Origin of the sequence: Pararhizobium sp. LjRoot238, assembly GCF_964252955.1 — a bacterium.
In the GTDB taxonomy this organism is placed as follows: Bacteria; Pseudomonadota; Alphaproteobacteria; order Rhizobiales; family Rhizobiaceae; genus Pararhizobium.
Window position 1 is genome coordinate 1,804,892 of the sequence record NZ_CAXUPP020000001.1, and the last position, 415,109, is coordinate 2,220,000.

Annotated in this window: 398 protein-coding genes, 3 tRNA genes, 1 other RNA gene and 7 pseudogenes (2 of these 409 running past the window's edge); 214 read left to right on the forward strand and 195 right to left on the reverse strand. The window is 61.4% G+C overall.

The genetic code is table 11. The features are described 5' to 3' along the window. Positions 1–159, forward strand: the final stretch of a protein-coding gene (locus ACSQ3F_RS08825) for a TetR/AcrR family transcriptional regulator (protein WP_436099867.1). The gene continues 441 nt to the left of window position 1, outside the view; 159 of the gene's 600 nt are visible here — the last part of the coding sequence; its start codon lies off the left edge, out of view; the stop codon is at positions 157–159. A 54-nt stretch (positions 160–213) separates the two neighbouring features. Here the strand turns inward: ACSQ3F_RS08825 and hutC (ACSQ3F_RS08830) are convergent, their stop codons facing one another. Next, positions 214–981 carry a histidine utilization repressor gene (gene hutC, locus ACSQ3F_RS08830; protein ID WP_436099868.1) on the reverse strand — a complete coding sequence of 256 codons (768 nt, stop codon included), beginning with the start codon at positions 979–981 and terminating at the stop codon, positions 214–216. A gap of 198 nt (positions 982–1,179) precedes the next feature. Between hutC (ACSQ3F_RS08830) and ACSQ3F_RS08835 the strand changes: the two genes are divergently transcribed. The 6 genes from ACSQ3F_RS08835 to ACSQ3F_RS08860 all read left to right on the forward strand — a co-directional run bounded on the left by ACSQ3F_RS08835 (position 1,180) and on the right by ACSQ3F_RS08860 (position 6,071). Then, positions 1,180–2,019, forward strand: coding sequence for a transporter substrate-binding domain-containing protein (locus ACSQ3F_RS08835; protein WP_436099869.1), 840 nt, complete (start codon positions 1,180–1,182; stop codon positions 2,017–2,019). A gap of 141 nt (positions 2,020–2,160) precedes the next feature. Further along, positions 2,161–2,883 (forward strand): ABC transporter permease, encoded by a 723-nt coding sequence (locus tag ACSQ3F_RS08840; RefSeq protein WP_436099870.1) that lies wholly within the window; start codon positions 2,161–2,163, stop codon positions 2,881–2,883. 15 nt (positions 2,884–2,898) lie between these two features. Further along, positions 2,899–3,609, forward strand: a complete 711-nt coding sequence (locus ACSQ3F_RS08845) for an ABC transporter permease (RefSeq protein ID WP_436099871.1) — start codon at positions 2,899–2,901, stop codon at positions 3,607–3,609. A 32-nt stretch (positions 3,610–3,641) separates the two neighbouring features. After that, on the forward strand, positions 3,642–4,412 hold the full coding sequence (locus ACSQ3F_RS08850; protein WP_436102086.1) for an ABC transporter ATP-binding protein: 771 nt from the start codon (positions 3,642–3,644) through the stop codon (positions 4,410–4,412). Positions 4,413–4,414: 2 nt separating this feature from the next. After that, the gene (locus ACSQ3F_RS08855; protein ID WP_436099872.1) at positions 4,415–5,911 is read left to right on the forward strand and encodes an HAL/PAL/TAL family ammonia-lyase; all 1,497 of its coding nucleotides are present in this window, start codon (positions 4,415–4,417) and stop codon (positions 5,909–5,911) included. A 25-nt stretch (positions 5,912–5,936) separates the two neighbouring features. Next, entirely contained in the window at positions 5,937–6,071 is a 135-nt protein-coding gene (locus tag ACSQ3F_RS08860; RefSeq protein ID WP_436099873.1) for a hypothetical protein, read from the forward strand. Between the two features lie 109 nt (positions 6,072–6,180). On the opposite strand, the gene ACSQ3F_RS08865 is transcribed toward ACSQ3F_RS08860, so the two are convergent. Further along, a complete protein-coding gene (locus ACSQ3F_RS08865) occupies positions 6,181–6,780 on the reverse strand; it encodes a HutD/Ves family protein (RefSeq protein WP_436099874.1) in 600 nt (199 codons plus the stop codon). Positions 6,781–6,837: 57 nt separating this feature from the next. On the opposite strand from ACSQ3F_RS08865, the gene ACSQ3F_RS08870 reads away from it, so the two are divergent. Further along, positions 6,838–7,095 (forward strand): type II toxin-antitoxin system Phd/YefM family antitoxin, encoded by a 258-nt coding sequence (locus ACSQ3F_RS08870; protein ID WP_436099875.1) that lies wholly within the window; start codon positions 6,838–6,840, stop codon positions 7,093–7,095. Continuing rightward, a complete protein-coding gene (locus ACSQ3F_RS08875) occupies positions 7,092–7,484 on the forward strand; it encodes a type II toxin-antitoxin system VapC family toxin (RefSeq protein WP_436099876.1) in 393 nt (130 codons plus the stop codon). The genes ACSQ3F_RS08870 and ACSQ3F_RS08875 overlap by 4 nt, the downstream gene beginning before the upstream one ends. A gap of 3 nt (positions 7,485–7,487) precedes the next feature. Here the strand turns inward: ACSQ3F_RS08875 and hutU are convergent, their stop codons facing one another. Genes hutU through hutI form a run of 4 tightly spaced genes read right to left on the reverse strand, consistent with a single transcriptional unit; the run spans position 7,488 to position 12,812 of the window. After that, positions 7,488–9,161: a urocanate hydratase gene (hutU, locus tag ACSQ3F_RS08880; protein WP_436099877.1), complete on the reverse strand. Its 1,674-nt coding sequence runs from the start codon at positions 9,159–9,161 to the stop codon at positions 7,488–7,490. Continuing rightward, positions 9,158–9,976, reverse strand: coding sequence for an N-formylglutamate deformylase (gene hutG, locus ACSQ3F_RS08885; RefSeq protein WP_436099878.1), 819 nt, complete (start codon positions 9,974–9,976; stop codon positions 9,158–9,160). Before hutG ends, hutU begins: the two co-directional genes overlap by 4 nt. After that, positions 9,977–11,512, reverse strand: coding sequence for a histidine ammonia-lyase (gene hutH / locus ACSQ3F_RS08890; protein ID WP_436099879.1), 1,536 nt, complete (start codon positions 11,510–11,512; stop codon positions 9,977–9,979). A gap of 49 nt (positions 11,513–11,561) precedes the next feature. Further along, positions 11,562–12,812: an imidazolonepropionase gene (hutI, locus tag ACSQ3F_RS08895; RefSeq protein ID WP_436099880.1), complete on the reverse strand. Its 1,251-nt coding sequence runs from the start codon at positions 12,810–12,812 to the stop codon at positions 11,562–11,564. A gap of 100 nt (positions 12,813–12,912) precedes the next feature. Here hutI and ACSQ3F_RS08900 point away from each other — a divergent pair, with 100 nt between their 5' ends. Beyond that, on the forward strand, positions 12,913–14,256 hold the full coding sequence (locus ACSQ3F_RS08900) for a formimidoylglutamate deiminase (protein WP_436099881.1): 1,344 nt from the start codon (positions 12,913–12,915) through the stop codon (positions 14,254–14,256). Between the two features lie 114 nt (positions 14,257–14,370). Beyond that, positions 14,371–15,117 carry a histidine utilization repressor gene (gene hutC / locus ACSQ3F_RS08905; protein WP_436102087.1) on the forward strand — a complete coding sequence of 249 codons (747 nt, stop codon included), beginning with the start codon at positions 14,371–14,373 and terminating at the stop codon, positions 15,115–15,117. Between the two features lie 14 nt (positions 15,118–15,131). Here the strand turns inward: hutC (ACSQ3F_RS08905) and ACSQ3F_RS08910 are convergent, their stop codons facing one another. The 5 genes from ACSQ3F_RS08910 to ACSQ3F_RS08930 form a co-directional block, all read right to left on the reverse strand. After that, positions 15,132–15,272 (reverse strand): hypothetical protein, encoded by a 141-nt coding sequence (locus ACSQ3F_RS08910; RefSeq protein WP_018328078.1) that lies wholly within the window; start codon positions 15,270–15,272, stop codon positions 15,132–15,134. A 148-nt stretch (positions 15,273–15,420) separates the two neighbouring features. Beyond that, positions 15,421–15,993 carry a sarcosine oxidase subunit gamma family protein gene (locus ACSQ3F_RS08915; RefSeq protein WP_436099882.1) on the reverse strand — a complete coding sequence of 191 codons (573 nt, stop codon included), beginning with the start codon at positions 15,991–15,993 and terminating at the stop codon, positions 15,421–15,423. After that, positions 15,986–18,943, reverse strand: coding sequence for a sarcosine oxidase subunit alpha family protein (locus ACSQ3F_RS08920; RefSeq protein WP_436099883.1), 2,958 nt, complete (start codon positions 18,941–18,943; stop codon positions 15,986–15,988). Before ACSQ3F_RS08920 ends, ACSQ3F_RS08915 begins: the two co-directional genes overlap by 8 nt. Next, positions 18,940–19,212 (reverse strand): sarcosine oxidase subunit delta, encoded by a 273-nt coding sequence (locus tag ACSQ3F_RS08925; RefSeq protein WP_436099884.1) that lies wholly within the window; start codon positions 19,210–19,212, stop codon positions 18,940–18,942. Before ACSQ3F_RS08925 ends, ACSQ3F_RS08920 begins: the two co-directional genes overlap by 4 nt. A 9-nt stretch (positions 19,213–19,221) precedes the next feature. After that, a complete protein-coding gene (locus ACSQ3F_RS08930) occupies positions 19,222–20,472 on the reverse strand; it encodes a sarcosine oxidase subunit beta family protein (RefSeq protein WP_436102088.1) in 1,251 nt (416 codons plus the stop codon). A gap of 90 nt (positions 20,473–20,562) precedes the next feature. Here ACSQ3F_RS08930 and ACSQ3F_RS08935 point away from each other — a divergent pair, with 90 nt between their 5' ends. Continuing rightward, positions 20,563–21,543 (forward strand): GlxA family transcriptional regulator, encoded by a 981-nt coding sequence (locus ACSQ3F_RS08935; protein ID WP_436099885.1) that lies wholly within the window; start codon positions 20,563–20,565, stop codon positions 21,541–21,543. Positions 21,544–21,621: 78 nt separating this feature from the next. Continuing rightward, positions 21,622–22,317, forward strand: coding sequence for a helix-turn-helix domain-containing protein (locus ACSQ3F_RS08940; protein WP_436099886.1), 696 nt, complete (start codon positions 21,622–21,624; stop codon positions 22,315–22,317). A gap of 13 nt (positions 22,318–22,330) precedes the next feature. Here ACSQ3F_RS08940 and ACSQ3F_RS08945 read toward each other — a convergent pair whose 3' ends face one another. Together ACSQ3F_RS08945 and ACSQ3F_RS08950 are read right to left on the reverse strand one after the other, a co-directional pair. Next, complete coding sequence (locus ACSQ3F_RS08945) at positions 22,331–22,753, reverse strand: type II toxin-antitoxin system VapC family toxin (protein ID WP_436099887.1); 423 nt, start codon at positions 22,751–22,753, stop codon at positions 22,331–22,333. 23 nt (positions 22,754–22,776) lie between these two features. Then, positions 22,777–23,019, reverse strand: a complete 243-nt coding sequence (locus tag ACSQ3F_RS08950) for a type II toxin-antitoxin system Phd/YefM family antitoxin (RefSeq protein WP_436099888.1) — start codon at positions 23,017–23,019, stop codon at positions 22,777–22,779. A 188-nt stretch (positions 23,020–23,207) separates the two neighbouring features. Here ACSQ3F_RS08950 and ACSQ3F_RS08955 point away from each other — a divergent pair, with 188 nt between their 5' ends. The 18 genes from ACSQ3F_RS08955 (at position 23,208) to dhaK (ending at position 40,837) form a co-directional block, all read left to right on the forward strand. Further along, positions 23,208–24,113, forward strand: coding sequence for a class II glutamine amidotransferase (locus ACSQ3F_RS08955; protein ID WP_436099889.1), 906 nt, complete (start codon positions 23,208–23,210; stop codon positions 24,111–24,113). 38 nt (positions 24,114–24,151) lie between these two features. Beyond that, complete coding sequence (locus ACSQ3F_RS08960) at positions 24,152–24,838, forward strand: protein GlxC (RefSeq protein ID WP_436099890.1); 687 nt, start codon at positions 24,152–24,154, stop codon at positions 24,836–24,838. Positions 24,839–24,853: 15 nt separating this feature from the next. Further along, the gene (locus tag ACSQ3F_RS08965; protein WP_112847196.1) at positions 24,854–26,182 is read left to right on the forward strand and encodes an FMN-binding glutamate synthase family protein; all 1,329 of its coding nucleotides are present in this window, start codon (positions 24,854–24,856) and stop codon (positions 26,180–26,182) included. Positions 26,183–26,274: 92 nt separating this feature from the next. Beyond that, positions 26,275–27,582, forward strand: coding sequence for a type III glutamate--ammonia ligase (glnT, locus tag ACSQ3F_RS08970; RefSeq protein ID WP_436099891.1), 1,308 nt, complete (start codon positions 26,275–26,277; stop codon positions 27,580–27,582). 160 nt (positions 27,583–27,742) lie between these two features. Further along, positions 27,743–28,627 carry a formyltetrahydrofolate deformylase gene (gene purU / locus ACSQ3F_RS08975; protein WP_436099892.1) on the forward strand — a complete coding sequence of 295 codons (885 nt, stop codon included), beginning with the start codon at positions 27,743–27,745 and terminating at the stop codon, positions 28,625–28,627. Between the two features lie 410 nt (positions 28,628–29,037). Further along, on the forward strand, positions 29,038–30,363 hold the full coding sequence (locus ACSQ3F_RS08980; RefSeq protein ID WP_436099893.1) for an ABC transporter substrate-binding protein: 1,326 nt from the start codon (positions 29,038–29,040) through the stop codon (positions 30,361–30,363). 125 nt (positions 30,364–30,488) lie between these two features. Beyond that, a complete protein-coding gene (locus ACSQ3F_RS08985) occupies positions 30,489–31,412 on the forward strand; it encodes a carbohydrate ABC transporter permease (protein ID WP_436102089.1) in 924 nt (307 codons plus the stop codon). After that, on the forward strand, positions 31,409–32,362 hold the full coding sequence (locus ACSQ3F_RS08990) for a carbohydrate ABC transporter permease (protein ID WP_115156193.1): 954 nt from the start codon (positions 31,409–31,411) through the stop codon (positions 32,360–32,362). Before ACSQ3F_RS08985 ends, ACSQ3F_RS08990 begins: the two co-directional genes overlap by 4 nt. A gap of 2 nt (positions 32,363–32,364) precedes the next feature. Next, positions 32,365–32,562, forward strand: coding sequence for a hypothetical protein (locus ACSQ3F_RS08995; protein WP_436099894.1), 198 nt, complete (start codon positions 32,365–32,367; stop codon positions 32,560–32,562). Positions 32,563–32,565: 3 nt separating this feature from the next. Further along, positions 32,566–33,663, forward strand: a complete 1,098-nt coding sequence (locus ACSQ3F_RS09000) for an ABC transporter ATP-binding protein (protein ID WP_436099895.1) — start codon at positions 32,566–32,568, stop codon at positions 33,661–33,663. Beyond that, positions 33,656–34,666 carry an ABC transporter ATP-binding protein gene (locus ACSQ3F_RS09005; RefSeq protein WP_436099896.1) on the forward strand — a complete coding sequence of 337 codons (1,011 nt, stop codon included), beginning with the start codon at positions 33,656–33,658 and terminating at the stop codon, positions 34,664–34,666. Before ACSQ3F_RS09000 ends, ACSQ3F_RS09005 begins: the two co-directional genes overlap by 8 nt. A gap of 73 nt (positions 34,667–34,739) precedes the next feature. After that, the gene (locus ACSQ3F_RS09010) at positions 34,740–36,386 is read left to right on the forward strand and encodes a dihydroxyacetone kinase subunit DhaK (protein WP_436099897.1); all 1,647 of its coding nucleotides are present in this window, start codon (positions 34,740–34,742) and stop codon (positions 36,384–36,386) included. Next, positions 36,383–37,024, forward strand: a complete 642-nt coding sequence (dhaL, locus tag ACSQ3F_RS09015) for a dihydroxyacetone kinase subunit DhaL (protein ID WP_436099898.1) — start codon at positions 36,383–36,385, stop codon at positions 37,022–37,024. The genes ACSQ3F_RS09010 and dhaL overlap by 4 nt, the downstream gene beginning before the upstream one ends. Further along, positions 37,021–37,422 (forward strand): dihydroxyacetone kinase phosphoryl donor subunit DhaM, encoded by a 402-nt coding sequence (dhaM, locus tag ACSQ3F_RS09020; RefSeq protein ID WP_436099899.1) that lies wholly within the window; start codon positions 37,021–37,023, stop codon positions 37,420–37,422. Before dhaL ends, dhaM begins: the two co-directional genes overlap by 4 nt. Next, the gene (locus ACSQ3F_RS09025; RefSeq protein ID WP_436099900.1) at positions 37,419–37,763 is read left to right on the forward strand and encodes an HPr family phosphocarrier protein; all 345 of its coding nucleotides are present in this window, start codon (positions 37,419–37,421) and stop codon (positions 37,761–37,763) included. Before dhaM ends, ACSQ3F_RS09025 begins: the two co-directional genes overlap by 4 nt. After that, entirely contained in the window at positions 37,747–39,336 is a 1,590-nt protein-coding gene (locus ACSQ3F_RS09030) for a putative PEP-binding protein (protein WP_436099901.1), read from the forward strand. Before ACSQ3F_RS09025 ends, ACSQ3F_RS09030 begins: the two co-directional genes overlap by 17 nt. Position 39,337: 1 nt before the next feature. Then, positions 39,338–39,748, forward strand: a complete 411-nt coding sequence (locus tag ACSQ3F_RS09035; RefSeq protein ID WP_436099902.1) for a hypothetical protein — start codon at positions 39,338–39,340, stop codon at positions 39,746–39,748. A 93-nt stretch (positions 39,749–39,841) separates the two neighbouring features. Beyond that, a complete protein-coding gene (gene dhaK / locus ACSQ3F_RS09040) occupies positions 39,842–40,837 on the forward strand; it encodes a dihydroxyacetone kinase subunit DhaK (RefSeq protein ID WP_436099903.1) in 996 nt (331 codons plus the stop codon). On the opposite strand, the gene ACSQ3F_RS09045 is transcribed toward dhaK, so the two are convergent. Together ACSQ3F_RS09045 and ACSQ3F_RS09050 are read right to left on the reverse strand one after the other, a co-directional pair. Further along, positions 40,838–42,169, reverse strand: a complete 1,332-nt coding sequence (locus ACSQ3F_RS09045; protein ID WP_436099904.1) for an NAD(P)/FAD-dependent oxidoreductase — start codon at positions 42,167–42,169, stop codon at positions 40,838–40,840. 101 nt (positions 42,170–42,270) lie between these two features. Beyond that, positions 42,271–43,308, reverse strand: a complete 1,038-nt coding sequence (locus ACSQ3F_RS09050) for a LacI family DNA-binding transcriptional regulator (protein WP_436099905.1) — start codon at positions 43,306–43,308, stop codon at positions 42,271–42,273. A 123-nt stretch (positions 43,309–43,431) separates the two neighbouring features. On the opposite strand from ACSQ3F_RS09050, the gene ACSQ3F_RS09055 reads away from it, so the two are divergent. From ACSQ3F_RS09055 to ACSQ3F_RS09090, 8 genes are all read left to right on the forward strand, one after another. After that, the gene (locus ACSQ3F_RS09055; protein ID WP_436099906.1) at positions 43,432–44,472 is read left to right on the forward strand and encodes a Gfo/Idh/MocA family protein; all 1,041 of its coding nucleotides are present in this window, start codon (positions 43,432–43,434) and stop codon (positions 44,470–44,472) included. 13 nt (positions 44,473–44,485) lie between these two features. Continuing rightward, positions 44,486–45,388, forward strand: a complete 903-nt coding sequence (locus ACSQ3F_RS09060) for a sugar phosphate isomerase/epimerase family protein (RefSeq protein WP_436099907.1) — start codon at positions 44,486–44,488, stop codon at positions 45,386–45,388. Positions 45,389–45,479: 91 nt separating this feature from the next. Beyond that, the gene (locus ACSQ3F_RS09065; RefSeq protein WP_436099908.1) at positions 45,480–46,712 is read left to right on the forward strand and encodes an ABC transporter substrate-binding protein; all 1,233 of its coding nucleotides are present in this window, start codon (positions 45,480–45,482) and stop codon (positions 46,710–46,712) included. A 289-nt stretch (positions 46,713–47,001) separates the two neighbouring features. Continuing rightward, positions 47,002–47,904 (forward strand): carbohydrate ABC transporter permease, encoded by a 903-nt coding sequence (locus ACSQ3F_RS09070; RefSeq protein ID WP_436099909.1) that lies wholly within the window; start codon positions 47,002–47,004, stop codon positions 47,902–47,904. Then, positions 47,901–48,728, forward strand: a complete 828-nt coding sequence (locus ACSQ3F_RS09075; RefSeq protein WP_436099910.1) for a carbohydrate ABC transporter permease — start codon at positions 47,901–47,903, stop codon at positions 48,726–48,728. Before ACSQ3F_RS09070 ends, ACSQ3F_RS09075 begins: the two co-directional genes overlap by 4 nt. After that, a complete protein-coding gene (locus tag ACSQ3F_RS09080) occupies positions 48,725–49,792 on the forward strand; it encodes an ABC transporter ATP-binding protein (protein WP_436099911.1) in 1,068 nt (355 codons plus the stop codon). Before ACSQ3F_RS09075 ends, ACSQ3F_RS09080 begins: the two co-directional genes overlap by 4 nt. Before the next feature lie 128 nt (positions 49,793–49,920). After that, positions 49,921–50,658, forward strand: a complete 738-nt coding sequence (locus ACSQ3F_RS09085) for an SDR family oxidoreductase (RefSeq protein WP_436099912.1) — start codon at positions 49,921–49,923, stop codon at positions 50,656–50,658. A gap of 96 nt (positions 50,659–50,754) precedes the next feature. Then, positions 50,755–51,162 carry a winged helix-turn-helix domain-containing protein gene (locus ACSQ3F_RS09090; RefSeq protein ID WP_436099913.1) on the forward strand — a complete coding sequence of 136 codons (408 nt, stop codon included), beginning with the start codon at positions 50,755–50,757 and terminating at the stop codon, positions 51,160–51,162. Here ACSQ3F_RS09090 and modC read toward each other — a convergent pair. From modC to modA, 3 genes are all read right to left on the reverse strand, one after another. After that, entirely contained in the window at positions 51,137–52,204 is a 1,068-nt protein-coding gene (gene modC / locus ACSQ3F_RS09095; RefSeq protein WP_436099914.1) for a molybdenum ABC transporter ATP-binding protein, read from the reverse strand. The genes ACSQ3F_RS09090 and modC overlap by 26 nt on opposite strands. Further along, complete coding sequence (modB, locus tag ACSQ3F_RS09100; RefSeq protein WP_436099915.1) at positions 52,201–52,902, reverse strand: molybdate ABC transporter permease subunit; 702 nt, start codon at positions 52,900–52,902, stop codon at positions 52,201–52,203. Before modB ends, modC begins: the two co-directional genes overlap by 4 nt. Before the next feature lie 71 nt (positions 52,903–52,973). Then, a complete protein-coding gene (gene modA, locus ACSQ3F_RS09105; RefSeq protein WP_436099916.1) occupies positions 52,974–53,768 on the reverse strand; it encodes a molybdate ABC transporter substrate-binding protein in 795 nt (264 codons plus the stop codon). 186 nt (positions 53,769–53,954) lie between these two features. On the opposite strand from modA, the gene ung reads away from it, so the two are divergent. Continuing rightward, the gene (gene ung, locus ACSQ3F_RS09110) at positions 53,955–54,662 is read left to right on the forward strand and encodes a uracil-DNA glycosylase (protein ID WP_436099917.1); all 708 of its coding nucleotides are present in this window, start codon (positions 53,955–53,957) and stop codon (positions 54,660–54,662) included. Here the strand turns inward: ung and ACSQ3F_RS09115 are convergent. The 3 genes from ACSQ3F_RS09115 to ACSQ3F_RS09125 all read right to left on the reverse strand — a co-directional run bounded on the left by ACSQ3F_RS09115 (position 54,647) and on the right by ACSQ3F_RS09125 (position 58,773). Next, a complete protein-coding gene (locus ACSQ3F_RS09115) occupies positions 54,647–55,555 on the reverse strand; it encodes a DMT family transporter (protein WP_436099918.1) in 909 nt (302 codons plus the stop codon). The two genes, ung and ACSQ3F_RS09115, sit on opposite strands and share 16 nt — an antisense overlap. Before the next feature lie 126 nt (positions 55,556–55,681). Continuing rightward, positions 55,682–56,950 carry an HlyD family type I secretion periplasmic adaptor subunit gene (locus tag ACSQ3F_RS09120; protein ID WP_436102090.1) on the reverse strand — a complete coding sequence of 423 codons (1,269 nt, stop codon included), beginning with the start codon at positions 56,948–56,950 and terminating at the stop codon, positions 55,682–55,684. Positions 56,951–57,006: 56 nt separating this feature from the next. After that, positions 57,007–58,773: a type I secretion system permease/ATPase gene (locus ACSQ3F_RS09125; RefSeq protein ID WP_436099919.1), complete on the reverse strand. Its 1,767-nt coding sequence runs from the start codon at positions 58,771–58,773 to the stop codon at positions 57,007–57,009. A gap of 326 nt (positions 58,774–59,099) precedes the next feature. Between ACSQ3F_RS09125 and cobF the strand changes: the two genes are divergently transcribed. From cobF to ACSQ3F_RS09150, 5 genes are all read left to right on the forward strand, one after another. Beyond that, complete coding sequence (gene cobF, locus ACSQ3F_RS09130) at positions 59,100–59,870, forward strand: precorrin-6A synthase (deacetylating) (RefSeq protein ID WP_436099920.1); 771 nt, start codon at positions 59,100–59,102, stop codon at positions 59,868–59,870. Between the two features lie 146 nt (positions 59,871–60,016). Further along, positions 60,017–61,387 (forward strand): precorrin-3B synthase, encoded by a 1,371-nt coding sequence (gene cobG, locus ACSQ3F_RS09135; RefSeq protein ID WP_436099921.1) that lies wholly within the window; start codon positions 60,017–60,019, stop codon positions 61,385–61,387. Positions 61,388–61,389: 2 nt separating this feature from the next. Next, entirely contained in the window at positions 61,390–62,022 is a 633-nt protein-coding gene (locus ACSQ3F_RS09140; RefSeq protein ID WP_436099922.1) for a precorrin-8X methylmutase, read from the forward strand. Next, entirely contained in the window at positions 62,019–62,756 is a 738-nt protein-coding gene (locus ACSQ3F_RS09145; protein WP_436099923.1) for a precorrin-2 C(20)-methyltransferase, read from the forward strand. Before ACSQ3F_RS09140 ends, ACSQ3F_RS09145 begins: the two co-directional genes overlap by 4 nt. Continuing rightward, positions 62,753–63,517: a precorrin-3B C(17)-methyltransferase gene (locus tag ACSQ3F_RS09150; protein ID WP_436099924.1), complete on the forward strand. Its 765-nt coding sequence runs from the start codon at positions 62,753–62,755 to the stop codon at positions 63,515–63,517. The genes ACSQ3F_RS09145 and ACSQ3F_RS09150 overlap by 4 nt, the downstream gene beginning before the upstream one ends. On the opposite strand, the gene ACSQ3F_RS09155 is transcribed toward ACSQ3F_RS09150, so the two are convergent. Then, a complete protein-coding gene (locus ACSQ3F_RS09155; protein ID WP_436099925.1) occupies positions 63,481–64,251 on the reverse strand; it encodes a cobalt-precorrin-6A reductase in 771 nt (256 codons plus the stop codon). The two genes, ACSQ3F_RS09150 and ACSQ3F_RS09155, sit on opposite strands and share 37 nt — an antisense overlap. Between ACSQ3F_RS09155 and cbiE the strand changes: the two genes are divergently transcribed. Together cbiE and cobM are read left to right on the forward strand one after the other, a co-directional pair. Continuing rightward, positions 64,250–65,491, forward strand: coding sequence for a precorrin-6y C5,15-methyltransferase (decarboxylating) subunit CbiE (gene cbiE / locus ACSQ3F_RS09160; RefSeq protein ID WP_436099926.1), 1,242 nt, complete (start codon positions 64,250–64,252; stop codon positions 65,489–65,491). The two genes, ACSQ3F_RS09155 and cbiE, sit on opposite strands and share 2 nt — an antisense overlap. A 26-nt stretch (positions 65,492–65,517) precedes the next feature. Beyond that, positions 65,518–66,276 carry a precorrin-4 C(11)-methyltransferase gene (gene cobM, locus ACSQ3F_RS09165; protein ID WP_436099927.1) on the forward strand — a complete coding sequence of 253 codons (759 nt, stop codon included), beginning with the start codon at positions 65,518–65,520 and terminating at the stop codon, positions 66,274–66,276. A 2-nt stretch (positions 66,277–66,278) separates the two neighbouring features. Here the strand turns inward: cobM and mnhG are convergent, their stop codons facing one another. From mnhG to ACSQ3F_RS09195, 6 genes are read right to left on the reverse strand one after another with little or no spacing between them, the layout of a single operon-like run. Beyond that, a complete protein-coding gene (mnhG, locus tag ACSQ3F_RS09170) occupies positions 66,279–66,659 on the reverse strand; it encodes a monovalent cation/H(+) antiporter subunit G (protein WP_436099928.1) in 381 nt (126 codons plus the stop codon). Continuing rightward, positions 66,656–66,937 (reverse strand): K+/H+ antiporter subunit F, encoded by a 282-nt coding sequence (locus ACSQ3F_RS09175; protein ID WP_436099929.1) that lies wholly within the window; start codon positions 66,935–66,937, stop codon positions 66,656–66,658. Before ACSQ3F_RS09175 ends, mnhG begins: the two co-directional genes overlap by 4 nt. Beyond that, positions 66,934–67,422 (reverse strand): Na+/H+ antiporter subunit E, encoded by a 489-nt coding sequence (locus ACSQ3F_RS09180; protein WP_436099930.1) that lies wholly within the window; start codon positions 67,420–67,422, stop codon positions 66,934–66,936. Before ACSQ3F_RS09180 ends, ACSQ3F_RS09175 begins: the two co-directional genes overlap by 4 nt. A 3-nt stretch (positions 67,423–67,425) precedes the next feature. Continuing rightward, positions 67,426–69,051 carry a monovalent cation/H+ antiporter subunit D gene (locus ACSQ3F_RS09185; RefSeq protein ID WP_436099931.1) on the reverse strand — a complete coding sequence of 542 codons (1,626 nt, stop codon included), beginning with the start codon at positions 69,049–69,051 and terminating at the stop codon, positions 67,426–67,428. 6 nt (positions 69,052–69,057) lie between these two features. Further along, complete coding sequence (locus ACSQ3F_RS09190; RefSeq protein WP_436099932.1) at positions 69,058–69,393, reverse strand: Na+/H+ antiporter subunit C; 336 nt, start codon at positions 69,391–69,393, stop codon at positions 69,058–69,060. Continuing rightward, positions 69,393–72,305: a monovalent cation/H+ antiporter subunit A gene (locus tag ACSQ3F_RS09195; RefSeq protein WP_436099933.1), complete on the reverse strand. Its 2,913-nt coding sequence runs from the start codon at positions 72,303–72,305 to the stop codon at positions 69,393–69,395. The genes ACSQ3F_RS09190 and ACSQ3F_RS09195 overlap by 1 nt, the downstream gene beginning before the upstream one ends. Before the next feature lie 355 nt (positions 72,306–72,660). Here ACSQ3F_RS09195 and ACSQ3F_RS09200 point away from each other — a divergent pair, with 355 nt between their 5' ends. After that, complete coding sequence (locus ACSQ3F_RS09200; RefSeq protein ID WP_436099934.1) at positions 72,661–73,374, forward strand: response regulator; 714 nt, start codon at positions 72,661–72,663, stop codon at positions 73,372–73,374. 2 nt (positions 73,375–73,376) lie between these two features. Further along, complete coding sequence (locus ACSQ3F_RS09205; RefSeq protein WP_436099935.1) at positions 73,377–74,642, forward strand: ATP-binding protein; 1,266 nt, start codon at positions 73,377–73,379, stop codon at positions 74,640–74,642. 146 nt (positions 74,643–74,788) lie between these two features. On the opposite strand, the gene ACSQ3F_RS09210 is transcribed toward ACSQ3F_RS09205, so the two are convergent. The 8 genes from ACSQ3F_RS09210 to ACSQ3F_RS09245 form a co-directional block, all read right to left on the reverse strand. Further along, the gene (locus ACSQ3F_RS09210; RefSeq protein WP_436099936.1) at positions 74,789–76,237 is read right to left on the reverse strand and encodes an efflux transporter outer membrane subunit; all 1,449 of its coding nucleotides are present in this window, start codon (positions 76,235–76,237) and stop codon (positions 74,789–74,791) included. Positions 76,238–76,714: 477 nt separating this feature from the next. After that, positions 76,715–77,059 (reverse strand): hypothetical protein, encoded by a 345-nt coding sequence (locus ACSQ3F_RS09215; protein ID WP_436099937.1) that lies wholly within the window; start codon positions 77,057–77,059, stop codon positions 76,715–76,717. Positions 77,060–77,524: 465 nt separating this feature from the next. Continuing rightward, a complete protein-coding gene (locus tag ACSQ3F_RS09220; RefSeq protein WP_436099938.1) occupies positions 77,525–80,197 on the reverse strand; it encodes a bifunctional diguanylate cyclase/phosphodiesterase in 2,673 nt (890 codons plus the stop codon). A 96-nt stretch (positions 80,198–80,293) separates the two neighbouring features. Next, complete coding sequence (locus tag ACSQ3F_RS09225) at positions 80,294–80,482, reverse strand: DUF3008 family protein (RefSeq protein WP_436099939.1); 189 nt, start codon at positions 80,480–80,482, stop codon at positions 80,294–80,296. Between the two features lie 158 nt (positions 80,483–80,640). Then, positions 80,641–82,290 carry a cisplatin damage response ATP-dependent DNA ligase gene (locus ACSQ3F_RS09230; RefSeq protein WP_436099940.1) on the reverse strand — a complete coding sequence of 550 codons (1,650 nt, stop codon included), beginning with the start codon at positions 82,288–82,290 and terminating at the stop codon, positions 80,641–80,643. 3 nt (positions 82,291–82,293) lie between these two features. Next, on the reverse strand, positions 82,294–83,304 hold the full coding sequence (locus tag ACSQ3F_RS09235; protein ID WP_436102091.1) for a ligase-associated DNA damage response exonuclease: 1,011 nt from the start codon (positions 83,302–83,304) through the stop codon (positions 82,294–82,296). Between the two features lie 61 nt (positions 83,305–83,365). Next, positions 83,366–84,325: a nucleoside hydrolase gene (locus ACSQ3F_RS09240; protein WP_436099941.1), complete on the reverse strand. Its 960-nt coding sequence runs from the start codon at positions 84,323–84,325 to the stop codon at positions 83,366–83,368. A gap of 97 nt (positions 84,326–84,422) precedes the next feature. Continuing rightward, on the reverse strand, positions 84,423–85,658 hold the full coding sequence (locus ACSQ3F_RS09245) for an NAD(P)/FAD-dependent oxidoreductase (protein WP_436099942.1): 1,236 nt from the start codon (positions 85,656–85,658) through the stop codon (positions 84,423–84,425). Between the two features lie 189 nt (positions 85,659–85,847). On the opposite strand from ACSQ3F_RS09245, the gene ACSQ3F_RS09250 reads away from it, so the two are divergent. Beyond that, positions 85,848–86,135 carry a hypothetical protein gene (locus ACSQ3F_RS09250; RefSeq protein ID WP_436099943.1) on the forward strand — a complete coding sequence of 96 codons (288 nt, stop codon included), beginning with the start codon at positions 85,848–85,850 and terminating at the stop codon, positions 86,133–86,135. A gap of 175 nt (positions 86,136–86,310) precedes the next feature. Further along, entirely contained in the window at positions 86,311–87,222 is a 912-nt protein-coding gene (locus tag ACSQ3F_RS09255) for a hypothetical protein (protein WP_436099944.1), read from the forward strand. A 16-nt stretch (positions 87,223–87,238) separates the two neighbouring features. On the opposite strand, the gene lysS is transcribed toward ACSQ3F_RS09255, so the two are convergent. Further along, complete coding sequence (gene lysS / locus ACSQ3F_RS09260; RefSeq protein ID WP_436099945.1) at positions 87,239–88,735, reverse strand: lysine--tRNA ligase; 1,497 nt, start codon at positions 88,733–88,735, stop codon at positions 87,239–87,241. A 131-nt stretch (positions 88,736–88,866) separates the two neighbouring features. Further along, positions 88,867–90,324: a glutamate--tRNA ligase gene (gltX, locus tag ACSQ3F_RS09265; protein WP_436099946.1), complete on the reverse strand. Its 1,458-nt coding sequence runs from the start codon at positions 90,322–90,324 to the stop codon at positions 88,867–88,869. Positions 90,325–90,558: 234 nt separating this feature from the next. Between gltX and ACSQ3F_RS09270 the strand changes: the two genes are divergently transcribed. Beyond that, positions 90,559–90,735: a hypothetical protein gene (locus ACSQ3F_RS09270; RefSeq protein ID WP_436099947.1), complete on the forward strand. Its 177-nt coding sequence runs from the start codon at positions 90,559–90,561 to the stop codon at positions 90,733–90,735. Between the two features lie 452 nt (positions 90,736–91,187). Next, the gene (locus tag ACSQ3F_RS09275; protein WP_436099948.1) at positions 91,188–91,568 is read left to right on the forward strand and encodes a VOC family protein; all 381 of its coding nucleotides are present in this window, start codon (positions 91,188–91,190) and stop codon (positions 91,566–91,568) included. An 87-nt stretch (positions 91,569–91,655) separates the two neighbouring features. Here the strand turns inward: ACSQ3F_RS09275 and ACSQ3F_RS09280 are convergent, their stop codons facing one another. Together ACSQ3F_RS09280 and ACSQ3F_RS09285 are read right to left on the reverse strand one after the other, a co-directional pair. Beyond that, positions 91,656–92,405: a TerC family protein gene (locus ACSQ3F_RS09280; RefSeq protein ID WP_436099949.1), complete on the reverse strand. Its 750-nt coding sequence runs from the start codon at positions 92,403–92,405 to the stop codon at positions 91,656–91,658. A gap of 169 nt (positions 92,406–92,574) precedes the next feature. After that, entirely contained in the window at positions 92,575–93,237 is a 663-nt protein-coding gene (locus tag ACSQ3F_RS09285) for a TetR/AcrR family transcriptional regulator C-terminal domain-containing protein (protein WP_436102092.1), read from the reverse strand. 164 nt (positions 93,238–93,401) lie between these two features. Here ACSQ3F_RS09285 and ACSQ3F_RS09290 point away from each other — a divergent pair, with 164 nt between their 5' ends. The 6 genes from ACSQ3F_RS09290 (at position 93,402) to ACSQ3F_RS09315 (ending at position 100,966) form a co-directional block, all read left to right on the forward strand. Continuing rightward, on the forward strand, positions 93,402–94,625 hold the full coding sequence (locus ACSQ3F_RS09290) for an HlyD family secretion protein (RefSeq protein ID WP_436099950.1): 1,224 nt from the start codon (positions 93,402–93,404) through the stop codon (positions 94,623–94,625). Between the two features lie 167 nt (positions 94,626–94,792). Beyond that, the gene (locus ACSQ3F_RS09295; protein WP_436099951.1) at positions 94,793–96,388 is read left to right on the forward strand and encodes a DHA2 family efflux MFS transporter permease subunit; all 1,596 of its coding nucleotides are present in this window, start codon (positions 94,793–94,795) and stop codon (positions 96,386–96,388) included. A 288-nt stretch (positions 96,389–96,676) separates the two neighbouring features. Beyond that, positions 96,677–97,750 (forward strand): LacI family DNA-binding transcriptional regulator, encoded by a 1,074-nt coding sequence (locus tag ACSQ3F_RS09300; RefSeq protein ID WP_436099952.1) that lies wholly within the window; start codon positions 96,677–96,679, stop codon positions 97,748–97,750. A 10-nt stretch (positions 97,751–97,760) separates the two neighbouring features. After that, positions 97,761–99,212 (forward strand): xylulokinase, encoded by a 1,452-nt coding sequence (gene xylB, locus ACSQ3F_RS09305; protein ID WP_436099953.1) that lies wholly within the window; start codon positions 97,761–97,763, stop codon positions 99,210–99,212. 33 nt (positions 99,213–99,245) lie between these two features. Next, entirely contained in the window at positions 99,246–100,556 is a 1,311-nt protein-coding gene (xylA, locus tag ACSQ3F_RS09310; protein ID WP_436099954.1) for a xylose isomerase, read from the forward strand. Positions 100,557–100,723: 167 nt separating this feature from the next. Beyond that, complete coding sequence (locus ACSQ3F_RS09315) at positions 100,724–100,966, forward strand: hypothetical protein (RefSeq protein WP_436099955.1); 243 nt, start codon at positions 100,724–100,726, stop codon at positions 100,964–100,966. Between the two features lie 122 nt (positions 100,967–101,088). Here the strand turns inward: ACSQ3F_RS09315 and ACSQ3F_RS09320 are convergent, their stop codons facing one another. Then, entirely contained in the window at positions 101,089–102,120 is a 1,032-nt protein-coding gene (locus ACSQ3F_RS09320; protein WP_436099956.1) for a LacI family DNA-binding transcriptional regulator, read from the reverse strand. 162 nt (positions 102,121–102,282) lie between these two features. On the opposite strand from ACSQ3F_RS09320, the gene ACSQ3F_RS09325 reads away from it, so the two are divergent. From ACSQ3F_RS09325 to ACSQ3F_RS09365, 9 genes and pseudogenes are all read left to right on the forward strand, one after another. Further along, positions 102,283–103,809 (forward strand): sugar ABC transporter ATP-binding protein, encoded by a 1,527-nt coding sequence (locus ACSQ3F_RS09325; protein WP_436099957.1) that lies wholly within the window; start codon positions 102,283–102,285, stop codon positions 103,807–103,809. Between the two features lie 66 nt (positions 103,810–103,875). Next, the gene (locus tag ACSQ3F_RS09330) at positions 103,876–104,880 is read left to right on the forward strand and encodes an ABC transporter permease (protein ID WP_436099958.1); all 1,005 of its coding nucleotides are present in this window, start codon (positions 103,876–103,878) and stop codon (positions 104,878–104,880) included. A 67-nt stretch (positions 104,881–104,947) separates the two neighbouring features. Continuing rightward, positions 104,948–105,901: a substrate-binding domain-containing protein gene (locus ACSQ3F_RS09335; RefSeq protein ID WP_436099959.1), complete on the forward strand. Its 954-nt coding sequence runs from the start codon at positions 104,948–104,950 to the stop codon at positions 105,899–105,901. 246 nt (positions 105,902–106,147) lie between these two features. Next, positions 106,148–107,200, forward strand: coding sequence for a sugar phosphate isomerase/epimerase family protein (locus tag ACSQ3F_RS09340; protein ID WP_436099960.1), 1,053 nt, complete (start codon positions 106,148–106,150; stop codon positions 107,198–107,200). 216 nt (positions 107,201–107,416) lie between these two features. Continuing rightward, entirely contained in the window at positions 107,417–108,598 is a 1,182-nt protein-coding gene (locus tag ACSQ3F_RS09345) for a Gfo/Idh/MocA family protein (RefSeq protein WP_436099961.1), read from the forward strand. Between the two features lie 171 nt (positions 108,599–108,769). After that, entirely contained in the window at positions 108,770–110,146 is a 1,377-nt protein-coding gene (locus ACSQ3F_RS09350) for a GH1 family beta-glucosidase (protein WP_436099962.1), read from the forward strand. A 55-nt stretch (positions 110,147–110,201) separates the two neighbouring features. Further along, complete coding sequence (locus tag ACSQ3F_RS09355; RefSeq protein ID WP_436099963.1) at positions 110,202–110,762, forward strand: NADPH-dependent FMN reductase; 561 nt, start codon at positions 110,202–110,204, stop codon at positions 110,760–110,762. 240 nt (positions 110,763–111,002) lie between these two features. Further along, complete coding sequence (locus ACSQ3F_RS09360) at positions 111,003–111,164, forward strand: hypothetical protein (RefSeq protein ID WP_436099964.1); 162 nt, start codon at positions 111,003–111,005, stop codon at positions 111,162–111,164. A 165-nt stretch (positions 111,165–111,329) separates the two neighbouring features. Continuing rightward, positions 111,330–113,430, forward strand: a pseudogene (locus tag ACSQ3F_RS09365) (putative bifunctional diguanylate cyclase/phosphodiesterase). Between the two features lie 7 nt (positions 113,431–113,437). Here ACSQ3F_RS09365 and trhO read toward each other — a convergent pair. From trhO to ACSQ3F_RS09390, 5 genes are all read right to left on the reverse strand, one after another. Beyond that, entirely contained in the window at positions 113,438–114,397 is a 960-nt protein-coding gene (gene trhO, locus ACSQ3F_RS09370) for an oxygen-dependent tRNA uridine(34) hydroxylase TrhO (RefSeq protein WP_436099965.1), read from the reverse strand. Between the two features lie 81 nt (positions 114,398–114,478). Continuing rightward, positions 114,479–114,847, reverse strand: a complete 369-nt coding sequence (locus ACSQ3F_RS09375; protein ID WP_436099966.1) for a VOC family protein — start codon at positions 114,845–114,847, stop codon at positions 114,479–114,481. A 66-nt stretch (positions 114,848–114,913) separates the two neighbouring features. Continuing rightward, positions 114,914–115,606 carry a helix-turn-helix transcriptional regulator gene (locus ACSQ3F_RS09380; RefSeq protein WP_436099967.1) on the reverse strand — a complete coding sequence of 231 codons (693 nt, stop codon included), beginning with the start codon at positions 115,604–115,606 and terminating at the stop codon, positions 114,914–114,916. A 77-nt stretch (positions 115,607–115,683) separates the two neighbouring features. Next, positions 115,684–116,589, reverse strand: coding sequence for a CHAD domain-containing protein (locus tag ACSQ3F_RS09385; protein ID WP_436099968.1), 906 nt, complete (start codon positions 116,587–116,589; stop codon positions 115,684–115,686). Beyond that, positions 116,564–117,061, reverse strand: coding sequence for a CYTH domain-containing protein (locus tag ACSQ3F_RS09390; RefSeq protein WP_436099969.1), 498 nt, complete (start codon positions 117,059–117,061; stop codon positions 116,564–116,566). The genes ACSQ3F_RS09385 and ACSQ3F_RS09390 overlap by 26 nt, the downstream gene beginning before the upstream one ends. A 235-nt stretch (positions 117,062–117,296) precedes the next feature. Here ACSQ3F_RS09390 and ACSQ3F_RS09395 point away from each other — a divergent pair, with 235 nt between their 5' ends. The 4 genes from ACSQ3F_RS09395 to ACSQ3F_RS09410 all read left to right on the forward strand — a co-directional run bounded on the left by ACSQ3F_RS09395 (position 117,297) and on the right by ACSQ3F_RS09410 (position 119,865). Then, entirely contained in the window at positions 117,297–117,935 is a 639-nt protein-coding gene (locus ACSQ3F_RS09395; protein WP_436099970.1) for a 2-dehydro-3-deoxy-phosphogluconate aldolase, read from the forward strand. 133 nt (positions 117,936–118,068) lie between these two features. Then, positions 118,069–118,833 carry a tellurite resistance TerB family protein gene (locus ACSQ3F_RS09400; protein ID WP_436099971.1) on the forward strand — a complete coding sequence of 255 codons (765 nt, stop codon included), beginning with the start codon at positions 118,069–118,071 and terminating at the stop codon, positions 118,831–118,833. 127 nt (positions 118,834–118,960) lie between these two features. Beyond that, positions 118,961–119,653, forward strand: a complete 693-nt coding sequence (locus tag ACSQ3F_RS09405) for a GNAT family N-acetyltransferase (protein ID WP_436099972.1) — start codon at positions 118,961–118,963, stop codon at positions 119,651–119,653. Beyond that, positions 119,650–119,865, forward strand: coding sequence for a hypothetical protein (locus ACSQ3F_RS09410; protein WP_436099973.1), 216 nt, complete (start codon positions 119,650–119,652; stop codon positions 119,863–119,865). Before ACSQ3F_RS09405 ends, ACSQ3F_RS09410 begins: the two co-directional genes overlap by 4 nt. Here ACSQ3F_RS09410 and ACSQ3F_RS09415 read toward each other — a convergent pair. The 3 genes from ACSQ3F_RS09415 to ACSQ3F_RS09425 all read right to left on the reverse strand — a co-directional run bounded on the left by ACSQ3F_RS09415 (position 119,862) and on the right by ACSQ3F_RS09425 (position 122,563). After that, on the reverse strand, positions 119,862–120,917 hold the full coding sequence (locus ACSQ3F_RS09415) for a nickel/cobalt transporter (protein WP_436099974.1): 1,056 nt from the start codon (positions 120,915–120,917) through the stop codon (positions 119,862–119,864). The two genes, ACSQ3F_RS09410 and ACSQ3F_RS09415, sit on opposite strands and share 4 nt — an antisense overlap. Then, positions 120,911–121,552, reverse strand: coding sequence for a DUF1007 family protein (locus ACSQ3F_RS09420; protein WP_436099975.1), 642 nt, complete (start codon positions 121,550–121,552; stop codon positions 120,911–120,913). Before ACSQ3F_RS09420 ends, ACSQ3F_RS09415 begins: the two co-directional genes overlap by 7 nt. Positions 121,553–121,669: 117 nt before the next feature. After that, positions 121,670–122,563 carry a LysR family transcriptional regulator gene (locus tag ACSQ3F_RS09425; protein WP_436099976.1) on the reverse strand — a complete coding sequence of 298 codons (894 nt, stop codon included), beginning with the start codon at positions 122,561–122,563 and terminating at the stop codon, positions 121,670–121,672. Positions 122,564–123,267: 704 nt separating this feature from the next. On the opposite strand from ACSQ3F_RS09425, the gene odc2 reads away from it, so the two are divergent. The 4 genes from odc2 to ACSQ3F_RS09445 all read left to right on the forward strand — a co-directional run bounded on the left by odc2 (position 123,268) and on the right by ACSQ3F_RS09445 (position 126,079). Next, positions 123,268–124,401: an ornithine/lysine decarboxylase gene (gene odc2, locus ACSQ3F_RS09430; protein ID WP_436099977.1), complete on the forward strand. Its 1,134-nt coding sequence runs from the start codon at positions 123,268–123,270 to the stop codon at positions 124,399–124,401. Positions 124,402–124,587: 186 nt separating this feature from the next. After that, a complete protein-coding gene (locus ACSQ3F_RS09435) occupies positions 124,588–125,178 on the forward strand; it encodes a GNAT family N-acetyltransferase (protein WP_436099978.1) in 591 nt (196 codons plus the stop codon). A gap of 35 nt (positions 125,179–125,213) precedes the next feature. After that, positions 125,214–125,357: a hypothetical protein gene (locus ACSQ3F_RS09440; protein WP_436099979.1), complete on the forward strand. Its 144-nt coding sequence runs from the start codon at positions 125,214–125,216 to the stop codon at positions 125,355–125,357. A gap of 278 nt (positions 125,358–125,635) precedes the next feature. Beyond that, positions 125,636–126,079: a glyoxalase superfamily protein gene (locus tag ACSQ3F_RS09445; protein ID WP_436099980.1), complete on the forward strand. Its 444-nt coding sequence runs from the start codon at positions 125,636–125,638 to the stop codon at positions 126,077–126,079. Positions 126,080–126,128: 49 nt separating this feature from the next. Here the strand turns inward: ACSQ3F_RS09445 and ACSQ3F_RS09450 are convergent, their stop codons facing one another. The 3 genes and pseudogenes from ACSQ3F_RS09450 to ACSQ3F_RS09460 form a co-directional block, all read right to left on the reverse strand. After that, positions 126,129–127,118, reverse strand: coding sequence for a WD40 repeat domain-containing protein (locus ACSQ3F_RS09450; RefSeq protein WP_436099981.1), 990 nt, complete (start codon positions 127,116–127,118; stop codon positions 126,129–126,131). Further along, positions 127,118–128,206 (reverse strand): CobW family GTP-binding protein, encoded by a 1,089-nt coding sequence (locus tag ACSQ3F_RS09455; RefSeq protein WP_436099982.1) that lies wholly within the window; start codon positions 128,204–128,206, stop codon positions 127,118–127,120. The genes ACSQ3F_RS09450 and ACSQ3F_RS09455 overlap by 1 nt, the downstream gene beginning before the upstream one ends. 163 nt (positions 128,207–128,369) lie before the next feature. After that, positions 128,370–129,214, reverse strand: a pseudogene (locus ACSQ3F_RS09460) (IS5 family transposase). A 91-nt stretch (positions 129,215–129,305) separates the two neighbouring features. Here ACSQ3F_RS09460 and ACSQ3F_RS09465 point away from each other — a divergent pair. Together ACSQ3F_RS09465 and ACSQ3F_RS09470 are read left to right on the forward strand one after the other, a co-directional pair. Beyond that, complete coding sequence (locus ACSQ3F_RS09465; RefSeq protein WP_436099983.1) at positions 129,306–129,530, forward strand: DUF2188 domain-containing protein; 225 nt, start codon at positions 129,306–129,308, stop codon at positions 129,528–129,530. A gap of 6 nt (positions 129,531–129,536) precedes the next feature. After that, the gene (locus tag ACSQ3F_RS09470) at positions 129,537–130,151 is read left to right on the forward strand and encodes a hypothetical protein (RefSeq protein WP_436099984.1); all 615 of its coding nucleotides are present in this window, start codon (positions 129,537–129,539) and stop codon (positions 130,149–130,151) included. Here the strand turns inward: ACSQ3F_RS09470 and ACSQ3F_RS09475 are convergent, their stop codons facing one another. Further along, the gene (locus tag ACSQ3F_RS09475; RefSeq protein ID WP_436099985.1) at positions 130,152–130,943 is read right to left on the reverse strand and encodes a creatininase family protein; all 792 of its coding nucleotides are present in this window, start codon (positions 130,941–130,943) and stop codon (positions 130,152–130,154) included. A 95-nt stretch (positions 130,944–131,038) separates the two neighbouring features. On the opposite strand from ACSQ3F_RS09475, the gene ACSQ3F_RS09480 reads away from it, so the two are divergent. The 6 genes from ACSQ3F_RS09480 to ACSQ3F_RS09505 all read left to right on the forward strand — a co-directional run bounded on the left by ACSQ3F_RS09480 (position 131,039) and on the right by ACSQ3F_RS09505 (position 135,155). Further along, on the forward strand, positions 131,039–131,539 hold the full coding sequence (locus ACSQ3F_RS09480) for a MarR family winged helix-turn-helix transcriptional regulator (protein WP_436099986.1): 501 nt from the start codon (positions 131,039–131,041) through the stop codon (positions 131,537–131,539). Between the two features lie 104 nt (positions 131,540–131,643). After that, positions 131,644–132,672: a LacI family DNA-binding transcriptional regulator gene (locus ACSQ3F_RS09485; protein WP_436099987.1), complete on the forward strand. Its 1,029-nt coding sequence runs from the start codon at positions 131,644–131,646 to the stop codon at positions 132,670–132,672. A 28-nt stretch (positions 132,673–132,700) separates the two neighbouring features. Next, a complete protein-coding gene (locus tag ACSQ3F_RS09490) occupies positions 132,701–133,672 on the forward strand; it encodes a 2-hydroxyacid dehydrogenase (RefSeq protein WP_436099988.1) in 972 nt (323 codons plus the stop codon). Positions 133,673–133,768: 96 nt separating this feature from the next. Continuing rightward, a complete protein-coding gene (locus tag ACSQ3F_RS09495; RefSeq protein ID WP_436099989.1) occupies positions 133,769–134,083 on the forward strand; it encodes an ArsR/SmtB family transcription factor in 315 nt (104 codons plus the stop codon). Beyond that, positions 134,080–134,529, forward strand: a complete 450-nt coding sequence (locus tag ACSQ3F_RS09500) for an SRPBCC family protein (RefSeq protein WP_436099990.1) — start codon at positions 134,080–134,082, stop codon at positions 134,527–134,529. Before ACSQ3F_RS09495 ends, ACSQ3F_RS09500 begins: the two co-directional genes overlap by 4 nt. Further along, positions 134,517–135,155: a glutathione S-transferase family protein gene (locus ACSQ3F_RS09505; RefSeq protein ID WP_436099991.1), complete on the forward strand. Its 639-nt coding sequence runs from the start codon at positions 134,517–134,519 to the stop codon at positions 135,153–135,155. Before ACSQ3F_RS09500 ends, ACSQ3F_RS09505 begins: the two co-directional genes overlap by 13 nt. Positions 135,156–135,478: 323 nt before the next feature. Here ACSQ3F_RS09505 and ACSQ3F_RS09510 read toward each other — a convergent pair whose 3' ends face one another. Then, positions 135,479–136,237 carry a gamma-glutamyl-gamma-aminobutyrate hydrolase family protein gene (locus ACSQ3F_RS09510; RefSeq protein ID WP_436099992.1) on the reverse strand — a complete coding sequence of 253 codons (759 nt, stop codon included), beginning with the start codon at positions 136,235–136,237 and terminating at the stop codon, positions 135,479–135,481. Positions 136,238–136,642: 405 nt separating this feature from the next. Between ACSQ3F_RS09510 and ACSQ3F_RS09515 the strand changes: the two genes are divergently transcribed. The 4 genes from ACSQ3F_RS09515 (at position 136,643) to ACSQ3F_RS09530 (ending at position 140,097) form a co-directional block, all read left to right on the forward strand. Continuing rightward, positions 136,643–136,867, forward strand: a complete 225-nt coding sequence (locus tag ACSQ3F_RS09515) for an aa3-type cytochrome c oxidase subunit IV (protein ID WP_436099993.1) — start codon at positions 136,643–136,645, stop codon at positions 136,865–136,867. A 194-nt stretch (positions 136,868–137,061) separates the two neighbouring features. Beyond that, the gene (locus ACSQ3F_RS09520) at positions 137,062–138,213 is read left to right on the forward strand and encodes a Re/Si-specific NAD(P)(+) transhydrogenase subunit alpha (RefSeq protein ID WP_436099994.1); all 1,152 of its coding nucleotides are present in this window, start codon (positions 137,062–137,064) and stop codon (positions 138,211–138,213) included. 62 nt (positions 138,214–138,275) lie between these two features. After that, positions 138,276–138,686 (forward strand): proton-translocating transhydrogenase family protein, encoded by a 411-nt coding sequence (locus ACSQ3F_RS09525; RefSeq protein WP_436099995.1) that lies wholly within the window; start codon positions 138,276–138,278, stop codon positions 138,684–138,686. Between the two features lie 10 nt (positions 138,687–138,696). Next, positions 138,697–140,097 carry an NAD(P)(+) transhydrogenase (Re/Si-specific) subunit beta gene (locus tag ACSQ3F_RS09530; protein WP_436099996.1) on the forward strand — a complete coding sequence of 467 codons (1,401 nt, stop codon included), beginning with the start codon at positions 138,697–138,699 and terminating at the stop codon, positions 140,095–140,097. Between the two features lie 186 nt (positions 140,098–140,283). Here the strand turns inward: ACSQ3F_RS09530 and ACSQ3F_RS09535 are convergent, their stop codons facing one another. Both ACSQ3F_RS09535 and rpsU read right to left on the reverse strand, forming a co-directional pair. Beyond that, positions 140,284–141,210, reverse strand: coding sequence for a tetratricopeptide repeat protein (locus ACSQ3F_RS09535; protein ID WP_436099997.1), 927 nt, complete (start codon positions 141,208–141,210; stop codon positions 140,284–140,286). Positions 141,211–141,577: 367 nt separating this feature from the next. Further along, a complete protein-coding gene (rpsU, locus tag ACSQ3F_RS09540; RefSeq protein WP_436099998.1) occupies positions 141,578–141,814 on the reverse strand; it encodes a 30S ribosomal protein S21 in 237 nt (78 codons plus the stop codon). Between the two features lie 420 nt (positions 141,815–142,234). Here rpsU and ACSQ3F_RS09545 point away from each other — a divergent pair, with 420 nt between their 5' ends. The 4 genes from ACSQ3F_RS09545 (at position 142,235) to soxG (ending at position 147,629) form a co-directional block, all read left to right on the forward strand. Next, positions 142,235–143,488 (forward strand): sarcosine oxidase subunit beta, encoded by a 1,254-nt coding sequence (locus ACSQ3F_RS09545; protein WP_436099999.1) that lies wholly within the window; start codon positions 142,235–142,237, stop codon positions 143,486–143,488. 265 nt (positions 143,489–143,753) lie between these two features. After that, entirely contained in the window at positions 143,754–144,098 is a 345-nt protein-coding gene (locus ACSQ3F_RS09550; protein ID WP_436100000.1) for a sarcosine oxidase subunit delta, read from the forward strand. Further along, positions 144,095–147,088, forward strand: coding sequence for a sarcosine oxidase subunit alpha (locus ACSQ3F_RS09555; protein ID WP_436100001.1), 2,994 nt, complete (start codon positions 144,095–144,097; stop codon positions 147,086–147,088). The genes ACSQ3F_RS09550 and ACSQ3F_RS09555 overlap by 4 nt, the downstream gene beginning before the upstream one ends. Further along, positions 147,081–147,629, forward strand: a complete 549-nt coding sequence (soxG, locus tag ACSQ3F_RS09560; protein ID WP_436100002.1) for a sarcosine oxidase subunit gamma family protein — start codon at positions 147,081–147,083, stop codon at positions 147,627–147,629. Before ACSQ3F_RS09555 ends, soxG begins: the two co-directional genes overlap by 8 nt. A 175-nt stretch (positions 147,630–147,804) precedes the next feature. Here the strand turns inward: soxG and ACSQ3F_RS09565 are convergent, their stop codons facing one another. From ACSQ3F_RS09565 to ACSQ3F_RS09640, 16 genes are all read right to left on the reverse strand, one after another. Continuing rightward, entirely contained in the window at positions 147,805–148,875 is a 1,071-nt protein-coding gene (locus tag ACSQ3F_RS09565; protein WP_436100003.1) for a DUF2332 domain-containing protein, read from the reverse strand. Next, positions 148,868–149,356: a MaoC family dehydratase gene (locus tag ACSQ3F_RS09570; protein ID WP_436100004.1), complete on the reverse strand. Its 489-nt coding sequence runs from the start codon at positions 149,354–149,356 to the stop codon at positions 148,868–148,870. Before ACSQ3F_RS09570 ends, ACSQ3F_RS09565 begins: the two co-directional genes overlap by 8 nt. Before the next feature lie 82 nt (positions 149,357–149,438). Beyond that, positions 149,439–151,412, reverse strand: coding sequence for a glycogen debranching protein GlgX (gene glgX / locus ACSQ3F_RS09575; RefSeq protein WP_436100005.1), 1,974 nt, complete (start codon positions 151,410–151,412; stop codon positions 149,439–149,441). A gap of 856 nt (positions 151,413–152,268) precedes the next feature. After that, positions 152,269–152,478, reverse strand: a complete 210-nt coding sequence (locus ACSQ3F_RS09580) for a hypothetical protein (RefSeq protein ID WP_436100006.1) — start codon at positions 152,476–152,478, stop codon at positions 152,269–152,271. A gap of 140 nt (positions 152,479–152,618) precedes the next feature. After that, the gene (locus tag ACSQ3F_RS09585; protein ID WP_436100007.1) at positions 152,619–154,247 is read right to left on the reverse strand and encodes an alpha-D-glucose phosphate-specific phosphoglucomutase; all 1,629 of its coding nucleotides are present in this window, start codon (positions 154,245–154,247) and stop codon (positions 152,619–152,621) included. A gap of 7 nt (positions 154,248–154,254) precedes the next feature. Continuing rightward, entirely contained in the window at positions 154,255–155,694 is a 1,440-nt protein-coding gene (glgA, locus tag ACSQ3F_RS09590) for a glycogen synthase GlgA (RefSeq protein WP_436100008.1), read from the reverse strand. 3 nt (positions 155,695–155,697) lie between these two features. Continuing rightward, on the reverse strand, positions 155,698–156,957 hold the full coding sequence (gene glgC / locus ACSQ3F_RS09595) for a glucose-1-phosphate adenylyltransferase (RefSeq protein ID WP_436100009.1): 1,260 nt from the start codon (positions 156,955–156,957) through the stop codon (positions 155,698–155,700). A 121-nt stretch (positions 156,958–157,078) separates the two neighbouring features. Continuing rightward, the gene (gene glgB, locus ACSQ3F_RS09600; protein WP_436100010.1) at positions 157,079–159,289 is read right to left on the reverse strand and encodes a 1,4-alpha-glucan branching protein GlgB; all 2,211 of its coding nucleotides are present in this window, start codon (positions 159,287–159,289) and stop codon (positions 157,079–157,081) included. After that, positions 159,286–161,751 carry a glycogen/starch/alpha-glucan phosphorylase gene (locus ACSQ3F_RS09605; protein ID WP_436100011.1) on the reverse strand — a complete coding sequence of 822 codons (2,466 nt, stop codon included), beginning with the start codon at positions 161,749–161,751 and terminating at the stop codon, positions 159,286–159,288. Before ACSQ3F_RS09605 ends, glgB begins: the two co-directional genes overlap by 4 nt. Before the next feature lie 259 nt (positions 161,752–162,010). Beyond that, positions 162,011–162,889, reverse strand: a complete 879-nt coding sequence (locus tag ACSQ3F_RS09610; protein ID WP_436100012.1) for a transglutaminase family protein — start codon at positions 162,887–162,889, stop codon at positions 162,011–162,013. 37 nt (positions 162,890–162,926) lie between these two features. Further along, positions 162,927–165,341, reverse strand: coding sequence for a circularly permuted type 2 ATP-grasp protein (locus ACSQ3F_RS09615; RefSeq protein WP_436100013.1), 2,415 nt, complete (start codon positions 165,339–165,341; stop codon positions 162,927–162,929). 7 nt (positions 165,342–165,348) lie between these two features. After that, the gene (locus tag ACSQ3F_RS09620) at positions 165,349–168,678 is read right to left on the reverse strand and encodes a DUF2126 domain-containing protein (RefSeq protein ID WP_436100014.1); all 3,330 of its coding nucleotides are present in this window, start codon (positions 168,676–168,678) and stop codon (positions 165,349–165,351) included. A gap of 135 nt (positions 168,679–168,813) precedes the next feature. Further along, on the reverse strand, positions 168,814–169,494 hold the full coding sequence (locus ACSQ3F_RS09625) for a redoxin domain-containing protein (RefSeq protein WP_436100015.1): 681 nt from the start codon (positions 169,492–169,494) through the stop codon (positions 168,814–168,816). A 251-nt stretch (positions 169,495–169,745) separates the two neighbouring features. Next, complete coding sequence (locus ACSQ3F_RS09630) at positions 169,746–170,513, reverse strand: VOC family protein (protein WP_436100016.1); 768 nt, start codon at positions 170,511–170,513, stop codon at positions 169,746–169,748. 50 nt (positions 170,514–170,563) lie between these two features. Beyond that, entirely contained in the window at positions 170,564–171,052 is a 489-nt protein-coding gene (locus tag ACSQ3F_RS09635) for a DUF1579 domain-containing protein (RefSeq protein ID WP_436100017.1), read from the reverse strand. 37 nt (positions 171,053–171,089) lie between these two features. Beyond that, positions 171,090–171,818, reverse strand: coding sequence for a DUF899 domain-containing protein (locus tag ACSQ3F_RS09640; protein WP_436102093.1), 729 nt, complete (start codon positions 171,816–171,818; stop codon positions 171,090–171,092). 74 nt (positions 171,819–171,892) lie between these two features. Between ACSQ3F_RS09640 and ACSQ3F_RS09645 the strand changes: the two genes are divergently transcribed. The 3 genes from ACSQ3F_RS09645 (at position 171,893) to ACSQ3F_RS09655 (ending at position 173,485) form a co-directional block, all read left to right on the forward strand. Further along, positions 171,893–172,339: a MarR family winged helix-turn-helix transcriptional regulator gene (locus tag ACSQ3F_RS09645; protein ID WP_436100018.1), complete on the forward strand. Its 447-nt coding sequence runs from the start codon at positions 171,893–171,895 to the stop codon at positions 172,337–172,339. 61 nt (positions 172,340–172,400) lie between these two features. After that, a complete protein-coding gene (locus ACSQ3F_RS09650) occupies positions 172,401–172,799 on the forward strand; it encodes a VOC family protein (protein WP_436100019.1) in 399 nt (132 codons plus the stop codon). Between the two features lie 281 nt (positions 172,800–173,080). Continuing rightward, the gene (locus ACSQ3F_RS09655) at positions 173,081–173,485 is read left to right on the forward strand and encodes a GFA family protein (protein ID WP_436100020.1); all 405 of its coding nucleotides are present in this window, start codon (positions 173,081–173,083) and stop codon (positions 173,483–173,485) included. Positions 173,486–173,881: 396 nt separating this feature from the next. Here ACSQ3F_RS09655 and ilvD read toward each other — a convergent pair whose 3' ends face one another. Beyond that, positions 173,882–175,723, reverse strand: coding sequence for a dihydroxy-acid dehydratase (gene ilvD / locus ACSQ3F_RS09660; RefSeq protein ID WP_436100021.1), 1,842 nt, complete (start codon positions 175,721–175,723; stop codon positions 173,882–173,884). Positions 175,724–175,898: 175 nt separating this feature from the next. Here ilvD and ACSQ3F_RS09665 point away from each other — a divergent pair, with 175 nt between their 5' ends. After that, entirely contained in the window at positions 175,899–176,123 is a 225-nt protein-coding gene (locus ACSQ3F_RS09665) for a hypothetical protein (protein ID WP_436100022.1), read from the forward strand. Between the two features lie 402 nt (positions 176,124–176,525). Here the strand turns inward: ACSQ3F_RS09665 and ACSQ3F_RS09670 are convergent, their stop codons facing one another. The 3 genes from ACSQ3F_RS09670 to cpdR1 all read right to left on the reverse strand — a co-directional run bounded on the left by ACSQ3F_RS09670 (position 176,526) and on the right by cpdR1 (position 177,537). Next, positions 176,526–176,717, reverse strand: coding sequence for a hypothetical protein (locus tag ACSQ3F_RS09670; protein ID WP_436100023.1), 192 nt, complete (start codon positions 176,715–176,717; stop codon positions 176,526–176,528). Between the two features lie 275 nt (positions 176,718–176,992). Beyond that, positions 176,993–177,067, reverse strand: a tRNA-Val gene (locus ACSQ3F_RS09675). A gap of 107 nt (positions 177,068–177,174) precedes the next feature. Continuing rightward, on the reverse strand, positions 177,175–177,537 hold the full coding sequence (gene cpdR1 / locus ACSQ3F_RS09680; RefSeq protein ID WP_018327941.1) for a response regulator CpdR1: 363 nt from the start codon (positions 177,535–177,537) through the stop codon (positions 177,175–177,177). 194 nt (positions 177,538–177,731) lie between these two features. Here cpdR1 and ACSQ3F_RS09685 point away from each other — a divergent pair, with 194 nt between their 5' ends. After that, positions 177,732–178,616, forward strand: a complete 885-nt coding sequence (locus ACSQ3F_RS09685) for an N-formylglutamate amidohydrolase (RefSeq protein ID WP_436100024.1) — start codon at positions 177,732–177,734, stop codon at positions 178,614–178,616. A 162-nt stretch (positions 178,617–178,778) separates the two neighbouring features. On the opposite strand, the gene ACSQ3F_RS09690 is transcribed toward ACSQ3F_RS09685, so the two are convergent. After that, positions 178,779–179,018, reverse strand: coding sequence for a hypothetical protein (locus ACSQ3F_RS09690; protein WP_436100025.1), 240 nt, complete (start codon positions 179,016–179,018; stop codon positions 178,779–178,781). Here ACSQ3F_RS09690 and hisN point away from each other — a divergent pair. Continuing rightward, positions 179,017–179,790, forward strand: a complete 774-nt coding sequence (gene hisN / locus ACSQ3F_RS09695; RefSeq protein ID WP_436100026.1) for a histidinol-phosphatase — start codon at positions 179,017–179,019, stop codon at positions 179,788–179,790. The genes ACSQ3F_RS09690 and hisN overlap by 2 nt on opposite strands. Here the strand turns inward: hisN and ACSQ3F_RS09700 are convergent. Then, positions 179,779–180,780 (reverse strand): alpha/beta fold hydrolase, encoded by a 1,002-nt coding sequence (locus ACSQ3F_RS09700; RefSeq protein WP_436100027.1) that lies wholly within the window; start codon positions 180,778–180,780, stop codon positions 179,779–179,781. The genes hisN and ACSQ3F_RS09700 overlap by 12 nt on opposite strands. A gap of 482 nt (positions 180,781–181,262) precedes the next feature. On the opposite strand from ACSQ3F_RS09700, the gene ACSQ3F_RS09705 reads away from it, so the two are divergent. Then, positions 181,263–181,754, forward strand: coding sequence for an Hsp20 family protein (locus ACSQ3F_RS09705; protein WP_436100028.1), 492 nt, complete (start codon positions 181,263–181,265; stop codon positions 181,752–181,754). An 80-nt stretch (positions 181,755–181,834) separates the two neighbouring features. Here the strand turns inward: ACSQ3F_RS09705 and ACSQ3F_RS09710 are convergent, their stop codons facing one another. Then, the gene (locus ACSQ3F_RS09710; RefSeq protein ID WP_436100029.1) at positions 181,835–182,881 is read right to left on the reverse strand and encodes a threonine aldolase family protein; all 1,047 of its coding nucleotides are present in this window, start codon (positions 182,879–182,881) and stop codon (positions 181,835–181,837) included. 565 nt (positions 182,882–183,446) lie between these two features. Between ACSQ3F_RS09710 and gltB the strand changes: the two genes are divergently transcribed. From gltB to ACSQ3F_RS09730, 4 genes are read left to right on the forward strand one after another with little or no spacing between them, the layout of a single operon-like run. Further along, positions 183,447–188,171, forward strand: coding sequence for a glutamate synthase large subunit (gltB, locus tag ACSQ3F_RS09715; RefSeq protein ID WP_436100030.1), 4,725 nt, complete (start codon positions 183,447–183,449; stop codon positions 188,169–188,171). A gap of 55 nt (positions 188,172–188,226) precedes the next feature. Continuing rightward, positions 188,227–188,499 carry an antitoxin gene (locus ACSQ3F_RS09720; RefSeq protein ID WP_436100031.1) on the forward strand — a complete coding sequence of 91 codons (273 nt, stop codon included), beginning with the start codon at positions 188,227–188,229 and terminating at the stop codon, positions 188,497–188,499. Further along, positions 188,496–188,897, forward strand: coding sequence for a type II toxin-antitoxin system VapC family toxin (locus tag ACSQ3F_RS09725; protein ID WP_436100032.1), 402 nt, complete (start codon positions 188,496–188,498; stop codon positions 188,895–188,897). The genes ACSQ3F_RS09720 and ACSQ3F_RS09725 overlap by 4 nt, the downstream gene beginning before the upstream one ends. 30 nt (positions 188,898–188,927) lie before the next feature. After that, entirely contained in the window at positions 188,928–190,382 is a 1,455-nt protein-coding gene (locus tag ACSQ3F_RS09730; protein WP_436102094.1) for a glutamate synthase subunit beta, read from the forward strand. A gap of 109 nt (positions 190,383–190,491) precedes the next feature. Here ACSQ3F_RS09730 and ACSQ3F_RS09735 read toward each other — a convergent pair whose 3' ends face one another. From ACSQ3F_RS09735 to ACSQ3F_RS09750, 4 genes are all read right to left on the reverse strand, one after another. After that, complete coding sequence (locus ACSQ3F_RS09735; protein ID WP_436100033.1) at positions 190,492–190,815, reverse strand: type II toxin-antitoxin system PemK/MazF family toxin; 324 nt, start codon at positions 190,813–190,815, stop codon at positions 190,492–190,494. After that, entirely contained in the window at positions 190,812–191,033 is a 222-nt protein-coding gene (locus tag ACSQ3F_RS09740) for an antitoxin MazE family protein (protein WP_436100034.1), read from the reverse strand. Before ACSQ3F_RS09740 ends, ACSQ3F_RS09735 begins: the two co-directional genes overlap by 4 nt. Before the next feature lie 105 nt (positions 191,034–191,138). Then, entirely contained in the window at positions 191,139–192,362 is a 1,224-nt protein-coding gene (locus ACSQ3F_RS09745) for an SGNH/GDSL hydrolase family protein (protein WP_436100035.1), read from the reverse strand. Positions 192,363–192,478: 116 nt separating this feature from the next. Then, positions 192,479–193,699, reverse strand: a complete 1,221-nt coding sequence (locus tag ACSQ3F_RS09750; protein ID WP_436100036.1) for a lytic murein transglycosylase — start codon at positions 193,697–193,699, stop codon at positions 192,479–192,481. Positions 193,700–194,002: 303 nt separating this feature from the next. Between ACSQ3F_RS09750 and galU the strand changes: the two genes are divergently transcribed. After that, positions 194,003–194,890 carry a UTP--glucose-1-phosphate uridylyltransferase GalU gene (galU, locus tag ACSQ3F_RS09755; protein WP_436100037.1) on the forward strand — a complete coding sequence of 296 codons (888 nt, stop codon included), beginning with the start codon at positions 194,003–194,005 and terminating at the stop codon, positions 194,888–194,890. 53 nt (positions 194,891–194,943) lie between these two features. Here the strand turns inward: galU and ACSQ3F_RS09760 are convergent, their stop codons facing one another. From ACSQ3F_RS09760 to hmgA, 11 genes are all read right to left on the reverse strand, one after another. Further along, positions 194,944–196,443 (reverse strand): outer membrane beta-barrel protein, encoded by a 1,500-nt coding sequence (locus ACSQ3F_RS09760; RefSeq protein WP_436100038.1) that lies wholly within the window; start codon positions 196,441–196,443, stop codon positions 194,944–194,946. A 94-nt stretch (positions 196,444–196,537) separates the two neighbouring features. Beyond that, on the reverse strand, positions 196,538–196,996 hold the full coding sequence (locus tag ACSQ3F_RS09765) for an NfeD family protein (protein ID WP_436100039.1): 459 nt from the start codon (positions 196,994–196,996) through the stop codon (positions 196,538–196,540). A gap of 3 nt (positions 196,997–196,999) precedes the next feature. Then, the gene (locus tag ACSQ3F_RS09770) at positions 197,000–198,007 is read right to left on the reverse strand and encodes an SPFH domain-containing protein (RefSeq protein WP_436100040.1); all 1,008 of its coding nucleotides are present in this window, start codon (positions 198,005–198,007) and stop codon (positions 197,000–197,002) included. Positions 198,008–198,249: 242 nt separating this feature from the next. Next, positions 198,250–199,281, reverse strand: a complete 1,032-nt coding sequence (gene hemH / locus ACSQ3F_RS09775; protein WP_436100041.1) for a ferrochelatase — start codon at positions 199,279–199,281, stop codon at positions 198,250–198,252. A gap of 131 nt (positions 199,282–199,412) precedes the next feature. Continuing rightward, positions 199,413–201,305, reverse strand: coding sequence for a 5'-nucleotidase C-terminal domain-containing protein (locus ACSQ3F_RS09780; protein WP_436100042.1), 1,893 nt, complete (start codon positions 201,303–201,305; stop codon positions 199,413–199,415). A gap of 218 nt (positions 201,306–201,523) precedes the next feature. After that, on the reverse strand, positions 201,524–201,889 hold the full coding sequence (gene omp10, locus ACSQ3F_RS09785; RefSeq protein WP_436100043.1) for an outer membrane lipoprotein Omp10: 366 nt from the start codon (positions 201,887–201,889) through the stop codon (positions 201,524–201,526). A 177-nt stretch (positions 201,890–202,066) separates the two neighbouring features. After that, positions 202,067–203,518: a homospermidine synthase gene (locus ACSQ3F_RS09790; RefSeq protein ID WP_436100044.1), complete on the reverse strand. Its 1,452-nt coding sequence runs from the start codon at positions 203,516–203,518 to the stop codon at positions 202,067–202,069. Between the two features lie 297 nt (positions 203,519–203,815). Next, the gene (locus tag ACSQ3F_RS09795) at positions 203,816–204,127 is read right to left on the reverse strand and encodes a hypothetical protein (RefSeq protein ID WP_436100045.1); all 312 of its coding nucleotides are present in this window, start codon (positions 204,125–204,127) and stop codon (positions 203,816–203,818) included. Positions 204,128–204,356: 229 nt separating this feature from the next. After that, positions 204,357–205,001 carry a maleylacetoacetate isomerase gene (gene maiA, locus ACSQ3F_RS09800; protein WP_436100046.1) on the reverse strand — a complete coding sequence of 215 codons (645 nt, stop codon included), beginning with the start codon at positions 204,999–205,001 and terminating at the stop codon, positions 204,357–204,359. A 10-nt stretch (positions 205,002–205,011) separates the two neighbouring features. After that, positions 205,012–206,028 carry a fumarylacetoacetate hydrolase family protein gene (locus ACSQ3F_RS09805; protein WP_436100047.1) on the reverse strand — a complete coding sequence of 339 codons (1,017 nt, stop codon included), beginning with the start codon at positions 206,026–206,028 and terminating at the stop codon, positions 205,012–205,014. A 58-nt stretch (positions 206,029–206,086) separates the two neighbouring features. Then, positions 206,087–207,442 carry a homogentisate 1,2-dioxygenase gene (hmgA, locus tag ACSQ3F_RS09810; RefSeq protein WP_436100048.1) on the reverse strand — a complete coding sequence of 452 codons (1,356 nt, stop codon included), beginning with the start codon at positions 207,440–207,442 and terminating at the stop codon, positions 206,087–206,089. Positions 207,443–207,509: 67 nt separating this feature from the next. Between hmgA and ACSQ3F_RS09815 the strand changes: the two genes are divergently transcribed. Continuing rightward, entirely contained in the window at positions 207,510–207,959 is a 450-nt protein-coding gene (locus ACSQ3F_RS09815) for a MarR family winged helix-turn-helix transcriptional regulator (RefSeq protein ID WP_436100049.1), read from the forward strand. A 10-nt stretch (positions 207,960–207,969) separates the two neighbouring features. Here ACSQ3F_RS09815 and ACSQ3F_RS09820 read toward each other — a convergent pair whose 3' ends face one another. After that, on the reverse strand, positions 207,970–208,449 hold the full coding sequence (locus ACSQ3F_RS09820; protein ID WP_436100050.1) for an Lrp/AsnC family transcriptional regulator: 480 nt from the start codon (positions 208,447–208,449) through the stop codon (positions 207,970–207,972). A gap of 127 nt (positions 208,450–208,576) precedes the next feature. Here ACSQ3F_RS09820 and hppD point away from each other — a divergent pair, with 127 nt between their 5' ends. Together hppD and ACSQ3F_RS09830 are read left to right on the forward strand one after the other, a co-directional pair. Further along, positions 208,577–209,686: a 4-hydroxyphenylpyruvate dioxygenase gene (gene hppD, locus ACSQ3F_RS09825; RefSeq protein WP_436100051.1), complete on the forward strand. Its 1,110-nt coding sequence runs from the start codon at positions 208,577–208,579 to the stop codon at positions 209,684–209,686. A gap of 275 nt (positions 209,687–209,961) precedes the next feature. Next, complete coding sequence (locus tag ACSQ3F_RS09830) at positions 209,962–210,870, forward strand: GGDEF domain-containing protein (protein WP_436100052.1); 909 nt, start codon at positions 209,962–209,964, stop codon at positions 210,868–210,870. 1 nt (position 210,871) lies between these two features. Here ACSQ3F_RS09830 and ACSQ3F_RS09835 read toward each other — a convergent pair whose 3' ends face one another. The 4 genes from ACSQ3F_RS09835 to ACSQ3F_RS09850 all read right to left on the reverse strand — a co-directional run bounded on the left by ACSQ3F_RS09835 (position 210,872) and on the right by ACSQ3F_RS09850 (position 215,175). After that, the gene (locus ACSQ3F_RS09835) at positions 210,872–211,156 is read right to left on the reverse strand and encodes a YciI family protein (RefSeq protein WP_436100053.1); all 285 of its coding nucleotides are present in this window, start codon (positions 211,154–211,156) and stop codon (positions 210,872–210,874) included. Position 211,157: 1 nt separating this feature from the next. After that, positions 211,158–211,970: an aminotransferase class IV family protein gene (locus tag ACSQ3F_RS09840; RefSeq protein ID WP_436100054.1), complete on the reverse strand. Its 813-nt coding sequence runs from the start codon at positions 211,968–211,970 to the stop codon at positions 211,158–211,160. Then, a complete protein-coding gene (locus ACSQ3F_RS09845) occupies positions 211,967–213,124 on the reverse strand; it encodes an aminodeoxychorismate synthase component I (protein ID WP_436102095.1) in 1,158 nt (385 codons plus the stop codon). The genes ACSQ3F_RS09840 and ACSQ3F_RS09845 overlap by 4 nt, the downstream gene beginning before the upstream one ends. Before the next feature lie 188 nt (positions 213,125–213,312). Further along, positions 213,313–215,175 carry a M3 family oligoendopeptidase gene (locus ACSQ3F_RS09850; protein ID WP_436100055.1) on the reverse strand — a complete coding sequence of 621 codons (1,863 nt, stop codon included), beginning with the start codon at positions 215,173–215,175 and terminating at the stop codon, positions 213,313–213,315. Between the two features lie 205 nt (positions 215,176–215,380). Here ACSQ3F_RS09850 and ACSQ3F_RS09855 point away from each other — a divergent pair, with 205 nt between their 5' ends. Next, on the forward strand, positions 215,381–216,928 hold the full coding sequence (locus tag ACSQ3F_RS09855) for a sigma-54-dependent transcriptional regulator (RefSeq protein ID WP_436100056.1): 1,548 nt from the start codon (positions 215,381–215,383) through the stop codon (positions 216,926–216,928). A gap of 184 nt (positions 216,929–217,112) precedes the next feature. Further along, positions 217,113–218,978 carry a DUF882 domain-containing protein gene (locus tag ACSQ3F_RS09860; protein ID WP_436100057.1) on the forward strand — a complete coding sequence of 622 codons (1,866 nt, stop codon included), beginning with the start codon at positions 217,113–217,115 and terminating at the stop codon, positions 218,976–218,978. Between the two features lie 71 nt (positions 218,979–219,049). Here ACSQ3F_RS09860 and ACSQ3F_RS09865 read toward each other — a convergent pair whose 3' ends face one another. From ACSQ3F_RS09865 to ACSQ3F_RS09875, 3 genes are all read right to left on the reverse strand, one after another. Next, positions 219,050–219,310 (reverse strand): DUF2312 domain-containing protein, encoded by a 261-nt coding sequence (locus tag ACSQ3F_RS09865; protein WP_436100058.1) that lies wholly within the window; start codon positions 219,308–219,310, stop codon positions 219,050–219,052. 122 nt (positions 219,311–219,432) lie between these two features. Beyond that, complete coding sequence (locus ACSQ3F_RS09870) at positions 219,433–219,738, reverse strand: DUF1244 domain-containing protein (RefSeq protein ID WP_436100059.1); 306 nt, start codon at positions 219,736–219,738, stop codon at positions 219,433–219,435. 21 nt (positions 219,739–219,759) lie between these two features. After that, entirely contained in the window at positions 219,760–220,554 is a 795-nt protein-coding gene (locus ACSQ3F_RS09875) for an N-formylglutamate amidohydrolase (RefSeq protein WP_436100060.1), read from the reverse strand. A 285-nt stretch (positions 220,555–220,839) separates the two neighbouring features. Here ACSQ3F_RS09875 and ACSQ3F_RS09880 point away from each other — a divergent pair, with 285 nt between their 5' ends. Next, entirely contained in the window at positions 220,840–221,223 is a 384-nt protein-coding gene (locus ACSQ3F_RS09880; RefSeq protein ID WP_436102096.1) for a DUF1036 domain-containing protein, read from the forward strand. Further along, complete coding sequence (gene pyk / locus ACSQ3F_RS09885; RefSeq protein ID WP_436100061.1) at positions 221,223–222,662, forward strand: pyruvate kinase; 1,440 nt, start codon at positions 221,223–221,225, stop codon at positions 222,660–222,662. Before ACSQ3F_RS09880 ends, pyk begins: the two co-directional genes overlap by 1 nt. A 158-nt stretch (positions 222,663–222,820) precedes the next feature. Here the strand turns inward: pyk and ACSQ3F_RS09890 are convergent, their stop codons facing one another. The 6 genes from ACSQ3F_RS09890 to ACSQ3F_RS09915 all read right to left on the reverse strand — a co-directional run bounded on the left by ACSQ3F_RS09890 (position 222,821) and on the right by ACSQ3F_RS09915 (position 226,867). Continuing rightward, complete coding sequence (locus ACSQ3F_RS09890) at positions 222,821–223,849, reverse strand: alpha/beta fold hydrolase (RefSeq protein WP_436100062.1); 1,029 nt, start codon at positions 223,847–223,849, stop codon at positions 222,821–222,823. A gap of 111 nt (positions 223,850–223,960) precedes the next feature. Then, on the reverse strand, positions 223,961–224,554 hold the full coding sequence (locus tag ACSQ3F_RS09895) for a tetratricopeptide repeat protein (RefSeq protein ID WP_436100063.1): 594 nt from the start codon (positions 224,552–224,554) through the stop codon (positions 223,961–223,963). 176 nt (positions 224,555–224,730) lie between these two features. Further along, positions 224,731–224,856, reverse strand: coding sequence for a type B 50S ribosomal protein L36 (ykgO, locus tag ACSQ3F_RS09900; protein ID WP_018327898.1), 126 nt, complete (start codon positions 224,854–224,856; stop codon positions 224,731–224,733). A gap of 184 nt (positions 224,857–225,040) precedes the next feature. Then, the gene (locus tag ACSQ3F_RS09905; protein ID WP_436100064.1) at positions 225,041–226,090 is read right to left on the reverse strand and encodes a 5-(carboxyamino)imidazole ribonucleotide synthase; all 1,050 of its coding nucleotides are present in this window, start codon (positions 226,088–226,090) and stop codon (positions 225,041–225,043) included. Next, a complete protein-coding gene (gene purE, locus ACSQ3F_RS09910; protein WP_436102097.1) occupies positions 226,087–226,551 on the reverse strand; it encodes a 5-(carboxyamino)imidazole ribonucleotide mutase in 465 nt (154 codons plus the stop codon). The genes ACSQ3F_RS09905 and purE overlap by 4 nt, the downstream gene beginning before the upstream one ends. A 112-nt stretch (positions 226,552–226,663) precedes the next feature. After that, positions 226,664–226,867 (reverse strand): YdcH family protein, encoded by a 204-nt coding sequence (locus ACSQ3F_RS09915; RefSeq protein ID WP_018327895.1) that lies wholly within the window; start codon positions 226,865–226,867, stop codon positions 226,664–226,666. A 207-nt stretch (positions 226,868–227,074) separates the two neighbouring features. On the opposite strand from ACSQ3F_RS09915, the gene ACSQ3F_RS09920 reads away from it, so the two are divergent. Then, positions 227,075–227,248: a YdcH family protein gene (locus ACSQ3F_RS09920; RefSeq protein ID WP_436100065.1), complete on the forward strand. Its 174-nt coding sequence runs from the start codon at positions 227,075–227,077 to the stop codon at positions 227,246–227,248. A gap of 193 nt (positions 227,249–227,441) precedes the next feature. Here ACSQ3F_RS09920 and ACSQ3F_RS09925 read toward each other — a convergent pair whose 3' ends face one another. Both ACSQ3F_RS09925 and ACSQ3F_RS09930 read right to left on the reverse strand, forming a co-directional pair. Then, positions 227,442–227,702 (reverse strand): ArsR/SmtB family transcription factor, encoded by a 261-nt coding sequence (locus ACSQ3F_RS09925; protein WP_275784999.1) that lies wholly within the window; start codon positions 227,700–227,702, stop codon positions 227,442–227,444. 143 nt (positions 227,703–227,845) lie between these two features. Then, on the reverse strand, positions 227,846–228,625 hold the full coding sequence (locus ACSQ3F_RS09930; protein WP_436100066.1) for a sulfite exporter TauE/SafE family protein: 780 nt from the start codon (positions 228,623–228,625) through the stop codon (positions 227,846–227,848). A gap of 103 nt (positions 228,626–228,728) precedes the next feature. On the opposite strand from ACSQ3F_RS09930, the gene ACSQ3F_RS09935 reads away from it, so the two are divergent. The 7 genes from ACSQ3F_RS09935 to ACSQ3F_RS09965 all read left to right on the forward strand — a co-directional run bounded on the left by ACSQ3F_RS09935 (position 228,729) and on the right by ACSQ3F_RS09965 (position 236,174). Then, a complete protein-coding gene (locus ACSQ3F_RS09935; protein WP_436100067.1) occupies positions 228,729–229,382 on the forward strand; it encodes a thiamine phosphate synthase in 654 nt (217 codons plus the stop codon). A 9-nt stretch (positions 229,383–229,391) separates the two neighbouring features. Continuing rightward, positions 229,392–230,570 (forward strand): tetratricopeptide repeat protein, encoded by a 1,179-nt coding sequence (locus tag ACSQ3F_RS09940; RefSeq protein ID WP_436100068.1) that lies wholly within the window; start codon positions 229,392–229,394, stop codon positions 230,568–230,570. Between the two features lie 106 nt (positions 230,571–230,676). Then, positions 230,677–231,240, forward strand: a complete 564-nt coding sequence (efp, locus tag ACSQ3F_RS09945) for an elongation factor P (RefSeq protein WP_436100069.1) — start codon at positions 230,677–230,679, stop codon at positions 231,238–231,240. A gap of 71 nt (positions 231,241–231,311) precedes the next feature. Beyond that, entirely contained in the window at positions 231,312–232,112 is an 801-nt protein-coding gene (locus tag ACSQ3F_RS09950) for an inositol monophosphatase family protein (protein ID WP_436100070.1), read from the forward strand. Positions 232,113–232,268: 156 nt separating this feature from the next. Next, positions 232,269–233,366 (forward strand): flagellar motor protein MotA, encoded by a 1,098-nt coding sequence (locus ACSQ3F_RS09955; RefSeq protein ID WP_436100071.1) that lies wholly within the window; start codon positions 232,269–232,271, stop codon positions 233,364–233,366. A 3-nt stretch (positions 233,367–233,369) separates the two neighbouring features. Next, on the forward strand, positions 233,370–234,401 hold the full coding sequence (locus tag ACSQ3F_RS09960) for a peptidoglycan -binding protein (protein WP_436100072.1): 1,032 nt from the start codon (positions 233,370–233,372) through the stop codon (positions 234,399–234,401). 129 nt (positions 234,402–234,530) lie between these two features. Continuing rightward, complete coding sequence (locus ACSQ3F_RS09965) at positions 234,531–236,174, forward strand: FAD-binding dehydrogenase (RefSeq protein WP_436100073.1); 1,644 nt, start codon at positions 234,531–234,533, stop codon at positions 236,172–236,174. Between the two features lie 49 nt (positions 236,175–236,223). Here ACSQ3F_RS09965 and ACSQ3F_RS09970 read toward each other — a convergent pair whose 3' ends face one another. Together ACSQ3F_RS09970 and ACSQ3F_RS09975 are read right to left on the reverse strand one after the other, a co-directional pair. Further along, positions 236,224–237,213, reverse strand: a complete 990-nt coding sequence (locus ACSQ3F_RS09970; protein ID WP_436100074.1) for a Bug family tripartite tricarboxylate transporter substrate binding protein — start codon at positions 237,211–237,213, stop codon at positions 236,224–236,226. A 143-nt stretch (positions 237,214–237,356) separates the two neighbouring features. After that, complete coding sequence (locus tag ACSQ3F_RS09975) at positions 237,357–239,162, reverse strand: ABC transporter ATP-binding protein/permease (protein WP_436100075.1); 1,806 nt, start codon at positions 239,160–239,162, stop codon at positions 237,357–237,359. Positions 239,163–239,378: 216 nt separating this feature from the next. On the opposite strand from ACSQ3F_RS09975, the gene rpmE reads away from it, so the two are divergent. The 4 genes from rpmE to ACSQ3F_RS09995 all read left to right on the forward strand — a co-directional run bounded on the left by rpmE (position 239,379) and on the right by ACSQ3F_RS09995 (position 241,338). Beyond that, complete coding sequence (rpmE, locus tag ACSQ3F_RS09980; RefSeq protein ID WP_018327882.1) at positions 239,379–239,600, forward strand: 50S ribosomal protein L31; 222 nt, start codon at positions 239,379–239,381, stop codon at positions 239,598–239,600. Between the two features lie 182 nt (positions 239,601–239,782). Next, complete coding sequence (locus ACSQ3F_RS09985; protein ID WP_436100076.1) at positions 239,783–240,112, forward strand: ArsR/SmtB family transcription factor; 330 nt, start codon at positions 239,783–239,785, stop codon at positions 240,110–240,112. Next, a complete protein-coding gene (locus ACSQ3F_RS09990) occupies positions 240,109–240,591 on the forward strand; it encodes an SRPBCC family protein (RefSeq protein ID WP_436100077.1) in 483 nt (160 codons plus the stop codon). Before ACSQ3F_RS09985 ends, ACSQ3F_RS09990 begins: the two co-directional genes overlap by 4 nt. 330 nt (positions 240,592–240,921) lie before the next feature. After that, positions 240,922–241,338, forward strand: a complete 417-nt coding sequence (locus ACSQ3F_RS09995; protein ID WP_436100078.1) for a GFA family protein — start codon at positions 240,922–240,924, stop codon at positions 241,336–241,338. 151 nt (positions 241,339–241,489) lie between these two features. On the opposite strand, the gene rcdA is transcribed toward ACSQ3F_RS09995, so the two are convergent. Beyond that, positions 241,490–242,008 carry a protease adaptor protein RcdA gene (gene rcdA / locus ACSQ3F_RS10000; protein WP_018327877.1) on the reverse strand — a complete coding sequence of 173 codons (519 nt, stop codon included), beginning with the start codon at positions 242,006–242,008 and terminating at the stop codon, positions 241,490–241,492. Between the two features lie 334 nt (positions 242,009–242,342). On the opposite strand from rcdA, the pseudogene ACSQ3F_RS10005 reads away from it, so the two are divergent. After that, positions 242,343–242,889, forward strand: a pseudogene (locus ACSQ3F_RS10005) (TetR/AcrR family transcriptional regulator). A gap of 81 nt (positions 242,890–242,970) precedes the next feature. Here the strand turns inward: ACSQ3F_RS10005 and ACSQ3F_RS10010 are convergent. Continuing rightward, on the reverse strand, positions 242,971–243,396 hold the full coding sequence (locus ACSQ3F_RS10010) for an organic hydroperoxide resistance protein (protein WP_436100079.1): 426 nt from the start codon (positions 243,394–243,396) through the stop codon (positions 242,971–242,973). Between the two features lie 13 nt (positions 243,397–243,409). Further along, positions 243,410–244,288 (reverse strand): SDR family oxidoreductase, encoded by an 879-nt coding sequence (locus ACSQ3F_RS10015; protein WP_436100080.1) that lies wholly within the window; start codon positions 244,286–244,288, stop codon positions 243,410–243,412. A 125-nt stretch (positions 244,289–244,413) separates the two neighbouring features. On the opposite strand from ACSQ3F_RS10015, the gene ACSQ3F_RS10020 reads away from it, so the two are divergent. After that, complete coding sequence (locus ACSQ3F_RS10020; RefSeq protein WP_436102098.1) at positions 244,414–245,037, forward strand: TetR/AcrR family transcriptional regulator; 624 nt, start codon at positions 244,414–244,416, stop codon at positions 245,035–245,037. 306 nt (positions 245,038–245,343) lie between these two features. Here the strand turns inward: ACSQ3F_RS10020 and ACSQ3F_RS10025 are convergent, their stop codons facing one another. Together ACSQ3F_RS10025 and ACSQ3F_RS10030 are read right to left on the reverse strand one after the other, a co-directional pair. Further along, positions 245,344–245,535: a DUF1192 domain-containing protein gene (locus ACSQ3F_RS10025; RefSeq protein WP_436100081.1), complete on the reverse strand. Its 192-nt coding sequence runs from the start codon at positions 245,533–245,535 to the stop codon at positions 245,344–245,346. Continuing rightward, complete coding sequence (locus ACSQ3F_RS10030) at positions 245,532–246,803, reverse strand: MFS transporter (protein ID WP_436100082.1); 1,272 nt, start codon at positions 246,801–246,803, stop codon at positions 245,532–245,534. The genes ACSQ3F_RS10025 and ACSQ3F_RS10030 overlap by 4 nt, the downstream gene beginning before the upstream one ends. Before the next feature lie 179 nt (positions 246,804–246,982). Here ACSQ3F_RS10030 and ACSQ3F_RS10035 point away from each other — a divergent pair, with 179 nt between their 5' ends. Continuing rightward, positions 246,983–247,138: a hypothetical protein gene (locus ACSQ3F_RS10035; protein ID WP_436100083.1), complete on the forward strand. Its 156-nt coding sequence runs from the start codon at positions 246,983–246,985 to the stop codon at positions 247,136–247,138. On the opposite strand, the gene ACSQ3F_RS10040 is transcribed toward ACSQ3F_RS10035, so the two are convergent. From ACSQ3F_RS10040 to tkt, 6 genes are all read right to left on the reverse strand, one after another. After that, positions 247,135–248,055 (reverse strand): PhzF family phenazine biosynthesis protein, encoded by a 921-nt coding sequence (locus ACSQ3F_RS10040; RefSeq protein ID WP_436100084.1) that lies wholly within the window; start codon positions 248,053–248,055, stop codon positions 247,135–247,137. The genes ACSQ3F_RS10035 and ACSQ3F_RS10040 overlap by 4 nt on opposite strands. Before the next feature lie 218 nt (positions 248,056–248,273). After that, the gene (locus tag ACSQ3F_RS10045; protein ID WP_436100085.1) at positions 248,274–249,299 is read right to left on the reverse strand and encodes a class I fructose-bisphosphate aldolase; all 1,026 of its coding nucleotides are present in this window, start codon (positions 249,297–249,299) and stop codon (positions 248,274–248,276) included. Positions 249,300–249,520: 221 nt separating this feature from the next. Then, positions 249,521–250,720, reverse strand: a complete 1,200-nt coding sequence (locus tag ACSQ3F_RS10050; protein WP_436100086.1) for a phosphoglycerate kinase — start codon at positions 250,718–250,720, stop codon at positions 249,521–249,523. Positions 250,721–250,733: 13 nt separating this feature from the next. Further along, on the reverse strand, positions 250,734–251,300 hold the full coding sequence (locus tag ACSQ3F_RS10055; protein ID WP_436100087.1) for a putative glycolipid-binding domain-containing protein: 567 nt from the start codon (positions 251,298–251,300) through the stop codon (positions 250,734–250,736). A 6-nt stretch (positions 251,301–251,306) separates the two neighbouring features. After that, positions 251,307–252,317, reverse strand: coding sequence for a type I glyceraldehyde-3-phosphate dehydrogenase (gene gap / locus ACSQ3F_RS10060; protein ID WP_436100088.1), 1,011 nt, complete (start codon positions 252,315–252,317; stop codon positions 251,307–251,309). Positions 252,318–252,392: 75 nt separating this feature from the next. Further along, positions 252,393–254,375: a transketolase gene (tkt, locus tag ACSQ3F_RS10065; RefSeq protein WP_436100089.1), complete on the reverse strand. Its 1,983-nt coding sequence runs from the start codon at positions 254,373–254,375 to the stop codon at positions 252,393–252,395. A gap of 340 nt (positions 254,376–254,715) precedes the next feature. Here tkt and ACSQ3F_RS10070 point away from each other — a divergent pair, with 340 nt between their 5' ends. The 3 genes from ACSQ3F_RS10070 to ssrS all read left to right on the forward strand — a co-directional run bounded on the left by ACSQ3F_RS10070 (position 254,716) and on the right by ssrS (position 255,615). Further along, the gene (locus ACSQ3F_RS10070; RefSeq protein WP_037164145.1) at positions 254,716–254,988 is read left to right on the forward strand and encodes a DUF4164 domain-containing protein; all 273 of its coding nucleotides are present in this window, start codon (positions 254,716–254,718) and stop codon (positions 254,986–254,988) included. Between the two features lie 31 nt (positions 254,989–255,019). Continuing rightward, entirely contained in the window at positions 255,020–255,394 is a 375-nt protein-coding gene (locus ACSQ3F_RS10075) for a cell division protein ZapA (RefSeq protein ID WP_436100090.1), read from the forward strand. 61 nt (positions 255,395–255,455) lie between these two features. Beyond that, a non-coding RNA gene (gene ssrS / locus ACSQ3F_RS10080) (6S RNA) lies at positions 255,456–255,615 on the forward strand. A gap of 21 nt (positions 255,616–255,636) precedes the next feature. On the opposite strand, the pseudogene ACSQ3F_RS10085 reads toward ssrS, so the two are convergent. Further along, positions 255,637–256,540, reverse strand: a pseudogene (locus tag ACSQ3F_RS10085) (LysR family transcriptional regulator). A 304-nt stretch (positions 256,541–256,844) separates the two neighbouring features. Further along, a complete protein-coding gene (locus tag ACSQ3F_RS10090; RefSeq protein ID WP_436100091.1) occupies positions 256,845–257,057 on the reverse strand; it encodes a transcriptional regulator in 213 nt (70 codons plus the stop codon). A gap of 288 nt (positions 257,058–257,345) precedes the next feature. On the opposite strand from ACSQ3F_RS10090, the gene ACSQ3F_RS10095 reads away from it, so the two are divergent. From ACSQ3F_RS10095 to ACSQ3F_RS10120, 6 genes are all read left to right on the forward strand, one after another. Beyond that, the gene (locus ACSQ3F_RS10095) at positions 257,346–257,957 is read left to right on the forward strand and encodes a 5-formyltetrahydrofolate cyclo-ligase (protein WP_436100092.1); all 612 of its coding nucleotides are present in this window, start codon (positions 257,346–257,348) and stop codon (positions 257,955–257,957) included. Continuing rightward, the gene (locus ACSQ3F_RS10100; RefSeq protein ID WP_436100093.1) at positions 257,935–258,759 is read left to right on the forward strand and encodes a TIGR00282 family metallophosphoesterase; all 825 of its coding nucleotides are present in this window, start codon (positions 257,935–257,937) and stop codon (positions 258,757–258,759) included. Before ACSQ3F_RS10095 ends, ACSQ3F_RS10100 begins: the two co-directional genes overlap by 23 nt. A 41-nt stretch (positions 258,760–258,800) precedes the next feature. Further along, on the forward strand, positions 258,801–259,073 hold the full coding sequence (locus ACSQ3F_RS10105; RefSeq protein WP_436100094.1) for a hypothetical protein: 273 nt from the start codon (positions 258,801–258,803) through the stop codon (positions 259,071–259,073). Between the two features lie 113 nt (positions 259,074–259,186). After that, positions 259,187–260,026 carry an MBL fold metallo-hydrolase gene (locus tag ACSQ3F_RS10110; RefSeq protein ID WP_436100095.1) on the forward strand — a complete coding sequence of 280 codons (840 nt, stop codon included), beginning with the start codon at positions 259,187–259,189 and terminating at the stop codon, positions 260,024–260,026. A 29-nt stretch (positions 260,027–260,055) separates the two neighbouring features. Beyond that, on the forward strand, positions 260,056–260,532 hold the full coding sequence (locus tag ACSQ3F_RS10115; protein ID WP_436100096.1) for a hypothetical protein: 477 nt from the start codon (positions 260,056–260,058) through the stop codon (positions 260,530–260,532). Positions 260,533–260,619: 87 nt separating this feature from the next. Further along, positions 260,620–261,366 carry a YebC/PmpR family DNA-binding transcriptional regulator gene (locus tag ACSQ3F_RS10120; protein ID WP_436100097.1) on the forward strand — a complete coding sequence of 249 codons (747 nt, stop codon included), beginning with the start codon at positions 260,620–260,622 and terminating at the stop codon, positions 261,364–261,366. A 298-nt stretch (positions 261,367–261,664) separates the two neighbouring features. On the opposite strand, the gene ACSQ3F_RS10125 is transcribed toward ACSQ3F_RS10120, so the two are convergent. Continuing rightward, positions 261,665–262,666, reverse strand: coding sequence for an LLM class flavin-dependent oxidoreductase (locus ACSQ3F_RS10125; RefSeq protein ID WP_436100098.1), 1,002 nt, complete (start codon positions 262,664–262,666; stop codon positions 261,665–261,667). 172 nt (positions 262,667–262,838) lie between these two features. On the opposite strand from ACSQ3F_RS10125, the gene ruvC reads away from it, so the two are divergent. The 8 genes from ruvC (at position 262,839) to ACSQ3F_RS10165 (ending at position 267,356) form a co-directional block, all read left to right on the forward strand. Next, positions 262,839–263,351 carry a crossover junction endodeoxyribonuclease RuvC gene (gene ruvC, locus ACSQ3F_RS10130; protein WP_436080127.1) on the forward strand — a complete coding sequence of 171 codons (513 nt, stop codon included), beginning with the start codon at positions 262,839–262,841 and terminating at the stop codon, positions 263,349–263,351. A 55-nt stretch (positions 263,352–263,406) separates the two neighbouring features. After that, positions 263,407–263,673 (forward strand): AbrB/MazE/SpoVT family DNA-binding domain-containing protein, encoded by a 267-nt coding sequence (locus ACSQ3F_RS10135; protein ID WP_436100099.1) that lies wholly within the window; start codon positions 263,407–263,409, stop codon positions 263,671–263,673. Then, on the forward strand, positions 263,651–264,070 hold the full coding sequence (locus ACSQ3F_RS10140) for a type II toxin-antitoxin system VapC family toxin (protein ID WP_436100100.1): 420 nt from the start codon (positions 263,651–263,653) through the stop codon (positions 264,068–264,070). The genes ACSQ3F_RS10135 and ACSQ3F_RS10140 overlap by 23 nt, the downstream gene beginning before the upstream one ends. 13 nt (positions 264,071–264,083) lie before the next feature. Then, positions 264,084–264,701, forward strand: a complete 618-nt coding sequence (ruvA, locus tag ACSQ3F_RS10145) for a Holliday junction branch migration protein RuvA (RefSeq protein WP_436100101.1) — start codon at positions 264,084–264,086, stop codon at positions 264,699–264,701. A gap of 62 nt (positions 264,702–264,763) precedes the next feature. After that, on the forward strand, positions 264,764–265,042 hold the full coding sequence (locus ACSQ3F_RS10150) for an AbrB/MazE/SpoVT family DNA-binding domain-containing protein (protein WP_436100102.1): 279 nt from the start codon (positions 264,764–264,766) through the stop codon (positions 265,040–265,042). Further along, positions 265,042–265,446 carry a PIN domain-containing protein gene (locus ACSQ3F_RS10155; protein WP_436100103.1) on the forward strand — a complete coding sequence of 135 codons (405 nt, stop codon included), beginning with the start codon at positions 265,042–265,044 and terminating at the stop codon, positions 265,444–265,446. Before ACSQ3F_RS10150 ends, ACSQ3F_RS10155 begins: the two co-directional genes overlap by 1 nt. Beyond that, complete coding sequence (ruvB, locus tag ACSQ3F_RS10160; RefSeq protein ID WP_436100104.1) at positions 265,443–266,483, forward strand: Holliday junction branch migration DNA helicase RuvB; 1,041 nt, start codon at positions 265,443–265,445, stop codon at positions 266,481–266,483. Before ACSQ3F_RS10155 ends, ruvB begins: the two co-directional genes overlap by 4 nt. Beyond that, positions 266,484–267,356 carry a metallophosphoesterase gene (locus ACSQ3F_RS10165; protein ID WP_436100105.1) on the forward strand — a complete coding sequence of 291 codons (873 nt, stop codon included), beginning with the start codon at positions 266,484–266,486 and terminating at the stop codon, positions 267,354–267,356. It begins immediately after the preceding gene. Between the two features lie 98 nt (positions 267,357–267,454). Here the strand turns inward: ACSQ3F_RS10165 and ACSQ3F_RS10170 are convergent, their stop codons facing one another. The 3 genes from ACSQ3F_RS10170 to ACSQ3F_RS10180 are packed head-to-tail and all read right to left on the reverse strand — an operon-like array spanning position 267,455 to position 270,448. Then, positions 267,455–268,345: an NAD-dependent epimerase/dehydratase family protein gene (locus tag ACSQ3F_RS10170; RefSeq protein WP_436100106.1), complete on the reverse strand. Its 891-nt coding sequence runs from the start codon at positions 268,343–268,345 to the stop codon at positions 267,455–267,457. A 13-nt stretch (positions 268,346–268,358) separates the two neighbouring features. After that, positions 268,359–269,231, reverse strand: a complete 873-nt coding sequence (locus ACSQ3F_RS10175) for a glycosyltransferase (RefSeq protein ID WP_436100107.1) — start codon at positions 269,229–269,231, stop codon at positions 268,359–268,361. Then, on the reverse strand, positions 269,228–270,448 hold the full coding sequence (locus tag ACSQ3F_RS10180) for an NAD-dependent epimerase/dehydratase family protein (RefSeq protein ID WP_436100108.1): 1,221 nt from the start codon (positions 270,446–270,448) through the stop codon (positions 269,228–269,230). Before ACSQ3F_RS10180 ends, ACSQ3F_RS10175 begins: the two co-directional genes overlap by 4 nt. Before the next feature lie 123 nt (positions 270,449–270,571). On the opposite strand from ACSQ3F_RS10180, the gene ybgC reads away from it, so the two are divergent. From ybgC to serA, 14 genes are all read left to right on the forward strand, one after another. Continuing rightward, positions 270,572–271,015, forward strand: coding sequence for a tol-pal system-associated acyl-CoA thioesterase (gene ybgC, locus ACSQ3F_RS10185; protein WP_436100109.1), 444 nt, complete (start codon positions 270,572–270,574; stop codon positions 271,013–271,015). A 403-nt stretch (positions 271,016–271,418) separates the two neighbouring features. Further along, positions 271,419–272,141, forward strand: coding sequence for a protein TolQ (gene tolQ / locus ACSQ3F_RS10190; RefSeq protein WP_113004377.1), 723 nt, complete (start codon positions 271,419–271,421; stop codon positions 272,139–272,141). A gap of 27 nt (positions 272,142–272,168) precedes the next feature. Continuing rightward, positions 272,169–272,621 carry a protein TolR gene (gene tolR / locus ACSQ3F_RS10195; protein ID WP_018327843.1) on the forward strand — a complete coding sequence of 151 codons (453 nt, stop codon included), beginning with the start codon at positions 272,169–272,171 and terminating at the stop codon, positions 272,619–272,621. A gap of 9 nt (positions 272,622–272,630) precedes the next feature. Beyond that, positions 272,631–273,698, forward strand: coding sequence for a hypothetical protein (locus tag ACSQ3F_RS10200; protein WP_436100110.1), 1,068 nt, complete (start codon positions 272,631–272,633; stop codon positions 273,696–273,698). Between the two features lie 34 nt (positions 273,699–273,732). Further along, complete coding sequence (tolB, locus tag ACSQ3F_RS10205) at positions 273,733–275,043, forward strand: Tol-Pal system beta propeller repeat protein TolB (protein WP_436102099.1); 1,311 nt, start codon at positions 273,733–273,735, stop codon at positions 275,041–275,043. A 177-nt stretch (positions 275,044–275,220) separates the two neighbouring features. Continuing rightward, positions 275,221–275,745 (forward strand): peptidoglycan-associated lipoprotein Pal, encoded by a 525-nt coding sequence (gene pal, locus ACSQ3F_RS10210; protein ID WP_436100111.1) that lies wholly within the window; start codon positions 275,221–275,223, stop codon positions 275,743–275,745. 181 nt (positions 275,746–275,926) lie between these two features. Then, positions 275,927–276,922: a tol-pal system protein YbgF gene (gene ybgF / locus ACSQ3F_RS10215; RefSeq protein WP_436100112.1), complete on the forward strand. Its 996-nt coding sequence runs from the start codon at positions 275,927–275,929 to the stop codon at positions 276,920–276,922. A 73-nt stretch (positions 276,923–276,995) separates the two neighbouring features. Then, positions 276,996–278,267, forward strand: coding sequence for a tRNA lysidine(34) synthetase TilS (tilS, locus tag ACSQ3F_RS10220; protein ID WP_436102100.1), 1,272 nt, complete (start codon positions 276,996–276,998; stop codon positions 278,265–278,267). 99 nt (positions 278,268–278,366) lie between these two features. Next, on the forward strand, positions 278,367–280,310 hold the full coding sequence (gene ftsH / locus ACSQ3F_RS10225; protein ID WP_436100113.1) for an ATP-dependent zinc metalloprotease FtsH: 1,944 nt from the start codon (positions 278,367–278,369) through the stop codon (positions 280,308–280,310). 312 nt (positions 280,311–280,622) lie between these two features. Then, complete coding sequence (gene glmM, locus ACSQ3F_RS10230) at positions 280,623–281,975, forward strand: phosphoglucosamine mutase (RefSeq protein ID WP_436100114.1); 1,353 nt, start codon at positions 280,623–280,625, stop codon at positions 281,973–281,975. Between the two features lie 228 nt (positions 281,976–282,203). Next, entirely contained in the window at positions 282,204–283,034 is an 831-nt protein-coding gene (locus ACSQ3F_RS10235; protein ID WP_436100115.1) for an outer membrane beta-barrel protein, read from the forward strand. A 189-nt stretch (positions 283,035–283,223) separates the two neighbouring features. Beyond that, complete coding sequence (locus tag ACSQ3F_RS10240; protein ID WP_436100116.1) at positions 283,224–284,030, forward strand: outer membrane protein; 807 nt, start codon at positions 283,224–283,226, stop codon at positions 284,028–284,030. A 152-nt stretch (positions 284,031–284,182) separates the two neighbouring features. Beyond that, positions 284,183–285,361 (forward strand): phosphoserine transaminase, encoded by a 1,179-nt coding sequence (locus ACSQ3F_RS10245; protein WP_436100117.1) that lies wholly within the window; start codon positions 284,183–284,185, stop codon positions 285,359–285,361. A 75-nt stretch (positions 285,362–285,436) separates the two neighbouring features. Beyond that, positions 285,437–287,032 (forward strand): phosphoglycerate dehydrogenase, encoded by a 1,596-nt coding sequence (gene serA / locus ACSQ3F_RS10250; RefSeq protein WP_436100118.1) that lies wholly within the window; start codon positions 285,437–285,439, stop codon positions 287,030–287,032. A 391-nt stretch (positions 287,033–287,423) separates the two neighbouring features. On the opposite strand, the gene ACSQ3F_RS10255 is transcribed toward serA, so the two are convergent. After that, positions 287,424–288,335 carry a DMT family transporter gene (locus tag ACSQ3F_RS10255; RefSeq protein ID WP_436100119.1) on the reverse strand — a complete coding sequence of 304 codons (912 nt, stop codon included), beginning with the start codon at positions 288,333–288,335 and terminating at the stop codon, positions 287,424–287,426. 395 nt (positions 288,336–288,730) lie between these two features. Between ACSQ3F_RS10255 and ACSQ3F_RS10260 the strand changes: the two genes are divergently transcribed. Both ACSQ3F_RS10260 and ACSQ3F_RS10265 read left to right on the forward strand, forming a co-directional pair. Further along, positions 288,731–290,029, forward strand: a complete 1,299-nt coding sequence (locus ACSQ3F_RS10260) for an adenylosuccinate synthase (protein ID WP_112846829.1) — start codon at positions 288,731–288,733, stop codon at positions 290,027–290,029. Positions 290,030–290,092: 63 nt separating this feature from the next. Next, entirely contained in the window at positions 290,093–292,426 is a 2,334-nt protein-coding gene (locus ACSQ3F_RS10265; RefSeq protein ID WP_436100120.1) for a hypothetical protein, read from the forward strand. A gap of 241 nt (positions 292,427–292,667) precedes the next feature. Here ACSQ3F_RS10265 and ACSQ3F_RS10270 read toward each other — a convergent pair whose 3' ends face one another. Next, positions 292,668–293,966 carry an MFS transporter gene (locus tag ACSQ3F_RS10270; RefSeq protein WP_436100121.1) on the reverse strand — a complete coding sequence of 433 codons (1,299 nt, stop codon included), beginning with the start codon at positions 293,964–293,966 and terminating at the stop codon, positions 292,668–292,670. A 29-nt stretch (positions 293,967–293,995) separates the two neighbouring features. Between ACSQ3F_RS10270 and ACSQ3F_RS10275 the strand changes: the two genes are divergently transcribed. Then, complete coding sequence (locus tag ACSQ3F_RS10275; protein WP_436100122.1) at positions 293,996–294,874, forward strand: LysR substrate-binding domain-containing protein; 879 nt, start codon at positions 293,996–293,998, stop codon at positions 294,872–294,874. A 186-nt stretch (positions 294,875–295,060) separates the two neighbouring features. Here ACSQ3F_RS10275 and rpoH read toward each other — a convergent pair whose 3' ends face one another. Then, positions 295,061–295,966, reverse strand: coding sequence for an RNA polymerase sigma factor RpoH (gene rpoH / locus ACSQ3F_RS10280; RefSeq protein ID WP_436100123.1), 906 nt, complete (start codon positions 295,964–295,966; stop codon positions 295,061–295,063). Between the two features lie 243 nt (positions 295,967–296,209). Next, on the reverse strand, positions 296,210–297,238 hold the full coding sequence (locus ACSQ3F_RS10285) for an RluA family pseudouridine synthase (protein ID WP_436100124.1): 1,029 nt from the start codon (positions 297,236–297,238) through the stop codon (positions 296,210–296,212). 31 nt (positions 297,239–297,269) lie between these two features. Between ACSQ3F_RS10285 and ACSQ3F_RS10290 the strand changes: the two genes are divergently transcribed. Continuing rightward, entirely contained in the window at positions 297,270–297,653 is a 384-nt protein-coding gene (locus ACSQ3F_RS10290; RefSeq protein ID WP_436100125.1) for a hypothetical protein, read from the forward strand. A 13-nt stretch (positions 297,654–297,666) separates the two neighbouring features. After that, positions 297,667–298,494 (forward strand): TrmH family RNA methyltransferase, encoded by an 828-nt coding sequence (locus tag ACSQ3F_RS10295; protein WP_436100126.1) that lies wholly within the window; start codon positions 297,667–297,669, stop codon positions 298,492–298,494. Positions 298,495–298,500: 6 nt separating this feature from the next. Here ACSQ3F_RS10295 and ACSQ3F_RS10300 read toward each other — a convergent pair whose 3' ends face one another. After that, positions 298,501–299,664 (reverse strand): hypothetical protein, encoded by a 1,164-nt coding sequence (locus ACSQ3F_RS10300; protein ID WP_436100127.1) that lies wholly within the window; start codon positions 299,662–299,664, stop codon positions 298,501–298,503. 150 nt (positions 299,665–299,814) lie between these two features. Then, positions 299,815–300,348, reverse strand: a complete 534-nt coding sequence (locus ACSQ3F_RS10305) for a DUF1134 domain-containing protein (protein ID WP_436102101.1) — start codon at positions 300,346–300,348, stop codon at positions 299,815–299,817. A 333-nt stretch (positions 300,349–300,681) separates the two neighbouring features. Here ACSQ3F_RS10305 and chpT point away from each other — a divergent pair, with 333 nt between their 5' ends. Continuing rightward, complete coding sequence (gene chpT / locus ACSQ3F_RS10310) at positions 300,682–301,329, forward strand: histidine phosphotransferase ChpT (protein ID WP_436100128.1); 648 nt, start codon at positions 300,682–300,684, stop codon at positions 301,327–301,329. A 115-nt stretch (positions 301,330–301,444) separates the two neighbouring features. Next, positions 301,445–301,807 (forward strand): response regulator, encoded by a 363-nt coding sequence (locus tag ACSQ3F_RS10315; protein WP_436100129.1) that lies wholly within the window; start codon positions 301,445–301,447, stop codon positions 301,805–301,807. A 222-nt stretch (positions 301,808–302,029) separates the two neighbouring features. On the opposite strand, the gene ctrA is transcribed toward ACSQ3F_RS10315, so the two are convergent. Next, on the reverse strand, positions 302,030–302,728 hold the full coding sequence (gene ctrA, locus ACSQ3F_RS10320) for a response regulator transcription factor CtrA (protein ID WP_024270822.1): 699 nt from the start codon (positions 302,726–302,728) through the stop codon (positions 302,030–302,032). 443 nt (positions 302,729–303,171) lie between these two features. Here ctrA and ACSQ3F_RS10325 point away from each other — a divergent pair, with 443 nt between their 5' ends. Next, positions 303,172–303,522, forward strand: coding sequence for a flagellar export protein FliJ (locus ACSQ3F_RS10325; protein ID WP_436100130.1), 351 nt, complete (start codon positions 303,172–303,174; stop codon positions 303,520–303,522). 112 nt (positions 303,523–303,634) lie between these two features. Here the strand turns inward: ACSQ3F_RS10325 and ACSQ3F_RS10330 are convergent, their stop codons facing one another. Together ACSQ3F_RS10330 and sciP are read right to left on the reverse strand one after the other, a co-directional pair. Then, positions 303,635–303,916, reverse strand: coding sequence for a GNAT family N-acetyltransferase (locus ACSQ3F_RS10330; protein ID WP_436100131.1), 282 nt, complete (start codon positions 303,914–303,916; stop codon positions 303,635–303,637). Between the two features lie 228 nt (positions 303,917–304,144). Further along, entirely contained in the window at positions 304,145–304,420 is a 276-nt protein-coding gene (sciP, locus tag ACSQ3F_RS10335) for a CtrA inhibitor SciP (RefSeq protein WP_018327815.1), read from the reverse strand. A gap of 525 nt (positions 304,421–304,945) precedes the next feature. On the opposite strand from sciP, the gene ACSQ3F_RS10340 reads away from it, so the two are divergent. The 3 genes from ACSQ3F_RS10340 (at position 304,946) to ACSQ3F_RS10350 (ending at position 307,307) form a co-directional block, all read left to right on the forward strand. Then, positions 304,946–305,692 carry a helix-turn-helix transcriptional regulator gene (locus ACSQ3F_RS10340; RefSeq protein WP_436100132.1) on the forward strand — a complete coding sequence of 249 codons (747 nt, stop codon included), beginning with the start codon at positions 304,946–304,948 and terminating at the stop codon, positions 305,690–305,692. 147 nt (positions 305,693–305,839) lie between these two features. Next, positions 305,840–307,063 carry a tRNA 2-thiouridine(34) synthase MnmA gene (mnmA, locus tag ACSQ3F_RS10345; protein ID WP_436102102.1) on the forward strand — a complete coding sequence of 408 codons (1,224 nt, stop codon included), beginning with the start codon at positions 305,840–305,842 and terminating at the stop codon, positions 307,061–307,063. Between the two features lie 167 nt (positions 307,064–307,230). Further along, positions 307,231–307,307: transfer RNA gene (locus ACSQ3F_RS10350), tRNA-Met, on the forward strand. Between the two features lie 121 nt (positions 307,308–307,428). On the opposite strand, the gene ACSQ3F_RS10355 is transcribed toward ACSQ3F_RS10350, so the two are convergent. From ACSQ3F_RS10355 to ACSQ3F_RS10370, 4 genes are all read right to left on the reverse strand, one after another. Continuing rightward, positions 307,429–307,698 carry a hypothetical protein gene (locus tag ACSQ3F_RS10355; RefSeq protein WP_436100133.1) on the reverse strand — a complete coding sequence of 90 codons (270 nt, stop codon included), beginning with the start codon at positions 307,696–307,698 and terminating at the stop codon, positions 307,429–307,431. Between the two features lie 123 nt (positions 307,699–307,821). Beyond that, the gene (locus ACSQ3F_RS10360) at positions 307,822–308,217 is read right to left on the reverse strand and encodes a DUF1236 domain-containing protein (protein WP_436100134.1); all 396 of its coding nucleotides are present in this window, start codon (positions 308,215–308,217) and stop codon (positions 307,822–307,824) included. Positions 308,218–308,463: 246 nt separating this feature from the next. Beyond that, complete coding sequence (locus ACSQ3F_RS10365) at positions 308,464–308,631, reverse strand: hypothetical protein (RefSeq protein ID WP_436100135.1); 168 nt, start codon at positions 308,629–308,631, stop codon at positions 308,464–308,466. Positions 308,632–308,790: 159 nt separating this feature from the next. After that, positions 308,791–309,732, reverse strand: a complete 942-nt coding sequence (locus ACSQ3F_RS10370; RefSeq protein ID WP_436100136.1) for an AraC family transcriptional regulator — start codon at positions 309,730–309,732, stop codon at positions 308,791–308,793. Positions 309,733–309,954: 222 nt separating this feature from the next. On the opposite strand from ACSQ3F_RS10370, the gene ACSQ3F_RS10375 reads away from it, so the two are divergent. Further along, positions 309,955–310,995 (forward strand): NAD(P)-dependent alcohol dehydrogenase, encoded by a 1,041-nt coding sequence (locus tag ACSQ3F_RS10375; RefSeq protein ID WP_436100137.1) that lies wholly within the window; start codon positions 309,955–309,957, stop codon positions 310,993–310,995. Positions 310,996–311,120: 125 nt separating this feature from the next. Here the strand turns inward: ACSQ3F_RS10375 and ACSQ3F_RS10380 are convergent, their stop codons facing one another. After that, positions 311,121–311,585, reverse strand: coding sequence for a winged helix-turn-helix transcriptional regulator (locus ACSQ3F_RS10380; protein WP_018327806.1), 465 nt, complete (start codon positions 311,583–311,585; stop codon positions 311,121–311,123). Positions 311,586–311,604: 19 nt separating this feature from the next. Continuing rightward, positions 311,605–312,768: a M20 aminoacylase family protein gene (locus tag ACSQ3F_RS10385; protein ID WP_436100138.1), complete on the reverse strand. Its 1,164-nt coding sequence runs from the start codon at positions 312,766–312,768 to the stop codon at positions 311,605–311,607. Positions 312,769–312,959: 191 nt separating this feature from the next. On the opposite strand from ACSQ3F_RS10385, the gene ACSQ3F_RS10390 reads away from it, so the two are divergent. The 3 genes from ACSQ3F_RS10390 to ACSQ3F_RS10400 are packed head-to-tail and all read left to right on the forward strand — an operon-like array spanning position 312,960 to position 315,973. Next, entirely contained in the window at positions 312,960–314,033 is a 1,074-nt protein-coding gene (locus ACSQ3F_RS10390; RefSeq protein WP_436102103.1) for a D-alanyl-D-alanine carboxypeptidase family protein, read from the forward strand. A 25-nt stretch (positions 314,034–314,058) separates the two neighbouring features. Then, positions 314,059–315,213, forward strand: coding sequence for a CobW family GTP-binding protein (locus ACSQ3F_RS10395; protein WP_436100139.1), 1,155 nt, complete (start codon positions 314,059–314,061; stop codon positions 315,211–315,213). A gap of 22 nt (positions 315,214–315,235) precedes the next feature. Then, entirely contained in the window at positions 315,236–315,973 is a 738-nt protein-coding gene (locus ACSQ3F_RS10400) for a DUF930 domain-containing protein (RefSeq protein WP_436100140.1), read from the forward strand. A gap of 3 nt (positions 315,974–315,976) precedes the next feature. Here the strand turns inward: ACSQ3F_RS10400 and ACSQ3F_RS10405 are convergent, their stop codons facing one another. The 5 genes and pseudogenes from ACSQ3F_RS10405 to ACSQ3F_RS10425 form a co-directional block, all read right to left on the reverse strand. Then, the gene (locus ACSQ3F_RS10405; RefSeq protein ID WP_436100141.1) at positions 315,977–316,213 is read right to left on the reverse strand and encodes a sulfurtransferase TusA family protein; all 237 of its coding nucleotides are present in this window, start codon (positions 316,211–316,213) and stop codon (positions 315,977–315,979) included. A gap of 290 nt (positions 316,214–316,503) precedes the next feature. After that, positions 316,504–317,916 (reverse strand): annotated as a pseudogene (locus ACSQ3F_RS10410) (L,D-transpeptidase family protein); the annotation flags it as partial. Between the two features lie 203 nt (positions 317,917–318,119). Then, positions 318,120–319,073, reverse strand: coding sequence for an acetyl-CoA carboxylase carboxyltransferase subunit alpha (locus ACSQ3F_RS10415; RefSeq protein ID WP_436100142.1), 954 nt, complete (start codon positions 319,071–319,073; stop codon positions 318,120–318,122). Between the two features lie 80 nt (positions 319,074–319,153). After that, a complete protein-coding gene (gene xerD, locus ACSQ3F_RS10420) occupies positions 319,154–320,110 on the reverse strand; it encodes a site-specific tyrosine recombinase XerD (protein ID WP_436100143.1) in 957 nt (318 codons plus the stop codon). Then, complete coding sequence (locus tag ACSQ3F_RS10425) at positions 320,107–320,256, reverse strand: hypothetical protein (protein ID WP_037120560.1); 150 nt, start codon at positions 320,254–320,256, stop codon at positions 320,107–320,109. The genes xerD and ACSQ3F_RS10425 overlap by 4 nt, the downstream gene beginning before the upstream one ends. A gap of 202 nt (positions 320,257–320,458) precedes the next feature. On the opposite strand from ACSQ3F_RS10425, the gene ACSQ3F_RS10430 reads away from it, so the two are divergent. From ACSQ3F_RS10430 to ACSQ3F_RS10440, 3 genes are read left to right on the forward strand one after another with little or no spacing between them, the layout of a single operon-like run. Next, positions 320,459–321,037, forward strand: coding sequence for a shikimate kinase (locus tag ACSQ3F_RS10430; protein ID WP_436100144.1), 579 nt, complete (start codon positions 320,459–320,461; stop codon positions 321,035–321,037). Positions 321,038–321,041: 4 nt separating this feature from the next. Continuing rightward, positions 321,042–322,175: a 3-dehydroquinate synthase gene (gene aroB / locus ACSQ3F_RS10435; protein WP_436100145.1), complete on the forward strand. Its 1,134-nt coding sequence runs from the start codon at positions 321,042–321,044 to the stop codon at positions 322,173–322,175. After that, positions 322,172–323,488, forward strand: a complete 1,317-nt coding sequence (locus tag ACSQ3F_RS10440) for an HlyC/CorC family transporter (RefSeq protein ID WP_436100146.1) — start codon at positions 322,172–322,174, stop codon at positions 323,486–323,488. Before aroB ends, ACSQ3F_RS10440 begins: the two co-directional genes overlap by 4 nt. Before the next feature lie 33 nt (positions 323,489–323,521). Here ACSQ3F_RS10440 and ACSQ3F_RS10445 read toward each other — a convergent pair whose 3' ends face one another. Further along, positions 323,522–325,066 (reverse strand): caspase family protein, encoded by a 1,545-nt coding sequence (locus ACSQ3F_RS10445; RefSeq protein ID WP_436100147.1) that lies wholly within the window; start codon positions 325,064–325,066, stop codon positions 323,522–323,524. 265 nt (positions 325,067–325,331) lie between these two features. Continuing rightward, positions 325,332–325,613 (reverse strand): BolA family protein, encoded by a 282-nt coding sequence (locus ACSQ3F_RS10450; RefSeq protein WP_436100148.1) that lies wholly within the window; start codon positions 325,611–325,613, stop codon positions 325,332–325,334. A 151-nt stretch (positions 325,614–325,764) separates the two neighbouring features. On the opposite strand from ACSQ3F_RS10450, the gene ACSQ3F_RS10455 reads away from it, so the two are divergent. From ACSQ3F_RS10455 to ACSQ3F_RS10470, 4 genes are all read left to right on the forward strand, one after another. Beyond that, positions 325,765–326,400, forward strand: a complete 636-nt coding sequence (locus ACSQ3F_RS10455) for a J domain-containing protein (RefSeq protein ID WP_436102104.1) — start codon at positions 325,765–325,767, stop codon at positions 326,398–326,400. Between the two features lie 89 nt (positions 326,401–326,489). Beyond that, positions 326,490–327,485, forward strand: a complete 996-nt coding sequence (cobS, locus tag ACSQ3F_RS10460) for a cobaltochelatase subunit CobS (protein WP_018327789.1) — start codon at positions 326,490–326,492, stop codon at positions 327,483–327,485. A 3-nt stretch (positions 327,486–327,488) separates the two neighbouring features. Next, positions 327,489–329,393, forward strand: a complete 1,905-nt coding sequence (gene cobT, locus ACSQ3F_RS10465) for a cobaltochelatase subunit CobT (protein WP_436100149.1) — start codon at positions 327,489–327,491, stop codon at positions 329,391–329,393. A 162-nt stretch (positions 329,394–329,555) separates the two neighbouring features. Beyond that, positions 329,556–330,509, forward strand: a complete 954-nt coding sequence (locus ACSQ3F_RS10470) for an esterase-like activity of phytase family protein (RefSeq protein ID WP_436102105.1) — start codon at positions 329,556–329,558, stop codon at positions 330,507–330,509. 72 nt (positions 330,510–330,581) lie between these two features. Here the strand turns inward: ACSQ3F_RS10470 and ACSQ3F_RS10475 are convergent. Together ACSQ3F_RS10475 and rpmB are read right to left on the reverse strand one after the other, a co-directional pair. Then, positions 330,582–330,776, reverse strand: a pseudogene (locus ACSQ3F_RS10475) (VUT family protein); the annotation flags it as partial. Between the two features lie 166 nt (positions 330,777–330,942). Continuing rightward, the gene (rpmB, locus tag ACSQ3F_RS10480; RefSeq protein WP_026203698.1) at positions 330,943–331,239 is read right to left on the reverse strand and encodes a 50S ribosomal protein L28; all 297 of its coding nucleotides are present in this window, start codon (positions 331,237–331,239) and stop codon (positions 330,943–330,945) included. 355 nt (positions 331,240–331,594) lie between these two features. Here rpmB and ACSQ3F_RS10485 point away from each other — a divergent pair, with 355 nt between their 5' ends. Beyond that, on the forward strand, positions 331,595–332,371 hold the full coding sequence (locus tag ACSQ3F_RS10485) for a DUF3108 domain-containing protein (protein ID WP_436100150.1): 777 nt from the start codon (positions 331,595–331,597) through the stop codon (positions 332,369–332,371). Between the two features lie 30 nt (positions 332,372–332,401). Beyond that, entirely contained in the window at positions 332,402–333,292 is an 891-nt protein-coding gene (gene yddG, locus ACSQ3F_RS10490; RefSeq protein WP_436100151.1) for an aromatic amino acid exporter YddG, read from the forward strand. A gap of 3 nt (positions 333,293–333,295) precedes the next feature. Here the strand turns inward: yddG and ACSQ3F_RS10495 are convergent, their stop codons facing one another. Then, positions 333,296–333,739: a cupin domain-containing protein gene (locus tag ACSQ3F_RS10495; RefSeq protein WP_436100152.1), complete on the reverse strand. Its 444-nt coding sequence runs from the start codon at positions 333,737–333,739 to the stop codon at positions 333,296–333,298. After that, positions 333,739–334,509, reverse strand: coding sequence for a hydroxyacylglutathione hydrolase (gene gloB / locus ACSQ3F_RS10500; protein ID WP_436100153.1), 771 nt, complete (start codon positions 334,507–334,509; stop codon positions 333,739–333,741). The genes ACSQ3F_RS10495 and gloB overlap by 1 nt, the downstream gene beginning before the upstream one ends. Before the next feature lie 88 nt (positions 334,510–334,597). Between gloB and ACSQ3F_RS10505 the strand changes: the two genes are divergently transcribed. The 3 genes from ACSQ3F_RS10505 to ACSQ3F_RS10515 all read left to right on the forward strand — a co-directional run bounded on the left by ACSQ3F_RS10505 (position 334,598) and on the right by ACSQ3F_RS10515 (position 337,637). Further along, a complete protein-coding gene (locus ACSQ3F_RS10505) occupies positions 334,598–335,344 on the forward strand; it encodes a class I SAM-dependent methyltransferase (protein ID WP_436102106.1) in 747 nt (248 codons plus the stop codon). A 263-nt stretch (positions 335,345–335,607) separates the two neighbouring features. Further along, positions 335,608–336,714: a histidinol-phosphate transaminase gene (gene hisC, locus ACSQ3F_RS10510; RefSeq protein WP_436100154.1), complete on the forward strand. Its 1,107-nt coding sequence runs from the start codon at positions 335,608–335,610 to the stop codon at positions 336,712–336,714. Continuing rightward, positions 336,714–337,637 carry a prephenate/arogenate dehydrogenase family protein gene (locus tag ACSQ3F_RS10515; protein ID WP_436100155.1) on the forward strand — a complete coding sequence of 308 codons (924 nt, stop codon included), beginning with the start codon at positions 336,714–336,716 and terminating at the stop codon, positions 337,635–337,637. The genes hisC and ACSQ3F_RS10515 overlap by 1 nt, the downstream gene beginning before the upstream one ends. A 15-nt stretch (positions 337,638–337,652) precedes the next feature. On the opposite strand, the gene ACSQ3F_RS10520 is transcribed toward ACSQ3F_RS10515, so the two are convergent. After that, positions 337,653–338,696, reverse strand: a complete 1,044-nt coding sequence (locus ACSQ3F_RS10520; RefSeq protein ID WP_436100156.1) for a DUF2125 domain-containing protein — start codon at positions 338,694–338,696, stop codon at positions 337,653–337,655. A 193-nt stretch (positions 338,697–338,889) separates the two neighbouring features. Here ACSQ3F_RS10520 and ACSQ3F_RS10525 point away from each other — a divergent pair, with 193 nt between their 5' ends. Then, positions 338,890–339,435, forward strand: coding sequence for a gamma-glutamylcyclotransferase (locus ACSQ3F_RS10525; RefSeq protein ID WP_436100157.1), 546 nt, complete (start codon positions 338,890–338,892; stop codon positions 339,433–339,435). On the opposite strand, the gene ACSQ3F_RS10530 is transcribed toward ACSQ3F_RS10525, so the two are convergent. From ACSQ3F_RS10530 to ftsE, 4 genes are all read right to left on the reverse strand, one after another. After that, positions 339,426–340,211 carry a lysophospholipid acyltransferase family protein gene (locus ACSQ3F_RS10530; protein WP_436100158.1) on the reverse strand — a complete coding sequence of 262 codons (786 nt, stop codon included), beginning with the start codon at positions 340,209–340,211 and terminating at the stop codon, positions 339,426–339,428. The genes ACSQ3F_RS10525 and ACSQ3F_RS10530 overlap by 10 nt on opposite strands. Positions 340,212–340,304: 93 nt before the next feature. Next, positions 340,305–341,003: a YdcF family protein gene (locus tag ACSQ3F_RS10535; RefSeq protein WP_436102107.1), complete on the reverse strand. Its 699-nt coding sequence runs from the start codon at positions 341,001–341,003 to the stop codon at positions 340,305–340,307. 91 nt (positions 341,004–341,094) lie between these two features. Then, positions 341,095–342,105: a cell division protein FtsX gene (locus ACSQ3F_RS10540; RefSeq protein ID WP_436100159.1), complete on the reverse strand. Its 1,011-nt coding sequence runs from the start codon at positions 342,103–342,105 to the stop codon at positions 341,095–341,097. Beyond that, on the reverse strand, positions 342,098–342,757 hold the full coding sequence (gene ftsE / locus ACSQ3F_RS10545) for a cell division ATP-binding protein FtsE (protein WP_436100160.1): 660 nt from the start codon (positions 342,755–342,757) through the stop codon (positions 342,098–342,100). The genes ACSQ3F_RS10540 and ftsE overlap by 8 nt, the downstream gene beginning before the upstream one ends. 275 nt (positions 342,758–343,032) lie before the next feature. Here ftsE and ACSQ3F_RS10550 point away from each other — a divergent pair, with 275 nt between their 5' ends. From ACSQ3F_RS10550 to ACSQ3F_RS10560, 3 genes are all read left to right on the forward strand, one after another. Further along, on the forward strand, positions 343,033–343,710 hold the full coding sequence (locus ACSQ3F_RS10550) for a hypothetical protein (protein ID WP_436100161.1): 678 nt from the start codon (positions 343,033–343,035) through the stop codon (positions 343,708–343,710). 69 nt (positions 343,711–343,779) lie between these two features. Further along, complete coding sequence (gene hpt, locus ACSQ3F_RS10555; RefSeq protein WP_436100162.1) at positions 343,780–344,325, forward strand: hypoxanthine phosphoribosyltransferase; 546 nt, start codon at positions 343,780–343,782, stop codon at positions 344,323–344,325. A gap of 262 nt (positions 344,326–344,587) precedes the next feature. Next, positions 344,588–344,947, forward strand: a complete 360-nt coding sequence (locus ACSQ3F_RS10560) for a response regulator (RefSeq protein WP_436102108.1) — start codon at positions 344,588–344,590, stop codon at positions 344,945–344,947. Positions 344,948–345,057: 110 nt separating this feature from the next. On the opposite strand, the gene ACSQ3F_RS10565 is transcribed toward ACSQ3F_RS10560, so the two are convergent. The 10 genes from ACSQ3F_RS10565 to argH form a co-directional block, all read right to left on the reverse strand. Then, positions 345,058–346,017, reverse strand: a complete 960-nt coding sequence (locus tag ACSQ3F_RS10565) for a glycoside hydrolase family 26 protein (RefSeq protein WP_436100163.1) — start codon at positions 346,015–346,017, stop codon at positions 345,058–345,060. Between the two features lie 181 nt (positions 346,018–346,198). Continuing rightward, on the reverse strand, positions 346,199–347,662 hold the full coding sequence (locus tag ACSQ3F_RS10570) for a UDP-glucose dehydrogenase family protein (RefSeq protein WP_436100164.1): 1,464 nt from the start codon (positions 347,660–347,662) through the stop codon (positions 346,199–346,201). A gap of 25 nt (positions 347,663–347,687) precedes the next feature. Then, the gene (locus tag ACSQ3F_RS10575) at positions 347,688–349,544 is read right to left on the reverse strand and encodes a glycosyltransferase family 2 protein (protein ID WP_436100165.1); all 1,857 of its coding nucleotides are present in this window, start codon (positions 349,542–349,544) and stop codon (positions 347,688–347,690) included. Further along, positions 349,528–350,520, reverse strand: coding sequence for a UDP-glucose 4-epimerase GalE (gene galE / locus ACSQ3F_RS10580; protein ID WP_436100166.1), 993 nt, complete (start codon positions 350,518–350,520; stop codon positions 349,528–349,530). The genes ACSQ3F_RS10575 and galE overlap by 17 nt, the downstream gene beginning before the upstream one ends. 11 nt (positions 350,521–350,531) lie before the next feature. Continuing rightward, entirely contained in the window at positions 350,532–351,560 is a 1,029-nt protein-coding gene (locus tag ACSQ3F_RS10585) for a UDP-glucuronic acid decarboxylase family protein (RefSeq protein ID WP_436100167.1), read from the reverse strand. Positions 351,561–352,761: 1,201 nt separating this feature from the next. Beyond that, positions 352,762–354,414 (reverse strand): ArnT family glycosyltransferase, encoded by a 1,653-nt coding sequence (locus tag ACSQ3F_RS10590; protein WP_436100168.1) that lies wholly within the window; start codon positions 354,412–354,414, stop codon positions 352,762–352,764. 374 nt (positions 354,415–354,788) lie between these two features. Further along, entirely contained in the window at positions 354,789–357,416 is a 2,628-nt protein-coding gene (locus tag ACSQ3F_RS10595) for a TIGR02302 family protein (RefSeq protein ID WP_436100169.1), read from the reverse strand. Between the two features lie 144 nt (positions 357,417–357,560). Further along, entirely contained in the window at positions 357,561–358,829 is a 1,269-nt protein-coding gene (gene lysA, locus ACSQ3F_RS10600) for a diaminopimelate decarboxylase (protein ID WP_436100170.1), read from the reverse strand. Positions 358,830–358,841: 12 nt separating this feature from the next. Then, on the reverse strand, positions 358,842–359,036 hold the full coding sequence (gene lptM / locus ACSQ3F_RS10605) for an LPS translocon maturation chaperone LptM (RefSeq protein ID WP_436100171.1): 195 nt from the start codon (positions 359,034–359,036) through the stop codon (positions 358,842–358,844). A 94-nt stretch (positions 359,037–359,130) separates the two neighbouring features. Continuing rightward, positions 359,131–360,534: an argininosuccinate lyase gene (gene argH, locus ACSQ3F_RS10610; RefSeq protein ID WP_436100172.1), complete on the reverse strand. Its 1,404-nt coding sequence runs from the start codon at positions 360,532–360,534 to the stop codon at positions 359,131–359,133. A 43-nt stretch (positions 360,535–360,577) separates the two neighbouring features. On the opposite strand from argH, the gene tlpA reads away from it, so the two are divergent. Then, the gene (gene tlpA, locus ACSQ3F_RS10615) at positions 360,578–361,261 is read left to right on the forward strand and encodes a thiol:disulfide interchange protein TlpA (RefSeq protein ID WP_436100173.1); all 684 of its coding nucleotides are present in this window, start codon (positions 360,578–360,580) and stop codon (positions 361,259–361,261) included. Here tlpA and ACSQ3F_RS10620 read toward each other — a convergent pair. The 8 genes from ACSQ3F_RS10620 to ACSQ3F_RS10655 all read right to left on the reverse strand — a co-directional run bounded on the left by ACSQ3F_RS10620 (position 361,247) and on the right by ACSQ3F_RS10655 (position 368,764). Next, positions 361,247–362,839 carry an EAL domain-containing protein gene (locus tag ACSQ3F_RS10620; protein ID WP_436100174.1) on the reverse strand — a complete coding sequence of 531 codons (1,593 nt, stop codon included), beginning with the start codon at positions 362,837–362,839 and terminating at the stop codon, positions 361,247–361,249. The two genes, tlpA and ACSQ3F_RS10620, sit on opposite strands and share 15 nt — an antisense overlap. 91 nt (positions 362,840–362,930) lie before the next feature. Further along, positions 362,931–363,803: a 3-hydroxybutyryl-CoA dehydrogenase gene (locus ACSQ3F_RS10625; protein ID WP_436100175.1), complete on the reverse strand. Its 873-nt coding sequence runs from the start codon at positions 363,801–363,803 to the stop codon at positions 362,931–362,933. A 231-nt stretch (positions 363,804–364,034) separates the two neighbouring features. Next, complete coding sequence (locus tag ACSQ3F_RS10630; RefSeq protein ID WP_436100176.1) at positions 364,035–364,964, reverse strand: electron transfer flavoprotein subunit alpha/FixB family protein; 930 nt, start codon at positions 364,962–364,964, stop codon at positions 364,035–364,037. Positions 364,965–364,990: 26 nt separating this feature from the next. Beyond that, positions 364,991–365,740 carry an electron transfer flavoprotein subunit beta/FixA family protein gene (locus ACSQ3F_RS10635; RefSeq protein WP_436100177.1) on the reverse strand — a complete coding sequence of 250 codons (750 nt, stop codon included), beginning with the start codon at positions 365,738–365,740 and terminating at the stop codon, positions 364,991–364,993. A 290-nt stretch (positions 365,741–366,030) separates the two neighbouring features. After that, positions 366,031–366,825: a rhomboid family intramembrane serine protease gene (locus ACSQ3F_RS10640; protein WP_436100178.1), complete on the reverse strand. Its 795-nt coding sequence runs from the start codon at positions 366,823–366,825 to the stop codon at positions 366,031–366,033. A gap of 33 nt (positions 366,826–366,858) precedes the next feature. Then, on the reverse strand, positions 366,859–367,437 hold the full coding sequence (locus ACSQ3F_RS10645; RefSeq protein ID WP_436100179.1) for a cob(I)yrinic acid a,c-diamide adenosyltransferase: 579 nt from the start codon (positions 367,435–367,437) through the stop codon (positions 366,859–366,861). A 272-nt stretch (positions 367,438–367,709) separates the two neighbouring features. Beyond that, positions 367,710–367,907: a twin transmembrane helix small protein gene (locus tag ACSQ3F_RS10650; RefSeq protein WP_436100180.1), complete on the reverse strand. Its 198-nt coding sequence runs from the start codon at positions 367,905–367,907 to the stop codon at positions 367,710–367,712. A 23-nt stretch (positions 367,908–367,930) separates the two neighbouring features. After that, positions 367,931–368,764 carry an SDR family oxidoreductase gene (locus tag ACSQ3F_RS10655; RefSeq protein ID WP_436100181.1) on the reverse strand — a complete coding sequence of 278 codons (834 nt, stop codon included), beginning with the start codon at positions 368,762–368,764 and terminating at the stop codon, positions 367,931–367,933. 90 nt (positions 368,765–368,854) lie between these two features. On the opposite strand from ACSQ3F_RS10655, the gene ACSQ3F_RS10660 reads away from it, so the two are divergent. Beyond that, a complete protein-coding gene (locus ACSQ3F_RS10660) occupies positions 368,855–369,769 on the forward strand; it encodes a YihY/virulence factor BrkB family protein (protein WP_436100182.1) in 915 nt (304 codons plus the stop codon). Here the strand turns inward: ACSQ3F_RS10660 and gluQRS are convergent. After that, positions 369,764–370,651, reverse strand: a complete 888-nt coding sequence (gene gluQRS, locus ACSQ3F_RS10665; protein ID WP_436100183.1) for a tRNA glutamyl-Q(34) synthetase GluQRS — start codon at positions 370,649–370,651, stop codon at positions 369,764–369,766. The two genes, ACSQ3F_RS10660 and gluQRS, sit on opposite strands and share 6 nt — an antisense overlap. 99 nt (positions 370,652–370,750) lie before the next feature. On the opposite strand from gluQRS, the gene ACSQ3F_RS10670 reads away from it, so the two are divergent. Next, entirely contained in the window at positions 370,751–371,398 is a 648-nt protein-coding gene (locus ACSQ3F_RS10670) for a DNA-3-methyladenine glycosylase family protein (protein ID WP_436100184.1), read from the forward strand. Positions 371,399–371,506: 108 nt separating this feature from the next. After that, on the forward strand, positions 371,507–372,064 hold the full coding sequence (locus tag ACSQ3F_RS10675) for an HNH endonuclease (protein ID WP_436100185.1): 558 nt from the start codon (positions 371,507–371,509) through the stop codon (positions 372,062–372,064). A gap of 61 nt (positions 372,065–372,125) precedes the next feature. Here the strand turns inward: ACSQ3F_RS10675 and ACSQ3F_RS10680 are convergent, their stop codons facing one another. Both ACSQ3F_RS10680 and ACSQ3F_RS10685 read right to left on the reverse strand, forming a co-directional pair. Continuing rightward, on the reverse strand, positions 372,126–372,647 hold the full coding sequence (locus tag ACSQ3F_RS10680) for a disulfide bond formation protein B (RefSeq protein WP_436100186.1): 522 nt from the start codon (positions 372,645–372,647) through the stop codon (positions 372,126–372,128). 8 nt (positions 372,648–372,655) lie between these two features. Beyond that, a complete protein-coding gene (locus tag ACSQ3F_RS10685; protein WP_436100187.1) occupies positions 372,656–373,243 on the reverse strand; it encodes a YqaA family protein in 588 nt (195 codons plus the stop codon). 177 nt (positions 373,244–373,420) lie between these two features. On the opposite strand from ACSQ3F_RS10685, the gene ACSQ3F_RS10690 reads away from it, so the two are divergent. After that, positions 373,421–373,505: transfer RNA gene (locus ACSQ3F_RS10690), tRNA-Leu, on the forward strand. A 64-nt stretch (positions 373,506–373,569) separates the two neighbouring features. On the opposite strand, the pseudogene ACSQ3F_RS10695 reads toward ACSQ3F_RS10690, so the two are convergent. Together ACSQ3F_RS10695 and ACSQ3F_RS10700 are read right to left on the reverse strand one after the other, a co-directional pair. Continuing rightward, a pseudogene (locus ACSQ3F_RS10695) lies at positions 373,570–375,429 on the reverse strand (diguanylate cyclase); the annotation flags it as partial. 588 nt (positions 375,430–376,017) lie between these two features. Then, entirely contained in the window at positions 376,018–376,251 is a 234-nt protein-coding gene (locus ACSQ3F_RS10700; RefSeq protein ID WP_436100188.1) for a hypothetical protein, read from the reverse strand. Positions 376,252–377,727: 1,476 nt separating this feature from the next. Between ACSQ3F_RS10700 and ACSQ3F_RS10705 the strand changes: the two genes are divergently transcribed. Together ACSQ3F_RS10705 and ACSQ3F_RS10710 are read left to right on the forward strand one after the other, a co-directional pair. Continuing rightward, on the forward strand, positions 377,728–377,952 hold the full coding sequence (locus ACSQ3F_RS10705; RefSeq protein ID WP_436100189.1) for a hypothetical protein: 225 nt from the start codon (positions 377,728–377,730) through the stop codon (positions 377,950–377,952). A 113-nt stretch (positions 377,953–378,065) separates the two neighbouring features. Continuing rightward, on the forward strand, positions 378,066–379,694 hold the full coding sequence (locus ACSQ3F_RS10710) for an AMP-binding protein (RefSeq protein WP_436100190.1): 1,629 nt from the start codon (positions 378,066–378,068) through the stop codon (positions 379,692–379,694). Here ACSQ3F_RS10710 and ACSQ3F_RS10715 read toward each other — a convergent pair whose 3' ends face one another. From ACSQ3F_RS10715 to secA, 3 genes are all read right to left on the reverse strand, one after another. Next, positions 379,695–380,978, reverse strand: coding sequence for a GNAT family N-acetyltransferase (locus ACSQ3F_RS10715; RefSeq protein ID WP_436100191.1), 1,284 nt, complete (start codon positions 380,976–380,978; stop codon positions 379,695–379,697). It abuts the gene before it with no gap. Continuing rightward, a complete protein-coding gene (locus ACSQ3F_RS10720; protein WP_436102109.1) occupies positions 380,975–382,369 on the reverse strand; it encodes a lipopolysaccharide biosynthesis protein in 1,395 nt (464 codons plus the stop codon). Before ACSQ3F_RS10720 ends, ACSQ3F_RS10715 begins: the two co-directional genes overlap by 4 nt. Before the next feature lie 427 nt (positions 382,370–382,796). Next, the gene (secA, locus tag ACSQ3F_RS10725; protein WP_436100192.1) at positions 382,797–385,508 is read right to left on the reverse strand and encodes a preprotein translocase subunit SecA; all 2,712 of its coding nucleotides are present in this window, start codon (positions 385,506–385,508) and stop codon (positions 382,797–382,799) included. Between the two features lie 295 nt (positions 385,509–385,803). Here secA and ACSQ3F_RS10730 point away from each other — a divergent pair, with 295 nt between their 5' ends. From ACSQ3F_RS10730 to ACSQ3F_RS10755, 6 genes are all read left to right on the forward strand, one after another. Continuing rightward, complete coding sequence (locus ACSQ3F_RS10730) at positions 385,804–386,664, forward strand: peptidylprolyl isomerase (RefSeq protein ID WP_436102110.1); 861 nt, start codon at positions 385,804–385,806, stop codon at positions 386,662–386,664. Between the two features lie 151 nt (positions 386,665–386,815). Next, positions 386,816–388,057, forward strand: coding sequence for a bifunctional glutamate N-acetyltransferase/amino-acid acetyltransferase ArgJ (argJ, locus tag ACSQ3F_RS10735; protein WP_436100193.1), 1,242 nt, complete (start codon positions 386,816–386,818; stop codon positions 388,055–388,057). Continuing rightward, positions 388,038–388,838 carry a GNAT family N-acetyltransferase gene (locus ACSQ3F_RS10740; RefSeq protein WP_436100194.1) on the forward strand — a complete coding sequence of 267 codons (801 nt, stop codon included), beginning with the start codon at positions 388,038–388,040 and terminating at the stop codon, positions 388,836–388,838. The genes argJ and ACSQ3F_RS10740 overlap by 20 nt, the downstream gene beginning before the upstream one ends. A 3-nt stretch (positions 388,839–388,841) precedes the next feature. Next, entirely contained in the window at positions 388,842–389,255 is a 414-nt protein-coding gene (gene mutT / locus ACSQ3F_RS10745; protein WP_113007658.1) for an 8-oxo-dGTP diphosphatase MutT, read from the forward strand. A 196-nt stretch (positions 389,256–389,451) separates the two neighbouring features. Then, a complete protein-coding gene (locus tag ACSQ3F_RS10750) occupies positions 389,452–389,772 on the forward strand; it encodes a hypothetical protein (RefSeq protein ID WP_436100195.1) in 321 nt (106 codons plus the stop codon). Positions 389,773–389,911: 139 nt separating this feature from the next. Then, complete coding sequence (locus tag ACSQ3F_RS10755) at positions 389,912–390,085, forward strand: Flp family type IVb pilin (RefSeq protein WP_436100196.1); 174 nt, start codon at positions 389,912–389,914, stop codon at positions 390,083–390,085. A gap of 13 nt (positions 390,086–390,098) precedes the next feature. Here ACSQ3F_RS10755 and ACSQ3F_RS10760 read toward each other — a convergent pair whose 3' ends face one another. Further along, a complete protein-coding gene (locus ACSQ3F_RS10760) occupies positions 390,099–390,983 on the reverse strand; it encodes a class I SAM-dependent methyltransferase (protein ID WP_436100197.1) in 885 nt (294 codons plus the stop codon). A gap of 71 nt (positions 390,984–391,054) precedes the next feature. Here ACSQ3F_RS10760 and ACSQ3F_RS10765 point away from each other — a divergent pair, with 71 nt between their 5' ends. Genes ACSQ3F_RS10765 through ACSQ3F_RS10780 form a run of 4 tightly spaced genes read left to right on the forward strand, consistent with a single transcriptional unit; the run spans position 391,055 to position 393,432 of the window. Further along, positions 391,055–391,831, forward strand: coding sequence for a ComF family protein (locus tag ACSQ3F_RS10765; protein WP_436100198.1), 777 nt, complete (start codon positions 391,055–391,057; stop codon positions 391,829–391,831). 48 nt (positions 391,832–391,879) lie between these two features. Next, positions 391,880–392,137 (forward strand): glutaredoxin 3, encoded by a 258-nt coding sequence (gene grxC, locus ACSQ3F_RS10770; protein WP_436100199.1) that lies wholly within the window; start codon positions 391,880–391,882, stop codon positions 392,135–392,137. Positions 392,138–392,149: 12 nt separating this feature from the next. Then, positions 392,150–393,007 carry a carbon-nitrogen hydrolase family protein gene (locus ACSQ3F_RS10775; protein WP_436100200.1) on the forward strand — a complete coding sequence of 286 codons (858 nt, stop codon included), beginning with the start codon at positions 392,150–392,152 and terminating at the stop codon, positions 393,005–393,007. Next, the gene (locus ACSQ3F_RS10780) at positions 393,004–393,432 is read left to right on the forward strand and encodes a DUF1178 family protein (protein WP_436100201.1); all 429 of its coding nucleotides are present in this window, start codon (positions 393,004–393,006) and stop codon (positions 393,430–393,432) included. Before ACSQ3F_RS10775 ends, ACSQ3F_RS10780 begins: the two co-directional genes overlap by 4 nt. 389 nt (positions 393,433–393,821) lie before the next feature. Here the strand turns inward: ACSQ3F_RS10780 and ACSQ3F_RS10785 are convergent, their stop codons facing one another. The 5 genes from ACSQ3F_RS10785 to ACSQ3F_RS10805 form a co-directional block, all read right to left on the reverse strand. After that, the gene (locus ACSQ3F_RS10785; RefSeq protein WP_436100202.1) at positions 393,822–394,718 is read right to left on the reverse strand and encodes a DUF3616 domain-containing protein; all 897 of its coding nucleotides are present in this window, start codon (positions 394,716–394,718) and stop codon (positions 393,822–393,824) included. A 42-nt stretch (positions 394,719–394,760) separates the two neighbouring features. Beyond that, positions 394,761–395,507 carry a bifunctional 2-polyprenyl-6-hydroxyphenol methylase/3-demethylubiquinol 3-O-methyltransferase UbiG gene (gene ubiG, locus ACSQ3F_RS10790; protein ID WP_436100203.1) on the reverse strand — a complete coding sequence of 249 codons (747 nt, stop codon included), beginning with the start codon at positions 395,505–395,507 and terminating at the stop codon, positions 394,761–394,763. Between the two features lie 55 nt (positions 395,508–395,562). After that, positions 395,563–395,949, reverse strand: coding sequence for a hypothetical protein (locus ACSQ3F_RS10795; protein ID WP_436100204.1), 387 nt, complete (start codon positions 395,947–395,949; stop codon positions 395,563–395,565). A gap of 1,029 nt (positions 395,950–396,978) precedes the next feature. Beyond that, a complete protein-coding gene (locus tag ACSQ3F_RS10800) occupies positions 396,979–397,749 on the reverse strand; it encodes an SDR family oxidoreductase (RefSeq protein WP_436100205.1) in 771 nt (256 codons plus the stop codon). Between the two features lie 155 nt (positions 397,750–397,904). After that, positions 397,905–398,564 (reverse strand): glutathione S-transferase family protein, encoded by a 660-nt coding sequence (locus ACSQ3F_RS10805; protein WP_436100206.1) that lies wholly within the window; start codon positions 398,562–398,564, stop codon positions 397,905–397,907. Positions 398,565–398,655: 91 nt separating this feature from the next. On the opposite strand from ACSQ3F_RS10805, the gene ACSQ3F_RS10810 reads away from it, so the two are divergent. Next, the gene (locus ACSQ3F_RS10810) at positions 398,656–399,159 is read left to right on the forward strand and encodes a winged helix-turn-helix transcriptional regulator (protein ID WP_436100207.1); all 504 of its coding nucleotides are present in this window, start codon (positions 398,656–398,658) and stop codon (positions 399,157–399,159) included. A 326-nt stretch (positions 399,160–399,485) separates the two neighbouring features. Here the strand turns inward: ACSQ3F_RS10810 and ppk2 are convergent, their stop codons facing one another. Next, entirely contained in the window at positions 399,486–400,400 is a 915-nt protein-coding gene (gene ppk2, locus ACSQ3F_RS10815; protein WP_436100208.1) for a polyphosphate kinase 2, read from the reverse strand. A gap of 256 nt (positions 400,401–400,656) precedes the next feature. Between ppk2 and ACSQ3F_RS10820 the strand changes: the two genes are divergently transcribed. From ACSQ3F_RS10820 to ACSQ3F_RS10840, 5 genes are all read left to right on the forward strand, one after another. Beyond that, positions 400,657–401,931 (forward strand): aspartate kinase, encoded by a 1,275-nt coding sequence (locus tag ACSQ3F_RS10820; protein ID WP_436100209.1) that lies wholly within the window; start codon positions 400,657–400,659, stop codon positions 401,929–401,931. 90 nt (positions 401,932–402,021) lie between these two features. Then, a complete protein-coding gene (gene ptsP, locus ACSQ3F_RS10825) occupies positions 402,022–404,289 on the forward strand; it encodes a phosphoenolpyruvate--protein phosphotransferase (RefSeq protein ID WP_436100210.1) in 2,268 nt (755 codons plus the stop codon). Positions 404,290–404,563: 274 nt separating this feature from the next. Next, positions 404,564–405,646: a peptide chain release factor 1 gene (prfA, locus tag ACSQ3F_RS10830; protein WP_436100211.1), complete on the forward strand. Its 1,083-nt coding sequence runs from the start codon at positions 404,564–404,566 to the stop codon at positions 405,644–405,646. Further along, positions 405,643–406,527, forward strand: coding sequence for a peptide chain release factor N(5)-glutamine methyltransferase (gene prmC, locus ACSQ3F_RS10835; RefSeq protein ID WP_436100212.1), 885 nt, complete (start codon positions 405,643–405,645; stop codon positions 406,525–406,527). Before prfA ends, prmC begins: the two co-directional genes overlap by 4 nt. A 318-nt stretch (positions 406,528–406,845) precedes the next feature. Then, a complete protein-coding gene (locus ACSQ3F_RS10840; protein ID WP_436100213.1) occupies positions 406,846–407,655 on the forward strand; it encodes a DUF4167 domain-containing protein in 810 nt (269 codons plus the stop codon). 178 nt (positions 407,656–407,833) lie between these two features. Here the strand turns inward: ACSQ3F_RS10840 and ACSQ3F_RS10845 are convergent, their stop codons facing one another. After that, positions 407,834–408,514, reverse strand: a complete 681-nt coding sequence (locus tag ACSQ3F_RS10845; protein ID WP_436100214.1) for a helix-turn-helix transcriptional regulator — start codon at positions 408,512–408,514, stop codon at positions 407,834–407,836. A gap of 79 nt (positions 408,515–408,593) precedes the next feature. On the opposite strand from ACSQ3F_RS10845, the gene ACSQ3F_RS10850 reads away from it, so the two are divergent. From ACSQ3F_RS10850 to ACSQ3F_RS10860, 3 genes are all read left to right on the forward strand, one after another. After that, positions 408,594–409,493 (forward strand): DMT family transporter, encoded by a 900-nt coding sequence (locus tag ACSQ3F_RS10850; RefSeq protein WP_436100215.1) that lies wholly within the window; start codon positions 408,594–408,596, stop codon positions 409,491–409,493. 244 nt (positions 409,494–409,737) lie between these two features. After that, positions 409,738–412,344: an ATP-dependent chaperone ClpB gene (gene clpB / locus ACSQ3F_RS10855; protein WP_436100216.1), complete on the forward strand. Its 2,607-nt coding sequence runs from the start codon at positions 409,738–409,740 to the stop codon at positions 412,342–412,344. A 434-nt stretch (positions 412,345–412,778) separates the two neighbouring features. After that, positions 412,779–413,219, forward strand: coding sequence for a universal stress protein (locus ACSQ3F_RS10860; protein ID WP_436100217.1), 441 nt, complete (start codon positions 412,779–412,781; stop codon positions 413,217–413,219). An 82-nt stretch (positions 413,220–413,301) separates the two neighbouring features. Here ACSQ3F_RS10860 and ACSQ3F_RS10865 read toward each other — a convergent pair whose 3' ends face one another. Beyond that, positions 413,302–415,109, reverse strand: the 3' portion of a protein-coding gene (locus tag ACSQ3F_RS10865) for a M23 family metallopeptidase (RefSeq protein WP_436100218.1). Its footprint extends 160 nt past the window's final position; the window shows 1,808 of its 1,968 coding nt (coding positions 161–1,968); its start codon lies beyond the right edge, outside the window; its stop codon occupies positions 413,302–413,304.

Here is a 415,109-nt window from a genome sequence, read left to right on the forward strand (position 1 = left end):
CCGCCCGGTCACGAGCCCCATGATCTTGCCCGCTATATCATGACGATCTCGCAAGGGACGGCCATTCAGGCAGCATCTGGTGCAGATCGGGCGGCACTTTATCGTGTCATCGACATGGCGCTGCAATTCTGGCCCGAGCCGTCCGCTCAAGACAGTTGATCAAAACGGCACTTTAAGTTCCATATACAACATAATAGGTGTTTTGGCGATTAATCAGTCGTCCGCCATTTTTCCGCTGCGTGATTCCAGCCGATACCGGTTGCCGGGATAGACGAGCCGGGCAAAGGAGACGATGCGCTTGGACGACCATGTGCGCCGGCGGATGAGCAGGCAGGGCTCGGTGCGAAGTATCACCAGGAGCTTGCATTCCCAGGGTTGCGGCATGGCCGCTTCGACGACGTGTTCGGAGCCGCTCAAGGGTGCCTCGGCAGTCAGATAGGCGTTCGGCGTCAGTGTCGTGAAGTCCTGTCCAAGGTAGCCGGGCGCTGCTTCGGGATTGACGAAACGGTCCTCGATCTGGACCGGGACGCCGTTCTCGCTATGCACGATCAGCGAATGAAACACCGGTGCGCCGATCGGCAGGCCGAGCGCGTCGGCAACATCGGGTGCTGCTGTTTCCTGCGACAAAACGATCACGGAAGCCTGATGTGCATGGCCCCGCTCGTCGATCTCCTCGGCGATGTTGCGGACTTCGAAGAGTTCGGAATAGCCCTTGCGCTCGGCAACGAAGGAGCCGACGCCCTGGATGCGCACCAGTTCGCCCTCACTTGCCAGTTCGCGCAGCGCCCGGTTGGCGGTCATCTTGCTGACGCCCAGTTCGGCGACCAGTTCGTTCTCCGAGGGAACGCGATGTTTGGGCGGCCACTCGCCGCTCTGGATCCGGTCGAGGATCATCTGCTTGACGCCGGCATAGAGCGGTGCACCGTCATTGTCGCTGTTGTCCCACTTCAGGTGAGCGTTCTGGTCGTTGCTACGTTTCATATGCTCATTCCTTGGGCGAAACTAAATTTGCATCCAAATGCGGCCAGTCTCTTGCATACCATAAAAATTCGCATATGGTACCATATACAACATGGATGTTCAGGGGCATTTTTCAACCTCGCCATCCATCAATGGATTTGTAAAGCCGGCGCAAGATCGGCGGACGTTGTTGAAGATAACCCTCAGAGGAACGTGAACATGAGCCTATCCAAATTTCTGATGGCCGGCGCCGTCGCATTCGCAACCCTTGCCGCTCCACTGGCTCAGGCCAAGGACTGGAAGACTGTCACCATCACGCTCGAAGGCGCCTATGCGCCCTGGAACCTGACCAACCCCGACGGCACGCTCGGCGGCTTCGAGCCGGAGCTTGCCAAATATCTCTGCGACCATATGAAGGTCGAGTGCAATCTCGTCGCCTCCGACTGGGACGGCATGATCCCGGCGCTCAATGCCGGCAAGTTCGACGTGATCATGGACGCGCTGTCGATCACCGAAGAACGCAAGAAGATCATCGACTTCACCATCCCCTACGCCCACACCCACGCTGCCTTCGCAACGCTGAAGGACGGCCCGCTGGCAAACGCTGCCGGGACCGGCGCGGTCGTCAAGCTCGATCCGGGCGCAACCGGCGTCAAGGACGTCGATGCGATGAAGCAAGCCTTTACCGGCAAGACGATCGGCATCCAGGCCGCGACCGTCTATTCCAAGTTCATCTATGACAATTTCGGTGATGTCGCCACGGTGCGCGAGTACAAGACCGGCGCCGAGCGCGACCTCGATCTCGAAACCGGCCGTATCGATCTCGTCTTCGACGACGCCGTCTACCTCATCTCGGCCTTCGAGAAGGCCAACGGCACGCTCGCCTTCACCGGTCCGGAAATCGGCGGCACGATCTTCGGCAGCGGCGAAGGTCTCGGCATCCGTCAGGCGGACACCGACCTGCGCGACATGTTCAACAAGGCGATCCAGGCTGCTCTCGACGACGGCACGATCAAGACCTTGTCGATGAAGTGGTTCAAGACCGACGTTACCCCCTGATCCCGAGTTTGCCCGCCGCTTGCTATTTCGCACGTGGCGGGCACACTTGCTGCGGCAGGCCGCCTGTCATCGGCGCGGCCTTCCACATCCATCTGACGATCGGGACGCCGGCCTTGCCGGAAACGACGGGACGCCTGCAGCATGGCACTATTTCAATTGATCGGATTTGGCCCCACCGGCTGGGGCGGGCTGCTTCTCCTGGCAGCCCTGATGACGCTTTGCGTCACCGCCGTTGCGCTGTTGATCGGCGCTATCCTCGGCTCGCTGGTCGCCTGGGCGAAGCTGTCGGGCAGCAAGATAATGCGCACGCTTGGCGGCACCTATACCACCGTGTTTCGCGGCGTTCCCGAGCTGCTGATCATCTATCTGGTCTATTTCGGCGGATCGAGCGCAGTGACCGCCATCGGCACGGCAATGGGCTTTGAGGGCTTTCTTGGTCTTCCGTCCTTCGCGGCCGGCGCGCTTGCCGTCGGCATCATCTCCGGCGCCTATCAGGCCGAGGTCTATCGCGGCGCTTTCCTTGCTATCCCGAAGGGCGAGCTTGAAGCCGCGCAGGCGATCGGCATGCATCGGGGCTTGCGTTTCCGCCGCATCATCGCGCCGCAGGTATTCCGGTTTGCCCTTCCCGGCATCGGCAATGTCTGGCAGCTCAGCCTCAAGGACTCGGCGCTGGTTTCGGTAACCGGGCTTGCAGACCTGATGCGGACCAGCCAGGTCGCGGCCGGTTCGACGCGGCAGCATTTCCTGTTCTTCATCGTCGGGGGCTGCCTCTATCTGATCCTCACCAGCTTCTCGGACCGGATTTTCACCAGCGCCGAAAAGCGCGCCAATCGCAGCATGCCGACAAGCCTCGGCCAGGCCTGATCAAGGAGACACGCGATGGATATCGCCTTCATGTTCGAGACCATGCAAACGCTGCTGGCCGCGCTGCCGATGACGCTGGCGTTGTTTGTTCTCTCTGTCTTTTCCGGCGGTCTGCTGGCCCTCGTCATCGTCTGGATGCGGGTGAGCGGCAATGCCATCGCCCGCAATTTCGCCAAGGGCTATATCTTCATCTTCCGCGGTTCGCCGCTGTTGATCCAGATGTTCCTGATTTTCTACGGCCTCGGGCAGTTCGGCTTCATCCGCTACAGCTTCCTCTGGCCAGCGCTGCGCGAACCCTTCGTCTGCGCCGTGCTGTCGCTGGCCCTTTGCACGGCGGGCTATACGGCTGAAATCTTCCGCTTCGGCCTGCGCGCCATTCCGGCCAAGGAGATCGAGGCGGCCCGCTCGGTCGGCATGTCCGGCTTCCTGCTGACCCGCCGCATCCTGGCGCCGATTGCCTTCCGGCACGCTCTGCCGGCCTATTCGACCGAGGTGGTGATGATGGTGAAATCAACCGCGCTTGCGAGCCTCGTGACGGTCTGGGAAGTGACCGGCGTTGCCCAGCGGCTGATCTCGCAGACTTACCGCACGATGGAAGTTTTCCTCTGCGCCGCCGCCATCTATCTGATCCTGAACTTCCTGATCCTGCAGGCCATGGCGCTGCTCGAATACAAGCTGACCCCGCACCGCCGCGCGGCCCCCCTGTTTCCGGTGCCGCAGCGATGACCCCGACGCCCCTCAACCAGACTGGAACGACCATGGCAGGCACGACCCGGCTTTCCGTCCGCAACATCCGCAAGAGCTTCGGCACGCATGAGGTGCTGCGCGGCATCTCGCTCGATGCCCGCGATGGCGACGTCATTTCGCTTCTCGGCGCCAGCGGCTCGGGCAAGTCGACTTTCCTGCGCTGTATCAACCTTCTGGAAATCGCCGATCACGGCGAGATCTCGGTCGATGGCGAACTGATCCAGATGGAGCAGCGCGGCGGCAAGAACGTTCCGGCCGACCGGCGCCAGGTGGACCGCATCCGCTCGGAACTCGGCATGGTCTTCCAGTCCTTCAATCTCTGGTCCCATATGACCATCCTTGAAAACGTCATCGAGGGGCCGGTGCACGTGCTGAAGCGACCGCGCGCCGAATGCATCGCCGAGGCTGAGGCCTTGCTTGAAAAGGTCGGCATCGTCGAAAAGCGCAATGCCTATCCGGCGCACCTGTCGGGCGGCCAGCAGCAGCGCGCAGCGATCGCCCGCTCGCTGGCAATGAAGCCGAAGGTCATGCTGTTCGACGAGCCGACCTCGGCGCTCGATCCGGAACTGGTCGGCGAGGTGCTGCGCGTCATGCGCTCGCTTGCCGAAGAGGGCATGACCATGCTGGTGGTTACCCACGAAATGAGCTTTGCCCGCAATGTCTCCAACCGGGTGATCTTCATGAAATCCGGCGAGATCGACAGCGACGGCGCGCCGGACGAACTGTTCGGCTCCGGCGGCTCCCCGAGCTTCCGCCAGTTCATCGGTAATTTCGGAGGCTGATCGTGCAGGATATCGTGCTCGAAACGGCGCTCGACTGGCGCGCCGTGGCGGCGGTTGCCGATGGCGCAACGCTTTCTCTTTCCGACGATGCCCGGCAGAGGGTGGAGACGGCCAGCCGCATCGTTTCGGCAATCGTCGAAAGTGGCGTGCGTGCCTATGGAGTCAATACCGGCGTCGGAGCGCTGGCCGATACGGTCGTCGATAGTCCCTCCCAGAGCCGCCTGTCGCGCAACATCATCCTCAGCCACGCCTGCGGCATCGGTCCGCTGCTCGCGCCGCGCGAAGTGCGCGCCATCATCGCGGCGCAGATCGGCAATTTCTCGCATGGTCATTCAGGGGTGCGTCCCGCGATCGTCGAGACGTTGCAGGCTTTCCTGCGCGAAGACTGCATTCCCGATGTGCCCTCGAAAGGCTCCGCCGGTTATCTCACCCACAACGCTCACATCGCGCTGGTACTGATCGGCGAGGGTAGGGCGCGGTTGAAGGGGAAACCGATGAGCGGCGCCGAGGCCCTGAAAACACTCGGCATCGCGCCGCTGGTGCTGCAGGCCAAGGAAGGTCTGAGCCTCGTCAACGGCACTGCCTGTTCGACGGGCCTCGGCTCGTTGGCTCTGGCGCGCGCCGAGCGCTTTCTGGAATGGGCCGATGCCATCGCGGCGCTGACTATCGAGGCGCTCGGATGTCAGGCGGCGGCGTTCGACGCGCCGGTGCTGGCGCTTCGCAAGTCGAAGGGCATCGAGAAGGTCGGCAGGGTGCTGCGCCAACGCCTCGCTGGCAGCGGCCTGATCGCGGCAGCCAAGGGCGCGCGCACGCAAGATGCCTTGAGCCTTCGCTCGGTGCCGCACGCCCATGGCGCCGGCTGGGACGTGTTCGATTTTGCCGGTTCGATCGTTAATCAGGAACTTGCGTCAGTAACAGACAATCCCGCCGTATCCGGCACGCCGGAAGCCCCCCTTGTTTCGTCGGAAGCGCATGCCGTCGCACCCGCCCTGGGGCAGGCGCTCGATAGCCTGGCGGTCGCCATCGCCCAGATATCGGCGATGAGCGAGCGGCGCATCGACCGGCTGGTCAATCCGCTCGTCAGCGGCCTGCCGGCCTTCCTGGCGGTCGATCCGGGTGCCGGGTCCGGCTTCATGATCACGCAATATACGGCAGCCGCCCTTGCCGCAGAAAACCGGCGGCTCGGTGCGCCGGCTAGCCTCGACGGAGGTGTCACCTCGGCGCTGCAGGAGGATTTTCTCGCGCACCCGACGGCTGCGGCCAACAAGCTTCTGGCCATCATCGACAATGCCGAGCAGATTCTCGGCATCGAATTTGCCGCCGCCGCGCAGGCCCAGGATTTCAAGGTTGCGGTCGCGTCGCGGGCCAAGGGAACAGACGCACTCTATCGTCATATCCGTGCCGCGCTGCCGACCTATGCCGACGACCGGCCGCTCGGCTGGGATCTGGAAAAGGCACGCGATCTCCTGCGCGCATCGCCGCCGCCCGCCAGCGTTTAAAGACCTTCCTTAAAGGATACCGTTGATGACCGCCCATTTCGACGTTGCTGTTGTCGGCCTCGGCGCCATGGGAAGTGCTGCCATTGCGCATCTTGCGGCGCCGATCGGTGCTTTTTCCTTCGATGCGATGGACCGGTTTCTGGCTGCGCGGCCGGCCTGATCATAACCTGCAGGCTGTTCCGTATCGGAGGCGTTCCTCGGCATTCCGGCGGCTGGCGAGGCGTCGTGCGCTGCCTGATCCCCGGACATCGACCCGCAAAGCGTCGATATCAAGCCGCCGAAATGCGGATCAGATAGGCCTCCGTCGGCATGTCGGATGTGATCAACACAACACCTTCAAGCATCGCGCAGTCGAGCCTGCCAAGCTCAACAGCGTGATCTCCTTGATCGATCCGCATGTTGCCGAGCGACAGAAGCATGGTGACGCCGCCCTCTGCATCGAGATGATGCTGCCCTTCGACGATCCGCTTTTCGACCTGATGCGCCCATTGCCCGCGCCGGGTCATGACGTTCAGATCGACGATGGCACCCGATACCAGACGCGCGGATGTCGGTGTATCGGCGGGAAAGGCGAGCGGGCGGGATGCCTGCGTCAGCACGACCGGCGCCCTTCCTTCAATGGCAAGCTCCATGCCGTGCCCATCAAGGATCGACAAAGTCCGGTCTATTCCCGGGAACACGGAAAATGGGCCGTCACTCGCCACCGTCGCCATACTGACGCGCCAGCCGAAAGTAGCGAGATCAGCCTCCGGCGGAAACACCGCGATCTCCACGGTTTCGCCGCCACCGTTCTTCCAGGGCATGCGGCGGTAGGTATCCGCCTTTAAAACCAGCGGGCGGTTGTGATTGGGCTGTTGCGCGATGGACATTGTAAACCTCTATGGAGTCGACTAAGTTTAGTGGACTAAGTCCGCTGGAGGGCGATGATGGAAACCGTCAATATACACGAAGCAAAGACACATCTCTCGCGCCTGATGGAAAAGGTGGCCAAGGGCGAATCCTTCATCATTGCCAAAGCCGGCAAACCGATCGGAAAGCTTGTACCGCTCGACGAAACGGAAGCTCCGAAGAAGCGCCGTATCGGGTTTATGAAGGGCGAAATTGTCGTCCCGGATGATTTCGATACGATGATGGCGGATGAGATCGAGGAAATGTTTTACGGCGGCAGCCTTTTTCCCAAATGAGATTTCTCCTCGACACCCACATTCTGATCTGGGCGGCTGGTGATATCGATCTTCTGCCGAAGAACATCAGACCTCTGATTGAGGAGGTGAACAACGAGCTTCTCTTTAGCCCCGCCAGCATTTGGGAAACGGCGATAAGACATGGCACGGGCCGCGGGGCGTTTCAGGCTGATCCCTTCGTTCTGCGCTATCGTCTTCTTGAAAACGGGTATGTGGAACTCCCGATAAACAGCGAACACGCAATCGCGATTGCGGGTCTGCCTCTTATTCACAAAGACCCCTTCGACCGGATCCTGATTGCCCAGGCCATCATCGAAGGGGTCCCGCTCATCACTGTTGATCAGGCCGTCCTTCAGTATCCCGGCCTTCCCAAATACCCATTGGGATAGCGATCAGTTCCCCAAAATACCGGGTAGCCGCAGGCCCTTTTCCCTGGCGCAATCGAGGGCGATCTCGTAGCCGGCATCGGCATGGCGCATGACGCCGGTCGCCGGGTCGTTCCAGAGAACGCGCTCGATGCGGCGGGCCGCATCTTCCGAGCCATCGCAGCAGATGACGACGCCCGAGTGCTGCGAGAAGCCCATGCCGACGCCGCCACCGTGATGCAGAGACACCCAGGTCGCGCCCGATGCGGTGTTGAGGAGGGCATTGAGCAGCGGCCAGTCGGACACGGCGTCAGAGCCGTCCTTCATCGCTTCGGTCTCGCGGTTCGGCGAGGCGACGGAGCCGCTATCCAGATGGTCACGGCCGATGACCACAGGGGCGCTCAGCTCGCCGTTCTTGACCATCTCGTTGAAGGCGAGGCCGAGGCGGTGGCGGTCGCCGAGGCCGACCCAGCAGATGCGCGCCGGCAGGCCCTGGAAGGCGATGCGCTCGGCGGCCATGTCCAGCCAGTTGTGCAGGTGCTTGTTGTCGGGAAGCAGTTCCTTGACCTTGGCGTCTGTCTTGCGGATATCTTCCGGATCGCCCGACAGGGCAGCCCAGCGGAACGGACCGATGCCGCGGCAGAACAGCGGGCGGATATAGGCCGGCACGAAGCCCGGGAAGGCGAAGGCGTTTTCGAGGCCTTCTTCCTTGGCGACCTGGCGGATGTTGTTGCCGTAGTCGAAGGTCGGGATGCCCATGTCCTGGAAGGCGATCATCGCTTCGACATGCTCGCGCATCGAGGCACGGGCTGCCTTTTCGACGGCCTTCGGATCGCTTTCGCGCTTTGCCTTCCACTCAGCCATCGTCCAGCCCTTCGGCAGGTAACCGTTGATCGGGTCGTGGGCGGAGGTCTGGTCGGTGACCATGTCCGGGCGGATGCCGCGACGGACCATTTCCGGCAGGATTTCGGCGGTATTGCCGAGCAGGCCGACGGATTTCGCTTCGCCGGCTGCGGTCCAGCGCTCGATCATCTCCATCGCTTCATCAAGGGTTTCGGCGCGGGCGTCGACGTAGCGGGTGCGCAGGCGGAAATCGATCGAGTCGGGATTGCATTCGACGGCAAGGCAGCAGGCGCCGGCCATGACCGCTGCCAGCGGCTGGGCGCCGCCCATGCCGCCGAGGCCGCCGGTCAGGACCCACTTGCCCTTGAGGTCGCCGTTATAATGCTGGCGGCCGGCTTCGACGAAGGTTTCGTAGGTGCCCTGCACGATGCCCTGGCTGCCGATATAGATCCACGAACCGGCGGTCATCTGGCCGTACATGGCGAGACCCTTCTTATCCAGCTCGTTGAAATGATCCCAGGTTGCCCAGTGCGGCACGAGGTTGGAATTGGCGATCAGCACGCGCGGCGCATCCTTGTGGGTGCGGAAGATGCCAACCGGCTTGCCGGACTGCACCATCAGCGTCTCGTCTTCGTTGAGGTCGCGTAGCGAGGCAACGATCTTGTCGAAGTCCGCCCAGGTCCGGGCGGCGCGGCCGATGCCGCCGTAGACGACCAGTTCGTGCGGGTTCTCGGCCACGTCCGGATCGAGATTGTTCATCAGCATGCGAAGCGGCGCTTCGGTCATCCAGGATTTTGCGGTGAGTTCGGTGCCGCGGGCGGCGCGGATATCGCGGATGTTGTGACGAGGATTGGTCATTTGGTTCCCCTTGTTTTCTGTGCCAGTGTCAGCGCTGTCGTTTCGATGCGCATGAGAATGTCTTTGAGGTGGATGCGGAGTTTATCGGCCTTGGTCTGGTCATAGGTGAAGGGCGAAGTTTCGGTGGCCAGGTGCGTGGACTGCGCCAGTTCCATCTGGATTGCGTGCACGCCGGTTTCCGGCTGGCCGTAGTGACGCGTCGTCCAGCCGCCCTTGAAGCGGCCGTTGAGAATGCTGGTGTAGTCCTCGGCCTTCGATGCCACATCGAACGTTGCCGCTTCGATGGCCGGATTGCATGTCCTGCCGCTGTCGGTGCCGATGTTGAAATCCGGCAGCTTGCCAGCGAACAGGAACGGAATATCCGAGCGGATCGAATGGCAATCATAGAGGATGGCAATTCCGTGGATCGCTTTCACACGCTCGATCTCGGCGGCAAGCGCCGCATGATAGGGCGCATGGAAATCGGTGAGACGGGCGGTGATGTCCGCCTCGGTCGGCTCCTCGCCGTCCTTCCAGATCGCCACCCCGTCAAAATCGGTGTTGGGCACGAGGCCGGTCGTGTTCTGGCCGGGATAGAGGCTGGCACCCTCCGGATCGCGATTGGCGTCGATGACATAGCGATGGAACGTGGCGCGGACCGTCGTCACCTCCGGCAACAGGCCATCGTAGAGACGATGGATGTGCCAGTCGGTGTCGGCCAGGATCCGGCCATTGTCGTTCAGCCGCTCCCAGATCGCGGGCGGAACGTCGGTCCCGGTGTGCGGAAAGCCGAGGATGACGGGAGAGGTACCCTGTTTGACTTCAAAGACGCTCATTCAAGCCTCCAGTACCGGAAGAATACCGCCCGAGATCGACGCGTTCAGGGCGCCGGAGCCGATCAGGTCGCTCGCCGCCTTGAGGTCGGTCGCCATGTAGCGGTCGACTTCCAGTGTCGGGACGACGGCGCGGATGGCGGCGATGGCCTTGGTCAGTTCCGGGCTGGTGACGAGCGGTGCACGGAAATCGATGCCCTGCGCCGCCGTCAACGCCTCGATGCCGACGATCGCGAAGAGGTTGTCGGTCATCTGCAAGAGCCGGCGGGCGCCATGGCAGGCCATGGAGACATGGTCTTCCTGGTTGGCCGAGGTCGGGGTGGAGTCGACCGAGGCCGGATGCGACATCTGCTTGTTTTCCGACATGAGCGCCGCGGAAGTGACCTCGGCGATCATCAGGCCGGAGTTGAGGCCCGGCTTCTTGGCGAGAAATGCCGGCAGGCCGTAGGAGAGTGCCGGATCGACGAGAAGCGCGATACGGCGCTGCGCGATTGCGCCGATCTCGCAGATGGCGAGCGCAATCTGGTCGGCGGCGAAGGCGACCGGCTCGGCGTGAAAATTGCCGCCGGAGACGACGGAATTGTCGGACAGCACCAGCGGATTGTCGGTGACGGCGTTGGCTTCGATTTCGAGCGTGCGGGCAACGGAGCGCATGAGATCGAGGCAGGCGCCGTCGACCTGTGGCTGGCAGCGGATGCAGTAGGGATCCTGGACGCGCTCGTCACCCTCGATATGGCTTTCGCGAATTACCGAGCCCTTGAGGAGGCTGCGCAGCGCGGCGGCCGCGTCGATCTGGCCCTTGTGGCCGCGCAGCGTGTGGATGTCGGGATGGAACGGTGCCGAGGAGCCCATCGCTGCGTCGGTCGAAAGTGCGCCGGTGATCAGAGCGGACTGGGCAGCACGGTGGGCGCGGAACAGGCCGGCGAGCGCGAGCGCAGTCGAAACCTGCGTGCCGTTGATCAGCGCCAGGCCTTCCTTGGCAGCCAGCACGACCGGCGTCAGGCCGGCGCGCTCGAGCGCGGCGCGGCCGTCCAGTTGCTCGCCGTCGAAGAAGGCTTCGCCATGGCCCATCATGACTGCGGCCAGATGCGCGAGCGGTGCGAGGTCGCCGGACGCGCCGACGGAGCCCTTTTCCGGGATGACCGGGATGACGCCCTTTTCCATCATCGCCTCGATCAGGCGGACGAGTTCGAGCCGAACGCCCGATGCGCCGCGTCCGAGAGAGACGAGTTTCAGCGCCATGATCAGGCGCACGATGTTTTCGGCAAGCGGCTGGCCGACGCCGCAGCAGTGCGAGAGGATCAGGTTGCGCTGCAGCGTGGCGACGTCGGCGGCATCGATTTTGATGCTCGCCAGTTTGCCGAAGCCGGTGTTGATGCCGTAAACCGGCGCATTGCCTGCTGCGATCTCGGCGATGCGGGCAGCGGCCTTCTCGATGCCCTTGTCGAAGGTGGGATCAAGCCGGGCAGCCTCGCCGGTCCAGTAGATGATTTCGAGTGTCGAAAGCGGGACGGAGCCCGGCTGAAGAATAAGGGTCATATATGAAGTCCTCACCAATGCACGGAGCCAGGCTCACGTGTCTCCTATTTCAATGTCCGTTGCGGACGCGCGCATGCAGCGGGTTGAAGCCCATGCGATAAACAAGTTCGGCCGGTCGCTCGATATTCCAGATCGCGAAATCGGCCCATTTTCCGGGTTCGAGCGCCCCCACTTCATCGACGAGCCCGAGCGCCCGCGCCGCCTCCCGCGTCACGCCGGCGATGCATTCGGTGACCGTCATGCCGAACAGGGTGGCCGCCATGTTCATGGTCAGAAGCAACGAGGTGAGCGGCGAGGTGCCGGGGTTGTTGTCGGTGGCGATCGCCATCGCAACGCCCGCCTTGCGGAACAGGTCGATCGGCGGTTTCCTGGTTTCGCGGATGAAATAGAAGGCGCCGGGAAGGATGACGGCGACTGTGCCGCTCTTTGCCATCGCCGCCGCACCGGCTTCATCGGCATACTCCAGGTGATCGGCCGACAGAGCGCCGTATTCGGCGGCAAGGGCTGCGCCGTGAAGGTTTGACAACTGGTCGGCATGCAGCTTGACGGGCAGGCCATGCGCCTTCGCGGCATCGAAAACCAGCCGCATTTCGTCCGTCGAAAAGGCGATGCCTTCGCAGAAGCCGTCGACCGCGTCGGCCAGGCCCTCGGCGGCGATCGCGGGCAGCATCCCGTCGACGACCTTGGCGATGTAGCCGGCCTTGTCGCCCTTGAATTCCGGCGGCAGTGCATGGGCGCCGAGAAAAGTGGTGCGGACAGCCACATCGCGTTCTTCGCCGAGGCGGCGCGCGGCGCGCAGGGCCTTCGCTTCGTTTTCGAGATCGAGGCCGTAGCCGGACTTGACTTCGACGGTGGTCACGCCCTCCGCCATCAGGGCATCCAGGCGAGGAAGGGTCTGGCGCACAAGTTCATCTTCGCTGGCTTCGCGTAGCGAACGGACAGAGGAAACGATGCCACCGCCGGCGCGCGCCACTTCCTCATAGCTTGCGCCCGCAAGCCGCATCTCGAATTCGTTGGCGCGGTCTCCGGCGTGAACCAGATGCGTGTGGCAATCGATTAGCCCGGGCGTGATCCAGCGGCCGCCGCAATCGATGATCTCCCCGGCGTCTTCCATGGAGAAAGGCAGGTCTGCTTCGCTGCCGGCATAGACGATGCGCCCGTCTTCGACGGCGATGACGCCGTTCTCGACAAGGCCGAGACCGGGCAAGGCCGGGTTCAAGGTTGCGAGCCGCGCGTTTCGCCAAAGGCGATCGCAAGCGGTCGGCCGGGATCCGTCTGGTGTCGATTTTATGGAAGACATCGTTTTCTAGCCTTTCCTTTTCGTGCTATTATGTATAGACATAAAGAAAATGAGCGCAAGTGGTTTTTTGATTTTATCGAAAACGGGAGAGGGTTCGGCCTTGGACAGCATTCATGTGAAATCGGCCTTGTTGCCGGCAGGGTGGCAGCGGGAAGTCCGGATATCGTTCGATGGCGGGCGGATTGTTTCGGTCGAAACCGGAGTGGCGGCTGAGGCGGGTGATGAGCGCCACGATATCCTCGTGTCCGGCATGCCGAACCTGCACAGCCACGCATTTCAGCGCGGCATGGCGGGGCTTGCGGAAACGCGCGGGCCTGGTGCCGACAGTTTCTGGAGCTGGCGCAATGTCATGTACCGCTTCGCCCTGTCGATGACGCCGGATCATGTCGAGGCCGTCGCCAGCCATCTCTATATGGAAATGTTGGAAGCCGGGTTTTCCCGCGTCGGCGAATTCCACTATCTCCATCACGATATCGACGGCAGCCCCTATGCCGATATTTCCGAGATGGCGCAGCGGATCGCAGCGGCGGCCTCGCAAACAGGCATCGGCCTGACGCTGCTCCCGGTGTTCTACGCGCATTCGACCTTCGGCGGCGCTGCGCCGAACGAGGGACAGCGGCGCTTCATCAACACGGTCGAGAGCTTCGAGCGGCTGCTTGACGGCTGCCATCGGGCGGTCAAGGGTTTGCCGGATGGGTGCGTTGGCGTCGCGCCGCATAGCTTGCGGGCGGTGACGCCGGAAGAATTGACGGCCGTCGTTGCGATGGCAAAGGATGGGCCGATCCATATTCATGTGGCTGAGCAGGTCAAGGAAGTGGAGGATTGCATCGCATGGTCCGGCGCGCGGCCGGTCGAATGGCTGCTCGATAATGCCGGGCTTGATGGCCGCTGGTGCCTGATCCATGCGACGCATATGACGGACGAGGAGACCCGGCGCACGGCGCAAAGCGGTGCGATCGCCGGCCTTTGCCCGGTGACGGAGGCCAATCTTGGCGATGGCACGTTCAACGCGGTCGTGTTCGGCGAAGCGGGCGGCAAGTTCGGTATCGGCTCTGATTCCAATGTCCTGATCGGACTTCCCGACGAGCTTCGGCAGCTTGAATATTCGCAACGCCTGGCGCATCGCTCGCGCAACGTCCTGGCGGCTCCGGGCCAATCGACCGGCCGCGCCCTGTTCGACGGCGCGGTCGAAGGTGGCTGTATTGCCTTGGGATCGACGAAGTCGGGGGTTGCCGCCGGCAACCCGGCGGATTTCGTCAGCTTGGCGGTGCCGGATGGCGGTCTGGCCGATGACGCGGTTCTCGATTCCTGGCTCTTTGCCAATGGGACGAAACCGGACAGCGTCTGGGTCGCGGGCCGCAAGCAGGTCGAAGGTGGGCGGCATTATCGGCGCAACCAGATATCCGCTGGATTCCGCAACGTGATGCGCGACTTGTTGGCCTGATGGATTCGGTTTCGGCGCCGCGTCTTTTCGGGACAGGCGGCGCCGAAAAATTTCTGCTAGGACCGAACGGGTTTTGAGGAAAGTGAGCGCGTGGTGAAAACGCAGGATGCAGATTTGGATGCGGATAACGCGCTTGCCGACAGGGCAAGCGACCTGTCGCTGCATCAGCGCATTCTCGGCGACATCGAGGACCGTATCCTTTCCGGCGAATGGCCGCCGGGCTTTCGCATTCCGTTCGAGGTCGATCTTGCCGAGCAGTACAAATGCTCGCGGATGACTGTGAACAAGGCGCTGACGCAACTGGCGAAAACGGGGCTGATCGAGCGCCGGCGGAAATCAGGCAGCTATGTAACGCAGCCGCGCGCCCAGTCGGCGGTACTTGAAATCCGCGATATCAAGCTCGAAGTGCAATCGCTCGGCCTTACCTATGACTACAGGCTGATCGCAAAGACGCGGCGCCGGAGCAATGCTGAAGATCGGTCAAGGCTCGGCCTCGACGCGGCAGCACCCATTCTGGATGTGACCTGCACGCATCTAGCCGGCAATCGGCCGTTTTGCGTCGAACAGCGCCTGATCAATCTGGCGGCCGTGCCGGACGCGGCGGCGGAGAGTTTCGAAGAGATGGCCCCTGGCCCCTGGCTCTTGAACCGGGTGCCGTGGAGTGCGGCTGAACATACGATAAGGGCGGTGGCGGCGGATGAACCGGTCGCCACGGCCCTTGGTATTGCCGTTGGAACCGCCTGCCTGACGGTCGAGCGGCGCACCTGGAGCAATGGTTCCTACATCACCCATGTGCGCCTGATCTATCCGGGCGAGCGGCACGCCCTCGTTGCCAACTTCACGCCGTCGCAGCCGAAGTGACGGCAAGCCGCCGATTATTTCTTCGGCTTGGCGCCGGATAGTTTGGGAACTTCCTTCGTGAGGGTTGCACTGAAGGGTGTCGCTGCCTTGGCCGCAACCTTGTCCTTCTTCGGTTTCCTGACTTCCTTGTTGCTCTTTGCTTGTCCCTTGGCCATGGCGTCTTTCCTCGTGCGAAAATGAACTGTCCGCGCGCGTGATGCGATGCAATCAGTGGCACCGAACGCGGATATTCCGACCATGAACGATGCTGTGGTTCTAGACAATCGGAAAATTTGAAAGGAATTGGCAGGACGAAAACACCAATCAATCCGCCGTTTTTGCGTCCACGCCAAATTCGAGGCTCATCTGGACGAGTTCGTCCCACAGGCTTTCGGCGAAGCCGCGCAGGACCATGAGTTCGAAGCTATCCGCACCGGTTCGCGTGATCAGCGCCGAGATGTGTCCGATCAGGGTCATGGCCGAATGGCCGATGGCGAAGCTTGCTCGATCGAGATCGACAGCGGTGCCCTTGGCGAGGACGGCCTCGACGGATGCACCGCTGACGCCGATCCGGATGCGACCGTGGCTTTGATCGGCAATCGAAGCCTTGCTTGCGAGGAGCGCCGCCTTGCCGGAGATATCTGCAGCGGAAAGAGGCGCATCGCCGACGACGAACCACTGTCCGGGGCCGTAGGGGCGCACAGCATGAGGGGCGCCATCGCCGATCTGCGGGATCAAGTTCTGCAGATCGCCACTTCCATGTGCAGCGAGCACCTGCAGTACATGGCCTTCCGGCAGGGCGTTGAGCGTTATCCTTGCCCTCGTCGAGGAGGCGCCGAAAGAGCCGGACCTGGCACCCGCCAGAGCGGAACGATGAAGGAGAGCGAAATCAACCATGGAGCTTTCCGTTTTCCGGATCGAAGAAGACAGGGCTGCAGAGCACGGCCTTGGTGTATTCGTTATTCAGGTCGTTCCAAACCGTCACATGCTCGCCATGCCGCTTCGGCCCATGCTTGACGAGGGCGAGCCCTATCGTGGAGGCGAGATTGGGAGAATAGCAGCTGGAGGTCACGTAACCCTGGTCATTTTCCAGTGACGGCGCGGCGCCGTCGACAAGGATGTGCGAGCCGGTCTTGAATGTCGTTGCGGGATCGAGCGGCTTGACGCCGACGAGCGACGGCCGGTCCTGCGCCACCACTCCTTCGCGCGACAGCATCGCCCTGCCGATGAAATCCGGCTTCGTCGCCGAGACCATCTTTGCGAAGCCGAGGTCGGCCGGAATGACGGTGCCGTTGATCTCGGAATGGGTGACATGACCTTTCTCGATGCGCATGACACCGAGGGCTTCGACACCATAGGGGCAGATGCCATGGGGAGCGCCCGCTTCCATGATCGCATCCGCCACGGCTTCCCCGTAGCCGGCGGGCACCGCCAGTTCATAGGCCAGTTCGCCGGAGAAGGAGATGCGGAATAGCCGGCCAGCCAGCTTGCCAGCGAAGAGCGAGACTTCCTTGGCGCCGAGGAACGGGAAGGCCGCGTCGGAAATATCGTCGTCGATCAGCGTCTGCAGGATCGTCCGGGACTTCGGCCCGGCGACGGCAATCTGCGCCCACTGGTCCGTGGAGGAGGCGAACTGCACGTCGAGGTCGGGCCAGAGCGCCTGGGCGCAGAACTCCAGATGATTCATCACGCCGGCCGCATAGGCCGTGGTCGTCGTCATGAAGAAGTGGTTTTCGCTGAGCCGGCTCGTCGTGCCGTCGTCATAGATCATGCCGTCTTCGCGCAACATCAGGCCATAGCGCGCCTTGCCTACCGGCAGTTTCAGGAAGGCGTTGCAATAGATGCGGTTTAGGAATTCCGCGGCGTCCTTGCCGAAGATCTCGATCTTGCCGAGCGTCGAGACATCGCAGATGCCGGCGTTCTTGCGGACATTGAGCACTTCGCGATCGACGCTTTCGCGCCAGGTCGTTTCGCCGGTCTTGGGAAACCAGGAGGAACGATACCAGAGGCCGGTCTCGACGAAGATGGCGCCGTTCTTCTTTGCCCAGTCGTGTAGCGGCGATTTGCGCACCGGCTGGAAATGCTTGCCTTTCGACGCGCCGGTCAATGCGCCGAAGGAGAGCGGCGTGTAGAAGGGGCGGAAGGTCGTGGTGCCGACATCGGCCGGCGAAACCTTGCGCGCTTCCGCCAGAATGCCGATGGCGTTGATGTTGGACAGCTTGCCCTGATCGGTCGCCATGCCGTTGGTGGTGTAGCGCTTGGCAAGCTCGACATGGCCGTAGCCTTCGCTGACGGCGAGACCAAGGTCCTTCAGATGCACGTCGTTCTGGTAGTCGACGAAGGCCTTGCCTTTTGCGCCGCGCACATACCAGAGCGGTTTGGCGACGGTAGCGGTGTCGATTGCGGCGGCGAAGGCCGGGGCGGCATTGGAAAAGCCGAGGGCTTGCAGCGCGCGTGCGGCTTTCTCGCCACCATCGGCAAGGCAGGCTTCGGGTGCGCCGAGACCTGCCGCCGAACCGGCGATGGTCAGGCCATCCTGTGTTTCCGGCGCGAGGAAGGCGGCCTTTGCGTCCGACCATACCGGCTTTGCGCCGCGGTGACAGGCAAGATGAATGATCGGGCTCCAGCCCCCGGACATGGCAAGAGCGTCGGCATTGATCGTCACCGGCGCGCCATCCTTGAGGACGGTGACGCTCGTGAGGGCCTTGCCGCCCTTTGCGTCCTGCACCAAGGCGCCGGGGAAGACGGGTGCGCGGCCGCTCCAGGATGAAGCGCCGCTGGCGCGGGCGTCGACGATGGCGGTGACTTCGAGGCCAGCCGCTTCGAGGTCGGCCGCGGTCCTGTAGCCGGATTCGTCGTTGGTGAAAATGACGGTACTCTTGCCGGGCGCGATGGCTTGCCGGTTGAGATAGGAGCGCATGGCGCCCGCCATCATCACGCCCGGAATATCATTGCCACCGAAGACCAGCGGTCGTTCTTCCGCGCCAGATGCGAGGATCGCGTGTTTGGCGGCAATGCGCCACAGACGCTCTACCGGCCGGTTCGGGTCGATGGTGGCCGTATTTTTCTGCACGCTTTCGACAGCGCCGAAGACATTGCCGTCATACCAGCCGAAGACGGTGGTGCGCGAGAAGATGCGCACGTTGGGAAGGCTGGCGAGTTCGGCAAGCGTTTCCGCAAGGAGGCCGGCCGCGGCTTTCTCGCCGATTGCCGCGGTCTCCGCGAGGAGCGAGCCGCCGGGCTCAAAACCTTCGTCAGCGAGGATGACGCGCGCCCCGACCCGGCCGGCGGTGAGCGCTGCGGCAAGGCCGGCCGGGCCGGCCCCGATCACCAGCAGGTCGCAATGGGCCCAGCATTTCTCGTAAGTGTCCGGATCGGGCTCGTAGGTCGCGCGGCCGAGACCCGCCGCCTTGCGGATGATCGGTTCGTAGACCTTTTCCCAGAAGGCCGCCGGCCACATGAAAGTCTTGTAGTAGAAGCCGGCGCCGAGGAAGGGCGAGAGCAGGCTGTTGACGGCGCCGAGGTCGAAATCGACCGAAGGCCAGCGGTTCTGGCTCCTGGCCGTCAGACCGCTGTAAAGCTCGACCAGCGTTGCGCGGGTATTGGCCTCGGTGCGTCCGCCCTCGCCGATCGTCACAAGGGCATTGGGTTCCGCCGCGCCCGCCGTCAGGATGCCGCGCGGGCGATGGTATTTGAAGCTGCGGCCGACAAGCTGGCGGCCGTTTGCGAGAAGTGCCGATGCCAGCGTGTCGCCGGCAAAACCCTGCATCGGCTTGCCGTCGAAGGTGAAATCCAGCGGCTTGGCGCGGTCGATGCGGCCGCCCTTGAAGAGACGGAAGGAACTCATGCGGTTTCTCCCTGCGCGGCAGCGTCCGTGACGGCATAGACCGCGTGGGTCACCGTATCGCGCTCCACGACCAGCCAGCGGCGGCAGCCGGATGTGTGATGCCAATATTCCTTGTGGCGTCCGCGCGGGTTGTCGCGCAGATAGACGTAAGCAAACCAGGCATCCTCGCCGGCATCGGGTGCGGGGCGGGCGATTGCTGCGTCACCCTTGACGGTGAATTCTTCCTTGGGGCGCGGCCCGCAATGGGGGCAGGCGATCAAGCTGGCCATTTAAAGTCCTCAATGCAGATTGGGTTGCGAGCCGACGCCCTTTTCATCGATCATCCGGCCGCGCGCGAAGCGGTCGAGCCGGAAGGCCGTTGCCGTTTCATGCGGTTCGTTCCTGGCGATCAGATGGGCGTAGCAGAAGCCGGACGCGGGCGTGGCCTTGAAGCCGCCGTAACACCAGCCGGCATTCAGGTAGAGATTGTCGATATGGGTGCGGTCGATGATCGGCGAGCCGTCCATGCTCATGTCCATCACGCCGCCCCAGGAGCGCAGCACCCGGACGCGCGAGAGGGCCGGGATCATCGCGACGCCGGCTTCGGCGACATGCTCGACGGTCGCCAGATTGCCGCGCTGGGCATAGGAATTGTAGCCGTCGATATCGCCGCCGAAGACGAGGCCGCCCTTGTCGGACTGGGAGACATAGAAGTGCCCGGCGCCAAAGGTGACGACGTTGTCGATGAAGGGTTTCAACCCTTCCGAGACGAAGGCCTGCAGCACATGGCTTTCGATCGGCAGCTTCATGTCCACCATATCGGCAACGACGGTGGAATTGCCCGCCGCCGCGAGCGCCAGCTTGCCACAGCCGATGAAGCCCTGGCTGGTCTCGACGCCGGTGATACGGCCGTTTTCGCGGCGGATGCCTGTGACCTCGCAATTCTGGATAATATCGACGCCGCGCGAGTCTGCCCCACGGGCATAGCCCCAGGCAACGGCATCATGCCGCACGGTGCCGCCGCGCTTCTGCATCAACGCGCCCTGGATCGGGAAGCGGGCATTGTCGAAATCGAGGAACGGCAGCATCTGGCGCACGGTATTGCGGTCGAGCAGATCGGCATCGACGCCATGCAGGCGCATGGCATTGCCGCGCCGCGTATAGGCGTCGCGCTGGGCGTCGGAATGATAGAGGTTGAGCACGCCGCGCTGCGAGACCATGGCGTTGAAGTTGAAGTCCTGCTCCAGTCCTTCCCAAAGCTTCATCGACAGTTCGTAGAACGGGTTGTTGCCCTGCAACAGGTAGTTGGAGCGGATGATCGTGGTATTGCGGCCGATATTGCCCGAGCCGAGATAGCCCTTTTCCAGCACCGCGACGTTGGTGATGCCGAATTCCTTGGCGAGATAGTAGGCGGTAGCAAGGCCGTGCCCGCCGCCGCCGACGATGATCACATCGTAATGATTTTTCGGAACCGGACTGCGCCATGCGGGCTGCCAGCTTTTATTGCCGCGCAGGGCATTCAGAAAAACGGAAAAGGCGGAATAGCGCATGATCGATTCACCGTGGGAACTGGCGGCGATCATGACAGGATTGATTTTCACCACTTGCAGAAAAGAGACGTATCGGGTCATAAATGGGACATGACGACGGACGACCTCAAAAACGTGCAGAAGATCGGCTTCATCCTGGTCCCGGGGTTTGCGCTGATGTCCTATGCGTCGGCGATCGAGCCGCTGCGGGCCGCCAATCTTCTGGCTGGCAAAGAAATCTACAGCCTGTCGGCTCACGCGCCGGATGGCGACGTGGCGCGATCGTCGTCAGGAATTCCTGTTCCCTCGCAACCGCTTCCCAGACGCGGTTCCGGCCTGCACACGGTCTTCGTCTGCGCCGGCGGGTCGCCAGTCGATTGGAACGTGCCGGCAGTTCTTGCCTGCCTGCGGCAGTTGGCGCGCGAAGGCGTTCGTATCGGCGGCATTTCCGGAGGGCCTTATCTGATGGCGGCTGCCGGCCTGCTCAAGGATCGAGATTTCACCATTCACTGGGAGCATGCGCCCGCCCTGATGGAGGCCTTTCCGGATCTCGCCCCGCGCCAGGCCCGCTATGTCCTCGACGGCAATCGCATCACCTGCGGCGGCGGCGTCGCGCCGCTCGATATGATGCACGCCCTGATCTCCAAGCGTATGGGATCGGATTTCGCCCGCCGGGTCAGCGACTGGTATCTGCACACCCATGTGGAGGCTTCCAGTGCGCCGCAGCGGGCGTCGCTGGCCGAGCGCTACGGTGTCAACCACCCCGGCCTGCTTACCGTGCTCGAGAAGATGGAAGCGACGATCGAAGCGCCGCTCGACCGCCAGGCCATGGCCGCTTTGGCCGGAATGTCGCCGCGTCATCTGGACCGCCTGTTTTCACGCCTCATGCAGTCGTCTTTCCTGGCGGAATATCGCAAGCTGCGGCTGAACCATGCGCGGCGACTGCTTCTGCAAAGCCCTCTTTCCATTTCAGAAATTGCCTTTGCCACCGGCTTTTCCAGCGCGGGGCATTTCTCACGCAGCTACCGGATCGCGTTCGGAGAGGCGCCGCGGCAAGGACGGCAGGTCGTCCCTGGTGCGCCGGCGAATTAATTTCTTCTCGGTTGAGAAAATTTCACTCTCAGGATAGGCTTCTTTTCCGAAGCGAGTATTGAGGCAGGGCAGGCGAGCATGGTGAAAAAATCAGCGGAAATCGACATTGGCCGGACGACGGATGACGAGCGGCCGGCGCTGAAGGCTGCCTTCTCGCAGGATCCGCATGCGCTACGCGAGCCGAAGGAAAACAACCTCGAAATCGCCATCGGCCATGAAGTCCGCGCCTTCCGCAAGAAGCTCGGCATCACCGTCACCGACCTTGCCACGGCCACCGGCATTTCGCTGGGCATGCTGTCGAAGATCGAAAACGGCAACATCTCGCCGTCGCTGACGACGCTGCAATCCCTGTCCCGGGCCCTTGGGGTGCCGGTGACCGCTTTTTTCCGGCGTTACGAGGAGGTGCGCAACGCCGTTTTCGTCAAAGCGGGCGAAGGGGTCGAACTGGAGCGGCGTGGAACGCGCGCGGGGCATCAATACAACCTGCTCGGCCATATTGACAACAATACTGCTGGCGTAATCGTCGAGCCTTACCTGATCACGCTGACCGCAGATTCCGATACATTCCCGGCCTTTCAGCACGAGGGCATGGAGTTTCTCTATATGCTGGAAGGTGAGGTCGTGTACCGTCACGGCGACCGGCTTTTCACCATGCAGCCGGGCGACAGCCTGTTTTTCGATGCCGATGCACGTCATGGTCCGGAGCAATTGGTGGAATTGCCGATCCGCTATCTCTCGATCATCTCCTATCCGCAGACGCGCGGTGGGATGTAACAGCGGCTCCGTTTTAGAGAAGCAAGGTCGCTGCGCCGATTTCCGGTCCAGCCGCGGCCAATCGTTGATCCAGTGTGCAGAGGGTTGCGCCGTGATCAATGGCCACGGTCAGATGAAGCGCGTCTCCGGCCCGCAGATTCAAGGAAAACTGATCGGCAAGCCGTGCAGCCGTACGAAAATGAAAAGCCGAGATGCTGAGAACTGTGAACGATTCCAATATAATCCGGTTGAAAGCAGCCAGCGCCCGGTTTCGCTGATCGAGTTGCAATTGCCCGGTGCGCATTTTTATCGAGAGGGCAGACGAAAATTCCGTGATTGTCCAATCGCTCATCGTCAGCCGATCCGGCTGTTGCTCGGCCAGCCATTGCTGCATCTTTGCCGTCCCGGCCTCCAGCGTCAATGCAGCGACAAGAACGGAGGTGTCGACATAAAGCATGACATTCCCCGGCCGGCTTCAGGCTAATAACGCTCGCCATCGCGCATTGTGCGCATGAAGTCGCCAGCACTATCGTCTTGTGGCTGCATGCCTTCGGTGACAGATGCGAGTAAGGCGATATCGATGGGTTTTCGGGTCGAAGAAATCGCAGTCAACTGCGCGACCGGTTTCCCTCGGCGAAGTATCCGCACGGTTTCACCGTGCTCCGCCTGGCTGACAAGTTCGCTCAGATGGGATTTGGCATCGGCAAGATTTACGGTACTCACTCTTGTCTCCTGACCATTTAGTTGGTCATATAGCATTTCATTGCAGACTGCGCAACGAAACGCCGGAGACACGGTGATGCTCAGCTTCGAAAATATTGCCTTAAAAGAAAAAAAGTTTCCTCACAGTTGAAATTCTAAACGGCAGCTGCTATCCATCTTTTCAGCAACGAAATGAAGGATCGTCCCCCATGTGCGGAATTGTCGGATTGTTTTTGAAGGACAAGAGCCTGGAGCCCAAATTGGGCGCCATGCTGTCCGATATGCTGGTCATCATGACCGACCGCGGCCCTGATAGCGCCGGTATCGCAATCTACGGGGCACCTTCCGATGGCCGGGCTAAAATCACCGTTCAATCAGCTAAGCCGGCCACGGATTTCGTCGGGCTTGAAGCTCTCCTGAGGCCCGTTGACGCCAGCGTCGCCGTGGAGCTGAAAAGCACGCATGCCGTGATCGAGGCGGATGCCACGCAGGCTGCGGCCGTGCGTAATCTGCTCGCCGAGGTGCGGCCGGACGTGCGGGTCATGGGCTCGGGCGATAGCGTCGAGATCTATAAGGAAGTCGGGCTGCCGAAGGATGTGGTTGCGCGTTTCGGCATTCGTGAGATGGGCGGCACGCACGGCATCGGCCATACCCGCATGGCAACGGAATCGGCCGTCACCACGCTCGGCGCGCACCCCTTTTCGACCGGGGCCGATCAGTGCCTGGTACATAACGGTTCGCTGTCCAATCACAATAACCTGCGCCGCGAACTGGTTCGCGAAGGCATGACTTTCGAGACGCAGAACGATTCCGAAGTCGCCGCTGCCTATCTCACCGCCGAGATGGCCAAGGGCAAGGATTTGGGCCAGGCGCTGACCAGCGCGCTCAACGATCTCGATGGCTTCTTCACCTTCGTCGTCGGTACCAAGTCCGGTTTCGGCGTCGTGCGCGATCCGATCGCCTGCAAGCCGGCCGTCATGGCCGAGACCGATCGGTATATCGCGTTCGGCTCCGAATACCGCGCGCTCGTCAACCTGCCGGGCATCGAAGACGCCCGTGTCTGGGAGCCGGAGCCCGCGACTGTCTATTTCTGGGATCATGAGAAGGCGGCCTGACCATGGACCTCAGCGTAAAACGAGAAAGTCTGGAATTGATGCGCGTTTTCGACCTTGCCACCACACCGCTGCGCGAACTGAACAGCGCGCTGCACACAATTGCCCCCGGCACGAATGACACGCACTTCGAGGTCGTCAATCCGCGCGGCAGCCATGCCGTTGCCGTCGGGATAGACCAGCCGGTCAGCGTGGATGTGCGTGGCAGCGTCGGATACTACTGCGCCGGCATGAATGATGGCGGCACGGTAACCGTTCACGGCTCAGCCGGCCCCGGTGTCGCCGAAAACATGATGTCCGGAACCGTTGTCATCGAAGGCGATGCCAGCCAATATGCGGGCGCGACGGGCCGCGGCGGCCTGCTGGTCATCAAGGGCAATGCGGCCTCGCGCTGCGGCATCTCGATGAAGGGCATCGACATCGTCGTGCATGGCAATATCGGCCACATGTCGGCCTTCATGGGGCAGTCGGGCCATCTGGTGGTTCTCGGCGATGCCGGTGATGCGCTCGGGGATTCGCTCTACGAGGCCAAGCTTTTCGTGCGCGGCGAGGTCAAGAGCCTCGGCGCCGACTGCATCGAGAAGGAACTGCGGTCCGAACATCTGGAGAAGCTTGCCGAACTGCTCGAAAAGGCTGGTGTCACCGATGTGAGGCCGACGGAATTCAAGCGCTACGGTTCGGCCCGCAAACTCTACAATTTCAACATCGATAATGCCGAAGCATACTAAGGCAGGGACATAGAGATGAGCTATCACAACCCTTATACCCCGCCGCGCAAGTCTGCGACCTTCGACGATTACACGCTGGCCGAAATCCGCCGGGCGGCGGCGACCGGCATCTATGACATCCGTGGCGCCGGCACCAAACGCAAGGTTCCGCATTTCGACGATCTGCTCTTCCTCGGCGCCTCGATTTCGCGTTATCCGCTCGAAGGCTATCGCGAAAAATGCGACACAACGGTCGTCCTCGGGTCGCGCTTCGCCAAGAAGCCGATCACGCTGAAAACGCCGATCACCATTGCCGGCATGAGCTTCGGCGCACTTTCCGGCAATGCCAAGGAAGCGCTTGGCCGCGGCGCAACGATCGCCGGCACGTCGACCACCACCGGCGACGGCGGCATGACGGACGAGGAGCGCGGCCACAGCCAGACGCTCGTCTACCAGTACCTGCCGTCGCGTTACGGCATGAACCCGAAGGACCTGCGCCGCGCTGATGCGATCGAGGTCGTGGTCGGCCAGGGCGCCAAGCCCGGCGGCGGCGGCATGCTGCTCGGCCAGAAGATTTCCGACCGCGTCGCCAATATGCGCAACCTGCCGAAGGGCATCGACCAGCGCTCAGCCTGCCGCCACCCCGACTGGACCGGCCCGGACGACCTTGAGATCAAGATCCTCGAACTGCGCGAAATCACCGATTGGGAAAAGCCGATCTATGTGAAGGTCGGCGGCGCGCGGCCCTACTATGACACGGCGCTTGCCGTGAAGGCCGGTGCCGACGTGGTCGTGCTCGACGGCATGCAGGGCGGCACGGCGGCGACACAGGACGTCTTCATCGAGAATGTCGGCATGCCGACGCTCGCCTGCATCCGCCCTGCCGTTCAGGCGCTGCAGGATCTCGGCATGCACCGCAAGGTGCAACTGATCATCTCGGGCGGCGTGCGCTCGGGCGCCGATGTCGCCAAGGCGCTGGCGCTTGGCGCCGATGCGGTTGCTATCGGCACGGCGGCACTTGTTGCCATCGGCGACAACGATCCGCATTGGGAAGAGGAATATCAGAAGCTCGGTACCACGGCCGGCGCCTATGACGACTGGCACGAAGGCAAGGATCCGGCCGGCATCACGACGCAGGACCCGGAACTGATGAAGCGCCTCGATCCGATCGCGGCCGGCCGCCGTCTTGCCAACTACCTCAAGGTGATGACGCTGGAAGCGCAGACCATCGCGCGTGCCTGCGGCAAGAACCACCTGCACAATCTGGAACCGGAGGATCTGGTCGCGCTGACGCTCGAGGCATCCGCCATGGCGCAGGTGCCGCTTGCCGGCACGAGCTGGATCCCGGGCAAGGGAGGGTTCTAACCCTCAAACCACATACGGCCGTCGTCTGATTCCCAAGGCAGGCGGCGGCCATCTCCATGAAACGGTGTCTGAATAATCCAAAGGGGAACACAGTGACACTCGATCTTGCTAGCTTTGCCAAGGACCGCGGCATCAAATACTTCATGATCAGCTATACCGACCTGTTCGGCGGCCAGCGGGCCAAGCTGGTTCCGGCGGAAGCAATCGCCGACATGCAGAAGGACGGCGCCGGCTTTGCAGGTTTCGCCACCTGGCTCGACCTCACGCCCGCCCATCCGGACCTCTTTGCATTGCCGGATGCCTCCTCCGTCATCCAGCTTCCGTGGAAGAAGGATGTCGCCTGGGTCGCGGCCGACTGCGTCATGGAAGACAAGCCGGTCGAGCAGGCGCCGCGCGTCGTCCTGAAAAAGCTGATCGCGGAAGCCGCCAAGGAAGGCCTTCGCGTCAAGACCGGCGTCGAACCGGAATTCTTCCTGATCTCGCCGGATGGGTCGAAGATTTCCGACGAGTTCGATACCGCCGAGAAACCCTGCTACGACCAGCAGGCCGTCATGCGCCGCTACGACGTGATCGCCGAGATCTGCGACTACATGCTTGAACTCGGGTGGAAGCCCTATCAGAACGACCACGAGGACGCGAACGGCCAGTTCGAGATGAACTGGGAATATGACGATGCGCTCCAGACGGCCGACAAGCACTCCTTCTTCAAGTTCATGGTGAAGTCGGTCGCCGAGAAGCACGGCCTTCGCGCAACCTTCATGCCGAAGCCCTTCAAGGGCCTTACCGGCAATGGCTGCCACGCCCATATCTCCGTCTGGGATCTGGAAGGCAAGACCAATGCGTTTGCCGACAAGGAGATGCCTTTTGGCCTTTCGGCCAAGGGCAAGACCTTCCTCGGCGGCATCATGAAGCATGCCTCGGCGCTGGCCGCCATCACCAATCCGACGGTCAACTCCTACAAGCGCATCAATGCGCCGCGCACCATTTCCGGCGCCACCTGGGCGCCGAATTCCGTCACCTGGACGGGTAATAACCGCACCCATATGGTTCGCGTGCCGGGCCCGGGCCGGTTCGAACTGCGGCTGCCGGATGGCGCGGTCAATCCCTATCTGCTGCAGGCGATCATCATCGCGGCCGGTCTCAACGGCATCAGGCACAATGCCGATCCGGGCCGTCACTACGACATCGACATGTACAAGGAAGGGCACACCGTCACCGATGCGCCCAAGCTGCCGCTGAACCTGCTCGATGCGCTCAGGGAATACGACAAGGACGAGGAACTGAAGGTCGCGCTCGGAAAGAGTTTCTCCAGCGCCTACCTGAAGCTCAAGCATCAGGAATGGAACACGTACACGTCCCACTTCACCGAATGGGAGCGGCAGACGACGCTCGACATCTGAGCGCCAGGCGGCTGTGAAGACCAGAAGAGACGGCATGGCCTGTTCCTGCTATCCGATGTCGCTAAACGGATGGACGGGCAGGCCGGCGCCGCGCTAGCTTCCGTTCCATGATGCTGGCCGGGAGGGCCGGCCAATACCTCGAGCCAAGAGACCGATACCGATGAAAAGCTATGTGCTGACTGTTTCCTGCAAATCCACCCGCGGCATCGTCGCGGCGATCACCGGTTATCTCGCGGAGGAAGGCTGCTACATCACCGACAGCTCGCAGTTCGACGATCTGGAGACCGGTCTGTTCTTCATGCGCCTGACCTTCATCAGCCAGGAGGGCGCGACGCTCGACAAGCTGACGGCCGGCTTCGAGGCGGTGAAGACCCGCTTCGGCATGGTCGCCGACATTCGTGACAGCGAGCACCGCATGAAGGTGCTGTTGATGGTGTCGCGCTTCGGCCACTGCCTGAACGACCTGCTCTATCGCTGGAAGATCGGCGCGCTGCCGATCGATATCGTCGGCGTCGTCTCCAACCACTTCGACTACCAGAAGGTCGTCGTCAACCACGACATTCCCTTCCACCACATCCCGGTCACCAAGGCCAACAAGGCGCAGGCCGAAGCCCGCATGATGGACGTGGTCGAGCAGACCGGCACCGAACTGATCGTGCTGGCCCGCTACATGCAGATCCTCTCCGACGCGATCTGCCAGAAGATGTCGGGCCGGATCATCAACATCCACCACTCCTTCCTGCCGTCGTTCAAGGGCGCCAACCCCTACAAGCAGGCCTATGAGCGCGGCGTCAAGCTGATCGGTGCGACGGCGCACTATGTCACCGCCGATCTCGATGAAGGCCCGATCATCGAGCAGGACATCGCCCGCATCACCCATGCCCAGAGCGCCGAAGACTATGTCTCGATCGGCCGCGACGTCGAAAGCCAGGTGCTGGCCCGTGCGGTGCACGCGCATATCCACCACCGCACCTTCATCAACGGCAACCGCACCGTCGTCTTCCCGGCCAGCCCGGGCTCCTACGCGTCGGAGCGCATGGGCTGAGCCACCGCTTTCGCACTGATATTTCTGAACTTTCTGATCCCCGGTCGCGCGACGCCACCGGGGATTTCTGTTTTTTCCATATGACTCAACAATTTGTTCAGTTGTAGCCATGGGCCAGTCTGACAGAATTTGCCGCGTTTTCTGCGTTGCGGCTGCTGCAGTGCAGCAACGAATGCCTCTTGCAATGTTTAGTAAATTGAGTATCACTAAACATATTGCTCAACACGGTTGGAGTGAGGCCGGATGAGCGAAGGGCGGGGAGCCCGGTAAAAATTCAGATTTGATACGGTCCCCGACGGGTGACGGTGGCGCTGGCGCATTTCTCCCACGGCGGAGACGGGCGACTGCGCAAAGGCAGTCGGAATTCCCGAAGACGGCGTGGTGCCGGCTTCTGTATCTGGGAGGAATACATGCGGAAAATGACCAAGGCCCTTTTGGGGGCAACAACCGCGCTGACAATCTCCGCGGCCATGCCGTCGGTGTCGCAGGCGGCGGAACTGACCCTGTGCTGGGCGGCCTGGGATCCGGCCAATGCGCTGGTGGAGCTGTCCAAGGATTTCACGGCCCAGACGGGCACGGACATGAAATTCGAGTTCGTGCCGTGGCCGAACTTCGCCGATCGCATTCTCAATGAACTGAACTCCGGCGGCAAGCTCTGTGATCTGCTGATCGGCGACAGCCAGTGGCTCGGCGGCTCGGCCGAAAACGGCTACTACGTCAAGCTCAATGAATTCTTCGACAAGGAAGGCATCAAGATGAGCGACTTCGCCGAAGCCGCCGTCAATGCCTACGCCACCTGGCCGAAGAGCACACCGAACTACTGGGCGCTGCCCGCCATGGGTGACGCCAATGCCTGGTTCTATCGCAAGGACTGGTTCGCGAAACCGGAGTTGCAGGCGGAATTCAAGAAGCAGACCGGCCGCGATCTGACCGTGCCGGCAACCTGGCCCGAACTGATCGAAACGGCGAAGTTCTTCAATGGCAAGGAGATCGACGGCAAGAAGGTTTATGGCGCGGCCATCTTCACCGAACGTGCGTCGGAAGGCATCACCATGGGCGTCACTCAGGCGCTTTATGCCAACGGCTTCAAGTATGAGACGACGCCCGGCAAATACGACATGGAAGGTGCGGTCAATTCGCCCGACGCCGTGAAGGGCCTTGAGGAGTACAAGGAACTCTACAAGTGCTGCACCCCGCCCGGCTATACCGACGCCTACATGGGCGAAACGCTGGACGCCTTCAAGTCTGGCCAGGCGGCGATGGCGATGAACTGGTTCGCCTTCTTCCCCGGCCTCTACAAGGACGAGAATGTCGGCGGCGACAAGATCGGCTTCTTCGTCAATCCGAAGGGAACGACGGCGGCATCGACACTTGGCGGACAGGGGATGTCGGTCGTCGCCAACACCGACAACATGGACGGCGCGCTTGCCTATATCAAATGGTTCGCGCAGCCGGAGGTGCAGAAGAAGTGGTGGTCGCTCGGCGGTTATGCCGTGCACAATGCGGTGTTGAACGATCCTTCGTTCAAGGACAGCCAGCCGTTTGCCGCAGACTTCCTCGTCGCCATGAACCAGGTGCAGGACTTCTGGCAGGAGCCGTCCTATGCCATCCTTCTGCAGTCGATGCAGAAGCGCATGCATGACTATGTCGTGGCCGATCAGGGTACGGCGAAGGAAGCGCTGGACGGGCTGGTCAAGGACTGGGCCGAAATCTTCGGGGATGAAGGGAAGCTCTGATTTCCTCCCGGTGGGGCCGTCCGGCGCGTGCGCTCGGGCGGCCCTGTTGACGACAGCCATCCCGATTTCAGGTGAAGTCCGTGACCGATACCAATACGACGATACTGGACAAGGCGACCGAGCGCATGGTGCGCGCAACGCCGGTACCGCTTGCTCACCGCGTGCGCGGCCTGTCCGACCGGGTGATTGCCTGGCTTTTCATCGCGCCCACCATCCTGTTGCTGCTCGCTATCAACATCTTCCCGCTGATCTGGGCGGTGCGGCTGTCCTTCACCAATTATCGGGCCAACCGGCCGAATGCGGTCGTCGAAGGCGTGGGCCTGACCAACTACCAGCGGGTTCTCAACGATCCCGATATCTGGATCGCCATGCAGACGACGGCGCATTTCGTGTTCTGGACGATTCTGCTGCAGACGCTCATCGGCTTTTCGCTCGCCTATCTGATCGACCGGAAATTCCGCGGCCACGCCTTCTGGACGACGGTGATCCTCATCCCGATGATGCTGTCGCCGGCGGTGGTGGGCAATTTCTGGCGGTTCCTCTATCAGCCGCAGATCGGCCTGTTCAACTACATCGTCTCCTATGCCACCGGCGTGCCGCCATCCTCGTTCGAAATGCTCGGCTCGGTGTCGCTCGCCCCCTGGTCCATCATCATTGTCGATACATGGATGTGGACGCCCTATGTGATGCTGATTTGCCTGGCGGGCTTAAGATCGATCCCGGACTATATCTATGAGGCGGCCGAGGTCGACCGGGCGTCTGGCTGGCGGCAATTCTGGTCGATCACCATCCCGATGGCGCTGCCCTTCATCATGCTCGCCGTGCTTTTCCGCGGCATCGAGAACTTCAAGATGTTCGACATGGTCATGCTTCTGACGGGAGGCGGGCCCGGATCGACGACGGAGGTCGCCTCGATCACGCTGAAACGCGAGGCCTTCGAAAGCTGGCGGACCGGCCGCGCCTCTTCCTTTGCCATCATCCTCTTCGTCGCCGTCTTCGGTCTCGCCAATATCTACGTCAAAGCGCTGAACAGGGTGAAACAGCGATGAGCAACGCAACCTCAGCCCATTCCGTCGTTGAGCCCAGCATCACGACCAAACGCATCGCCGGCGCAATCGTCATTCTCTATGCGGTGATCACCATGGTGCCGCTGGCCTGGATTTTCCTCACCAGCTTCAAGTCGCCGCCGGATTCGATCAGCTATCCGCCGAAGATCGTCTTTCAGCCGACGCTGGAGGGCTACTGCAATCTCTTCACGACCCGAACCCGCCAGACGCCGGACTATATCCAGTCGCTCGGGCCGCCGACATCGACCTGCGACGAGATCACCCGCAGCCGCAACATGGTAATCGCCGGTCCTTCCAACTATTGGCCACGCTTCACCAATTCGATGGTGATCGCCTTCGGCTCCACTTTCCTTGCCGTCTTTCTCGGTACGCTCGCGGCCTACGGCTTTTCGCGCTTCCGGGTGCCGCTGGCCGATGATCTTCTGTTCTTTATCCTGTCGACGCGGATGATGCCGCCGATCGCGGTCGCGATCCCGATCTATCTGATGTACCGCGAGCTTGGCCTCTCCGACACGGCGCTCGGCATGATCCTGCTCTACACCGCCGTTAACGTCTCGCTTGCCGTTTGGCTGCTCAAGGGCTTCATCGACGAAATCCCGCGGGAATATGAAGAGGCGGCGATGATCGACGGCTACACGCGTCTGCAGGCCTTCCGCAAGGTCGTGCTGCCGCAGGCGACGACGGGCATTGCCGCCACGGCGATCTTTTGCCTGATCTTCGCCTGGAACGAATATGCCTTCGCAGTGCTTCTGACGTCGGGTTCGGCGCAGACGGCGCCGCCCTTCATTCCGACGATCATCGGCGAGGGCGGCATGGACTGGCCGGCCGTCGCCGCCGGGACGACGATCTTCCTCGTGCCGATCCTCGTCTTCACCATCCTTCTGCGCAAGCAGCTGTTGCGCGGCATCACGTTCGGAGCGGTGCGGAAATGACCATGGACACGACGAAAACCGCGAAGAAACGGCCTTTCTTTCTCCGACGGGGGCCGATGGAGAATATCGCGACGGCGCTGATCGCACTCGGCTTCCTGATGCTGTTCCAGCCGTTCGCGCTGGCGCTCTACACCTATTCGCTGGTGACGCTTCTCGCAGGCACCGTGATGTTCATCATCGTCTCGAAATTTCCGGAGTGAACCATGGCTGAGATCCGGATCGAAAACCTGCGCAAGCAATTCGCCGATTTCGTCGCGGTGGAGGATTCGAGCTTCACCGTCGGCGACGGCGAGTTCCTGGCGCTGCTCGGGCCATCGGGCTGCGGCAAGACGACGACGCTGCGGATGATCGCCGGCCTGGAACTGCCGACCAGCGGCAAGATTTTTCTCGACGGTGAAGACGTAACCTTCAACCGGGCAAGCGCCCGCGATATCGCCTTCGTCTTCCAGCTCTTTGCCCTTTATCCACATATGAACGTGCGCAAGAACATCGGCTTTCCGCTGCTGTCGCAGGGCGTTCCGAAGGCGGAAATCCGGTCGCGGGTGGAAGAGACGGCGAGGCTTCTGCAGATCAGCCATATTCTCGACCGCCCCGTGTCCGGACTGGCCGGCGGCGATCGGCAGCGCGTCGCGCTCGGGCGGGCGATCGTGCGCAGGCCGAAATGCTTCCTGATGGATGAGCCGCTCGGCACGCTTGACGCCGAATTCCGCGACGTGATGGTGCACGAGCTGCGCGAGCTGCACAATCGCATCCACGCCACCACCGTCTATGTCACCCACGACCAGCACGAGGCGATGGCGATGGCCGACAAGATCGCGGTGATGAATCACGGCATCATTGAACAGTTCGGAACGCCGCAGGAGATCTACAGCCGGCCGGTTTCGATGTATGTCGCCGATTTCATCGGCTCGCCGCCGATGAATTTTCTGAAGTTTACGGCGGGCGTTCGGAAGGGCAGCCGCTCGGTTTCGCTGGATGGTGTCGAGATCACTTTGCCCGAGGTGCATCAGGATCTCGCGGTTAGCGAACTGGCGCTCGGTGTCCGGCCGGAGCATATCCGTTTCAGTGACAGTTCGCCTTTGCGCGGCTCGGTCTACGGCGCGGAATATCTCGGCACCAACCAGATCGTTGCTGTCGAGACGGCCAAGGGGCTTCTCAAGGCGCGTGTGCCGGCCGACCGGACATTCCGGATCGGCGAAACGGTCGGCCTCGAACTCAACAGCGAAAAACTATCGCTGTTCGACTGCGCTTCCGGCCGCGCCGTCAAATCATCTCTCTATGCGGAGGCCCGTCATGGCTGAGGTATCCCTCCAGAACATCAGCAAGTCCTTCGGCGAATCCGACGCTGTGCGTAACCTGACACTGACCATCCGCGACGGCGAATTCGTCGTGCTGCTGGGCCCGACCGGAGCCGGAAAGACGACAACCTTGCGGCTGATCGCGGGCCTGGAAAAGCCGGATCGCGGCCGGGTGTCGATCGGCGGGCAGGACATGGCGGGTGCGGCGCCGGCGGGGCGCGATGTCGCCTTCGTCTTCCAGCAGTACTCGCTCTACCCGCATCTGACGGTCTATGAGAACCTTGCCTTCCCCTTGCGTTCGCCGGCGCGCCGTCTGAGCGCCGATGAAATCGACCGGCGCGTCCGCGACGTGGCAAAGATGGTGCGGATCGACCACAAGCTCGAAAATCGCTCGACCCGTCTGTCGGGCGGCGAGATGCAGCGTGTTGCCATCGGCAGGGCATTGGTGCGCAAGCCGGCGATCTATCTGATGGACGAACCGCTGTCGTCGCTCGATGCCAAGCTGCGGGCGGAGTTGCGGCTGGAACTGAAACGCATCCAGAATGAACTCGGGTCGACGCTTCTCTACGTCACCCATGACCAGATCGAGGCGATGACGATGGCAGACCGGATCGGCATCCTCAAGGATGGCGAACTGGTTCAGCTCGGTACGCCGCGCGATATCTACAGCAATCCGGTCAACCTGCATGTCGCGGCACGGCTCGGCCAGCCGCACATTAATCTCATCCCGGAAGGGCTCGTCCCCGGCGGGCGGCCGCCGATGGGGACGAAGACGATCGGAGCACGGACCGAGCATCTGGAAATTCGCGCCGCGAACGGCAATGCCAATGCCGAGATCGACTGGATCGAGCATCTGGGCGACCAGAGCCACCTGCATATGCGCATATCCGGCCACAAGCTGGTAACACTTGCCAATCCTTATGTTCCGGTCAGTCCCGGCGACAAAATCATGCTGACCTTGAGGGATCCACTCTATTTCGGCGCTGACGGACAACGGCTTGTATAAACAGAAACGGGAGGTTGCATCCCTCTAGCGCAAGCGGAAGGATGCGGAACGAAAAACGGACTGGATGAGCCCCATGAAACATTTCTTCAACCGCAGGGAAAACATCGTCATCGAGGCTCTCGACGGTCTGTTGCGGACCGCCGCGCCCGGAACGCTTGCCCGGCTCGACAGCTATCCCGATATCAAGGTGATCATGCGTGCCGACTGGGACAAGTCCCGCGTCGCAGTGATTTCTGGCGGTGGTGCAGGGCACGAGCCGTCCCATGCGGGTTTCGTCGGCAGGGGCATGCTGACGGCGGCCGTCTCCGGCGAAATCTTCGCTTCTCCCAGCGTCGATGCCGTCCTGACCGCGATCCGGGCGGTGACCGGAGCGCCTGGCTGCCTGCTGGTCGTCAAGAACTATACCGGCGACCGGCTGAACTTCGGCCTGGCGGCGGAAAAGGCGCGCGCCGAGGGTTTCGAGGTCTTGATGGTCATCGTCGCCGACGATATCGCCCTGCCGGATATTAACCAGCCGCGTGGCGTCGCCGGCACGCTCTTCGTTCACAAGATTGCCGGTCATCTGGCCGAACGCGGCGAGAGCCTCGCCACCGTCGCCGCCGGAGCGAAGGCGGCCGCGGCCGATATCGTTTCGCTCGGCGTCTCCTATTCCTCCTGCTCCATTCCCGGCCGGCCCTATGAGGATCGTCTGGGTGAAAACCAGGGCGAGCTCGGCTTGGGCATCCATGGCGAGCCGGGAGTGGAAAAGATAACCGTCCAGCAGGCCGACAGCATTGTCTCTATCATGACGGAACGCTTGTCGGCGGCGATGAAGCCGGATGGGCTGTATGCGCTTCTCATCAACAATCTCGGTGCCGTTCCGCCGGTGGAAATGTCGCTGATCGCCAACGCGGTGCTCTCCTCTCCGTTTGCAGGCCGGGTTGCCCTTGCGATCGGACCGGGACCGATGATGACGGCGCTGAACATGAACGGCTTCTCCTTGTCCCTCATCCGACTCGACGCCGAGCGCGAGGCAGCGCTTCTCTCTGATGTCGCACCTCACGCCTGGTTGCCGGCGGTCGTGCCGCATTCCGTTGCCATCGTGCCTGCCCCGAAGGCCGAAAGCTTGGCGGCAACGGCTGTGGCAAGCCATGATGCAGAGACCGGGCGTGTGCTTGCCGCCATCTGCGACCGGTTGATTTCGCTTGAGCCGGAGCTGAACCGGCTGGATGCCAAGGCCGGTGACGGCGATACCGGATCGACGGTTGCCACCGGCGCCCGCAGCATCCTGGCGCAAACGAGCAGTCTGCCCCTTGCCGACAGGGCAGCGCTTTTTGCTGTTATCGGCGATACGCTTTCGACCGCGATGGGTGGTTCGAGCGGCGTCCTTCTGTCGATCTTCTTTACTGCGGCGGGCAAGGCGAGCGGGGACAGGAGGGGCCTTGCTGCATCCCTGCTCGCCGGGCTCGAGCGCATGACCTTCTACGGCGGCGCTCATCCGGGCGATCGCACCATGGTCGATGCGCTGTCTCCGGCGCTTCATGCAATGGCAGTGGGCGGTGTCCGAGCCGCAGCCGATGCTGCCCGCAAGGGGGCCGAAGCCACCAAGGCGATGCGCAAGGCGAAGGCAGGCCGCTCCGCCTATATCGGCGAGAGTGATCTCGACGGGGTGATGGACCCGGGCGCCCATGCCGTGGCCGAGGTTTTTGCGGCTGTCGCCGGTATCCTGGAGCCCGCATGATCCTTGTCCGCGCGCCGAACTCTGCCATCGATCAAGCGGCCCTGATTTGCCGCGTGATCGAGGCTTGCCGGAATGTGGTTGCGGAACACGAAACCCATCTATGCGACCTCGATCGTGCGATCGGCGACGGCGATCATGGCACCAATATGCGGCGCGGGCTGGAGGCTCTGGCGGCGGAGAGCCGGCAGCTTGCCGCAATGCCAGTCTCCGAAGCGATGATTGCCGCAGGCACGATCCTGGTGATGAGCATCGGCGGCGCAGCCGGACCGCTCTATGGCACGCTGCTCATGGAGATCGGCAAGGGCCTGGCTGCCGAGCCGCTGCCAGCAAAATTTCCTGATGTCTTTCAACAGGCCGTGGCCGCCGTCGCGCGGCGCGGAAAATCGTCCCCCGGAGAGAAAACCCTGCTCGACGTTCTTTATCCCTTCAGCGCGGCGATGATAAGGGGCGCGCCTCTCCAGCACCTTGCGGAAAAAGCTCAGGGTTTTGCCGATAGGACCATCGACATGAAGGCCATGCGCGGGCGCGCCTCGTTCCTTGGCGAGCGGTCGGTCGGGCATATGGACCCTGGTGCAGCCAGCTGTGCGCTTCTTTGCCAGACCGTCTGCCGTGAACTGGCACAGGCAGGTGCGGCATGACGAACAGGAGCGAGAATGTCGGCATCGTCATCGTCTCCCATTCGCCGCTTGTGGCAAGGGGCGCTGCCGACATGGTGCGCCAGATGGTCGGTGACAGCGTGCCGCTCGCCTGGTGCGGCGGCAATCCGGCCGGCGGTCTGGGCACCGACCCAGGTGCGATCCTCAAAGCGATCGAGGAGGCCTGGTCGGACGCCGGAGTGGCGATCTTCGTCGATCTCGGCGGGGCGGAAACCAACAGCGAAATGGCGATCGAAATGATCGGCAAGGCGCGGGCGGCACGCATCGTTATCTGCAATGCGCCGATCGTCGAAGGGGCCGTGATCGCCGCCGCGGAAGCCTCCGGCGGGGCATCGCTGGCAAAGGTGGTGGCGACAGCGCAGGAGCTTTCCCCGTCATGACGGACAAGCGACACGGCGTCTATGGGGCAACGGGTTCTGCGGGTGGTCACGCCTCCGTCGAATTGCAGATTACGCATGGCGTCGGCCTGCATGCGCGGCCTTCGGTGACCTTTACCCGGCTTGCCAAATCCTTCCCCTGTGTGATCGAGATCGAGGTCAATCGCTCCGGCCTCTGGCTCAATGCCAAAAGCATCGTCAAGGTCATGGGCGCGCGCATCCGCAAGGGATCGACGCTCAGGATCAGGGCGCATGGCCTGAGGGCCGATGAGGCGATCTCGGTTCTCGAAGCGTTGTTCGTCAACGATCTTGGCGAGGAAAGACCACATGTCCGGGGCGCTTAGGCTGCAGGGTCAAGGCAATGGCCAAGGGCATGCGATTGGTCCGGCGCACGTGCCTTCGGAACCGTGGAACCCCGTCGACGGCGGCGTGTCGCCTTCGCTGGAATTCGATCTTCTCAGAAGTGCGATTGATGAGGCCGCCAGTTCCCTCGAAGATTTGATGGCGCGGACCGATCGGTCGAGCGCGAACATCCTCGAATTCCAGGTCGAGATGTTGCGCGATCCGGTGATCGGCGACATGGCGGCCGAGCATATCGCCGAGGGACAGAATGCGGCGCTCGCCTGGGTGACGGCTCTCGAGGAATATATTGCCGGGTTCGAGCAGTCGGAAGACGACGATATTCGGGCGCGGGCAGTCGATGTCATCGATATCCGCGATCGGGTTCTTCGCATCCTCGAAGGCAGGCCGCCTGCCGACTTTCCCAAGGGATCGATCTTCGTCGGCAAGGACATGGCGCCCAGTCTTTTTCTCGCCCATGACTGGACCGGGGGCGGTGGCATTGCGCTTGCAGCCGGAAGCACGGCAAGCCATGTGGCGCTGCTTGCCCGCGCCAAAGGGGTGCCGATGGTTGTCGGTGTCGGCGGCCTTGCTATCGAGCCCGCGGCCCCGGTTCTGGTTGACAGCGGCACCGGTCTCGTCATCGTACATCCAGGCGGTGCCGATATCGCAATCGCGGCGATGGGAGAAAAAACGGCGCCGGAGATACCGGCCCGGTTTGAGCTTCCATCCTTCGCCGGTCGTCCAGCGGGCCGCTTGGAGGTCTTGGTCAACATCAGCGATATCGCCGAGATTCATGGCCTCGACTCGAGTGTCTGCGACGGCATCGGGCTGTCGCGAACGGAGTTTCTCCTGTCGGCGGCCGCGGATCTGGCGAATGAGGAAAAGCAGTTCCACCTCTATGTCGAAATGTTGGATTGGGCCGCCGGCAAGCCGGTCACCATCCGTCTTTTCGATCTTGGCGGAGACAAGCCGCTCGGTGGGTTCGGTCTCGAGGAGCGCAATCCCTTTCTCGGTCTGCGCGGTATCCGCCTCCTTCTGGCGATGCCGGCGATGCTCAGGATCCAGGCCCGGGCGCTTTTACGGGCTGCGGCATTGGGGCCGCTGAAGGTGCTGTTGCCGATGGTCACCTTCCCCAGCGAGGTTGAGGATACGCGCCGGGTTTTCGAGGAGGAAGCGGCGGGCCTGCTCCGGCGAGATATCGACATAGGGGTTCTCGACATCGGCATGATGGTCGAGGTTCCGGCTGCGGCGATCATGCTTGACACGTTCGAAGCGGCCGACTTTTTCTCGCTCGGCACCAATGATCTCGCGCAATTTCTGACGGCTTGCGCGCGCGATAACGTTTCCGTCGCGAACTTGTACGATCAGGCAAACCCCGTCTTGTTGCGGCTGATCGCACAGACGGTCAGGATCGCGCATGACATGGACAAACCGATCGGTATCTGCGGAGACCTCGCCGGTGACCCCGCATTGCTGCCGTCGCTGATCGCGAGCGGCATACGGCAGATTTCCGTTGCTCCATCACAGTTGCCTGCCGTAAAGGCGGTGCTGGCGCAGGCAAGGATGGAAGGCTGACATGGCACGCGACGTAAGCGAAGATGCCATCACGGCGTACAAGGCTATCCTCTCCGCAATCATCGACAACCGGCCCTCCGGCACGCGCCAGCGTCTCGCGGCGGCGTTGGGCAAACATCGCAGCTTCGTCACGCAGATCACCAGCCCGGGCTATGCCACACCGCTGCCGGCACGGCACCTGGCGACGATCTTCCAGGTCTGCCATGTCAGCAAGGCCGAGCAGGACCGTTTCCTCGAAGCCTATCAAGTGGCGCATCCGGGCAAGTTGCCTGATCTCGGCCATGCCGGCGGCCTCCGGCAATTGACGCTGATGGTCGCTGATTTCGGTGACGAACGGAAAAACCGGATGCTTGACGAGGCCGTCCAGGATTTCATCCAGAGGATCGTCCTTCTGTCCGGCGAGGGAGACTGAGATGCTCTCCCATTCGTTCGACCTTGGCATCGTGCTCACAACGCCACTGGAATATTCTCCCCGCTCGGGTAGCATTGCTGCTGGGAGCCGAAGATGAAAAAATTCATGAACGGCGCCGGGACGCTGGCGCAGGATTGCCTGGAGGGGTTCGTTGCCGCGCATGGCGATATCGTTCTGTTCGGCGAGGGGAAGAAGCACGTCCGCCGCCGTGTGCTGAAGCCGGGCAAGGTCGCGGTCATTTCCGGCGGTGGCGCTGGCCATGAACCGATGCACACCGGCTTTGTCGGTCACGGCATGCTGGATGCTGCCTGCACTGGATATGTCTTCACCTCACCAACGCCCGACCAGATTTTGAGCGCGATCCGCGAAACGGACAGCGGCGCAGGCACGCTGTTGATCGTCAAGAATTACGATGGCGACGTGATGAATTTCGAGATGGCCGCCGAAATGGCGATGGCTGGCGGAACACATCGCATCGAGACGGTCATCGTCAATGACGATATCGCCGTCGAGCGATCGGCGCGGGGGACGGGCCGGCGCGGTGTCGCAGGCACGCTCGTCGTCGAAAAGGTCGTTGGGGCTGCCGCGCAGGGCGGTGCCGATCTGCAAGAGTTGAAAGCGCTCGGCGAGACCGTCGTCGCCGCAACGCGGACGATGGGCGTGGCGCTCAAGGGCACGACGGTGCCGCAGACCTCGCGCGAAACCTTCGTGCTCGGGCCGAACGAGATGGAAGTCGGCGTCGGCATCCATGGGGAGCCCGGCCGCTCGCGCGACCAGATGAAAGATGCATCGGCGATCGTCGATCTGATCTGCGGACATATTCTTAAAGACTTCGGTTCGCTCGATGGACAATCGGTCCTGCTGTTCGTCAACGGTCTCGGCGGAACGCCGTTGTCGGAACTCTATCTTGTCTTTGGTCTCGCGCAGGTCTTTTTCGAAGGGCATGGCGCGACGGTCGCCCGCAGCCTTGTCGGAACCTATGTCACATCGCTCGATATGGCCGGCGTGTCGATTACGGTCACTGTGCTGGACAAACGCCTGACAGCGCTTTGGGATGCGCCGGTTCTGACCGCATCGCTGCGCTGGTAATCAGACTGGCGGCGCGATTTCGATCGGCGTTCCATCGGAAAAGCGGCTGAAGCGGAACGGCGAGGGATCGACGATTGGCGTGTTGCCCGTGACCAGATCGGCAGTGAGGTGCCCCGCACCTGGGCCGATGCCGAAGCCGTGGCCTGAAAAGCCCGTTGCGATAACCAGCCCGGGAAGACTGTCGAGCGTGGAAATCACCGGGACTGCATCCGGTGTGACATCGATCAGGCCCGCCCAGATCTGCTCCACTTTCGCATCGCGCAGCACCGGCAGGGCTTCCGTGGCCGCCCGGAGCGCGTTCAAGACGGCTCTGCCATCTGGTTTCGGATCGAGAATCCGGTGCCGTTCGAATGCGCCGGGCCGGTCGAGGGGGACGGCGGCGGTTTCGAACAGTTCCTGCCAGCTTCGAGCGCTGAGACCCAGTTGCACCGCGTCGCGCTCGGCCTTCCTGGCGGGTTGAAAATCGCGGAAGAAGGCAAAACTGTCCGGCACCAGCGCATGCATGTTAATGCCGCCATTGGCGATGGTATAGCCGCCGTCCAGCCGCTTCCGATAGGCAAAGGTCGCGGCGGCACCCGCGCCATCCGGCCCTCGGTTCACCGCGCTGGTGCGCAGCACCGAGTTACGCACTTTCAGTTGCGGCAGCCGGATGCCAAGCCCCTTGCAGAACAGACGCGACCAGGCGCCGCCGGCGAGCACGACGGCGGACGTCTCGATGCGGCCCTTCTCGGTGATGACGGCGCTGATGCGGCCAGCGCTTTTTTCGATGCCGCGTACGGCGCAGCCTGTCACGATGCGGGCACCGGCCCGGCGCGCGCCCATCGCAATCGCCGGCACTGCCTTTTGCGGTTCTGCGCGGCCATCACTTGGCGTGTAGAGCGCGCCCTTGTACCGCCGCCCGGAGCCCAGCATTACGGCAGCCGTCTCGTCGGGGCCGATCTGGCGCGTGTCGAGCCCGTGGGCCTGAGCAAGTTTCAGCCAGGCATCGCGGTTGGCGATATCCGTTTCGTTCTCGGAGATATAGATAATCCCCGAACGGTGGAACCCGGTCTGACCGCCGATACGCGCATCGAGCCCGTCCCAGATTTTCAAGGATTCGATCGCCAGCGGAACTTCCCGCCGGTCGCGGCCCATGACCCGGACCCAGCCCCAGTTGCGGCTCGATTGTTCGCCGCCGAGAACGCCCTTTTCACACAGCACGACATCGATGCCGCGTTCGGCAAGGAACAGCGCGGTGCTTGTCCCGATGATGCCGCCGCCGATGACGACGACGCCGGCTTTCTTGGGCAGGATGTGATCGGTTTCAATCGGGTCGAGTGTCGGTCCGGGCATGTGAGTTGATTTCCAGTGTCAGAGGAGAGCCTGTCCGATTTGCACCGGATATTGCCGGCGTTCAAGTCGCGAAGACTTGCTGAGCCCGGGTCTGCTGCCAATCAGTCGTGAGGCAATGTGAAGGCGTCGCTTTCGCCTTCAATCAGTTCTTCCCGCCAGATCTTCCGCAGTTCCGCGTTCGGGTAAAAATGGCTGAAAGCCGGCATCGTCGCCAGCAGCGTTTCGGCGAGCGCGATGCCGAGATCGCGTCGCGAAAGGGCAAAGCCGGTGAGGCTCGGCGACAGAAAATGCGATTGCGGGCTGTGACGCCCGATAATGGCAATGTCGCGCCCCGGCTTCAGGCCGGCTTCGTTCAATCCGCGATAGAACCCGATCGCATTGGTTTCGTTGACCAGCACGATTGCGGTCGGTCTGTCCTTCTTCGAGAGCAGATCACGGGCAATCTGATATCCGCCTGCCTCGTTGGGCGTCGAGCGGAAGATGAGATCGGGATCCAGGGAGAGGCCATGCGCGGCAAGTGCGCTGGCGGCCTGGTCGACGAAGAGATAGCCGAGATTTGTATCGTCATGGGGCCGGGTGACTGCGATTCGCCGGTGGCCCTTTGCTACCAGCCTGTCGATCCCGGTTTGCGCCATGCCCTCGAAATCGAGATCGAGCCAGGGCTGACCGACATCGGTTAGGCTGCGCCCGAGCGTTGCGAAGGGGATCTTGCGCTTGGCCAGGAACTCCAGCCGGGGGTCGTGCCGCTGGGTCGCGGAGAGGATGAGACCATCGGCGAAGCCGCGGGCGACCACGCGCCGGAGGTAGTCATCCGGGTCTTCCTCGGACGAGCAGAGGAGTGCGACGAGATCGAGATGATGGCGGGCGAAGACCGTCTGCACACCGTCGAAAACGCTCATGAAGAAGGTGTCGCCCTGACCGGTGATCTCGGCTCCGGTCTGCATCATGAAGCCGATGATATTGGTGGTGCCCTGGCGCAGGCTGCGGCCGGACTGGTTGGGCACGTAGCCAAGTTCGGCTGCGGCCTCGAGCACCCTTTTGCGCGTTTCCTCGTTCACGTCCGGCCGCCCGTTCAGCGCCCGCGACACGGTTCCGATGGAAATGTCCAGATGTTGTGCAAGCCTGCGTATGCCCGTCATTCCAGCCGCTTTCAACGTGCGATCTCGGTATGCCCGATGTCCATCTATTGACACGTTTCAAAATTCGTTCATAGTACCGTAAACGTTTACGGTGATCGAAAAGGAGCGAAAACCGTAGACTTTATGGAGGAGAATCCCATTTTGCGTGCAGTTTTGTGCGGATGCGGAGCTATGGCCAAAGGCTGGCTGAAAGCGATCGCGGACACCCCTGAAATCAGAGCCGCGGTTGATGTCGTCGGCCTCGTTGATGTCAACCCGATGGCGGCAAAGGCGCTTGCAGAAGAGTTCGGTCTGGTCGATGCCGTCATCGGTCGCGACCTCGGGGCCGTACTAGCAGAAACCTCGGCAGACATGGTTTTCGACGTCGTTATTCCCGCCGCCCGTCACGACGTCGTCGCAACCGCTCTGGCGCATGGATGCCATGTGCTGAGCGAGAAGCCGATGGCCTCCTCGATCGAGGAGGGGCGGTCAATGATCGCTCAGGCTGCCGCCGCCGGAAAAGTCCATGCCATCGTCCAGAACCGCCGCTTCATATCGGGCATTCGCCGCATCCGCCGGCTGGTCGAAAGCGGCGTGCTTGGTGAACTCACGGCCATCCACTGCGATTTCTTCATCGGTGCGCATTTCGGCGGTTTTCGCGAAGAGATGGACAACGTGCTTTTGCTCGACATGGCGATCCACACGTTCGACGCCGCCCGCTTCGTTGCCGGCAAGGTGCCGGTCGCCGTCTATTGCCAAGAAAGCAACCCGCGCGGCTCGTGGTATGCGCATGGTGCCGCAGCCAATGCGATCTTCGAATTCAAGGATGACGTCACCTTTACCTATCGCGGCTCGTGGTGTGCCGAAGGTGCCAATACCAGTTGGGAAAGTCAGTGGCGGGTCATCGGCACGCAGGGCACGCTGCTCTGGGACGGCGCCGAGGATTTCCAGGCGCGCAGGGTGGCGGGAACGGAGGGCTTCCTTCGGCCGGTCGATGCCATTCCGGTACCCGAGCCCGCCAATGAGGGAGAGACCCATGGCCATGCCAGCGTCATCGCCGATTTTCTTGCTGCCATCAGAACCGGCCGCACGCCCGAAACGGTGAGCAACGACAATATCAACAGCCTTGCCATGGTGTTCGCGGCGATCGAAAGCGCCCGCACCCGGCAGCGCGTGACCCTATGAACAGGACAATTTCATGAGCAATCCGGCAAAAGCCATCCGCATCGGCACCATGATCAGCGCATCCGGCGGCAAGGCTGCGACACGCATCGGGCAGGTCGCGGACATGGGTTTCGAGAGCTTCGAGCCCTTCTTCTGGCAGACGACCAACGGCCAGAACCTCGCCGAACTCGGCAAGCGCTGCGTCGAGGCGATCGGCGATCGCGACATCACCATCTCGACGCTCGGCATGTTCGGCAATCCGCTGGAGACGACGGATATCGATCGCGACACGCTGCAGGGCTGGAAGGATTGCATCGACAATGCCCATCACTTCGGCGCCACCTGCGTTGCGGGCTTTACGGGAAGGATTCGCAATGCACCGCTGACCGACAGCCTGCCGCGCTATAAGGAAATCTGGAGCGAACTTGCCAGGCGCGCCGCCGACAAGGGCGTGAAGATCGCGTTCGAGAATTGCGCCATGGACGGCAACTGGGCGACAGGCGACTGGAATATCGCGCACAATCCGGACGCCTGGGAACTGATCTTCAACGAAACGCCGGACGACCATATCGGGCTCGAATGGGAGCCCTGCCACCAGATGGTCTATCTGATCGAGCCCATCCCGCAGATCCGCAAATGGGCGCATAAGATTTTCCATGTGCACGGCAAGGACGCGACGATCCGCTGGGATGTCATCCGCGAGCACGGCATTTTCGGCAAGGAAAAGTTCGTCTTCATGCGCACGCCGGGTTTCGGCGACACCAATTGGACGGACGTTATTTCCGAGCTGCGGCTTGCCGGCTGGTCCGGTTCCATCGACATCGAAGGCTGGCATGATCCGGTCTATCGCGATGCTTTGGAAATGACCGGCCAGGTTCACGGCCTCAACTATCTGAAGGCTTGCCGGGGCGGCGACTTCGTCGTCGATCCAGCCTGACCGGTCAGGCCGGTCTGAAGGGACTGAAATGGACTGAGGAAGGCCGGCATGGAGGATGACGGCCGATAAGGATAACCAACAGGAGGAAACTATGGGTATCCGCAAATATGCAGTCATCGGTGCGCTGGCGCTTGCAGGCGTGTCGCTGTTTGGCCTGTCCGCCAAGGCGGAAGACGTCAAGCTTACTGTCTGGTCTCTCGACCGTGATATTCAGCCGGCGCCAAATCTGGTGGCCGACTTCAACAAGCTCAACAACGGCATCCAGATAGAGTATCGGCAGATCCAGTTCGATGATGTGGTCAGCGAGGCCATGCGCGCCTATTCGACCGGGCAGGCGCCGGACATCATCGCCATCGACAATCCGGAACATGCGCTGTTTTCGTCGCGCGGCGCCTTCCTCGATCTCACCGACATGATCTCGACATCGACCGTGATCAAGCCGGAGAACTATTTCCCCGGGCCGCTGAAATCGGTCGAGTGGGACGGCAAATATTACGGCGTGCCGAAGGCGACGAACACGATCGCGCTTTACTACAACAAGGACATGTTCAAGGCGAAGGGGCTTGATCCGAACAAGCCGCCGCAGACCTGGGACGAACTGGTGGATGCGGCGCGCAAGCTGACCGATCCAGCCGCCAACGTCTATGGTCTTGCATTCTCTGCCAAGGCCAACGAGGAGGGCACGTTCCAGTTCCTGCCCTGGGCGCAGATGGGTGGTGGCAGCTATGAGAACATCAATACCGAAGGCGCTGTAAAAGCGCTCGAAATCTGGAAGACGATCATCGATGAGAAACTCGCTTCGCCCGACACGCTGACGCGTGGCCAGTGGGATTCGACCGGTACCTTCAATTCCGGCAACGCCGCCATGGTGATCTCCGGCCCATGGGAACTCGACCGCATGACGCAGGAGGCGAAGTTCGACTGGGGCGTGACGCTGCTTCCGGTGCCGCAGGAAGGCGCTGAACGCTCCTCGGCCATGGGCGACTTCAACTGGGCGATCTTCGCTTCCTCCAAGCATCCGCAGGAAGCTTTCAAGGCGCTCGAATATTTCGCGTCGCAGGACGACAAGATGTTCAAGAACTACGGCCAGCTTCCGGCCCGTTCCGACATCTCGATCCCCGAGACCGGCGAGCCACTCAAGGACGCGGCTCTCAAGGTCTTCCTCGAACAGCTGAAACACGCCAAGCCCCGCGGCCCGCATCCGGAATGGCCGAAGATCTCCAAGGCCATCCAGGATGCGATCCAGGCGGCGCTGACCGGTCAGGCGACCCCGAAGGACGCGCTTGATCAGGCAGCCGAAAAGATCAAGGCTGTCCTGGGCTGATCTGACAGACGATGAAGCGGCTCTTGATGCTCTTCTCCCCCGGCTGGGAGAAGAGCCGAGAAGAGCGAGACGATGAGGGGATGTGAGCGTCGGTCGACGCGACTGCCCCGGGCACAATTGAGGACAGCCTATGCCGCACTCTCCCTCATCTAGTCCTGCGGGGCGCCTTCTTCCCTCTGGGGAGAAGAAATCAAACCGGATGGCTCACGCGCCATCCAGCATTTCCTCCCGGAAGGGGTTGTCGTCCGCACAAGCGCCCGGCAGCCCCGTTCGGGACGTCGGAGGTCCCATGAAGAGGCTCCTGTCCAGCGTCAGGGACGGCCGCGGTTTCGATATCGTGCTGGTCGCCTTCCCGCTCGGCTTCCTGTTTCTGATGGCGGGGCTGCCGCTGCTCTATAACGTGTTGATGAGCTTTCAGGAGGTCGACATGTTCAGCCTCGGCACGTTCCTGCGCCCCTTTGTTGGCTTGAAGAACTATCGCGATCTGTTCGCCCAGCCGGAAACGATGCCGATCCTTGCCAATACGGCGATCTTCGTCGCCGGCTCGATCGCCGGACAGTTTCTCATCGGCTTCGGGCTCGCGCTGTTCTTCTGGGTCAATTTTCCCGGCGCCTCCTGGTTGCGCGGCCTGTTCCTCGTCTCCTGGGTCATGCCGGGCCTCGTCGTCGGCGCCATCTGGAACTGGATCCTGTCGGGTGACTTCGGTGTCCTCAATTTCATTCTGAGGGAAAGCGGCATCATTTCCGGCAATATCTTCTGGCGCTCCGATCCGAACTATTCGCTCTCTGCCGTCATCATCGCCAATATCTGGCTCGGCACCGCGTTCAACATGATCCTCCTCTCGGTCGGCCTCGCGGGTATTCCCGCTGATCTCTACGAGGCCGCTGAACTCGATGGCGCGAATGCCTGGCAACGCTTCTGGACGATCACCCTGCCGATGATGCGCTCCACCATCGGCGCCATCATCGCGCTCGGCCTGATCTTCACGCTGCAGCAATTCGACCTCTTCGCGGCGATCACCTCCGGCGGGCCGAACAATTCGTCCAATGTCACGCAATACTGGGCCTGGGAGCAGTCGTTCCGGCAGTATGACTTTGCCAAGGGCGCGACGATTTCGGTCCTGATGATCATCTTCGTCATGATCGCCTCGGTCGTCTATGTCCGCTCGACACGTCATGAGGTGCGCGGATGAGCGACACTGCCCGCAACCGTCTGATGTTCGTGATCGCCATCGTCATGGCGGCGATTTACCTCTTTCCGCTCTACTGGATGTACATCACCGCGCTTAAAAGCGGATCGGAGATGTTCGCCACGCCGCCGACTTTCTGGCCGTCCGTGCCGCAGTGGAGCACCTATGCCTATGTCTGGGAAAGCCGGGGCATGGGGCGCTATCTCTGGAACTCGCTGGTCATCGCCTCCGGAGCCGTGGTGCTGATCACGGTGCTCGGCGTCGGCTGCGCCTATGTGCTGGCGCGCTACCGCAATGTCTGGGTCGACATCGGCCTGTTCCTGATCCTCATGCTGCAGGTCCTGCCGGCCTCCTTGATGATCACGCCGATCTTCGTCGGCTTCTCGCAGATCGGCATGCTTGAGTATCCTCGACTTGCCGTCATCATCGCCATTGCCGCCAAGAGCATGCCGTTCTTCGTCGTCTTGGTGCGCGCCACCTTCATGGCCGTGCCGATGGAATTGGAAGAGGCGGCACTGGTCGACGGCAACTCGCGTGTGGGCGCTTTCTTCAACATCGTTTTGCCGCTTGCCCGCAACGGCATTCTCGTCAGCGCCATCCTGATCTTCATGCAGGCCTTCGGCGAGTTCGTCTATTCGAAGTCGATCATCCAGGCCGTGGAACTGCAACCCGCCAGCGTCGGGCTTAATTCCTTCATGGGACCGAACACCAATGAGTGGAACAACATCATGGCCTACGCCACGATGTACGTGACCCCCATCCTCGCCATCTTCGTGCTGCTGCAGCGGCGCATCGTCTCCGGCCTTACCTCGGGAGCCATCAAATGACCAAGCAGATCGAACTCTCGGGAGTGAACAAATATTACGGTGCCTACCACGCGCTGAAGAATATCGATCTCAGCATCGAGAAGGGGACCTTCGTCGCGCTCGTCGGCCCTTCCGGCTGCGGCAAATCTACGCTGCTGCGTTCGCTGGCCGGGCTTGAGAGCATTTCGACGGGCGACTTGAAGATTGCCGGTGAACTGATGAACAAGGTGCCGCCGCGCAAGCGCGACATCGCCATGGTGTTCCAGTCCTACGCGCTCTACCCGCACATGACCGTCGAGCAGAACCTCACCTACAGCCTTCGCATTCGCGGTGTCGCCAAGGCCGAGGCCAAGAAAGCAGCCGAAGACGTGGCGGCGACGACAGGCCTGTCGCACCTCCTCAAGAGGTATCCGCGCGAGCTTTCGGGCGGCCAGCGCCAGCGCGTCGCCATGAGCCGCGCCATCATTCGTCATCCAAAGGCCTTCCTGTTCGATGAGCCGCTGTCCAATCTCGATGCGGCGCTGCGCGTCCATATGCGCAAGGAAATCCGCACTTTGCACGACCGCCTGCACGCCACTTCCGTCTATGTGACGCATGACCAGATCGAGGCGATGACGATGGCCGACCATGTGGTGGTGATGAAGGACGGCGTGATCGAGCAGCAGGGCGCACCGCTGGAACTCTATGACCGGCCAGCCAATAAATTCGTCGCCGGCTTCATCGGTTCGCCGGCGATGAACTTCGTGCCTGCGATGGTCGGCGAGGATGGCCGCTCGCTGGCGGTCGATGTCGGCGAAAAGCAGACCATTGCGCTCGATCGCCAGCTCCAGCCCGGCCGCAAGGTGACGGCGGGGCTTCGGCCGGAGCATCTGCATTTCGTCGAGCCGGGGCAGGGCGTCTTCCGCCTGCCGGTCGGGATCGTCGAGACCACCGGCTCTGCGACCTATATCACCACTTCGACCGCGACGGAGGTGACGATTGTCGATACCACCCGCAGGCCGGTCAGAGCCGGTGACGTCATCGACGTATCGATCCGCCCTGGAGATGTGCATGTCTTTGACAGCGAGACGGGTTTGAGGGTCTGAAGCCAGATTAAACCGAGTTTGGTTTTTTCTGTATAAAAATACGTTTCCTGCCCTTGACAAGCGGGGACCCCGCGATGTTCCTTGTCGGCAAACGGATGCGGACCATAGCCGCGACAGGGAGGAATGACATGGGTGGACTTCTGGCCGGCAAACGCGCCGTGATCACGGCAGCAGCGCAAGGCATCGGCCGCGCCGCAGCCGAAGCGTTCCAGCGGGAAGGTGCGATCGTCACGGCGACCGACATCAACGAGGAAAAACTGGCCGAGCTTTCCGCCCTTGGCATGAACGTCGCGAAACTCGATGTCATGAATGCGGATGCGATCTCTGCCTTTGCGGCGGAGACCGGAACCATCGACGTCCTGTTCAACTGCGCCGGTGTCGTCCACGCCGGTACGATCCTCGAGGCCAGCGAGCGGGACTATGATTTCGCCTTCGATCTCAACGTCAAGTCGATGTTCCGGCTCATCCGCGCCTTCCTGCCGGGCATGATCGCAAACGGTGGCGGTTCGATCATCAACATGTCGTCGGTCGCCGGCGTCCCCATGGGCGTGCCGAACCGCTTCACCTATTCGGCCAGCAAGGCGGCGGTGATCGGCCTCACCAAGTCGATCGCCCTCGACTACATCAAGCAGGGCATACGCTGCAACGCGATCGCGCCCGGCACGGTGCAATCGCCCTCACTCGAGGAGCGGATGAAGGCGCAAGGGAACTATGAGGAAGCCCGCGCCGCCTTCATCGCCCGCCAGCCGATGGGGCGCATCGGTCAGCCGGAGGAAATCGCGGCGCTTGCCGTCTATCTCGGCAGCGATGTTTCCAACTATACGACGGGCCAGGTGCACGTCATCGACGGCGGCATGAGCCTGTAGTCTCGCGAACTGCCGTCCTTTTGGGGCGCTGCTGCTATACATATGCAGACGGGGGCGATAGTCTTGGCCGATCCAGGGAAGGCGCGCAGCAATCGCATGACACCGAAAGAATCCACCGGTCTCCATCCCGTGCTGAGGATCGATTTTCCTCATGCCGAGCGGCTGGGGCGGGGCAAGATTGCGCTGCTCGAACACATCCGCGAGACCGGCTCGATTTCCGCGGCGGGCCGCGCCATGGACATGTCCTATCGGCGGGCCTGGCTGCTGGTGAGCGCTCTCAACGGCATGTTCAAGGAGGATGCGGTCTTGTCGCAGCGCGGCGGAAAACAGGGCGGCGGCGCGGTCGTCACGCCTTTCGGAGAAGAACTGATCCGCCGTTTCCGGGCGATGGAGGAAAAGGCGGAGGCGGCACTTTCGGGAGAACTGGCCTGGCTGGAGAGCAACCGCAATCCCCACACGCCGCCGGCCGGTAATCCGGTCACAGATCCAGCGCAACGCTCTTGATGATGGCGTGAACCGGCTTGCCAGCCTGCAGGCCGAGCAGGTCGCGCGAAAGCGTGGTTACCCGAGACATGATCGTCACGCCGCCGCAATCCAGACGCACATCCACCATGCCCTGTACCGCCTCGCCGACCCTCACGATCGTGCCCGGCAGGATGTTGAGCGCGCTCAGGCCTTCCGGCCGGCTGGTGGCCAGCATCACGTCGCGGGCCGCGATCTGGAGGCGCACCGCCTTTCCGGCCGGAGCATCCAGATGCGGCACCCGGATCTGCACGCGGCCTGCGCGAATGACCGTGATCTGATGCTTGGCGTCCGTGTGGCCGACAATACCCTCGATCAGCGCACCCGCTTCGCGGCGGCTGACTGCCGATGATGGTGCGCTCAAGATCGTCGCCGCATCCCCGGACGCGCTGATCCGGCCGCTTTCGAGCACGATGACCCTGTTGGCCAAACGCGCGACTTCGGCGACCGAGTGGCTGACATAAACGATCGGAATTCCCGTTTCGTCCCGCAACCGTTCCAGATAGGGCAGGATTTCCGCCTTGCGCTCGTCGTCGAGCGCGGCCAGTGGCTCGTCCATCAACAGCAGGCGCGGGTTGGAGAGCAGCGCCCGGCCGATGGCGATGCGCTGTTTTTCGCCGCCCGATAGATTTGCCGGTGCTCGGTCCAGAAGTGCGCCGACGCCGAGCAGATCGACGATCCTGTTAAAATTCGGTTCTTTATGCGTGTGCCTTGCAAACCAGCGGCCATAGCCGAGATTGTGCCGGACGCTCAAATGCGGGAAAAGCCGCGCCTCCTGAAAGACATAACCGAAGCGGCGTTTGTGCGGCGGCACAAAAACACGGGCCTCGCTATCGACCAGAACATCGCCGTTGAACGCGAGCCGACCGCGATCGGGGTGCAGCAACCCGGCAATGGCGTTGATCAGCGAGGTTTTGCCCGATCCGGAACGACCGAAGAGCGCTGTCACGCCCCTATCCGCGCAGAATGCAGCCTCGATGGAGAACGCGCCAAGGCGATGGCGGATATCGACCTCAAGGCTCATGCGACGTCCACCTTCTTCGCCGCGAGGTTTGCAAGAACTTCCGAGACCATCAGTGCTGCCATGGAGATGACGATGGAAAAGATCGTCAGGCGAAACGCGCCGGCGTCGCCGCCGGGAACCTGCGTGAAGGTATAGATCGCCGAGGAAAGCGTCTGGGTTTCGCCGGGGATATTGGAAACGAAGGTGATCGTCGCGCCGAATTCCCCCATCGCCTTGGCAAAAGCGAGGATCATGCCGGCAATGATGCCGGGCAGGACGAGGGGTAGCGTGACCGTCAGGAAAACCCAGACAGGGCCGGCTCCCAGCGTTGCGGCCGCCTGCTCAAGCCTGCGGTCGACCGCCTCGATCGATAGCCGGATGCTGCGCACCATCAGCGGAAAGGCCATGATGGCGCAGGCAAGTGCTGCCCCCGTCCAGCGGAAGGAAAAGACAAGGCCGGTGTATTCGGCGAGAAACGCGCCGATCGGCCCGCGTTTTCCAAACAGGATCAGCAGAAGAAAACCGGTCACGACCGGCGGCAGGACCAGCGGAAGGTGAACGATGCCGTTGACGACGGCTTTTCCCCAGAAGCGGCCGCGCGCCAGGATCAACGCAACGCCGATCGCCAAGGGCAGGCTGGCGAACATGGCGACAAACGACACGCGCAGGCTAAGGCGGATCGCCGTCCACTCCGCGTCGCTCAAAATCAGCCAATCCAAATGCCGTGCTCCCGTCGTTGGCGGCAGACGATAGGCGCTCTGTCCATTGGCGGATAGAGCGCGCCCCATCCTTATTTCAGGATGGTAAAGCCCTGCGCGTCGAAGAGAGCCGCAGCCTTGGCCGACTTGATGAAATCGACATAAGCAGCAGCGTCCGGGTTCTTGCTCTCGGCCGTGATGGCAATCGGGTAAACGATCGGCGGATGGCTGTCTTCGGGGAAGGTGCCGGCAATCTTCACGCCTTTGTCAGCGGCGGCATCCGTCCGGTAGACGATACCATAGGGTGCTTCGCCCTTGGAAACCAGAAGAAGGGCGGCGCGGACGTTTTCTGCGCCGGCCACATTCTTTTCGACGGAAGACCAGATACCGAGCTTTTCGAGCGCGGCCTTGCCGTATTTGCCGGCAGGAACGGAATCGACGGCGCCCATCGCAAGTTTCTCGTCGCCAAGCAGGCCCTTCAGGTCGAAGCCTTGCTTGATATCAATGGGAGCGGCGTCTTGGCTACCGGTCACCAGCACGAGGCGGTTGCCGAGCAGGTTGGCGCGTGTGTCGTCCTTGATCAGCTTCCTTTCGGCAACATAGTCCATCCAGGCCAGATCGGCCGAGATGAAGACATCGGCCGGCGCGCCGGCCTCGATCTGCTTGGCGAGCGCCGAGCTTGCAGCGTAGGAGACGGTCGTTTCCGTGCCGGTTTCCTTCTGCCATTCGGCGTTGACGGCATCGAGCGCGTTCTTCAGGCTGGCCGCAGCAAAGACGGTAACTTTTTCCGCCGCGGCTGCCGGTTGCACCAGCGGCATTCCGCTGATCCAGAGAGCAGCGATGGTGGCTCCAAGAAATTTCAGCAAGGTTCGACGTTCTGTGCGCATGCGGTTCCCCCAATGGTCGAGATATTCCTGTAGATATAACGGTGTATCGCGATTGGCTAGCATTATATTTCAGCAAATATATTGAAAGTCATTCGCAGCTGCTTGACGTTCACGCTTGCCATGGACCATTCCGGCGTTAAATTCGGCGGCGCCCGACGGACGGGAATGGAGAGGCCGGAAAACGCAATGGAATCGAATGTGAAGCTCGAGAAAAGCTGGAAAGCCGTCTTGGTGCCGGAATTCTCCAGCCCCTACATGGCCGAGCTGAAGGCATTCCTCCTCCAGGAAAAACGCAACGGCAAACAGATTTTCCCCAAGGGACCGGAGTATTTCCGAGCCCTCGACCTTACGCCGCTCGATAAGGTGCGAGTCGTCATTCTCGGGCAGGATCCCTATCATGGCGAGGGCCAGGCGCACGGGCTGTCATTCAGCGTCAAACCCGGCCTGCGGTTGCCGCCGTCGCTCGTGAATATCTACAAGGAATTGCAGAGCGACCTCGGCATTCCGCCCGCCCGCCATGGTTTTCTCGAAAGCTGGGCGCGTCAGGGTGTGCTGTTGCTCAACAGCGTTTTGACGGTTGAGCGCGCGATCGCGGCGTCCCATCAGGGCAAGGGCTGGGAACGGTTCACTGATGCGATCATCCGTGCGATCAACGAGCAGGAGCATCCGGTCGTCTTCATCCTGTGGGGATCCTATGCACAGAAGAAGGCTGCTTTCGTCGATCGGTCGCGCCATCTCGTGATCCGCTCGCCGCACCCATCGCCGCTGTCAGCCCATAACGGTTTCTTCGGCAGCAAGCCCTTTTCCAAGGCCAACGACTTCCTCGTTGCGAATGGGCGCGAGCCCATCGAATGGGCGCTGCCAGCCAATCCCGAGGCTCAAGTCAGCGTCTGAGAGGATGGCGGTTCCGGCGATTTGGCCTTCCTGCGGGCGACGACACTTTCGCGCCAGACCGTGAAAATCCCGGCGCAGACGACGACAGCCGATCCGGCAATCACATTGAGCCCGATCGTTTCGCCGAATATGACGACGCCGATGATCGAGGCGAAGACGAGCTGAAGATAGGTCAGCGGCTGGACTTCGGCCGCGTCGAGCAGTTCATAGGCCTTGATCAGGAAAAAGTGACTGGTCGTTCCGGTGATGCAGAGCAGTAGCATCCAGGCCCAGTCCTGTAGTGCGAGCGGCGTCCAGTAGAAGGGGCCGACGGCGGTGATCGCCACGGCACCAGCGACGCCCGTGTAGAAGAAGCTCGTCATGGCGGTATCGTCGCGGCTGACCAGCCGCGTCGAGATCACGTAGATCGCAAAGATCAGCGATGACGAGATCGGGATAAGAAGCTTGAGATCGAAGTTGCCGCCGCCCGGTTTCAGGATCAAGAGAACGCCCAGCAAGCCGATGATGATCGCCGTCCAACGCCGCCAGCCGACGCGCTCGCCGAGAATCGGCATTGAGAGAAGGGCGACGAAAAGTGGCCCGGAGGAGAAGATCGCCTGCGAATGCGCAAGGCCGACCGTGGCAAACGAAAAGATGACGATGACGATCTGGAAGGCAAGCAGGACACCACGCAAAATCTGCAGGACCGGCCTCTTCGTTTTCGCCGCAGCCGAAAGACCGCCTCGTGACCGTGCGGCGAGCGCGATTGCAAAAGCGGCAAAGGCCCAGTAGCGGATCATGGTGATCAGGACGGGTGGATAGAGGCCGCCCAAATGCTTGGAAATCGCGTCCTGAATCGAGAAAATCGAGATCGCAAGCAGGACGAAGATGTAGCCGGTTCGCTTCGAAGTCATGAGAACGGTCTTACACGTGCAGCGGAGCGCGCGGCCACGCCATTTTTGCAGCGCAGCATGGAATGTTTCGAACAGGCGTTTTCCGGCAACACGCGCGACGTGGCGCCGCGCGTGTTGCCGCGCAGCCTATTCCTCGCGGAATGTATGCTGCATCTGTTCGGTCAGCGGTTTTGCGAGGTAGGACAGCACGGTGCGGTCGGCGATCTTGATGAAGACCTCCGCGGGCATGCCCGGATAGAGCGACAGGCCCTTCAACTGGGCAAGGCTTTCCGGCTTCGGCTTGATGCGCAGCGGATAGTAGGTCACGCCGGTACGCTCGTCGGTGACGAGGTCCGGCGCGATGGTGACGACTTCGGCCTCGACGATCGGCGTGGTGCGCTGGTTGAAGGCGCTGAAGCGGATTTCAACTGGCTGCCCCAAGCGTATCTGGTCGATGTCGTGCGTGGCGATCTTAGCCTCGACCGTCAGGCCGTCCGCGCCAGGGACGACGAGCATCAACACCTCACCGGGATTGATGACGCCGTTCACCGTATGCACGGCGAGCTGGTAGATCCGTCCCTCCAGCGGCGAGGTGATGTCGAGGCGTTTGAGCTGGTCCTGGGCGGCGACGCGGCGATCTTCGTATTCAGCGATCTTGCCCTCGACATCAGTCAGTTCCTTGGCGTTCTCGGTGCGGCGGTCCTCATCAAGCTGCAGGATCTGCAGGTCGATCTCGCTGGATTTGCCAGCGGCCTGTGCCCGGGCGGCGATGCGCGCACCGCGATCACCTTCAAGCTGGGCGCGGTCGCGCTTGAGTTCGGTCAACCGCTGCATGGAAACGAGGCCCTGGCCATAGAGCTTGTCGAGACCCGACAGTTCCTCACCGATCAGCTTCAGCGCATCCTCGATGGCACCCAGCTGAACCGTCAGGCCCTTGGTTTCGTCGGCCAGCTGGCCCTTGCGCGATGCGAGCTGGCTTTTCATGCCGACAAGCGCGTTCTTGCGGCTGATGAAGAGCTTGCGCTCGCTTTCTTCGAGAAGGGCGGCAGGTGTGCTTGAGCCTGATGTGAGCGCGTTCAGGTCTTCCGGGATGGTGAATTCGTCGGCGCCGGTCTGCTCGGCCAGCAGGCGGGCGCGGCGGGCGTAAAGCTGCGCCAGGGTGTTCTGCACGATCGACAGGTTGGCGCGAACGGTCGTGCCATCAAGCTTGATCAGGGTCTGCCCGGCGGTGACGCTATCGCCTTCCTTCACCAGTACGTCGCCGACGATGCCGCCGGTCAGGTGCTGGATTTTCTTGACGTTGTTCTCGACCACGACGGTGCCGGCAGCCACGATCGCGCTCGACAGTTCGGTCGTTGCCGCCCAGCCACCAACACCGACGACGAGGGCGAGGCCAAGGATCGAGACGGCGGTCATGTGCCGGGCGAGTGAACGGCGGGAGTTCACCGGTTTTGTTTCCACGGAGATATCGGTCACGATGCGGACTCCTGTCCTTCACCCACGACTTTCAGCGAGGCGGGGCCGGCAATTTGCGGCTGGCGGTCTTGCTTGCGCAGGATCTGCGCAAGCACCTGATCCTTCGGCCCGAAGGCCTGCATCCGTCCTTCGCTCATCATCAACACCATATCGGCGGCGGCAAGCGCACTCGGTCGGTGGGCGACGACGATGACGATGCCGCTGCGGGCGCGCACACCCATAATCGATTCGGTTAGCGCCTGCTCGCCTTCGGCGTCGAGGTTGGAGTTGGGCTCGTCGAGAACCACCAGGAAGGGGTCGCCGTAGAGGGCGCGTGCCAGCGCGATACGCTGGCGCTGGCCGGCGGAAAGCGCCGCACCACCTTCGCCGATTTCGGTTTCGTAGCCGTTCGGCAGTTTCAGAATGAGATCGTGGACGCGCGCGGCGCGGGCGGCGGAAACGACGGCCTCGGCCGTGGCGTTGTCTGCAAAACGCGCGATGTTCTGTGCTACGGTACCGGCGAACAATTCGACATCCTGCGGCAGATAGCCGATATAGCGGCCCAGCCTGTCGGTATCCCACTGGTCGAGCGCAGCACCGTCAAGCCGGACAGAGCCACGATAGCATGGCCAGATGCCGATCAGCGCGCGAGCGAGCGATGACTTGCCCGAAGCACTTGGGCCGATGACGCCGAGCGCGCTGCCGGCCTGCACGGCGAAATTGACGTCGGCGAAGGTCAGGCGCTGCGCCCCGGGCGGGCCGCCGGCGAGATTTTCGGCGCTCAGTTTTTCCTTCGGCACGGGCAGTTCCAGCGGCGCGTCGCGCTCCGGCAGAGCGGTCAGCAGATCCTTCAGCCTCTGCCGGCTTTGCATGGCGGAAACGAAACCGCGCCAGTTGCCGATCGCCAGTTCAACCGGGGCAAGCGCACGTGCCGTCAGGATTGAACCGGCGATGATGATGCCCGGAGAAGCCGAGCCCTCGATGACAAGAACGGCGCCGGTGGCGAGAACTGCGGATTGCAGCGCCATGCGGAACACCTTGGAGAGCGCGCCATAGCCATTGCCGACGTCGGACGTTTCGCGGTTCTGTTCCCGGTAATTGTTGTTTCGCAGGTCCCAGAGCTGTGACATGCGGCCGAGCATGCCCATCGCCTGCATGACTTCGGCATTGCGCTGCGAGGACTGAGCGAAGGCGTTGCGCTGGTTGCCGGCCTCCGATGCTTTCTTGGAGGGCGCCTGGGTGCCGCGATTGGTAAGGAACGTCAGCGTGATCAGGATGATCGAGCCGACGACCGCGACGATACCGATCCAGTAATGGAACATGAAGCAGATGGCGATATAAAGCGGCAGCCAGGGCAGATCGAGGAAAGCTGCCGGGCCTGATCCCGAGAGGAACGAGCGGATCTGGTCGAAATCGCGCAATGCCTGCAGGCCGTCGCCCTGCGTGCGCAATTTCAACGGAGCCTGAACCACGGCGCGATAGATGCGGCCGCTCACGGCTTCATCGAGCGCGCCGGCAATTCGCACGAACATGCGGCCGCGCACCATTTCGAAGGCACCTTGGAAAGCATAGAGCAACAGAGCCAGCAAGCAGAGCGCGATAAGGGTCGGGATGCTTCTGCTCGGCAGTACCCGGTCATAGACCTCCAGCATGAAGAAGGAGCCCGTGAGGTAGAGAATATTGACAAGAGCGCTTGCAATGAACACGCCGACGAAGGCCATCTTGCAGTCGCGCAAGGCCTGAATCGGATCCGTAATGCTCTGGTTATTTTTCGAATGTTTCACTGTAGAGGTCCTCGCGAGACGTCTGCCGCCTCAATGGAATGCACCAGTGTGCCACAATTAAAGTCGCATGACCCGTGGGTCTGTCGCCTGGGGAACATGCTTTTGCGCCGTCGTTTCCGGCTCTTTTGCGCTAAATATATGAATTTTTCGCGTTCTTTATGGAACTTTCTGAACATTGCCATAGTTTCCGCCGCGTTTCTCGAAAATATTTATTGTGTCTAATCGGATATTTAGGCTGTAGCTCAGGTGGTCAGGCGCTTGCGCAGCCTTGCCTCAGTCCGGTCAATCGGCCAAAGACGAGGACGCGGCGTGACAAGGGCTTGGGCATGAAAAACGTTCTGATCGTGGGTATCGGCACCGGCAATCCGGAACATATGACCATTCAGGCGATCAACGCGCTGAACAGTGCCGACGTTTTGTTCATCCCCACGAAGGGCGAGGCAAAGGCGCAGCTTGCCGATATCCGCCGCGATATCGTGTCGCGTTATGTCACACGGCCGCAGAGCCGCGTCGTCGAGTTCGCGATCCCCGTCCGTCAGACGGCGGAGCGCTCCTACCACCAGAGTGTCGATCAGTGGCATGCCGCAATCGCTACGGCTTATGAACGGTTGCTGCTCGAAGAGCTGAAGCACGGCCAGACCGGCGCCTTTCTCGTCTGGGGCGATCCGATGCTCTATGACAGCACGATCCGCATCGTCGAGCGGGTTCGCGCCCTGGGCACGGTGACCTTCGACTATTCGGTCATTCCCGGCATCACCAGCATCCAGGCCTTGGCCGCCAGCCACCGGATACCGCTCAATCTCGTTGGCAAGCCGGTGGAGATCACCACGGGGCGCCGGCTTGCCGAGAGCTTTCCGGAGAAAACCGAGACGGCAGTCGTCATGCTGGATGGCGAGCAAGCCTTCATGACGATCGAGGATCCGGATGCGCGGATCTACTGGGGCGCCTATCTCGGCACGGCGCAGGAAATCGTTATCTCCGGCCGGCTCGCCGACGTGAAAGGTGAAATCCTGAAAACCCGGGCGGAAGCAAGGGCACGGCACGGCTGGATCATGGATATCTATCTCCTGCAAAAGGGCAGGGATTTCGAGGAATAGCGACCGGCGCGGTCGACCCCGTTGTCCGCCGTGTCGCATGGCGACTGGTTTGTCCCTGTTATAGAATGCTATATGGACGGATCGGACGGCGATCTGAAACAACAGGCCGCGCCTTTGATGAAATGGGGGATGACCAGCCAACCGCGATGACGATCTGTGCTGCACCAGTTGAGAATCCGGCCGGACATCGATCCTCGATGCGCCGCGGCGCTTGTCCGTCGCTGGCAACGCCGATGGTGACGGGCGACGGCCTTCTCGTGCGCCTGCGCCCGGCAAAGCCTGGCTTTGCGCTGCGCGAGTTGATTGCCATGGCGGAGGCTGCCGAAGTCTGCGGAAATGGCATTCTGGAAGTCACGGCTCGAGGAAGCCTGCAGATCCGTGGTCTGAGAGCGGAGACCGTGTCGCTCCTTGCCATGAAAATCGCCGAAGTCGGCATCGAAATTACCGAGGGTCTCGCAATTGAAACGCCGCCGCTTGCGGGGTTGGATCCCTCCGAGATCGTCAATCCCCTGCCTCTCGCTGCGCAACTGCGGGCGACGGTTGCGGCATGTGAGCCACGGCTTGCTCTTGCGCCGAAATTGTCGATCACGGTTGACGGTGGCGGGCACCTGCATCTCGGAGAGATAACCGCCGATATCCGCCTGCGCGCCGTCCGCATCGGCAGAAAAACGCTGTGGCTGCTGGCCCTTGCCGGGACGGAAGCGACATCCAGGCGGATCGCCTTGTTGGATGAGTTGGCGGTCGTCCCGGCCGTTATGACCATTCTGGAAACGCTTGCCGCGATGGGCGACAGTGCCCGCGCGCGCGACATCGACGCCGCTGCGTTGCGGGCCAGCCTCGTTTCGATGGCCGATGTCGATGCAGTCGAGCGAGTGGAGCCTGCGCCAAATTCCTCCGGTATCCACGACCTTGGCGCAGATCGCACGGCGTTGGGCGTTGGTCTGTCCTTCGGTCAAATCCGTTCGCATGAGCTCAGAATATTCCTTGAGGCGCTGGAGATTTTCGGCGCGACGGAAATCCGGCTGGCGCCCGATCATGCGCTCATGGTGCTCGGGATAGCCCCCGATCGGATCGCCGCCGCACAGGCATTGGCGCTCGGTCACGGTATGCGGGCCTTTCCGGGCGATCCGCGCAATCACATTGCCGCCTGCGCCGGTATCGCCGCCTGTGCTTCGGCTTTGATTGATACACGGGCCGTCGCGCAACAGGTGATCGAGGCCGCGCCCTCGCTTCTCGATGGCTCGCTGACCGTCCACGTCTCCGGCTGCGCAAAAGGTTGCGCCAAACCCTCCGCCTCGGCGCTGACGATCACGGCTGCGCCAATGGGCTATGGCCTTGTCGTAAATGGCCCTGCCTCGGCCGCGCCGAACGCCTACATCGAAGAGAAAACGATAAGATCCGCGATGGAACGCCTCGAGGCGCTGGTGCGGCAGAGGAAACGGGCTGGCGAATCGGCACGGTCCTGCCTTACACGGCTCGGAGCGGAGGTCATCACCGCCGCGGTTCAACAGGGATAGAGATGCCTGAATACGATTATATCCGGGATGGCGACGCCATCTACGAGCGGTCCTTTGCCATTATCCGCAGCGAGGCCGATCTTTCCCGTTTTTCCGAAGACGAGGCCGATCTCGCGGTTCGCATGGTGCATGCCTGCGGATTGGTGGAGGCGGCCCAGTATTTCGAATTCGCCCCCGGTTTCGTTTCGGCTGCCCGCAATGCTCTCAAGAACGGCGCACCGATCTTCTGCGATGCCTTCATGGTTTCCCACGGCATCACGCGCGCGCGCCTGCCGGCCGATAACGACGTGATCTGCACCCTTCGCGAGCCACAGACCGCCGACATCGCGCGCGAGATCGGCAATACCCGCTCGGCGGCGGCGTTGAAGCTCTGGGTCCAGCGTCTGGCCGGCTCCGTGGTTGCCATCGGCAATGCGCCGACGGCGCTGTTCTATCTCCTGGAACTGTTGCGTGACGGCGCGCCGAAACCGGCAGCGATCATCGGCATGCCGGTCGGTTTTGTCGGGGCAGCGGAATCCAAGGATGCGCTGGCTGAAAATTCCTATGGCGTGCCCTATGCCATCGTGCGCGGCCGGCTTGGCGGCAGCGCGATGACGGCGGCCGCCGTCAATTCGCTGGCGAGGCCGGGCCTTTGAGCGCGCTTTCTCCAGGCAGGCTGATCGGTGTCGGCACCGGTCCGGGTGATCCCGAACTCCTTACCCTCAAGGCCGTCCGGGCGCTGGAAGCAGCCGATGTGCTCGCCTATTTCGCCAAGGAAGGGCGGCGCGGCAACGGCCGCGCCGTGGTCGAGGGACTGCTGAAGCCGGGCCTGATCGAACTGCCGCTCTACTATCCGGTGACGGTCGAGATCGACAAGGAGCAAGACGACTACAAGAGCCAGATCACCGGCTTTTACGACGCATCGGCCGCTGCCGTTGCAGAGCACCTGGAGGCAGGGCGCACGGTTGCGATCCTCAGCGAAGGTGACCCGATGTTTTACGGCTCCTATATGCATCTGCATGTGCGCCTTGCAGGGCGCTTCCCGGTGGAGGTCATTCCGGGCATCACCGCCATGTCCGGCTGCTGGTCGCTCGCCGGCCTGCCGATCGTGCAGGGCGATGATGTCCTCTCCGTCCTTCCCGGTACCATGGCCGAGACGCAGCTCGTTCGCCGTCTCGGCGATACGGAGGCTGCCGTGATCATGAAGGTCGGCCGCAACCTGCCGAAAATCCGCCGGGCGCTCGCAGCCGCCGGCAAGCTCAGCCAGGCCGTCTATGTCGAACGGGGCACGATGGCCAATTCCGCCATGGTCCCGCTTGCCGAAAAGGCCGATGACGAGGCGCCCTATTTCTCACTGGTGCTGGTGCCCGGCTGGAAGGACAGGCCATGAGCGGCACGCTTTTTGTGATCGGCACCGGGCCTGGCGGTCCGCAGCAGATGACGCCGGAGGCGGTCGATGCCGTGTCGAAATCGACGGATTTCTTTGGCTATGGTCCGTATCTCGATCGCTTGTCGCTGCGGCCGGATCAGAACCGTATCGCCTCGGATAACCGCGAGGAACTCGATCGCGCTCAGGCGGCGCTTCGCCATGCGGCTGAAGGAACCAATGTCTGCGTCGTTTCCGGCGGCGACCCCGGCGTCTTCGCCATGGCCGCAGCCATCTGCGAGGCGATCGACAAGGGGCCGGACGAATGGCGCGGGATCGACCTCGTCGTCACACCCGGCGTCACCGCGATGCTCGCCGTCGCCGCTCGCATCGGCGCGCCGCTTGGCCATGATTTCTGCGCCATTTCGCTTTCGGATAACCTCAAGCCGTGGGACGTCATCACGCGCCGGCTGAAGCTGGTGGCGGAGGCCGGTCTGGTGATCGCGCTCTATAATCCGATCAGCAAGGCGCGGCCCTGGCAACTGGGCGAAGCCTTCGACATCCTGCGCACGGTGCTGCCCGGGGAAACGCCGGTGATCTTCGGCCGCGCCGCCGGCCGCGCCGATGAGCGCATGCTGGTCATGCCACTCGCAACCGCCAACGCGCAGGAGGCCGACATGGCGACTTGCGTCATCATCGGTTCGCCGGAAACGCGGATCATCCCACGTCCGGGCAAAGCAGACCTCGTCTACACGCCGCGGTTCATTTCCGGGGAGAAAAGGTGATCGACAAGGCCGAGCGCTTCTTCGACGGTACCCACGGTGCGGACATCGGCCGGTTGCTGGCGCTCGACCATGATCACCTCGATGCCGAGCGCGCGGGCGGCCGCGATCTTGCCGTAGGTCGCCGTGCCGCCGCTGTTCTTGGCGACGATGACCTCGATCCTGTTGTCCATCAGAAGCTTCCTTTCCGCCTCTTCCTCGAACGGACCGGTCGCGAGCAGGTAACGTGCATGGGGAACGCCGAGCGGCGGCGTAACGGGATCGACACTGCGGATCAGGTAGCGGTGCTGCGGCGCGCTTTCGAAGTGGAAAGCCTCCTGCCGGCCGATGGCGAGAAAGACATGTCTCGGTGTTTCGCCCAGTGCTCCGGCTGCAGCAATAACCGAAGAAACGCTGGTCCAGCGATCGCCGGGCTGCCGTTTCCAGCCGGGACGGCGCAGGGAAAAAAAAGAAATTCCGGTTTCTTTTGCCGCCAACGCCGCGTTCTGCGAAATCCGCGCCGCGAAGGGATGCGTCGCGTCGATCAGGAGGTTGAACTTTTCCGCCTTGAGGAATTGGGCAAGTCCGTCGCTGCCGCCGAAGCCGCCGCTGCGCACGGGTACCGGTTGAGCCATGGGCTCGGCCGTGCGCCCTGCCAGCGAAAGCAGCACGTCGCAATCCACGCGGTGTGCCAAGGCGGCCGCCAGATTGCGCGCTTCGGTCGTGCCGCCGAGGATCAGGATGCGGTGTCTGCTCATGTCTGACGGTCAGTCCCTGTCTTCCGGCAACAATATGCCCTGGCTGACGATCGTCGGCCTCGGCGAAGATGGTTTAGCGGGTCTGGGCGACGAGGCCAAGCGTTGCATCGCCGCGGCTTCGATCGTCTTCGGCGGGGCGCGTCATCTGGAATTGGCCGGGCCATCGATCCATGGCGAGCGCCATGTGTGGCTGAGCCCGTTCGAGCGCTCTGTTGAAGCTGTCATCGCGCTTCGTGGCACGCCCGTCGTGGTACTCGCCTCCGGCGACCCGTTCTTCTTCGGCGTCGGCGGCACGCTCGCCCGGCACATCGATCCTTCCGAGATGCGGGTGTTCCCGGCACCGTCCTCTTTCAGCCTGGCAGCCTCTCGTCTTGGTTGGGCGCTGCAGGACACGGTGACTGTGTCCCTGCATGGCCGGCCCATCGATCTGATCCGGCCGCATCTTCAGCCGGGCAACCGCGTGCTTGCGCTGACCTCGGACGAGCATGGCCCGGCGGCACTTGCTGCGTTGCTTGCCGCGAGTGGGTTTGGCCAATCGAAATTGACCGTGCTCGAGGCTTTGGGCGGGGTGCATGAGCGGGTTACCGCACAGATTGCGTCTGACTTTTCCTTGAACGCCATCAACCCGCTGAACATCTGCGCCGTCGAGGTCGTGGCGGGCGGAGGCGCGCGTGTCCTGCCGCTGACGAAGGGGCTGGATGACGGCCTGTTCGAACATGACGGCCAGATCACCAAGCGTGAAATCCGCGCGTTGACCCTGTCAGCGCTGGCGCCACGTCGTGGCGAATTGCTCTGGGATATCGGCGCCGGCTCCGGTTCGATCGGTATCGAATGGATGCTCTCCGATCCGGCCATGAAGGCAATCGCCATTGAGGGTTCCGCAGAGCGTGCGGAACGCATCAGGCGCAATGCCGCAAGTTTGGGTGTGCCGGGACTAACCATCGTTCAGGGCACTGCTCCTGCTGCGCTAACAGGGTTGCCAAGTCCGGACGCGATCTTCGTCGGCGGTGGCGGCAGCGAAGACGGTGTCATGGACGCAGCCCTTGCGGCCTTGAAGCCCGGTGGCCGCATGGTTGCGAATGCCGTCACGACACAGATGGAAGCCGTGCTTCTGGAACACCACGCCCGGCTGGGTGGCTCGCTCATCCGTATCGATATCGCCCGCGCTTCGCCCGTTGGCGCGATGACGGGCTGGCGTCCGGCGATGCCGGTCACGCAATGGTCATGGGTTAAGCCGTGACATTGGAATTTTCAAGAGGAAGCAGCATGACAGTTCATTTCATCGGCGCTGGCCCGGGTGCCGCAGACCTGATCACCGTTCGCGGCCGCGACCTGATCGCCCGCTGCCCGGTCTGCCTCTATGCCGGCTCGATCGTCTCGGTGGAACTGCTGCAATATTGCCCGAAGAGTGCGCGCATCGTCGATACCGCGCCGATGTCGCTCGATGAGATCGAGGCGGAATATCTGAAGGCCGCTGTGGCGGGCCATGATGTTGCGCGCCTGCATTCCGGCGATCTCTCGGTCTGGAGCGCCGTTGCCGAACAGATCCGCCGGCTGGAAAAACACGGGCTCGATTACACGATGACCCCCGGGGTTCCGGCGTTTGCGGCGGCGGCCGCCACCCTTGGCCGGGAACTCACCATTCCCGCCGTCGCCCAGAGCCTGGTGCTGACCCGTGTTTCCGGCCGCGCCTCGCCGATGCCGAATGCGGAGACGCTGGCCGGGTTCGGCGCCACCGGCGCGACGCTGGCAATCCATCTGGCGATCCACGCGCTCGGGCAGGTGGTGAAGGAACTGACACCCCTCTATGGCGCCGATTGCCCCGTCGCCATCGTCGTCAAGGCGTCCTGGCCGGACGAGCGCGTGGTGCGCGGAACGCTTGGCGATATCGAGGCGAAGGTTGCCGCCGATCCGATCGAGCGCACGGCACTGATCTTCGTCGGGCGGACATTGGACGCGGCCGGCTTTCGCGAGAGTTCGCTCTATGATGCGGCCTACCAGCGCCGGTTCCGCGGCCGCGAATAATTTCAGATATCCAACGCCGAAAGGTCGGGCTCCTGGCCCGTCGTCTTGCGCGGTACGTCCTTGCTGCCTTCGATGCGATCGCGGTAGAGCGCCGATTGGCCAAGCAGCATCAGCGTCACCGGCGTCGTCAGGATGATGAAGATGACGATCAGGATCTCGTGGAAAATCCAGCGGTCCCGCAGCACGGCAAAGGCGATCATCGATGCGAGGCAGATCAGGATGGTGCCGGCGCTGGAGCCGAGCGTCGGCGCATGCAGGCGCCCGTAGAAGGTTTTCAGCCTGATCAGCCCTATCGAGCCGACCAGGGTGATCGCCGAACCGGTGAGAAGCAGAAGGCAGACCGGGATCGCCGCCCAGACTGGAAGGTCGGTCAAATGGCTCATTCGATCACCTCGCCGCGCATCAGGAATTTGGCAAAGGCGATCGAGGAAACGAAGCCGAGCAGGGCGATGATCAGGGCCGTTTCGAAATAGATCGAATTGGCGGTGCGCATGCCGAATGTCAAAAGAAGCAGCATGGCGTTGATATAGAGCGCATCGAGACCAAGGATGCGATCCTGCGCGCGCGGACCCCGGACGATGCGAAACAGGGCGCATCCCATTGCCAGGCCAAGCAATATCTGAGAGGCGAGAATCGACCAGATGATGAAGAGTTCGTTCATTCGAATATCTCCTTCAGCGGGGCCTCGTAGCGGCGCCTGATCAGGTCTGACCAACGCTCTGCGTTTTCAAGGTCGAGGACGTGGATCGTGAGAACGCCGGTCTGCCGGTCGAATTCCAGCCATGCCGTGCCGGGCGTCGCCGTCAGGATGCAGGCGAGTAGCGCCAGCGCATTGTCATCACGCAGGCCGATGTCGATCGTCACGAAACCGGAATTCACCGGACGGCTCCTGCCACGCAGGATCACGCCCATGACCGCCAGATTGGAGCGAAACACATCGATGGCGACGTGTCCTGTCAGGACGGCAATCCGGCGAAATTTCCGCAGCCGGGTCTTGTCTGGCTGCAGGTTGACCATGATCCAGGCCCATGAAATACCGAGGGCGCTGCCGAGCATGATATGGCCGGGCGAAATCGACTGATTGATCAGCAGCCAGAGAGCAAGAAGCGACAAGGAGAGCAACGGATAGGGGAACCAGTAGCGCATGGCTCATTCCCCTCCCGTCGGGCCGGCGCGCGGCGCCGACATTACCCGGCCGATGTAGTTTTGCGGCTCGGACAACGCCTTGGCGGTGGCATCCATGTAGCGCATCGCCGAGCCGGCCTGCAGGCTCAAGAAGGCGCAAACCGCCAGAAGCATGAGGACCGGGGCGATCTCGATCAGGAAGACGCGCGGGATGGTACCTTCGATCGAAGTCCAGAAGGTGCGGATGCCGACGCGGTTCATCGCGATCATCGCGGCGAGACCGGACAGGATGAGCAGCGCGGTATAGGTCCATTCCGCTCCCGAAACCGGCGCGTCGCCGCCGAAGCTGCCGGGATTGAAAAGGCCATGCAGCATGGCGAATTTCGCAAGGAAGCCGGAGAGCGGCGGAAGGCCCGAAAGCAGCACGGCGCAGGCAGAAAAGCAAAGGCCGAGAACGGCCATCGTGCCGGGCACGGCAACGCCCTCCTCCTTTTCCTCCTCGTTCTCGTCAATATCCCCATAGGCCTCCATCGTCACGGCCAGAACGTCGGCGCCGGCGTCGCGGGCGCGTTCCACCAGTTCGATCAGGAGAAACAAGGCGCAGATCGTCAGCGTCGAACTGACGAGATAGAACAGCGCGCCGCCGATGACCGCACCATTGCCGAGACCGATGGCGGCGATCAGCGTGCCGGAGGAAACCAGCACGCAATAACCCGCCAGCCTGCCCATCGCCTGTGAGGCAAGGACGCCGATCGCTCCGAAACCGATGGTCAGCAAGCCTCCGTAGAGCAGGATCGATTGTCCGAAACCGGCGGAATTCCCGGCATCGCTGCCGAAGAGCAGCAGCGAAAGCCGCAGGAGGATATAGACGCCGACCTTGGTGAGAATGGCGAAGATCGCGGCCACCGGCGGTGTTGCGGCCGAATAGGCTGCGGGCAACCAGAAGCCGAGCGGCCACATGCCGGCCTTGACGAGGAAGGCGATGCCGAGAAGGGCAGCCCCCGCCTCCATCAGCATCCGGTTTTCTGGACCGATCGTTCCGATCCGCAGCGCAAGGTCGGCCATGTTGAGCGTGCCGGTCGCTCCATAGATCATGCCGACGCCGATCAGGAACAGCGAGGATGCGGCGAGGTTGACGGCGATATAGTGCAGGCCGGCCTTGACGCGCATCGGCCCCGAGCCGTGCAGCAGCAGCCCATAGGAGGCCGCCAGCATCATTTCGAAGAAGACGAACAGGTTGAAAAGGTCGCCGGCGAGGAAGGCGCCGTTCAGCCCTGCCAGCATGAGCTGGAAGAGCGAATGGAAATGGTGTCCCGCCCGGTGCCATTTGGACATCGAAAACACCTGTGCAGCCAGCGCCAGAACTGAGGTGAGGACCAGCATCAGCGCCGACAGGCGGTCGAGCACGAGGACAATGCCGAAGGGTGCGGGCCAGTTGCCGAGCAGATAGACGATCGCTCCGGAATCTCCATCGCCGGACGTGGCCGCCGCCCGCATGAGAATGACACCGGCAAAAAAGACCACCATGGTCGAGGCAAAACCCAGGACGCCTTTCGGCGTGCGATTGCGCTCATCGACGGGGATCAATACCGCCGCTGTGACCAGCGGCAGCAGGATCGGCAGGACGATCAGGTGGTGAAGCCAGTTCACGCCGCGCTACTCCCTGCCGTCCACATGGTCGGTTCCGGTGAAGCCGCGCGAGGCGAGCAGCACCACGAGGAAGAGCGCCGTCATGGCAAAGCCGATGACGATGGCGGTCAGCACCAGCGCCTGGGGGATGGGATCGGTGTGCGTCAAGAGCCCGCCGGCGCCGCCGGGCTCCAGCAGCGGCGGCGCATTCACCCTGAGGCGCCCCATCCCGAAGATGAAGAGATTGACGGCGTAGGAGAGCAGCGACAGGCCGATGATGACCTGATAAGTGCGTGGCCGGAACAGGAGCCAGACGCCCGACGCGGTAAGTGCGCCAATGCCTGCGGAGAGCACGAGTTCCATTACGCGGTCTCCTTCGCAGCCGCTCTCGCCGCCCGGATGGCCTGCGCCCGCGGTGCGCGTACGGACTGGTGAGCGAGTGCGATCAGGATCAGCACGGTGGCACCCAGCACAAGCGAAAAGACGCCGAGATCGAACAGGATCGCGCTGGCCAGCGGTACCGTGCCGACGACCGGGAGTGAAACGTATTGCGAATGCGAGGTGAGGAACGGATAGCCGAACAGCCATGAACCAAGGCCAGTTGCGATGGCAATGACAAGGCCGATCGCCATCCAGCGCAGCGGGTGGATGCGCAGCCGTTCCTCGACCCAGCGCGTGCCGCCGGCCATATATTGCAGGATGAAACCGATCGACATGGCGATGCCGGCCGCGAAACCGCCGCCCGGCAGGTCGTGACCGCGGAAGAACAGGAAGGCCGCCAGCATGCCGACGACGGGGAACATCCAGCGCATGATGACCGAAGGTACGAGCAGGTATTCAGCGATGCTGTCGCCCGTCTTGCGGTGCGGATGCTCGTCGTCATAGGCGTTCTGCACGCGCTGCTGTTCGGGCGTTTCCAGGCTTTCGGTCGCCGGGCGGAAGCGCAAGAGCAGCGCAAACACCGTCAGCGCCACGATGCAGAGCACGGCGATCTCGCCGAGCGTGTCGAAGCCGCGGAAATCCACGAGGATGACGTTGACGACATTGGTGCCGCCGCCCTCCTTGTGGGCGCGCTCGAGGAAATAACTCGAAATCGTCTCCGGCATCTCGCGGCTCATCATCGTGTAGGAGACGAGCATCATGCCGAGGCCGGCAAACAGGGCGAAAGCCAGATCGCGCAGACGGCGCAGGCGCACTGGCATCGTCATCATTTCCGGGTCGTCGGGGTCTTCGATCCGTTTCGGCAGCCAGCGCAGGCCGAGCAGGATCAGAACCGTCGTGACGATCTCGACGAGCAGCTGCGTGACCGCGAGATCGGGCGCCGAAAGCCAGACGAAGGTGATGCAGGTAACGAGCCCGGCGCCGCCGAGCAGCACGAGGGCCGCCAGCCGGTGGAATTTCGCCTGATAGGCAGCGCCGACGGCGCAGACTATGCCGATCAGCCAGATCAGCGCAAAGGCCGGATCGATGCTGCGCAGAACGATCGCCGCCGGCTTGAAGCCCTGCGAAAGCAATGTGATCGCGCCGGCGAGTAAAGCAACGGCAACCAGGATGCGCATCTGCGGCTGCAGGCGGCGTGTGCCGGCCCGCATCTCGATCGACCGCGCCCATTTCCACGACAGCGTGACGAGCACGCGCTCGAAAATGCGCTGGCCTTCGAGACGACGGAAGAAGGGTGGACCCTCGATGCTGGTGGCGAGGTAGGACTTCATGATCAGGAACAGGCCGCCGCCGCCGACAAGCGCGATCAAGCTCATGAGCAGCGGCACATTCCAGCCATGCCAGACCGCGAGACTGTAGACCGGCGTTGCATCGCCGAGCACCGATTTGACGGCCGTATGCAGGAAGGGGCCGATGGTCCAGGAGGGGACGATACCGACGACGAGGCAGGCGAGCACCAGGAATTCGATCGGCGCGCGCATCCAGCGCGGCGGTTCGTGCGGCATCTTCGGCAGGTCGTGGGGCGGCGGGCCGAAGAAGACGCTGTGGATGAAGCGCAGCGAATAGGTCACGGCAAACATGCTCGCCAGCGTCGCGACATAGGGGGTCACCGTGTCGAGGATGTTGTATTTGTGCGTCTCGATCGCCTCGGCGAAGAACATTTCCTTCGACAGGAAGCCGTTGAGCAGCGGCACGCCGGCCATCGAGGCGCTGGCGACCATGGCGAGTGTGGCGGTAAAGGGCATGTATTTGAAGAGGCCGCTCAGTCGTCGCATGTCGCGCGTGCCGCTTTCATGGTCGATGATGCCCGCCGCCATGAACAACGACGCCTTGAAGGTTGCGTGGTTCATCGTGTGGAAGATCGCGGCGACCGCCGCCAGCGGGCTGCCGAGGCTGAGCAGCACGGTGATCAGGCCGAGATGGCTGATCGTTGAATAGGCGAGCAGGCCCTTCATGTCCTGCTGGAAGATCGCGAAATAGGCCCCGAGCAGCAGCGTGCTCAGCCCGGTCATACCCACGATCCAGAACCACGCGTCGGTGCCCGCCATGACCGGCCACAGCCGGGTGAGCACGAAGATCCCGGCTTTGACGAGGGTTGCCGAGTGCAGATAGGCCGAGACCGGCGTCGGTGCGGCCATGGCATGCGGCAGCCAGAAATGGAACGGGAACTGCGCGCTCTTGGTCAGTGCGCCGAGCAGGATGAGGATCAGCACGGTCGCGTAGAGTGGATCGTTGCGGATCAGGTCGCCCGAAGAGAGGACAAGATCGAGATCGTAGCTCCCGACGATATGGCCGATCAGCATCAGCCCGACGAACATGCACAGGCCGCCGGTGCCGGTGACCGTCAGCGCCATGCGGGCGCCTTCGCGGGCATGCGCATTGTGGTGCCAGTAGCCGATCAGCAGGAAGGAGACGATGCTGGTCATTTCCCAGAAGATCGCCAGCAGAATGAGATTTCCGGAAAGGACGAGGCCGAGCATCGCGCCCATGAAGGCGAGGAACAGCGAAAAGAACCGCGGCACGGGATCGCTGGTCGACATGTAGTAACGGGCGTAGACGACCACGAGCAGGCCGATCGCCGTCACCAGGCTCGCGAACATCCAGGCAAAACCATCCATGCGCAGGGTGAAATTCAGCCCGAGTTCCGGGAGCCAGTTCACTTCGTAGCGAAGGACCTCGCCGGACGCGACGATCGGATAGAGACCAGCCGCTGTCGCGAGGCAAAAGAGGGCGACGCTTCCGGAAAACCAGGCGGCGGCGGTGCCCTTGTCGGTCGGAATGCAGATTGCAGCGAGGCTTCCCGCGAAAGGTGCGAGGACGAGGACCAGAAGCAATGTTTCCGCGATCTCGATGTGCCCGTTTCCTCAAATCTTTCCGACTGAAAGGACCGCGACGGGCCCGCGAATGCCATAGCGTTCGTGTGCCGTGGCGGGTGCCCGAAGCGCGCCGCGAAGGGTGCAGGGGCCTAGTGTTTTTTATGTGTGATTTCAGCAGTAATGCCAACCCATCGACACTATAAAATCCACCGCCTGCGGCAATTGGTTTCGATGCGCATTTCCGGAAATATTCGGGCGATTTTTTGTAACGGAATGTAATTGCCCCATGGCCGGAAATGTTTCGACACAGAAAACGGCCGTGTCGGCCGGCCGGGCTGCGTGCGTTTTGGTCCGCCGCTGGTATAAGTGCGGCATGGACACAACACCGCACATACTGGTCGTCGATGACGATCTCGAGATTCGCCGCCTGCTCGGAAAATATCTGGACGGGCAGGGTTTTCGTGTCAGCCTTGCAGGCAGCAAGGGCGAGTGCGAGGCAAAGCTCGCGGAACTGAAGATCGATCTTCTCGTTCTCGACGTCATGTTGCCGGATGGGTCAGGGCTCGATCTCTGCCGTGCGTTGCGCGAGCGTGCGCCGCAGCTTTCGGTCATCCTGCTGACGGCGCTGAAGGAAGATGTCGACCGGATCATCGGCCTCGAATTCGGCGCCGACGACTATCTTGGCAAGCCGTTCAACCCGCGTGAACTGGCCGCTCGCATCCGAGCCGTCCTGCGGCGTGGCCGCAGCGACCCGCAGCCCGCAGGGGGGCGGCAATATGTCTTTGCCAACTATGTCGCGAATATCGAAAGCCGCACCCTGCTGTCTCCCGACGGCACGCCCGTCGATCTGACCGGCGGCGAGTTCGAATTACTGATGGTCTTCCTGCAGCGTCCTGGCCGCGTTCTCTCGCGCGAGTCCCTGCTCGACCTAACGCAAGGGCGGACCGCCGACCCCTTCGACCGTTCGATCGACATTCTTGTCAGCCGGCTGCGCCGCAAGCTCGGCGATGCCAGCGTGTTCAACATACTGAAAACGGTGCGCAACAAGGGTTACCAGCTCGCGGTTCCGGTTGAACGGAGCAACTAGCCATGTGGTCGCTGCGCACCCGGTTTACGGCGCTGCTCGTCATCTCGGTGGTTCTGGTGCTGGTCGCCGCGGCCTTCGTGACGGCGACATTGCTGCGCAGGCCACCGGAAGCCGCGTTTGATCTCGCACTGGCCGAACGGGCGGAACTCGCGGCCCTGTTGCTGCGGGCGGACCCGTCTGCCGCGGAAAAGATGCACATCCGAATACTGCAGAAGCCGACGCAGAACCGTATCGATCAGGAGCATACGGACAACGTTCGCGCCGAAGGCAGGCGCAAGGGGTACACATCCGAGGTCGTCGTGCTGGAAAGCTTCAAGCCGCATTCCAAGGGTATTGCCGTTCGCCTTGATGGTGACCGCTGGGCTTACCTGGATTTCCCTGGGCCCGGCCCCGGCCCGTTTCCTCTTCTGCCGCTTGCCGCCTACCTCACCCTCGTTGCGATCGGCATGGCTGGTATCGCGATCTATGCCAGCAACGTGATGATGCGGCCGCTGCGCCTCCTCGACGAGACGATCGCCAAGATCCGGCCTGACGGCATCATTCCGGAACTGCCGGAAACCGGGCCGATGGAAGTGCGTACGACTGCAAAGACCATCAACCGTCTGGCGACGCGCCTCAATGCGGCGGTATCGAGCCGCATGCGGATGATTGCGGCTGCAGGTCATGATATGCGCACGCCGATGACGCGCATGCGGCTTCGGGCGGAGTTCGTCGGCGATGGCGACGACCGGCAATCCTGGCTCAAGGATCTCGAGGAACTCGATCATATCGCCGATAGTGCTATCCGTTTGGTGCGTGAAGAGGTCAGCCCAGTCGCGCGGGAACAGGTGGCGTTGGACGCGGTTGTTCGTTCGGTCGCGGCAGAGATCCGCGAAACAGGCATGCCCGTCGAGCAGGGCGCGATCGCGCCCGTCTTCGTCAAGGGTGCGCCCTTTGCGCTGAAGCGCGCCATCCGCAATCTTGTGGTGAATGCCGCGACGCATGGTCAGGGCGCCGGTGTCGCTCTTTCCAGCAATGGGGCGGAAGCCGTGCTGACGATCGCCGACAGCGGTCCCGGCATCCCGCAGAACCTGCTCGACCGCGTCTTCGAGCCGTTCTTCCGTGTCGATCAGGCGCGCCGGCAGCTTGTGCCCGGTGCCGGTCTGGGTCTCGCCATCTCGCGTGAGATCATCGAAAACCACGGCGGCACGATCACCATCGTCAACCGCAGCGAAGGCGGCCTCCTGCAAACCGTTCGCCTGCCGCTGTGTACGCCTGCGCAGGATTGATTGCAGGTTTCCCCGCGCCGACCATTCCTCGACGTTTGTGATCCTTTAAAGAACTGCGAGGGCAGCGTCGCGGACCTATCGATGCTGCAAACGAAAAACGCGGCCGATCGAAATCAGCCGCGCTCTATATTTTCATGTCTGTGCCGTCAGTAACCTGCGGACGTTTTGCCCTCGTTGGCCTTACTGTCCGGCGGCTCGATGGCCGAGCCGCCGCCGAGGGCGACATTCAAGGCAACGTAGTTGTTGGCCAGGTTGCGGATGCCGGCCGCGAGCGCGACCCGCGACGTCGCGAGCGAGCGTTCCGCATCGAGAACGTCGAGCAGCGAGGTCGCACCGCCCTTGTAGCTTTCGCGCGCAAGTCCAAGCGCCTCCTCGTAGGAATCGACGACCTTGCGCAGTGCCGCGACGGTCGCGTAGTCGTTGCGCAGCGCAACCAGCGCGTCCTCGACCTCCTCGACGCCGTTCAACACGGTCTGCTTCCAGGCGAGATACTGCTGTTGAGCGGAGGACTTGGCGATATCGACATTGGCCTTCAGCCGGCCGCCGTTGAAGATCGGTATGTTGAGGCTTGGACCGAAGGACCAGCTGGTGAGACCGCCGCTGGCAGCGGAAGCAACGATGCGCGAACCATCGATGGAGCCGCTCAGCGTCAGGCTCGGATAGAGCTGGGCTTCAGCGACGCCGATCGATGCCGTGGCAGCTGCCAGTTGGCGCTCTGCCCTGCGGATATCCGGACGGTTGCGGACCAGGTCGGCGGGAACGCCGGCCTTGGTGTTATAGCGCGGCGAAGGTTGCGCCGAACCCTTGGTCAGGCTGGCGGTGACGGAGGTCGCCGGCAGGCCGAGCAGGGTGGCGATATGGTTTGCTGACTGATTGAACCCTGTCTGATAGCCAGGCAATTCGGCGAGCGTCGAGTTCACGAGGCCTTCCGCCTGAACGACGTCGAGACTGGAAGCCGCACCCGCCGCCTTGATGTCCTCCGTCAGCTTCAGGGTTTCGCGCCGTGAGGCGAGGCTCTGCTGCTGCAGTGCGTAGGCTTCCTGGTTGTAGCGCGCCTCGATATAGGACGTGGTGAGGTCAGAGAGATAGGCGAGACGAGCGACGTTGACGTCATCGTAGGCGGCGTCGAGCGAAGCATTCGCCGATTCCTTGGCGCGGCGATACTGGCCGAACAAATCGATCAGCCAGGATGCATCGGAACCGCCAGAGAGCGTTTTGGTTTCGCTGTGATCGCCTGAGCCGCTGTTTCGACGGAAAGAGCCATCCTGTCCTTCGACCGTGGCGGATCCGCCCGCGTTGATTTCCGGCAGACCGCCGGCGCCGGCAACGATGACGCTGGCGCGGGCTTCGATGATACGCTCCAGCGACTGCTGGACATCAAGGTTTTCACCCATGCCCTGGGCGACGAGGCCGTTCAATTTCTTGTCGCGGAAGGCTTCCCACCAGGGGTTCAGCGTTACATCGGCAGCTTCCGCATGGCCGCCTTGCGAGAATTTTGCCGGCAGTGCTGCGTTAGGAGCCTGATAGTTGGGGCCGACAACGCAGCCGGAAAGAAGAAGAAGGCTCAAAGGAAGGAGCACTTTTGCTGTTTTCATCTGGATCCCCATCCGGCCCGTCCCGAGCCGGTAACAAACGATTCACTTTTCCCGTCTTTAACATTTTCCGCGCCGCTGGCGAGGGAACAATTGCAAAGATGGGGGGTAAAAGGGCCATCCCCAGGGTCAGGTGTTTCCCAAGTGCCACGGATTGGCCATGTCGCCTCTGATTTCAAGGGGCATGGAGAAAATTTCCCGGCAGGCGGTAATTTTCCTGCCAGCGCTCCGTTTTTGGCCAAGCGGGTCGCCCGAATCACCAAAGACAGCATGACCCATAAAGGTTGCGCGTATCTAAAGTTTTTCGATGCGGTATCGAATTGCTTCCGGCGCGGTCGAAGGTCGCGCGCTCTGAGGTTGACGTTGCAGGAGCAGCCTGCGTCCGGCGATCATCGCCGATGACGGTTCAAGCTGCTCATGATATCGATCGCGGGCCGCGTCATGCCTGCCCGATGTCACGCCTGCCCGATCAGGAGGCGGTCAGACCCAGAGTTCGCGGTTGCCGAACTGCTCGCCGTCCTGGAAATTGCGGGTGCCGATGAGGGTGGCCGGTTCCTCCTGGCCGCTTTGACCATTCGAAGCTGCCATCTGCTGCGCCTGGGCCTTTCGAGCTTCCGCCGCTTCCAGCGCTTTGAGCTTCGCCTGAAGTTCGGCGATTTCCTCGGTTATTTCCGCCTTGTCATCCTCGGTCTTGGCGTCTTCAAGTTCGGTTTGCTTGGCTTCGATCTGCGCCTGCAGGGAAGCGATCTGGGCACTGCTGTTGCTGCTCGTGCTGCTGGTACTCGACGTCGATAGGAGTGAGGTGCTTGAAATCGCTCCAACCATTTTGTTTCCTTTGCGTTTTCGTTTCGGACGTATGAGGAAACGCATCGATCCACTAACGAAAGCTGACCGCAATCTTTAAGAAATCACCACTGTTTTCCTGAGGAAATGGGGGCTGGAAACATCCCGGATACGTGCCTGTTCTGTCACCATCTGCTGAAAGAGGACGATCTGACTATCAGAGGTGCCGGTTTCCGAGGTTTCTGAAAAGATTATTCCGCCGCCGGCTGCGCGGGCGCAGCGATGTTCTCAATGGCGCGTTTATCGGCGGGCTGGAAATTTCGCTTTCCAGACATGTTCTTTGGTTGCGGAGACACAAAGAGGAAACGTTGCAATACAAAAATGTCGACAGCGGAAACAAATCGATACAGGTGCCGGCGTCGGATTTGCCCGTGCGCAGCTTGCAGATGCGGCTGATCTCCGTGTCAACGGCCGTGCTATGCGCGAATCACGAAATGAGCAAGCGAATCAAGCGGCGAGCCACCGCCGCTCACGCGCAAAATTGGCGAGGTCATTGGCGCTCATCGGCCGGGCAAAGGCATAGCCTTGCAGGCCATGACAGCCCAGATCCTTGAGGATGCGGGCATGCTCCATCGTTTCGACGCCTTCGGCGATGACTTCGATGCCCAGCGATGTGCCGATGTCGATGATCGAGGCGACAAGCTGGCGCTGTTTCGCAGAGGTGAGGATCGGGATAACCAGCTGCCGGTCGATCTTGAGGCGGCGCGGCGTGAGCTTCAAAAGACTGACGATCGAGGCATAGCCGGTGCCGAAGTCGTCGATCTCAATGTCGATGCCGAGGTTTTTGATCTGCTCGATATTGGACAGAACGGTCATGTCGCTTTCGTCGAATGAAATCGATTCCAGCAATTCGAACGAGACCTTACCCTTCGGAATAATCAATTGGCTGAGGCGGTCAATCAGTTTCTCGTCATGCAGCCGGTGATAGGAGAGGTTGACCGATACCTTTGGAATATCGATGCCGCTCGCTTCCCAGCGGCGGGACTGGAAGAGGGCCTGTTCGAGAATCCTCTGGTCGATCTCGGAAAGGACGTTGATGTCCTCCGCCGTCTTGAGGAAGGCGTGCGGCGCCAGCAATCCCTTGGTCGGGTGGTCCCACCGCGCCAGCGCCTCGACGCCCGTGATGTCCAGGCTGGTCGGGCAGAATTGCGGCTGGAAATAGGCGATGAATTCGTTTTGCTCGAGCCCCCGCAGGATTTCGTCCGCGGTCTGCTTCGTCTTGAAAACCGCCGTCTTCAGCGAATGGGTGAAAACTTCGTGCCGGTTGCGGCCGCGGCGCTTTGCTTCGTAGAGCGCAATGTCGGCGTTTACCAGTACGTGGGTCAGCGCCTCCTCCCGTTTCGCCTGGTGTGCGATGCCGATGCTCACGCCGATGCGGCAGTCCTGCTCCTTGTATTTGACCGGCACGCTCATGGCATCGATGATGCGCTGTGCGAGTGCGGCGTCATGGCCCTCGACGCCGCCATTGCGGGAGATGATGACGAACTCGTCCCCGCCGATGCGGCCGACGAAATCGTCGTCGCCGGTGTTGGCGCGCAGGATCCGGGCGGCATGCCGCAGGATTTCATCGCCGGCCGCGTGGCCGAGGGTGTCGTTGATTTCCTTGAAGCGATCGAGATCGATGTGGAAAATGCTGGCGAGGTCCTGCGTCGCGGCGCTGGCACGTCTATCGGCCAGAATCTCGTCGAGGTAGCGCCGGTTCGGCAACCCCGTCAGAGGATCGTGCAGGGCATTGAATTCCATGCGATGCCGGGCAGCTTCCAGTTCGGCGCTGTGCGCCTCGGCCTGTCCTTTGGCTGCTTCAAGCCGCTCGCTGTTTTCGACATCAGCCGTCACGTCCCAGTTGACGCCGACGATTTTTTCTCGGCCTCCGGCACCGGTATAGATCGAACCGACCGCGCGGATATGCCGTGTCTGGTTACCGGGCAGGCGAATACGGAATTGCGAGATATAATTTGCGCCATGGAGAAGGGCGTCGCTGAATTCCTCTTCTGCCCTTTGCAGGTCGTCCGGATGCAGCGCATCGCGCCAGTCCTCGTAGACCTCGCGGACGTCGCCGCGCAGGCCGTAGAGCTCCTTCATCCGGTCGTCCCACAGGAGTTTGCCGGAGGAAATGTCGAGCTCCCAAATGCCGATCTGCGATGCATCGAGTGCGATCTTCAGGCGATAGGACAGTTCCTGCAATTGGTCCTTGTTGTGCTCAAGCACCCGGATGTTGCGTTGCCGCTCCTGCATCAGCCGGCCGGTGACGAACATCGGTACGAGGATGAAGAGGCCACCGAGCAGAATGAGGCTTCGGATCAGCCATGCGTTCGGCGGCGTGTCGACCCACCCACCCTTCGGCACGGCGCTGATTACCCAGGAACCGCCCGGCAGAAAGACGCTGACTTCGACCGGATTGGCGCCTTTGACAGCACTGTCGCCATAGAACAACGCGCCGTCTTCGCCCAGCCCATCACGTCCCGAGATGGCGATGTCGAGGTCCAGCGTTGGCGAAAGAAGGCCACTGTCCCGATAGAGCCGATCGACGTCGATGATCGCGGAGACGATGCCCCAGAAGCGGTTTGACCCGCCGCCCACGGAAAGAGAGACCGGGAAGCGGCCGATCAGGCCCTTGCCGCCCTGAACCAGATCGAGTGGGCCGGCCAGCACCATCCTGCCGGAGTTGCGAACGCGCATCGCCGCAGCACGCTGGTTCTCGTTCTTGCGGTAATCGAGCCCCAAGACCTTCTCGTTTCCCTTCATCGGATAGACGAGAGAGACGACGAGATTTGGCGCGGCCGCGATGTTGCGCAGCCGCGAGCGCTCGTTGAAAAGGTTGCGTGCCAGATCTGAGAACCGCTTCTGGGTCATGCCGGGCTCTGTCACAATCGTCGCGATCAGGCCGCGGACGAGCTGGATATCGCCATTGATATTGGCTTCAAGCCGCGAACGGATCGGGTCAAGCTCAGCAGCGACGGACGCGCGGGCGTTGGCGGCATGCACCGCGCGGTTTTGCTGCTCGGCAAATATTCCCGCCATGGCGACGATCACGAGAGCAACATAGGTCGGCAGATAGTTCGGTTTGAAAAACCGAGCAATCTTTGACGTTCTAAATACGGTCGATAATTTCGAAAACACGCAAGCCCCAAAGCCGTTCTTCCAGCAATCGGGCCGCATTGTTGCAAAGCCGTCTTAACAATATGTGCCGCAAAGTCCTGATTTCAGGTCGCGCGCTTACTTGGATTTTTTCTTCTCCGGCAGTTTCTTACGATCTGTTTCGGCCAGTTCCTTGAGTTCCTTTTCCGACATGGATTTTTCCATGCTCCTGGAAGCACCCTTGAGCTCGGATTTCTTCATGTCGCCGCGTTTGGCGGCGAGGGCTGCGCCGGCCGCCTTCTGCTGGGCTTGGGATTTCGCAGGCATCGTCTTTCTCCTTCGGTCAGATGCTGCCGACTAGAGCCGGATGATTTTAGGTCGAATCGACCTAAAATCTGAATCCGCTCTAGAATTAAAGAAGTAGAGCATGATGTCGCCCGAAAACCGCTTACACTTTTCGGCATCATGCTCTAACACTTGTCAAGCTAAATTGGTTCCCTCACCTCATCCAGATTGCCGTCAGGCTGGCCGATCATCGCCAGCAGTGTTTCAAGCCGATCCGCCTCCCGCGGTCGTTTGTCCGGTCGAAGCCTGGAAATGCGCGGGAAACGCATGGCGACGCCGGATTTGTGCCGGGTGGAAAAGTTGATGCCCTCGAAGGCAACCTCGACCACAAAACCATGGTCCGGCTCGGCCCGGATCGAGCGAACCGGACCAAACCTTTCGACGGTATTGTTGCGCACATAGCGGTCGAGGACTTCGAGCTCCGCGTCGGTAAAGCCGAAATAGGCCTTGCCCACCGGCACGAGCACGTCCTTGCCGTCGCCTTCCGTCCAGACGCCGAAGGTGAAGTCGGAGTAATAGCTCGACCGCTTGCCGTGCCCTCGTTGCGCATACATCAGCACAGCGTCGACGTTGTACGGCTCGCGCTTCCACTTGAACCAGGGTCCCTTCGACCGGCCGGACGTATAGGGCGAATCCAGCCGCTTCAGCATGATGCCTTCGATGACGGGATCAGGCGGATCGGCGCGCAGCCGGTCGAGTTCCTCCCAGCTCGAAAAAGGGACGAGCGGCGAAAGATCGAAACGGGACGGTTCTGCCTTTTCGATGAGCGCGGAAAGCTCCGCCCGCCGCGTCAGGAAACTTTCCTGCCGGATATCGCGCCGGCCGGTAAACAAGAGGTCGTAGCCGCGGATGAAGGCCGGATATTCCTCCAGCATCTTGCGGGTCACGGTCTTTCTGTTCAGCCGCTGCTGCAGGTCGGAGAAGGTCCGGGTGGCGCGGTTGGTGCGCATCGTGCCGCCGACCAGCAGCTCGCCATCGACGATGCCCTCGAAGTCGGCCGCCTCCAGGATATCCGGGAAAGCACCGGAAATATCGTCGCCGCTGCGCGAATAGAGCCGGCGCATGCCTGCCAGATTGGCAAGCTGCACGCGGATGCCGTCCCATTTCCACTCGGCGGCAAAGTCCTTGGGGTCGAGCGCAGCAAGGTCGCTGTCGCCGACCGGCGTTGCCAGCATCACGGCGTGAAAGACGGCCGGCACGTTCAGTTCCGGCTTGTCCGCCTTGCCGTCGAGCCAGCGAAACAGCGCCGTGTACGGCGGCGACAGGCCATGCCACAGCGTCTCGATCTCGGTGATATCGACATTGCCCATGTCGGCAAGCGCCTGCTTGACGAGCCGTGCCGAAACGCCGATGCGCAAGCCGCCGGTGATGAGCTTGAGGAAGGCGAAGCGGCTTGAGCCTTCGAGCTGATCAAGCAGGTTGCGGACGAGTCCATGCACATTGGCGCGTCCGGCCATTTCGAGCTGGTGCATGACGGCGCCGAGCGAAAGATCCTGCTCCGCTTTTTCGCCGCCGGATTGTCTCTCCCAGACCAGCGAGATCGTTTCGGCGAGGTCGCCGACATAATCATAGGAATAGCGGAACAGCACCTCGTCCATCCGCTCCAGCACAAGCTGCCGCAAGACCTGCGGCTTCACGGTCTTCAGGGTCAGCGTGCCGGCGATCGCGGCCAGTGCGTAGCCGCGATCGGGATCGGGGGCGTCGCGAAAATAGTCCGCCATCAGCTTGATCTTGGCGTTGCGCTGCGGGGTAAGGACCAGCCTGTCGAGCAGTTCGGCGAAAGCGCGCATCGGCTATTCCCCTTCGTCGTCATAGCCGACGAGATGCAGCGGCCGGGCGGCGATGCCCTGCAATTCGCACCAGCGCACAAGGGCCTCCTCGCGGCCATGCGTCACCCAGACCTGGCCCGGGTTGATCTCACGAATGGTTTCGGTGAGTTCCGGCCAGTCGCAATGATCCGAAATGATCATCGGCAATTCGACGCCGCGCTGCTTGGCCCGCTGGCGCACCAGCATCCAGCCGGAAGCGAAGATCGCGACGGGATCGGGGAAGCGTCGCGCCCATTTGTCGGCGAAGGCGGCAGGCGGGCCGATGACGACTGCTCCGGCAAAGGATTGTTTGTCCTGTACGTCAAGGGTTGCCGGGCGAATGTCGCCGAGGCTGATGTCTCGTTCCTCGTAGTAATCGCAGAGCCTGGCCAACGCGCCATGGATGAAGATCGGTTGGTCGTAGCCCGCTTCCCGCAAAAGGGCGATGATCCTCTGCGCCTTGCCGAGCGCATAGGCGCCGATCAGATGGGCGCGTTCGGGAAACTGACGCAGCGAGGTAAGAAGCTTGGCGACCTCGCCACGATCGTCGGGATGGTGGAAGACCGGCAAACCAAATGTCGCCTCGGTGATGAAGACATCGCAGGGAACCGGTTCGAAGGCGACGCAGGTCGGGTCGCGGCGGCGCTTGTAGTCGCCGGAAACGACGATGCGCGTGCCGCCCGCCTCCACCGCGATCTGCGCCGAACCAAGAACATGGCCGGCCGGATGAAAGCCGGCGGTGACATCGCCGATGGTGGTTCGGGCGCCGAGCACGGCTGCTTGCGCGCTAACGCAGAAGGCATCGCCATAGCGAATGCGCATGATGTCCAGCGTCTCCCGCGTCGCCAGCACATGGGTGTGGCCGGCGCGCGCATGGTCCGCATGGCCATGGGTGATCAGTGCCTTTTCGACCGGCTGGACGGGATCGATATAAAAGCCGCCCTTCTCGCAAAAGAGACCCTTGGGCGTCGGGTAGAGCAGCGTTTCCGGTTTCATGGAAACGAAGATAGCTGGCAATCCACTGGCTGCCAGCTATCGCGATGAATTTTTATGGCCGTCAGGCTGCCGGGTTCAGCGCGAGGGTCTCGGAGATCAGGTCGAGCACCGCATCCGCATCGATCGCCGTGCAGACGTTCTGGCTCGGCAGATTGTCCCAAGCGCTTGGAGGGAAGAGATGATCGTCGGCCTTCTGGATCGTCTGGCCATCGGCGATGCCGCCGCAGACGACCCGGATCGCACCGCTGCGCAGCGTGAAGAGATGCGGCGCGACGACGTAGACGCAGGCGCAGCTATCATGGATCACCATACCGTCGTCGACGTGCTGCTCGTAGAAATCGATGTAGAATTGCGAGATGTCGGAGAGCAGTTTCGCCCGCTTGCCGCCGGTTGCGACGATGGCCGCCAACCTTGCGCGCGTCATCACCGTCTGTTCGGTGACGTCGAGCCCGACGACGACGACCGGCCAGGGAGCAGTCATCACCGCGTCGGCGGATTCGGGGTCGCCGTGGATATTGGCTTCGGCGGCAGGCGTGATGTTGCCGCGCATGTCGAAAGCGCCGCCCATGATGACGACTTCCTTGACGAGGACGGCAATGTCCGGATCGTCGCGCAGTGCCAGCGCCAGATTGCTCATCCGGCCGACGGCAACCAGCGTCACTTCGCCGGGATTGGCGCGCACGGTCTCGATGATGAAGCGATGCGCGGGGCGTGGATCGCAGGCAAGATCGACCGTTTCAGGAGCGCCGATATTGCCGAGACCGTCATGGCCATGGATGCCGGTCGGCCAATCGACATGCGGGCGCGTCGGATCAAGCGTTTCGCCAAGTCCCCTGGCGACAGGGGCGGGGATGTCCCATTGCTGCTTCAGATACAGCGCGTTGCGCGTCGTCGTCTCGATCGACGCATTGCCGAATACGGACGTGATGCCGATCAGGTCGATCTCGGGGTGATTGTGCAGGAAAAGCAGCGCCATCGCATCGTCGACGCCGGGGTCCGTATCAAAAATTACCTTGTGCATGATGCCTTCTTTTCGTTGCTTTGAAATGTTTCCGGGCTTCGGCGAGTGAAATCGGCACGTTGTCGAAAAGTCAACCGTGCCATTGTCACGCCACGCGTCATTGGAAGCGCCGGATGCTGAAGGGCGTGAGGTCCGCCGTCTCTCCGGACGTCAGGAGTTGGGCGATCTTCCTGCCGGTGATCGCCGAAAGCGTCAGGCCGAGATGACCGTGGCCGAAAGCGAGCGCGATGCGCGGGTCGGCCGGGCACAGGCTGATCACCGGAACCGAGTCCGGCGTCGATGGCCGGCGGCCCATCCATTCCGTCCCGCCGGTTTCCGGCAGGCTCGGTACGTAGCGCCGCATCTTCTGGCGCATGGCGGCGGCGCGGGCGAAATTCGCCGGGGCTTCCGGCTTCGCCAGTTCCACCGCCCCGCCGATGCGCAAGGCATTCTCGAGCGGCGTGGCGACGAAGCCGTGTTCGGCGAAGAATACCGGCAGGTCCAGCGTCACCTGCGGATTGGTGAAGGTGGTGTTGTAGCCGCGCTCGGTCTCGAGCAGGACCCTCAGGCCAAGCCCGCGCACCAGCGTCCGCGACCAGACACCGGCCGATATCACCACCTTGTCGAAGGTCGCAGGCGTTTGTCCCCTGGCGAGGAAGGTAACGCCGTTGGCCTCCTGTCGAACGCTCTCCACTTCGGCATCGACAAGCGTGCCGCGCTCGCGGACATAGGCTTGAAGCTGTCTGAGCAAAACGAGCGGGTCGAGGAAAGTCTGGTAGCCGGCGGATAAGACGCCGCCGGCGAAGTTGCCTTCAAGCGCGGGTACTCGGGCCCGAGCCTGTTTGGCATCGAGTTTCTCGACCGTATGTCCAAGCAGCGCCGCGTTCTCGCTTGCGTGGCGAAAAGCAGCATCAACGGCCTTTTCACTGTCGAAGATCGTCAGCGCGCCGGTCGGCTTCATATAACCGGAAAGGCCGGTCATGCGGGCAAGATCCTCGTGTGCGCCAAGGGCCTCGCGCATCAACCCCAGCAAAGCAGTGCGCGAGCGCTCGACCTTGGCCGGTGTGGAGGCCATGAGGAGATTGACCAGCCAGGGCGTCAGCGCCGGCAGGTCCTGCCAGCGCAGGGTGAGCGGCCCGAGCGGATCGAGCAGCCATTTTGGCGCCGACAGGATCATGTCCGGACGCGCCAGCGGATCGATTTCGGGCACCGCGAGAATTCCGGCATTGCCGACCGAAGCGGGCAGGCCGCCCAGGTCCCTTTCGAACACCGTGACGTCGTGACCCTGCTCGATCAGGTGGACGGCGGTGGCGCATCCGATGATGCCTGCCCCTGCGATGCCAATGTGCGCCATGTTCTGCCCCGAGCCTACCTTTTGCCTCCGCCTGTCTTCGCCCGCCATATGGTTTCGATCAAGCCGTCTCTCCCAATTTTCACTGCAATTTCCCTGTTCCGTTCGGAACAGCGTGCAACCCTGGCTTTTGAGAGGATCGGTTTCAGAAGAGGGGATTGGCTCCTCTTGGACAATCAAAGGAGAAACGGCATGCGCAAGATTATACCTTTCGTCCTCATCCTCGCCACCGCCATGGGCTCGATCGCCGTTCAGGAAGTCGCGGCGAAGGGCGGTGACAACGGCCGGGGCGGGCGCGGCGGCGGCGAAAGCATGGGATCGCGCGAACACGTCTACACGCACTATCAGAACCCCAACTTCCGCTACCGGAAGGGGAAGGTTCTTTGCACGGTCAAGGGAACCTCGGGGATGGTCTACGAACAGGACCTGCGCGGCTGGCGCCGTGTGCCGAGTTGCAGCGGCCGTTACTTTTTCGACTGACGGCCCGGTTCGACCATCCTCGGGCGGCCGGCAAGATGCCGGCCGCCGCGAAAATATCTTTATGCCGGTCATCGTCGCCAAGGTCAGAGACGTTTAAACTTCCGAAACATCGCCAGCGTAGACTGTTGTCTCGTTTCACAATGGTCGGAGTTGAGCGAATGACGGAGCGGCGCGCGTGAAGTCGGTCTTCAAGAAGATACGCCTCCCACGGAAGGTCATGTTCGTCATCGCCGGGGTGCTGGTCCTGTCCGGTGCATCGGGCGCGTTTGCCGTCTATTCCGGCACGGATGTGCTCCCGGGCGTCGGCATGGAGAAAGCCCCTTCGCTCTCGGGCCTTGCCTGCACCACCGTCGAGACGCTGAAAATGCGGCGCAGCGGCCAGCGCTGGATCCGCAAATTTGTGAGCACGGAGACTGCCGACGGTGTCGATCGCGTGCGCACGGCGTTGCGGATCACCGGCCTGCTTGCCAAGGAAGAAAAAGCCGATCTCTATCAGGTTATCGTTCTCGACCAGGCCGGACCGCAGGATCGCGCCGAGCGCCGCGGACCCGCCATCGGTGCGGAAGTGCTGTTCGCGCCCGATCCGACCAAGATGCCCGGCATGAGCACAGCGTTCGTCGCGCGCTACAATGACGGCAAGGCAAATACTGTCGGCCTGTTCCATGGCCGCGAAGTCGCTCTCTCGACCGACGATATCAAGAGCACGATGACGGCGATGGACGACAAGTCGGATTGCTTCGATCCCGTCGCTGCCGCTGCCGCTGCGGCCGCGGCAGGAGCCGCTGGATCGGCATCGGGTGCGCATGGCGACGAGGCTGCTGTGCCTGAACATGGGGAAGAGGCAGCGCCGGAGCACGGCGAGGTCAAGGCCCAAGGAAAAGGCTTTTTCGGCTCATTGATGGCGATGGTTCTTGGTGGTGACGAGAAGCCTGCCGAAAGTCATGAGCAAGTGCCAGGTCACGGCGAGGCCGAGGCGGTCGTGCCGGTTCATGATGCGCCTGCCGAAGACGTGGCCGGGCATGTACCGCACAACAAGGAGCCGCCGGCAGTAGCCGACGGCCATCAGGAAAACGCCGAAGCCAATTAGGTTTGCAGGCGTGCGGTCAGTCCGCCTTGCTGCGGCGAGCCGGGAACAGGATGATGTCGCGGATCGACGGCGCGTTGGTGAGCAGCATGATCAACCGGTCGACGCCGATGCCGAGACCACCGGCGGGCGGCATGCCCTGGTCGATGGCATCGAGGAATTCGTCGTCCAGCTGCTTTGCCTTCTCGCCGCGGGCATGGGCCTGTTCGAGCTGCTCGACCATGCGGGCGCGCTGCTCTTCCGGATCGTTGAGTTCGGAGAAAGCGTTGCCGAGTTCCCAGGTGTTGCAATAGGTCTCGAAGCGTTCGACGAGGCGCGGTTCGCCCGGCACTTCCTTGGCAAAGGGCGAGATGTCCTTCGGGAAATGCGTCACATGGGCCGGCTGGATCAGTGTCGGCTCGACCTTCTCCTCGAAAATGAAGGCCAGGCATTCGCCCCATGTCGCATCCTTCTCGACTTCGAAGCCGGCAGCCTTGGCGGCAGCGCGGGCCTCTTCGTCGGTCTTGAGGCTGAGGAAATCGATGCCGGTCTCTTCCTTCACAGCATCCGGCATCGGCACCCGGCGGAACGGCCCCTTGAAGGAGATCTCCTTGTCGACGAAGGTGAACTCCGTGCTGCCATGGATCGATATTGCGAGCTCTGTGAACAGGCGTTCGACGAGGTCCATCATGTCCTCGTAGTCGGCATAGGCCCAGTAGCACTCCATCATCGTGAATTCGGGATTGTGACGGGTCGAAACGCCTTCATTGCGGAAGTTGCGGTTGATCTCGAACACCTTGTCGGTGAGGCCGGACACCAGGGTGCGCTTGAGATAGAGTTCCGGCGCGATGCGCAGGAACATGTCGAGCTTCAGCGTGTTGTGGTGTGTCTTGAAGGGCTCGGCCGTGGCGCCGCCATAGACCGACTGCAGCATCGGGGTCTCGACTTCCATGAAACCGTCGTCTTCCATGAAGCGGCGGATGCCGGAGACGATCTTCGAGCGCTGCTGGAAGCGGAGCTTCGATTCCTCGTTCGTCATGATGTCGAGATGGCGCTTGCGATAGCGCAGCTCGATGTCGGACAGGCCATGCCACTTTTCCGGCATCGGCAGCAAGGACTTGGTCAGCATGGTTATCTGCTGTGCATTGATCGTCAGCTCGCCGCGCTTGGTGCGGCGCACGACGCCGGTGACGCCGATGATGTCGCCGAGATCGATCATCGGCAGCAGCGCGCGCGCTTCTTCCGGGGTCGTGTCCTTGTGGGAAAAGATCTGGATCTTGCCGGAGGCATCGCGGATATCCATGAACATGCCGGAATTGCGCGAGGAATAGACGCGGCCGGCAACGGTGACGACGTCCTGCGTTTCCGTGTCGGGCTCGAGGCTCTCGTACTTTTCCGCCAGCTCACCATTGGTGATCGTGCGGTGGAAATGCGCCGGATAGACGTCGCCGATCTGTTCGCGCAGCATCTTCAGCTTCTGGGCGCGGACTTCGGTGACGTCGGAGGAGAGGGCTGTTTCCTGGGTCTTGTCGTTCATTGTTTTTCGCCTCATCGATGCGGCATGAATTTTTGTTCGCGTCTTATCGTCGGACGCAGCGGCTGGCGCGGTTCCCAACCCTCCCCCTTGTGGGGAGGGTCGGAGCGAAGCGGAGGGGAGGGGCTCACTCCCTACTTGCCGCTGCCTGCCATCGAGGCGACGACCTGGCCCGCGACCTTCAGGCGCTGGCGCACAACCGAGCGACCAAGGATCGCCATGGAATCAAACAGCGGCAGCGAGCGTGAAGAGCCGGAAACCGCCACGAACAGCGGTGCCACCACGACCTTCAGCTTCTTGCCGAGACGGTCGGCGATCGCGCGCAGTTCCGCCTCGATCGATTCGACGTTCCATTCGAGGATCTTCTCCAGATCCGGCTGGACCGTGTTGAAGATCTCGACCAGCTCTTCCGGAGTCGACTTGATTTTGGCGAAGGACGAAGCGTCGAGGCCGAGGCCGGACTTGAACAGGAAGCCCGCAAGGTCCGGCAGATCGCCGAGCTTGGAAATGCGCGACTGCGAGAGTTTGAGGCCTTGCTTGACGCGGTCGTTTTCCATCGCCCAGGCAAGGACGCGGCCGGCAAATTCCTCTTCGCTCAACCCTTCACGCAGCCAGCGGCCGTTCAACCAATCGAGCTTCTGGATATCGAAGATCGCGCCGGCCTTCGAAAGGTTGGCCGGGTCGAACTTTTCGGCGAGCTGATCCATGCTCAGCATCTCCTCGCCTTCGGCGATCTGGATGAAGAACAGGCCGAGGAAGTTCATCAGCGCTTCCGGCAGATAGCCGAGCGCCGTGTAATAGGAGATCGAGGTCGGGTTCTTGCGCTTCGACAGCTTCGACTTGTCTGCATTGCGCATCAGCGACAGGTGCATGAACACCGGCGGCTCGAGACCGAGATACTGATAGATCAGGATGTGCTTCGGCACCGAAGACAGCCATTCCTCGCCGCGCGCCACATGGGTGATCTTCATCAGATGGTCGTCGACGACGTTGGCCATATGATAGGTCGGCATGCCGTCTGCCTTGAGCAGCACCTGCATATCGACCGCATCCCACGGGATATCGACTTCGCCATAGACCCCGTCGACGAACTTGCAGGAGCCTTCGGTCGGGATCTTCATGCGCACGACATGCGGCTCGCCGGCGGCGACGCGAGTGGTCACTTCCTCGGCTGATAGATGCAGGCAGAGACCGTCATACTTCGGCGGCTTACCCGCCGCACGCTGGGCTTCGCGCATTTCCGCCAGCCGCTCGGGCGTGCAGAAGCAGCGGAAGCCGTGACCAGCCTCGACGATCTTCTCGACGTAGGGCTTATAGAGGTCCTTGCGGTCGCTCTGACGGTAGGGGCCATAGGGACCGCCGATATCCGGGCCTTCAGACCATTTCAGACCACACCATTTCAGTGCATCCAGCACCTTCTGCTCGAACTCCGGCGTCGAACGGGTCGCGTCGGTGTCCTCGATGCGCAGGATGAACTCGCCGCCCTGTTTCTGTGCGAAGAGATAGTTGAACAACGCGATATAGGCGGTGCCGACATGCGGTTCGCCGGTGGGAGAAGGTGCGATGCGCACCCGGACTGGTCTGTCTGTCATGATCCTGGCCCGTGCTTTACGTGCTTTCGGCCCTGCCGCCGGAGAATGCTGTCCGGATGCGAAGGCGCATGCTTTTAAGGGAAGGAAGTGCCCGATTGATGCCTGAAATGGCGGAAAATACCGGAAATTCCATTTGGCTGGCGTGAGACCATATTCAAAAGGGCGCGTCAAGGAAAACTGCGCCTCGATCGCCTGCAGCGGCCGTCGAGGCGAGATGTTGACGTTCCATCGGGTTTGACAGCGACCCTTCACACTTGCTCCGCGGCACATGGCACGACGGTCACCGGGTCGATGGACGGCCCGAACCCGCTGATCGCCAAGGTCATGGGCCTGTTCTTCGACATGGATCAGATGATCGGCAAGGACTTTGCGCAAGGGTTGGAAAACCTCAAGGCGGTCACCGAAAAATAGTCGAAAAAGGGTGGAACCATTGCTGCGGTAGGCCGTTTTCCCCGTGAGGAATGCGGGCCGTGACAACCGGACATGAGGGAGATGGAGAACACGGAGATTTTTCCGGTTTCTCTTCGTGGCCAACGAAAAGGCAGACGAGTTCCTAACCCCTTCGGCCTCGTATCCTCGCTGTGTGCAAACGTTGAAAAGCCTCGGGATGGGCGGTCCCGGGGCTTTTTCACGCTTGCCTGCCGGTCGTTGCAAAGACGGACATTTTTCGCTAGAAAACGCCGTCGAAAAAGGCAGGACCGGATATGGTAAGCCCGGTCCCTTGAGGGGATACCCCAAGCTCTGCTCGAACATCTGTTCGAACCCGCGGCGTAGTCCCGGTGCATTCGCACCGGTCTGCGGCGGGTTGTGCCTTCGGTTTCGTGCAATCCGTCATCCATTCTTTAAAGAAACGGAGATTGCACATGCGATTGAACCATATCGACCTTTACAGCGCCGACGTTGCTGCCACCGCGCGCTTCTTCCTCGATCATCTCGATTTCCTGCTGATCGACAAGCGCGGCAATGATCAATTCTACCAGCTGACGGATGGCTCCGGCCTGGTCTTCGTCATCAGTCCGCCGATCGAAAAGCTCGGTGGCGCCGATCAGGTAGCGCTGGATGCCCAGACCTATCACATTGGCTTTCTTCTGGAGAGCTCCGCTGATGTGGATGGCATATTCGGACAGCTTGCGACCGCGGGCTTTTCGATCGCCGAGCCTCGCAACATGCATGGCGCCTATGCCTTCTACGTCACCATTCCCGGCAACATCCTGGTGGAATTCGCCCATCGGCCGGTGACATGACGTCATGAAAAGGGGAGCGCAGCCCAGCGGCGACGCTCCCCTTAAACCTGTGAAGCCGGGACTTTGGCCCCGGTTTTTATTGCGCGCTCACTGTTTCAGCGCCTTTTCCCTCTGCCGCTTGCGGCGCGACAGCATGTTGAGCACCTCGACCAGCGCCGAGAAGGTCATGGCGGCATAGACATAGCCCTTCGGCACATGGAAGCCGGCACCTTCGGCGATCAGCGTCGTGCCGATCATCAAGAGGAAGCCGAGCGCCAGCATGACGATGGTCGGGTTCTTCTCGATGAAGCGGGCGAGCGGGCCGGAGGCGACCAGCATGACGGTCACGGCGACGATGACGGCGACGACCATGATCGGCAGATGCGGCGTCATGCCGACGGCGGTGATGATGCTGTCGACGGAGAAGACGAGATCGAGCAGCAGGATCTGGCCGATCGCGGCGGCGAAACCGGTCGTCACCGAGCTGGCGATGAAATCCTCCTCGTGATCCTGCGGATCGACATTGTGGTGGATTTCCTTTGTGGCTTTCCAGACGAGGAACAGGCCGCCGGCAATCAGGATCATGTCCTTCCAGGAGAAACCGTGACCGAGGGCCTCGAACACCGGTGTGGTCAACTGCACGATCCAGGCGACCGTGCCCAGAAGTGCAAGCCGCATCACCAGCGCCAGGCCGATGCCGACGCGGCGGGCTTTTTCCCGGTGCTCTTCCGGTAGCTTGTTGGTCAGGATCGAGATGAAGATGAGGTTGTCGATGCCGAGAACGACCTCCATGACGATCAGTGTGATCAGGGCAATCCAGGCGGTCGGATCTTGCATGAGGAGCAAAATGTCCTGCATCGGGGGTGGTTCCTTCCTCGATTCAAAGGGCACATAAGGGAGCCCGCGCAACCGGTGGGCAGCGCGGGCGAAAAGACTTCCCCTATGTATGCGGAATCTGCGCCGTGACAAGCGCTGGAGGTTGATCAGGCGGCCAGGGATACCGTTAATTCTCCGCCTGGCTCGCTATTCAGGTCCGCCGCGGCCCGTAGGCGGCCATGAAGACGCGAACGGCGCCGCTGATGACCCGATCGATTTCCTCCGGCGGCGGCGCGGTTTCCATTGTTCCGAAGAGGCGCAGCTTGAAGAAGCTGCCGCTGGAGAGGTCAAGAAACTGGCCCGCCGCCAGGTCGATGTCATCGATGTTCAGGCTGCCCGTGGCGACGTTATACTCCAGAAATTCCCGGACGACCGCCCGCAGATTCTCCGGCCCTTTGAAGAAGCGCTGGCAAAGGGCAGGCATCCGGTCACGGACGCCGAGGACGGTGCGCATCGCGTTGATGACCTTTTCGTCGGTCATATGCGTGACGAAGTGGACGCCGAATTTATAAAGGCTGGTCTCGATAGCATCCTCATGTTCGGCCAGCGCCGTGCGGACCGAGGCGAGAAACAGTGCGCGCTGGCGTTCGATCATTGCCGAAAACAGGTCTTCCTTGTTCTCGAAATAGACATAGATGGTGCCCTTCGACACGCCGGCTTCCCGGGTGATGTCGTTCATGCTGGCGGCATCGAAGCCGACGCTCATGAAGACGCGCTTCGCCCCTTCGATGATCTGCTCGCGTTTTGCCGGGTCCTCGCCAGCCGCGCGCCGGCCGGGTGAGGGGCCTTCGAGCAAGCAACCTTCGCCTTTCATGATTTCTGCCAATTTTTCTTCGTGTCCGGACATTGTTGTCTCGTTGTTAACTTTTTCGAACCGATCGGTTCGATTTCCCCTTGATATGCGATCGATTTCGCCTTATGTCAATCGAACTGAACGGTTCGGTTCGAATTCTCCCATATAAGGGTTGGTGACGCAATATGTCAGTTTCAAGCAAGACCGGTGCTGCGCATGTTCGCCCCGTCGGCGACGATTTCGAAGCTCCGAACGAACACATCGTGGCACCGGAAGCCAAGAGCGTAACCGAGCCCGCCGTCGAGGCGCAAGCGGCACCGCCGGCCGTCGTGGCTGAGGAAAAGCCGGCGCCGAAGCGCCGCAAGGTCCTACCCGTGATCGTGATCGCCGCGCTCGCCGCCGGTGGCTGGTATGGCTATGAATGGTGGACCAACGGCCGCTTCATGATCTCGACCGACGATGCCTATATCGAGGGCGACATCGCGTCGATCTCGCCGAAGGTTTCCGGTTATGTCGAGAAGGTCAATGTCGTGGCCAACCAGCATGTGAAGGCTGGCGACCCGCTGATCACGCTCGACAAGGAAGACTACCGGATCGCCGCCGACCAGGCTGAGGCGCAGATCGACACCGAAAAGCTGTCGTTGCAGCGCTTCGATGCGCAGATCGCCGGCGCCAAGGCCAGCCTGCAGCAGGCGCAAGCCCAGAAAACCGCCCTTGAGGCGACCGTCCGGGGTGCCGAAATCACGCTCCGGCGTGCCAGCGACCTCCAGTCAAAGGCAGTCGGTACGGTCGCCTCCCTCGACAGCGCAACCGTTGCGCTTGATCAGGCCAAGGCTAATCTGAGTGGCGCCGATGCCAACATCGTTGCTGCGAGCGCTAACATCGCCGTCCTCACCGCACAGCGCGCCGAAGCTGAAAGCACCATCCGCTCGCTCGAACTCGCCCGCGACAAGGCCGAGCGTGATCTGGCCTTCACGGTCCTGAAGGCGCCCTATGACGGCATCGTCGGCAATCTGGCTGTTCAGGACGGGGACCTGGTCTCCGCTGGCCAGCGTCTGGCTGCGCTCGTTCCGGTCGACCAGCTCTATATCGACGCCAATTTCAAGGAAACGCAGATCGCCCACATGGTTCCGGGCTCGAAGGTCAACATCCATGTGGATGCCTTCGACGAGGAGCCGATCACCGGTACAGTACAGTCGATTTCGCCCGCCTCCGGCTCGGTCTTCTCGCTGCTGCCGGCCGAAAATGCCACGGGCAACTTCACCAAGGTGATCCAGCGCGTGCCGGTTCGCATCGTCTTCCCGAAGGACGTGCTGGACAGCGGCCGGTTGCGCGCGGGTCTCAGTGTCGTCGTCGATGTCGATACGCGCACGGCGCCGCAGCAGCAGGATGTCGCCGCGGTCAAGTGATCGGCCAGCCTGAACGTTGAAGCTGCGCCGCCCCGGGGCGCGGTTTTCATCCGGCGGTTTTGATCTTCGCCCGTTTCCGGACGCGCTCGCGGCGGAAAACCTGATGTTTCTATTCTCATTTGGCCGCTGCGTTCGCCGGAACGTCAACCGCGCCAGGAGCAAAGCCGATGGCTGCCACTGCCACTGCCACTGCGGGCACGATCCCGCTTCCTGCCGCCGGCGCGAGCGAGCGGATGGATCCAAAGCGCCTGATCGCCTTCTTCGCGATGGTCTTCGGCATGTTCATGTCGATCCTCGACATCCAGATCGTCTCGGCCTCGCTTGCGGAAATCCAGGCGGGCCTGAGCGCCGGTTCCGATGAGGTCGCCTGGGTGCAGACGGCCTATCTGATCGCCGAAGTGATCATGATCCCGCTGTCGGGTACGCTGGCGCGCATCGTCTCCACCCGCGTCCTCTTCTCCGTCTCTGCGGCCGGCTTCACCATTGCCAGTGCGCTCGCCGCAACCGCCACCAATATCGACCAGATGATCGTCTATCGGGCGCTGCAGGGTTTTATCGGCGGCGGCATGATCCCGTCGGTCTTTGCCGCCGCCTTCACGATCTTCCCGCCCTCCAAGCGCAGCATCGTCTCGCCGATCATCGGCCTTGTCGCGACGCTTGCCCCGACCATCGGCCCGACCGTCGGCGGCTATCTCAGCCATGCGTTCTCCTGGCACTGGCTGTTTCTCGTCAACATCATTCCCGGCATCATCGTCACGATCATCACCTGGAACTTCATCGATTTCGACAAGCCGGAACTCGGCCTGATGAAGAAATTCGACTGGTGGGGCCTGCTCTCCATGGCCGTCTTCCTCGGCTCGCTCGAATATGTGCTCGAGGAAGGCAACGCCAGCGACTGGTTCAGCGACGAATATATCCTGATGGGGGCGGTCGCATCGGCGATCGGCGCGTTGGTCTTCTTCTACCGGGCCTTCAAGATCGAGTTCCCGATTGTCGATCTAAGGGCCTTCGCCAATCGAAACTTCGCCTTCGGCTCGCTGTTCTCCTTCATCATGGGCATCGGGCTTTATGGGCTAACCTATCTCTATCCGCTCTATCTCGGCCGGATCCGCAGCTACGATTCGCTGATGATTGGCGAGACCATGTTCGTCTCGGGGCTTGCGATGTTCTGCACGGCGCCGGTCGCCGGCAAGCTCTCGACCAAGCTCGATCCGCGCGTGATGATGGCGATCGGTTTTGCCAGCTTCGCGGCTGGCACCTGGCTCATGAGTCACATGACGGCTGACTGGGATTTCTACGAGCTTTTGGTCCCACAGATCCTGCGCGGCTGCGGCCTGATGCTCTGCATGGTGCCGATCAACAACGTCGCGCTCGGCACGCTCTCTCCGGAACGTGTTCGCGGCGCCTCGGGCCTGTTCAACCTGACCCGCAACCTCGGCGGCGCCGTCGGTCTGGCAGCGATCAACACCATATTGACCCAGCGGCAGGAAGAACATTATGCCCGTTTGCAGGAACATGTTCAGTGGGGCAACCCGGAAGCCATTGACCAGCTCAACAACATGATCGCGAAATACAATTCGCATGGCCTCGACGGCGCGACGATCGCGATCCAGAAGCTCTCCGGCATGGTGCAGCAGCAGGCGACGATCCTCTCCTTCATCGACGTCTTCCTGATCCTCACCTGCCTGTTCGCAGCTTTGGTCGTCTGCGCTTTCCTGATCAAGAAGCCGCAGGCAGCGCCAAGCGGCGGCGGCGGCCACTGACCGGTCCCTGTCGCGAAAACCTCTATACGCCACCAGTCTGATCGACCAGAATGCCCTGAAGGTAATCCTTCGGGGCATTCTGCATGAATGGCGACGCATTTCTTCCACTATTCAGACGATCCCCTCGCGCAGGCAGGGAGAAGCGGCGGCGGTGTTGCCTTCACGAACGCCTTCAGCAAACGTCTTGCCTAGCGCAGCGCGGCGTGCCAAACCGCTTTCAAAATGGCGGAATAATTTTCTGATTTACGTACCTCAAATTTTCCGTTAAGAGTTCTCGCCGGAGGAAACATGCGCCCGACAGTTCACGATATTGCCGCTGCAGCGGGGGTCAGCCTTGCGACCGTCGACCGGGTCTTGAACCGGCGCGCAGGCGTTCGCAAGGTGACGCGCGAAAGGGTCGAGCAGGCAATCGAGAGGATCGGCTATGTTCGCGACATGGCGGCGGCGAACCTCGCCAAGAGCCGTGTCTATCCCTTCGTTTTCATCCTGCCTTCGGGCGACAATTCCTTCATGCGGGGCCTTGAAGCGGAAGTGCACGCGGCGATGGGCCATGCGCCATTGGAGCGGATGGTGATCTCCATCGTGAAGGTTCCGGCCTTCAACGCGGAGGCTCTGGTCACGGCGCTGGACGAGGTCCGTGCGACGGCACCGGCGGGCGTGGCGGTGGTGGCTGTCGAATCGCCGGAGGTGGTCGCTGCCGTAAACCGCTTGCGGGCTGACCGCATTCCGGTGGTGACGCTGGTTTCGGATCTGGCCGGTTCCGCGCGCGATCATTTCGCCGGCGTGGATAACGTCGCGGCAGGGCGAACGGCGGCAAGCCTCATGGGCCGCTTTCTCGGCCGCCGTCCCGGTCCGGTCGCCGTGCTTGCCGGTTCGATGCTGGTGCGCGACCATCGCGAACGCCTCGACGGATTTCGCGCGGTCATGGATAAGGACTTTCCCGGCCACATGCTGCTGCCGGTTATCGAGGGACAGGATGATCCCGTGCTGACGGAACAGCTGGTCAGCGCGGCGCTTGCCGCGGCGCCCGGGACCATCGGTATCTACAGCCTCGGCGCCGGCAATCGCGGTCTGATCGCCGCCTTGAAGCAGCGAAAGAACGCCCCACGTGTCTGCGTCATTGCCCATGAACTGACGCGGCATACACGTGCGGCGCTGAATGAGGGGCTGATCGACGCCGTTCTCAATCAGGATGCCGGCCATGAGGTGCGCAGCGCCGTGCGGGTGTTGAAGGCCAAGGCCGATGGCGTCGCGGTCATCGGCGCGCAGGAGCGCATCTACATCGACATTTTCCTCAAGGACAACCTGCCCTTCGAGGAGGGCGGTGAAAATCAAGAGCCCGGACAGGGCGAAGACGTTTAGGGAGACCATCATGTATCTGGGGATCGACCTCGGCACGTCCGGGGCAAAGGCGCTGCTGATCGATGACGGCCAGCGGGTCGTCGGTTCGGCATCCGGCGCAATGGACGTTTCGCGTCCGCATCCCGGCTGGTCGGAGCAGGATCCGGCGGATTGGATCCGGGCTACGGAGGAGGCGATCGCCGGGCTGAAGATGTCTTATCCGGCAGAGCTTGCCGCCGTCAAAGGTATTGGCCTCTCCGGCCACATGCATGGCGCGACACTGCTCGATGTTGAGGACAAGGTGCTGCGCCCCTGCATCCTCTGGAACGATACGCGCAGCTTCAAACAGGCGGCGGCGCTTGATGCCGATCCGCAGTTCCGTGCCCTGACCGGCAACATCGTCTTTCCCGGGTTCACCGCCCCGAAGCTGGTCTGGGTCGCAGAAAACGAGCCGGAAATCTTCGCCAAGGTCCGTTGGGTCCTTTTGCCCAAGGATTATCTGCGCCTCTGGCTCACCGGCGAACACATCTCCGAAATGTCGGATTCCGCCGGCACCGCCTGGCTGGATACCGGCAGGCGCGCCTGGTCGGAAAGCCTGCTTTCGGCAACCGGCCTCAAGGAGCGGCAGATGCCGAGCCTGGTGGAGGGCACCGAGGCGGGCGGCACGCTGAAAAGCGATCTCGCAGCCAAATGGGGCATGGGCTCGGGCGTTGTCGTTGCCGGCGGTGCTGGCGATAACGCGGCGTCCGCCTGCGGCATGGGCACGGTCGGCGAGGGCCATGCCTTCGTGTCGCTCGGTACCTCCGGCGTGCTGTTCGCGGCCAATTCCAGCTACCTGCCCAATCCGGCCAGCGCCGTGCACGCCTTTTGCCATGCGCTTCCCAATACATGGCACCAGATGGGCGTCATCCTGTCGGCCACCGATGCGCTCAACTGGCACTCCGGCGTCACCGGCAAAAGCGCGGTGGAGCTGACGGCTGAACTCGGCGAAACGCTCAACGCGCCTTCCGGCGTGACTTTCCTGCCTTATCTCTCCGGGGAGCGCACGCCGCACAACGATGCGGCCATTCGCGGCGTCTTCGCCGGGCTCGGTCATGAAAGCAGCCGGATAATCCTCACTCAGGCCGTGCTCGAAGGTGTATCCTTTGCGCTGCGGGACAGCCTGGAAGCCTTGCGGGCAGCCGGCACCAATCTGTCGCGCGTCACTGCCATCGGCGGCGGTTCGCGTTCGCGCTACTGGCTGAAGTCGATTGCAACCGCGCTCGGCATCCCCGTCGATGTGCCGGCTGACGGCGATTTCGGCGCGGCCTTCGGTGCTGCTCGCCTCGGCCTGGTCGCTGCGACCAGGGCCGATCCGCTGTCGGTTTTCACAGCACCCGCGACCGCCGAAACCGTACAGCCCGACGCCTCGCTACGGGGGGCGTACGAAGATGCCTATCAGCGCTATCGCCGGCTCTATCCCGCGATCCGCGACGCTTACTGACCCGTTTATAAAAAAGACAGAGAGGAAATACCCATGAGCACCGGTTTCTTCGGCGATATCGCCAAGATCAAATATGAGGGCCCCGACAGCACCAACCCGCTGGCCTTCCGCCACTACCAGCCGGACGAGATCGTCCTCGGCAAACGCATGGAAGATCACTTGCGCTTTGCCGTCGCCTACTGGCACACCTTCACCTGGCCGGGTGGCGACCCCTTCGGTGGCCAGACCTTCCTGCGTCCCTGGTTCGAGGACACGATGAAGGCCGCGAAGCTGAAGGCGGATGTCGCCTTCGAATTCTTCTCGCTGCTCGGCTCGCCTTACTACTGCTTCCACGACGCCGACGTGCGTCCGGAAGGCAAGAACTTCGCCGAGAACACAAAAAATCTCAACGAGATCGTCGACTACTTCGCAGAGAAGCAGGCCGCGACCGGCGTCAAGCTGCTCTGGGGCACGGCGAACCTCTTCTCCAACCGCCGCTTCATGTCGGGTGCCGCGACCAATCCGGATCCGGATGTCTTCGCGTTCTCGGCTGCGACGGTGAAGACCTGCATGGATGCGACCCAAAAACTCGGCGGCGAGAACTACGTTCTCTGGGGCGGTCGCGAAGGCTATGAAACACTGCTCAACACCGACCTCAAGCGCGAACTCGACCAACTCGGCCGCTTCCTCAACCTCGTCGTCGAATACAAGCACAAGATCGGCTTCAAGGGCGCGATCCTGATCGAGCCGAAGCCACAGGAGCCGACCAAGCACCAGTATGACTACGACGTCGCGACGGTCTATGGCTTCCTGAAGAGGAACGGTCTTGAAAACGAGGTGAAGGTCAATATCGAGCAGGGCCATGCGATCCTTGCCGGCCATTCCTTCGAGCATGAGCTGGCGCTCGCCAATGCGCTCGGCATCTTCGGTTCGATCGACATGAACCGCAACGACTACCAGTCCGGCTGGGATACCGACCAGTTCCCCAACAACGTTCCGGAAATGGCGCTCGCCTACTACCACGTGCTGGCAGGCGGCGGCTTTACGACCGGCGGCACCAACTTCGACGCCAAGCTGCGCCGCCAGTCGCTCGATCCGGCGGATCTGCTGATCGGCCATATCGGCGGCATGGATTGCTGCGCCCGCGGCCTGAGGGCCGCAGCGAAGATGATCGAGGACAAGGCGCTGTCGCAGCCGCTGGCCGAGCGTTATGCCGGCTGGGACTCGGCCGAAAGCCAGAAGATGCTGCGCGGCGAGTATTCGCTGGAGCAGATCGCCGAGTGGGTCGAAGCCAAGGACATCAATCCGCAGCCGAAATCCGGTAAGCAGGAACTCCTGGAAAACGTCGTCAACCGCTACGTTTGATGCAGCCGTGATTTTCAAGGAGAGAGTCGGGGAGCGAGAGCTTCCCGGCTCTTTTTGTGACGTGATTGTGTGACGGACCGATGTGAGCGAGCGACGGCAGCTTTGGTCCTGCCCTTGCTCGACCCCATGAATTCGCGCATGTTGCAATCTTGGGGGGAGGCGAAAGAATGCGCACTATTTTTTTATGTGTTGGATTGGTTCTTGTGGGGTGCAGCAACAACACAACGTCGAGCGAATGGAGGCCTATCCAGTCTGCAGAGGAAGCGCGCTTTGAGAAAGCAAAAGCCATTTGCAACGGCCGCGCATCTGAAACCGGCGCTATGGCAGGCCGAGCATGGATCGCAGGCGCAATCTATGCGGATAGTGCCTTCAAAGGCTGTATGGCAGAGCAAGGATTTATACGGAACTGACCGGATCGCTCGCAGCTAACAGCCCGATCAACGCACCTGGAAAAAAGAGGCAGGCCGTAGATCCCACTGATGTCATATGCCCGCTTTGGGCCATAGCTGCCATTCGCGGCGCGGACTTAAGATCACCGCTTAATCCACTGGCGCGACGGTACCGAAACCGAGTTGCGAACCACGAGATCGGGGCGCAAAAGGATCTCCGTTTCAGCGGGCTGGCCGTCGGATAGCAGGTCCAGCAGCAATGCCATTGCATGCTTGCCGATCAGGGTGCGTGGCTGGCGGATCGTCGTCAAAGTCGGCGTCATGAACATGGCCTGCGGCACATCGTCGAAGCCCGTCACCGAGAAATCTCTTGGTATATCATAGCCACGCGCGCCGAGGCCGATCATCACGCCGATCGCGGTCTGGTCGTTGACGCACATGAAGGCGGTGGGCAGCGTGTCGCGCATGAAAAGTTGCTCTACCGCCAGCCGTCCGCTTTCGATTGTGCCGTCGCCCTCAAGCACGATGCGAAGATCAGCACCGACGCCCGCTGCGTCCAGTCCGGCCTCATAGCCCATACGCCGCCGGCTATAGGCCAGCCGCGTGCGCGAATCGCCGATAAAGGCGATCTTGCGATGGCCTTCGGCAAGCAGAAGATCGACCGCTTTGCGGGCACCTTCGATATCATCGACGCCGACATAGGGAATGCCGCCGTTGAACACAGGTTCGAAGACGCCGACGCTGGGCGGCAGGCGCGCGGTCATGGCCTGATGGCCGAATGGCAGGATGCCGGTGAACAGGATGAGCCCGGCCGCCTGGTTGGAGTTGAGAAACTTCAGATATTCCAATCCGCGCTGGGCGTCGTTCTGCGTATGGCCGATCAGCACGCCGTAGCCATGCGATCGCGCCTCGTTCTCGAGCCCGACCAGAATGTTGGAGAAGTTCGGGTCGCCAATGTCGGGTGCCACGACGAGGATCATGTTCGACCGGCCAAGCCTCAGGCTGCGTGCCATGGCATTGGTCGTGTACCCGGTAATGGCAATTGCCTGGTTGACCTTGAGCCGCGTCGAGTTCGCCACCTTCTCCGGCATGTGGATTGCCCGCGACACCGTCGCGATCGAAACCTCGGCGATCCGGGCGACGTCCTCGATTGTTGCCGGCGTGGAATTCGACACTGCGCTCTGCCTTGTTAGCTCGGCGGGACACTACACAGACTTCCCCGCAGGTCAAAGGGCGGCCTCGGAAATTCTGTGTTGTGCCCAGATGTAAACCTTTACATGGCCAATGTAAAGGTTTACACAACGTCCAAGCGGATGGGAGCCGCAGGGGAGGACGTGATGGGTTCGGAGACCGTCGACGCCGGTACGTTGGTGCTGTCCGCGAGGCGAATAAGCAAATCTTTCAGCGGTGTACAGGTGCTCTTCAGCGTCAATTTCGACCTGCGCGCCGGCGAGATCCATGCGCTGATGGGCGAGAACGGCGCCGGCAAGTCGACACTCGTCAAGATCCTGTCCGGCTTCGAGCAGGCGACCTCCGGTGAAATCATTCTCGACGGCAATCCGGTCAAGCTGCCGCCGAATGGCGCTGCCGAGGCGCTGGGGCTTGTCATCATCCATCAGGAGCTCAATCTGGCCGAACACCTGACCGTCACCGAGAGCCTGTTCCTCGGTCGCGAGGTCACCCGCTTCGGCGTGCTCGACCGCAAGTACATGCGGGCGGAGACACGCCGCGTGCTTGACCTCCTCGGCTCGCATGTCGACGAGAACGCGATGATCAGCGCGCTTTCCATCGCCGACAAGCAGATGGTGGAAATCGCCAAGGCGATCAGCCGGGACGCTCGCGTCGTGTTCATGGACGAGCCGACCGCGGTGCTCTCGCGCGAGGAGACCAATTTCCTGTTCAGGCAGGTGCGCAAGCTGCGCGACCAGGGCACGAGTTTCGTCTTCGTGTCCCACAAGCTCGACGAGGTCATGGAACTTACGGATAGGGTCACGGTGCTGCGTGACGGCCAATGGATCAAGACGTCGCCGACCGCGATCCTCGACGGCGAATCGATTGCCCAACTGATGGTGGGCCGCGAGCTTTCCAAGCTCTATCCTGCCAAGAGCGAGCCTGATGTCGATGAAGAGATCGTGCTCAGCGTCAGTGCGCTTTCGACCGGCTATGTCCGCGATGCGAGCTTCGCGGTGCGCAAGGGCGAGATCCTCGGCTTTTCCGGCATGATCGGCTCGGGCCGCACGGAGTTGATGGAGGCGGTTGCCGGGTTGAGGTTCCGCGCCTCCGGCGAGGTGATCATCAGGGGGGAGGCCGTGCCGTCAGGCGATGTGCACGCGGCAAACCGTTGTGGCCTCGCCTACATGACCAAGGACCGCAAGTCCAAGGGATTGCTTCTCAATTCGCGCATGACCGCCAATCTGACGCTGCAGTCATTGGAGAAGCACGGCACGCTCGGCTATCTCAGTCCCGCGAGTGAGGCATCCGCGCTGGAGCGGGCGCGCCGCCGCTTCGATATCCGGGTTCGTGACGGCAACGTGGTCGCCGGCCGCATGTCAGGCGGCAACCAGCAGAAGCTGCTTCTCGCCAAGGTCATGGAAACCGAGCCGGAGATCATCATCATCGACGAGCCAACCCGCGGCATCGATGTCGGCACCAAGCAGCAGATCTATCATTTCATCTCGGCGCTCGCCCGTGACGGCCGCTCGATCATCGTCGTGTCGTCGGAGATGCCGGAGGTAATCGGCCTGTGCACGCGTGTCGCCGTCATGCGCGAGGGGCGGATCGTCGGCATGCTGGAGGGCGACGAGATTTCCGAGCAGGAGATCATGCGCTACGCGGCGGGACTGAAGAAAAAGGCGGTCGCCTGACTGCGCGCGAAGACGCGAAACAGAGGAAAATTCCCAGGGAGAATGGGACGGGAGGTTGGTTTGGATATGAGCGTGCATGAGGAAACCCGGGAAATCCGGCGCCGGACCTGGCGGGATATCGACCTTCGGGCTGTTGCGCCCTTTGCGGCACTGGTGCTGCTCCTGATCCTCGGGGCGATCGTCAATCCGAATTTCATCGGCATTACCAACCTCGCCAATGTCGCGACCCGCAGCGCCTTCATCGCCATTATCGCGGTCGGCGCGACCTTCGTCATCTCCTCGGGCGATCTCGATCTGTCGGTGGGTTCGATGGTTGCCTTCGTTGCGAGCCTGATGATCCTCTTCATGAATTCGGGTGTCATTGCCGATCCTGCCCTGATGCTGACGGCGGCCGTTCTCTTCACCATCGTCGCCGGTGCCGCCTGCGGTCTCGCCAACGGCCTGATCACCACAATGGGCCGGATCGAACCCTTCATTGCGACGCTGGGCACGATGGGCATCTATCGCGGCCTGACAACCTGGCTGTCGCAGGGCGGAGCGATCACCCTGCGCGACCCCGCGCTGCAGGAACTCTATCGTCCCGCGTATTTCGGCTCGATCATCGGCATGCCGGTTCCGATCGTGGTGATCCTGGCGGTCACCGGTGTTGCGGCCTTCGTGCTCTATCGCACCCGCTACGGCCGGCATGTCGTGGCCGTCGGCTCCAACAGTGACGTCGCCCGCTATTCCGGCATCCCGGTCAATCGTGTGCGCACCATCGCCTTCGTCATCCAGGGGCTTTGCGTCGCGATCACCGTCCTTCTCTACGTGCCGCGGCTCGGGTCGACTTCGGCGACGACGGGCATTCTCTGGGAACTGCAGGCGATCACCGCCGTCGTGGTCGGCGGCACGGCGCTCAAGGGCGGCGCTGGGCGTGTCTGGGGCACGATCTGTGGTGCCTTCATCCTAGAACTCGTCGGCAACATCATGCTGCTTTCCAACTTCATCAGCGAATATCTGATCGGCGCCATCCAGGGCGCGATCATCATCATTGCGATGCTCGTTCAGCGCTCGCTGGTACGGAAATCGTGAATAACCGGGTTCATGGGTCGCCCGGTCTTGAGACTGCCAGACCCGCATTCACCAGGGAGAGAGAAACATGCGTAAAGGATTAATGGGCGTTGCAGCCGTCGCCATGATGGCGCTGACCGGCGTGGCCCACGCGCAGGAGGAGAAGAAAGTCACGATCGGCGTTTCGATCCCGGCCGCCGACCATGGCTGGACCGCAGGTGTCGTGTTCCATGCCGAGCGCGTCGCCAAGCTCCTGATGGAGCAGCATCCGGGCCTCAACGTCATCGTCAAGACCTCGCCGGATCCGGCAAGCCAGGCAAATGCCGTGCAGGACCTCGAGACCCAGGGCATCGACGCACTCGTCATCCTGCCCTCCGATCCGGATCCGCTGGTCAACGCCATCAAGGAAGTCAAGGGCAAGGGCACGTTCGTCGCGCTCGTCGACCGCGCGCCGAGCGTCAACGACAACTCCGTCCGCGACCTCTACATTGCCGGCAACAACCCGGCACTCGGCCAGACGGCGGGCGAATATATCAAGGCAACGACGCCAGACGCCGAAGTCGTCATCATTCGCGGTCTGCCGATCCCGATCGACCAGCAGCGCCAGGACGGTTTCGACAAGGGCATCGAAGGTTCCAACGTCAAGGTTCTCGATCGCCAGTTCGGCAACTGGAACCGCGACGACGCCTTCAAGGTCATGCAGGACTATCTGACCAAGTACCCGAAGATCGACGTCGTCTGGTGCCAGGACGACGACATGGCCGTCGGCGTGCTGCAGGCGATCGAGCAGGCCAAGCGCACGGATATCCAGTACGTTGTCGCCGGCGCCGGCTCGAAGGACATGGTCAAGAAGGTCATGGACGGCGACAAGATGATCCCGGTCGACGTGCTCTATCCGCCGGCAATGGTCGGTACGGCTCTTGAGATGACGGTTGCCAATTTCTACGGCCAGGTTCCGGTTCGCGGCGCCTACACGATCGACGCGACGCTCATCACCAAGGACAACGCCAAGGACTTCTACTTCCCGGATTCGCCGTTCTGATCCGGATCTGACGCTTGAGCTGCCTGTCGCGCGAAGCGGCAGGCAGCTTCCATTTTCACGATAGTTTCTCAAAATTTTGCGATGAAACCGGTTGCCCGGCAGGCCAGACATGATAGCTTCCGGCCGTCCTGCAACGTTTCAGGTCAAGCCGTTGCTCCTACATCGGTGCGCGACGGAGAGGTTTTTCAAGATTTGACTGATGTGGCCGGGGTAGAGCGGCCCGCCTTTCGACGGAGGAGACGACAGATGAAGACCATCAAGGGCCCCGCGCTCTTTCTCGCACAATTCGCCGGCGATGCCGCCCCGTTCAACTCCTGGGGAGAGATCACCAAATGGGCAGCCGATTGCGGCTACAAGGGCGTGCAGGTGCCGAGCTGGGATGGTCGCCTGATCGACCTCAAGAAGGCTGCCGAGTCCAAGACCTATTGCGACGAATTTGCCGGCAAGGCACGCGACAACGGCATCGAGGTCACCGAGCTTTCCACTCACTTGCAGGGTCAGCTCGTCGCCGTGCACCCCGCCTATGACGAGGGCTTTGACGGTTTTGCCGTGCCGGAAGTGCGCGGCAACCCGAAGGCGCGTCAGCAATGGGCGGTTGAGCAGGTCAAGATGGCGCTGACAGCCTCGAAGAATCTTGGCCTCAACGCCATGGCAAGCTTCTCCGGCGCGCTTGCCTGGCCTTATTTCTATCCGTGGCCGCAGCGCCCGGCCGGTCTGGTCGAGACCGCATTCGATGAGCTTGCCCGCCGCTGGAAGCCGATCCTCGACCATGCCGAAGATTGCGGCGTCGATGTCTGCTACGAGATCCATCCCGGCGAGGACCTGCATGACGGCATCACCTACGAGATGTTCCTGGAGCGCACCGGCAACCACGCCCGCGCCAACATGCTCTACGACCCCTCGCACTACGTGCTGCAATGCCTCGACTATCTGGAAAACATCGACATCTACAAGGACCGCATCCGGATGTTCCACGTCAAGGACGCGGAGTTCAACCCGACCGGCCGGCAGGGCGTCTATGGCGGCTATCAGGGCTGGGTCAACCGGGCCGGCCGCTTCCGCTCGCTCGGCGACGGCCAAGTCGATTTCGGCGCGATCTTCTCCAAGATGGCAGCCAACGATTTTGCTGGCTGGGCCGTGGTCGAATGGGAGTGCGCTCTGAAGCATCCGGAAGACGGCGCCCGGGAGGGTGCCGAGTTCGTCAAGCATCACATCATTCGCGTGACCGAAAAGGCCTTCGACGACTTCGCCGACAGTGGTACCGACGAAGCGGCCAACCGGCGGATGCTGGGGCTTTAATTCTAGCGGTTCGTTCGACCTTGGGGAGGGGTACCCCCCTCTGTCGGCGACGCCGACATCTCGCCCTCAAGGGGGGAGATTAGCCGTGAGCCAGATGCGTCCCTTACTTCATAATGTGAGGGAAAAGAACAATCTCCCCCCTTGAGGGGGAGATGTCCCGGAGGGACAGAGGGGGTAAAGCTCTCCACAAACACGAATTCAATTCAGGAGAAAAACATGGCAATCGAAGGAACCACAGAGGTTCGCGAAAAGCGTATTCGGCTCGGCATGGTCGGCGGCGGGTCGGGCGCGTTCATCGGCGCGGTTCACCGCATGGCGGCTCGTCTCGACGATCATTTCGAGCTGGTCGCCGGCGCCCTGTCGTCGACACCGGAAAAGGCCAAGGCCTCCGGCGCGGAACTCGGTCTTGACCCAACGCGCAGCTATTCCGATTTCAAGGAAATGGCGATCCGCGAGGCCAAGCTGAAGAACGGCATCGAGGCGGTCGCCATCGTCACGCCGAACCATGTGCACTACGAAGCTGCCAAGGAATTTTTGAAACGCGGCATCCATGTGATCTGCGACAAGCCGCTGACCTCGACGCTATCGGACGCCAAAAAGCTGAAGAAACTGGCCGACGAGAGCGACGCTCTGTTTGTGCTCACCCATAACTACATTGGCTATCCGATGGTGCGGCAGGCCCGGGAAATGGTCGCGAATGGCGATATCGGCGCCGTCCGGCTGGTGCAGATGGAATATCCGCAGGACTGGCTGACGGAGAACATCGAGCAATCAGGGCAGAAACAGGCCGCCTGGCGAACCGATCCGTCCAAGTCGGGGGCCGGCGGCTCCACCGGCGATATCGGCACCCATGCCTACAATCTCGGCGCCTTCGTTTCCGGTTTGGAACTTGAAGAGCTCGCAGCCGATCTCGACAGCTTCGTCAAGGGCCGCGCACTGGACGACAATGCGCATGTGATGATGCGCTTCAAGGAAAAGAACGGTGAGCGCGCCAAGGGCCTGTTGTGGTGCAGCCAGGTTGCCCCCGGCCATGAGAATGGCCTGATGGTCCGCGTCTACGGCACCAAGGGCGGCCTGGAATGGACGCAGAAGGACCCGAACTATCTCTGGTACACGCCGTTCGGCGAACCGAAGCGCCTCATCACCCGCGCCGGCGCGGGGTCGGGCCCGTCCGCGGCCCGCGTCTCGCGCATCCCCTCCGGCCATCCGGAAGGTTATCTCGAAGGCTTCGCCAATATCTACACCGAAGCCGCCCGCGCGATCTATGCGCGACGCAAGGGGGACGCCGTCGATCCGGCTGTCATCTATCCGACAATCGATGATGGCATGAAGGGCATGGTTTTCGTTGATGCCTGCGTGCAGTCGTCCAAGCGTAACGGGGCTTGGGTGAAGGTCTGATCACGCTGCCAGCTTTTGACAGATCGTCCCGCCCGAAAGGACGGGGCGATCTGTTGTCTCTGTGATTCGGCGGTTGACTTTTGGCCATTCCGGATTACTGCAACGTTTCAGATTTCATGACTGGCGCGGAGCGAACTCCGGTTGGGGCCGCGCAATCCAGGGAGAGCGATGATGACGATCGAAGCAAAGAAACTGGCCGAACGTTTCCCCGGCGATTTCATATTCGGCGTGGCGACCGCCTCCTTCCAGATCGAAGGTGCGACCAAGGCCGATGGCCGCAAGCCGTCCATCTGGGACGCCTTCTCCAACATGCCGGGCCGGGTCTATCAGGGTCACAATGGCGATATCGCCTGCGATCACTATAATCGGCTGGAGGAAGACCTCGACCTGATCAAGAGCCTCGGCGTCGAGGCCTACCGCTTTTCGATCGCCTGGCCGCGCATCATTCCGGAGGGCACTGGTCCGATCAATGAAAAGGGTCTCGATTTCTACGACCGCCTCGTTGATGGCCTGAAGGCCCGCAACATCAAGGCCTTCGCGACGCTTTATCACTGGGACCTGCCGCTGGCCCTCATGGGCGACGGCGGCTGGACGGCGCGCTCGACGGCCTATGCCTATCAGCGCTATGCCAAGACGGTGATTGCCCGCCTCGGCGATCGGCTGGATGCTGTTGCCACCTTCAACGAGCCGTGGTGTTCCGTCTGGCTGAGCCACCTCTGGGGCATTCATGCACCTGGCGAGCGCAACATGGATGCGGCACTGCGCGCGCTGCATTTCACCAATCTCGCCCATGGCCTCGGCGTCGCCACCGTGCGCGAGGAGCAGCCGAAATTGCCGGTCGGCATCGTCATCAACCCGATGCATGTCTATGCCGGCAGCGAAAGCACCGAAGACAAGGCCGCCGCCGAACGCGCCTTCGATTTCCACAACGGCGTCTTCTTCGGCCCGATCTTCAAGGGCGAGTATCCGGAAAGCTTCCTCTCCGCGCTCGGCAGCCGCATGCCTGAGATCGAGGATGGCGACATGGCGACGATCAGCCAGAAGACCGACTGGTGGGGCGTCAACTACTACACGCCGATGCGTGTCAGCCACGATCCGGCGGAAGGCGCCGAATTCCCGGCGACGGTCAGCGCCAAGCCGGTCAGCGACGTCAAGACCGATATCGGCTGGGAAGTCTTCCCGCAGGCGCTCGGCGACCTGATCCGCACGGTGAACGCGCGCTACGCGCTGCCGGATTGCTACATCACCGAGAACGGCGCCTGCTACAATATGGGCGTCGAAAACGGTGAGGTCGACGACCAGCCGCGCCTCGACTATATCGCCGACCACCTGTCTGTCACGGCCGACCTGATCGCCGAAGGCTATCCGATGAAAGGCTATTTCGCCTGGAGCCTGATGGACAATTTCGAATGGGCGGAAGGCTACAGGATGCGTTTCGGCATCGTTCATGTCGACTACGACACGCAGGTGCGCACCATCAAGAAGAGCGGCCACTGGTACAAGGAACTGGCCGAGCAGTTTCCGAAGGGCAATCACAAGGCCGGGTGACAGCGCCGCGCCAAACTGCATCATGGCCGGGATTGATTCTACTGCGGAGAACAGGATGCCCGGCCCACTGGTCCTATACGCGCTTTGCGGCAGCCTGCGGAAGGCTTCGACGAATCGTGCCCTGCTGGAAGCACTCCGCGACATTGCTCCGCCGGGCATCACCATCGAAATCTGCGACCTGATCAGCGATCTGCCGATCTTCAATCCAGATCGCGAGGCCGACGACATGCCGGCCTCGGTGCTGGCGCTGGCCGCGAAAATCCGCGCTACCGATGGGCTGATCATCTCCTCGCCGGAATATGCTCATGGCATTCCCGGCGGGTTGAAGAATGCGCTCGACTGGCTGGTCTCCCGCGATGAAATTCCGCACAAGCCGGTCATGCTGGTGCACGCCTCCCATCGGGGCGATGATGCGCTTGAAGCTTTGACTGAGGTGTTGAAAACCATTTCCGTTCGGCTTGTCGAAGCGGCTTTCTTCCGCATCAACCTTCTCGGCAAAACGCCGGAACAACGTGCGGTGATTTTGGCGGATTCCGAAACTCAAGCTATCCTTGGCGAACATCTGCAACGGTTCGTGCGGGAGATTGCCCGTATGCAAGCGGAGCGACTGGATTGATCGCGGCTGGAGGATGTGCCGCATGAGGATCACCGGAGGATGTCTGTGCGGTGCGGTCCTGACGGCAATTGACACCGAATGATCCGGGCCGGATCATGGCCCTTCAACTCACTTCCTTCACAACGAACTGCTGGCCGGCACCCATGGCGAGGCGGCAGCCTTGTGCATGCGGCCGCTCGTCCGCTTTGCCGAGGCGGTGGGCGCCGAGAGCTTCGTCAACAGAGGCGGCGCGATGCGATCGTGACAGTCGGAGCGATGGTGGCCGCGGAACTGTACGGCGTATCCTGTCCCGTCGTGCTGGCATCGGAATCCGATTGGGACGTGGTCCGCAACGCCCGGGCTGTTGCGCTGCGCGCGGAGGTTCCGAAGGCCACGCTGCGTGTTCTTGACGCAGTCTTGTAACCAGGCGTTTTCAACAGCGGCCGTAAAGATTTTGGAATGCTTTTGCTGACATTTTCCGCCCAGATGCGCGACCTGTTGATTCACCTTTTCAATTCGATCCGGCTGCAGCGGCAACATGTCGTGCTGCTTCTGCTGGTGTCGTTTGCCGTGGTGGTGGTGATCGTCATGGCGGTCGTGCTGACAGCGCTGCAGACTGTCGCGTCCACGACCAACGCGCTTGACGAGAGCCGCGCGCGCCAGGCGGTGTCCGGCGCATTGGCCACACTGAAAAGCCAGATGACAGCGACCATGGTGGACTACGCGGTCTGGGACGCCGCTGCTCGAGCCGTCTATTCTCCTGGCGCGGAGGACTGGATCCTTGAGAATTTCGACCTGGCCAATGGTGCGTCGGAAATTTTCGATACGGCCTATCTGCTGGGGCCGGACGATGGAATCCTGATGGCGTTCCGGCGCGGAAAGCCCCTCTCCACACCACCGTCCGATTTCCTGTCGCCGGCCTTTGGGGAAATGATGAAAGTCGTCCGCAGCGCCGGTGTTGGTGACGGGGCGGAAACATCCGGTTTCGTCCATACGGCCGATGGTATCGCGGTCGTCGGAGTTTCGACCGTTCGGGGTGCGTCGCCGGATGTTTCGGTACCGCAGGATCGTCTGCAGCGGCTGGTGTTTGTCCGTGATCTGGATCAGGACACTATCGACAACATCGCCGAGACCTATCTCGTTCACGACGTACGTCTGGTCGACGCGTCGTCCGTCCCTCCGGGTGCCGCGGTGATCGCCGATCCAACGGGCCGGGTGATCGCGGGACTGACCTGGACCGCGCAGTCTCCAGGAGACATCAGCTATCGGCAGGTACGGCCCTATGTTTTCGTCGCAATGGCGATCGTCGGCGCCTTTGTCGTGCTGCTGGTGCTGGCCGGTTCTTCCGTCATCGGCAAGTTGCGTGGCGATGAGATCGCCGCCCGCAAGATGGCGCTGACGGACCGCTTGAGCGGCCTTGGAAATCGCCTGGGGCTCTTCAACGGCTTGCAGGACATGCTCGGCCAGGCGCAGCACAACCGCGATGACGTGATGCTGTTCTATCTGGATATGGACGGCTTCAAGGAGGTCAACGACGTCTATGGCCATGCGACCGGAGACAGGCTGATCAAAAGCGTGGCGGCAGGGCTCACGCATCTCATTCCTGAAGGCGCCATTCTGGCCCGTCTCGGCGGTGATGAGTTTGCGATTGCGCTGACGGTCAAGCACGGCATGCAGACGGCTCCGTCGCTGGAGGCGCTGGTTCTGGATTTCTTCTCCGAGCCTTTCGCGCTTGGGGAGCGTGTCGTCGTGGTCGGCGTCAGCGTGGGGACCGCGATATCCCCGTTCGGTTCGATCGATGCCGATGAACTGCTGCGGCGCGCCGATATCGCCATGTATAAGGCAAAGGCGGAAGGACGCGGCCGGGCGATCGCCTATGACGCGGCGATGGATATTGCTCTTGCAGAGCGCAAATCCATGGAAGTGGCCCTTCGCGCCGGCATACGAAAGGGGGAGTTTTTCGTCGCCTACCAGCCGGTCGCCGATGCCCGGACGCAGGCGATTGTCGGGCTTGAAGCGCTGCTGCGATGGGATTCACCGCAGATGGGCATGGTCTCTCCGGACATATTCATACCGCTGGCGGAATCCTCTGGGGTGATCGACAAGCTCGGTCTGTTCGTGATGGAGGAGGCCTTGAGGGTGGCGCAGGCATGGCCGCAGATAAATATCTCGATCAATGTCTCTCCGGCACAGTTCCGCAATCCATTTTTTATCCCAAACGTCGCACAACTCATCTGAAGCGAGTGGCGTGCCGCCTCAAACCGTGACACTGGAGGTGACGGAGGGATATTTCATCCACAATCCCGCCCATGCGCGCGGCATGATCGAGGCGCTCAACGGGCTCGGCGTGCGCATCGCGCTTGACGATTTCGGTGCCGGTTTTTCCAGCATTGGTTATCTCCGGCAGTTCGGCTTTGATCGCCTGAAGCTCGATCGTTCGATGATCAGCGCGCTCGAGGATATGCCTCGCGGCCGGGACATGCTGCAGGCGACCCTGGCGCTGGCCGCCGCGCTCGATATCCCAGTGACGGCGGAAGGCATCGAGACGGAAGAACAGGCGATCTTCCTCCATTGCTGCGGATGCGATCAATTGCAGGGCTACTTCTTCTCGCGACCGGTGGGAGAAGCGGGCCTTCCGGCGCTTCTTGGGGGAAAAGCAGCACCAGGAACTGCATTGTTGTCGGCTTGACGTCCGCTCAGCTTCCCAGATGCCGCTCGCCGCGCTTTTTCGCGAGTTCGATCTGCTGCTGGCGCTGGCGGTAGCGCATGCGGTCTTCCTCTGTGCGCGTGTCGTGGCAATGCACGCAGGCGACGCCCTCTTCGTGGTGCGGCGACGTCAGGTCTTCCGGCGTCAGCGGCTGGCGGCAGGCGTGGCAGAGGGTGTGCTCGCCCTCTTTCAGGCCATGGGTCACCGAGACCCGGTCGTCGAAGACGAAGCAGGCGCCGTCCCACAGGCTTTGTTCCTCAGGCATTTCCTCGAGATATTTCAGGATTCCGCCCTTGAGGTGATAGACCTCGTCAAAACCTTGTTCCTTCATGAAGGCCGTCGCCTTCTCGCAGCGGATGCCGCCGGTGCAGTACATGGCGATCTTCGGCTTGTTGTGAAGACCGGTGTTGTTTTTCACCCATTCGGGAAAATCGCGAAAACTCTTGGTCTTCGGGTCGATCGCGCCGCGGAAGGTGCCGATCGCCGTTTCGTAGTCGTTGCGGGTGTCGATCACCAAGGTATCTGGATCAGAGATCAGTGCATTCCAGTCCTTCGGCGCCACATAGGTGCCGACCACCTTGTTGGGGTCGATATCCTCGACGCCCATGGTGACGATCTCCTTCTTCAGCCGCACCTTCATGCGCAGGAAGGGCATGGAGGACGCCCAGCTTTCCTTGTGCTCGAGATCTTTGAATTCCGGCTGGCTGCGAAGAAAGGCCAGGACGGCTTTTATGCCGTCTGGTGGCCCGGCGATCGTGCCGTTGATGCCCTCGTGGGCGATCAGCAGCGTACCCTTCACCTGATTGGCGTCGCATACCGCTTGCAGCGGCTGCCGAAAGTCGGCGAACCGTTCGAAGGAAACGAAATGATAAAGCGCTGCCACCAGAAACTGGCCATTGGTCTCCGGGGACGGGGTTTTCGGGCGCGGGGTGTGAAGCGTGTCTGTCATGCGGCGTGAAATACAGCTTTCGGCTCTTTCGCGCAATCCGCATCGCGGCCCGGTGGTTAGCCCGGGCCGCGGCATTTTGGATCAGATGCCTTCGGGCGTGAAGACGCGCAGGCGGTGACCGTCCGGGTCGGCGCCGGTGAAGGTATAGCCGAAGTCCATTGCCACCGGCTCCTGCAGGATGGTGATGCCTTTTTTGCTCCATTCGGCGTGCAGCGCATCGACGCTGTCGCGGCCATCGACGGAGATTGCCAGTTCGCTACCGCCGGCATCGACGACGACCTTGGGTTCGATGGTTTTCCTGGACCACAGGCCGAGCTTTGTGCTGTCGTTCATCTTGAACAGCGCGAAGGTCGGCGAAAGCTCCAGTGGCGTCGTGCCGAGAACGATCTGGTAGAAATTGGCGCTTTCGGCCGGGCTGTCGACGGCAAGCAGGATGTAATCGGCTTTCATGATAGTCTCCCTCGTGTTTGCGGAGACCGTTTTATTCGGGCCTGCTGTCAGTTTCTGGCAGTAGGATTACATGTCGTTTTTGACGTTGTGAACCCGGCGCCACTCCGCCAGCAAGTGCTGTCGCGTCTGGGGAACACGGATATCGGTCACGGTCATCGACGCGATGCGTTCGGCGCGAAAATGGCGAAAGTCTTCGCGCAGTTCGCACCAGGCGGCGAGAACGCGTGTTTCCTCGAAATAGCCGAGCGCAAACGGCCAGATGCGCCGGCTCGTCGATCTGCCGTTTATGTCCGCATAACCGATATCGAGCTTCAGGCCCTGCCGGATCGCTTCGCGGATCGCCGGCAAATCCGTGGTTCCCACGTTGGGTCTTCTCGCGGGGGAGACGAGCAACGAGTTCGTTTCCAGCTCATGGCGGAGATCGGCCGGCAGCACGGCTGCGATCTTCGCTAGCGCGTTGCGGGCCGCGTCTTTCAGCTCGTCATCGGTTCGCGCCGCGACCCAGCGGGCGCCCAGCACCAGCGCCTCGATCTCCTCTTCGCTGAGCATCATCGGCGGCATCAGGAAGCCGGGCCTGAGCACATAGCCGAAGCCGGGTGCGCCCTGAATATCGGCGCCCTGCGCCTGCAGCGTCGCAATGTCGCGATAGAGCGTGCGGATGCTGATGCCTAAGCGCTGCGCAAGTGCTGCGCCGCTCACCGGCCGGCGGTAGGTGCGCAGAAGCTGGATGAGGTCGAGCAGGCGGGCGGAGCGGGACATTGCCGCACCGTACTGCCACGAAATGGCAGCATCAATCCCCAAAAGTGAACAGGCGTGTTCCGATTTCCGGCCTGGCCTCAGGCGGCGTCCTGCCACAACAGCCGGATTTTCCGGCTTTCGTCCATTGGATCATCCCGGAAAACGGACGCTGCGGCCACAAGGGTTGCTTGCCGCAGAGCCCCCTGCTGCACAATCACCGCTGACAGGAGATGGGCGAGGTCCTCGCTCCTGCCGAAAAGTTCCGGCTGCTCGCTGACGAGGGAGGAGAGCAGAGCGAGGTCGTTGTGATGGCCGAGCAGATCGACGACCTCCGTTGCCTCGACCCTCTTTGCGTGCATCGCCGACGGCCAGAGCGGCTGCAACAGATCAAGGTCGTAGCGGTAGTCCTGGCAGCGCTTGCGCAGTTCGTGGAAGAGATGCGCGTCCGTCGTCTCCTTGCAGGCATCGCGCGCCGCTGCTGCACGCTTCAGCATCCGGCGCCAGCCCTTGGCGAGGTGTTTGGCGCTCCTGTCGCCGTCATCCTCGAAAGTGACATGCGAAAGCGCTCCCAGCGCTTGGCCGCAGGTTGCAATCGCGGTCGCCACGCTTTCTTCGAGCGGTTTCTCGTCGGCCGCGAGCTTGTCGCGCCGGGCAGCCAGCATCTTGCTGATCCGCTTCAGTGCAGCGCGCTCCTCGTTGCTCTCCACGTGACGGAGCAGATATTGACTGACTTCGACGAGAGCCGTCGCGTCGCGAAAGGTCGAAAGCGTTTTTGCCATGCTGCGGATGCGCGTGTTTTCCGCCTGTCTGAAAGCCGGGGCATCGGCAGCGACGAGGCGGTAGAGGGAACGCAGCCGCTTAAAGCATTTGCGTGCGTCATGGATCGCTTCCAGCAGCCCGTTCGGGCGTTCCGTCAAGGCGGCGATGGCGAGCCGCAACTGCTCGGTGCCGACCGCTCGGAATTCCTGTGTGAAGTTCTCACAAGGGTGAATATGATAGCTCATGATCTTTCATCGAGACCAAGGGGTTGATTGACAGAAACTGGTTCGAATAGCGCAGATCCCCGGTCACTTCGGCACCTAGCCATACGGGAAGATCCGGCGTGTCGCCTTCGGCGCTCAACTCGACTTCGGCAATGACGAGGCCTTCATGTGCGCCGCTATAGACGTCGACTTCCCAGACAAAGCCGCCATGCTTCACTTCATAGCGCGTCTTCTCGATGATGCGGCCGATGGCCTTCGACATCAATTCCTTTGCGTCGGCAACCGGGATCTCATACTCGAATTCGTCTCGCGTCATGGAGCCGTTGCTGATCTTGATGGTCAGCTTGGCGCGCTCATCGTCCATCAGCCGCACGCGGGCCGAACGGTCATCCATGGTTACGACATAGGCCTGCAGCAGGCATGTGCCGCGATCTGCCTCGCTGCGCCAGCCGTCGGATGCCACCAGAAACTTGCGCTCTATTTCCTTGGCCATCGCATTGCTCGCTGCTTTGCCGAGGTTGATTTTGTGTAGACTACAGATTTGTGACGATGGAACAAGCAAGCACTTCGGACTAGCCGCGGCTTTGGCAGGGCGTTCTGACGCCTGTTGTCAAGCCCGCGTCACCATGTTCGAATAGGCTCGAAAACGCCCGTTTGGTCTCGACAAAAGCGGACGGGAAGAGTATTCGAACTGCGATTTCAATCGTTTTAAAGCAAAGGCGGCCGGCATGAGCAAGAAAACCGACACACTTCTTTCCGTCCTGAAATTGCAGCCGGTGGTTCCGGTGCTGATCATCGACGATGTCGCAACCGCGGTGCCGCTGGCGCGCGCGCTCGTCGCAGGCGGGTTGAAGGCGATCGAGATCACCTTGCGCACGACGGCCGCGCTCGAAGCGATCCGCGCCGTTGCCAATGAAGTCGAAGGCGCTGTTGCTGGTGCGGGCACCATCCTCAATGCGGCCCAATATCAGGCCGCGGTCGAAGCCGGCTCTCAGTTCATCGTCAGCCCTGGCACGACGCAGGAACTGATCGATGCCGCCAATGATTCCGATATCCCGCTGCTGCCAGGTGCCGCCACCGCCAGCGAAGTCATGGGCCTGCGCGAGGAAGGCTACGACGTGATGAAATTCTTCCCCGCCGAACAGGCCGGCGGTGCGGCTTACCTGAAGGCGCTGTCCTCGCCGCTCGCCGGCACGCTGTTCTGCCCGACCGGCGGTATCTCGCTGTCGAATGCGAAGGACTATCTGTCGCTGCCCAACGTCGTCTGCGTCGGCGGTTCCTGGGTCGCACCGAAGGACCTCGTCGCCAAGGGCGACTGGGCCGGCATCACCAGGCTTGCCGCCGAAGCCTTCTCGCTGAAGGGCTGATCGCCACTCGCATATAGTCACAGGGGCCGGGGCTCTTGCGCCCGGCCTTTTCATGTTCGCGTTTCATTTGTATTTCTTTCGTCGCATTCCTATGTCTCAATCCGACTTCGATCGGCCAAGGGAGTGTGACCGTATGTTTGACGCGAAAAAATTGCTGGATCAGTTCCTGGGCTCGCAGATCCCGGGTGCCGGTGGCACGGTGCGCGATCGCGCCGGACAGGTGACGCAGCTCGCCAAGGATAATCCCCTCGCCGCCGGTGCCATCGCCGCCGTCCTGCTCGGCACGGGAACGGGCCGCGAAGTGACGGGCGCCGCATTGAAGCTCGGCGGCCTCGCTGCCATCGCCGGCCTCGGCTATCAGGCCTACAAGAATTACCAGGCCGGCAAGGAGCCCGCGGCGCAACCGGAGGCCCAGGCTCAGCCGGAGCTTCTGCCGCCGCCGGCCGATTCCGGTTTCAGCGCGGAACCCGCCGCCATCCGCAACGACTTCGTGCTCGTTCTCATTCGCGCCATGATCGCCGCTGCCCGAGCCGATGGCCATATCGACGATGCCGAGCGTGCCCGCATCATGGACAAGGTCAAGCTCTCCGGCCTCGATTCGGAAGCGGAACAATTCCTCAATGACGAACTCAGCAATCCGGTCGATCTCGATGCGATCGTTGCGGCAGCGAAGACGGAAGAGGAGCGCGTCGAGCTCTACACGGCCTCGCGCCTTGCCATCGAGCCGGACAGCCGCGCCGAGCGCGGTTATCTCGATCTCCTCGCCGGCCGCCTTGGCCTTGCCGATGCGCTGGTCGATCATATCGAGGCGACGGTCTCTGCCGCAAAGGCACCGGTTGCCGAAAGACAGACGTCTGTACCCCAGACCGGCGAGCCGCCGATCAAATCGCCCTGGTGATTGATCCATCACCACTTTGCATTTGTGCGGATGCCTGAGCTGTCCTATGCCAGCAGGGCTTTTGGGAATGCGGTCCGGATTCCGGGCCGGTCCCAAGGTCGGTGGTGTGGCCTCTCTGGAGCAGCAGATGCGCGATTTGACGAATTGGACTGGTTGCCCGGCCCCAAAGCCGGTGACACTCGAAGGCCGCTATGTCCGCATCGAGCCTTATGACCGCGCAAGACATCTGGATGCGCTGTGGCGGGCCTTTGGCGGACTGGATATCAATGCGCGCCTTCAATATTTCTCGCAGGATGATTTTCGCGGCGTCGAGGATTTCGATGCCTGGCTGACCGGCGTGCAGACATCCGGCTGGATCACCGAAGTCTTCTACGACAAGGCAAGCGGCGATGTCGTCGGCATGGCCAACTACATGCGGCCTGATCCGGCAAACGGGGTGGTCGAAGTCGGCGGCGTCGCGCATTCCTTCTCGATGGCCCGCTCGCCGCTCTCCACCGAAGTGCATTACCTGATGGCCAAACATGCCTTCGAGGATCTCGGTTATCGCCGCTACGAGTGGAAATGCGACAACCGCAACGAGGCAAGCAAGAAGACGGCCAACCGCCTCGGCTTCACCTTCGAAGGGGTTTTCCGCCAGCACATGATTTCCAAGCGGGCAAACCGTGACACGGCCTGGTTTTCGATGATTGACGGTGAATGGCCCTTGCTCAAGGCAGCCTTCGAGGCCTGGCTGTCGCCGGATAATTTTTCAGGCGATGGTACACAGAAACGCAAACTCGACGATATCCGCGCGGAGCTCGCGCAGAAGGAGACGGCATGACCGCGCCGGAAAAGAAAGACCGCTCGCCGGCGATTGCCGCTGCCATCATCCTCATCGTCGTCGGGTTCGGCTTCTTCATCCTGCCGACGATCATGCTCGCGCTCGGTAATATTTCGCCGTGGCTGGCGGCCGTCGTCGGCGCGCTGTTCGTGCTCGGCTTCTTCCTGATCTTCTGGCTGCGTGCGCGCCACCAGCGGCGACGCGGGCTTTAGCCCTGCAGCGACGCGCCGAGCAGCACGACGCCCAGCACCAGCACCAGCAGCGCGCCCGAGATTTCGATGCCGTTGCTGATCCGCATCGCCGCGTTTCCGCTTGAGGCATAGCGCACGGCCAGGTCCTTGGCGGTTACTGCCAGCGTTGCCAGCGCCGAGACGGTGATGGCGGTGCCGATCGACATGGCGAAAACCGAGAGTACGCCGCCGAGATAAAGCCCGTTCAAAAGCGCGAAGCTCAGCACGATCAGCGCGCCGGAGCAGGGCCGCAAGCCCACCGCAATGATCGCCGACCAGGCTTCCCGCAGGGCGAAGCGATCGCCCTTCAGCATTGATGGATCGGGTGCATGTGCATGACCGCAGGTGTCGCAGACCTCGCCCGGCCCATGGCTGTGGCCGTGATGGTCGTGCGAATGATGCGCGTGGTCGTGGTGGTGTCCACGATCGTGCTCATGGGCGCTGTGATCATGATGGGCATCTTGCGCCAATACCGGCGCCAGCCGGCGCTGCCGCAGCCCGCGCAGCTTGCGAAACAGCAGCCAGCCGCCGAACGCTGCGATCAGGGCGTAGCTGACTATTTCAAGAAAATGCGTCGCCTGCGTCATCGAGATAGAGGAACCGCGCAGCACGAGATAGGCAGCGCTGACGAGCAGGATGGCAACCCCGCCCTGCATCATCGAGGAGAGAAACGAGAGGAGAACGCCGCGCTTCAGCTCGGTTTCATTGGCGATCATGTAGGAGGAGATCACCGCCTTGCCATGGCCGGGACCCGCCGCGTGGAATACACCGTAGGCGAAGGAGAGCCCGATCAGCGACCAGAGCTGCCAGGGGTTCTCCCGCATGCCTTTGATCGCTGCCGTCAGCGTATGATAGAAGCGCTGCTGCTCCATGTTCACCCAGGCGAAGAAACCGCCGAAGATGCCGGTCGTCTTGAAGGCCGGCTCCGCCGTGCCGATGCCGAGCGGCGACTGGGCGTGCGCAATCGTGACGGCGACGGCGATCAGAGCGAGCGCAAGACCGAGCGGACGCAGAGATTTGCGCGCGATCAGCATTTGAACTCGATCCTCGTCGCAAACATCTTCGACATGTCGGTCCCCGTCGGGTCGTTGAAGAAGGCGTCCGTCAGGTTCGCCTGGTTCTGGGCCAGCACCTCGTCCGGATCAGGACGGACCACCTTGTGTTCGCAGGCATTCAGCTGATCGCCGACCGGGACAAGGTCTTCGTCGGTCGGGAAGTCCATCGCCGTGTACATGGTCGGATCGTAGACGCCGAATGACAGGCTGCCCTTGAGCGGCATCGCCTCGGCCGGTTTGACGGCGAACATCAGCAGCAGCTGGCCGTCCTTGTAGTCGGCGGTGATCGCATCGGGCTTGTTGACCTTGATGGTTTTGCCATTGTCGCTGATCGTCGTGTAGTAATTGTATTCTGCCAAGGAATCGAGAACGGTCTGGCCGACTTCCTGCAGCTCGTCAGGATCGAGCTGCGCGTTGGAGTTCTTGTCGAAATCCATCACGACACTGGACGAAAACAGCTCGTCGAACCGCCAGACATTGCGCAGTTCGGTTATCTGGTTCGATCCATCCGCGACGATCTCAAGGCGTGCTTCGGCGAAGATGTGCGGATGGGCGAGCGCGGCTGAAGCGGCAAGACACGCCGTGACCGCCAGGATCAGGGACAATGGTTTCATGGTGTCGTGCTTCCCTTCGCTATACCGGCGCAGCCGATATGTCTGCCCAATATATTCTGCAATGTATGTCAAATGGGACGGAATTGGGACTTTGCACCTGCGGCAAAGTTGTCAATTTCACGTGTTCTTGCGGAACCAGTTGTACAGGAAATCGACGAAGGTCCGCACCTTCGTCGGCAGATAGCGCCGGTGCGGATAGATCGCATAGATGCCGCGGTCCTTGGGAAGATAGGTCTCCAGGATCGGAACAAGCGTGCCGGCAGCAATCTTCGGCCGGGCGATGAATTCCGGAACGCCGGATATGCCGATGCCCGATTCGGCCGCGCGCACGGCGGCAAGCGGGCTGTTGACCTCGATCGGCCCGCCAACCGGGACGCTGAACGTGGTGCCGTCCGGTTCGACGAAGCGCCAGTTGCTGTAGGAGCGGCCGTTGGTATCGATGATGCAGGCGTGCCGCGACAGTTCGGAGGGATGGTTGATCGGCCCGGTCTTTTCGAGAAACTCCGGCGACGCGCAGATCTGCACCTGGAAATCGTCCAGCTTGCGGGCGATCAGTGTCGAATCCTCCAGTTTCGTGATGCGGATCGCAACGTCAAAACCTTCCTCGACCAGATCGACGAAGCGGTCGTCGGAGACGATTTCCAGCGACAGTTCCGGATGCGCCTTGCCGAAATCGATCAGCGACTGGCCGATCTCCGCATCGACGAAGGTGCGGGGCGCGGAAATGCGCAAGCGGCCCTTGAGGTCCGTGTTGCTGGCACGGACGAGGTCGGCGAGGTTGTCGATCTCCTTCAGGATTTCCGACGCCGTCCGGTAATAGGTGTGCCCGGCCTCCGTCAGCGAGAATTGCCGGGTCGTGCGGTTGAGCAGCAGCGCGCCCAGTTCATCCTCGAGTTCGCGCACATATTTGGAGAGCAGCGCCTTCGAGCGCCCGACGCGGCGGGCGGCGGCTGAAAAGCCTTCGGCATCGACCACATCGATAAAGGCGCGAATGCGGGTCAGGGTATCCATCGGTCAATCATTCCCTTTGCATCTATGCAATTTACGCGCTCGATTCGCGCCACCGGTTGGCCGACCGCATTGCACCATCCAAACGCGCGTTTTTGCACTCTCGATACCGCTTATCGCAATTTGCGAAAAGAGGGGTATTTTTCTGAAAGGAAATCGTTTGGAATCAATGGCTTGATTCATCCCAATCAATGCCTCTCATTGTTCATTAAATGTGAACGGGTTGATTGTTTCCGTCTCCGCAAAAAATTCAACAACGAAATCGAAAAAACTCTTGATTACGACAGGGTTTTTTCTTATTTCCCGTTCAGCCCAAAGTCGCACGTGCCCATGGGTGTCCGCCGAACCCTCGAATTGGTGAGGAAATCGGTAAGGTACCTGGAATTAACCCCTCCAGTCGCTATTCCGGCCAACCGGAAAATGCGAGGACATCTGAAGCAACGACGGTGCGGGCCTTTTTGTTCTCTCCCTGCTTTCCATCAGCGGGGGTTACTGAAGAGGCACACCTTCATTGCCGGAAGTGCGGTAGGGTTCTCCCTCCAATCAATGGCAGACAAAGCCGAACAAAGCTCTTGGCGGGGCGTTGTTCACCATCCGCGCATCGTGCGCATGTCTGGTCCCGGGGTCTCCACCGGCTGGTACCAGGACGTGTTCGCGTATGCCCTTTGTCCTCCGGCTTTCCGGAGCCTAACAGATTGGGGAATACCATGACGACTGCACGCATCATCGACTTCTTGAACACCCGACGTCCCGAAGGCCCGTGCCTTGTGGTTGACCTCGATGTCGTGCGCGACAATTTCAAGGCTTTCCGTCATGCCCTGCCGGACAGCTCCATCTACTATGCCGTCAAGGCCAACCCGGCGCCGGAAATCCTGCGCCTTCTCGCCAGCATGGGGTCCAACTTCGATTGCGCGTCCGTCGCTGAAATCGAAATGGCGCTCGATGCCGGCGCGACCGCCCACCGCATCTCGTTCGGTAACACGATCAAGAAAGAGCGCGATATTGCTCGCGCCCATGCGCTGGGTGTGTCCCTTTTCGCGGTCGATAGCCACGAGGAAGTCGAAAAGATTTCCCGCGCGGCTCCGGGCGCACGTGTGTTCTGCCGCGTCCTGACCGATGGCGAAGGTGCCGAATGGCCGCTGTCGCGCAAGTTCGGCTGCGTCCCGCAGATGGCCGTCGACGTGCTCGTCTACGCTCATCAGCTCGGCCTTGTCTCGCACGGCGTCTCGTTCCATGTCGGTTCGCAGATGACCAAGGTCGATGCCTGGGATTCGGCTCTTGCCGATGCCAAGCGCGTCTTCGTGCAGCTGGCAAAGCAGGGCATCGAGCTCAAGATGGTCAACATGGGCGGTGGTTTCCCGACCAAGTACCTGCGCGACGTCCCGTCCGCCGAAGCCTACGGCAAGGCGATCTTCGGTGCGCTGCGCAAGCACTTCGGCAACAACTTGCCCGAAACCATCATCGAGCCGGGCCGCGGCATGGTCGGCAATGCCGGCGTGATCAAGTCGGAAGTCGTCCTGATTTCGAAGAAGTCGGACAACGACAACCACCGCTGGGTCTTCCTCGACATCGGCAAGTTCGGCGGTCTCGCCGAAACCATGGACGAGGCGATCCGCTACCCGATCCGCACCGCGCACGATTCCGACGAAATGGAGCCCTGCGTTCTCGCCGGCCCGACCTGCGATTCGGCCGATGTGATGTACGAGAAGAACATGTATCCGCTGCCGATCTCGCTGACGATCGGTGACGAAGTTCTGATCGAGGGCACGGGCGCCTATACGACGACCTATTCGGCTGTCGCCTTCAACGGCTTCGAGCCGCTGAAGTCCTACGTCATCTGACAAGCCTGCTCCGGTTTTTTAAAGCCGGAGCAGCAAGTTCACAATTTTCGTTCATCGCCGCTTATCACGGTATGGAGCCGCGCACGTGCAAGCCCGCGCAAAGCTGGCTCCATCTTTTTTAACGGCGCATGTACGTTTCGCTCAGGCTCCGCCTGAGCGCGACATGCGCGGGTACGGGAGGCCAAGATGGCCGCTGTTCTTGATTCTGTCCGCGCGTTCTTCGCGCAGAATGCCTTCACCATCGACATGGAAAACCCCGGCGATGTCGTCGCGCGGGAAAACCTGCTCGATCGCGCCATGGGGCCGAACCGCCGCCGCAAGTCGTCGGAAGCGCTGCGCCGCGACCGCGTGCCGGCCGAAGGCCTGGCGCTCGTTGCCCGCGATCCGCACGTCCATGTCATCGGCACGGTGCGCCTGTGGAACGTCGAAGCCGGCGTCAGCCGCGATGGTACGCCGGTTGATGCCCTGTTGCTCGGTCCGCTCGCGGTCGATGCGGCCCATGAGGGCAAGGGCATCGGCGGCGCGCTGATGCGCGCTGCGATCGGCGCGGCGAAGACCCGTGGCCATGGCGCCATCCTGCTTGTCGGCGATGCGCCCTACTACGAGCGCTTCGGCTTCTTCGCCACCAAGGCGCAGCATCTCGTCATGCCGGCCCCGTTCGAGCGCAACCGGTTCCTGGCGCTGGAACTGAAGGACGGCTGGCTGGAAGGCGCTGCCGGCATACTGGTCGCCAGCGGCCGCAAGTTCGCCATGCCGAAATTACGCCGGGCTGCCTGACGGATTTTCCCCGTTGATCCCCGCCTGGAAAAACCGTGTCATTCTTTGAGGGTCTTCAGGGCGGGAAGCCGGGTTCGCGAACCGGCCTCGCCACCGGGCGCGGTCCGGTCCTGAAGGCGGTGCCGGTGAAATGGGCAAATGCCCGTGAAATCCGGCGCCGGGCAGGCAGCAAAGCCTGACACACATACCAAAACGATACCGCTGCCTGCCTTTTCCCAAGCAGTGCCGCTCCGGAGTCCCGACTGTCTCCGGAGCGGAGTTTCGGCCTGCCTGAAATTGACAGTTCCGCACGGATGAACTACACGCCACGGTAACGGGTGAGAGCCCCGGCCGTCCGCAAGCTTTCAAGCTTTTGGTGAAGTCTCTCGTACCCAATCGGTCGTCCATCATCATGGCGTGCGAACGGTGGCAAGGCGGGCTCCCTCCGAAAGACTGCACGCTCCTGTTGGAGACCCCTATGCGCGGATCAATCCCGCTTCCGTCCCTCGATGCCCTGAAGGATCAGGCGAAACGGCTTCGCGCCGGTTTGTCGGCTGAAGGGCAGGACATAACCCACTCGAAATCCCTGGAACTTCTGGCGGCGCAATACGGCTTTCGCGACTGGAACACGATCCACGCTGCCGCCGGCAACCGCCCGCCGCTCAATCCCTGGATGCTCGGTTCCCGCGTCAAGGGCCATTACCTCGGCCAGCCCTTCGAGGCAAAAATCCTCGGCGTCCAGGCCGTCACCGCCCAGCCCGGCCGGTGCAGGCTGACGCTCGATCTCGACGAGCCGGTGGATGTCGTCACCTTCGACAGCTTCTCGGCCTTCCGAAAGCGCGTCCACTGCACGATCGACGAAACCGGCCGAACCGTCGAAAAGACGTCGAACGGCCGGCCGCATGTCGAGTTGATGTGGTAATCATCGCGGGCCGCAGCGGCCCGCGATGCCTACCCACCTCAGAAGAAGATCAAGCGGTGATATCAACCACGCCGCAATCGCCCGCTTCACTACCGAAGGCCAATTGGCGGCCGTTCTTGTTCCAGGCCATGGCGGTGATTGCGCCCTTGCCCGGGCGGCGCAAGAGCACTTCCTTGCTATCGGCGAAGCGCACGACAAGGATCATGCCGTCGGCATAGCCGATCGCCGCGATCTCCTCGATCGGATGGCATGAGACTTGGGTGACCATGATATTGGCGCGGGTGCCGAGTTCGAGCGGCGCCTTGCCCATCGGCCCGTCCTTGGCCTGGAAGGGCCAGACGATGGCGGCGGGAGCGCCGGAGGAGGCAAGCCATTTGCCCTTGGCGGACCAGGATATGGATTTCACCTTGGCGGGATAGCCGGTCATGCGCATGTGGCGCGTCTCGGCGCCGGGCTTGGTATCGAGCTTCCAGCCGTGCAGGGCATTTTCCTGCATGGTGGTGACGACAAAGCGGCCGTCGGGCGAGAAGGTCACGCCGGTATGGGCGCCTTTCCATTCGAGGTCCACCGGCTGTCCGGCCATTGCGACCCAATGGAGCGACACGCCGTTATAGCGGGCAAGGGCGATGCGCATCCCTTTCGGTGCAAAGGCGATGCCTTCGACGGTGCGCTCCTCGGTAAAATCCTTGACCGTGCCATCGGCGAGCCGGACATGCGCCGTCTTGCCATAGGCATAGCCGACGGCGCCTTGCGGGCCGGCGGCAACCTGCGAGATCCATTTGCGGGGAACGCTGGCGATTTCGGTCGTCGTCCCATCCACCTGAACGCGCAACACCTTGCCGTCCTCGCCGCCGGTCAGCAGCGTGTCAGTGGCGTCATCGCGCACGCAGGAGAGAAGGCCCTCATGCGCTTCCACGGTCTTGTGGCCATGGTCGAGGCGGTGGATGAGGCCGGACGATTCGGCGAAGAACGGCACGTCACCCAAAAAGGCCACGCCTGCGACGTGGCCTTCGAGATCGAGAGGAGCGACTGTCGGCATCAGCGTGCTGCGGCCTCGGCGGGAGCGGCCTCGCAGGCCTTGAAGGTGCGCTCCAGCTTTTCGCGGTCAAGCTCGCGGCCGATGAAGACCAGGCGGCTTTCGCGCTTCTCGCCGTCTTTCCACGGACGCTGGTGATCGCCTTCGATGATCATGTGCACGCCCTGGACGACATAACGCTCCTCGTCGCCCTTGAAGGCGATGATGCCCTTGAGCCGCAGGATGTTCGGGCCTTCCGTCTGGGTGATCTTCTGGATCCAGGGGAAGAAGCGGTCCGGGTTCATCTCGCCGCCGCGCAGCGAAACGGATTGCACCGTGACATCATGGATCGGCGAGGGGGTATGGTCGTGGTGATGGTGGTCATGATCGTGATCATGGTGGTGGTGATCGTGGTCGCAATCCGGGCCGCATTCATGATCATGGTCGTGATCATCCTGATCGAGGAATTGCGGATCGTTTTCCAGCGCCCGTTCCAGATTGAAGGCGCCCTGGTCGAGAACCTTCGTCAGGTCGATCTCCGAGCGCTCGGTCCGGTGGATGCGGGCCGACGGGTTGATGACGCGGACGGTCGCTTCGACCCTCGCCAGTTCTTCCGGCGTCACCAGGTCGGTCTTGTTCAGGAGCACGACATCGGCAAAGGCGATCTGGTCTTCGGCTTCTCGGCTGTCCTTCAGGCGCAGCGGCAGGTGCTTTGCGTCGACCAGAGCGACGACGGCATCGAGCTCGGTCTTGGCGCGCACATCGTCATCCATGAAGAAGGTCTGGGCGACGGGCACCGGGTCGGCAAGGCCGGTGGTTTCGACGATGATCGCATCGAAGCGGCCCGGGCGGCGCATCAGGCCTTCGACGACGCGGATCAGGTCACCGCGAACGGTGCAGCAGACACAGCCATTGTTCATCTCGTAGATTTCTTCGTCGGATTCGACGATCAGGTCGTTGTCGATGCCGATCTCGCCGAACTCGTTGACGATGACGGCATATTTCCGGCCATGGTTCTCGGAAAGAATGCGATTGAGCAGCGTCGTCTTGCCGGCGCCGAGATAGCCGGTGAGCACGGTAACGGGAATGGGCTTGGCTGTGGTTTCGGTCATGGGAGCCTCGTGCAGGGGAATTATTCCCAAAAAACGGTCGTTGTTTGCTTCATATAAGGACTTTGCGCAGGGCAGCAACCATGTCGCTTTCTTTTCAGGGCATATTGCATGAGGCTCGCCCTCAAATTATCTTAATTCTCTAAGAGTCGGTCCGGAAAGTTATTCATTTTGAACAGAGCCTTCGCAGCATGAGGCGGATAGACGCCAGCTTGAGGAAGGCGAGCGCGTTGCGCGACAGATTTTCGAAATCCTTGGCCAGCCTGCGGCATCGACCCAGCCATGCGAACGTCCGTTCGACCACCCAGCGCCTCGGCAGAACCTCAAAACCCTTGGCGGTGTCGGAGCGCTTGACGATCGCGGTCGCAAGTCCTGGCATTGCCTTCTTTTGTCCCTTGGCGAAGACAGGCCCCTGATAGCCACCATCGGCGAACAGTTTCTTCAAGAACGGATAGCGCCCGAACAGCGTCTTCAGAACCAGCACGCCACCGTCGCGGTCCTGGATGTCGGCCGGATGAACCAGCGCATGCAGCAGAAGGCCTACCGTATCGACAAGGATATGGCGTTTCTTGCCTTTGATCTTTTTCCCCGCATCATACCCGCCCGGGTCAATGCAGCGCCCCCTTTTTCAGCGCCTTTGACGCTCTGGCTGTCCATGATTGCCGCCGTCGGACTGGCCTCGCGGCCCATCGCCTCACGGCATTTCACGTAGAGTTCCTCATGAATGCGGCCGAGCGTGCCGTCCCAGTTCCACAGGTCGAAATAGCTGAACAGCGTGCTCTTCGGCGGCAGGTCCTTCGGCACTGCCCGCCATTGGCAACCCGTGCTGAGAACATAAAGCAGGCCGTTGAGAACCTCCCGGACATCGACCTCACGCCTGCGACCGCCGTGCTTGGCAGGCGGAATCAAGGGTTCAGCCAGCGCCCATTCCGCATCCGTCAAATCGCTCGGATAGCGCAGACAATCTCGATTGTATTTCCCTCGGTTAGCCTTCGTCCACATCGCGTCCATGCCCTCATCGAATCAATTCAACTGCATGGAATCACAAACGATTCATATCATTCAACTTCTTTATGGACCGACACTAAGGCGGAGTATGAATATGTCGAAATCCAAGCATGTTATACCGAATTCAAAAGGCGGTTGGAGTGTTCGTAGCGCCGGTGCCTCGCGTGCTGCAAAGACCTTTGATTCACAAAGTGAAGCGGTGGCTTATGCTAGAGATGCTGCACGGGCCAATCACAGCGAACTTTACATCCACCGTAGGGATGGAACGATTCGCGATAAACAATCCTATGGACGTGACCCTTTTCCTCCGAAGGGCTGAGCGATTTTGTTCCATAAAAGCGTGTTCATCAACTGCCCTTTCGATGACAAATATATAGAACTCCTTCGCCCCCTCCTCTTTACAGTTTTGTATCTCGATATGATCCCGCGGATCGCACTTGAGCGTCTCGATGCGGGCGAGGCTCGCTTTAGCAAAATTGTGGAACTGATTGGCGCGTGTAAATACGGTATTCATGACCTCTCACGCGCGAAAGCCCAGAAACGCGGCGAGTATTATCGGATGAACATGCCGTTTGAGCTCGGGCTTGATATCGGGGCAAAGCTTTTCGGCGAGGTCCAATTTTCAGACAAAATCACGCTTATTTTGGAGGAAGAGCGATATCGTCACCAAGCAACTATATCGGATCTCTCAAACGCAGATATAGCCGTCCATGGGAATGAACCGGAAGAAGTTGTGAAAGTGGTCCGCGATTGGCTGAGCCATGCCGCGAATCTAAGAGCAGATGGGCCAAGTGCAATATGGGGGGCCTTTATCGAGTTCATGGCTCATAATTACGATGCACTGAAGCAAAGGGGATATTCGGATAAGGATATCGGGCGCGTCCCTATTCCGGAGTTGATTGAGAATATGTCGATCTGGACAGCAGGGCGCCGGCGCTGATTATCGCAATTCGTCCGTTTCAAAAGCTCCCACATCCTCCAGCAGTTCGATGATCCCGGAAACCGCGTGGGCGATCAATTGCTCGCCTCGCTCGGCAGTGGCCGCTGAAGCGTCGCCGGCCACGCCCTCGTCGTTCAAATCCGACATCTTCCAACCGAAGGCATGCGGGCCATAGGCGCGCAGGTGCTTGTAGCGTTCGGCAAATTCGCTCTGGCGGGAGCCGAATCGCGCCGCTTTCGCCATATCCACCTTGCCGGGATGGAGCGCCAGCATCACCGAAGTCTCGACATCGCCGCCGTGTATGTCGATCGCCTTGTCTTCCGGCCTGATCCAGCCGTCGGGCTGCCCGAAGCGCGTCCAGCTCGTTGCGACGGCCAGCATGTTGAACCGCACCCGTGCTTCCGTCGCGACGATCGTCATCAAGGGCGAATTGCCGCCATGGGCGTTCAGCATGACGAATTTGCGGATACCCCGTGTGTTGAGATCCTGCGCGATCCCGAGCCACCGTCCTACCGCCTCGTCGTAGGCGAGCGATCGCGTGCCGTCCACATCCATGTGCTCGATCGAATAGCCGATCGGTTCGGCCGGCAGGAAGGTCACGGGCAAAGCGGGCGGCATTCGGGGGATAATTCGCTCGACCAGTCCCTCGGCAATCAGCGTATCGGTGTCGAAGGGCAGGTGTGGTCCATGCTGTTCGTGCGCACCCAGCGGAAGCACGGCGATCCAGTCTTCCCGGGCAGCGGGCGGAAGATCGGAAACATTGTCTTTCCAACGGGGTGCCGGGAATGTCATGCTTTGTTTATGCCTTTCGGTTGTACTTGCGGCGGGGGTGTTATTCGAGTCATACAGTGGAAGAGAGGCCGTGCAAGAAATTTGGTGGAGGACCGATGGGAAAGAAGAGCAAGGCCGAGAAGAAAGCCAAGGGAGCCAAGAGGAAGAACCACGACGTTGCCGTCGAGGCGCAGGATCTTGCCTCCGTGCTGGTGCAGGCGGCGCGTTCCATGCGCACCGTGCTGTCGCGCAATCTGCTCGAAAGCGGCCTTTATGCCGGCCAGGACGGCGTGATGCTGGCGCTCGCCGAAACCGACGGGCTGACTGCCGGCGTGCTGGCAATGAAGCTTGGCGTCAAGGCGCCGACCATGACCCGCACGATCGGCCGTATGGAAGCCCAGGGCTTTCTGGAACGGCGGGCCGATGAGGAGGATGCCCGTCTGACGAAGGTCTATCTCACCACAAGCGGCCGCGACCGGCTCCAGACGATTGCAGCGGCCGGCAAGACCTCCGAAGAAATCGCCACCAAGGGATTGAGCGAAAAGCAGATCAAGACGCTGATGAAGCTGCTGCGCGCCGTCGACGGCAACCTCCAGAGCACCGACGCTGCGGAATGATTCCTGGAAGCCGGCTATAATTTGGCGATTGCAGCGCCAATTTAAACAGTTTAAAGAGGATTTAAAAATAACGGTGCCTAGCCGGCCGACTTGATGGGGGAAACGTGGCGCAGAAGATCAAGCTCTCAACCATTGCGGAAACGCTTGGTGTGTCCACCGCGACCGTTTCACTGGCCTTGCGCGACAGCCCGCTCGTTGCTGCCATGACCCGGGACAAGATCAAGGATCAGGCGCGGGCGCTCGGTTATATCTACAACCGCCGTGCCGCCAGCCTGCGCACATCCCGCTCGGGCATCATCGGCGTCGTCGTGCACGACATCATGAACCCCTTCTACGGCGAAATCCTCAAGGCTATCGAGGCCGAACTCGATCGCGACCGGCAGACGTTCATTCTTTCCAATCATTATGATTCCGTCGAAAAGCAGCGCGCCTTCATCGAAACCCTGCTGCAACTGGGCGGCGATGGCGTCATCATGTCGCCGGCCATCGGCACGCCGCCGGAGGATATCCAGCTTGCCGAAGACAACGGCATGCCGGCGATCCTGATCGCCCGCTCGATTGAAGGCGTGGACGTGCCGATCTTCCGTGGTGACGACGCCTATGGCATTTCGCTCGCCACCAACCATCTGATCAGCCTCGGACACCGGGTCATCGCCATGGTCGGCGGCACGGACCAGACCTCCACCGGCCGTGACCGGTATCAGGGTTATGTGACGGCGCTGCGCAAGGCCAATATCGAGGTCGATCCGGACCTGCGCATTCCCGGCCCCCGCTCCATGCAGGGCGGTTTCGAGGCGGCGGTGCATCTGCTTTCCCTGCCGCAAAAACCAACCGCGGTCGTGTGCTGGAACGATCTCGTCGCCATCGGCATGATGAACGGCATCGCGCGCGCGGGCCTCGTTCCCGGCCGCGATGTGTCGGTCACCGGTTACGATGATCTCGAGGAAGCGTCGATCTCCACGCCCGCATTGACCACCGTCTGGAACGGGCAATCGGACGTGGGTCGCAGCGCCGCGCGCGCCCTGCTCGACAAGCTCAACGGCAGCCACGAGCCGGACGGCATCCATCTCATCAAGCCCGAAATGCGCATTCGCCAGTCGACCGGCCCGCTTCGGCCCAGTTCATCAGAGTAAGACGATCCAATCCCGGAAGGAGCGAAAGATGCCGCAAGGCCGTCCCCGTATTCTTGTGCCCGGAAGGATGAGCAAGCGTGTGCTCGATCGTCTGCCGGATCACTTCGAGCCGGTCTTTGTCCCTGCCGCCGATCCCGCGCTGGTCACCGCCGACATGGCTTCCAGTGTCTTGGGCATTGCGGCGCAGGGTAAAATCCCCGCCGATTTCATGGATGCGTTTCCCAATCTCGAAATCGTTGCCAATTTCGGCGTCGGCTATGACGGCGTCGATGCCGGACATGCGGCAAAGCGCGGCGTCGTCGTGACCAACACGCCGGATGTGCTGACGGAAGAAGTAGCGGATACGGCGATCGGCCTGCTCATCAATACGGTGCGCCAGCTTCCTGCCGCGGAGCAGTGGCTGCGGCAGGGCCGCTGGGCCAAGGAGGGCGCCTTTGCGCTGTCGCCGCTGACGCTGCGCGGCCGCACGGTCGGTCTCTATGGCCTCGGGCGCATAGGGCTTTCGATCGCCAGGCGCCTCGAGAGCTTCGGGGTGTCCATCGCCTATCACACCCGCACGCCACGCGAGGGGCTTGCCTATTCCTACTATCCGACGCTGAAGGGAATGGCCGAGGCCGTCGATACGATCATCGTCATCGTGCCGGGCACCGAAAGCACCCGCAGAACCGTCAATGCGGAGGTTCTGCAGGCGCTCGGACCGCAAGGTGTCCTGATCAATATCGGGCGTGGCACGACCGTGGATGAGGCGGCTCTCACCGATGCGCTCCAGCGCGGGGTGATCGCCGCCGCCGGCCTCGATGTGTTCGAAAACGAACCCCATGTTCCGGACGCCCTGTTGACACTGCCGAACGTTTCATTGCTGCCGCATGTCGGCTCCGCCTCGCAGGCGACGCGCAACGCCATGGCTGACCTGGTCGTCGACAATCTCATCGCCTGGTTCGAGACGGGCGCGGCGCTGACGCCGGTGGACGAGACGCCGTTCGAACGGAAGACCGCTTAACGGGCTAATGGTCACCGCAGCGGGAATGCCCAATGGTTGACTCTGCCAGCCAGATGAGCGATACTTCGCTACATGGTGAAGTGTCAAGCATCAAGTATGGACCGCACGTTCTCCGCGCTCGCCGATCCTACGCGGCGGAATGTCCTGCTACGGCTGAACGAGGAACCGGGGCTGTCAGTGAGCGAACTCGCTCGGCCCTTTTCGCTAAAGCTTCCAGGAATGATGAAACATCTAGATGTCCTATCTGATGCGGGATTAATCACGCGGACCAAATCCGGTCGCACCGTGTCGGTTCACCTTTCGGTCGGGCCGATGCGGGAGGCTATGGAGTGGCTCAGACGGTACGAACGCTTCTGGACGGTAAGCATCGATCGACTTGTTGCCCTCGTAGTAGAGGATGGCGAGCGATGACCAAGAGCCTTCCGAGCGTGACCATCGTGCGCAGAATCAAGGCCCCGCCCGCTAAGGTTTACGCGGCGCTCACAAAGCCCGAACTAATGATGCAGTGGTGGGGTCCTGATGCAGGGCCGACGCTCAGCGCCGAAGCGGACGTGCGACCGGGAGGTCGCTTCAGCGTCGTATTCCGGTTGCTGAACGGCGAGGAGCACAATCCCACTGGGGTTTATCAGGAAGTGATTCCTGAGAAGAAGCTTGTTTTCACTTGGGAATGGCCCGGAATGCCAGAACGGGAGTCTCTGGTGACGTTTCTGCTTGAGCCGTTTGACGGCGGAACCGAGCTGACGTTGATCCACGAACATCTTCCCGACGAAGCGGCGCGCAAAAGTCACGAGGAAGGCTGGGGAGGCCTCCTTGATAAGCTTCCAGTTTTCCTTGGAGATCTCGAATGGGCGACCTGATCCTCACCACCTTCGACTGGGTTCCCGAGCTGCCGCGGGGCTATGTGCGTGACATACGTGTGCGTTGGGCCCTGGAAGAGGCCGGGTTGCCCTATCGCGTGAAAAGCGCGCCGTTCCGCGATCGGAAGTCCAAGCATTTCTCGCATCAACCCTTTGGCCAGGTGCCGTGGTTGACCGATGGAGACATCTCGATCTTCGAGAGCGGCGCGATCCTGCTTCATCTAGGCGAGCGCAGTGACGCGCTGATGCCTGCCGATCCGCACGGTCGCAGCGAGGCTATAGAATGGCTGTTCGCGGCGCTCAACTCAGTCGAGGCGGCAAGCCTGCCCTGGTCCATTTTCAAGTTCTCCGGCGACACCGCTGAAACGCCGGGACGGAAGCATTTGGACGAGTTCCTCAAGGCCCGGCTTCAGCACATGGAGGCGGTGTTGGCAGAACGCGAATGGCTAGCCGGGTCTTTCTCCGTCGCCGACATACTGATGGCGGATGTGCTGCGCCTTGTCGATCGGTTCGACGGGCTGGCAACATATCCAGCCTGTCGTGACTATGTCGTGCGCGCCACGGCTCGCCCGTCCTTTGTGAAGGCATACGCAGACCAGATGGCGCATTTTGCTGCGGCAGACTGAGCAACACGGACGCCGAAAGCTGACAGTTGCGAAACACCACAGTCGGCCACACGCCGACGCGGCACAATTCCATGGCAGCAGCTCGTCCAGCCGGTTGACCGGGTGACGTTGCTCGCCCCGGTCCGGCACATCGGCGAACCAGTCTCCTGCGGGTTAGCCTCGTTCAGCTTGGCGGTTTCGAGCAGGCTTACATGGCGCCACCCGCTCGCCAGCCGCCGGCGAAGAGCCAGTTTTCCCGTCTACGGCCACCCGCGCAGTGCGTCCTCGGCCCAGGTTGTTGTCGATAATTGCGCTGCTGCGGTCGCCGAGCTGCACTAGACCTGTCAGGCCTTCGCCTTCGAGGCCGCGTAGGCGCGAACGGCGTCGCCGAAGGCCTCAAACAGGGTCGATGAGGGGCGGTCCTGGCCGACCCAGTATTCCGGGTGCCATTGCACGCCGACGGCAAAGGCCTTCGCATCGATCACCGACACGGCCTCGATCGTCCCGTCTTCGGCGACGGCCTCGACGGCGAGACGCGGCGCTGCCTGCGAGATCGCCTGCCGGTGCAGCGAATTCACCTGCACCTCGCCGGTACCGAGAACGGAAGCAAGGCAGCTTCCTTCCTTGACGATGACCTTCTGGCGGATGCCGTAGGCGATATCGAGTTCCTGGACGTCCGGCTTGCGGTGATCCCACATGCCGGGCCTGTCCTGGATTTCGCTCGCCAGCGTGCCGCCAAGCGCGACATTCAGCTCCTGTATGCCGCGGCAGATGGCCAGCAACGGCACGCCGCGCTCAAGCGCCCGCCGGATCAGCGGAAGGCTCGTTGCATCGCGGCCCGGATCGAACGGCCCGTCCGCTTCGGTTGCTTGTCTGCCGTAAAGCGACGGATGGACATTGGTGCGCGATCCGCTGACGAGCACGCCGTCCACACGGTCGAGAATATCATCGGCATCGTTGCCGGTCTCGAGCGCCGGAACCAGGAACGTCATCACGCCGGAACCTTCGACAGCGGCGCGGACATATTGATGCGGCGTGGCATGCCAGACATTGCCGTCGAAGGCCCTGAAATCGGCCGGTATGGCAACAACAGGTTTGGGCATTGCGGGTCTCCAGCTGCGGCTTCGGTCCCTTGGTCTTGTCGAGTCGAAGCCTCGTTTCGCGTCATCTTGCCATTGCTCTCAGGCGCGGGGCAAAGTCAACTCTCCTTATCGCCAGAAGGCCTCCGTCGCCCGTTTGGAGACGCGCTGGATTTGGCCTTCCTGCCTCAGAGCAACCTAGCCGTGCTCGCGCTTGAGGCGCAACCCTATCCAGGCTCTCTTGCGTCCCTTATGCCGCAGGCTTGTCTCCCGGTTTCCGTTGCGCTCAGCTGTCACATTGTGTAAGGGCAGCTATGCGCAATTGGCAGCTTGTGGCGCACTGGCGCGCATGCAATGAATTTTGAGACGAGGCATGGTGCCCGCGGGCCTCTAGGCGCGGCGCCATGGTATTTCAGGGAGACATGCATCATGGCTGAACATCATTCCGGACCGGTCGAAACGGGCGCTCCGATGGATTACTCCGAACACGAGAAGACCTACAATTTCTTCCTCGAAGCGGCGAAGTTCGGAACGCTTTTCTGCGTGGCGCTGCTGATCGCCATGGCGGCCGCTTTCTTCACCACCGCCGGCTTCTTTACCGCGCTCATCTTGTTCATCCTCCTCAACGTCGCCGGCTTCGTGCTTCTGCGCTGATCGGCTTTCCAAAGTTTTGACGAAGACGGGCACCTGGGAGTGAGGTGCCTGTTTTCCCGTGGCCCGGCAGGTTCGGGCCCGGAAGTGCATGCGCGCCGCCCGCCAAAAAGGGATTTGCGCGCGGATATCGAGTGTACGGGTTTGGAGGTCCAGCGGTCGTTCGCCACCTGAAAACCCGTCTCAGGGAGGGACCTGTGGCAGAGACCGTATTCATACCGTTGGAAACCGTGCCGGGCGAAGGGCGTGTTGGCGGCTCTCCGGACAGCGTCAAGAAGCTGAAGACGCTTGGTTTCGAGGTTGTCGTCGAGGCGGGTGCAGGTACCTTGTCGCGGATTCCGGACAGCGAGTTCGAGAAGGCCGGGGCGCGGATCGGGTCGGTTGCGGATGCGGGCGGCGCCGATGTGCTGCTGAAGGTGCGCCGGCCGTCATCTGCCGAGATTGCCTCCTACAAGTCCGGCGCCGTCGTGCTGGCGATCATGGACCCCTATGGCAACGATGAGGCGCTGGGCGAGATGGCCAAGGCCGGCCTTTCCGCCTTTGCGATGGAACTGATGCCGCGCATCACCCGGGCGCAGTCGATGGACGTTTTGTCTTCGCAGGCGAACCTTGCCGGCTATCAGGCGGTGATCGACGCGGCCTACGAATTCGACCGGGCGATGCCGATGATGATGACGGCGGCGGGCACGGTGCCGGCCGCCAAGGTGTTCGTCATGGGCGCCGGCGTCGCCGGCCTGCAGGCGATCGCCACGGCAAGGCGTCTCGGGGCCGTGGTCTCCGCCACCGACGTGCGTCCCGCCTCGAAGGAACAGGTCGCCTCGCTCGGCGCCAAGTTCATCGCCGTCGAGGACGAGGAATTCAAGGCGGCCGAAACCGCCGGCGGCTACGCCAAGGAAATGTCGGCCGAATACAAGGCCAAGCAGGCGGCGCTGACCGCCGAGCATCTGGCCAAGCAGGACATCGTCATCACCACGGCGCTGATCCCCGGCCGTCCGGCACCGCGGCTGATCAGCCGCGAGATGCTGAAGGCCATGAAGCCCGGCTCGGTCGCCGTCGATCTGGCGGTCGAGCGCGGCGGCAATGTCGAGGGTGCGGTGGCCGACCAGGTGGTCGAGGTCGAGGGCGTCAAGGTCATCGGTTATCTGAACGTGCCCGGCCGCATCGCCGCCTCGGCCTCGGCGCTCTACGCCAAGAACCTCGTCACCTTCCTCGAGACCATGGTCGGCAAGGAGACGAAGGCGCTGGCGCTCGACGTCGAGGACGAACTCGTCAAGGCGACGATGCTGACGCATGGCGGCGCCGTCGTGCATCCGAATTTTGCACCGGCTGCGGCCGCAGTCACAGCTTGAAAATTGGAGAGGGCGGCTTTGGCGCTTCGGGGGAAGTGCGGCCGTCCTAAGGGAGATGTTTGATGGCCAATGACCTTCTCGACAAGGCGATCGGCGAGCTCGACCGGGCGGTCGAAGCGGTGCGCACGGCAGCCGAATACGTGCCGGATGCGGCCGGGGCCGCCGCCCACGGGCTGAGCGGCGGGGCGATCGACCCGTTCGTCTTCCAGCTGGCGATCTTCGTGCTGGCGATCTTCGTCGGTTATTACGTCGTCTGGTCGGTGACGCCGGCCTTGCACACGCCCTTGATGGCGGTCACCAACGCGATCTCTTCGGTCATCGTCGTCGGCGCGCTGCTGGCGGTCGGTATCTCGGCAAGCGGCCTTGCCACCGGCTTCGGCTTCGTGGCGCTGATCCTTGCCTCGGTCAACATCTTCGGCGGCTTCCTGGTCACCCAGCGCATGCTCGCCATGTACAGACGCAAAGACAAGTGAGGCGGCCCTGATGTCACCCAATATCGCAGCCTTCCTCTATCTCGTCTCCGGCGTGCTGTTCATCGTGGCGCTGCGCGGCCTGTCGCACCCGACCACCAGCCGGCGCGGCAATATCCTCGGCATGACCGGCATGGGCATTGCCATTCTGACGACGCTGTTGCTCGCCACGCCGTCGCTTGGTGGGTTCGTCCTGATCGTCGTCGGCCTTGCCATCGGCGGCGGGGCAGGCGCCTATATCGCCCGCTCGATCGCCATGACCTCGATGCCGCAGCTGGTCGCCGGCTTCCACTCGCTGGTCGGCCTTGCCGCCGTCCTGGTGGCCGCCTCGGCGCTCTATACGCCGTCCTCCTTCGGCATCGGCGAGATCGGCTTGATCCATGCCCAGGCACTGGTCGAGATGGCGCTCGGCGTCGCCATCGGCGCCATCACCTTCACCGGCTCGATCATCGCCTTCCTGAAGCTCGACGGCCGAATGTCGGGCAAGCCGATCATGCTGCCCTACCGCCATCTCATCAACATCGCGCTCGTCGTGCTGATCGTCTTCTTCATCGTCGGGCTCGCGGCTTCAGAAAGCCGTTTCGACTTCTGGGCGATCGTCGCGCTGTCGCTGGCCTTGGGCGTCTTGCTGATCGTGCCGATCGGCGGCGCCGACATGCCGGTGGTCGTGTCGATGCTCAACTCCTATTCCGGCTGGGCGGCGGCCGGCATCGGCTTCACGCTCGGCAATCTGGCGCTGATCGTCACCGGCGCACTGGTCGGTTCGTCCGGTGCGATCCTCTCCTACATCATGTGCAAGGGCATGAACCGCTCGTTCGTCTCGGTCATCCTCGGCGGCTTCGGCGGCGACAATGGCGCGATCGCCAGCGATGACGGCGTCAGCCGCACGGTCAAGCAGGGCTCGGCCGACGATGCCGCCTTCCTGATGGCCAATGCCTCCAAGGTGATCATCGTGCCGGGTTACGGCATGGCGGTTGCCCAAGCGCAGCATGCGGTGCGCGAGCTTGCCGATGCGCTGAAGAAGAACGGCGTCGAGGTGACCTACGCCATCCATCCGGTCGCCGGCCGCATGCCCGGCCATATGAACGTGCTCTTGGCCGAAGCCAACGTGCCCTATGACGAGGTGTTCGAACTGGAGGACATCAACTCGCAATTCGCCCAGGCCGACGTCGCCTATGTCATCGGCGCCAACGACGTCACCAACCCGGCGGCGCGCGACGACAAGACCTCGCCGATCTACGGCATGCCGATCCTCGATGTCGACAAGGCCAAGACCTGCCTGTTCGTCAAGCGCTCGCTTGGCTCCGGCTATGCCGGCATCGACAACACCCTGTTCTACAAGGACGGCACGATGATGCTGCTCGGCGACGCCAAGAAAATGACCGACGATATCGTCAAGGCGATGAACCACTGAGGCATCGGTCGTTCCCATCCTGACAAACAAGCAAAAGCCCGCCAAAACGGCGGGCTTTTGCCGTTAACGGAGACCCGGTTCGATGGTTCCGCTGCGCGGCAAACGCATGGCAACAAAAAACCCGCCGATGACAGCGGGTTTTGTCGGTTCGTCGGTTTCGGCGCGCGCGGGAGCGGACGGGTTCCGTCAGCCCCCGGCCTTGACGCGGGCGAGGCCGGCGCGGGCCGGCTCGTATTTGGTGTCGAGCGACAGCGCATATGAATAGGACTTCGCCGCCTTCGCCTTGTCGCCGCGGCGTTCATAGACCAGCCCCTGGTTGGCCCAGGATTCGGCGATCTTGCCGTTCAGCGTGATTGCGGTGTTGAAATCCGAGAACGCATTGTCGTCGTCGTTCATGGCGACATAGGAGATGCCGCGGCCGTTATAGGGCTCGGGCGAATTCGGCGCCAGCGAGATCGCGGTCGAGAAATCCTCGATCGCCTGCGCATGCTGCTTGCGTGCCTGGTAGATCAGGCCGCGATTGTGATAGGCGCGCGGGTCGGTCGTGTCGAGTTCGATTGCCTTGTTGAAATCGTTGAAGGCCTGATCGAGCTGGCCGGCCTGGCGATAGAGATTGCCGCGGCCGATGAAGGCGACGTCGTAACGCGGATTGATCTGCAGGGCCGCGTTGTAGTCTGCCTGCGCTGCCGCTTGGTCGCCCATGTTGCGCTCGACCAGCGCCCGGTTGGCATAGGCCTGATAGAATCGCGGATTGAGTTCGATCGCCTTGTTGAAATCGGCGAGAGCCCGGCGGAATTCGCCCGCGCGGCCATAGGCCGAGCCGCGGACATTGTAGCCTTCCGGATCGCTCGGATTGGCCGAGATCACGCCGGACAGGGAGGCGATGTTTTCCTCGGATCCTTGAGCCCGCTCGACGCGCATCATGTCGCCGGATGTTTCCGCCGTCGTGCAGCCGGAAAGCGTCAGCGCAGCGGCAACGGCCAGCATGGAGGCAAGAGCAAAGCCGCTACGGTTGGCACGCGCGGCGCACAGGCCGGAATGATCGGAAAAATCCGCAGTCTTGGCAGTCAATGTCAAGATTGTTCCCTCAATTAAGCGAAGCCTCGGGCGCATCCCCCGGGCCTGGAGCGGCGTACCGGGCGAACATGCGCAGTTTCAAAGTCGAGGAGCATTCAGATGCATCGCCGTGGATGCCAGGCTCCATGTCCGTAGACATTTAAGCACGCTACTGCATAATTCCTTAAATCGGAATCGATTTAAGGGAAAAATTATGCAGCAGATCAAAGTGTTACAGCGACCTTTGCGCGTCTGAAAAGACGCGCGGCGCTGTAAGCGTGCTCGTCGCATGCGTCCGAACAGCTATTATCCGGTCGCACAAGGTTTGAATCGGGTGCCGGAAGCATCGTGTTCAAACAGAAAAGGCGGCGGCGACCATGTCGCCCCCGCCGGAATTACGCGTCTGATGCGCGGGAAGCGCGGATCAGCGTGCCGGAGCCGCAGTGCGGCCGCCCGGAATCAGACCTTCGCGCTGTGCGCGCTTGCGAGCCAGCTTGCGAACGCGGCGAACGGCTTCAGCCTTTTCGCGGGCGCGCTTCTGGGACGGCTTCTCGTAGTAATCACGCATCTTCATTTCGCGGAAAATGCCTTCGCGCTGCATCTTCTTCTTGAGTGCGCGAAGCGCTTGATCGACGTTGTTGTCGCGGACTAGTACCTGCACGTTAATCCCGTTCCTTTGGTTTCGAGTGATCGCCTCATGAAGTCAGGTCAACGAGGCAAAAAAATAGGTTCGCTGAGCCAGAGGGCCCTACGATTGAAAAGAGCGGATACCAGATCGATCCGTCAAAGTCCAGACACGAGTTGCGCGGGCCCACGAATTTTGCGGGAAGGACTGTGCTTTTCCGGCAAAGCCTGCTCTTTGGTCATGATGGTGCCATTCGCCCCGTGTCTGCTGGTACGGTCCGTCGGAGCGATAGGATCGTGTGACCGGAGAATCAATTTGCCGCATGTCGCAACTCGTGCGACTCGCGCCGTCTCGCGTCGCAAAAGAAACGTTGCGGAAGTTCGGGATTTGCGATTTCTAGCATCGACCAAGGAAATTCACCGGCCTTTTGGCGGGACCTACGGAGTGTGAAGGCGGATGCGCAAATATTCGGTTTTTGCTGTCGCTCGCGAAGCGATGCGCGGCCACAGGGGATGGGAGGCGCAGTGGACCTCGCCCGAGCCGCGCAAGGAGTATGATGTCATCATCATCGGCGCCGGCGGCCATGGGCTCGGCACCGCCTATTACCTCGCCAAGGAGCACGGCATTACCAATATCGCCGTGCTCGAAAAGGGCTGGCTCGGCGGCGGCAATACCGGCCGCAACACCACCATCATCCGCTCCAACTATCTCTATGACGAGAGCGCCGGCATCTACGACCATGCGCTGAAGCTCTGGGATGGCTTGAGCCAGGACCTGAACTACAACGTCATGTATTCGGCCCGCGGCGTGATGATGCTGTCACACAACATCCATGACCAGCAGGTGTTCAAGCGTCATATCCATGCCAACCGTTTGAACGGCATCGACAATGAATGGCTGACGCCGGAGCAGGCCAAGGAATTCTGTCCGCCGCTCGATATTTCCCGCACGGCCCGCTACCCCATCAACGGCGCTGCCCTGCAGCGGCGCGGCGGTACCGCCCGCCACGATGCCGTCGCCTGGGGTTATGCCCGCGCGGCGGCCGACCGCGGCGTGCACATCATCCAGAATTGCGAGGTCACCGGCCTTCGCCGCCATGCCAACGGTTCGATCGCCGGCGTCGAGACCAATCGTGGTTATATCGGTGCGAAAAAGGTCGGCGTCGTTGCCGCCGGTCATACCTCGGTGCTGATGGAAATGGCCGATGTGCGCATGCCGCTGGTCAGCTATCCGCTGCAGGCGCTGGTGTCGGAACCGGTGAAGCCGATCTTCCCCTGCGTTGTCATGTCGAACACCGTGCATGCCTATATCTCCCAGTCCGACAAGGGCGAGCTGGTCATCGGCGCCGGCACGGACCAGTATTCGTCCTATTCCCAAACCGGCGGCCTGCAGATCATCACCCATACGCTGGACGCGATCTGCGAACTCTTCCCGATCTTCCGCCGCATGAAGATGATGCGCTCCTGGGGCGGCATCGTCGACGTGACGCCGGACCGGTCGCCTATCCTGGCAAAGACCCCGGTTCCCGGTCTTTACGTCAATTGCGGCTGGGGCACCGGCGGCTTCAAGGCAACGCCGGGCTCGGCCAATGTCTTTGCCCACACCATCGCCAACGACGCGCCGCACAAGATCAACGCGCCGTTCACGCTGGAACGTTTCCGCACCGGCCGCCTGATCGACGAAGCGGCAGCCGCGGCCGTGGCGCATTGATGGGTATCCTGATGTTCCGAGAGCGTGGCCACCCCCCTCTGTCACTTCGTGACATCTCCCCCTCAAGGGGGGAGATCGTTCTTTTCCCACGCCGTGATCTTGCCGCGGCATCCAATTCCGTAAGGCGGGCACAAAGCGCGCGGCTGATCTCCCCCCTTGTGGGGGAGATGCCCCGAGAGGGGCAGAGGGGGGTAAGCCGCCGCACACTCCGTCCTGTCTCTGCTAACCCAAATATCCGCCATGCCCAACCGGCAGGGAGTCTTCCATGCTTCTGATCTATTGCCCCTATTGCGAGGAAGAACGTTCCGAGCTTGAATTCCGCCAGGCAGGCGACGCCCATATCGCCCGGCCGACCAACATGACCGAGATGACCGACGAGGACTTCGAGGCGTTCTTCTTCCTGCGCGACAACGTCAAGGGCCTGACCTTCGAGCGCTGGCGGCATCTGAACGGCTGCGGCCGTTTCTTCAACGCGGCCCGCGACACGGTCAGCGACAAGTTCGTGACGACCTACAAGGCCGGTCGGCCGAAGCCGGAAATCAGCACGCTGCGCCCGGCGACGGAAGCGACGGTCGAAACCTATGAAGCCACGGAGTCCATTGCCAAATGAGCGGCGCCAATCGTATCCCCGGTGCAGGCCGTCTCACCCCTGCAAAGACCGCGCGTTTCTTCTTCGACGGCAAGAGCTATGCTGCGCTTGAAGGCGACACTGTCGCCTCGGCGCTTCTCGCCAGCGGCGTCCATCTCGTCGGCCGTTCGTTCAAGTATCATCGTCCGCGCGGCATCGTCTCGGCCGGCGCAGAGGAGCCGAATGCCCTGATCGGCGTCGAACGCGATGCCGCCCGCAAGCAGCCGAACGTGCGCGCCACGGTCCAGGAAGTCTTCGACGGCATGAAGGTGATTTCGCAGAACCGCTGGCCGTCGCTCGCCTTCGATGTCGGCGCGGTCAACAGCCTGTTGTCGCCTTTCTTCGCCGCCGGTTTCTACTACAAGACCTTCATGTGGCCGAAGCAGGCCTGGAAGCATGTCTACGAGCCGCGGATCCGCGCCGCTGCCGGTCTGGGCGTCTCGCCGACCGAGGACGATACCGACCACTATTCCAGCCGCTACGCCCATTGCGACGTGCTGGTGATCGGCGCCGGTGTTGCCGGTCTTTCGGCAGCGCTTGCTGCCGCCAGGACCGGTGCGCGTGTCATCATCTGCGACGAACAGGCGGAAGTCGGTGGTGCGCTGCATTTCGACAAGAGTGTCACCGTCAACGGGCTCGAGGGCTTCACCTGGGCGCAAGCGACCGCCGCTGATCTGGCGCAGATGGAGAACGTCACCGTGCTGCCGCGCACCACCGCCTTCGGTTACTACGCCCAGAATTTCGTCGCACTGAGCGAACGTGTCACCGAGCACCTGGCAAAGCCGGACCGCAAGCTGCCGCGCGAGCGTCTCTGGCAGGTTCGTGCGAAACGCGTCATCATCGCCACCGGCGCCATCGAGCGCCACATGGTGTTCGCCAACAACGATCGTCCCGGCATCATGCTGGCGTCCGCCGCCCGCACCTTCCTCAATCACTTCGGCGTCGCCGTCGGCAAGAAGATCGGCGTCTATACCGCAAACGACAGCGCCTACGAAGCCGCATTCGACCTGAAGCGCGCCGGCATCACCGTCGCTGCCATCGTTGACAGTCGCGAGAAGCCGGGCGAGGCAGTTCTGGCCGAGGCGCGCAAACTCGGGATCGAGGTTCTGGCAGGCCACGCCGTGGTCGATACTGCCGGCAAGCTGCGCGTCGCCTCGATGTCCGTTGCCCGCAACGGCGGCGGACGTGCCCGTTCGATCGCCATCGATGCGCTTCTGGTCTCGGCCGGCTGGACGCCTTCCGTCCACATGTTCTCGCAATCGCGCGGCAAGGTCGCCTACGACTTCGAAAGCCAGCGCTTCCTGCCCGGCACCTACGCGCAGGATTGCCTGTCCGTCGGCGCCTGCAACGGCACCAACGACCTGCAGGCAACCATCGAGGAATCGCTGGCGGCCGGTGAACTGATGTCAAATGCGTCGGGCTTTACCGCCGCGCAGAAGATCGAGGTTCATGGCGGCAATGCCTTTGCCTGGACCGGCGGCATGGCAGGGGCGGCCGAAGGCGCCGGACCGGACACGACCGTCAAGGCCTTCATCGACTTCCAGAACGACGTCTGCGCCAAGGATATCCGGCTTGCCGTGCGTGAAGGCATGCACTCGATCGAGCATATCAAGCGCTTCACCACCAACGGCATGGCGACCGACCAGGGCAAGCTGTCCAACATCCATGGTCTGGCGATCGCCGCCGAAACGCTCGGCCGCGAAATCCCCAAGGTCGGTCTCACCACCTTCCGTGCGCCCTATACGCCGGTAACCTTCGGCACGCTGATCAACCATTCGCGCGGCGAACTGTTCGATCCGACCCGCAAGACGCCGATGCATGCTTTGGAAGAAGCCCAGGGCGCGGTGTTCGAGGATGTCGGCCAGTGGAAGCGCGCCTGGTACTATCCGCGCGCCGGCGAGGACATGCATCAGGCGGTCAATCGCGAATGCAAGACGGTGCGCGACGTTGCCGGCGTCTTCGATGCCTCGACGCTCGGCAAGATCGAGGTCGTCGGCCCGGATGCGGCTCAGTTCCTGAACCTCATCTATACCAACAGCTGGGACACGCTGAAGCCCGGCCGCTGCCGCTACGGCATCATGCTGCGCGAAGACGGCTTCATCTATGACGACGGCGTCGTCGGCCGCATGGCTGAAGATCGTTTCCACGTGACGACGACGACGGGCGGTGCTGCCCGCGTCATGAACCACATGGAAGACTATCTCCAGACCGAGTTCCCGCATCTGAACGTCTGGCTGACATCGGCCACCGAGCAGTGGGCCGTCATAGCGGTTCAGGGCCCGAAGGCGCGCGAGATCATCGCGCCGCTGGTCGAGGGGATTGATCTTTCGAACGAGGCCTTCCCGCATATGAGCGTTCGCGAAGGCAAGATCTGCGGCGTGCCGACCCGGCTGTTCCGCATGTCGTTCACCGGCGAAGCCGGTTTCGAAGTCAACGTGCCCGCCGATTTCGGCCCGGCCGTCTGGGCGGCGATCTGGGCTCAGGCCGAGCCGATGGGCGCCTGCGCCTACGGCACCGAGACGATGCATATCCTGCGCGCCGAAAAGGGCTATATCATCGTCGGCCAGGACACCGACGGTACCGTGACGCCGGATGATGCGTCGCTCAACTGGGCCGTGGGCAAGAAGAAGCCCGACTTCGTCGGTATCCGCGGCTTGCGCCGTCCCGATCTGGTGGCGGATGGCCGCAAGCAGCTCGTCGGTCTGCTCACCAAGGATCCGAAGGTCGTGCTGGAAGAGGGCGCGCAGATCGTTGCCGATCCGAACCAGGCGCTGCCGATGACGATGATCGGGCACGTGACCTCGTCCTACTGGTCGGAAAACTGCGGCCGGTCGATCGCCCTGGCGCTGGTTGCCGGCGGCAAGGCGAAGATCGGGCAGACGCTCTACGTGCCGATGCCTGACAGGACGATCGCCGTCGAGGTGAGCGACATGGTGTTCTTTGACAAGGAAGGAGGCCGCATCAATGGCTGATCTGGCAACCCGCACTCTGCCGCTCTCCGGCTTCCATGGCGGCTCCGGCGCCGCCAATCTTTCCGCTGCAGCTCCCGCGACGCGGCTGTCGCTGCGGGCCAAGCCGGATGCGGTCTCGGCGCTCTGCGGCGCGCTCGGGGTTACGCTGCCGGTGAAAGCCAAGACCTCGGCTTCCGCGAACGGCCGCCATGCGCTGTGGCTCGGTCCCGACGAGTGGCTGATCATCGACGAGAACGGGGCCGACCTGATGGCGGCGGTCGCATCGAGCGGCGTGCTGCATTCGGCGACCGACATTTCCCACCGCAACACCGCCGTCATCGTCAAGGGTCGCGGCGCGGAAGTGGCGGTCAATGGCGGCTGCCCGCAGGATCTGTCGCTCGGCGTCTTCCCGGTCGGCGCCTGCTCGCGCACCGTTCTCGGCAAGGCGGAAGTCGTCATTCTGCGCACCGCCGAGGATACGTTCCGGGTCGAGTGCTGGCGCTCGTTTTCGCCGTATGTTTCGACGCTTCTGGCTGAAGCGGCTGAGGATGCGGGGAACTGATACGGTCTTTCGGCTGATTGGCTCCGATAAGAGGGACCTCTTTGCCCCTCCCTAACCCTCTCCCTGCACGCGGGGAGAGGGGACTTTGCGGAGTTTGCCGCATGTTCATTCTCCCCGTCCTGACGGGGAGAATGTGCCCGATAGGGCCGATGAGGGGCAAAACAACATGCCTGCCTCAATGCTGGCCGGGCCAGCCGATCCAATCCACCCAGCGGCCGTGAAAATCGGCGCGGCCGATCAGGTGTTTTTCGCCTGACGGCCAGATCTGCAGCGTCAGAGCGGCGCCGTGCTTCTGATCATCCGCTTCCATCTGCAGCCGTGCCAGTGGGGTGTCCGCCGTTGCCCGCCCTCCCGCTGCGGCGATCAGCGCTTCGCCTTTTTCCTGCAATGGTTTCGGCAGGTATTGCCAGGCGATCGTGTGATAGATCACGTGCACCTGATCCGCGTGAACGGGTTCAAGCCGTTGCTCCAGCCAGTCACCGGCATCCGCCTTTTCGACGGTCTGATGATTGGCGGCGGCGATGGCGAGGGCAAGGCGCGTGCGCTCCAGCCGGTCGGTCTGGTCGGCCCAGAGATAGGACAGGAGCCGCATGGCGTCTTCCTCGCGCGCCGGGTTCAGCGGATTGAGGTCGCAGCCGGCGCGGCTGGCGACTTGGACGGGGACGTCCGGTGGCGTGCGACCTTTCCACTCCGGTGCGATCATCACCGGCGACGGCTGCAAGGCCCAAGGCATGTTGCCCAGCCGGTAGGCATAGTGGTCCCAATACAGATTGAGCCCGGCGCTGGCGCCTACTTCCGACAGCACCAGCGGTTTGCGAAACAGGCTGGAGATCGTCAAGAAACCGGGAAGCAGGGCCGCAGAGCGGCGCACCTCGTTCGTCTGCGGCGCTGATGTCAGGCGATCGAGGATGAAGGCCGCATGGGTGCGGCAGGCGTTTTCAACGGCGTTCCAGAGGTCGTCCGGCGTGGCGGCATTCGGCGGATAGACAGCCGCGAGCTGCGGATCGGCGCTGGCGAGCACCAGCGCATGCAGGGCGCCGGCAAGGCGAAGCGGCACGGAATCGCCATAGGGCGAGGGATCGCCGGGCCACGAGAGAATTTTCTCGCCGACTGGATGGTCGGCGGTCAGCCGCTCGGCGGCCAGCGTGCACAGGCTGGCTGTGAAGGGCGAGCCGAGGCCCTGGCAGGCGCTCGCCTGCGTGACGAAAGCGAGACGGACGGTCTCCTCTGTCACCGATTCAGGCATCGTGCGGCCGGTCCTTCGGGTCGAACTGGATGATGGTCAGCCAGTTGGCGGTGAGTGCCGGTTTGCGCTCGCCCTCGATATCGACGGTGACGTCGTAGGTGACCATCAGCATGCCGGCGCCGCGGAAGCGGGCCTCGGCCATGGTGAAGCGGCCGCGCACCCTGGCGCCGCACTTCACCGGCGTCATGAAACGCACCTTGTCGAAGCCGTAGTTGATGCCCATGGTCTGCTCGTGCACCTTGGGCAGGCAATTGTAGTTCATCGCCGACAAGAGCGAGAGCGACAGGAACCCATGCGCAATCGTGCCGCCGAACGGCGTTTCGGCCGCCGCGCGCTCCGGATCGGTGTGGATGAACTGGTGGTCGTCGGTGGCATCGGCAAAACCGTCGATGGTCTTCTGCGTGACCGTGATCCAGTCGGAAATACCGATCTCCTTGCCGACCAGATCCTTGACGTCAGACAGCGAAATTTCCTGCGGCATTCTCTTTCCCGATCAAAAACATCCACCCGCCTTTCTATATGCCGCTCTTTTGAAAAACGGCAATCAGGCGGGCAGTACAGGCTTATAAAATTTCGACGTGGAAACCGACGCTTCGCGCGGCGATCATGCCGAGACCGGCGCCGGCCGAAGGTAGAAGGCTTTGCCACCAGGCGCCTTGCCGTACCGGCAGCTGGAAGGGATGCGGGGCGTGGCTGCGGTTGATCACGACGGCAAGGCGGGTGTTTCGGTTCTGCACGGCGTCGCCGGTCAAAAGCACCATCATCAGATTGTCGGTCGCGGGGCTTTCCCAATCACCGACACTCATGGGGTGGCCGTCGAGCCTCAGCCATTCGACATCGCCGTTTCCGGTGAAGAAGGCGGTCTCCCGAAACACATCGAAGCGGGTGCGTATCGCGGCGAGCGCCGCGGTGTGGGCAATCAGGTCCTCGTCCAGGGCGGCCCAGTCGACCCAGGTGATCTCGTTGTCCTGGCAATAGGCATTGTTGTTGCCGCGCTGGCTGCGGCCTGCCTCGTCGCCCGCCGTCAGCATGATGGTGCCGCGCGTGGCAAACAGGGTCGAGAGAAGGCCCATGACGTCGCGGCGGCGGAAGGCGAGAACCTCGGGATCATCCGTCGGACCCTCGGCGCCATTGTTCCAGGACTGATTTTCGTTGTGGCCGTCGCGATTATATTCGCCGTTCGCCTCGTTGTGCTTGCCGGCATAGGAGACGAGATCCATCAGCGTGAAGCCGTCATGGGCGGCGACGAAGTTGATGCTGCGCGTTTCGGTGCCGCCGTTGCGCGAGAAGATGTTCGAGGAACCGGCAAGCGCCGTCGCAAGATCGCCGATGATGTAACGGTCGCCGCGCCAGATGCGGCGCAGGTCGTCGCGGGCGCGGTCGTTCCATTCGAGGAAGGGTGGGGGAAAATTGCCGAGTTGGTAGCCGCCGGGGCCGATGTCCCAGGGTTCGGCGATCAGCAGGCGATCCTTCAGGACAGGATCGGCCAGCATTTCGGTGAGCAGCGCCGCATCGCTGCGAAAGCCGTTCATGTCGCGGCCAAGGATGGAGCCGAGGTCGAAGCGGAAGCCGTCGACGCCGGCGGAGAGCACGAAGTGGCGCAGGCTGTCGAGGATGAGTTGGCGCACCACCGGATGGTCGCAGGCAATCGTGTTGCCGCAGCCGGTATCGTTGACCAGTTCGCCGGGCTGGCCGCTCGCGTGGCGGTAATAGGTGTGGTTGTCGAGGCCGCGCATGGAGAGGGTCGCGCCCAGCCGGTCGCTTTCGCCGGAATGGTTGAAGACGAGATCGAGGATGACGCCGATGCCTTCCGCATGCAGCGCCGCGACGGTTCCCTGAAGCTCCGTCATGCCGCCGGGCACCAGGCGCGGATCGAGCGCCATGAAGGCGATCGGGTTGTAGCCCCAGCCGTTGGTGAGGCCGAGCGGCGGCAGATGGCGCTCGTCGATCCAGGCGGTGATCGGCATGAGTTCGACGGCCGAGACGCCGATGCGTTTCAGGTGCGCGATGATGGACGGATGGGCAAGCGCGCCGACGGTGCCGCGCAGGCTCTCTGGAATGCCCGTGTGCAGTTTGGTGAAGGGACGGACGGCGACTTCGTAGATCAGGCCGCCGGGCTGGAAGAGCGGTGCATCTATCTGTGCCGTCGTCGGCTCCGTTACGATCGCCCTCGGCACGAGATCGGCGGTGTCATCGCCGAAGACCGAGAGGCGCGGCTCGTAGCGGAAGGGGCGGTCGAGCTCGCGGGCATAGGGATCGACCAGGAGCTTGGCGGGGTCGAACCAGAGGCCCTGATCCGGCGCGTATGTTCCCCAGGCGCGGAAGCCATAGCGCGTGCCGGCGGCTGCGTCGGCGACCGTCAGGCTGTGAACGCCGTCCTCGCCGCGTTGCATGGGCAAACGGTGCAGTTCGCGCTCGCCGGTTTCATCGAAGAGGCAGAGTTCGATGCCGGCGGCGGACGAGGCGTGGACTGCAAAGGCCGTGCCGTTGACTCCGATGGTGGCGCCGAGGGGAAGGGGTGAGGGCTGGTACGGCATCGGGGTCACCTTGGGATTGCTGGCGGGGCGAAGAGCGAGGATTGGATATCAGCTTGGTTTGACAGCGATTTGTCCCTGCTTTGGTGTGCGTTGCAAGCGGATTGTTTTCCCTCCGCTTGAGGGGGAGGGAGGCTGTCGCGAAGGCGAGGCCTCCCTTCCTTCCGTCATGCCTGTGCTTGTCACAGGCATCCAGCCGCCGCGTGTCTACGCGGCGAGAGGACTTTGATGTTGCCGACGTTAAAGAGTCCCTTCGCGCCGCAGACGCGGCGCGGCTGGATTCCTGTGACAAGCACAGGAATGACGGAGGAGAGAATTGCGCCATCATATCGTTCAAACACCTTTGCCCACGTCCGGAAAATCCGCCGTGGTGTTGCTTGTACATTCACTTGGCCGGGGCGCTGGAAAGTGCCGAGACTAAGTAAGTTAATATGACGCCTTCCAGCGCCCCGTTCGATGGTCGTCGGCTGGCAACTGCGGTTTCTCTGCGCGGATGATCGGCACCTTTACCAGGGTGGGGCTCGCGGGCTCTTATTGCTTTTTCAAACACCCGCCGCGCCACGAAAGATCCGCCTTGCGGCAGACCAGTCGCCGGTCCTCATGTGTGCCTCACAGGCACGCCCCGCTCTTTTTCAAGCGAGAGGGAAACCATTTTCTGACAGCCCACCGGGCAAAGGCTCACGTCCTTCCTCCACCCGGCACCGGTCCCGCCTCGCCGCGACGCCTCGCGGGGTAGCCGATGACGGAACGCGATGATCATCGCACAGGTTTTGAGGGCGGGGATGAGCGGGGATGATTTTGCGGCGTAGGCGTCGACGGTCACGCGCAGCCACCGACACAGACAGGCGATCGATCTTCGTCAGTTCAACATCTTAGCCAACTGCCACTCGCCGTGCTCGTCTTTCTCGACGCGCTTGTTCCCCCTGTAGCATCTGAGCTTGCCGGCCTGCTTGTCCATCACCAGGCGGGTGGGCGAGAACTTGGATTTGGCGTTGCCGCCGATGGCGGCGGCGAGGGCTTCCTTGAATTTCCCCGCCTTGTAGAGGGCGACGAGATCGTCGTCGGTCATTGTCGTGTTTCCTTTGTGGCTGTGTTCGGCTCGGGACGATTGGGTTTTCGGCGGATCACCCCACCCCGGCGCGTTGCGCCGACCCTCCCCCTCAAGGGGAGGGTGAAAGGAGGCTTCGTGCCTCCCTTTGGACCATTCGATCAGGTAATAACCGTCGGCTCCACCCTTCCCGTCCGCTCCTTGATGCCGGCGATCTCGTCGGCAACCGCGATCAGGTCGGCGAGCGCCTCCTGCGTGTCGATGTCGTGGCGGGAGGCGTCGGGCTCGTAGCGTTCGATGTAGACGCGCAGCGTCGCGCCGGAGGTGCCGGTGCCGGAGAGGCGGAAGACGACGCGGGAGCCGCCTTCGAAGAGGATGCGGATGCCCTGGTTGTTGCTCACCGACTTGTCGATTGGATCGTTGTAGGAGAAGTCGTCGGCGGTTGCGACCTTGAGCTTGCCGAAGCTCTTGCCGGGCAGGGTGGAAAGCTGGTCGCGCAGTGCGGTCACCAGGCTGTTTGCGGCATCCGTATCGATTTCTTCGTAGTCATGACGCGAATAGTAGTTGCGGCCGTAGGTGGTCCAGTGCTGGCGGGTGATTTCGGCGACGCTTTCCATGCGCACGGCAAGGATGTTGAGCCAGAGCAGCACCGCCCAGAGCCCGTCCTTTTCACGCACATGGCTGGAACCGGTGCCGGCACTTTCCTCGCCGCAGATCGTGACCTTGCCGGCGTCCATCAGGTTGCCGAAGAACTTCCAGCCGGTCGGGGTCTCGTAGATGCCGATGCCGAGCTTTTCGGCGACGCGGTCGGCGGCGGCGCTGGTCGGCATCGAGCGGGCGATGCCGGCGATGCCCTTCGAATAACCGGGGGCAAAGTTGGCATTGGCGGCGAGGATGGCCAGGCTGTCGGACGGGGTAATGAAGATGCCCTTGCCGATGATCAGGTTGCGGTCGCCATCGCCGTCGGACGCGGCGCCGAAGTCGGGGGCGTCCTCGCCCATCATCTCCTCATAGAGGGCGCGGGCGTGAACGAGGTTCGGGTCCGGATGATGGCCGCCGAAATCGGGCAGCGGAATGAAGTTGAGCACCGAGCCCTTGGCGGCGCCGAGGCGGTTTTCGAGGATTTCCTTGGCATAGGGGCCGGTGACGGCGCTCATGGCGTCGAAGACGATGCGGAAGCCGCTCGACAGCAGGCGGCGGATCGCCGGGAAGTCGAACAGCTTTTCCATCAGTTCGGCATAGTCGGAGACCGGGTTGATCACCACGACCTCCATGCCGGCCAGGTCCTGGCTGCCTTCGACGTCGAGATTGACGTCGGCGACATCGGCGATCTTGTATTGGTTGATCGTCTTGGTGCGGGCATAGATGGCGTCGGTGACCTTTTCCGGGGCCGGGCCGCCATTGCCGATATTGTACTTGATGCCGAAATCCTCGGTCGGGCCGCCGGGATTGTGGCTGGCCGACAAAACGATGCCGCCGAAGGCCTTGTATTTGCGGATGACGTTGGAGGCGGCGGGTGTCGACAGGATGCCGCCGCGGCCGACGAGCACGCGGCCGAAGCCGTTGGCGGCCGCCATCTTGATGGCGATCTGGATGACCTCGCGGTTGTAGTAGCGGCCGTCGCCGCCAATCACCAGCGTATCGCCCTTGAAGCCTTCCAGCGAATCGAAGATCGACTGGATGAAATTCTCGGCATAGTTCTTCTGCTGGAAGACCGGCACCTTCTTGCGCAGGCCGGAGGTTCCGGGCTTCTGGTCCAGATAGGGCGTGGTTTGTACGGTTATGGTCATGGGGATCTTAGCCTTTCGCAAGGAGACTGGAATAGAGATCGGCATAACGATGCGCGCTCAAATCCCAGGAAACGTCTGATTTCATGCCCTGGGCCTGGAGGCGGGCCCAGACTTTCGGTTGCCGATAGGCGGTAAATGCGCGCCGAAGCGCCTGGCGTAAGCTCGCAGCAGAAACTGGCGAGAATTGGAAACCGGTGGCGACCTTGGCAGCAAGGGCTGCCTCGTTTGCGTCGATGATCGTATCGGCAAGGCCGCCGGTATGGGCGACGATCGGTACGCAGCCGTAGCGCAGCCCGTAGAGTTGGGTGAGGCCGCAGGGCTCGAAGCGTGACGGAATGAGGATGGCATCGGCGCCGGCCTGCATCAGGTGCGACAGCGGCTCGTTATAGCCGGTGACCATGCCCATGCGGCCGGGATGGCGTGCGGCGGCGGTCAGGAAGGCGCTTTCAAGCGAGGGATCGCCGGAGCCGAGCACGGCAAGCTTGCCGCCATTATCGACGATGTCGTCGATCACTTCGGCGAGCACGTCCATGCCCTTCTGCCAGGTGAGCCGGCTGACGACGCAGAAGATCGGGCCAGGCGTGTTGTCGAAGCCGAAATGGGCCGACAGGGCCTTGCGATTGCTCTCGCGTTTTTTTAGCGACGTCGGGCCATAGTTTTCGGCGATATGCGTGTCGGTCTGCGGGTCCCAGACGCTGGTGTCGATACCGTTGACGATGCCGCTCAGATGGGAAAGGCGCGTCGTCAGCAGGCCCTCGAAGCCCATGCCGAATTCCGGGGTGAGGATTTCCTGGGCATAGGAGGGGCTGACGGTGGTGACGGCGTTCGCCGTCTGCAGACCGCCCTTGAGGAAGCCGACATCGCCGAAATATTCGACGAAGCTGATGGAGAAGGCCTCCGGCGGCAGCGCAAGCTGAGGGAAGACCTCCGGCCCGAACTGGCCCTGGAAGGCGATGTTGTGGATGGTGAGCACCACCGGCATTCCATGGGCCGGGCCAAAGCGCATGTAGACCGGGGTCAGCGCCGCCTGCCAGTCGTGCACGTGAACGAGTTCCGGCTTCCAGCTCGGCAGAAGTCCCCCCGCGATCTCGGCTGCGGTCAGGGAAAGTGCCGCGAAACGGCGGAAATTGTCGGTGTAGTCCAGGCCTGCCTTGTCGACATAGGGGCCGCCGTCGCGATCGAACAGTTCCGGCGCGTCGAGGACGAGAAGGTCGAGGCCCTCATGATCGACGGCGAGGACCGAGGCGGGATAACCGAAGAGATTGTCGAAGCCGCCGATCTTTTGCGGCTTCTTGAGCTTGTGCATGACGATCGGATAGCCCGGCATCAGCGTACGCATGCGGACGCCGTGCGGATTCAAGGCCGCCGGCAGGGCGCCCGCCACGTCGGCGAGACCCCCTGTCTTGACCAGCGGAAAGACTTCCGATGCGACGGAAAGAACCTCCATGCCTCACATGTCCAGCTTGTCGATCATCGCCTGGGTAATCAGGCAGATGCCGTTTTCCGAACGGCGGAAGCGCTTGGCGTCGAATTCCGGGTCGTCGCCGACGACGAGGCCTTCGGGGATGACGACGCGGCTGTCGATGACGACGTTCTTCAGCTGCGCGTGCCGGCCGATCTTGACGTTGGGCAGGATCACCGCACCGTCGAGACGCGAGAAGGAATTCACGCGGACGCCGGTGAACAGCATGCTGCGGTTCAGCGATGCGCCGGAAATGATGCAGTCGCCGGAGACGAGCGAAGAGGTTGCCGAGCCGCGGCGGTTCTCGTCGTCATGAACGAACTTTGCCGGCGGCTTGATTTCCGCGAAGGTCCAGATCGGCCAGGTGCTGTCGTAGATGTCGAGTTCGGGCGTCACGTGTGTCAGGTCGATATTGGCCTGCCAGTAGGCGTCGATCGTGCCGACGTCGCGCCAGTAGGCCTCGCTCTCGAAATCGGAGCGGACGCAGGACTGGTTGAAACGGTGGGCGACGGCTTTGCCGTTCTGGACGATGTAGGGGATGATGTCCTTGCCGAAATCGCGGCTGGAAGAGGGGTCGGCGGCATCGCGGCGCAGCACGTCCATCAGGAATTTGGTGTGGAAGACGTAGATGCCCATCGAGGCCAGCGCCATTTCCGGATTGCCGGGAATGCCTGGCGGATCGGCCGGCTTTTCGACGAAGGCGATGATCTGGTCCTTGTCGTCGACATGCATGACGCCGAAGCCGGTCGCTTCCATGCGCGGCACTTCCAGGCAGCCGATGGTGACGTCGGCGCCGGAATCGACATGCTGCTGCAGCATGAGTTCGTAGTCCATCTTGTAGATATGGTCGCCGGCGAGGATGACCATGTACTCGACGCCGTGATCCTCGATGATGTCGATGTTCTGGTAGACGGCGTCCGCGGTGCCTTCGTACCACTGCGTTTCGGAAACGCGCTGCGAGGCGGGCAGGATGTCGAAGCTTTCGTTTCGCTCGGGGCGGAAGAAGTTCCAGCCGTTCTGCAGGTGGCGGATCAGCGAATGTGCCTTGTACTGCGTCGCGACGCCGATGCGGCGGATACCGGAGTTCATCGCATTCGACAGCGCGAAGTCGATGATGCGGGCCTTGCCGCCGAAATAGACCGCAGGCTTGGCGCGGCGGTCGGTCAGTTCCTTCAGGCGACTTCCGCGGCCGCCGGCAAGGACATAGGCCATTGCGTCACGGGCGAGGGGCTGTATTCGTTTTTCCATTGATTTTCCTCCCGATAGTATGGTTCCCGGAGCGGTTCCGCCGTCCTTTGGAACAGTGTCCTCTCCAAATATTCTTCTTACGTGTCGCCCGGTCAGGCCCTGCGGCCCGCCTTGCAACGCGCTAATCCTGCTCCAGCATCAATGTCGCCAAGGGCGGCAGGGTGATGGTGGCCGTGATGACGCCTGCGCTGTTTTTCGTTGCCTGGACGGCGCCTCCGTTACCCTTGCCGCTGCCGCCGTAAATCTCGGCGTCGCTGTTGAGGATTTCCTTCCACCGCCCCTCGACAGGCAGCGGTATGGTATAATTTTCCCGGTAGACCGGCGTGAAGTTGCTGACGACGGCGATCAGTTTTTCGCCGGGCGCCTTGCGCAGGAAGGCAAAGACGGAGTTTTCGCGGTCGTCGGCGATCAGCCACTCGAAGCCCTCGCCCTCGCAGTCGCGCGCATGCAGCGACGCCTTGTTGCGATAGGTGCCGTTCAGGTCGCGCACCAGCCGGCGCATGCCCTCGTGCAGCGGATATTCGAGTAGGTTCCAGTCGAGCGCGCGGTCTTCAGACCATTCGCGCCACTGGGCGAATTCCTGGCCCATGAACAGGAGCTTCTTGCCGGGATAACCCCACATGAAGCCGTAGTATGCGCGCAGATTGGCGAACTTCTGCCAGTCGTCGCCGGCCATCTTGGCGATCAGCGAACCCTTGCCGTGCACCACTTCGTCATGGGAGAGCGGCAGCACGAAATTCTCGCTGAAGGCGTAGAGCAGGCCGAAGGTCAGGTCGTTGTGGTGGTGCTTGCGGTGGATCGGCTCGCGCTGGAAATATTGCAGCGTGTCGTGCATGAAGCCCATGTTCCACTTGAAGCCGAAGCCTAAGCCGCCGACATGAACCGGGGCTGAGACCTTCGGCCAGGAGGTGGATTCCTCGGCGATGGTGATGATGCCGGGATGGCTGCCGTAGACTTGCCTGTTCATCGTCTGCAGGAAGCGGACCGTATCGAGGTTCTCGTTGCCACCATACTCGTTCGGCACCCATTCGCCATGCTTGCGCGAATAGTCGAGGTAAAGCATCGAGGCAACGGCATCGACGCGCAGGCCGTCGAGATGGAACTTCTCGGCCCAGTAGAGCGCATTGTTGACGAGGTAGGAAAACACCTCGGCGCGGCCGAAATTGTAGATCGCGGTGTTCCAGTCCGGGTGGTAGCCCTGACGGGGATCCTCGTGCTCGTAAAGGGCGGTGCCGTCGAACCAGCGCAGGCCATGGGCATCCGTCGGGAAATGCGCCGGCACCCAGTCGAGGATGACGCCGATGCCGACCTTGTGGGCGCCGTTGACGAAGCGGGCAAAACCCTCCGGCTCGCCGAAGCGGGCGGTCGGCGAATAAAGGCCGGTCGTCTGGTATCCCCAGGACGGATCGAAGGGATATTCGGTGACGGGCAGGAACTCGATATGGGTGAAGCCCATGTCGACGCAATAGGGAATCAGCCGGTCTGCGAGCTCGTCCCAGGAGAGCATGTCGCCATTGTCGCGGCGCTGCCAGGAGGCAGCGTGAACCTCGTAGATCGAAATCGGCTGGCGCCGGGCGTCGACGCTTGCCCAATGCGCCCGGTGCGCCGCGTCTTCCCAGTCCTGCGCGATTTCGCCCGTCGTCATCGACGCATTCTTCGGGCGTAGTTCCGAGCGCCGCGCGAAGGGATCGGCCTTCAGGGGCAGGACTTCACCATTCTTGCCGACGATCTCGTATTTGTAGATCGCGCCGGCCTGGATATCCGGCAGGAAGATTTCCCAGATGCCGGTGTCCTGGCGCAACCGCATGACATGGCGGCGGCCATCCCAATTGTTGAAATCGCCAACGACGGAGACGCGCCGCGCATTCGGCGCCCAGACGGCGAAGTGAAAGCCGTCGGCGCCGTCATGCTTCAGCGGATGTGCGCCCATCTTGTCGAAGAGCCGCAGGTGCGAGCCTTCGCGGATGTAGTAGTCGTCCATCGGCCCAAGCACGGGGCCGAAGCTGTAGGGATCGGTGACGATCCATTCGCCGCCCTCGTTGCGGGCGCGGTAGCGGACCGGCTGGATCTTCTTGGTGGCGACGGGGCCTTCGAAGAAGCCGGCATCGTCCCGACGGGCAAGCGTGCCGATCTCCTTGCCGGCCAATGTCTCCACTGTCACCGTTTCGGCGCCGGGGATGAAGCAGCGGGCGACGAAGTCCTTGCCCGCCGGATGCACGCCGAGAACGGCAAACGGATTGTTGTGGGTGCCAGCGAGGATCGCCGCAATCTCTTCCGCCGACAGACTGGCTGACGGAACGGCAGGCGTGGCGTCTTTCGGCACTACTGTCATCCGGCTCTCCAGATTTCCCCGGCATATTGCCGGATTGTACGGTCGGAGGAGAACCAGCCCATGCGCGCGGTGTTGCGGATGGTCTTGGAATACCAGCTGGCTGTGTCCGTCCAGATCGCATCCACTTCACGCTGGGCCTTGGCATAGGCGTCGAAATCGGCCGCCACCATGAACCAGTCGTGATTGTAGATGCCGTCGATCAGGCCGGAGAAGCGATTGCGATCATCCGGCGAGAAAACACCTGAGGCGATGGCCTGCAATGCCTGGGAGAGTTCGCGCGACTGCTCGATGATGGCGCGGGGATTGTGACCCTCGGCGCGTACCTTGGCGACCTCTTCCGCGGTCATTCCGAAGATCTTGATGTTCTCCTCGCCGACCCAGTCGCGCATTTCGACATTGGCGCCATCCAGCGTTCCAATGGTCAGCGCGCCGTTCAACGCGAACTTCATGTTCCCGGTTCCAGACGCTTCCATGCCGGCGGTCGAAATCTGTTCCGACAGGTCGGCGGCGGGGACCATGATCTCGGCGAGCGAGACGTTGTAGTTCGGGATGAAGACGACCTTCAAAAGGCCGCGCACGGCAGGGTCGTTGTTGATCACCTTGGCCACGTCGTTGGCGAGCTTGATGATCAGCTTGGCATTGTGATAGCTCGGCGCCGCCTTGCCGGCGAAGAGTTTCACCCGCGGCACCCAGTCCTTTTCCGGATGCGAGCGGATCTGGTCGTAGAGCGAGATCGCCTCGACGATGTTGAGCAGCTGGCGCTTGTATTCGTGGATACGCTTGATCTGGATGTCGAACATCGCCGACGGATCGAGCCTTATCCCCATGCGGCTCTGGACCAATTGGGCGAGCTTGACCTTGTTTGCACGCTTGATCCTTGCGAATTTCTCCTGGAAATCCGGCTTGTCGGCGAAGGGGTCGAGTGCCTGCAGCGCCTCGGTATTGTCCATGAATTCGTCGCCGATGGCACCGCGGATCAGCGTCACGAGTTCCGGATTGCACTGCATCAGCCAGCGGCGCGGGGTGATGCCGTTGGTCTTGTTGTTGATGCGTTCCGGATAGAGCCGGTGCAGATCGGCGAAGACGGTTTCCTTCATCAGTTCGGTATGAAGGGCCGAAACGCCGTTGATCGAGTGCGAGCCGACAAAGGCAAGATTGCCCATGCGCACCCGGCGATCGCCGCTCTCGTCGATCAACGAGATGTTGCGGACTTCCTGGTCGCTGTGGGCCTTCTGCCTGCGGGCCTCGAGCAGGATCTTGGCGTTGATCGCGTAGACGATCTGCATGTGGCGCGGCAAAAGGCGCTCGAACAGCGGCACTGGCCAGGTTTCGAGCGCTTCGGGCAGCAGCGTGTGGTTGGTGTAGGAGAAGGTGTGGCGGGCGATATCCCAGGCGGCTTCGAAATCCATTCCGTGAACGTCGGTCAGCAGGCGAACGAGCTCGGCAACCGATACGGCCGGGTGCGTATCGTTGAGCTGGATGGCGACCTTGTCCGGCAGCGACGTGAAATCCGGATATTGCTGAAGATGGCGGCGCAGGATGTCCTGCAAAGACGCGGAGGAGAAGAAGAACTCCTGGCGCAGGCGCAATTCCTGGCCGGCCGGAGTGGCGTCGGCCGGATAGAGCACGCGGGCGAGGCTTTCTGCCTTGTTGCTTTCGCGAAGCGCGCCGATGTGGTCGCCGGCATTGAAGGCGTCGAGCAGGATCGGGTCGATCGGATGGGCGGTCCACAGGCGCAGCGTGTTGACGCGCTTGGCACGCCAGCCGACCACCGGCGTATCGCAGGCGGTCGCGATGACGCGCTCGGCCGGCTTCCAGACGTAACGGGTCACTTCCTCGTCGACATTGACGGTTTCGACCGAGCCACCGAAGCCGATTTCATAGGAGCTTTCGCGGCGCTCGAACTCCCAGGGGTTACCGTGAGCAAGCCAGGTTTCCGGCAGTTCGACCTGCCAGCCGTCGGCCATCTGCTGGCGGAAGAGGCCGTGGACGTAGCGGATGCCGTAGCCATAGGCCGGGATGTCCACGGTCGCCATCGATTCCATGAAACAGGCTGCGAGACGGCCGAGGCCGCCATTGCCCAGCGCCGCATCCGGCTCCAGCGTCGCGATGACGTCGAGATCGACGCCGAACGAGGCGAGCGCCTCGCGCAGTTCGTCCATCAGGCCGATATTGGTGACGGCATCGCGCATCAGGCGGCCGATGAGGAATTCGAGCGATAGGTAATAGACGCGCTTGGCATTGGTGGCATAGGTCTTGCGCGTCGATTCCATCCAGTTGTCGGTAATGCGGTCGCGCACAACCAGGATCGCGGCAGTCAACCAGTCGTGCGGTTTGGCGACTTTCGGGTCCTTGCCGATACGGTAGGTGAGACGCTCGATGATTTCCTGGGCGAGGACTTCGGAGTTCGATGCGCGGGGGGCGGCGCTTGGAATCTTTTCGTTGTGCAAACGATCGATCATAAAAAAGGTTTACCCTCTGCTTGCGGTTTGGGAGACCGGAGGCGAACACCAACGGGGCATATAAACGATTTATGCACCGATACGAAGCGCTTGCAATAGCGTTTTCAATAAGATGAAAATTGGATGGGGGCGGCTTACCAAACGGCTTGCAAATGCCTGCAGGCATTGTGGAAAACGCGAAAGGGCCGGCTGCGATTTTTCGAGGCGGGCCTTTGGCCGGACTGGCTGGTTGGCAGTGTCGAAGGCATTCCCGTTCAAATCACTGCAACGGAATGACGTCCACGGCCTGCTCCGTCTTGTGCGATCCGTAGCTTTTCAGCACACCAATGACGGGTGCCACGTCGCTATAGTCGCGGCCGTGGCCGACGACGATGTGATCCATTCCGGCCAAAATATTGTTGGTGGGATCGAGTTCCAGCCAGCCGATGGTGGTGCCGCACCAGAAACGCACCCAGGCATGCATGGCATCGGCACCTTCGAGACGTTCCTTGCCCGGCGGCGGGATGGTTCTGAGAAAGCCGCTGACATAGCCTGCGGGGATACCGAGGCTGCGCAGCGCGGTGATCATCACATGGGTGAAATCCTGGCAGACGCCGCGCTTCAGCTTGAAGGCCTCGCGTGGTGTCGTGTCGACGGTGGTCGCCTTCGGGTCGTAGGTGAAATCCTGGTGGATCTCGGCGCAGATCGCGGTTGCGATCTGGCAGATGGTCATGCCCGGCTTGGCGACGCCACGTGCATAGGAAGCAATCGCCATATCCTCGGGCAGGCGCGGACTGGCGCCAAGGAAATGATGCGGCGAATTGGCGTCGAGCGACCAGACAGTGGCGATCTCGGCGGGGAAGGCCGCAAGGTCCGGCGAAAAATCGGCAGTCAGCGGCTGGGGCTCGAGCTGCACGCGCGCCTGCATGCGGATCACCAGTTTTTCATGCTGCTTGCGAAACAGGATCGACGTCGAGGGATTGGCAAAGAAATCGACGCTGTCCCTGCGTTCCTCCGGGCCTGGCGTGCAGGTGACCGTGCCTGCCACCAGCCGCTGGCGGTCCGGCAGCGAGACGGGCAGCACGCGCACGACATGCCTGCCGCCGGAAACCGGCACTTCGTAGGTATAGGTGATCCGCAGATTGATGTCGTAGAGCATGGAATTCTCAGTTTCGGCGCAGCAGGTCTGTCATATCCTATCCGAGATAGGTTTGCGCGAGGATATCGGAGAAGCGCCCCAGTTCCTGTTCGAGGCGATTGTAGACCAGAGCGTTCATGGCTTCCGGGGTCATGACGGCGAGACCGGCATGGAGGCGCATGGCTTCGCGGTAGAAGGGCGACATCTGGCCGTTCGAGAAGGCGTTCGGCAGTTGCTCGACCTCGGTCTTGATCTCGTTCAACTGGTAGAGGATCGAGCGCGGGTTGAGCGGATCGAGGGCGAGAAGGTCTGTTACCGTCAGTGCCGCGGTGTTGACGTTGTAGCGCCGGCGGTGGGTCATGACGCTGTCGCCGATTTCAAGCAGCATGTCATAGGCGCCATCCGGCGCGTCCTCGCCCGACATATGGCCAAGCAGCCGGGTCATGTGCAGGCCGCGCTCGAGATAGCGGCCGATCGACAGGAAGCGCCAGCCGGTGAAGCGGTACATGTTTTCATGGACGAGACCGGCAAAGCCCGCGAGCTTGCGCAACAGGATCGTCATCGCATGCGTGGCGTCGTCGCCCGCCTGCACCGTCGACTGGAACTTGCGGGCGGTCTTGGCGAGATCGTTGAGCGCCAGCCAGCCATCGGCCGAGAAACGGTCGCGGATGTTGCTGGCGGAAAATAGCGCGCTGTTGACATTGGTGACCAGGCTTTCGGGCACCGCTTGCCTGGTATCGATATCGAGACCGGCCAGATAATCGGTGATGTCCTTCAAAAGCGGCATTTCGGTATTGGCGGTTTCGGCAAACCGTCCGTGCCAGGCGCGCAGGATGCGCAGCGCGCCTTCCGCCCGCTCGATATAGCGGCCGAGCCAGAAGAGATTGTCGGCCGCGCGGCTCGGCAGACTGCCGGGCAGGATGCGGATGAAGCTCTCCTCGGCCGGCAGGAGCGTCATAAGCTCCACCGGTTTCTGGCTGACGATCCAGACATCGGCTGCCGAACCGCCCGCCTGCATGGCGATCGCCGCCGCATCGGCGCCGGAGCCGATGCGGGCAAAGCCGCCCGGCATGACCTGCCAGCCATCGCGGGTGCGGGCAACGTAGACGCGCAAGCTCATCGGCCGCGGCGTCAGCTTGCCGTTGACCCATGCAGGCGCTGTCGACAGCGTCACGACTTCCTGGCCGACGAGTTGCGGACCGTCGCTCTGCAGCCATTCCGAAACGGAGACCTTGGCGGTATCGCGCAGCGTCGATCCGAGAACAGAGCGGCCATTGTCGTCGAAGAACGGCCTGGTGGAATAGGCGGGGCCGATCACCATCTTCTCGATGTTTTGGGCGACCTGATCGCGCTCCGGCTGCTGGCCGCACCACCAGGTGGCGATGCTCGGCAGGATCTGGTCTTCGTCCAGCAAATGGCGACAGATCTTCGGAAGGAAAGCTAGGAAGGCGCGGGTTTCGAGGATGCCGGAGCCGAGCGAGTTGACGATCGAGACCGAGCCGGAGCGCAGCGCTTCGACCATGCCGGGCGTGCCGATTTGCGAGCCCTGGTTGAGCTCCAGCGGATCGGCGAAGGCGGCGTCGAGGCGGCGCCAGAGCACGCCGACGGGTTTCAGGCCGGCGACGGTGCGAACCATGACGCGGCCGTCGATAACGGTCAGGTCCTCGCCCTCGAGCAGCATGAAGCCGAGGTAGCGGGCGATATAGGCGTGCTCGAAATAGGTCTCGTTGGCGACGCCTGGTGTCAGGACGGCGATGCGGTCGTCCGGGTGCTTCTTGCGCAACTGCAGCGTATCGCGGAAGGCGCCGAAGAAGCCGGCAAGGCGATGGACGTGCGTTTCGGCATAGAGATCGGAAAAGGCGCGGGTGGTCGCCACCCGGTTTTCAAGCGCGAACCCAGCGCCCGAGGGGGCCTCGGTGCGATCCGACAGCACCCACCAATTGCCGTCCGGCCCTCGGCCGATCTCGAAGGAACAGAAATGCAGGTAATGGCCGTCGGCGGGAAGCACGCCGACCATCGGGCGCAGGAATTCCGGATTGCCGGCGACCAGTGATGGCGGCAGGAAGCCTTCGGCGACAAGCCGGTTGGGACCGTAGATATCGGCTGCGACGCGCTCCAGCAGCTCGGCGCGCTGAACGAGGCCCTTCGAGACAGCCTGCCACTCCACGTCGTCGATCAGGACCGGAACGTGGGACAGCGGCCAGCTGCGCTCCGAATTCTCCTTCGTGCCATAGGCCCGGTAAAAGACGCCGGCGTCGCGCAGATAGCGGTCGGCGCGGGCGAAGCGGTTGGCAAGCTCCGTCTCGTCCATGCGGCCGATGGTGGAGAGAAGGTGCTGCCAGACCGGCCGGACATTGCCGTGCGTGTCGAGCATTTCATCGGCAATGCCGGGAAGCGCGCGATAGCCGAAAACCGGGTCGTTTTCGGCCCGGTTCTCCGCACGTGTCGCTTCCGCCGTCTGCTTCTTTGACATTTAGGCCTTACACTCCTGCCGGACGCCGCAAATCGAGCGTCAGGGGAAATTCCGCTGATGGGGTTTCCGGCACGAGGGCGTAAGCGCCGGCCGTGTGACCCCACGGCTCGAAGCGGGCCAGCCTGCGGGCTTCCGCCTCGTTGCCATTCACCGGGAACGTGTCGTAACTGCGTCCGCCCGGGTGGGCAACATGATAAATGCAGCCGCCGATCGAACGCCGTGACCATGTATCATAAATGTCGAATGTAAGCGGCGTGTTAACCGGCAGAGTCGGGTGCAAACCCGACGCCGGCTGCCAGGCCTTGTAGCGCACGCCGGCAACGGAGACACCGTTTATTCCTGTTTTGGTAAGCGGCAGCGCACGGCCGTTGCAGGCAACTGTGTAGCGCTCCGGATTGGCCGTCTCCAGCCTGACCTGCAGGCGTTCGACCGAACTGTCGACATAACGCGCGGTGCCGCCAACGGCGCCCTGTTCGCCGGTCACATGCCACGGCTCCAGCGCCTGTCGCAGTTCGAGCCTGGCGCCCTCGTATTCAACCTCGCCGCAGAAGGGGAAGCGGAATTCGAGCTGGGCCTCGAACCATTCCGGTCTGAGGTAGAAGCCGTTGGAGCGGAGGTCGGCGAGCACGTCGAGGAAATCCTGCCAGACGTGATGCGGCAGCATGAAACGGTCGTGCAGCGCCGTACCCCAGCGGACGAGCCTGCCCTCGGCCGGGTTCTGCCAGAAGCGGGCGACGAGGGCACGCACCAGCAATTGCTGGGCAAGGCTCATGCGGGCGTTCGGCGGCATTTCGAAGCCGCGGAACTCGACGAGGCCAAGGCGGCCGGTCGGGCCATCCGGCGAAAACAGCTTGTCGATGCAGATTTCCGACCGGTGGGTATTACCGGTTACGTCGGTCAAGAGATTGCGGAATAGACGGTCGACCACCCAAGGCAAGGGGCGCTGCGCCATGCCGGGCAGCGGCACCTGCGCCATGGCGATTTCCATCTCGTAGAGCGTGTCGTGGCGGGCTTCATCGATGCGCGGCGCCTGGCTGGTCGGGCCTATGAACATGCCGGAGAAGAGATAGGACAGCGACGGATGCCGCTGCCAATGCAGGATCAGGCTTTTCAAGAGATCCGGACGACGCAGGAAGGGGCTGTTGTTCGGATTGTCGCCGCCGACCACCACATGGTTGCCGCCGCCGGTGCCGGTGTGGCGGCCGTCGATCATGAACTTGTCGGCGCCAAGGCGGGTGAGGCGGGCTTCCTCATAGATCGCCGTGGTGATGGCAACGCAATCCTGCCAGTTGGAGGCCGGGTGGATGTTGACTTCGATGACGCCTGGATCGGGCGCGACGCGCATGACGTTGATGCGCTCGTCCTGCGGCGGCGTATAGCCTTCGATATGGATCGGCAGGCCGAGATCGGAGGCGGCCTTTTCTGCGGCGGCAATCAGGTCGAGATAGTCCTCGATGCGCTCCACCGGCGGCATGAAGACGCAGAGGCGGCCGTCGCGCGGCTCGACGCTGAGCGCGGTGCGCACGGCGCCGCGGATATCGCCCGTTGATCCCGCGATATTCTGCTCGTTGCGGTCCTGCTGCGGTTCGCTCGCCTTGCGAGACGCCTCGGCCAAGGCGCGAGCGGGCGGGCTATAGTCTGGCAGCACGTCGCGCGGGATGGAGGGGTCGGCCTGGTGGATATAAGGATATTGCGATGGCGGCACGTAAGGCAGGGTTCCGAGCGGCATGCGGAAGCCGATGGGCGAATCGCCGGGGATGAGGAAAATCTTGCCGCGGCGGGTGCGCCATCTCTCGCTGACCCACCTGGGTCCGCTCGCCTTGGCGTTCCAGGCCTGAACAGGAAGGATATAGCCGGTCGGGGTCGTCAGGCCGCGCTCGAAGACCTTGGCGATACGGGCGCGCTCTTCCGGGCTTTCGAGCTTCGAATTGGAGGGGTCGACGTTTTCCGGCAGGCTGCCTTCCTTGATGATCCATTCCGCCGGGTCCTCAAAGGCCGGGATGATCATGTCGGGCTCGATCTCGAGTTCGGCGGCGATACCGGTCAGGAGTGCCTCGGCCTCCTTGTCGCTCACCTTGGTGTCCTGCCCTTCGGCTGCAATGAGCTTTGGATCATGCCATATCGGCTTGCCGTCCTTGCGCCAGTAGAGCGAGAAGGTCCAGCGTGGCAGGCTTTCGCCCGGATACCACTTGCCCTGGCCGTAATGCAGGAAACCGCCGGGGGCGAAGCGTTCGCGCAACCTGCGGATCAGTTGGTCGGCCTTGTCGCGCTTGGTCGGGCCGGCGGCGCCGGTGTTCCATTCCTCCGATTCGAAATCGTCGATCGAGACGAAGGTCGGCTCTCCGCCCATGGTAAGGCGCACGTCGCTGCCGTTCAGCACTTTGTCGACATGCTCGCCGAGCGCATTCAGCGCCTGCCAGCTTTCCTCGGAAAATGGCTTGGTGATGCGTGGATGTTCGGCGACGCGCGCCACCTTCATGTCGAATTCGAACGTCGTGTTCGCATCGCCATAGAGCTCGCCAGAGATCGGCGCGGCGTTCCTGTAATGTGGGGTGGCGGAAAGCGGAATATGGCTTTCACCGGTCAGCAGACCGGAGGTCGGATCGAGGCCGACCCAGCCGGCGCCGGGGATATAGACCTCGCACCAGGCATGCAGGTCGGTAAAATCGACTTCGGTGCCGGACGGTCCGTCGAGGGCTTTCAGGTCCGGCGCAAGCTGGATCAGGTAGCCCGACACGAAGCGGGCGGCGAGGCCGATATTGCGCAGGATCTGAACGAGCAGCCAGCTCGTATCGCGGCAGGAGCCGAGCGCCAGCTGCAGCGTCTGTTCCGGGGTCTGGACGCCGGGTTCCATGCGGATGACGTAGTTGACGGTCTGCTGCAGGCGGGCGTTGAGGCCGACGATGAAATCGATGGTTCGCAACGGCGTCAGGTCGATGGACGCGACATAGTCGGCCAGCGCCGGGGTCATCGGCTCCGGCTGCATGTAGATTTTCAGGTCGTCGCGAATATCCTCGGGGTACTGGAAGGGGAATGTCTCGGCCTCTTCCTCGATAAAGAAATCGAATGGATTGTAGACCGTCATGTCCGCAATCAGATCGACCTCGATCTTCAGCTCGGTGACTGGATCGGGAAAGACATAGCGCGACAGGTAGTTGCCGTAGGGATCCTGCTGCAGCGTGACGAAATGATTGGACGGCGAGACCTTGAGGGAGTGGCTGATCACCTTGGTCTTGGAATGCGGCGCCGGTTTCAGCCGGATGATCTGAGGCCCGAGCCGAACCGGCTTGTCGTATTTATAGTGCGTCAGGTGATGAATACTTGCTTTGATCGCCATGCGGATTTTTATCCCCTCGATGATGGGTCTTTGCCATCATTCGAGAGACTTTGTGCAATGCGAAGAAAGATTGCAAGGCTGAATTCTTCCAGGGAAGATTCATTTCCCCCGAGGGGTATTTAAAGCGACGATGTGCTAGCGTTCAAGGCTGCCAACGGCAGCGATGATTTGTGCCGGGGTCGGGAAGATGCAGAGGTTGTTCGGGTCGTCGCGCGCCTCGATTTGCGCCCAGCCGACGACGCCGGCTGCATCGATCAGGAAATGCCCGACGAGCTGAGTGCCGTGGTTCGCCAAGATCGCATGATCGGCTTCGTCAAGCTCGAAGCCGTCCTTGGCGTTGAGGACGGTGTTGGCTTCCATCGGCTGTAGAGGTTCCGGCAGCTCGCCGGTAGGGTTGATGCGTGCCGCCTTAAATTGCGCCATGGTCGCGCGATAGGGCCATTCGGGCGGCTCGCAGCTGCCATCGGGTAAGAACTCGCCACGCGGCACGCCAAAGGCCCGGTGCGTGTGGCAATCCGGGTCGCACAGAAGCGTGACCGGCGTCGGCTGGTAGCGGAAATACAGGCGGGCGCGTTCCACCGGCGTGTTGATCACGGCCAGGGTCTCCACCCCGGCGGCGCGCATGGTGGGCTGTAGGCTGGCAAGCTGCCCGAGCTGACGCCGGCAGAACGGGCAGTGCAGGCCGCGAAAGAAGCCGATCAGGAACGCGCGGCCACGCAAGTTGTCGAGAGAGACCAATCCTTCGACGTTGGCCGCGGGAAGGGCGAATGCCGGCGCGGGCTCTCCCGGTCGCAGCGGGCGTATCTGGTCCCCCATGGAATATTTCCTTTGTTGTGTCGTTCAGGTGGACGACGGAAATTCGACCATATCACGTGTCGCAAGACGGCACCGCGCTCGATGTTGAGGTCGCGGAGCGTGGTTCGGCGCTGGAACTTTTGGGCGACATGCATTCGCCGGTTCCTGAGCTACCGCGATGGGCCGATAGTCGTCGCTTGTGGCAGCTGCGACCCAATAGCGCGACGACGCGCAGGCAGGGATCTGCCGGCGCGTCCTGCGGAAGCGAAGTTTCAGCGCTTCATCGACACCAGGCTGAAATGGGCGCCCTGCGGATCGACACCGCCGATCACCCAGGCGCCGCCGGGCACTTCCATCGGACCCATGATGATCTTCGCGCCACGCGAGGTTGCCCGTTCGACCGCTGCATCAAGGCCATCGACGTTGAAATAGTATCCCCAATAGGGGGCAGGGATTTCCGGCGTCTTCGTCATCATGCCACCGATCTGCGCGCCGTTGTGGGTGAAGATCTGGTAGACGCCCATTGGGCCCATATCCATCGCCTCGTCCTTACCCCAGCCGAACATTTTCTGGTAGAAGGGGAATTCGACGGCGAGGTCGCCGGCCATCAGCTCGTGCCAGCCGACATTGCCATTGGCGTTTTGCGCGAGTTCGGGCATTTCGCCCGTGCCCCTAAAGAGGGCAAAAACCGCGCCGTGCGGATCGGCGACGACGGCGAAGCGGCCGATGGTCGGAATATCCTCGGGCTCGCGAAACACCTTGCCGCCGAGCTCGGCGATCTGCTTTGCCGCTTCATCGACGTCATCGACGCCGATATAGCCGATCCAGGCCGGCGGGGCATTCATCTTCAAGGCGCCCTCGGGCATCGTCATCAGGCCGGCAACGCGCACGCCGTCCGCCTGGAAAAGCGTGTAGCCGGCGCCGGCCATGCCGGAATCCTCGGACGTCCAGCCGACGACAGCGTCGTAGAACTCCTCGGCCGCCTTGGTGTCGGTGGTCATCAGTTCGTACCAGACGAACTTGCCGTGTGCATTGCTCATCGCATTTCTCCTCCTGGTGTTTTTGGACGCCGCGTGGCCGAAACAGATCGTCAGGCCGCGGATATTCGGTTGTAGTCGGAAGACATGACAGGCTTCCAAGTGCCGTCGGCATTCTGGGTGCGGGACGAGAGATTCCTCGTGTTCTCGTCCTTGATGGTAATGATGTCCTGATAGTGCGCCGTCCCGCCGGTGCCCTCGAAGTCGGGGCCTTCGCAGTCGAGCGTCAGCACCTTGCCGGTCTCATCGAGCGTGCCTTCGTAGACCCAGAGATAGGTCATCACCGAACTGACGAAAGAGCCGACATAGCGTTTTTTTGCAGGATCGTAGCCAAGCGTCATGATGTTCGTCGCTTTGCTGCCGTCCGGCATGATCCCGGTCGTCTCAGAGACGATCCAGGCGCCGCCAAGGGAGCGGGTCTCCTCAAGCCATGCTCCCTCGGATGCCTGTTCGCCGGTGGCAGCGGGCATGTCGAAGCTCACGCGCCACCTGCCCGTCAGCTGCTCCAGCCACCGGTGTTCCTCAAGAATTTCCGCTTTCATCGCATCGGCCTCCTCATTCTCGGTGCGATTTTATCGGTCAGGCGCAGCAGGATTGTGCCTGGGACGTGTCCTCATATTCGTCGTGGCGCTTCACGAAGCTCAATGTTGACGTCTCATTGCGGCCTTTTGGCGCCCGGTCGAGGATCATAAGCGTTGTCAGGATCTCCTCGCCGCCGCGGGCATAGTCGGAATAGGTATGATAGACGTTGCCGGCCGGGTCGCGGCTAAAGGCGCTCATGCCCGGCAGCTCGTCATTGGCCTGATCTCCGGACATTTCAGTGAAATTGTAGAAGACCTTGCCGCCGTCCAATTCTTCCTTGGTGAAGGAGACGTGGAAATCGAAGTTGAAATCGCTGCCGAAGGACGAGACCCAGGGGAATTTCCAGCCCATGCGCTTCTTGTAGGCCTCGATCTTGGCGAGCGGCGCACGGGAAACGGCGACGAAGGTCACGTCGTGGTTGTTGAGATGGGCAAGGGTGCCGTCGATATGGTCGGCGAGGAAGGAGCAGCCGGGGCAGCCTGCTTCCCAGTCGGGACCGAACATGAAGTGGTAGATCATCAGCTGGCTGCGGCCGTCAAACAGGTCGGCGAGCGTCTTCTTTCCAGTCGGCGTGTCGAATGTATAGCTCTTGTCGATCTTGACCCAGGGCAGGTTCTGCCGCGCGGCCCGGATCTTGTCGCGCCGGTGTGTTTCTTCCTTTTCCTGCGCGAGCAGGGCCTTGCGGGCTTTAAGCCATTCTTCGCGGGATACAACCGGATTGCTCAACATCGTTCTTCCTCCTCAGAAATCGCGTTTCGTTTCCGCTTGACTAAATACGTTGATATCAACATTATTGCGCCATGTCAAAGCCTGTCGTCATTCCTTTCGAGACCACCCTTCATGTGCGCGACACATGCCTGTGCCTTCATGTACAAAGAGCGGCACGGGCCTTAGCGCGGAAATTCGACGAGGCGCTGCGGCCCCTCGACCTGACCAACGGGCAGTTTTCGCTGCTGATGTCGCTCAACCGGCCGGAGCCGCCGGGCATGGGCCCCGTCGCCCATCTGCTCGCCATGGACCGGACGACGCTGACGGCGGCGCTGAAGCCGCTGGAGAAGCGGGGGCTTTTGGAAACGATGACCGACAACAAGGATCGCCGCCTGCGGCGCATGAAGCTGACGCCTGCGGGACATGCCCTGCTCGCAAAGGCGGTGCCGATCTGGACGAAAACGCATGCCGATGTCGACGAGGCGCTGGGCGACGGCGCGCCGGACCGGCTGCGCACTGATCTTCTGGCGCTCGCCTGAGCGCCATTCCATTTCCGCCGGAGGAGGCGGGCAATCCCCATAACCAAAGAGGAGACTGTCAATGAGGATGATTTTCGTGAACCTGCCGGTCAAGGACGTTTCGCGTTCGAAAGCATTTTTCAGCGGGCTCGGTTTCAGTTTTAACCCGGAATATTCCAATGAAGAAACGCTCTGCATGATCGTCGAGGAAAATATCTTCGTCATGCTGATGCATGAGGCACGCTTCAAGGAATTCATCATCGACGAGATCAGCGATACGAGCAAAGTGACGGAAGTGCTGACCGCACTCTCCGCTGGCAGCCGCCAGGAGGTGGACGAGACGCTGGCAAAGGCCCTGTCGCTGGGCGGCAAGGAATGGCGGCCGGTCATGGACTACGGCTTCATGTATGGCTGCAGCTTCCAGGATCCGGACGGCCATGTCTGGGAACTCGCCTATATGGAGCCGCAGCAGGCGAAATGACCGGCTCGGCTTTTGCAATTGATCTTGACGGGGCGCCGGCTTTGGTTGGCGCCCTTTGTTTTTGTGGCAAGACTGATCGCTCTCTGTCATTCTCACCGGTGATGCGGAGCCTGCGGCGCGTCTTGTGATCCCCGCGCAAATTGCCGGGCGGCTCTTAATCAAAAAGTTAGCGGGATGTCGCCCGAAAACCGCGCACACTTTTCGGCATCCCGCTCTAGCTGCGACCTTTCGCCTTCAGCCGGGCGAGGTCGTTCTGACGCATCAGGCAAGGGAGAGCCGGGATGAAAATGACCTACAAGGGAAGCTGCCATTGCGGCAAGGTGCGGTTTGCGGCCGATATCGATCTCGATGCGGGAACGGGCAAATGCAACTGCTCGATCTGCACCAAGCGGCGTGCTTGGGGCGCATTGATCAAGCCGGAGGATTTCCGTTTGCTGTCGGGCGCGGACGAACTGTCCGACTACCAGTTCGGGACGATGAGCGGGCATCACCGCTTCTGTCGCACCTGTGGCGTTGCGCCCTTCAGCGATGGTTACGTCGAGGAGATCGGCGGCGCCTTCGTCTCGATCAACGTCGCCTGTCTCGACGATGTCGATCCTTCCGTGCTGGCTGAAGCACCGGTGACCTATTCCGACGGCCGCAACAATGCCTGGTGGAACACGCCGGCGGAGACGCGGCATTTGTGAAGGGGCGGGGCGCCGGGTTGGGTGGCGAAGCGCAGGTGTCGAATATTGCTGCGACCCGCGGTGCGTTCAGTTCATCGTCGTGAGTTGACATGCCGTCATGTTGTAATGTTCCGGGGCTCGTTTATCCCCTCCGTCATTCCTGTGCTTGTCACAGGAATCCAGCCGCGCCGCGTCGGCGGCGCGAATGACTTTGCTTGCGGCCACGTGGAGGATAGTCTTCTCACCGCGCGGACGCGCGGAGGCTGGATCCCTGTGACAAGCACAGGGAAGACGGGGGTGGGAGGCCCCGGTTGCAGACAAGAAGCGTCGGGAAAGCGAAGCGAGCGACGCCCATCGGTCCTCAGTTGAAACGTGAACCCGACAAAAACAAAGGGCTCCCGCAGGAGCCCTTGTTCGTCAGTGGTCGCCGAGGTCGCGCACCGCGCCGCGGTCGGCGGAGGTGGCGAAGGCGGCGTAGGCCTTCAGCGCCGTCGTGACCTTGCGCTTGCGCTGCTCGACCGGCTTCCAGCCCTTGGCGTCCTGTTCGGCGCGGCGGGTGGCGATTTCGGCTTCGTCGACGCGCAGCGAGATCGTCCGGTTGGGGATGTCGATGTCGATCATGTCGCCTTCGCGGACGATGCCGATCAGGCCGCCGTTGGCGGCTTCCGGCGAGACATGGCCGATTGACAGGCCGGATGTGCCGCCGGAGAAGCGGCCGTCGGTGATCAGCGCGCAGGCCTTTCCGAGACCCTTCGACTTCAGGTAGCTGGTCGGATAGAGCATTTCCTGCATGCCCGGACCGCCCTTCGGGCCTTCATAACGGATGACGACGACGTCGCCGGCCTTGATCTCGTTGGCAAGGATCGCCTTGACGGAAGCGTCCTGGCTTTCGAAGACGCGGGCGGGGCCTGAGAACTTCAGGATCGATTCATCGACACCGGCCGTCTTCACGATGCAGCCGTTGAGGGCGATGTTGCCCTTGAGAACGGCCAGGCCGCCATCCTTGGAGAAGGGATGCTGCGCGTCGCGGATGACGCCCTTTTCGCGGTCGAGATCGAGTTCCTTCCAGCGCGCGCTCTGGCTGAAGGCGACCTGCGTCGGTACGCCGCCGGGGGCTGCGCTGAACAGCTCGAGCGCTGCCTTGTTGTCGGTGACGGCGATATCCCAGGTCGCCAGCGCTTCGGCGAGCGTCTTCGAATGAACCGTCGGCAGGTCCCTGTTCAACAGGCCCGCCCGATCGAGTTCGCCGAGGATCGCCATGATGCCGCCGGCGCGGTGCACGTCTTCCATATGAACGTCAGCCTTGGCCGGAGCGACCTTCGACAGGCACGGCACCTTGCGCGACAGCCGGTCGATGTCATCCATGGTGAAGTCGACTTCGCCTTCGTGGGCGGCGGCGAGGATGTGCAGCACGGTGTTTGTCGAGCCGCCCATGGCGATATCGAGCGCCATGGCGTTTTCGAATGCGCCTTTGCTCGCGATCGTGCGCGGCAGGGCGGTGACGTCCTCCGCTTCGTAATAGCGCTTGGCGAGCGATACGATCTCTCTGCCGGCGCGCAGGAACAGCTTTTCGCGGTCGGAATGGGTGGCGAGCGTCGAGCCGTTGCCAGGCAGCGACAGGCCGAGCGCCTCGGTCAGACAGTTCATCGAATTGGCCGTAAACATGCCGGAGCAGGAGCCGCAGGTCGGGCAGGCGGAGCGCTCGATGACCTTGACGTCCTCGTCGGAGACCTTGTCATCGGCAGCGGCAACCATGGCGTCGACCAGGTCGAGCGCGTGGATCTTGCCGTCGGAGAGCACGACCTTGCCGGCTTCCATCGGGCCGCCGGAGACGAAGATGACCGGAATGTTGAGGCGCAGCGACGCCATCAGCATGCCGGGGGTGATCTTGTCGCAGTTGGAGATGCAGACCATGGCGTCGGCACAGTGGGCGTTGACCATGTATTCGACGCTATCGGCGATCAATTCGCGCGACGGCAGCGAATAGAGCATGCCATCATGGCCCATGGCGATACCGTCATCGACGGCGATCGTGTTGAATTCCTTGGCGACGCCGCCGTTTGCTTCGATCTCGCGCGCAACCAGCTGGCCAAGGTCCTTGAGGTGGACGTGGCCCGGCACGAACTGCGTGAACGAGTTGACCACGGCGATGATAGGCTTGCCGAAATCGCTGTCCTTCATGCCCGTTGCGCGCCACAGGCCGCGAGCGCCGGCCATGTTGCGGCCGTGGGTGGTGGTACGGGAGCGATAGGCGGGCATGGACGTCTTCCTTGAACGTTAAGCCTGGGGTAGCGGCAGATATGGGGAGCAGGGCTTATAATTGCAGCGGTTCCTATCGCAAAACTGCGCCCGCGTCACGATTTTCGTAACAATATTTCGTGTTTTTTCGGCGGCCGAGCGTTGAACCGGTCTTGCGAAGGGGATCGCCCGACAAATGACGCGCTCGCGCCAGATGGCCGGGGTTGTCGCTGCAACGGCGCCGCAGAATTTACGCACGCTCGCAGCGGCGCGCGACGAGGAACGCGGTCTGCACCAACCTTTTGATTTCCATGACGGGTTTCTGACAAACCTCTACCCCATTTGGGGGATGCACGATTCGTTGTTTCACTCTCTACTGCCAGGGCTGGACACTTTGCAACCCGGCAATTTCATCACCTAAACATTCTTCAAGTCCCCCCTCTCTGGCAACCGGGAGGGGTTTTCCCTTCTATACCAGCGGGCTTTTGCGGCCGGCGAGATAATCCCTGTTCGGCGCATCGGCGATGTCCCTATTCTGGCCGCCCGCATGACGGCGCCACAGATCCTGCGAACCATGGCGAGCGGGTCGCGCGGGCGGTCGATCCGGGCGGCGCATGGACGTCACGTTCCCGGCCAGCCGCGTACCCGGCGGGCTCGACCGATGACGTGATCGCCGCACGAGGCCGCCGCTCGGCTGTGGGACCCACAATCGAACGGCGGCCTGCGCAGGGCTGAACGTCTGACGATCTGGCGTGCGGGGGCTAGTCGCAGACCATATCCATCGTCCTGGAGGGCTCATTTTGCTTGTGCTAAGAACGGCAGATCATCTTCTCTGCCGAATTTTCAATGTCGTCTCAAAAATCATTTTGTTGCGATAAGTAAGAAAAGGCGCCGGGGCGTTCCGGAGGGCAGCTTCAATGAGCTTTTCTGTCATATAGTCAACTGCTGCCTCCAGCTCTTCAGTCCCGACGTTTGGATCAGCGGCTAATTTCTTGGCCACGGTTTTGGGCATCATGCTCTCCATTCAGCCGCATCATGCGGCTAGTGGAGATTATAGATCGCCCAATATTGATGAGAAGTGTCAAGAATACCGGAAACGATGAAAGTCCTTAGCAAAGGATAAATCCTGTCCCAGAATGGGAGCGGTTCTTGTCGGTCATTCAGGGGTTCGATGCGCTGACATATACGGCAGAGCCGTTGAGCATGCCTGATAAGGTTCCTTGAACCTGCCGGCATATGTAAAAGGCTCCCGAAGGAGCCAGAAACATAAACGATATCAGTGGGATCGGATGGTGGGCGTGACAGGGATTGAACCTGTGACCCCTACGATGTCAACGTAGTGCTCTCCCGCTGAGCTACACGCCCATCCGATGTCGGCGCATAGATCACAAAACCTCTTGTGGCGTCAATAGGCTTTTATCGGCTTTTTGACAGGAAGTTTTGCGACCCTGTGGACGCCTTGCAAACCGGGCTCAGGCGGCCAGCATCTTGTTCACTTCGTCGACGAGATCGCGCAGGTGGAACGGCTTGGACAGCACCTTCGCGTCCTTCGGAGCCTTCGAATCGGGGTTCAGTGCGACGGCGGCAAAGCCGGTGATGAACATCACTTTCAGATCCGGATCGAGTTCGGTCGCCCGGCGGGCAAGCTCGATGCCGTCCATTTCGGGCATGACGATGTCGGTCAGAAGGAGCGAGAACGGTTCTTCGCGCAGCCGGTCGTAGGCGCTTGCGCCATTGTCGAAGGACAACACCTTGTAGCCGGCCTTTTCCAGGGCTTTCACCAGGAAGCGGCGCATGTCGTTGTCGTCTTCGGCGAGGAGAATTTTTGGACTCATGGATAAAGCCGTTGCACCTTACGTGTCGATGTCGGGAATAGCGGTGACTTCATGAAACCGCATGCGAGTAAATATCCGGTGAAGACACGGGGTCAAGCCCCGTTCACTGGCAGGAAACGACTATGGACACGAATGCTGCCAACTGGCAACATACACGAAGCACCAAGATTGTGACATGGTAAAAAAGGGCTGCGATGGCGCAGAACGTTAGCGAAACCGAACAGTTCGAAGTTCGCGAGCCGGAGATGCAGCGCATTCCCTTTGTGTTCAATTCCCCCCATAGCGGCCGGATCTATACCCAGTCCTTTCTTGAGCAGTCGCGTTTGGACGGCCTGTCGATCCGCCGCTCGGAAGATCATTTCGTCGATGAGCTGTTCCGCTCGGTGACGGATCTCGGCGCGCCGCTGTTGCTTGCGCATTTCCCGCGCGCCTTTCTCGACGTCAACCGCGAACCCTATGAACTCGATCCGCGCATGTTCGACGGACAGTTGCCGCCGCATGCCAATATCAGCTCGATGCGGGTGGCCGGCGGGCTCGGCACGGTGCCGCGGCTGGTGGCGGAAAACATGGAAATCTACCGTGGCCGCTTTCCGGTCGCCGAGGCGCTCGAGCGGATCGAAACCATCTACAAGCCCTATCATGCCTGCCTGCGGCGGCTGATCGCCCGCACCCATGTCCAGTTCGGGCTGGCGGTGCTGATCGACTGCCATTCGATGCCGGGCAATATCCGGCTGGCGGGCACCGGACAGCGCCCGGATTTCATCATCGGCGACCGCTACGGCACCAGCGCCGCAGCCGACCTGTCGCGCACAGCCGTCTCGTTGCTGCAGGATCTCGGCTTTTCCGTCGCCCGCAACAAGCCCTATGCCGGCGGCTTCATCACCGAGCACTACGGCCGCCCTGCGCGCGGGCTGCACGCCCTGCAGATCGAGATCAATCGCGGTCTCTATGTCGATGAGGCGACGCTGCAGAAAAAGAAGGATTTTCCGATGCTGGCCGACGCCATCGGCATCTTCCTCGGCGGCCTTGCGGCGCATGTGGACAAATACGCTGGAAATTCTTCGCTCGCGGCCGAATAACGCCGCAGCCGTTTCCCCCGAATCTGGCCCCAAAATCCGGGCAAAAAAAACCGCGCTTGTGGCGCGGCTAAGTCTAGGGAGGAAACACCCAAGGAGGGTATTTACAGCCACAAGTGACTGTAGGAAAAAGTTATTATTGCAGCGCACAATTGTCAAGCGAGATCAGGCTTTTCTTGCTGCGGTGCGCCATTTCGGGATCATATGAAAATTGCCAAAATCGTTCGATTCCGAAGCGCTCTGGCGATTTTTGAGGTACGTTCTTCGGGATTCTTGCGCCATGCCGCTTTCTCTCGGGCGAATTCGCCGCATTTTTCCTATTTTTCGGGCACAGACTTCTTTTTTAAAAAAATCTGCAATAAGCAGGTTATGCACACCTTCTCCCCGATTTTCGTGAGGTTTCATGCTGCCGGACCGTGAATTTTTCGACCGCCTCGCCGACGCGGCCAAGGCGGAAACCCTGCCGCGATTCCGTACCGGCATCAGCGTTGCCAACAAAGAGGCCGCCGGTTTCGATCCGGTGACGGAAGGCGACCGCGCCGCCGAAGCGGCGATCCGCAGCCTTATCGAAAGCCATTTTCCCGATCATGGCATTCTCGGCGAGGAGTTCGGCAATGTCGGGCTCGACCGGGATTATGTCTGGGTGATCGACCCGATCGACGGTACCCGCGCCTTCATCTCCGGCCTGCCGGTCTGGGGCACGCTGATCGGCCTCTATCACAAGGGCGAGGCGGTGATGGGCCTGATGGACCAGCCCTTTACCGAGGAACGCTACTTCGCGGACGGAAAGGACGCGTTTTATCGCGGCCGGGACGGGAACAGGAAGATCGCCACACGCCCCTGCGCCGATCTCAGCCAAGCGATCCTGTTCACCACGTCGCCGCATCTCTATACCGGCGACATCAAGACCCGCTTCGAGGCCGTGCAGAGCAAGGTGCAACTCGCCCGCTACGGCTGCGATTGCTACGCCTTCGCGCTGCTTGCCTCCGGCCATATCGACCTAGTCATCGAATGCGGCCTAAAACCCTACGATGTCGGCGGGCTCATCCCGCTGATCGAGCAGGCCGGCGGCATCGTCACCGGCTGGAACGGCGGGCCGGCGGAAATGGGTGGCGAAATCATCGCGGCCGGCAGCGCCGAGGTCCACCAGCAGGCGCTGGCGATCCTAAAGGGCTGAGTCCTCGACGCTCTCGCCGTGGGGCTCGTCCGCGTCCGTCATTGTCGTGTCGGCGCTGCTGCCGGGGATGAAGGCTTCGATCGCGGCGATGGCCTGGGCACGGTAGTAGTCGGCCTCCTGCAGCAATTCGTGGCGGGCACCGTCGATGGGGATCATTTGGCCGGCGCGGAAATTGCGGGCAAGGTTCTCGACGGCAAGGTGCGGCACGAGCAGGTCCCGCGTCGGGGCAAGGATGATGGTGGGTACCCGGATCTGCGTCAGGTGCTCGCGGCTTGTAATGCGCTTGATCGCCTTGAAGGTCTCGTGCAGCCAGCGGGCGGTCGGCGGCCCCAGCGCCAGTTCGGGATGCGTCTCGGTCAGCGCCTTGTTGCGGGCAAAGCGCCGGGCATCCGATGTCAGCACGTTTTCCGAAAACGGCAGCGAGCCGTTGTCGCGCATCAAGGGCAGGAAGCCTAAGCCACACAGGCTGAAGGCCGCGGCGAGAAAGCTGATCATGCCGTGTCCCAGGCTCTGACCGCCAAGCGCAACGAAGGGCGCCAGGATCGCCAGGCGATCGATGCGGCTGGCGAGCAGCGGCGCCTGCGCCAGCGCGATCAGCGCGCCCATGGAATGGGCCAGCATGAAGAAGGGCAGGCGGGTATCGGGCAGCACGATCTTGTCGAGGAAAATGGTGAGGTCGCGCTCGTAGTCGCAGAAGTGGCGGACATGGCCGCGGCGCGGCTTCCTCAACAGCCGTTCCGAGCCCGCCTGGCCGCGCCAGTCGAAGGTCGCGACCCAGAGGCCACGCGCGGTCAATTCGCCGATGGTCTCGGCATATTTCTCGATCGACTCGTTACGGCCCTGCAGAAGCACGACGGTGCCCTTGGCGACCGGCGCATCGCATTTGAAGATCGCATAACGGATTTTCTTGGCCCCGGCGCCCTCGAAGAAGCCGACGGTGTGATTGCCGGGGATCGGATTGTCCGGGGTGGAATGAAGGGTGGGCGTCATGGGCAAGGTCTGTGTCCGGCGGGTCTTTGCATCGTGCGCTGATAACACTGATGCGATTCCGATTAAGGAAGGGTGCAACAACCGCGTCAAGGGATAGGCGCCCATGTTTCGGGCGTCAAAGAAAAAGGACCGGAAACGGTGGGGGACTGATTTACCGTTCCCGGCCAGAAACAGTCGGTCGGCTGAAGGCCGGCAGCATGCGGGAGAAGGGACGTTCACCGAACTGCCTGCCTTGTCTTCCGATAGCAGCAATCTAGCCCATGGAAGCTGAACGCCACCGGAACCGGCCGTTCATACTGCGTTTATCAAAAACGCAGCTTTTCAGGGAAGCGGAACGTGTTTTTGGGGTCTTGAAGGCGGGAAAAACAATTCCCATCTCATCCTCACGGGCGCCGAAGACGGGCCCGTTTAACCGGCTTTGCCGTCGCCGCTTTCGGGATGACAAGGCCATGATCGCTAACAGTTGCTCTCAAGAGGACACCATGCGTCACGTTGATTTTTCTCCCCTCTACCGTTCCACGGTCGGCTTCGACCGTCTCTTCACCATGCTTGACAGTCTCGGCCAGCCGGACCAGTCGCAGACCTATCCGCCCTACAATATCGAGCGGACCGGTGAAAACACCTATCGGATCACCATGGCCGTCGCCGGTTTCGACGAAAGCGAGCTTTCGATCGAAGCGCGCGAGCACACGCTGACCGTCAAGGGTGAGAAGAGCGACGAAAAGACCCCGGAAAACCAGTTCCTGTATCGCGGCATCGCCAAGCGCGCTTTCGAGCGCCGCTTCCAGCTCGCCGATCACGTGGAAATCCAGTCCGCTTCGCTGAAGCACGGCCTGCTTCACATCGATCTCCTGCGCGAGATTCCGGAAGCAGCCAAGCCGCGCAAGATCGGTATCACCGTTGCGCAGTCGCAGCCGAAGCAGATCGAAGCGACCCAGGTCGGAACCGCCCCGATCGAAGGCAGCGCCAACTAAGCGCTCGGGCATCGATCAAAACCTGAAGAAGCGGCGTCCGGGAGGGCGCCGTTTTTTATTTGGGCTGCCGCAGGCAGGGCTTAGCAAGCCGCGATAAATCGCTCCACGTCCTCTTTCGTCGTCGCGAAGCTGGTGACGAGACGATAGAGGCCCTCGTCGGCCGCAACCGATCTAGCCAATGTGTGCGGTACGGGCCAGTCGTAGAAGACGGCGCCCTTTTCTTCCAGCTTTTTCGCCGTGTCCTTTTTCAGGATGATGAAGAGTTCATTGGAACCGCCCGGCCAGGCGAGCCTTGCGCCGGTCGACGCCTCGATGCCCTCGGCCAGCCAGTTCGCCATGCCGTTCGCGTGGCGGGCGAGGTCAAGCCAGAGGCCGCCTTCGAGATAGGCGTCGAACTGGGCGGCGATGAAGCGGGACTTGGAGAAGAGCTGTCCGGCACGCTTGCGCAGATAATGCATCTGCTGGGCCTTGGCGGGATCGAACAGGATGAGGGCCTCGGCGCACCAGCAGCCGTTCTTCGTGCCGCCGAAGGAGAGAAGATCGACGCCGCGCTTCCAGGTCATCTCGGCCGGCGTGGTGCCGAGGCTGACGAGGGCGTTGGCAAAGCGGGCGCCGTCCATGTGCAGCGGCAGATGATATTTTCGGGCAATCGCTGCGATCCTGTCGATTTCATCGAGGCGATAGACCGTGCCGGCTTCGGTTGCCTGCGTTATGGTGATCGCCATCGGCTGTCCACCATGGACGAAGCCCGGCGGGAAGCGCTTGATTTCGGTTTCCAGTTTTGCGGGGTCGATCTTGCCGAGCAGGCCATCGACCGGCGCCAGCCGGCTGCCGTGCGAAAAAAATTGCGGAGCGCCGCATTCATCGACGTTCACATGCGCATCGCGGTGGCAGAAGACATGGCCCCCGGGACGGTTGGCGCTGGCAAGGGCCAGCGAATTGGCGGCCGTTCCGGTGGCGACGAAGAAGACGGCGACGTCGCGTTCGAATACTTCGGAAAGTTTCTTCTCCACCTTTTTATCGAGATCGCTGGTGCCATAGGCCGAAGCAAAGCCGCCGGCCGCCTTGACGAGGCTTGCGGCAATCACGGGATGGGCACCCGCCCAATTGTCGGAGGAGAAAATCATCAACGTGGTCCTGTGGTTTCCGCGGTGGAAAGCTCCGGCGGGATTGGTTGGCATCGACCATAAAGATGCTGCGGCGGCAATCAATCCGGAACCGCCCGATAGGGACAATGTCAGACCAGTTTGAAACCAAACCGAAGAAAATGACGGAATGGCGAAAGAAAATTACAAAAACAAGAAATTAACCGCAATGTTTGGCAAAATCTCCTCGAATATTTTACAGTGATGCCCTTGCGGTCGCGGGTGGTTTCTGGCATAGAGCCTATGAAATAGGACAGCAAGACTGTCCTATTTCGGTCTCAAGACCGGAAAGACGCTGGAAAGCCCGTCCAAAGCGGGTGCCGGCCGACGATTGTCAACCGCGCCGGGCGCTCAAAGTCCGTGCTGACGCAGCAATCGCGATGGTCGCGGACACTCTGTGCCTGATGCAGTGAATGCTTCATTTGCGACCGGATCAGGATCATGCAACGATAATGCCGGTGCCGGCCTGAACGGGGTTCCTGCCCGCGAAGGCCTGCCTGGACTGCGGAAATACCCGGTCGCTGCCGGGTTAACAGGAGGGAAGACGATGACGGACTTTACGCCATCCACCGAAACTGGGCTCAACATCGCGCGCCACACGGCGGCGGTTGAGAAAAACACCGCATTCCCGTCCGGCCTGCCGAAAAAACAGGGTCTTTACGACCCCCGCAATGAGCATGACGCCTGCGGCGTCGGCTTCGTCGCGCATATGAAGGGCGAGAAGTCGCACCAGATCGTCAAGGATGGCCTGTTCATCTTGGAAAACCTGACGCATCGCGGTGCCGTCGGTGCCGATCCCCTGATGGGCGACGGCGCGGGCATTCTCGTACAGATTCCCGACCGTTTCTTCCGCGAGGAGATGGCTCATCAGGGCGTGACCCTGCCGAAGGCCGGCGATTATGCCGTCGGCTATCTCTTCATGCCGCAGGAAGAGGCGCAGATCGCCCATTTCAAGCAGGTGATCGCCGATGTCGTGGCCGAGGAAGGCCAGACCCTGCTCGGCTTCCGCGAGGTGCCGGTCGACAACGCCTCGCTTTCCAAGGCGCCTGAAATCGCGGCGACGGAGCCGCATCACCTGCAGGTGTTCATCGGCGCCGGCCGCGATGCCGCGACCAACGCGGAGTTCGAGCGCCGCCTGTTCACCCTGCGCAAGGTGATCTCCAACCGCATCTATGACGCCTTCCAGGGTGCCGAAACCGGTTTCTATCCGGTGTCGCTGTCGTCGAAGACCATCGTCTACAAGGGCATGTTCCTAGCCTATCAGGTGGCAGACTATTTCAAGGATCTGGCCGACCCGCGCTTCGAATCGGCCGTCGCCCTCGTGCACCAGCGGTTCTCCACCAACACGTTCCCCTCGTGGAAGCTGGCGCATCCGTACCGCATGGTTGCCCACAACGGCGAGATCAACACGCTGCGCGCCAACGTCAACTGGATGGCGGCGCGGCAGGCTTCGGTGTCCTCGCCTTTGTTCGGCGACGATATCTCCAAGCTCTGGCCGATCTCGTATGAGGGCCAGTCGGATACGGCCTGTTTCGACAACGCACTGGAATTCCTCGCGCAGGGCGGCTATCCGCTGTCGCATGCCGTCATGATGCTGATCCCGGAAGCGTGGGCCGGCAACCAGCTCATGGCGCCGGCACGGAAAGCCTTCTACGAATATCATGCTGCCCTGATGGAGCCGTGGGATGGTCCGGCGGCCGTCTGCTTCACCGATGGCAAGCAGATCGGCGCAACGCTCGACCGCAACGGTCTGCGTCCGGCCCGTTATCTGGTGACCGACGACGACCGCGTCATCCTGGCGTCCGAAGCCGGCACCTTGCCGGTGAAGGAAGAAAGCATCGTCAAGAAGTGGCGCCTGCAGCCGGGCAAGATGCTGCTGATCGACATGGAGGAAGGTCGCATCATCTCCGATGAGGAGGTGAAGTCGAACCTTGCCAACGAGCATCCCTACCGTCAGTGGCTGGACAACACGCAGCTCATTCTGGAAGATCTGAAGCCTGTCGAGCCGCGCGCGCTGCGTCGCGACGTGTCGCTGCTCGATCGCCAGCAGGCGTTCGGCTACAGCCAGGAAGACACCAAGATCCTGATGTCGCCGATGGCAACGACGGGCCAGGAGGCAATCGGCTCGATGGGTACCGACACGCCGATCTCGGCAATGTCGGACAAGACGAAGCTGCTCTACACCTATTTCAAGCAGAACTTCGCGCAGGTCACCAACCCGCCGATCGATCCGATCCGCGAGGAACTGGTGATGAGCCTCGTTTCGTTCATCGGTCCGCGCCCGAACATTCTCGACCATGCGGGCATGTCGCATGCCAAGCGGCTGGAAGTGCGCCAGCCGATCCTGACCAATGGCGATCTGGAAAAGATCCGCTCGATCGGCCACACGGAAGAGCGGTTCGACACCAAGACGCTCGACTTCACCTATGACGTCGAGCGCGGCGCCGAAGGCATGCCGGAAATTCTCGACCGGCTCTGCGAGCGCGCGGAAGCGGCCGTCAAGGGCGGCTACAACATCATCGTGCTGTCCGACCGCCAGATCGGCCCGGATCGCATCGCGATCCCGGCGCTTCTCGCAACTGCGGCCGTGCACCATCACCTGATCCGCAAGGGCCTGCGCACCTCCGTCGGTCTTGTTGTCGAATCCGGCGAGCCGCGCGAAGTGCACCATTTCTGCCTGCTGGCGGGCTATGGCGCCGAGGCAATCAACCCCTATCTCGCCTTCGATACGCTCACCGACATGCACAAGCGCGGCGAGTTTCCGAAGGAAGTCGATGGCGGCGAAGTCGTCTATCGCTACATCAAGGCGGTCGGAAAGGGCATTCTCAAGGTCATGTCCAAGATGGGCATCTCGACCTATCAGTCCTATTGCGGTGGCCAGATCTTCGACGCCGTTGGCCTCTCGTCCGAGCTCGTCGACCGCTATTTCTTCGGTACGGCGACGCAGATCGAGGGCATCGGCCTTGGGGAGATCGCCACGGAAACCTTCAACCGTCACAAGGCGGCCTTCGGTTCCGACCCGATCCTTGCCAACACGCTCGACATCGGCGGCGAATATGCCTACCGCATGCGCGGCGAAGGCCATGCCTGGTCGCCGGATGCCGTTGCCTCGCTGCAGCACGCCGTTCGCGGCAATGCCGTCGACCGCTACCGCGAATTCGCCGGGATGGTGAACGGCGCTGCGCTCAGGATGAACACGATCCGCGGGCTGTTCTCGATCAGGCAAGCCGAGGCGCTCGGTCGCAAGCCGATCGCGATCGACGAGGTCGAGCCGGCCGTCAACATCGTCAAGCGTTTCTCGACCGGGGCCATGTCCTTCGGCTCGATCAGCCGCGAGGCGCATACGACGCTGGCGATCGCCATGAACAGCATCGGCGGCAAGTCCAACACCGGCGAGGGAGGCGAGGAAGCCGATCGCTACTTCCCGCTGTACGACGGTTCGCCGAACCCCGAGCGTTCCGCCATCAAGCAGGTGGCATCCGGCCGCTTCGGTGTGACGACCGAATATCTGGTCAATGCCGACATGCTGCAGATCAAGGTGGCGCAGGGCGCCAAGCCCGGCGAGGGCGGCCAGCTGCCCGGCCACAAGGTCGATGCGACCGTCGCCAAGACCCGGCATTCGACGCCCGGCGTCGGCCTGATCTCGCCCCCGCCGCACCATGACATCTACTCGATCGAGGATCTGGCGCAACTGATCTACGACCTGAAGAACGTCAACCCGGAAGCAGACGTTTCCGTGAAGCTCGTCTCCGAAGTCGGCGTCGGTACTGTTGCGGCCGGCGTTGCGAAGGCGCGCGCCGATCACATCACCATCTCCGGATATGACGGCGGGACTGGCGCGTCGCCGCTGACCTCGCTGAAGCATGCCGGCTCTCCGTGGGAAATCGGCCTTGCGGAAACCCATCAGACGCTGGTGCTGAACGGCCTTCGCTCGCGCATCGCCCTGCAGGTCGATGGCGGACTGAAGACCGGCCGCGACGTCATCATCGGCGCGCTGCTTGGGGCCGACGAATTCGGCTTCTCGACGGCGCCGCTGATTGCCGCCGGCTGCATCATGATGCGCAAGTGCCACCTCAACACCTGTCCGGTGGGGGTCGCGACACAGGACCCGGTCCTGCGCAAGCGCTTCAAGGGTGCGCCGGAACATGTGGTCAACTACTTCTTCTTCGTGGCGGAAGAAGTGCGCGAAATCCTGGCATCGCTCGGCTTTGCCAAGTTCGACGACATCATCGGCCTGTCCGAACTGCTCGAGAAGGACGCGATGATTTCGCACTGGAAGGCCAACGGGCTCGACTTCTCCCGCATCTTCCACAAGGTCGATGCGCCGAAGAAAAAGACCTACTGGACCGAGAAGCAGAACCATCCGATCCACGACATCCTCGACCGCAAGCTGATTGCGGCCGCACAGCCGGCGTTGGAGTCGAAAATCCCGGTTTCGATCGAGGTCGACATCAAGAACGTCGACCGTTCAGCCGGTGCCATGCTGTCGGGCGAAGTCGCCAAGCGATACCGTCACAAGGGGCTGAAGGACGACACGATCTCCGTGAAGCTGCGCGGCACGGCCGGCCAGTCCTTCGGGGCGTTCCTCGCGCGCGGCATCACCTTCGAGCTGATCGGCGACGGCAACGACTATGTCGGCAAAGGCCTTTCGGGCGGCCGCATCGTCGTACGTCCGCCGGAAAACTCGAAGATCGTCGCGGCCAAATCGATCATCGTCGGCAACACGGTGCTCTACGGCGCCATCTCGGGCGAGTGCTACTTCAATGGCGTGGCCGGCGAACGCTTCGCGGTGCGTAACTCCGGTGCCATCGCGGTCGTCGAGGGCGTGGGTGACCACGGCTGCGAATACATGACCGGCGGTGTGGTCGTGGTTCTCGGCGAGACCGGCCGCAACTTCGCGGCCGGCATGTCGGGCGGCGTCGCCTATGTGCTGGACGAGAGCGAGGACTTCGCCAAGCGCTGCAACATGGCGATGGTCGAGCTCGAGCCGGTTCCGGAAGAGGACGACATGCTGGAGAAGCTGCATCATCACGGCGGCGATCTCATGCACAAGGGTAGGGTGGACATATCCGGCGACATGACGCGCCATGACGACGAGCGGCTCTACCAGCTGATCTCGAACCACCTGCATTTTACGGGGTCGCCGCGCGCCAAGGAAATCCTCGACCATTGGGTCGAGTTCCGGCCGAAATTCCGCAAGGTCATGCCGGTCGAATACCGGCGCGCGCTGGAGGAAATGGAGCGCATGCGGATGGGCATCGCGGCTGAGTGATTGAGAGGTGGACAAGTTTGTGAGATGACATTGTCATATCACAAAGGAGGTGGCGATGAACATGGAAGCCATCAAGGAGAAAGAGGTTAACATCTTTCGCAACGGGCGCAGCCGGGCGGTTCGCATCCCGGCGGAGTTCGAGATCGAGGGCGACAGCGTGCTCATGTCGCAAGATGAGAACGGTGTCATTCACATCCGGCCGAAGCAGAAGAAGATGACGTTGGTGGAGGTGCTGGACTGGCTGGCCGAGCAGGAACCGTTCGATGAAAGGATGCCGGAGATAGAGGATCCGCCGCCGGAACCCTTCGATCTGGGTCACAAGAGATGAAATATCTCCTGGACACGAATATCATCTCGGATGTCATCGACTTTCCGAGAGGGGCTGCGGCGGCCAGGGTCAGACAAGAAGCAATCGCCGGAAACGTCGTAACGAGCATCATAGCAGTTGCGGAACTCCGTTACGGTTACATGAAGATCGCTTCGCAGAGACTGAAAGAGGCATACGAAAGGTTCTTCGAAAGCATACCGATCGAGGGTTGGGAAACGCCGTTCGATCATGTGTATGCGGATATTCGGGACCAACTGGAAAAGAAGGGCCGGCCGATCGGTGCGATGGATATGTTGATCGCGGCCCATGCGATGGCGAAGGAGGCCATCGTTGTGACGGCGAATGTGAAGCACTTTTCACAGGTGCCGGGATTGAAGATTGAAAATTGGCTGCGGTGAGCGGCTATGACACATAGGAACGACAACGGTATGGGCAAGGTTACAGGCTTCATGGAAATCGACCGGCAGCTGGCGAAGTATCAGCCGGCGTCTGACCGCATTCGGCATTTCCGCGAATTCACAATCCCGATGTCGGACCCGGAAGTGCAGAAACAGGCCGCGCGCTGCATGGACTGTGGTATCCCCTATTGCCACGGCCCGACCGGCTGCCCGGTGCACAATCAGATCCCGGATTGGAACGATCTCGTCTACAACGGCAACTGGGACGACGCGATCCGCAACCTGCACTCGACCAACAACTTCCCGGAGTTCACCGGCCGCATCTGCCCAGCACCCTGCGAGGAAGCCTGCACGCTGAACCTCGAGGATGCGCCGGTCGCGATCAAGACCGTCGAGCAGGCGATTGCCGACAAGGCCTATGAGATGGGCTACATCGTGCCGCAGCCGGCTGTGGTGAAGACCGGCAAGAAGGTTGCGATCATCGGTTCCGGCCCGGCCGGCATGGCGTCGGCACAGCAGCTAGCCCGCGCCGGTCACGAAGTTCATGTCTATGAACGTGAAACCAAGCCCGGTGGTCTGCTGCGCTACGGCATCCCGGACTTCAAGATGGAGAAGAACTTCATCGACCGCCGCGTCGACCAGATGCGCGGCGAAGGCGTGACTTTCCATTGCGGCGTCAATGTCGGCGTCGATCGCACCGTCGACAGCCTCACCGAGGAGCATGATGCCGTGCTTTATTGCGGCGGTTCGGAAACGCCGCGCAATGCCGGTATTCCGGGTGTCGATTTCGCCGGTGTGCATGATGCCATGCCCTATCTCGTCCAGCAGAACCGTCGCGTCGGCCGCGAGAACATCGACAGCGTCGGCTGGCCGTCCGATCCTATCCTTGCTGGCGGCAAGCATGTCGTCGTCGTCGGCGGCGGCGATACCGCATCCGACTGTGTTGGCACGGCTTTCCGTCAAGGTGCCGTCAAGGTGACCCAGCTCGACATCCGGCCGATGCCTCCGGAAAAGGAAGACAAGCTCGCCGTCTGGCCGTTCTGGGCAACGAAGATGCGGACCTCGTCCTCCCAGGCCGAAGGCGCCGTGCGCGAATTCCAGGTGGCAACGCTCGAATTCGTCGGCGAAGACGGCATGCTGACGGGCGTCAAATGCTGTCAGGTCGATGAGCGCCGCAAGCCGATCGCCGGCACGGAATTCGTCATCAAGGCCGATCTCGCCTTCATCGCCATCGGCTTCAGCGGCCCGTTCACCGACAGCGTGCTGAAGGATCTCGGCGACAAGCTGACGATCAACACCGACCGCCGCGGCTCGACCAACGTCGTCGCCAATGACAAGGACTACCGCACGTCAGTCGAGAAGCTGTGGGTGGCCGGCGACGTGCGCCGTGGCCAGTCGCTGGTCGTCTGGGCGATCCGTGAAGGCCGTCAGGCTGCGCGGGCGATCGACGAGGCGCTGATGGGCTCGACGGTGCTGCCGCGGTAGGGCGACGGCCGAAAACCGATCGAGGGGCAATCCCGATCAACCGCTCTGCGGCACGTAGGCGCCGCAGAGCGCCGCCATTGCGTGGAACTCCGGAATTTCCTGGCAATGATCAGGCAAAGCCGAGGAACAGGGCCAGTGATCGGTTGACGGAAATCATGGTTTCGTCGTCGACATGGCCGAATGGCTCTCCGAGCCTGTCGCGTCTGATTGTCATCGCCTTGTCGATCATGATCTGCGACGGTTTGCTGAGGCTGTTTTCCGGTGTTGGATGTACCATCAACCGGATCAAGGGAGCATCGGCCAGTGTACTGGAAAGCAGCAGCACCGTGACCGTGGCTGTGCTATCGAACTGATCCGACTGAATGACGAGGGCAGGACGCGGTTTACCGAAATCGCCAGGCATGGCGACCGTCACGAGATCACCGCGCCTCATTCGCTATCGCTGTCGAGATCGGCAATGGCCGCGTCCATGAAGTGCTGCAAATCCCGATCGGCTGCATCGGCCTTTGCTACCAGCAACGCCTGGCGGCGGCATTCCTCGGCAAATCCTGGACGTCGCGTGTCTGGGACCCAAATTTGCAAAGGGCGCAGCCCTGCGGCGCGCAGATTCTCCCGGCGCTTTTGAACCCGCTGGTTTACAGGTGTCGGCACGGATCATGCTCCTTCAACTTCTGTTACATGTAACGAAAAAAGTCGCATTCGTCAAGTAAACCACGCTTTAGCTCTGCGGGCGTGCTCACGCGCCGGTCGCTAAGGTCAGTTCCTAATCACCGGATTGCTGATCACCGTTTCCGGCTTTGCCAGCCGGAAGTCGTCCACGCGGCCCGCGGGGGCTTCGGCGATTTCGCCTTTTTCGACGAGGCGGTCGCGCGGGCTTTTGCCGTTGCTGGTGAGCGTCGCCGTCCCGCCGAGAAGGCTCGAGCCGCCGTCGAGATTGGGGTCGTCGAGGCTGATCGGCTGGGTCTGGACGATGTCTTCGTTGGCGGTGGGAGCCGCCACGACGAGATCCTTCAGGCCGTCGGCACCCGGAACGTCCTGCGTCGAGACGGCCGCATCACCGAGCAGCTTGCGGATATCCTTCTCGACATAGAAGGCAAGCTTGCGTTTGCCGGCCTTGGTCAGGTTGACCCCGTCCGAGCCGCGCAGGCGGACCTGCTGGCCGTTGATATCAGAGCCGGTCATGACGAATTTGCCGCCCTCGTCGACAAAACCGTCCCATATGTCGATGAAGGTGCCGCCGACTTTTTCCGTTTCCGCGCGGAAGATGCCGTTGAGGGTGACCATATCGGCGGTCATTGCGGTGGACTGGAAGGGAGGCATGCCGACCCAGAGCAGGGGGATATTCTCGCTACGGGCGAGCGCCGCGAAGGCGCCGGTGCGCCGCGTATATTCGGAAAGCCAGCGGTCGGTGCGGAATTTTTCCTTTTCCCCGTCGATCGACATCTGCTGGCGTTCGTTGGCACCGAGGCTGACGATGACGATCGACGGTTTCACCTCGGCAACATAAACCGGCAGGTTTTCCGGCCAGTTGAAATAATCCTCGCGCACCAGGCCGGAGGAGCCGTTCGCGCGGGTTTCGATGACGATGCCGGGTGTCGTCTCGAAGGCAACTTTCAGCCCGTCACCGAGACTGCCGGCCATGAAATCGCCGACGACCAGCACCTTTCTGGCGTTTTCCAGTTTTTCGACCACGACGGGGGCGGGCTCGGCTGGAGCGGGCTTGGCCTTTTGCTTTACTTTTTTCGGCTTCTGGCGCTGTTGCGGCTGTCTCTGCCGGGGCTCGTAGATCGGAACGTCTTCATAGACGGGCGGTGGCCGCCGCCGGCCGAACCCGAACAGCATGTCGATGATCGACCGGCGCTCCTGGGCCCCGGCCTGCCGCGGAGGCTCGATCAGGAATGCCGTCAGGCCGACCGCGATGACGATCAGGCCATTGAGCAACCAATTCATGCCACGTCTGAATGCCGTCTTCGTGCTCATGAAACTATTCCGGGCGTCTTTCGCGCTAAAACTATTGCGCATCCGCGGGGATGCGCAATAGCTGCCTTTGCAAGGTGTCTGCCGATACTGGCGCCTGAATGCGCCGCAATTGCGGGTTAGTTCCGCAGAGCCTTCAACAGATGCTGCGTCGGTTCGCCGTCCGGTGCGAGGCCGTTGCGGCTCTGGAAGGCCTGGATGGCGGCCTTGGAGCCGGAGCCGAAATTGCCGTCGACTTCGCCGTCATAATAGCCGAGTTCCTTCAGGCGCGACTGTAGTTCGAACTTCTGCTTGATGTCCAGCGAGCCGTCCGGACGGCTCCAGGCCTGTTGCATGCCGCCGTAACCGGCGATTTCATCGGCAAGCAGGCCGACGCCGAGCGCGTAGGAATCGGACGCATTGTAGCGCTTGATGACGAAGAAGTTCTTTGTCATCAGGAAGCCGGGACTGCCGGCACCGCCGGGCATTTTCAGCTCGGCGCGCTGGTCCGCGTTGCGGAAGCCCTTGCCGTTCGGGCGGGTGAAGCCGAGGGCTGCCCATTGCGCCAGCGTCTTCGTCTGGCCGGAATATTGGCCACCGTTCTGCGGCGGCGCGACTTCATAGCCCCAGGTCTGGCCCGGCTGCCAGCCGTTCTTCTTCAACAGATTGGCGGCCGTCGCCAGAGCATCCGGCACGGAGTTCCAGATGTCCTTGCGGCCGTTGCCATCGGCGTCGATGGCGTAGAGCAGATAGCTGGTCGGAATGAACTGCGTGTGGCCCATGGCGCCTGCCCAGGAGCCATTCAGTTCACGCGGACCGATATCACCGTTCTGCAGGATTTTGAGAGCGGCAATCAGCTGGGTCTTGGCATATTTGCCCCGTTTCGGGTCGGCATAGGCAAGGGTGGCCAAGGCGCGCGGAACATAGTGCAGCCGCTCGTCCTTCTCCAGGACCGCGCCATAATTGGATTCCATCGACCAGATCGCCAGAAGAATGGTCTTGTCGATGCCGAAGTGGCGCTCCAGCGCGGCCAGCGTTCGGCCATGCTTGACCGCCATCTCCTGTCCGATCTTGCGCGTATAGGGGTTCACGCGGCTGTCGATATATTCCCAGATCTTGTGCTTGAATTCGGGCTGATAGCGTGCTTTCTCAAGCACGTCCGGATCCGGCGTCTTTATACCTGCGAAAGCCTGGCGATAGGTGGCCTTGGTGATTCCGCTCTTTGCCGCCGTGGCATAGAAGCTGTTGATCCAGGTCTCGAAACCGGCATCGGCGGAGGCGGGCGACGAGGCGAACAGGGCTGTGGCTGTGATGAACGCGGCTGCGGCACGGCAAAGGAGGTTTTTTCGGGTCTTTGTCATCAGCTGTCGTTTCCGTTGGTCGGCGCTCCGCACAAGATCATGAGGTTGATCGGCGGTGCGCAAATTTACAGTCTTAGAGCCAGCTTCACGCACAGGTTACATGCATGTGGTTCCATTTTCGGGCCGTTCAGCCAAAAGGCAACCGCCAGAGTGGGAATCTTACGAAAATGAAGTCAACAAATTCTTTACCATGAATAGGCGGTATCGTCTTCCTTCGCAAAAAAATAGCAATTTGCCGCTTAATCCCTATTGATAACAATTTGCCCCGTTTAAAATCGCAATGTCGTGATTCTGGAGATGTCAATGACTGACAAGCGTAAGGTTCGTAAGGCTGTATTTCCCGTGGCCGGTCTTGGAACAAGATTTCTGCCCGCGACCAAAGCCGTTCCCAAGGAAATGCTGACGGTCGTCGACAAGCCCATCATCCAGTATGTCGTCGACGAGGCGCTCGAGGCAGGCATTGAACATTTCGTTTTTGTCACAGGCCGCAACAAGCATGTGATCGAGGACTATTTCGACATTCATTTCGAGCTTGAGCAGACGCTGCGCGAGCGCAGCAAGAAGGCCGAGATGACGCTTTTGGCCCAGCAGCTGCCGAAGGCGGGCTCGGTGAGCTTCACACGCCAGCAGGAGCCGCTGGGGCTCGGTCACGCCGTCTGGTGCGCCCGCGAGATCGTCGGCAACGAGCCCTTCGCGCTGCTTCTGCCCGACATGATCATGCGCGGCGAGCCGGGCTGCATGAAGGGGATGATCGATCTCTATTCCCAGAGCGGCGGCAACATCATCGCGGTGGAGGAGTGCGAACCGGAACAGGCGCACAAATACGGTATCGTCGGCGTCGGCGAGAAGGTCGGCGACGGCTTCCGCATCACCGACATGGTCGAAAAACCGGCCAAGGGCACGGCGCCATCCAACTTCTTCATCAATGGCCGCTACATCCTGCAGCCGGAAATCTTCTCTATCCTGGAAAACCAGGAGCGAGGCGCAGGCAATGAAATCCAGCTCACGGACGGCATGCTGAAGCTGCTCAAGTCCCAGGATTTCGCCGGCTATCTGTTCCGCGGCGAGACCTACGACTGTGGCGCCAAGGATGGCTTCATTCTTGCGAATGTTGCCTTTGCGCTCGAGCGCGCCGACATCCGCCCGGCTGTCGAAGCCCAGTTCAAGGCGCTCGTTGCGAAGCTGCAGTAGGCTCGCGCTTGAATGAGAAAAACCCCGCTTGCTGCAAAGCAGGCGGGTTTTCTCTAACGCCGCAGCGTCAGGCCGACGCCCACGCGCGCAACATTCGTCGAGGGGCCGGTATCCTGCGTGGTGCGCTCGTAGCCGACATCACCGGTAAGCGCGAGATAACGGTTCAGGTCCCAGGTGAGGCCGGCGCCCGCGAGCCAGACCCTCTGGTCCTGCGAAACGCTGCCGGACGGATAGTTGCGGAAAGTAAGGCTGTTCGACAGGCGGGCCACAAGGTTCGAGCGCAGCTCATGCGTTGCCCCGCTGCTCAGCGTATAGGCGAGTGCGCCGCTGTCGCCGGCCGTGGTCGAAGGTTCGATGCCGGTCGAAATGCCGTAGGTTATGTTGGTGCCGCGCTGGGGCGACCAGTTGAGCAGGCCGTCGATGGTGAAGCCGCTCAGATTATCGAGGCGATTGTCGTCGAAGCGGTAGGTCTCGTAGCCGAGCGCGATTTCGCCGTTGAGCTTCTCTCCGAGATCGACCTCGACGCCGGCCCGGCCGCCGTAGCTGTCATAGGAGCGATCGTAACCGGACGTATCTGTTCGCAGGTCGTAGATCGATTTTCCGGCGGACGCCTCGATGAACGGGACGAGCGCCGGCGAGAGCTCGTAACCCGCCCGCAGGGTGACCGCGCCCGCATTGCGGTTCCTGTCCTCCTGCGACAATGTGGAGCCGTCGCTGAGATCCACATCGCCATAGACGTAACGGTCGAAATCCACCTTGGCGGAGCCGCGCAGGATGCCGAAGTCATGCGCAATGCCGGCGCCGAGCGTATATTGGTTGACGCCCGACTGCGTGCTCGCGTCGCTGATCGCGTTCGGATCGGTCGCATCCTCACGCTCGAAATGATAGCCGGCCTTCAACGTTCCCGTGGTGTCGTTGCCGATGTCGAGGCGAAGGGCAGACTCGATGTCAGCGGTCGGTTCGGTTTCGCCGGAGCCGGAGACGTTGCGCTGCCAGGTGCCTTCGCCGGTCACGGACAGCTGGTGACGCGACCAGTCGGAAGTCAGCGTGCCTTTCAAGCCGGTTTCGAGATAGCTGCGGCTTTCCTTCGAACTGCCGGTCTTGGTGCTTTCGTAATTGAAGGTCTGGCCGAGGGTCGGTTTCAGGATGAAGCTGCCAAGCCGGACGCCGGGCGCGTCGTTGCGTTCGAGATCGAGCTGCGACCGCAGGCCATCGACGGTGTTTTCACGCAGATTGGTGCGGGCCATGTCCTCATCGATTATCGGATCGTTGAGCAGCGGCTCGCCTGCATCGGTGCTGATCGACCCGGTCGTGAGGGCATCCTGAGCGGTCGCGGTACCGGCGGGTGCAGCAGCGTTGGCACTCGTCGTGCCGGGTGTGGTCGTTGCAGGGTCATCGCTGGAAGCCGTTGTACCGGTACCGTCGGACGCTGGAACTAGAGCCTGGGCGGAAACGGCGCAGGGCGAAAGCAGCGCGCAACCGGCAACGAGCCAGGCAGCCGCGGCCGGGCGCGGGACGCCAGTCCTCTTCGTGCGTGGAAAGATTGGCGTCATCTGCCGAATGCCCGGAAATCCGTTTACCAGTGTTGAGCAACCGTAAACGGATGTGGTTAACCATTCCTTTCCGAAACGGCTTTCGCCTTTAATTTCAGGCGCTTTCCACGGTCAGCTGGCCGCCGCTGCTGCCGGTCACCTTGACGCGGGCGCCGGCGGGCAAGTCCGGCCCGCTGACGGTCCATGTCGTGTCGTCGAGCCGGATCCGGCCGCGGCCTTCGGTGATCGGCTTTTCAAGCACGGCGGTGCGGCCGATCAGACGGGCGCCGCGCTGATTGAGGAGCGGCTGGTCCGACGTCTCGCCGAAGTGGGCAAGCAGGCGGCGTCCGGCGAAAACCGCGACGACGGAAAGGACGGCGAAGAGCACCAGTTGTGCCTGCCACACCCAGAAGCTGGTTTCCCAGAGCAGCAGGGAGACGGCACCGGTCAGGATGGCGGCAATGCCGATCCAGACGAGGAACATCCCGGGCGCCACGATTTCTGCCGCAAGCAGCATGAGACCCAGCGCCCACCAGCCCCACGGACCCAGTTCAAGGATGATGCGCTCGATCATGGATCAGCTTTCCTGTTGGGGCGTTGCGAAGGGATTGCGGACGGGCGCCGTGCGTGGCGTCGCCTGCCGCACGGGGGCCGGCGAATTGCCGCCATCGCCGAACACGTCCCTGGCGATCGCGCCGATCCCGCCGAGCGAACCGATCAGCGACGAGGCTTCCATCGGCATCAGCACGATCTTCGAATTCGGGGCGCTGCCGATCGACGCCATGGCTTCGGTGTATTTCTGCGCGACGAAGTAGTTGATTGCCTGCACGTCGCCAGCGGCAATCGCCTCCGAGACCATTTTCGTCGCCTTGGCTTCGGCTTCGGCAAGGCGCTCGCGCGCTTCGGCGTTGCGGTAGGCTGCCTCGCGCTGGCCTTCCGCCTGCAGGATCGCCGACTGCTTGGCGCCCTCGGCGCGCAGGATCTGGGCGTTGCGGGCGCCCTCCGCTTCCAGGACCTGGGCGCGCTTCTCGCGCTCTGCCTTCATCTGCCGGGCCATGGCATCGACGAGGTCCTTGGGCGGCTGGATATCCTTGATCTCGACGCGGGTGACCTTGATGCCCCAGGGGCCGACGGCCTCGTCGACGACCCGCAACAGCTTGTCGTTGATCACGTCGCGGTTGGACAGGAGTTCGTCAAGGTCCATTGAGCCCATGACGGAGCGGATGTTGGTCATGGTGAGGTTGAGGATGGCGGTCTGCAGGTCGGAGACCTGATAGGCGGCCTCGGCGGCGTTCAGCACCTGGTAGAAGGCGACGGCATCGGCCGACACGCTCGCATTGTCGCGGGTGATGACCTCCTGCGTCGGCACGTCGAGCACCTGTTCCATCACGTTCATCCTGGCGCCGATGCCGTCGATGAAGGGAATGATGATGTTCAGGCCGGGCTCAAGGGTTTTCGTATATCGGCCAAAACGTTCGACAGTGTAGCGATAGCCTTGCGGGACTGTCTTGACCCCCTTGAATATGACGAGAATGGCGAGGACCACGAGTACAATAACGGCAATATCCAGTCCGGCCAGTGGCATTAGATGTTCTCCTGCTGGGTGCATCCTGTTGTTGAACGCACTCTAAGACAAGACGTGGCAGTTGGCTGGGTTATTTGCAAGGACTGGTGGAATTTCTCAGGCGATGTTCTGGTCTCCGTCCACCTCCCCCTTGAGGGGGGAGGTCGCGACGAAGTCGCGGGTGGGGGTGATCCGTTGGGTGTCGCGGGCGGTCACCCCACCCCGGACCTGCGGTCCGACCCTCCCCCTCAAGGGGAGGGTGGTCAGGCCCAGCCCTGCAGCTCCCGGCGCACGACATGCTCCAGCACTGTCATTCCACCCGCGCCGTCGTTGAGACAGGGAATATGGGTGAACTTCTCGCCGCCTGAATGGTGGAAGCTTTCGGCGGCCTGTTCGGCGATTTCCTCCAGCGTTTCGAGGCAGTCGGAGACGAAGCCGGGATTGATGATGGCGATGCGTTTGATGCCTTCCTGAGCCAGTTTCTCGACCGTCTTGTCGGTATAGGGCTGCAGCCATTCCTCGGGCCCGAAGCGGGACTGGAAGGTGACCTGCAGCTTTTCCTTCGGCCAGCCGAGCTTTTCGCGCAGCAGCCGGGCTGTCTTCTGACACTGACAGTAATAGGGGTCGCCCTTGTCGAAATAGGATTGCGGGATGCCATGGAAGGAAGCGAGCACCACCTCCGGCTCCCAGTCGAGTGTCGCAAGGTGGCCCGTGATCGAGTTCGCCAAAGCGTCGATATAGACGGGATCGTCGTGATAGGGCGGAACGGTGCGCAAAGCCGGCTGCCAGCGCATTTTCAGGAGTGCCTTGAAAGCCTCGTCATTGACGGTCGCGGTGGTCGCTGCCGCATATTGCGGATAGAGCGGGAAGACGAGGATTTTTTCGCAGCCGTCCTTCTGCAGTTCCTCCATCTTCGACCGGATCGACGGCTGGCCATAGCGCATCGCCCAATCGACGCGGACATCAGGCAGATCGGTGAAGGATTTGGCCATCCGTTCCGCCTGGTTGCGGGTATAGGTGCGCAGGTAGCTCTCGTTCAGATCGTTGTTCCAGATCGTCTCATAGGCCTTGCCGACCTTGGCGGGGCGGGTGTTGAGCACGATGCCGAAGAGGATCGGATACCAGAAGAACGGCGACCATTCGATGACGCGCCGATCCATCAGGAATTCCTTGAGGTAGCGCCGCATGGACACCTTGTCGGTGCCGTCCGGGGTGCCGAGGTTGACCAGCAAAACGCCCACTTTCCCGAATTTGACAGGCGGATGGTTCAGGGCGGTGGCGTCGGTCGCGGTCATGCGGATATCCTGCGGGTAAGGTGGGCGTGCCTCTTATACGGCAAGGCCGGCCCTGCGGTTTCATGCCGTTCTTAAAAAGAAAAACCGGCCCGGGAAAGCCCGGACCGGCGTTGGACTAGAGACATATTGTCTTACTTGGCGGGGATCTTTAGTTCCTTGCCGATTTCCAGTCTTTCCGGAACCGGATTGCCGTTGGCTGCGGCGATCGTTTTCCAGAGTTCGCCGTTGCCGTAGATGGCCTTGGCCAGGCCCCAGAGCGTATCGCCCTTGGCAATGACGTGCTTGGTCTCTACCGCCGCTGCGGTTTCTGCTGCCGGCTTGGTTTCCGTCTTGGTCTCGGCCGGCTTCGCGTCGGGGGTCACGGTCTTTGCGGCCGTGTCGGTGCTTGTCTGCGCCGAGGGCTGGGTCTCGGTCGCAGCGGCGATTTCGGTGATGCGGCCGTCGGTCATCGGCTTGTAGGGATTGTGCGCCGCGAGGTAGTCGGCGAGAACCGTCTCGAGGCCCGGACCGTAGTCATAGGCGTTTTCGGCCTTGGTCTTGAAGACACTATAACCGTCGCCGCCATTGCGCATGTAGTTGTTGGAGACGACATTGTAGGTCTTGGCCGGATCAAGCGGAACGAAGCCTTCGCCCTCCTTGACCTCGACGTTCGAAATGCGGCTGCCGACGGGCTTGGATTTGTCGAAGGAGAACTTCAGGCCGGCCACCTGCGGGAAGCGGCCGCCGCCTTCCTCGATCTGGCTCAGGCCGTTTTCAAGTGCTGCCGTGATGTCGGCACCCTTGATCTGGAACGTCGCAACCGTGTTCTGGAACGGCAGGACGGTGATCGCTTCGCCCATCGAGACGTCGCCGGCGTCGATCGAGGCTCTGAGACCGCCGCCATTGGTGATGGCGATGGTCACGCCCTGGCCCTTGACGCGGTCAAGCATGGCGTCGGTCACGAGGTCGCCCATCTGGCATTCGCGGGCGCGGCAGGTTTCGCGGCTTCCATCGATCGGCGCGTCGGTCTTGCCGATGATCTTGGTCCTCAACTCATCGATCGGCTTGGCCAGTTCCTTGATGCGGGCGAGGATCGTTTCGTCCGGCTTGATCTTGGAATCGATCAGGATCGGATCGCCCTTGGCCGACTTGACCACGCCACTGTCGTCGAAGGTGACGGCGAGATCACCGAGATACTTGCTGTAGGACCCGGCCTGAACGACCGGTACCTTGTAGCCGCCGGGATTGTCGACCATCGTCGGGTATGGGCCCTCGGCCTTCTCGTCGGTGTTGGACAACAGGCTGTGCGAGTGACCGCCGACGACCACGTCGACATCGGGGATTTTTGCGATCACGGCGAGATCGCGCGGATAGCCGACATGGGTGAGCGCGATGATCTTGTCGACGCCCTGCTTCTTCAACTCCTGGACCGCCGTCGTGATCGTATCGACGTCGATCCCGATCAGCACATTGTCGCCCGGCGAGGAGATTTCGGCCGTATCGTTGGCCACCGCGCCGACGATGCCGACCTTTTGGCCGCCGACATCAAGCACCAGCGAGGGCTTGATGCGATCGATGAGCTTCGACTTGTAGCCGGCCAGCACGTTGGAGGAGAGAACCGGGAAGGTGACCTTGTCGAGGAAGGTCGCCAGCCCGTCTTCGCCTTCATCGAACTCATGGTTGCCGACGGTCATGGCGTCGAACTTCATCAGGTTGAGGAATTCGGCTTCGGCCGCACCCTTGTAGGTTGTGAAGAACAGCGAGCCCTGGAAGTTGTCGCCGGCGTTCAGCAAGAGAACGTTTTTGCCGCTCAATTCCTGGCGCGTCTGGTCGATCGCCACCTTCAGACGGGCAGCGCCGCCGAAGCATTCGTTCTTTCCCTCTTCCTCTGCAGTGCAGGTGGAGTCGTACTTGTTGATCGATTCGATGCGGGAGTGGAAATCGTTGATGTGCAGGATGTTCAATTCATAATCGGCGAAGGCGGCACTGGTTGAAAGCGCAAGGATCGAGGCCGTCATCAGCCCGGTTCGCAAATGTCTGATCATGTATGTCTCCTGGTTTGGCGGGTTAGGCAGCGCAGCGGATTAGACCACAGTTGCGATTGTTCCGTGACAGCCATATCGGCCGTGATGGTTTCACCAGACGCCGCAGACATCAAGTCGCAAAATCAACTCTTTGCAACCATTTTGCGGCAAGGTTAAAAACCAGGGGTTTAAAACAAAAAGCCTCCACAGAGGGAGGCTTCAGACTGTAGCGAGCCAGCTCAGCTCCTGCGGATAAGCGTGAACTGCGCGCCGGAATCCGTGGTGCAGTTGAGCTGCGTCTGGCTGACCATGGCGCAGTTGACCTTGGACTGGGTGTTGCGGACCATCGAGGTCATGTTGATTTCGACCAGCTTGGGCGAGAGATTGACGTAGTTGCCGGAGGCCAGAACCTGATTGGTATCGGTGGTGCGTGTCGTGAAGGTTCCACCCGCGAAGGTCGAGACGATGCCGTTCGGATCGGCCCATGAGCCTTCGACGCCAGCCGGTGCCTGAGCGGGCGGCAGTTCGCGCACTTCGCGCGGGCCCATGCAGGAGGCCAGCGCTGCTGCTGCGGACAGAAGGGTCAGGATGGCGATCGGCTTCATATATATATATCTCCCGGATGCTGCGCGGAAAGCTGTCTTTCAGTTGAAAAAACCATGCCGTGATCAGGAGTTGAATGCAAGAGTGGGGCACGAGCACGGCGGGATTATTCGGCGGTCAACGAAAAACGCCCGGGGATCGTTCCCCGGGTGTTGAATTTTGAAGCTTAATCAGCCGGTTCAGCGAAACAGGATGTTCTTGAACTGCCAGGGATCCTTCGTGTCGAGTTCTTCCGGGAACAGGCCCGGACGGCCGTCGAGCGGGGTCCAGTCGGTGTAGTGGCCTTCAACCGGGCCGAGATAGGGCATCTGCACTTCGAGGCAGCGCTTGTAGTCGATCTCGTCGGCTTCGACGATGCCGGCTTGCGGGTTTTCCAGCGCCCAGACCATGCCGGCGAGCACGGCGGAGGTTACCTGCAGGCCGGTCGCGTTCTGGTAGGGGGCGATGCGGCGGGTTTCTTCCAGCGACAGGCGCGAACCGTACCAGTAGGCGTTCTTGTCGTGGCCGTAGAGCAGCACGCCGAGTTCGTCGATACCGTCCTCAAGCTCGTTCTCGTCGAGCACGTGATGGATCGGTTGGGCGTTGCCGCCGTTGCCGAACATTTCGTGCAGCGACAGCACGGCGTCGTTGGCCGGGTGGTAGGCATAGTGGCAGGTCGGACGGAAGGTCACGTCGCCGTCCTTGCCGCGAACGGTGAAGTAGTCGGCGATCGAGACGGATTCGTTGTGGGTGACGAGGAAGCCGTACTGCGGACCGGGCGTCGGGCACCAGGTGCGAACGCGGGTGTTCGCGCCCGGCTGTTCGAGATAGATGGCCGCTTGGCAGCCCTTCTTGTGCTTTTTGGCGTTCTTTGGCATCCAGTTTTCGTGGGTGCCCCAGCCGAGTTCGGCAGGCTGCAGGCCTTCGGAAATGAAGCCTTCGACCGACCAGGTGTTCCAGAAGACGTTGAGCGGCTTCGGCTTCTTGGTGAGCTGCGTGTCGCGCTCGGCGATGTGAATGCCCTTGACGCCGACCTTCTTCATCAGCTTGGCCCAGCCCTCGCGATCATGCTGATCCGGCTCATCAAACTTCACGTCGAGATCGTTGGCGAGATTGACCAGCGCCTGCTTGACGAACCAGGAAACCATGCCCGGATTGGCGCCGCAGGTGGAAACGGCGGTCGCGCCGCCCGGGGTCTTCGCCTTTTCCTTGCGCATGGTTTCGCGCAGCGCATAGTTGGTGCGGTCGGCGTTGCTCATGGTCTTGTCGAAATAGAAGCCGAGCCAGGGCTCGACGACCGTGTCGATGTAGAGAACGTCGAGCTTGCGGCAGAGCTTCATCAGGTCGACCGACCCAGTGTCGACGGAAAGATTGACGCAGAAACCCTGGCCGCCGCCTTCGGTCAGAAGCGGCTTCAGGAGCTCCTTGTAGTTGTCCTTGGTGACATGCGACTTGATATGCCTGACGCCGTGCTTTGCCATAATTTCGGTGTGGTCTGCGTCGTCGCGCGGGTCGATGACAACCATCCGGCTCTTGTCGAATTTGAAGTGGCGCTCGATCAGGGGCAGGGTGCCGCGGCCGATGGAGCCGAAGCCGATCATCACGATCGGCCCGGTGATTTCGCCGTAAACCGGGTGGGTTGTTTCTGTCATTTTGCTTTCTCTCCTGGACGGGTTCTTTTGACTGTTTAACGGGCGGATTTCGCACTGTCATGCCTCGAATGGCCCTAGAGCATAGATTTCTGTCACAATAAAGGGCCGGAAAGCGCGCGCGGGCGAGATCTCGAAGCGGCCAGCATGAGTTGCGGGTTGGCCGCGCGACGCCGATCGCAGCTATTGCGCAATTTCAGGGACCTCATGTGATTGAAGGAGAATAAAGAGCGCCAATTCAACGCGCTACGCGTTTGGCGCCTTCTGGTGGCACAGGATGCTGCAGGCGCTGCTGCACATTCACGTTTTCACGCCCGGGCCAACCGGGACCGCTTCCCAGTTCTGGCCGGCAAAGACCACGCAGCTACGACCGCTGACGTTGGTCACCAGCATGGTCCAGCTGCCGCTCTCGGAGGCGTAGACCTCAAGAATGGCGGTCTCGTTGATAAGGCCGACGGCAAGCAGCGTCTCGGAATAGTGCGAGCCGAGGAATTCCACAATCTTGGAATGTTCGGCGCAATTGAGCACCGGCTGTGCCGCTGCCGGATGCGCTATCACCGCAAGCGCCATAAGAGCGGCCCCGGTGAGGATGCGGATCAGATTGCGTGCCATGACGCACCTCCTTTCGCCGGTAATCTGGCGGAAAAGGAGATTGGTTTGACCTGTCCTGCCGGGCCGGCAATTCTATGGTCGGAACCTAACGCGACACGCGTAGATGGTGCCGCCACGCATGCATTATGGCAGAAATTTCATTATTTTTCAAAATATTATTGGGGACCGCCAGGCGGTCGACATCGGACGTTCCGCGTGCGCGGCAATCGTATGTGGCGATCAACGACCGCTACCGCGGTTTTGCGACTTGATCCGGATGGGCGCGCGCAAATGCCGGAAGACGCTCGCATTCCTCCGCGATCGCTGCGGCACGCGGGCAGGCGGAAAGATCGACGGCCCACCGGCGGGCATTGTAGATTTGCGGCACGAGGCAGAGATCGGCCATCGTTGGTTGGTCGCCGTGGCAGAATTCGCCGGTTTCGGAGTTGTTCAGCAACCGCTCGAAGGCACCCAGACCCTCGCCGATGAATTTGCGCATCCATGCCGATCGCGCCGTATCCGGGTCTTGCGATTGCTGCATGATATGGAAAACGACGCCGAGATTGCAGATCGGATGGATATCCATGGCAATCGCATAGGACAGCGCCCTGACGCGCTGGCGTCCAGGAGGGGCTGTGGGGAGCAGGCTGGAGCCGGGCCGCGTCTCTGAAAGATATTCAATGATCGCCAGTGACTGGGTGAGCATTTGCCCATCGATCGAAAGCGCGGGAACCAGGCCTTGAGGATTGCGTGCGAGGTGCTCTGCCTGCTTGTGTTCTCCGGCCAAAAGATCGACAGATACGGACCTGTAGGGGATCGCCAGCAGGTTGAGCGCGATCCGCACCCGGTAGCTGGCCGACGAGCGCCAGTAGTCGAACAGTATCGTATCGCTCATGACGATGCCCTCAGCGCTTTTGGTCCTTCGTGACGGTCTGTTCGATTGCCCCGAAAATCGAATGTCCGGCCGTGTCCTTCATCTCGATGCGGACGCTATCGCCGAACCGCATGAACGGCGTGACGGCAGTGCCGGTCTCAATGGTTTCGATCATCCGGATTTCGGCGATGCAGGAATAGCCGACACCACCTTCCGAGACCGGCTTGCCCGGCCCGCCGTCCAGTTTGTTGGATACGGTGCCCGACCCGATGATGGCGCCGGCTGAGAGCGGCCGGGTCTTGGCTGCATGGGCGATGAGCTGGCCGAAATCGAAGGTCATGTCGATGCCGGCATTGGCGCGGCCGAAGGGCTTGCCGTTGAGATCAACAAGAAGCGGCAGGTGCAGCTTGACGCCGTCCCAGGCGCCGCCAAGTTCATCCGGTGTAACGGCAACCGGCGAGAAGGCCGAGGAGGGTTTCGACTGGAAAAAGCCGAACCCCTTTATGAGTTCCGCCGGAATCAGTCCGCGCAGGGAGACGTCGTTGACGAGCATGACGAGGCGGATGGCGGCGCGGGCTTCGTCGATCGTCGCCCCCATCGGCACATCGTCGACGATCACGGCGATCTCTGCCTCCATGTCGATGCCGTAGGATTCGTCGGTCATGACAATCGGGTCGCGGGGGCCAAGGAACGAGTCCGAGCCGCCCTGATACATCAATGGATCGGTCCAGAACGTCGCCGGCATCTCGGCGTTGCGGGCCTTGCGGACCAGCTCGACGTGATTGACATAGGCCGAACCGTCCGCCCATTGATAGGCACGCGGCAGCGGCGAGGCGGTGTCGTGCTCATGAAACCGCGTGGATGGCTGCGCGCCGGTCTCCAGCCCTTCTGCGACCGCGGCCAGGCGCGGCGCCACATACTCCCAGTCGTCCAATGCCGCCTGCAGCGTGCGGGCGATGTGGCCGACCTCGGAGCAGCGGGTCAGGTCGCGGGAGACGACGACCAGCCGGCCGTCCCGGGTGCTATCCTTGAGGGTTGCAAGTTTCATGGTTTTGAATTCCGTTTTTGAATGATCGGTTCTGCTCGTCCGCTACCCAGAAGGGGCGTCACTTGATGCCGGGCGTGCCGTCGAACCTGCGCTCCAGCCCGTCCCAGCATTCGAGATAGTCGTCCTGCCGTGTTTCGAGCTCGGCTGCGTAGCGCGTCAGCTGCTGCGGGTAGCGGGTCTCGAACATGAAGGCCATGGTGTGGTCGAGTTTGACCGGCTTGAGTTCGACATTGGACGCCTTTTCGAAGCCCATCGAATCCGGGCCATGTGGCAGCATCATATTGTGCAGGCTGATGCCGCCAGGCACGAAGCCCTCTTCCTTGGCGTCGTATTGTCCGTGGATCAGGCCCATGAACTCGCTCATGATGTTGCGGTGGTACCAGGGCGGGCGGAAGGTGTGTTCGGCCACCAGCCAGCGCGGCGGGAAGATGACGAAATCGACGTTGGCGGTTCCCGATTCCTCTGTCGGCGCCGTCAGCACCGTGAAGATCGACGGGTCCGGATGGTCAAACAGGATAGCGCCGACTGGCGAGAAGGTCCTGAGGTCGTATTTGAACGGCGCGTAGTTGCCGTGCCAGGCCACCACATCGAGCGGTGAATGGCCGATCTCGGTGACGTAGAACTTGCCGCACCATTTCACATGCACGCGGCAGGGCGTTTCCTTGTCCTCGTAGGCGGCGACCGGCGTCTTGAAGTCGCGCGGGTTGGCGAGGCAATTGGCACCGATCGGGCCGCGATCCGGCAGCGTGAACTTGGCGCCGTAGTTTTCGCAGATATAGCCGCGCCATTCGGAACCGTCGCCGAGGCGCGTGACCTTGAACATCATGCCGCGCGGTATGAGGCAGATCTCGGCGGGCTCGACATCGATGACGCCCATTTCGGTAAAGACGCGGAGGGTGCCGAGCTGCGGCACGACCAGCAGCTCGCCATCGGCATTGAAGAAGTAGTCGTCGACCATGTCGTCGTTGAAGACATAGGCATGCGCCGCCATGCCGACCTGGGTCATGACATCGCCTGCTGCCGTCATCGTGCGGATGCCGGCGAGGAAGTTGAGTTTTTCAGATGGCGCCGGGATCGGGCTCCAGCGGAGCTGGCCGAGCGGCAGGGAATGATCGTCCAGGCACGGGGCCGATTTCCAGAGAGGGTAGCTGGCATTGGAGAAGCGGCGCGTGTGGCGCACGCTTGGGCGGATGCGATAGAGCCAGGAGCGCTCGTTGGTGCCGCGGGGGGCCGTGAAGGGGGAACCCGAGAGCTGCTCGGCATAAAGCCCGTAATTGCATTTCTGCGGACTGTTCTGGCCCTGCGGCAATGCTCCTGGAAGAGATTCCGTCTCGAAGTCGTTGCCGAAGCCCGGCATGTATTGCGGACTGTTCGCCACCGCGTCGACAGCGGTGTTTCGGGTTTTCTCCAGCATGGCTTGCACCTCCTCCACGGATATGGTTACAAATGTAACTGTCTATTTTGTAACTATCAAGGAAGCCATGGACGTCGACGAGTTCGATCTCGAGCAGTTTCTGCCGTTCCGTCTCAACCGCGCGGCCGAATTCATCGCCCTGCGCTTCGCCGCCGCCTACAAGGCCGAGTATGGCCTGACGCGGCCGGAGTGGCGGACACTGGCGGCACTGGGAAGCTCCGGGCGCATGACGGCGACCGAGGTCGGTGTTCATTCGACGATGCACAAGACCAAGGTCAGCCGCGCCGTCTTCGCATTGGAGGAGCGCCGGTGGCTGAAGCGCACCCAGGACGATGGCGACCGTCGCGCCGAACATCTGGAGCTGACGCCGGCAGGAGTCAGGGCCTACAAGGAATTGACCAGGCTTGCGAGCGATTATTCTTCGGAGCTGGCATCGTTGCTGGGACCGGATGGCCTTGAGGCGCTTTCATCCGGATTGGCCGCCGTTGAAAACGCCATGGCGAAACGGCGCCGTTGATGCTCGCCGCTTACGGCTTGCCACGCAGGCGAACCGGCAACCCCTGAAAGTCCTTCAACGTCGCCAGCACGATCGAGGTCTTTACATGCTGCACGCTGTCATGCGGCAGGAGCACGTCGTTGACGAAGTGCGATAGCCCGGCCAGGTCATAGGTCACGACCTTGAGGTGATAGTCCATTTCGCCGGTCAGCGCGTAGCATTCCAGCACCTCCGGCAGATCGGCGATCAGGGCGGCGAAACGCTTGGCATTGTCGCGGTTGTGGGTCGCAAGGGTGACGGCGATCACGACCATGAGATCGAGCCCCAGCCTGCCGCGATCGAGCACGGCGCGGTAGCCATGAATGAAGCCTTCCGCCTCCAGCCGCGCCCTGCGGCGCGAACATTGCGACGGCGAAAGGGCGATCAATTCCGACAGTTCGTTGTTGGTCAGGCGGCCGTCGCCCTGCAATTCGGCAAGGATCTTCAGGTCGTATCCATCCATTTGTTCCATTCGTGCATACTCCCGTCAATTTACGCACATATCGTGCATTGTTTTGGCTGTTACGCGCAAGAATGCAAGCACAATGCATGGGATTTGCGTCATCATGGGCATACAATGGAGTTCAGAGGAGAGAACCATGGGACCCTTCCCGCATGATGCACCCCCGTCCGGCATCACCACTGAAAACCCGGCCGGTACGGACGGTTTCGAGTTTGTCGAGTTCTCCCATCCCGAGCCGGAAAAGCTGAGAGAACTGTTTGCCCGCATGGGCTACAGCTGCGTTGCCAAGCACCGCACCAAGGATATCACCGTCTGGCGCCAGGGCGATATCAACTATCTGCTCAATGCCGAACCCGGCAGCCATGCCATGCGCTTCGTCGCCGATCACGGCCCCTGCGCGCCGTCCATGGCTTGGCGCGTCGTCGATGCCAAGCACGCTTTCGAGCACGCCGTGTCGAAGGGTGCTACGCCCCATGAAGGCAAGGACAAGGCGCTTGACGTTCCTGCCATCGTCGGCATCGGCGGGTCGCTGCTCTATTTCATCGAGACTTACGGCAAGAAGGGCTCGCCCTATGAGGCCGAGTTCGAATGGCTCGGCGAGCGCGATCCGAAGCCGGAAGGCGTCGGCTTCTATTATCTCGATCACCTGACCCACAATGTCTATCGCGGCAACATGGACAAGTGGTGGGATTTCTACCGCGAGCTCTTCGGTTTCAAGCAGATCCACTTCTTCAACATCGACGGCCGCATCACGGGTCTGACGAGTCGGGCGATCACCTCGCCCTGCGGCAAGATCCGCATTCCGCTGAACGAATCCAAGGACGATACCAGCCAGATCGAGGAATATTTGCGCAAGTACAAGGGCGAGGGCATCCAGCACATCGCCGTCGGAACGGAGGGCATCTACGATGCGACCGACAAACTCGCAGCAAACGGCCTGAAATTCATGCCGGGTCCGCCGGATACCTATTACGAACTCTCGCATGACCGCGTGCACGGGCACGACGAACCGATCGAGCGGATGAAGCAGCACGGCATCCTGATCGACGGCGAAGGTGTGGTCGATGGCGGCACGACCCGCATCCTTTTGCAGATCTTCTCGAAGACGGTGATCGGGCCGATTTTCTTCGAATTCATCCAGCGCAAGGGCGACGAAGGGTTCGGCGAGGGCAACTTCCGCGCTTTGTTCGAATCGATCGAGGCCGACCAGATCCGGCGCGGCGTGTTGCATCCCACGGCTGCCTGATAAGCGAAAAAGCTCTTTCGACGACCATGCCCCGCCGGTTTTTGCCGGTGGGGCTTCTTGCTTGACGCTTCCGGACTGGCTGCTTCGAAGCAGCGCCGAACCGTTATACGCGCAAAAATTGTTGTAAGCCTGTTGATTCCCTTTTTACGTTCGTTCTTTTCGGACACAATGTCACGGTTCACTATACTTGCCGGGTCTGCACTACTCGTCATATTTCGCGATGGTGCGGCGTTGCGTCCGCCCTACAATGAATGCCGCGATACGGAATCGGTGAGATGGATGATATAGCGGCCAGCCTGGCGTCATTGAGAGACGACACTGAAGTCCTCATCGCGCTCTACGATCACGACGATCGCCTGCGTTATGCCAACCGGGCCTTCCGCTCGACCTTCCATCTCGAAGACGACGAGACGCCACTCTGGCCGGATCTGATGCGGCGCAATCATGCTCTCGGCCGCGGCACCGTCATCAGCGTGCGCGACTTCGAGGCCTGGGTGGTCTCGGCCCAGTCGCGGCGCGGCAAGGTGCCGTTCAGGGCCTTCGAGACGGATGTGGTCGGCGGCCGCTGGCTGTGGATGACCGAGACCGTCGATCGAAACGGCTGGATGCTGTGTATTGCAAGCGACATCACCCATCTGCGCCCGGACGAGCGCGCGCTGCGGCAGGACCGTGACTTCGCCCTGAAAGCATCCCAGACCGACGAGCTGACCGGCATTTCGAACCGGCGTTATATGATGTCGAAGCTTGAGGAGCTGGTAAGGAGTGAGCCTGCCTCGGGCCCTGCCAGCGGTTGCATCTGTATTCTCGATATCGATTTTTTCAAGGGCATCAACGACCGGTACGGCCATCAGACGGGGGATGACATTCTTCTCGATTTCGCCCGGCGAGTGCATCCGCTCGTCCGGCGGCACGATTGCTTCGGACGCATCGGCGGCGAGGAATTCATGCTGATTTTTCCGCAGACAACATTGCCGGAAGGCCGGAAGATCGTTGACCGGGTGCTGGACAACATAAGAACCGCACGCCCCTTGGCGGCGGTGCCGCAGTTTTTTTACACCTGCTCTGCGGGCATTGCCGTCCTGGAGCGGGGCGATACCGCAAGGTCGATCTATTCGCGCGCCGATGCGGCGCTTTACGAGGCCAAGAATTCCGGCCGGGACAGGATCGCGGTCAGCCTACGTTGAGTTATTCCTTCAATGCCTCCAAACCGGGCGCGGTCATCGTTGCGGTGAAATCGGTCACACTATAGTCCGCAATTCCGTGGATGCTGAACGGATCTGATGCGACAGCCGCATCGATTTGCGAGCGGTCGCCACGCGCGAGGATGACGCCGCCGTTGCGCGGGTTCTTTCTTCCCGACGCGAGAAACAGTCCTGCTTCATAGCCAGCCTTCAGCCAGGCAACGTGCGCTTCCAAATGGCGATCGACCTCGGTGAGCTCGACCTTGTAGGTCAGTGACAGAATGAACATCCTAATCTTCCTCTATGAGTTTGGCCCTGATCAGGCCACGCAATGAGTTGCCCACATAGAGCGCGCCGCCTCGCAGGTCGCCAAGCATCAGGCGTTGCACGCGGGCGCGGCGGGCGCAGATCAATTCGGTCCGCAGCACGCCGGAAAGCAGCCCGCAGGAAATCGGCGGCGTTTTCAGGACGCCTGACCCGTCATCGAGGAAGAGCGAGGTAATCGTGCCCTCGCAGGGCTCGCCCTTCTCGTTGAGCAGCAACACTTCGTCGGCATCGGCGGTCGGATATTCGCTCCGCGCCGCCTCGTAGACGTCACGCCGGGTGGTCTTGTGGCGGAGGAGCTTGTCGGCGGAATCGAGGCGGGTCGAGGCGATCGCGACCCGCCAGATGGTGCCCTCGGGAAGAGGCGTGAAAGGCGCGGTGGTGACGACGATCTCGCCGGAGGGGCTCAGCGTCAGGCGGATGCGGAGGGGCGATGGCGACCGGTTTGCTGCCGTGTGTGCGGCATTACCCCCCTCTGCCCTGTCGGGCATCTCCCCCTCAAGGGGGGAGATCGCTGGTGGCGCGATCTCATTGCTCATCGACCCCTGGGCTTGTGGTAGCGAGGAATGATCTCCCCCCTCGTGGGGGAGATGTCCCGAAGGGACGGAGGGGGGTGAAGCTTCCGCAATCGCTTCTGCTAGACGTTGTTCCGCCTGTTCCGCCCCCGCAAACCCCAGCCGCCCGGCCGAGCGTTTCAATCGTGCCAGATGCAGTCGCAGCCGGACGATGCCGGTACTCGGTTCCCATCGCATCGTCTCGATCAGGGAAAAATCGGTCATCGTTCGATCCAGGCGTCGCCGACGGCGAAGCGGGCTTTCAGGAGGCATTCTTCATATTCCGCTTCGGCGGTCGAATCGAAGACGATGCCGCCGCCGACATTGAAGATGGCCTCGCCATTGGGAAAGAGAGACAAGGTGCGGATGGCCACATTGAAACGCATGGTGCCATCCGGCGCGATAAAGCCGATCGAGCCGCAATAGGCGTCGCGCGGGCCGGCCTCCAGATCATGCAGGATTTCCATCGCCCGCATTTTTGGCGCGCCGGTGACGGAGCCGCAGGGGAAAAGCGCCTCGAAGATTTGGGTGATGCCGGTGTCGGGCAGCAGTTTTGCCCGGACGTGGCTCACCATCTGGTGCACGGTCGGATAGGTCTCGACGTCGAACAGGCGCGGGACTTCCAGTGTGCCGACCTCGGTGATGCGGGAGATGTCGTTGCGCAGCAGATCGACGATCATCCGGTTCTCCGCCTGGGACTTCGGATCGGCCTGCATCTCGCGGATGATCTCTTCGTCCTCCACAGCCGTCGCGCCGCGGCGGGCGGTGCCCTTCATCGGATGCGTTTCGATCCAACGTTCCTTGCCGACCTTGAAGAAGAGTTCCGGCGAGCGTGACAGCAGGATCGGACCATCGAGCGAAACGAGCGCGCCGTATTTCACCGGCTGCCGCTCGATCAGCGACCAGAAGGCGGCGAGCGGATCGCCGTTCCAGCGGGCAGTGACCGGCATGGTGAGGTTCGCCTGGTAACAATCGCCCTGCCGCAAATGCTGGTGAAGGCGGTCGAAGCGCTGCCTGTAGGCGCCGAAGTTCCAGCTTGCGCGAGGCTCGGTGATGAACGGCTCGTTCTCGATACGGCGCCGGGGTTGCGAAAGGGAATGCGCTTCTGAAGGTCGGTCGAAGACACCGAAAGACATCAGCGGCGTGCGGCGGTTCTCCTCGGCGAAAGGGGCGAGCTTCTTTTCGAAGAGATGTCCCGCCTCGTAGCTCATGAAGCCGGCAAGCCACTTTCCGGCCCTGTGTGCGGCTTCCATGTCCGCCAGCCCGCGCCAGAACTCCGCTTTCGTCCGTGCCGTGATGACATGCGACGGCCCAGCGAAGACGGTCGTCCTGTCGTCGCTGTCGTCCCGGAAAAGGACATAGGGGCCGATGTCGGTCATGCTGCTCACGTCGATGTCCGCATGGATCCTGGGGGCAGGCCCGAGGATGACGGAAAATAGGGGTGTCCACTGAATGCCAGTATCAGTTTTTTCGCTAGCCAAGCCTCCGGATCGTCATCCTCGGGCCTGACCCGAGCATCCATACCGTGACCTGCGAAACTCGCTTCCATCCTGCACCCGCCAGAGAATTACGCCTGTCTATCAAGCGCCTCGAGTTCGCCGATCAGCCCCTCCAGCATCGACAGGCCCTGTGCCCAGAACGACGGATCGGTGGCATCGAGGCCGAAGGGAGCGAGCAGTTCCGAATGATGCTTGGTGCCGCCGGCTTTCAAGAGCTCGAAATACTTCTGCTGGAAGCCGGTTTCGGCCTTCTGGTAGACTGCATAGAGCGAGTTCACCAGGCAATCGCCGAAGGCATAGGCGTAGACGTAGAACGGTGAATGGATGAAGTGGGGGATATAGGCCCAGTAGGTCTCGTAGCCCTCGGAAATCCGGATCGCCGGCCCGAGGCTTTCCGTCTGAACTGAGAGCCAGAGCTCACCGATGTCGTCGGCGGTCAATTCGCCCTGTTTGCGGGCCGTGTGGACCTTGCGCTCGAATTCGTAGAAGGCGATCTGGCGCACGACCGTGTTGATCATGTCCTCGACCTTCTGGGCGAGCATCGCCTTGCGCTCGCGCTTGTCCTTGGTCTTGTCGAGAAGGGCGCGGAAGGTCAGCATTTCGCCAAAGACGGAGGCGGTTTCAGCGAGCGTCAACGGCGTCGAAGCCATCAGCGCGCCTTGAACGCCGGCGAGAACCTGATGCACGCCGTGCCCGAGTTCATGGGCAAGCGTCATCACGTCCCGCGGCTTGCCCATGTAGTTGACCAGCACATACGGATGCGCGGAGGGCACTGTCGGATGCGCGAAGGCGCCCGGCGCCTTGCCCGGGCGCACCGGCGCATCGATCCAGCCGCCATCGAAGAAACGCGCGGCGATCGCCGCCATCTCCGGCTCGAAATTGCCATAGGCGGAGAGAACGGTTTCCTTGGCATCAGCCCAGGGAATGAGCGAGGTTGGGGTTTCCGGCAGTGGCGCGTTGCGGTCCCAGAATTCCATCTGTTCCATGCCGAGCCACTTCGCCTTCATCGCATAATAGCGGTGGGACAGGCGCGGATAGGCGTCCTTCACGGCCGCGGCCAGGGCGTCGACCACGTCGCGCTCGACCCGGTTGGCCAGATGGCGGCTGTCGGCGATATCTTTGAAACCGCGCCAGCGATCGGAGATTTCCTTGTCCTTGGCGAGCGTATTGGTGATCAGCGTGAAGGTGCGGATGTTCGCCTTGAAGGTCTTGGTCAACGCCTCCGCTGCTTTTTTCCGGATGGCCGGGTCGGCCTCCTGCAGCATGCTGAGCGCCACTTCGAGCGGCCGGTCCTCGCCATCGATATTGAATGTCAGCGACGCCATGGTCTCGTCGAACAGGCGGTTGAAGGCGCTGGCGCCGGTCATGGATTTTTCGAGGAAGAGCTGCTCCAGCTTGTCGTCGAGCTGATAGGGTTTGTCCATGCGCAGATCGACGATCCACGGCTTGTAGTGTGCGGCCAGTGTATCGCTTTCGAGCGCAGCATCGATGATGGCATCGTCGATCCGGTTCATTTCCAGCGAGAAGAACAGGAGATGGCTCGCCATGTCCGTCAGTTTCGACTGAGCATCGCCGTAAAGCTTGCCGTTGGCCGGATTGGACGTGTCGGAGAAATAGGTGAGGCCGGCAAAGGAGCCGATCTTGCCCATCAGGTCTTCGAGCGCCTCATATTCGCGCACGGCCGCGCCGATGCCCTCGCCACCGGTCCGCGTTGCAGCATCCGCCAGCTTGCCCTTCCATTTTGCTTCGAAAGCCTTCGCTGCGGCCTCGGCCTTCTCCAGGTCGCCGAGATATTCCTGCGACGTTGCCGACGGGTAGAGGTCCTCCAGTTTCCAGGACGGCAGGTCGCCAAGCTGCGCTGCTTCCGCAGCACCAGAAGCGGTGGCATGGGCGATGAGCGAAGATGTCCGGAAAGACGGAAGATGGTGCATGAACGTTCACTCTTTTCAACGGGCGCCGGCCCGGATTTGGGTGGCGAAGCAGAGGGCGGATATGGGGCCATGACCTAACGTCGGCAATGGTTAAAATGCAAGCATTTCTCAAAAGAGGATTTTCAGGCCTTTGTGACACGAATGCTTCTCACGATGCGGCACATGAGGTGTCGTTTTGGTTCCATGTAGAGAGCAGGAGGCCTTCATGACATCCCAAATTCTCGTCATCGACGATGATCCGGTCCAGCGCCGGCTGCTGACGAACATGATCGAACGCCTCGGCCATATCGCCCATTTGGCCGAAAACGGCCGCAGCGGTCTTGAACTGCTGGAACGCAAGCGCGGCCTGATCAGTGTCATCCTGCTCGATCTGATGATGCCGGAAATGAATGGCCATGGGTTCCTCGAAGCGATCGCCGAGCGCGGCATCGATACGCCGGTTATCGTGCAGACGGGGCAGGGCGGCATCGAGACGGTCGTTCTCGCCATGCAGGCCGGCGCCTTCGATTTCGTCGTCAAGCCGGTTTCGCCCGAACGCCTCAACGTTGCGATCACCAACGCGCTGAAGATGGACCACCGCGAAAGCCGCGGCCGCGTGTCGAAGCGGTCGCGCAGCGGTGCCGTCGGTTTTGATGACGTGGTTTCGGCAAGCCCTGCCATGATCCGGGTACTCGATCTCGCGCGCCGGGCCGCGCAGTCGAATATTCCGATCGTGCTTGAAGGTGAATCCGGTGTCGGCAAGGAAATGGTCGCCCGCGCCATCCAGCACGCCAGCGAGCGCGCCAGCAAGCCGTTCGTCACCGTCAATTGCGGTGCCATCCCGCACAATCTGGTCGAAAGCATTTTGTTCGGCCATGAGAAGGGCGCCTTTACCGGCGCCACGGAAAAGCATTCCGGCAAGTTCGCCGATGCCGATGGCGGCACGCTGTTCCTTGACGAGATCGGTGACCTGCCGGTGGAGGTGCAGGTGAAACTGCTGCGCGCGGTTCAGCAGGGCGAGATCGAGACGATCGGCGCGCGCCATCCGCAGAAGGTCAATGTCAGGTTGATTTCCGCCACCAACAAGGACCTGATCAACGAAGTGCGCGAAGGCCGTTTCCGCGAAGACCTGTATTACCGGCTGAACGTCTTCCCCATCGCCATTCCGGCATTGCGCAAGCGCAAGGAAGACATTCCGGTTCTGGTGCGCACCTTTGTCGAGCGTTTTGCGCTGGAACAGCGGCTGGCAACGCCGCTGTCGGTTTCGAGCGGCGCCATGGCATTGCTCACTGCCTATGACTGGCCGGGCAACATCCGCCAGCTGGAGAACGCCATCTTCCGGGCGGTCGTGCTTGCCGAGGGAGCCGAACTGACGGTCAAGGATTTCCCGCAGATCGCCACCCAAATTCCCGGCTACGTCGTTGCCGAAAAATCGGGCTTCACCTGGGAAGAGACCGGGCCTTCCAGAATGCCGGTCGTCGATGCCGATTACCTGCCGTCGGTCTATCCGCATTTCACCGCCGCCGAGAAAGTGGAAGCGCGAAATGCCGGTGCGGATCAGCCGCCCGAAAATGCGATTGCAAGTGTCGATGATGGCGGGAATGTGCGCAAGCTGGCCGAAGTGGAAGAGGAACTGATTCGTTTTGCGCTCAAGTTCTACCGCGGGCAGATGAGCCAAGTGGCCCGAAAACTGGGAATCGGAAGGTCGACATTGTACCGTAAACTTAAGGATTATGGCATTAATCCGGACGATCCGTTCAGTGAAGCCGCATAAAACGAGGGATAACAAAGCGTAACGATCGCTCGTATTTGGCTGTTGTCGTTTAGACCTTGTTAGTGAACCATTCACTATATTATAAGGATAACCGATGACTGTGGCATAATTGCCATGCTGTCACCGCAATTGACAGTCATCTGAGCAGCCACGGGACGCATTGTCCGTCGGACGGGGATTGAGTTTGCAAAATTTGTTCGGATTCAAGAAGCCTAACGGCTCCGTGATAACCCGCTTTTGCGCTGCAGTGGCCCACAAGATGCCGCGTGTCCTCGCATCGCTCCTGATCGCAGCCTCAATGGTCACGCCCGGCATGGCTCCGCCGGTCGAAGCAGCCGGCCAGACCCGCACGCTCAAACTCTATTTCATCCACACCCAGGAAAAGGCGTCGATCACGTTCAAGCGCAATGGTCGCTATGATGCCAAGGGCCTGCAGCAGATCAATCGTTTCCTGCGCGACTGGCGCCGCAACGAGCCGACCAAGATGGACCCGCGGCTTCTCGATCTCGTCTGGGAAGTCTACCAGAAGAGCGGTTCGCGCGATTATATCCACGTGGTTTCCGCCTACCGTTCGCCGGCCACCAACGGCATGCTGCGGTCGCGTTCCAAGGGCGTCGCCAAGAAAAGCCAGCACATGCTCGGCAAGGCGATGGATTTCTATCTGCCCGACGTCAAGCTGAAGAACCTGCGCGAAATCGGCATGAAGTTCCAGGTCGGCGGTGTCGGCTACTACCCGACCTCGGGTTCGCCTTTCGTGCACATGGATGTCGGCGGCGTTCGCGCCTGGCCGCGCATGAGCCGCAACGAACTCGCTCGTCTCTTCCCCGACGGCAAGACCATGCATATGCCTGCCGACGGCAAGCCGCTGCCGGGGTATGAACTGGCCGTGGCCGATTACAAGCGCCGCGTCGGCGCCAGCGCCATTGAAGTGGCAGGCGGCGGTGCCAAGGGACCGGGCGACAGGGATACCAAGCGGAAGGGCAACCTGTTCGCCATGCTGTTTGGCGGCGGCGACGAAGACGAAGAGCCCAATGCAATTGCCAGCGGCGAACTGGAAGGCGCGGGCGAACAGCCGGCCGCCAAGGCCAAGGTCGCTGAAGTTGCTGTTGCCGAGGCCGAGCAGGCTCTTCCCGGCGTCGATGGCTCGCAACAGGCCCCGGAGAAGGAAGTGGCCGCTCCGGTGCCCGGCTCAAGACCGGCCTTCAAGGATGTACCGGCTGATGCCGGCGTCCAGACGGCGCTGGTCGCGCCGACCACGGAAACTGCGCAGGAGGCCTGGGCCGCGGCTCTGCCCGAACCGGCCGCAACCGAAGGCGAATACGCCGATCTGAACGGCTACAAGATTCCCGTGCCGCAGATGCTTGGCAAGCGCGGTTCGAACGGTGATGCCGGCAGCGACACGCTGATGGCCTCGACCGATCCGAATGCCGCGGTGCTGGGTGAGGATGTCGCAGCGCTTGGCTTTGTCCCTGTGCCGGCCATGCGCCCGGCAGACGAGGCCTCCCTGATGGCCGTGGCCGACGCCAATGTCGTCGTGCCGTCCTTTGCAGAACGGACCGAGCAGCAGCCGCAGGCCGTCGCCGAGGCGCAGCAGCCGGTTGAGGCCGTTGCCGAGGCGCAGACACGCGTGGCGCTCGCGCAGGCGACGCCGCAGGAGCGGCCTATCGAATTGGCCGCCTACGTGCCGCCGTCGGGTGCCGAAACACGCGCGGCGATCTTCGAGGATGCCTTCGATGCGAATGCAGAGGCGGCGCCCGCCAAGGGCAAACGTCCGAACAAGCAGGAGGCAGATGCGGCCACTCGTTCATCGGTCCGCACCGAACCGAAGCTGACCCAGCAGATCATTTCCAACTGGGCGCTGTCGAACGGCCGCATGGCAACCTTGTCCAAGCCGGTAAAGGCGCCACGCTTCGTCAGCAAGACGCTGCGGGCCTCGCCGACGACCGTCTATTCGGCCGGCTTCTCGAACGAAGCCGTTTCCGTAGACACGGCACGGTTCAGTGGGAGTGCGGTCAACTTCCTCGAAGTGAAGAAGTTCAGCACGAACTGATCTGATCCATCAAGGGTAAGTCATAAAAAACCCGCCGGAATGGCGGGTTTTTGTTGTTGCGGGGCCGCCGTTTATTCGGCCGGCGCGTCGATCATGCCGAGCGCTGCGAGGTAGGTGTCGAGGATGGCTTCCTGTTCCATGCGCTCGTCCTTGTCCTGCTTGCGGATGGCGATGACCTTTTTCAGGATCTTCGTATCGAAGCCAGTTCCCTTCGCCTCGCCATATACATCCTTGATGTCATCGGCGATGGTCTTCTTTTCTTCTTCCAGCCGCTCGATCCGCTCGATGAAAGAGCGAAGCTGATCGCGGGCGACGCCATGGGCATCCGACATGGTCTTCTCCTTGTTGGGGGGACTGAATTTGCGAGGCTGTGACCTGCCGCGAAGTCGCCTCAAGGTCAAGTGACATTGCGCAACGCCGCACCGATTTCGCGGCGGTCAGGGATCTTGGCGGGTTATTCCCCGGGCTTGTTCGCCTCGAAGGCAGTCTTCTGCTCGCTGGACGCTTCCTTCTGGTAAAGCGACCGCCATTCGTCATAAGGCATGCCGTAGACGATCTCGCGGGACTGGTCCTTGTCCATCGGTACGCCGGCTGCGTTGGCGGCATCGCGATACCAGTTGGACAGGCAGTTGCGGCAGAAACCGGCGAGGTTCATCAGGTCGATGTTCTGGACATCGCTGCGTTCGCGCAGGTGGGCCATGAGGCGGCGGAAGGCGGCTGCTTCGAATTCCAGCTGCTGTTGTGGTGTCAATTCGGTCATCGTCGTCTCTTTCAGCCGTTTTTAGAACGCATAAGGCCCGGTGCGGGAAGGATACCGCCTGATTTCGTGCAATTCAGGGCGTTCATTCAAGCTGGCGAAGATCGGCCCAAGCCGCTCCTCCCATTCCGCCACGCCGATGTCGCAGCCAATCAGGTCCTGCCGGACCTCGATCAGCGCGTGGGCGATGCCGGTTTCCATGCAATGCCGGAACATCGTATCGCCACACAGGGCGCCGTCATAGGGCTCGTTGTTGCCGACAAGAACATCGCCTGAAGCCTCCAGCGCCTCGATCAACGGATGGACTGCGCGCGGATCATTGTCCCAGAGGACGGCGGCATGCCAGGGGCGGGGCACGCCTTTCCAGGCGGGGGTGTAGGAATGAATGGAAATCACCAGCGGCGCCTTGCCGCCTGCCGAACCGACGGCAGCGATGCTTTCCGAGACAGCGCGATGATAGGGCCGGTGAAAGCGGTTGAGGCGGCTTTCCCATTCTTCCGATGAGATGGGATGATTGCCGGGAATGACGGCCCCGTCCGATATCTTCATGATCAGCGTCGGATCGTCCTCTCCCCGGTTCGGATCGATCAAAAGCCGCGAAAAGCGGCTGAGAACGGCGGGAACGCCAAGCCGGGCGGCGAGCCTGCGGACCAGCGCCTCGACGCCGATATCGTAGGCGATGTGCCGCTCGAAGGCGCTTTTGGGAAGGCCGAGCCTGCCATATTCCGGCGGCAGCCGGTTTGTGGCATGATCCGCCAGAAGGACCAGCCCGGCGGCGTTGTTCCCCTCAATGATCTCGAACGGTGATGTTTCCCGCATACAGTATCAACTCGATTCATGCTTGACGAAATTTGATGGCATGCTGCGGCGCTTATCGCAAGGCAAAGGGGAATTTGTGACATTTCAGTCAGCAAAAAGCCGAATATAATCGATTAGAGTCGCGTTGACTTTCCGGGCCTACCGTCGCAAGAAAGTGCCACGATAAATCACAATGGAGACCCATTGGAAACCGTGTCCAGATATCCTCTTTCCAGGCTGAACGTCCGGAACTGGTCCTTGAGTGCCGGTATTCTTTTCGTTCTGGCGGCGTTCTCGCCGGTTCTGATGGCGAGTGAAGCGCGGGCCGAGTTCCGCGTCTGCAACGGCACCCAGAATCTCGTGGGTGTGGCCATCGGCTACCGGGCCAAGGAAGGCTGGATCACCGAAGGCTGGTGGCAGGTTCCTGCGACCACATGCGCGACCCTGATCCAGGGCGAACTTCAATCACGATACTATTACCTCTACGCTGAGGACGCGGCCCGCGGCGGGCGCTGGACGGGCGACGTCAACATGTGCGTCGCCGAAAACGAGTTCAAGATCACCGGCGTGCAGGAATGCTTCGCGCGCGGGTTCCAGCGGATGGGGTTCAAGGAATACGACACGGGGCGTCAGGGGAGCTGGATGGTTCAGTTGTCCGATACTCCAGGGACCCAGGAAAGCCACAACTGATGAAGCGGAACAGAAAAGTCAAAATCCTCGCCACGCTTGGACCTGCGTCCAGCGAAGAAGAGATGATCCAGAAGCTGCACGAGGCGGGCGCTGATCTTTTCCGGATCAACATGAGCCATGCCAGCCACGACATGATGCGCACGCTGATCAAGCGTATCCGCGCTGTCGAGCAGCGCTGCGGCCGCCCGATCGGAATTCTCGCCGACCTCCAGGGTCCGAAGCTGCGCGTCGGCAAGTTCGCGGAAGGCAAGGTCGATCTCGTTCCGGGCCAGACCTTTACGCTCGACAACAAGGACGAGCCGGGCGACAACACGCGCGTCTTCCTGCCGCATCCGGAAATTCTCGAAGCCGTCCAGCCTGGACACCGGCTGCTGATCGACGACGGCAAGCTGCATTTGCGCGCCGATAAGACGGATGGCAAGAGCATCGTCTGTACGGTCATCGCCGGCACCAAGATTTCCGACCGCAAGGGGGTCAGCCTGCCTGACACGCTGCTCGGCGTCGGTGCACTGACCGAAAAGGACAGGGCCGATCTCGATGCCGTGCTTGAGACGGACGATGTCGACTGGGTTGCCCTGTCGTTCATCCAGCGGCCGGAAGATCTTTCCGAAGTCCGCAAGGTCTCGCGCGGCCGCGTCGGCCTGATGTCGAAGATCGAGAAGCCGCAAGCAATCGAGCGGATCGACGAGATCATCGAACTCTCCGACGCCCTGATGGTTGCTCGTGGCGACCTCGGCGTGGAAATGCCGCTGGAAGCGGTTCCTGGTCTGCAGAAGCAGCTGATCCGCGCTTGCCGCCGTGCCGGCAAGCCCGTCGTCGTCGCAACGCAGATGCTGGAATCGATGATCTCGGCGCCAGTCCCGACCCGCGCCGAAGTGTCGGACGTTGCCACCGCCGTCTTCGAAGGCGCCGATGCCGTCATGCTGTCGGCCGAATCCGCCTCCGGCGAGTATCCGGTCGAGGCCGTCTCGACCATGGCGTCGATCGCCAGCAAGGTCGAGCTTGATCCGCACTATCCGGGCATCATCTACGCGCAGCGCACGCCGCCGGAAGCGACCGGCGCGGACGCGATTTCGCTTGCCGCTCACCAGATCGCCGAGACGCTGAAGCTGTCGGCGATCGTCTGTTACACCTCGTCGGGCAATACGGGCCTGCGCACGGCCCGCGAGCGTCCGCAGGTTCCGGTGATCGCGCTTTCGCCGGTCATTCAGACCGCCCGCCGTCTTTCTGTCGTTTGGGGCCTGCACAGCGTCGTCACCAGTGACGCGACCGATCTTGACGACATGGTCAACCGCGCCTGCCGCATCGTCGTGACCGAAGGTTTTGGCAAGCCGGGCGACCGGGTGATCATCTCGGCCGGCGTGCCGCTCGGAACGCCGGGCGCCACCAATATGCTGCGCATCGCCTATATCGGCTCGGACGGCCTCAGCGGCGTTTGAATCCACTGCATAATTCCTTAAGTCGGAATCGATTTAAGGGAAAAATTATGCAGCAGATCAAAGTGTTACAGCGACCTTTGCGCGTCTGAAAAGACGCGCGGCGCTGTAACGGCATGTCTCTTGGGACGCCGCGTTTCCGGTCGGAAGCGCGGCGTTTTTCATTCAGTCTTGTCGCCGGCTATCCGCGCTTGCGCCTGAGCGGCCAGTTGCTTGAGGTTGCGCTTCTTGCCCGCCAATGTCTCGATCGCGGCGATTGCCAGATCCGTTACGGTATAGTCCGGCTTGTGCCCGAGATTGTGGATGCCCAGGAGCGTCGAGCCGGTGATGTCTTCGTGCAGTTGGCGGGAGTGGATTTCGGGAAGGACGACGCGATCGGCGTCGCCGGTGATGATCACGGCCGGCGCCCTGATTTCCTTGTAGCGCGGCGACACCCGTTTTACGTATTCCAGCAGATTGGCGACATCGACGGCATTGTTGCGGAAGGCGCGCGGTCGGAGCGCCAGATAGGCGGCCGTCTGCTCGACGTAATCATCCGGCCGCTGGTTGGGCTCGAAGACGGCCTTCGTCGCCTTGTCGATCAGGGCCATGCCGACGGGTGGCGCGACGAGGGTGGAAAACAGCCAACCGAACACCGGGACCTTGGCGGCGCCATAATACCATTCGATGCCGCCTGGCCAGGGGTGGGTGGCAGGCGAGAGAAACAGGAGACCGGCCACCATGTCCTTGTGGTTCAGCGAGAAGCTTGCGGCGATCGCGCCGCCGAAGGAATGGCTGACGATGATCGCCCTTTTGATGCCGCGCTTGCGCATCAAGGCGGCGATCGCATCGGCCTGGCCGTCCGGATAGGCGTTCTGCGGACCGCCGCGGTCGGAGAAGCCGAGTCCAGGGCGGTCGAGGAACAGCATGTCGGCGCGTCCCTCAAGCTTGCCTCTGAAGGCGGTCATCTGATCGCGCAGATTGGTACTGGCGCCATGGATGAAGACGAGTGTTGGCAAATCTGCGGATTTTGGACGTGGCACGTAGACGCTGTTCATCCGATAGCCGCCGACGTCGATCAGGTCTCCTTTGTTTGGATTGTTCTTCTCGAAAGCTGCTGCCTGATAGGAGCTGAAACCGAACCCCGTAACGAGCAGGGCGAGAAACACGGATGTGATGAACAGCATGGCTTTCCTGGAGGCGAAATACATCACTCACTCTCTCGCGCGGTTTGTGCGCATGCGCAACCGATCTGGCAATTCAATATCGTACGATACGAGAAAGAGCGACTGGCGGTTTCGCCGGACGCGCAGAGTGCAGAATTATGTGCGATTGCCGGCGAGCTTTTCTTCGAGGTCGCCAAGCTGCTCCTGCGCCTGACGATCGGCCGGATAGATCTCGAGAAACTGCTCCCACGCCCTCAGCGCCAGTTCGTCCTTGCCGGCCGAGGTGAGGATAGCCGCCATGCCGGCGAGCGCGCCGAAATGCCGGGGCTCGATCGCCAGCACCCGGTTGATGTCCGACATGGACTTCCGATAGTTGCCCATCCGGAAATGCAGCGTGGCGCGCTGGTTCCAGCCCTCGACATATTGCGGCGAAAGATAAATGACCTGATCGAAGATATCGAGCGCGGTCGCCTTGCGATCGGCTTCGAGCGCTTTTGTCGCCCATTGCATCAGGAGATTGACCGAGGCGCTGCCCGAATCCTGCCATTCGATGCGGATGCGATCGGAAATCTCGCGTGCCTTTTCGGGGTCGCGTTCGCGTTTCAGCTCGGAAAAGAGCGTGTCGAGCCGCTGCTTCGGCGTCGTCAGTTCCGATGTCGCCGAAGCCTGTGAGGTGTCCGCTGCGAGAAGAGAGGGTGCGCCAGTGATCGGCGCCGAAAGCGCGATCACGAGAATCGAAAAGGCAGACATAAGTTTAACCATGGCAGATAAGGTAGTCCGCCATGGCCGAAGATCAAAATCAAAATTTGAGGCATCATTTCGATGAACCGCCTGAGCCCCGGTTTCTCCACAGAGGAAGGCTCAGGCGCTTTCATTCCATTCGTGAACGGGACCGGAAACGCTGTTTCCGGTTCGCGGGATATGGATCAGCCCTGACGGGCCTTGAAGCGCGGGTTCAGCTTGTTGATGATGTAGATGCGGCCCTTGCGGCGCACCAGACGGTTTTCGCGATGGCGAGCCTTCAGCGACTTGAGCGAATTTTTGATCTTCATTTTTCTGATCCGCAGTTTTGGCGAATCCGAATTCGCCGGTCTTTAACAATCAAAAGCGCGCTTGCAGACCGTTCGGGCCGAGCGCGCTCTTAGGGTGGCAGGCAAATAACCCGGCATCGCAAAAGTGTCAACCACAGAGAGCCGGTTTTAACGCCGGCTTTCGGCTTTTCTGTGGGTTAAACCCTCAAATCAGCCAGGTGACATGGCCCATCTTGCGGCCCGGTCGGGCTTCGGACTTGCCATAGAGGTGGACGAGCGCATTGGGTTTGGCGAGCCATGCCGGTACGTCTTCGATGTCGTCACCGATCAGGTTCTGCATCACGCAATCGGAATGCCGGGCGCCGTCCGACAAGGCCAGGCCGGTGACCGCGCGGATATGCTGCTCGAACTGCGAGACTACGCAGGCGGCTTCCGTCCAATGGCCGGAATTGTGGACGCGGGGGGCGATCTCGTTGACGATCGGCGTCCCGTCCGCCAGCACGAAGAATTCCACGCCGATGACCCCGACATAACCAAGTGCTTCGAGGATGGTTGCTGCCGCGGCACGTGCCGCCGCCGTGGTTGTCTCACCGACGGAGGCTGGAACCGTGGAGGTATGAAGGATGCCGTTGCGGTGGATGTTCTCCGCCGGGTCGAAACAGGCGATCGCCCCATCGGTGCCGCGCGCGGCAATGATCGAAATCTCCCGTTCGAAGGCAATGAAGCTTTCGAGGATGAGCGGCACGTTGCCGAGCGCCATGTAGGCGCCTGCAGCATCGTCCGTCTTGTGGTGAAACAGGCGCTGGCCCTTGCCGTCATAACCGAGGCGGCGGGTCTTCAGGACGCCAATGCCGGAAAAATCGGCCAGCGCCTGTTCCAGCTGCTCCTGGTCGTCGATGGCATGGAACCGGGCGGTCTCGATGCCGCAGCCATTGAGGAACTGTTTTTCCGTTACCCGGTCCTGCGACACTTCCAGCGCCTTGGGCGGGGGGTAGACAGGCAGCGCGCGCGCGAGCCGTTCTGCTGCGGCGACCGGGACGTTCTCGAATTCATAGGTGATGAGGTCGCAGGCTTCCGCGAGTTTTGCGAGTGCCGCCTCGTCGTCGTAATTGGCGACGATCTGGCTGTTGGCGACCTGGGCGGCGGGACAGTCGGGCTGCGGCTCGAGGATGACGGTGCGAAAGTTGAGCCGGGCGGCCGCCATGGCGAGCATGCGGCCGAGTTGGCCGCCGCCGATGATGCCAATCGTTCTCATGCCTGATCCACGGGATATTCGGCAACCGCGGCGCTCTGCTGTTCGCGCCAGTCGTCGAGACGGTCGGCGAGATCGGGGTCGCTGAGCGCCAGGACGGCCGCAGCAAGAAGGGCTGCATTGACGGCGCCGGCACGACCGATCGCCAGCGTGCCGACAGGGATGCCGGCCGGCATCTGCACCATCGAAAGAAGGCTGTCCTGACCGGAGAGCGCCTTGGACTGAACGGGGACGCCGAACACCGGCAGCGGCGTCATCGCTGCCGTCATTCCGGGCAGATGAGCGGCGCCACCGGCACCTGCGATGATCACCTTGAAGCCTTCATCCCGGGCGCCCCGGGCAAAATTGATCAACCGGTCCACCGTGCGGTGTGCCGAAACGATCCGGGCATCATAGGCGATGTCGAGGGCGTCGAGCGTATCGGCGGCATTCTTCATCGTCTCCCAGTCGGACTGGCTTCCCATGATGATGGCGACGGGCGGAGGAGATGCTTTCGTCACGTTGTTCGTTCCGATTGTTACAAGGCCGAATTGCCGAATTCTAAAGCCGGAGCGTTCGCTCAAACTCGCTGCCGGTTCAGGCGATAATGTCGGGAATGATCTGGTCCTCGATCTTGGTGATCTTGTCCTTGATGATCAGCTTCTTCTTCTTCATCCGCTGGATGCGCAGGGCATCGCAGCCTGTCTGGATCATGGCATTGATCGCAACGTCGTAATCTTCATGTTCCTGCCTCAGCCGCGCTACGCTTAGTCTGAGTTCGGCCTGATCCTGATCTGGCATGCACTGTTCCCCGTCGGCGCCGCAGTATGGTCTGCTATCCGCATCAAATCGAGCGTCGCTCTAGCACAGAATTGTTGGTAACGGGAAGTTATCCTTCGCCACGATTTCGCCTTCGACAAATGAAAAATAGCATGGCACACTCACTCGGTTAACGTCGAACATCCGGCATTTGCCCGCCGGGTGCAAGCAAAAGGAAGGGACTGCCACATGACCATTGAGGCTCATCTTGCAACGCTTGAGAAAAAACACGGTGTTCTGGAGCAGGAGCTCCACACGGCTCTTCTGCAGCCGTCGGCCGAAGACCAGCACATCGCCGACATCAAGCGTCGGAAGCTGCGCTTGAAGGACGAAATCGAAAAGATTCGTTCCTCAACTCACTGATTAGGTTAAAGCAATCTCATTCATCGGGAGACTTTTGTTCCAACGCGAGAAACCAACCAAAAAGACGAAACCAATTTTGCAAATCCGGTTGCAGCGTTGTTGATAGACGGGGCGCGTTCAGCGCGGACATGACGTTCGCCACAGTACCGTGGTACCGAGTTTCCCGATGTCTGACCTTTCGAGGTCACGACAATCACGACCAGAACTGATCCAGCCACAGATTGACCCGGTCGAAGCCGGGCTTGTTGATCGCGTAAATCCGTTTCGTACCGCTGGCGGAGACGGAGACGAGGTTTGAGTCCAGCAGGGCCTTCAGATGCTGCGATACAGCCGGGCGGCTGATCGGCAGTCCCTCCGCCAGTTCGTTCACTGTCCGCGGCGCGCGCCGCAGTTCCTCCAGCAGATAGCGCCGGTTCGGATCCGAGATTGCATCAAAGGGATCAACGTTTGACATGCGCAAAAGCTAGGAGAATTCAAAGCTCCCGGCAAGCAAATTGTGCAATGCGGCAATGGAATCTTGCTTTGCGGTATGCAAGCGGGGCGTGTAGCCGTCTTTCGACTTGAACGTAAGCCGCCGCCAAGCCTGACACGCACGCCTTACGATCCCGCGGCAAGCACCACCAGGCCGTCATAGGCAAGTTTCAGGCCGGCGAGGAATGCCATCGTATACATAAACGGATAAAAGACCTGCGGCTGCATCCGCCGAACGACCCAGGCGCCGGCCATCGTTGCCAGCATAGCCAGCGGAAAAAGCGTCAGCGATGTCGTCAGATTGCTGAGATCCAGTTGTCCGAGAGCAAAATACGGGATGAGCTTGACGGCATTGAGGATTGCGAAAAAGCGCACCATGGTGCCGGTATATTCGCGCGGCTGGAGCTTCAGCGGCAGGGCGTAGATCTGGAAGGGCGGGCCGCCCGCATGGGCGACGAAACTGCCATAACCTGCGAAGGAACCGAGAAAGCTCGCCTGTAGCGGCCGATGCGGCTTGGCCGGAATGACGATGCCGCGCCGGGCGCGCCAGACGTTGTAGGCATAACGCAGCACGAAGAGGATGGTGATGACGCCGATGATCAGCCGCAGCGCATCGCGCGGCACATAGGCCGCGGTCGCCCAGCCGATGGCGATGCCGACAAGAGCGCCGGGCAGAAGGATCGTCAGCGTCTTCGTGTCGCCGTGCTGGCGCCACATCCACAGCGAGACGAGGTCCATGGCGATCAGGATCGGCAAAAGCAATGCGGCCGCCTGCACCGGAGAAACGGCGAGCGACAGGAGGGGCACACCCATCAGGGACAGCGCTTCGCCCATGCCGCCCTTGCTGAAACCGACAAGCAGAACTGCGGGAATGGCGACGGCATAGAACTGAAAATCGGGAAGCATGGGTATCGGTTGATCCTTTTGCCTGCAGGGTCTATCGCTTTTGCGGATCGAAATCGAGTAGGGGATGGCGCGCGACGCGCATTTCATCGGGAACAGAAACATTATGAGCAATACAGACAACCGCTGCCGCCTCGTCCTCGTCGCGCCTGACATCGCCGATGTCGAAAGCCGCGCGCAAATCCTCGGCGACGCGTTGCGCGGCGGCGATGTGGCTTCGGTCATCCTGCCGCAATACGGGCTGGACGAGCATGCCTTCCAGAAACACGCGGAGGCGCTTGTGCCGCTGATCCAGAAGGCGGGTGCGGCGGCGCTACTTGCCGGCGATACGCGGGTTGCCGGCCGCGCCAAGGCCGATGGCCTGCATGTGACCGGCAATGCGGCGGAGCTTGCCGAGGCGGTCGAGAAATTTTCACCCAAACTCATCGTCGGCGGCGGCAATGCCACCGACCGGCACCATGCGCTGGAAATGGGCGAGATCCGCCCGGACTATGTCTTCTTCGGCAAACTCGATGGTGACATCAAGCCGGAGGCGCATCCCAAGAATGTCGCGCTCGCCGAATGGTGGGCTTCGATGATCGAGATCCCCTGCATCGTCATGGGCGGCACGGATCCGGAATCGGCGCTGACCGTTGCCGAGAGCGGCGCCGAGTTCGTCGCGCTGCGGCTTGCCGTCTTCTGCGAGCCGGAACAGGCGCCGGCCGTCGTCGCGCAGGTCAATGCGCTTCTTGACGAAAAAGCGCCACGGTTTGAAGATTAAGACATTTCCATGTTGATCCGTCTCTCTTCATCGCGGCACCGCCTTCCGCTTTTCCTGATGTGCGCCTCGTTACTCGGCGTGCCGGTCTGCTTGCGCGCGGAGGATGCGTTGCCCGGCGTGAAGGCGGTGACGCCTGCCGTGGAGGGCGAAACCGGCGAGGGGGCCGTTGCCAAGCGTGGCCGGATCACGCCGTTCAATGGTGCTGCCTTGCCGGAAGGCGAAATACCGGCGCTGCAATCTGCGGAAGACGCCAAGAAGACGGATGCTGAAAAGCTAGAGCCGTCGAGCGGCGTCAATGTGCTGGACCGGATGGGCGCGGAACTGCCGGCCCTGCCGCAGGAAAAGGCGTTCGCCGGCAAGGCTGACGACGCCTATGGCGCGTTTCAGCGCGGCTACTATCTGACCGCGATGGAACTGGCCTTGCCGCGGGCGCAGCTCGGCGACGCGGCGGCGCAGACGCTGGTCGCGGAGATCTTCGCGCAAGGGCTCGGCGTTGCTCGCAATACCAAGGATGCAGCATTCTGGTATGGCCAGGCGGCCAATGCGGGCGATCCCGGCGCCATGTTCAAATACGCGCTTCTGCTGATGGAGGGGCGCGATGTTCCGCGCGACAAGAAGAAGTCGGAAGAGCTGATGAAAAAGGCTGCCGACCTTGGTAATCCTTCCGCCCAGTTCAACTACGGCCAGTTGCTGGTCGCCGACATGCCGGGCGAAAGGGGGCTGAAGGCGGCGCTGCCCTATTATGAGAAATCGGCCGAGCAGGGCATTGCCGACGCGCAATATGCGCTGTCGCAGATCTATTTGAACGTCGATGGCATCGATGAGAACAAGCGGGCAAAGGCGCGCGACTGGCTTTTGCGCGCTGCTCGCGCAGGCTTCGATACCGCGCAGCTCGACCTTGCCATCTGGCTGGTCGATGGCATCGGCGGCGACCGCAATCTCGATCAGGGCTTCAAGTGGATGCGGCGGGCGGCCGAGGGCGGCAATGTCGTGGCGCAGAACAAGCTGTCGCATCTCTATGTCAATGCGATTGGTACGCGTCCCGATCCGGTCGAGGCTGCCAAATGGTACGTGCTTTCGCGCAGGGCCGGATTGAAGGATCCCGCGCTGGAGGATTTCTATCTCGGGCTGACCGAAGAACAACAGAAGGCGGCGTTGAGCGCTGCCAACAAATACCGGTCGTCCTGAGCGAGTTTTCAGCGCAAGACTTGAACTTTCGGGGGTTTTGTGGTCTTGAAGCGCCGGATTGGCTGGCCGGTCGGCGCGGCCCGGACTTCTTTAGGACATGCTTCCCATGAAAATCAGCGGCAGCGAAATTCGCCCAGGCAGCGTCATTGAACACAATGGCGGCCTTTGGGCTGCGGTCAAGAGCGTCACTGTGAAGCCGGGCAAGGGCGGCGCCTTCAACCAGGTCGAGCTCAAGAACCTGATCGACGGCACGAAGCTCAATGAGCGCTTCCGTTCGTCCGAAACCGTTGAACTGGTCACCCTCGATCTCAAGGACTTCCAGTTCCTCTATGAAGAGGGCGATGCTCTGGTGTTCATGGACGTCGAGAGTTATGAACAGCTGGAACTGCAGAAGGACTTCGTTGGCGATCGCGCCACCTTCCTGCAGGACGGCATGATGGTTTCGGTCAAGCTGTACGACGAAAGGCCGATCGGCATCTCCCTGCCCGACCAAGTGGTCCTGACGATCGCGGAGGCCGATCCGGTGGTGAAGGGACAGACGGCCGCGTCTTCCTACAAGCCGGCGATCATGGAAAATGGCGTGCGCGTCATGGTCCCGCCGTTCGTCGAGGCTGGCGAGCGCATTCTGGTCGATACCAATGAAATCGCCTATCTCCGCCGCGCGGACTGATCCGCAGCGACAAGTTTAAATTTTCTCCGGCCGTTGCTGCGGCCGGTTTTCTGTTTCGAAGGAAAGCCAAAATGGCACGCTCAGCTCTTCTCAATGTCATGGTCCAGGCCGCTTTCAAGGCCGGCAAGTCGCTGGCACGTGATTTTGGCGAAGTACAGAACCTGCAGGTCTCGCTGAAGGGGCCGGGCGACTATGTCTCGCAGGCCGATCGCAAGGCGGAAAAGCTGATCCGCGAAGAGCTTCTGAAGGCACGTCCGACCTATGGCTTCCTCGGCGAGGAAAGCGAGGAGATCATCGGCACGGACGGCGCGCATCGCTGGATCGTCGACCCGCTGGATGGCACGACGAACTTCCTGCACGGCATCCCGCATTTCGCGATTTCGGTCGCGCTCGAACGCCAGGGCGAGATCGTTGCTGCCGTCGTCTTGAACCCGGCGACCGACGAGCTTTTCACGGCGGAGCGCGGTGGTGGCGCCTTCCTCAACGATCGCCGTCTGCGCGTCGCTGCCCGCAAGAACCTGTCGGACGCCGTCATCGGCACCGGCACGCCGCATCTGGGTGTTGCCAACCACGGCACCTATCTCGTCGAACTGCGCCATGTGATGGGCGAAGTTGCCGGTGTGCGCCGCATGGGCGCTGCCTCCCTCGATCTCGCCTATGTCGCCGCCGGCCGTTTTGACGGCTTCTGGGAACGCGGCCTGTTGCCTTGGGACGTTGCCGCCGGAATCCTGCTGATTCGCGAAGCGGGCGGTTGGGTGGCCGACATCGACGGCGGCAACAAGCCGATGGATGACGGCTCGATCGTTGCCGGTAACGAATATATCCGCAAGGCGCTGCACGAGGTGCTGCACCGCCCCGTGCCGGGAAAATAAGTCGGAAAGGGCCGAACGGGCGGCTGTTTCATCCTGTTGATGTTGCCCGTTGTTTCCCCTTCAATTTGGCACAAACTTCCTCTAGTCTCCGGCCCAGCATCGCCATGTTCGCATATGCGGGCAGGCTGTGGCACATGAAAACCGGAGAATAACCCCATGGCGAAATTGGAACTGTCGGGATGGGATACCGGCGGAGCACTGAACGAGGGTTATAATCCCAACAAGCTGACGAGCCCGATGGTTTTCTTCTGGACGATGGTGATCTTCCTCATCATCGTCGGGTTTGTTGCTGCCATCCTGTTTCGCCAGGCTCACGCCGCCTTTGCCAGCAATCCCGGGCTGAACGGTCTTATTCTCGGCGTTCTGCTGATCGGTATCCTTCTGGTCTTCAATCATGTGCTCAGGCTGCGGCCGGAGGTTCGCTGGTTCAATTCTTTCCGTGCCGCCGGAAGCGCGGAGAAGGTTGGCCGCGACCCGGTCCTCCTGGCGCCGATGCGCGCGCTCATCGGCCAGCGCCATTCAATGGCGATCTCGACGACGGCCTTGCGGTCCATTCTCGATTCGATCGCCACACGTCTCGACGAATCACGCGACACCTCGCGGTATCTGACCGGCCTTTTGGTCTTCCTCGGCCTGCTCGGCACCTTCTGGGGCCTGCTCGGCACGATCGGGTCGATCAACACGGTCATTCAATCGCTCGATGCCGGGACGGGAAGCACGCAGGATGTTCTTGCCGCGCTGAAGACCGGCCTGTCGGCGCCGCTGTCGGGCATGGGGACGGCCTTCTCGACGTCGCTTTTCGGCCTCTCCGGTTCGCTGATCCTCGGTTTTCTCGATTTGCAGGCTGGGCGGGCACAGAATCGTTTTTACACCGAGCTCGAAAACTGGCTGTCATCGGTGACGGATGTGAGCTCCGACGTCATGGTGACCCCCGGCAAGCCGGCCGTGGCACCTGTCGAAGAGCTTCGCCAACTCACCGAGCAACTCGCCCGTCTCAACCATGACGGGGGTATGAGCCAGCGCACGACCGCCGCCATGGCAAGCCTTGCCGAAGGCATCCAGGGGCTGGTGAAGAACATGCGCGGTGAGCAGCAGATGCTGCGCGACTGGATCGAGGCGCAACAGGATGAAGCAAAGTCGATGCGCAAGACGCTGGACAAGCTCTCGGCGCGTATCGGACAGACCGACAAGATTCCCGTTCATCCGGAAAGACCGCACAAGCTCGCACGCGTCGAAGACGCCGGGGGGGAATGACCGATGGCACTTGCGCGCAAGGGCCGGACACAGAGAACCGTCGATTACTGGCCGGGTTTCGTCGATGCGCTGTCGACACTGCTCCTGTCCATCATGTTCCTGCTCTCCGTTTTCGTATTGGCGCAATTCCTGCTCAGCCGCGAAATCAGCGGCAAGGAAGATGTGCTCAACCGGTTGAACAGCCAGATCAACGAGCTGACCCAGCTTTTGGCGCTTGAAAAGGGCGGCAAGCAAGATCTCGAGGATTCTCTTGCCAACCTGCAGGCATCCCTGGCGTCGTCGGAAGGCGAACGCTCGCGGCTGCAGGCGCTGCTCGACCAGGGCGCCGGCAGTTCGGATGCCGCCAACCGGCAGATCGGCGACCTCACCGGAAAGCTGGATGAGGAAAAACAGATCAGTGCCCGGGCGATGAGCCAGATCGATCTTCTGAACCAGCAGATCGCCGCGCTGCGCAGCCAGATCGCCGCTATCGAGGGAGCGTTGCAGGCATCCGAGGCCAAGGACGATGCGTCGCAGACGAAGATCGCCGATCTCGGACGCCGGCTGAACGTGGCGCTGGCGCAGCGCGTGCAGGAACTCAATCGCTACCGTTCCGACTTCTTCGGGCGGCTGCGCGAAATCCTGTCCGATCGCGAAAATATTCGTATTGTCGGCGACCGCTTCGTCTTTCAGTCGGAAGTGCTGTTTCCGTCTGGTGGCAATGAATTAAATCCGGCGGGGCAGGAAGAGATGGCCAAGCTTGCCACGGCCGTGCTCGATCTTGCCAAGGAAATTCCCTCTGAGATCAACTGGGTGCTGCGCGTCGACGGACACACGGACAATGTTCCGCTTTCGGGGACAGGGCGCTACGCCGACAACTGGGAGCTTTCCTCGGCCCGCGCGACATCCGTCGTCAAGTTCCTGATCTCCAGGGGCGTTCCGGCGGATCGGCTCGCCGCGGCTGGTTTCGGCGAATTCCAGCCCATTGCCGAGGGCGACAGTCCGGACGCGCGCTCGCAGAACCGCCGCATCGAATTGAAGCTGACCGAGAAATAACCGGCACCCGTTCCGGGTAGCTCAGCAATCCGCATTCACCAAAAGCTCTATTTCCGGCTGCGTTTCACCGTTGCCCTGACGTTTACGTGTGCGTAATGTCGGGCAGGGTGGAGTTACTGGAGGACGAGCATGGATTGTGATGTTCTGGTGATCGGGGCGGGGATTGCCGGCCTCGTCGCGGCGGTGGAGGCTGCCGACCGGGGTCTCAGGGTCATCGTGCTCGATCAAGAAGGCGAGCAGAATATGGGCGGTCAGGCTTTCTGGTCGCTCGGTGGCCTGCTGTTTATCGATAGCCCAGAGCAGAGGCGCATGCGCATCCGCGACAATCTTGAGCTGGCGCGGCAGGACTGGATGGGGTCGGCGCAGTTCGACCGGCCTGAAGATTATTGGCCGCGCCGCTGGGCTGAGGCCTATCTCGATTTCGCCGCCGGCGAAAAGCGCGCCTGGCTGCATAGCCAGGGCATGCGGTGGTTTCCCGTCGTCGGCTGGGCGGAGCGGGGTGGTGGTCTTGCGCATGGCCACGGAAACTCCGTGCCGCGCTTTCATGTGACATGGGGCACAGGTCCTGGCGTTCTGGCGCCGTTCATCGCGCGGGCAAGGGCCGCGGAAAGCAGGGGACGCATCCGCTTCCGCTTTCGCCATCGGGTGGACGAGCTGATCATGACCAATGGTGCCGTTACGGGCGCGAGAGGATCGGTGCTGAAGAACGACGGCGTGCCGCGCGGCGAGCGCAGTTCACGCGAGGTTGTCGACGAGTTCTGGTTCGAGGCCGGCGCCGTCGTCGTCTCGTCCGGTGGCATCGGCGGCAATCATGACCTTGTGCGCAAGCAATGGCCGGTCGACCGGCTCGGCCCGCCACCGAACTTCATGGTCAGCGGCGTGCCGGATTATGTCGACGGGCGCATGGTCGAGATTGCCGAGCAGGCGCGCGGTTCCGTCATCAACAAGGACCGCATGTGGCATTACACCGAGGGCCTGCGGAACTTCGATCCGATCTGGCCGAACCACGGCATCCGCATCCTGCCCGGGCCATCCTCCTTCTGGTGCGATGCCGACGGCAACCGTTTTGCCGCACCGGCCATGCCGGGCTTCGATACGCTCGGCACCTTGAAGGCGATCCGCAAGAGCGGCGCCGACTATAGCTGGTTCATCCTGACCAAGGCGATCATCAAGAAGGAATTCGCGCTTTCGGGGTCGGAACAGAACCCCGACCTTACCGGCAAGGACATCCCGCTGCTTCTGAAACGCTTGGGCAAAAATCCGCCAGGCCCGGTGCAGGCCTTCATGGACAAGGGCGAGGATTTCGTCATTCGCGACCGGCTGGAAGAGCTCGTCGAGGGAATGAATGCGCTCTCGGGCGAGGGACGCCTTTCGCTCGAACATCTGCGCCACCAGATCGAGGCGCGCGATCGCGAGATCGACAATCCCTTTTCGAAGGATGCGCAGGTCACCGCCATCCGCGGTGCCCGCAATTATCTGGGCGACAGGCTGATGCGGACGGCCAAACCGCACCGGCTGCTTGATCCCAAGGCCGGGCCGCTGATTGCCGTGCGCCTCAATATCCTCACGCGAAAGACGCTGGGCGGCCTGCAGACCGATCTCAACGGCCGTGTGCTGGAGCTTTCGGGCGAACCTGTTCCGGGCCTTTATGCGGCGGGCGAAGTTGCAGGTTTCGGCGGCGGTGGCATGCATGGCTACAACGCACTGGAAGGAACATTCCTTGGCGGTTGCATTTTCTCCGGAAGGGTCGTCGGGCGCAGCATAGGCGCCTGATCGCTTCGGCCGAAAAGGCTCTCCGGGCAACCCGGAGAGCTCCGGGGGATCAATCCATCTGGACGTTGGCGTTCTTGACGACGGGCCCCCATTTCGCCAGTTCGGCCTTCACATGCGCGGCAAGTTCGTCCGGCGTCGAGGCGACGATGGTGGCGCTGAAGCCGTTCATCTTCTCTGCGACGGCCGGGTCCGCCAAGGCTTTCTTGGCGGAAGCGTTGAGCCGGTCGATCGCTTCCTTGGGCGTGCCTGCCGGGGCAAACAGCGCGTTCCAGGTATAGGTCTCATAGCCGGGAATGGTTTCGGCGATGGTCGGAACATCCGGGAAGGACGGCGCTCGCTCCTTGGTCGTCACTGCCAATGCCTTGAGCGTGCCGGATTTGATATGACCAGAGGACGAGGGCAGGTTGTCGAACATGATCGGTACCTGGTTGCCGATGACATCGTTCAGCGCCGGGCCTGATCCCTTATAGGGCACATGTTGCATGCCGACGCCCGCCATATTCTTGAACAGCTCGCCGGAGAGATGCAGCGGCGTGCCGTTGCCGGAGGATGCGTAGGAGTATTGGTCGGGTGCCGCCTTCAGAAGCGCCAGAAGCTCCGCGACATTCTTTGCCGGAAGCTGCGGATTGACCACGAGCACGTTGGGCACGAGCACCAGCAGCGAGACCGGGGCGAAATCCTTTTCCGGGTCGTAGGGCTTTGTCTTCAGGATCAGCGGATTGAGCGCGTGGGTCGCAACCGTTCCCATCAGGATCGTGTAGCCATCGGGTTCCGCCCGCGCCACCCGGTCGGCGCCGAGATTACCGCCGGCGCCCGCGACGTTTTCCACTATCACCTGCTGGCCGAGATCGTCGGACATCTTCTGGCCGATGATGCGCGCAACCACGTCGGTCGAGCCGCCAGCCGCGAAGGGCACGACCAGCGTTACCGGGCGATCGGGAAACGCCTGCGCCTGCGCTTGACCGCCGAAAACCAGCGCCGATGTCGCCATCAACGCGAGGCCAAGTGCCATGCGCCGCTTCAATAAGGACAATGCCATTCAACTCTCCTCCCAAGACGTGCCAGTCAGCGAAACAGCAGAAAGCCGTTTCCGCGGCAACAATAGCGTCGACGCACCGAAGGGCAACCTCGGGAGAAAAATTAAGGGTTGTACTCAATCGATTTTATTTGGAACGGGTCGCTTCAGCCCAGCGTCACGACATTGCGTGCTTCAGGGTTGTCATAGTCGAACTGCAGCCGCGCCAGTTTGGCATAGAGCCCGCCTTGGCGAACGAGGGACGCATGCGTTCCTTCCTCGACGATCCGGCCCTGATCCATGACCAGAATACGGTCGGCCTTCAGCACGGTCGCCAGCCGATGGGCGATGACCAGCGTCGTGCGTTCGCGCATCAGCCCGTCGAGCGCCTTCTGCACCAGCGTTTCGCTCTCGGCGTCGAGCGCGGACGTCGCCTCGTCGAGCAGGAGCACCGGGGCATCCTTCAGGATCGCGCGGGCAATGGCGATGCGCTGGCGCTGGCCGCCGGACAGCGTAATGCCGCGCTCGCCGACCTGCGTATCGTAGCCCTGATCGAGCCTTGCAATGAATTCGTCAGCCTGGGCGGCAATGGCGGCGGCACGCACCATCTCGCGCGACGCGGTGGGCAGGCCGAAGGCGATGTTGTCGTGGATCGATGCGGCAAAGATGGTGACGTCCTGCGGGACAATGGCGATACGGCTGCGCAATGCTTGCGGATCGACCGAGCGGATATCGATGCCATCGACGCTGACCGTGCCCTTGGCCGGATCGTAGAACCGCAGCAGCAGCGAGAAGACGGTGCTCTTACCCGCGCCGGAGGGGCCGACGATGGCAACCGTCTCGCCCGGCTTGACGGCGAAGCTCAGGCCCTTGACGCTCTTGTAGCCGGGCCGCGAGGGGTAGGCGAAATGAACGTCGGCGAAGGTGACCGCACCTTGCGCCGGTTCCGGCATGGCGACGGGATTGGCGGGTGCCGTGATGCTCGGCCGTTCGGCCAGCAGTTCGCTCAAGCGCTCGGCAGCGCCTGCGGCTTGTGAGAGTTCGCCCCAGACCTCCGACAACGCGCCGAGGCTGCCGGCGGCGAAGACCGAATACAAGAGAAACTGGCCGAGCGTGCCGGCCGACAGCGTGCCGGACAACACGTCCTGGGCGCCGAACCACAGGACGGCGACGACGCTGCCGAAGATCATGGTGATGGCAAAAGCGGTGAGGATCGAGCGGGCCTTGATGGCGGCGCGGGCTGCCTCGTAGGCGCTTTCGACGGCGCTGCCATAGCGCGCCTGCGCGACGGCCTCGCCGTTGAAGGCCTGGACGGTACGGGAAGCGGAGATGGCTTCACCGGCATAGGCAGACGCCGTGGCGAGCGTATCCTGCGCCTCGCGCGACCGGCGACGCACCGAGCGGCCGAAGCCGACGAGCGGAAAGACGATGACTGGGATGGCGATGAGCACCAGGCTCGAGAGCTTCGGGCTGGTATAGACCATCATGCCGATGGCGCCGAGACACAGGATGATGTTGCGCAGGGCGACCGAGGCGGTGGCGCCGACGGCGGATTTGATCTGCGTCGTGTCGGCGGTCAGCCGGGAGACGATCTCGCCGGACTGGTTGACATCGAAGAAGGACGGGGAAAGCCGGGTGACATGGTCGAAGACATCGCGGCGCAGATCCGAGACGATCCGCTCGCCGAGCGTGATGACGAAGTAGTAGCGGGTCGCACTGGCCACCGCGAGCACGATCGCCAGAACCATCAGCATGGAGAAGTAGGTGTTGATGAAGCCGGAATCGGAGGCGGAGAATCCGTGGTCGATCATCCGGCGCACGGCCATCGGCAGCGTCAGCGTCGTTACGGCTGCAACGACGAGCGAAATGCCGGCACCGATGACGAGATTGCGGTAGCGCCGGATATACGGCAACAGCTTGGCCAGCGGGCGCACGGACCTGCGCCCCGCCGGTTGAACGACCTCATTCGACACATGACCTCCAATACCGGAAGAAGCGGCAAAACTCGCACAGTCTTCTCCGGCGGTACTTGTTATCTGGATGACCATCATGTATAGGCACGGCATCAAATTGGGAAGCCGTGGTCCCTTGAGTGGTCTGCGGCTTCATTTACGTGTTCGGTCCCCATGCCGCAATGGCCCGCAAATGGCTTGCGACAATTGGACCCTGGAACTTGCAGGAAGATTGTTATGAAGGCTGATATCCATCCCGCTTACCACATGATCAAGGTGGTCATGACCGACGGCACCGAATACGAAACCCGCTCGACCTGGGGTTCGGAAGGCCAGACCATGAACCTCGAAATCGACCCGAAGTCGCATCCGGCATGGACCGGCGGCAACCAGCAGCTGATGGACCGCGGCGGCCGCGTTTCCAAGTTCAAGAAGCGCTTCGAAGGCCTCGGCCTCTAAGTTTCCATTGCTGGAACATGATTTCGGAAAAGCCCGGTTCATCCGGGCTTTTTTGCGTTTGGGGCATGGGCGGAAGGCGGTACGGGATTGTTGGTCTGGTGCCACTTGGCGGGAAGTCTAGCTTCCTCCGATAAAAAAGATTAGTATTGACTTATCAATTAGTATAGGCTATTTGATTTCCCATGACCGAAGCTGCAAACATTACCGCCGTCCTGCGCACACTCGCCGATCCCACGCGGCGAGCCGTATTCGAACGGGTCGTCAAGTCCGATGAAATTACGGTAGTCGAGTTGACGCGCGGCAGCGGTGTGACGCAGGGCGCCATCTCCCAACACCTCAAGTCGCTGAAGCAGGCCGGCCTGGTTGCCGAGCGCCCGGAGGGCCGCAACGTTTATTATCGCGCTGAGCCAGAGGGCCTCGCCCCGCTGGTCGATTGGATGAGCCACTACGGCGTCTTCTGGCGCGAGCGCTTCGCAAATCTCAGAACCTTGCTCAAGGAGATCGATCCATGACCGACGCCGCTTTGAAGTCCGACACGCAAGACATCGTGGTTGACGAGGTCTTCCCGCATGCGCCGGAGACGATCTGGACAGCGCTGACATCCGGCGAACTGATCGCTCGCTGGATGATGGCGCCGACAGGGTTCGAGCCCGTGGAGGGCAAGCACTTCACGTTCCAGACGACGCCGGCCGGCGCGTGGGACGGGATCATTCGCTGCCAGGTGCTGGAGGTGAGACCTTACGAGCGCTTCGTCTATGCCTGGAAAGGCGGACACGAGGGAAACGTCGGATATGGCTCACGGCTGGACACCGTCGTCACATGGATTCTTTCCCGGGTTGAAAACGGAACACGCCTTCGCCTCGTCCACTCCGGTTTCGTGCTGCCGAAGAACGATAGTGCTTTCAGGAGCATGAGCGAAGGTTGGAAGAAGGTTGTCCGAAACCTCGACGCCGTCGCTGCGGATCAGGCCACCTCGAAGCTACGGCACTGACGCGGATCTGCGAAAGCGAGTTCAACAGCCGCCCGGCGGTTCGACCGGAACTGTCGTGGCGCAATCTGGTGGACCGGGTCTGCCCGTATGACATCTGCGCCGAGGCGGTTTGGTCGCCCTTGGCGGCGTTACAGCGCCGCGAGTCTTTTCAGACGCGCAAAGGTCGCTGTAACACTTTGGAATGCTGCATAATTTTATCCTTAAATCGATTCCGATTTAAGGAATTATGCAGTAGCAGGTGGCGCGTTAGGGCTGCGATGCGCGGCTGTCGAACACGCTCGATCCCTTCGAAGCATTCGTACCCCAACAGCACTTTACAGGAGAAACGATATGAGCAGGGCTTATACGGGCGGATGCGCCTGCGGTGCGATCCGTTATGAAATTACGGCCGAACCGCTGGTGATGAACGACTGCCAGTGCCGCGACTGTCAGCACAAGAGCGGTACCGGACACGGATCCTACCTGACCTTTGCGGACAAGAGGAGCGTCAAACTCGAAGGCGAAGCGAAGCATTGGGACATCGTTGGCGACACGGGCAACGTGAAGACACGCGCGTTCTGCCCCACCTGCGGGTCACCGGTGTATTTGACGTTCTCGGCTATGCCGGACCTTTTCACGGTGCACGCCGGAAGCCTTGACGACCCAAGCCGATACAAGCCGCAGATGGTGACGTACAGCGTGCGCGGCCACGCATGGGACCACATCGATCCAGCCCTGCCGAAATTCGACAAGATGCCGCCGGCCTGACATGAACCGCGACCTGGCTTCGCATGAAGTGTGCGTCACCGGGCAAGGCTTCATTGCTTGTTGGCCGTCCCTGCGCCGCTTGCGCCGCCAAAAACACAAAACCCGGCACAACGGCCGGGTTTGAAGCATTCGGCTGCCTGCCTGTCTCGGATCAGTTGGTTCCAAAAGCGGTCTGCAGCAGGGTGAGTTGCGCCTTGACGCCGTTCTGGTTGTCGGGCGTGAAGTTCTGGGCTTCCTGCGGGCGGTAGATTTCGCGATCGAGCAAGGCGACGCGGTTCTGCAGGCGCAGCGAGCGGTCGATCAAATCGCGGAAACCTTCCGGCAGGTCATTCCAGCCCGGCGCCGTGCGATCGACGTTGAAGCTGTCGAGGCGGACCTTGTTCTTTTCCGACAGGACCTGCTCGCGGTTCATCTCGCCATTGTTGACGGCGCGCTGCAGGAGCAGCCAGGATGCCATCTGCATCAGGCGCGTGGTGAGGCGCATCGATTCCGCGGCATAGAGCACCGATGCCATGCGCGGCAGAACCTTGGAGGCGGCGCGACCGGGGCCATCGAGATAGCTCGCGGTTTCTTCAACCAGGCCCATGCCTTCCGCATAGAGAGCCTTGAACTGCGCCGAAGACGCAGCGTGTCCCGCGAAGCTCACAGTATTCAATCCCCGTTCGGACATGGTCTGATTTCCCTGGTTAAACGCATCAACTCGGTCAGGTAACGAACGGGCTAACAGCAAGTTTCCGGCCGCTCGGTTTATAGTTTGAACATGATCCCATAGCGCATTTCGCGCAAGCCTATTCTTAATAAAGGGTTAATCTCCACAATTCTTTGCCGGTTGGGGAAAAAAGGCAAAAAAAGAGCCGCAAAAGCGGCTCTCAAGGTAAAACAGGGAGAAAAATCAGACCATTCGCCAAACGGGAAATTGTCTGAGTCCAGAGCGATCTGGATGCGACAGTAATACCTTATAAGGCTTAATGAAGCGTTATGGCGGCCGGATTCTCGGCGATGCAATGTCTTGTTTTCCGCTTTTGACCTCGATTTGGTTGCTGCAACGGGCCAGCGTCCATTATTACTTTCCCGGAAAAGGCTGATCTCGGCGCAGCTGTTGTGAGACGCTATAGGGAGGATGCGGCGGCCAATCTGGAAAATTTGTCGTAGGAAACGCCCGATCCGTTGGAAAGACGGCGCGGGCATTCCGAAACCTCTCGTCAGGCGCTTCAGAACGAGAAGCGAATTTGCCTTTGCAGCTTCATGGCCGCCGAATATGACGATCTGCCGGAAGCAGTGAAGACGGAAATTCAACCCTTTGCGGACGTCAATGTAGCATGGCTCCAAAGACAGTTGTTCGCATCACCCCTGGTCGAATCCGAGAAAAGTGAACTGAGAGCCCGTGCGATTTTCGCCGCCATAGCCGGCGCGCAGCTTTTGGCTAGAAGCCGAGCGGACGTCTCACTCTACGATACGGTAATCGAAAGCTATCGTGATGCAGGACTTCTGCCTGCATCGGTGAAGCCGAGGGCTCAAGCATCGAGTGTTAGAGCTACGTCAGCAGTTTGACGCGGCATAGACCGGGAGGCAGATCTGTAGATCAAGGCTTGACGGGTTGTCGCCCCTTTTCCGTCATATCCGCCTCCCGCATCAGCTAGTCGTGACGGTGATGGCCACGTCGATGTTGCCCTTCACCGCGTTCGAATAGGGGCACGTCGCATGCGCCGCCTGCACGATCTCCTCGGCCGTTGCCTGATCGAGCCCGGTGATCGCGACGTCGAGCGCCACTGAAAGCACAAAACCACCGCTACCATTCGGCGACAAGCCCACTTCGGCCACCACCACGATGTCGGTATCCTTCACCCTGGTCGCCTTGCTGCGGGTGACGTGGATCACGGCGTTTTCGAAGCAGGCCGCATAGCCGGCCGCGAACAACTGCTCCGGATTGGTCGCGCCGCCCTTGCCGCCCATCGTCGTGGGCAGCGCCAGCGGAAGACCGAGAACACCGTCTTCGCTGCGGACGGTGCCGCTGCGGCCGCCGATCGCGGTGACCCTGGTGCTGTAGAGTGTGCTCATTGTCCTGTTCCTATCAAAGCATGCTCGACATGCCGAACGAGGTGAGCATGTCGTTCTGAATTGGGCTTACGGCCTCGTTCAGTCGCTGGATGCCGAAGTCCATGCCTTCAGGCATGACGACCGTCCGCAATGGACGCCGCTCCGTGGCCTCGACCAGTTGCACGATGGCATCGGCCACGCGTTGGGGCCGCGGGGGATTGGCCTCGTCGTGTCCATCGTTAGCGTTGGCCTTGATCTGACCCGGGATCGCCGCGACCTCGCCATAGGAAGCAAGCACGGCCTGATCGGATGGCTCCGGGCTCGACGAGATGAGGTTGCTCGGGAATGGCCCTGGCTCGACGATGACCGAGTCGATTCCAAAGCCCTTCAGTTCATACCGATAGGCTTCGGCAAGCCCCTCGAGCGCGAACTTGCTCGCGGAGTAGGTGCCGAAGAACGGAAAGACCACCCGACCCATCAAGGATGTCACATGAACGAGGAGTCCGCTGCCGGCGGCACGCATATGCGGCAGAACGGCGCGGTCGGCCCGCACGGCGCCGAAGAAATTGACCGCAAATAGCCGTTCGACGTCCGCGACCGTGTAGGCTTCCGTGACCCCGACAGGCATCCTTCCGGCATTGTTGATCAGGGCATCGATTTTTCCGTGCTGCTTGATAACCTGGTCGATCGTGGAATTGACTGAGGCCTCTTCGGCGACGTCCATTTCAATGACTTGCAGCACATGTCCTTCGGCTTTCGCCGCTTCGATGAGATCGCTTTGTACTCTCGCATTTCTTCCTTCGACGTCTCGCATGGTCGCAACGACGGTATGACCCCGCCTTGCGAGTTCCAACACCGTGAGTTTTCCAAAACCACTGCTGGCGCCGGTCACAACAACGACTTTTCCGCTCATCCTAAATCCTTCTCTGAAATCCAAGGGGTCTCACATACCTATAGACAGACCTGTATGTACTTGCAATCATAAAATTGACAGAATAGTCTGTCTATAATGCGGGCGAAGGATTTGAGGTGACAGAAATGCAAACGCGCGGCGTGCTTGAGTTTATGGATGTGGATGGGCAATCGCTTGATGTCCTCGCCCCGCGAGAACGCGTATTGAAGACGGCGTCGGACCTGTTTTACCGGCTCAGCATCAATTCTGTCGGGATCGATCGGATCATCGCCGAAAGCGGCGTGGCCAAAATGACGTTCTATAAACACTTTCCATCGAAGGCCGCGCTCGTCGCTACCTATCTGCGTTACAAAAGTGCCATCTGGTTTCAGATGCTCTCAACCTCGACTGAAAGAGCTGGCCTATCGCCGCTGGAGCGCGTCCTCGCTATTTTTGACGCGCTAGACGAACCTCTCCGTGCGCCTTCTTTCCGCGGCTGTCCGTTCGTGAAAGGACTGGCCGAATTCGGACCGGAGGCAAACTCCCCAGACGTACAGGCGACCATCGCCGAGTATTTCGAGGGGTTGCATGAATTTGTTGCCTCACTCATTGAGCCCTTGGGATTGAAGAAACCCGAAAGAGCCGTGATCCAGGTCCTGTCGCTTATCCAAGGCGCAATTGTGATGGCACAGTCGACGCGCGATCCTGACATTGTCGAGGCAAACCGCGATGCAGCCAGACTGTTGCTGGAGAATGGGTTGACCTCGTAGTCTGAACCTGAAATTCGTGAGGAGATGGCCCGCGGACGCTTCATCGATACCATAAGACGAATTAGGTCGGAGCTGCGCTGGGGCCGTGGCCGTCCACCACGAACAGCCGGATAGAGTGCGATTTCGACATCATTGGGCCTCTAACAGGCCTGGGCATTCATACACGAGAGCCCGCTCTTTGCTGGTAGCAACGGTGATAGCAAGAGTTGCGCGACTTTTGCTACCCTTCTGTGGACGCCTAGACTGCTTAACACCGCCCGCAGGAATGAGGTAGGCATACCCTTGAGCCCAACGTAACGGGCCGCGTCACGAACGAAAGAACTTTTCAGCCGCCGACTTGCTTGCCGATTTGCTTGCTCTTTCCGCTTCAAGGCGCGCGATTTCCTGTTTCAGCATCTCGATACGCAATGCGAGCTCTTCGGCCGAAAGAAGCGAGAGGTCACAGCCGATTTCGTGGGCCGGTTGTTTCCTTGGTTGGTCGTCGTCAAACAGGCTCATGCGAACCTCCGTTCGGGCTCGTCGTCGCTTTTTTCCTCGAGAGGGGCAGCCCGCGGCGACAGTTGCAGGCTCTCCGGCGTCGTGAGCGTGCCGGAGGTCGAGTATGCATCGCGTTCCGATGCCGGTACAGCGGCGCGCATGCGGCTGCGGAAGATGGCATAGGCGGTGATCAGCACATGGGCGCAGGCGGTGATCATGAACAGGCCGTAGGGGCCGGTGACGGTCATGATAGGGCCGCCGATGGTCGGGCCGATGATGGTGCCGATGCCGTAGAGCAAGAGCAGGCCGCCGGAAATCTTGACGAAGTCCTCCGGTGTGGCGAAGTCGTTGGCATGCGAGACGGCAATCGGATAGAGCGCATTGGCGGTCGCGCCGTAGACGCCGACGAGCGCGATCAGGAGAACCACGCCGGTCGGCTCGACCAGGAAGATCAGTGCGCCGGCAATCGCGGCGACGGCTGCAAGGGCGGCCAGCACGTAGCGCCGGTCGATCATGTCCGAGAGGCGCCCGGCGGGGAACTGCATCACGGCGCCAGCGAAGATCGTCGTGCTCATCATCAGCGCGACATCGCTATCGGTAAGTCCCACCTGACGGCCGAAGACGGCGCCGAGCGTGCCGTAAGCGCCATTGGCGATGCCAATGAGCAGGATGCCGAGGAAGGAGATCGGTGAGTTGCGATAGAGCGCCGGCAGGTCGAGGCTGACCTGTTTCAGCGGTTGCGGCAAGGCGGCGGTCGACAGGAGGGTCGGGAGCATCGCCAGGCAATAGACGATGCCGGCGCACATGAAAAACAGCGTCGTCGATGTATCGCCGAAGGGGATCATCAATTGGCCGCCGACGACACCCATCAGGGTGATGGCGATGTAGAGCGAGAAGATCGCACCGCGGCTCTCATTGGTGGCGCGCTCGTTCAGCCAGCTTTCGATGATCATCGAGGTTCCTGCCGTCGAGAAGCCGGTGAAGGCGCGTAGCGCCACCCACCAGATCGGATCGACGAGAATGCCGGTCAAAAGCGCGATGATCGCCAGGATGGAGGCAAAGCAACTGAAGGCGCGCACATGGCCGGCGCGCTTGACGATCGTCGGCGCAAGCAGACAGCCGAGCACGAAGCCGCTGGCCCAGGAGGTGCCGAGCAGGCCGAGCAGCGTCGTCGAATACCCTTCCGTCGTGCCGCGCACCGGCAGCAACAGGCTGTGCAATCCATTTCCAAGGAAGAGAAACAGCGTTCCAAGCAGAAGAGAGGCGACGGGAAGAAGGTTTTTTCTCATGTGAAATCCGCTGGTTCCGGGTTGCGCCGAAAGGTAGGGCGATGCCACTACAATTGCCAGCCGGAAATTTTTATTGAGTGAGATTGGAAAAGACGTTCTAACCCTGTTCGCGCGCAAAAGTGACGCGCGTGTGACGGCCTGAAGTCCTGCCGAGCTCTTTTCCACAAATGAGAAAAACAATGTCGAAAGCGTTAACGGTGGTCCTGCTTCTGGCCATGGTGATCCAGATCCTGAAGCCGCTCAATCTGCCAGGATTGCGCCAGCGCCGCGACTTCTGGAGGATCGCCGTTTTTGCGATTGCCGTAATGATGCTGACGGTGCTGGTCCGGCCCTAAAGCCTGATGATGCCGTTCATGACGGCGACGCAGCGCCCGGCGATCCGCACGCTGCGAACCAGCCCATCCGATTTGCGCACGTTCAGTTCTATCAGGCTCCGGCGCCCCATCTCGACACCCTGTTCGATGGTGATGTCGATGTCGAGGTCGCTGGCCGGCTGCAGTGAGGCGAGGAGCGCGCCCAGCGCCCCGGAGGCGCTGCCGGTTGCCGGATCCTCGATGACATTGTCGAGCGGGGCGAACATCCGGGCGCGGAGATGCCATGGATGATCCGGCAGGCGCGTGTAGAGAAAGAGGGCGAACTGCTCGTCTTCGGGCGAGAACCGCCGGCCGGCCTCGGCAAAGGCCGCGGTGTTCGGGCAGGCGCGCGCGAGTGTTTCGAGACCGATCACTTCAGCAACCGCAAAAGGCAGGCCGACGGAAGCGATGATGGGCGCGTGAGTTTCCGTGCGAATGGCTCGAACGTCGATCGAGGCGCAGCGGGCGATGGTGTCGGTGTCGACCTGCGGTCCCAGCGACAGCGGTTGCGGCGCAAGAATTCCAGCGCCGATGGCGCGTCCGCCGTCGTCACGTATCAACGCCGTCTCGACGACGCCTGCCTTTTCTTCGAAGCGAAGCACGTTTCCAGGAGCCTTGCCGAAAACATCCGTCTGGCCGCCGAGCACGAAGGCGGTGCCGACGTTTGGATGTCCCGCGAAGGGAATTTCCATTGTCGGCGTGTAAATCCTCACCCGCGCCGTATTGGCGGGATCTTCCGGCGGAAGGACAAAGGTCACTTCGGAGTAACGGAACTCTGCCGCAATGAGCTGCATCTGTGCATCGGACAGCCCGCGCGCATCCGGGATCACCGCAAGCTGGTTTCCGGAAAACCGTTCGCCGGTGAAAACATCGACGGTAATATAGTTGATGCTGTCCATGGCTGCTTGCTCTCGGTCCGGTTGAGGCCTGATCAAGGGATAACGGAGAGCGAAAGCCGCGCGAAGCGCGTTCTTGTCACCCGGACAATTGAGATTCGCGTTCGCGGAAGGACGGCGCCGCGATGATCAAGTGCCTCATGGCAAGGCACGGTAGATGCCGACAAAGAAAGCCCGGCCGCTTCCGCGGACCGGGCTTTCTCCCCTCCCTGTAACTTGAATCAGGCGGCCCGTTCGAATTCCTTCTTCCAGCCGCCCGTTGCGGCGAGGCTGCACATCTTTGCGCGGTGCGTAAAGGCGCGTTGGCCGGCGGCGACGTTTTCCGGCTTGCCGCCCCAGGCAGCCAGCGCCTCGGTCTGCAATGCGCGGCCATAGGAGAAGGTCATGCCCCAGGGCAGGTCGTAACCGGCCTTCATGGCGGAGAGATGAGCTGTCGCTTCCTCGGTGGACTGGCCGCCGGACAGGAAGGCGATGCCGGGAACGGCGGCGGGCACGGTGCGTTTCAGGACCTTCACCGTGCGCTCGGCGACTTCGGTGACCGATGCCTGCCGAGCCTTCTTGCCGTCGATGATCATGCTGGGCTTGAGGATCATGCCTTCCAGGCTGACGCGCGCGTCACTCAACTCTTCGAACACGATGCGCAGCGTTTCTTCGGTGACTTCTTCCGAGCGGTCGATTGAATGGTTGCCGGGTGCACCGTCCATCAGCACTTCCGGTTCAACGATCGGCACGATGCCGGCTTCCTGGCAGAGGGCTGCGTAGCGGGCCAGCGCCTGCGCATTGGCCTTGATCGCGCCGAAGCTCGGCAGGACATCGGATACGGAGATCACGCCGCGCCATTTGGCGAAACGGGCACCGGCGTCATAATAGGTCTTCAGGCGGCCGGCCAGGCCATCGAGGCCTTCGGTGATCGTCTCGCCCGGGAATTTTGCCATCGGCTTGGCGCCGGTATCGACCTTGATGCCGGGAACGGCACCCGCAGCGCGGATGATGTCGACGAAGGGCGTGCCGTCTGCCGCCTTCTGGAACAGGGTTTCCTCATAGAGGATGACGCCGGAAATATAGGCCTTCATGGCCTCGTCGGCGCGAAACAGCATCTCGCGATAGTCGCGGCGCGATGTTTCGGTCGAGGCAAGGCCGATCGTGTCGAAGCGCTTGCCGATCGTCGCAGTGGATTCGTCGGCGGCCAACAGGCCCTTGCCGGTCGCCACCATGGCTGCTGCAATGTCTTCAAGTCTTTCGCTCATATGCGTTCTCCTGATTATCCTACGGCTCGCCGATAGCAGAAGAATAGGGCAACGAAAATGAAAGTTAAATTGTTTAAAACGATTAAAATAAATTTAATCGTTTGAAATGTTGGGATTATTTTTGCGGTGCATCCAAATTCAGGTGCGGTGCAACAAAAAACCCCCGGCCCAAAGGCCGGGGTGGTGGAAACCGACAAGCAGTTGCCGGCAGCGCCGCTTGGTTACTTCTGCTGGTGCAGGACGTCGACGCCCGGCAGCGGTTTGCCTTCCATCCATTCGAGGAAGGCGCCGCCCGCGGTGGAGACGTAGCTGAGGTCGTCGGCCACTTCCGCGTGGTTCATCGCCGAGACCGTATCGCCGCCGCCGGCGACGGAGACGAGCGCGCCGCTCTTGGTGCGGGCCGCCGCGTGCTTGGCAACGGCAACGGTCGCCTTGTCGAATGGCGCGATCTCGAAGGCGCCGAGCGGGCCGTTCCAGACGAGCGTCTCGGCCTTGCTCACCCAGTCGTTGACGGCAGCGATCGACTTCGGACCGACGTCGAGCACCATGGCGTCGGCCGGGATCGCTTCGATATCGACCACTTCATTGTCGGCGCCGGCCTTGAACTCGCGGGCAACGACGCCGTCGACCGGGAGCACGATGGCGCAGCCGGCGGACGCGGCTTCCGTCATGATCTGCTTGGCGGTGCCGGCAAGGTCATGTTCGCACAGCGACTTGCCGACATTGGTGCCGCGCGCGGCGATGAAGGTATTGGCCATGCCGCCGCCGATGACGAGGGCATCGACCTTCTTCACGAGATTCATCAAAAGGTCGATCTTGGTCGAGACCTTGGCGCCGCCGACGATGGCGACGACCGGACGCTTCGGGTTGCCGAGGCCTTTTTCCAGCGCCTCAAGTTCTGCCTGCATGGTGCGGCCGGCATAGGCCGGAAGCAGGCGGGCGAGACCTTCGGTCGAGGAATGGGCGCGGTGGGCGGCGGAGAAGGCGTCATTGACATAGATGTCGCCATTGGCGGCAAGCGCCTTGGTGAACTCCGCGTCATTCTTTTCCTCGCCCTTGTGGAAGCGGGTGTTTTCCATGAGCAGGACATCGCCGTCGTTCATGCCGGCAACAGCCGCCGCTGCCTTCTCGCCGATGCAATCGGCGGCAAAGTGGACGCGCTGGTCGAGGATATCCTCGACAGCAGGCGCGATCAGCGACAGCGACATGTCCGCGACGGGTTCGCCCTTCGGGCGGCCAAAATGGGCGAGCAGGATGACCTTGGCACCCTTTTCGGAAAGTTCGCGGATGGTGGGCACGACGCGTTCGATGCGGGTCGCGTCGGTCACCTTGCCGTCCTTGACCGGAACATTGAGATCGACGCGGACAAGCACGCGCTTGCCGGCGATGTCGGTGAGGTCGTCGAGGGTCTTGAAAGTCATGATCGGTCTCCGGTCACAGTCTCTGGAAAAGGGTGGGATAATCCGTCACCAGCCCGTCATCGTCCACCGGCAGTTCCACTATAAAGGAGCGGTCTTCTGCCTCGTAGCGATAGAGCCGGTCTTCCGCGAGGCAAGTGTAGTTCTGGCCGTCGGGAAAGGGCTCCAACGTGTCGAAGGGCACATAGAGCATGGTGAGCTTGGCGATACCGTCCTCGGGCTTCAGGCCGAGGCGGCGAATAGGCAGCGTGTTGGTAAAGGGCGTTCCGGCAAGATCGATATCGATGCAGCCGTCGAAGGCGGGAAGGGCGCTACCGTCCGCATCGCGCCAGTGACCTTTGCTGTCGGACATGAGTGAAAGCCGTTGGCCTTCAGTCGTTTCGATGGTGAAGGCGAGGACGGTCCAATGCGGATCACAGTCGATAATATAGCGGACGCCATAGGGGCGGCCGCCGCGTTCGCCGATCAGCACGCTCGAAGCGCGGATGCCCGCGTCGCCGGTGGGGCCGATCGTCAGATGTTCGAGCCCTTCCCCCTCAAGCGGACGCCAGCGTACCGTTTTTAGGGAAAGGGAGCGGAACATGGCGTTTTAGATCAGCTTTGCCATTGCAACGGCCGTGTCGGCCATGCGGTTGGAGAAGCCCCATTCATTGTCGTACCAGCTGAGGATACGCACGAACTTGCCTTCCAGAACCTTGGTCTGGTCGATGGCGAAGATCGAGGAGTGGCTGTCGTGGTTGAAGTCGCGGGAGACCAGCGGCTCGTCGGTGTAGCCGAGGATACCCTTCAAGGCGCCGTTGGAGGCTGCCTTGATGGCGTCCGTGATTTCCGCAACTGTGGTGTCGCGCTTGGCGACGAACTTGAAGTCGACGACCGAGACGTTCGGGGTTGGTACGCGGATCGAGGTGCCGTCGAGCTTGCCCTTGAGGTGTGGCAGGACGAGGCCGACGGCCTTGGCGGCACCGGTCGATGTCGGGATCATCGACAGGGCGGCTGCGCGGGCGCGGTACAGATCCTTGTGCATCGTGTCCAGCGTCGGCTGATCGCCGGTATAGGAATGGATCGTCGTCATGAAGCCATGGTCGATGCCGACGACGTCGTCCAGGGTCTTGACGACCGGAACCAGGCAGTTGGTCGTGCAGGATGCGTTGGAGATGACCAGGTGTTCCTTGGTCAGCTCATTGTGGTTGACGCCGAAGACGACGGTCAGGTCAGCCCCGTCGGCCGGCGCCGAAACGATGACGCGCTTGGCGCCCGCCTGAAGGTGAAGGGCAGCCTTGTCGCGGGCGGTAAAGATGCCGGTGCATTCGAGCGCGATATCGACGCCCATTGCGCCATGCGGCAGGGTTGCCGGGTCCTTGATCGCCGTGACCTTGATCGGCTTGCCGCCGGCAACGCTGATCGTGTCGCCTTCGACCTTCACGTCAGCCGGGAACTTGCCATGGATCGAATCGTAGCGCAGCAGATGCGCATTGGTCTCGACCGGGCCGAGATCGTTGATGGCGACGACTTCGATGTCGGTGCGGCCGGATTCGACGATGGCGCGAAGGACGTTGCGGCCGATGCGGCCAAAGCCGTTGATGGCAACTTTTACAGTCATTTCAGGTCTCTCCCTGTCAAAGTTTTCGGATGGAAACGAAGCACGCCTTGGGGTGCGCGCTCCGCGAAGGGTATATCAGGCCAGCTTGGCTTCAGCGGCGGCGACGATCGCCTCCACCGTGATGCCGAAATGCTTGAACAGATCCTTGGCCGGGCCGGACGCGCCGAAGGAGTACATGCCGATGAAATCGCCATCCGAGCCGATGAAATAATCCCAGCCCTGACGGACGGCCGCTTCGGCGGCGATCTTCACCGGCGCATCGCCGATGACGGCCTTGCGATAGGCTTCCGGCTGTTCGGCGAAGAGTTCGAAGCACGGCACGGAGACGACACGGGCAGCAATGCCCTTGCCGTTCAGGTCGGCCGCTGCCTTGACGGCCAGCTCGACTTCCGAGCCGGATGCGAAGATCGAGACCTTGGCATTGTCGGCGGCGATGAGCTCGTAGGCACCCTTGGCGCAGAGATTTTGAGCCTCGTATTTCAGGCGGGACGGCGCAAGGTTCTGACGGGTCAGCGCCAGGCCAGACGGACGATGCTGCTCCTTGAGCGCCAGTTGCCAGCATTCGGCGGTTTCAACCGCGTCGGCCGGACGGAACATCAGGAGGTTCGGGATGGCACGCAGGGCCGCCATATGCTCGATCGGCTCGTGCGTCGGGCCATCCTCGCCGACGCCGATGGAATCGTGCGTCAGGACGTGGATGACGCGGATACCCATCAGGGCCGCGAGGCGGATCGACGGACGGCAATAGTCCGTGAAGATCATGAAGCCGCCCGAGTAGGGAATGAGACCACCGTGCAGTGCGATGCCGTTCATGGCAGCAGCCATGCCGTGTTCGCGGATGCCCCAGTGCATGTAGCGGCCGGAGAAATCGGTTGGGGTGATCGACTTCATCTGGCTGGTCTTGGTGTTGTTCGACGGCGTCAGGTCGGCCGAGCCGCCAATCGTCTCGGGCAGTGTGCCGTTGATGACTTCAAGCGCGTCTTCGGAAGCCTTGCGGGTGGCGACCGTCGGCGGTGCGTCAGCGATCTTCTTCTTGTAGGCGTCGATGGCGGCATCGAGATTACCCGGCAGTTCGCCGGCGAAGCGGCGGGTGAACTCGGACTTTTTGCCGCTTTCCGTCGCATCCAAGCGGCCTTCCCACTCCCTGCGCGCGCCAACGGAACGTTTGCCCACTGCGCGCCATACTTCGAGAACGTCGGCCGGGACGGTGAAAGCCTCAGCTTCCCAGTCGAGCGCCCTGCGGGTTGCCGCGACTTCCTCGGCACCGAGCGGGGAGCCATGGACCTTATGCGTGCCAGCCTTGTTCGGGGCGCCGAAGCCGATGACGGTCTTGGCTGCGATGAAGGTCGGGCGATCGGACTTCTGTGCAGCCTCGATGGCGGCTGCGATCTGGTCCGGGTTATGGCCGTCGACTTCGATGGTGTTCCAGTGAACGGCCTTGAAGCGGGCGATCTGGTCGGTCGAATCCGAGAGCGAGACGGCGCCGTCGATGGTGATGTTGTTATTGTCCCAGATGAGGACCAGCTTGTTGAGCTTCAGGTGGCCGGCAAGCGCGATCGCCTCGTGGCTGATACCTTCCATCAAGCAACCGTCACCACACAATACGTATGTATAGTGGTTCTGCAGGTCGCTGCCGAATTCTTCGGCGAGCTTGCGCTCGGCGATCGCCATGCCGACGGCATTGGCAATGCCCTGGCCGAGCGGGCCGGTGGTCGTTTCGATGCCCGACGCGTGGCCGTATTCCGGGTGACCGGCGGTCTTCGAGCCGAGCTGGCGGAACTGCCTGAGGTCCTCCATCGTCATGTCTTCGTAGCCGGTCAGATGGAGCAGCGAATAGATCAGCATGGAGCCGTGGCCGGCCGACAGCACGAAGCGGTCGCGGTCTGCCCAGAGCGGGGCCTTCGGATCGAATTTCAGGTAACGGGAGAATAGAACCGTTGCCACGTCGGCAGCGCCCATCGGCAGGCCGGGGTGACCGGAATTGGCCTTTTCGACGGCATCCATGGATAGAAAACGGATCGCATTTGCCATCCGGTCGTGTTGTTTGCGAGAGATCATTGACTGTTCCGCTTGAGTTCGGTGGACAGGGAACGGTCTCTATCCTCCAAAGACCGTACAAGAAAGCGGGTGACACATAGCACCTGCTTCGACGGAGTCAACAAATACGGCCATTTTGAGCACCTCGGTTGAGCCTTTTTCGGCCCCTTTCCGTTGCAGAAGATCAGGTGGCCGCAAGCGATGCAAACCGACCTAAAGGGACGTGATCCACAGCTTCTGCGGACCTGCGAAGCCCTTTCCGTTGTGGAGACATGCCGAATGGGTCTAAGAATGTAACGAGCTTGAAATACAGAGGCCGGACGGCGATTCGAGGCCGTCTGGTGTGTATCGGGAAAGCGTGATGGCGGCAGGAAAGACAGTCAAGGCGGCGATCGAGGAGTTACGCAGCGCAGTCAGCAGCCTCGAGAATGCCATTGACGGGCGCTTTGACCGGGAGCGCGACCGCGGTGAAATCGAAGGCGAGGTTCGCCGGGTCAATACTGACCGGTCTCGGCTGGCGCAGGAGCTCGACCAGTCGCAATTCCGTGCAAACCGACTTGAGGAAGTCAACCGTGAAGTCTCGCGCCGTCTGGTGACGGCCATGGAAACGATAAGGGCAGTGCTGGACCGCTGATGCATGGTCCGCCTGCAGGCAGGTGACGGGAATGGCGCAAGTAACGGTGACGATCGACGGCAAGGCCTATCGCATGGCATGCGAAGAAGGCCAGGAAGATCATCTGACCGAGCTGGCCAACCGCTTCGACCAGTATGTCAGCCATCTGAAATCCCAATTCGGCGAAATCGGCGACCTCAGGCTCACCGTCATGGCCGGCATCATGGTCATGGACGAACTCAGCGAAGTGAACCGCAAGCTGAAAAGCCTGCAGACGGAGACCGACAATCTGAAGCAGGGCCGCGATGCGACCCTGGCCGATCAGCAAAAGGCCGAGGACGCACTGGCCTCGGTGTTATCAGAAGTCACGTCGCAGATCCACGGGATCGCGGCGAAGCTTTCCAGCAAGGCTGCTCCCGCCAACTGAATTTTGAGAAGTTGGGCGTGGGGCACTGGCGCAAGCCGTTGATGCTCTCTATATTCAGCATCGCGGTCTGCCCTTCCCGACAGGACACCACAATCCCTGGGGCCATACTCGATCCAACGGGAGCTGTCCCTGACCTGGCCCGTGGGCTAGGTCACATGGCGCCCACCTACGTTTGTAGGCACCCAGGATCGTAAACCATCCACCGGCTGTGTGGATCGCACTTTTCTCCTTTCCGACGAAAGTCAGCCATGAGCCGTCGGCTGCGCGCGGAACGCCTCGCGAATGGCGTTGGCCATGCCTTCGACGATCCGGTTGTTCGCGCCTCGCGCCCTGGTCTTTAGCACCACATTCGAAAAGTCGATGACGTCGTAGCCGTCCGCGGCCGTCCGCGGCCGTCAGTTCCCGGCACCCGGCGGGGATGCTGCTGCGGGTGAGCGGGGCGATGGCGAGGCCGGAAGTCACGGCGGCGATCAGGCCGTTGCTGGTGCGGCTGATATAGGCGACGCGGCTTTCGATACCGCGTTTCTTCAGGCCCTTCAGCGCCAGAGCGTCGCACCATCCGCCTTTCAGATAAGTGTAGCTGGCGATCGGCACGGGATGGCGCTGGTGGATCTGATGCTGGTCCGACGTCACCCAGACGGTCGGGTCCACCATGAGGACTTCGTTCTTCGCGTGGCCGCCGGGTTCGAAGACGACGGCGATATCGATTTCGCCCGCCTCGAGTGCCGCCAGGTTGGACATCGAGACGCCCTGCTGCACCGTGACCTCGACGCCGGGATGAATGGCGGCGAAATCGCCGAGCGCTTTCGGCAGGGTTGAATTGATGTATTCCTCCGAAATTCCGATTCTTATTGCGCCGTCGAGGGCCGGCAGCCGGATTGACGCCGCCGTATCGTCAAGAAGAGTGACGATACGGCGTGCATTGTCGAGAAGCCGCGCGCCGTGGCCCGTCATATTGACGCCGCGCGATCCGCGCTCGAACAGCGGCTCGCCAAGAATATCCTCCAATTTCTTGATCTGCATGCTGACGGCCGATTGGGTTCGGCCGACCGTCTCCCCCGCCTTGGTGAAATTGCCGCTGTCGGCCACGGCAACGAAGGTTCGCAGGAGGTCGCTTTCAAGAGGAGGAAACATCGCAACAGCCATCGCTTTCTCTAATGGCAGACATCTTCGCAATTCGTTGGATTGATGTCAACGCAAGTCCGATACTCGGCGAGAACACCTCGGAGTTTCGGATATGAAGCACGATCACAGGACACGGCGACGGTCCGTCAGAATGACGGAGTGCTTTTGGCGCAGCATTGAGGAATGGCGGACAAGGCGTCTGGCGCGCCGAGCCCTGGCGGAGATATCACGGCGCGAGAACGCGCATCTGCTCGATGATATCGGGATCGACAGCGCAGACGTCGATTGCAGACGGGATCGCGTGCAACGCCACCGCTTCTGGATGTTATGAAATCAGGTTCATCCGGGCGGCGCGAAAAATCGCTTCGGCGACGTTGCCGGCCCGCAGCTTTTCCATGGCCGTATTGAAGGCTTCCTCGATCCGGTCATGGGCAATGTCGGTTTCGCGGGTGATGTCTTCCCGGGTCCGCCCGCGCGCTGCCAAGGACAGGCAGCGTAATTCCAAGGGATTGAGTTCCGGTAGCATCTTGTCCTTCATGATCTCCGGCCCGCTCTTGAATCGAACAGTTCGCCGCAACGCCGGAAGCGGCCAGCGAACTGTTTTCCGGATGTAAATCGCGTCCTTCTCTGACACGGGCAGCAAAGAGCGCAAAAGCGGAACCGCGTTGCATACAGAACAGACCTCTAATGGTGTGCCAGATTGAGAAAGAGACGTTTTTCGTCGCAAAAAGTTGTACAAGCGACGGTGGCACGGTTTCCCTCTCCTAGTTCGATGCACTAGAAATGAACTCTTGCAGGCAAGAGGGGCAGGCAAGAGGATATGTGCATGACACCCAGGGAACGGAAGGCCGCGTTACGGATGGAGCGACTGGCGCTGCGCGATGCGATGACGCCGGAAGCGCGGATGAAAGCCAGCCTCAAAATGCTCGATCATGCCGGAGATATCATCGAGTTCGAGCCCGGCCAGGTGATCTCGGGTTTCTGGCCGATCCGCTCGGAAGTCGATATCCGGCCGCTGATGGCGCGGCTGCGCGAGCGCGGCGCGCGGCTGTGCCTTCCCGCCATTCTCGACAAGAAGACCATTGTCTTTCGCGAACTCGTGCCCGGTGCCCCGATCATCGAGACGGGTTTCGGCACGAACGGGCCGAGCGAGGATTCGCCGGTGCTCGATCCGGACATCATGCTGGTGCCTCTGTCGGCTTTCGACAGAACCGGTCACAGGATTGGCTACGGCGCCGGATATTACGATCGCGCGATCGAGCGTTTGCGCCGGAAAGGCCATATGCCGAGGCTGATCGGGATTGCATTCGACTGCCAGGAAGTGGCATCAGTGCCCGCGGAGCCACATGATGTGGCGCTGGACGCCCTGCTGACCGAAAGCGGGCTCAGGATCTTCGGGCTAGGAATAAGCAAATATGAGACTTTTGTTTCTGGGTGACATGGTTGGCAAGACCGGCCGAACGGCAGTCTGGGACCGATTGCCCGGTCTGATCAGCGACCTGAAGCTCGATTTTGTCATCGTCAACGGCGAGAATGCCGCCGGCGGCTTCGGCATCACCGAGGACATCTTTCTCGAAACCATCAATGCCGGGGCCGATGTCGTGACCACCGGCAACCATGTCTGGGACCAGAAGGAGGCCGTTACCTTCTGCGAGCGGCACGACCAGTTCCTGAGGCCCGCCAACTATCCAACAGGTACGCCCGGTCGCGGCTCCAATCTCTATTTTGCCCGCAACGGCGCCCGCGTACTCGTCGCCAATGTCATGGGCCGCGTCTTCATGCATCCGGAACTGGATGATCCCTTCAAGGCCGCGGAAGCCATTCTCACCGCCTGTCCGCTGAAGGAACAGGCCGATGCCATCATCTTCGATTTCCACGCGGAAGCGACCAGTGAGAAGCAGTGCTTCGGCCATTTCGTCGACGGTCGCGCCAGCTTCGTCGTTGGCACCCATACGCATGTGCCGACCGCCGACCACCAGATCCTCAATGGCGGAACGGCCTATATGTCGGATGCCGGCATGTGCGGCGACTACGACAGCTCGCTCGGCATGGAGAAGGAAGAGCCGCTCAATCGTTTCATCTCGAAGATGCCGAAAGGCCGCTTCGAGGCGGCGTCCGGCCCTGCCACCATCTGCGGCGTCGGCGTCGAGATTTCCGATCGCACTGGCCTTGCGGAGAATATTGCGCCGCTGAGAATCGGGCCGCGGCTGGCGGAGACGATACCGGCGTTCTGGCGGTAGAACGGTATCTTGCGGGCGAATCCGTCATTGGGTAATAGAGCATGACGTTTGATGACTTCAAAATCGGAACTCTGTTTGACTGCAGCGAGAAACGTTATCTCTGCACTGATATAGGAACGCGAACTATTGTTGCCATTCGGATCGATCGCATCGAAAAATCGACGCACGATCCTGATGGCACAGTCTCGCACGAAATTCTGAATTTCGAGGTTGCTCAATCTGAGGGATGGTTTTCTGGCCCACCGTATGCCGTCAGCGAGATCGTGTTCGATGAAGACGATCTCATGGCATGCGAACTCGTTAATGCGACATGAGTTATTGTCGATCGCAATGACGCGATTGTGAGCAGCCGCACACAATCGCCGCTGGACGTAGCTTTCATCGTGCCTATCCTCAAGGCCCATGCAAATCCTTGACTGCGAGGTGCATGATGTTGCGACACCTTCTCCTCCCATTTGCTGCCATCGCGCTTTTGCATTTTCTCTCACCGATGCCGGCGCATGCGCAGGATTCGGCCCGGCCGATCAGCCAGTGCCAGGCGATTGCGCAGTCTCTTCCAGAGGTCACTTTTGCCAGTTTCAAGCCTTTCTCTGTGCTCAGTGTGCAGGGGGCGGCCAGCGACGAGGTGAAGATCACCTTTGTCGGCCATTCGACATTCCTCATCGAGACGCCTGGCGGCGTGTCGATCGCGACGGACTATAGCGGTTGGTATGCGCCCCCTGAGACGCCGGATGTGGTGACGATGAACAAGGCGCACTCCAGCCACTATACGCTGACGCCCGATCCGGCGATCAAGCATGTGCTGCATGGATGGGGCGACGACGGCGAGCCGGCGGATCACGATGTGGTTATCGCCGACACCTATATCCGCAACGTGACGACCGACATTCGTTCCGGTGGCGGAATGATGGAGCCGGACGGCAACTCCATCTTCATTTTCGAAGTCGCAGGTCTCTGCATCGGCCATCTCGGCCACCTGCATCACGAACTCGATGATAGCGACTATGCCGAGATCGGCCGCCTGGACGTGCTGATGGTGCCGGTCGATGGCGGCCTGACCATGGGCGCCGAAAGCATGAGCCGGGTGGTGACGCGGCTGCGCTCGGCGCTGATCCTGCCGATGCACCGGCGCGGGCCGCCGGTCACGAATTTCCTGCAGATGTTCGGGGATGGTTTCGACAAGAGCTTTGCGACGGAAGCAAGCGTCACGGTTTCCATGCGTTCCTTGCCAAGGAAGCCACTGATTTATATCCTGCAGGGCGTCTGACCCCGGGATGCATCGTCAGGAATCATGGAATGAGATTTTTCGCCGTCTGTACGCTTGCCCTCCTTTCCACGACATCCCTTGCTTTGGCCGAAGGAGCGCCGCCGCCGCGCATGCCGACGGCGGAAGGCGACAAGATCGCGACAGTGCCGGAAACGAAATCTTTCGGTCGGAGGCAAGAATTCGTGCTGCCATCCGGCAATATCGGCTGTGTCTACACGCCGGAGGGTGGAACGGAGGTCTACCAGCCAGCCGACGGCGGCCCGGAACTGTCCTGCGACCGCGTCGCGCCGCGCTATGTTCGGGCGACGCTGTCGCGCGACGGTGCGGCGACCCTTTTAAAAGACGTCGGTGATCGGGGTTGCTGCTCTGCCAGTTCGGTGCTCGACTATGGGGAGACTTGGGCTGCTGGGCCCTTCGCCTGCGTTTCGACGCGGACGGGGCTCTCCTGCGAGCGAAACGATGGCCACTCCTTCTTTCTCAGCCGCAGGCGGCTTAACGCCAACTGAAAAAAGGCCGCACCTGCTGGACGCAAAGCGCCAATGAAACTATAAGGCGCCCAATTCCAAACATGACAAATATGCGAAGAGGGCGCCATGGCCGGCCATTCACAGTTTAAAAACATCATGCACCGCAAGGGCCGTCAGGACGCCGTGCGGTCGAAAATGTTCTCCAAGCTCGCACGCGAAATCACCGTTGCGGTCAAGGGCGGTCTGCCTGACCCGACCATGAACGCGCGCCTGCGCCTGGCGATCCAGAACGCCAAGGCACAGTCGATGCCGAAGGACAATATCGAGCGTGCCATCAAGAAGGGCTCCGGCGCCGATGGTGAAAACTACGAGGCCGTGCGCTACGAAGGTTACGGTCCCGGTGGCGTTGCCGTCATTGTCGAGGCGCTGACCGACAATCGCAACCGCACCGCCTCCAACGTCCGCTCGACCTTCACCAAGGCCGGTGGTGCGCTTGGCGAAACCGGATCGGTTTCCTTCTCCTTCGACCGCGTCGGTGAAATCTCCTACAAGCTGTCGGCAGGCAGTGCAGACAAGGTCATGGAAGCCGCGATCGAAGCCGGCGCTGAAGACGTGACGACAGACGAAGACGGCCACTACATCATCTGCGGGTTCGAGGATATCGGCGAGGTTTCCAAGGCCTTGGAAGCAACGCTCGGCGAAGCAGACATGGTCAAGGCGATCTGGCGGGCTCAAAACACCGTGCCGGTCGACGAAGAGCGTGCGCAGTCGCTGATGAAGCTGATAGACACGCTCGAAGATGACGACGACGTGCAGAACGTCTACACCAACTTCGAAGTCTCCGACGAAGTCATGGCCAAGCTTTCGGCCTGATCGGCCAAATCATTTCCGGTTTTTCAGCCTGGCTCAGACTGCTGACAAAGTCATTTCCTATCATCGGCAGGTCATTGGGGACATTAAGCGACAGCCAAAACCTCCGTCATTCCTGTGCTTGTCACAGGAATCCAGCCAGCCCAAGTCCTTGGGCTGAAAGGTCTTTTGACCCGACAGACGTCGGGTCGCTGGATCCCCGCCACAAGGGCGAGGATGAGGGAGAAAGGGGTGTCCACTTCGTCAAATACCCGTTTTCAGGGGTTGTCAGCAGTCTGGGCCCGGTTTTCAGCCGGCCCTTTTATGCGGCCTTCGTCAGCACCTGTTGCGCCTCGGCAAACAGCCGCACTGATTTCAATCGCGCGCCCATATCGAAGATCGGCATGGAAATGATCAACTCGTCGGCCTGCGTCTGGTCGAGGAAGCGGTCGAGCTTGGTCCTGATCGTTTCCGGCCCACCGACGACCGCATAGGTCATCGTGTGATCGACGAAGATCTTTTCCGTCTCGCTCCACAGCCCGTCCATCGAGGCCACAGGCGGCGGGAATTGGCCGCGCGCATTGCGGCGAAGCGCCACGAAGGATTGCTGCATCGAGGTGAAGAGGTGATTTGCCTCATCATCGGTATCGGCGGCGACGCCCATGATGCCGACCATGGCATGCGGCCGGTCGAGATATTGCGACGGTTCGAAGCGCTCGCGATAGATCTCCAAGGCCGACAAAAGCATATCGGGCGCGAAATGCGAGGCGAAGGCGAAGGGCAGGCCAAGCATGCCGGCAAGATGGGCGCTGAAATGGCTGGAACCGAGCAGCCAGATCGGCACGTTGCTGTTGGCGCCGGGAACGGCAATCAGAGCCTGATCCTCCTTGGCCGGGCCGAGCAAGGCCTGCAGTTCGACGACATCGTTCGGGAAATTGTTGGCGCTCGCCTCCATGTTGCGGCGCAGCGCTGCGGCGGTGCGCATGTCCGTTCCGGGCGCTCGGCCAAGGCCGAGATCGATGCGGCCGGGATAAAGTGCCGCCAGCGTGCCGAACTGTTCGGCGACCACCAGCGGCGAATGGTTCGGCAGCATGATGCCGCCGGAGCCGACGCGGATCGTCTTCGTGCCGGCCGCTACATGAGAAATGACGATCGAGGTTGCGGCACTGGCAATGCCTTTCATGCCGTGGTGTTCGGCCAGCCAGAAGCGCTTGTAGCCGGCCGCTTCCGCCTCCTGCGCCAGCCGGCGGGAATTCTGCAGAGCCTCCGATGCGCTTGACCCTTGGGTGATCGGGGAGAGGTCGAGGATGGAAAAGGGGACCATGGGGAAACCTTCGATCAGCGATTTTGATAGAAGCCCATGTAAGATCGAATTTCGTAAATCCAAGCCTGCCGCGTTGGAGACGATGCAGTTCAGTGACCGTTAAATCATGGGGATGTTTTTGTTTTGTTCACATTTTGCTGGCAGCGTCCCGTTATCGGGAATAGGGTTCAGTATGCAAAACACGATTCGCATCATCGGCATCGATCCGGGGCTTCGCCGTACCGGCTGGGGCATCATCGACACGCTTGGCAACTCCTTGCGCTTCGTTGCTTCCGGTACCGTGACATCCGACGGCGAGATGGACCTCGCCTCGCGCCTTTGCCAGTTGCATGATGGTCTGGCGGAGGTGATTCACAGCCACAAGCCGGACGAGGCTGCCGTCGAGCAGACTTTCGTCAACAAGGATGCGGTGGCGACGCTGAAACTCGGCCAAGCGCGCGGCATCGCCATGCTGGTGCCGGCGCGGGCCGGCTTGCAGGTCTCCGAATATGCGCCGAATGCAGTGAAGAAAGCGGTGATCGGCGTCGGCCACGGCGAGAAGCAGCAGATTCACATGATGCTGAAAATCCTGATGCCGAAGGCCGAATTCAAGGGCAATGACGCGGCCGATGCGCTGGCGATCGCCATCTGCCATGCGCACAATCGCGGTGCGGCACGGATGCGGATGGCCGCGCTCGCGGGTTGATTTGTTCTTGACATGTTCCGTTTTGGCGATTAAGTAATACCCAAGAGGTATTACCATGCGCGTTACTGAAAAAGGCCAGGTCACCATCCCGAAGGAAATCAGAGACCGTCTTGGCATCGTGCCGGGATCGGAAGTGGATTTTGTTGCATCGAACAACGGTGCCTTGTTGGTGCGGGTCGACAATCCGGAGGATCAAAACTCTATCCGAGACTTCGATGATTGGGCCGCGCGCGTCAAAGGGACGTTCGATACCGGCGGCATGAGTACGGACGAGTTTATGGTTTGGCTGAGGGGCGAGCGTGACGATCTCAACCCTCGTTGATACCAATATCTTTATCGACGTACTTGGTCCTGAGACCCCTGTTCGCAGCTGGTCGGTGGCTGCGTTGCGGCAGTCTCTGAGTGACGGAATTCTTGTCCTCAGTCCCGTCGTTTGGTCGGAGCTGGCGGCATCGGCTATTTCCGAAGGCGAATTGATGACCGCCCTGGGGTGGCTTGATGCGAAGCGCGAAAACATACCCTTTGAAGCGGCGTTCCGCGCCGGAAAGGCGCACCGAGCCTATTGTCTCGCGGGCGGTCAGCGGGAAAGGACGCTCCCGGATTTCCTGATCGGCGCCCATGCAGACTGGCGGCGGTATCGTCTTTTGACACGCGATGGCGCTAGATACAGTTCCTATTTTCCTTCCGTCGAACTGATCACGCCGGAAAGCCACCCATGAAGGATTTTGCGCCATGATCGGCAAGCTCAAGGGAACGATCGACGAGATCGGCGACGACCACGTGGTTCTCGACGTACATGGCGTCGGCTATGTCGCCCATTGCTCGTCGCGCACATTGTCGAAGCTCAGCGCTCCGGGCGAGGCCGTCGTTCTGTTCATCGAGACCTATGTGCGCGAGGACCAGTTGCGGCTGTTCGGCTTTCTGACGGCGCTGGAGCGGGAGTGGTTCCGGCTGCTGCAGAGCGTTCAGGGCGTCGGCTCCAAGGTGGCGCTGGCGGTACTCTCGGTTCTGACACCCGGCGAACTGGCGAACGCGATCGCGCTGCAGGACAAAACGTCCGTGTCGCGGGCGCCGGGTGTCGGCCCGAAGGTCGCGGTGCGCATCGTCACCGAGCTCAAGAACAAGGCGCCCGCCTTTGCCGGCGAGGCGGCGGCCAATATCGGCCTGAAGCAGGAGCTTGGCGAAGGCGTTGCCTCCGCACCCGTGGCGGATGCGGTCTCGGCGCTGAGCAATCTCGGCTACTCACGCGATCAGGCGGCAAACGCGGTTGCCGCGGCGTTGAAGAATGGCGGCGAGGGCGCTGACAGCGCCAAGCTGATCCGGCTGGGATTGAAGGAACTGGCGCGATAATACGTTGCTTTTTGTAGGCGCCTTACTATTTTAGAAAAGTAAGAATATCGGCGGGATATGCGATGGGACATCATGCGACAATTACGTCAAAAGGCCAGATGACAGTACCAAAGGCCGTTCGGGAAGCGCTCAATATTAAGCCCGGCGACAAATGCTATGTTTGGGTTCGCGATGGAGAAATGATCGTTATTCCTCGCAACAAGAGCCTTGCCGATTTGGCTGGCATACTTGGTGAGCCACCTTATGGAGCAGGTGCGACGATTGACGACTTGTCCAAGGCGGCCATGGATGGCGCCACGGAACATGTGATGCGTTCCATTCGGCAGGCAGACCCAGATTGATGGCGCGTATAGGTGTGGACACCAACATTCTGGTTCGCCTGTTTGTGAAGGACGACGCCGAACAATCTGCGTCTGTTGCGCGCCTGGTCAGAGCCCTTGAAGAGGAAGACGTATTTTTCATCAATATTGTTGTCCTGATTGAAACGCTATGGACGTTGCGCAGACAATACGGCTATCGGAAATCGCAACTCCTCGCTTTGGTCCAAGCGCTCCTGGAGCGCGGCGACCTCGAAATCGACCAATATGAAATCGTCGGGAACGCGATCAATCTTTCGAGACTTTTGGGTGCGGACATATCCGATGCGCTGATCGGTGAATTGAACCGGCTCTCCGGCTGCGACCGCACTCTCACTTTTGATGCCAAAGCTGCCAAAACTGTCCCCGGAATGGAACTCCTCGAATGACCGATGCCGCACGTCTGATCACACCGGAAAAGCGGGGCGAGGACCTCGATACGACGCTGCGGCCGCAGTCGCTGGACGAGTTTACCGGCCAGGCAGAAGCGCGTGCCAATCTGAAGGTGTTCATCGAGGCGGCGAAGAACCGCGGCGAGGCGTTGGACCACGTGCTGTTCGTCGGTCCGCCCGGCCTCGGCAAGACGACGCTGGCGCAGATCATGGCCAAGGAGCTTGGCGTCAATTTCCGCTCGACCTCGGGTCCTGTGATTGCCAAGGCGGGCGATCTCGCGGCTTTGCTGACCAATCTCGAAGACCGCGATGTGCTGTTCATCGATGAAATCCACCGGCTCAACCCGGCTGTCGAGGAAATTCTCTATCCGGCGATGGAGGACTTTCAGCTCGACCTGATCATCGGCGAAGGGCCAGCGGCGCGTTCGGTGAAGATCGACCTGTCGAAGTTCACGCTGGTTGCCGCCACCACCCGACTCGGTCTCCTGACGACGCCGTTGCGCGATCGTTTCGGCATTCCGGTGCGGCTCAGTTTTTATACCGTGGAAGAACTGGAATCGATCGTCCGGCGCGGTGCCCGGTTGATGGGGCTTGGCATCACCGACGACGGTGCCCGCGAAATCGCCCGCCGTTCGCGCGGCACGCCGCGTATTGCCGGCAGGCTGTTGCGCCGGGTGCGGGATTTCGCCGAGGTGGCGAGGGCGGAAGCCGTGACGAAGCAGATCGCCGACGAGGCGCTGACCCGGCTGCTGGTCGACAATATGGGCCTCGACCAGTTGGACAAGCGCTATTTGACGATGATCGCGCTCAATTTCGGCGGTGGTCCCGTCGGCATCGAGACGATCGCGGCCGGGCTTTCCGAACCGCGCGATGCGATCGAGGACATCATCGAGCCCTATATGATTCAGCAGGGTTTTATCCAGCGCACGCCGCGCGGCCGCGTTTTGACCGCAAATGCATGGAAACACCTTGGGCTGCAGGTGCCGAAGGATCTGGAGGCGACCCAGTTCCGCCTGTTTCAAGAGGACGATTGAGTGATCACGCGGCGGGGCGTTCTGGTGACATTTGCGGGGCTGATGCTGAGCGGCATGGCGACCGGCGCCTATGCCGTCGGGATAGAGCCGGCGCGGCAGCCGCGGGTAAAGCGGTATAGTCTCGTTCCGAACAATTGGCCGGCCGGATTGAAATTGAGGCTGGTGGTGCTGGCAGACATCCATGCCTGCACACCCTGGATGTCTCCGCAGCGGATTGGCGGCATCTGCGAACAGGCCAATGCGCTCGGCGGTGACATGGTCCTGCTTTTGGGAGACTATCTGTCCGGCATGCGGATAAAGACGGGTCGGGTTGCGCCGGAAGACTGGGCTCGCGAGCTTGCGCGCCTCTCGGCTCCACTCGGGGTCCATGCGGTGATGGGCAATCATGATTGGCTGGATGATACGGAGGCCATGGTCGCCGGGAAGGGCCCTACGCTTGTCCACGCCGCGCTCGCATCGATCAACGTGCCCGTCTACGACAATCGCGCGGTGCGTTTCGAGAAGGATGGCCGTTCGTTCTGGCTCGCCGGGCTTGCGGACCAGATCGGGCCGTGGCCGGGGCTGGATGACCTGCCCGCAACTATGGCGCAGATCAGCGGGGAGGCGCCGGTCATCCTGATGGCGCACGAGCCGGATGTTTTTCCGACGGTGCCGGACCGGGTGTCGCTGACCCTTTCGGGGCACACGCATGGCGGACAAATCCGTGTCTTTGGCTATTCTCCCGTCGTCCCATCACGCTTCCACAATCGCTATGCCTATGGCCATATCGTCGAGGATAACCGCAACCTGATCGTTTCCGGCGGACTCGGCACGTCGATCCTGCCCTTTCGTCTCGGTTCGCCGCCGGAAATCGTCGTGGTAGACCTCGGCTGAAGCCGAACGCGCACCACCGCGCCGCCCAAGCCGTTCAATGTTCGGATTGCCGTGCGCGACTTCGGGGCGATCGTTTGCCGGCCCGCCGCGCCTTGATCTTACGAAGCCAGCTGTTCAACCGTCCTCCGCAGCAGATCCATGCCGCCCGGCTTCCAGCCCAGCGCGCCGATCTTGCAGGCTCCCATCCGATTGTAGGTATCGCGATCGGCGGCTTCCGGCAGCGGATGCGGACAGTGGGTCACCCGTTGAAGGATCGAGAGAATTTCGTGGTTGCCGGTCAGGATATCCGACACGTTGAACGTCCCGCCATTGATCCGCACCGCGTCGACCTCCAGCATCAGCCGGACGGCCTTGGCGACATCTTCGCCATGCACTTCGGTCCCGATGCGGGGGGAAACGGCCTTTCCCGACAAGTAGTCCTCGAAAAGAGAAGCCCATTTGTGTTTTCGACCTGGGCCTGCGGGACCGTAGATTCCCGTAGCCCGCAGGCTGGCGGTGATGAAGCCATGGCCGCAAAGCGAAAGCAGGCTGCGCTCGGCCTGCAGCTTGACTTCGCCGTACAGTGTGTCCGGCTTGCAGTGCATATCTTCCGTGAGCAGCACGCCCGGCGCTTGCGGGCCGTAGGCAGCGCGGCTTGACAGGAAGACGCAGCGGCAAACGCCGGCGTCGCGCGCGGTTTCGAACAGCCGCACGCTTCCGTCCAGATTTGCACGGCGGAACCCGTCGGGATCGTCGCCTTCGCCGCCGCGATATTTGCCCGGCAGGTGATCGAAGGCGGCGTGGACGAAATAGTAGATGTTGTCGAAGGCCTCCATCTGGTCGGTATCGGGATCGAGGATCAGGGGAACAAACGGAACGTCCGTCGAAAAGAAGCCCGGTTCGGGCGCGGTGCGGCCGCCGACAGTGACCTTGTACCCGCCCGCCAGCAGGTGTTCGACGATGAAGCGGCCGGCATAGCCGGTGCCGCCGGAAACGAGAACGCGGGTCATGAGCTTCCTGAATTCAGTCCGGGTTTTGCAGGCCCGGATTTGGCAGATTGGCAATCTCCGGGATGTTTTCCCCGCTGAAGAAAGCATGCCAGAGATCGATCAGCGGTCGCAGCCTTTCTTCTTTCGGATGATCCTTTTCCCAAGGTTTTTCATACTGATAGTGCAGCACGCCGATCGATGCCCAGTCCCACAGCGCCGGCATGTTGAACCAGATATATTGCAGCATGTTCATCGTGACGGGCAGGCCGTGCCAGTCCGGGAAGAAACTCTGCAGAAAGGTCTGGTCGGTGCGTGGCCAGAAGGCATCGGGCGCATCCAACCGCGTCAACATGGCCTCGAAAGTCCGGAGTGAAGGTTTGGCGACGAAAACGCCGGAGTTCAGCCTGTGAAAATCGGCAAGGCTCTCATAGACGTTGGGTGCTGCGGAAAATTCGGGATAGGCGAAATAGCGGTCGATGTTCTTCAGAACCAGCGCATCGGCATCGATGAAGATGCAGCGGTCGTATTCTGTCAGCTGCCAGAGCCGCAGCTTGCAGAAATTGTCGAGCGGCGAGTGGAAATCGGGCTTGCGGCCTTTGGTAAAAGGGGCGGCGCCATGTAAGTTTCTGCGCGCATGACGTTCGTTGAAGGCGTCCGACAGCGGCAAGAGGTCGGTGCCGACAAGGCGGCAGCCGAGATCGGCAAGCGGGACGAGCCGATCTGGTTCCACGCCACCGGTGTGAAGGACGACGATATCGGCGCCGGTCGCCGTCAAGCGTATGGAGCGGGCAAGCGCGGTCGCTCCCATGGCGTAGTCGGCGTTCGTCACGAGCGTGACGAACGCATTGCGCGATCCGGCAGGACCGGAAGGTGTGATGCCTTCTGAAACCAGACCGGATTGCGTCATGAAACCGATTTCAGCCTCCGGCCTTCCGGATCGTGATTGATCTTGGTGGCAATGTCCTTGGTCCAGGCCGAAACGGCCGGCACGCGACTGCGGTCGACGCGGTAGGCGTATTTCCTGCCGACATCGACGATTTCCGCAAGCAGGCCATCCTGAAGCGTGGTCGGATCGAGACCGAGCTCCCGGAACTTCTCGTTGCGCACGACGAGATCGTTTTCGGCGGCTTCCTTGCGCGGATTAGGCAGCCAGACGATTTCCGAGCCGCTGAGGCCGGCGATCATTTCGGCCAGGTCGCGGATCCGGTGGGTCTCGGTCATCTGGTTGAAGATTTCGACGCGGGCGCCACGCTGGGGCGGGTTCATCAAAGCGAGTTCGATGCAGCGCACCGAATCCTGGATATGGATGAAGGCGCGGGTCTGGCCGCCGGTGCCGTGCACCGTCAGCGGATAGCCGATGGCGGCCTGGATGAGGAAACGGTTGAGCACGGTGCCGTAGTCGCCGTCATAGTCGAAGCGATTGATCAGTTGCTCGTGACGGCGGGTCTGCTCGGTGTGCGTGCCCCAGACGATGCCCTGATGCAGGTCGGTAATCCGCATGCCGTCGTTCTTGGCGTAGAACTGGAACAGCAGCTGATCGAGGCACTTGGTCATGTGATAAATCGAGCCGGGATTGGCCGGATAGAGGATTTCCTGGGCGACGGTGCGGCCGTCCTGCGTCTCGATACCAACCGGTAGGTAACCTTCCGGGATTGCGGCACCGACGGTCGAATAGCCATAGACGCCCATGGTGCCGAGATGAACGAGATGCGCGTCGAGGCCGATCTCGACCAAGGCGTTCAAGAGGTTATGCGTGGCATTGACGTTGTTGTTGACCGTGTAGTTCTTGTGCCGGTCGCTCTTCATCGAATAGGGGGCTGCGCGCTGCTCGGCGAAGTGGATGATGGCATCGGGCCGATTTTCGGCGAGCCAGTTCTTGAGAAGCTCGTAATCGCGGGCGAGATCGATCAGGTGAAAATGGATGCGGCGGCCGGTTTCTGCGTGCCAGATGCGTGTCCGCTCCTGAATGGAATCCATCGGGGTGAGAGACTGGACCCCGAGTTCGGTGTCGATCCAGCGCCGCGAGAGATTGTCGAGAATGTGAATGTCATGCCCGGCATCGGACAAATGCAGGGCCGTCGGCCAGCCGACGAAGCCATCACCGCCAAGGACAGCAATTTTCATGCAGGGAATCTCCTTCACGTGGAAAATATGTGACGGTGATAGGGATGGAATGTGACAGGACGACAATGCTTGCCAAACGGCGTTTGTTCCGCCACAGGAAAAAGAAAACTTCCGAGGTTGTGAATGACGTTGATCGCGCTTTCCGGCGAACTGACAGATCACGGGCACCGACTGGTGCAGCGGGTCTATTACGAGGACACGGATTTCTCCGGCGTCGTCTATCACGCCCGCTACCTGCATTTCATGGAGCGAGCCCGCACTGACTATTTGCGGCTGCTCGGCGTCGAGCAGGCAACGATGGCGCTTGACGGGGATACGGAAGGTCTCGTTTTTGTCGTCCATCGCATGGAGATCGATTTCAAGACGTCGGCGCGCATGGACGACATCTTGACGATCACCACGACGACGGAAAAGGCGGGCGGTGCCAAAATGGTGCTCCAACAGGAAATCCGCCGCGAGGGCACGTTGCTGATCGCCGCCAAGGTGATCATCGCGGTGATCAACGGGCAGGGACGGCCGCGACGGCTGCCGGAAGCGCTGGGCAAGAAGTTTTTGGGGCAGGGCTGATCAGCTCTCAGCACCCGCCGCTTTCAGCATCGCCCTGGTCAGGCTCTGTTTCCAATCCTTTGCCTCGTAATGCACGGGCTTGCCGGAAGGTTCGTGGCGTGGCGGGGGGTGGAATGTTCCCGGAGCGAACTCGTCTCTGCTTTCGCCCATCGCGATTGCAGTGCAACAAGGTAATACTCTCTTAACCATAATGATGTCTTAATGCCCATATTAGGGTTTTGTGCAGTGCACGTCATCCTTTCACCAAGATTGAAGGCAAGAAGGCAGACAGGAAGCTTAAAGATCGGCATGAGGCCGGTTATCGGCAGCTGCCGGGTCAATCTTGCAACAATGACGTTTGAGCTACCTGGCTGTGAGCATGAGACTGCTCTTGCCGGGCGTTTGGATTCGGGGATTTGAGACTATGGAACAGGTTGGATTGGCTGCGGCGACGACGGACGTGACGCTGTGGTCGCTTTTCATGGAAGCGGGCTTCGTCGTCAAGCTGGTGATGCTGGGGCTGATTGGCGCCTCCGTCTGGACCTGGGCGATCGTCGTCGACAAGACACTGAAATACGGCAAGGTTCGCCGTCAGCTGGACGCCTTCGAACAGGTGTTCTGGTCCGGCCAGTCGCTTGAGGAGCTTTACCGGACGCTGTCCGACCGGCAGACCTCCGGCATGGGTGCGATCTTCGTCTCTGCGATGCGCGAGTGGAAGAAATCCTTCGAACGCGGCGCCCGCTCGCCGATCGGTCTCCAGATGCGTATCGACCGGGCAATGGACGTCACTCTTTCGCGTGAATCCGAAACGCTCGAGGCGCGGCTCGGTTCGCTTGCCACCATCGGCTCGGCCGGTCCGTTCGTCGGGCTGTTCGGGACGGTCGTCGGTATCATGACCTCGTTCCAGGCGATCGCCGGTTCGAAGTCCACCAACCTCGCGGTCGTGGCACCCGGTATCGCCGAAGCGCTTTTGGCGACGGCAATCGGCCTTCTTGCCGCTATCCCGGCGGTTATCGCCTATAACAAGTTCTCCGCCGATGCCGGCAAGATCACCTCCCGCATGGAAGGCTTTGCCGACGAGTTCTCGGCCATCCTTTCGCGCCAGATCGACGAGAAGCTGCAGCAGCCGCGCCAGGCCGCGCAGTAACCGGTACCGAGAGACGGAGTATTTGCTATGGGTATGGCAGTAGGCGGATCGAAGGGCTCGGGCGGCGGACGCCGCCGTCGCGGTCGCGGCAAGGCCATCATGAGCGAAATCAACGTGACGCCCTTCGTGGACGTGATGCTGGTGCTCCTGATCATCTTCATGGTCGCGGCCCCGATGATGACGGTCGGCGTGCCGATCGACCTGCCGGAAACGCAGGCAAAGGCGCTCAATTCCGAAACGCAGCCGATCACTATCTCCGTCAAGAGTGACGGTCAGGTCTTCCTGCAGGAAACGCCGATCCCGGTCGAGGAAGTCGCCGCCAAGCTCGAGGCGATCGCCACGACCGGCTACAGCGAGCGCATTTTCGTGCGCGGCGATGCGACGTCGCCCTACGGCGTGATCGCCGACGTCATGTCCCGCATCCAGGAGGCCGGCTTCAAGAACATCGGCCTCGTCACTCAACCGAAGAAGGACCAGTAGAGCGCTGCGATGAAGACAAGTCTCATCACATCCGCTGTGCTGCACGGCCTGGTGCTGACCTGGGCGCTGGTGTCGCTCGGCAGTCCGGAAAAGTTCGAAGTGTCCAATCTGGAGTCGATGCCGGTCGATATCGTTCCGATCGAAGAGCTTACCCAGCTTCAGCAGGGCGACAAGGAAGCGCCGAAAGGGGAAACGCCCTCGGCGGTCCCCACCAAGAAGCCGACGGAAGTCAAGGATGCCGAGAACATTGGTGAGAATGATGTCGACCTAAAGACGCCGCCTAAACCGGAATCGAAGCCGATCGAAAAAGAATCGACAGGCGCCATCAAGGCAGAAGAAAAGCCCGTTCCCACCCCTGAGCCTGTCAAAGAAGACAGCCCCGAGGTCACCGAAGAGAAGCCTGCTTCCGAGCCCGCGACCGAAGTCGCTTCGTTGCCTGAACCGAAGCAGGAAGTGAAGCCCGATCCGAAGCCGGAAGAGCAGCCGGCCGAGGAGCAGCCCGCTGAAAATCCGGAAGCCGAGGCGCTGCCGGACAAGATCCCGACGCCAGTCATGAAGCCGAAGGTCGAGCAGCAGGCGCAGACGGCCAAGACGCCTGATCGCAAGAACGAAGAAAACAAGAAAGAAAAGAAGAAGTCGTCGACGGCAAAGGAATCCGATTTCAACGCCGATGAGGTGGCTGCTCTTCTCAACAAGACGGATTCGTCCGGTGGCGGTGCGAAGCGCGCCAAGGATCCGGCAGCTGCCGGTGCAAAGAAGACGACGGGCAACACCATGTCGCAAAGCGAGATGGACGCCCTGAGAGGCAAGATCGAAGGCAACTGGTCGATTATCGCAGGTACGGCCGGTGCAGAAGGTCTGACGATCAGGGTTTCGATGCAGCTTGACAGAAGCGGCGAACTCGTCGGCAGGCCAGAAGTCGTTGCCTCCGGCGGAACGGAATCCGCGCGCCGTACCTTCGAGGGCAGCGTCCTGCGCGCGATCATGAAATCGGCTCCCTTCACCGATTTGCCTGCCGACAAATACGATTCCTGGAGCGACGTCGTCGTCAATTTCGATCCGAGCGCAATGCTCTAAAAACAACACACGAATGAATGGCTGAGAGGCTTCTATAACCATGCTGAAACGAAACCCCTTCCGTTTTCTCGTCGCGATCGCGGCGATGGTCACACTTTTGACCTCGCCGGCTCACGCGCTGGTGGAAATCAACATCAACAAGGGCAATGTCGAGCCCTTGCCGATCGCCGTCACCGATTTCCTGCAGGGTGAACTGGGGCAGAAGATTTCCGATGTGGTGGCAGCCGACCTCAAGCGTTCCGGCCTGTTTGCGCCGATCGACAAGGGTGCCTTCATCGAGAAGATCACCAATCCGGACGCGGCACCCCGCTTCGAGGACTGGAAGGTCATCAATGCGCAGGCGCTCGTCACCGGCCGTGTGACCCAGGAAGGCGATGGCCGCCTGAAGGCCGAGTTCCGCCTGTGGGACAGTTTTGCCGGCCAGCAGATGACGGGCCAGCAGTTCTTCACCCAGCCGGAAAACTGGCGCCGCGTCGCCCATATCATTGCTGACGCGATCTATGAGCAGATCACCGGTGAAAAGGGCTATTTCGATACGCGTATCGTCTATGTCGCCGAAAGCGGTCCGAAGACGGCGCGCAAGCGTCAGCTGGCGATCATGGACCAGGACGGCTTCAACGCTCGGGCGGTCACCAATTCCAACGATATCGTGCTGACGCCGCGCTTCTCGCCGAACAAGCAGGAAATCACCTATATGTCCTTCGAGGGCAATGAGCCGCGCGTCTATCTGCTGCAGCTCGAGACCGGACAGCGCGAAGTCGTCGGCAATTTCCCCGGCATGACCTTTGCGCCGCGCTTCTCGCCGGATGGCCAGCGGGTCATCATGAGCCTGCAGCAGGAAGGCAATGCCAACATCTACACGATGGACCTGCGTTCGCGCACGACGACCCGCCTGACCTCGACGGCCGCGATCGACACATCTCCGTCCTATTCGCCTGATGGCAGCCAGATCGTCTTCGAAAGCGATCGCGGCGGCCGCCAGCAGCTTTACGTCATGGGCGCCTCGGGCGGCGGGCAGAACCGCATCTCCTTCGGCGACGGTTCCTATTCGACCCCGGTCTGGTCGCCGCGCGGCGATCTGATCGCCTTCACCAAGCAGTCGGGCGGCAAGTTCTCGATCGGCGTGATGAAGCCGGACGGTTCGGGCGAACGCATCCTGACGACGGGCTTCCACAATGAGGGCCCGACCTGGGCGCCGAACGGCCGCGTCCTGATGTTCTTCCGTCAGAATGCCGGTGCCGGCGGCCCGCAACTCTACTCGATCGACCTGACCGGCTACAACGAGCAGCTGATCTCCACCCAGGGGTTTGCATCCGATCCGGCCTGGTCGCCGCTACTCGAATAGCGTTGCTGCGATGCGGCAGGAAAGTGGCGCACCGCCGCTTTCTCGCCGCAAAGGGCTGATCTAGCAAGCCTTCGTTCGTATTTTGACACTCTGTTAACCATACCTGTTGAAAGTCGATTAACCGCTTCCGGTTACAGTCTGGCAACCCTGAATTTAGACATCCAAGGAGACCGGCCCATGAGCCGCATTCACGCCAAGGCCGAAGGCCGCATGCAAACCATCGCTCGCAATCCGGTCATGGTTGCCCTCGTCATGACGCTCGCCATTGCCGGCTGCGCCTCGAAGAAGAACCTGCCGAACAGCGCTGGCGAACTCGGCCTGAACGCAGCGACGCCCGGCTCGACGCAGGACTTCACGGTCAATGTCGGCGACCGCATCTTCTTCGATACGGACTCCACCTCGATCCGTGCCGATGCGCAGGCAACGCTCGACAAGCAGGCTCAGTGGCTGGCCAAGTACCCGAACTATGCGATCACGGTCGAAGGTCACGCCGACGAACGCGGCACCCGCGAATACAACCTTGCCCTCGGCGCACGCCGCGCTGCTGCAACCCGCGACTACCTCGCTTCGCGCGGTATCCCGGCCGGCAAGATGAAGACGATCTCCTACGGCAAGGAAAAGCCGGTCGCCGTCTGCGACGACATTTCCTGCTGGTCGCAGAACCGCCGCGCCGTCACGGTTCTCGGTGGCGCCGGCATGTAATTGCCGCACATCGGAAAAAGCTTGTGGAAGGGCGGTCTTAGGGCCGTCCTTTCTTTTTCGTCACACTTTCACCGAACTCCGTTGCTTTTTGAGGCCAATTGGAAAACTGTGCGGCAATCACCCGAGGGCCGATTTGCACCGGCTGCGGGCGAGAGTGGAATATTCAAACGGGACACATGACATGAAACATTTTGTCGTGGCGGGATTGATCGGCCTGACCGCCTTTGCGGGCTTTGGCCAGACAGTCACCGCCATGCCGCTTTCCGCGCTGTTTAACCGCGCAATTCACGGCGAGACCCAGTCGCCGGACAAGGCGCCGCTGCTGAAGGTCCAGTCGAGCGAGATCGGACGCATCGGGCAGCTCGAGGAACAGATCCGCTCGCTCAACGGGCGTATCGAGGAAATGAGCTTCCAGCTCCTGCAGATGCAGGAACAGATCCGCAAGTTCCAGGAAGACAACGAGTTCCGTTTCCAGGACCTGGAAAGCGGCAAGTCGGACTCTACCAAGAAGAGCCAGGCGGAAACGCCGCAGACAAACGACACTGCATCCACCGGCGTGCCGGCAACGGATGATCAGACAGCGGCAACCGATCCCAACGCAAGTTTGGGATCGGACACGGGCGCAAGCGGCAACACCGGAGCACCACCGGCAACGCTCGGCGAGATCGTGTTCGATGAAAACGGCAATCCCGTCGCGGCAAATCGAAACACGACCAGTCTCGAAGCGACGCTTCCAGGTGTCGATCAGGGCATCAACCAGACCCCGGACAGCCAGCAGCAGACGGCGGCGCTCGACAATCCCGGCGATCTCTACCAGTCCGCCTACGGGCATGTCCTGACCGGCGATTACGGTCAGGCCGAAAACGAATTCCGCGACTATCTGGATGTCTTTCCGAACGGCGAAAAAGCCGCCGATGCCAGCTTCTGGATGGGTGAAGCGCAATATTCTCAGGGCAAGTTCAACGACGCGGCCAAGACTTTCCTCAATGCGCACCAGACCTACGGCAAGTCGCCGAAGGCGCCGGAAATGCTCTTGAAGCTCGGCATGTCGCTCGCAGCCCTCGACAACAAAGACACGGCCTGTGCGACGCTGCGCGAGGTCAACAAGCGCTATCCCAAGGCTTCCGCCGCGGTGAAGGCCAAGGTTACCAGCGAACAGAGCCGCCTTGCCTGCTGAGGCAGATCGCGCTGCGCCGCACGCCGTCGTCGAGGCGGCGAAACAATTTCTTTCGACCTTCAAGACGCCCGGCATGATCCTCGCCGCCGTTTCCGGTGGCAGCGATTCAAAAGGTCTTCTGCTTGCGCTGCACGAAGCGATCGCGCGCGGCGGCTTTTCCGCTTTCTCCCTGTCCGCCTGCACCATCGACCATGGTCTGCGGCCGGAATCTGCAGACGAAGCGCGTGCCGTCGCACAGTTTTGCGCGGACAGGAAAATCCCCCATCTGACGCGCCAGTGGCAGGGCGAAAAGCCGGAAACCGGCCTGCAGGCCGCAGCCCGCGAAGCGCGTTACGTATTGTTGGCCGCCGCCGCGGAAGTGGTGGGCGCGCAGTGCATCGTGACCGCTCACACGGCCGACGATCAGGCTGAAACCGTCACTATGCGGCAAAGCCGCTCGCAGGCGGATGCGCCCGGCCTGGCGGGGATGGCGGATGGAATGCTTGTCGATCGCCGCGTCTGGGTGTTGCGGCCGTTTTTGAGGCAGCGCCGGGCCGATATCCGCAGCTATCTCACGCTCCGGGGCGAAGACTGGTTCGATGATCCGAGCAATGCCAATCTGCGCTTCGAGCGTGTCCGAGTTCGGCAGGCGCTCCGCGACGAATCGGCCACCGATCAATTCTCGGCGGCGGCCGAAGCACGCCGCCGTTCCAGCGCGCGTGCCGCCAGTCTGCTTGAGCGGCATGCTGTCGTTTTCGAAGGGCTTGCCGCGCGGATCGATCCGGCGCTCGCCGAGAAGATGTCCGATCCGGATTGGCGCCGTGCTATCCTGGCTCTCACCGCGGTCATGGGCGGCAGGCAGCATCTGCCGGGCCGAGAAACCGCGGCGCGGCTTGCCGCGTTCCTGGCCGAGGGGCGGGATGGCCGGATGACGGCCGGGCGCGTCGTTTTCGACCGCCGCCGTTCGGGCCTCTACCTTTATCGGGAGGCGAGAAATCTGCCCGATCTCGTTATACAGCCTCATCAGAAAGCGATCTGGGACGGCCGCTTCATTGTCACGAATACCGGTGCGGTGCCATTGATGGTTGGCGGCGGTGTCGATGCCGTGGAGCTCACGGCGAGACCGATTGCCGCAGGTCTCCCCGAAGCGATCGTCAAACGCGCGGCCAAATCGGCCCCGGCCTTCTCTCTGGCGGGCCAGGTCCCCTTGTCGACCGCGGCCTTGGTCGAAAGCAGTATCGGCCTTTACGACACCTTTTTGCCGCGTTTCGACCTGATGATAGCGAATAGCATCGCTGCGCTCTTTGGTCGTGACCGGTATCTTGCTCCTCCGGTTCACGATGTTTTGACGGAAAAGACAGGTTGAACCTGAGTTTACCTTGGCAAGCCGGTCGCGCAACCCTATGTTAGACATAAGAATGCAGCCACAAATCATTGTGGGTTGCCACAGGTTCCGGGGAGTTCGATGAACCCTAATTTCAGAAATTTTGCCCTTTGGGCAATCATTGCCTTGCTGCTGATCGCGCTGTTCAGCATGTTTCAGCAGCCGACCGAGCGCACCGGGTCGAAGGATATTCCCTTTTCCCAGTTCCTGAAGGATGTCGATGGCAGCCGCGTCAAGGAAGTCCTGATCACCGGCAACAAGGTGATCGGTTCCTATACCGAAAGCGGCGCGACCTTCCAGACCTATGCGCCTGCGATCGATACGGCTTTGACCGAACGCATGGAAGCCAAGAACGTAACCGTGACGGTTCGCCCCGAAACCGACGGTTCCTCTGGTTTCCTGAGCTATGTCGGCACGCTTCTGCCCATGCTTCTCATCCTTGGCGTCTGGCTGTTCTTCATGCGGCAGATGCAGGGCGGCTCGCGGGGCGCAATGGGTTTCGGCAAGTCCAAGGCCAAGCTCCTCACCGAAGCGCATGGCCGCGTGACGTTTGACGACGTCGCCGGCGTTGACGAAGCCAAGCAGGACCTCGAGGAAATCGTTGAATTCCTGCGCGATCCGCAGAAGTTCCAGCGTCTCGGTGGCCGCATTCCGCGTGGCGTGCTGCTCGTCGGCCCTCCCGGCACCGGTAAGACGCTGCTCGCCCGCTCCGTTGCCGGTGAAGCGAATGTGCCCTTCTTCACCATCTCCGGCTCGGATTTCGTCGAAATGTTCGTCGGCGTCGGCGCATCGCGTGTGCGCGACATGTTTGAGCAGGCAAAGAAGAATGCGCCGTGCATCATCTTCATCGACGAAATCGACGCCGTTGGCCGTCATCGCGGCGCCGGTCTCGGCGGCGGTAACGATGAACGCGAGCAGACCCTCAACCAGTTGCTGGTCGAGATGGACGGCTTCGAGGCCAATGAAGGCATCATCCTGATCGCGGCGACCAACCGCCCGGACGTTCTCGACCCGGCGCTGCTGCGCCCGGGCCGCTTCGACCGCCAGGTCGTCGTTCCGAACCCCGACATCAACGGTCGCGAACGCATTCTGAAGGTGCACATCCGCAACGTGCCGCTGGCGCCGAATGTCGATCTGAAGGTTCTCGCACGCGGTACGCCCGGCTTTTCGGGCGCCGATCTGATGAACCTCGTCAACGAAGCCGCCCTGATGGCTGCGCGCCGCAACAAGCGCGTCGTTACCATGCAGGAATTCGAAGACGCCAAGGACAAGATCATGATGGGCGCGGAACGCCGCTCCTCCGCCATGACCGAAGCCGAGAAGAAGCTGACCGCCTATCACGAAGCGGGCCACGCCATTCTGGCGCTTAAGGTTCCGGTTGCCGATCCCCTGCACAAGGCGACGATCATTCCGCGCGGCCGCTCTCTCGGCATGGTCATGCAGCTTCCCGAAGGCGACCGCTATTCGATGAGCTACAAGTGGATGGTGTCGCGCCTGGCGATCATGATGGGCGGCCGCGTTGCCGAGGAAATCACCTTCGGCAAGGAAAACATCACCTCTGGCGCATCGTCCGATATCGAGCAGGCCACCAAGCTTGCCCGCGCCATGGTGACGCAGTGGGGTTTCTCCGATGAACTCGGCCAGGTTGCCTATGGCGAGAACCAGCAGGAGGTCTTCCTCGGCCACTCGGTTTCTCAGACCAAGAACGTCTCTGAAGCGACATCGCAGAAGATCGACATCGAAATCCGCCGCCTGATCGATGAGGCCTATCTCGAAGCCAAGCGGATCATCACCGAGATGCATGGCGAATTCGTCGCGATTGCCGAGGGCTTGCTCGAATACGAGACGCTGACGGGCGACGAGATCAAGGCGCTGATCCGCGGCGAAAAGCCGGCGCGTGACCTCGGGGACGACTCGCCTCCGCATCGTGGCTCTGCCGTTCCGTCCGCGGGCGTGAAGAAGGATGGTTCCGTCGGCCATAAGGGCGACGAGGCCGAAGGCGGGTTCGAGCCGCAGCCGCAATAGGCTTACACCGAGTACAAATGCGAAATAAAACCGCCGCGCCGAAAGATGCGGCGGTTTTTCTTTGTCCTGAATAATTCAGCGCAATTGGTTCCCCGCTTGGTAACGCGCTGTAATGAATTCTGATGATAAACGGGATGTTGTTGCGAAGGTTTTATGGCAATAAAATACCCATGCGCAGTTTTCCGCGTGATCGCAACGTGAGGCGTTGGCGCCTGCAAATGTGATCCGGAAGGCCGGTGTTGCGGAAAGCGGCTCCCTGGCGGGCCTGTGATTGACGTTGCGCTGGCGCCTTTGACAAGAATTGGAGTTTTTATGAAGCGCAACTATTTTGGGACGGATGGTATCCGCGGACAGTCGAACCTGTTTCCGATGACGCCGGATCTCGCCATGCGCGTCGGCGTTGCCGTCGGTACGATCTTTCGCAATGGCGCGCACCGGCACCGGGTGGTGATCGGCAAGGACACGCGCCTTTCGGGCTATATGCTGGAAAATGCCCTGGTGGCCGGTTTCACTGCCGCAGGTCTCGATGTCTTCCTCCTGGGGCCTATCCCGACCCCCGGCGTCGCCATGCTGACGCGCTCGCTGCGCGCCGATATCGGCGTGATGATCTCCGCCTCGCATAATCCCTTCGAGGACAACGGCATCAAGCTGTTCGGCCCGGATGGCTACAAGCTGTCGGATGAGATGGAAGGACAGATCGAGGACCTGCTTGAAAAGGACATGACGGCGCAGCTCGCCAAGTCGCAGGAAATAGGCAGGGCCAAGCGCGTCGAAGGCGACATCTATCGCTATATCGAACATGCCAAGCGCACGCTGCCGCGCGACGTGACGCTTCAGGGCCTGAGGGTCGCCATCGACTGCGCCAATGGCGCCGCCTACAAGGTTGCGCCGCTCGCACTGTGGGAGCTCGGCGCGGATGTCGTGACGATCGGAAACGAGCCGAACGGCATCAATATCAACCTTGACTGCGGATCGACCCATCCGGAGGCGCTGCAGAAGAAGGTGCATGAGGTGCGCGCCGATATCGGCATCGCGCTCGATGGCGACGCCGACCGCGTGCTGATCGTCGACGAGCACGGGAAGATTGTCGATGGCGACCAGTTGATGGCGGTCATTGCCGATAGCTGGGCGGCCGAAGGCATGCTCAGCGGCGATGGCATCGTTGCGACCGTCATGTCCAATCTTGGCCTGGAGCGCTATCTCAAGGGACGCAGCCTCAATCTGCATCGGACCAAGGTCGGAGACCGATACGTCGTCGAGCACATGCGCCAGAACGGCTTCAATGTCGGCGGCGAGCAATCGGGCCACATCGTCCTCTCGGATTTCGGCACGACCGGCGATGGCCTTGTCGCGGCGCTGCAGATTCTCGCCTGCGTCAAGCGTCAGGGAAAATCGGTCAGCGAAGTTTGTCACCGTTTCGACCCTGTCCCGCAGGTCCTGAAGAACGTTCGGGTTTCGTCCGGCATGTCGCTCGAAAACGTCACCGTCCGTCAGGCAATCGCCGACGCGGAGGCGGAACTTGCCAAGAACGGCCGGTTGCTGATCCGCCCGTCCGGTACCGAACCGCTGATCCGCGTCATGGCGGAGGGCGACGACCGGGAGCAGGTCGAACGGATCGTCGACGAACTGATCAGCGTCATCAGCGCCGTTCGCAACGTCGCCTGATACCGATCGATTTCAAGATGCCGAGAAAGGCCGGGTCATGCCCGGTCTTTTTTAATGTTAGGAAAATACCGCGCGTTGCTTTGTCACCAAGCAAACCTGTTAATAGTTACGGTAAATTTTTGTAGTTAATTACACCTTAACCTTTCCTATTCATGATCCACCCCAACATCCTACATTGGAGGCCGCTGTCTCGGCTGACCAAGCAACAAAAAATATCGGAGTGAGGCCATGAAGAGGATTTGGAGTGGCATTGTTGCAGTTCTGCTCGCCAGTACGCCGGTGCTCGCGCAGGAGCCTTATCAGCAGCCGGTAGAGGCGCAGGAGCCTTATCAGGAGCCGGTAGCCGTCGCCGCGTCCAGCGGTTGGTATCTGCGCGGTGATGCGGGATTTTCCCAAAAAAATCTGCGTGGCGCTCACTATTTCCAGGGTTCCAACAGCAACCTGCAGGATTTCGATTCCGCCGAAGTCGACAATTCCTACCTGCTCGGCGTCGGCGTCGGCTATCAGATCAATCAGTATCTGCGCACGGACGTGACGCTGGACTATCTTGGCGAGTCCGATTTCCATGGCAGCACGTCCGGCTCATGTGGCGTGGCTGTCTCCTGCGTTTCGACGGACGTTTCGTCGATGTCGGCCTGGAGCCTGATGGCAAACGCCTATGTCGATTTCTGGAGCTACGGTTCGTTCACGGCCTATGCCGGTGGCGGTCTCGGCGGCACGAAGGTTAACTGGAGGAACCTGCGCAACACCAGTTGCGACACGTCGGATCCGACCAATTGCGACCCAACGGTCGAGCATGACGGCGAGGATCCGTGGCGCTTTACCTATGCGCTGATGCTCGGTGCCTCCGTCGACCTGACCTGCGCCCTGAAGGCTGACGTCGGCTACCGCTACCGCCGCGTCGAAGGCGGAGACATGTTCGGCTTTGCCTCGAACGGCGGCCCTGGCTACGACAAGGGGTTCCATCTGCATGAAGGCCGTGCGGGCCTGCGTTATGCCTTCGGCGAAAATTGCGACCCCGTCTATGATCCGCCGGTCGAGCCTGTGGTCTACAAGTAATCGTCAACCAAACGATCTGATTTCAAAGGCCGCCCGGGTTCCCGGCGGCCTTTTTCCATTCCTCCGCCATCCTGGTTAAGAAGCATGGTTAACCGCCGGTTAACCTGTGGCTGCGATAGTTAACGCTCGTAAACGCGGCCGATGAAGGGTTGATTTCCTGCCACTGAAGGCATTCCCAAGGACCACACGATGCGGCACATTCTTCTCAATGCATCCGCGCTGGCGCTGCTTTTTGCCGGCGGCCATGCGAAGGCGGCGGACGATCTGCTCAACGCACCGGAAGTCACCATCTCGGCGGCAGAAACGGGAAGCCAGGGTTTTTATCTGCGCGGCGATCTCGGCTATGCAGGCTGGACGGAGGAGGGCGATCCGTCGCTTCGTCTGTTCGACGCCGGTACGGGCATGACGGACACGGCCTCTTTCGACGACGCCCGCTTCGGCAAACCTGTCTCTGGCGCGCTGGGTGTCGGTTATCAGTTCAACGACATGTTCCGCGCTGATCTGACCGGCGACTATTTCGATGGACAATTCGATGGTTCGGGTGAAGCGGACGTTCCCTGCGCCGGAGAAGCCGCAGGCACGTCCTGCGCGGGAGGCCTGCGCGCCGATTACAGTGCGACCGGCATCATGGCGAACGGCTATGTCGATCTCGCGACGCTGGCCGGCTTCACGCCCTATCTTGGCGCCGGTCTCGGCGTGACCCAGTTGCGTTGGAGCGATGTCTCGCTGACGACCACTTGCGTCGCACGCGCTGCCGCCTGCTCGGGTGCCGCCGCGGTCACCCAGTCCTTCGATGGCGACAGCAGCTGGCGCTTCACCTATGCGCTTATGGCCGGTGTTTCCTATGACATGACGGAACGGCTGAAGCTTGACGTCGGCTATCGCTACTCGCAGATTGCCGATGGCGACATGTTCGGCAGCAGCGATATCGATGGTTTCGACGACGGCCTCGGCCGCCACGAGGTTCGCGTCGGGTTGCGTTTGGCGCTTTGGTAGGCCGAACGGCCGCCGCCCGAAGACGTTCATCAGCGCCAAAAATCTTTTCAACAGCGACATAAGTTGGTTGACTTCCTTCCCGGTCCGCAATATTCACGGCGGCAGGCCACCTCTCCCTAACGAGAGGCTTTCTATCTGGAAGGATAGCTCAGATGACGACCCCTGCTACGCCGGACATCCGCCCGGAAAACACCCATTTTTCTTCTGGTCCCTGCTCGAAGCGCCCCGGTTGGTCGCTCGATGCGCTCTCTGATGCAGCCCTCGGTCGCTCGCATCGTGCCAAGGTTGGCAAGAGCAAGCTGAAGCAGGCCATCGACCTCACCCGCGAACTTCTGGAAGTGCCGGCGGATTACCGCATCGGCATCGTGCCTGCGTCCGACACCGGCGCTGTCGAGATGGCGCTCTGGTCGCTGCTCGGCCCGCGCGGCGTCGATATGGTCGCCTGGGAAAGCTTCGGCTCCGGCTGGGTTTCCGATGTCGTCAAGGAGCTCAAGCTCCCCGACACCCGCAAGATCGTGGCCGACTATGGCCTGCTTCCGGACCTCTCCAAGCTCGATTTCGACCGCGACGTGGTTTTCACCTGGAACGGTACGACCTCGGGCGTCCGCGTCCCGAACGCCGATTTCATTCCGGCCGACCGCAAGGGGCTGACGATCTGCGATGCGACCTCGGCGGCCTTCGCGCAGGAGCTCGATTTCGCCAAGCTCGATGTCGTCACCTTCTCCTGGCAGAAGGTTCTCGGCGGCGAGGGCGCGCATGGCGTTCTCATCCTTTCGCCGCGCGCTGTCGAGCGGCTGGAAAGCTATGAGCCTTCATGGCCGTTGCCGAAGATCTTCCGCATGACCAAGGGCGGCAAGATCATCGAAGGCATCTTCCAGGGCGAGACGATCAACACGCCGTCAATGCTCTGCGTCGAGGATTATATCGATGCCCTCCATTGGGCAAAGCAGGTCGGCGGCCTCAAGGCCCTGATTGCCCGTGCCGACGCCAATGCGCAGGTCATCCATGACTTCGTTGCAAAGACGGACTGGATCGCCAATCTGGCCGAGGATCCGGCAACGCAGTCCAACACCTCCGTCTGCCTGAAGATCGCAGACAAGGATGTCGCAGCACTCGACGCTGCCGCGCAGGACACTTTTGCCAAGGGCATGGTGGCGCTTTTGGAAAAGCAGGGTGTTGCCCACGATATCGGCGCCTATCGCGATGCCCCGTCCGGTTTCCGCATCTGGGCCGGCGCGACAATCGAAACGGCCGACCTCAAGGCGCTGATGCCCTGGTTCGACTGGGCGTTCGCGACCCAGAAGGCGACGCTTTCGCAGGCCGCAGCCTGACCGGCTTGTGACCGCGCCGAATGGGCGCGGTCTTTCATATCCTTTCTTTTTTGACGAAACCAATGGAGGCCTCCTATGGCACCTCGCGTACTCGTATCCGATGAACTGTCGGAAACCGCCGTCCAGATCTTCCGCGATCGCGGCGTCGAAGTGGATTTCCAACCGAAGCTCGGCAAGGACAAGGACAAGCTGGCGGAAATCATCGGCAACTATGACGGCCTCGCCATCCGGTCCGCCACCAAGGCGACGGAAAAGCTGATCGCAGCTGCGACCAATCTCAAGGTCATCGGCCGCGCCGGTATCGGCGTCGACAATGTCGATATCCCGGCCGCCTCGCGCCGCGGCATCATCGTCATGAACACGCCGTTCGGCAACTCGATCACGACAGCCGAGCACGCCATCGCGTTGATGTTTGCCGTCGCCCGCCAACTGCCGCAGGCCGATACCTCGACCCAGGCCGGCAAGTGGGAAAAATCGAAGTTCATGGGTGTCGAGATCACCGGCAAGACGCTCGGCGTCATCGGCGCCGGCAATATCGGCTCGATCGTCTGCTCGCGCGCCATCGGCCTGAAGATGCACGTGCTCGCCTATGACCCCTTCCTCTCCAAGGAACGCGCCGAAGAAATGGGCGTCACCAAGGTCGAACTCGACGAGCTGCTGGCACACGCCGATTTCATCACCCTGCATGTGCCGATGACTGACAAGACGCGCGGCATCCTTAACCGCGAGGCGCTGGCGAAGACAAAGCCGGGCGTGCGCATCATCAACTGCGCCCGCGGCGGCCTGGTCGACGAGCATGCCCTTGCCGACGCCATCAAGTCCGGTCATGTCGCCGGTGCGGGTTTCGACGTGTTCGAAGTCGAGCCCGCGACGGAAAGCCCGCTCTTCGGCCTGCCGAACGTCGTCTGCACGCCGCATCTCGGCGCCTCCACCACGGAAGCGCAGGAGAACGTCGCCCTGCAGGTTGCCGAGCAGATGTCGGATTATCTGGTCAAGGGCGCGGTTTCCAACGCGATCAACATGCCCTCGATAACGGCGGAAGAAGCGCCGATCCTGAAGCCGTTCATCAAGCTTGCCGACGTTCTCGGCGCCTTTGTCGGTCAGGTGACGGAAAGCGCCATCAAGGAAATCGAGATCCTTTACGATGGCGCTACCGCCGGTATGAACACCAAGGCGCTGACGAGTGCTGCCCTGGCCGGCCTCATCCGCAGCCAGGTCTCCGACGTCAACATGGTTTCGGCGCCGGTGATGATCAAGGAAAAGGGCATCATCCTTTCCGAGGTCAAGCGCGACAAGTCGGGCGTCTTCGACGGTTACATCAAGCTGACGGTGACGACGGCCAACCAGACGCGCTCGGTTGCGGGCACCGTCTTCTCCGACGGCAAGCCGCGCTTCATCCAGATCAAGGACATCAATCTGGATGCCGATGTCGGCAATCACATGGTCTACATCACAAACACCGACGTTCCCGGCATGATCGGCTTCATCGGCATGACATTGGGTGATGCCGGCGTCAACATCGCCAACTTCCAGCTCGGCCGCCACCATGCCGGCTCGGATGCCATCGCGTTGCTCTATGTCGACGGCGAGGTTTCGGAAGGCGTGCTCGACAAATTGCGCGCCAACCCGGCAATCCGCCAGGCCAAGCAACTGGTGTTCAACGTCGACTGAGCCCCGATGCGCGCTCGTTGAGCGCGCATGGACTCCCCTGACGGAAATAGAGACGCGCCGGACTTACCTCCGGCGCGTCTGTCGTTGATAGAAGCGAATGGCATGACCGAGAAAAATGCGGCCTATCGTTGGCGCCCCGCCGATCCGGCGGACATTACAGCGCCGCGCGTCAAACATGACGCGCAAAGGACGCTGTAACACTTTGATCTGCTGCATAATTTTATCCCTAAATCGATTCCGATTTAAGGAATTATGCAGTAGCCCCATCTATGACAATCCAGTGCATCGCCCACGCCCTTCAACCCGAGGCACGTGATGTGCTTCTGGAACGGCTCGCTCTTTGCCCTCGAGGATGTTTCGTCCTCGAAAAGGGGCGCGAACTGAGGGTGTCCTATCTCGCCTCGGCCTCTTGGCGCGGGCGCGGGCGGCCACGTTCCGCGACCGCGATGCCTCCTAGCACCAGCACCATGGCAACGATATGGAAAGGCTGCAGCGCTTCGCCGATGAGAGCGATGGACAAAAGCGTGCCGAAGATCGGGATGGTGTTGATAAACAGGCCGGCGCGGTTGGGACCGATCAGTTCGACGCCGCGCACATAGAGGATCTGCGACACCAGAGAGGGTAGGAGACCGGCATAGGCGACGATGGCCCACCCTTGAGCATCGGGCAAGACGAGCCGGCCGGTAGAAAACTCCCAGATGACGAGCGGGATGCTGCTGACGAGCGCGCCGAAGGCGGATATTGCGATCAGGCTTTTCCAGTGAATGTTCGGCTTCCAGCGCAGCGCCACGGTATAGCCGGCATAGACGAGCACGGCGGCCATCATCAGTGCGTCGCCCTGGTTGAGCTGGAGCGATAGGAGCGTGGTGAGATCGCCATGCGACGCGGTTAGCGCCACGCCGAACAGGGTCAGCGTGAAGCCTGCGATCTGCGCCATCGAGAAGGCCGTGCGGAACAACAGATAGTTCAACACGAAGATCACCATGGGAATGCCGGCCTGTTCGATGACGGCGTTGATGGCGCTGGTATATTGCAGGGCCGAATAGAGGAATGCGTTGAAGGCGGTGAAGCCGACCGTGCCGTAGCCGAACAAAAGCAACCAGTTCCTGCGGATCGCGGTAAAGTCGCGGCGCACCTGGGGTGCCGCGAAAATCAGAAGCACGGTGCAGGCAATCACCCAGCGCAGGCTCGTCAGCATCATCGGGCTGACATGGCCGACCGCCATCTTGCCGGCAACCGAATTGCCACCCCAGATCAATGTGGTGATGCAAAGAATGACGTATGCTTGGAGATTTACGGGCACGGCGTTCCTGGGGGCGGCATGTGAAGTAAACGATGGCGACAGACGGAATGGCGCGGCGACATCGAGCCGTCATGTTACTGGGTTCGCATTGAATCAATCCGGCGGACATAAGGCAACCCCACATTATTAGCCTTCGCCGGGCTTGTTCCTGAGGCATTGAGGGCGGAGGCGGCATGAATATACCGTCGATCCCGTCCGTTTAGCGGGTATCCGGTGCCGATTCCGTCTTGACGAGCAGCGCACCAGCTCCGTCCCTGAGCGCTAAATGCCGTCTTTGCCATGCAAAAACCCCGAATCCTAGCCTAAACAGGGTCGCTTTCCAAAAAACAAAACAGTATAGATGCGCGGGTTTGAAGACAGCGCAATGACTGGCGCGTGGAAACAGGAAAACTGAAATGACGAATGTCGTGGTGGTCGGATCGCAATGGGGTGACGAAGGCAAGGGCAAGATTGTCGACTGGCTCTCGGAGCGCGCCGATGTCGTCGTGCGCTTTCAGGGCGGTCACAATGCCGGCCATACCCTGGTGATCGATGGCACCAGTTACAAGCTTTCCCTGCTGCCGTCCGGCGTCGTGCGTCCGGGCAAGCTTGCCGTCATCGGCAATGGCGTCGTCATCGATCCGCATGCGCTGATCGCCGAAATCGAGAAGCTCGACAAGCAGGGCGTGACGATTACGCCGGAAAACCTGCGCATCGCCGACAATGCCACGCTCATCCTGTCGCTGCACCGTGAGCTCGACGGTATCCGCGAGGATGCGGCCTCCAACAGCGGCACCAAGATCGGCACCACCCGCCGCGGCATCGGCCCAGCCTACGAGGATAAGGTCGGCCGCCGCGCCATCCGCGTCATGGATCTCGCCGATCTCGACACATTGCCGGCCAAGGTCGACCGCCTTCTGACACACCACAACGCGCTGCGCCGCGGTCTTGGCGAGGCGGAAGTGAGCCATGAGGCGATCATGGCGGAACTGTCCTCCATCGCCGCCCGTGTCCTGCCGTTCATGGATACCGTCTGGCTGCTGCTCGACCGCCATCGCCGCAAGGGTGCGCGCATCCTGTTCGAGGGCGCGCAGGGCACGCTGCTCGACATCGATCACGGCACCTATCCCTTCGTCACCTCGTCGAACACAGTCGCAGGACAGGCGGCGGCAGGTTCGGGCATGGGCCCGGGCGCGCTCGGCTATATCCTCGGTATCACCAAGGCCTACACGACGCGCGTCGGCGAGGGACCGTTCCCGACTGAACTGCACGACGAAATCGGCCAGTTCCTCGGCGAGAAGGGCCATGAGTTCGGCACGGTGACGGGCCGCAAGCGCCGCTGCGGCTGGTTCGACGCCGCGCTTGTGCGCCAGTCGGTGGCAACCAACGGCATCACCGGCATCGCCCTTACCAAGCTCGACGTGCTCGATGGTCTCGATGAACTGAAGATCTGCGTCGGTTATACTTTGGACGGTGTCGAGATCGATCATCTGCCGGCAAGCCAGGCGCAGCAGGCGCAGGCAAAGCCCGTCTACATCACGCTGGAAGGCTGGAAGGAATCGACCGTCGGCGCCCGCAAATGGGCAGATCTTCCGGCCCAGGCGATCAAATATGTCCGGCAGGTGGAAGAGCTGATCGGGGCGCCGGTCGCGCTGCTTTCGACCAGCCCCGAGCGCGATGACACGATACTTGTGACAGACCCGTTTGAGGACTAGTCTTCGCGTTTACGACTGGGGAAGAGTCTGGCGTAAACACGCCGATTGTATGAGAAAGTTCTGATGGCGGATTTTGTTGCAGTTATTCGAAGGACCGTCGACGGTCTGTCGGACAATGTTCCCGAAATGCGGGCCAAGGTCTATGAAAAGGCCAGGGGCGCCGTCCGCCGTCAACTCGAAAGCATGAAGCCTCGTCCTTCGGACGAGATGATCGAACGCCAGATGGTCAAGCTGGAAGCGGCGATCAACGAGGTCGAGAGCGACCACGCCGAAGCGCTTCCTACGCTTGACGATGAGCCGGTCGATTCGGTGGCTGAAGGTACTGCCGCTGAGCCGGCGGATGTCGCGGCGGAAACGGTAGCCGTTGACGAGGCAGAACCGGTCGCAGAGCCCGTGGCTGAGGAACGCCACGTGGATGCTGCCGAAGAGCGGTATTATGAGCCGGTTGAGCCGGTGGAGGCCTATGATACGGAAGCGGTTCCCGCTGTAGAGGAAACGGCCGAACCCCCGGCCTATGAGGAAACGGTCGCGCACGAGACTGTCTCCGAGCCGGTTGCCGAAGTCGAGGAGATCGTTTCCGAGCAGACCGTATCCGAGCCTGCCGCGGAACCTGCGCCGCAACAGCCGGAATTTGTCGAGACGCGCGAAACCGTGGAAGCGTCTGCGCAGGATGAGCCGGGCCACAGCGTTGCTTCAGAGCAGCCTGAGGCGTTGTCGGTCGAGACGTCTTCCCCGGACGATGGTCGTGCGGCGGATGACTTGGAAGAGGAGCTCGTCGCGCAGTCGTCGAGACCCGAAGACAAGCCGATGCCCGCGGCATCGTCCGAGTGGGAACTGCCGGAATGGAACGATCCGGTTCCCGCCGTTGCTCACAGTGAATCCGTCTGGACGGAGGCTGCGGGCGAAGTTGCGATCACCGAGGAAATTCCCGACCTTTCAGACTACGAGCCGGTCGAAACGGTTGTGCAACCGCGCGCCGAATCCGGCGGCAAAGGCCAGGAAGCCGCCGAACCTTCGCATTCCTGGGCATGGGACGACAGCGACCCCTTCACCCAGAGCCCGGCGCCGGTTGCCGCGGATAGCACGGAACCTGCCATTTCCGACTGGTCCTGGCCGGTCGAAAAACCGGCTGTCGAGCTGGAGGGGCAGCCATCTTCCGGCAGTGCCTGGAATGACGTTGATGAACTTCTCGAGCACGGCAGCGTCGCAACGGCCGGCGGTGCGGCGGCGGCCTTTCAGCAGAGCAGGGAAGCCGCGGGAGCTGCCCCGGAGGATCTTGCGGCTCCGTCCAGGCCGGTATCCTATCGCGCCGAGCCGAAGCGCTCGCCCTTCAATCCCAAAGTCATCGCAGTTGTCGCGGCTGTCCTCATCGTCGTCGGCGGTGGGGCTTATGCCTATTGGCGGAACCAGGACGTGGTCAATTCCTGGGTGGCGGCCGCGATTGAGTCCCTGACCGCGCAGGTGCCGGGGCAGAAAACGCCGGACGCAACCGGGCCGGAAGAGGGTGCCAAGGACGGCGCCACGCCGCAGACGAGCACGCAGGCTGAGGCGCCTGCCGGCACCGATGTTGCGTCACTTGACGGCAACAGCACCAAATTCACGCAGCGCCTGCAGGCGGATGGCAGCGAAGTCGATCAGGGGCCGGCGCCTGTACCGGGAGGGGAAGCTGCTACCGAGGAAGGCAAATCGGTTGCCGCCCAGACGGAGGCAGGCACGCCGCAGGATACCGCTCAAGCAGCGCCTGCGGGCCAGGCCGGAGACGTCCAGCCCGCCCAGCCGGTGCCTGAGCAGCAGACCGCCGCCAATCCGACGACACAGCAGATCCCTGCCGGCACGCAGAAGATGTTCCTCTATGAAGAACGGCTCGGACAGTCCGCGCCGACGGCGATCGAGGGCAATGTCGCCTGGTCGGTGAAGGAAGAATCTCCGGGCGGCGACGCCAAGCCAGAGCCGGTCGTCCAGGCGCAGATCAATGTTCCGGAACGCGGTCTGACGGCGTTGATGACGATCAAGCGCAATGCCGACTCGTCGCTGCCTGCAAGTCACGTCATTGAGTTCGTTTTCTCTTTGCCGGAGAACTTCGAAGGCGGCAGCATCGAAAGCGTCCAGCGCGTCGCGATGAAGCGCAACGAGCAGGATCGCGGCGATCCGCTGATCGCTGTGCCCGCGAAGATCACCGAAGACTTCCACATGATCGCGCTCAACGACTTCCCCGAAGCCGTGGCGACGAATACCGAGCTTTTGCGCAGCCGCAGCTGGATCGATATTCCGCTGACCTATCGCAATGGTCGCCGCGCTCTGCTGACGCTTGAGAAGGGCCCTGGGGGCAGCGAGGCCTTCACCAAGGCCATGCAGGCCTGGAGCCTCGTCGCCAAGCCAAATCCCGCCGGCCAATAGGCGTGAAATTCCGCCTGAAAAAGCCGGCTGGCGAGCAATCCAGCCCCTAACTTGAAAATGGAACTGGACGTGAAAGCCACCCGCTTGTAGCACTGGGGCTCAGGCGGCTTTCGTTTGATGAAGATATTTTCACGGCGGCACGCCGAGATTTTTCGATTGCCGTAAAAGGCCGTTTTGCGACTTTTGGCAAGAGTCAGAGGCGAAATGACGCTTTAATTGGGCGATTTTCGAAAGGCTTTTCTCACGCACTTTCGGCAATCCGCCTCGGTTGGTCGCTCAGTAATAAGACCATCAGACCGGCCCCGACCGCCAGCGTGAACGAAGTGATCCACACCCAGTCGTATTGCATAGTCAGGTCGAAGAGATAGCCGCCGATGAACGCACCGGCCGCCGTGCCAATCGAATGGCCGGCCGAGATCAGCCCCATGGATAGTCCCATGACGCGCAAGCCGAGATGGCTGGCAACAAGGCTGGCAGTGACGGGGACAGTTGCATAATCCACCGCTCCGAACAGAACGGTGAAGGCAACTAGCATTTCGTAGTCGTCTCCGACGTTCATGAGCATTGGGAATGTCAGCCCCCGCAGGATGTAAATTAAGCCGAGAAGCACAACTCTGTTCATGCGATCGGTCAGCCAGCCGGCCCCGATCATGCCGAGCATATTGATTGCAGACAGCGTTCCATAAGCGGCGGCGCTCGGAACAGGACCGAATCCGCATAATGAGGCGTAGGGCAGGAAATGCGTTTCGATGACGCCTGCTGTCGTGTAGCCACAAAGCAGGAAACTCCAGAACAGAATGTGGAATGCCGGCTCCCTGATGATGGAGGCAATATCCGCCGTGAGAGATGACGCGGGAGTTTGTCCGGACGGCTCATCGGCGGGATCGCGCTCCTCGGCTAGCGTCCACCATAGGAGCGGGATCAGGGCCAAACAGCCTCCGCCGATCGCGAGAAAGCTCCATCGCCAACTGAACGTCGCCAGCACGACCGCGATGAGCGGCACGATCAGGAACTGCCCTCCCGTCGCACCAGAGGTCGCTATGCCGGTCGCGAGCCCCCGGTTACTGCCGAACAGCCGTGCAATGGCAGTGGAGACGACATGCGCCGCGACGATTCCGAACCCGATGGCTGAAAGCCCGCTGAACGCGATCAGGAACACGAGCGCATCGCTGGTTGCCGAAACGACCAGGCATCCGACCCCCACAAGAGCAAGGCCGAGGGCCAATGTCACCCGCACGCCTTGCTGATCAATAAACCGGCCGGCGAAGGGGGCGACCGCTGCCATCACCAGTAGCGCCGTCGCCGCCGCGCCGGACGTGAAGCTCCGTGACCAACCGAGTTCCTGCGTCCATATCGGCATGACCAGCCCGAGCGTGGCGCGCGCTGAAAAAGCAAGCGCAAGCGCCAGAAAGCCGAAGCCGACGACAAGCCATGGCAAAAATGCTGGTGATTGTGATCCCGTTCTGCTCATGAAATTCCCTCTGATTGCAGAAGGGAAAATTCCGGAAAACTGCGGGGCAGGCAAACGATGGTTTTCCATTCTGCGTTTAGCTGTGCTAAACATAGGTCATGGTCGTGCCTCTTTCCCGGTTGCAAACCTTTATCGTCGTCGGCCGATCGGGCCGGATGCGCGATGCTGCTTCCAGCATGGCGCTGACACCTGGAGCAATCAGCCAGCGCGTTCGCGAGCTGGAAGATTCGATCGGCTATCGCCTGTTCACACGTACCCAAGCGGGCGTGGAACTCAATGCAGCGGGCAAGGCGTTGTTTGCTTCCCTCGATGAACCGTTTCGCAAGATTGAAGAGGTCGCTGGAAAGTTAGAAAATCCTTCATCTCGGCGGATCAAAATCAGCACCATGAGTTCCTTTGCGGCGAACTGGCTCGTACCGCGCCTACACGGCTTTTCGCGGCTTCATCCTGACATCGATGTCGTCGTGGAAACGGACGGCAGTATCGTCGATCTCAAGCGCGAACCGATCGATCTGGCGATCAGGCACGGGCTGGGGAACTATCCGGGGGTTGAAGCTGTCCGGCTTATGGCACCAGAATTGATCGTCGTCGCCAGTCCCGAGCTTCTGCGGTCGCGGTCTCCAATCGAGACACCGGCCGATTGCCTAGCCTTCCCATTATTGCACGACGCGGACCGGGCCGACTGGCGGCTTTGGTTCGAGGCGCAGGGTGTGGCAATGCCCCACGATTTGAGGGGGCCGTCATTTTCCGATGATCATCTCATGGTCAGGGCGGCAGTGTCCGGACAGGGGCTTGCGCTCGTTCGCAACGTCTATGCCGATGACGATCTGCGCGCGGGCAGGCTGGCGCAAGCCATCGCCGTGAAATGGCCGACGCGGTTTGCCTACTATGCCGTTAGCACAACCGAAGCTTTGCAACGGCCGACCGTGCGCTGTTTCAGGGAATGGCTGATCGGAGAAGCAGGTGAACTGTCGTGAAACTCCCCGCATTCGCGGCGAAATCGAGAGTGCTGAATTTTCTGGAGAATTCCCGTCGCAAAAGTCCCTTGCAACACCCAGACTTTCGCGCCTGATTTTTGCGACAGGAGCGCCTATAGCATTCCACATTTTTTGTTAGGGGCTGGCGAGCAATCCAGCCGGCTTTTTTTATCTACAGCTTTTCTCTCAAGCGCCTTCGACGACGCGAAGCGAATTCTGCCGGTCGAGCGCTGCCTTGCGGACGGCGTCCTGAACCTTTTCGAAGGCGCGGACCTCGATCTGCCGCACGCGCTCGCGGCTGATGTCGAATTCCGTCGAAAGGTCTTCGAGCGTTACCGGCTCTTCAGTCAGGCGGCGAGCCTCGAAGATGCGGCGTTCACGATCGTTCAACACTTTCATGGCGTTCGACAGCAGGCCGCGGCGGCTTTCCAGCTCGTCCTGCTCGATAAGCATTTCTTCCTGGGTGTCGTGGTCATCGACCAGCCAGTCCTGCCATTGACCGGACTCGCCTTCGCCCGCCTTGATCGGCGCGTTGAGCGATGCGTCGCCGGAAAGGCGCTGGTTCATCGAGACGACTTCGGCTTCCGAAACGTTCAGCGTCGTTGCGATGTGCTTGACCTGCTCGGGCTTCAGATCACCCTCGTCGAGGGCCTGGATCTTGCCCTTGAGCCGGCGCAGGTTGAAGAACAGCCGTTTCTGATTGGCGGTCGTGCCCATTTTGACGAGCGACCACGAGCGCAGGATATATTCCTGGATCGAAGCCTTGATCCACCACATGGCATAGGTCGCCAGACGGAAGCCGCGTTCCGGATCGAACTTCTTGACGGCCTGCATGAGGCCGACATTGCCTTCGGAAACGACTTCGCCGATCGGCAGGCCGTAACCGCGGTAACCCATGGCGATCTTCGCCACGAGGCGCAGATGGCTGGTCACGAGCTGATGGGCCGCCTTGCGGTCGTCATGCTCCTGGTACCGCTTGGCGAGCATGTACTCTTCCTGCGGCTCGAGCATGGGAAATTTACGGATTTCGTCAAGGTAACGATTGAGACCGCCTTCTCCGGCGGTAATGGACGGTAACGTACTGCGGGCCATGATGCACCCCCCTTTCGCGTTCCGGCCTCCTTCTGGCAAGCCGGGCTCGTGGGTCTGTCCGACCCCACATGCTCATAGATAAGTGCGGCGAAAGCATGATTCAAGCACTCCGGTTTCACACAGATGTGATGCCGGAGAAGCGAATGCCTCATACGGGTTGCAACATGTAAATTGTGTTTTCCGGCAAAATATCAAGGGCTGAAATACAAATTCCGATCTTTTCCGGCCCGGTAAAAGCCGAACTCAAGCCTTCGCCTTCAATGCCTCGACCAGTTCACGCATATCGTCGGGAACCGGCGACTCGAAATGCATGGTTTCTCCGGTCGAAGGATGCTCGAAGGCCAGCATGAAGGCGTGCAGCGCCTGGCGGGGAAAGCGGTTGACGACAGCTTTTGCGGCATCCGGCAGCAGGTTCGCCTTGGTCTTGAACGCTGCGCCATAGTCCTGATCACCGATCAGCGGATGGCCGATATGGGCCATGTGCACGCGGATCTGATGGGTGCGGCCGGTTTCGAGATGGCACTCGACCATCGAAGCGAGCGCGGTCGCATCCGGCTTTTCGTGATAGCGCTCGATGACCTCGTAATGGGTGATGGCCTCGCGTGCATCATCCGTTCCTTCCTGCTTGACGGCACGCTTGACGCGGTCGCCGGCGCGGCCAAGCGGCGCATCGATCGTTCCCTTCAGGCCGCGCGGGCGCCCCCAGACGACAGCCATATAGGCTCGTTCCAGCGGGCCGGTGCGGCCGTGATCGGCGAACTGCTCGGAGAGATGGCGGTGCGCCGCATCATTTTTGGCAACGACCATGACGCCGCTCGTATCCTTGTCGAGGCGATGGACGATGCCCGGCCGCTTGACGCCGCCGATGCCCGACAGGCTGTTGCCGCAATGATGGATCAACGCGTTGACCAGCGTACCCGTCCAGTTGCCGGCGCCGGGATGAACGACGAGGCCCGGGGGTTTGACGAGCACGATCAGGTCGTCATCCTCGTAGAGCACATCGAGAGGGATATCCTCGCCTTTGGGTTCCGGGTCTTCCGGCTCAGGCAGGCCGATCTCGAAGACATCGCCGGGCTGCACCTTCTTCTTCGCTTCCTTGATGGTCTTGCCGTTGAGGGTGACCTCGCCCTGTTCGATCAGGCTCTTGATGCGGTTGCGGGAAAATTCGCCAGCCAGCGCCTCCGTCAGGAAGGCGTCCATGCGGCCGCTCGCTTCCTCATTTGCGGTCAGGACTTTCCTAATGGCCGGGGCTTGTTTAAAGGGATCGCTCATTCTTCGTTCCATTCCGCAGGTAAGGCCAGCCATGTCTACTCAGAAACCAGACGAACAGGAAGAAAAGCCGCTCGATCCGGTGATGGAGAACGTGCGCCGCAAGATGATCCGTCTGCAGCTTGTCTCGGCCGGTGTCATGTTGGTGATGCTTATGGTCGTGCTTGGGGCGATTGTCTACAAGCTAACGCGGCTGGGCGACCAGGATACGCCGCAAACGGCCGCCGTTTCAGTTCCGAGCGATGCGCCGCGGACGGCCATCGCCGCCCTGCCGGCTGGGTTCGAGGTTTCGGATGTGGCTCTGTCGGGCGGCCAGATCCTGTTCTACGGCGCTGTCGGCGGCGGAGACCGCAAGGCGATCGTCTTCGATATCGCAGCCGGCCGCATCACCGCAGATATCACCGTCAAGCCGAACTGAGCGGGACAGTCTCGTGGCGAAAGCTCCCGTCCGCATCGACGACCCGGCTGATCCGCGCATTGCCGGTTTGGTGTCGATCAAGGAACGGGATCTCACCGGGCGGCACGGCCGGTTTATCGCCGAGGGAACCGTCGTGCTGCGCATGCTTGCCGCCGCGCATCGCGCAGGCCAGGGTATAGAGGCAGAGGCGATCCTGCTGCTCGAAAACCGGGTCAGCGGTCTCGGCGACATTCTCGCTGAATTTCCAGCGGACATTCCCGTCTATGTCGCCAATGCCGTCGTGTTCGATGCCATTGCCGGTTTCAACATGCATCGCGGTGTGCTGGCGCTTGGGAGGCGTGACCTTGCGCCTCGAATGGATGCGCTGGTTGGCGGTCTGCCTGCCAAAAGCATGGTGCTGGCCGCCTGCGGCATCTCCAACCACGATAATATGGGTTCCATGTTCCGCAATGCCGCGGCGTTCGGCGCCGATGCGGTGCTGATGGACGAAACCAGTTGCGATCCGATGTACCGCAAGGCGATCCGCGTGTCCGTCGGCTCGGTCCTGACGGTGCCTTTTGCCCGGGAAGGCTCGGTCGCAGCGCTTGTGTCGAGGCTGCAGGAGCAGGGGTTTTCGATCTGGGGCCTGTCACCGCACGGGCAAACCGATCTGCGCGACATTGCGCCATCGCCGCGCACGGCACTTCTGGTGGGCACGGAAGGGGAGGGATTGCCACAGCATATCCTGTCCTCGATCCGCACTGCCCGTATCCGCCAGCGGCCCGGTCTCGACAGCCTCAACGTCGCAACCGCGACTGGCATTGCGCTGCATCAGGTTGCGATGATCAACGGGTTTATTTGACGGCGTTTATGGTTGCTCCGGCGGCAGCATGTCCCTGACGCGGCCGGCGAGGCTTTTTTCGTTCCCTTCGGTCTGTGTGCTGGCGGGGTTGAGAAGAGCCGGTATCGGCGAGGCGGGGCCTTCCTTTGCCGCGGTCAAGGCCACCATGGTTGCCGCGATATCGGCAACTTCTTCCCGCAGGGCGTCGTCGTGAAACGATGTTTTCGAATTGATCAGCCGCTCCGACAGTGCGGCCGCGCGGTTGCGGGCGTAGTCGGCGGGCACGGTCAGATCGATGGCGGCGCTTGAGGGGAGGGGATCGACAATAGTCGCCGGCGTATTGACGGGCAGGCGGTCGGCGGCGGGTATTTCTGTCATAGGCTTTTTATCTTTCTGCACAGGCATCGTTAGGCCGGAACTGCCGGCCTCCCTGATCTTTGCCTTCAACCGCTCGATTTCCGCTCCACGGCGCTCCAAGGAGCTATCCTTGTCCGCATTGGCAGCAATTGCCCTGGCAAGCTTGGCTTCGAACTGGCGGATGCGGGTTTCGTCGCGGGCAAGCCGGGCTTCCAACTCGCGCGCTTTGGCGCTTTCCGCTCGCAGTTCGTTGCGCAGGTTTTCGCGCTCATCCCTCAACCCGGCAATGCGGCTTTTCAGGTTTTCCGCCTCCGTATCGTAGGTGGCGGCGTCGATCTTCAGGCTGTCCATATCTGCGGTGAAGTGATCCAGCTGACGAGCCAAAGTCTTGATGTCGATGTTCTTCTTGACGTTATCGCGCTCGAGATCCGCCAAACTCGCCTTCAGCCGCTCGATCGTCTGCTCCAGTTGGCGGATGGCGGAACGCAGGTCGGCAGCCTCGATATTCATGTCGGCGATCTGGGTGTGCAGATCGGCATTTTCACCAGCAATGCGCTGCGCTTCCTTCCGGATGGCGTCGTTCTGCAACATCAATGTGACGGTCTTGTCGCGCTCGCGCTTCAGGATCTGGCTGGTACGGGCGTTTTCCGCGGCGTAGCCGGCGCGGGCGGCGTCCTTCTGTGCCCGCACTTCCTGCGGCGACAGCGGCATCGTCGCCTTCAACCGGTCTTCGGCGAAACGGACGACGCGCTTGTGGACGGCGGGAGCCACCAGAAGGCCGAGAATAGCCGCCGTCAGGAAACCGAGTGCAAACAGGAGTACGAATTCAATCAAGGGCTGGCCATTTCAATTCGAAGCACGCGGCAACGGTTCTCGTTTCAGTCACTCGAAAGCAATATCACTTCAAGTATTCGCGGACGCGCCTTTTTTGCAAGACGCGTCCGCTGAAGAAATGACGGACAAGGATAACGCCGCTATTTTTCCTTAGAAGGGGTTCCAGGTCGGCTGCTGCGTGAGCTTCAGATAACCGACATTGATGCCGAGCCGTGCGCCGATCCCCGTGCGGATCGGCACCAGCACGATGTTGTCATCGGTCAGCACGGTCATGCCGACGCCTGCGACCACATAGGCCGAGCCGGAGACGCCGCCGAAGCGCTTGTAGAGCGAGGGGACGGCTGGAAGGTTGTAGACCAGCATCATCGCGCGGCTGCCCTGGCCGCCCCAGTCGATGCCGAGCGACGGGCCCTGCCAGAACACGTTATGCTGGCCCGCATTCTTTGTGTAGAGGTCGCCTTCGCCATAGGTAAGGCCGGCCACGAACGCGCCGGAGCCTTCCTGGCCAAGGATGTAGCCGTTGGGCAGGCCGTATTTCGAAAATGCGTTCTCGACCACCTTGGCAAGGCCGCCGGATGTCGATCCGAAGAAGCCGTGACCGGCGTCAACGATTTCCTGCATTGTGTACTGGCTGCCGTTGGCACTCTGCGCGTGCGAAGCGGATATGAGGCTGAAGACAGCCATCAACGTCACGAGGGCGTGCAGGAGGGTGGCTTTCACGGCATTGGCGATCCGCTGCATAGTTTTCTCCGTAAATCCGGGAGCGGCCGGGCGAATTCATTCGCAGGCCGTGTCTTGCCCCGTTCCGCCTTGTCGAAGGTCCGGGCTGATTGTCAGCAATTTGAACCGATGATCTTAACAATCGGTTTACCAAATGTGGTGTCTTTATGATCTTCGCCCTTGACGCTATGCCCGCGCAATCTTCGCGGGCTAGACCATGCTGGCAAAAGCATCGCGGAAGGCCGCCTGACCACGCTTATGAGCCGGAAGCCGAAAGACGGCTATTGAGGAAACGACATGGGAAAGAACCCGAACCTGACCTTGACCGGTCCTGATCTCGCAGCGCTTCTGTGCAGCCGCGTCTGCCATGACATCATTTCTCCTGTCGGCGCCATCAACAACGGCCTCGAGCTTCTGGACGAGGGCGGGGCGGATGCCGATGCCATGGACCTGATCCGCACCAGTGCGCTCAATGCCTCTGTCCGGTTGAAGTTCGCGCGGCTTGCTTTCGGCGCTTCCGGTTCGGTTGGCGCCTCGATCGATACCGGCGAGGCCGAGAAGGCGGCGAAGGATTTCGCCTCCGTCGAAAAGAAGACCGAAGTCACCTGGGCTGGCCCGCGCGTCATCATCGCCAAGAACCGCGTGAAGCTGCTGCTCAACCTGTTCCTGATCGCCTATGGCGCCATTCCGCGCGGTGGGTCGATCGAGGTCGTGCTGGAAAACCCTGAATATGACGCAGTCTTCAAGCTGATCGCCAGGGGCCGGATGATGCGTGTGCCGCCGAAGCTGATCGAGCTTCTGTCCGGCACGCTCGAAGAAGCGGTCGATGCCCACACGATCCAGCCCTATTACACGGTCCTGCTTGCCGAAGAGGCCGGCATGGAGATCGCGGTCGAGTCGACGCCGGAGGAGATCGTCTTTTCGGCAAAGATGACCGAAGCCTGAGGCGCTCCCAAGATAAATCTCTTTTTAGTTCCCGCGGTAACAGAATCTTTGCCAAACCGTCATACGGTTGTTGTTAGGGAATGACTCCCGCTTAGGTGTAATGAAGGAGCTAGAGATGCAACGGTTAATGATTGCCGATGATTCTGACGTCGTACGCAAGGTTGGAAAGCGCATTCTCTCCGGCTTGAACTTCCTGGTGTCCGAGGCCGCCAACGGCCTCGAGGCGCTCGTGCGCTGCGAAGCGGAATTGCCGAATATCATCATCGTCGATGCTGCTCTCGATGGCGCTCTGGACCTCATTGCCAATATCCGCAACCTGCCCGACGGCAAGACCGTGCGCATCTATTATTGCGTTATCGAAGCCGACCTGAAGAAGATGATGGCCGGCAAGCGGGCCGGCGCTGACGACTTCCTGCTGAAGCCGTTCGACCGCAAGATCCTGACCAGCGTCTTTGGCAGCCTGTCGGTCGCTGCCTGATCAAAATCATACTCCGGTGTCCGCCAGAAGAAGCCGCCGCCTCGGGCCGCCGCTTTTTGTTGTGCATTTTTGGCGCCCTGGGCGCCGCCTGATCCATCCAGCCCAAAAAACGAAAAAACCCGCCATCTCCGGCGGGTCTTCACACTCATCTCGGCACGATCAGCCGTGGCGTCTCCACATATGCGGGATGCGGGACACAACCAGCTGAAGAGCAGGCGAAAATCAGGCGCTTTCTGCGAAATCGCCGTCCGGCTCGCGCAGTACATAGCCGCGGCCCCAGACTGTTTCGATGTAGTTGGCGCCGCCGGCAGCATTTGCCAGCTTCTTGCGCAGCTTGCAGATGAACACGTCGATGATCTTCAGTTCGGGCTCGTCCATGCCGCCATAGAGGTGGTTGAGGAACATTTCCTTGGTGAGGGTGGTGCCCTTGCGGAGCGAAAGCAGTTCCAGCATCTGGTATTCCTTGCCCGTCAGGTGGACGCGCTGGCCGCCGACTTCGACGGTTTTGGCATCCAGGTTGACGATGAGCTCGCCGGTCGAGATCACCGACTGCGCATGGCCCTTCGAACGGCGGACGATTGCATGAATGCGGGCGACGAGCTCGTCCTTGTGGAAAGGCTTGGTCATGTAGTCGTCGGCGCCGAAGCCGAGGCCGCGAACCTTGTCCTCAATGCCGGCCATGCCGGAGAGGATGAGGATCGGTGTCTTGACCTTGGACAGCCGCAGCGTTCTCAAAACCTCATATCCGGACATGTCCGGCAGGTTGAGATCGAGCAGAATGATGTCGTAGTCATAGAGCTTGCCGAGGTCGACGCCCTCTTCACCGAGATCGGTGGTGTAAACGTTAAAACTTTCCGACTTGAGCATCAGTTCGATGCTCTGCGCTGTCGCGCTGTCGTCTTCAATCAGTAGAACCCGCATAATTGTCCCCTTTTCCGCCGCCGAAAGGTCGTTGATGGCCCCCTTACGCGATACGGATCCAGTCGTTGCCTGATTTGGAGGCTGCCAGCAAATGGTTAACAAATTCTGATTCACTCTGGCAAGGTGTATCGGAAATGTTAAATATTTTTTGCAGTCCTCTGATTTTGCATGTGAATCTAGAATGACATCCTTAATGCGCCACATTAAGAAAATCGGCTATCTGACTCATCTGACTCAATCTATGCCGAACCTCAAATTTAACATTCGGCATTTACTGACCCTTAAATGATCGTCCCTATGATTAACGATGCCCGTAAACGAAAGGTTACCAGCGGTAGGATTTTGTTAAGATCGCTGGAAATTTTTTAATTTTCCGACACGGCAGGTCGGTTGGACGGGCCATAATCCAGTAACCGGGGTCTCGCATCACGGGAGTATTGCGTATGAAGTCACGTGAGAGCCTTGTTCGCCTGAAGGAATTTCAGGTGAAGGAGAAACAGCGTCAGTTGAACCAGCTTCAAATGATGATGGCCGAATTTGAGCGGATGACCAAGGAATTGGAAAACCAGATCACGTTCGAAGAGAAGAAATCCGGGATATCCGATCCCGCGCATTTCGCCTATCCGACGTTTGCCAAGGCTGCCCGGCAGCGGGCCGACAACCTGCAGGTCTCGGTCCGGGAGTTGAAGGTGCAGCAGGATGCGGCGGAACTGGCGTTGGAGGAAGTCCAGGCGGAATTCGCCAAGGCGGCCGCGCTTGAAGAACGCGACAGCGGCGTTCGCATGCGCGCCTGAGGCGTTTCAGCGGCGTTCAAAGGCCACAGGGCCCTTCTGACGGACTTGGCTCAAGTTCTTCAGAAGGGCCTTGTGCGTTTTTGGCGCAGTGCGCGTGAGGGTGCCTGCAATCCTATGCCTGGATGACATCCTGCCATTTGGGATGGCGGTGCGTCTGGGCGCGCATGAAAGGGCAGAGCGGAATGATTTTCCAGCCGCCCTTGCGGGCCTCCTCGATCGCATGTGCGGCGAGCGCCTGGCCAATGCCCTTGCCGCGCACCGCGTCGGGAACGGCGGTGTGATCGATGATGATCAGCTGTGGTGATGACCTGGAATAGGTCATTTCGCTGGTGTGACCTTCGACCGCCACGCTGTAGCGGCCATGCGAGCCGGCTTCCTCTAGCTTGATATCCATGGTCCACCCATCCCGATTGTCTGCTCGCGGATATATGGCATGCCGCGAGCAGAACGCGAAGGGTGGCTGGCACCTGCTGCATAATTCTTAAAGGAATTATGCAGCGGACCAAAGTGTTACAGCGACTTTTGCGCGTCTGAAAAGACGCGCGGCGCTGTAAAAATGCTTCGGGCGGCTGCCGGGTTCATGGCAACCGCCCGAAAAAAGGTTTCGCTTAACGCGCGCCGATCAGTGGCGGTACTGCTGGATGCGGGTCGTGCGCAGGCCGGCGAGGCCGTGGTCGTTGATGGAGGACTGCCAGGACAGGAATTCTTCGACGGTCAGGGTATAACGTTCACAGGCTTCTTCCAGACTCAGAAGCCCGCCACGAACGGCGGCGACAACTTCAGCCTTGCGGCGGATCACCCAGCGACGGGTATTGGCCGGGGGCAAGTCTGCGATCGTCAAAGGGCTGCCATCGGGGCCGATGACATATTTCACGCGGGGTCGTATCATTTCGGTCATTGGACTCTCTACACATACTCAAGACCATATGCGTCCAACTTAGCTTGCCACATTTAACATTTGCCTAAGCGCACGGTAACAATTTGCTCATAATTTTAGAGACTTCCGGGGCGTTGCTGGCAATGGACCTGAGGTTTCGCCGGTTGGCGCCAAGCGACCGCTGGTGGCCTTTGCAGCAAAACCAACAGGTTTTAGCGATCATCCGCCGCCTGTTTTCGAGGCGAGACATGTTTTGAAACGAATGTTTGCATGGGAGCCATGCAAACATAACGGTGCAATTTGGGCTAATTATTTGGTAAGTACCCCTCCGTAATTGAGCATAGTTCATCTTTTTCGATGTATGGAACGGCTCTTACTGCGTCACATTATTTCAAAATTCTAGGCTGTTGCGTCGAGTGTGCCTTCCGTGGCGCTCTCGGAGTTTTGCCTTTTTTGGGCTCTTGTACTGCTTTAAGAAAAGAAGTTCCACAGTGAGAATTTTCTTGAGGCGCCGGCGGCATAGACCGGCAGGTGGTGATCGAAATTATGAGAGACCCTGACAAGCTGGCCTTGCGAGGCGAGGCTTATGCTGATTTCCTTTCGGACATGAACAGTTCCGCAATCCAGACGGAATATGAAGTGCTGCATCTGATGCGCCAGTGCACGGCGCAGTTCGGCTTCAGCCACTTCATGATCGCGCGTCTTCCCTCCGGCGAGCAGCAGCGCTTTGCCGAGCGCCTTGTGCTGAGCAGTTGGTCCTCCGACATGGTGCGGGAATATGATGCCGCCACGGTGTTCCATGCCAGCATGCTGATTGAGCGGCTGCGCCAGACGAAGCTGCCGATCTTTGCCGAAACGGCCGTCCTCATGAACGCTCAAGGTGACAATGCCGTCGATACCATCGGTACGCTGTTTGCCGGCCAGGCGATGCGCAACGCCTTTGCCGTCCTCTTGCACACCACCCAGGGGGAGGCCTTCGCCGTTCTGCTCTGCGGCCCCCGCACCGAGCCCGACAGGGCTGAGACCGCGGATCTCTATCTGACCCTGTTGCAGCTGTTCGAAACCCTCGAACACACTTTCGAAGCCGGGGCCCCGGCGCGCGACAAGCTGTCGGCCCGCGAGATCGAATGCCTGCGCTGGGCCGCGGCCGGCAAGAGCAGCGACGAGATCGCCATCATCCTCGGTATTTCCGCCTATACGGTGTCGAGCTATTTCAAGACGGCGACACGCAAGCTCGATGCCGTCAACCGGATGCAGGCGATCGCCCGCGCCATGCGAATGAAGCTCATCTAAGCACGTTTTCAGCGGGCACTTGTCCATATCCTCGCGACTTTCTATATAGCGGGCTTGCGGGCAGGCGTTGCCGAAGCTCGCTTCGCTGCGGCGTTGGCCGTTTGCAGGAAACAGGGTATGGTCGCGCAGAAGTGCCGAAACCCGCCGATGGACCGGAATGCCGGATTGGAAACCTTGAACAGTCTCGATTTTGATCGCAAGCCCGAAGATACGCGCGTCGTCGTTGCCATGTCCGGCGGCGTCGATTCCTCGGTCGTGGCCGGCATCCTCAAGCGCGAGGGCTATGATGTTCTCGGCATCACCCTGCAGCTCTACGATCACGGCGCCGCCGTGCACCGCGCCGGTTCCTGCTGCGCTGGCCAGGACATCGACGATGCCCGCCGCGTCTGCGAAGTGCTCGGCATTCCGCATTACGTGCTCGACTACGAGCAGCGCTTTCGCGAAACCGTCATCAATCCCTTCGCGGAAAGCTACGTCGCCGGCGAAACGCCGATCCCGTGCGTGGCCTGCAACCAGACCGTCAAGTTCGCCGATCTGCTGGCGACTGCGCGCGAACTCGGCGCCGATGCACTGGCGACTGGCCACTACATCCGCTCCAGAGCAAATCCGCAGCCGGGTGCGCCGGGCCGCCGCGCACTCTTCCGACCGGCCGACGCCGATCGCGACCAGAGCTATTTCCTTTTTGCCACGACGCAGGGGCAGATCGACTATCTGCGCTTCCCGCTCGGTCATTTGACCAAGGCCGAAACCCGGGCGCTGGCCGAAGACATGGGCCTCGTCGTCGCCAAGAAGGCCGACAGCCAGGACATCTGTTTCGTGCCGCAGGGCAAATATTCCGACATCGTCTCGAAGCTGAAGCCGAATGCGGCTCTGTCGGGCGATATCGTCCATCTCGACGGTCGCGTGCTCGGCAGCCATGAGGGCATCCTGCACTACACCATCGGCCAGCGCCGCGGCATCGGCGTCGCCACCGGCGAGCCACTCTATGTCGTGCATCTCGACGCCCGCTCGCGCCGCGTCATCGTCGGCCCGAAGGAAGCGCTGGAAACCCGCCGCGTCTATCTGCGCGACGTCAACTGGCTGGGCGACGGCGATATCCACGACGTGGCAGCCGAAGGCTTTGCCTGTCTCGCAAAGGTGCGCTCCACCCGCCAGCCGGCACCCGCCATCCTGCACGCCGATGCAGGCGGCATCTCGGTCGAACTTCTGGAAGGCGAGGCGGGCGTTGCCCCCGGGCAGGCCTGCGCGCTCTATTCCGGTACCGGCGAGGACGCCCGCGTCTACGGCGGCGGCTTCATCCTGCGTTCGGAACGCGAAGCGGCAGCCGAGGCGGCGCTGAAGGACCTGCTGCAGAGCTCGGCCGCGGCCTGAACGGGGCAGAGGCGCCTGGCGCCCCTTGCTCAACATATTGTTCATGGGCCATTGGAAAACTTCCAATTTTTTAAAACGGCTCGGCTTGACACCGGCATGAACCGCACCTTATAAGCCGCCCCACTGACGGCGACGACAGCGGCCAAGCCTCATGTCAACGTCCCGGCGGCGGGGTAGCTCAGGTGGTTAGAGCAGCGGAATCATAATCCGCGTGTCGGGGGTTCGAGTCCCTCTCCCGCTACCATTTTTCCAGTGTCCAGCCCTGAGTCATAGATGACAGGACGTCTCTGAAAGAGGGTCGTCAAATGCATTCAACTTGCCTGGCTGAATGTCGGTCGATATGTCCTTGGTCGGCGCCCAAGTCCTCAATCGTATGAGAAAAAGTCCGGCCGGACGCGTTCGCGTCTGATCAGCGTGAGCGAGCGGTCCGGCTCTACCCTGTAGGTCTCGATGGCCATGCGGCCGGTCTCGTCCATGATCTGATTGGTGAACGTGCTGCCGATTGGTGCCTTCGTCAGTTTCGTCCGAGGCTGGTGACCGCCATAGGTGATGCTTCCGGGTATCGGTTGCACCTGGTATGGCGTACAGGACGCGAGCGCGACCAGGATGGCGCAGCTTGAAATCAGATTTTTCATCACATCGCTCCCCGTCGTCCAAACTCGATAAACAGGTTACTCCGGGAAATACTGCGGGAAAACTAAAACCTGCCGAGCGGGGCGGACCACCGTCCGCCCCTTCTGCTCCATGCGACGACACGCTTATTGCATGATCCGCACGACCGTATGGGTCCTCGGATCGACGATCACGCGCTGGTTGTTGACGACCGCATAGGCGTAGCGGGTGTCTTCCGGCACGGGGACCAGGACCACGTCGCGCGGGATGGGCTTGCCGACGACCAGCGGCTGTTCGATGACGACCGGTTGCTGCAGCGGCTGCTGTTCCACATAGGTCACCACCTTCTGCGGCGGCGGGTCGAGAGCGGCACCGGCGGCGAGGCCGACGACACCGCCCACGGCAGCGCCGACCGGGCCGCCGACGATGGCGCCCGTGACCGCACCGCCAGCGGCACCGGTGATGGCGCCATCTTCGGCCAGCGCGGCGCTCGACATCATGCCGAGAACGGCGGCGGAGAGGATCAGGATCTTCGTTTTCATGGCTCACTCCTTTCGTTTGTCATGGCCATGTGGTCCACAATGCGAGAGGAGGAGCGATCGTTCCGAAAAATGTCATCGCAAATTGTTTCGCGATGTAACGCCGTGTTAGTCGGTTTTTTGAGCGGAGTGCCGTCGAACGGCTTGATGGTCGGGCCGCCGGAGGTCAGCCGGGCGGGCGCCGGAATGCGCCTCCGACGGTTCGCAATTCAGCGTGACGGTGCCGCCGGGGGAAACCCGCGATCGGCCTCAGCGCATGATGAAATAGATCACCGCGCCCCAGAACAGGACACCGGCCAGCACGGCTGCGGCAAGCGCCTTTATGCGCAGCGTCGGGGAGAAAGGCCCCTTCGCGGCTCCAAGCTCCCGATGATCTTCTGCGAACGCCGAATAGGCGTCTCTTCGGTGGTCTGCCATCACATGCTCCTCGCCTCTATGTGCAAAAAGGATACGGAAATGCCGTTAAGGAAGTCGCGCGAGAAAGGCGACAATTTTAACGACCGGAAAGATTGGCCCATTACGACCGTCTCGCGCCCGGCAAGGCGGGCCTCCAAATTTGCGTCTTGAGCGAGAGGCTTATCCCTCGCTCAGCATTTCCACACCGCCGGTCAGCCGGTCCATCAGGCTGCGGCGGACGCGACCGACATCGCGCCGCGGCGGCTCGCCGTACTGCCGGGCATATTCGCGGCTGAACTGCGACTGGCTCTCATAACCGACCTGATGGCCGGCCGATCCCGCATCGAGCATCTCCTCCAGCATCAACCGGCGCGCTTCCTGCAGGCGCAACTGCTTCTGGTACTGCATCGGGCTCATGGCGGTGATCGCCTTGAAATGGTGATGCAGCGAGGAAACGCTCATGCTGACGCGGTTGGCGAGTTCCTCGATCTTCAGCGGCAGGGCGTAGTGCTCCTTCAGCCAGACGCAGGCTCGGTTGATCTGGTGCGACTGGCTGTCGGTTATGGCCATCTGGCGCAGGCGGCCGCTCTGCGGTCCGGTCAGGAGACGATAGATGATTTCCTGTTCGATCAGGGGAAGCAGAGCCGGAACATCGGCCGGCCGGTCGAGCAACCGCAGCAGCCTTGTTGCGGCATCTTCGAGCTCCGCCGTCAGCGTGCTGACGGCCATGCCCCGTTCGGCAGGGGCGGGGCTGCGATCGTCCTGGCTGGCATGTTCCACGAGCCCGGCGATCTTGGTTGTGTCAATCTGGAATATCATGCTGAGATAAGGCTCTTCGGCTGTCGCCTCGATGATCTGGGTGGTGACCGGCAGGTCGATCGAGGTCAGCAGATAGTCGCCGCGGCCGTAGCGATAGATGTCGTCGCCGAGCATGACCTGTTTTGCGCCCTGCGCGATCAGCGCCAAACTCGGCTTGTAGGAACCGCAGGCCTTGGTTCCCGTCCCCGCGTGCCTATGGACGCTCAAACCAGGGACCGCTGTTGGATGGTCGCCATCTTCCTTGGCGAAACGGGCAATGAGATCAACCAGTTCCTGACTGCGCGGGGTTCTTGAATCTGTCATAATCGAAAGTCTTTCCAGCTATTTAGATTTCATCACGCAGCTCGACAGTTAGTCTCTTAACGCGTGTTTGCAAAACTCCAGCGACATGTTTTGCAGGATCGTACAATAATTTTGCAGGATTGCTCTAACGCCTGCCCGTCTCTCCCTGCATAGTACGCTTCCGGGGAGAGGCCATTCGAGCTTCCATCACAATCCCCGCCTCATCACATAAAGGAGTGACCCATGGCCCTGGCAAGAGGATATGCGGCGACGGATGCGTCGAAGCCGCTGCAGCCTTTCACGTTCGAACGGCGCGAACCCCGCGAGGACGACGTCGTCATCAGCATCAAATATTCCGGCATCTGCCATTCGGACATTCATCAGGCCCGCAACGAATGGGGCAATTCGATGTTTCCGATGGTTCCCGGCCACGAGATCGCCGGCATCGTCACGGCCGTCGGCTCCAAGGTTTCGAAATTCAAGGTGGGCGACCGGGTCGGTGTCGGCTGCTTCGTCGACAGCTGCACGACCTGCGCCAGCCGCGACCTCGATCTCGAACATTATATGCCGGGTCTTGTTGTAACTTACAACGGTGTCGAGGCCGATGGAAAGACGCCGACCCAGGGAGGCTATTCCGATCACATCGTCGTCAAGGAAGGCTATGTCCTCTCCATTCCGGAGCATCTGCCTTTCGAGGCGACGGCGCCGCTGCTTTGCGCCGGCATCACGCTCTATTCGCCGCTGCGCAAGTGGGGCGCCGGTCCCGGCAAGAAGGTTGCGATCGTCGGCATGGGTGGTCTCGGCCATATGGGCGTCAAGCTCGGCCATGCGATGGGTGCGGAGGTGACCGTCCTCAGCCAGTCGCTGTCGAAGAAGGAAGACGGCCTCAAGCTGGGTGCCGATCACTATTACGCCACCAGCGACGCGGAAACCTTCAAGACGCTGGCTGGCACGTTCGACTTTATCTTGTGCACCGTCTCGGCGGAAATCGACTGGAACGCCTATCTCGGCCTGCTCAAGGTGGACGGGACGCTCGTCCTGCTCGGCGTTCCGGAAAAGCCGGTGCCGGTGCATGCCTTCTCGCTCATCCCGGGCCGCCGCTCGATTGCCGGCTCGATGATCGGTTCGATCAAGGAGACGCAGGAAATGCTCGATTTCTGCGGCGAGCACAACATCGTCTCGGAAATCGAGCTGATCCGCATGGATCAGGTCAACGAAGCCTATGAGCGCGTCATCAAGAGCGACGTGCGCTACCGCTTCGTCATCGACATGGCGACGCTGTAATAGGCCGCAGTCTCGGAATAACCCTCCCCCTTGTGGAGAGGGTCGGAGCGAAGCGGAGGGGAGGGGCTCTTGCTCGCAAACAGAGGGCCCCTCCCAACCCTCCCCACAAGGGGGAGGGAGTAAACTCACACCAGCGGCAGCGGCCCGTCGTTCTTGATCTCTTCCATCACCGCATAGGTGCGCGTTTCCTTGACGCCCGGCAATGTCCAGAGCACTTGGCCAAGAAAATTCCGATAGGCGTGCATGTCCTCGAAACGGGTCTTGACGAGATAGTCGAAGCCGCCGGCCACCATGTGGCATTCGAGCACGGCCGATGCCTGCTTGATGGCGATAGCGAACTTGTCGAAGACTTCCGGCGTGGTCTTGTCGAGCATGACCTCGATGAAGACCAGAAGCCCGAAGCCCAGCTTGTGGGGATCAAGCCTTGCGCCGAAACCGGAGACGTAGCCCTCCTTCAAGAGGCGGCGCAGCCGCTCGCTGGTCGCGGTGGGGGAGAGGCCGATGCGGTCGGCCAGTTCCAGGTTGGTGATCCGGCCGTCCGCCTGCAGGATGTTGAGAATCCGCCGGTCGATCTTGTCTATCTCATGCATCGGCGCGATCCCCAAACCGTCAGGCTGCCAGCCGCATTTCCGCGAGCTTCACCCAGTAGGAGATGCCGTGCGGGATCGCCTCGTCGTTGAAGTCGTAGGCGGGGTTGTGCAGGCCGGCGGTCTCGCCGTTGCCGATGAAGATGAAGGCACCAGGCCGGGCGAGCAGCATATAGGAAAAGTCCTCGCCGCCCATCATCGGGTCGAGATCGGCCGACACCTTTGTCTCGCCGGCAATGCTTGCCGCGGCCGACAGCGCATGGCCAGTCTCCTCCCGGTGATTGACCGTCACCGGATAATTGCGGCCATAGGACACCCGGACCTTGGCGCCATAGGCGGAGGCGAGGCTTTCCGAAATCTGCTTGATGCGCGCTTCGGCGAGATCGCGGACCTCCGGCCTCAGCGTGCGCACGGTACCGGCCAGCGTCGCCTGCTCGGGAATGATGTTGTGGGCAAAGCCGGCGTTGAATTTGGTGACCGATACGACGACCGAGGCAAGCGGATCGACGGTGCGCGAAGCAATCGTCTGCAGGGCATTGACGATCTGGGTGCCGATGACGATAGGATCGATGGTCTTGTGCGGTTGCGCCGCATGGCCGCCGCGACCGTCGATGGTGATGGTGAATTCGTCCGTCGAGGCCATGATCGGGCCGACGCGGGTGCCGAACTGGCCAAGCGGCATGCCGGGCATATTGTGCATGCCGTAGACTTCCTCGATGGAAAACCGCTCCATCATGCCGTCCTTGACCATCTCGTTGCCGCCGCCGCCGCCTTCTTCGGCCGGCTGGAAGATGACTGCGACCGCGCCCTTGAAGTTGCGGGTCTCCGCCAGGTACTTTGCAGCACCCAGTAGCATGGCGGTATGGCCGTCATGACCACAGGCGTGCATCTTGCCGGGCACGGTGGAGGCCCAGGGCTTGCCGCTGGTCTCGGTCATCGGCAGGGCGTCCATGTCGGCGCGCAGGCCGATCGTGCGGCCTTCGCCGTGATTGCCCCTGATCAGACCGACGACGCCGGTGCGGCCAAGACCGGTCACGATTTCGTCAACCCCGAATTCCCTCAGTTTATTTTCGACGAAAGCTGCCGTATTTTCCACGGCGAACAGGAGTTCCGGCTTCGTGTGCAGGTGTCGTCGCCATTCGGTGACTTCGGTCTGGAGCTCTGCTGCGCGGTTGAGAAGGGGCATTGTTGGTTCCTGTGGGTCCATTGCGGGCATAGGGTACGGGATTTTTGGCACCGACGCGGAAGAATGGTCTTTGCCATTACCTCGCCATATAGGTTAAATAGCCGGACGATACGAGGCAATTCCCGAAATTTCGAGGTTTGATTGTGGTGACGAATGGAATCCGGACGAGCGGCAAGGTGAAGCTAATTTCCGTGCTGGCAGGGGCCTGCGCGGCGCTTCTTGCGACCGCCATGCCGGGCGCGGCCAATCCAAAGCTGGTCGTCGACGTCAGTTCGCTGAAGGTCTACGAGCAGCAGGATATCTACCAGAAGTGGTATCCGGCCTCGCTCACCAAGCTGATGACGGCCTATACGACGTTCCGCGCCCTCAAATCCGGTCAGTTGACGCTCGAATCGCCCATCGTGATGTCGAAGAATGCGGCGGGCGAGCCGCCGAGCAAGATGTTCTACAAGCCCGGCCAGGCCGTGACGCTCGACAGTGCGTTGAAGATGATGCTGATCAAGTCGGCAAACGACATCGCGGTTGCAATCGGCGAGACCGTCGCCGGTTCGGAGCCTGCCTTCGTCAACCTGATGAATGCCGAAGCCAAGCGGATCGGCATGACCTCCTCGCATTTCATCAACCCGAATGGTCTGCCGGGCGCCGGCCAGTACACGACGGCCCGCGACCTTGCCGTGCTGGCGGTCACCATCAAGCGCGAGTTCCCGCAATACGCCCCCTATTTTGCCTATGAAGGCTTCACCACGGGCAAGAAGAACTATCCCAACCTCAACATGCTGATCGGCCGCTTCGATGGTGCCGATGGCATGAAGACCGGTTTTATCTGCGCCTCCGGCTTCAATCAGGTCTCGTCGGCGACGCGCAACGGCCGTGCCGTCGTTTCCGTCGTGCTCGGTGCCGAAAGCCTCGGCGGCCGGGCGGATGAATCGGCGCGGTTGCTGCAGCTTGCCCTGACGTCCAGTGGCGCCGGCAAGCCCGGTCTTGGCCAGATCGCGCCTTATGGCGAAACCCGCGACATGGTCGCTGATGTCAGCAAGGAAATCTGCAATCCGAAGGCCGCAAAGATCCGCTCCGAAAACCGGGACGAAGTCGGCCGGCAGAAACTGTTGTCGCCCTATATCCATGAGATCAACCGCCCGCTGAACCTCGTTACCGCCGGCCTTATCCCCGGCACCGAAAAAGCTGTAAACGTCAAGGGGCAGACCGAGACCGCACAGGGCGACGTTGCCAATATTCCGATCCCGGTCCCTCGTCCGGTTTTTTAAACCCTCTCTACCGATCGGATAAGATATGAGCCCCGTCCTCAATGCTGTGCCGGTGTCGATCCTCACCGGCTTCCTCGGTGCCGGAAAGACCTCGCTGCTCAACCGGCTGCTGAAGGATCCCGATCTCACCGACACCGCCGTCATCATCAACGAGTTCGGTGATGTCTCGCTGGATCACCTTTTGGTCGAGGCGTCGAGCGACGGCATCATCGAGCTGTCCGATGGCTGCCTCTGCTGCACAGTCCGCGGCGAACTGGTCGATACGCTGGCGGATCTGATGGACCGGATGCAGACGGGCAAGATCAAGCCGCTGAAGCGCGTCGTCATCGAAACCACCGGCCTTGCCGATCCGGCGCCGGTGCTGCAATCGGTGATGGGCAATCCGGTCATTGCCCAGAGCTACAGGCTTGATGGCGTTGTCGCCGTGGTCGATGCCGTCAACGGGCTTTCGACGCTTGCCAATCACGAGGAAGCGGTCAGGCAGGTTGCCATGGCCGACAGGCTGGTGATCAGCAAGGTGTCGCTGGCGGTGCCGGATGCGGTGATCTCGCTGAAAGCGCGCCTGAGAGACCTCAATCTGCGCGCGCCGATGATCGACGGCGATCTGCCTGAAGCAGGAAAGGCCGAGCTTTTCCATTGCGGGCTCTATGATCCGGCTACAAAGATTGCCGATGTCGGCCGCTGGCTTCAGGACGAGGCCACGGCGGATCACCACCACCATGACCACGACGGCCAACATCATCATGAGCACCGCGATCACGGCCACGAACATCACCACCATCATCATGACGAGAACCGTCATGGCGCGGACATCCGCTCCTTCAGCATCGTTCATGACCGGCCGATCAACCCGATGGCGCTGGAAATGTTCATCGACCTCTTGCGCTCCGCCCATGGTGAGAAGCTGCTTCGCATGAAGGCGATCGTTGCCATGTCCGACAATCCGGAAAGGCCGCTGATCCTGCATGGCGTGCAGACGGTGTTTCATCCGCCGCAGCGCATGGCCGCCTGGCCTGACCCGTCCGACCGGCGCACCCGCATGGTGCTGATCACCAAGGACCTGCCGGAAGCCTTCGTCCGTGATCTCTTCGACGCCTTCACCGGCAAGCCGCGCATCGACCGGCCGGATCGGCAGGCGCTCGAGGACAATCCTTTGGCGGTACCGGGTCTCAGGATGTAGCTTTCAGCGGCAAAGGACTGGCATGCTTCTCGGGACGGGTGAAGTCATCGGCAACATGCCAGGACCGGCGTATCCGGACAGCCGGCCGAGCCGTTTGGGGTTCGGCGCCTCGCTCGGCTTTCACATCGCGATCGGACTTGCCCTGCTGCTCGCTGTGGCGCCGCGCCGACAGGTCTCTCCGTCGGAGGACAACGTCACCGTCGATGTCCTGACACAGCAACAGTTCGACGCCGCAAACAAACCGCCCGTTGTTGAAACGCGCGTCGAGCCGCTGACCGATGTGCCATCCAAGTCATCGGTTGAAAACACGGTGCCTGACCTTGCCGCGGTGCCGGACACCCTACGGCGTCCGAAGGCCGGAGGCTTGATCCAGGCCACTCACCTGCGGTCCGCGAAAGTCCTGGCTGATCCGCGCAGCGCCAACGCGCGGAAGACGCTGCAGCAACTGGCGTCGTCCGAACGCATCGTGCAAATCTGCAATATCGAGGCGATGGAACAGGTCCACATCTGGAAACGCGAGTTCCAGCCTGATTTTCTGGTGGCCTATGCAATGGCCGATACAAAACTCTCGGGGCAGAAACTTAAGGCCGATGGCGGCGCGTTCCGCAGCAAGCGGCGCTGGTACAATATCGGGTTCACCTGCGAGGTTACGCCGGACCTGAAAGAGGTTGTCTCGTTCGCCTTCCTGGTTGGCGAGGCAATCCCGGAAAGTCAATGGGAAGACCACAATCTGTCAGTCGATGAGGGTCCAGCCGACTAAACATCAGGCCTTCTTGCGGATGACGAACCGATGGCCGGTCCCCACGGATTCGGAATGCTCCAGCCTATGCCCGTCCTCGTTGCAGAAATGCGGAATATCGATGATCGCCAGCGGATCGGTCGTCTCGACGATGATCAGCGCGCCGGGGGCAAGGGTTTTCATGCGCTTGCGGGTCTTCAAAACCGGCAAGGGGCATTTCAGCCCCTTGAGATCATAAATCAGGCTGTCCGCGTCGGGCATCAATTGCCCCAGAGCTTCCAGAACGGGCGCTTCTTCGGCTGCTGCTCAGCAACGACCCGTTCGGCCACGGGTGCGGTCTCGGTTGTGGCTGTTGCCTGTGCCGCCGCGTCAGCCGGCTTCTGTGCCGTTTCGGTGGCAGCGGGCTGAGCCGTGGCGACGGCTGCTGGTCGTTGAGCGGTATCCGCAACGGTTTTTTGACCGGCAGGTTGCTGAATTGCGATGTCGGCAGGCGTTGCGCCCAGCGGCTCGGGCTTCCGTGCATCATCGCCATTTCTGGAGAATAGCCGGCCCCAGAAACCCTTGCTGGCAGGCGTCTGCCCGGCAACGACCTGCTCGGCCACCGGTGCAGACACGGTTGTGGAGGTTGCCTGTGTCGCCGCTTCGACCGGCTTCTGTGTCGTTTCGGCGCCAGCCGCCGGGGCGGTGGCGACTGTTGCCGGTTGCTGAGCGGCATCACCGGTGGCTGCGGCTACCGGATGCAGTTTCTGCGCATCATCGCCGTTGTTGGAGAACAGGCCCCCCCAGAAACTCTTCTTGGTAGCCGACTGTTCGACCGAGGCGGTTTCGACCGGGCGCGGTAGCGGGTTTTCGGCCGGCACCGGAACGTTCTTGCCGTTGCGGGTGGATTTTTCCAGCTCGGCCTTCTGGATATCGATCGCCTTCTTGGCTTCTTCCAGTTCGCGGCGGCGGGTTTCCTGCTTTTCGAGGTCGGCGACCTTCATCAGCTTGCCGGCGTCGAGCGACGTGCCGGTCGGCGCGTAGGCCAGTTCCTTGCCGACGCGTTGCTTGGCCACGATCGCCTTGCGCTCGGCTTCACTCGGCTCGTACCAGACCATGCCGTCGAGCTTCTTGATCGCCTTGGCATAGTCTTCATTGTATTTCTTGTTGTAGGCGGCGAGTGCTGCCTGCATGACCGCCGGCGTCGACATTGCCGGGCAGGGGCCGGTCGGGCTGAACTTGCCGTCGGTCTGCTGGTTGAAGACGTATTTCTTCTCGCAGATATTAACCTCGGGCGGACGCTTGGTGATCTCGAACTGGTCGTAGCCGGGCTTCAGCATGTTCCAGAAATCGATGTTCGGGCTGTTGCGGTGCCGCGCCATGTTTTCCGCCGTCATGCGGAAGGGCAGGGCCTGCAACTGGATCGCCTGCTGGCCGCCCTTGTATGCATCGCGAGAAAGCGCGAAGATTTCCTGCATCTGCTCGTCGGTCATGGAGTAGCAGCCGGACGAGGAGCAGGCGCCATGGATCATCAAATTGGTGCCGAAGCGTCCGTTGGCTTGGTCGAAACGGTTGGGGAAACCTGTATTGATGGCAAGGTAATAGCTGGAGTTCGGATTCATCTGGCCGGGCGAGATCGGATAGAAGCCTTCCGGCGCCTGCCGGTCGCCTTCCTTGACCTTCGGGCCGAGCTTGCCCGACCAGGCGCAGATCTTGTACTGGCGCAGCATTTCGAAGCGATTGGAGGCATTGGCCTTCCAGACTTCGAGCACGCCTTCTTCCTTGAAGATGCGCAGCATGATCGGCGATTCCTTCGCCATGCTCATTGCCTGCATCTTCTGCACGATCTTGCCGGAAAGCTGGTAGTTTACCTTACTCGAGACCTTCTTGAGGTCGACATCGACTGTATCCATCGCCTCATTGGCAGTGCAGCCCGCGAGCAGCGCGGCGATGGCGGCGGTGGCAACAAGATGTGTCAGACGCATCGGCAAAGGCCCATAAAGAAAACGATTGAACGCGACGCTCCCGCAGAGGCGGACGACGGAGAATCAATACGTCCTTAATACTTCACAAAATATTAACCTTGCAGACCCGCCTTACGCCAGCCGTTCCAAACGCCAAGATTATGGCCAAGGTTGGACCGCGGGCTCAATTTGCGCGGGTAGTCCGGCGGAATCTACCAATATGTCTAAAGCTGGCGCCCGATTGCCAGATATTTCTGGCGGCGGTCCGAGCGCAGCTGGTCACCGGTGCGGCCGGACAGTTCCTTCAGCGCATCGGCGATCACCGTGCCGGTCTTTGCGATCACGGCGTCCGGATCGCGGTGCGCGCCGCCGATCGGCTCGCTGATAATGCCGTCGATGATGCCGAGCGACTTCAGGTCCTCGGCGGTGATCTTCATGTTGGTCGCCGCTTCCTTGGCGCGGGTGGAATCGCGCCAGAGGATCGAGGCGGCCCCTTCCGGCGAGATCACGCTGTAGATCGCATGTTCCAGCATATAGACGCGGTTGCCTGTGGCGATCGCGATCGCGCCGCCCGAACCACCTTCGCCGAGAACGACGGAGACGATCGGAACCTTGAGGTTGAGGCACATCTCGGTCGACCGGGCGATGGCTTCCGCCTGGCCGCGCTCTTCGGCGCCGATGCCGGGGTAGGCGCCGGCGGTGTCGATCAGCGTGATCAGCGGCAGGCCGAAACGGTCGGCCATTTCCATGACGCGGATCGCCTTGCGATAGCCTTCCGGACGGGGGCTGCCGAAATTGTGCTTGATGCGCGACTTGGTGTCGTTGCCCTTTTCCTGGCCGATGACGGCGACAGGCGTGCCGCGAAAGCGCGCGAGGCCGGCCTGGATCGCTTCGTCATTGGCGAACTTGCGGTCGCCGGCAAGCGGTGTAAATTCGGTGAAGAGGCTGGCGGCATATTCCTGGAAGTGCGGGCGCTGCGGATGGCGCGCGACCTGCGTCTTCTGCCAGGGGTTCAGTTTGGAATAGATTTCGGCCATAGCCTCGCGGGCGCGCACTTCAAGACGCTCGACCTCGTCGGTGGTGTCGATGCTCTCGTCTTCGCTGGCAATCTTCTTCAACTCGTGAATCTTGCCTTCGAGATCAGAGATTGGTTTTTCGAAATCGAGATAATTGTGCATGAGATGCGTTTCCGATCATAGTGCGCCAGCGGCCGCGGACATGATGATCCCAGTAGTTCCGGCCAAGTGTTCTGGCGCTCCTAATCCTGTTTTTTCGCCTGTTTGGCAAGGGGGTGATGGTTTTGGACAAGCTGATGCAGCCGCTCTTCGAGCACATGGGTGTAGATTTGTGTCGTTGAAATGTCCGAATGACCGAGAAGTTCCTGTACCGCGCGAAGGTCCGCGCCGTTGGCAAGCAGGTGGCTGGCAAAGGCATGGCGCAGCACATGGGGCGAGATCGCCGCGACGCGGATACCGGCGCGGGCCGCCAGCCCCTTGAGATCGCGGGCAAAAACCTGCCGTGGCAGGTAACCGGCCTTGCCGGAGGATGGGAAGAGCCATGGGCTTTCGGGCGGCGGCGTTTTCTGCGCGGCGTTGTCCCTGGCCATTTCGGCGCCATAGGTTTGCAGGGCGCGGATTGCCGAATGCGAAAGCGGCACCATCCGCTCCTTGTTTCCCTTGCCGCGAATGACGAGAAAACGGCCGTTCTGGGCAAGCACGGAAGCGGGGAGTGCGACCAACTCGCTCACGCGCATGCCGGTCGCATAAAGCAGTTCGATCAGCGCATGCATGCGCAACCGCCCAATGACATCGCCGTCCGCGCTTGCCGCCTCGATTTCCGCCTGCCCGATCAGCCTGGAGACATCGTCGATGCTCAGCACCTTCGGCAGAGCGCGTGCCTTCTTCGGCGCATCGAGAACGCCCGTCGGATCGTCGGTGCGCAGCCCCTCGGCGTAGAGAAACTTGTAGAACTGCCTGAGCGCCGAAAGCCTGCGCGCCTGTGACGAAGCCTTGAAACCCTGCTGGGCGAGATGGGCGAGATAGGCGCGCAGATCTTCCGAGGCGGCTTCCGTCGGCTTGACGCCGCGCTGTTTCAGGAAGGAATAAGCGTCCTCCAGGTCGCGCTCATAGGACAGAAGCGTGTTGTTGGCCGCACCCCGCTCGGCGCTCATCATTTCCAGGAAGGATTCCATATGGGCGGCGGAAAGGTCGATCATTGGGTCTTGTTGATCCGCTCGGAAGGGATGCGAATGGTGACGTCGCGCTCGACCGGGTCGACGAAGGTCACCAGGGCCACCATGCTTCCGTAAATCACCCCGGCGATCATGGCGCAGATGAACAGGAACCGGAACAGGGTGGGCATTTTGGACTCCTAGGCTTGTCGTCTATATGACCACGCCCGTTGGCAAGTGCAAGAACTGCCGGTTGTTCTCGAAGTGGAGCATGATGTTGTCCGAAAACCGCTTCACACTTTTCGGCATCATGCTCGAGGTCATATGCAGCCATGTCTTGACGCTACCCGTCGATTTGTCGATACCGGAGCGGAACGAGGAAATTGAAACTGCATGAGCGACGTGATCGAACCGGTTTCCGAGGCGCTGATCGAGCGGGCGAAGGCCGCGCTCGGGCGGCGAAACCTCGTCTTCGTCGGTCTGATGGGGGCCGGCAAATCGGCGATCGGCCGGATGACCGCGATCGCGCTCGGCATTCCCTTCATCGATTCCGACCATGAGATCGAGCGTGTGTCGCGCATGACGATCAGCGATCTGTTCGCCGCCTATGGGGAAGAAGAGTTCCGCTCGCTCGAAACCCGCGTCATCAAGCGTTTGCTGCATACCGGCCCGCGCATCGTCTCCACCGGCGGCGGTGCCTATATCAACGAGCGCACCCGCCGTCATATCAAGAAACAAGGCCTTTCGGTCTGGCTCAAGGCGGATCTGGACGTGCTGTGGGAACGTGTCAACAAACGCGATAGCCGCCCGCTTTTAAAAACTGAAAACCCCAGGCAGACGCTCGAAAATCTCATGCACGCCCGCTACCCGATCTATGCGGAGGCGGACGTCACCGTCGTCTCCCGCGATGTGAAGAAAGAGGTGATGGTGGAAGAGGTCCTTAGCGCGCTCGCTGCCATGCCGAAGAAGTGAAACGATGACCATTTCCAGTCCAGCCCTCCCCAAGCGAACCGTGCGCGTCAATCTCGGTGACCGCTCCTACGATATCCTCATCGGTCCCGGCCTAATCGCGACGGCGGCGGGCGAAATTGCCGCTCGGCTGAAGGGCCGCAGGATGGCGGTGATCACCGACGAGCATGTTGCGCCGCTCTACCTCGAGCCGCTGATGGCGAGCTTGAAGGCGAAGGAGATCGAGGCTGTTTCCCTCGTCCTGCCTGCCGGTGAAAAGACCAAGAGCTTCGAACATCTGATCCCCGTCTGCGATGCGATCCTCGGTGCGCGGATCGAGCGCAATGATGCGGTGATCGCGCTCGGCGGTGGCGTCATCGGCGATCTCACCGGCTTTGCCGCGGGCATCGCCCGGCGCGGGTCGCGGTTCATCCAGATCCCGACCTCGCTGCTGGCGCAGGTGGATTCCTCGGTCGGCGGCAAGACCGGCATCAATTCGCCGCACGGCAAGAACCTGATCGGCGTCTTCCATCAGCCCGACCTCGTGCTCGCCGATACCGATGTGCTCGATACGCTGAGCCCGCGCGAGTTCCGGGCCGGTTATGCCGAAGTCGCCAAATATGGCCTGATCGACAAGCCGGATTTCTTCGCCTGGCTTGAAAAGAACTGGCAGGCCGTGTTTGCCGGCGGCGACGCTCGCATCGAGGCGATCGCCATCAGTTGCCAGGCGAAAGCCGATGTCGTCGCAGCCGACGAGCGCGAAAACGGTCTGCGCGCGCTCCTCAATCTCGGCCACACCTTCGGTCATGCACTCGAAGCAGCCACGCAGTATGATGGCAGCCGGTTGGTGCACGGCGAAGGCGTTGCGATCGGCATGGCGCTGGCGCATCAGTTTTCGGCGCGCATGAACCTCGCCAGCCCGGACGCTGCGACGCGCGTCGAGGCGCATCTGAAAGCCGTCGGTCTGCCGACCCGCATGAACGACATTCCCGGCACTTTGCCGCCGGCGGAAAAGCTGATGGATGCCATCGCCCAGGACAAGAAGGTGAAGGGCGGCAAACTGACCTTCATCCTGACGCGTGGTATCGGCCAGTCCTTCGTTGCCGACGACGTGCCTGCCAACGAAGTGCTGCGGTTTCTTGAGGAAAAGCATCCGGGATGACCAACGAGACAGTCACGGTTTTCTTGATGGATTACGGCCCGGGCATGCTGATCATCCTCCTGATGGTCCTGCTGTCGGCCTTCTTTTCCGGCTCTGAAACCGCGCTTACCGCCGCCTCCCGGGCGCGCATGCATACGCTGGAGGCCAATGGCGACGAGTGCGCAGGCCTCGTCAACAGGCTGATCGAGCGCCGCGACCGGTTGATCGGCGCGCTGTTGATCGGCAACAACCTTGCCAACATCCTCTCATCGTCTGTAGCCACCAGTCTGTTCCTGCATTTCTTCGGCGCGTCCGGCGTTGCCTATGCAACGCTGGCCATGACCGTGATCCTCGTCATCTTTGCCGAGGTACTTCCCAAGAGCTGGGCGATCTCGGCGCCGGACCGGTTTGCGCTTGGGGTGGCGCGCACCGTCAATCTCTTCGTCCTGGTCGTCGGCCCGATCTCGAGCTTGGTAAACTGGATCGTCCGGCACATCCTCGCTGTCTTCGGCATCAATCTCTCCTCCGAAATGCCGATGCTGACGGCGCATGAGGAGCTTCGCGGGGCGGTCGATCTGCTGCACCGGGAAGGTTCCGTCATCAAGGCCGACCGCGACCGGCTCGGCGGCGTGCTCGATCTCGGCGAGCTGGAAGTATCCGACATCATGATCCATCGCACGTCGATGCGCGGCATCAACGCCGATGATGCGCCGGCGGTCGCTGTTCGGGCGGTTCTTGAAAGCCCCTACACCCGCATGCCGGTCTGGCGCGGATCGACTGACAACATCATCGGCGTCGTCCATGCGAAAGACCTGCTGCGCGCGCTTGCCGAGCCGGACGTCGAGCCGGAAAATCTCGATATCGTGCGCATTGCGCAAAAGCCCTGGTTCGTGCCGGAGACGACCAACCTCAAGGAGCAGCTAAACGCCTTCCTGCGCCGCAAGATGCATTTCGCCATCGTCGTCGACGAATATGGCGAGGTGCAGGGGCTGGTGACCCTGGAGGATATTCTGGAGGAAATCGTCGGCGATATCTCCGACGAGCATGATCTGGAAATCCAGGGCGTTCGCCAGGAGGCCGACGGGTCGATCGTCGTCGACGGCAGCGTGCCGATCCGCGATCTCAACCGGGCGCTCGACTGGAACTTGCCGGATGAGGAGGCGACGACGGTCGCCGGCCTGGTCATCCACGAATCGAAGACGATCCCCGAGGAGCGCCAGGCGTTCACCTTCTACGGCAAGCGCTTCATCGTCATGAAGCGGGTGAAGAACCGCATCACCCGGCTGAGGATCAGGCCGGCTGATGACGCAGCAATGCCTCCGCCCCTGGCGTAGGGGCGAAGGCCAGTTATCAGGGTCAGGCCCGGTTCAGCGGTTGCCGATGATACCGCCAAGGGCGCCACCGAGCAGTCCGCCGGCGAATGCAGCACCCGCCGGGTCCATTCCGCCGCTGCTGCGTTCGACCGGACCTTCCAGCGTGTCTTCCGGCGGCGGCTGCTGCCGTTTGACGCGCTGCTGTGCCGCCACCTTCTGGCGCACCGGGGTCTGCGCTTTGCGAACGGCCGCGGGTGCCTTCTTCTGCGCCTCATACTGCGCGCGGATCTGCGGCATCATCGGGTCGGTCTGCACGACGAGGAACTTGTGCTGCTGCTGTGTCAGATAGGTCGTTTCGACGAGCCCGTTCTGGCGCTGCCAGGCGCCGATCGCGCCGCGTGACTTGGCGCCGAGTGCGCCGTCCGCACCGCCGGTGACATGGCCCAGTGCCCCGAGCCGCAGTTGCAGGTCGATCCGGGCTCCCTTGTCGAGGTTCAGCGCGGCTTCCGTTTCCGGCGTGCCGACAGTCAGCTTGACGTCGTCAGGAACGGCAACGGCAGTTCTGATCTGCGAAGCCGATGCGCTTGCTTCGCCGGCAGGCGCCACCGAAGCGACGTCGGTCGCAGCCACCGTCTTCAACTGGTCGAGATTGAGCTTGGCCAGCGTCGCGAAATTGCCATTCGGGTATTGCTGCAGGTAAAGCTCGTAATGCGCCACGGTGTTGCGCTTGGAGGCCTCTTCCCAGAGCTTCTGCTCCACGGTCCAGTTGACGTCGGTCTTGTCGGACGAGGCGCTGGTGTTTGCGGTGGCTTTGACGTCCGTCGCCGGGGTCTGTGCCGCTTGCGCCGAGGCGTCGCCGCCGATGAAGACTTCGCGGGAGAGGGAGGCATTGTGCCATGGACGCTGCGCGCCCCCCGTTGCTTCCGATACGTCGGCCCGCACCCGTGTCAGGGCGCTCTGGATTTCCAGGCCCGGCGTCGTCAGGTGCCGTGCAAGGGCTGTTGTGTAGGGGCTGTTGATGCCCTTGCCGTCGTAGGCGACGGCGCCTGGATCGGTCGCATAGGCGATCAGCAGTCCGCCGGAACCCGCGCTCTGGCCGTTGGCCTGCACCGGCGCCAGGCCGACGCCCATCGAGGCGGAACGGCTGGCCGGCAGCACCTTTGCCAGTGAGCGTGCCAGCGGATTGTCGCGGCAGGCGTCGAGAATGATGATGCTGACGGCCGGATCTGGCGGCAGGGCGCCAAGAACCTTGTCGGCCGGAATGGTGCGGGTCTGAAGCTGCGCCGCCTTTTCCAGCTGCGCGTCGATCGGGACGAGATAGTTGCGGCCGTCCACCTGCAGCCCGTGGCCGGCATAGTAGACGATTGCGACCTCGGCGTCGTAGGCGATCTCGGTGAACTGATCGACCAGCGCCGTCATCGCCGCCTTGTCGAGATTTTCCCCGTCAAGCACGGTAAAGCCTGCAGCGCGCAGCGTTTCCGACATCAGCTTGGCGTCGTTTTTCGGATTGGGTAGCTCAACCGCGTGCTGATACGCGCTGTTGCCCATGACCAGCGCGACGCGTTTGCCTGGAGGCGTCGATGCCGATGCGTAATCCATTGATAAAAACGCGGCGACAAACGCCGCGACAAGCCCAAACCTCCTGAGCATAGTCTTGACCCCAAAAAACAAGGCCGGCCGGACAACCTTGGTCGGCTGCGCCTTAAAGATGAAAATTTTCCGTATGTCGCAATTTCAACGGACCACGAGATCCGTCCATTTTTCACCCGCTACAATTGTAGATGCGGGACCGAAAACCGTCAAATTCGGCAAGCGTCGAGTCTGGTGGGTTCAGTCAGGCATTGCGACAGGGTTAGCACGCCCGTTACCAGCGTGTTGTTTCCCCGGGAACAGCGGGTTCGACCGCAAGCGCATGCAGCCCGGCGTCGAATTCCGGTTTCAGGAGATCGTTGATGGCCCGGTGGCGGGCGACGCGGCTCATGCCGATAAAGGCGCTCGAGACGATGCGCACGCGCATATGGGTCTCGCCGGTGCCGTGAAAATCCGGCTGATGGCCCGCGTGCAGATGGCTTTCATTGATGACGATCAGCCGTTCGGGTGCAAAGGCCGCCTTGAGTTTTGTTTCGATGCGGCCTTGAAGCGACATGTTTTAGCCCCGTTTCTCTGGCTTTTCCGGTGCCTTGACCGCAGACGAAAGACCCGTTCCGGATTGCTTTTTGCTCAGTGCAAAATGGTTTCACAAAGCCAGCAACATTCCGATTTGTCAATTCTTGTTGTGGTGCCCGTAACACCCCATAATTAGCGTCATGAAACTCGATTCAAAATACTTCGATGGCATCCGGACCCGCCGCAAGGTGAACCAGAAACCGGAACCGATGGCCCCCAAATGCCAGTGGGACGGGTGCGAGGAAAATGCTGTGCATCGCGCGCCTGTGGGGCGCAATGCCGAGAACGAATATTTCATGTTCTGCTTCGAGCACGTGAAGGAATACAACAAGGGCTATAACTACTTTTCCGGCCTTTCCGACAATGAGATCGCGCGCTATCAGAAGGAAGCTCTGACCGGACATCGCCCGACCTGGACGGTCGGCGTCAACAAGAATGCCAAGAACGGTCCGGCGCAGTCGCAGATGCGGTCCGGTTCTGCCGGCGCACAGGCCCGCATGCGCGATCCGTTCGGCTTCGTCGAGCAGGCGCGCGCCCGCACTGCGCGGCAGGAACCGCGCTTGCGCAAGCTGAAGACGCTGGAGGCCAAGGCCTTCGATACGCTCGGCCTGCATGCCAATGCCACAGCCGCCGACGTCAAGGCCGCCTACAAAGAGCTTGTAAAAAAGCATCACCCCGATGCAAATGGCGGAGACAGGGGATCGGAAGAGCGTTTTCGCGCCGTGATCCAGGCATATCAATTGTTAAAACAGGCTGGCTTCTGCTAGTAACCCGTTTTATTACGGTCACACATTTAAAAGGCATAGACGCGACGCCCCCACGAGAAAAATCAAGGGGCTTCCGTGCTGGAGACATGATGAGCAAGGTAGACCTCGACATTTCCAACCTTCCCGACACGACTGTTTCCGTCCGCGACGTTTTCGGTATCGATACCGATCTCAGGGTTCCGGCCTATTCCAAGGCCGATGCCTATGTTCCGGACGTCGATCCGGACTATCTGTTCGATCGCGAAACCACGCTCGCGATTCTCGCAGGCTTTGCCCACAACCGCCGTGTCATGGTCTCCGGTTATCACGGCACGGGCAAGTCGACCCATATCGAGCAGGTCGCAGCACGTCTCAACTGGCCTTGCGTGCGCGTCAACCTCGACAGCCACGTCAGCCGCATCGATCTCGTCGGCAAGGACGCGATCGTCGTCAAGGACGGGATGCAGGTCACCGAATTCAAGGACGGCATCCTGCCCTGGGCCTACCAGCACAATGTCGCGCTCGTCTTCGACGAATACGATGCCGGCCGCCCGGATGTGATGTTCGTCATCCAGCGCGTGCTCGAATCGTCGGGACGACTGACATTGCTCGACCAGAGCCGCGTCATCCGCCCGCATCCGGCCTTCCGCCTGTTTGCGACCGCCAACACCGTCGGCCTCGGCGATACGACCGGCCTTTATCACGGCACGCAGCAGATCAACCAGGCGCAGATGGACCGCTGGTCGATCGTCACCACGCTGAACTACCTGCCGCACGACAACGAGGTTGACATCGTCGCAGCCAAGGTCAAGGGCTTCACCAAGGACAAGGGCCGCGAAACGGTCTCGAAGATGGTGCGCGTCGCCGATCTCACCCGCGCCGCCTTCATCAATGGCGACCTGTCGACCGTCATGAGCCCGCGTACGGTCATCACTTGGGCAGAAAACGCGTATATCTTCGGCGATATCGCCTTTGCCTTCCGCATCACCTTCCTCAACAAATGCGACGAGCTCGAGCGGCCTCTGGTGGCCGAACATTATCAGCGCGCCTTCGGTGTCGAGCTGAAGGAAAGCGCTGCCAATATCGTGCTCGAAGCCACGGCCTGATCCATGTCGGGCCGCGGCGACAATTCGAAAGCAAGGCCAACGGGCGTCGTCGATGTCGAACCGTTCCGCCGCGCGCTGACCGGTTGCATTCGCTCGATTGCCGGCGACGCGGAAATCGAGGTGGTGTTCGCCAACGAACGTCCCGGCCTTGCCGGCGAACGTGTGCGGCTGCCGGAAATCTCCAAGCGCCCGACCCGGCAGGAACTTGCGGTTACGCGCGGGCTCGGCGACAGCATGGCGTTGCGCAAGGCCTGCCACGATCAGCGCGTCCATGCGACCATGTCGCCGCAGGGGGCGGATGCGCGGGCAATCTTCGATGCGGTGGAGCAGGCGCGCGTCGAAGCGATTGGTTCGCTGAGGATGACCGGGGTTGCGAGCAATATCGCCTCCATGCTCGAAGAGAAATATGCCAGGGCCAATTTCGGCAATATCGACCGGCAGGCGGATGCGCCGCTGGAGGAAGCGATTGCGCTGATCGTGCGCGAGAAGCTGACGGGCCAGAAGCCGCCCGCCTCGGCCGGCAAGGTGCTCGACCTCTGGCGCGATTTCATCGAGCAAAAAGCCGCCGCCGACATGAAGAACCTGCCGGCCGCCGTCAACGACCAGCAGGCCTTTGCCCGCGTCGTGCGCGACATGCTGACCTCGATGGACGTTGCCGAGAAATACGGCGACGATGACGTCGAGCCTGATGATCAGGATACCCAGACCGACGAGGACCAGCCGCGCAGCCAGGAGCAGGATGAAAACAGCTCCGACGAGGATGCCGGCTCCGACGCCGCCCCCGCCGACGAGAACGAATCTGCCGACGAGCAGATGGACGAAGGCGAGATGGACGGCGCCGAGATCTCCGAAGACGAGATGTCGGATGACGGCGAGGACGACAGCGAGACGCCCGGCGAGGTCAAGCGACCGGCCCATCCCTTCGACGATTTCAACGAGAAGGTCGATTACACCGTCTTCACCGAGGAGTTCGACGAGACCATCTCGTCCGAGGAACTGTGCGACGAGGCCGAGCTCGACCGTCTGCGCGCCTTCCTCGACAAGCAGTTGGCCCATCTTCAGGGCGCCGTCGGGCGTCTCGCCAACCGGCTGCAGCGCCGCCTGATGGCGCAGCAGAATCGCTCCTGGGAATTCGACCTGGAAGAGGGCTATCTCGATTCGGCGCGCCTGACACGCATGATCATCGATCCGATGCAGCCGCTCTCCTTCAAGCGCGAGAAGGATACCAACTTCCGCGATACGGTGGTGACGCTTTTGATCGACAATTCCGGCTCGATGCGCGGCCGGCCGATCACGGTTGCCGCCACCTGCGCCGATATCCTTGCCCGCACGCTGGAGCGCTGCGGCGTCAAGGTCGAGATCCTCGGCTTCACTACCAAGGCCTGGAAGGGCGGACAGTCGCGCGAAAAGTGGCTGGCGAGCGGCAAGCCGCAGACGCCGGGCCGCCTCAACGACCTGCGCCACATCGTCTACAAGTCCGCGGATGCCCCATGGCGGCGCGCCCGCCGCAATCTCGGCCTGATGATGCGCGAAGGTCTGCTGAAAGAAAACATCGACGGCGAGGCGCTGATCTGGGCGCACAACCGGCTGCTCGGCCGCTCCGAGCAGCGCCGTATCTTGATGATGATCTCCGATGGCGCGCCGGTCGATGATTCGACCTTGTCGGTCAATCCGGGCAATTATCTCGAGCGGCATCTGCGTGCGGTGATCGAGCAGATCGAGACGCGTTCGCCGGTGGAACTGCTGGCGATCGGTATCGGCCATGATGTGACGCGTTACTATCGCCGCGCCGTGACGATCGTCGATGCCGATGAACTGGCCGGTGCGATGACCGAGCAGCTCGCGTCACTCTTTGATGACGAGAGCACCCGGCGTCGCTCGGCTCCTACACGGCGGCGTGCCGGTTGAGAGATCGATCGGGGCTACGATCGCTGTCCCGGTTTTGTTTGCGTATTGTTTATTTGATTTTTCGAGGAGCAACATTGCATGCTCTGCGCCGGTCTGCCGGAAGGAATTCTATTGAAAGCGACACTGATTCGGGCCGCCGCTTTTTCCCTCACTCTCGCCGTGATGCCGGCCGCTGCCGCGTCCCTCCCGGCGCAGGAAACCGTCCCGGTGACAAGCCGGCAGATCGGAAATTTCAAGATCGGCTCGAACCAGAAACGGTTTGGAAAGCTGGAATTCATCGGCGGCGTCGAGATGTCGTCGAGCAACGCCTTGCTGGGCGCAATCTCCTCGATCCGCCTCCGGCCGGACCGGAAGTCCTTCCTCGCCGTGATGGATACCGGCCACTGGGCCGAGGGCGAAATCGTCCGTGACGCGGAAGGCCGGCTGGCAGGCGTCAGCGATCTGACCGTGACATCGATGATCGATGCCAATGGCCGATCCGAGCAGGTCAAGGGCGTCATGGACAGCGAGGGATTGGCGCTGCGCGACGGCGAGGCGCTTGTCAGCATCGAGCAGATGAATCTCGTCAAGGTCTATCCCGATCCCGGATTTGCGCGGTCGCGCCCGGTCGCGACGCTCCCCGCGCTCATTCCGCCGAAATCCCTGCGCAGCAATCGGGGGCTTGAGACCATCGCCGTTTCTCCGAAGGAAAGCCCGCTTGCCAGCGGCGCCGTGGTCGTCTCGGAGCTCAGTCTGGACAAGGCTGCGCATATTTATGCAGCCGTTCTCGACGGCCCGCGCAAGGGCGTCTTCGGCGTCGTCCAGAAAAAGCCCTTCGCCGTTACCGACGGTGCATTCCTGCCGAATGGCGATCTTCTGCTTTTGGAGCGCCGGTTCAGTTTCGCCGAAGGCATCGGCATGCAGATACGCCGAATCAAGGGCGATGACATCAAGCCGGGCGCCGCGGTCGACGGCGAGATATTGTTGCAGGCCGACATGGGTTATCAGATCGACAACATGGAAGGCCTGGATATTGTCGTGGAGCCCGGCGGCGACACCCACGTCATCATCGTTTCCGATGACAACCACTCGATCCTCGAGCGCAACCTGATGCTGGAATTCCGCCTGGTTGATTGACGAGCTATTGCGCGGACCTGGCTGCGCCGAGAGTTCCGAGCAAGCTCGCCCCCCTCTGTCGCTTCAAATAACTCAGGCGCTCGCCTTCAGGGCCGGCATTGGCCGGATGTCGCTCATCAGCGCGCCGTAGGGCAGGAGCATCGCCAGACCGACGAAAATCTTGACGCCGAGATCGCCGAGCGCCCAGGAAATCCACCGCGGCGCTTCGGCAGTCATGACGCCGAGGATCGGCGCGCTTTCCAGTGCGAACGGATCGTTTGGGCTCAGCGTTTTTTATCCTGGGGTATGCCACCAGTTGGAGGAACATGGATTGACGATTTGCCGCGCTCAAGCCCGGCAAGATCAGCGATGATTGATTGAAAACGTCAGACGAGAAAAAGGCTCGCCGGTTGCCCGAGCAAGCCTCTCAAATCGCGATGCGCAAATCTGCTGATTAAGCAGCGACTGCTTCAGCCGTCTTCTTGACGATCTGGCGGCGCAGCAGGCGAGCGCGCATGGACAGTTCGGTTTCGTCAGCCTTGAGCAGGAAAGCGTCGAGGCCGCCGCGGTGTTCGACCGAACGCAGGGCTGCAGCCGAAACGCGCAGACGGTAACGCTGGCCAAGCGCGTCGGAGATCAACGTGACGCTGCACAGGTTCGGCAGGAACTTGCGCTTGGTCTTGTTGTTCGCGTGGCTCACATTGTTGCCCGACTGGACGCCCTTGCCGGTCAATTCGCAACTACGGGACATGATGCACCTATTTTTCTTTTCGGCTTCGGTCCATGCGTTAGCGGGCCTAAGCGCCCAGGCCGCATTCCGTTGGCCATGATTGGAAAGTTGCGGTTCTATAGTCAGGCAGAGCCCCGCCGTCAAGCCAAACCTTCGTTTTCCGGGAAAACTCTTGAGATCCCCGCCGGTTTTACAAGGCCGGGAGAGCTTCGATTGTGGTTGGTCGCGTTCCCATACATCTTTGACCGGCGCAATTCCACTTTGTTGCGCGGTGGGTTAAAGCTTGTGGCAAACGCAGGTCTTGCGGCGCAGAAATGCCGCAAACCCGCCGTATCTGCCAAGGTTGCTTGAACGGGAATTGGGAAGGGCTTGCGGAATGAACTGGCGCATCGGTATCTCGGCGCTTCTGGCTTTCGTCACGACGACGTTTTCCACAGGCTCGGCTCGGGCTGTCGAGGTGAAGCACAACACGGATTACAGCATTTCGCTGGCGGGCCTGCCGATTGCCAGGGCGTCGTTCCACACCGAATTCAAGGCCGATCGATACACCATTTCTGGCACGATGAATTCGGCCGGCCTCGCCGACATCTTCGCCCAGACCTCCGGTCAGACCTCCGTTTCCGGCGTCGTCGGCCGGGATCGTTTAAGCGCTTCGGAATATCGGGTGCGCTATCAGACGGGCAAGAAGGGCAGGGCGATTGACGTCCGTTTCAACAACGGAAACGTCCTGTCGGCTTCGATGAAGCCGGCCCGCCGAATTCCGAAAAACTGGGTGCCGGTGACCAAGGCCGACATGCGCAACGTCGTCGATCCGCTTTCCGGCCTGATCTTTCCCGCGGACACACGCGTCTGCCCGAAGAGCGTGCCGATCTTCGACGGCGAATCACGGATGGACCTGAAACTCTCGGCAAAAGGCACCAAACCGTTCAAGACCGAGGGTTTCGAAGGCGACGTCATCGTCTGCGGCATCAAGTTCGTGCCCAGATCCGGCTACCGTAAGGGGCGCCTGGACGTCGATTACCTGCGCAAGCTGGAAACCATGGAAATCTGGTTTGCCAAGGCTGATGCCGCGAATGTATATGCTCCCGTCTATGTCCGGATCCCGACGCGGCTCGGGCCAGTCACAGTCTGGGCCACCAAATTCGGCGGCTGATATTTCCTTTCAATGCCCGGGGGCAGGCGCATGAAGTTCAAGGCAACGCTGATCGGTTTTTCGGCGATCCTGATGTGGTCGCTGCTGGCCTTGTTCACGGCCGCCTCGGGCACCATGCCGCCGTTCCAACTATCGGCGATCTGCTTTTCCATCGGCAGCCTGCCCGGGATCATCGTATTGCTGCTGAAGCCACAGCGGCTTGCCCTGTTGAAACAGCCGGCAAAAGTCTGGATCGTCGGCATTGCCGGGCTGTTCGGCTATCACTTCCTCTATTTCACGGCGCTGCGCAACGCGCCCGCGGTTGAGGCCGGGCTCATCGCCTATCTCTGGCCTCTGCTCATCGTCGTCGGCTCAGCGCTCCTGCCGGGCGAGCGTCTGCGCTGGTATCACATCGCCGGCGCGTTTTGCGGTCTTGCCGGTACCATCCTAATCGTCGCCCGCAATGGGGTTCAGTTTGATGATGCTTATGCGATGGGCTATGGCGCGGCTTTGGCCTGCGCCTTCACCTGGTCCGCCTATTCGTTGTTGACCCGGCGTTTCGATGCCGTCTCGACGGATGTCGTCACCGGCTTCTGCCTGGCGACCGCGGCGTTGTCGTTCCTCTGCCACCTCGGTCTGGAAACGACGGTTTGGCCGGAAACGGCAACGCAGTGGATCGCGGTCGCCGGTCTCGGGCTGCTGCCGGTCGGTGCGGCCTTCTACGCTTGGGACTACGGCGTCAAGAACGGCAATATCCAGATCCTCGGCGTCGCCAGTTATGCGGCTCCTGTGCTTTCCACGCTCGTCCTCATCCTGTTCGGCTTTGCCGAGCCGTCCTGGCGCATCGCGCTCGCCTGCCTGTTCGTGACCGGTGGGGCGGTGCTCGCGGCCAAGGACGTCATTTTCCGCGATCGGGCAGAAGCCGCGCAGCCCGCAGAATAGAGATCACGCCGTAGGCGGTTGCCAGTCCGGCGGCGCCATTTCGAAGGCGGAAAAATCGAAGCCCGGCGATACGGTGCAGCCAACCAAAGTCCATGCTCCGAGCGAGGCCGCCGACTGCCACCAGTCGGCGGGCACGATCGCCTGCGGCCGCTCGCCGCTTAAAATATCCGGGCCGAGTGTGACGCGCGTCGCCGGTTTGCCATCCCTGGCGATGCTCAGCGCCAGCGGTGCGCCCGCATAAAAGTGCCAGACCTCGACTGCGTCACGAACACGGTGCCAGTGCGAACGCCCGCCGCGCTCCAGCAGATAGTAGATGGCGGTGGAGTGCCCGCGCGCACCGCCCGCCTCATCCTTGAAGGTCTGGATGTACCAACCGCCCTCGGGATGGCGCTGCATCTTCAGCGTCTCGATGATCGCCTGGGCCGAGAGTGGCAACTGCACGTCCATCAGAAATTGTCCTTGCGCTGGCGGATCTCGGCGAAGACGTCGGCATCCGATGCGTCCGGCATATCGAGATTTGCACGTATTCCGGCGTCATGCGGCCGCAGGAAGGGGTTGGTCTGCTTCTCCAGTCCGAGCGTCGTCGGCGCCGTGGGTTCGTCCCTTGCCCGGATCGCGTCGATATCGGCCGCGCGTTTTTTCAAGACCTCGTTTTGCGGATCGATGGTCAGGGCGAAACGGGCATTCGACTGGGTGTATTCGTGGCCGAAATAGACCGTGGTGTCGTCCGGCAAGGCCATCAGCTTCTGCAGCGACGCCCACATCTGCGCCGCCGTGCCTTCGAACAGCCGTCCGCAGCCGAGCGCAAACAGCGTGTCGGCGGAAAACAAGAGCTTGTCCTCGGGGAAATGAAAGCAGACGTGCCCGGCGGTATGCCCAGGCGTTTCGAAGACATCGACCCTGTGGCCGGCAAAATCGAAATGGCCGCCGTCGCCGATCGTCCGGTCGATGCCGGGGATTTTGCTCGCCTCGTTCTCCGGCCCGATGATCGTTACGCCAAACGCCTCCTTCAGCGCCAGGTTCGCCGATACATGGTCCGGGTGATGATGGGTCGTCAGAATATGCGTCAATGTCCAGCCGCGCCGTTTCAGCGCGCCAAGGATCGGCTGTTCTTCCGGCGCATCGATGGAGGCGGTCGCGCCGCTTACAGGGTCATGGACCAGCACGCCGAAATTGTCGGTGCGGCAGAGAAAGAGGTCGAGTTCGAGATTGGCCATGATATGGCTCCTGGCAGAGACGGGTCGTTACGGCAAATGTAGTGACGGACGCCTTGAAGTCCACCCGTTCCAGACTAACATGGTGCTCATGCACGCAGATATTGTCGACCTTCGCGAGTTCTATCATTCCGGCCTCGGACATTTTGCCGAACAGTCGATCAGCATGGCGCTGTCGTCCGTCTGGGCGCGGCTGCCGGAGGAGCGGCTGGTCGGGCTCGGTTATGCCGTGCCCTATCTCGACCGTTTTCGCGCCGATACTGAGCGGACCTTCGCCTTCATGCCGGCAGGGCAGGGCGCGGTGAACTGGCCGGTCGCCGAACTGTCCTCGACGGCGCTGATCTTCGACGAGGAACTGCCCTTGCCGGATTCGTCGGTCGACCGGGTGCTGATGGTGCATTCTCTGGAATTCGCCGAAAATCCGCGCGAGACGATGAAGGAACTCTGGCGCGTCCTTGCGCCCGGCGGCCGCCTCGTCATCGTCGTGCCGAACCGCCGTGGCGTCTGGGCCCGCATGGAGCATACGCCGTTCGGCTCCGGCCGCCCCTATTCGCGCGGACAATTGACGGCGCTTCTGCGCGAAACCAATTTCACGCCCGGCGCATCCGCCGACGCGCTGTTCTTCCCTCCCTCCAAGCTGAAGATGGTGCTCAGGCTGCGCAGCGCCTTTGAGCGGATTGGCCGGTCGCTTTGGCCGGTGTTTTCCGGCGTCATCATCGTCGAGGCCCAGAAACGGCTCTACCAGGGCCTGCCGGTGGCCGCCCGCGCCTCCCGGCGTGTCTTCGTGCCGGTGCTGGCGCCGCATGGCGTTCCGACGACACGGGAAGCGTGGTTCTGATCATTGGCGACAGAGCAAGCTCGCCCCCCTCTGTCAGCTTTGCTGACATCTCCCCCACGGGTGGGGAGATTGTTCTTTTCCCTTGTGGGCTCAAAACCTGCGGTTAATCTCCCCCCTTGTGGGGGAGATGTCACGGAGTGACAGAGGGGGGTGACGCGGCAAACGCAATACAATTGACCGCAGTCTCGTCGCCTCTACTCGACAAAATCAGCAATCGCCGGTATTGGCTGGACCTCGTCTTTTGTCCCCGGAAAGCTGATCCCATGAGCGCTGAACTGCAAAGCCCCGCACCCCGCCCCGGTATTCTTGATATTGCCGCCTACGTGCCGGGAAAGGAGCACGCTCCGGGCGTCGACAAGGTCTACAAGCTTTCCTCCAACGAAACCCCGATGGGCGCGAGCCCGAAGGCGATAGAGGCCTTCCAGCAGGCGGCGACAAGCCTTGAGCGTTATCCGGATGGCCAGGCGGTGGAACTGCGCGAGGCGATCGCTTCCGTGCACGGCCTGAATGCCGCCAACCTGATCTGCGGCAATGGTTCCGACGAACTGCTCGGCCTGCTCTGCCACGTCTATCTGTCGCGCGGCGACGAGGGCATCATCACCGAGCACGGCTTCCTCGTCTACAAGATCCAGATCATGGGTGCCGGCGCGACGCCAGTCGTCGTCAAGGAAAAGGATTGCCGCGTCGATGTCGACGCCATCCTCGCCGCCGTGACCGAGAAGACGAAGATCGTCTTCATCGCCAATCCGGGCAATCCGACGGGTACCTATGTTCCCGTCGAAGAGGTCCGCCGTCTCCAGGCCGGCCTGCCGAAGCATGTCATCCTCGTTCTCGACGCCGCTTATGCCGAATATGTCCGTCGCAACGACTATGAGGCAGGGCTCGAACTCGTCTCGTCGAACCGCAACGTGGTGATGACCCGCACCTTCTCGAAGGTCTACGGTCTTGCGGCGCTGCGCGTCGGCTGGATGTACGCGCCCCTTGCCATTATCGATGCGCTGAACCGCGTGCGCGGCCCGTTCAACATGAACGCTCCAGCCATCTCCGCCGGTGCCGCTGCCATTCGTGATCAGGCCTTCATCGCCACCGCCGTCGATCACAACCTCGAATGGCTCGGCAAGGTTACAGGCGCTCTCAGCTCGATCGGCCTCAAGGTGACGCCGTCGGTCGCCAATTTCGTGCTCATCCATTTCCCGGATGTGGACGGCAAGCGGGCGCTCGAGGCCGACGCGTTCCTGACGAGCCGCGGCTTCATCCTGCGGGCCGTGCGCGCCTACGGTCTTCCCAACGCGCTGCGCATGACGATCGGTTCGGCGGAGGCCAATGAAGGCGTGATCGCCGCGCTGACCGAGTTCATGGGCCGGGCGTGATGGCAAAGCAATTTGACACCATCGCGCTGGTCGGTATCGGCCTGATCGGCTCGTCGATCGCGCGCGAGATCAAGGACAAGGGCCTTGCCGGTTCCGTTACGGTCTCTTCGCGCAGCGACGCGACGTTGAAGCGCGCGCAGGAACTTGGGCTCGGCGACCGCTACACGACATCCGCTGCCGAGGCTGTGAAGGATGCCGATCTGGTGATCGTTTCCGTCCCGGTCGGCGCGTCCGGTGCCGTTGCGGCAGAGATCGCGGCCAATTTGAAGCCGGGCGCAATCGTCACCGATGTCGGCTCGACCAAGGGCTCGGTCATTGCGCAGATGGCACCGCATATGCCGCAAGGCGTGCATTTCATACCAGGTCACCCGATCGCCGGTACGGAATATTCCGGTCCGGATGCCGGCTTCATCGGCCTGTTCAAGGGACGCTGGTGCATCCTGACGCCGTTGCCGCAGACCGACGAGGCGGCGAAGCAGAAACTGCGCACCTTTTGGGAAACGCTGGGCTCGATGGTCGATGACATGGACGCCGAGCATCACGACAAGGTTCTGGCGATCGTTTCGCACCTGCCGCACATCATCGCCTACAATATCGTCGGCACGGCCGACGATCTGGAAGCGGTGACCGAATCGGAAGTGATCAAATACTCGGCCTCCGGTTTCCGCGATTTCACCCGTCTTGCCGCTTCCGACCCGACCATGTGGCGGGACGTCTGCCTGCACAACAAGGATGCGATCCTCGAAATGCTGGCACGGTTCTCGGAGGATCTAGCCTACCTGCAGCGGGCGATCCGCTGGGGCGATGGTGACAAGCTGTTTGATCTCTTCACCCGCACCCGCGCCATCCGCCGCTCGATCATCCAGGCAGGCCAGGACACCGAGATGGCCGACTTCGGCCGCCACGCGATGGATCAGAAATAGCGGGACGCCGCGGCGTCACAGCTGTGGCAGTTCGCCGATCGGGAAGAAGGCCAGGAAGGCGATGCCGTCGCGGACGTTCAGCTTCACGGTCGCCTCGTTCTTGCCATCGGCAAGCGCCGTCAGCATGTTGGCGATGTTGTTGACCATGGCCGTGCCGTCTTCATGTGAAAACACCTTTACAAGGTTCTGACGCCAGCCTTCGATGTTCTTCATCGTGACGCTGAACTCGCCGGAGATCAGCCCCTGATCGTTGACGGTAAAGGGGCCGGTTGCGGTGGTGACCATGCCGCCGCCCAGATCGAGCGTCAGGTTGCGCATCTCGCCCTTGCTGTTGCGAAGCGCGCCGGGCTTCAGCCCGCCGGCATTCATCAGTGCGGCGCGATCGACAAATGTCATGTCCGCGTCGGCGCTGAGCAGCGGCAGCAGGCTTGGTCCATTGTCCAGCTTTCCGTCGAATCCGTCGACGCTGAGTGCGGCATCTAGGTCCGGACCGTTCTGGCGGAAATGCGCCTCGCCATGCCCGGCGCTGAAGGTGAGTTTGTGCGCAGCGCCTGCTAATGCGTCCTCCTCGATCGCCGGCAAAACGGCGGTACCCGCAAGCTTATCATAGGTCATCGAGGTCCGGTCGAGCCCCGAGAGCGTCGCCCGCATGCTGGCATGCAGCAGCGACCAGTCGGCCGATACCGCCAAGCCCGGAGACACGCGGATTTCCGCCGGGCCGTCGAGTTCGATCACCGCATGTCCCGGTTGGTAGACCTGGGCTGCCGAGCGCAGCGCGCCGAACGAGGCGGAAGCTCCACGTGCCGCATCGTCAAGGCGGACCGTGTCGCAGAACAGGCCGATGCGGAAAGGAAAGCCGCGTACGGTGATGCCGTCACATTCCGCGGATGATCCGTTGCCTTTGTTCTCGCTCAGAAAGGCCGGCAGCCGCGTCTCGATCTGGTTTGCCGCAAAAAACCATGCGCCGGAATAGACAACCAGAAACAGCAGGATACCGATCGCCAACCACCTGATCTTCCGGCTTCCGCCCGTGCTTTCGGCAATGTCTGCTGCTGTCATGGTCTACTCCAAGGATATCGCCCGTCTCTGACGCTGCGGCACCAGGACTTGGTCTGATGATCTGGCATCTGCTTCCGGTTGCGCGCGTTCAGGAAATCGATTCCGATTGCCGGGCTTATGCGCTAGGAAAGCACCAGAGTGATCTGTCCGCCATCCCGGCGCCGTTGGCGGCATCGGGATGGCGTCAATGTGAATGGCAGGGGATATGGACGATTTTTGGGTCTTTGGCTACGGTTCCCTGATGTGGAACCCCGGCTTTGCCTTCGAGAACAAGATGACGGCCCGGGCCTTCGGCTACCGGCGCTCGCTCTGCGTCCGCTCCTGGGTGCATCGCGGCACGCAAGAACGCCCCGGCCTGGTGTTGGGCCTCGACTACGGCGGTTCCTGCCGCGGCATGGCCTTCAAGGTCGCTCCGAAGGACAAGGCGGACGTCATCGACTATCTGCGCGAGCGCGAACTGGTCACCCATGTCTACAAGGAACGCACCATGCCGGTTAAGCTTGCCGATGGGCAGCGCGTGCCAGCGCTGGCCTACATCATCGACCGTGCCCATGTGCAGTATGCCGGCGCGCTGAGCACCGAGGAAGCGGCCGCTACTGTTGCCGGTTCTCATGGCAAATCAGGCGCGAACACGGAATATGTGATGAACACGCTTGCCCATCTGCAGGAAATGGGCATTCGCGACCACTGGCTCGAAGAAGTGGCAGCCGCCGTCCAGCGGATGCAGACTCAGGCCTGAGCCTGCAATTCCTTCAGCCGTTGCGCTGCCGTTGGCGGCAGGGGCAAATGCGGATTATCCTTCACCGTTTCCACCAGCAACGCGTCGCTGGCCTTTTCCATCACATCGACCAGTTTCTGCAGAAAGACATCGGGATCGAGACCCGCTTCGATCGGCGGTAGGATGCGCACCTTGAAATGGCCGGGGAACCGCAGGAACTTGCGGCGCGGCCAGAACAGGCCGGGATGCATGACGACCGGCACCACCGGCACGGCCAGATCACGGTAGAGCCGGGCGACGCCGTATTTATAGTGCGGCGGCGCACCGGGCGGGCGGCGCGTGCCTTCGGGGTAGATGATCAACTGGCGGCCGGTCGCCATTTCGTCCTTGGTGCGCTGCATCACCGCCGCCATCACCCTGCCACGGGCGCCGCGATCGACCGGCACCATGCGCTGTTTCTTGACATACCAACCGAACAGCGGGATCCAGACAAGTTCGCGCTTCAGGATGAAGAAGGGATCGGACAGCCAGGGCAGCAGCGCGTAAACGTCCCAGAAGGACTGATGCTTGGGGGCGAAGATATATCCCTCCTTCGGGATATTCTCGAGACCCTCGATCTCAAACGTCGTGCCGACAATCGTCTTGAACAGCCAGTGATTGCTGCGGGCCCAGTTTTTCGGCACGAACCATGCCGTCTTGCGGGGGACCAGGAAGTAGACGGGCGTCATCACGATCATCTGGGCAATCAGGTTGATGTAGAACGCGATGTTGAACAGGACCGAACGCAGGATGATCATCAGGCAGGCTTTCGCAGCAAAGGACTGATCGCTGCCTACACGAATATTCCAGGAAGGAAAACCGCTTCCCTTGCGAGTTTCCAGCGTTGTCGCTCAGTTTCCCGACGCGGCGTCGTCTTTATTTTCGGTGCGAAGGCCGCTTGTCGGATGAGCGCCGAGCGCGTCGCGCACGGATGCGATGGTCAGTTTGACGTATTCGGAAAGGATCGTCTTCAACACCATCGGATTGCGCAGCCAGTTGGTGCTCTTCAGATCGGAATTGACGACGGGATAGGCAATGAACGCGATACCGGGATTGGCGCGGCGCAGTTCCAGGAGGCTGCGCGGCATGTGGTAGTTGTTGGTGACGACGAGAATGCTCCGGTAACCGTTGTCGCGGATCCAGTTGGCGGTTTCGTTGGCATTGCCGATGGTGTCGATCGCGTCATGGCCGATGTCGACGCAGCATTTGAAGAGGTCGGCGGAACTCTGCGTATTGCGGCGAATCTGGCCGCCCGTCGTCGAAGGGTGGACGCCGGAGATGAGCAGCCGCTTGCCCGCTCCACCTTTCAAGAGTTCAACGGCCTGGTCGATCCGCTGGAAACCTCCCGTCAAGACGACGATGGCGTCGGCTCGGGGGGTGGCCGGTGGTTGCAGCGAGGCGACGGAATCTGCGAAATAGAGGAAGCCTGCCGTGGCGCAGCCGGCGACGAGCAGCAGAATATAGAATGTCAGCCGCACCAGCCGCCGGCGAAGGCTGACATGCCTGCGCACCCGCGCGCCTTTCCGCCGCATTCCGCCGCTTTCGCTCATGCCTGTCCCGGGCGCTTCGCTAGCCATTGTGATTCTTCCATACAGGCAGATTGCGGCAAGGAATGGATGCGAGGCAATGCAATTATGTCCGTCAGTTCTGATGGGTATCGATACGGGCCGGATCGGAGCGGATCAGGTCGATCTCGTAGATCGTCCGCATCACCGTGAACCGCGCGGTCAGCGTGGTCAGAAGCGCAATGACGATCATGATGGCCGCGATGCCGAGGTAGCCCGTATAGCCGATGGTAAAGTTGCCGAAGAGGGCGGTTGCCTGATCGCTTTGCGGCGTGGCAATCGATCTCGACTGCCAGAAGCCCGCGACCGCAAAACAGGCCGCGGCCAGCAGGCCGCCGGCGCCCGCGCCCTTGAGGCTGATCTTCAGGAAGTGCTTCTGGAACTCCGCGGCAACGAAACCGGCTTCGGCTCCGACGAAATGTAAAACCTCGACGATATGCCGGTTGCCCGACAGCGTCCCGCGTGTGGCGAAGATGACGGTCAGCACCATCGCGGAAAACACCAGCATCAGCACGCCGGTGCCGATCAGCGCCGTCGTATGTGCCATTGCGACCAGCCGATCGACCCAGGTGCGATGATCGTCGAGATAGGCTTGCGGGATGGTTTCCGTCAGCATCTTGCGCATCGCGGCGAAATCGGGTGGATTTTTCTCGTCGATGGTGATGATCACCAGACGCGGCACGGGAAGGTCGTCGAGATTAAGGCCTTCGCCAAGCCAAGGTTCGAGCAGCCGGGCCGTTGCCGCTTTGTCGACGATGTTGCCGTCGGTCGTGCCATCGAAGGTCAGCGCCAGGTCGCGGGCGTCGGCGAGCGCCCTTTCCATGTCCAGCTTCTCGTCCGGCTTGATCTGGATGGTGATCTCGCGGGAAATCTGGCTCTGCCAGCTTTGCGCTGTCGATCGCACCATGCTGACGGCGCCCAGCGTCAGGCAGGCGAGGAACGCCATGATGGCGATCACCAGCATCAGCGCGTTGCCGGACACATTGCCGGGCGGCACGATCGGCGCCGTCGGCCGCACGCGCAGCGCTGCCTTGCGCTCCTGCGGCGCGGCCGGCTGCGGGCGATCGGTGGCGCGGGCGTCACTCATAGATATCGAGCCGTCCCTGCGAGAGGATCATACGCCGCGCCTCGACCTGATCCATCAGCGAAAGATCATGGGTGGCGATGACGACGGCGGTGCCGAGCCGGTTGAGCTCGAGAAAGAGGTTCAGGAGCCGCCGCGCCATTGGCGGATCGACGTTGCCTGTGGGCTCGTCGGCGAGCAGGATTTCCGGCCGGTCGATCAGGGCACGGGCGATCGCGGCGCGCTGCTTCTCGCCGCCCGAGAGCACCGGCGGCAGAACGTTGATGCGCTCGCCGAGCCCGACCCAGCCGAGAAGTTCGAGAACGTCGGCGCGGTAGGACGATTCGTCCTTGCCCCGCACACGCAGCGGCAACGCGACATTCTCGTAGGTGGTCAGGTGATCGAGCAGGCGGAAATCCTGGAATACAATGCCGACGCGGCGGCGCAGCATCGGGAACTCCTCGCGCGCAATGGTCGAGATGTTGCGGTCGAACATGCGGATCAGGCCGCGCGTCGGCTTCAATGAGAGGAACAGCAACCTCAGCAGCGTCGTCTTGCCGGCGCCTGACGGGCCGGTCAGGAACTGGAAGGATTTTTTGGGAATGTCGAAGGTCAGATCGCGGAGGATTTCCGGACCCATTCCATAGCGCAATCCGACATTTTCAAAGTGAATCAACGGGTCAGTCCAGCTTCTCGTCAGGCTTCTTGCCACGCATTTCCGGCGGGTTGATGGCCTCTGCCACAGGAAACGGCGTCGCGCTCACTGCTAAGCTCCCAACATGGTTAAACAATGGTTAATTTTCGATGAAAGCAGCTGGTTCTGGGGCGTCATTTTCGAAGCATTAACCATTTAGGTTTACGTCTCGGAAAGGTTTGTTTCAATGCCCGATTCTGGCCCGCGGCCGATCCCGGCATTCTGGCGTGGCCGGTGTGGCTGCGAGAGGAGAGACCATGAACGCTTTCCGTTCCAACAGGGGCAATACCGCCCACCGGATGGACCTTCTGCCGCCCGATCGTCCTCAGCGTTCCGCCCAAACGTCAAGTGCTTCTCGCGCGACCGATATCATCGACGCGGAATTCGAGATCGTCCCCGCAAACAGCCGCCGCAATGCCTATCCGGTCTTTAACGACAATCGCCGCAGCGCCGCGCAACAAACGCGCGGCATCACCGGTGAATCGCGCGTCGCGTCGGCTCTTCCGTGGGCGGTGAACCATCTTGAACGCCTGCTCCAGACGGCGTCGCCCAAGGCGTTTGCGGTGCTTGTAACCTGCCTGTGCGCGCCCGTCTTCCTGCTTTTCGCCGGTCTTTCCCATCATCAGCCGGCCGTTGCATCTCCGGCCTTGTCCATCAACGGTGTCACCACGGCGCTCAGCGACGCCAACGGCATGAAGGTTGTTTTGATCCGCGGCGCAGTCGAAAATCTTTCCGATGCGCCGAAGGCCGTGCCGATGATCCAGGTCGATGTCATCGCCGGTGGACAGAAACGCACGGCCAGCCGGATATTCTCAGGCGAGGCAGCGCTCGCACCCGGCGAAAGCCGCCCGTTCTCGGCGCGCCTCCCACACGCAGGTGGAAAACTACCGGACGTGACGGTTTCCTTTGGCGGAAAGGGTGATTCGGCCCCGTGACTGTGCTAAGCGGCTAGCTTCCGGAGGCCTAGCACGCAGTCTCCATGACCATTTCTGGAGAATATCCGTATGCCCGTCGTCCGTGGGAAAAACATCGAACCGCTCTATTCCGCCAAGACCATCGCGGCGCGCAATATCGAACTGGCCGAGAAGATTGGACAGGGACCGATGAACGATCTGCTCGTCATTGCGGTTCTGAAGGGCTCCTTCATTTTCGCCGCCGACCTGATCCGCGCCATGCATGCGACCGGCCTTGCGCCGGAAGTCGAGTTCATCACCTTGTCGAGCTATGGCACCGGAACCGTGTCGCAGGGCGTCCGGATCATCAAGGACATCGACAGCGACGTGCATGGCCGCGACATTCTCTTGATCGACGACATCCTCGAGTCGGGCCGCACCCTGCGTTTCGCCAAGGAATTGATGTATGAGCGCGGCGCCAGGTCGGTCTCGATCGCGGTTCTTCTCGACAAGAAGGTGAAGCGTCAGACCGACCTCGAAGCCGATTATGTCGGCTTCGAATGCCCGGACTATTTCGTCGTTGGCTACGGCATGGATGTCGCCTATGCGTTCCGCGAACTGCCCTTCGTCGGCATCGTCACCGGCGACGCGGAATAACCATCCGTCCAGGGCAGCGCTGATCTGGCCATCCGCGTTTACGGAAAACAAAGAAAACTCTGGTGGTGTGACCCCCGCAGCGATGTGCTGCGGGTGAGGGACATGGCGCTTTGCACAGCACGGTCCTACTTGCATAGTTCCTTAATTCGGAATCGATTTAAGGATAAAATTATGCAGCACTTTAAAGTGCTACAGCGTCCTTTGCGCGTCATATTTGACGCGCGGCGCTGTAGCGGAGTTTGTTGCCGAAACGGAGGCCATGATGGCGAAAATCCTGATTACTGAAGATGAGGACGGCCTGCGCCGTTTCGTTGCCCGGGCGCTGCAACTGGACGGTCATGAAACCGTCGAGGCTGCCGATGGCGCCGAGGGTCTGGCCTGCCTGCGTGGCGGCGGCTTCGACCTGCTTTTGTCCGATATCCGCATGCCCGTCATGGACGGCATCGAACTCGCCCATGAAGCGTCGGCCGCCTTTCCAGCCCTGAAGATCCTTTTGATGACAGGTTATGCCGAACAGCGCGAAAGGGCCGACAATCTGACCGGCAAGGTCATCGATGTGGTCTCCAAACCCTTCACTTTGCCGGATATTCGCAAGGCCGTTGCCGTCGCTCTTGCGGCATAGAACTCTCTCGCGAACATGAGGACACCGGCTTCGCCAGCATCGTTGTGAACAAACTTGGTCCCCGAGCACACCCGGCGCCAAATGCGCCGAGCCTGTTTCGAGGCGCCCGCTCAGTTTACGCTCGAATCGGGCTTCACACGCCAGTTCGGCCGGCCGAGCTCGAAAGGCCACGCAATGACGTCGCGGTCGTTGAAATAGACGACTTCCTTGAGATCCGGAAACTGGGCATCCTTGGCGGTCACGGTTTGGATCCACGGCTGCATGTAATTGGCGTCGCCTTCATAACCCAATTCCGCGACCCAGATCGGCTTTTTGAACGGCGCCACCCGCTCATAGCCCGGCTTCAAGGCCTCCGTGAAGGTCCTGGGGGCACCATAGGCCCTTATGTCATATTCCTGCAGGCCGAAGACCGAGAGACCGACGAGATCGACATAGTTGTCGCCGGGATAGTATTTCTCCAGGCCCTCCAGCCCTTTTGGAGACCACATGATCTGAACAGTGGGGATATCTTCGCGGAACTGGTCGGCAACTTTCTTGTAGGCCTTGATATAATCCTGCGGGGGCCAGTCGGACCACGAGAAGCGGCCGGATTTGTCTTCCATTTCCTGCCCCCAGCGGATGATCACGGGGCTCTTCAAGGTCTTCACCACATCGGAAATCGCCTTGACGTTCGCATCGTAGTCCCCGGCCAGCACCTTCCGGCGGAGCTCCTCTGAACTGAGCCGCCAGTCTTCGTTCCAGGACCACGGTTCGATGGTAATCAGGAGCTTACGTTTTCGCTGCAGGGCGTATTCGTCGGCCACGCTCAGGGTTGTGAGATCGACGTCTTCCCAAGGCAGAAAGAGAGCTTCGGTCTCGACACCGGTTTGCGTGCCAAAATCACCATAAGGGTCATAGGCGCCGAATTTCGTTGCGTTTGGGTGCAACACCGGCCGCTTGTCGACCGAGGTCGCTTTCATACCCATATCTTCCGCGTAAGCGGGCCAAAGGGTCGCGCCGGCAATGATGGGCGTCACGGGCATCAGCAGAAGTGCGCCTCCCGCGACGGTTCTTACAAGTCTGTGTGTCATGTCAGCCTCCCTGGCTGGACGAACCGTTAAAGCTCTTCCTGAGCCTATCCAGGTTCGGTGAGACAATATCTCCTCTTGGTTCATTTATCCTCAGCGGCATATTCTGGGCATGAGCGGCCGTCAGCAGCGTTCCGATCAGCATTCCGCCTACGAAAGCGCGGTGATGACAACTCGTGCGACTTTAGTCATGGTCTAGCTCCTTCCTGTCGTTTGTGTTGCGCGTTCTGACGAAACTCGAGTCGAAGAGGTTGCGGGTACCATTGCGAACCTCGGTGCCGGGCGGGATATAAATGACGTGGCGATTGATCCTGATGACGCGTTCTTCGTGGGGGCGCCTGACGGGATAGCCAACCCGCTCGACGGTGAAGCCGTACCTGTCGACCAGCGTGTCGACGTCGTAAACGCCGCGGAGATCGAGAAACACGCGCCGGTTCATTGTCGCGCCGAGCCGTTTGAAATCGAGATTTCGAAGACATTGCCAATCGGTCATCAAGACGATCGCATCGGCGTCCTCGGCGCATTCATACGGACTGCTGGAAAACGTCACATCGCGCAGCAGCGCGTGCGCATTCTTCATGCCCCTTGGATCGAAGGCGTGCACGTGCGCCCCTGCGCTCTGCAGCGCGTTGATGAGCGTCAACGACGGGGCGTTGCGCATATCGTCCGTCCCTGCCTTGAAGGTCAGGCCAAGCACAGCGATTTTCTTGGACTGCAGGGGTTCGCCCAACAGCGCACTCAGCCGGCGCCCCAGCGTGCGCTTGCGTGAGGTATTGGAAGCGATAGTTTCCTCGACCAGACGCAACGAAACGCCGCATTCCTGCGCTGTGCGCAGGAGCGCCACGGTGTCCTTCGGGAAACAGGAACCACCATAGCCGGGACCGGCCTTCAGGAACGCATCGCCGATGCGCTTGTCCAGACCCATTCCGAGCGCGATTTCATCGACATTGGCGCCGACCTTCTCGCAGAGGTCGGCCATTTCGTTGATGAAGGTGATCTTCATCGCGAGGAAGGCATTGGCGGCATATTTGGTGAGTTCGGCGCTGCGGCGCGTGGTCGCGATGATTGGTACGCCCGCGTCCGAGAGGGGTTGGTAGAGCGCACAAAGCAGCGCCCTTCCTCTGTCGCTGTCGCAGCCGATGAGAACCCGGTCGGGTTTGTCAAAATCGGCGATTGCCGAACCTTCGCGCAGGAATTCGGGATTTGACGCGACTTCGAATTCGATGTCGGTCCGAACGGACCGCATCCATGCTTCAAGTCTCTCGCTGGTGCCGACTGGCACGGTTGATTTGGTGACGATCAACGCGGGTCCGGACAACGCCAAAGCTGTCTGCCGGGCAGCCTTGAAAACATAGGACAGGTCCGCATCGCCATCACGATTGCTTGCCGGGGTACCGACAGCGATGAAGACGATGTCGGTCCCACGAACCGCGCTCTCGAGATCGATCGTGAACCGAAGACGTCCGGACTCGAGATTCGATGTCACCAGATTGGTGAGACCAGGCTCGTAGATCGCGACCTCGCCGCGGTTCAGCGCCTCGACCCGAGCCTTGTCTATATCGACGCAAACAACATGATGCCCCCAGGCGGCAAAGCACGTTCCGCTGACCAGGCCGACATACCCCGTTCCGATGATAGCAATTTTCATCTGGTTGTTTCCTTTAATTTTTTCCTTATGAAATTCCATGCCATTTGATCTTGAAACGCGTAATCTTGACCTGAGACCCCCCTTGGCCCGCCCCCGCGACGGAGAAGTGTGTTTCGGTGAACGTGATGATGTTTTGCCCGTATGCGACGGCTTCGAGACCGGGGATGCCGCGCGAATAGATGGCGTTGCCCGTCACGACCAGGCACATCGCCAAAGTTGCCGCCGTGGCCAGACCTCTCCTGGATGTCGAGATCGGCGGAAGGCTGTTTTCCCGGGCGTGGCCGATGATAATGACGGCCAGGACCGTGGAGTAGATGATCGAATTCACGATCGCGAAAAGGTAGTAGCCTCTGGCCGAGCCTGGATCGGAAACAAGCAATGCGGTTGTCGCGGAAGAAACCGACATCGCGATGTAAGGAATAAGCACCCGCAGCGGCGGGTAGGCGGCGATCTTGCCGTCCTTCGGCGTGATCCGGAAATCGACGAAGGAACCGGTGATCTGGTCCCGAGCCGCAAACAGCGACCCCGCAAGCGACCATGGCCAGCGCGCAAGCAGAAACACGGCCGATTCCCAGCCGAGAATCTTGGCGTCGTAGGGCCTGAACGTTCCGGTGGAGCGCCAATAGAAAGCCAACCCGATCAGCACGATCGACAGAGGCAGGATGTGCGCCAGGAAATCCGGATAGGCGACATTGACGAAGTTTCGGCCCGTTGCCAGCGCTATGATCGGCAAGAGGAACATGGCCGCCATGAAGACCGAGAACAGCGGATACCAGAGCTGCGAGAACAGGAACTGAAATTGCAGCTTACCTGAGAGGCTCGGCACATGGTCCTTGGAATAGCGAAGCAGGATCGTGACAAGGCTCCGCGACCACTGGAACTCCTGAATGGCAAGATCGGCGAAGGTGCGGGGACCTTCGCCGTGGGCAATCGCGTCGATGGCGTGAACGCCCTTCCACCCGCCTGCATTCATCAAGAGCGTGGTCGAGTGATCTTCCGCCAGTTCGGGGCCGAGGCCACCAATTTGTTTGAGTGCCGCCGTTCGCACGGCATAATGCGAACCAATACAAAGCGGGGCCCAGCCGTTATTGTAGCCGATCTGCAGGCAGCCGTGCATGCTGGCTTCCGCCTGAAGCCGTCCGCGTGCAGCCCAGCTTTCCGAAGCATTGGAATCGCAAATGCTTGGGGCCGACACGTAACCCACGGCTGGGTCCAAGAATGGCCGCATGATCTCGCGGAGGTATGTCACGTCCGGCACGTGGTCTGCATCGAACTGGCAGACAAAATCATACCGGGCGTAACCGTAATGATCGTAGAAATAGGCAAGGTTGCCTTCCTTGCACCGCGTGCGCCGCGGCCAGGTCTTGCGATGATACGCATCCACGCCCCGACGGGTCGAAATGAAGATACCGTGGCGCTCGCACCATGTGATCGTTTCGGGATCTGGCGCCTCATCCGCCAGCCAGACGTCGTAGTCATAGTCAATCTGGTCAAGCATTGCGTTGAGCGCCTTGCGAACAACCCCGAACGGTTCCGAAGGCGCCTTGGTAACGACCATTGCGATACGCCCCGGGACGCATTGCTTTGCGATCTGCCGTGCCTGTCTGCTGCCGCCAAACAGATAGATGAAGTAAGCCGGGAGCAGCGTTATCCACGCCATAATCAGTGTTAACGTTGCAAAGGGCATCACGGCGATGAAATGCTCGGGCCGGAACCACCATTGCCAGAACCAGACCAGTCCGGCGAGCCAGGTGAAAACACCCGCCAAATAGACAACGCGCCGCCCTCCAGCAAAGACGGGCACCAGCGCTTCGGGCCGTCTGCGCGCCGCAGCGCGCTGTCGTGCAGGTGCTGACCTCGCCTGGTCACGCGACAGCGTCATGCTTGACCTCCAGTCCGAAAGTCGGAGCAGCGGTTCGAATGATCGTTTCGATGTCCGAGAAACGGGGCGCGAAGTGCAATTCGGATGCGGCCACGTTGAGATCGGAGTATAGCGCCGGTGGATCACCCTCTCGCCGTGCTTCGCGACGAACGGGGATGCGGCGATGCGTCAGCCGTTCGATCGTATCGATAATCTGTTGCACGGAGGTGCCCTGACCGGAACCCACGTTGGCCATCATGCTTTTGCCGCCGGCGATCAGATGCCGGACCGCCGACACATGCGCTTGGGCGAGATCCGTCACGTGGACATAGTCGCGAATGCAAGTGCCGTCCGGCGTATCGTAGTCGTCGCCGAAGACGCTCAGCTCGGGGATTCTGCCTGCCGCGGCCATGAGGGCGCGGGGAATGAGATGGGTTTCCGGATCGTGTCGCTCGCGAAGTTCACCGTCGATATCGGCGCCGGCGGCATTGAAATAGCGGAGCGCGACGTAACGGATCTTATAGGCCGAAGCGTAGTCCTTCAGCATCATTTCGCCGATCAGCTTGGTGCGCCCGTAAGGATTTATCGGGGCCTGCGGACTACCCTCGGCAATCGGCAATTCTGTCGGGATTCCATAGGTGGCGCAGCTGCTCGAAAAGACGATATTCCGCAGCTTGATGTCCGCACATGTATCAAGCAACGAGAGGATGCCGGCGACATTGTTGTTATAATACTTGCGCGGATCGGCCATGGACTCGCCCACATATGCCGATGCGGCGAAATGGATGACGCAGACTGGCTGCCAGAGTTTGATGGCATGTTTCAACTGGTCCCGATCGCGCACGTCGCCGCGAACGAGCGGTCCCCATTTTACATTCTCCTTGGTCCCCGTTGTGAGATTGTCATAAGCGACAGGTGTGAAACCTGACTGATGCAAAAGCTTACAAGTATGGCTTCCAATATAACCAGCGCCGCCGGTGACGAGAACAGTCTCCACCTCACCACCTCTCAGTTGCTTACTGCCGCATGTCGCAGGACGCGGTCGAAATGGTCGATGGTCGAGAGAAGGCCATCGTCGATATCGACGTGCGGGTGCCAGCCAAGCTGTGTGGCCGCTCGACTGATATCCGGTCGGCGTCGCTGCGGGTCGTCAACGGCAGCAAGGAGATGGACGATCGGAGACTTCGAATTGGTGAGACGAATGATGCGCTCGGCCAGGTCGATCATGGTCATCTCGGCGGGGTTGCCGAGATTGATCGGTCCGGTCACGTCCGCAGATGTATTCAGAAATTTCAGGAAGCCGCCGATCAGATCGTCGACGTAGCAGAACGAACGGGTTTGAAGCCCGGATCCATAGATGCTTATGGGTTCATTGCGCAGTGCCTGGACGATGAAATTCGAAATGACACGCCCATCGTCGGGACGCATGCGCGGTCCATAGGTATTGAAAATCCGGGCGACTTTGATCTTGAGGCCAAAGAGGCGGTGAAAGTCGAAAAACTGGGTCTCCGCGCAGCGCTTTCCTTCGTCGTAGCAGGCTCGAGGCCCTGTTATGCTGACATTGCCGAGGTAATCTTCGCGCTGTGGCGACACCAGCGGATTGCCATACACCTCCGAGGTCGATGCTTGGACGATGGTCGCATCGCGGCGGCGGGCAAGCTCCAGCAGGTTTCGGGCTCCGACAATATTGGTGAAGAGCGTGCCGACAGGGTCGGCCTGATAGGCAGGAGGCGATGCCGGACTTGCAAAATTGAAGATCGCATCGACCTTGACGTTGAGCGTCGACCGGACGTCGTGCCGCCTGAACGCGAAGTTCGGCAGGTCGAACAGGTGCTTGATGTTTTCGAAGCGTCCCGTTGAAAGGTCATCGACGCAGATGACGTCGTGGTCTGTCGCCAGCAGCAAATCACACAGATGCGAGCCAAGAAAACCTGCGCCCCCCGCGACAAGTATTTTCTTGAGTTTTTTACTCCTGTTACTAGGAAATTGTAGAATATTTTCAGTAATACCCTTTTTCGATTTGCTTGTTCGCGCCATGTCTCAGCCTCCCGCATGACCACACAAAACTAGATGTCGAACGCAGATCTCCCCCAGAATTTCATGGGCGCAGAAACGCCGAATCACGGAATACTCCGGGGAGAGTGCGAGATTTGGACGGGTTCTGCCGCTTATGCGGAGAAAATATCAGATCGAAGGGCGCGATCCGATTAAGTAAAAAATGGTTACCTATACATTAACATGATTATGCACATGAATGTGACAGAAGTCAAAGAGGATTTGTGGGCTTCTTAAATGTTGAAAAATCAAACGTTTTCAGTATCGAAATGAGACATGGAATATAAACCATCCTGAAATCTCTACTTGCAAGCGGATAATAATACTTGTCATGCAGCGGCACGTGCGTCGGGTGTCGAGAAGTATTGGGTCTGCAGAGAGTCCCGAAACGCTCGGGAATTTCTAATGAAAGGGGTTGCGAATATACGTTTGTTCTGTCTATAGGGGTGTGTGCTGTGCCAAATCTAGGCATTTGAGCGGATTCGGTACAGTGATTGAAATTTCTTCACTCTGTTAGTCGATCTTCTATTTGAGGATTTGCTAATAAAGCTCTTGTTAACGATACGATGAGATACTGAAACCGAGACAGGGGCCGGTGATTCGCGGGGCAAGGATGTATTCGAAAAACGTTGGGGCAAACGAGGCGTCTGCAAGGGCGCAATTTCGTAGAATTTCATGCGCAATCGCAGTCGGTCTGGTTTCCTTGCTCGCATCTTGTTCTTTCGAGCGGGCATCCCTCGACGTCGTCTCCGCCGCTCCGTATCAAGCTCCCAAGAAAGGAGCGGTTCAGAGCGTGGCTGCCGCGGAGGTCCGTGAAAAGCGGGCAAAAATTGCTTCCGTGAAAAGCGTTCCATACGTTTCGGGTTTGAAAGCGGACACCCGTTTGATCGCCTATGGCCGGGGTCCGTATATCTGCTCGCCGAGCGGTTTCGGCCGCACCTCCCGCTGCGTGCCCCGCTGGAGTTTCGACTGACTTCCAGGTGAATGCCTGCAATCATGCCGACGTGGCGCTACAGGACCCATTCCGGGAGCCAGACCTACAAGCAAGGCTGGTACGCGGAGATTTTCAATTCGCCGGACTATAAAAAGCAGTTCCCGCTGTTGGAGACGATCCTGTTCTTCAATGACAGGGAGCCTTACCGCTGGCCTTTGGGATACGGCTCACCGGACTGGCGCTTTGATCCTAAAACCCTTGCGTCGCTCGTTCCGCGTTAGAAGATGATTGCGTGGGGGCGACAACCCTTTTCATGCGGCTCCCTCGATAAAACGCGGTTGGCGGCGCAAGCCGGTAAATCAGCATGGTGTCGTCATCGATGACACGCTTGGCCGTCTTGTCGAGATGCGCGATGAGGCCCGTATTGTATTCGAGAAGCTTGCGCCCCTTCGAGTCGCGTGCATTTTTCGCGACACCGAACCACGCCGCGTCTTTCGCCCGCAGCGTCTCCAACATGTCGATCGCCTCGCCGTCGTCCGGAAGGACCGACCAGTCGTTCATCCCGCCGCCTGGCGGGAAAACCCAGCCCCGGCGTCGGCTATAATAGATCGCGATCGGATCGCCGATCGTGGCTGATGCCGCAATCACCAGATCGCCCGGCTTGCTGAGAGAGCTCAACTGCACCCCAAGCTTATGGCCGGATTGGGCGTAGGGGGTCTTCATGAGCTGGAGCCCGGGAATGCTGCCGCCAACGATCACCACACCCACAATGGCTGCCAATCGCAGCCAGCGCGATCGCGAGCCCGAGTGGCGGCCGTCAATGGCAGTCAATAGGATAAGCCCCCGGCCCGCCAGCACAGCCACCGGCACGCTGAAGATATGGAAGTTCCACGGATTCGTTTTGATCTCGCGCGCGGCGAAGAAATAGATCAAAACGGCGCCGGCCAGCCAGACATGGAAAAACCACGGGGCCTTGCGGCGCGCAGGCTCGGCCATGCCCGGCGGCATGACCAGCAGCGCTACGCCGGCGAGCATCACGACGGGCAGGGTAAAGAGCCAGTTGCTGGCGATCTTCCATGCGGCGGGAAGGTAAAAAGCTTGGCTGAAGAATTTGGACAGCCCGTCGTCCCATAGATAGCCGCTGCCAGCGACATGATAGGGCGGATAATTCGTGCCCACATAGAGCGCCCACCGGTAGTAGGCGAGGATCAGCGCGCCGGCGATCAGCGCGACCGGCACGATCTGCAGGATGCGGCGCGGGTTGAGCCTGCCTCTCACCTCAAGAATGGAAAATGTCGCATAGGTCATTGGAGCGACCACGGCGATGCCGGGCAGCTTCGCCAGCACGCCCAATGTCGTAATCACGCCCGAGAGCACCAGAAGACCGTGGCGGTCTTCCTGCAGATAGACGACATAGAGCCAGGCACCGGTGATGACCAGGGACAGCATCGCAGGGTCGGGAAGAAACGACTGGTCGATGAAAACCGCGCCGGGCATGATCGCCAGCATCAAGGCACCGGCGTGAGCGTGCGCCGTGTCCCACACGCGATTGATCAACCGATGCAGTGCAAAGACGCCCCAGAGGCCGAAGGCAATCGCGACAAGGCGCCCCAGCCAGTCATGCCAGCCGAACACGGTGTAGAGCAGGGCGGTGATATAGGAGATTATCTGAAGTTCGCGACCCTGATAGGCGGGGCCCGGCCCGGTCCAACTGACCTGCGGAAAGAAGATGTTCCAGCTGCGCGTCATGAAATTGTCGGCCATCATGGCCGTACTTGCTTGTCGCCAGCTAAAAGCATCTATCAAGGGCTGCTGCACATCGTAGAGACGAAACAGGGCGGCAAGCACCAGTATGCCGGCCAGAACTGCGGAATTGCGCTGCCCGATACCGGATTCCGGCATTATGTCCTCCTCCTCCTCCGGCAAACCACGGTGGGGACTATAGTACGGATGCGTAACGCTATAGTTACTCCGTGAAAATGCAGACATTATCAGGGTTTGTTTTGATCGGCGATGAACTTTCCGGGTGACGAGGGCCGGGCGTTTCGTGCAGCGATGAGTATTGCAGAGTGATGTCCGTTTAATTTGAGGGACAAAGCTCGGTGAATGGCGGACTTTGGACATCCGCGGTTTTCGAAATCTGGCATCCGCAAATCGGCTGGATGCGTTTCAACATCTATGCGGGCGAAAGCGAGCCAGGCTGGATGACGTGAAACGGGAGCGGCATGGCGTCGCTCAGACTTGAGGGCAAGCCGTTCAGGCTGATTTTGAAGCTCTCAGCGAATATCGAGCAGCCGTTCCAGATATTGCCGCTCTGTCTCCGGCGAGGAATTCGTGCCGAGACGGCGGCGGATTTCCTCCAGGATTTCCCGCGCGCGCTGGGTATCGATTTCGTCGGGCACCTTGACCTGGTCGCCGAAATCCGGCCCGGCATTCTGCTGCCGGCGACCGAGCGGATCGCGGCCGTTCTGGCCATATTGCGGAATGCCCTGACCCTGTCCGGGGCCCTGACCCTGGCTCTGCATCTGCTGCATCATGTCCTGCGCGCCGTCGCGCAAGGCCTGCAGGGCCCGGCCCTGGCTGCCGACGGCCTGTTCGCCCTGTCCCTTGCCGAGCTGGTCGGCGGCCCCTTTCATCTCGCGGCCTGCCTCGCCGAAACCCTTGCCGGGCTTGATGCCCATGCCTTCGAGGCCCTTCTGCAATTCGCCAAGTTGTTTACCGAGCTGTTCCTGCTGCGCCTGCAGATTCTTCAGGGCCTGCTTCAGCTCCTCGGCCGTCATATTGTCGAGCGGGCCTGGCTCTGCGTTCTCGTCCGGCTGCTGGCCGGGTTGCTGCGGCATGTCCTGATTGAACAGCTCCTGATCCTCGCCGTCGAGCGGATCGCCGCGCTGCATGCGGTCACGCAGCGCCTGGTCGAACTTGAAGGTCTCGTCCATCAGCTTCTGTTGTTGCTGCATCAGTTGGCCGAGCTTGTCCATCTGCTCGCGCATCTCGCTGTTTTGCTGGCCCTGCTGTTGCTGCATGCGGCCGGCCTGGAGATTGTTCATCATCCGCTGCATTTCAGACAGCAGCTGGCGCGCCTGATCCTTGGCGCCGGATTTTGCGAGGTTCTCGATCTGGTCCATCATCTTTTCCAGATCCTGCTGGCGCAGCATGTTGTTCTGGTCGGGATTGGCAGCCATGCGCGGGTTCTTGGCAGCCTGTCTGGCGAGCGCCTCCATATAGTCCTGCATCGCCTCGCGCAGTTCCTGCATCAGCTTGGCGATTTCCTCGTCGGAAGCGTTGCGCTCCAGAGCTTCAGACAGCTTCTGCTGGGCATCGCGCAGCCGCTTGTCGGCCAGCGCCATGTCGCCGTCCTCGATGCCGAGCGCGATTTCCCAGAGATGGCTGGCGGCGTCACGGGCCATGTCGTCGTTGCGCACCAGGGCCATGCGGGTGCGCGCCGACTGCAACAGCAGGAAATGGGTGAGGTTCGGGATCGTCTCGTCCGGCCGGATCATCAGCGCATCGTTGAGGTCGATCGAACGCGGCAGCTGGTTGGCATCAAGCGAGAACACCTGGCGCTGCTCGGCCACGGCGCCGGCCAGCGGCTCGAAGAACTGGCGGGCGGGCAGGATCATGTCCTGCGGCACGCTGCGGCCTTCCTGTCCTGCCGCGTCCCGGGCAACGAGCGTAACGCGGACGCGCTTTCCGGAGAGCGGATGTTCGCTGAGATTGCGGCTCGTCAGCCCCTTGGCCTCGCGGGCATTGCGCTTGGGCAGGTCGAGACGATATTCCGGCAGCGGATAAAGCGGATGGGCCCCGGCCTCGGGCTTGTCCAGCGGTCTGATCTCAGCCCAGGCGTCCTGAATGCCGTAATCGTCCCTGGCGGCAAAGCCGATTTCGAGCGCGGCATTCACCGTGGGGCGGGGAATACCGTCGAAGGCGATATCCGGCACGCTGTCGGGGATCACCGTGAAGGCCCATGTTTCGTCACCGACAGCGAGCGTGCCGTCCTTGGTGATCTTCAGTAGATGGGTTTCTCCGCCGGGTTTGGCCGGATTTGCGGCAACAGTTTCGGCGGCAGTTTTCTGCCCTTCGGTCGGCTTCGCCTCCTGCGCCGCCACGACCAGCGGCTCGGCCGCACCGTCTTCGTGATAGGTCACCGGCGTGGTGCCGCCGCCGCTGGTGATACGCACGGTCAGTTCGCTGAACTGCGGGATGCGAAGTGGCTCGGTGCTGCTGGCGGTCTGTTCGCTTCCCTCGCGGCCGGTGAGGAAAACCGGCGCGCGGCCGGTATAGGCGGGCGGCGTCACCCAGGCATCGATGCGCACATCCGGCTTCTGTTCGATCTGTTGCGGCGGGTGTAAGGCATCGGAAATCAGGCCGGCCTGGTTCGAATAAGAATAGGCAAAGGCAACGCAGGCGATCAGCACGGGAAGCGCGCGCAGGCCGTAATTATCGCTTCGGGCAATATCAGGCCGCGGCAGGCCGGTTTCCAGCGCGCCGATCATCCGTGCCATGCGTGCCTGGTGTTCCTGCCACAGCGCCTGGCCGAAGGCGCCGCTGGTGGCCGGCTGGTCGTCCTGAACGCGGATCGCCTGGTGCGCAAGGTTGTTGCGCTCTTCGAGCATTCGGTCCGCGTCGGTGTTGCCAGGAATGCGAAGACGCAGCAGCGGGATCAGCAGGGCGACAAAGGCGGCTGCAAAGGCGAAAAGGACAGTGGCATGCAGCCAGCCCGGCGCAACGCGGAAGAAGCCGAACCAGGCAGTCGAGAGAAACAGAAGCACGGTCGCAAGCAGCGGCAGCGCGCGGGGTGCCACTCGTTCGGCGACGAGAACGAGGCGAGCAAGCGTCCGCTTGACCACGAGGCTTCGCATGAAGCCCGCCGCCCCCGTCGAGACATCCCGCCGGATTTTCGTCATCCGTTCCCTTTCAGCGTTCGAAACGTGCTGCGAAGGATAACACTCTTTGTGGCGAAGACGAGGGCGATAGCGCGATCGTGATCGATTTCCGCCGCCTGCGGCCGCCGCTATCAACAACGGCGGACCGCGAACCGGCGGCTCGCGTCAGTCGAGCCAGTCTGGCACGGAGTCGAGCCCGATCAGGTCCTCGTAGCTGGTGCGCTGCCGAATCACATGGAATCGGTCGCCCTTGACCAGCACTTCAGGCACCAGCAGGCGGCTGTTATAGGTGCCCGCCTGCACCGCGCCATAGGCGCCTGCCGTGCCGACAGCGATCAAATCGCCGGGCTTCGGCATGGCCATTTCGCGGTCGAGCGCCAGATAGTCGCCGGTCTCGCAGACTGGGCCGACCACATCGGCCTTGATGCGCGGCGCATTGGCCGCGGAAATCCGCACCGGCCGGATTTCGTGATAGGCTTCATACAGCGTCGGGCGGATCAGGTCGTTCATGGCGCCATCGACGATGATGAAGGTCTTTTCACCGCCATCCTTCACGTAGATGACCTCGGTCACCAGAATGCCGGCATTGCCGACGATCAGCCGGCCCGGCTCGGTGACGATCTTGCAATTGAGATTGCGCAGCTGGTCCTTGACGATGTTGGCATAGGCGTCGGGCAGGGGAGGCGGATTGTTGTCTTCCTTGTAGGGCACGCCAAGCCCGCCGCCGACATCGACGTGATCGATCGTATGGCCATCGGCGCGCAGTGTATCCACCAGTTCGCGCAGCAGCTTGAAGGCGTCCTCGAACGGCTGCAGCTCGGTGATCTGGCTGCCGATATGCATGTCGATGCCGGTCACCTTGATGCCGGGCAGTGTCGCGGCATGGGCGTAGACGGCGCGGGCGCGCTCCCACGAGATGCCGAACTTGTTTTCCTTCTTGCCGGTCGAAATCTTCGCATGCGTCTTCGCATCGACGTCCGGATTGATGCGGAAGGAGACATGCGCCTGCTTGCCGAGCCTGACGGCACGAGCGTTGAGGATTTCGAGCTCAGGCTCGGATTCGACGTTGAAGCAGTAGATGCCGGCCTCAAGCGCTAGGTCCATCTCGCCTGACGTCTTGCCGACGCCGGAGAACATGATGCGGCTTGCCGGAATGCCGGCCGCCAGCGCGCGGCGCAGCTCGCCGCCGGAAACCACGTCGACACCAGCGCCGAGCCGGCCGAGCGTCTTCAGGACCGCCTGGTTGGAATTGGCCTTCATCGCATAGCAGACCATCGCGTCGATATCGGCAAAGGCCTTGGAAAAGACCGAATAGTGCCGTTCGAGCGTCGCGGTGGAATAGCAATAGAACGGCGTGCCGACTGCCTTGGCGATGTCGATGACGGAGACGTCTTCCGCAAAAAGAATGCCGTCGCGATATTCAAAATGGTTCAAGGGAGTGCCCTGTTAAAGGAGAGGGTCGAGGAGGAAGGGCTTGTCTTGCGCTTCATCCTTCTTTTCGACGGTGCCCGGTGCTGCCTTGGTGTTGATCGGCGCGGTCGAACCCGGGCGATCGAGGTCGCCCTTGCGGCCGCAGCCGGACAGGGTCAGGCCGGCGATGGCGAGCGCTGCAAGCAGATAAGTGGTTTTTCGCAGATGCATTGATTTCTTCCAAGCCGGGCGCTTTGACCAATCTTACAAATTTGTCGAAACTCATATCGAGTTTTCAGGGCATTGTGCACCCTGAATCTTGTCCTCAGTTGCGCGCCCGCCACCAGGCGATCTGCTTCCTCACTTCGCTCGGTGCCGTGCCGCCAAAGGAAGTGCGGCTGGCGACCGAGGCTTCGACCGTCAGCACGTCGAATACCTTGTCGGTGATATCCGCATGGATCGCCTGCAGGTCTTCCAGCGAAAGCTCGGCAAGCTCGCACGCTTTCTGTTCGGCAAGCGCGACGGCGCGGCCGGTGACATGGTGGGCATCACGGAAGGGCAGGCCTGCCTCGCGCACCAGCCAGTCGGCAAGGTCGGTCGCGGTGGAATAGCCGGATCCGGCTGCAGCCTTCATACGGTCGGCGCGAACGTCCAAGTCGCACACCATGCCGGTCATCGCGGCAATGGCGAGTTCCAGGCTCTCGGCCGAATCGAAGACCTGTTCCTTGTCTTCCTGCATATCCTTGGAATAGGCGAGCGGCAGGCCCTTCATGACCGTCAGAAGCGCTACCAGCGAGCCGTTGATGCGGCCGGTCTTGGCGCGCACCAGTTCGGCCGCATCCGGGTTCTTCTTCTGCGGCATGATCGACGAGCCGGTGGAGAAGGCATCCGACAGGCGCACGAAGCCGAACTGCGGCGTCGACCAGATGACGATCTCTTCAGCCAGCCGCGACAGGTGCACGGCGCAGATCGAGGCGATCGACAGGAACTCCAGCGCGAAATCGCGGTCGGAGACCGTGTCGATCGAGTTGCGGGTCGGCTCGCGAAAGCCGAGCGCCTTGGCCGTCATATGGCGGTCGATCGGAAAGCCGGTGCCGGCAAGCGCTGCCGCACCGATCGGACTTTCATCCATGTGCTCGATGGCGTGTCGCACGCGCGAGCGGTCGCGGCCGAACATCTCGACATAGGCCATGCAGTGATGACCGAAGGTGACGGGCTGCGCAGTCTGCAGATGCGTGAAGCCGGGCATCACCGTTTCGGCATGCTCTTCGGCTCGATCAAGGAAGGCGGCAATCAGGTCCGTCAGCATCTTCTCGCACTTCTGCAACTCTTCCTTCACCCAGAGGCGGAAATCGAGCGCCACCTGGTCGTTGCGCGAGCGGGCGGTGTGCAGGCGTCCCGCTGCCGGGCCGATGAGCGTGGCAAGCCGGGCCTCGACGTTCATATGGATGTCTTCGAGCCGCCGGGAGAATTCAAACTGGCCGCTTTCGATCTCTGACAAGATCGTGTCGAGACCGTGAACGATCTTGTCTTTATCCTCGGTGGAAATGATGCCTTGATGCGCAAGCATGGTCGCATGCGCTATTGAGCCGCGGATATCCTGGGCGAAAAGCTTCTTGTCGAAGCCGATCGAGGCATTTATCTCCTCCATGATCGCTGCAGGCCCTTGCGCGAAGCGCCCGCCCCACATCTGGTTGGAGCTTTTGGTTTCGGAAGTGCCGTCGCCCATGAAGAATGCCCGCCCTGGAGAATGACCCGTTTTGGAAAATGAAGTGACAGACCGGAAGAAACGCCTCCCTGCCGCCAGACTGGTGGTGATCGCCGCCCTTATCGGGCTGATCGCCGGTGCGGCAGCGGTATACGTCAGGGAAAGCGGGTCTGGCAATGGTGCGGCGGTGGAAACCGCCGATGCAAAGGCTTGCGAGGCGGCAAAAGATCGGGTCGCGGCGATCACACCGTTCCTGAAAGGCCAGGTCGCGGCCATGGCGCCGGTCAGCGAGCCGCGCCCGATTGCCGGATTGAGCTTCAAGGACAAGGACGGCAAGGACCTGACGCTCGCCGATTTTGCCGGCAAGACCGTTCTCCTCAACCTCTGGGCTACCTGGTGCGTGCCCTGCCGCGAGGAAATGCCGGCGCTGGATGCCTTGCAGAAGTCAGAAGGCAGCGACAAATTCGAAGTCGTGGCCGTCAACATCGATATTGGCGATGATGAGAAGCCGAAGGCCTTCCTGAACGAGACCGGCGTGCGCGAACTCGGCTACTATCGGGACGCCTCGATGGGCGTGTTCAACGCGCTGAAAAAGGAAGGCCTCGCCTTCGGCCTGCCGGTCACGCTGCTGATGGATGAAAAGGGCTGCCTGATTGCATCGATGAACGGGCCTGCCGCCTGGGACAGCGACGACGCCAAGGCGCTGGTGAAGGCCGCTTTCGCAGCGACGCCTTCAGGCGCTCTTTAACAGCGAACCGCGTCCATCCGCCTGTTCGCGCGCGGCGGCCTCCTTTGCCGCCATGGCAAGGATCGTTGTTGCGGGCACGGGCCGGGAATAGACATACCCCTGCCCTTCGCGGATTCCGAGCTGCAGCAGGGCAGCGATCTGCTCCTCCGTCTCGACGCCTTCGGCGACCACGGTCATGCCGAATTTCTCCGCGAGTGCGGCCAGCATTTCGACCAACTCCGACGACTTGCGATCAAGCGTGATGCCATCGACGAAGAACTTGTCGATCTTGAGATAGTTGGCGCCGAGCGCATGGATCGCGGAAAGGCCGTTGTGGCCGGTGCCTGCGTCATCGATGGCAACCCGCATGCCGGCGTCGATGAGTTTCTCCGTCACGGAGGCGGCCTTGTCCTTGTCTGCGATGACCTGCCGTTCGGTGACCTCCACCACAAGCGAACGCAGGGGAAGCCTGAATCTCGTCGCCTGCGCGGCGAGATTGTCGACGAAGCCCTCCGCCAGATATTGATCCGGCGTAACGTTGAAACTCAGTTTGAGATGGCTCTGCGTCTGCAGCAGTTCGCCGAGTTGCGCTCCGGCTTGCTTCAGCAGTTCGGTCGTGAGCCTGTCGATGCGACCATTGCTTTCGGCCAGTGGAATGAAGGCCAGCGGCGGGATCACCGCGCCGTCGGGCTTGATCCAGCGCGCCAGCATTTCGAAACCCAGAAGTTTTCGGCTTTCAAGGTCGAAAATCGGCTGGAAATACGGCTTTATCTCGCCATTGGTCAAAGCTATGTCGAGTTCATCGAGGATGGAGGTGCTGCGGAACATGCCGCGCGCGGCAAGGACTCCGAAGCCGAGGCCAAGAGCTGCGACGATCGCGATCGTCTGCGGCGACAGCGACTGGTTCCAATGCGCAAGGGCGGCGGAATCGACCTTTAGGCTGATCCCGATGGGATAATGGACCGATTTCTCCTCGAAAGTGGTGAGTTCGATGTCATCGGTGTTCCATTTTCTCTCCGGACTATAGCTCGCGAATGACGTTCCATCCGGCAAGCTGAGGTCCATCAGCGCGCTGTTGCGCAATTCGACCGGCAGGATTGCAAAGAGCAGCCCGCTGGTCGCGAGTACTTCAATGATGTTTTCTTCCGACCCGTATTGCCAGCGCACCCCCAGTCCCTTCCAGCCCGGGAAACGAAGGGAGAAGAGCGAATAGCCGGGGCTCTTGGTGCGGTTGTGCCGCGCCGTCGCGATCGATTGTTCGAGCGCCTCGTTCCTTTCCTCGTAACTCCAGCAGGCGCCGCTTTTCGTTTCCAGCCGCATGTTCTTCATGATGCTGGAGCCGTAGAACGCTTTTGTCATCGCCATTCGATCGACTGAGGCACAGGTTGTGCCGCGGTTGACGATGACGTCGCTCATTTTCATGACGGCGGAATCGATCGCCAGTTCCGTGCGCGCGAGGGTGTCGCTCGTAAGCTGACGCAACTGCTTCTCGTTCCAGGACGCGATGAAGACCGTATGGGCAAAAGAAAGGCCGCCGACGAAGAGGCCGGTAAAACACAGCACGAAAGCTGCGAATCGTAATTTGCGTTGCACTGTCATGGCCCGAACCGTTGCTGAGGCAGGACGGTGGGCGAAACAGGTTAAGATCGGTTGAACTTTTCTACCGCTGATTTAGCCGTCTGTTCCCGGTTCAGCGCGTCGGAACCGGTGTATCGCCGCGATAATCATAGAAGCCGCGGCCGGATTTACGGCCGAGCCAGCCGGCTTCGACATATTTGACCAGAAGCGGGCAGGGGCGGTATTTGGAATCCGCCAGGCCATCATGCAGCACCTGCATGATCGACAGGCAGGTATCGAGGCCGATGAAATCGGCAAGCTGCAGCGGTCCCATCGGGTGGTTGGCGCCGAGCTTCATCGCCGTATCGATGGCGTCGACGCTGCCGACGCCTTCATAGAGCGTGTAGATCGCCTCGTTGATCATCGGCAGGAGAATGCGGTTGACGATGAAGGCCGGGAAATCCTCGGCAACCGTGATCGTCTTGTCGAGCGCCGTGACGAACTGCTTGGCGCTCGTAAAGGTTTCTTCGTCGGTCGCGATGCCCCGCACCAGTTCAACCAGCTTCATCACGGGAACCGGGTTCATGAAGTGGATGCCCATGAAGCGTTCCGGCCGGTCGGTCGCCGACGCAAGCCGGGTGATCGACAGGGAGGAGGTGTTGGTGGCAAGGATCGCATCGGCCTTGAGAACCGGACAGACCTGGCCATAGATCTTGCGCTTGATGCTTTCGTCCTCGGTGGCCGCTTCGACGACAAGGTCGGCCTGCGAGAGATCGTTGATGTCTGCGGATCCCTTGATCAGCGACAGCGCTTTCTTGCGCTCCTCGTCGGTCAGTTTGCCGGAGGAAACCTGGCGCGCCATGTTGCCGTTGATGGTTGCAAGGCCGGCTTCGACACGGTCAGGCGAGATGTCGTAGATGTGCACCTTGTAACCGGCCGCAGCCGATACCTGGGCAATGCCGCAGCCCATCTGTCCAGCGCCAACAATTCCGACATTCTTGATCATCGAGCCGATTTTCCATCCTCAGTACGAAAGCGCGATCGCGCTTCCGTTTCAAGCAACGAGCAATGAAACGCTCCAAGCGAGCGTTCCGGCTGCAAGTGATAAAGGCAATGCGCCCATTTTTCCAGCCTTTATTCGCAGGTGCAGCGAGCGAAAACCGGCCTGCTCGATATCTGCAAAACGAAAAACGGCCGCGCGGGATGGCGCGGCCGTCAATCTTGTTTTTTCAAGGACTCAAAGCGCCTTTTCGAGCTCCGGCAGGATATCGAACAGATCACCGACAAGGCCGTAGTCGGCGACCTGGAAGATCGGGGCTTCTTCGTCCTTGTTGATGGCGACGATGACTTTCGAGTCCTTCATGCCGGCCAGGTGCTGGATGGCACCGGAGATGCCGACCGCGATGTAGAGCTGCGGTGCGACCACCTTGCCGGTCTGGCCGACCTGCCAGTCGTTCGGGGCGTAGCCGGCATCGACGGCCGCGCGGCTCGCACCGACGGCGGCACCGAGCTTGTCGGCGACCGGCAGGATGACCTGCTGGAACTTCTCCGCCGAGCCGAGCGCCCGGCCGCCGGAGATGATGATCCTGGCCGAGGTCAGTTCCGGCCGGTCCGACGAGGACAGCGCATCCTTGACGAAGCTGGAGAGGCCCGGATTGGCGGCAGCCGCGATCGTTTCCACCGAGGCAGAACCACCTTCACCGGCCGACGCGAAGGAGGCGGTGCGCACGGTGATCACCTTCTTGGCCTCGCTCGTCTGCACCGTCTGGATGGCGTTGCCGGCATAGATCGGCCGCTTGAACGTGTCGGCCGAGACGACCTCGGTGATTTCCGAGATCTGGGCGATGTCGAGCAGGGCGGCGATGCGCGGCAGGACGTTCTTGCCGACCGAGGTGGCGGCCGAGAGGATGGTGTCGTAGCTGCCGGCGAGCGAGACGATCAGCGCTGCGAGCGGCTCGGCGAGGTTGTTGGCAAGGCTTGCGTCATCGGCAAGCAGCACCTTCGACACGCCGGAGAGTTTTGCCGCCTGTTCGGCGGCAGCCTTGGCGCCCGCGCCGGCGACCAGCACATGCACGTCGCCGCCGATCTTTGCGGCAGCCGTCAGCGCCTTGGCGGTCTGGTCGGACAGGGTCTGGTTGTCGTGATCTGCCAGAAGAAGAATGGCCATGATGTTAGTCTCCTTTTCCTGGACCTTTAAAGCACGCCGGCTTCGTTTTTCAGCTTGTCGACCAGTTCGGCGACCGTCTTGACCTTGATGCCGGCCTTGCGGCCCGACGGTTCCTCGGTCTTCAGGACCTTGAGGCGGGCGGTCGTGTCGACGCCGAAATCGGCCGGTGTCTTCTTGTCGAGCGGCTTCTTCTTCGCCTTCATGATGTTCGGCAGCGAGGCGTAGCGCGGCTCGTTCAATCTGAGGTCGGTGGTCACCACGGCCGGCAGCGTGATTTCGATCGTCTGCAGACCGCCGTCGACTTCGCGGGTGACCTGCGCCTTGCCGTCGGTAATCTCGACCTTCGAGGCAAACGTCCCCTGCGCCCAGCCGAGCAGCGCCGACAGCATCTGGCCGGTCTGGTTCGAATCGTCGTCGATCGCCTGCTTGCCGACGATGATCAGGCCCGGCTGTTCGGCTTGCGCAACACCCTTGATGATCTTGGCGACCGCCAGCGGCTCGACGGCATCGTCGGTCTCGACGAGGATCGCCCGGTCGGCGCCCATCGCCAGCGCCGTGCGCAGCGTTTCCTCGGCCTTGGCCGGACCGACGGACACCACAACCACTTCCGAGGCCTTGCCGGCTTCCTTCAGCCTGAGCGCCTCTTCGACCGAGATCTCGTCGAACGGGTTCATCGACATCTTCACATTGGCAAGCTCGACACCGGAACCATCCGGCTTGACGCGGATCTTCACGTTGTAGTCGACGACCCGTTTGACGGTGACCAGAACTTTCATAGTGTCCTTCCTTACAAGACGTTTGCCGAGAAAATGCGCTTTAACGCAGCTGCCTGATTGTCGGTTGGCGACATCGATACGCGTTTTTTCTCCAATTACAATCTTTGCCCCTCCGGTGGCCAAAAGAATGCGAGGTGAAAAATACTTACGTTTACGTGCGCGTCAATATTAAATCGTGACCGAACGGCGAGCGTTTGCGGCCATTTTTCCGGAGAAAACGCCCTGAACGTCGCTAATATATTGTTTTTGATCGATATCTTTGAGTTGGCTGTAGCTTGCTCCCGAACCAATCAGGACGGTCTTCCCCAAGGCGTCGGCTTTCTCGTGTTTTCGGCGGCAACGGGAGATGGGGTGACGGGCGTTGCCTCGACATGCCGGACGGCGCGCGGCGTGACGATCGTGCGGTCGAACAACGGCACGTCCCGGCGTCGCAAAATGACAACCAGAACGAGCCCGGCAACGATGCCGCCTACATGCGCGCCCCAGGAGACGCCGCTCTCGGGATCTGCCACGAGCATGAAGAACTGCTGTCCGATCCAGAACGCCAGCGGAATGAAGGCGGGAAGGGGAAGCGGGATGCGAAAGAGCACCAGCACCCAGACCCGGACCTTGGGGTGCAGCAGGAAATAGGCGGCGACGACACCGGAGATCGCACCCGACGCGCCGATCAGTGGCGCTTCGGAGGCGGTGTTGGTTAGGCCGTGCGTCAGGGCCCCGGCGGCGGCGCACAAGAGGTAGAAGACCAGATAGCGGATATGTCCCAGTGCATCCTCGACATTATCGCCGAATACCCAGAGGAACAGCATGTTGCCGGCCAGATGCCAGACGTCGCCGTGCAGGAACGCATAGGTGACGTAAGTGGCCTCGTCCGGCACCAGCACGAGATCAGGCGTGAGTTGCGCATAGTCGAAGGCGATGGCGGGAATGTAGCCCAGGCCCATGACGGTGGCGTTGGAAAAGGTTTCCGGCACCAGCAGCGGCCCGGTGAACAGCCAGATGACCACATTGATGATGATCAGGCTAATCGTGACATACTGGACCTTGATGTGCTTCAGGGAATTCGCGTCGTGCAGCGGTATGAACATGAGATCCCCTGAAAAACCGGTCGCGTGGCGAGACTACCTGTTTTTTCCCGGAACCCAAAGCACATCCGACTTGCCCTTGCCGTTCGTCCAGCGCGCCGCGACGAAGAGGAAATCGGAGAGCCGGTTGACATAGGCGAGCGCCTCGCGACTGACGGTCTCGCCCTCGATGCGCGCCAGTTCGACCATCTGCCGTTCGGCTCGCCGCGCGACCGTGCGGGCGATATGCAAGGCCGCAGCCGCGCCGCTGCCGCCGGGCAGTACGAAGGAGCGAAGCGGGTCGAGGTCGGCGTTCAGTGCGTCGATCTCGGTTTCGAGCCGGGTCACCTGTGCTGCGATGATGCGCAGCGGCTCGTAAGGCAGCGTCTCGCCCGTATCCGGTGTCGAGAGGTCGGCGCCGAGGTCGAACAGGTCGTTCTGGATGCGCATCAGCATCGCATCGAGCGCCGCGAGTTCTGCGGTATGCTGGCGCGCCAGTCCGATGAAGGAATTGGCCTCGTCGATCGTGCCAAAGGCTTCGACGCGCAGATCACTCTTCAGGCGGCGGGGGCCGGTGGCGAGACCCGTCGTGCCGTCGTCGCCGGTCCTCGTGTAGATCTTGTTGAGCTTCACCATCGGTTAGAGCCTCTTTCCTACAATCATATGCATTCTGTTGGTTCAAAACGGCCGTTCCACGCGAAGGATGGCGTAGAGCGATGCGGCTCCATCGGTCAAGCCATCTGACAAAGTGGACGGCCGTTTTCAACCAACCCTTTAGGGCCGGATGCTTTTTGACCAGGATTGCGATTTCCGTCTCGACCGTACTTTCCGGTACGCTCTTCGACGGAAATCACAATCGTGGTCAAAAATCCTTCAGGCAGAATGCGTATGATTGTAGGAAAGAGGCTCTAACGGCCGCCGCCGGTGAACCACAGCGTCAGCATGATCAGGACGATCGCCACCGCCTGCAGGAACACGCGGGCCTGCATCAGCTTGTTGGATGTGTTGCCGTCGCCGCCCCTGACCATGTTCAGGAGGCCGCGGATGAGAACGATGGCGACAAGGCCCATGACGAGCAACGTCAAACCGGTCATAAAACTGTTCATCTGAATTACCTCCCTCTTTCCCGTCAGCCGAGACGGCCGATGATGCGATAGAACAGGCCGGCCGGAAGCAGTTTCTTCAGAAACGCGCCCTGTTTGGCCGGCTGCGTCACGATGTAATGCGGCTTCGGCTTCTTCGCCGTCAATGCGCGTTTCAGCGCAGCATAGACCGCATCGGGCTCCAGCTTGCCTCTGGCAGGTGCGCTCTCGCCCTTCAGTCGCCGCATCTGCCGTTCATATTCCTTGGCATGCACCGAGCCCTTCATATCGATGAAGCGCTCGACATAAGTGATCGCATTGGCGGTGAAGCGCGATGCGATCGGTCCGGGCTCGATCAGGCTCACCTCGATGCCGCTTCCTGCAAGTTCCATGCGCATTGTCAGCGTCAGGCCTTCGAGCGCGAATTTCGAGGCATTGTAGGCGCCCCGCCACCTGTACGGCACGATGCCGAGAATGGATGAGCACTGTACGATGCGACCGTGACCCTGCGCCCGCATTGCCGGGATGACCTGCCGCGTCAGATCGTGCCAGCCGATGACGTTGGTTTCCAGTTGCAGGCGCAAGGCTTCCGTCGGCAGGTCCTCGACCGCGCCAGCCTGCCCGTAGGCGCCGTTGTTGAACAGCGCGTCCAGCCTGCCGCCAGTCCGGGCAAACACCTGTTCCACAAGAGAATATATGGTGTCTGGTTTGGTATAATCCATAAGGAAGGCTTCGATGCCGTCGTTTTCCAACGGCCCGAGATCCTCGACCCGCCGGACGGTCGCAAACACCCGCCAGCCGTCCTTGGCCAGTGCCCGGGCGCACCAGGCGCCGATGCCGGAGGAGCAGCCGGTGACGATTATCGAGGGACGGTCGGTCATTCTGGTCAGTTCCTGTAGAAATTACCGCCCGGTCTCCCATATTCATGAACGGGTTACAATCAGAGAACCGCTGGAATAATTGGAGAGAGAATGCCGGCCTTCATTCGCATAGCCTGGAAGGTCATCTTCGATGCGGTCTGGCATTTCAGCGAGGATGACGGCTGGGCGATGGCGAGCCATGTCGCGCTTTCCACCCTGCTTGCGATTTTTCCCTTCCTGATCTTCGGCACGGCGCTCGGCAGCTTTCTCGGCGCCGACCAGTTCGCCACCACCGCCGTGCATTTCATCTTCGACACCTGGCCGGAATCGATCGCAAAACCGATTTCCGGCGAGGTGGTTCGGGTGCTGACCATTCCGCGCGGCGGTTTGCTCACCATTTCCGTGCTCGCCGCCGCCTATTTCGCCTCCAACGGCGTCGAGGCGCTCAGGGTCTCGCTCAACCGCGCCTACCGCGTCGCCGAAAGCAGGCCCTGGTACAGGACGCGCGTGGCGAGCCTCGGTTTCGTGCTTGTCGGCGTGCTGGTGCTGGCGATCGTCAGCGTCCTGCTGGTCGCCGTGCCGCTCGCCATCCGCTATGCCGGAACCTACCTGCCATGGTTCAACACTCTTCTGGCGCTGCTCGACAGCTGGAGCCTTGCCGGCGTCTTCGTCATGCTGACGACGGGGCTGATCGTCAGCCATCTGTGGCTGCCCGATGGACACCGGAAAATCCTCGACGTGCTGCCGGGCATCATCCTGACGCTGATCGCCTGGTCGATCGGCGCCTATATCTTTGCCTCCTACCTTGCCACCTTTGCCAACTACGTCTCGACCTATGCCGGGCTCGCCTCGATCATGATCGCCCTGGTCTTTCTCTATATCGTCGGCGTCATCTTCATCATCGGCGCGGAGATCAACGCGGCGATCCTGAAATACAAGGTCAAGCGCATGGTGATGCGCAGCTTCAGGGGGGCGAAGGAGGGAGAGGGTCAGACTGCGGAAAACCGCAAGGAAAATATCCTATAGGATCATCGCCCGGACATCGTCCGGTGTTTTTCCCGCCTCACGGAAAGCCGCAATCCCCGTGTCCCTGTTGCTCTTCGACAGTTTTCGCCCGTCCGGCCCGGGGATGAGGCGGTGGTGATGGTAGACGGGCTCTGGAAGGTCCAGCAATCGCTGCAGCAGCCGATGCACCGCGGTCGCATGATAGAGATCGGATCCGCGCACCACATGCGTCACCCCCTGCAGCGCATCGTCCATCGTCACTGCGAGATGGTAACTCGAGGGCGCATCGGAGCGCGACAGGACGACATCACCCCAGGCAGCCGGATCGGCGGTAATCTGTCCCGTTTCGCCGTTCGGCCCCGCGCCGGTTTCCTGCCATGTCAGCGGCGCGTCCAGCTCCGCGATCGCCTTGTCCATGTCGAGCCGCCACGCATGCGGCTTGCCTCCGGCAAGCATCCGCTGGCGGCCGGCGGCTGATAGCTTGCGCTCCTCACCGGGATAAAGCGGTGCGCCGTCCGGATCGCGCGGCCAGGCCTTGCCCTTCGCCTCGAATTCGGCAACTGCGGTCTTGATCGCGCCACGTGTCAGGAACGCGGGATAGACCAGGTCCCGGTCGATCAGCCGACCGAGTGCCTGCCGGTAGAGATCGAGATGCTCGGACTGCCGGCGGACTGGTGTTTCCCACGACAATCCGAGCCAGCCGAGATCGTCGTAAATGCCGGCTTCGAATTCCGGCGTGCAGCGGGTAATATCGATGTCCTCGATCCGTAGCAGGAAGCGTCCATCCGCCGCCCTCGCCATGTCATGATTGAGAATGGCCGACAATGCGTGACCGAGGTGAAGCTGGCCGTTCGGGCTTGGCGCGAATCGAAAGACCGGTTGTTTTGACAAAGGCGCGTTCATGCTTACTTCTTGCCATGGAAGAGCGCGCCGGGCCATTCGTTTCGCTCCTGTCGTGGAGGCGAATCGAGTGAACGCCCGTTTTGCGTTGGAGGATTGGAGATGCGGATCATCCGCACGCACGAGGATATCGCCGCCGGGTTGCACGGGCTGGTGATGCTCGATGCGCGGCTGGAGCCGGTGGTTGCCAAGGCCGGACCGGTGCCGCTGCGCCGCGCCGATCCCGGTTATCGCGGCATCGCCAATATCATCGTCTCCCAAATGGTCTCCAAAGCCAGCGCCGCGGCGATCTGGCGGCGCATGGAAGAGAAGCTGGGCGACATCTCGGCCGAGGCCGTTCTTGCCGCGTCCGACGAGGATTGCCGCGAGCTCGGACTGTCGCGCGCCAAGGCCGAGGCTCTGCGCGCCGTGGCAAGGGCCGTCACCCTCAAGGAACTCGATCTTGCGGCGATCTGCGAGATCGAAGGCCGCGCCGCCATCCGCGAAATGACCTCGATCAAGGGTGTCGGCCGCTGGACGGCCGAAGTCTATCTCTTGTTCTGTGCCGGTCATCCCGACGTCTTCCCGGTCGGCGACGTGGCGCTGCAGAACGCCGTCGGCCATGCGCTGACGCTGGAGGTCAGGCCCTCGGCGCGGGAACTTGATTCGCTGACGGCGCTCTGGGCTCCGTGGCGCAGCGTCGCCGCCCGGCTTTTCTGGGCGTATTATGCCACCGAAATGCGCCGGGACGGCCTGCCCGTGGCGCCGTAAGGCAAAAAGCGAATCTTTTGTTTCCTTTTTCCTTTTGGCTTCACAATCCTGACGCAACGCGCCTAATATAGAAGGTGCAGGTGCCGAATCGAGCAGGAGTATACTGGCTTGACGATTGCAGTCTCACCACACGGCCTTCCAGCGCTCGTGCTGAACGCTGACTATAGGCCGCTGAGTTACTACCCCTTGTCGCTCTGGTCCTGGCAGGACGCGATCAAGGCGGTTTTTCTAGACCGTGTGCATATCCTCGCAGAATACGACCACCAGGTTTCCTCCCCCAGCTTCTCCATGCGCCTGCCGAGCGTCGTCTGCCTGAAAAGCTATGTGCAGCCGTCGCGCCATCCGGCCTTTACCCGGTTCAACGTGTTCCTGCGCGACCGGTTCGAGTGCCAGTATTGCGGCTCGCCTGATGATCTGACCTTCGACCACGTGGTCCCGCGCTGCTGCGGCGGCCAGACCACCTGGGAAAACGTCGTCGCCGCCTGTTCGCCCTGCAATCTGAGGAAGGGCGGCAAGCTGCCGCGCCAGGCGGGCATGTTCCCGTACCAGAAACCGTTCCACCCGACGGTGCAGGACCTGCACAACAACGGACGGCTCTTCCCGCCGAACCATCTGCATGAAAGCTGGATGGACTATCTCTACTGGGATGTTGAACTGCAGCCCTGATGGCCTAGCGTCACGGACATTAACCGCACGAGCGGCGGTGTAAGCCGCCGCCTGTGCAGGTTTACGCCTTTGCCGCGCCCCGCAGCGCAATGGCAGCCAGGATCAGGCTGGCGATGACATTCCATCCCGCAAAGGAAAGCCCGAGAACGCGCAGTGCCGCATCCGTGCAGGAGGGGCCGTGCTTGCTGTCGAGATCGCCGAGCAGATCGCCGACGTTGGTCGACACACCCGATGCCGAGGTCGCGCAGGTCGCGGGGCCTTCCCAGAAATGCCACTCGACACCGGCGTGATAGACGCCGAGCCCGGCGCCGGCCAGCATCAGGATGCCGACGATCACGAGCAGCGACCGCGTCAGCCAGGCTGGCAGTTTCAGGACGGAGGCGACGACGGCTGCGATGCCGATCGGGATGCCCCAGTAATAGGGCGTCCGCTGCATCAGGCAGAGCGCGCAGGGGATGTAGCCGCCGATATGTTCGAAGGCGAGCGCCCCGCCGACGGTCACCGCCATGCCTACCGTGGCAATGAGGGAGGCAGCAAGGCCGCGCGCCGGCTGTGTCAGGCTAGTGCTCAAGGAAAGCTCCATCAGGCATCTCAGGCAAGGAAACGATAGGCTGCAAACATGGCGATCAGCAGGCCGGCCACGGCCGCCGCCAACATACCGAGCCGTTTTTCGATGAAATGGCGGATATCCTCGCCATAACGGCGCAGGAGCCAGGCCAGTACGAAGAAGCGCGCGCCGCGGGCGATGATCGCCGAAATGATGAACAGGCCGAGATTGATATTGGCCGCGCCGGAAAGGATCGTTACCACCTTGATCGGTGGCAGATGCGCCAGGCCCGAGGTGACCAGAAGCAGCACCAGCGTCTCGTAGCCGACCGATGCCTTCATCGTCTCGAAGGCTTCCAGCTTGCCGTAGAATTGCAGTATGGGCCTTGCCAGCGCCTCGAAGGCATAGTGGCCGATATACCAGCCGGCGATGCCGCCAAGCACCGATGCCACCGTCGCAACAAAAGCGTAGCGCCAGGCGCGCTCCGGCCGGGCCAGTGCCATCGGCAGGAACAGGACGTCGGCGGGAACGAGGAAGATGGAACTCTCGACGAAAGCGATGACCGCCAGCCAGACTTCAGCGGATTTCCGGGCGGCGAGCGACATTGTCCAGTCGTAAAGGCTACGGAGCATGCGGGCGTTCCAGTTAATCTCGAAGCCTTTTAGGCAGGATTGCCGGCGCTGTAAATGATGTGCTGCAGGTGCGAAGCGCACAGTTTTGTGATTCCCGCCGGCCCGATCGTCAAAATCCCGGTTGACCGGCCCGAAACGCATCGTGTACACGCTTTTTGCTACCTCAGAGGTATCCGTGCCCCATTGGCGGAACTGGTAGACGCGCTCGACTCAAAATCGAGTTCCGAAAGGAGTGCTGGTTCGATTCCGGCATGGGGCACCACATTTTTTTTCGCGATGCCGCCCGCCAACCCGTCGTCGGCCAGCTTTTTCAACGGAGCAAGGTCGTCGGGCGGCTGGCGAAGGAGAATGCGATTGCGGCCTTGCGCTTTGGCGTCGTAGAGCGCGGCATCCGCGATCGACAGGAGGAGGCCCGGCTCTGCCTGCAAGATGCGTCCTTGTGCGGATGATATGCCGATACTCGCGGTCACCCTCCCGAATTCGCTCTGGGAATGAGCGACGTTCTTTTCGTTCAGATGGAGGGCGAACTGCTCGGCAACGACGAGCGCTCCCGCCTCATCGGTATCCGGAAGCAGGACCACGAATTCCTCGCCGCCATACCGGGCAACGATATCCGTCGCCCGTTTTGTCGCATGGAGCAAGCATTTGGTGACCAGGCGCAGGCATTGGTCTCCCGCTGGATGTCCATAGGTGTCGTTATATGCCTTGAACCGATCGATATCGATCATCAGAAGACTGAGCGGTATATTGGTTCTGACGCTTCGCGCCGCCTCACGCGTGAAAGCCTCGTCGAAGGCCCGGCGATTGACGAGGCCGGTCAGCCCGTCCGTTTCGGCCAGGCTCTTCAATTGCTCCGCCGATAGCCTAAGCGCCATTTCGGCCTGCTTCATTGTGGTGATGTCCGAGACGACGACCATTGCAGTCCCGTCTTCCGCAAGCCTCGTCTTGAGGCTGCGCCAGTCTCCGTTGTGCAGCTGAATCTCTTCATCCTTGTTGCAATGCAAAGTGGCGCCGGCGGTCTTGATCCAGTCTTCCACCGCATCATAGGAAATATCCAGCCTTTCGCGGGTTTCGGCGACGCGGCGCAGGATGTCGCTGATATGCGCGCCAATCACGCGGGCATCCCGAGACAGCGGGAAGGCATCGCGATACTGCTTGTTACAAAAGAGAAGGAAGCCCTTCTTATCAAACATGGCAAAGCCATCGGACATGCCGGCCATGGCATGCGACAGCAAGTTCTTGCTTTCCCTCAGTTCCCGTTCGAGCGCAGTGCGCTCCGTGATGTCACGTGTTACCCCCGCAAGCCCGATCACACGTCCTTCCCTATCCCGAAGGGGAACTTTCGAGGCCAGCATATACCTGTCCCCAATGTGTTCGACGGAGTCGATAAGAGGCACTTCCGTGCGCATGACCTCCTGTTCGCGGTAATATAGTTCTTCGGCGAGTGGCCGTTTCATAAGATGGAAGTCGGACAACCCGAACATCTCTGCCGGTGTCTGAAGCCGGAAAAGGCGGACCATGTTGTCGTTGACGGTGATGAACCGGCTGTCCCGATCCTTCACGTACAGATAGTCGGGCGATTGCGAAAATGCAGTCACCAATATGCTGCGTTCCAGCTCCACATGCTGCGTTTTCAGCAGGATGAGACCGCAGGCGGCTATTGCAATGCAGTTCAGCGTCATCATAGGCTGGCCGACCATGACCAGCGTGTTGGCCTTCGACAGCGTGGGAAGCACAGCCATCAACACAACGAGCGCGGCGCCGGTTGCCAAAGCCAGGAGAACGATGTCGAGGAGCTTTGGCGACCTCTTCCTGATGAGGAAATTGGCAATCAGGCCGATGCCGGCGATGGCACCAATTGCTGCGGCACCGTCCACGGCGCCAGCACCGCCAACCGTGGTGCGGAAAATGATGGATATCGACGCGGCAATAACCGCGGCGACCGGCCCTCCAAATAGGCCTGCGAGCGCAAGGGGCGCGAAGCGCAGATCGACATAGATGCCGGGACTGAATTCGGCTGCGAGCAGTATAGAACCGATCGACGTACCGCCGGCCATGATCCCGAAGGCGAACTTTGCGTAGCCGTCCAGCTGCCGCTGGAACCAAATCGACAAATGCGCCCAAATCGAAATCGCCAGGCATACAAATGCAAGGTTACCGGCAAGTTGCCCCCAGATGCCATTCATCGCGCTGCATCGGCCTTCTACCATATCTATAAGACGAGCTTTAGGCAGCAACTGGTGTGAGTTTTGTTAATCCGAAGCCTCTTTTCAGCGAAGATGAATATTTCTCGGATGTTTGCGCCATCGATGGTTGATTAGGGGCCGGAATGTTGCGATTTTGTCACGGAACTGGCGCCTCGGAGAGCATCCATGAACGTCGTGACAGACCATATGCCGGCGTCATATCGGGCTCATGACCGCGCAAAGCCTCGCCAGGAACCACCGCAAACGTCTGTCCGCTCATCGCCCAACAGCAGGATCTCCCGCAGCGGACATCACCCGCCACGCCTCGAGGGTCCGAAAGGCTCGAAAAATGATCCGGAATGGCGCGGGAAGGCTTCGCCGTGGCGGAAAATGCCGAGACCGGCAACGTTAGCATCCCACTGTGGCAGAATCGCTGCAGTCATTGATTTCAGAAGATGCTAATGCTCACTCGTGAAATGCGGCGCGACCTGATCCACCCCGCGCGTTTAGTTCGCGGGGTGGTGCGTCTGCCAATGGTCGGCCGCGCGTGCAGGCCCCAGCCCCGCGGTTTTGTGACAGCTCTATGCTTCAATCCCGCCGCGTGATGGCGTCCCGTTCGAAGCTCGGCGTCCAGCCGCGTGTAAAGCCGATGCTCATGGCAATCTGGGTCAATGCCAGTTGCTCGCGCAGATGACGGCAGTCCTCGATAAGCATGCCGATCGTGGCGCGAACATCGCCGTTATGAAACGCCAGCGCGGCGGCGATCTCATCGACCGGCTCGGAATATTGAGTGTCATGCGCAATGGCATCGATCGTCGACACGGCTTCTCCTTTCCCCTGTGCAAAGACAGTGGATATCCAGTGGACAGATTTTCAGATTGGCGGCCGCATCGCCGTGAATGTTCTTATTATGTTCTCGATTGGGGGAGAGTCAAGGCCCGCTTTCGGGAACCTATTTTTCACGATGGCGTCTGGACGCGCGGGTGGCTATCTGCTCCTCGCACCGCTGTTGCGGGAACGCCGGCCCGACTGAGCCAGCGATGCTTGTTATGGGGTTCCATTCGATTGAATTGGGCGGGGCCAGCGCGGAAACATTTAACAGAAGCGCAGGCCCCTATGGCCTAAGCCGACACGCCCAGATTACCATCTTCCGGTTGCAGCAAACAACGCGGCAGAGGTCGTAAGAACTACCGCTTTAGGGTGATGAACAATGCCGGCGACAGATGGAGGTCGCGTTCGCCACGTTGTGCCGTGGTCGAATAGGTTCGGCGTTTACAGCGAAAGCGTTCTTGACGTGCCCTTTTCGAGTGTCGTGGCCGTCTCTCGACATGCCGATCGGCAGCCCGCGCTCTGATGCGGGCTATGAACCGCTCATGAGCGCGGCCAGATATGTGGGACAGCCCAGGAAAAAAACATGATGTTTTGCTACAAAGAGCGCTTGTCCCACATTCGGACAGGTCGCTGATTTTACGCGCTTGCCGTCCTCCGGCATGGGCATCGCCTCATTTTTTCCCATAGATTTTGCTTTGTTATTTTCGATTTTATCCCTGTCGTCGCGCCGACCGATCAACGCGACGCGAACGGATCATGGGGACGATGTGACGCGACAAACTGGAATCCCCGTGCTCTCCGAAGGGTTTGGTGTGAAAATCAGACCCAACCACGAGGCCCCGTCCACGATGAAAGGATTGAGGCCGCGGGGGAACCACCGGACCGAGGAGCACGACAGGAGGATTCCAGTGACCAGGATATTGACACTCTTGCTTTCGCTTTGCCTGAGTATCCCGGCATGGTCGCATGACATCTATGAGGTCGCTTGCTGCGCGGAGCGCGATTGCAAACCGATACCGGCAAGTGACGTGACGCCAACCAAGGACGGATGGCTCGTGCGCACGACCGGCGAGGTCATCAGTTACAATACCTGGCCCCTCAAGCGGTCTCCCGATGGTCAGTTCCATCGATGTGCCGCCTTCAACGATTTCGGCCCCACGGGTCGAACGAAGTGCCTCTATATCCCTGATATGGGGGAATGAGGCAGCATAAAAGGGAGGTGCATTGCGACATCGACAGAATCGCGTGGGAAAGCGGCGTTCGCTTGGTGCGCGCCATGCGCAACTTCCTTAACCGAAATACAACCACACAGCGTGCCCGCAGTGGATACTTTGAGCCAATTGCCCCGATTCAGCACAGGTCCAGCAGGCTGTTAACCGCCACTCTGCATCGTTATTGCAAAACTTCTTATAGATGCTCAATCTGAAGCAAATCAGTCAGTCCCCAATCGGCACATGGAGATCGAACATGTCCCAGTCTGTTACGTCCGGCGTCGTTTTCGATGATGTTGAAGCGCTTTCCGGTGCCCTGTTCTCCTGGTGTGCGGAACGAAGCATACGCCTGCGCAGCCAAGAGGGCGTCAGCGCCGCCGGAGCGGTCATCGACCTGTTCTTCGCCGGATACACGACGCAGGATGAAATCCTCGGGGCGCTGAGCGATTGGCACGGCCGCGAGGTGGTATTCGCATCGTAAGACGGCTTAGCGCGGTAAAGTCGCAAACCAAGAACCGGGCGCTACGTCCAGAGTTGAAGTCCCTCCCACAGAAGTGTTAGGTGCGTTGCAGCAACACATCTTCCGGCGGGCTCATGCTTCCGATCAGCGATACCTATGAGAACCTGCGGCGGGACTTCCGCTGGCAGATTCCGGAAAAATTCAATATCGGCACCGCCGTCAGCGATGTCTGGGCAGACAGTGAGCCGGAGCGGGTCTGTCTGCAGCATTTCAGTCCCGACGGCGCGCATCTGTCGCTGACCTACGGCGCCTTTGCCGCGCGGTCATCCTCGTTTGCCCATGGGCTTCGGGCTGAAGGCATCTTGCCGGGAGACCGGGTCGCGATCCTCTTGCCGCAGAGCTTTGAAACGGCCATCGCCCACGCCGGCATCTACAAGCTCGGCGCCATCGCCCTGCCGCTGGCGCTGCTGTTCGGGGTCGAGGCGCTCGAATACCGGCTGCGCGATGCGGGTGCCGCGGCCGTCGTCACCAATCGTTTCGGCCTGGAAAAGATCGCGGCCATCCGCCCGCGGCTCCCGGATCTGAAAAGCGTTGTGCTTGTCGATGCCGACGCGCCGGAAACCGTCGCCTTTGCCGCGCTGGCCGAAGGCCATGCACCGGTTTTCGCCGCTGCCGACACGACACCGGACGATCCGGCGATGATGATCTACACATCGGGAACCACCGGGCCGCCGAAGGGCGCGCTGCACGGCCATCGCGTTCTGCTTGGCCATGTCCCCGGCTTCCAGTTCCACCACGCCTTCCTGCCGCAGCCGGGCGACCGGATGTGGACGCCGGCCGACTGGGCCTGGGCGGGCGGGCTCTTGAATGCGCTTCTGCCGTCGCTTCTGCTCGGCGTTCCCGTCGTGTCGTCGCCCGGCCAGAAGTTCGATCCGCACATGGCCTTCCGCATTCTGGAGGAGATGGATGTGCGCAACGCCTTCATCCCGCCGACGGCCTTGCTGCTGATGAAGGCGGTTGAAAATCCCCGCTCTCTCTACAGGCTCAACCTGCGCACCATCGGCTCGGCGGGGGAAGCGCTGGGCCGCGAAACCTGGGAGCAGGCGAGCGAAGCCTTTGGCGTGCCGGTCAACGAGTTCTACGGTCAGACCGAATGCAATATCGTCCTGTCGTCGGCCGCCAATCTCGGCGTGCTGAAACCCGGCTCGATGGGCAAGGCAGCACCTGGCCATGATGTTGCGATCATCGACGCTAAGGGCAGAAAGCTTCCCGCCGGCACCGTTGGCCAGGTTGCGGTGCGCCGGCCCGATCCGGTGATGTTCCTCGGTTATTGGCGCAACGACGCGGCGACGGCTCAAAAATTCATCGGCGACTGGATGACGACCGGCGACCAGGGCGTTCAGGACGAGGAGGGTTACTTCACCTTCTTCGGGCGCGACGACGATGTCATCACCTCGTCCGGCTATCGCATCGGTCCCGGCGAGATCGAGGACTGTCTGGCCGGTCATCCGGCCGTCCAGCTCGCAGCCGCGATCGGCAAGCCGGACCCGGTGCGCACCGAAATCGTCAAGGCCTATGTGGTGCTGAAGCCGGGGCATGCGGCAAGCGCTCAGCTCGCCGCCGATATCCGCGACTGGGTCAAGACGCGGCTGTCGATGCACGAATATCCGCGCGAGATCGAATTCCTCGATAGCCTGCCGCTGACGACCTCCGGCAAGGTCATCCGCCGCATCCTGCGCGACCGGGCGATTGCGGAGGCGTGACTATTTCGAACGCCGAGGTGAAAGCGACCTGATCTTGTCGCGCAGCAGCCGCGCCATGTTGCGGGTGTTGCGATAGAGGTGGAGCTGGGCTGCAACCTGGCGCACATCGCGGTCGCGGTTCTGGGCAAGGCCGATCACCAGCGTGCCCATCTCCTCCCGTTCCTCCCAGAAGCGGCTCATCACCGGATGGTCCGGCGTGGCGCAACTGTCCGAACGCATGATGTTGGCGTCGTCGAGATGCCATTCGGTCAGTTCGGCCATCAGCAGCTTGCCGGGCGAATATTTCGCGTAGCGCTCATCATAGGCTGTTTTCCAGGTATAGGCTTCGCCGGCCATCATGAAGACGATCATCGAGGCGATTGCAGCCCCGTCGAGGTCGAGCGTGTGGATGCGCACGCTGTCGGCTTCGGCCAGGTTGGTGATCGCCTCGCGGGCAAAGGCGGCGCGGTAGCGGTCGAGCACCATGGCGGTGCCCTGGCGGCCTTTCCAGCCGCTCGCTTCCAGCGCCAGGAATTCCTCCGTGCGCAGGCGGATGTCGGCTGGCTGGCGGGCGACACTGTGGGAAACGTCGCCGAGTGCTTCCAGGTGATTCCACTGGCGACGCAACTCGCGGAAATGCGAGGGGCTGATCGCGTGCCGCAGATAGGTCTGGCCGTCCTGCAGGCTTTCCAGCATCGGCCGGGTAAAGGTGTCGGTTTCAGTCAACGGAAGGTTGCGGCCGATGGCAACGGCGCGGGCAAGCTGGGCGAACTTGCCCTTCAGGCGGACATCGGGAAGCACGAGCACGCCGGGCAGGCCAGCCGAAGGGCTGGCCAAGGCCTCATAAAGATTGTCGATGGTTTCCGCCGCCTCTTCGGCATCGAGCAGCGGCACGCCGAGCGGCCCGAACGGATTGGACCAGGCGCGGACGATTGGCGCGCCGATCGAAAAGCCCGGCTTTTCGATCGAGAACGGCATCAGGAAGCGGATGCGGCTGCGCCGCTCGTCATTGTCGCGGATCAGCGCCAGGCGAATGATGCGGTCTTCCAGGCGCGGCATGGCGGGCGCGAGGAAGCGGCCGGTAAAGAAGACGTTCGGCTCCATCGCCCGGTTTGAGAGGAAATCGAGTTCCGTCTGAAGTTCATAACCGTGGCGCGCGGGATAGAGGCAGAGCTGCCTGCCGGGGCGGCCGATGGCGATGGTGTTTTCAGCGATCGGGCGATCGGGTGCCGGCGGAACCAGGCCGCCGAGAATGCGCGCCGACCGGCTGTTGGCATCGTCCGGAATGTGCTGGTTGCCGGTCATGGTCTGGTGGCCTCTGCTTTGATGGTTCTTGTATGCGGATCGGCGAAGGCGAAGAGAACGATGCCGAAGGTGCGGCGAACCGCGACATGAAGAAGGATAGCCTCGACGACCATTGCGCCGGTCGTGGCGAGGGCCGCACCTGTCAGGCCGAACAGCGGGATCAACGTGACGTTGAGCAGCAAATTGGCAACGAGGGCGCCGGCATAGAGGGCGACGCACAGTTTCTGCCGGCCGGCCATGGTGAGAAACGCTTCGGCCGGGCCGACCAGCGCCTTGGCCATGATGCCTGCAAACAGGATCGCCATCAGCGGATAGCCGGAAACGAAGGCGGGGCCGAACAGCGACAGCAGAAAGGTGCCGCAAAGAAGGACCATGCCGCCGACGCCGAGCGACGGCCAGAACGACCATTTGGCGCTTTCGACGGCGATGACCGCCAGTTGCTGGCGATCCGGATCGGCCATGGCCGCCGAGAAGCGGGGGGCCGCGGCCGCCTTCACGGAGAACATGACGAAATGCACCAGCGCCATCGTCTTCGCGGCGGCAAAGTAGACCGCCACACTTTCCGGATCGAGATAGAGGCCGACGATGACGACGTCGGAATTGGTCAGCATGAAGCCGAAACCCTCGATCAGGAAGATCGGCAAGGCGACGCGGATCCAGATGCCGAACTCGATCCGGCGCGGCCCTTTGAGGTAGCGCCTGCGCAGCCGCCAGGTCAGAATGAAGAACTGGGTGACGCTGGTGAGATAGGTGGCGGCCATGGCGGCGATCATCGCGGTCTCAGCGGTATGCGGCTCGCCGATCGCCACGGCAAGCAGCATCAGGCCGAGGATGAGCAGGGGCCGGATGATATAGGTCGGGCTCAGCGCCGAAACCGCCCAGCTGTGGGCGCGCGACGTCCCATCCATCACATCGCCAAGCGCGATCATCGGCAGCGTGAAAATGCCGAGATAGAGCGGCACGAGATAGTAGCCGTCGATACGGTCGCCAAACAGCCAGAGCCCGCCGATGCCGACGACCGCGAGCCCTGTCGCCGAGACCAGCGCAAAGATGCGCACCGTCGTCGTCAGCCCGCGGATTTCCGGCAGCGCGTCGCGGGCGTGGTATTGCGGCAGGAAGCGAATGATCGCGGTGTGGAATCCAAGGCAGGATAGATTGCCGAACAGCACCACCAGCACCCAGACGAAGACGAAGATGCCATATTCGAACTCGCCCATGAGGCGGGCGAGGATGATTTGCGAAACAAAGGCGATGGCCGCGCTGACGACGCGGATGGCAAAGGCGACGAGCGCCATGCGCTGGGCAAGATGTTTCGGATCATTGCTCGTCAGCACGGGCCCGAGCTTTTCAAGCAGCGGCGACAGCCAGCCCCGCAATGCAGGCGGCAAAATTCGTCCAGCCGTTTGACACGCTGCTATGAACAAGGGAGTACCCGAAACTACGCAAAACAGGATGCCAGTCTTGCCAGAACAGCGTTAACAAAGGGTGGAGAAGGAGGCCGTGGCTGCGCTGCTGACAGCGACAATCAATATGCTATTGTCGGTTGCATTCGGCGGTTAAAGCAGCGTGCGCGATGCCAGCTCGCGTCACCGGGAAGATGGGCCTCCCGGCTGAGGCAACAGCCTTGCTGTCGAACTGGAGGTGATCTATGTGGCCAAAACCATTTAGCATCACGCTTACCATAAGAAAAACCCGGACAGGCTGGTCAATGGCTGTCCGGGTCAACTTCAGGTAAAAACTCAGGCAGGCGGGATAGCAGTCCCGTCTGCCACTCCAGAAATAAACCCTGCTGCCTACAAATGCAAGGTTGGGTGCGGCCTACGCCTCGAAAGCACCGTGGCAGTGTTTGTATTTCTTGCCGGAACCGCAGGGGCAGGCTTCGTTGCGGGCGATCTTGCCCCAAGTCGAGGGATCCTGCGGATTGCGGTCTGCCGGCGCGATGAAGGCGAGGCTGGCGCTGTCGGCAAAATCGTCCTCGCCGGTCAGCGGGTCGATATGGTGGCCGACCATCTGTGGCGGTGCCGGTTGCGGCGCCGCTGCCGCTTCGCGCACCAGTTCGACGCGCATCAGTTGTGCGATGACGGCCTGGCGAAGATTGGTCAGCAGGGCCTGGAACAGCTCGAAGGCTTCCGATTTGTATTCCTGCAGCGGATCGCGCTGGGCGTAGCCGCGGAAGCCGATGACGGAGCGCAGGTGGTCGAGATTGACGATGTGCTCGCGCCAGAGGTGATCAAGCGTCTGCAGGACCACCGAGCGTTCGACGTAGAGCATGATATCGGGGCCGAACCGTTCGGCCCGGTCGGCGGCGGCCTTGTCTGCCTCGGCGGTGATGCGCTCGCGGATATCGTTCTCGTCGATGCCTTCCTCGGCTGCCCATTCGACGATCGGCAGGTCGAGGTTGAGCGAGTTCTGCACGTCGGTCTTCAGCCCGGCGACATCCCACTTTTCGGCATAGGCCTTTTCCGGAATGCGCTTGGCGACGATGTCCTCGATGACCTCGTGGCGCATGTCGGCGACGGTTTCGGAGATGTCCGTCGCATCCATCATCTCGATGCGCTGCTCGAAGATCACCTTGCGCTGGTCATTCAGGACGTCGTCGTATTTCAGAAGGTTTTTACGGATGTCGAAGTTGCGGGCTTCGACCTTTTTCTGGGCGCGCTCCAGAGCCTTGTTGATCCAGGGATGGACGATCGCCTCGCCTTCCTTCAGACCCAGCTTCTGCAGCATCGAATCCATGCGGTCGGAGCCGAAGATGCGCATCAGATCGTCCTGCAGCGACAGGAAGAATTTTGAGCGGCCCGGGTCGCCCTGGCGACCGGAGCGGCCGCGCAGCTGGTTGTCGATGCGGCGGCTTTCATGGCGTTCGGTTGCGAGAACATAGAGGCCGCCGGCGGCCAGCGCGATGTCCTTCAGGCGCTGGACCTCGGCCTTGATCACGTCTTCCTTCGCTTCGCGCTCCGGGCCGTGTTCCAGGTCGCCGAGTTCGGCTGCGATGCGCATTTCCAGGTTGCCGCCGAGCTGGATGTCGGTGCCGCGGCCGGCCATGTTGGTGGCGATCGTCACCGCGCCCGGAACCCCGGCCTGCGAAACGATGTATGCTTCCTGTTCGTGGTAACGGGCATTCAGAACCTGGAAATTGGTGAAGCCCTCCCTCTTCAGCATTGCGGCCAGAAGTTCGGATTTTTCGATGGAGGTCGTGCCGACCAGAACGGGCTGCTTGCGCTCCTGCGAATCCTTGATCTCGGCGATGATCGCCTTGTATTTCTCTTCCGCCGTCCGGTAGACCTCGTCGTCCTGGTCGATACGCTTGATCGGCAGGTTGGTCGGCACTTCCACGACTTCCAGGCCGTAGATGTTGCCGAATTCCTCGGCTTCGGTCGACGCCGTACCCGTCATGCCGCCGAGCTTCTTGTACATGCGGAAATAGTTCTGGAAGGTGACCGAGGCCAGCGTCTGGTTTTCCGGCTGGATCGTCACCTTTTCCTTGGCTTCGAGCGCCTGGTGCTGGCCTTCCGAATAGCGGCGGCCCGGCATCATGCGACCGGTGAATTCGTCGATGATGACGATTTCGTCGTTGCGGACGATGTAGTCCTTATCCTTCTGGAAGAGCTTGTGGGCCTTCAGTGCATTATTGACGTGGTGGACGATCGCGACGTTCTCGACATCGTAAAGCGTTTCGCCCTTCAACAGATTTGCCTGGCGCAACATGTTTTCGAGCTTTTCCGTGCCGTCTTCCGAAAAGTTGGCAGAGCGCTGCTTTTCGTCGATCTCGTAGTCCTCCGGAGACAGAAGCGGGATGAACTTGTCGATTGCATTGTAGAGATCGGAGCGGTCGTCGAGCGGACCGGAAATGATCAGCGGCGTGCGCGCTTCATCGACGAGGATCGAGTCCACTTCGTCGACGATGGCGAAGAAGTGGCCGCGCTGGACCATCTGGCTGCGCTCGTACTTCATGTTGTCGCGCAGATAATCGAAGCCGAGTTCGTTGTTGGTCGCGTAGGTGACGTCGCAGGCATAGGCCGCGCGGCGCTGATCGTCGGTCAGGCCGTGGACGATGACGCCCGTGCTCATGCCGAGGAAGCCGTAGACGCGGCCCATCATCGCGCTATCGCGTGTCGCCAGATAGTCGTTGACGGTGACGACATGAACGCCCTTGCCCGCAAGCGCGTTGAGATAGACCGGCAGCGTCGCCACCAGGGTCTTGCCTTCGCCCGTCTTCATTTCGGCGATCGACTTCTCGTGCAGGATCATGCCGCCGATCAGCTGGACGTCGAATGGACGCAGACCGAGAACGCGGAGAGCGGCTTCGCGCACGACGGCAAAGGCCGGAACCAAAAGGTCGTCAAGCGTCTTTCCGTCGGCCAGTTGCTTGCGGAACTCAACGGTCTTTGCGGCCAGCGCTTCGTCGGAAAGCGCCTTGGTTTCGGCTTCCAACGCATTGATGGCATCGACCTTGGCCGTGTAGCCGCGCACGCGCCGGTCATTCGATGACCCGAAAATTTTGCGGGCGAGGCCGCCGAGACTGACCATAAGAATGGTCCTTTCCTGTATGTCGCCAACGCGGGGGAATTTCCGCGGAATAACATGAAACGCCCGGAACTGTTCTGGACGCGAGGTTGCGTGACAGATAAGAGGGGGGTCGAATTATGTCAACGGGAGTTGAGGTTCGCGAATACCAAGGATTAACGATAGGACACCTGTATCCTATGGGCTTCTGTCATGGATCCTTGGTATACGGCTACAGAACGGCCACAATCTGATGATGTGGAGCGTTTTCAGGCCGGCCGTGACCACGGTCCCGGATACCAGCGTGGAAGGTACGAGGATGTTGAAATACAAGATGCTTGCGGCGGTTGCTCTGATCGCAATCATGGCTGCCCAGGCGCCGGCGATCGCGCAGGATACCGCCGATCCGGTCATCGCCAAGGTCGGCGACGCCGAGATCCACAAGTCGGAACTCGACTTCGCCATCACCGGTCTCGATCCGCAGCTCGCCCAGTTGCCGGAAGAACAGAAGCGCGCTGCGGCCCTCTCCGGCCTGATCGACGTCAAGCTTCTGGCCAAGGACGCCGCCAAGGAAGGCCTGCAGGACGACGCCGCCTTCAAGCAGCGCATCGCCTATCTGACCGACCGCGAACTGCACAATGCCTTCTTCAAGAAGCATGTCGTCGATGCCGTGAAGCCGGAAGAGGTCAAGGCACGCTACGACGCGGAAATCGCCACGATCACGCCGCAGGAAGAGGTCAAGGCCCGCCATATCCTGGTGAAGACCGAGGATGAAGCCAAGGCGATCATCAAGGATCTCGACGGCGGCAAGGATTTTGCGACGCTTGCCAAGGAAAAATCGACGGACCCGAACAAGGCCGACGGCGGCGATCTCGGTTATTTCACCAAGGACCGCATGGTGCCGGAATTCTCCGAAGCCGCCTTCAAGCTCGAAAAGGGCAAGTACACGGAAGCGCCGGTGAAGACCCAGTTCGGCTTCCATGTCATCCTGCTCGAAGACAAGCGCAAGCAGGCTCCGCCGCCGCTGGAGCAGGTCGAGCAGCAGGTCAAGCAGCTCGTCATGCGTGACAAGTATATCGCCATGCTGACGACCGCCAAAAAGGAAACCGGTGTCGATATCACCGATCCGGCGCTCAAGAAGGCCTATGACGACGCCAACAAGGCCGAGACCGCCAACTGATGACATCGGGACGTGACCGTTCGTCTTTTGGCGGTCACGTCTTTCTGATGTAAATCCAATGCGAATTCCGCAGGTCCCGGAGGCTTCAGGCTCTTCGGGATTTCGTTTGTGGGCCCGCAGGCCGGGCCGTCACGTTTGAGCAGGTTTGATCATGTCCGGTTCCGTTTCTCCGCTTGCCCCGAAATCCTTCGCAGACATGCCGCCGCTGCGTGGTGTGCGCATGGCAACCGCCGCCGCCGGCATCAAGTACAAGAACCGCACCGATGTGCTGCTGATGGTCTTCGACGAGCCCGCCGCCGTTGCCGGCGTCTTCACCAAGTCGCGCTGCCCGTCGGCTCCCGTGGATTTCTGCCGCCAGAACCTGGCAGGCGGTGTTGCCCGCGCTGTTGTCGTCAATTCCGGCAATGCCAATGCCTTCACCGGCAAGAAGGGCAAGGCTGCGACCGAACTGACGGCGCAATCCGCCGCGGAAGCCGTCGGCTGCTCCATGGGCGAGGTCTTCCTTGCCTCGACCGGGGTCATCGGCGAGCCGCTGGATGCGACGAAATTCGCTGGCGTTCTGAGCGGCATGACCTCCGGGGCGAAATCCGATTTCTGGTTCGAGGCCGCCAAGGCGATCATGACGACCGACACCTATCCGAAGGTTTCCACCCGCAGCGCCGAAATCGGCGGCGTCACGGTCACCATCAACGGCATCGCCAAGGGCGCCGGCATGATCGCGCCGGACATGGCGACCATGCTCTCCTTCGTCGTCACCGACGCTGATATCGCGCCGGAAGCCTTGCAGGTTCTGCTGTCCGCAGGCACCGGCCCGACCTTCAACTCCGTCACGGTCGACAGCGATACCTCCACCTCCGACACGCTGATGCTGTTTGCCACCGGTGCCGCCGGCAAGGATGGCCAGACGCGGATCACCGACGCCGCCGATCCGGCGCTTGACGATTTCCGCGCGGCGTTGAACGACCTTTTGCGCGACCTCGCCTTGCAGGTGGTGCGTGATGGTGAAGGTGCCCGCAAGATGGTCGCCGTCACCGTCGAAAGTGCCGAAAGCGATCAGGCTGCCAAGCGCATCGCTCTGTCGATCGCCAATTCTCCTCTCGTCAAGACCGCCGTCGCGGGTGAAGATGCAAACTGGGGCCGGGTCGTCATGGCTGTCGGCAAGTCCGGCGAAATGGCCGATCGCGACCGGCTGGCGATCTGGTTCGGCGATGTCCGCGTCGCCGTCGAAGGCGAGCGCGACCCGTCCTATTCGGAAGCCGCGGCAACGGCCGTGATGAAGGAAGAAGATATCGCCATCCGCGTCGAGATCGGTCTCGGCTCCGGCAAGGCGACCGTCTATACCTGCGATCTGACCAAGGAATATGTCGAGATCAATGGCGACTACCGGAGCTGATATTCACGTGCAGGACATGATTTCGAAAGCCGATCTGCCGAATGTTCGCCGCCTTGAAGCCGTGGGTTTTCGCGCCTGGCCGGCGGCATCGGTGCACTATGACGGCAGCTGGCTGATCCGGCTGACGGCGGGGCATGATTCCAAACGGCTGAACTCGGTCAATCCGCTTGATCCGTCCGACTATCGCGATCTGGAAATCCGGCTCGAAAAGGCGGCCAGGCGCTTTTCCGAATATGGCCGGCCGCTGACCGTGCGGCAGACCCCGCTGACGCCGCCGCAACTGATCGCCCATATGGACGCGAATGGCTGGCCGGTGTTTTCCGAAAGCATCGTGATGATGGCCGATATCCCGCCGAACGACACGACGGAAGCGATCGAGCACCTGCCATTGCGCGACGTCGGCCGGTTCGTCGATGCCCGGCTGCAAATCTGTGGCGAGAACGGTCAGGACAAGGCAGGCTTGAGCGATGTCATCAATGCCATCAAGCCGGAATGCGGCCTGTTTCTGTTTGAAGCGCCGGAACATGGCCCGATCGCGGTTTCGCTGGCGGTTCACGACAATGATATCGCCGGCATTCTTCAGGTCGCCGTCGCGCCAGAAGTCCGGCGGCAGGGCGTCGGCGCATCGATCGTCAATGCCTCGCTGCGCTGGGCCCGCCTGCGCGGCGCCCGAACGGCTTGGCTCGCGGTCGAAAGCGGCAACGAGGCAGCGCTCGCTCTTTATCGCAAATTCGGCTTCAGGGACGTCTACCGTTACTCTTACCGGCGTGCAGGAGCTTAAGCGATGGATACGGCAAGCAGGAAGATTTTGCTGGTAGCGGCCTGCGCCTTGGTCGACAGCGATGGGCGCATCCTGCTTGCCCAGCGTCCCGAGGGTAAATCGCTGGCCGGTCTCTGGGAGTTTCCGGGCGGCAAGGTGGAGCCGGGCGAAACGCCGGAGGAGACCCTGATCCGCGAACTCGACGAGGAACTGGGCATCCGCACCAAGGTCGCCTGTCTCGCACCGCTGACCTTCGCCAGCCATACCTATGACAGTTTCCATCTGCTGATGCCGCTCTATGTCTGCCGGCGCTACGAGGGTGTCGCCCATGGCCGGGAAGGGCAGGCCGTGAAATGGGTTCGCCCGAAGGCCCTGCGCGACTATCCGATGCCTCCGGCGGACGAGCCGCTTATCCCCTACTTAATGGATTTGCTCTGATCAAATCCCCGAAATTTCGATTTCATTAATCGAACATTTATCACCCTCACGCAAAATCAGCTTCAGTGAAGTGCCGGTGTCTACGGCTACGGGATGATTCCCGTGACTGGCACCGGTTATGTATCGGCGCGGACATGGTTTGGAGCGGTGAGAGTGAACCGTTTTCAGGTCAGCGCAGGCATTCGAGAGGCAGACGATGGTCGACGACGATTTTTGGAGAACGGTTCAGGACAAGGACTTGGTGATGAGCCAGAGCCGCCGGACCGGCATGCTCAATCTGTCGCTGCTGTTCGGAACTGCCGTCATCGCGTTGACCCTCATCCTGACGCCGATGCTGGCGTCGAAGACGGATACGAAGGTGCTCGCGGATGCACCGATCGACTACGACAATATCTCGACCGGCTCCATTCCGAACAGCAATACGACCAAGCGCTATACGGTGCGCCGGAGCGTGTTGCAGGAAATGCCGGGCGCCGTCTGCATCATTGATGGCGACGGGAGCAAGAGCGGCTGCTGATCGCCTCTGTGAGCCGGGCGTTGCCCGGTTCACGTTCGCTGCCAGCCTGGGTCGATGCCGGCCCGATAATGACGTGCGCATGCCTGTCCTTTTCGGGTGATGTCATCCGCGGGATGTGCGCCGAACAGGCTGGGAGCACATGAAGAAACTCACTCGTTTCCTTTTCGACACGTCCGGTGCCACAGCGGTCGAATATGGCCTGTTGGCCAGCCTCATTTCGGTTGGGATGATCGTCGGTCTCGGCGGGTTTTCGGATTCCCTCCTGCTCGTCCTCGACAAGATCAGCACCGCCATTAACGACGCGCCGAAATAACGCATCGACAGGCCTACTCTTTAAGCGGCAGTTCACGTGTGCTGAGTGCATCGGAAAGCCGTTGTTTCGCCGAGCCAGGCTTCAGCGGTTTCTGCTGGCTTTCGTGCGGCGCCCAGCCGGAAATGTAGATGATCGAAAAGGTCGCACGGATGCGGCCGTCCGGGTCGGAAAAACGCTCGGCGTAGATTTCCGCCGCCCTCGCGAAAAACTGGCGGGTGAGGGGCTTGCGGCTACGGGCGGCGAGCGGGTTGGTCATGCCCATGGCCCGGAGGTCTTTCAGCAACGCAAAAAGCGAATCGTAGCGCACGGTGTAGGTCTCGGTGTCGGCGACCGGCAGGGTGAAGCCGGCGCGCTGCAGCAGTGCGCCGATATCGCGGACGTCGGCAAAGGGAATGACGCGGGGGCTGGCGCCACCGGTCATCTCGCTTTCGGCTGCAAGTAGCACCTCGCGCAATTCCTGCAGCGTGCCGCTGCCGGGGATGGCGGCGAGGAACAGGCCGTCCTGCTTCAGCGCCCGGCGGATCTGGATGAAGACGCCGGGCGTGTCGTTGGTCAGGTGCAGCGACAGCGGCGAGACGATCAGATTGGCCGATTCCGGTGCCAGCGGAACTGTTTCGAGCGATGCGACCGAGACGGTATCATCGGCCTTTGCGAATGCTGCGTCGGTCTCGACGCGTTCGATGGCCGAGACTTTGCCGGTTTCAGCAAGAAATCCGGCGGTCAGCCCGGTATAGCCGTGCAGTTCGACGGCCTTGTCGAAATGGCGCTCGACGACGCTCAGGCGCTCGGCCAGTTCGCGGCCTGCGATCTCCAGCAGGAATTGCGCCTTCGGGTCGCCGTTGCGAAACGCCCGTTTGCGGCGGGCTTCGATGAGCGTCTGGTCGAAAACGATATCCACGATGGCTCTCCAAATTCTGATCGCCTAAAATCTGATCGCAATGAAACCCGCCTCGTCGTAAAGTCAACCTCATGCGGGGCGAAGAGGCAGAAAATCCGGGGTGGCAGCTGGCCAGGGGCTTGCGCGGTCTGATCGCCGCAGCGGTCGACGCAGTCTATCCGCCGGTGTGCAGCGGATGCGGCCGGATGGTCAGTCAGCATCGCGGCGTTTGCCCGGCCTGCTGGGCGACATTGCGGCTGATCGAGAGGCCCTATTGCGAGGTCCTCGGCCTGCCGTTTTCCCATGACCTCGGCGCCGGTATACTTTCGGCGGACGCCATCGCCAACCCGCCTGTGTTCGAGCGGTTGCGGTCTGTCGCCATTCATGACGGCATTGCCCGGTCGCTCGTTCACGGTCTGAAGTATCGTGATCGCACCGATCTCGCCATCATGATGGCCGCCTGGATGGTGCGCGCCAGCGACGGGACTGTCGAGGCCTGCGACGCCGTCATCCCCGTTCCGCTGCACGCCTACCGGCTTTGGGGGCGCCGGTTCAACCAGTCGGCAGAGCTTGCCCGTGCCATCGCCCGGATTTCGGGCAAGCCTTATCTGGCCACCGCCTTGATCCGCACCAAGCGGACCGAGCGGCAGGTGGGGCTCGGCGCTGCGGCACGCGAGGACAATGTGCGCGGGGCATTCGCCGTGACCGAGGCAGGCCAGGCGGTGATACTCGGGAAGCGCATCGTGCTCGTCGATGATGTCTATACGACCGGTGCTACGGTTTCGGCGGCGACGCGGGCCTTGAAGAAGGCCGGGGCCTTGGATGTCACGGTTTTGACCTTTGCAAGAGCCATGTCCGGTCTTATATGACAGGAAATAGGATGTCGGCAGAGGGCCGGCGAAGGAGCAGGTCAACGCATGGCTTCGGTCGTCATTTATACCCGTCAGTTCTGCGGATATTGTTCGGCAGCAAAGAAACTTCTCGAGACCAAGGGCGTGACATTCGAGGAGCATGATGCGACTTATGCGCCCGACGTCCGCCAGAAGATGATCGAGCGGTCGAACGGCGGCACGACGTTCCCGCAGATCTTCATCAACAATGCCCATATCGGCGGCTGCGACGACCTGCATGCGCTGGATCGTGCCGGCAAGCTGGACGAGATGCTCGCCGCATAAGGAGACGCTTCGATGACGTTCAAGGCTGCAGCGATCCAGATGTGTTCCGGCGTCGATCCGGCGAAGAATGCCGAGACGATGGCCCGGCTCGTCCGGGAGGCGGCGGCCAAGGGCGCTGCCTATGTGCAGACACCGGAAATGACCGGGGCGCTGCAGCGGGACCGCGCCGCCATGCGAGCAGCCTTGCGCGACGAGGGCGCTGACCTCATCGTCGCTGCCGCCTCCGGGCTTGCGGCCGAGCTCGGCATCTATCTCCATGTCGGCTCGACAGCGATCGGCCTTGCCGACGGCAAGATGGCCAATCGCGGCTTTCTTTTCGGTCCTGATGGCGAGAAGATCTGCCACTACGACAAGATCCACATGTTCGACGTCGATCTCGACAATGGCGAAAGCTGGCGGGAAAGCTCGGCCTATACGCCGGGCGGCACCGCGCGGCTGGTCAACCTGCCGTTCGGCAAGCTTGGCTGCGCCATCTGCTATGACGTGCGTTTTCCCGAACTCTTCCGGGCGCAGGCCGCGGCCGGGGCTGAAATCATGTCGGTGCCGGCGGCCTTTACCCGCCAGACCGGCGAGGCGCATTGGGAAATCCTGCTTCGCGCCCGAGCCATCGAGAACGGCATGTTCGTCATCGCGGCGGCCCAGGCCGGCCGGCATGAGGACGGGCGCGAAACCTACGGCCATTCGATGATCATCGACCCATGGGGCGTCGTTCTCGCTTCGGCAGGCGGCACCGGCGAGGGGGTGGTCCTAGCCGATATCGATATTGCCGCGGTTGCAGCCGCGCGGGCGAAAATTCCGAACCTGAAAAACGGCCGGACGTTTTCGCTGGAGGAAGTGCCGCTGCCCGCAGCAGGAGGTGTGGCTGCTTGATCAAATACACGCTTTCCTGTGACAACGGCCATTCCTTCGATGGCTGGTTTTCGTCGAGCGCCGATTTCGACCGGCAGGCGGAGCTGGGGCTTGTTTCCTGCCCGGCCTGCGGCTCCGTCTCCGTCGCCAAGGAACTGATGGCGCCCTCGGTTTCGACCAGCCGCAAAAAGGACGAAGCGAAAGTCCTGATGATGGATCAGGCGCGCAAGGAGGCGGTCGCCAAGATCCGCGAACTGGTGACGGCGATCCGCGAGAACTCCGACGACGTCGGGAACAAGTTTCCCGAGGAAGCGCGCAAGATTCACTATGGTGAAGCCGAGCAGCGCGGCCTGATCGGCAAGGCGACGGCCGACGAGGCGCGGGCGTTGCTGGAAGAGGGCATCGAGATTGCGCCGCTGCCGGTGTTGCCGGACGACGTGAACTGATGTCCGTCGGCGGTCGTCACAATCTGGCGATCTATAATTTCGGCCTGCATGTCGCGTCGAGCGGCTGGAACATCTCCACGACAATGGCGCAACGGCGTGGGCCTTCACGTTCAAAGAACCCTTCGCCGACAGGCGAAGCTTGCGTTATCTGCGGTGTGTCCGCTCGATTGCCGAGACAAACAGCGGCGGGCAGACCGATCTGTTCGCCCATGTTCAGTCGCTGAAAGTCTAGCATGGTCGCAAGGGGCGGGGATGTTGGGCTTGTCCCCGGCGCGTCACGCCAAAACGGGTTCCCTGGTACTCGGCGATTTCGGCGCCAGCCGCCCCCTCAACCGGCGCTTCGCGCCACCTTCTCCCCGCCGGGGAGAAGAGGGAGCAAGCCGGGCCCGTCAATACGATACGTCGATGCTGCGGAAGCGGCGTTTCTTCTTTGGAATATCGCTCTCCCCCACGCCCTTTTTTCCATCATCGCTGAGGATCTGGACGAGGCCTTTTTCGGGGTAGAAGACGAGTGCCTCGGCGGTGAAATCCTTGGGGAATTTGGGCGGAAGTTTTACCGGCGGCTGGTCGTCGCCGCCCCAGGAATAGAGCGAGATTTTTTCCCCTTTGTCGGTCTCCGGCCCTGCCAGGACGAGATAGAGCGGTGGCAGGAGGCCGGTCCAGTCGATGCTGCGGATGCCGTGATCGTCGAGGTCGAGCCAGTGCGGCTTGCCGAAGCGCGGTTCCTCGCCGCGCTCGGTCACGGCGGCGGGGTTCGTCAGGCGCAGAACCGGCGCCATCGTGTCGATGAGCGGTGCGCGGAAGCCGATAAGCAGGTCGCCTTCCGGCGTTGCGGCCAGGCCCTCGATGTTGATGTCCGTGCCGGGGCGGTGCAGTTCCTTCTTCAGATAGCCGCGCAGACCGTCGAAGGGTGTGCCCAAAGGTTCGAGCGTCGGGCCGTCTTCGGCTCGGACAATTTTGGAGGCGAAGAGGACGGAACGGCCGCTGGCGTTTCCGCCTTCACCGGGCCGGGAGAAGGAGCTTATCCAATAGACCTTGTCGCCGATGCGGGCGGCGGCCTCGATATCGGATTTCTCGCTGCCAATGAAGGTTTTGAATTTCAGCGCCCGCACGGGCTTGGCAATGCCGCGGCGATAGATCTGGAATGTGTTGGTTTCATCGCTGGCAACGACGAAATGGGTATCATCGAGGGCAACGGCGGCGGACGCCTCGCAGATGCCGATATAGTCCACCGGCTCGGCTTGCGCGTCCGCGACCGGGAGGATGCCGAGGGATGGAATTTTCATCGCGACATTCTCCTTTGCTGTCCTCCTCGGCTGTCTGGCCGGTCAGGCCGGGCGTCTGGCCACCAGCATATAGTTGACGTCCATATCTTTGGAGAGATTCCACTGGTTGGCAAGCGGATTGAAGAACACGCCGGTGCGGTCCGTCACCGTCATGCCGCTGGCGGCGATCGGCTTTTCGAGTTCTTCCGGGCGCACCAGTTTTTCATATTGATGGGTGCCGCGCGGCAGCCAGCGCAGCACGTTTTCCGCGGCGAAGATGGCGAGCGCCGCTGCCTTTATCGTCCGGTTGATGGTAGCGACGAACATCAGGCCGCCGGGGCGTACCATCGAGGCGCAGGTACTGATGAAGAATTCGACATCGGCAACGTGCTCGACCACTTCCATGTTGAGCACGACGTCGAAGGTCTCGCCGGCTTGCGCCAGCGCCTCCGCCGTCTCGGCGCGGTAGTCCACCGTGACGCCGCTGCCGGCTGCGTGGGTTTTGGCAATCATGATGTTCTTTTCCGACGCATCGGCACCGACCACGTCGGCACCCATGCGCGCCATCGGCTCGGACAACAGCCCGCCGCCGCAGCCGATATCGAGAAGGCGCAGGCCCTTCAGCGGCTGCGGCGCCTTGGCATCGCGGCCGAAATTTTCCGAGACACGGTCGCGGATATAGGTAAGGCGCACCGGGTTGAACTTGTGCAGCGGCCGGAACTTGCCCTTCGGGTCCCACCACTCGGCGGCCATGGCGGAAAAGCGATCGACTTGCGCCTGGTCGATGGTGGTGCGGGCTTGTTCGCTCATGGTCGGAACTCCTCGGATAGGGTTCTGCTTGAAGTCGGACGATCGGGGCTGAAAGTCAAGGGTTGCTCTGGTCCTGCGGCAACTGGCGCCCCTTCAGGCAGCGGTCGAATTTCGGCAGGCGGTATTCGGGGTGCTCGATCTGATATTTCCGAAGCTCGTCCATAATGTCCTCGAAGAGATGGAAGGCCGGTTCCTGCGCGGTGACGATACAGGCTGGCAAGCGGGCGCAGGCATGGCCGGACAGGCCGATCTCGCGCTGGATGCGGACCTTGCGGTCCTGGTGGGCCGAGACCAGCATCGGGCCGGTGCAGGCCCGATCGCGGCCGCATTTGCGGGTCCTGCAGATCCTCCAGATCAGTTGGGCGGTCAAGAGAGCACGGCATTGGTGCTCGTGATCGGCGGAAAGGCGTTTTTCGTAGTCGGTGAATTCCGGTTTGGGCATGAGATACTCCGAGGGGTGAGAGGGCGGCCGGATGCATTCACGCGGCGGCTTTTCGCCCGTGGCCTTAAGTCATTTCGGTTCGCCGGCCTCAAGGGCCAGGCGGGATCGGCCGGGGCACGTCGGGTGCCTCAGGTAGTTAAGTGTAGGTGACACGCGACGTGCCCCGTCTCGGTGGTTTTTGCCTGCAACTGCGGTTTCTCTGCGGGGATGGCGGCACCTTTTTCTGGCACAGGGTGACGCTCGCAACTCTCGCTGCGGCGCCACGAAAGGCCTGTCTTTCGACACACCAGTCGCCGGTCCTCATGTGTGCCTCACAGGCACGCCCCGCCCTGTTTCAGACGAGAGGGAAACCATTTTCTGCAGGCCCCTGCGGCCGCGCCTGCGTTTCAAACACAGACCGAAGGCACCGATCCCGCCTCGCCGGCAACGCTTTCCGGTGTATCCGATGGCGGGACGAGAGGGAGTATGGCACGGGTGCAAAGGGCGGGGATTTGCGGGGATGAATTTTGACGCGTTACGATTGCCACAATGCCTTCAAACCATGCAGCGGCACAGACGGGAAAAGGGCGCCACCCCACGCAAACCGATGCGCGGGGTGGCTCAGGCCGCGCCGCATGCAATGGCGAATCGGTAGCATGATCTGGGATGCACGCATTCACCCAATCGGGTGATTGCTGCCTGAAGGGCAGCGGCTACACATACACTGAGCCCGTCACTTGATGGTGGCGGGCTCTAAAATGGCTTGAGAATACATCGCCTCTAAAACGCTCTCCCCGAGAGGGAATCAAAAACGCTATCGTGTTAAACGCCGTTCCGGTTTCGGCCAAGGTAACAGCATTAGTAAATTAGTCATCGCTCATGAAGAAGTCCAATCACCATTGTCGGGCATGTGAAAGCGAGCGTGATTTGCCTGTTGAACGAGATGCGGGCGGGCGGCGTCTTCGCGATCAAGCGTATCAGCATTGGGTGTTGGCGGCCGACCTCTCGGCCACCTTTGCTGATGGAGGGGACGAGGGTGGCCGGGACGCCTCAGGTTCGGCTGATCGAAGCGCCGCCGTCGACGAGCATGGCCGTGCCGGTGGTAAAGCGGGAGGCATCCGAGGCGAGGTAGAGCACGGACTGGGCGATTTCTTCCGGTCTTGCCATCCGCTTCAGCGCATGCAGGCCTTCGACGAAGGCAAGGACTTCCGGTCCGGCGCCCGGGGCGTTGGTGATGCTCGCAGGCGTATCGGTTCCGCCGGGCAGGATCGCGTTGACGCGGATGCCCTTTGTGCCGAGCTCTGCAGAGAGGACTTGGGTCAAGCCGATGAGACCCGCCTTGGCGGCGGCATAGGCGCTCATGCCCGGCATGCCAGCGGTGTAGCCGACGAAGCTGGAGGTGAAGATCAGCGAACCGCCGCCGCGCGCTTCAAGGGCCGGGACCTGATGTCGCGCGCCGAAGAAGGCGCTGGTGAGGTTGGTTTCGATCGTCTCCCGCCATCCGGCCGGCGTCAATTCCGCGATCGGCGCCATTTCGCCGGTGCTGCCGGCATTGTTGAAGGCGATGTCGAGGCCGCCGAATGTTTCGACGGCGGCGGCGACCAAATCCTGCGCGTGACCCTCGTCACGGACATCGCCGTCGACCGCGACGGCTTCGCCGCCCTCCGCCTCGATTTCGGCGACGAGTTCGTCCAGCGCGCTTTTCCGGCGGCCGGAGACGACGAGGCGTGCGCCCTCTGATGCGAAGAGCTTTGCTGTGGCACGACCGATGCCGGAGCTGGCGCCGGTGATGATGGCGACCTTGTTGGAAAGCGTGGTCATGGTTGAATCTCCTCTTGGGTTTACTGGAGATTCAATCGCAACAAGGGCGGTCCGGCGCCACCCGATTCCTGCCTTGCGCCGTTTGTGGATGCGATGCATGCGAAGACAGAGCGGGGACGCCGCTCCGCCTTCTATTCGTAAGTATCTACCTGCCTTCAGTCCCGATCCGGGGCGCCCAGCGGAAAGAACGACCGGTACGGCCGCGCTTCGTCCACCGCACGGGCGAAGGACGGGCGGGCGAGCAGGCGGGCGCGGTAGGCGCGGGCGTTTTCCAATGTCTGCGGGATGGGATGCACCCAGTCGGCATAGAACAGTGACGGGGCGGCGGCGCAATCGGCGAGGCTGAAGTTGTCGCCGGCCGCCCATTCGGATTTGGCGATCGCGCGGTCGAGCCAGGCATAGGCGCCATCGAGCATGGTTTTGGCCTCCCTGACGCCATAGGGGTCGCGGTCGGCCTCCGGGCGGATCTGGTTGAACACCACCCTCTGCATCGGGGTCATGACGTAGTTGTCGAAGAAGCGGTCCATCAGGCGGGTCTTGAGCGCTGCCTTGGCATCCGCGGGGATCAGGCGGACGGGGCCGGGATGGTTGAGCATCAGATATTCGATGATAATCGTCGATTCCAGCACGGTCTCATCACCGTCCTTCAAGACGGGCATGCGTTTCATCGGCCAGAGCACGCACCATTCGGTGACGATTTCCGGATTGTCCTCACCGAGCATGCGCAGGTCGAACGGCGTTTCGTTCTCGTAGAGCGCGGTGATGACCTTCTGGCAATAGGACGAGAAGGGGTGGGCGAAAAGCTGCGGTTTCATCATATCCTCCAGAACTGATTTCAATCGGCAACTGGTTGCTTTGTAAAATAAGCGATCCTATATTGCAAGCAGTTTTAACATAGGGCGGACAATGGACATTGCACACCGGTCGGGATGCCCAATCAACCTCACCCTGGAAATGCTCGGCGATCGCTGGAGCCTGATCGTCATCCGCGACATCATGTTCGGCAACCGCCGGCATTTTCGCGAGCTTCTCACCCAATCGGAAGAGGGGATAGCCTCGAATGTGCTCGCCGACCGGCTGAAGCGGCTCAGCGAAAGCGGGCTGCTGTCGCGCCGGGACGATCCCAGCCACAAGCAGAAGGGGATCTACAGCCTGACGGAGCCGTCCATCCAGCTTGTGCCGCTGCTGGCACAGATGGGCGCCTGGGGGCGCAGGCACACGCCGGCGTCGGAGGAGCTGTCGATCCGCGCCGAGTTGCTGGAGGAGGGCGGTCCGGCGATGTGGGAGGCGTTCATGGCGGAATTGCGCAGCCTGCATATCGGCGGGCCGGTGCCGGAGCGCTCGGTGTTTGCGGAATTGCAGGCGGCTTATCTGGCGGTGGTGGCGAGGAAGAATGGTGCGGCGGCCTGAGGCCGTCCCATGCTAAAAGACCCGGCCGTTTCGGCGGGGTAAGATTGCCGACAAAGTGCGCTGTGATTGATTTTGGAAACGAAAACTCTCCTCCGTCATTCCTGTGCCTGTCACAGGAATCCAGCCACGGCGCGTCTGCGCCGTGAAGAGAGTCTTTTGCGTTCAAGGACTTGAACGCGCTGGATCCCCGCCACAAGGGCGAGGATGACGGAGGAGAGAATGTGCCAAAAACGAACAGAGGCCTGGCTTAGAGCCCTGAGCCCATAGAGTTGAAGTTCGTCAGCAAGTCCGAACCCGGCCGCTTCGGCCGGGTCGCCGTCATCCGATCAATAGACTTCCGGCACGTACATTTCCGGCGGCACCGGCTGGCGGATATAGTCGTCGTGACGGACGCGCCCGGGCAGGTCGATCGCGGGCTTCGGCACGTCCTCATACGGGATCTGCTTCAACAGGTGGGCGATGCAGTTGAGGCGGGCCTTCTTCTTGTCGACGGCCTGGACGACCCACCAGGGCGCTTCCTCGATGTGGGTCCTCGCCAGCATCTCTTCCTTGGCCTTGGTGTATTCTTCCCAATGGACGCGGCTTTCCATGTCCATCGGCGACAGCTTCCACTGTTTCAGGGGATCGTGGATGCGCATCTTGAAGCGGAATTCCTGCTCCTCGTCGGTGATCGAGAACCAGTATTTGATAAGCACGATACCCGAGCGGACCAGCATGCGCTCGAATTCGGGCGCGGTGCGGAAGAATTCGTCGAGTTCGTCCGGCGTGCAGAAGCCCATGACGCGCTCGACGCCGGCGCGGTTGTACCATGAGCGGTCGAACAGCACCATTTCGCCCGCCGTCGGCAGGTGCGGCACGTAGCGCTGGAAATACCACTGGTTGCGCTCGCGCTCGGTCGGGGCAGGAAGAGCGACCGTGCGGCAGACGCGCGGATTGAGGCGCTGGGTGACGCGCTTGATGGCGCCGCCCTTGCCGGCACTGTCGCGGCCTTCGAACAGCACAACGACCTTGAGCTTCTTGTACTGCACCCAGTCCTGCAGGCGGACGAGCTCATGCTGCAGGCGGAACAGTTCGCGGAAATAGACCTTGCGGTCGAGTGTCGGCTCGGCTTCTTCCGACATGCCCTCGGCGACCAGCTCGTCGAGCCGGTCCTCTTCCATCTGCATTTCCAGCTCTTCGTCGAAGCTGTCGGCGATTTCCGCCTTGATGCGGTTGAGCTGGTCTGGGTCGCGTTCAAACATCGGTGATACCCCTGTTGATTGGCGGCACAGGAACAGGTCTTCATGACAGGTATGTGACGGTTTTCGGTCGTGGCGGGCCGAAGCCTGTTTTGGGGTAGTATGCCGCCGATAATACCATGGGAACCGGACGTTGGCGTGATACGACGAGCTCCATCCTTCTCCATTGCACGCCGCCCTCAATTTCGCTAAGAGACCGCCAACTTGAAAACAGACGGGCGCGGGTTTGCCGCGCGGCATTTTCGACCGGTAGAGGCATATGGCACGCATCGTTATGAAATTCGGCGGGACATCCGTCGCGGATCTTGAACGCATCTACAATGTGGCCCGCCATGTGAAACGTGAAGTCGAGGCCGGCCACGAGGTGGCGGTGGTCGTGTCTGCCATGTCCGGCAAGACCAACGAACTGGTCGGCTGGGTGCAGGGCGCGCCGAAGGCGACGGGGGCGAATTCGCCCCTCTTCGATGCGCGCGAATACGACGCGGTGGTCGCTTCCGGTGAACAGGTGACCTCGGGGCTGCTGTCGATCGCGCTGCAATCGATGGGCATCAATGCGCGCTCCTGGCAGGGCTGGCAGATTCCGATCAAGACCGACAATGCCCATGGCGCCGCGCGCATTCTCGATATCGACGGCACAGAACTGATCCGCCGCTTCGGCGAGGGCCAGGTGGCCGTCGTCGCCGGCTTCCAGGGGCTTGGTCCGGACAACCGGATCGCGACGCTCGGCCGTGGCGGCTCGGATACGTCGGCGGTGGCGATCGCCGCTGCGATCAAGGCCGACCGCTGCGACATCTATACGGACGTCGACGGCGTCTACACCACCGACCCGCGCATCGAACCGAAGGCGCGGCGGATGAAGAAGATCGCGTTCGAGGAAATGCTGGAAATGGCATCGCTCGGCGCCAAGGTCCTGCAGGTTCGCTCGGTCGAGCTTGCCATGGTATTCAAGGTCCGCACCTTCGTGCGCTCCAGTTTCGAAGACCCCGATGCGCCGGGCATGGGCGATTTCTTGAATCCCCCCGGTACGCTGATTTGTGATGAGGAAGAGATCGTGGAACAGGAAGTCGTCACCGGCATCGCCTATGCCAAGGATGAAGCGCAGATTTCGCTCAGGCGCGTGGCCGACCGGCCTGGCGTTTCGGCGGCGATCTTCGGCCCGCTGGCCGAAGCCCACATCAATGTCGACATGATCGTCCAGAACATTTCGGAAGACGGCTCGAAGACCGACATGACCTTCACGGTGCCTTCCGGCGATGTGGCAAAGGCCTTGAAGGTGCTGGAAGGCGCCAAGGAGAAGGTCGGTTTCGACGTCATCCAGAGCGAATCGGGCCTGGTCAAGGTGTCGGTCATCGGCATCGGCATGCGCAGCCATGCGGGCGTGGCTGCGTCCGCTTTCCGCGCACTTGCCGAAAAAGGCATCAACATCAAGGCGATCACGACCTCTGAAATCAAGATTTCCATCCTGATCGACGGTGCTTACGCCGAATTGGCGGTTCGCACTTTGCATTCCGCCTACGGTCTGGATAAGAGTTAAGGCAAGCGGCGGCAACGGCGTTTTGGTGCGCAGGTGCCGGAACCATTTGCCGCCTGCAGTTGTTGACTTTCAGACAGGAGACGTAGCGCGATGAGAGACCTCTCGGCGGGTCCACGCGTCCTTCTCAAGCGGTTGCGCGAACTCATGGCGGAACCGCTCGAGCCGCAGGAGCGCCTTGACCGGATTGTTCGCCAGATTGCGCAGAACATGGTCGCGGAAGTGTGCTCGGTCTACGTGCTGCGCTCCGATGGCGTGCTCGAACTCTATGCCACCGAAGGTCTGAACCCGGGCGCCGTCCACCTGTCGCAACTGCAGATGGGGCAGGGCCTCGTCGGCACGATTGCGGCATCCGCCCAGCCGCTCAATCTCTCCGACGCGCAGTCGCATCCGGCCTTCACCTATCTGCCCGAAACCGGCGAAGAGATCTATCATTCCTTCCTCGGCGTGCCGATCCTGAGAACCGGCCGCTCGCTCGGCGTTCTTGTCGTGCAGAACAAGGCGAGCCGCACCTATCGCGACGACGAGGTCGAGGCGCTTGAAACCACGGCGATGGTGCTCGCCGAAATGGTCGCGACCGGCGAATTGAAGAAGATCACCCGGCCGGGTCTCGAACTTGACCTGTCGCGGCCGGTATCGATCGACGGCAACAGTTTCGGCGAGGGCATCGGCCTCGGCTACGTCGTGCTGCACGAGCCACGCATCGTCGTTACCAATCTGCTGAACGAGGATACCGACCACGAGCTTGGCCGATTGGCGGAGGCGCTGGGTTCACTGCGCATCTCGATCGACGACATGCTGTCGCGCCGCGATGTCTCCATGGAAGGCGAGCACCGCGCGGTGCTCGAAGCCTACCGGATGTTCGCGCATGACCGCGGCTGGGTCCGCAAGCTCGAAGAGGCGATCCGTAACGGGTTGACGGCGGAAGCGGCGGTCGAGCGGGTGCAGAGCGAGACCAAGGCGCGGATGATCCGGCTGACGGATCCCTACCTGCGCGAGCGCATGCATGATTTCGACGATCTCGCCAATCGGCTGTTGCGGCAGCTCACCGGCTATGGTGCCAAGCTTTCGGCGAGCGATTTCCCGCCGGACGCGATCGTCGTCGCCCGTGCCATGGGCGCGGCCGAGCTACTCGACTATCCGCGCGAAAATATTCGCGGCCTCGTGCTTGAAGAAGGCGCGGTCACAAGCCATGTGGTGATCGTCGCCCGCGCCATGGGTATCCCGGTCGTTGGCCAGGCGGCAGGCGCCGTGGCGCTTGCCGAAAACCGCGATGCGATCATCGTCGATGGCGACGATGCCAAGGTGCATCTCAGGCCCATGACCGACCTGCAGCGGGCCTACGAGGAGAAGGTCAAGCTTCGGGCGCGGCGCCAGGAGCAGTTCAAGGCGTTGCGCGGCGTCGAGCCTTTGACCAAGGACGGCAAGCGCATCAAGCTGCAGATGAATGCCGGCCTGATGGTCGATCTGCCGCAGCTTGCGGAGTCAGGTGCTGAAGGCATCGGCTTGTTCCGCACAGAGCTGCAGTTCATGATCGCCTCGACCATGCCGAAGATGGAAGAGCAGGAAGCCTTTTATCGCAATGTCATCAAGCAGGCGGGCGGCAAGCCGGTGACGTTTCGCACGCTCGATATCGGCGGCGACAAGGTCGTGCCCTATTTCCGCGCAGCGGAAGAGGAAAACCCGGCGCTCGGCTGGCGGGCGATCCGCCTGTCGCTCGATCGACCCGGCCTTTTGCGCACGCAGCTGCGCGCCATGCTGCGGGCCTCGGCAGGCCAGGAGCTGCGCATCATGCTGCCGATGGTGACCGAGGTGTCGGAGCTGCGTACCGTGCGCGAGCTGTTGCAAAAGGAAATCCAGCGCCAGTCGAAAGTCGGCGAGCAATTGCCGCGCAAGCTGCAGTTCGGCGCGATGCTGGAAGTTCCGGCACTGCTGTGGCAGCTCGACGAACTGATGCACGAGGTCGATTTCGTTTCCGTCGGGTCGAACGACCTGTTCCAGTTCGCAATGGCGGTCGATCGCGGCAATGCGCGGGTGTCCGACCGCTTCGACGTGCTTGGCCGGCCGTTCCTGCGCATCCTGCGCGATATCATCCGGGCGGGCGACCGCAACGAGACCTCGGTGACGCTGTGCGGCGAAATGGCGAGCAAGCCGCTGTGCGCGATGGCGCTGCTCGGGATCGGCTACCGCTCGGTGTCGATGTCGCCGACGGCCGTCGGGCCGGTGAAGGCGATGCTGCTGGCGCTCGATGTCGACAAGCTGTCGGCCATGCTGCATGCGGCGCTGGATGATACCAAGGACCATACGCCGCTGCGCGAGATGCTGAAGGCATTTGCGGCGGAGAACGGGGTTCCGGTTTAGCGGATCGCCGCCCGAATATGCCGCGCCGACCTCCCTTTGTCGGCGACGCCGACATCTCCCCCTCAAGGGGGGAGATTGGCCGTGGCTATTTTTCCCTCCTGACGGCTTCAAGTTCTGCGAGGAATGGGTGAGGAAAAAGAATGATCTCCCCCCCCCTTGAGGGGGAGATGTCACGAAGTGACAGAGGGGGGTAAACTCTCCTCAAACGAATGCCCTGACGAGGGGCGAGATTCATTGAAAAGGCCGCTGTCATCGCGGTCTTACGGAGTAAACATTGGCAACCTTACCTGTTGAAAAAATGCGCGAGCTGGAGCGCCGCTTCGGCGAGATCGAGGCGCGCATGGCCGAGGGGCCGGCGGCGGATGTCTATGTGAGGCTGGCTTCCGAATATTCCGAGCTGCAGCCGGTGGTGACGAAGATAAGGCAGTACGAGAAGGCTCAAGGTGAGCTTGCCGATATCGAGGCGCTGCTGTCCGATAAAAGCACCGATCGCGACATGCGCGACCTGGCCGAGATGGAAAAGCCCGAGATCGAAGAGCGGATCGAGGCGTTGGAAAAGGAGATGCAGGTTCTTCTCCTGCCGAAGGATGCGGCCGACGAAAAGAGCGCGATCCTTGAAATTCGAGCCGGTACAGGCGGCTCGGAGGCGGCACTTTTTGCCGGAGACCTCTTCCGCATGTACGAGCGCTACGCCGCCGACAAGGGCTGGAAGGTCGAGGTGCTTTCGGCAAGCGATGGCGACGCGGGCGGCTACAAGGAAATCATTGCGACCGTTACCGGGCGCGGGGTGTTTTCGAAGCTGAAATTCGAATCCGGCGTTCACCGGGTCCAGCGCGTGCCGGATACGGAAACGCAGGGACGCATCCATACGTCGGCGGCGACAGTCGCGGTTCTGCCGGAAGCGGAGGACATCGACATCGAGATCCGCCAGGAAGACATCCGCATCGACACGATGCGCTCGTCGGGCGCCGGCGGACAGCACGTCAACACGACGGACTCGGCGGTGCGCATCACCCATTTGCCATCGGGCATCGTCGTTACCAGTTCGGAAAAATCCCAGCACCAGAACCGCGCCAAGGCAATGCAGGTTCTGCGCTCGCGGCTCTACGACATGGAGCGGCAGAAGGCCGACAGCGAGCGCTCGGCCTCGCGCAAGAGCCAGGTCGGTTCGGGCGATCGCTCGGAGCGTATCCGCACCTATAATTTCCCGCAGGGACGCGTGACCGACCACCGCATCAACCTGACGCTCTACAAGATCGACCGGATGATGATGGGCGAGATCGACGAGGTGGTGGATGCGCTTTTGGCCGACTACCAGGCAGACCAGCTGGCGCAACTGGGCGAGCAACGCGGATGACCGATACGCTGGACAGCCTGTTTGCCGAGGCGAGGGCGCGGTTTCTCAAGGCGCATATCGGCGAGGCGGCGCTCGACGCGCGCGTCTTGATTTCCGGCCTGCTCGACCTGCCGGCGGTCGCTTTCATGACGCGCGGCAGCGAGGTGGTGGCGCCGGAAGATGCGCGGCGCATCCGCGCGGCGGTTGCGCGGCGGGCGGCGCACGAGCCGGTTCACCGCATCCTCGGGCAGCGCGATTTCTACGGGCTGACGCTCGGCATGTCGAAGGACACGCTGGAGCCGCGGCCGGATTCGGAAATGATCGTCGAGGGCCTCATTCCGTTTGCCCGAAACATCGTTGCCGCAAAGGGAACCTGCCGGATCATCGATCTCGGCACGGGGACCGGGGCGATCTGTCTCGCCCTGCTCAGTGCGGTGCCGGAAGCAACCGGTGTCGGCTCCGATCTTGCGGCCGGTGCCGTCGAGATGGCGCGAGCCAATGCCGTGCGCAACAAGCTCGATCAGCGCTTTTCGAGCGTGGTGAGCGACTGGTTCGACCAAATTGAAGGGACGTTCGACATAATCGTGTCAAATCCGCCCTATATACGCACTGAGGTCGTTGCGTCTCTGGCGTCCGAAGTGCGCGATCATGATCCGGCGCTGGCGCTGGACGGCGGCGCCGATGGACTGGATGCCTATCGCATCATTGCCGCGAACGCCGCCGGCCATCTTGCTAAGGGCGGTATCGTCGGTGTCGAGATCGGTTATGATCAGTTGCAGGTCGTCGGGCACGTTTTCGAAGAGAACGGCTTTCGGATCATCGACAGGATTCGCGATCTCGGCGGCAATGATCGGGCAATAGTGTTCTCCTTTGGCAACGAATGCCTGAAAACAGGCGTATGACGGAACGTTCTTTTCGAAAACATGAAGAAAAGGCTTGGAATTCCACGGCAAGCGGGCTAGGTTCAAAGCCACGCACTGGGCAGAAGGTCATAGACCAGAGATTCGTTCCGGTCAGACCTAGCCACAGGGATTGCTCTCACAAAAGAGTTGCTAAGGTTCGACAGTGCCTGGTGCGGGTACCTGTTAATTTGACTTTAACCAGCGACGGCGCCGCCAAGAGGCGGTTGGGTCGCGGCGCGTGCCTGCTCGATCCGGAATCCCCGACGAGCCACGAAGCCACATGATCATCAATATCAAGAGAATCCAGGTGAGTGAACGATGAGGCCAGGACAGCAAAACAAGCGCGGCCGTGGGCGTAACAACAATAGCAGCAGCAGCAGCAGCAGCGGTGGTAACAACAACAACCGGAAGGGTTCCAACCCGCTGACCCGGACCTATGACAGCTCCGGTCCGGACGTGAAGATCCGTGGCACCGCGCAGCATATCGCCGAAAAATATGCGAACCTTGCCCGTGACGCACAGAGCTCCGGCGACCGGGTCGTGGCGGAAAACTATCTTCAGCACGCAGAGCATTACAACCGCATCATTGCTGCCGCCCAGGCGCAGATGCAGGAACGTTTCCAGCGTGACGACCGCAACGACTACAGCGACCGGAACGAGTATCAGGATCGCGACGGCAACGAGCGCGGCGACGATTTCGACCAGAACGACGCCGACGAAAGCATGGGTGTCCAGGATCAGCAGCCCGATCTGGACCGTCCGCAGCCGGTTGACCGCCAGCCGCGCCAGCATGATGGCGAGCGCCAGCGCGACCGGCAGCGCCACCACGACCGCCAGCGCCAGCCGCGCCCCGAACAGGCCCAGCCGCAGGCGCGCCCCGATCTGCAGCAGCAGCCGGTCATCGACGGTTCCGGCCCGCAGCCGGTGATCGAAGGCACGCCGGCCGAGGTTTCGCTGGAAGAAGAGGCGCCGACCGGCCGCGCTCCGTCGCGCCGCCGCACCGCACCGCGCCCCCGCCGCCAGCCGCGCCGCGGCGATGCCGGTGGTGACGAGGCTGCCGCGTCCGGCGAAGCCGATGGTGAGCAGGGCGGCGAAGCGCCGGCCCTCGTAGAAGCTGCTGGCGAGTAGGCCGGGCTACGGCATCGCGCTGGCCGCTTGACTTGGCCTCCTGATAAAAATGAAAGCCGCTTGCAGCAGGTCGTTGCAGGCGGCTTTTTGCTGAAGACATTTTAACAGCGGGTTGCCGGATTTGGATTGTCGCAAAACGTCGTTTGGCGATGTTGCACACGGCAGCCCTCAGGAAATTTTAATTCGCTCGCGTTGCCATCCACTCGACCATCATGCCGCTGCTATCCGCGGTAAATGTCTCATCAAGTATTTCGGCTTTTTGGATGCGATCGACACGGAAATGCCGATAGGCGCGGCGCAGCTCGCACCAGGCCGCTATCAACGTGACGTCGACATAATACACCGTGGCGACAGGCCAGATCGTCCGCCGCGTCCGCTTTTTCTGCTCGTCGAGATAGGTGATGCGTATTTTGCGGCAAGATCGAATGGCATTGCGAACATCAAGAAGCTCGATTCCTTCGGGGCGAACGGTGTCTCCTTCGGACACATAGAACCTGGGCGATGTCAGTTGCGAGCGAAGTTCTTTCGGCACGGTCTGCAGCAACTTGCTCAGCACGCTCTCGGCGGCCTCCTGCAATTTCGGATCGCGGATGCGGGAAACGAGACGGGCGCCGACCGTGATGGCCTCGACTTCCTCCGTTGTGAACATCAACGGCGGCAGATCGAACCCTTTGCGGAGCACATAACCGACGCCGGGCTCGCCCTCGATCGGGATGCGTCTTGCCTGCAATGTTGCGACGTCGCGATAGATTGTTCGTGTCGTCACCTCCAACCGCTTGGCAAGCACAGCGGCTGTCGTTGGCTGCGATTGCCCCCGAAGCGCCTGGATAATATCGAACAGGCGGTCGGCACGACGCAATGTTTCCTCCTCAAACACCACTGACAAAACGGTGTCAGTAGCTTGGTGGTAGACCTTCTCCGAGGCAAGGGGAAAGTCAATGCACCAAAACACTGACAAATGGCTCGGGACGCTGCTGATCGTGGGTTCGGCAATCGCTTACAGTTTGTCAGGCTACTTCACGCGATTGATCGACCAGGATGTATGGACGATCCTGTTCTGGCGCGGGATCTTCGGCGGGATGTTTATCGGCGTCTATGTCGTGTGGCGTCACCGGCGGGATCTAACCGGCTCGATCCGCGCAATGGGCGTGCCTGGGCTCTGGGTGATGATCGCATCGGCCGCCGCTACGATCAGCTTCATCAATGCCTTGCGCCTCACCCCGGTCGCCGACGTTATGACGATCCATGCGGCGATCCCGTTCATGACGGCCATTCTCGCGCTCGCCTTTACCGGCGAGACGGAAAATTGGACAACGTGGGCAGCCAGCATTGCAGCGCTCGTTGGGGTTGCGATCATTTTGAACCCGCAAGCATCGACGGGGTATCTGGCCGGCTACGTCTTCGCGCTGACGATGGCGCTGTCCTATTCCGCGATGATGGTGATCATCCGCAAGAACCGGCACGTCTCGATGTTGCCGGCAGCCTGCCTATCGGCCTTCCTGTGCGCGCTAATCGCATTGCCCTTCGCAAGCCCCGCCGACGTCACGGCGGCCAGCATGTTCGATCTGTTTTTATTCGGCACCGTCCAATTTGGCTTGGGACTTCTGCTCATGACGATCGGTACGCGCCTGATATCGGCAACCCGTTCCGCGCTGATCGGCAGCATGGAAAACCCTCTGGCGCCGCTATGGGTCTGGTTGGCATTCGGCGAGCGGCCATCCTTATCCACTTGGATCGGCGGCAGCATCGTCATGGTTGCCGTGATTGGCGACGTTCTGGTCAGATCGATACGAAAGCGGAACTTCACTGAAGAGCTTGAGCAAATGCCTTCTTCGTAGAAACTGTCGCCGCCGTCCGAAAACCGCTGCATTTTTTTGGGGCGACAGGCATCGGATTCAATCTGATCGCGAGCTCTCAAAGCCCCTTTAATTTCCAAAATTCCTCCCCCATATTGCCTTCAACGGGTTGATCCTGCGCAAAGCAGATATCGGCCGGCAATGACAGGCTTGCCTTTTCAGGGGGCCTGATCCTGAACCATCGGCGGCGCCATTGTTGGGCCGACCGATTTATGGAGGTCGACAGATGAATATCGAAAAATACTCCGAACGCGTGCGCGGTTTTCTGCAATCGGCGCAGACCTATGCGCTGGCCCAAGGCCATCCGCAATTCACGCCCGAACATATCCTGAAAGTGCTGCTCGACGACGACCAGGGGATGGCGGCATCGCTGATCGAGCGGGCCGGCGGCGACGTCAAGGCTGCCCGGATTGCCAATGACGCGGCGCTTGCCAAGCTGCCGAAAGTTTCGGGCGGCAACAGTTCGCTCTCGCTGACGCAGCCGTTGGCACGCGTGTTTTCGACCGCTGAAGAGGCCGCCAAGAAGGCGGGTGACAGTTTTGTCACCGTCGAGCGTCTGTTGCAGGCGCTGATCATCGAAACGTCGGCCGCGACATCCGGCATCCTGACGAAGGCAGGCGTGACGGCGGGCAAGCTCAATCAGGTGATCAACGACATCCGCAAGGGCCGCACGGCCGACGGCGCCAATGCCGAAGCCGGCTTCGACGCCTTGAAGAAATATGCGCGCGACCTGACGAGCGATGCCCGCGAAGGCAAGCTCGACCCGGTGATCGGCCGCGACGACGAAATCCGCCGCACGATCCAGGTGCTTTCGCGCCGGACCAAGAACAATCCGGTGCTGATCGGTGAACCCGGCGTCGGCAAGACGGCGATTGCCGAGGGTCTCGCGCTGCGCATCGTCAATGGCGACGTGCCGGAAAGCCTGAAGGACAAGAAGCTGATGGCGCTCGACATGGGTGCCTTGATTGCCGGTGCGAAGTTCCGCGGCGAATTCGAAGAGCGGCTGAAGGCCATTCTCTCGGAAGTGCAGGCGGAAGCGGGCGAAATCATCCTGTTCATCGACGAGATGCACACGCTGGTCGGCGCCGGCAAGGCGGATGGGGCGATGGATGCCTCCAACCTCTTGAAGCCTGCGCTTGCCCGCGGCGAGTTGCACTGCGTTGGTGCCACCACGCTCGACGAATACCGCAAGCACGTGGAAAAGGACGCGGCCCTTGCCCGACGGTTCCAGCCGGTCATGGTCGATGAGCCGACGGTCGAGGACACGATCTCGATCCTGCGCGGGTTGAAGGAAAAATACGAGCAGCATCACAAGGTCCGGATCTCCGATTCGGCGCTGGTTGCGGCGGCGACGCTTTCCAACCGCTACATCACCGACCGGTTCCTGCCCGACAAGGCGATCGACCTGATGGACGAGGCCGCGTCAAGGCTCAGGATGCAGGTGGATTCCAAGCCGGAGGAACTCGACGAACTCGACCGCCGCATCATCCAGCTCAAGATCGAACGCGAAGCCTTGAAGAAGGAGACCGACCGGGCCTCGAAGGACCGGCTGGAGAAGCTCGAACTGGATCTGGCGGCGCTCGAAGAGGAATCGAACGCGCTGACGGCCCGCTGGCAGGCGGAAAAATCGAAGCTCGGCCTGGCGGCGGACCTGAAGAAGCAGCTCGACGAAGCCCGCAACGAACTGGCGATCGCCCAGCGCAAGGGCGAATTCCAGCGGGCAGGGGAGCTTGCCTATGGCGTGATCCCGAAACTGGAAAAGGAACTGGAAGCCTCGGAAAGTGAGGATTCCTCGGCGCTGAACCCGATGGTGCAGGAAGTCGTCACACCTGACAACATCGCCCATATCGTTTCCCGCTGGACCGGCATTCCGGTCGACAAGATGCTGGAAGGCGAGCGTGACAAGCTGCTTCGGATGGAAGACGAACTGGCGAAATGGGTGGTCGGCCAGGGCGATGCGGTGCAGGCGGTGTCGCGTGCGGTTCGCCGCTCGCGGGCAGGACTGCAGGATCCGAACCGGCCGATCGGCTCGTTCATCTTCTTGGGCCCGACCGGCGTCGGCAAGACGGAACTGACCAAGGCGCTCGCCCGCTTCCTGTTCGACGACGAGACCGCGCTGGTGCGCATGGACATGTCGGAATATATGGAGAAGCACTCCGTTGCCCGGCTGATCGGTGCACCTCCGGGCTATGTCGGCTACGAGGAAGGCGGCGCGCTGACGGAAGCCGTCCGCCGCAGGCCCTATCAGGTCGTGCTGTTCGACGAGATCGAGAAGGCGCATCCGGAGGTCTTCAACGTGCTGTTGCAGGTGCTCGATGACGGCCGCCTGACCGATGGCCAGGGCCGCACGGTCGATTTCCGCAATACGATGATCATCATGACCTCCAATCTCGGGGCGGAATATCTGGTCCAGCTTGGCGAGAACGATGACAGCGACATGGTGCGCGACCAGGTGATGGATGTCGTCCGCAGCCATTTCCGGCCGGAGTTCCTCAACCGGGTCGACGAGATCATCCTGTTCCACCGCCTGAAGCGCGGCGAAATGGGCGCGATCGTCGACATCCAGCTGGAACGCCTGCGCAAGCTGCTCGCGGACCGCAAGATCACGCTCGAACTCGACGACGAAGCCCGCGCCTTCCTCGCCGACAAGGGCTACGATCCGGCCTATGGCGCACGTCCGTTGAAGCGGGCGGTGCAGAAATACGTGCAGGACCCGCTCGCCGAGCAGATCCTGCAGGGCAATTTCCCGGACGGTTCGATCATCAAGGTGTTTGCCGGGTCGGATCGGCTGAACTTCAAATTGCGGGACGGGGCCGAGAAGGCTGCGGCGTGATAACTAGCGATCCTGAAGAGAACCTCTCCGGACTTTCCGGGGAGGTTTTTTGCGCGTTTCGATGGCAGATGCCGCCGGTGGTTTCGGTGGCGCGAACCTTAAATGGCAACGCTGCGCCGCAAGCGGACCTTCGCCGGTGAGGCCGCAATGGTCGCGTCTCGACCTCTTGCGGGCCGTGAGCGGTCGTTGCGCGCAATAGTTGCATATCTCCAGAGAACCTGGAGCCTGTTACGGCCTGTATTTGATTGTAATCTGGTCCAGACGGTTCACAAATTCGCTCGCTCTCGGCCGAACCCACGCCCTTGCCCCAAGCTCGTCACACGCTTTTTTGCTTGCCTATAGCATAAATAGGCCGAAACTGAATGAATTGATCTGGGTCAATGTGGCTCAGGGCGATGCGGCTAGCTTGATTGCGACTTAACCGGGAGGCTTTCATGTTCCGCAACATTCTCATACCCACCGATGGCTCACCGCTTGCGACGCTTGCCGTGGATGCCGGCATCACCTTCGCAAAGGAGGTGGGTGCGAAAATCACCGTCTTTACCGTGATGGAACCGTTTCACCTCGTTTCTCTGGATGCGGAGCAAATCAGCAGCACCCGGACGCAATATGAGGCGCTTTCCGAGCTGCATGCCGCCGAGACGCTTGCCGCCGCTCGGACGAGGGCCGAAGCTGCCGGCGTTCCCTGCGTCACCGATCAGGCCAGCACCCATGAAGTCTACGGCGAGATCATCCGGAAAGCGGAGGATATCGGCGCTGATCTCATCATCATGGCTTCGCACGGCCGCGGCGGTGTCGGCGCCTTGATCATCGGCAGTGTCGCCAGCAAGGTGCTGACGCATTCGACCATTCCCGTGCTCATATACAGGAAATAGCACGATGCGCCCGCAGCTTCTCCCCGGCGGGGAGAAGCTGGCCCGAAGGGCGGATGAGGGGGGCGAAACAGAAGAAAACGCGTTACTGCGCCGCCGCCACTTCCGCGCTGCCGTTGTCCTTGGCAAGCAGTTCGTCGATGCGGGTGCGCTCCTTTTCGAACTGCGCCAAGGCCTCGCCCTCGAGCGACTTGCCGCCGGGCAGGCGGATGCGCAAGGGATCGACGCGGTTGCCGTTGACGATCAGCTCGTAGTGCAGGTGCGGTCCGGTCGACAGGCCGGTCGTGCCGACCCAGCCGATCACCTGGCCCTGAACCACCTTGGCGCCGGGGGTGATGCCCTTGGCGATGGCGCTCTGGTGATTGTAGGACGAGACATAGCCATTGGCGTGGCGGACCAGGGTCTGGTTGCCGTAGCCGCCCGAATCCCAACCGGACTTTTCGACGATACCGTTGCCGGCCGCGATGATCGGCGTGCCGCGCGGAGCCGACCAGTCGACGCCGGTGTGCATGCGCGAGAAACCGAGGATCGGATGGCGGCGCATGCCGAAGCCGGAGCGGAAGGTGCCGTTCGGCACGGGATTGCGCAACAGGAACTGGCGGATGCTCTTTCCCTGCTCGTTGTAATAGTCGATCGTATTTTCGCCCGGATCCTGGAACCGGTAGAAGCGCGTCTCGGCATCGCCGAACTTGGCGTTGACATAGAGCAGCTCGCTGTCGTCGGTCGCCCTACCACTCTCGTCGGTGACCGAGAAGAAGGCCTCGAGCTTGTCCGTCGGCTTCAGCTGTGCCTGGAAATCGACATTGCTCGCCAGCAGCTTGATGATCTGGGCAATCATCGTCGAATTCATGCCGTAGGAGAGGGCCGCACGGTAGACGCCATCATAGACGCGCGGCAGGTCACGGCCTGCGGCGATCGCCGGCGTGCCATTGTCGTCGAAGGCGGTGGCGACGGCTTCCAGTTGCGGCGGCTCGTAGCCCTGGACGAAATGGCCGGTGTCATCGAGCGCCATGGTGAAGACGTGGTTGCCGCGCGAATAGACGCTGGCGCGGACGATCTTCGCCTCGCCGTTCTCGCCTTTCTGGATGATGCCAATGCGCAGCACATCGCCTTCCTGCAGTTCCTTTACATCGAGAGCGGGCCGCAGGTAGCCGGCAATGTCCTCGGCCTGCGCCTTGGCATAGCCGGCGTTGAGAAGAACGGTGGCGATCGGTGTCGCGCGGCGCACTGGAATGACGTCGTCGGCATATTCGGTGCTTTGGTCGGTGATGTTTTCGAAGGCCGAAACCGTCATGTTCTCCTCGACGACCCGGGCGGACAGGCCCTGTAACAGGTCGAGATCGGAACTGTCGGAGGCGAAGCGACGGGGATCGACATAAAACAGCGAGGCAATCTGGGTGTTGCCGTCAGTCAGCACCGAACCGTTGGTGCGGACATTTTCCTCGACCTCGTCCATCGACATCGAGGGGGCGAATTTCAGCGTCGAACCCTTGAGCGGGAAGTCGACGGTCTTGAGCGCAACCTCGGATTCGACATCCGAGCCATAGAGCGTCCCGGTCCGGCTGACCGGCGGGGCTGCGTCCGTCTCCTCGTTGGAGAAAATGGCCAGCGGATCGAAGGAGGGATATTTTTCGGCCGGCTGGTGGTTGGCGGCAAGCGTCATCTTCACATGCGCGAAGGGCTGGCGCCGCACCACTTCCTTCTCGCCGTCATGGGTCATGGTCGAGACTTCCATGATGGTGCGGTCGGAGGGTTTGGCGACGATGCTCGGCGTCAGGATGCGGTCGCCGCGCTTGGCGGCGGCCGTCGGCTGGGAGCCGCCGGCGGACGGGTCGAGGGCGCCATAGGCTTCGGCCGGAATGGCGAGCTGCTGGCGGCCATCAAGCGCTGCAA

Bases quoted from the DNA above. Each gene is read 5' to 3' on its own strand.
- hutC (WP_436099868.1), bottom strand. From the start codon at position 981: ATGAAACGTAGCAACGACCAGAACGCTCACCTGAAGTGGGACAACAGC.
- ACSQ3F_RS08835 (WP_436099869.1), top strand. From the start codon at position 1,180: ATGAGCCTATCCAAATTTCTGATGGCCGGCGCCGTCGCATTCGCAACC.
- ACSQ3F_RS08840 (WP_436099870.1), top strand. From the start codon at position 2,161: ATGGCACTATTTCAATTGATCGGATTTGGCCCCACCGGCTGGGGCGGG.
- ACSQ3F_RS08845 (WP_436099871.1), top strand. From the start codon at position 2,899: ATGGATATCGCCTTCATGTTCGAGACCATGCAAACGCTGCTGGCCGCG.
- ACSQ3F_RS08850 (WP_436102086.1), top strand. From the start codon at position 3,642: ATGGCAGGCACGACCCGGCTTTCCGTCCGCAACATCCGCAAGAGCTTC.
- ACSQ3F_RS08860 (WP_436099873.1), top strand. From the start codon at position 5,937: ATGACCGCCCATTTCGACGTTGCTGTTGTCGGCCTCGGCGCCATGGGA.
- ACSQ3F_RS08865 (WP_436099874.1), bottom strand. From the start codon at position 6,780: ATGTCCATCGCGCAACAGCCCAATCACAACCGCCCGCTGGTTTTAAAG.
- ACSQ3F_RS08870 (WP_436099875.1), top strand. From the start codon at position 6,838: ATGGAAACCGTCAATATACACGAAGCAAAGACACATCTCTCGCGCCTG.
- ACSQ3F_RS08875 (WP_436099876.1), top strand. From the start codon at position 7,092: ATGAGATTTCTCCTCGACACCCACATTCTGATCTGGGCGGCTGGTGAT.
- hutU (WP_436099877.1), bottom strand. From the start codon at position 9,161: ATGACCAATCCTCGTCACAACATCCGCGATATCCGCGCCGCCCGCGGC.
- hutG (WP_436099878.1), bottom strand. From the start codon at position 9,976: ATGAGCGTCTTTGAAGTCAAACAGGGTACCTCTCCCGTCATCCTCGGC.
- hutH (WP_436099879.1), bottom strand. From the start codon at position 11,512: ATGACCCTTATTCTTCAGCCGGGCTCCGTCCCGCTTTCGACACTCGAA.
- hutI (WP_436099880.1), bottom strand. From the start codon at position 12,812: ATGTCTTCCATAAAATCGACACCAGACGGATCCCGGCCGACCGCTTGC.
- ACSQ3F_RS08910 (WP_018328078.1), bottom strand. From the start codon at position 15,272: ATGGCCAAGGGACAAGCAAAGAGCAACAAGGAAGTCAGGAAACCGAAG.
- ACSQ3F_RS08915 (WP_436099882.1), bottom strand. From the start codon at position 15,993: ATGGTTGATTTCGCTCTCCTTCATCGTTCCGCTCTGGCGGGTGCCAGG.
- ACSQ3F_RS08920 (WP_436099883.1), bottom strand. From the start codon at position 18,943: ATGAGTTCCTTCCGTCTCTTCAAGGGCGGCCGCATCGACCGCGCCAAG.
- ACSQ3F_RS08925 (WP_436099884.1), bottom strand. From the start codon at position 19,212: ATGGCCAGCTTGATCGCCTGCCCCCATTGCGGGCCGCGCCCCAAGGAA.
- ACSQ3F_RS08930 (WP_436102088.1), bottom strand. From the start codon at position 20,472: ATGCGCTATTCCGCCTTTTCCGTTTTTCTGAATGCCCTGCGCGGCAAT.
- ACSQ3F_RS08935 (WP_436099885.1), top strand. From the start codon at position 20,563: ATGACGACGGACGACCTCAAAAACGTGCAGAAGATCGGCTTCATCCTG.
- ACSQ3F_RS08940 (WP_436099886.1), top strand. From the start codon at position 21,622: ATGGTGAAAAAATCAGCGGAAATCGACATTGGCCGGACGACGGATGAC.
- ACSQ3F_RS08945 (WP_436099887.1), bottom strand. From the start codon at position 22,753: ATGCTTTATGTCGACACCTCCGTTCTTGTCGCTGCATTGACGCTGGAG.
- ACSQ3F_RS08955 (WP_436099889.1), top strand. From the start codon at position 23,208: ATGTGCGGAATTGTCGGATTGTTTTTGAAGGACAAGAGCCTGGAGCCC.
- ACSQ3F_RS08960 (WP_436099890.1), top strand. From the start codon at position 24,152: ATGCGCGTTTTCGACCTTGCCACCACACCGCTGCGCGAACTGAACAGC.
- ACSQ3F_RS08965 (WP_112847196.1), top strand. From the start codon at position 24,854: ATGAGCTATCACAACCCTTATACCCCGCCGCGCAAGTCTGCGACCTTC.
- purU (WP_436099892.1), top strand. From the start codon at position 27,743: ATGAAAAGCTATGTGCTGACTGTTTCCTGCAAATCCACCCGCGGCATC.
- ACSQ3F_RS08980 (WP_436099893.1), top strand. From the start codon at position 29,038: ATGCGGAAAATGACCAAGGCCCTTTTGGGGGCAACAACCGCGCTGACA.
- ACSQ3F_RS08985 (WP_436102089.1), top strand. From the start codon at position 30,489: ATGGTGCGCGCAACGCCGGTACCGCTTGCTCACCGCGTGCGCGGCCTG.
- ACSQ3F_RS08990 (WP_115156193.1), top strand. From the start codon at position 31,409: ATGAGCAACGCAACCTCAGCCCATTCCGTCGTTGAGCCCAGCATCACG.
- ACSQ3F_RS08995 (WP_436099894.1), top strand. From the start codon at position 32,365: ATGGACACGACGAAAACCGCGAAGAAACGGCCTTTCTTTCTCCGACGG.
- ACSQ3F_RS09000 (WP_436099895.1), top strand. From the start codon at position 32,566: ATGGCTGAGATCCGGATCGAAAACCTGCGCAAGCAATTCGCCGATTTC.
- ACSQ3F_RS09005 (WP_436099896.1), top strand. From the start codon at position 33,656: ATGGCTGAGGTATCCCTCCAGAACATCAGCAAGTCCTTCGGCGAATCC.
- ACSQ3F_RS09010 (WP_436099897.1), top strand. From the start codon at position 34,740: ATGAAACATTTCTTCAACCGCAGGGAAAACATCGTCATCGAGGCTCTC.
- dhaL (WP_436099898.1), top strand. From the start codon at position 36,383: ATGATCCTTGTCCGCGCGCCGAACTCTGCCATCGATCAAGCGGCCCTG.
- dhaM (WP_436099899.1), top strand. From the start codon at position 37,021: ATGACGAACAGGAGCGAGAATGTCGGCATCGTCATCGTCTCCCATTCG.
- ACSQ3F_RS09025 (WP_436099900.1), top strand. From the start codon at position 37,419: ATGACGGACAAGCGACACGGCGTCTATGGGGCAACGGGTTCTGCGGGT.
- ACSQ3F_RS09030 (WP_436099901.1), top strand. From the start codon at position 37,747: ATGTCCGGGGCGCTTAGGCTGCAGGGTCAAGGCAATGGCCAAGGGCAT.
- ACSQ3F_RS09035 (WP_436099902.1), top strand. From the start codon at position 39,338: ATGGCACGCGACGTAAGCGAAGATGCCATCACGGCGTACAAGGCTATC.
- dhaK (WP_436099903.1), top strand. From the start codon at position 39,842: ATGAAAAAATTCATGAACGGCGCCGGGACGCTGGCGCAGGATTGCCTG.
- ACSQ3F_RS09045 (WP_436099904.1), bottom strand. From the start codon at position 42,169: ATGCCCGGACCGACACTCGACCCGATTGAAACCGATCACATCCTGCCC.
- ACSQ3F_RS09050 (WP_436099905.1), bottom strand. From the start codon at position 43,308: ATGACGGGCATACGCAGGCTTGCACAACATCTGGACATTTCCATCGGA.
- ACSQ3F_RS09055 (WP_436099906.1), top strand. From the start codon at position 43,432: ATGGAGGAGAATCCCATTTTGCGTGCAGTTTTGTGCGGATGCGGAGCT.
- ACSQ3F_RS09060 (WP_436099907.1), top strand. From the start codon at position 44,486: ATGAGCAATCCGGCAAAAGCCATCCGCATCGGCACCATGATCAGCGCA.
- ACSQ3F_RS09065 (WP_436099908.1), top strand. From the start codon at position 45,480: ATGGGTATCCGCAAATATGCAGTCATCGGTGCGCTGGCGCTTGCAGGC.
- ACSQ3F_RS09070 (WP_436099909.1), top strand. From the start codon at position 47,002: ATGAAGAGGCTCCTGTCCAGCGTCAGGGACGGCCGCGGTTTCGATATC.
- ACSQ3F_RS09075 (WP_436099910.1), top strand. From the start codon at position 47,901: ATGAGCGACACTGCCCGCAACCGTCTGATGTTCGTGATCGCCATCGTC.
- ACSQ3F_RS09080 (WP_436099911.1), top strand. From the start codon at position 48,725: ATGACCAAGCAGATCGAACTCTCGGGAGTGAACAAATATTACGGTGCC.
- ACSQ3F_RS09085 (WP_436099912.1), top strand. From the start codon at position 49,921: ATGGGTGGACTTCTGGCCGGCAAACGCGCCGTGATCACGGCAGCAGCG.
- ACSQ3F_RS09090 (WP_436099913.1), top strand. From the start codon at position 50,755: ATGACACCGAAAGAATCCACCGGTCTCCATCCCGTGCTGAGGATCGAT.
- modC (WP_436099914.1), bottom strand. From the start codon at position 52,204: ATGAGCCTTGAGGTCGATATCCGCCATCGCCTTGGCGCGTTCTCCATC.
- modA (WP_436099916.1), bottom strand. From the start codon at position 53,768: ATGCGCACAGAACGTCGAACCTTGCTGAAATTTCTTGGAGCCACCATC.
- ung (WP_436099917.1), top strand. From the start codon at position 53,955: ATGGAATCGAATGTGAAGCTCGAGAAAAGCTGGAAAGCCGTCTTGGTG.
- ACSQ3F_RS09115 (WP_436099918.1), bottom strand. From the start codon at position 55,555: ATGACTTCGAAGCGAACCGGCTACATCTTCGTCCTGCTTGCGATCTCG.
- ACSQ3F_RS09120 (WP_436102090.1), bottom strand. From the start codon at position 56,950: ATGACCGCCGTCTCGATCCTTGGCCTCGCCCTCGTCGTCGGTGTTGGT.
- cobF (WP_436099920.1), top strand. From the start codon at position 59,100: ATGAAAAACGTTCTGATCGTGGGTATCGGCACCGGCAATCCGGAACAT.
- cobG (WP_436099921.1), top strand. From the start codon at position 60,017: ATGACGATCTGTGCTGCACCAGTTGAGAATCCGGCCGGACATCGATCC.
- ACSQ3F_RS09140 (WP_436099922.1), top strand. From the start codon at position 61,390: ATGCCTGAATACGATTATATCCGGGATGGCGACGCCATCTACGAGCGG.
- ACSQ3F_RS09150 (WP_436099924.1), top strand. From the start codon at position 62,753: ATGAGCGGCACGCTTTTTGTGATCGGCACCGGGCCTGGCGGTCCGCAG.
- cbiE (WP_436099926.1), top strand. From the start codon at position 64,250: ATGTCTGACGGTCAGTCCCTGTCTTCCGGCAACAATATGCCCTGGCTG.
- ACSQ3F_RS09155 (WP_436099925.1), bottom strand. From the start codon at position 64,251: ATGAGCAGACACCGCATCCTGATCCTCGGCGGCACGACCGAAGCGCGC.
- cobM (WP_436099927.1), top strand. From the start codon at position 65,518: ATGACAGTTCATTTCATCGGCGCTGGCCCGGGTGCCGCAGACCTGATC.
- mnhG (WP_436099928.1), bottom strand. From the start codon at position 66,659: ATGAGCCATTTGACCGACCTTCCAGTCTGGGCGGCGATCCCGGTCTGC.
- ACSQ3F_RS09175 (WP_436099929.1), bottom strand. From the start codon at position 66,937: ATGAACGAACTCTTCATCATCTGGTCGATTCTCGCCTCTCAGATATTG.
- ACSQ3F_RS09180 (WP_436099930.1), bottom strand. From the start codon at position 67,422: ATGCGCTACTGGTTCCCCTATCCGTTGCTCTCCTTGTCGCTTCTTGCT.
- ACSQ3F_RS09190 (WP_436099932.1), bottom strand. From the start codon at position 69,393: ATGGAACTCGTGCTCTCCGCAGGCATTGGCGCACTTACCGCGTCGGGC.
- ACSQ3F_RS09200 (WP_436099934.1), top strand. From the start codon at position 72,661: ATGGACACAACACCGCACATACTGGTCGTCGATGACGATCTCGAGATT.
- ACSQ3F_RS09205 (WP_436099935.1), top strand. From the start codon at position 73,377: ATGTGGTCGCTGCGCACCCGGTTTACGGCGCTGCTCGTCATCTCGGTG.
- ACSQ3F_RS09210 (WP_436099936.1), bottom strand. From the start codon at position 76,237: ATGAAAACAGCAAAAGTGCTCCTTCCTTTGAGCCTTCTTCTTCTTTCC.
- ACSQ3F_RS09215 (WP_436099937.1), bottom strand. From the start codon at position 77,059: ATGGTTGGAGCGATTTCAAGCACCTCACTCCTATCGACGTCGAGTACC.
- ACSQ3F_RS09225 (WP_436099939.1), bottom strand. From the start codon at position 80,482: ATGCCTGCGAAATCCCAAGCCCAGCAGAAGGCGGCCGGCGCAGCCCTC.
- ACSQ3F_RS09230 (WP_436099940.1), bottom strand. From the start codon at position 82,290: ATGCGCGCTTTCGCCGAACTGCTCGACAGGCTGGTCCTTACCCCGCAG.
- ACSQ3F_RS09235 (WP_436102091.1), bottom strand. From the start codon at position 83,304: ATGAAACCGGAAACGCTGCTCTACCCGACGCCCAAGGGTCTCTTTTGC.
- ACSQ3F_RS09240 (WP_436099941.1), bottom strand. From the start codon at position 84,325: ATGCACAAGGTAATTTTTGATACGGACCCCGGCGTCGACGATGCGATG.
- ACSQ3F_RS09245 (WP_436099942.1), bottom strand. From the start codon at position 85,658: ATGGCGCACATTGGCATCGCAGGGGCAGGCATCATCGGATGCGCCACC.
- ACSQ3F_RS09250 (WP_436099943.1), top strand. From the start codon at position 85,848: ATGCGCAAGATTATACCTTTCGTCCTCATCCTCGCCACCGCCATGGGC.
- lysS (WP_436099945.1), bottom strand. From the start codon at position 88,735: ATGAACGACAAGACCCAGGAAACAGCCCTCTCCTCCGACGTCACCGAA.
- gltX (WP_436099946.1), bottom strand. From the start codon at position 90,324: ATGACAGACAGACCAGTCCGGGTGCGCATCGCACCTTCTCCCACCGGC.
- ACSQ3F_RS09275 (WP_436099948.1), top strand. From the start codon at position 91,188: ATGCGATTGAACCATATCGACCTTTACAGCGCCGACGTTGCTGCCACC.
- ACSQ3F_RS09280 (WP_436099949.1), bottom strand. From the start codon at position 92,405: ATGCAGGACATTTTGCTCCTCATGCAAGATCCGACCGCCTGGATTGCC.
- ACSQ3F_RS09285 (WP_436102092.1), bottom strand. From the start codon at position 93,237: ATGAAAGGCGAAGGTTGCTTGCTCGAAGGCCCCTCACCCGGCCGGCGC.
- ACSQ3F_RS09290 (WP_436099950.1), top strand. From the start codon at position 93,402: ATGTCAGTTTCAAGCAAGACCGGTGCTGCGCATGTTCGCCCCGTCGGC.
- ACSQ3F_RS09295 (WP_436099951.1), top strand. From the start codon at position 94,793: ATGGCTGCCACTGCCACTGCCACTGCGGGCACGATCCCGCTTCCTGCC.
- ACSQ3F_RS09300 (WP_436099952.1), top strand. From the start codon at position 96,677: ATGCGCCCGACAGTTCACGATATTGCCGCTGCAGCGGGGGTCAGCCTT.
- xylB (WP_436099953.1), top strand. From the start codon at position 97,761: ATGTATCTGGGGATCGACCTCGGCACGTCCGGGGCAAAGGCGCTGCTG.
- xylA (WP_436099954.1), top strand. From the start codon at position 99,246: ATGAGCACCGGTTTCTTCGGCGATATCGCCAAGATCAAATATGAGGGC.
- ACSQ3F_RS09315 (WP_436099955.1), top strand. From the start codon at position 100,724: ATGCGCACTATTTTTTTATGTGTTGGATTGGTTCTTGTGGGGTGCAGC.
- ACSQ3F_RS09325 (WP_436099957.1), top strand. From the start codon at position 102,283: ATGGGTTCGGAGACCGTCGACGCCGGTACGTTGGTGCTGTCCGCGAGG.
- ACSQ3F_RS09330 (WP_436099958.1), top strand. From the start codon at position 103,876: ATGAGCGTGCATGAGGAAACCCGGGAAATCCGGCGCCGGACCTGGCGG.
- ACSQ3F_RS09335 (WP_436099959.1), top strand. From the start codon at position 104,948: ATGCGTAAAGGATTAATGGGCGTTGCAGCCGTCGCCATGATGGCGCTG.
- ACSQ3F_RS09340 (WP_436099960.1), top strand. From the start codon at position 106,148: ATGAAGACCATCAAGGGCCCCGCGCTCTTTCTCGCACAATTCGCCGGC.
- ACSQ3F_RS09345 (WP_436099961.1), top strand. From the start codon at position 107,417: ATGGCAATCGAAGGAACCACAGAGGTTCGCGAAAAGCGTATTCGGCTC.
- ACSQ3F_RS09350 (WP_436099962.1), top strand. From the start codon at position 108,770: ATGACGATCGAAGCAAAGAAACTGGCCGAACGTTTCCCCGGCGATTTC.
- ACSQ3F_RS09355 (WP_436099963.1), top strand. From the start codon at position 110,202: ATGCCCGGCCCACTGGTCCTATACGCGCTTTGCGGCAGCCTGCGGAAG.
- trhO (WP_436099965.1), bottom strand. From the start codon at position 114,397: ATGACAGACACGCTTCACACCCCGCGCCCGAAAACCCCGTCCCCGGAG.
- ACSQ3F_RS09375 (WP_436099966.1), bottom strand. From the start codon at position 114,847: ATGAAAGCCGATTACATCCTGCTTGCCGTCGACAGCCCGGCCGAAAGC.
- ACSQ3F_RS09380 (WP_436099967.1), bottom strand. From the start codon at position 115,606: ATGTCCCGCTCCGCCCGCCTGCTCGACCTCATCCAGCTTCTGCGCACC.
- ACSQ3F_RS09385 (WP_436099968.1), bottom strand. From the start codon at position 116,589: ATGAGCTATCATATTCACCCTTGTGAGAACTTCACACAGGAATTCCGA.
- ACSQ3F_RS09390 (WP_436099969.1), bottom strand. From the start codon at position 117,061: ATGGCCAAGGAAATAGAGCGCAAGTTTCTGGTGGCATCCGACGGCTGG.
- ACSQ3F_RS09395 (WP_436099970.1), top strand. From the start codon at position 117,297: ATGAGCAAGAAAACCGACACACTTCTTTCCGTCCTGAAATTGCAGCCG.
- ACSQ3F_RS09400 (WP_436099971.1), top strand. From the start codon at position 118,069: ATGTTTGACGCGAAAAAATTGCTGGATCAGTTCCTGGGCTCGCAGATC.
- ACSQ3F_RS09405 (WP_436099972.1), top strand. From the start codon at position 118,961: ATGCGCGATTTGACGAATTGGACTGGTTGCCCGGCCCCAAAGCCGGTG.
- ACSQ3F_RS09410 (WP_436099973.1), top strand. From the start codon at position 119,650: ATGACCGCGCCGGAAAAGAAAGACCGCTCGCCGGCGATTGCCGCTGCC.
- ACSQ3F_RS09415 (WP_436099974.1), bottom strand. From the start codon at position 120,917: ATGCTGATCGCGCGCAAATCTCTGCGTCCGCTCGGTCTTGCGCTCGCT.
- ACSQ3F_RS09420 (WP_436099975.1), bottom strand. From the start codon at position 121,552: ATGAAACCATTGTCCCTGATCCTGGCGGTCACGGCGTGTCTTGCCGCT.
- ACSQ3F_RS09425 (WP_436099976.1), bottom strand. From the start codon at position 122,563: ATGGATACCCTGACCCGCATTCGCGCCTTTATCGATGTGGTCGATGCC.
- odc2 (WP_436099977.1), top strand. From the start codon at position 123,268: ATGACGACTGCACGCATCATCGACTTCTTGAACACCCGACGTCCCGAA.
- ACSQ3F_RS09435 (WP_436099978.1), top strand. From the start codon at position 124,588: ATGGCCGCTGTTCTTGATTCTGTCCGCGCGTTCTTCGCGCAGAATGCC.
- ACSQ3F_RS09445 (WP_436099980.1), top strand. From the start codon at position 125,636: ATGCGCGGATCAATCCCGCTTCCGTCCCTCGATGCCCTGAAGGATCAG.
- ACSQ3F_RS09450 (WP_436099981.1), bottom strand. From the start codon at position 127,118: ATGCCGACAGTCGCTCCTCTCGATCTCGAAGGCCACGTCGCAGGCGTG.
- ACSQ3F_RS09455 (WP_436099982.1), bottom strand. From the start codon at position 128,206: ATGACCGAAACCACAGCCAAGCCCATTCCCGTTACCGTGCTCACCGGC.
- ACSQ3F_RS09465 (WP_436099983.1), top strand. From the start codon at position 129,306: ATGTCGAAATCCAAGCATGTTATACCGAATTCAAAAGGCGGTTGGAGT.
- ACSQ3F_RS09475 (WP_436099985.1), bottom strand. From the start codon at position 130,943: ATGACATTCCCGGCACCCCGTTGGAAAGACAATGTTTCCGATCTTCCG.
- ACSQ3F_RS09480 (WP_436099986.1), top strand. From the start codon at position 131,039: ATGGGAAAGAAGAGCAAGGCCGAGAAGAAAGCCAAGGGAGCCAAGAGG.
- ACSQ3F_RS09490 (WP_436099988.1), top strand. From the start codon at position 132,701: ATGCCGCAAGGCCGTCCCCGTATTCTTGTGCCCGGAAGGATGAGCAAG.
- ACSQ3F_RS09495 (WP_436099989.1), top strand. From the start codon at position 133,769: ATGGACCGCACGTTCTCCGCGCTCGCCGATCCTACGCGGCGGAATGTC.
- ACSQ3F_RS09500 (WP_436099990.1), top strand. From the start codon at position 134,080: ATGACCAAGAGCCTTCCGAGCGTGACCATCGTGCGCAGAATCAAGGCC.
- ACSQ3F_RS09505 (WP_436099991.1), top strand. From the start codon at position 134,517: ATGGGCGACCTGATCCTCACCACCTTCGACTGGGTTCCCGAGCTGCCG.
- ACSQ3F_RS09510 (WP_436099992.1), bottom strand. From the start codon at position 136,237: ATGCCCAAACCTGTTGTTGCCATACCGGCCGATTTCAGGGCCTTCGAC.
- ACSQ3F_RS09515 (WP_436099993.1), top strand. From the start codon at position 136,643: ATGGCTGAACATCATTCCGGACCGGTCGAAACGGGCGCTCCGATGGAT.
- ACSQ3F_RS09525 (WP_436099995.1), top strand. From the start codon at position 138,276: ATGGCCAATGACCTTCTCGACAAGGCGATCGGCGAGCTCGACCGGGCG.
- ACSQ3F_RS09530 (WP_436099996.1), top strand. From the start codon at position 138,697: ATGTCACCCAATATCGCAGCCTTCCTCTATCTCGTCTCCGGCGTGCTG.
- ACSQ3F_RS09535 (WP_436099997.1), bottom strand. From the start codon at position 141,210: ATGCGCCCGAGGCTTCGCTTAATTGAGGGAACAATCTTGACATTGACT.
- ACSQ3F_RS09545 (WP_436099999.1), top strand. From the start codon at position 142,235: ATGCGCAAATATTCGGTTTTTGCTGTCGCTCGCGAAGCGATGCGCGGC.
- ACSQ3F_RS09550 (WP_436100000.1), top strand. From the start codon at position 143,754: ATGCTTCTGATCTATTGCCCCTATTGCGAGGAAGAACGTTCCGAGCTT.
- ACSQ3F_RS09555 (WP_436100001.1), top strand. From the start codon at position 144,095: ATGAGCGGCGCCAATCGTATCCCCGGTGCAGGCCGTCTCACCCCTGCA.
- soxG (WP_436100002.1), top strand. From the start codon at position 147,081: ATGGCTGATCTGGCAACCCGCACTCTGCCGCTCTCCGGCTTCCATGGC.
- ACSQ3F_RS09565 (WP_436100003.1), bottom strand. From the start codon at position 148,875: ATGCCTGAATCGGTGACAGAGGAGACCGTCCGTCTCGCTTTCGTCACG.
- ACSQ3F_RS09570 (WP_436100004.1), bottom strand. From the start codon at position 149,356: ATGCCGCAGGAAATTTCGCTGTCTGACGTCAAGGATCTGGTCGGCAAG.
- glgX (WP_436100005.1), bottom strand. From the start codon at position 151,412: ATGCCGTACCAGCCCTCACCCCTTCCCCTCGGCGCCACCATCGGAGTC.
- ACSQ3F_RS09580 (WP_436100006.1), bottom strand. From the start codon at position 152,478: ATGACCGACGACGATCTCGTCGCCCTCTACAAGGCGGGGAAATTCAAG.
- ACSQ3F_RS09585 (WP_436100007.1), bottom strand. From the start codon at position 154,247: ATGACCATAACCGTACAAACCACGCCCTATCTGGACCAGAAGCCCGGA.
- glgA (WP_436100008.1), bottom strand. From the start codon at position 155,694: ATGGAGGTTCTTTCCGTCGCATCGGAAGTCTTTCCGCTGGTCAAGACA.
- glgC (WP_436100009.1), bottom strand. From the start codon at position 156,957: ATGGAAAAACGAATACAGCCCCTCGCCCGTGACGCAATGGCCTATGTC.
- glgB (WP_436100010.1), bottom strand. From the start codon at position 159,289: ATGACAGTAGTGCCGAAAGACGCCACGCCTGCCGTTCCGTCAGCCAGT.
- ACSQ3F_RS09605 (WP_436100011.1), bottom strand. From the start codon at position 161,751: ATGATCGATCGTTTGCACAACGAAAAGATTCCAAGCGCCGCCCCCCGC.
- ACSQ3F_RS09610 (WP_436100012.1), bottom strand. From the start codon at position 162,889: ATGCTCTACGACATCAATCTGCGGATCACCTATACCTACGAAGTGCCG.
- ACSQ3F_RS09615 (WP_436100013.1), bottom strand. From the start codon at position 165,341: ATGTCAAAGAAGCAGACGGCGGAAGCGACACGTGCGGAGAACCGGGCC.
- ACSQ3F_RS09620 (WP_436100014.1), bottom strand. From the start codon at position 168,678: ATGGCGATCAAAGCAAGTATTCATCACCTGACGCACTATAAATACGAC.
- ACSQ3F_RS09625 (WP_436100015.1), bottom strand. From the start codon at position 169,494: ATGGGGGACCAGATACGCCCGCTGCGACCGGGAGAGCCCGCGCCGGCA.
- ACSQ3F_RS09630 (WP_436100016.1), bottom strand. From the start codon at position 170,513: ATGAGCAATGCACACGGCAAGTTCGTCTGGTACGAACTGATGACCACC.
- ACSQ3F_RS09635 (WP_436100017.1), bottom strand. From the start codon at position 171,052: ATGAAAGCGGAAATTCTTGAGGAACACCGGTGGCTGGAGCAGCTGACG.
- ACSQ3F_RS09645 (WP_436100018.1), top strand. From the start codon at position 171,893: ATGTCAAAGCCTGTCGTCATTCCTTTCGAGACCACCCTTCATGTGCGC.
- ACSQ3F_RS09650 (WP_436100019.1), top strand. From the start codon at position 172,401: ATGAGGATGATTTTCGTGAACCTGCCGGTCAAGGACGTTTCGCGTTCG.
- ACSQ3F_RS09655 (WP_436100020.1), top strand. From the start codon at position 173,081: ATGAAAATGACCTACAAGGGAAGCTGCCATTGCGGCAAGGTGCGGTTT.
- ilvD (WP_436100021.1), bottom strand. From the start codon at position 175,723: ATGCCCGCCTATCGCTCCCGTACCACCACCCACGGCCGCAACATGGCC.
- ACSQ3F_RS09665 (WP_436100022.1), top strand. From the start codon at position 175,899: ATGACGCGCTCGCGCCAGATGGCCGGGGTTGTCGCTGCAACGGCGCCG.
- ACSQ3F_RS09670 (WP_436100023.1), bottom strand. From the start codon at position 176,717: ATGATGCCCAAAACCGTGGCCAAGAAATTAGCCGCTGATCCAAACGTC.
- cpdR1 (WP_018327941.1), bottom strand. From the start codon at position 177,537: ATGAGTCCAAAAATTCTCCTCGCCGAAGACGACAACGACATGCGCCGC.
- ACSQ3F_RS09685 (WP_436100024.1), top strand. From the start codon at position 177,732: ATGGCGCAGAACGTTAGCGAAACCGAACAGTTCGAAGTTCGCGAGCCG.
- hisN (WP_436100026.1), top strand. From the start codon at position 179,017: ATGCTGCCGGACCGTGAATTTTTCGACCGCCTCGCCGACGCGGCCAAG.
- ACSQ3F_RS09690 (WP_436100025.1), bottom strand. From the start codon at position 179,018: ATGAAACCTCACGAAAATCGGGGAGAAGGTGTGCATAACCTGCTTATT.
- ACSQ3F_RS09700 (WP_436100027.1), bottom strand. From the start codon at position 180,780: ATGACGCCCACCCTTCATTCCACCCCGGACAATCCGATCCCCGGCAAT.
- ACSQ3F_RS09705 (WP_436100028.1), top strand. From the start codon at position 181,263: ATGCGTCACGTTGATTTTTCTCCCCTCTACCGTTCCACGGTCGGCTTC.
- ACSQ3F_RS09710 (WP_436100029.1), bottom strand. From the start codon at position 182,881: ATGATTTTCTCCTCCGACAATTGGGCGGGTGCCCATCCCGTGATTGCC.
- gltB (WP_436100030.1), top strand. From the start codon at position 183,447: ATGACGGACTTTACGCCATCCACCGAAACTGGGCTCAACATCGCGCGC.
- ACSQ3F_RS09720 (WP_436100031.1), top strand. From the start codon at position 188,227: ATGAACATGGAAGCCATCAAGGAGAAAGAGGTTAACATCTTTCGCAAC.
- ACSQ3F_RS09725 (WP_436100032.1), top strand. From the start codon at position 188,496: ATGAAATATCTCCTGGACACGAATATCATCTCGGATGTCATCGACTTT.
- ACSQ3F_RS09730 (WP_436102094.1), top strand. From the start codon at position 188,928: ATGGGCAAGGTTACAGGCTTCATGGAAATCGACCGGCAGCTGGCGAAG.
- ACSQ3F_RS09735 (WP_436100033.1), bottom strand. From the start codon at position 190,815: ATGAGGCGCGGTGATCTCGTGACGGTCGCCATGCCTGGCGATTTCGGT.
- ACSQ3F_RS09745 (WP_436100035.1), bottom strand. From the start codon at position 192,362: ATGAGCACGAAGACGGCATTCAGACGTGGCATGAATTGGTTGCTCAAT.
- ACSQ3F_RS09750 (WP_436100036.1), bottom strand. From the start codon at position 193,699: ATGACAAAGACCCGAAAAAACCTCCTTTGCCGTGCCGCAGCCGCGTTC.
- galU (WP_436100037.1), top strand. From the start codon at position 194,003: ATGACTGACAAGCGTAAGGTTCGTAAGGCTGTATTTCCCGTGGCCGGT.
- ACSQ3F_RS09760 (WP_436100038.1), bottom strand. From the start codon at position 196,443: ATGACGCCAATCTTTCCACGCACGAAGAGGACTGGCGTCCCGCGCCCG.
- ACSQ3F_RS09765 (WP_436100039.1), bottom strand. From the start codon at position 196,996: ATGATCGAGCGCATCATCCTTGAACTGGGTCCGTGGGGCTGGTGGGCG.
- ACSQ3F_RS09770 (WP_436100040.1), bottom strand. From the start codon at position 198,007: ATGCCACTGGCCGGACTGGATATTGCCGTTATTGTACTCGTGGTCCTC.
- hemH (WP_436100041.1), bottom strand. From the start codon at position 199,281: ATGACCGCGACCGACGCCACCGCCCTGAACCATCCGCCTGTCAAATTC.
- ACSQ3F_RS09780 (WP_436100042.1), bottom strand. From the start codon at position 201,305: ATGATCAGACATTTGCGAACCGGGCTGATGACGGCCTCGATCCTTGCG.
- omp10 (WP_436100043.1), bottom strand. From the start codon at position 201,889: ATGAAGCCGATCGCCATCCTGACCCTTCTGTCCGCAGCAGCAGCGCTG.
- ACSQ3F_RS09790 (WP_436100044.1), bottom strand. From the start codon at position 203,518: ATGACAGAAACAACCCACCCGGTTTACGGCGAAATCACCGGGCCGATC.
- ACSQ3F_RS09795 (WP_436100045.1), bottom strand. From the start codon at position 204,127: ATGGCACGCAATCTGATCCGCATCCTCACCGGGGCCGCTCTTATGGCG.
- maiA (WP_436100046.1), bottom strand. From the start codon at position 205,001: ATGAGCGATACGATACTGTTCGACTACTGGCGCTCGTCGGCCAGCTAC.
- ACSQ3F_RS09805 (WP_436100047.1), bottom strand. From the start codon at position 206,028: ATGAAACTTGCAACCCTCAAGGATAGCACCCGGGACGGCCGGCTGGTC.
- hmgA (WP_436100048.1), bottom strand. From the start codon at position 207,442: ATGCTGGAGAAAACCCGAAACACCGCTGTCGACGCGGTGGCGAACAGT.
- ACSQ3F_RS09815 (WP_436100049.1), top strand. From the start codon at position 207,510: ATGGACGTCGACGAGTTCGATCTCGAGCAGTTTCTGCCGTTCCGTCTC.
- ACSQ3F_RS09820 (WP_436100050.1), bottom strand. From the start codon at position 208,449: ATGGAACAAATGGATGGATACGACCTGAAGATCCTTGCCGAATTGCAG.
- hppD (WP_436100051.1), top strand. From the start codon at position 208,577: ATGGGACCCTTCCCGCATGATGCACCCCCGTCCGGCATCACCACTGAA.
- ACSQ3F_RS09830 (WP_436100052.1), top strand. From the start codon at position 209,962: ATGGATGATATAGCGGCCAGCCTGGCGTCATTGAGAGACGACACTGAA.
- ACSQ3F_RS09835 (WP_436100053.1), bottom strand. From the start codon at position 211,156: ATGTTCATTCTGTCACTGACCTACAAGGTCGAGCTCACCGAGGTCGAT.
- ACSQ3F_RS09840 (WP_436100054.1), bottom strand. From the start codon at position 211,970: ATGACCGATTTTTCCCTGATCGAGACGATGCGATGGGAACCGAGTACC.
- ACSQ3F_RS09845 (WP_436102095.1), bottom strand. From the start codon at position 213,124: ATGACCGACATCGGCCCCTATGTCCTTTTCCGGGACGACAGCGACGAC.
- ACSQ3F_RS09850 (WP_436100055.1), bottom strand. From the start codon at position 215,175: ATGCACCATCTTCCGTCTTTCCGGACATCTTCGCTCATCGCCCATGCC.
- ACSQ3F_RS09855 (WP_436100056.1), top strand. From the start codon at position 215,381: ATGACATCCCAAATTCTCGTCATCGACGATGATCCGGTCCAGCGCCGG.
- ACSQ3F_RS09865 (WP_436100058.1), bottom strand. From the start codon at position 219,310: ATGTCGGATGCCCATGGCGTCGCCCGCGATCAGCTTCGCTCTTTCATC.
- ACSQ3F_RS09870 (WP_436100059.1), bottom strand. From the start codon at position 219,738: ATGACCGAATTGACACCACAACAGCAGCTGGAATTCGAAGCAGCCGCC.
- ACSQ3F_RS09875 (WP_436100060.1), bottom strand. From the start codon at position 220,554: ATGCGGGAAACATCACCGTTCGAGATCATTGAGGGGAACAACGCCGCC.
- ACSQ3F_RS09880 (WP_436102096.1), top strand. From the start codon at position 220,840: ATGGCGAGTGAAGCGCGGGCCGAGTTCCGCGTCTGCAACGGCACCCAG.
- pyk (WP_436100061.1), top strand. From the start codon at position 221,223: ATGAAGCGGAACAGAAAAGTCAAAATCCTCGCCACGCTTGGACCTGCG.
- ACSQ3F_RS09890 (WP_436100062.1), bottom strand. From the start codon at position 223,849: ATGTATTTCGCCTCCAGGAAAGCCATGCTGTTCATCACATCCGTGTTT.
- ACSQ3F_RS09895 (WP_436100063.1), bottom strand. From the start codon at position 224,554: ATGTCTGCCTTTTCGATTCTCGTGATCGCGCTTTCGGCGCCGATCACT.
- ykgO (WP_018327898.1), bottom strand. From the start codon at position 224,856: ATGAAGATCAAAAATTCGCTCAAGTCGCTGAAGGCTCGCCATCGCGAA.
- ACSQ3F_RS09905 (WP_436100064.1), bottom strand. From the start codon at position 226,090: ATGAGAACGATTGGCATCATCGGCGGCGGCCAACTCGGCCGCATGCTC.
- purE (WP_436102097.1), bottom strand. From the start codon at position 226,551: ATGGGAAGCCAGTCCGACTGGGAGACGATGAAGAATGCCGCCGATACG.
- ACSQ3F_RS09915 (WP_018327895.1), bottom strand. From the start codon at position 226,867: ATGCCAGATCAGGATCAGGCCGAACTCAGACTAAGCGTAGCGCGGCTG.
- ACSQ3F_RS09920 (WP_436100065.1), top strand. From the start codon at position 227,075: ATGACCATTGAGGCTCATCTTGCAACGCTTGAGAAAAAACACGGTGTT.
- ACSQ3F_RS09925 (WP_275784999.1), bottom strand. From the start codon at position 227,702: ATGTCAAACGTTGATCCCTTTGATGCAATCTCGGATCCGAACCGGCGC.
- ACSQ3F_RS09930 (WP_436100066.1), bottom strand. From the start codon at position 228,625: ATGCTTCCCGATTTTCAGTTCTATGCCGTCGCCATTCCCGCAGTTCTG.
- ACSQ3F_RS09935 (WP_436100067.1), top strand. From the start codon at position 228,729: ATGAGCAATACAGACAACCGCTGCCGCCTCGTCCTCGTCGCGCCTGAC.
- ACSQ3F_RS09940 (WP_436100068.1), top strand. From the start codon at position 229,392: ATGTTGATCCGTCTCTCTTCATCGCGGCACCGCCTTCCGCTTTTCCTG.
- efp (WP_436100069.1), top strand. From the start codon at position 230,677: ATGAAAATCAGCGGCAGCGAAATTCGCCCAGGCAGCGTCATTGAACAC.
- ACSQ3F_RS09950 (WP_436100070.1), top strand. From the start codon at position 231,312: ATGGCACGCTCAGCTCTTCTCAATGTCATGGTCCAGGCCGCTTTCAAG.
- ACSQ3F_RS09955 (WP_436100071.1), top strand. From the start codon at position 232,269: ATGGCGAAATTGGAACTGTCGGGATGGGATACCGGCGGAGCACTGAAC.
- ACSQ3F_RS09960 (WP_436100072.1), top strand. From the start codon at position 233,370: ATGGCACTTGCGCGCAAGGGCCGGACACAGAGAACCGTCGATTACTGG.
- ACSQ3F_RS09965 (WP_436100073.1), top strand. From the start codon at position 234,531: ATGGATTGTGATGTTCTGGTGATCGGGGCGGGGATTGCCGGCCTCGTC.
- ACSQ3F_RS09970 (WP_436100074.1), bottom strand. From the start codon at position 237,213: ATGGCATTGTCCTTATTGAAGCGGCGCATGGCACTTGGCCTCGCGTTG.
- rpmE (WP_018327882.1), top strand. From the start codon at position 239,379: ATGAAGGCTGATATCCATCCCGCTTACCACATGATCAAGGTGGTCATG.
- ACSQ3F_RS09985 (WP_436100076.1), top strand. From the start codon at position 239,783: ATGACCGAAGCTGCAAACATTACCGCCGTCCTGCGCACACTCGCCGAT.
- ACSQ3F_RS09990 (WP_436100077.1), top strand. From the start codon at position 240,109: ATGACCGACGCCGCTTTGAAGTCCGACACGCAAGACATCGTGGTTGAC.
- ACSQ3F_RS09995 (WP_436100078.1), top strand. From the start codon at position 240,922: ATGAGCAGGGCTTATACGGGCGGATGCGCCTGCGGTGCGATCCGTTAT.
- rcdA (WP_018327877.1), bottom strand. From the start codon at position 242,008: ATGTCCGAACGGGGATTGAATACTGTGAGCTTCGCGGGACACGCTGCG.
- ACSQ3F_RS10010 (WP_436100079.1), bottom strand. From the start codon at position 243,396: ATGAGCACACTCTACAGCACCAGGGTCACCGCGATCGGCGGCCGCAGC.
- ACSQ3F_RS10015 (WP_436100080.1), bottom strand. From the start codon at position 244,288: ATGAGCGGAAAAGTCGTTGTTGTGACCGGCGCCAGCAGTGGTTTTGGA.
- ACSQ3F_RS10020 (WP_436102098.1), top strand. From the start codon at position 244,414: ATGCAAACGCGCGGCGTGCTTGAGTTTATGGATGTGGATGGGCAATCG.
- ACSQ3F_RS10025 (WP_436100081.1), bottom strand. From the start codon at position 245,535: ATGAGCCTGTTTGACGACGACCAACCAAGGAAACAACCGGCCCACGAA.
- ACSQ3F_RS10030 (WP_436100082.1), bottom strand. From the start codon at position 246,803: ATGAGAAAAAACCTTCTTCCCGTCGCCTCTCTTCTGCTTGGAACGCTG.
- ACSQ3F_RS10035 (WP_436100083.1), top strand. From the start codon at position 246,983: ATGTCGAAAGCGTTAACGGTGGTCCTGCTTCTGGCCATGGTGATCCAG.
- ACSQ3F_RS10040 (WP_436100084.1), bottom strand. From the start codon at position 248,055: ATGGACAGCATCAACTATATTACCGTCGATGTTTTCACCGGCGAACGG.
- ACSQ3F_RS10045 (WP_436100085.1), bottom strand. From the start codon at position 249,299: ATGAGCGAAAGACTTGAAGACATTGCAGCAGCCATGGTGGCGACCGGC.
- ACSQ3F_RS10050 (WP_436100086.1), bottom strand. From the start codon at position 250,720: ATGACTTTCAAGACCCTCGACGACCTCACCGACATCGCCGGCAAGCGC.
- ACSQ3F_RS10055 (WP_436100087.1), bottom strand. From the start codon at position 251,300: ATGTTCCGCTCCCTTTCCCTAAAAACGGTACGCTGGCGTCCGCTTGAG.
- gap (WP_436100088.1), bottom strand. From the start codon at position 252,317: ATGACTGTAAAAGTTGCCATCAACGGCTTTGGCCGCATCGGCCGCAAC.
- tkt (WP_436100089.1), bottom strand. From the start codon at position 254,375: ATGATCTCTCGCAAACAACACGACCGGATGGCAAATGCGATCCGTTTT.
- ACSQ3F_RS10070 (WP_037164145.1), top strand. From the start codon at position 254,716: ATGGCGGCAGGAAAGACAGTCAAGGCGGCGATCGAGGAGTTACGCAGC.
- ACSQ3F_RS10075 (WP_436100090.1), top strand. From the start codon at position 255,020: ATGGCGCAAGTAACGGTGACGATCGACGGCAAGGCCTATCGCATGGCA.
- ACSQ3F_RS10090 (WP_436100091.1), bottom strand. From the start codon at position 257,057: ATGAAGGACAAGATGCTACCGGAACTCAATCCCTTGGAATTACGCTGC.
- ACSQ3F_RS10095 (WP_436100092.1), top strand. From the start codon at position 257,346: ATGACACCCAGGGAACGGAAGGCCGCGTTACGGATGGAGCGACTGGCG.
- ACSQ3F_RS10100 (WP_436100093.1), top strand. From the start codon at position 257,935: ATGAGACTTTTGTTTCTGGGTGACATGGTTGGCAAGACCGGCCGAACG.
- ACSQ3F_RS10105 (WP_436100094.1), top strand. From the start codon at position 258,801: ATGACGTTTGATGACTTCAAAATCGGAACTCTGTTTGACTGCAGCGAG.
- ACSQ3F_RS10110 (WP_436100095.1), top strand. From the start codon at position 259,187: ATGATGTTGCGACACCTTCTCCTCCCATTTGCTGCCATCGCGCTTTTG.
- ACSQ3F_RS10115 (WP_436100096.1), top strand. From the start codon at position 260,056: ATGAGATTTTTCGCCGTCTGTACGCTTGCCCTCCTTTCCACGACATCC.
- ACSQ3F_RS10120 (WP_436100097.1), top strand. From the start codon at position 260,620: ATGGCCGGCCATTCACAGTTTAAAAACATCATGCACCGCAAGGGCCGT.
- ACSQ3F_RS10125 (WP_436100098.1), bottom strand. From the start codon at position 262,666: ATGGTCCCCTTTTCCATCCTCGACCTCTCCCCGATCACCCAAGGGTCA.
- ruvC (WP_436080127.1), top strand. From the start codon at position 262,839: ATGCAAAACACGATTCGCATCATCGGCATCGATCCGGGGCTTCGCCGT.
- ACSQ3F_RS10135 (WP_436100099.1), top strand. From the start codon at position 263,407: ATGCGCGTTACTGAAAAAGGCCAGGTCACCATCCCGAAGGAAATCAGA.
- ruvA (WP_436100101.1), top strand. From the start codon at position 264,084: ATGATCGGCAAGCTCAAGGGAACGATCGACGAGATCGGCGACGACCAC.
- ACSQ3F_RS10150 (WP_436100102.1), top strand. From the start codon at position 264,764: ATGGGACATCATGCGACAATTACGTCAAAAGGCCAGATGACAGTACCA.
- ACSQ3F_RS10155 (WP_436100103.1), top strand. From the start codon at position 265,042: ATGGCGCGTATAGGTGTGGACACCAACATTCTGGTTCGCCTGTTTGTG.
- ruvB (WP_436100104.1), top strand. From the start codon at position 265,443: ATGACCGATGCCGCACGTCTGATCACACCGGAAAAGCGGGGCGAGGAC.
- ACSQ3F_RS10170 (WP_436100106.1), bottom strand. From the start codon at position 268,345: ATGACCCGCGTTCTCGTTTCCGGCGGCACCGGCTATGCCGGCCGCTTC.
- ACSQ3F_RS10175 (WP_436100107.1), bottom strand. From the start codon at position 269,231: ATGACGCAATCCGGTCTGGTTTCAGAAGGCATCACACCTTCCGGTCCT.
- ACSQ3F_RS10180 (WP_436100108.1), bottom strand. From the start codon at position 270,448: ATGAAAATTGCTGTCCTTGGCGGTGATGGCTTCGTCGGCTGGCCGACG.
- ybgC (WP_436100109.1), top strand. From the start codon at position 270,572: ATGACGTTGATCGCGCTTTCCGGCGAACTGACAGATCACGGGCACCGA.
- tolQ (WP_113004377.1), top strand. From the start codon at position 271,419: ATGGAACAGGTTGGATTGGCTGCGGCGACGACGGACGTGACGCTGTGG.
- tolR (WP_018327843.1), top strand. From the start codon at position 272,169: ATGGGTATGGCAGTAGGCGGATCGAAGGGCTCGGGCGGCGGACGCCGC.
- ACSQ3F_RS10200 (WP_436100110.1), top strand. From the start codon at position 272,631: ATGAAGACAAGTCTCATCACATCCGCTGTGCTGCACGGCCTGGTGCTG.
- pal (WP_436100111.1), top strand. From the start codon at position 275,221: ATGAGCCGCATTCACGCCAAGGCCGAAGGCCGCATGCAAACCATCGCT.
- ybgF (WP_436100112.1), top strand. From the start codon at position 275,927: ATGAAACATTTTGTCGTGGCGGGATTGATCGGCCTGACCGCCTTTGCG.
- tilS (WP_436102100.1), top strand. From the start codon at position 276,996: ATGATCCTCGCCGCCGTTTCCGGTGGCAGCGATTCAAAAGGTCTTCTG.
- ftsH (WP_436100113.1), top strand. From the start codon at position 278,367: ATGAACCCTAATTTCAGAAATTTTGCCCTTTGGGCAATCATTGCCTTG.
- glmM (WP_436100114.1), top strand. From the start codon at position 280,623: ATGAAGCGCAACTATTTTGGGACGGATGGTATCCGCGGACAGTCGAAC.
- ACSQ3F_RS10235 (WP_436100115.1), top strand. From the start codon at position 282,204: ATGAAGAGGATTTGGAGTGGCATTGTTGCAGTTCTGCTCGCCAGTACG.
- ACSQ3F_RS10240 (WP_436100116.1), top strand. From the start codon at position 283,224: ATGCGGCACATTCTTCTCAATGCATCCGCGCTGGCGCTGCTTTTTGCC.
- ACSQ3F_RS10245 (WP_436100117.1), top strand. From the start codon at position 284,183: ATGACGACCCCTGCTACGCCGGACATCCGCCCGGAAAACACCCATTTT.
- serA (WP_436100118.1), top strand. From the start codon at position 285,437: ATGGCACCTCGCGTACTCGTATCCGATGAACTGTCGGAAACCGCCGTC.
- ACSQ3F_RS10260 (WP_112846829.1), top strand. From the start codon at position 288,731: ATGACGAATGTCGTGGTGGTCGGATCGCAATGGGGTGACGAAGGCAAG.
- ACSQ3F_RS10265 (WP_436100120.1), top strand. From the start codon at position 290,093: ATGGCGGATTTTGTTGCAGTTATTCGAAGGACCGTCGACGGTCTGTCG.
- ACSQ3F_RS10270 (WP_436100121.1), bottom strand. From the start codon at position 293,966: ATGGAAAACCATCGTTTGCCTGCCCCGCAGTTTTCCGGAATTTTCCCT.
- ACSQ3F_RS10275 (WP_436100122.1), top strand. From the start codon at position 293,996: ATGGTCGTGCCTCTTTCCCGGTTGCAAACCTTTATCGTCGTCGGCCGA.
- rpoH (WP_436100123.1), bottom strand. From the start codon at position 295,966: ATGGCCCGCAGTACGTTACCGTCCATTACCGCCGGAGAAGGCGGTCTC.
- ACSQ3F_RS10285 (WP_436100124.1), bottom strand. From the start codon at position 297,238: ATGAGCGATCCCTTTAAACAAGCCCCGGCCATTAGGAAAGTCCTGACC.
- ACSQ3F_RS10290 (WP_436100125.1), top strand. From the start codon at position 297,270: ATGTCTACTCAGAAACCAGACGAACAGGAAGAAAAGCCGCTCGATCCG.
- ACSQ3F_RS10305 (WP_436102101.1), bottom strand. From the start codon at position 300,348: ATGGCTGTCTTCAGCCTCATATCCGCTTCGCACGCGCAGAGTGCCAAC.
- chpT (WP_436100128.1), top strand. From the start codon at position 300,682: ATGGGAAAGAACCCGAACCTGACCTTGACCGGTCCTGATCTCGCAGCG.
- ACSQ3F_RS10315 (WP_436100129.1), top strand. From the start codon at position 301,445: ATGCAACGGTTAATGATTGCCGATGATTCTGACGTCGTACGCAAGGTT.
- ctrA (WP_024270822.1), bottom strand. From the start codon at position 302,728: ATGCGGGTTCTACTGATTGAAGACGACAGCGCGACAGCGCAGAGCATC.
- ACSQ3F_RS10325 (WP_436100130.1), top strand. From the start codon at position 303,172: ATGAAGTCACGTGAGAGCCTTGTTCGCCTGAAGGAATTTCAGGTGAAG.
- ACSQ3F_RS10330 (WP_436100131.1), bottom strand. From the start codon at position 303,916: ATGGATATCAAGCTAGAGGAAGCCGGCTCGCATGGCCGCTACAGCGTG.
- sciP (WP_018327815.1), bottom strand. From the start codon at position 304,420: ATGACCGAAATGATACGACCCCGCGTGAAATATGTCATCGGCCCCGAT.
- ACSQ3F_RS10340 (WP_436100132.1), top strand. From the start codon at position 304,946: ATGAGAGACCCTGACAAGCTGGCCTTGCGAGGCGAGGCTTATGCTGAT.
- mnmA (WP_436102102.1), top strand. From the start codon at position 305,840: ATGGACCGGAATGCCGGATTGGAAACCTTGAACAGTCTCGATTTTGAT.
- ACSQ3F_RS10355 (WP_436100133.1), bottom strand. From the start codon at position 307,698: ATGAAAAATCTGATTTCAAGCTGCGCCATCCTGGTCGCGCTCGCGTCC.
- ACSQ3F_RS10360 (WP_436100134.1), bottom strand. From the start codon at position 308,217: ATGAAAACGAAGATCCTGATCCTCTCCGCCGCCGTTCTCGGCATGATG.
- ACSQ3F_RS10365 (WP_436100135.1), bottom strand. From the start codon at position 308,631: ATGGCAGACCACCGAAGAGACGCCTATTCGGCGTTCGCAGAAGATCAT.
- ACSQ3F_RS10370 (WP_436100136.1), bottom strand. From the start codon at position 309,732: ATGACAGATTCAAGAACCCCGCGCAGTCAGGAACTGGTTGATCTCATT.
- ACSQ3F_RS10375 (WP_436100137.1), top strand. From the start codon at position 309,955: ATGGCCCTGGCAAGAGGATATGCGGCGACGGATGCGTCGAAGCCGCTG.
- ACSQ3F_RS10380 (WP_018327806.1), bottom strand. From the start codon at position 311,585: ATGCATGAGATAGACAAGATCGACCGGCGGATTCTCAACATCCTGCAG.
- ACSQ3F_RS10385 (WP_436100138.1), bottom strand. From the start codon at position 312,768: ATGCCCCTTCTCAACCGCGCAGCAGAGCTCCAGACCGAAGTCACCGAA.
- ACSQ3F_RS10395 (WP_436100139.1), top strand. From the start codon at position 314,059: ATGAGCCCCGTCCTCAATGCTGTGCCGGTGTCGATCCTCACCGGCTTC.
- ACSQ3F_RS10400 (WP_436100140.1), top strand. From the start codon at position 315,236: ATGCTTCTCGGGACGGGTGAAGTCATCGGCAACATGCCAGGACCGGCG.
- ACSQ3F_RS10405 (WP_436100141.1), bottom strand. From the start codon at position 316,213: ATGCCCGACGCGGACAGCCTGATTTATGATCTCAAGGGGCTGAAATGC.
- ACSQ3F_RS10415 (WP_436100142.1), bottom strand. From the start codon at position 319,073: ATGCACAATTATCTCGATTTCGAAAAACCAATCTCTGATCTCGAAGGC.
- xerD (WP_436100143.1), bottom strand. From the start codon at position 320,110: ATGATCGACCTTTCCGCCGCCCATATGGAATCCTTCCTGGAAATGATG.
- ACSQ3F_RS10425 (WP_037120560.1), bottom strand. From the start codon at position 320,256: ATGCCCACCCTGTTCCGGTTCCTGTTCATCTGCGCCATGATCGCCGGG.
- ACSQ3F_RS10430 (WP_436100144.1), top strand. From the start codon at position 320,459: ATGAGCGACGTGATCGAACCGGTTTCCGAGGCGCTGATCGAGCGGGCG.
- aroB (WP_436100145.1), top strand. From the start codon at position 321,042: ATGACCATTTCCAGTCCAGCCCTCCCCAAGCGAACCGTGCGCGTCAAT.
- ACSQ3F_RS10440 (WP_436100146.1), top strand. From the start codon at position 322,172: ATGACCAACGAGACAGTCACGGTTTTCTTGATGGATTACGGCCCGGGC.
- ACSQ3F_RS10445 (WP_436100147.1), bottom strand. From the start codon at position 325,066: ATGGATTACGCATCGGCATCGACGCCTCCAGGCAAACGCGTCGCGCTG.
- ACSQ3F_RS10450 (WP_436100148.1), bottom strand. From the start codon at position 325,613: ATGTCGCTTCAAGGCCGCATCGAAACAAAACTCAAGGCGGCCTTTGCA.
- cobS (WP_018327789.1), top strand. From the start codon at position 326,490: ATGAGCAAGGTAGACCTCGACATTTCCAACCTTCCCGACACGACTGTT.
- cobT (WP_436100149.1), top strand. From the start codon at position 327,489: ATGTCGGGCCGCGGCGACAATTCGAAAGCAAGGCCAACGGGCGTCGTC.
- ACSQ3F_RS10470 (WP_436102105.1), top strand. From the start codon at position 329,556: ATGCCGGCCGCTGCCGCGTCCCTCCCGGCGCAGGAAACCGTCCCGGTG.
- rpmB (WP_026203698.1), bottom strand. From the start codon at position 331,239: ATGTCCCGTAGTTGCGAATTGACCGGCAAGGGCGTCCAGTCGGGCAAC.
- ACSQ3F_RS10485 (WP_436100150.1), top strand. From the start codon at position 331,595: ATGAACTGGCGCATCGGTATCTCGGCGCTTCTGGCTTTCGTCACGACG.
- yddG (WP_436100151.1), top strand. From the start codon at position 332,402: ATGAAGTTCAAGGCAACGCTGATCGGTTTTTCGGCGATCCTGATGTGG.
- ACSQ3F_RS10495 (WP_436100152.1), bottom strand. From the start codon at position 333,739: ATGGACGTGCAGTTGCCACTCTCGGCCCAGGCGATCATCGAGACGCTG.
- gloB (WP_436100153.1), bottom strand. From the start codon at position 334,509: ATGGCCAATCTCGAACTCGACCTCTTTCTCTGCCGCACCGACAATTTC.
- ACSQ3F_RS10505 (WP_436102106.1), top strand. From the start codon at position 334,598: ATGCACGCAGATATTGTCGACCTTCGCGAGTTCTATCATTCCGGCCTC.
- hisC (WP_436100154.1), top strand. From the start codon at position 335,608: ATGAGCGCTGAACTGCAAAGCCCCGCACCCCGCCCCGGTATTCTTGAT.
- ACSQ3F_RS10515 (WP_436100155.1), top strand. From the start codon at position 336,714: ATGGCAAAGCAATTTGACACCATCGCGCTGGTCGGTATCGGCCTGATC.
- ACSQ3F_RS10520 (WP_436100156.1), bottom strand. From the start codon at position 338,696: ATGACAGCAGCAGACATTGCCGAAAGCACGGGCGGAAGCCGGAAGATC.
- ACSQ3F_RS10525 (WP_436100157.1), top strand. From the start codon at position 338,890: ATGGCAGGGGATATGGACGATTTTTGGGTCTTTGGCTACGGTTCCCTG.
- ACSQ3F_RS10530 (WP_436100158.1), bottom strand. From the start codon at position 340,211: ATGATCATCCTGCGTTCGGTCCTGTTCAACATCGCGTTCTACATCAAC.
- ACSQ3F_RS10535 (WP_436102107.1), bottom strand. From the start codon at position 341,003: ATGAGCGAAAGCGGCGGAATGCGGCGGAAAGGCGCGCGGGTGCGCAGG.
- ACSQ3F_RS10540 (WP_436100159.1), bottom strand. From the start codon at position 342,105: ATGAGTGACGCCCGCGCCACCGATCGCCCGCAGCCGGCCGCGCCGCAG.
- ACSQ3F_RS10550 (WP_436100161.1), top strand. From the start codon at position 343,033: ATGAACGCTTTCCGTTCCAACAGGGGCAATACCGCCCACCGGATGGAC.
- hpt (WP_436100162.1), top strand. From the start codon at position 343,780: ATGCCCGTCGTCCGTGGGAAAAACATCGAACCGCTCTATTCCGCCAAG.
- ACSQ3F_RS10560 (WP_436102108.1), top strand. From the start codon at position 344,588: ATGGCGAAAATCCTGATTACTGAAGATGAGGACGGCCTGCGCCGTTTC.
- ACSQ3F_RS10565 (WP_436100163.1), bottom strand. From the start codon at position 346,017: ATGACACACAGACTTGTAAGAACCGTCGCGGGAGGCGCACTTCTGCTG.
- ACSQ3F_RS10570 (WP_436100164.1), bottom strand. From the start codon at position 347,662: ATGAAAATTGCTATCATCGGAACGGGGTATGTCGGCCTGGTCAGCGGA.
- ACSQ3F_RS10575 (WP_436100165.1), bottom strand. From the start codon at position 349,544: ATGACGCTGTCGCGTGACCAGGCGAGGTCAGCACCTGCACGACAGCGC.
- ACSQ3F_RS10585 (WP_436100167.1), bottom strand. From the start codon at position 351,560: ATGGCGCGAACAAGCAAATCGAAAAAGGGTATTACTGAAAATATTCTA.
- ACSQ3F_RS10590 (WP_436100168.1), bottom strand. From the start codon at position 354,414: ATGCCGGAATCCGGTATCGGGCAGCGCAATTCCGCAGTTCTGGCCGGC.
- ACSQ3F_RS10595 (WP_436100169.1), bottom strand. From the start codon at position 357,416: ATGACGAAAATCCGGCGGGATGTCTCGACGGGGGCGGCGGGCTTCATG.
- lptM (WP_436100171.1), bottom strand. From the start codon at position 359,036: ATGCATCTGCGAAAAACCACTTATCTGCTTGCAGCGCTCGCCATCGCC.
- argH (WP_436100172.1), bottom strand. From the start codon at position 360,534: ATGGGCGACGGCACTTCCGAAACCAAAAGCTCCAACCAGATGTGGGGC.
- ACSQ3F_RS10620 (WP_436100174.1), bottom strand. From the start codon at position 362,839: ATGACAGTGCAACGCAAATTACGATTCGCAGCTTTCGTGCTGTGTTTT.
- ACSQ3F_RS10625 (WP_436100175.1), bottom strand. From the start codon at position 363,803: ATGATCAAGAATGTCGGAATTGTTGGCGCTGGACAGATGGGCTGCGGC.
- ACSQ3F_RS10630 (WP_436100176.1), bottom strand. From the start codon at position 364,964: ATGGCCATTCTTCTTCTGGCAGATCACGACAACCAGACCCTGTCCGAC.
- ACSQ3F_RS10635 (WP_436100177.1), bottom strand. From the start codon at position 365,740: ATGAAAGTTCTGGTCACCGTCAAACGGGTCGTCGACTACAACGTGAAG.
- ACSQ3F_RS10640 (WP_436100178.1), bottom strand. From the start codon at position 366,825: ATGTTCATACCGCTGCACGACGCGAATTCCCTGAAGCACATCAAGGTC.
- ACSQ3F_RS10645 (WP_436100179.1), bottom strand. From the start codon at position 367,437: ATGGTGAAGCTCAACAAGATCTACACGAGGACCGGCGACGACGGCACG.
- ACSQ3F_RS10650 (WP_436100180.1), bottom strand. From the start codon at position 367,907: ATGAACAGTTTTATGACCGGTTTGACGTTGCTCGTCATGGGCCTTGTC.
- ACSQ3F_RS10655 (WP_436100181.1), bottom strand. From the start codon at position 368,764: ATGACCGACCGTCCCTCGATAATCGTCACCGGCTGCTCCTCCGGCATC.
- ACSQ3F_RS10660 (WP_436100182.1), top strand. From the start codon at position 368,855: ATGCCGGCCTTCATTCGCATAGCCTGGAAGGTCATCTTCGATGCGGTC.
- gluQRS (WP_436100183.1), bottom strand. From the start codon at position 370,651: ATGAACGCGCCTTTGTCAAAACAACCGGTCTTTCGATTCGCGCCAAGC.
- ACSQ3F_RS10670 (WP_436100184.1), top strand. From the start codon at position 370,751: ATGCGGATCATCCGCACGCACGAGGATATCGCCGCCGGGTTGCACGGG.
- ACSQ3F_RS10680 (WP_436100186.1), bottom strand. From the start codon at position 372,647: ATGGAGCTTTCCTTGAGCACTAGCCTGACACAGCCGGCGCGCGGCCTT.
- ACSQ3F_RS10685 (WP_436100187.1), bottom strand. From the start codon at position 373,243: ATGCTCCGTAGCCTTTACGACTGGACAATGTCGCTCGCCGCCCGGAAA.
- ACSQ3F_RS10705 (WP_436100189.1), top strand. From the start codon at position 377,728: ATGTCCCAGTCTGTTACGTCCGGCGTCGTTTTCGATGATGTTGAAGCG.
- ACSQ3F_RS10710 (WP_436100190.1), top strand. From the start codon at position 378,066: ATGCTTCCGATCAGCGATACCTATGAGAACCTGCGGCGGGACTTCCGC.
- ACSQ3F_RS10715 (WP_436100191.1), bottom strand. From the start codon at position 380,978: ATGACCGGCAACCAGCACATTCCGGACGATGCCAACAGCCGGTCGGCG.
- secA (WP_436100192.1), bottom strand. From the start codon at position 385,508: ATGGTCAGTCTCGGCGGCCTCGCCCGCAAAATTTTCGGGTCATCGAAT.
- ACSQ3F_RS10730 (WP_436102110.1), top strand. From the start codon at position 385,804: ATGTTGAAATACAAGATGCTTGCGGCGGTTGCTCTGATCGCAATCATG.
- argJ (WP_436100193.1), top strand. From the start codon at position 386,816: ATGTCCGGTTCCGTTTCTCCGCTTGCCCCGAAATCCTTCGCAGACATG.
- ACSQ3F_RS10740 (WP_436100194.1), top strand. From the start codon at position 388,038: ATGGCGACTACCGGAGCTGATATTCACGTGCAGGACATGATTTCGAAA.
- mutT (WP_113007658.1), top strand. From the start codon at position 388,842: ATGGATACGGCAAGCAGGAAGATTTTGCTGGTAGCGGCCTGCGCCTTG.
- ACSQ3F_RS10750 (WP_436100195.1), top strand. From the start codon at position 389,452: ATGGTCGACGACGATTTTTGGAGAACGGTTCAGGACAAGGACTTGGTG.
- ACSQ3F_RS10755 (WP_436100196.1), top strand. From the start codon at position 389,912: ATGAAGAAACTCACTCGTTTCCTTTTCGACACGTCCGGTGCCACAGCG.
- ACSQ3F_RS10765 (WP_436100198.1), top strand. From the start codon at position 391,055: ATGCGGGGCGAAGAGGCAGAAAATCCGGGGTGGCAGCTGGCCAGGGGC.
- grxC (WP_436100199.1), top strand. From the start codon at position 391,880: ATGGCTTCGGTCGTCATTTATACCCGTCAGTTCTGCGGATATTGTTCG.
- ACSQ3F_RS10775 (WP_436100200.1), top strand. From the start codon at position 392,150: ATGACGTTCAAGGCTGCAGCGATCCAGATGTGTTCCGGCGTCGATCCG.
- ACSQ3F_RS10785 (WP_436100202.1), bottom strand. From the start codon at position 394,718: ATGAAAATTCCATCCCTCGGCATCCTCCCGGTCGCGGACGCGCAAGCC.
- ubiG (WP_436100203.1), bottom strand. From the start codon at position 395,507: ATGAGCGAACAAGCCCGCACCACCATCGACCAGGCGCAAGTCGATCGC.
- ACSQ3F_RS10795 (WP_436100204.1), bottom strand. From the start codon at position 395,949: ATGCCCAAACCGGAATTCACCGACTACGAAAAACGCCTTTCCGCCGAT.
- ACSQ3F_RS10800 (WP_436100205.1), bottom strand. From the start codon at position 397,749: ATGACCACGCTTTCCAACAAGGTCGCCATCATCACCGGCGCCAGCTCC.
- ACSQ3F_RS10805 (WP_436100206.1), bottom strand. From the start codon at position 398,564: ATGAAACCGCAGCTTTTCGCCCACCCCTTCTCGTCCTATTGCCAGAAG.
- ACSQ3F_RS10810 (WP_436100207.1), top strand. From the start codon at position 398,656: ATGGACATTGCACACCGGTCGGGATGCCCAATCAACCTCACCCTGGAA.
- ppk2 (WP_436100208.1), bottom strand. From the start codon at position 400,400: ATGTTTGAACGCGACCCAGACCAGCTCAACCGCATCAAGGCGGAAATC.
- ACSQ3F_RS10820 (WP_436100209.1), top strand. From the start codon at position 400,657: ATGGCACGCATCGTTATGAAATTCGGCGGGACATCCGTCGCGGATCTT.
- ptsP (WP_436100210.1), top strand. From the start codon at position 402,022: ATGAGAGACCTCTCGGCGGGTCCACGCGTCCTTCTCAAGCGGTTGCGC.
- prmC (WP_436100212.1), top strand. From the start codon at position 405,643: ATGACCGATACGCTGGACAGCCTGTTTGCCGAGGCGAGGGCGCGGTTT.
- ACSQ3F_RS10840 (WP_436100213.1), top strand. From the start codon at position 406,846: ATGAGGCCAGGACAGCAAAACAAGCGCGGCCGTGGGCGTAACAACAAT.
- ACSQ3F_RS10850 (WP_436100215.1), top strand. From the start codon at position 408,594: ATGCACCAAAACACTGACAAATGGCTCGGGACGCTGCTGATCGTGGGT.
- clpB (WP_436100216.1), top strand. From the start codon at position 409,738: ATGAATATCGAAAAATACTCCGAACGCGTGCGCGGTTTTCTGCAATCG.
- ACSQ3F_RS10860 (WP_436100217.1), top strand. From the start codon at position 412,779: ATGTTCCGCAACATTCTCATACCCACCGATGGCTCACCGCTTGCGACG.